We start from the raw sequence: 459,522 nt of genomic DNA, 5'->3' as shown, positions 1-459,522 counted from the left end.
AGGCGCCGACGCGTGTGCTCGGGCTCGGGCGGGCGGAAGCCGAGTGCCGGGCCGTCGATCTGCTGCGCATGGTCGGCCTTTCGGAGAAGAAGGATCACTATCCAAGCCAGCTTTCGGGCGGCCAGCAGCAGCGCGTCGCCATAGCCCGGGCGCTCGCCATGCGCCCGCGCGTCCTGCTGTTCGACGAGCCGACGTCGGCGCTCGATCCGCAGCTGGTCGGCGAAGTGCTCGGTGTTATCCGCGATCTCGCGCGTGAACACGATCTGACCATGCTGCTGGTCACGCACGAAATGCGCTTCGCCCGCGAAGTATCAGACCGCGTCTGCTTCTTCGACAAGGGCCGCATTTGCGAGCAGGGCAAGCCGGAAGAGATTTTCAGCGCTCCCAAGGAAGACCGCACGAAGGAGTTTCTACGCTCGATCCTTTGACGGCCAGCGGGCGCCGCCGGCTGCCGTTCCGCCGCGATCTTAAACGATAGAGCCCACATCGAAAACGGGAGGCAGCTGCTCGAAGGCGCCGCGAACCGTTTCGAGCGCCGAGCGGAGGGCGGAGTGGGACAGGCGGCCGCCGAGACAGATGCGAATGCCGCCGACCGGCCGCTCTCCGCCTGCTACGAATGGATCGGACGGCGTGACGGCGACGCCCTTGCGGGCCAATGCGCGCACAAGGCCCTCCTCGGTCCAGCGCTCGGGAACCGACAGCCACGCGCACAGTGACAGCGGATGGCTGCCGGCGACGAAGGAGGTCATCACCTCCGACACGATCGCCTGCCGCGCCTCGGCCTCGCTTCTCTGCACGGCGATCAGCGTGTCGGCCGTGCCGTCCAGAACCCAGCGCGAGGCCATTTCCGCAACGACATTGGTGGCGCTCCATCCGGTGACGCGGAGGATCGATGCGGCGCGGATGGAATAGTGGGCAGGGACGACCAGATAGCCGATGCGCAACCCGGTCATGACCGATTTGGTAAAGCTCGTGACGAAGAAACCCAGTTCCGGCAAAAGGTCCGGCATGGAGGGCAGGGGATCCCGCAGCATGGGCTTGTAGACTTCGTCCTCGATGACGAAGATGCCGTGCCGGCGGGCTATGTCGGCAATCGCGTGCCGGCGCTCCACGCCCATGACATGGCTGGTGGGATTGCCAAGCGAGGGAATGATGACCAGCGCTGTCACGTCCCCGACGGCACAGGCGGCCTCGAACGCGTCCGGCAGGATGCCCTCGTGATCGGTCGCAAGGCCGCGCAGGGTGAACCCCAGCACATTGGCAAGGCCGATGATGCCGTGATCGGTCAGGTTTTCCGTCAGGACCACTTCGCCGGGTCGCACGACCGAAGCCACGGCCAGAAAGAGGCCGTGGGCGGCGCCATTCGTGATCAGGATACGATCGGGATCGGCCTTGACGGACAGGCGTGCCAGCCAGGATTGCGCTGCAGCACGATGCGCGTCGAGGCCGGCGATCGGACGGCACGGCCGCATGAAGCTGCTGTTGTCGCTTTCGGCGAGGGCCTGCATGAGGTCGCGGGCTGCCCGTTCATGCGCCTCGGTATAGACGGCCCGGATGATGGAGAGATCGGCGCTGCCGCTTGGATCGCGATCGAGCATGAAGCTGTCTGCGCGCTCGGTAACGCGGCTGCGTACGAAGGTGCCGCGCCCGATTTCTCCGCGCAGATAACCCCGGCGCTCCGCCTCCTTGTAGCTCAGGCTCACGGTCTGCACCGATATTCCGAGCGCATGCGCGAGATCGCGATGCGTCGGCATCTGCGCATGAACCGGCAGAATGCCTTCATCGATATCGGCAATGATCTTGTCGGTAAGCAGCTTATGCTTGGTCACGCCCTTGCGATGCTGAAGGACGGGTTTCCAGGCGCTATTGTCCTGGCCTTTTGAATCATGACGATACATGGATTGATCCGGTACAATTTCGGAAATCCATGTACACCATTCGATGCGGCGTGGCGATGAGGAAATGGGATCGCGCTACTCATTGTCAACAGACGGCAGCGCGATCCGGTTTCAAGGCAAAGTGGCTCTTGCGGCCGGACGCCGATCAGAGTTTTGAAAATACGCTCTTTATGGCGTCGGCCGCCGCCTTCACGACCGTATCGGCCTCCTCGCGCGTCAGGCACAGAGGCGGCGCAAAGCCGAGAATGTCTCCCTGCGGCATGGCGCGGCCGATCACGCCACGCTCAAGCAGCGCCGCCGCGACCTGCGGGCCAATCTTTTTGGCGGGATCGAAGAATTTGCGATCGTCCTTATCCTCGACGAGTTCGACCGCGGCCATCAATCCGTCGCCGCGCACATCGCCGACATGCTTGTGATCGCCGACGGCCTTGGCAAGCTCCGAGCGGAAATAGGCGCCGGTGGAACCGGCATTCGCGACGATTCCGAGTTCGTCGATCAGTTCGAGATTGGCAATGCCGGCGGCCGCGCAGATCGGATGAGCGGAATAGGTCCAGCCATGACCGATGGCGCCGAGCTGGTCGGACCCCTGCACCAGCACCTGCCACATCTTGTCGGACACGATGCTGCCCGAAAGCGGGGCATAGGCCGACGTCAGGCCCTTGGCGATGGTAATCAGATCCGGCTTCATGCCGTAATGGTCGGAGCCGAACATCGTACCGAGACGGCCGAAGCCGGTGATGACTTCGTCAGCCACCAGCAGGACATCGTATTTGTCGAGAACGGCCTGGATCTTCTGCCAATAGGACTTCGGCGGCGGAACGATGCCACCGGTGCCGAGGATCGGTTCGCCGATAAAGGCGGCCACCGTTTCCGGGCCTTCCGCAAGGATCAGCTCCTCCAGCTTGTCGGCGCAATATTGCGCGAATTGTTCCTCGTCCATCGATCGATCGGCGCGGCGGAAGAAATAGGGCGCTTCGGTATGGAGGATCGGCGCGCGCGGCAGGTCGAAGGCATTGTGGAAGAGCTCCAGTCCGGTCAGGCTTCCCGTCATGACGCCCGAGCCGTGATAGCCGCGCCAGCGCGAGATGATTTTCTTCTTTTCCGGCCGGCCGAGGATATTGTTGTAATACCAGATGAGCTTGATGTTGGTCTCGTTGGCGTCCGAGCCGGAGAGGCCGAAATAGACGCGGCTCATGCCTGTGGGCGCGCGGTCGATGATCATCTTGGAAAGCGTGATCGAGGCTTCCGTGCCGTGGCCGACATAGGCGTGGTAATAAGCGAGATTCTTTGCCTGCTCGGCGATCGCGTCGGCGATTTTCTGGCGGCCGTAGCCGACATTGACGCAATAAAGGCCGGCAAAGGCGTCCAGACTTTTCCTGCCGTTGGTATCGGTGATGTGGACGCCTTCCGCGCCTGCGATGACGCGGGTCGGGGTTTCGCCGCGCGCATGCATTCCCATATGGGTCGAGGGATGGAAGAAATGGTCCCTGTCCCAGGCGTTCAGTTCGTTGCGCTTGTCCAGCATTTGATGGTTTCCTTCTTCTGTATTGGGCGCGTCAGTCTGTCGTGTCGACGCAGAGGTATTTGAGTTCGGTGAAGGCCTCGATGCCGTGGCGGGAACCCTCCCGGCCGAGACCGGATTGCTTCCAGCCGCCGAAGGGGATCGGACCTCCCGTGATCTTCACGCGGTTGATGGCCACCATGCCGTATTCCAGCGCCCGGCCGAGCCTCATCTGCCGCGCGCCGTTTTTCGTCACGACGTAGGCGACGAGGCCGTATTCCGTATCGTTGGCGCGGGTGACGACTTCATCCTCGCTGTCGAAGGGTGTCACTGCCGCGACCGGTCCGAATGTTTCCTCGTGCATGATCAGCGCATCCGGCGAAGGATCGGCGAGCAATGTCGGCTCGAAGAACAGCGGCCCTGCCGGATGACGTCTCCCGCCGGTGACAAGCCTTGCGCCATGGCGCAAGGCATCGGCCACATGCTCCTCGACCTTGGCGACGGCGCGCTCATGCATGAGCGGGCCGATATCGACGGCGTCCGCCAGTCCGCCGCCGACCTTGAGGGCTGCGATGCGTTTGCCGAAGGCAGCGACGAAGGCATCCATGATCGGGCGTTGAACGAAGATGCGATTGGCGGCCAGACAATCCTGACCCGAGGTCGCGAACTTGGCATTGATGGCGATGTCGACGGCCCGGTCCAGATCGGCGTCGTCGAAGACGATCAGCGGCGCGTGGCCGCCAAGTTCCATCACCAGCCGCTTCATGCTCGAGGCACATTGGCCGGCAATCAGCTTGCCGATGCCAGTGGAGCCGGTAAAGCTCAATGCCCGTACCCGGGGATCGTCGCAGAAGGCGCCGACGATGGTTGCCGCGTCGCCGGTCAGCACGTTGAAGACACCGGCCGGCAGGCCGGCGCGTTCGCCGAGTTCCGCAAGCGCAAGCGCCGATAGCGGCGTCTCCGACGACGGGTGGGCGACGACGGTACATCCAGCAGCGAGAGCGGCAGCGGCCTTGCGCGTGATCATGGCGGCGGGAAAGTTCCAGGGCGTGACGATCCCGACGACTCCCAGGGGCTCCCGGCGCACGATCATTTCGGTGTCGGGCAGGTGGTTTGTCACGCTCTCGGCGTTGAGCCGCTTGGCTTCCTCGGCGTACCACTCGATGAAACCGGCGGCATAGTCGATCTCGCCGCGCGATTCGGCTAGCGGCTTGCCCTGTTCCAGCGTCATGATAAGCGCCAGATCTTCGCGCGCGTCGAGCATCAGCTCGAACCATCTGCGCAGGATCGAGGATCGCTGCTGCGGCAGGAGCGAGCGCCAGGCGGCAAAAGCGTCCGCCGCAGCGCCGATAGCGCCGACGGCCTCGTCCCTGTCGAGGTTGGCGACCCAGGCAAGCGTCGCGGACGATGAGGGGTCGCTGACCTTGAAGCTCTGATTGGCCTTGCCGGCGACCCAGCGGCCGGCGACATAGGAAAGATCTCGCAGCAAGTGTCGGTCGTTCAGCCTCGACAGGGCTTCATGATAGGTAGCGCGAGCGTGGAGCGCGGTCATGGTCGGGTCTCTCTTTCCAGATGCCGCAATGCTGTCACGGAACGCCGCGAGAGATTGTCCATTACCGGCGGGCGCAGGAGAGAAAGACGCTAAAGAAAAGAGCGCCGGTAGAGAGTTTCTCTATTCGTTGCCGGGCTTCTGCGCAGAAAGCAGGTCGGCAACCGGCAGTGCCGTTTCCTCTTTCACCGTCTTGGTCACGATGTAGGTGAAATAGCGCTCGATGCCGAGATCACGATCGAGGAGATCGTCAATCAGGCGCTGATAGGCGTCGATGTTGGCCGACATGATCTTGAGAATGTAGTCGACACCGCCGCCGACCGCCCAGCAGGCAACGATCTCCGGAGCCACCGCGACCGCCCGCTCGAAGCGCTCGAAGTCGGCCTGGCGGTGATTGGCCAGCGTCAGCTCGACCATGACGCTGGCGATCGGCGCCAGCCGGCGCAACGACAGATGCGCGTGATAGCCGGTGATGATACCTGCCTTTTCCAGCTTTCGCAGGCGAAGCCAGCATGGCGTGGGCGATAGTCCAACCTTGTCGGCAAGCGCGAGTTTGGTGATGCGGCCATCGCGTTGAACGGCATCCAGTATTCGCATGTCGATTGCATCGAGTTTCATTTGAACGCCGCTTGTATGTGATCCGAGGTTTTCGACCAATGCCACTCGAAACCCGGACTGACAAGCGTTGGGGTTCTATCGCCCGAAATGAACCGGCCGTCGCGAGGTGCCGAGCCTTGTTCAAGATCGGGCCGATGCGCGGGAACTCACTTATCCAATCCATATCTGCTGTCTTGAGGGCGTTCGCCGCTGCTCCCATCGATGCCCTTTCGGAAACGCACCTGGTTCTCCGTAACGATGATATCCATCGAGATGTCGTGCTCCAGAGGATGGATGGTCGGAATATATTGCAGCGCAAATCCGACGCCGACGGTCAGGGGGCGCGGATTGCGGGCGGCCAAAGTCCGGTCGAAAAAGCCCCCGCCATAACCGAGACGGAAGCAGGCATCGTCGAAGCCGACCAGCGGAGCGATGACGATGTCCGGGGTCATTTCCTCACCATCGACTGGAATGGGTATGTCCCACACGCCCCGGCCAAGTTTTTCGCCGCGTCGCCAGGAGCGGAATGTCAGCGGCTTGCTTTTTTCCGTGACGATCGGAAGCAGGCAGACCGTGCCGCGGTCATTCAGCGAAGCCATCCAGCCGCGAAGATCGGGCTCGCCGCGGAACGGCCAATAGACGCTCACCGATTTGCCGGCGATGTCTTCGAGAACACTGTCCAATGCCGCTCGAATCCGGCCGGTTCGAGCTTCACGATCCGCGGCGGAGAGATCCCGCCGGGCATCGATCAGGCGCTGGCGCTCACCCTTGCGCCATCCGGTGATCCAGGGACGTGAATGGCCAGACGGCGCCAGACCCATATAGGCCGGGTCGACCTCGTGCATGAAACAGGCTGGCGATGCGTAGTCGCGGGGTTCGTCTTCCTCATCCTTGATCGACACGAGCGCATTCTTTCTCCGCCGGCACCGAATCTTCGAAAACCGATCCTCCCGACGACCTTGATTGTGATTTCGAGATCGAGAATAATATGGCATCTTAATTCTCATAGTCGAGTGACAATGGATTTCACGGCCCTCGAAATTTTCCTGGTTGTCGCAGAGCAATCGAGCGTCACCCGGGCGGCGGCAATCGTCGGCCGTGCGCCGTCGAACATCACCAATCGCGTCCGTGCGCTGGAAGACGAACTCGGCGTTGTCCTGTTCAGCCGGGACGGCAAGAAGATGACGCTGACGCGGGAAGGGCGGCTTTTCCGCTCCTATGCGAACCGGCTGACGACGCTTGCGACGGAAGCAAGAGATGCGCTCAGGCCGCATGGGCCGGCCAAGATATTACGCCTCGGCACGATGGAGAGCACGGCGGCCAGCCGCCTGCCTTCGGTGCTGCGGGAGTTCAGCGAAGAGCATCCGGCGATTTCGTTGCGATTGACGGTCGGTGCGACGCGCGAACTGACCCGAAGCGTCGTCTCGGAAGAAATCGACTGCGCCCTGATTGCGCGCGTCCCGAACGGTCTCTCCGATGCTGCCGAACCCAAGGAGGAATTCGATCTTCTGGATGTCGAGCCTGTCTATCAGGAAGATCTGCTGCTTGTTCTACCCCCGAACCATCCCGGCGTGGAAACCGCGGCCGATATTCGGTTGGACGCACTTGCGGCACTGGAGCCCGGCTGCACCTATCGCCGCATCGCCGAGCACTGGGCTCGGCAGACCCGCCCCCTGCGGACCGTCGAAGTGACGTCTTATCACGCAATCCTGGCCAATGTGGTTGCCGGTCACGCCGTTGGGGTGATGCCGCAATCGGTGCTCGACATGATGCATTGGCCGACCGGCATCAAGACGCGCCCGCTTGGAGCGGTCGAAACCCTGTTGATTTGCCGGAAAGACAATCGGTCGTCGGTCTTTGATCTTTTTCATCAGGCGCTCCTGGCCGATCGCCCCGCATCGAGCCACGCGCTTCGATAGCGCTCGATCCGAAAACGAATTCCATTCCCATTTACATAGGTGCCTTTATGTCCTCACTGGATCCGCAGTCGAAGCCGGCAAGAACACGCTTTCGACTCTTCGCTCCCATTCTCGCCGGAGCGACCCTTCGAGAGCGGCTTCTAGCCTGCCTGGGAGCGCTGATCGCCATAGCCCTGACTGGCATGATCGGCGGCTATTTCTTTGGAGACGGCGCCGACCTCCCGCTCATCGTCGCGCCGATGGGCGCCTCCGCGGTCCTGTTGTTTGCGGTCCCGGCCAGTCCGCTTGCCCAGCCCTGGTCGATCATCGGAGGCAATACGATCTCGGCGCTGATGGGCGTGCTTGCCGCCAGCGTGATCCACGATCCGGTCATCGCCATCGGCGTCGGCGTCTCGCTGGCGATCGGGGCGATGTCGTTTACCCGCAGCCTGCATCCGCCCGGCGGGGCCGCCGCGCTGACCGCCGTGCTCGGCGGGCCGGCCGTGGCGCACTGGGGGCTGCTCTTTCCGCTGGTTCCCGTTGGCCTGAACTCCTGCGTCCTCGTGGCTTTGGGAGTTGCGTTTCACAGGCTGTCGCGCCGGTCCTATCCGCATGTCTCGGTGGCGGTGCCGGCGAATGTCCATGGCACGTCGGACCTGCCGCCCAGCCGCCGTGTCGGCTTCAACGAGCAGGATATCGACGCCGCGCTGGTCAACCTCGATGAAACCTTCGACATCGACCGCGAGGACCTGGGCAAGCTGCTGCGGCAGGTGGAATTCGAATCGCTGCTGCGCTCCAAGGGCGAAATCCTGTGCCGTGACATCATGTCACGAGATGTCATATCGATCGAAGAAGGCGGTACGACCGATGAGGCGCTTGCGCTGCTGCTAAAGCACAATATCCGCACCCTTCCGGTCAAGAGCGGTGATGGGCGTCTGATCGGGACGCTGGGACTGCGCGAGCTTGCACAGGCGTCGGTTTCCTTCAAGGACTACATATCTCCCGCAGCGACCGCCTCGGCGCAGGACAGGGCCTTGGGCCTGCTTCCGACCTTGACCGACGGCCACACGCACGCCGTCATCATTGTCGATGCCGGCCTGAATATCCTTGGCCTGATCTCGCAGACCGATCTTCTCAGCGCCGTCGCGCGCACCCTTCCGGTTGATCGGCTCCAGAATCAGGCCGCCTGATCGGCGAAAGTCCGGGTGATGCCCCGGCTTTCCCGCCGGGGCGCGTCCGCCGCATTCTTCAGCCTATTGCGGAGAGGCTTTGAGAGAGATCGGCGATCAAATCCTCCTCGGCTTCCAATCCAACGGACATTCTGAGCAACCCGTCTGTGATGCCTGCAATCCTGCGCGCCTCCGGGCCCATTCCCGCATGTGTCATCGTCGTCGGGTGCGCGATCAGGCTTTCGACGCCTCCAAGCGATTCCGCCAGCGTGAAAACATCGAGCGCCGCCACAAAGGACCGCACTCCGTGAAGGCCATCCTTTAATTCAAAACTGAGCATCGCACCCCAACCCGACTGCTGGCGTGCCGCGATATCATGCGTCGGATGCGAAGGGAGGCCCGGATAGTGAACTGCCGCTATCCTTGGATGCTGCTCAAGAAAACGGGCGATGGCGAGAGCGGAGGTTTGCTGGCGTTCAACCCGCGCAAAAAGCGTCCGCACGCCACGCAAGGTCAGGTAGGAATCGAAGGGGGAGGCCGTCACGCCGGTGGTGTTCGCCCAGGCGGCGAGCGCCTCTGCTTCGGCCGGGTCGGCGGCGATCACCGCCCCGCCGACGACATCGGAGTGGCCATTCAGGTATTTCGTTGTCGAGTGGACGACATAATCGGCGCCGAGGCGCAATGGTTGCTGAAGCGCGGGCGAGAGGAACGTATTGTCGACCGCGACCTTCGCTTTCCCTTGCCTTGCCCGCTCAACGATCGCGCTGATATCGACGACGCGCATCAGCGGGTTGCTCGGCGTTTCCACCAGCACCAATTGCGGCTCTTTCCCGAAGGCGGCATTGAGAGCGGCGCTATCGCCCTGATCGACGAATTCGACGTCGATTTGACCGCGTTCTTTCAGGGCAGCCAGAAGTCGATGCGTGCCTCCATAGCAATCATGCGGAGCGATCACCAGGCCACCCGGCCCGACGCGGCTGAGCAGCAGGTGGAGTGCCGACATTCCCGACGAAGTCACCACCGCACCGACTCCATCCTCAAGCTTGGCCAGCGTATCGGCAAGAATGTCGCGGGTTGGATTGGCAACCCGCGAATACTCGTAGTCCTGGCCTTGCTCGAACGTGGCGAACGCGAAATTGCTGGAGAGGTAGAGCGGGGGCGTCACCGCCCCGAAAGCCTTGTCGGTCGCAATTCCATTGGCGGCCGCAACTGTCTTGAATAATCTCTGTATGGGCATGGCACCGTTCCGTTACCGGTAGCATTGCCACCTCGGGGCCGTGGTGCTTTTGACTACCTGTTTGCGCCATAATTGCGAAAACGAGAACAAAAAGCAATTTTCATTCTCAAATTATCGCGACAGGATCAAGCACGACGCGTCGCCGTGGAATGGTGTTGTCTATCGCGATGTGCCGACCGATGACTTGGGCCGACCGGGAGAATGCTTTGAAGGTTTCCTGTCGCCGATCCCGCAGTCAGCCATTCTTTCCCGTTACCGGTTCCGGGTTTTCAACGTTGATAACAGTCAGTTGGTGACGGTGCCCGTCACGCGCCGTCCAGTCGATCGATTGACCGGCGGAAAGGCCGATCAGCGCCGTGCCGATCGGCGTCAGAATGGAGATTTTCCCGACCGAGATATCCGCTTCCCCCGAGTAAACGAGCACGACCCGGCGTTGCTGACCGTCGTTTGAGCGATATGCCACCGAGGAACCCATGCGAACGACGCCGGCTGGGAGGTCGCCGGTTTCGACCACTTCCGCCCTGTCGAGCTCAACCAGAAGCTCCTCCGCAATATCGGGGGAGCGCTCGGCGACCGCGCTCGCGAGCCTAGTAAGCCGATCGTGGTCTTCCCGGCCGATGAGTATTCTGGGCTTGCTCCCAGGGAGACTGGAAATTTCATGTGACATGATACCACCCGAGACCTTGCTCGCCAGATGCGTCTCTCGCCGGATTCCGACCGTCGCAAGAAAACTGTAAAAATGAGGAATGATGAACTTCGGAAAAGCCCCGTACCCGGGCGGAAGCCGAGCCGGGGTTACTGTCCCGCGATGGGGACGATCCGGTGCGTCGTGCAGGACGCGATGTAAGATCCGAACATATTCATGAGCATATGATTGGCTTGGGCGATCGGTTTGTCAAGCCACTGAAACGCTAGGAGCGGTTCAGCTCCCTGTATATGGAAGCAAGTAAAGAAATCGAATTAAATTCTATAGATAGGTGAGATACCGAATGTGAAATGTGAGAGCAGGAAGTGACGGCCGCAACCATTTGGGTCCGGCCGCCACGGAGGTTTGGCATTGCTGCCGATGTTATCCGATCGTCATCAGGCTGGCATTGCCGCCGGCTGCCGCGGTGTTGATCGATGTCGTCACCTCCTCGAGCAGCCAGTTCAGGCAATAGGCATCGGCACTCGCGGCGATTTCTCCGCTCGAGGCCGCCTGGGTGAGAACCAGCGGGCCGGGAAGAGCTGAAATTGCCTTGATCGCGTGCTGAACCCGCTCGGAATCCCCTTCGATGAGAGCTCCGGAAAATGGCCCGTCCGCTGCCCAGTCCTTCGTCCAGGAGATGCGGTTCGCGACCTGCGCCGGCAGGTTGCGAAGTTCGTCCTGCAAGCCAGACGCGGCATCGATGACGACGGCATTGCCGGTGGCAAGCCCCGCGGCGATCTGGACGTGCAGCCCGAGCGCAGTCTGCGGAACGAGGAGGATCCTGCCGCGCGGATGCAGCGCGTAGAGGTTCAGTTCGCCGACGGGGCCCTGGAGTTCGACATTGAAGCCCAGAGACGAACGGGCGGCGACGGCACGCGCCTGCTTGGCCGCGTCCGCAGCACCCTTGCTTTCGAGCCAGGCGACGAACTGCCGTGCGGCGGAATCGTCTTGCACCGAGGCGTCGCGCAGCGGCTCGGTCGGGGAGGCGACCAGGCGGCGCAGATACATCGGCCCCCCTGCCTTCGGGCCGGTACCGGAAAGACCCCGGCCGCCGAAAGGCTGCACGCCGACGACCGCGCCGATGATGTTGCGGTTGACGTAGAGATTGCCGGCGCGCACGCGCTCGGTAACGTGGGCGATCGTATCGTCGAGCCGGGTATGCAGGCCGAACGTCAGGCCATAACCGGAGGCATTGATCTCGTTGATGAGCTTGTCCAGCCCCTTGCGCTTGTAGCGCATGATGTGGAGAACGGGGCCGAATACTTCTTTCGTAAGGTCGCCGAGCTTCTTCAGCTCGATGATGGTCGGAGCGACGAAAGTACCCTTGGCGGCGGCTGCGGGAAGATCGAGCTGTTCGACCTTGCATCCGAGCTTGCGCATGCGCTCGATGTGCTCATCGATGCCGCGCTTGGCGTTATCGTCGATCACCGGGCCGATATCGACGGCAAGCCGATCGGTCTTTCCGACCGACAGCTCGCGAAGCGCGCCGCGCAGCATCGTCAGCGTGCGGTCGGCCACCTCTTCCTGCAGGCAAAGGACGCGCAATGCCGAGCAGCGCTGCCCGGCGCTATCGAAGGCCGAGGCGATCACGTCGCCGACGACCTGTTCGGCAAGGGCGGAGGAGTCGACGATCATGCCGTTCTGGCCGCCGGTTTCGGCGATCAGGGGGATCGGCTTGCCGAACCTGGACAGGCGTTCGGCAAGCTGCGCCTGGATCAGGCGGGCAACTTCCGTCGAGCCGGTGAACATGACGCCGGCGGTCTCCGGCGCGCCGACGAGGGCGGCACCCATTCTGCCGCTGCCCGGGGCAAATTGCAGCACCTCGCGCGGAATGCCGGCCTCATGCAGGATGCGGACACCCTGGGCCGCAATCAGCGGCGTGTTGCCGGCCGGCTTGGCGACGACGGGATTGCCGGCGACCAGCGCGGCTGCAACCTGGCCGGTGAAGATCGCCAGCGGGAAATTCCAGGGGCTGATGCAGACGACGGGGCCGAGCGGAACGCTTTCCGGCTTCAGCACCGTGCGCGCCTGCGTGGCGTAGTAGCGAAGGAAGTCGATCGCCTCTCTGATTTCGCCGACGGCATTTGCGGCCGATTTGCCGGCCTCGCGGATGGTCAGGCCGACAAGGGCGGGCATTTCGCCTTGCATGAGATCGGCGGCACGCTCCAGCATGGCGGCGCGCTCGTCCGGGCTCACGGCTGCCCAGCGCTCCGAGGCCGCAGCCGCGAGCCGCATGACATCGGCCGTATCCTGCGGTTCGAGCTCGGAGACGTGGCCGACGACGTCGGCATGGTCGGCGGGGTTCAGGACCGCGCGGGCCGTTCCGCGTTCGGAGCCATCCGCGAGCAGCGGCCTTGCGCTCCAATCCTTGGCGGCGGAGGCCTGCAATTGCGCGGACAGGTTGGAGAGCTCGGTCTCGTTCGACAGATCGACGCCGCCGGAATTTTGCCTTGCATTGCCGAACAGGTTGGCGGGCAGGACGATCTTGTCATGCTGCGCGCCGACGACGGACATTGCTCGCACGCGCTCGACCGGATCGGCGATCAGCTCGGACACGGGCACGGCAGGATCGGCGATCTTGTTGACGAAGGACGAGTTGGCGCCGTTCTCCAGCAGGCGCCGGACGAGATAGGCGAGCAGCGTCTCGTGGGTGCCGACGGGCGCATAGATACGGCAGGGACGGCCGAGTTTTTGGGCGCCGACGACCTCTTCGTAGAGAGGTTCGCCCATGCCGTGCAGGCATTGGAATTCATATTTGCCGACGGAAAAATCGTTTCCGGCCATCTGGTAGATCGTGGCCAGCGTCTGCGCATTGTGGGTGGCAAATTGCGGGAAGACCACATCGGTCGCCGAAAGCAGCTTCCGGGCGCAAGCGACATAGGAGACATCGGTGTAGATCTTGCGGGTATAGACGGGGAAGCCTTCCAGGCCGTCGAGCTGCGCGCGCTTGATCTCGGCGTCCCAATAAGCGCCCTTGACGAGGCGGACCATCAGGCGGTGCCCGGAGCGGCGGGCAAGATCGATGATGAAGTCGAGAACGAAGGGGCAGCGCTTGCCATAGGCCTGCACGACGAAGCCGATGCCGTCCCAGCCGGAAAGCTCGGGATCGAGGCAAAGCTCCTCCAGCAGATCAAGCGACAGTTCCAGCCGGTCGGCCTCTTCCGCGTCGATGTTCAGGCCGATATTGTAGCCCTTGGAGAGCAGGGCCAGCGCCTTTACCTTCGGCAGTAGCTCGCCCATCACCCTTTCGGTCTGCGACCGCGAATAGCGGGGATGAAGCGCTGAAAGCTTGATGGAAATGCCCGGCCCCTCATAGATGCCGCGGCCTGCCGATGCCTTGCCGATCGCGTGGATCGCATTTTCATAGTCGCGATAGTAGCGCTCGGCGTCGGCGTGCGTCGTGGCGGCTTCGCCGAGCATGTCGTAGGAATAGCGGAAGCCTTTTGCCTCGAGCGTGCGGGCGCGCCGAAGGGCCTCGTCGATCGTCTCCCCGGTCACGAACTGCTCGCCCATCATGCGCATGGCCATGTCGACGCCGCGCCGGATGACCGGTTCGCCGCATCGCGCGATCAGCCTCGTCAGCGAGGCGGACAGCCCGCTTTCGTTGACGGTCGACGTCAGCTTGCCGGTCACGACCAATCCCCAGGTGGCGGCATTGACGAACATCGAGCGACCGCCGCCGATATGCGACTTCCAGTCGCCGCCGGCGATCTTGTCGCGGATCAGCGCATCGCGCGTCGCGGTGTCGGGAATGCGCAGCAAAGCTTCGGCGAGGCACATCAGCGCGACGCCTTCCTGGCTCGACAGGGAGTATTCCTGCACCAGTCCCTCGACCCCATCGCCCTTGTGCTTGGCGCGCAAGGCCTCGATCAGCGTCTTCGCCGTTTTCTTTGCAGCCTCGCGCGTGGTTTCCGGCAAGGTGGCCGCCTCGACCAGCATGGGCAGGCATTCGGTTTCGGGACGTCTATAGGCGGCGGTGATTGCCTGACGGAGCGGGCTTTGCGCACGGACGGGCGGCGCGAAATGCGAAAATGGCGCGGCGTCCGCAGACGGTTCTTCGGTGGCGAGCTTGGCAGAGACAGTCATGATAAACCTCAAGGTGCAAGGGGTCCCGATGGCTTCGTGGGCGTCAGCGATATCGCCTCACGCGGCCCTCCCATTGCTTCGACGCGAACATACCTCATTTCAGAAAGGCGTTCCGGCTTGAAATTACGGCTTTTCAGTCATATTGAACTTCAATAATCCGTATTTCATATAGGAATTCCTGAAAAAATGATCAAATCCAGTGAAATCGACCAGTTCGACCAGAAGATCCTCGAGGCATTGGTCGAAGACGGGCGCATGTCGATCACGGAGCTTTCCGAGCGGGTCGGTCTTTCCAAGACACCATGCCAGGCACGTCTGAAGAAATTGATCGATTCCGGCTATATCGATGGCTTCAAGGCGGTGCTCAATCCGGTCAAGCTCGGTCTCGATCACGTCGCCTTTGCGGAGGTGAAGCTGACCGATACGCGTGAGGAAGCTTTGCGCAGTTTCAACAACGCCGTCAAGAAGATCAAGGAGATCGAGGAGTGCCACATGATCGCCGGCCGCTTCGATTATCTGCTGAAGGTGCGGACGTCGGATATCCGCCGCTATCGTATCGTTCTGGGCGAAAAGATTTCCAGTTTGCCTTTCGTGGCAAGCACTTCGACCAATGTCGTAATGCAGTCCGTGAAGGAAAGCTGGTCGTAGTTTCGATGCATCGTGGAAAGGCCCATCACCTCGCTTGAAGTACCGGACAGTCGTCTTGCCTGATCGCGCCGTCTAGATTTCGCCACCGAATCGGTTCATTGCGAAACGCTAAAATGAGCAGGATGGAGTGCGCATGGAGACCAATGCCAGCGACCACGATCTTATCGAGGTCATGAAGCGGTACTTTGCGGTGAAGGCGGAAGTAGAGGAAGTGAAGTCCCGCCTGGAGACGGCGAGACGCAGCAACGGGGAAGAAATCGCCGCATTCTATGATCCGCGCACGAACCTGGATCATGCCGCCGATATTATTCGCTCCCACGCTCTCAAGCAGGAAATGGTGCGTCTGATGAATTGGGCCGAAGCCTGGGGGCGCCAGAGCCTGACGCCGAGCGAGGCCTGACGGCCGGATCATGGCCGTCAGGCCGACGTCTTGAACCGGGTTGCCTCAGCTATCCGATTTCAGTTTGCCCGCCGTCGCCCAGGACTCCTTCGAGATTTCGGTGATGATGATTTCCACAGACTCCGGCGGGCAGGCGAGTGTTTCCACGGCGGCCTTTGTCGCTTCGCGGACGAAGGCGCGCTTCTGGTCCTGTGTGCGGCCGGGATGCATTTCCAAGTGCAGGATGGGCATGGTGACTCCTTGATGGATTGTTGCCTGACGTCAGGCGCCATGCACTATCTTGCAGAACCGGCGGGTGATAAATACGCTCTGATTTTCTTCATTCAAAACCTATAGGTAGGCAATCATGGACAAGCTGGCCGGTATGGCGATGTTCGTCAGGGTGGTCGAGCACGGCAGCTTTGCCGCTGCCGCCGACATCAGCCAGGTATCGCCGGCTATGGTCGCCAAACATATCAGGACGATCGAGCAGCGGCTCGGCGCCCGCCTGCTTCACCGCACCACGCGCCGTCACCAGCTGACGGAGGTCGGCAGGCTGTATTACGAACGCTGCAGGACCGTGCTGGCGGAGGTGGAACTCGCCGAGCAATCGGCCTCCGAACTGCAATCGGCTCCGCGCGGCCGCCTGCGGCTCGTCGCGCCCGTCAGCTTCGGGACGCAAAGTCTGGTGCCTGCGCTTGTCGAATATCTGCACCGCAACCTCGACGTCAGCGTCGATCTCGCGCTCGACAACAATCCGCACGATCTGATCGGCGACGGTTATGAACTCGGCATCCATATCGGCGCCCTGACGGACACCAGTCTCGTGGCGCGTCCGCTAAAGCCCTATCGACGCGTTCTCGCGGCCTCGCCGGATTATCTCGATCGCTGCGGCAGGCCGCAGGCCCCGGAAGATCTGGTCGATCACATGTGTCTCGGCCATTCCTACTGGCGTCTGCAGGGGCGCTGGCATCTCGTCGGCCCGGAGAGCGAAACGCGCGAGGTCGCTATAAAGGGCAGGTTCACCGCGAACCAGGGTGGCGCGCTGCGTGTTGCCGCCTTGCATGGAGCCGGTATCGTACTGCAGCCGGAGCTGCTTCTGGCGGCCGATCTCGATGCCGGCCGGCTGGAGCCGGTGCTGCCGCATTGGTCCTACAAGCCGACGCCGATGCATCTCGTCTACGCGCCCGATCGGCGCCCGACCGCCATGTTGCGCAGTGCCATCGACTTTCTCGTTGCCCGCTTCGGCTGACACTTGATGCTCCTTTCGCCGGACACGATTCTATGATCAGATCTGATCACGGGATTAAGGGGCGAGGGGAGTGTGGCCAAGATTACGTTGAAGGATGTGGCTGCGGCGGCTGGCGTCGGCGCCGCGACGGTGGAGCGCGCGTTGAACGGGCGTGGCAATGTTTTGCCGGAAACCGCGGAAAAGATATTCATCGCAGCCAGGCGGCTCGGTTATCGCGCGCCGCGCGCGGGCACCCGGCATGGGCTGGTGCGTATCGAGATCGTGCTGCTCCGGCCGGAGACCTATTTCTACTCGAGGCTCAATCGCGCCTTCGAGCGCATCGCGGCCCTGCTCGACAAGGATATTTTGATCCAGCGGACCTTCGTGCGGGAAGACGATCCCGCCGATTTCTCGCGGCATATCGCAAATCCTCAGGCGCGGCGCTCCGCGCTGATCGTGGTCGCACCCGATCACCCGGATGTGGTCGGCAGCGTCCGCAGGGCCGCGGGCGGCGGCATACCCGTCGTACAGATCATGACGCGGCCGGCTCCGGAGCTGGCCTATGTCGGCATCGACAACGAGGCAGCCGGGCGCACCGCCGCCTTCTACATGACGCGCATGCAGGCAGGCGTCTCCGGAACCTTTGTCGCACTCTGTCACAGCGGCGCCTACGAGAACCACAAGGCGCGCATTCGCGGCTTTTCCGATCATCTGCTGGCGCACGCCAACCCGTCGCACCGCTTCGCCGAAGTCATGTTCGATGAAGACGACGAGATGAAGACGATGGAGCTTCTGACGAGCGCATTTGCGAGATATTCCGACATCGCCGGTCTTTATAGCGCAGGTGGCGACAACGCGGCGATCGCAACGGTTCTGCGCCGCCATCGCATGCCGTCTGTCTTCTGGGTCGGTCACGAATTGTCGGACGCCACGCGCGGCTATCTGAAGCAAGGTTTGATGACGATCGTCCTTGACCAGGCGCCGGAAATTCAGGCCCGCCGTGCTATCGACATGACGCTGAAGCGGCTGGGCTTGATCGATACCGACATCGATCCGGAGCCGGTGCGGTTTCTGACGGTTACTGCGGAAAATCTCTGAGGAAGCTCGCAGCCGTTCCCGAGACCCGAGTTCTCTACGGCCTAGCCGCCGGCGGAAACCAGCCAGTCGCGAAATATCTGCGCTTCGCCGGACAGGCGGCCGGCCTGGAGCAGCCAATAGAACTTGTCCGTATCCAGCGGCGTATCGAACAGCGTGACCAAGGTACCGTTGGCCAATTCGTCGGCAATCAGGGCTGTCGGGCAGAGACCGACGCCCTGGCCGCCGATGACAGATGCGATCATCAGGCTGAAATCGGCAAAGACCGGTCCTGAATCCGGCGACCGGTGAAGACCCGCGAGGGCAAACCAGCGCGCCCAGGAGGAGGTCGTTTCGTCGTGCAGAAGATCGGCATCGGCGAGATCGGCGGGATTTTGCAGCGGGCCATGACGGCGTTTGTACTCCGCCGAGCAGGTCGGCCGCGTCTCGGCGGCCAAAAGTGCGACGGCGTCCGCAGCCGGTCGCGGCCCATGGCGGATCATAAGATCGACGCCTGCGCCCTTCGGCGTGGGCGCGTCGAGCGCATAGACGATGTTGATGCGGATACCGGGATGCTTTTTCCGGAAGGCAGGCAGGCGCGGTATCAGCCAGCGGGTGGCAACGGAAGCGATGCATGCCACGCTGACGGGATGTTCAATGCTGTCCAGCCTTAACTGCTGAGCGGCGATTTCGATATGCCCAAGACCGTTTGCAACCGCCGCCGCGAAGTCGCGGCCGGCCGTTGTCGCCGTGACGCCGCGGGCATGGCGGATGAACAGCGCCACACCCAGCCAGTTTTCCACGGCTCGCACATGCTGGCTGATGGCGGTTGGCGTCATATTGAGCTCGGCCGCGGCCTTGACGAAGCTCTCATGGCGGGTGGCCGCCTCGAAGGGGCGCAGGGAAGCGAGCGGGACTTGTGGCATTCGCGCGAGGCTAAGCAGGACTTAGCCAAAGAGCAAGGACAATCGCTGTTGCCCGCCGGCTCCATATCCTTACAGTGCTGGCGAATCGAACAGCCCGGTTTGAATCGGTGAGGATCTGAACGTTATCATGAACAGTCTTTTTGACATGCCCGCCCCCGCCGATGCAGAGGAGCGGCGTCGCAAGCCGCCGGTCGTGGTTTATCCCAACGGAACGCTGACGCCGGCCGATATGGATGTGCTGCATGCCGCCCGGGAGGGCATGGCCAAGGTTGCGGAGGTCATCGTGCCGCCGCGCGAAGGCGGCAGTTTCCGGGTGCCGAAGGGGCATTTCTTCCGTATCGTCAGCGTAGAGGGATCGCAGGTGGGCGATCTCAATTTGTGGAACGCAGCCGATCTATCGGAGCGCTTTTTCAGCGGCAAGACGCGGGCGCTGCACGCCACCCATGTCGGAGTCGGAGACCGGCTGTGGAGCACCTTGCCATATCTGCGGCCGATGGCGACGATTACCCATGATACGCTCGGCTGGTACGGCTGGGATGCGGATGGAGCCGGCGTCCACGATGTCATCGGCACGCGCTGCGACCCCTACACGAACCGGCTGCTGAAAGATGACGACTATCATCATTGCTGCCATTCCAACCTGTCGCGCGCCCTTGCCAGGGAGATGAATATTCCCGTTCAGGAAGCGGAGTTTCATGTCCATGACGTCTTGAACGTGTTCATGTGCACCGGCTTCACGCGCGATACGCATCAGTATTTCATGAAGGCAAGCCCGGTGCGGCCGGGCGATTTCATCGAATTCTTCGCAGAGATCGATCTGCTCGGCGCCCTTTCGGCCTGTCCCGGTGGGGATTGCGGCAGCGAGCATTCGAGCGATACGGCGGCTTGCTATCCGCTGAAGGTGGAAATCTGGCGTCCGCGGGCCGAAAGCCTTGCCGGCAGAGTGTTTCCCGCACCGAACGCCTATTCGCGAACGCACGCCCCATAATCGGATAGCCCGACACTTTCGAAAAAAGTTTGCCGGCGGTTTCGGCCGCCGGCAATCTCCATATAATCTGTCATGTGCACGGTTCGCCTGATGGCGAACGTGTTGGCCGTCCTAATTACAAACGCGGATGCGCTCGTAGTGCCAGCCATCGTCATACTGGTTTTGAACCGCGCGGTTCTCGAACCAGCATCTCGGCGGCGGCGGGGGCGGCGCTGCGTAAACCGGGCCGCCATTGGCGATGGCGCCGCCGATAAGGCCGCCGATCAGACCGGCAGCGACACCGCCGGCAATTGCGCCGCCATTGCCGTGATGGTGATGGCGACGCCAGTCGTCATGGCCACGCCAGTCGCCGCGATAGGGCGGCCGGCCGTCATATTGCTGCGCTTGCGCGAAGCTGACAGGCGCCAATGCGCCGCCTACGACCGTAGCGGCCAGCAAAACCGTAAAAACCGTCTTCTTTATCATGACTACCTCCAAAGCAGTCTTCAAACTCAGCGAATGCGCGAGTCATTTAATCAACGTCTTAAGCATGATTATGTTCGCCTGAATATTTTATGAATGCGCCGTTCATCGGGCACACGGCCCGAAAAACACGCGGGATGCGGCGATGTCCCCACAATTCTTCAGCTTTTGAGCCGTGGCCGTGTCGCTTTTATCCATTCGAGCGTCCGCGATTCCGGATCACTGTTGCGTGTGATGTCGGTTACGACGGCGCCGCAATCGGCTCCATGTGCGAATACGCCCGCGAGGCGTTCGACCGTCAGTCCGCCGATCGCAACAAGCGGCATGTCGCCGATATGCGTTTTCCATTGGGCGATGCGGTCCAGACCCTGAGGCGCCCAGGCCATGGCCTTGAAGGTGGTTGGATAGATCGGCCCGAGGGCTATGTAATCGGGCTCAGCTGCAAGTGCTTTTGCCAATTCCGTTTCGTCGTGGGTCGAGAGCCCCAGTTTCAATCCGGCCGCGCGAACGGCGCCGAGATCGGCGGCGGCCAGATCTTCCTGCCCGAGGTGGATGAAGTCGCAACCTTCCTCGATGGCAAGCCGCCAATGGTCGTTGACGATCAATTGGCACGAGTAGGCGGCACAGACTGCCTTCGATTCGCGAATCTCCGCGCGAATCTCCTCAAGCGTACGGTCCTTGATGCGCAACTGCACCAGTTTGACGCCGAGCGGCACCAGTCTCCTGATCCAGGCCGCGCTATCGACGATGAGATAGAAAGGGTCGAGCGTCACGAGAAAACCGCCTTTCCGATGAGCGGAGTGGACGGCACCGCCATATCGCGCGGCTCCAGCATGCCCGCGCCAAAAGCCTGCCTGCCGGCCTCGATCGCCTTGGCGAAGGCTTCCGCCATGGCCGCCGGATCGCCGGCGCCGGCGACGGCCGTGTTGAGAAGCACGGCATCGAAGCCGAACTCCATGACGGCGGCTGCATGCGAGGGCCTGCCGATACCGGCGTCCACGATGAGCGGCACTTGCGGAAAATGCGCTCTCATGGAACGAAGAGCCGAGGGGTCGAGCGGCCCCGCCGCCGTGCCGATCGGCGCGCACCAGGGCATCAGCACCTTGCATCCGGCGTCCAGCAGACGCTCGGCGACGACGAGATCGGTCGTCGTATAGGGAAAGACCTCGAAACCGTCATCCGTGAGAATCCTGGCCGTCTCCACCAGAGCGAAGACATCGGGCTGAAGCGTGTCGTGATGGCCGATCACCTCAAGCTTGATCCAGTTGGTTCGAAACACCTCGCGCGCCATTTTCGCGGTCAGGATTGCTTCGGAAACTCCATGGCAGCCGGCGGTGTTGGGAAGAACGCGGACGCCCAGGCCGCGAATCATGTCGAAGAATGCGCCGCCGTTGCGTCCGCCCGCCGTTTCCCGGCGCAGGGATATGGTGACGATCTCGGTGCCCGAGCGCTGGACGGCCTGCGCCAGCACGGCCGGTGAAGGGTAGCGGGCCGTACCGAGAAGAAGATGCGATGCGATTTTTATTCCGTAGAGCTCAAGCATGGGTCAGCCTCCTTGCATTGGCGTGAGGATTTCTATCCGGTCATTGTCGGCAAGGGGGTGGTCATCGCGCTCTTCACGATGGATGAGTTCGCCGTTGACGGCGGTTGCCAGCCACTCGCCCTCATAGTCCAGGGCAACTAGAAGCTGCGAAAGCGTTGCTGCCTCGACGATCTGTGTTTCGCCGTTGATGATCAGGCGCATGGGCGGTTCCTGTCGCTGTCGTATCTGGAAAAGATGAGGCTTGCCGCTTCGGCGGCCATCGCCGGCGCCAGCAGGAAGCCGTGGCGATAAAGGCCGTTGATAAGGATGGTTTTGCCTTCCTGCGTGACGCGGGGAAGGTTGTCCGGAAAGGCGGGGCGGACGCCGGCGCCGGTTTCGACGACGGCGGCGTCGGCAAAGGCCGGATGCAGCGCATAGGCCGCGTTCAGCAGCTCCATCAGCGAGCGGGCGGTAATGGCCCCGCCGAACTCGGTTTCGATCATGGTCGCGCCGACCATGAACAGGCCGTCGCCGCGCGGCACGATATAGACGGGAAAGCGCGGATGCAGCAGGCGGACTGGCCGTGAAAGCGCGATCTCCTGCGTCTGCAGATAGAGCATTTCGCCCCGAACACCCCGCAACTCCCGACTTTGGCCGATACGAGCCGCCCCCGTGCAGTCGACGATATCGGCAAATTCGCCGTCGTCGGCTATTCCGTCGGCAAAGATGACGCCCTTTGCCGAAAGATCGTCTCTCAATGAATGCAGGATCTCGCGCGGATTGAGGTGCGCTTCCTGCGGAAAGAACAGGCCGTGCCGGAAACGGCCGGCGAGGGACGGTTCAAGGGTGGCGATTTCGTGCTCGTCCACCCAGCGATAGCCCGTCGTGCGGTCCGCGAACCGTCTTAGCTCCTGTCGATCGCGGTTCGGCGCGAGGACAAGCGTTCCATTGCGGACGATCCTGCCCGGCAGGATCGCTTCCCATCGATCGGCCGCGTCGCGACCCCGTTCAAGCACGGCCGCATCGGCACTTTCCCGTTCGCACCATGGGGCCAGCATTCCGCCGGCGAGCCAGGAGGCGGCGCGGCTGAAATTGCGGCTGGTCTCAAAGACCGTGACTTCGGCACCGCGCACGTACAGTTCGTGAGCGACGGTGAGGCCGGCGACGCCGGCCCCTTTGACGAGGATGCGCATCTTACTCGGCCGGCTGTGCGTTGGCATCGACCGGCATATAAAGGTCGCCCCCCTCCCGATACCTCGCCGCCATCGCTTCCAGCCCCTCCTTCTGCGCCTCGGCGCGGATGTCGTGCGATATCCGCATGGAGCAGAATTTCGGGCCGCACATCGAGCAGAAATGCGCGACTTTATGGGCTTCCTTCGGCAAGGTTTCGTCATGGAAGCTGCGTGCGGTGTCGGGATCGAGCGACAGGTTGAACTGGTCTTCCCAGCGGAATTCGAAGCGGGCGCGCGACAATGCATCGTCGCGGACGCGTGCGGCCGGATGGCCCTTGGCAAGATCGGCCGCATGGGCGGCGATCTTGTAGGTGATGACGCCCGTCTTGACGTCGTTGCGGTCGGGCAGGCCGAGATGTTCTTTCGGGGTGACGTAGCAGAGCATCGCCGTGCCGAACCAGCCGATCATCGCAGCACCGATTCCCGAGGTGATATGATCGTAGCCCGGCGCGATATCCGTGGTCAGCGGCCCGAGCGTGTAGAAAGGCGCCGCGCCGCAGAGGGTCAGCTGCTTGTCCATGTTTTCCTTGATCTTGTGCATCGGAACATGGCCGGGGCCTTCGATCATCACCTGGCAGTCTTTCGCCCAGGCGATCTTCGTCAGTTCGCCCAGCGTCTCCAGCTCGGCGAACTGCGCGGCGTCGTTGGCATCGGCAATCGAGCCGGGGCGCAGGCCGTCGCCAAGCGAAAAGGAGACGTCATAGGCGCGGCAGATATCGCAGATGTCCTCGAAATGTTCATAGAGGAAGCTCTCGCAGTGGTGATGGAGACACCATTTCGCCATGATCGAGCCGCCGCGCGAGACGATGCCGGTGACGCGGTTGACGGTGAGCGGAATGTAGTGCAGCCGCACGCCGGCATGGATGGTGAAATAGTCGACGCCCTGTTCGGCCTGCTCGATCAGCGTGTCGCGATAGATCTCCCAGGTCAGTTCCTCGGCGATGCCGCCGACCTTCTCCAAAGCCTGATAGAGCGGCACCGTGCCGATCGGCAGCGGCGAATTGCGGATGATCCATTCGCGGATATTGTGGATGTTGCGGCCGGTCGAGAGATCCATGACGGTATCGGCACCCCAGCGCGCCGCCCAGACCATTTTCTCGACTTCCTCCGCCATGGACGAGGTGACAGCGGAATTGCCGATATTGGCGTTGATCTTCACCAGGAAATTCCGGCCGATGATCATCGGTTCGCTTTCCGGGTGGTTGATGTTGGCCGGAATGATCGCGCGGCCGGCCGCGACCTCCTGGCGGACGAATTCCGGGGTCACATGGTCCGGAATACGGGCGCCGAAGCTTTCGCCGTCGCGCGCCATGGCTTCGGCCTGCGCCTTGCGGCCGAGATTTTCACGGATGGCGATGAATTCCATTTCCGGGGTGACGATGCCGGCGCGTGCATAGGCGATCTGGGTGACGGCCTTGCCGTCCCTGGCCCGCAACGGCTGGCGTCTGCCCGGAAATTCCGGGGTCAGTCGCTCGCCGGTGACAAAGCCATTGTCTTCCGGGCGCACATGCCGGCCTTCATAAGCGTCGACATCGCCGCGGGCGAGCACCCAGTTGCGACGGAGTTGCGGCAGGCCCTGCTCGATACGGATTTCCGCGCCCTCGATCGTATAGGGCCCGGAGGAATCGTAGACGATGACGGGCGGTTCGCCCGATGTCGGGTGGACGCTGATCTCCCGCATCGGCACGCGGACATCGGCATGGATATCGCCCGTGACATGGATCTTCCGCGACGCGGGCAGCGGCCCTGTGGTGACGGTGGGGGTGAGGGTCTTTGCGGCAATGGTCATGGTTTGAGGCTCCAAGTGGCGGTTGGAGACCCAGTCATCAGCCGGAATGATGAAAAGACGCCGGCATGGAATCCACGCGGGAATCCGAAGCCTTCGAGCGCTTGCACCGTCCCTACGCCAGTATGAACTGGATCAGGTTCAACGGGTCACTGCGCCACAACAGGCAAAGCCATATTGTCCAGCAGTATCTCAGCCCCTTGCCGGGACCCCCCCTGGTGAATGTGAAAAGGCTATGCCGTCGCGTTGGTTCCTGTCAACCCCGCCGCAAGCGGCACGGTTGGCCGGAGGAATCGCAGCCGCCATGCGTCGAAAATACAATCTCCGCGAGATTTTCCGAAGGGGCGGCCTTGTGCCGCCTCAATAACGCGGCGCGGTGTCGCCGACGAAACGATGAGGGCCTGTGTGCGAGAGCTTGCTGGCGGTATCGAGCCAGATCTTGCCGCCAAGCGCGCGCCAGCGACGGCAGAAGGCGAAATCCTCGCTGAGATAGAGGCCCGTCTCTTCCTCGATCATGCATTCAAACAGCGCGTATTGCGTGCCCGGCGATGGCTTCGTGCTCGGATAGGCATGGATGGCGTTATAGCGCAGTCCCGGATAGGCCTCCGTCATCGCCTCGATGACCGCACGCTTGATGAGAAGCATGCCGGTTCCGGCATAGACGGCGCTGACAAAATCGCCGTCCCGTTCCGCACTCTGGCCAATCAGAGGCGTGCCGACATAATGGAGCGCTGCTGAGGCAAGCGACGAGCCGTCCTGCGAATTGGTGCGAGCGGCAGTGTTCCAATCGTAATCCTTGATCGGATACATCGCCGCGACGACATCCTTGTCGGCGTCGAGCAACCGCATCACCTGATCCGGTTCGAAGCTGATGTCGGCGTCGATGAACAGCATGTGGGTGGCCGCGGTGTCGTTCAGAAAGGACGATACGAGGGTGTTGCGGCTGCGCGTGATCAAGGCATCGTTGCCGAGCAGGGCGAGCGTCAGTTGAATGCCGGCCTGCGCGCCCGTCTGCATCAGGGAAAAGATGGATTGCATATAATCCTTGGTAACGAGACCGCCGAAACAGGGGGTAGCGATGAATATCTGGCGGTTCTCATGCATTCGCGATTTGTCCCCTTTTCGATGGCGCGCCGGCGGGAATCTAGGGAGATTCGATATTTCTGTGTGTACCGATTTATTGAGTTTTGTTTCCAAGCATTGCTGAAATCGGCAGGCAGCGCTTTGCCGCAGACCGGCCTGCCGAATGGCGCAGCGTGCCTGTCGGCGGCAGAGCTGGCCGCACATTTCGGGCGATTGCCGGCATCGGCCCCGCCCGGGTTGTGGCCCGGGAGACCAGTTGCATTTAGGCAACAGCACCCAAGACTAACGCCGGAGCCTCTTTCATTGAATTGACAAACATACGGGCTGTTTGTAAATCGGATGCAGGACAGAGGTTGTCTTACGGTCGAGTGGTCGGCCGGATCGGTAGGGGCATTTCAAGACCTTTGCCGCGGGGTCAATCATGGAGGTTCGAGGGGACTCAAGCCAACATCAGGTACGTATTTGCCGGGCTATCCGGTCGCGTTTTAGACCGAACCGATCTTCAAAGCGGTATTCCAGCTCTGCACTCGCGGTAAATTAGAAATGCATATTACAATCAGGAGTTTATAATGAACATCAAGAGCCTTCTTCTCGGCTCCGCTGCTGCCCTGGCAGCAGTATCCGGCGCGCACGCAGCCGACGCGATCGTCGCTGCCGAGCCCGAGCCGCTGGAATACGTTCGTATCTGCGACGCATACGGTGCTGGCTACTTCTTCATCCCGGGCACCGAAACCTGCCTCAAGATCGGCGGCCGCGTCCGTACGGAAGGCGAGTGGTACGATGCCTATAACCCGAACAGCAAGAACGGCACGCTCTGGCACACCCGCGCCGAGCTGAACGTCGACACCGCGACCGACACCGAATACGGCCCGCTGAAGACCAACATGGTTCTGCGTTGGGACTGGAACGACGGCGGCTCCACCTCCACGAAGCTCCTGTTCGCCAACATCAGCCTCGGCGGCTTCACGGTCGGTAAGCTCGACTCGCAGTACAACCTGTACATGGGTTACGCCGGCGACGTCATCAACGACGACGTGATCTATGACGGTCCGTACGAACTCAACCAGTTGACCTACAACTACGACGCAGGCAACGGCTTCACGGCCGTCATCTCGCTCGAAGATTCGAATTCCAGCGGCTCGGATGCGTCCTACGGCTCCAGCTGGTGGGCGGACGACAAGGCCAACCACTACGCTCCTGACGTTGTAGCCGGTGCCGGCTTCAAGTCCGGCGCATGGGGCTTCAAGGTTGTCGGCGGCTACGACTCGATCGTCGAAGAAGGCGCCATCAAGGCTCGTGTCGATGCCGACTTTGGCGCATTCTCGGCCTTCTTGATGGGCGGCTGGAACACCGACGGCGACAAGCTCAACAAGTATGCAGGCACCAACCTCGATCGTTCGGCTTGCCCGGCTGATCGTCCGGCGCTGTGCGGCTGGGGCGACTGGGCTGTCTGGGGCGGCGTTGGCGTTCCGGTCAACGACAAGCTGAAGTGGAACCTCCAGCTCGCCTACACCGACTCGAAGATCTTTGCCGCTACCACCAACGTCAAGTGGAACCCGGTCAAGAACCTCCTCATCGAGCCGGAAGTTTCCTACACCAACTTCGATTCTGTGAACCAGGATCAGTGGGCTGGCATCCTGCGCTTCGAGCGTAGCTTCTAATCTGGAATTACCCGGCTCCGTGCCGGGTAAGGGAAGCCTGGCGTTCCAATCCGTCGGGCTTCTTTCATCGATCGGTTGACCTCCGATCAAAGTAAAGGATCCGGCTTTCCCTCCGGATCCTTTTTTATTTCCGGAATAGTCGCAGCCAAGCGTGCTTGCCGCTTCTCCGGCGAGTCGGCTCGATTCAAATGAATGATGTGGTTTGGCGATTCGGCGGAGCGTCTGGCTGCTTTGGAGTCCGGGAAAGTACGCAGCGGTTTTCCATCCGGAATTGCGTGAAGACAAAAGGATGGAGCGTTTTCGCGATCCGAAGAAAAGCGGAAAAGTTCTAGGCCGCCGAAATCGCCATTTCATGCGTTTGTGCCAGCGGGAACCAGGTCTTCAACACCATCTTGATGAACATCTGTCCGCAGGGAACGAGCTGGAAATTGCCCCGGTCGAGCGTCCATTCGCTGATCAGGCCCCCGATGACGGCGGTCAGTGCGGACGCGGCCGTATCTGGCGTCCAGGGCGCCGGCAATTTCGTCTTCTTGTCCATCAGGGTGAAAATGCGTTCAAAGTGCTCGTGCATGTCGTGCCGGAAGGAACTGGCGCGGCTTGTCGTGCCGTCGCAGAATGCCATGTCGAGATGCATCATCACCTTGAGCATGCTGCGCTTGCGCGGATCGCCTTGAACATCGTCGAATATCGACGCTATCGTATCCGCTATGAGATCGAGGGGATTGGGCGGCAGCTCTCTGGACATCCGCTCCGCCAGCTCCTGAAACGGCTGCTGGGCCTCGTCGCGAATGGCGAACATCAGCCCCTGCTTGTTCTTGAAATGCCAGTGCACCGCCCCCCGCGTGACACCGGCGGCCGCGGCTATCTCCTCCAGGCTGACATTCTCATAGCCCTTGTCGAGAAACAGAGCCTTTGCAGAGTGCAAAATCTCGCTTCTCGTTTCCGCCGCCTCCTCCTTAGTGCGCCTCATTCACATCTCCACAGAAACCGATTCTCAAGCTGCGCCCCTCTTTTTTTATTCTTGTCCATCCATGCCGCTCACCGCCGGACCCCATGCATCGGTGATGTTCAGCAAAATGGCGATACTTATATACTCCCTAAAAATCGAGGAAGGAAATCGCAACCGACTGTATTCTGTCAAGCACTTATAAGCCCCGCGCAAGTTTCCGTGTGCAGTTTCCCCGCGTTGGGAAGTTAAAATCGAAAATGTGCAGGTGCCAATGCGGCCATGATGGCGGGATGCATTGGCGAGGTAATCCCGGGTTCCCCGGTTCTGGAAACGACGCAACGATCAAGTTGGGGCGCAAAATGCGTTTGATCTCCGGCGTTCGCAACTCCATCGGCTCATATCGATCATCGAAGTTCTGTTCACGCTTTCACCCGGCAAGGCCAGGCGAGCGTCGTATTCAAGTCGCGTACACGTAAACCGCCCGAGTTCCTCTCAACGCTCGTATCCGGAGGCCCCAATGACGAGCATCTCCTCGATCTCATCGAACAATTACTATCAATATCAGTCGTCGCGTTCGACAGCGTCGGCGGCGGACGATTCCATCTCCTCACTTCTGTCCGACAGCTCCTGCGGCAATTCTTCCGGCACGAGTTCCTCTTCATCCTCCGACGACTCCTCGCAGATCGCGTCGGCGCAGCAGCTGATCGCACAGTTGATGAACATCATTCTCAACTTGCAGGCCAATAGCGGCAGCGATGCCGACGGCTCAACCTCGGACGACGATTCCACCGATGCCACGGCGGGCACTCAGCAGGCTTCGGCGACCGCTGCTCAAGGCAGCAGGCAGAGCGACATGATCAGCGCCATGGATACCAATGGCGACGGCAGCATCAGCCAGGCGGAATTCGTGGCCGCGCGCCCGGCGGATGTCAGCGAAAGCCAGGCAGCGCAACTGTTCCAAAGCTTCGACAAGGACAATACCGGCTCGCTTACCCCGGCGCAGCTCGGCAGTGCCATGCATGCGGATCATGCCGGTCATCACCAGGCGTCCGGCGGCCAACTGACCGACGACGAGCTTTCCAGCGCGTTTTCCTCCATGGATACGGATGGCGACGGCAGCATCAGCCAGGCCGAGTTCGTCGCCGCTCGTCCGGCCGATGTAAGCGAGGATCAGGCGACCGCATTGTTCAACAGTCTCGATACCTCCGGTTCCGGTTCGCTGACACAGAGCCAGTTCGAATCGGCCATGAGAGGACAGCCGGCACAGCAACCGCTCATACCGGACTTTGCCGGCTTCTACACGGCAAATGACCAGGATCAGACGACAAGCGATCTGCTGACGCTCTGATTCGAGACGGGCTTGCGCATTCAGTACGCGACGAGCCGGCAACCCGGACAAGGGCAGTTGGGGCCTCTGCGTCCGGGTAGGCCGGCTTTTTTGTGTCCGGCCGAGGAATGGCTGACGGACTTCGAAGGAAAATCCGAAAATCGCCGATATGGGAGCGACGGAATTGGCGGGATGGACCGTTCAATCCTTGTGAACCTGTATTTGATGTCGAAGGATGATACGCTGCCTGTGATGTTGCGATCCGATGAGCGCCGCTTGCCGGACCTGAACGGGAGGAGAGGCGTCCTTGTCGGAAGCCCGAAGCGGAAGCGCCGTGTCGGTATCGAACGCAACTGGAACGGTGGCGATTGTCGATGAAGTGGGATCGTGCGCCCACGAGTGGCGACCCGGATGAGGAACTGCTCGGCCGTATCGCTGCCGGCGACGCTCCGGCGATGCGTACCATGGTGGCGCGGCAGTTGCCGCGCATCGTGGCGGTGGCAACCCGCATGCTCGGCGATGCGACCGAGGCAGAGGATGTGGCACAGGAGACGTTCCTGCGCGTCTGGCGGAATGCCGGCGGCTGGCGTCAGCGCAACGCCCGCTTCAGCAGCTGGGTGCACCGGGTTGCGATCAATCTTTGCTACGATCGCCTGAGGCGGCGCAAGGACGTTCTTGCCGAGCATCCGCCCGACATCGAATATGAAGGACCGGCGCCGGACGCGGGGTTGTTGGCCGAGGACGATCCGTCCCGGCGCGTGGAGCGGGCGATGCAGATGATCGCGCCGCGGCAGCGCGAGGCGATTATACTGGTTTACTATCAGGCGTTGTCGAATGCCGAGGCGGCTGAGATCATGGACGTCAGCGTCGATGCATTGGAAAGTCTGCTTGCGCGGGGAAGGCGCTCCTTGCAGCTGCTTTTGTTGAAGGAACAGGGCGATGATTGAAAATGGCGCGGGTCCGATGAATGCCGAGCGGTTTGAAGCGTTGACAGCTGCCTATGGCGGCGATATCGGCCGATGGCCGCAGGCTGAGCGCGTGGCCGCGCGGGAGTTTGCAAAGGGCCCGGCTGCATCTCGGGCGCTCGCTCTTGCTGCCGATCTGGATGCCTTGCTCGACACCTATGCCGTCAAGCGCGGCAGCGCTGGTCTGGAGGACCGGATTCTGGCGAAACTCGTGCGCCGCGTAACGCTTCGAAAGTGGTTCCGCTTCGGCTCCGCCGGCATCGGCCTCGTGGGCGTCGGCATCGCCGGCGCGCTGGCCGGCAGTATTGCGATTGCCGTGCTGGCGCCCAGCCTGACATCCGACACCTCGGTCGTCTCCGACGGAACCGCAACCATGTTTGGCGATATCGGGCCGGACGCGGGCATAGCTCAGGATAGCCAATGACGGATCGCAGTTTTCGAATAGTGGTCATATCTCTGCTGGTGCTGAACACGTTCCTGATCGGTGCGCTGGCCGGCGGCGGGCTGACATGGATACGCAAGACGCAGGCGCGGGCCGGGATGATGCCGCTGGCCGGCGAGCAATTGCCGTTGGCGCAGAAAAAAGCTCTGCGCGCGGCGCTCAACGAGGCGCGCAAGGACGAGCGTCAGACCATTCTCGAGGCGCAGCAGGCCAAGGTCGATGCCGCCTCCATTCTCGGGCAACCTATGCTCGACAAGGCGGCGCTTTCGGCCGCGCTGGCAAGGGCGCGTGATGCCGATATCGCCTTGAGGTCGAAGCTGGAACAGCGCGCCGTCGATTTCGCGGCGACGCTCTCCTATGACGAGCGCCGGGCGCTGGCGGAAAGCCTGGTCCGCCGCAGCATGCCCAGGGCCGCCGCCACAAAATGATCACACTTGCCGAGCGACGGATCGAAACCATCCCTGCGTTAAAGGAGCATGTTTGATGCAGGAGTTGGCAAGAACATGGCTCAGCAGTCCAATGATGTCGATGCCGCGCTCGCTCTTTCCCGGTTTGGACTAGGAGCGGACCACAACGGCACCGCCTCGATCGCATCCGATCCGCGCGGCGCGTTGCTGGAAGAGATCGCCGAGCGCTTCGTCCCGGTTCCGGTCGGGCCGCAGCTGCAATCCACCGCCGATCTGCTCGTCTCTCTCTACGCATTCCAAGAGCAGCGCAAGCAAGCCAGGCAGCAGGCGGCAGCCGCTGTCTCCGCCACGCCGCAGGACAAGCAGATGCAGGACAAGCAGATGCAAGGCGCGCAACAGCCGCAGAAATCCGCGGCGCAGCCTTCCGGCGCGATGGCGGGGGCGGGGGCGGGACAGCCGGGCAATCAAGCAATGACCGCTCAGCCGGACAATCAGGCCATGGCGACGGCGATCGGCAAGGTCGTCGGGAAACTGGAAAAGCCCGCGATGCCCTATCTCCCGCAGCAGATCCTGTTGGCCGAGGTGGATGCCCGCTTCAACGGCACCATCCGGCAGCCGTTGATCGGCTTCGGCGAGCGTCTTGCCATGTTCTGGGCAAACCATTTTGCGGTCGCCGTCTCGAAGAGCGAGGAGGTTCATGCGGTTGCCGGCGCATTCGAGCGCGAAGCCATCCGTCCCCATGTTTTCGGGCATTTCGCCGATATGCTCCTCGCCGTCGAGACCCATCCGGCCATGCTCGGTTATCTCGACAACCAGCAATCGATCGGGCCGAACTCCAGGGCCAATGCCAACAAGAAACGCGGGCTCAACGAGAATCTTGCCCGCGAGACCCTGGAACTGCACACGCTCGGCGTCAACGGCGGCTACACGCAGGCCGACGTGACCACGCTCGCCAAGATCATCACCGGCTGGACGGTGGCGCGTGCTCAAGGCAAGCTCGGGACACCCGGCACCTTCGTCTTCAATGCGGGCGCCCATGAGCCCGGCGATCAGACGCTCCTCGGCCTTACCTATGCCGACACTGGCGTGGGACAGGGGCGGGAGGCGTTGCGCGACCTTGCCCGCCATCCGGCGACGGCGCAGCACATCGCCACCAAGCTTGTCCGGCATTTCGTCGCCGATACCCCGCCGCCGGCTCTTGTGCAAACTGTCGCTGCGACCTTCAGCAAGACCGACGGTGATCTCTCGGCGGTCTATCGGGCGCTCATCGGTTCCGAAGATGCCTGGAACCCGACGCTCTCGAAGGTTCGCTCGCCGCTGGAGTTCATGACTGCGTTGCTGCGGGCAAGCGGCGAGACGCCGAAGCCGAATGTCATTCTCGGCGTTTTGAACGCCATGGGCCAACCGTTCTGGTCGCCTGCGGGACCCAATGGGTTTGCCGATACCGCCGATGTGTGGGCCTCCAGCGAAAGCCTCAGCATGCGCATGGATGTCGCCAACATGATCGCGAATGCGGTGCCGCCGCAGGTCGATCCCCGCCGCTTTGTTTCCGACAGTCTTGGGCCGCTTCTCTCGCAGGAAACGCTGCAGGCGGTATCGCGTGCGGAGACCCGGAAGCAGGGACTGGTGATTGCTTATCTCTCCCCCGAATTTCAAAGGCGCTGACCATGACTTGTGAACTCATGACTCCGACCCGCCGTGCCGTGCTTGGTGCTTCAGGCGCCTTGTTCGCCTGGGCCTTCATCCCGCGCTTCGCCCATGCCGCCGGTGGGCGCGATCCGCGCTTCATTACCATCATCCTGCGCGGCGCGCTCGATGGCTTGACGGCCGTCCCGCCCGTTGGCGATCCCGATTATCAGGCATTGCGGCAATCGATCGCCATGACGACGAGCGGTCCGAATGCGGCTCTTGCGCTCGACGGCTTTTTTGCCCTGCATCCGTCGATGCCGAATTTCAACCGGCTTTACCGTGCAGGGCAGGCGGCCGTCGTGCATGCCAGCGCGACCGCCTATCGCGACCGATCGCATTTCGATGGTCAGGACGTGCTGGAATCCGGATATGAGCAGCCCGGCCGCGTCGATTCCGGCTGGTTGAACCGGATGCTGGAAAGCTTGCCGAAGGGCGACAAGGTTTCGCCGGGCGTACCGGCGATCCGCGGATTGTCTGTCGGGGCGAACGCGCCGCTGGTCATTCGCGGCAAGGCGCCGGTGCTGGGCTGGTCGCCATCCAACCTGCCGCCGGTCGACGACGACCTGCCGCCGCGTCTGATGGATCTCTACAATCATACCGATCCGCTATTTGCGAAGATCCTTGCCGAGGGCATCTCAACCGGCAAGATCGCCGCCGGTCTCGATATCAAGGCAAGAGGCGGTCCCGGCGATCCCACCGGCATGGAACTGATGGCGAAAGGGGCGGCACGGCTGCTGGCCCAGGACGATGGTCCCCGGGTCGCCGCACTGGCCTTCGAAGGATGGGATACGCATGCAGGAGAGGTGGATCGGCTCAACAAGCTGCTCGTCGGGCTCGACAAATCATTTGCCGCGTTCCAGCAGGAACTTGGCCCCGCCTGGAAGGATACCGCCATCCTCGTTGCGACCGAATTCGGCCGCACGGCGCAGGTCAACGGGACGCAGGGCACGGATCACGGCACCGGAACGACCGCCTTTCTCGCAGGCGGCGCAATCAAGGGCGGCCGGGTGATCGCCGATTGGCCCGGTCTGAAACAGGCGCAACTGCGCGACGGCCGCGATCTGGCCGCCACGACGGACCTGCGCGCCGTCGTCAAGGGCATTGCTGTCGATCTGCTCGGCGCCTCGTCCGCCGTGCTGACACGCGACGTCTTTCCCGGGTCCGATCATGTCCTGCCGATGAAAGGCTTGATCGCCTGACCGGTTCCGATGGTTCAATGTCATGGCCAATCGGCATAGCCGGATGACAAGGTGCTTTCCGCGACCTCGCTCTTGCGGGCGACGTCGCGATAGGCGGCCGGCGAGAAGCCGGTCTTTCTCTTGAAGAAGTGGCTGAAATAGGTGGGGTCGCGAAAACCGAGCCCATCCGAAATCTCCTGTACCGTGCGGGCCGAGCGCTCCAGTCGTAACTTTGCCTCTTGCACCACCCGCTCATGCAGCAATTGCACGGGCGAGCGGCCGAGCGTGCTGCGGCAGATGGCGTGCAGCCGGTCGGTGGTTACGCCGAGCTCGCGCGCATAGTCCGTCATCGGCCGGTGCTGCCGAAACCAGGCTTCCACCAGCTGCCGGTATCTTTGCAGGATCGAAGCGTTGCCGCCCCGCCCGCGCTGCTCGGCCGTTTCCGCGCCGCCGGCTCGCCAAAGCGCCATCAGGATCAATCTCATATAGGCTGAAATCGCCATCCATGAGGCGCGCGAGGGATCGCCGAGTTCGCGAACGAAGCCGGCGACCAATGGCTGCACCTCATCGACGGCAGCGATATCCTTTTCGGGCATGAACCAGGGTTGCTCGCTGAAAATCCTCAGCGCATAGGATTCCGCCCGATCGCCGATCGCGTCGACCATGATTTGAGGCGAGGCACCGACAAGGAAACCTGACGCACCGGCCGCCATATACAGCTCGCACCGTGACTGCGGCGGCAGATAGGCAATGGTCGGCCCGTTTAACGTTCGCTGCTCTTCCGGGCTGAAAACAAGCGTCGCTCTGCCCGCCTGCAGCAGGAAGAGGTGGTGAAACTGAACGTAGAGGCCCTTCTGAAAGCGGATGGTGCGCTGCATCAGAGAGGGTTCGCGCCATTCTCCGCGGGCGTGAAGATGGATGCCGCTATCGGAAACCAATGCATCCTCCTTCACATGGCATGGCAAGAACGTGGCATGAATGCCAGTTATTTGCAATATTAACCCAGAAAATCGCATTCAAAGCTCGCCGCAACCACGTAATCTCTTTCCATGAGCCTTTGGGAGGAGGTCTCCGCACGAACCCTATGCTTGGCGAGGCCGCATCCCGGCCGCGTCGATCCGTGTATGTCTTTTCCCAATCAGATGATTGCAGGCATGACTTGCCAGAGAGCGGATGATCGCCATGTTCGTCGCGAAACTGCTGATCAATGACCAGGCGCTCGATGCATCGGATGCATCGACGTTCGAATGCATCGATCCTGCGACCGGCGACGTTGCAACCGTCGCGCCCGCCGCTTCCCTGGCCGATGCCGCACGCGCTGCCAATGCCGCGGCTGCGGCTTTTCCGATGTGGTCTGATATCGGCCCCGGCGAGCGGCGGGCCCTTCTGAACAAGGCCGCCGACATTCTGACGGCCCGTACGGCCGATTTCGTCGAGGCGATGGTTGGCGAAACCGGGGCGACAGCGCTCTGGGCCAAGATCAATTGCTCCCTTGCCGCCGACATGCTGCGCGAAGCAGGCGCCATGACGACGCAGGTCGCAGGCGAGATCATCCCGTCCGGCGAGGCTGGAAGCCTTGCCATGGCAGTGCGCCAGCCCGCTGGCGTCTGCCTGGGGATTGCGCCATGGAACGCCCCGATCATTCTTGGCGTGCGCTCCATCGCCATGCCGCTTGCCTGCGGCAATACGGTCATTCTGAAGGCATCCGAGCTCTGCCCCAAGACCCATTGCCTGATCGGCGACGTCATGCGCGAAGCGGGATTTCCGGCCGGGGTCGTCAATGTCGTCACCAATGCGCCGAAGGATGCCGCCGCCATCGTCGAGGCCCTGATTGCGCATCCGGCCGTGCGTCGCATCAATTTCACCGGCTCGACCCGCGTCGGACGACTGATCGCCGAAGCGTCCGCGCGCCATCTCAAGCGCTGCCTTCTCGAACTCGGCGGCAAGGCGCCGTTCATCGTTCTTGCCGATGCGGATATCGACGAAGCCGTGCGTGCCGCGGCTTTCGGCGCCTTCATGAACCAGGGCCAGATCTGCATGTCGACGGAGCGGATCATCGTCATGGAGGAGATCGCGGACGAGTTCGTCGGGAAGTTCGGGGCGAAGGCTGCGACCCTCGTTGCCGGCAATCCGCGTGATGGCAACACGCCGCTCGGGACGATGATTACGGCGGAGGCTGCAAGACGCGTTCGTGCGCTCGTCGAGGATGCGACGCAGAAGGGTGCGCTCATCGTCTGCGGCGGTCAAGCGCGGGGCACGCTGATCGACGCGACGATCATCGATCACGTTACGCCGGCCATGCGTATCTACCGCGAGGAAAGCTTCGGACCGCTGGCGGCGATCATTCGCGTCGACAGCGTCGACGAGGCCGTGACCGTCGCCAATGACAACGAATACGGCCTGTCGTCGGCCGTCTTCAGCCGCGACATCAGCCAGGCGCTTGTCGTCGCCCGGCGCATCGAGACCGGCATCTGCCACATCAACGAAGCGACCGTTGCGGATGAGCCGCAAATGCCGTTCGGCGGCGTCAAGTCGAGCGGCTACGGCCGCTTCGGCGGCAGGGCGGCGATCGACGAATTCACGGAACTGCGCTGGATCACGATTGCGTCCGGCAGGCGCGACTATCCGATCTGAGCCGTCTCGGAGCGGAAAGACACAAGGGAGCACGGAGTTAAGAGGGCTCCGGCAAAGAGGGAGGAAAATCTCATGACTGGTTTCAAAGGGCAGATAACGACCATTGGCTTGTCGCGACGCGGTTTCATGACCGCTGCGGCAGCAGGCACGACCGCTCTGGCGCTCGGCGGACGAGCGGCATTTGCCGCCGGCGAAACATTGAAGGTCGGCTTCATCAGTCCCCGCACGGGGCCGCTGGGCGGATTTGGCGAGACCGACGGCTATGTCCTCGAGCTCGCGCGCAAGGCGCTGGCGGATGGCTTGCAGGCTGGCGGCAAGACATGGAAAGTGGAAATTCTCGACCGCGATACCCAGTCCGATCCGTCGCGGGCGGGGCAATTGGCAAAGGACCTGATCAACAACGAGGCGATTGACCTGATGCTGGTGGTCTCGACGCCGGAAACCATCAATCCGGTCGCCGACGCCTGCGAGGCGGCAGGCGTGCCATGCCTGTCGACGGTCATGCCGTGGGAAGCCTGGTACTTCGGGCGCGGCGCCAAGCCCGGTGCGCCATCGCCGTTCAAGTGGACCTACCATTTCGGTTTCGGGGTCGGCGAATTCCTGAAGACCTATATTTCGCAGTGGAACCTGATCGAGACCAACAAGAAGGTCGGGGTCATGTATCCGAACGATGCCGATGGCAACGCCATTCGCGCCAATCTCGCGCCGGCACTCGCCAAGGCCGGTTTCACCATCGTCGATCCCGGCGCTTACGAGACGGGGACGACGGATTTCTCCTCGCAGATCGCGCTCTTCCGGCAGGAAGGCGTCGAGATCTTCAACAGCTTTCCGATTCCGCCGGATTTCGCCGCCTTCTGGCGACAGGCGGCGCAGCAGGGTCTTATCCAGCAGATCAAGATCTGCCAGGTTGCCAAGACCGGGCTGTTCCCGTCCGACATCGAGGCACTCGGCGATCTCGGCATGAATATCGCCAGCGCTGCCTATTGGCACAAGGCCTTCCCCTACAAGTCGTCGCTGACAGGCATATCCGGACCCGAGCTTGCCGACGGCTACGAGGCTGCGAGCGGCAAGCAATGGACGCAGCAGCTTGGCGCGAGCCTGTCGCTCCTCGATGCCGGCTTCGATGTCCTGAAGGCCGCGTCCGACGTCAAGAGCAAGGAGGCCGTCGCCAAGGCGATGAGCACGCTGAAGACCACGACGATTGCCGGCAAGGTGGATTTCACCGCTGGTCCCGTCGCCAATGTCTCTCCAGGCCCGATCATCGGCACGCAATGGGTCAAGGCGCCCGCCGGCTCGAAATTCGCGCTCGACTATGTCGTGACCGAACATGCCACCGATCCGAACGTGCCCGTCGGGGCCAAGCTCATCGCTTATAACGGGTAAGGCTATCGTGCAGGGGCAAGAACAAAAGCAGCCGGGACAGGATTTCCTGTCGGCCAGAGGGATCCACAAGCGCTTCGGGGCGCTTGCGGTTATCGAAAACCTCGATTTTTCCATGAGAGATGGCGAGGCTGTGGGCATCGTCGGCCCGAACGGAGCGGGCAAGACGACCTTGCTGGGAGCGCTCGCGGGCGCTTTTCCCCTGAATGCGGGAACGATCACCTTCGACGGCCGGAATGTGACCGCTTTGACGGCGGCCGATCGCTGCCGGTCGGGCCTCGTCAGGACGCATCAGATTCCAAAGCCTTTCGGCGGCATGACGACGTTCGAGAATGTCCTCGTCGCCGCCTCGCATGGCAAGGCATCGACCTGCGACGAGGCCTATGAGCGTGTCGTCGATTCTCTGCGGCTCTGCGGCATGCTTGGCGTGGCCAATCGCCGTGCCGACACGCTGGGTCTGCTCGATCGCAAGCGGCTGGAACTGGCCCGCGCCCTTGCGACCGGCCCTCGGCTGCTCCTCGTCGACGAAATCGGCGGCGGGTTGAGCGATGGCGAGGCAACCGAGCTTGTCGGAACCATCCAGGAACTGCGGCGGCGCGGCATCGGCATCGTCTGGATCGAGCATATCGTTCATATTCTGCTGCAGGTCGTGGAACGGCTGATCTGCATGGATGCCGGCAAGATCATCGCCGATGGCGATCCAAAGGCGGTCATGAACAATGCCGAGGTCGTGCGCGCCTATCTTGGAGGAGCGCCCGCATGAGCATTCTTTCCGTTTGCGACCTCGATGTCCGTCACGGTCTGCTGCCGGCGGTGCGCGGCGTCAGTTTTAATCTCGCCAAGGGGGAGGTGCTCGCCCTCGTCGGCGCAAACGGCGCCGGCAAGACGACGTTGCTGCGTTCGGTCGCCGGCGCGCATTTGCCGGCATCCGGTCAGATCCTGCTCCATGGCGAAGATGTCACGGCCGTTCCCTCGCACAAGCGTATCGCCAAGGGAATTGCCCTGGTGCCGGAGGGCCGGCGGCTGTTTTCGCAGATGACCGTGGAGGAGAACCTGCTGCTCGGCGGAAGCGCCGGCCGCAAAGGCGAATGGACGGTCGACCGCATCTTCGATGCTTTCCCGAATTTGAAGCCGCGCCGGCACGCCAAGGCAAGTCATCTGTCCGGCGGCGAGCAGCAGGCCACCGCAATCGGTCGGGCGCTGATGAGCAACCCGGACGTTCTTCTGCTCGACGAGGTCTCGCTCGGCCTGTCGCCGCTTGTGGTCGATCGGGTTTATCAGCAATTGCAGGGCCTTCTCTCATCGGGCACGACGATCGTGCTGGTCGAGCAGGATCTGAGCCGTGCCATGAATGTCGCAAGCCGCGTCATCTGCATGCTTGAGGGGAATATCGTGCTCGACAGGCCGGCAAACGGCACCACGCGCGAGGATGTGACCCGGGCCTATTTCGGCTTGCATCGGTCGACGGCCGAGAGGAGCGTCTCGTGATCAATACCCTCATTCAAGGCATCCTGCTTGGTGGTTACTATGCCGTCATCGCCTGCGGCCTGTCCTTCATGTTCTCGGTCATGCGCATCATCAACCTCGCGCATGGCAGCCTTGCCGTCGTAGCCGCCTATGGACTTTGGTTGCTGGCAGCGAAACTCGGCATACCGCCCTTTGCCGGCCTGCTGATCGTCCTGCCGGTCATGGCCGCGCTCGGCTGGCTCCTGCAGCGCTTCGTGCTGGAGCGCAGCGCTCGCGGCGGTACGCTGTTACCGATCCTGACGACTTTTGGTCTGTCGATCGTCATCGACAATCTGTTGTTCGAGCAATTCGGCGCGGATACGCGTTCGCTTGCGCCCTTCATCGGCAATCTGTCCTATGCCTCCTGGCAATTGCCGGGTCACGTCTTCGTCGGCAAACTGGCCGTTCTGATGACGGTGACGGCGATCGTCATCATCGGCGGTCTGCAGTTCTTCCTTGGCCGATTTGCACTCGGCCGCTCGATCCGCGCCACGGCGGAGGACCCGGATACGGCTGGCATCGTCGGCATCGATGCGCGCCGCGTCAACGCTATTGCGACGGCGATTACCATGGTCACGGTCGGCATTGCCGGCGCATTCCTGGCCATGCGGGCAACCTTCAATCCATACTCGGGCGGCCCGCAACTGCTCTTCGCCTTCGAGGCGGCCGTCATCGGCGGCGCCGGTTCACTGTGGGGAACCCTGCTCGGCGGCATCGTACTCGGGCTGGCGCAGTCGATCGGCGCTCAAGTCCATCCGCAAGGCTTTCTGATCGGTGGCCATGTCGCCTTCCTTCTCGTTCTTTTCGTGCGGCTGCACCAGTTCGGCATGCCCGGTCTCGGCAGAATCCGTGCGCTTCTTCGGAGCCCGACATGAGCATCATCGTCCCCGGAATTTCCGTCGAGCGCTGGACTGCTTCCTCGCGATTCACCCTGGCTGCGATGATCGTCGCGGTCGTGCTGCTTGCCGTCTTGCCCGCCTTCTCCAGTGCCGGCGTCACCGACCGGATGACGGCTCTCTTCATCTACGTGATCCTGGCGGCGATGTGGAATGCGCTGGCGGGCTTCGGCGGCCTCGTTTCCGTCGGCCAGCAGGTCTTCTTCGGGCTAGGCGCCTATTTCACCATTCGGCTGGCAGATGCGGGGCTCGATCCGTTCGTTTCTCTCATCGCCGCGGCCTTCGTCACCGGTGCGCTATCCCTGCCGCTCTCGTGGCTGATGCTGCGATTGAGGGGAGGCGAGTTTGCCATCGGCATGTGGGTGCTCGCAGAGCTTGCCCATCTGCTCGTCAACCTCGACAGGCTCATTCAAGGCGAGACCGGAACCTCGCTCATTTCGTTGAATGCCTATGACAGCGGTACGCGCCGCGCCGCGATCTATTGGTTGGCGCTGACATCCATGGTGGCTTTATTGGGCGTGCTCTTTGCCCTTCTGCGCAGCCGGGCGGGGGCGGCCATGCAGGCAATCCGAGACAACGAGGATGCGGCAACATCGGTCGGCGTGCGGGTTGCGGCGACAAAACGGCTGCTCTTCGTCCTGGCGGCTTTCGGCATCGCCATTGCCGGCGGCCTATGGCTGGCGACGGCAGTCACGTTCCAGCCAAAAACCTATTTCAGCGTGCAGTGGACCGCCTACATGATCTTCATGGTGCTGGTCGGCGGCATCGGCAAATTCGAAGGTGCGATCCTGGGTGCCATTCTGTTCTTCGTCATCGAAACCGTCTTCGGCGGGACAGGGGTCTGGTATCTGGTCGGGCTTGGCGCCACGGCGGTCTTCTTTTCCCTCTACGTGCCGCGGGGCCTGTGGGGCGAAATCGAACGGCGCTTCGATCTGCAGCTCTTGCCGGTCGGCTACCGGCTGACGGTTTCGGATCTTTTCAAGGATAAACAATAGCGGCGCTTGCCGCGTTTCATGAGAAAGGTGAAATCATGCTTTTCGGCAAGACCATCCTCATTACCGGCGTAGCCTCCGGTATCGGTGCGCGCGCTGCGGAACTTGCGGGGCAGATGGGCGCCGACGTCATCGGCATCGATGTCCGCGAACCGTCTTCGGGCACCGGCTTCTTCATCAAGGGCGATATCTCGACTGCAGCCGGCATCGAGGAGATCGTCAAGCGACTGCCCAATCGCATCGATGCCCTGGCCAATGTCGCCGGGCTTTCCGGCAGCACCGGCGTCACGGCGACGCTGGCGGTCAATTTCTATGGCCTGCGCGCCCTTTCGGAAGCCGTCGCACCTCGCTTGCGCGAGGGCGGGGCGATCGTCAATGTCGCCTCGATCGCCGGCTACGGCTGGCGCACCAATCTGGAGCGGGCGAAGGCGTTGACAGGCATCGAGGGGTTTCCGGACGTGGCGTCTCTCGTCGGCGAACATGGCCTGAAGAACGAGGAGGGCTATCCACTCTCCAAGGAACTGCTGCTGCTGTGGACCATGCGGGCCGCCCATCAGCCCCTCTTCAAGGATCGCAGCATTCGCGTCAATGCCGTCAGCCCGGGCCCTGTCGAAACGCCGATCCTGAAACAGTTCCGGGCCGTGCTAGGCGATGCCCGCGTCGATAGCGATATCACCCGCGTCGGCCGGGCCGGTACTTCCGCCGATATCGCGCCCGCCATCCTGTTTCTGTGCTCGGACGGTGCGCGCTGGATCAACGGCGCCAATCTTCCGGTTGATGGCGGACTGGAAGCTTCTATCAATGCCGACGTGCTCGGCTTTTAAATACCATCCTCATCAGGAGACAAGAGATGAACATTTCCCTTCTCATCAATGGCGTCGACCGGCCGGCAGCCAGCGGTCGAACCTATGACCGGCGGGACCCATTTACGGAAGAGCTGGCCAGCACGGCGCCGGCAGCCGGGCTTGAGGATGTCGCGGCCGCGATCGAGGCCGCCTCGAATGCTTTTCCCGGCTGGTCCGGCACCGGTCCCGGCCCGCGCCGTACGATTCTCGCAAAGGCGGCCGACATCATGGACGCCAAGGTCGGCGAGTTCACGAAGCTGATGATGGAGGAGACGGGCGCGACCGCCCCCTGGGCGGGCTTCAACGTCATGCTGGCAGCCAATATCCTGCGCGAGGCCGCGGCGATGACGACGCAGATCGGCGGCGAGATCATTCCATCCGACAAGCCGGGCACGCTCGCCATGGGCGTGCGCCAGGCGGCCGGCGTGTGCCTCGCTATCGCGCCCTGGAATGCGCCCGTGATCCTCGCGACGCGCGCCATCGCCATGCCGATTGCCTGCGGCAATACCGTGATCCTGAAGGCCTCCGAACAGTGCCCCGGCACGCAGCGGCTGATCGCAACCGCATTGACGGAGGCTGGGTTGCCGGCCGGCGTCATCAACGTCATTACCAACGCGCCGGAGGATGCGCCGCAGATCGTCGAGGCGCTGATTGCACATCCTGCCGTCCGTCGCGTCAACTTCACCGGTTCGACGAAGGTGGGCAAGATCATCGCCGAGTTGAGCGGCAAGCACCTGAAGCCCGCTCTTCTGGAGCTCGGCGGCAAGGCGCCGCTGGTCGTGCTTGAGGATGCGGATATCGATGGTGCCGTCAATGCAGCGATCTTCGGCGCCTTCATGCATCAGGGCCAGATCTGCATGTCGACAGAGCGCATCATCGTGCATCAGGCGATCGCGGATGCCTTCGTCGCCAAGCTCGCGGCGCGTGCCGGCGCGTTGCCCGCCGGCGATCCACGCGGCCATGTCGTCCTCGGCTCGCTGATCAGCCTCGAAGCGGCAAAAAAGATGGAAGAACTGATCGCCGATGCGCAGGCCAAAGGCGCCAGGCTGGTGGCCGGCGGCAAGCGCAACGGCACCGTGGTCGAGGCCACATTGCTCGATTTAGTCACTCCGGACATGCGCATCTATGCCGAGGAATCCTTCGGGCCGGTGAAGCCGATCATCCGCGTGGCAAGCGAGGACGAAGCCGTGCGTGTCGCTAACGATACCGAATACGGCCTGTCGTCCGCCGTTTTCAGCCGCGACGTCCAGCGGGCGCTTGCCGTCGCCGGCCGCATCCAGTCCGGAATTTGCCATATCAATGGCCCGACCCTGAATGACGAGGCGCAAATGCCGTTCGGCGGCGTGAAAGGCAGCGGCTACGGCCGCTTCGGCGGCAAGGCGGCCATCGCCGAATTCACCGACCTGCGCTGGATCACCATCGAGGATCCGGCACAACACTATCCCTTCTGATCATGAAAACTGCGGCGATCGACGACGACCGATTGGTCCATACCGTCGGCAATCGGATGATCGCCGCATTCCTCCCGATCGGGGGCTGTTCAGGTCATCGGCCGTTATTCCGGCGCGATTGCATCGGGCCAGAATCCTGCCGGCGACGCTAAAGATGAATTTCAGGTCAAGTGAACGGGCCGGCCGTTAAAGAGCGGCGCGGCCCGAGGATTGGCTTGCTGTTGCGGCGATCACGCCGTGCGTGCGGCATTGGTGACGACGACCGGGATCAGCAGATCGCCCCAATTGCCGTCGCCGCCATGGTGTCGGGCGGAGCGGACGAGCTCGACGGAGACGCCGGCTTCGACCGCGTTCATGACAGTCTGGTTGAGGCGATGCAGTTCGTTGGCCAACATGCGGATGACCGCCTGCTGATCGGCATTCATGGTGAGAGACTGCTCCTCGGCTCTCTCGCGAACGCGTGCTATCGATGGCATTTCATTTTCCTCCTTTGATCTCGACGTTATTCTGCTGCCGGCTTGAACTGGGCGTGCTCGGTCGATCCGTGCATGGCGGTCGTGGATGACTGGCCGCCGGTGATTGCCAGCGATACGGCATCGAAATAGCCCGTTCCCACTTCGCGCTGATGCTTGGTGGCGGTGTAACCATTGGCCTCGGCGGCAAATTCTGCCTGCTGCAGTTCGGAATAAGCTGCCATCTGGCGTGCCTTGTAGCCGCGGGCGAGCTCGAACATGCCGAAATTCAGCTGATGGAAGCCGGCAAGCGTGATGAACTGGAATTTGTAGCCCATCGCCCCCAGCTCGCGCTGGAATTTGGCGATCGTCGCGTCATCCAGGTTTTTCTTCCAGTTGAACGACGGCGAGCAATTGTAGGCGAGCAGCTTGCCCGGGTGGACCCGATGCACGCCCTCGGCAAATTTGCGCGCCTGTTCGAGATCAGGCTTCGAGGTCTCGCACCAGATGAGATCGCAATGTGGAGCGTAGGCGACGGCGCGGGCTATGCAGGGCTCGATGCCGTTGCGGACCTGATAGAACCCCTCGACCGTGCGCCCGGCGTCGTAATCGACGAAAGGCTGATCGCGTTCGTCGATATCCGATGTCAACAGCTTGGCAGCCTCCGCATCGGTGCGCGCGACGACAAGCGTCGGCACGCCCAAGACATCGGCCGCCAGGCGGGCAGCGTTGAGATTGCGGATATGTGCCGCCGTCGGGATCAGAACCTTGCCGCCGAGATGGCCGCATTTCTTTTCCGATGCCAGCTGGTCCTCGAAATGGACGCCCGCCGCGCCCGCCTCGATATAGGCTTTCATGATCTCGAAAGCGTTGAGCGGCCCGCCGAAGCCTGCTTCGGCATCGGCGACGATCGGCGCGAACCATGTGTCGACCGACAGCCCTTCGCCTTCCGCGGTCTCGATCTGGTCTGCCCGCTGCAAGGTGCGATTGATGCGCCGTGCAAGCTCGGGGCCGGCATTGGCCGGATAGAGCGACTGGTCCGGATACATGGCCGAGGCCGTATTGGCGTCGGCGGCAACCTGCCATCCGGAGAGGTAGATCGCCTTCAGGCCGGCGCGAACCATCTGCATGGCCTGGTTGCCGGACAGCGCGCCGAGCGCATTGACGAAGTCTTCCTCGTGAATGAGCTGCCAGAGCCGGTTCGCCCCCATCTCGGCGAGCGAGTGGCGGATGGTGATCGATCCGCGCAACCGCTCCACGTCCCCGGCCTGATAGGGGCGCTCGATACCGTCGAAACGCCCGGCAGGCGCGCTTGGAACCAGTTTGTAAAAGTCTGTCATGCGAATCTCCCGATAACTTTCTGCCGATCCTCCGATCGACCTCGATTACGTGACTATTTTTACAATATCAGCGCTATCGTAGCCAGAAAAACCAGAAGATCTCATTTCTAAAAAGGGTTAGGATGTGCTACCATTGACAATCGCCCTCGGTAAAATTGTAAATATTGTAAATATTGTAAAAATCGATTTGGTGGCGATTTGTAAAAGGGTGACACATGGTTGAACGGAAGATCTTTGCCGGGCCTCGGATTCGACGTATGCGCATGGGACTCGGCCTGACGCAGACGACCATGGCGCAGGCTCTCGATATCTCGCCGTCCTATCTCAATCTGATCGAGCGCAATCAGCGGCCGCTGACCGTACAACTGTTGTTGAAGCTGTCGGCGGTCTATAAGGTCGACCTCGACGAGCTGCAGGGAGAGCAAGGCGGAAGCGCCGGTCAATTGCGCGAGGTCTTCGCCGATCCGCTGCTTGCCGGCGAGATTCCCGGCGATCAGGAACTCATCGAGCTGGCCGAGGCCGCGCCGAATGCGGCAAACGGCGTGATCCGGCTTTATCGTGCCTATCGCGAGCAGGCCGCGAGATTGTCCGATCTCGCCGAGCTTCTTTCCCGCGACGGCAGGATTGCCGACGTTGCCGGACCCCGCTTGCCGCTCGACGAGGTTCACGGCCGTCTGCAAGCCCGCCCGAACTTCTTCGCCCGCATCGAGGATATTGCCGAGGCGCTTTATGAACGCCTTTCGCCGGGCGACGATATGGCAGGCGCCTTGAAAGCGTGGCTGAAGGGCGAACATGGCATTTCGGTGCGCCTTTTGCCGGTGCGTGTCATGCCGGGTCTGCGCCGGCGCTACGATCGTCACTCGATGCGGCTTTTCCTGTCCGAGCGCTTGTCGCCGTGCGATCAGCTCCGCGAGATTGCGACAGAGGTCTCTCTTCTGGCCATGCGCGCGGAAATTGCCGCCGAGCTCGATGCACTCGCGCTGTCTACGCCGGAGGCCAATCGCATCGCCCGTTTCGAGCTGGCGCGATATGCCTCGCATGCGCTGCTCATGCCCTATGGCGCCTATCTGTCGGCGGCACAGCGCCTGCACTACGATATCGATGGCCTGGGGGCTCGCTTCGGCGTCTCCTACGAGCAGGCCGCCACACGGCTGACCAGCCTGCAGCGTCCGGGCGCCCTGGGCATTCCGTTTTTCCTGATGGAGATCGACAATGCCGGCCATCGGCTGCGCAAGGCAGGCGCCCAGGGCTTTCCGCAGGCCCGTTTCGGCGGCGGCTGTCCCAAGCTGAATATCCATGCCGCCTTTGCCCAACCCGGGCAGATATTGGTGGACGCGGCCGAAATGCCCGACGGCGGCGGCTTTCTCACGATATCGCGGACGATCGAAGGCCCGCAGGCCGATTTCGGAGAGCGGGTACGCCGCACGGCGCTCCTCATCGGCTGCGATCTCGCCCATCGCGACGAAGTGACCTACGGGAGGGCATTGGGCGCCGGCCAAATCGCGATCGGCCCGGCCTGCCGGTTATGCGAACGTCAAGGATGCCTGGCAAGAGGCGAACCGCCCGTCACGCGCCCGCTCGGCCTCGACGAGATGGCGGCAGGGTTCAGTGCGTTCGACTTTCAATGATTGCCCTGCATCGCCATTGAGAACGAGGGCAGGCGGGAAAATCGTAGGTGCGTCATCGCCAAGACTCGACCGACCGGTCTCGACATGATGGAGACCGAGCGTCGAGCCTTGGCGTTCCGGTATAGCTTGCGCAAGCAGTCATATCAGGCAAGCAGGCCGAATTGTGCATTGTGAAGCCGGGCATAGGCACCGCGGCGCGCGAGCAGCTCGTCGTGAAACCCTTGCTCGACAATGCCGTTGTCACCCATGACGATGATGCGGTTCGCGTTGCGGATCGTTGACAGCCGGTGAGCGACGACGAGCGTCGTGCGGCCTTTTGCAAGCTCCAGCAGCGCCTGCTGGATCGCGTATTCCGTGGCCGTATCGAGGGCTGAGGTCGCCTCGTCAAGAATGAGGATCGGCGGGTCCTTCAGGAAGATGCGGGCAATCGCGAGGCGCTGCTTTTGGCCGCCCGAGAGCTTGACGCCGCGCTCGCCCGTCGGCGTGTCGAGGCCACCGGGCAGGGACCGGACGAATTCATCGAGCGAGGCGCGTTGCAGCGCTTTCACGATATCCTCGTCGGTCGCGCCCAGCCTTCCATACGCAATATTTTCCCGGATGGTCGAGCCGAACAGGAAGACGTCCTGCTGGACGATGCCGATCTGGCTGCGCAGCGAAGCCTGGGTCATGTCGCGAATATCAATGCCATCGATGGTGATGCTGCCCGATGTGACGTCATAAAAGCGTGGCAGCAGGGAGCAGATCGTCGTCTTGCCGGTGCCGGAGGCGCCGACGAAGGCCACGGTCTCGCCGGCTGAGACCGTCAGATTGAGACCCCTGAAAATCGCGGCCTGATCGGAATAGCCGAAGGCGACATTCCTGTAGGCGATATCGCCTTTCAGATGATCGACCGTAACGGCATTCGGCCGGTCGGCAAGGTCGGGTTCCGTGTCGATCAGGGACAGAAAGCGTTTGAAGCCGGCAATGCCTTTGGGATAGGTCTCGATCACCGAGGTAATCTTGTCGATCGGCCGGAAGAAAACGTTGATGAGCAAAAGGAAGCTGACAAAGCCGCCATAACTCAGCTCTCCCGATATCACGAACCAGGTTCCGGCCATCATGACGACGAGCTGCACCAGGCGCGTGCTGAAATAGCTGAGCGCGATGCTTGCCGTCATATAGGCGTAGCCGTCCAGCTTGGTCGCCTTGTAGTCTTCGTTGTCGCTGGCAAACAGCTGGCTTTCGTATCGCTCGTTGGCAAAAGCCTTCACCACACGGATGCCGCCGACGGTTTCCTGCATGCGCGTGTTGAAGTTGCCGACCTTGCCGAACAGGCTGCGCGAGTTGAGCGTCATCCTGGACCCATAGCGGCTGACCAGCCATGTCATGAAGGGAACAATGGTCGTCGTCAGCAGCGCAAGCTTCCAGTGAACGCTGAACATCAACAGAAAGGCGCCGATAAAGGTCATGATCGCGATGAACAGGTCCTCGGGGCCGTGATGCGCGATCTCGCCCACCTCTTCAAGGTCCTTGGTGACATGGGTGATCAGATGACCGGTGCGGTTGTTGTCGAAATAGCGGAAAGAAAGCTTCTGAATATGGTCGAACGCCTGACGGCGCATATCGGACTCGATCGAGATGCCGAGTGCATGCCCCCAGTAGTTGACGATCGCCGAGAGGCCGGTGGACGTTACGTAGACGGCGAGCAGTACCGCAGCCGTCGCAAAGATCACCCCCCAGTCGCGGCTTGGCAGCAGTTCATCGACGAACAGCTTGACCGCCAGCGGAAAGCCGAGCTCCAGCAGGCCCGCGAGCACCGCGCAGCCGAAATCCAGGAGGAACAGGGCCTTGTAGCGGGAATAATAGGAAAAGAAACGACGTAGCATGAATGCCTTCCGTGGGCATTGAAGAGGATACGGAGAAACAAGGGCGAAGAGGGACCAAACGACCGCCCGAACTCTGCGCCGCTATTCAGCGTCAGTCAGTACCGAAATTTCCCATCGGACGATCCTACTGCTTGAGTCACATGCTTCGTATAACCGGAGCGTGCACCTCTGTCACTCCTGAGAAAGAATAGCATGAGCTCTTATGGCGACGTGCATCTCTATTTGTTGCAATCTATGGAGGATTTAAACTAAGTGAATCTCCACCATCAACAACCATCAGAAGCTAATTCCGACACCAAAGCAGATCGTATCTTGCGATGGTTTTACTCTGCTTGCAGGGGTAATTTGAGAGTGGGCTATTCGCCACAATCGTGTATAAGCGCATACGATCGCAATGCCGGTTTTGCTTCGAAGGCCTGGTCCGGCGCCGGCAAAGGGCCAGCAAGAGGCCAATAAGAGGATTGAAGTTTCATGCGTATCACGATGATCGGCTCTGGTTATGTGGGGCTCGTGTCGGGCGTTTGCTTTGCCGATTTCGGCCATGACGTGATCTGCGTCGACAAGGACGCCGGCAAGATCGAAGCGTTGCGCCGGGGCGAGATACCGATCTTCGAACCCGGTCTGGAGCAGCTGGTTGCCGACAATGTCCGCGCCGGCCGCCTTTCCTTTGCGACGGATGTCGAGACAAGCGTTGCCGCGAGCGACGTCGTCTTCATCGCGGTCGGCACGCCTTCCAGGCGCGGCGACGGTCATGCCGATCTTTCCTATGTCTATGCCGCCGCGCGCGAGATCGCCCGGCACGTCAACGGCTTCACCGTCATCGTCACCAAGTCGACCGTGCCTGTCGGCACCGGCGACGAGGTCGAGCGCATCGTGCGCGAAACCAATCCGGATGCCGAGGTCGCCATCGTCTCCAACCCGGAATTCCTGCGCGAGGGGGCTGCCATCGAGGATTTCAAGCGCCCGGACCGCATCGTCATCGGCCTCGACGACGAGCGCGCCCGCTCCGTCATGACCGAGGTCTACCGGCCGCTCTACCTCAACCAGGCGCCGCTGCTGTTCACCACCCGCCGCACGTCGGAACTGATCAAATACGCCGCCAACGCCTTCCTGGCCATGAAGATCACCTTCATCAACGAAATGGCCGATCTGTGCGAGAAGGTGGGCGCCAATGTGCAGGAGGTCTCGCGCGGCATCGGCCTTGACGGCCGCATCGGCTCGAAATTCCTGCATGCCGGTCCGGGCTATGGCGGCTCCTGCTTCCCGAAGGATACGATTGCGCTGGCCAAGACGGCGCAGGATTACGACAGCCCCGTGCGCCTGATCGAAACCACGATTTCGATCAACGACAACCGCAAGCGCGCCATGGGCCGCAAGGTGATCGCGGCCATGGGCGGCGACATCAGGGGCAAGAGGATCGCCATCCTCGGCCTGACCTTCAAGCCGAACACCGACGACATGCGCGACAGCCCGGCGATCTCGATCATCCGGACGCTGCAGGATGCCGGCGCCGGCGTGACCGGCTACGATCCCGAAGGCATGGACAATGCCCGCCTGGTGATCGACGATATCGCCTATGCCGACGATGCCTACAGCGCCGCGCGCGACGCCGACGCCCTCGTCATCGTGACGGAATGGAACCAGTTCCGCGCGCTGGACTTCGAACGGCTCAAATCCGTCATGAAGGCACCGGTTCTCGTCGACCTCAGAAACATCTATCGCCATGACGAGGTCACAAAGCACGGCTTTGCCTATACAAGCGTCGGTAGCCCCTCGAACGACGTCACAGCGATAAGCTCGTAAATCCGGCCTATGTCTTAGCACGCGGACTCACTAGCTGATGCTATCTATATCCTTGTGGTGGCGGGTTTGAGTGCTGCGAGGTTATCTGCGCGCCGGTCAAATCGAGTAGCCAAGCTACGCATCTGCGTCAAGTCTGCGCCTGTAAGACCGTATAAAGCGGCCCTTATATCAAAGACGGCGCATTCGTTTGCTTCGTCTTCGTCCGGATCTTTGGCAGTGGCGCGACCGGAGCTTCAAGTTCGGCAGTCATGGAAGCTATCGCCGCCTCAAGCTTGCGGTCGCATTCAAGCTTCACCTGGTAGAAGTCGTAGAGCTCCAGTGATTGGGAAAGCGCAAACACGTGCTCATCGCGATCGTTACCGATCAGAGATGCTTTGATTGTCTCGACAGAGGAGTGGCAACGCACATCGCGCGATGACGTCGGGATCGCCCTCGTCGGAAACGATTGCCCGAATGATCTTCATACCGGTCACGCCGGTGATGTCGGAGGCCACATGGTGGAGTTGCAGGTTCATCTCCACTAAGGCCTTCTGCATGTGCTGGATATGAGCTGCCGCATACTCGACCAGCCGTTCTCTTTGCCGCAGATATCGTAGCACCACCTGTTTCTACCGTGCACAGGCGGTCCAAAGCCCATGATTGTTTTTTAGGATATCTCGCTCCTCGGTGACGCAAGCCAATTCTTTCTTCAGCCGCCTGATCTCCTCGGCCTCGTCGTTGCGCTTGGCGTTCGACGCTGCAAACTTCTTCTTCCATTCGTAAAGCGAATGCTGGCTGACGCCGAGACGCCGCGAAACCTCCGCAACCGGATAGTCTCGCTCCGTGATCTGGTGCGCCGCGTCACGCTTAACGCTTCGCTGAAATTCGATTTGCTCATGATGCTCTTCTTGCCTCAAAATTAGGAAAGAAGGTGTCTACAAATCCAGGGGCTATTCACAACTCAACGATTATTGCTCGGCAAAAGTGGTGCGATGATAACCCACTCTTCGTCGCTTAATTCGTGATGGTGCATAACAATCTCCTTTCTAAGAGATTGGATCACAGACCATCACCAAGATGAACCTTTATGGGGAGACCGCCTAAGTTTCGGCTTCAGCACGTTGCTCCTCGGGTTTGCCGGTGAGCGATTTTTGAGAATACGCATGCGTGAGACGTAAACTACTTTGACGCGGAACAGTACGATCGTTATCCTAAAATTATAAGAGCAGATCAGTCAAGCGAGACCTAGTGCTCAATTACCCGGCGCGAGGGTTAACTTTTACGCGACTTTAAAGGTAACTTTAATGTCCTGCAACCAAAATACCCATTTAGTGGAAAAAGAGAGCCAACAAAGCGAAATTCCGTTCGGTCAGAATTACAATTTCCACCCTTTCTAGAATTGGTTGCCGTGACTTATGCGGTCGCTTAGTTTCGATTAGGAAAAGGAGCCCAACTAAATGCGATCGATGACATTAGCACAATCTGCAAGCGAGCCAGCAATGAGCGCCTCTGATGGCTTGGAACAAATTGTAACAAGATCGATGTTTTGGCGGCCGGCCTACTTAAATATTTCCGCGTGGACGGAACATGTTCCATTCGCCTTCTGGCTAGTCGAGGCGCATCAACCCCGCGTACTTGTCGAGCTTGGCACGCATTACGGTGTGTCATATTTCAGCTTTTGCCAAGCAGTCGAGCGATTGAGGTTAGATACACGCTGCTACGCTGTCGACACTTGGAAAGGCGACGAACACGCAGGATTATATAGTGAAGATGTGTATAACACAGTACGCACTTATAATAGCGCCTACTATTCGTCCTTTTCCCGATTGATCCGCTCGAGCTTCGATCAAGCAACGGAGCATTTCACAGACGGAACGATCGATTTGCTCCATATCGACGGGCTCCATACATTAGAAGCTGTCTCGCGAGATTTCCAAACATGGCTTCCCAAGTTGTCGCCCCGCGCAATAGTCCTTTTTCATGACACTAACGTTCGCGAACGTCATTTCGGCGTGTTCAAGCTTTTTGAAAAATTGAGAACTCAATACCCCGCCTTTGAATTCATACATGGGCATGGTCTCGGGGTGCTTGGGGTGGGATCAGAATATGGCGAGATGATCAAGAGTTTGTTCGCGGCCCATACCAATGCGGCTTTTAAGCATGCGATTCAAGAAGTATTTGGGCGACTAGGGCGTTCGTGCGCCGATCAATATGATAACGCCAGCTACAACGCTGCGATAGCAAAGCTAGAACAGGATCTAAACGTTACTAGAAAAATAACGGACGAGCAAAAGTCGGCCATTGAAAAATACAAAGCAGATTTACTGGATCGAAGTCGTGACCTCCAGGAAGAGCGTAACCGCGCGAAATTAGAGGTTGATGCTGTGCAACATGAGCGTGGAGGTCTTTATGAACGCCTTCGGGCTGGTAATGAAGTAGTTATGGAACTTCGCTCCCAGATATCTTCTCTAAAATCTGAGGTAACGAATGGCCTAGAGCGTGCCACCGCTGAAACAGAAAAAGTAATAAAGTTACAAGCTGAAAATTTTTCCTTGATTCATCAAATTAAAGAACTTGAGGCCATTAGATCGCAATTAAACGAGGCGCAAATAAGTTCCGCTTTTAAAGCGCGCGAAAACGACCTCCTTGTTCAAGAGCGAGATGAAGCTCGAGAAGCTCATCACACAGCCGAAGTAGAAAACAAAGAAATGTTATCTGCCAATGCTGCACTTGAAATGGAAATTCGTAACCGTGACGATAAGATAATGGAATTAGTAACTCTTGTAGATGAGGGGCGCAGGAGAGAATTCGCATTAGAAGAAATGGCTGCTACTTTGAGAGCTGAAAATCGAGAAATGGATGAGGTCAAGAACTCGCTTGAGTTCGACCTTAACAAGCTGGAAGAAGAGAAGCAAAAACTTGCCGAAGAGAGAAGCCACGAGCAGGATAGATTACAAGAAGTCATAAGTATACTCCGAAGCGATCTCACTATGCAAAAGGAGAGAATACAACAAGCTGAGGCAGAAAAGAGAGATGAACAGTCGCAGCGTTTCGCGGAAATCTCCGCATTAACATTGCGTTACGATGATGCCGTGCGCTTGCTAGCGGATGCCGATAAACAGAACTCAAATTTACAGGCGGAATTGTCAACGCTGAGCAGTACGCTTTCCAAGCTTGAGCAAAACATGACGACGCTGTCCCTTGAGAAAACTAAACAAGATTTGGAGTTATCAAAACGCTCGCAGGAACAGCTTAAACTCCAAGATCTCCTTTCTGCCGCACAATCGCAGGTGCAGGAACTGGAAGCTACCATATCCGAACGTTTCGCGGAAATCTCTGCCTTAACATTGCGTTACGAGGATGCCGTATGCTCGCTAGCGGATTCCAATAAACAAAACTCAAATTTGCACGTCGAATTGTCAACGCTGAGCAATACGATTTCCGAGCTTGAGCAAAACATGGCGACGCTGTCTCTTGAGAAAACTAAACAAGATCTGGAGCTATCAAAACGCTCGCGGGAACAGCTTAAACTTCAAGACCTCTTTTCTTCCGCGCAATCGCGGGCGCAGGAGCTAGAAGCTACCATATCCGAACGATTCCACGAAATAGCAGATCTGACGAATCTTCTACTAGACTATGAAGAAGGACATAAGCTACGTGATCTTCAGGTGGAAGCACTCCGTTCACGCGTAGATGAGATGCAGCAACGGTGGACTTGGCGTCTCATGGCTCCATGGCGTACCATTGCTGACGCCATCGGAGGAACTAAAATCCGCACTCGCAATTTGATTGAAAGTTCGCATTTATTTGACGCAGATTGGTACAAGGAACAAAATCCAGATGTTGTGGCCGCAGGCGTGGATCCACTCGATCACTTTTTGAAATATGGAGCAAGGGAAGGCAGAGATCCTTCACCGCATTTCGCTATGGGCAAATATCTTGAGACCCATCCCGACGTTCAAAAGGTAGAGATGAATCCGCTCATCCACTACGTACTATATGGAAAAGCAGAGGGGCGAAGATTAAGGTAAATCTGCGGTTAATCGCAATATAACGTTGCATCTCATTGCGTTGAGCGTAGCTTAGTAAGCTCACGGTGAAGCTTTCAATTACCCACAAGTTCCGCCCCTATGGCAGCGCCGAGGGTGATATCCGTGAGGCGAGATAGGCCACGCCACATAACGATATTGCCTGGAGGCGGGTCTTTTGCCCGTGCGAGATAGCCGCCCAATCTGGCGACCTTGGTCAGATACGAGGACAAGGTTTTCGGCTCGCCGATTAGTCTACGGTAGCGAGTGCACAGCCTTACTTGCCCTTTCCGCGCAATCGCGCAGACCGACTTCGGAAGGCCTACCAGTCTTGCGCTTATTGTGGAACTGATCCTTGCTGGATAGCGGTATGTCCAAGCCCCCTCGATAAGTGCACGTCGTGCCCGAGCGTTGCCTGCCTTGGTGATACCTCAGCGCCTGACGCGCTCGCCTGTTGAGCTTTCTGAAGGAACGAGTCCGAGATACGCCATCAACTGACGAGGACTGTCGAAGCGACGAATATCTCTGATTTCGACCACCAACGTAACGGCTGTCGATCACAATGGAGGCGGACTTCTGCATCGAAGCGGTCGAGGAAGCGCTTGCTCGTTACGGAAAGCTCGACATCTTCAACACCGATCAGGGATCGCAGTTCACCTCAATCGACTTCACCGCCGTGCTGAAGAGGGCTGAGATCGCCATCTCGATGGATGGCAAAGGCGCGTGGCGAGACAATGTCTTTGTCGAGCGGCTCTGGCGGTCGGTCAAATACGAGGAGGTTAATCTCCACGCCTACAAAAGCGTGTCGGAGGCCCGCGCTGGGATCGGTTGATATCTGAACTTTTACAACAACCGACGCCCACATTCATCCCTTGACCGGCAGACGCCGGATCAAGCTTGCCGTCTTGAGCTTTTCCGATTTCGGTCCGAACTTCGTGCGCCGATAGTCGTGAACCTAGCCCTCAAGCCTCTCGAACAAGCACGAATGCAGGCTCCGCACCTATGCACTCCGAGGGTCCCGTCGTCGATGCAACCGGCAGTACCAGAATTCCGTCGCGCACCAGACGCCGCCAATCGGAAAGCTGGTTTACGATAACGCCGTGACGACGCGCGACATTCACCACTCGCACACCAGGCTCAAGGCTTTCCGCTACAATCCGAGCCTTTACATCATCCGACCAACGTCGGTTACCGCGGCGCGGCTCGACGACCTTGTAGCGGCCAACAAATCTATCATCCATTATTCAGCTTCCAGATACGACTCGAAGACTTCTCGCATGCGCAGCGACCATCAAAAAACTGCAGATCCAATGGGATAGAGACGGCGCTTACGCTTCTCGAAATATTACTCCTAACTGACACAGTGGGCTTAAACCAGATTTGCCTAATCGGTGTTGACGCTGTAGAGCTTTTCCAAGCACTTGATCACGTAGATCACATCACCACGCCCCGGCGCCCCCAATCTCCCTCCGAATGCCCCGCACTTAATTCCCGCGGCAATGGAGGAAAAGCGGATTGCGTCACCTGGAGCCATGCCTTCCGCGATGGCGAGAGCGAAGGCGCCGTGGAAGATGTCTCCGGCGGCAAGTGTATCGATGGCCTTCACGGGGAGCGTCGGGCAGTGCTCGATTTTGCCGCCGTCATTATTGAACCGGTAGCTGCCTGCCGCGCCCGCCGTTACGCAGATGAAAGCGTGGCTGAAGCGTTGTTTCAGGAGGAGCACCGTTTCAGGTATATCGTTTGCGCCCGTCAATCGCTGTGCGGCCGGCTCTGAGAAGATGACGTGCGTGGCTTCCGGTGCCAGCAGTTCGATGATGCCGTCAGGCGCCACATCGCCGTCTAGAATGGCGGGCTTTCCCATCGCTTTGGCGGCTTTGAGAACCTGAAGCGCCAACGCGGGCCAGCGGACGTCGACAAGCACGGCGTCGAACGCAGCGATGTCGCCGGTCGTGAATTGCTTTGCTGTGCGGTGCAGTTTCGGATCGTAGAAGGGAACGATCAGTCTTTCGCCATCGTCGTCCACAAGGATTGTCGAGACAGCGGAGCGGGCGCCTTCCACGCGCAGCATGCCTTCTACGTTGATACCGGTTTCGCCGAGTTCGCGAATGATCCGCTTGCCCGTTTCGTCACCTCCGACGGCGCCCCACAGGCTCGCGTTGCCGCAGAGCCGAACGATGGCGTAAGCCGCGCTGGAGGCCATGCCCTCGGCGATCTGCAGCATATCGTACGGCAGAACCTTCCCCTGACCCTGGGGAAGGGTGCTGACACGAAAGATCGTGTCCATGACGGCGGCGCCAACGCAAAGGATGTGCTTGGGCAGGCCGGGCGGCGGATCGAAGATGGACGGGGAACTCAAAGCCGCTTTCCGCTCGCCTTGTCGAAAAGGTGTATGCATGTCGGATCGATGGCGATTTCGATCTTGTCGCCAAAGCGGATGTTCAACCTTTCGCGGAAAAGGCAGGAGATTTCCTCGCCGCCGCAATCGAGTCTGGCATAGATTTCCGAGCCCGTGCCCTCGACGATGCCGACCCGGGCCGGCAGGCCGCCGTCGGTTGTCGCCCGAATATGTTCGGGCCGGATACCGTAGACGAGTGGGCGGCCGCCATACTGCGCAAGGGACAAGCCGTCCGGCAAGGGCAGGATCAGCCCCTTGCTGCTGCGGAAGACGCCTTCCTCGATCCTGCCGTCGATGAAGTTCATCGAAGGAGAGCCGATGAAGCCGGCGACGAACAGATTGGCAGGGCGGTCGTAGAGATCGAGTGGGGCGCCGACCTGCTCGATGAGGCCGCCGTGCAGCACGACGATCTTGTCGGCCATGGTCATCGCCTCGACCTGGTCATGCGTCACGTAGATCGTCGTCGTGCCGATGCGCTGATGCATAGACTTGATCTCGCCGCGCATTTGCACGCGCAGTTTCGCGTCAAGATTGGAAAGAGGCTCATCGAACAGGAAGACCTGCGGGTCACGCACCAGCGCGCGGCCCATGGCGACGCGCTGGCGCTGGCCGCCGGAAAGCTGGCGCGGCAGACGGTCGAGCAGGCTCTCCAGGCCGAGGATCGCAGCCGCCTTCTGTACCTTGGCTGCGATTTCCGATGGATTTTCCTTTTTCAGCTTCAGCGCAAAGCCCATGTTGTCCGCGACCGTCATGTGCGGATAGAGCGCGTAGTTCTGGAAAACCATGGCGATATCACGGTCGCGCGCCGGCAGATTACTGACTTCGCGCCGGCCGATGCGGATCTCGCCATCGCTGACTTCTTCCAGCCCGGCAATCATGTGCAGCAGCGTGGACTTGCCGCAGCCGGACGGCCCCACGAGGACGACGAACTCGCCATCGCCGATATCGACGCTGATATCGTGAATGACCTTCACCTGGCCGTAGCGCTTCTGGATATTTTGTATGTTGACGGGTGCCATGAATGTGTTCCTGTCAGAAAGGGAGGTGAGCCATCGTCAGCCGCCCTTGACGGCGCCGGCCGTCAGGCCCGCGATGATCTGGCGCTGTGCGAACAAGGTGAGGATGAGCACCGGCAGCGTGACGATCAGGGCTGCGGCCGCGAGCGGTCCCCAGCTTACCTGCTCGAAGGAGAGCATGTTGTAGACGGCGACGGGGAGGGTGCGGGTCTCGCGGCTGGCAAGCACGATGCCGAAGACGAAGTTGTTCCAGGAAAAGATGACCGAAAGAATGAAGGCGACGACGATGCCGGGCCGGGCCATCGGCAGGGCGACCAGGCGAAAGACCTGCCACGGCGTTGCGCCGTCTATGCTTGCTGCTTCCTCCAGTTCCATGGGGGTCGTCTCGAAATAGCCGATCATGATCCAGACGACGATCGGGACGGTGACGACGAGATGAATGATGATCTGCGGCCAGAGAGTGCCCAGAAGGTTGAGCCACTGGAACAGCAGGAACAGGGGGATGAGGAAGGAAAGGCCCGGCGTCATGCGGGCGATCATGATGACGATCGCCGACTTCTCCGCTTTCAGCCGCGCGATGCCATAGCCGGCCGGCACGCCGATGAGAAGGGCCAGCAGAGTGGCGGCCCCCGTCACCAGGACGGAGTTCCACAGGTAGAGGAAGAAGTTGTTTTCCTTGAAAACGTTGACGTAGTTCGTCCAGGCGATGCGATCCGGAATGAGGATTGGCGGATAGGCGCCGTTGTCGATCTCGTATTTCAGCGACAGGGAAATCATCCAGAGGAAGAAGAGGACGACCGGCGAGACGATGACCAGCGCCACGAAGAACAGGCCGATGCGGTTGAGCGTCGAACGCTTCATATCAATGGCCCTCCTGGTCGGTCCATCGCGTGCGCTGGCGGATCATCAACAGGATGAAGGAAAGCGCGACGATGACGATGAAGAACACCACGGCCATGGCCGAGCCATAGCCGATGTCGTAATAGGAGAATGCGGTGTTGTAGAGATAGATATTGATGGTTTCGGAAGCCGTTCCCGGTCCGCCCTGCGTCATTGCATAAATGATGTCGAAGCTCTTGATCGCGTCGATGCTGCGGATGATGACCGCAATCATCAGGAAGGGGGCAATCATCGGCATGGTCAGATAGCGGAACTTCTGCCAGGCGTTGGCGCCGTCGATTTCGGCGCTTTCATAGGGCTCGCGCGGGACGGAGGCGAGGCCGCCGAGCACGATCAGCATGACCAGCGGAGTCCACTGCCATACTTCGACAAGGACGAGCGAAGGGATGACGCTATACTGATTGTAGATCCATTCCTGCGGGCCGATGCCGACGAGGGATAGCAGATAGTTCAGCACTCCAAGTTGCGGGTGGAACATCATGGTCCAGACGAGCGCCACGGCCACTGGCGTCGCCATCATCGGCATGACGAAGATGCCGCGCAAAAAGCCGCGCAGCGGAAAGTTCGCATCGAAGATCAGCGCGGCCAGCGTCCCAAAAAACAGCGGGCCCACGACGGAAAGCACGGTGTAGAGAACCGTGTGCCACAACGATTCCCAGAAACGTGCATCGGTCGCCAGCCGTACATAGTTGTCCCAGCCGACGAAACTCCGCGGCTGGCCGAGTGTCCAGTTGTTCGCGCTCATCCACAGGGTAAAGACCCAGGGAAAGACGATGACGGCGGCAATCACGATCAGCGCGGGAATGACAAAAGGCCAGTAGTTGGGAGCAAGCCGTTGTGGCTTGCTCCTTCCTTTGGCCGATGCCGCGGCGGTCTCTTCGATGCTCACGGAGGCCATTATCCCTCGCTTCGCGCCAGCACCGGCTCGAACTGGGCGGTTGCCGTTTTCAGTTCGGCTGCCGGATCGGCGCCGCCGATCATGTTCGTCAAGGCGACGCCGTAGATGTCACGGAACTCGGTGACCGGAATGATAACGGGCAATGCGAGTTGCGAGACCTTGGCCGAGCCGACAACGGCATCCAGCCAGGCGCCCGGCATCTTGACGCCTTCGCGCACCTTCTGATCCTCCAGAATGGATTGGCGGAAGGGAACGCCGGCGCCGGCCTGCAGCAGGCGTGCGCCCATGTCGTGGGAAATGGCCCATTGGCAGAAGAGGTAGGCCGCTTCCTTATTCTGGCTGGCGGCGGTGACGCCGATGCCGTCGCCGGTCGTCGCAGCGGCTTGCGCCTTCGGCCCCTTGGGCATGATTCCGTAGCCGACTTGCCCAACGACACGGGACTTTTCGGGATTTTCGATCGGCGGCGCAAAGCCGACGCCATCGAGCCACATGCCGATCTTGCCTTGCAGGAAGGCCGATTGCGCTTCTGCCCAGTTGAAGCCGGAAACGCCGGGAGGCGCGGAATTCGTCATCAGCCGCTGATAGAGTTTTGCGGCATCCACGGCCCCTTGCGACTCCGTCTGCAGCTTGCCGTCGTCCGAAAGCGGCGTTGTGCCATAGCCGAGCATGAAGGTCGTCCAGACCGGCGTGTTGGCGTTCTTCAGGCCGCGCGCGACGAAACCATAGGTGTTGGTCGATTTGTCGGTCAGCGCCTCGGCGGCCTTGACCATGTCCTCGAAGGTTTCGGGATAGGCGAGACCTTTCTTCTCGAACAGGGCCTTGTTCCAATAGATGATCCAGTAGTCGACCGAGAAGGGCAGGGAGCGCATCACGCCGCTGGCATCCCTGGCGAACTTCAGGCCGGCTTCGGCGAAATCGCTCTCCGTCAGCGATGGATCGGTAAGCGATGGGTCTTTCATGAAGCCGCTGATGTCGGCAAGCCAGCCGCCCTTTTCGAACTGGCGTTTCTGAACGTGGTAGCTCAGATGCACGACGTCGAAGCTCGGCTTGCCGGAGCTGAGCTCGATCGTCGTCTTCTGGCGCTGTTGCTGTTCGGGCGTGGCTTCCGCGTTGACCTTGATGCCCGTAAGAGCTTCGAATTCGCTCAAATATTTGAGGATCGTCTCGCTACGCGGGCTCTTGATGAGGTTGACTTCGAGCGTCGTTCCGGAAAAGCGCTTCCAGTCTACGGCTGCCGAGGCGGTACGTACACCCAGAAGGCTTGCGGCGCCGAGCGCTGCCGTGCCGGCCATGAAGCCGCGACGTGTCGGATTAAAAAATGACGATGACATTCTATTCCTCCTCCTTTGGCCGAAAATCTCCTCATTCGCGGCCTTGTTATCCAATGCTATTCAAATCTTCAGTGCGCGGTCCCGTGCTCCATTGATGTGGGATACGAGGGCGGTAACAGCCTCCTCTGCGGATCGCCGCTGGATGGCCTCAAGCACTTTCAAATGCTCTTCCATCACAGGCCCGACATGGCCGTTGATGCGGAACCTGTCCTGGCTGATCAGGCGCATCTTGATCGAATTGACCCGATAGGCATTCGAGATGATGGTATTGCCGAGCGCATCGATAAAGGCGTCGTGCATGCCCCAATCCACTGATTGCGCATGCAGTTCGAGTTCCTGCGAGCCGTCGCCGGAGCGAATGGCGTCGGCGATATCGCGATGTTCCTTCAAAAGCTTGGCAATCGTCTCGTCCGATGCGGAATAGGTAAACAGCGCGACGGCTTCCTTCTCCAGAAAGAGACGAAGCTGAAAGGCCTCCCGGATCAGGTCGAGATCGATATGGGCGATCTGCAATCCGCGCTGCGGAACCGTCTTGATCAATCCTTCGGCTTCAAGGCGAGGGATCAGTTCGCGGATCGCGCCAAGCGTCAGGCCCGTCAGGTCGACCAGCCGCCGTTGCGAGATGAACTGGCCAGGCCGAACGTCGCGCGCCAGCAGATGGCGCGTGAAGCTTTCATAAGCCTTTTCTCTCAACGTCGGCTGTTCGCCCGGTCCATCCATCGGCAGCTCCGCGCTGTTCGCTCAAGCCGCCCTGGCGCGGAACAACGCGCTGAAGGCAGCAAAGAGCGTGTCAGAATCTTGTCTGTTCATTGGCACGAGAGGCGGGCGCACGGCAAGCCAGCTGTCATCCTCGGTCAGACGGGCGAGAATTGCCTTGATCGAGGGGATGACGGGATAATTCAGCAGCTGATCGACGAAACGCTCGACATTGAGGTCATCGATTCCCTCCTCCGCCATGGCTTGGACTTCGCGGGGAAGAAGATTTGCCATGCCTGAAATGGCGCCCTGTCCACCGAGCCGTACCCCGCGTGCCAGATGCCGCTCGTCGCCGATCAGAATGACGAGATCGCCATGGGTTTTCAGAAGTTCCTCGGTATAAGGCCAGTCGCCGGAGGAATCCTTGACGCCGACGACGATATCGGGAAAAGCGGCGCGCAAACGGCCGACAAGCGAGATGGAGAGCGGCACCATCGTCACCGAGGGAATATTGTAGACGATCACGTCGCGAGCATGCGTTCCCAGCATGGTGAAGACGGCCGCAAACCACTTGAAGAGACCATCGTCGCTGACATTCTTGAAATAGGACGGCGGAGCAAGAAGGATGTTCCTGACGCCCTGGGCAAGGGCTTGCCCCGCCTGCGCTGCGGCATCCTCGGCGGCATCGACCAAGACGCCCATGACGATCTGAGACGGGGCGATGCCGGCCTTCATCATCGCGGCGAGCACCTGCTGGCGCTCCTGCATGCCGATGGATGCACCTTCGCCCGTCGTGCCGAAGAGCGTGACGCTTTTGCAGCCGTTGGCAAGGCAGTGCTTCGCCTGTTCGATCACGCCCGGGATCGCGATGCCGCCATTGGTGTCAAAGGGTGTTGCCAGGGCGGCCGACAGGCCAAAACTCTCTCTCATCCGATCCTCCCGATCTTATGAGGTCAGTGCGTATCATGCTGACATGTTAGTTGTAAAGCTGAGTTTATTTCAGTCCGTCAGCTAGGTCTGTGACAAACGACCGCATTCGCAAGCATGCCTTGCATGTGAGTTCCGCCGACTGCTTTTGCGTGATTCAATCATGCCATGAGAATTGCCGAAGCCGGGTAGCGGCGGTCTGGGCGGTTACGCAGCCGACGTATCGGGTCTGGGGCGAAAACTCGACCGCTCTTATCTATGTCATGGATCTGAAAGACGGCACTCTCTGCGAGGTTGATACCAGCTACGGGCAATAAGAGTTCGGAAGCAGAGTTCAACGGCATCTATCGAAAGAGGCTATTTTTGGTTGCCCTCGGCCCGTCGGCTCTCAATCAGCTTCCAGTTTCTTGTCAGGATAACAGACTTAATTATAACGATTGTCGAAACGGCAAACGGGGATTCGCATGACAGAAATTAGATTGAACGTCGGCGCAGGTTCAAAAAAGCGCCCTGGATTTCTGAGTGTGGATGTCCGCCCAGCCGAAGGCGTCGATATCGTTTCGAACGCGTGGGAGATTTCCACGGTGGCGGATGGCTCCGTGTCGGAAATATATACGCGACATATGCTGGAGCATCTCGACCCAAACGACGCACAAGCGGCTATCGCCCGTTGGTTCAGCCTGCTCATGCCGGGTGGATCATTGAATGTCGTCGTGCCCGATCTGGAGTTCCATGCGCGACAACTTCTGGGCACGGCCCAGAGCCATTTCGCCGATCAGCAGATGCATGCTTATGCCGGATTCTTCGGCTGGCGGGACGAAAGCCGCGGTGGAAATCGCGAAGATGCGCATCGTTGGGGCTACACCGAAAGGACGCTCGCTGAACTCCTGCGTCGCTGCGGGTTCGTGGGGATTGCGCGACAGTTTTCCGGCAACGACAGCGAGCCTTGGCATCTTAACATGACGGCGATCAAGCAGGGCTGACAGCTCATATCGGTCAGCTTTCCGAAAGACTTCGATCCTTTTCAGGATCGCAGCCAAATCGTTGTTGATCCCATCATGTCGGCCGGGCGACAGCATGGATTCTCTGCGCGAGCATTTCGACGCGTCGCGCTGGGGTTATAGATCGGCCGGCGAGCCGCGAGGAAAGAACTATTCCGCTATTTCTGTGTGGGCACGTAGTCGAGTCCGCCGTCTATCCGTGCCGGTCTTCCATCGAGGAAGAGTTCGCCGATGCGCGGCGCGGAGCGGGCGATCACCTTGCCGCGCTTGATGACGGCAAGACGGTTGGGTTTCAGCCGCAGCGCCTCGAGCGTGTCGACAGCTTGCAAGACCACCAGATCGGCATTGCAGCCCTTTTCCAACCCATAGCCCTCAAGGCCGAGCGTTCTGGCGGAGTTGATAGTCAATGCGTCGAAGATCTTCTTCTTGTCTTCGATGCCGGCCATCTGCGCGACATGAATCGCCATATGGCCGACTTCGAGCATGTCGCCAGAGCCCATCGAATACCAGGGGTCCATCACGCAGTCATGGCCGAACGACACATTGAGCCCGGCATCCATGAGTTCGCGTACGCGGGTCATGCCACGGCGCTTGGGATAGGTGTCGTGCCGACCTTGCAGCATGATGTTGATCAGCGGATTGGGAATAACGTTGATCCGTGCTTCCGCCATAAGGGGGATGAGCTTGGAAACGTAGTAGTTGTCCATCGAGTGCATCGAGGTCAGATGCGAGCCGGCAACACGGCCTTGTAGTCCGAAGCGTATGGTCTCCGCCGCCAGCGTCTCGATGTGGCGAGACATGGGATCGTCGGTCTCGTCGCAATGCATATCGACGGGCAGGCCGCGATCGGCGGCAATCCTGCACAGTGCCTCGACCGAGGCCTTGCCTTCCTCCATGGTCCGTTCGAAATGCGGGATACCACCGACGATGTCGACGCCCATGTCGAGTGCCCGTACGAGCGAGGCGACACCATCTCTGGCGCGGTAATAGCCATCCTGCGGGAAGGCGACGAGCTGCAGGTCGATATAGGGCTTGACCCTTTCCTTCACCTCCAGAAGCGCCTCGGCCGTCACCAGCCGGGGATCGGACGTATCGACATGGCTGCGGATAAACAGCAAGCCTTGCGTCACGGCAAGATCGCAGTAGCGCAGCGCACGCTCGACGAGCTCTTCTTTCGTGACGATGGGACGCAATTCTCCCCAAAGCGCGATACCTTCGAGAAGAGTGCCGGAAATGTTCATGCGCGGCAGACCGAGCGAAAGCGTGGCGTCCATATGAAAATGCGGATCGACGAAGGGTGGGCTCACCAGCCGGTTGGTGGCGTCGATTTCCTCTTTCGCCTCGGCGGCGATGGAAGCCTCCACGGCCGCGATGCGGCCATCCTTGACCGCGATATCGATGCCCTTGCGGCCATCGGGCAGATTGGCGCGGCGGATGATGAGGTCGAACACGGAAGCTCCTCGCATTGTCTCGATGTGGCTGTGGTGTAGTCTGCAATATCCCCGATCATTTGTGCAATGGTTGCGAGGGTGGGGATCGAGATCGCTGATACCGGCAAGCGCGAAATACGCGGCCTGTGAACGTGCAGGAGATGCCTTCCGAAAGGTCGGCGGCGTAGAGCGCGGTCGCTAAAATCTGCCGATGCGCCTCTATGCTTCGTTAACTAGGTCATTTCACCCATCTTTTGGTTTTCTATGAGAAGAACCGGATGAAGGTGAGGTGAGCCATGCAAGAGCTTTCGGTTTCGTCAAAGATCATCAAGTCCGTCTTTTTCCGGCCGGAAGACGGGCGATTGTACATCCGTTTCAGAAACGGGGAAGAACGCCAGTTCGCCGGCGTTCCGCGGAAAGCGGCGCTTGCCATGGTCAAGGCGCCTTCGCCGGGCCAGCATTATATCGAGCATATCCGCACGCGGTTCGAACGCGTCGCTTGACGCTTGCCCAGATCTATCGGAACAGCGCCATGATGTTCTGTGCGCTGGAATTGGCAATGGAAAGCGACTGAATGGCCAGTTGTTGCTGCGTCTGCTGCGCAGCGAGCTTGGCGGATGCCTTTTCCATGTCCGCGTCCACCAGCTTTCCGACGCCGCTGTCAATATTGTTCATAAGGCTGGCCGTGAAGTTTGCCTGATAGTCGAGCCGCTTTTGAAGGCTTCCGACCTGGGATGCGCCTGATATCACGCGCTGGCTGACGGATTCGATGTAATCGAGATAATCTCTTACTTTGTCCGGATTGCTGGCGATATCGATATCCATGAAATTGATCGTCGGCAACGGCTCGTTACTAACATGGAAATTGGAGAAGGTGACGCCCGTACCGGCGCCGGCCAGCCGGTCAAGTGCCGGATCCGATTGAACGATAACCGACGAGGGGCTGTCGGCGTCGATCTTGAGGGTCGGCCAATCAGCTGACATCAGCGACTTGAGAAGTGTCGCCATTTGCTCCGACGTTTCGACTTTTCCATTTTCGACACCCAGCAGGTCGTTCACGTAAGTACGATTGAATGTGTAGGTCTTGGGCGCGGCGCCGTTGATGGAGAAGTCGAAGCTGATGGTGATCCCGTCTGCGTCGTTGCCGTCCTTGTAATCCTGAAACGGCGTAAAATTCAGCGTCAGCTTCGATCCGCGCAAACCGTAATCCGAGGCATTACCAAGGCCGCCAGACCCGACATTGCTGGTAAAGTTGCTGACTTGCACATACGAGCCGTTCAGTCCGGTCGAGCGGTCCTGCAGAGTATAGATGCCGATTCTATTGATGATGGGTTGATTGTTGCTGTCGCGATATGTCGTCGCAGCGGCGCCGGTATTGGCCTGCGCAAGCGCGTAGCTCAACACCTGCTGATATTGCGTGTAGCTCGATATCACGCCGTTCCAGGAAACGTTGACGGCATCGACGGTCGATCGGTCGATTGCGACCGTCGTTGTCTTTCCCGCGCTGTAGGGCGGCGTAATGCCGTCGGCCGGGTTGTCTGCGTCCACGGTCACGTCGAAACTGATCTGGTCCGACACGTCATCGAAGGTAAGAGGCCCTGAAAATGTGAAATCGAAGCTGGCTTTCGCGCCGGTGCTCTGGTTGTAGGGCCACCAACCCGTCTCAACGGCGGAGCCGTTCTGCCAGCTTGCCCAATAGCGGATGCCGCCGATCGATCCCGCGTCACGCCCGTCTTTCTGGAGAATGCCGCCACCGGTGCTGTTGAACAGCGAGGTCTCGGACAAGTGCATGCCTGCCGTGTTGACGGCGACATTGCCGTTGGCGTCTCTGACGAATGAAGAGGCGACCGTATCGCTGTTCGCGCTGACGTCATAAATGTCGGGGACGTCGGTAACGAGCCAGTTTTGTCCATTGAAGGAACTGGAATATGCGATCCCAAGAACCTGCTGTTTGTACTGATCCAGCTCTTGCTGAATTTTGTCCTTGTCGGCGCTGGTTTCAGTCGCGGTAACAAGCTTTTCCTTGAATTTGGCGAGGATGTCATGCACCGCGTCAAGGCCGTCATAGGCCGTGTCGACCTTGGCCTGTCCAAGCCCGATCGCATCGGAGACGGCGGAAACGGCCGACCTGTCGGATCGCATCGTCGTGGCGATGGACCAATAGGCCGCATTGTCGGCGGATTTTTGAATTCTCAGACCCGAGCTGACCTGTTGCTGGGTTTGCTCGAGTCCCGAGTTTACGGTGCGAAGCGTTTGAAGAGCAGCCATCGCCGATGTGTTGGTCAAAATGCTGGTCATGGTGAACCCTGAGAGAAGCAAAGTCGGATATGCCCACGCCAATTCCAGCAAGGATTTGGCGGGCAACGAAATGAACTTGAAAGGAAATTAAGCGGTGTCACCGGAATCGATGGTCGCCATCATGACGAAACCGCTGGAAGAAACGTTAACAGTTCTGCAACCGAAATGGCAAATGAAAAGTTAACAAAATGCAATTATTGTTTGCATATCGCTGCGGCAGAAAGCAATTATAAGAATATGCCGGACCGTGCGGCCGGCTATGTGTGCGGACGACAACGCGCGTCTGAACAGCCCTGATTTCCGCATCGCACGCTTTCCATCGCCGTCTGCATTGATAAACGCTGAGTTGCGCTATCTACGTCAATCAGGATCGTCTTTCAGGGAGGAAGAGGCGTGGTCGATGAAAAGCAGCTTATATCCAAGATCACCTGGAGGCTTATGCCTTTTCTGGGAATCCTTTACCTGATCGCTTATATCGATCGCCAGAACGTCAGTTACGCGAAGCTCGAGATGGTCGGCGATCTGGGCATGAGCGAGTATGCTTATGGTCTCGGCGCTTCGCTGTTCTTTATCGGCTATTTCATCTTCGAGGTGCCGAGCAATCTGCTCCTCGACCGATTCGGCGCCAGCAAATGGTTCGCGCGCATCCTGATATCGTGGGGAGCGGTCACGGTCGCGCTGGCTTATACGCAGAATGCGACCATGTTCTATATTCTTCGCTTCCTGCTCGGGGCATGCGAAGCCGGCTTTTTTCCCGGTGTTCTCTATCTTCTGACACTTTGGTATCCATCCGCCTATCGCGGCACGATGGTCGGGCTCTTCATGATTTTCAGCGCTTTCGCCAACGCGATCGGCGCCCCGCTTGGCGGCACGCTGCTGGATTTGAATGGGCTTTATGGCATCGCCGGCTGGCAATGGGTTTTTCTCGTCACCGGCATACCGGCCATACTTGCCGGCTTCGTCACGCTGTTTTACCTGCCCGATCTGCCGACCAAGGCTACCTTTCTCGACGATACGGAGAAGGGCTGGCTAAGGGATCGGCTTGCGGCTGAAAATTCGGACATGGAGAAAAGCGCCGCCGACGGTTTTCGCGCATTGATCAATCCGCGCGTGCTGCTGATGGCGCTTTGCTATATCGGCTTTCCGCTTGCGGCCTATGGGCTCAGCTACTGGCTGCCGACGATCGTGCAGAATTTCGGTGTCAGCAACACCACGAACGGCTTCCTGAATATCATTCCATGGCTGCTCGTCGCCATAGCCCTTTACGCGGTGCCGGCGGCTGCGGACAAGGCGGAGTCCAAGACGCCCTATATCGTCATCCCCGCGCTGGTCGGCGCCGTAAGTCTGGTGCTGTCCGCGGTCATTCCCGGCCATACGCTACAATTTGCCTTCCTCTGCATCGCTGCTGCCGGCATCTTTGCGGGCCAGCCGGTCTTCTGGAGCCTGCCGTCGCGCTTCCTGCAGGGAGCCGGCGCTGCCGCGGGGCTTGCGGCAATCAACTCCGTCGGAAACCTTGGCGGCTTTATCGCTCAAAACGTCGTTCCCTGGATCAAGGATTCGACCGGAAGCACCATCGCACCGATGTTCTTCCTTGCCGCCTGCCTGCTGGTAGCGGTGCTTCTGGTTCTCGTGATCGGACGCATGGTGCCTCGCACGCCGCGACGGGAGGATTTTGGCAATCCGGGTTCAGCACGCGTCGAATGAGCGAAAATCCGGTCGCAGGATACTTCCTCTGAGAAAGAAGGGGCGGGCAAAGGTCCGCCCTGTCGCGATAGAGCTTCGCGTTACTCTCCTGTCGGGGTCATGGATGCGGCACGGCAAGGGCCGCAGGTCGGAAACCGCGCCGCATCGCGTGGCGCGCGAGAGGATCAGGTCCTCGACGGCATATCACATAATAACTGGATTTGACAGATTTTTACAGATCCGTTATATCCCCTGCTGCACCACGAAATGCGCTTGACGGTCGGTCGTCACATTCGGGAACGGCAACGATGAACTTCCCTGCAGCCAACGACTCCGGTACCCGCTTCGGCGACATTATCTATGAGAGGATTGTCGCCATGATCGCGGATGGAAAGTTTCCGGTAAACGAACGGCTGCCCGCGGAAGCCAAGCTTGCGGAGATATTCGGCGCGTCGCGGCCTGTGGTTCGCGACGCTCTGGAGCGACTGCGCGCGGATGGCTTGATCGTCTCGCGCAAGGGATCCGGTTCCTATGTGCGACAAAAGCCTGATTCCTCGATCCTGCAGATGGTTCCGGTCGGTTCGCTGGCCGACGTTCAGCGTTTCTTCGAATTTCGCGCCGGACTTGAAGCCGAGGCAGCCGAGCTTGCAGCACGCAATTGGCAGCCGGCCGACCAGGATCGGATTATGACGGCACTCCAGACGCTCGAACAATGTCTCCGCGAAGGTCGGCTTGGCGCTGAGGAAGATCGCGAATTGCACGATGCAATTGCCGTTGCGACGGGCAATCAGTTTCATATCACGACACGCGACCTGTTCAGTCCGCATTTCGCCATCGGCCATTCCGTGACCCGCAGCCTCAGTCTCAAGCGGACGCCCGAGCAGATCCGCAGCGTTCAGGACGAGCATGCGGTCATCGTGCAGGCGATCTTTGCGCGTCAAGAAATCGAAGCACACGACGCCATGAAACGACACATATTGAATGCGCGTGCCCGCATGTTCCAGGGTGTTGGGTGAGATTCAGTGTCCTCGCTATGTTTCGACAAGCGAATGAGAGTAAGGGGATAAGGATGAGCATTGAGACCATGCGGCAGGCACTGGCTGGTGTATCCGGCGTGCCGATAACGGCTTATGATGGAAATGGCGAAGTGGAGCCGCGCGTGACCGCTCAAGTCTACCGGCGGGTGGCCGCCGCCGGCATTCACAATATCGTTGCGGCAGGCAATACCGGTGAGTTCTATGCGCTCACTCCCGAGGAAATTCGCCAGGTCCATGAAGTTGCCATAACAGGCGTCGATGGCAAGGCGCCGGTAACGGCGGCAATCGGCCGTTCTCTGCGCGAGGCAATTCGCATGGCCCGTGATGCCGCCTCGATGGGGGCGTCGGCCGTGATGTCGCACCAGCCGGTAGACCCTTTCGCGGCACCCGCATCGCAGATCGACTATTTCCGTGATCTGGCGGAAGCCTCGCCTCTGCCGCTCGTCGCCTATGTCCGTGCCGAGGGCTTCAGCGTCGACGACATGGTTCGTCTGGCCGGCCATGGCAACATTGCCGGCATCAAGTTTGCGACAACCGATCTGATGCTGTTTTCACGGGCGATCGCTGCTTCCGATCCGAATGGTGCATTGTTCGTCTGTGGTTTGGCCGAAAGCTGGGCTCCGACGTTTGCCGCAGCCGGCGGACGGGGCTTCACTTCCGGTCTCGTCAACGTGGCGCCGAAACTGTCGCTGGCCGTCCATGCCGCCTTGGCAGGAGCCGACTTTGCCGCCGCCCGCGGCATCGTCAATAGGCTGGAACCGTTCGAGCGCATGCGCACCAAGTTCCGCAACGGTGCAAACGTCACCGTCGTCAAGGAAGCGGTCACCTATTCCGGCCTGAATGTCGGTCCCGTGCGTGTTCCGGGGCTGCCGCGACTTGATGAAAAGGACCGCGAGGAGCTGTTTGCGCTGCTTCGAAACTGGCAGGAGGCGGGCGATGCCTTTTCGGATCGCACGGTCGGGGCCACGGCGTGACGCTGACGCGCCTCTTGTCTCGACCATGCCATGCGATGCTCCCTGCGGAGGCACCGGTCTCCGCAGAGGTACGTCGGATGAAATGAACATATTGCAGTTGGAGAGCGGCAGCCCGCTCAAGACCAGCCCTTATGAGGAACTGTTAGGCGGCTGAAGGCGGAAATTCGCTGCCAAGCCCAGCCGGCGCGGCCGGCGTCGCGTCACTCGTCAAAGATATAGATGTCGCCTTCCTTCAGCGCGGCAATGAATGCCTCCTTGGCTTCCTCCGCGTCGATCTTTCCGTTGTGGGCTGCCAGCAGCGCTTTCATCCCAGCCTTATAGGCTTGGCCGTCCTCAAGCGTCGGCCACTCGTTGAGCATGTATTCGGTCGCGCGTTCCGCATTCGATATCACCAGTCGATCGCCCGTCTTTCGTGTCTCGACGATGACGGGCTTACTCCACCATTGGGCCATGAGCGTTCTCCTTCCCACCGTCAACGTGCCGCTGATTGGAATGTTCCTGGGAGCGGGCCTTTGGCGGAAGCGATATGCTCACGACAACAAAGGAACTCCGGCTTCGACCGCCGCCGCTATAAAGGCCACGCGCGCCTCTTCAGGCGCCCGTTCGCCGTTCTGGACGTCGATGCAAATGAGAAGTGCGGAGAGGAAGCAATCCCCTTCATCCGAAGGCCAATCGTCAAGAAGCGTCTTCCAGGCTTCCGCGGGCGATCCTACGGTCCTGGTTTCTCCAGTCTGATTCTGGACAACGCAGACTGGAGAAAAGTTAGGCACGTCGTTCATGGTCGAAAATCTCCGGCACGAGAGAGGCCATTGTGGACCTTTTTGCGACGCGCATGCATTTAACTTTTTTAATTCGGACGAGGACCTTGGAGGCCACGATCGATCATCGCCCGCGTTCCTGCGATATCGCCCGCTATACGGTGTGCAGGTCTTCATAAGCCGTCGTAAGGGGAAGCGAGACGGGCAAGGCCTCCGGCGCATCGGGAGGTCACGACGGCGTGTCAGTCCAATCATAAGCGTTCGACCAATCTTCGCCATCGCTGAGCACTCCGGCGGGCGGCAGGTCCCCAACGATCAAGGTCGTGTAGAGTTCAGTCGGATAGACCCGGGTTCCGATCTGGTAGATCTGAAACCACCCGCCTGCCGCTTCGATTTTCACGGCTTGCCCAACTGCGAACGGAGGCGATTGACTGTCAGTCTCTACGATGTGAAACGGTTGCTCTGAGATCTTTTTCGCGAAGCCGATAACGTGACGCATGGAAAATACTCCTCATCGTGTGGGTGATATCCAAACGTCCGCTTCGGCCCGGTTGTTCCGAATTGTTCGCGCTCGGCGCGCCCCTGGCCGGCCCATTGGCCGATCGGCTGATGGGTTGCATGTCGCCACGATCGCCGGAGTGGCGTGATTTGCCCGAAAAGCCACGCTGCTGAGCCTTCGCAGCCCCGGCGGACGTGAAGCCGTCCTGCTTCCCGGGGGGTAAGCCTGGCGCAAGCGGATGGGATCATCAATTCGATGAATTCTGGCGGGGGCTGCGGGAAATGCGGAATGATCTTTGGTCAAGGACCGTTACGATACAAATTTCAGGTCACAAGAAAGCACAGCTCAACAATGTTCGGGAGGCGGCCGAATTTCTGCTTGAGAGATGGCCCGGACCGAAAGACGATTTCTACAAGCAAGCCGTCATCCAGTGCACGCATGCGATAAAAGGAGAAACGGAGGCCGATGCGGCGCTGCTTCATTTCCTGGTCGCCGCCAAACAGTCAAAGACGCGAATTGAGCTGTCGGAAGACTGGTCGCATCCCGATGAGTTCGTGTCGAGTCTCTGGAGAGAATGCGAAAGCATTCTCTGAGCGATACAAAGGCCGCCAAGCCCGGGGATTATCGAAGTCGAGCGCCATATACCGGTCGCGGAAATAGCCGACGCCACCTTCGGTATTCGGGAAGATCGTTTGCGCGACTGCCTTTAGTCTCAATAGTCTCCCGGCTGCGGATGGGTGGCCAGCATGAGGTCCCGCAAGCCGCGGCTGCCGTCGCGATTGCCAGTTGCGGCAACGGCGGTGAAGATGCGCTCGGCATCGTCGTACATTTTGAGATTAAGGTAGCAGTATCCGCGCAACACCATGAGGTCGACGCGCTCCTGCTGCAGCTGTGCGCGCTGGTCGAGATAGAGCAGCGTTTCCTGATAGCGCTTGCTGGAAAACGCCGAGAGTGCGCGATCGGCCAATATGGCCACCTGCAGCTCAGCCGCGCGCTGATGGTTCATCGGCGCCTTCGTCGCGGCAACGGCAGCGTTGTTGGCAAGGCCGGCGCGCAGATAGGCGAGGCTTTGACCGTAGGCGGCCTCTTCGCGCGACTTGGGATCGCTATTGTTCAAAGCGACGCCAAAGGCTTCCACCGCTTCCATCGGCCGATTGAGGTTCATCAGGCACCAGCCACGCGCCAGGGCATTGCCCGGCGTCAGCAGCTCTGCATTGGCAGTGGTGGTACAGCCGGCCGGTTGCCGAGCCGAGCGGGTCGTCGTCCGGATCCGGGTTTCTGGCTCGGCATATTGCGGCGAAGGAGCACGGCGACCGGGCGCGACCGGCTGTGCGGCGATCTGTGCGTTGCCGTAGGGTTGCGCCACCGGAGGCTGCGGCGCGGCTTGGGAAGCCACGGGCGGCGCGGTCTCAAGCGTCCCCGGCTGCACCATCTGCGGTTCCGTTTGAGGCATCAGCTGGGGCGTTGACTGTGCAGCCTGATTGGGGGAGGGCAGCGGCGCGGAAACGGGTGTGCGCGGCGTCCGCTCGCCAAGGGCGGCGATGCGCGGGGAGCGGCCGGCCCAGAGCCGCTGGACCTCGGCGACGCCCTGACGATCGTTCAGCTGATTGCGCGTAATGGCCAGCCCGTAGGCGGAAGGCTCGTCATCAGGCTTCCAGCGCAGAGCCGTTTCGAACCACCGGGCTGCCGCCAGCGGCTGGTTCATCGAACGGGCAAACCATCCGAACTGCTGCGCCGTTGGCACGTATTTCTGCTTTACCACCTCGGCGGCGATGCGGGCGAGAACGTCCTCGCTCAGATTGGCGGGCGGTTGCAGGGCCATCAGATTGGCCGTCGCCGCGAGATAGGTCGCCATCGCATCTTTCGATTCGTCGCGCCATTTGTACATGGCGTCTTCGGCCTCCTGCGGCTTGTGGTTTGCAATCAGCACCAGGGCCAGACCCTGCGAGATCGTTGCGGAATCTTCCTTGTCATGTGCGGCTTTGAACCATTGCCCGGCATCGCCATAGTTGCCGCGGCGCAGATAGTACCAGCCGAGAAGCGAATCATCGGAGGCGAGACCCTGGCTGCGCGCGGCACGTTCGACCTGCGAGAGATAATCCGGCGAAACCGTCAGTTTCGGATCGTCATTGCCCTGGGCCACGAAGCGGCGGGCAAGATCGGTCCTGATGCTGTCGAACTCCCGCCCGCCGTTGCCATCCGGCTTTTCGAGAGCAAGAAGATCCTGCATCGGCTGATAGGGCAGAAGGGCGGAGGCTTTCTGGATGGTTGCAAGCCTTTCCTGCGGGTTGGTGCAGGTCTTCAGAATATATTTGTAGGCATCCTGGCCGCGTGCCGCGCGATCCGTACGGATGAAGGCTTCCGCCACCCGCCACAGGATGTCGATATCGCTGCAGGTAAGCAGGCTCGGCGTCTTGGCGCCGATCTCGATAACCGTCGCATATTGTTTGAGATCGGAGGCGTTGATGAGGCGGGTGCGCGCCTCCGCGATGTCGAGACGCTCCAGAAGATCCGCGGGTGCCTGCCAGCCGGCTTCGGCTGCTTGCCGGTCTGCAATTGCCTTGCGGACCTCGGCATAGTGGCCTTCCGAATAAAGCTGCCACATGGCCTCGAGCTGCTTGTCGCTGTTTTGCGGGATGGCCAGCGGGTCGGCAGGCGGCGTCCAGTTTGGATAGAGCGTCTGTAGCCGGGAAATCTCAGCCTGAAGCCGCGCTTTGTCGCCTCGGCTGGCGAAATAGCGCAATGCGCTTTCATCCACCTTGGGCTGATTGTTGGCGGCTTGCGCCGGTGCGGGCTGCTGCGATGGCGATTGTGCGCTCGGCTGCGCCTGGGTCTGTTGCGGCGCGGCCTGCGCTAAGGAATCGGATGCGTCGGGACCTGAGGATGGCGTGTCGGGCGGATCGGAGAGGACTGCCGATGGCGCGGTTGCCTGTATGTGATCGGCAAGCGCCTGCAGATCGATCGGCTGACCCAAGCCATTACCCTGCGTGGTATCGGAGGCGAGCGTGATCTGTGGATCGAGGCGTCTGGATTTTGCCAGCTTGATCTTGTCTTCCGGCGATTCGTGATCCTTGGTCGCGAGCGTAAACCCCGCCACGGCGACGGCCACAAAAGCCATTATCAAGGTGGACTTTATAAACACTCCGGATGTTTCTCCGTGACGAAAGCCAGGCTCAACAGCTGCAACGTGGCCGGATAGTAAAGCGATGGTGCGAACTGCCGAACCGAAGCGGATAGTTTCGTTCCGCTCACCACACACGCCACAACATCGTTAACAATTCTATAACCGGGGTCGGAAAGCAGGTCTTTCGGCTTGCCTGTGACCAGGTCTATCGTTGCCGGCTCGTCCCCCTCGACGGTCATGCCTCGCTGCAGGCGTGCGAGCAGAGTCTTGTCGCCGATGTCGGCGCGCGCCAGATAAAGCGGGATTCTGACGGCATTATAGCCGAACTCCGCGTCGAACCCATCGGCGGGCGCCGGCTTGGCCTTGAGGCTGACCCAATCGGCCGGAAGTCTGCGCGGCCCGAACTGAGCCGAACGCAGCAGGGCAAGTCCGTCGTCGCTCAGTTTCTGCCAGCGATCGGATGGGGCAAGCAGCGCCATGACGGGGATTGCCTCGAAGATCCAATAGGACGGATTGACGACAGGGCCGTCCTTGCGACCCGGCGAGTTGTAGCCATCGACGCCGGGCATGAGCAGCGTTCGGCCGCCGGCATCGATGACCACATGCAACAGGATCGCCTTCGCCATGTGTGCGGCGGCCTGCAAGTAATCCTTTTTGCTCCAGGCCGATCCTGCCAGCGCCAGCGCGTAGGCAATCAAGAGATCGCCATCCGACGCATTATTCGTATCCGTGACATGCGGCGTGACGGCCGGGTCCCATTTCCAGACGGCAAGCCCGTCGTCGCGCAACAAAAGCTCGGTGCGGGTGAAGTACCAGATCTGCTCGAAATCGGCCTGGTTGTTGGCGAGATAGGCGAGCAGCAGACCGTAACCTTGCCCCTCGCTATGGCTGATGCCGCTGTTGCCGTTGTCGATGATGCGGCCGTTCGCATCGAGGAATTTCGCCTTATAGGCCGTCCATGCCTGGGGATCGAGTGCCGTGCGCTGAGCGATGGCCGGCTGGGCCACCATCAGCGCGGTGGCGCTGCAGATCGCAAGAATGGAGCGTAGGAGCCTCATTCGCGCCTGCCGATCTTGGAGAGAACGCTCGCGGTGCTGACGCCGAGCAGGAAAGAGCCGGCGACGAACAGGAGCGCATAGGACAATATGTTGCTGGAAAGCCAGTTCGCGGCAATCAGGCGATAATTGGTCAGCGACCAGGGCTGCGACACGACGAAGGCGAAGCGAGTGACCGGGACGGTATCGATCTTGCCGGTCTTGCCGGAATAGACCGTGATCCGGCCGCTGATCTGCTGCCAGGTGCTTTGCTCCGTCATGGCCTCGACGCCTGAGCGCAGGTCTCCGGAGCTCGGCGCCGTCACGACGGTCCAGGTTGCGTCATTGGTGGGGTTGGCTTCCTGTGCGATCAGGAAAGTGTTGGCGTTCGACGGCGTGAACACCTGCTCGGAGCTGGGTATGAAGCGCAGCGAACTCAACGTGATATCGAAATTGCGATGCATCCATTGCTGGAACCGCTCCATCTGTCCCTGCAGCAATCCGCCGCTGATGCGGGAGCGCCAATCGGCAATCGTCACCGAGGCTTCCGGCGCGCCTCCCTGACCCGGAGCGGGCGGGCGCCAGGCAACCTGGCTCGATGCCGTGATGTTCATCTGCGTCAGGATGGTCGACGGCAGTTGCGACACGGAGCCTATGAACAACGCGTTGCGGGTGCCGACGGTACTCGGCGAGGCGGTCGGCTCCAAAGTGATGGGGCGGCCGGCGACAAGTGCCATTTGACCGAGTAGGGTCGCGGTCGCGGACAAGGTATCGGCATCTGCGCGATCGATGAAAAGAGCGGTCGGATCGGTTTCCCGATTATAGGGATAGCCGGTCCCGGCAAAGGCGGCGAGGTTGGGGCGCTGCGCGACCCTGGCAAAATCCGGAACGCGGAACCGGCTGGTATCGAACAACGCGAAGCGAGGCGTCGTGCTGGATGTCGCAGCGGGCGCGCAGGCGGAATCCTCATCCGTCATCAGCATGGCCTCGAGCGCGATCGTATTCAGCCCCGGCTTGAAATGACGCATGGTGATGCGGATGGGCAATTGCCGGAAAATGCCGCCGCCGGTCCCCGTGATCGGTTTCGTCGTGGCGATGCTGCCGTTGACATAGACGTCGATGTGGCTCCCCGGCCGTACATCCTTGGCGTAGGCCGCGTCGAGCAGGATGGTGGCTTCGCCATAGGCGTTCGCATAAAAGTCGGACGGGATCGCCACGTTGAAACTGGTGCGGAAACGCCGCCCGGAGAATTCCGTGGTCCTTACGCCCAGCTGTTCGAAGGAAAGGCTGGTGCCGGAATAGATCAGCGGCGCATCCGGCGCGCTCCAGCGTTGTGTCACCAGCAGATCGCGCCGCGTATTGGGATCGCGGTCGGTCGGGGACACGACCATGTCGATCGCAGAGGAGATCGCCTGCCAGGAGGGGCCGCTGACGAGCAGCAACTGCTGGCCGTTGTGAGGATCGGTCGCAAAAGTCGCCAGCGCCCCGCTTTGAGCCGAGGCGGGAACGGCAAATACGGGCTGCAGCTCTGCAGGCGTGCCGACGACAACGGTCATTTTGCCCGGGCCAGGGGGCGGCAGCGAGTCCGTGCCGAACGAAAAGGTCTCGTTCGGCATTCCGCTGAGCAGCGCCAGCCCTTGCGCAAGGCGCAGGATCGGCTTGGTCGTTCCGGGCTGCGCCAATGCAGGCACGACCAGATTGAATTGGGTTTTGCCGGCATCGTTGACGCCGATTGCGCGGATCGCGTCCGTGGTCGACAGTTTTTCCGCATCGCGGCCTGCAAAGCTCAGATAGGTTCTTGCAGGATCGATATCCGACCAGAGTTCGTAGGTCGAGGGGATGTCGCAATCGACACGATGACGTTGCGTTGCCTCGAAGGTGAGCAGGTTTGCGCCCGGCTGCAGAAGCCCTCGCGGGATGTCAAAGCTGATATCGGACTCGTTGTCGGAAGAGCCGATCTGCTGCTGGTGCACCACGCGATCGTTGAGGAGAACCGTGAGCTGCGATGCTTCGGGAGCGACGAGGACCGCGTTCTGATAGGCAAAGTTGAACTTCGCCGGCGCGGCTGCCTGCTCAGGTGTCAGATAGATGGACCAGGACTTGCGGTCGGCTTCGCCCTCAAGCCGCAATTTTGCAAAGGGAACGACATAACGGCGCAATCCGGACGCGGCCGTCTGCGTCTTTTGTGCCGCTTGTGCAGGCTCTTGGGCCGGGGTAGCGGGCACGCTGGTTTGCGGGGTGACTGTTTGCGGCGTCATGGGCGGCGGTTTCGTCGCCAAAGGCGATGTCGTCTGGGGAACGACAGGCTGCGTCGTCGTCTGCGGTGCGATGATCTGCGGCACGATGGGCGGCTCGCCTTTCGGCCGTTCGCCCGACATGTCGAAAGGCGTCGTCTGCGCCTGCGCGGCAGCGGCGGCAAGGAGAAAAATCAGAGCAGGAAGGATGCGGTTCATCAGCTTCTCGCCTTCGCGTCCTGCCGCTGCTGGGCGCGTTCCGAGCCGACACCCCTGAAAAGATAGATCAGGCCGCGGCTGGTCTGATAAAGCGACAGGCTCAGGAACCAGATGGTGCCGCGGATGATGCCGGGGTTGCGGCGTCGCGCCTGCTGGAACTTCGTCCATTGATCGGAATTGGCAAAGACGAGATCGGCAATCAGTCGATGGTCGGCAGCGCCCTTTGGGATGTATTGGCAGCCGATGGCAGTGATGTCTCCCATCTGCTCGATATTGCGGACGACGACCGACAGCGTCACCATCTCGGCGCCGCTATAGGGCTGGAAGCGTATGGTGGCTTCCCGGCCGATCTTGATCGCCTCCATATCCTTGTTGAAGACATTCAACCTGGCGCCGTGGACGGAAACATCCTCGATGGACGCCGAATTCCAGCGGCCGTCGATCCCGAACTCGCTGCGCCGATCGACCCTGACGCGCCGTGAGGAGGCACGCTCCCCGCGTTCCGAGACGACGCCGAGCGCGCAGCCGGAAAGGATGAGGTTGATGATGTTCCAGCCGCCGACGACGAGCGTAACATCGGCTTTATACGGCTCCGCATAGACGCGGTATATGGTGACTGCCAGCGCGATGATCTGAACGGCGAAGATGACGAAAAACGGACGGCTGATTTCCGAAAGCCGGCTGACGGCGATCGACTCGTCCTTGGCCGTGACCTTGAAGGTCGGCTTGCGGGGATTGAGCATGACGGAAACCACGGCGGGCAATAGATGGACCGTCTGCACGTATTCATAGAGCTCGGAAACCCAGGGCCAGCGGAACGAGCCATAAAGGTAGTTCTGCATCATCAGGTTCACGAGCATGTAGGCAAGCGTATAGGCAAGGAACTCGCTGCCAGAGGCCGTAAAGATCTCAAGATCGAAGAACAGATAGAAGAGCGGCGCGAACAGGAATATGACGCGCGGAAACGGAAACAGCCAGAACAGTGTCGAAGACATGTAGCAAAGGCGCTGCGGCAGCGTGAGGCCACGTTTCAGAAGAGGGAAGCGGAAGCGCAGGATCTGCATCATGCCCTGCGCCCAGCGGCTGCGCTGGCCGATGAAGCTGGCGAAGGTCGCCGGTTGCAGGCCGGCAATCAGCGGCTTGTCGACATAGATGCTGTTCCAGCCGGCTCCGTGAAGCGCCAGCGCGGTTTCGCAGTCTTCAGTGATGCTGATGCCGCTGAAGCCGTTTTGCGATTCCAGTGCCCTGCGGCTGAGGACGGCGGCAGACCCGCAGAAGAAGGCGGCGTTCCACTTGTCCAGGCCGCGCTGAATGATGCCGTAGAACATCTCGTTCTCGCTCGGCATGTTATCGAAGGTGCGCAGGTTGCGCTCCAGCGGATCCGGATTGATGAAGAAATGCGGCGTCTGCACGAGAAAAAGCTTCGGGTCGTCCTCGAAATAACCGACGGTTTCGCGCAGGAAATCGCGCGCGGGTGCATGGTCGGCGTCGAAGACCGCGATCAGTTCGCCGCTCGAATGCTCCAGTCCATTGTTGAGATTGCCCGCCTTGGCATGCTCATTGCGCTCGCGCGTCAGGTACTCGACCTCAAGCTCAGCGCAGAGATGCTTGAGCTCATTGTGCCGCGCGATGGCGGCCTGCGATTCCAGAACCTTGGTCGAATTGCGCTTCTGCGCGGTGCCGCCGTCGTCGAGCAGCCAGACCTTGAGCTTGTGAGCCGGATAGTCCATCGCCTTGGCGGAGGCGAGCGTGTTGGCAAGCAGGTTGGTATCTTCGTTATAGGACGGCACGAAGACGTCGACCGTCGGGAAATGCTTCGTCTCGGACGTGCGGGTGGTGCGCGAGGGCAGAGGGGTGGCGACGATGAAAAGGCTGAGCATCAGCATCGCCACGTTGTACATTTCGGCGAGATAGAGCAGCAGCCCGGGTATGAAGTTTTCCGGCTGGTTGACCGGCGGCAGCGTGTACGATGTGCGCCAGTAGACGTAGCGCAGCACGATGGCAGTGCCAAAGGCAAGGGCGACCAATCGCCAGGTGCCTTGCCGCTTGAGGATTTTGATGATCGCCATCATTGTGACGACCACCGTGCTGGCAATCAGCTGGGTTTGAAGGTTGACCGGCAGCGTGATCAGTACGATACCGCACAGCGCTATCACGGCCCATATCAAGATGCTGCGTGCTGTGTGCATCGATGTCCCTTCAAAGGTATTGCCAGCGCGCCATCCTGGCGCACCGAAGCGGTCCCGCTTAGCGGCACGCTCCGAATATGGCAGCTTCTCCGTTACAGTCAGGTAAAGGCACGATGATATTGCTGGCTGTCTTCGCAAGTGGCGGCTGCGCCGCCATGGAGGTGCCTCCGCCTGCACCATTCGTCTGGGACGACTCGTTCGGTCCATCCGGCAAAGGGACGCGTGGCCCGATCATGGGCGGCAAGGCAGGCTGGACCTGTGGCTGCGGCTGGACGACGGCCGGTCTGCGGACGACGACTGGCCGGGTTACGACCGGGCGGTTCTGGTATCCGATATCGATTGGCGCCGTGCGATAAGGCGCCATATCGGGATAGATCATTTCGCCCGGCTTTCCGAGTACGGCATTGGCGCTGCGCGGCCCGCCGAACGGGTTCAATGCGGCGCCGGCAAAGTGACCGGCGATCGTATAGCCATAGACGGTGCCCAGCAACTGTCGCTCCGTCGCGCGGGCATCGCAGAGCCGGATGCGGACCTGAACCATGCCGAAATTGCGTTGCTCCTGAGACGGGGCGAAGCCGGCTTTCACCTGTTGCCAGGCATAGAGGCAGGTATCGCCTGTCCTGCTCTGGCCGGAGGCGTAGCCGAACGGGCCGTAGCTGTTCTGAACGAGAATTGCCGAGCGGGCGAGCCGCACGCCAGGAATGGCCGACGCCATTTCGCGAGCGATCACGCGCTCGTTGATCGTATCGAACGGCCTGCTGCCAAGTCCGGGATTCGAGCCGGTTATGCCAAGAAACTGCACCTTGAGAAAATTCTGGCCGGGAACCGAAGACGAGGTGAAGAGCGAGATCGTCTGTTCCACGTCCTTGGCGTGCCTGCGCTCGACGATATTGACGATCGCCGGTCCGCCGGGAGGCGGAAACGCCAGCGCCTTGTCGCTGGAGACGGTTTCCACGCCGATCGACTGATGGACCTGGCCGGTTGTCGTGCAACCGGTTGCCAGGCAGGCCAGGCTAATCAGCGCTATCGTTCTTTTAGAGTGCATCTTTTGGGATCGCGACAATCGTGTGTGGTCACATTTATCGGCAAATTGCGCGCCGGTTCCGGGAATCAAGTCATTGTATTCGATGTGCCGAATAAAGGTGATTATGGTTAACCAACGGTTAATTTGCTGCCGGCGACGGGCCGGAAGAGGGGAGGAATCCACGTTAAACGCCGTCTTTCGCAGCGATGGCGCGAAAGACGGAGCGCGTGCGGCGCCTCCATCTGCAAGCCTATGAGTTTAAGTTATTTTGATCCGCGGAATGCGATTTGCACGGCCCTGTTCAAGGCGACCGGAAGGACCGACATATGGTTCTCTCCGGGGTATTCCTCAAAGGTGACGGAATCTGCCGACGAGGCCAGCTTTGCCCATCTCTGCGCCATCTCGCGCGCGAGTTCCACCGTGCGCGTCTCCTTTGCGCGTTCCTGTCGCTTCTGCTCATCGGGCGTGCCCTTGTGGAAGGGCGCAAGTGTCTCGCCTTCATATTGTCCGGCGGAAAGATGCAGTTCGATATCGAGGGGACCCGGATGCCTGCTCAGGAATTCGCTCTCCGTCGAAAGAATGCAAGCCTCTTCCCAGTAGATTGCGGGGCTTGCCGAAATCCAGCGGTTGAAGGCCGTTGGTCTTGTGAACAGCGCGTGGAGCGCGAGAAGGCCGCCGAACGAGTGGCCGAAGAATGTCTGGCGCGACCGGTCGACCGGGATCTGCTGCTCGATCCAGGGTTTCAGCTCATCCTCGATCAGCGCCAGGAACTGTTCGGCGCCGCCTGTCCTGACATCCGGCGTGTCGGGATAGAACGGGGGATAGACCCGCCCGGGCGGCGGGCTGAGATCCCAGGAGCGGCGAAGCGGGTCATACGGCTCGTTCGTCGGATAGCCGATGGCGACGATCACGCCTTCGCCGACATTGGTCCCGCCCGGATAGCTCGCCTGCACCTTCAGCGCATCGACGGCCGTCGCGAAACAGGCGTTTCCATCCGTCAGATACAGGATCGGCCACCCCTCCGGCGGAGCGTCCTTGCTGGGGCGATAAAGGAAAATTCTGTGCGGCTGATCGGCATTTTCAAATTTGAGATCGGCAAACGTGCAGCCGGCAAGCGTAACTGGAGCCGATGCGGCTGATGCTTTGGACGATGTCGGGGACATGGCTTCTCCGGCTGATCGAAAATGGGGCACTCGATTAAGAATGCCGTCATTTGAAAGATGATTAAATTACTCATATTATTGGAATCGCGATCTGGCAAGCTGGCCGGGCTGTTGTGGAAATGTAATTTAAGGTTGCAATCCCGCGCTGCGTTGCGCGACCGGTTTGGCTATCTGCAACATATGTTCGAAATCCGTAAAAAAGATGACTATTATACTCATGTATTCTTGACGCCGCCTGCACCTGCGAACTAACTTGCGCCGTCTTTGTCAGGAACGGGTAGGTGAAAAGCGATTATGAATCAGGGGTCGTACAGTAATATCAACGGTTTGGTGGGGGCCAGATTCCGTCTTGCGAGCGGCGCGACCGCGCTTGCCACAATGTTTGCATTGGGCGGAAATGCCCTCGCGCAGGATTCAGCCGGCAACAGTGGCGATGCCACCCAACTGGCGCCGATCATCGTCAGCGGGCAATCGAGCGGTGAAAGCGACAATACGACCGTAACGGCCAAAAAGAGCCAGGGCGCCACCAAGATCGATACGCCTCTGGTTGAAACGCCGCGTTCCGTTTCGGTCGTGACGAAGAAAGAACTGGAGGAGCGTGGCGCGCAGGATATCACCGAAGCCGTGCGCTACTCCGCCGGTGTCCAGACCGGCGCGTATGGCTTCGATCCGCGCTTCGACCAGATTATTATCCGCGGCAACGACATCACGACCGACGGCGACTATCGGGACGGATTGCGGCAGCCCTACATGAACTACGGGATGTTCCGCACCGATCCCTACGCGCTTGAACGGGTCGAGGTTATCAAGGGGCCGGTTTCCGTGCTCTATGGCGCCGGTTCGCCGGGCGGCATCGTCAACAAGGTGTCGAAGCTGCCGACGGAAGAAACGATCAGGGAAGTCGGTGTTGTCTATGGGACGTCTGACCGGGCCCAGACGATGTTCGATTTCGGCGGCCCCGTCACCAAGGACGATGATAGCCTGTTGTACCGGATCGTCGGTCTGGCACGAAAGGGCGACACCAATTTTCATATCGCCGACGACCGCTATTTCATCCAGCCATCCTTCACCTGGAAGCCTGATGACGCCACGAAATTCACGGTCTACGGTTCGGCGCAATCGAGCGAAAACGATGCCAATGTCGGCGCCCTGATCGGCCCCGACGGCAACGTGCTCGATCTGCGCGACAGCGATCCGGACTACGACTATCAGAAGACGCGGCAGCAGCAGATCGGCTATCAGTTCGAGCACGAGTTCGATGGCGGCTTCACCTTCCGCCAGAACCTTCGCTTCTCGCATCTGGATCTGAAGGCGCGCTATCTCAGTACCATCGACTGGACCGATACGATCGCGCATCGCAATGCGACTTCGATCCGGGACGCGATGAATGTCTTCCAGGTCGACAATCAGCTGGAATCGAAATTCGACACAGGTCCCGCGGCCCATACCATGCTGGTCGGTCTGGATTATACTCATGTCAACGATTCCTTCGGGCTGGGCATGGATGCGACGACCAGCCCCGCCTACGACTTCGATATTTCCCATCCGACCTACGGCGTTTCCGGGCCGACGCCGGATTATAATCTCAGCACGGTCAGCGCCAGCCTGCAGCAGATCGGTGCCTATGCCCTCGACCAGATCGAACTCGATAAATGGCGCTTTACGGTTGGCGGACGGCAGACATGGGTCAAGCAGTCAACGGATACGACGGACGTATCGTCCGGAACGACCACGGACGATAATCTCAGCAAGCACGCATTTTCGGTCCAGACCGGTGCTCTCTATCTCTTCGACAACGGTATTGCACCGTTCACCAGCTACTCGACCTCCTTCAATCCGGTCACGCAGCGATCCGCATCCGGCAGCATCCTCGATCCGACGAAAGGTGAACAATACGAGCTCGGCGTAAAGTATCAGCCACCCGGCACCGATATTCTGCTGTCGGCGGTAGCCTATCACCTCGTCGAGAAGAACAAGCCCGTTCTGGTCGATCCCCTGACCGCGATCTACGCTTCGCTCGGGGAGGTGACGAACAAGGGTATCGAGCTGGAAGCCAGGGCGACCGTCACCGATGGCTGGGACGTGATCGCATCCTATTCCTATAATCATTCCGAAATCACGCGCGGCGACGATGCGGGCAACGCCCCTGCCGTGACGCCGCAGCACATCGCCAGCCTGTGGTCGAACTATACCTTCCAGGAGGATTCGGCGGCAAACGGACTGACGGTCGGAGCCGGCATCCGCTACACGGGCGAAAACTATACCAGCACGGCCAATACCGACAAGAATGGCGGAAGCTTCTACATGGACGCGGCGCTTTCCTACGATTTCGGCGCAATCGACCAGAAATACAAAGGTCTGACGGCGTCTGTGGATGTCCGCAACATCGCCAACCGCCGTCTGACGGTCTGCAATGAAGGCTATTGCTACCTCGGACAGGGCCGCAACATCACGGCATCCTTGAAGTACCGCTGGTAAATCTATTGCAGGCGCTGTGTTTTTTCCACGGCGTCTGCCGTTCCCGAGGCGGCCTGCAGAGCGGTGAACTCTGCTTCCTTTTTCCCGATCCGGCTTTATGCCGGATCGGGCGCAATCGCTCGCCAATTAAGAACCGCCAGGGAAGTTTCAGGAAAAGTGCGCAGCGGCTTTCCGTCCGGGATCGCGTAAAAACAAAGCGATAGAGCGGAGCTTGAAAGCACGGCGCCGGCTCCGGAGGATCTTTGCTTGTTCGTCCTGGGCTTTGGATACGGGCAAAGCGCCCGCCCGCAAAGGGGGATGCTTCCATCCACCTGGCTTGTAAACTGGGAAAAGCGCCTTTGCGCCTGACTTCTGGCTCCTGCGGACTTAAACGGTCCTGCGACGTTTCATCAGCAGCACCAGCAGCAGCGGCGCGCCCACCAGCGCCGAAACGAGACCGGCCGGCATCTGATAGGGGAAGGCGGCCATTCTGCCGAACCAGTCGGCTAGCACCATGAGGCTGCCGCCGGCGAGTGCTGCGCCGGCAAGCTGAGGGGCGGCACGCCGCAGACCAAGTTCGCGGGCCAGATGCGGCCCCATGAGGCCGATGAAGCTCAAGGGGCCGACGACCAGGGTGGCGGCGGCCGTCATTGCCGCAGCAAGCGCAAAAAGGCAGGCGCGCGCGCGATTGACGCGGATGCCGATCGCCTGCGCTGCCTGCGGGCCGAGCGGCAGAAGGTCCAGCCACCGATAGGCGAGAAAGGAAAGCGCAAGGCCCGCAGCGGCGGTAAACATTGTAGAAATTGCTCGTGGCGTATCAATAAGATAGGTAGATCCGCTCATCCATTGCAGGACGATCATCGCACGCGGATCGCCACCGGCTGCAAGCATGCTGATGAAGGCATCCAGCATGGCTCCGAGTGCGATCCCGGTCAGAAGTACCCGCTCCGGCGCAAAACCGGATCGGATGCCGAAAAGAAAGATGGCAATGAGAACGGCGAAAGCGCCCATGCCGCCGAAGCCAAGCTGCGCGGCCATGCCGGGTGCAGGCAGGAGAAAGAGCGCGGCGGTGACGCCGAGCGTCGCGCCCGCGGAAATGCCCAGCACCTCCGGACTTGCCATTTCATTGCCGCTGAGCCGTTGCAGGATCGCGCCGACGACCCCCAACATCGCGCCGGCGGCGAAGGCGCCGACGATACGCGGCAGGCGATAGGGCAGTACCTCGACCCAATGACCATAGGTCAGAAGCGTCCATGCGCCATCCGGGGCTCGACCGAAGAAGATTGCGCCGGCCAGCAGAAGCAGGAACAGCGGGACCGCGGCAAACAGCAGTTTTCGTGCGCGCCCGGCGTGGTTTGCATTCTGTGCGGGGTTCGGCGCATTACGTTGCACCGTCTTCAGGCGTGGCAGCATCAAGAGCAGCAGCGGAGCGCCGAGCAATGCGGTGATGGCTCCCGTCGGAAGGAAAGTCGAGGATGCTCCGGACAGGAGTATCGAGGCTTCATCCGTCAGAAGCAGCAATCCCGCTCCGATAAGCGGCGCCCAGATGAGTTGACTTTTCATGTGACGGGCGCCGGCAAGCTGAGCGATGCGCGGCGCGATCAGGCCGATGAAACCGATGACGCCGACCGCGCTGGTAACGACGGCGGCAAGCGCAATCGCTATGCAGACAGAGACGATGCGCGTGCGCTTCACCGAAAGGCCAAGTCCGCTCGCGCCGCTATCGCCGAGTTCCATGAGCGATAGCGGCCGCACCATCAAGGAGGCGGCGATGGAAAGAGCGGCGATTTTCGGGAGAAGGGACAGCGGAATGGTCCAGCTTTGCTGTACCAGCGATCCGGCGCCCCAGATGAAGAGGCCGGAGAGGTAGCGATCGTTCATCAGCACGAGAATGGCCGAGAGCGCGCCGCTCCAGACGCCGACGATCAACCCGGCCAGCACCAGCGCCAGCGGCGAGAAGCCGCGCCTTGAGCCGATGAGGAAAACCACGGCTGCGGCTGCTGCGCTGCCGAACAGGGCGACTGCGTCGCGGCTGAGGCCTTGAAGGGCGGGAAAGGCGAGCATGACGGTGACGAGCGCCAGGTTGGCGCCGGCGGAAATGCCGAGCGTGGAAGGCGAAGCCAGTGGGTTGCGCAGGACTTGTTGCAGCAGGCTGCCCGACAGCGAGAGCGCGGCGCCGGCCAGCAACGCGGTGGCGATCCTCGGCAGCGTCGAGTAAAGCAGCAGCAGGCGTTGCGGGTCGTAGCCGGCATCCTGCTCCAGCAGCCGCGAAAAGTCCGGCGCCAGCTGGCGCCAGACGAGGAGGCCGGCAAGCAGCAACAGCGTCAGCGCCACGGCGGGAGCGCCGAGCCTGTTATCGGCTTCGAGACGGGTCATGCGACTTTTTCCAGATGGTCGAGCAAGATGCGCGCAAAGCGCTCCGCTTCCTGCACCATGCCGAACATTAGCGTGCCCGGCAGTACGGATACGCGTCCGGCCCGCACGAACGGGAGACTGGTCCACAGCGGGCTGTCCTGCAGGTTGTCGAGGACATTGGGCGGAAGAAGGGGTTCGAAGGCGATCAGGCGAAGGTTTTGGTCGAGCGTCGCCAATTGTTCGATGCCGATCGTTTCAAAGCCCCAGTAGTCGCCCGGCCCGGTCCACGCATTCCTGAGGCCGATTCTGGTCATGACATTCTGATAGAGGCCGGCGCCGCAATAGATGCGCGCATGACGCTGGTCGACGAAATTGACGAGCGCCAGCGGCGGCGGATCGAGTTTCTTCACGCGGCTTGCGCATTCGTCGAAGAATGTTTCCGAGCGGGCGAGGAACTCTTCTGCCTGCGGCCGCCGGCCGATGACATCGGCCAGCAGGCGGGTAGCCGCAATGGAACGCTGCAACGCTTGGCCGCCCTCGGCATAGATGGTCAATTCCAGGACCGGAGAAATCGCTTCCAATCGAGGCTTCAATGACGCGAGATAGGGCGTCGTCAGGATCAGTGCCGGCTTGACGCTCGCCAGAACCTCGAGATTGATCTCGCCGGTGGTGCCTAGATCGATGACGCCGGGCGGCATTTTCGGTTCCACGACCCATGTGTTCCAATCGGCAAGCGAGGCGATAGCCGCCGGCGTGACACCGAGCGCAAGCAGCGTCGATGCCAGCCCGTAATCGAGGGAAACAATCGGCCCGGCTATCGTTTCGGCCGCCGCTCGCGCTTGCGGCACGGCAAGGAGCGTCGCAGCGGCTAACAGGGCGCGGCGCGATAGCATCGGCTTCTCGAAGCTGCGGTCAGATGACATAGGCCAGCGGCGTTCCATGCACGGGATGGGCGGTGACGCCCATATTGGCACCGTAGATCGTATGCAGTGTCTCGGCTTTCATGAGGCTTGACGAAGGGCCTGCGGCAATCAGGCGTCCTTGCTTCAGAGCGTGCAGATGGTCGCAGAAATGTGCGGCGGCATTGATATCGTGCAGGACGAGGATGACGCTCAGGTTCTTTGTCCGGCAGAGGTCCCGCACGAGCCCGAGTATTTCCATCTGATGAGCGATATCGAGCGCCGATGTCGGTTCGTCGAGCAGCAGGCAACGGCTGTCCTGGGCTACCAGCATGGCAATCCAGACGCGCTGGCGCTCGCCGCCGGAAAGCGTGTCCACCATCCGGCCCTTCAGGCTGTCGACGTGGGTCAGATGCATGGCGGTCTCGACCTTTTCCCGGTCGAGATCGGTGAAGCGTCCGAGCGCGCCGTGCCAGGGGTAGCGGCCGCACGCGACAAGCTCTTCCACCGTCATGCCCGCAGCCGAGGTCGTGTCCTGCGGCAGATAGGCGACGGCGCGCGCGAAGGCGCGCATATCATAGGAGCCAGCAGCGACACCGTCGAACAGGATGCGCCCGCCCGTCGGCTGAATCTGCCGCGCCAGCAACTTGATCAGGGTGGATTTTCCAGAGCCGTTATGGCCGATCAGCCCGGAGATTTCGCCCGCATTGAAGCTGACGTCGAGCGGATGAAGAATGGTTTTGCCCTCGACTTCGAAACGCAGGCCTTCCGTTGCGAAAACTGTCGCATGGTACTGGTCGTTTCGGGTGGTCGCTTCGTCTTTCATAATCTTTCCTGCTGAAGCCTTGTGGCTTGATGAGATGCGGATTGCCGGGAAACCGGCCCGGTTAACCGATCGAGGTGGATGGCGTGCCGATGCGGAGACATGGCCGTCAGCCTCGCATCTCCCGGATCCGGTTGGGCCGGTTCCGTCTGTGATCGCCGCCTGCCGCACGACTATGCCCCGTTTCGAGGGAGATGGCCGCCAGGCAGCGCGAATGCGCCTCGCGCAGGAGACCGCAGACCAGCGCACAGGATACGCCCGCCTCTTTGGCGATGATATTCTGGGGGACATCGTCGAAATAGTGCTCCTCATAGAACTTGCGGGTTCTTGCGGGCATGGATTCGACCGTGCAGCGGAACGCCTTGTAGGCTTCGGCCTCATGGAGATGTTCCTCGGGGCTTCCATAGGCCGACGTGTTGCCGCCCACCTCTTCTTCGACAAACAGGCCGCGTTCATATTGAAGGCGCCGCATGTGGTCTGTCGCCAGATTGCGCACCATGCGCATCACATAGGGGGCGGGCGCGGCTATATCTTCCCTGAGCGGCTTGGAAACCAGTTGGAGGAGAACTTCCTGAACGACATCTTCCGCCAAACTCATGCAGCCCGTGATCCTGCGCGCAACGGAAAGAAGCTTCGGATAGGCGTGCAATGCTGTTTGGAGCTGCTCATTGGACGTCGACTGCAAGTGGTTGGCAATCATCTTGGGCTCTCGCTGAAATCCAAAGTTGCATTCCGGTGTGCCCCTCTTTTTGAAGGGACCCTATAAAACATGATAATAATAGTCAAGATACGGAAGGCGAAAAGTGAAGGGCTTCTAAAATTCGAATTATCCCTATGATTCCGCAGTGATATCAAAGGAATCTCGTTAGGAAGTCCCGTTCCGCATGATGTCGCCACAGCAGCTCCGTGGTGGCATTGGATGTCGCAACGGCCCAGTGAAAATGTTGGGATTCCTCCCCATCGAAACGACCCGAACGGATCGCGATCGGCTCTCCTAGGGGCGGAGCTTCAACGCTGGAAGTTGTACCATCCGGATCGAGCGTCACAGTCTGCGGGTTGGCGAGAAAGCCCTCGCCGAGCAACTTGAGCGCGGCCTCTTTTCGAACCCAATAGGATAGAAGGACCGTCCGTCTTGCTTCTGCCGCCAGCCTTTGGACGCGATCGAGCTCCTGATCGGAAAGGATCAGCGGCATGATTTCGAATGCAATCTCTTCCGGGAAGGCATCGAGCCTTTCGATATCGATGCCGACACGACCACCATGGCAGACGGCAAGAGCCAGCCGGTCTCCCGAATGCGAGAGATTGAAGTCGATCTCGGGATAATCACACAGGTAGGGTCTGCCGGACGGTGTGATGGCGAGGGAAAGAGCCTGCGGCGCGCAGCCGACCATATTGCCGATGATGCTGCGGCACAGGACTCGCCCGGCGACGAAGAGACGGCGTGCCGCCGATGATCGGAATGCCGCGGCACGCTTTTTCTCCATCACGCTCAGCATGGAGTCCGGAATGTGAAGTCCATCGCGCAGATGCAGGCTGTGGAGCTCGATCGGCGCGCGTCCTTCTCCCTCTCGGAAGGCTGCCACTTTATTCGGCGGCCTGTCCCATATGGGTGGCAAGTCCCGGCGCGCGTCCGGGTGTCTCCCATTGAACGATCGGATCGAGCTGACCGAGATCGAAATGCTCGCGGCCAAGCAAGGCGTTGGCGATGACGGCGCTGCGCCACGCGGCCAGGCTGAGCTGTGGTTCGGCGATGCCGTGGCTGTGACGTCCGGCATTGAGCACAAAAATGCGATTGTCGCGCGGGCCATCCCATGCCAGCGAGAAGTCGCTTGCCAATACCGGCTCGCCGATGGCGCTCAGCTCGATGCGGTTTTCGAGCGAGTGCAGGAATTCGGGCAGCACGAAGCGGTAGCCGGTCGCAAGCACGATCATGTCGACGGCGAGCGTTTCGATGCTGTTGTCGAAGCCGTTGCGCATGCTCAGGGAAATTTCGGGGCCGTCCTGGTCGGCCGCGATGACGTCGCGAAACGGGCGCAGCGAGATGCCGCGATCCGGGTGGGCGGCGGCCTCCAGCTTCCGCTCGTAGAGCCGGCGATAGAGCTTTTTCAGGGTCGACGCGGAGACGCCGTCGCTCGCAAGCACCTGCCGGCGTGTATGCAGAAGCCGCAATTCCTCCGGAAGCCCATGGAAGCGCTCCATATAGGCAGGCGTGAACAGCTCGTTGGTGAAGGGGGTCGCGTCCAGCGGTTCGAAATTCGGCCGGCGGCTGATCCAGTGAATGACCGAAACCTGATCCAGATCGAGAAGCGCATCGACGATTTCCGCACCGCTCTGGCCGCCGCCGATAACGGCAACGCGCGGCGCTTTCACATCGCCAAGTCGTGCTGCTGCTTCGCTGCTGTGGAAAGTCCGCGAATTTGGCAGCTGTTCCGCCCAGGCGGGCCGGGCCGGGATCTTGCCGACGCCGACGGAGAGATTGCGGGCGCCGATGGCGCCGTCGTGCGTGGCGATGGAGAAAAATCCGTCATCGGCATGGACTTCCCGCACGCCCGCGCCGAAGCGAAGCGATGTCAACCCACGCGCGACCCATCCGAGATAATCGGCGAATTCCTTACGCGGGACCGCCTCGTACTCCGCATTGAGAAACTGATAAAACCGTTTATGCGCAACAAGATAGGCGAGAAAGCTCCAGGGACTCGTCGGGTTTGTCGCTGTCACCAGATCCTTGAGGATGGAGGTCTGCATTTCCGCGCCCGGCAGCATCATTCCCGGATGCCAGGCAAAGGATGGGCGCCGCTCGAAGAAGCGCACCGAGAGCTGCGGTATGGAATCGAGCTGGGCAGCAAGGCTGAGGTTGAACGGACCAATTCCGGCCCCGGCGAGGTCGAGCACGTACGATGTCATGATGCAGCTCCAGAGTGATGTCGAAAGTGGGGGTTACTTGACGATGTCTGCGGACAGTGTGCCCGGTGCGAAAGCGTGATCGAGCCGCCGCGCGAAACGTTGATGGAACGGCGTCTTGCCGATGATCGTCAGATGGTTGGTGCCGGTGACGATCTCCGAGGCCGTTGCATTCGGCGAGTAGCGGCGCCAGTCGATCACGTTGAGGGCGCGCGTGAGGGAGTCTTCGGCGGCAAAGGCGTGGATGCGAAAATCCGAAGGCGCGAGGCGGTAGTTTCGGAAGATCATCGCGTTGTCGATGAGGATCCAGAACGTATGTTCTTCCGAACCGATGTCCGGACCGTCTGTGGGCAGTTTGACCTTATGCTTGACGATATGGTGGAGAAACTGCTCGTAGACTTCCTCGTTCATCGCCGCAAAGAGCCTCTTCCAGTCCTCGCGCATCGGCGTGGCGGCGAGCCAGCTCTGGACCGCGGCATGGGTGCGATCCCGGATGCCGTCTTCGAAGCGCGGCATGATGCCGAGCGTGAATTCCTCGTCCATGTCGCAGACGTCGACCATGCCGATCATGCGCAGATCGATATCGCTGCCGATCTGCCTTGCGGCCTCATAGGCAAGCAGCCCGCCCCACGACCAGCCGAGAAAGGCGCACGGCCGCCCCTTGGCTTTCTTGCGCACGGCCTCCGCATAACGCGCCGTGATGTCTTCGACGCGGGTGCTGAGCGTTTTGGTTTCGGTCAACGAATAGCAGATGAAGCCGGTCGCCGGTTGTTCCGGGCCGAGATAGTCGACGAGACGCATGTATTCGCGCGTGCTGACGAGGAGGCCGGGGAAGCAATAAAGCACCGGTCGCTCTCCGTTCCTGCGGAGATAGACGACATCGACACCCGTCTCGTCCCGGCTGCCTTCGATGGCAAGCGCCAGATCGCGGATGGTCGGATGGTTGAACATGTCGGCGATCGAAAGCGGCCATTCGGGATGGCGTCTCTTCAGGCGCGAAACGATGCGCACGGCTGCCAGCGATTGCCCGCCGATATCGAAGAAATTCTCCGTGACGCCGATGTCGCCGATGTCGAGAATTTCCTTCCAGGCTTCGAGGATCGCTTTTTCCTTGTCATTGGCGGGAGCGATCATTTCCCGTTCCATGCGTGGTGGCGGCAGGGCCGCGCGGTCCAGCTTGCTGTTCGGCCCCATCGGCAGCCTGTCGATGATCATGATGGTCTGCGGCACCATATAATCCGGCAGTGCGGCCACGGCCGCGCGGCGCAGTTCCGTGACGCCGAGCGTCTCGCCCTCACGCGCAACCACATAGGCGACGAGCGAGCTGCGGCCACCCTCGTTGTGTAGCAGTACGACCGCCTCCGCGACGCGCTGGTCGGAGCGCAGCACGGCTTCGATCTCGCCGGGCTCTATTCGAAAGCCGCGCAATTTGATCTGATGATCGACACGGCCGGCGAATTCGACGATGCCGTCTTCCCGCCAGCGCCCGAGATCGCCCGATTTATAGAGACGTCCGCCGGGCGTGAACGGATCCGCGATGAAGCGGTCTGCCGTGAGCTCCGGCTGGCCGAGGTAGCCGCGCGCCAGGCCGCCGCCGCCGATGTAGATTTCGCCGATCACGCCGACGGGAACGGGCGCAAGATCGGCATCGAGTACGTAGATGCGCCGGTCGCCGACGCCGCGGCCGATGGGTGCGACCGTCCCCTCGAAACGGGTTCCTGCCGGTATCTTCCATATCATCGGCGTCATGATGGTTTCTGTAGGCCCATAGCCGTTGATCAGCAGCTGCGCCTTGAGGTTTTCGGTGATCATGTCGAACACCGCCTGCGACAACGCCTCGCCGCCGAAGGAATAGAGCCGCAGCCGCGGGATATCGTCATTTTCACCGGCATATTCGGCAAGGCCGCGCACGTAGCTGGTAGGCAGGCTGGCATTGTTGACGCCGTGTCGCTTCATCATCGCGAAGGCGTCTTCCGGCGTCGCGAGCTTGTCCTGTGTCAGGACCACACCGCCGCCTGCCATCAAGGGTACCATCCAGCGTTCATGACCGCCGTCGGAGGTGAAGGGAAGAACAGGATATTCGCAGGACTCTTCGCTCATCTCGTAGATGCGCAGGGTTGCCTTGCAATGATGCGCCAAAGGCCCGTGCTCGACCGCGACTCCCTTGGGAACGCCCGTCGACCCGGAGGTGTAGATCACATAGGCGAGTTGCTGCGGGGCGACCACGGTCGCGGGCGCTTCGCTGCTTTCCGACGACAGGTCGGTTGCATCGAGATCGAGGAAAGGCGCCTCAATGTCACTTGGCAGGCGAGCGATATGTCGGGTGCGCGAAACGACGAGCGCAAGGCCGGGGGCCGTGAGGATATGGCGGTTGCGGGCTTCCGGATGGTCCGGCTCGACAGGCGTGAAGGCGCCCCCCGACTTCAGCACGGCAAGAATGGCGACGATCGCGTCGATCGATTTCTCTATCGCGATGGCGACGCGCTTTTCCGGCCCGATCCCGAGCGAGATCAGACGGTGCGCCAGCCGGTTGGCGGCGGTCTCCAGTTCTCCATGCGTTATCGATTTCTCCCCTTGCGCGACGGCAAAGGCATTTGGCCGTCGCCTCGCCTGCGCGCAGATGACCTCGTGGATCGGTGTGCCATCGTCCGGCTCGGGCGCATCGGGATAGGGGGCGGAGAGCCTGTCCAGCTCCTCGGCCGAAACGAACGAAATGTGCTTGATCTGCTTGCCGGGATCGCTGCCGAGGCTTGAGAGCGCGATGGCGAGATCGTCGGCAAAGCGAGTGATCTGCTTTCGTTCATGCTTCTGCGGATCGAAACCGATGCCGATGCGGAGCCTGTCGCCGGACATGGGGGAAACGGTTACGACCAGCTCAGCGTCGCGGCGCGCCGGAGGTTCGACGGCACTGCGGACCATGAACGCGCTCGATGCGGTTTGCGCGAAGCTGACGGGCGGCCGCACATCGAGAAGCGTCTTGACGAGGCCGGTCGTGTCGAAAAGCTCGTCCCGCCGCAGGAGGGCGTCGGCAAGCGCCTCGAAGGGCACGGACTGTCCGGCGGCGCTCTCGGCCTCTGCCGCGAATGTTTCGCGGGCATCGCGCAGCGTCATGGCGCCGTCGAGTTCCGCCGTCACGATCAGTATATCTTCGCCGCGGGCTGCGATCGTCTGTCTTTCCGGTCGTGTAACCAGTCCGATCCTCTGCGTTCCGTATCCGGAATGGCGGCGCAGAGCGATGCCGAGGGCGGCAAGGATGTCGCGGGACAGTTCCGCCATCGATTGCGACTGAAGGGGCCGGGATGAGTTGGAGACCTCAAGCATATGCTCGAACCACGCCTCGTCGACGATATCCTTCTCAGCCGATGTTTGCGGTGCAAGCGAGGCGATATTTTCCTGCGCCGTCAGGCGCTGGAACCAGAAATCGACCAGTTCGGGTGCGGGCCGGCGCAGTGCATCGCCGCCGGCCATCCACGATGCGGCGTCGGGAAGTGTCGTCTGCGCAATGTCCACCGGTCCATTGCCTTCGATATTGCGCAAAAAATCGGTTGCGAGCAGGTTGAGCGTCGCGGCATCGGCGAGGATGGCATGAAGGGAAAATACAACTCCCAATGCTTGCCCGTTCCGCGTCAGAAGAATGAATCGGGCCGGATTGCCATCGGTAAGATCCATGGTCCGGGCGCGTTCGCGCGCGGCGGCCCCAAACAGCGCCTCGTCCACATCCTCGCCAGCCTTCAGATCCGTCTCGATCATGCCGACCGTGCCGTTGTTTTTCAGGATCTGCCGGACGGCCCCACCGGCGCGCGCCTCGAATTCCGATGTTATGAGGGGATGTTGCCGGGAAAGCGTTGAAAGCGCTACGTGCGCAGCGGCCAGAGAGACCGGCGAAAAGGCAACGGCGAGTATTTGTCGCCCATAAACGACTTCGTTCCCCGTCTCGGACAGAAGCCAGATGCGCGACTGTGCCGGCGACAGCAAGCATTTGGCGACGTAGTCCGAGTCATTTACTGCCTTGGCGTTCCGATCGTGGATGGTCATTTCTTCGCCAATCTCCCCAAATGCATTTCAATGAATGTCAAATCAATCAAAATACAACAGTGTATACTTCTATATATCTATAACAGATATATAGTTAAATCGATTGAATGACGTGATATTCCTGTATTTGTATGGTCGGATGTTCCGAGAAATACATTGATGTAGCAGCATGACGAATCAAGATGATCCAAATTCAGCAAAATTTCGAAAAATATTTTCGGAAAATATTTTGAATTCCGCGCGCAGCCATTCGTCACTGTGAAATTGGCGCCGTGCGTGATCGGTCGATCATGAGTGGCGCAGCTCTGAAAAATGGAGAAGACGCATGGATGCTTCGGTCGCGATGAGGAGTGATAAAACGACGGAGCGATCTTTTGATCCATGCCTGCCGGCATCGGGTTTTTCGAGCAGCGCACTTGCCAGCGGCCAGCCGCTCATCGTGTCACCGGGGCAGGCGTCGGGCGGCTTCCGCGTCGAATATCATGGGGTGCAGGTCGCCTCTGGTTATTTTGCGGGTCCCGCCGCCAATCGATTGGTCTTCGACACTTTGTCTGCGACCGTGTCGTCGGTTTCGGGCGACGATATCGTCAATGCCGTCTTGGAGGCGGTTCTGGCGTGCAATCCGCAGCCGGCCTGCTTCGAAGTCGAGGTGGCGGACCGTGATCTTGCCGCCCGCCTGCAGGAGGCGGGCGCGATCGAGAGGCGCGCAGAGCGCCTGATCGTGCGACCGGAATCCTTTTTTCAGCTGGCAAAACCCTGGCTTGGAAGCACTCCGAAAGCTTATCCGGAGGTGCCCATCCTGACGAATGGCGCCCTTCATCCCCAAAGGCCGCCGAAGCCCGCCGGCCGCGTCTATAGTCGCTTCATTCCCTGGCTGAACACGCAGCTTGGCTTCCATGTCGCCGATATCGAGGCCGACCTTGCGCATTTCCATCGCTGGATGAACGATCCGCGGGTTGCCGCCATATGGGAGGACGGCGGCGATCTGTCCTACCATCGCGATTTTATCGCCGGTCGCCTTGCCGATCCGCGCACATTGCCGCTGATCGGAACCTTCGGCGGCGTTCCCTTCGGATATTTCGAGCTCTACTGGGCAAAAGAGGACCGGATTGGCCCCCATTACGATGCCGATGGCTATGATCGCGGCTGGCATGTGGCGATCGGCGAAGACGATTTCCGCGGCAAGGCCTTCGTCAGCGCCTGGCTGCCGTCGCTGATGCACTACATGTTTTTAGCCGATCCGCGCACCCGCCGCATTGTCGGCGAGCCGATCCATCATCACGCGCAACAGATCCGCAATCTCGACCGCTCCGGCTTCGCCAAGGTCAAGCACATTCAGTTTCCGCACAAGAAGGCGCTGCTGGTCATGCTTCTGCGCGAGCGTTTCTTCATGGATCGGTTGCTGTCGCCGGATCTGAGCGGCCTCTCCGGCGAGGATGGCCGGCCTGTCCCTGGATCGCTGCCACGAGGCGCCGCGTGATGAAGGCTGCCGTCGATATGAACGATCCGCGCATCAGGCGGCTCGTTCTGACGGTCGCGCTCCCGGCGGTCGCCGGGCTGGCCGCCAGCGCCGGCCATCATGCGATCAACGCAATCTTCCTCGGCGCTCTCGGGCCGGATGTCCTGGGCGGTATCAGTCTGGTCATGCCGCTGTTTTTGCTGGTGGCGGCCGCAGGCGAGGGGCTTGGCATCGGGATTGCCACGCGGCTGGCGCGTCATCTCGGCGAGGGCGATCTGAAGGCCGCCTCCTCGGTAGCCGCAACGGCGCTGGCGGCGACGATCCCGCTCGGCATTGTCCTGTCCGTATTGATCTTTTTTAGCCTTCCCGATTTTGTCGGCGCTCTCGGCGCAAGCGAAAATCTCCTGGGGCCCGGGCTCGATTACGGACGGTTGCTTGCTTTCGGCCTGACATTCGGGCTGTTGCAGGCGATCTGCGATTTCATCGCCATAGCCGAGGGAAACTCGCGCTTCTCGATGATGGTGCTGATCGTAAGCTTTGCCTTGAATGCAGTCCTCGATCCCGTCTTCATCTTTTTCTTCAAGCTCGGTGCGTCCGGCGCGGCGCTTGCCACCATTGTTTCCTCGCTCGCAGCGCTTGCATGCTATGCCGATTATTTCCTCCGTGGTCGCGGCACGGTGAGAGTGACCGGCGGGCCGATATGCTGGCGACTGCTTCTGCCGATCGCCAAAATCGGCATTCCCGCCGCCGCGACGAGCATCATGACCGGTATCGGCTTTCTCGTCCTGATACGGGCGGCCGCGATCCACGGTGGCGATACTGGCGTGGCCGCTACGGCGATCGCCATCCGTTTGATGACTCTGGGGCAGCTTCCGCTGTTCGGCTTCTGCTTGGGAGCCCAGAGCGTCGTCAGCCATGCCTTCGGCGCCGGCGACGCCGAGCGGTTGAAGGCGGCAATCCGGTTCATGCTGGCCGTAACGGTGCCGGTCGCCTTGCTCTATTCTGCCCTGCTGTTCTTCGCCGCCGAACCGATCGTACGCCTGTTCACGAACAATGCCGGGGTGGCCGATGAGGCAACCGCCTGGCTACGGGCGCTTTTTCCGGTATTTCCGCTCGCAGCCTTTCAATCCGTGCTGCTCGTGATGCTGCAATCGCGGGGCCGGGCGGGTTTGTCTGCGCTCGTGGGATTGGCGCCGCAGGGCTATCTGCTGATCCCGCTTCTGTTCACGTTGCCGCTCTGGATGGGTTTTGCCGGCGTTTCCGCCGCAACCGCGGCCGCAGCCGTCCTTGCCGCCATTCTCGGTGTTTTCGTCGCGCGGCGGGAATGGCTTGCGATTCTGCCGGCCGATGTAACAGGCCCATTGGCTGGCCAATCGACACTTCACCCCTGACCACGAGGAACGTCATGAACGAGACGCCGAGATTCGATGCTTACAGAAATGCCATTCCCGACGCGCTGATGCCGGCTCGCGACGATCCGTTCGATGCAGCCGTGCCGCCGATCTACCAGACATCCCTATTCCTGTTCGACAACTACAAGGAGCTCGAGGATGTCTTTGCCGGTCGTTCGAAGAAGCCGATCTATTCGCGCGGTGACAATCCGACCGTGCGGCTTCTGGAGCGCAGGATCGCCGAGATGGAAGGCGCGGAAGAGGCGCGCGCCTTCTCAAGCGGCATGGGCGCCATCGCGGCCGCGATCCTTGCTTTCGTTGGTCCGGGCGACCGCATCGTCACCGTGCGGCACGTCTATAGCGACGCTTTCCGTTTCTTCGAAAAGGTTCTGAAGCGGTTCGGCGTAGCCGTCGACTATATCGACGGCACGGATACGGAGGCCATGCTTGCCGCTTTGCCCGGCGCGAGGCTCGCCTATCTCGAAAATCCGACCTCCATGGTCTTCGAACTGCAGGATCTGACTGCCATCGCCGAGGCAGCACGCCGTCATGGCGTCGTGACGATGGTCGACAATTCCTGGGCAACGCCGCTCTTTCAAAAGCCGCTCGCCGCCGGGATCGACCTGGTCATCCATGCCGCCTCGAAATATCTCGGCGGGCAAAGCGATACCGTCGCGGGCCTGGTGACGGGCTCCAAGGCGCATATCGACCGCATCAACAGCGAAATCTTCCCCTATACCGGCGCCAAGCTTGCGCCGTTCGAGGCATGGCTGGTCCTGCGCAATCTCGAAACCTTGCCGTTTCGGATGCGCCACCATCATGAAGCCGGCCTTGAGGTCGCGTCATGGCTGAAAGCGCATGAGGATGTAACCAATGTCATGCATCCAGCACTCTGCGAACATCCCGGAAAGCGCACCTTCAGCGGTTTCGGCGGGCTGTTTTCCTTCGAGGTTTCGGATCGCATAGAGGTCGCCGATTTCGTCGACGCATTGCGCCTCATTCGCATCGGCGTCAGCTGGGGTGGGCCGGAAAGCCTCGTGGTGCCGGCCAAGGCGGCGCTCAGTATCTCGCCGGAGACCAACGTCTTCGCGCGCTTCGGTGTCAGCGACCGTACGATTCGGTTGAATGTCGGGCTGCACGCGGCAAAAGATATTGTTGCCGATCTCAAACAGGCGCTTGCGGCAGCGGCGCGGTAGGTCGCTTCAACATCGTCTATAAAGCAAGGCGGGCGGAGTGGCACTGTCGCTCCGCCCATACTATTATGCGTTGTTGACTTATTCCCGCCCAGGCTGATCGAGACAAGATGACCATTCCTACCAATGAAATGCTGAGCGCGCTTGCCGCCGAGTACGGAACGCCGCTCTGGATCTATGATGCTGCCGCGATCCGTCGCCGTATCGCTCAATTATCCGCCTTCGATGTCGTGCGCTTTGCGCAAAAGGCCTGCTCGAACATTCATATCCTGAAAGAGATGCGCAAGGCAGGTGTCCGGGTGGATGCAGTATCGCTCGGCGAGATCGAACGAGCGAAGCGGGCTGGCTTTGCTGCCGGTGGCACATCGGAGGCGGCCGAGCTGGTGTTCACCGCCGACGTTTTCGACCGGCCGATCCTCGAACGCGTCGTTGCCGACGGGATCGAAGTCAACATCGGTTCCATCGACATGCTGCATCAGCTGGGGCCGCGGTCGCCCGGCCATAGGGTGTGGCTGCGGATCAATCCCGGTTTCGGGCATGGCCATAGCAAGAAGACCAATACCGGTGGAGAAAACAGCAAGCATGGTATCTGGTTCGAGCAATTGCGGGAGGCCGTGGCGCTGACGCGTCAATATTCCCTGACGCTTGTCGGCCTGCACATGCACATCGGCTCCGGTGTGGACTACGGGCACCTGCAGCGTGTCTGCGGCGCAATGGTCGGCTTCTGCCGAGAGCTTGATGTGGATATCGAAGCCATCTCGGCCGGCGGCGGTCTTTCCGTGCCGTACAGAGAGGGCGAGGAGGAAATAGACCCCGCGCATTATTTCTCGCTCTGGGATGCGGCGCGGCACGAGGTCGAGGCGCATTTCGGCCATCCGATCCGGCTGGAGATCGAGCCAGGCCGTTTCCTGACCGCGGATTCCGGTCTGTTGCTTGCCGAGGTAAGAGCCGTCAAGACGATGGGGCGCAACCGCTTCGTGCTGGTCGATGCCGGGTTCAGCGATCTTGCCAGACCCGCCATGTATGGCAGCTACCACCATATCTCGGTCATACCGGGCGGGGCGCCTCGCAGCGCCGAGGGCGAAATCTTCCCGACTGTCGTCGCCGGTCCTCTCTGTGAGTCGGGCGATGTATTCACACAGGCCGATACCGGCACGGTGGAGAGACGCGACCTGCCGGAAACGCATGTCGGCGACTACCTTGTATTCCATGGCGCCGGAGCCTACGGGGCGACGATGTCCTCGAACTACAACAGCCGCCTCTATGCGCCCGAGGTGCTGATCGATGGCGAAGCCCACCGGTTGATCCGCCAGCGTCAGACACTGGATGAACTGCTGGAGCTGGAAGCCATCTAATTGATTTCAAGGCCAGGCGAGAGCTCCCGCTCCTCCGAAGCAAGGGGCTTTTCTGCGGTTGCGAAATGAATATAGTGAGCGCGGCCGGGCAGCCTGTGAAGCCCGGCGGCATCCACATCGTTACCGGCCGCAAGGCGCGAAAGTTCTGCACCTCCATGCTGGCCTGGCTTGATCAGAAAACCGAAGTCGTTGAACTTGCCGATCACCCGGCACGATATTTCGAGCCGGCTCATGCCGCCTATTATAGCGGCAAGCCGGGTCAGCCGCTGAAGCTCATGTTACAAGCGCGCAGCGACTTCCTGTCGATCTGGCGCCGTGCGGATTACCGCGAGCATGTGGCGGAGTTCAAGCTCCTCGGCCGCCAGCTTATCATCGTCAACTCGCCGGATGCCATCCGCTATGTGGTTGCCAAGCGCCACGAGAATTTCGAGCGCAAGACGCCGCAGATGCGCCGCGCCCTGGAATATCTGCTGGGTGACGGGCTGTTCATTTCGGACAAGGAGACCTGGAAGCAGCGCCGGCCGCTTGTCTCCGACATCGTGCACAAAAATCGCGTACCGGCCTTCGGTGCGATCATGCGGAACACGGCAAGCGAGCTTGCCGACCGCTGGCAAAGCCTCGGAGAGGGCACGGAGGTCAACGCCTTGTTCGAAATGGCGGGTCTGACAGCTGAAATCATTTCCCGCAGTATCTTCGGCAACGACCTCGGCGAGGAAAGCGCCAATGCCGTCACCGAAGGGTTTGCCAGCTACCAGTCGCTGGTCGATTCCATCAATCTCGGTTATTTTCTCGGCTTCGACGAGGGGCTGCCGATCATCAAGACACCGAGTCTCAGCCGGTCGGTCAAGCGCATCCATCGCATCATCGATCAGGTGATCGAAGATCATCTGGCCGGGAAGGGCGATAACAGTTCGATGGTCGAGCTGCTGATCCGTCGGCAGCAGCGCAATCCCGAGTTGAAAATCGACGTCGTCGCGTTGCGAAACGAGGCGGCCACGATTTTCATGGCCGGCCATGAGACCACCGCCGCGACCTTGACCTGGGCTTGGTATCTGCTCGCCGGTGCGCCTTGGGTGGAGGTGGCGGTTCATAAGGAAATCGAAGCCGTGTGCGGCGACCGTGTGCCGTCGATCGACGACGTTTCCGCGCTCGAATGGTGCCGGGCCGTCATCGAGGAGACCTTGCGTCTTTATCCGCCGGTGCCGATCCTGGCGCGGCAGGCGGCCGAGCCGGATGAAATCGGCAGCGTCAAAGTGCGCAAGGCAGCTTTGATCATGATCGTGCCCTGGATCCTGCATCGTACGGATACGCTGTTTCCCGAGCCGCATCGGTTCAAGCCGGAGCGTTTTCTGGGCGAAGCGCGGCCGACACCCTATAGCTACATTCCTTTTGCCGCCGGCCCGCGCGTATGTCCCGGCTTGCAGTTCGGACTTACCGAAGCGATCCTCTGTCTCGCGATCCTTGCCCAGCGCTTCCGCGTGCGGATCAAGGAGGGGCATAAGGTTCAGCCGCAATGCCGCCTGACGCTGCGCCCGCGCGGCGGCATGCCGGTGACGCTCCACAGGCGCGGATGATGACGAGCGGAGACGATACCGGCAGGAACGTCGCTGCGAGCAAGCGCAAGGCCTGGACCTATGAACCGCCGAAGGCTCCTCCATTCGCCGATTTTCTGGCGGGCGGCAACCGGCGCCAGGCGTTTCTGCGGTACTGGCTTTACGAGAATATCGACAACGCCGTCGATCTCTTCTTTTATTTTGCCTTCATGCTGCTGCCTGCAGGAGCCTGTTCCGCGATCGGCGGCTGGCTGGGGCGACTGATGGCGCCTCGCTTTCACAAAGCGGCTTACGCGCGCGCCGCGGTCAACCTCAAGATGATAAGGCCCGATCTCAACGATGCCGCGCTTGAGATACTGCTCAGGGCTTATGCCGATTCTCAGGGCCGGCAGATGGCGGAATATTCAGTCGTACCCAGACTGGCGCGCAATCATGTCCGAAAAATTGGTACGGAGGGACTGGTCGAGCGCTGTTCTGAAGGGCCTGTTATCTTCATTGCGCCGCATGTCAGCAATTGGGAAGTGCTCTGGCACTGCCTTCTGGACATGGGGCTCGCCGTCACCATGAACTATGATCCGCCGAAACGCCGCTCGCGTCACTACATTGTCAATCGTCTGCGCAAGGGCGCGGGCCTCGGCATTCTGAAGCCCGGCCGCAGCTTCGTAAGACCGGCTCTCCGAATCCTGGAGAGCGGTGGCAACTTGCTGATGTTCTGCGACGAGGGTTTTAATGGCCGCATCCGCGCGCCTTTTTTTGGTCGCTCCGCACATCTTGAAGGCAATTATGCAGTCATTGCCCGCATGGCGCGTAAGACGGAGGCATTGATCTATCCGCTTTACATTGTCCGGGAGAAGGAAGCGAAATTTGCCCTCAAGGTGTCGGAACCGTTGCGATTGCCTGATGGAGACGCGAGCGAGGAACGGATCGTAGCGGATGTGAAGCATTTGAATGCGATCATCGAACCAATGGTGCGCGAATATCCGGAGCAATGGTACTTTGTCGATAATCGCATGCAATAAAGGAAACGATGCTCGGGTCGCGGGAGAGATTGTTGCAGTTTTTGACCAAGGTATTGCCAAGAGGTACGGAGATGCCATCCAGCGGTTACGGCTGTGGATTGTATCCTTTCACTTTAATGGGTTGAAGCGCAATTAAACCTAAGATACTGCTTTATTGGAAAAATTGGGTGCAATGTCGTCATTGGTCCTTTTTTGCAATAACTGATTATCGATGCGTGGGTCATCTTGCCGCTCGCGGTATCTGTTTTATATTGAGCTAAAGCATGAATGGACTCTAGATGACGATTTTGATTTCTGGTGGTGCCGGTTTCATTGGCGGGAATTTCGTCCTTGATTGGCTTGCTCAATATGACGAAACGGTCGTCAACCTAGACAAGTTGACCTATGCCGGCAATCTGGACACCCTGAAGGGGTTGAAAGGGAATAATCGCCATGTGTTCGTGCATGGCGATATCGGCGATCGCGATCTGGTAGGGGAACTGCTGTCGATGCACAGGCCCCGCGCAGTGATCAATTTTGCCGCCGAGAGCCATGTCGACCGTTCCATCCATGGACCCGGTGATTTCATCCAGACGAACATCGTCGGCACATTCGGACTGCTGGAGTCGGTGCGCGGCTATTGGGACAGCCTGCCGGCGGAAGAAAAACAGGCGTTCCGCTTTCTCCATGTTTCCACGGACGAGGTTTACGGCACGCTGTCGAAGGATGATGAGCCGTTTAGCGAGCTTAACCGCTATGAGCCGAACAGCCCTTATTCCGCCAGCAAGGCAGCCTCTGACCACCTTGTCCGCGCATGGCATCATACCTATGGCCTGCCGGTTCTGACGACGAATTGCAGCAATAATTACGGCCCTTACCACTTTCCGGAAAAGCTGATTCCGCTGGTGATCCTGAATGCGCTTTCGGGCAAGAGCCTGCCGATTTATGGCGACGGCCAGCAGATCCGCGACTGGCTCTATGTCAGGGATCATTGCAGTGCCATCCGCCGCGTGCTGGAGGCCGGCGCAGTCGGCGAAACGTACAATGTCGGCGGCTGGAACGAGAAGCCCAACCTCGATGTCGTGCATACGATTTGCGCCATTCTCGACGAACTACGGCCGAAAGCCGTTGGCGGCCGCTACAGTGATCAGATTACCTTCGTGAAGGACCGGCCAGGTCATGATCGCCGCTATGCGATCGATGCGCGCAAGATTGAACGGGACTTTGGCTGGAAACCGCAGGAAACGTTCGAAAGCGGCATTCGCAAGACGATCGAATGGTATCTCCAAAACCAGGATTGGGTGCGAAACGTTACCAGCGGCGCCTATCGCGAATGGGTCGGCAAGCAATATGAGGTTGGGCTGTGAGTGCAATTCTCATCACCGGCGCCAATGGACAGGTCGGTTTCGAGCTGCAGCGCTCCCTCGCGCCGTCGAGCGGCGTGGTGGCTCTGGCCCGGGCGCAGATGGACCTTGCCAACGAAGCGGATATCCTTGCCGCCCTTCGCGAGCACAAGCCGCAGATTATCGTAAACCCTGCCGCCTACACGGCTGTCGACCGGGCTGAAAGCGATGCCGAGCAAGCGATGGCGGTCAATGCCGCGGCGCCCGGGATCATGGCGCGCTGGGCGGCCGACAATGGCGCTTGGCTTGTCCATTATTCCACCGATTATGTCTTCGACGGCACGAAACCCGATCCCTATGTCGAAGAGGATGCGGCCAATCCGCAGTCCGTCTACGGCGAAAGCAAATGGCTGGGCGAAGAAGCGGTTCGCGCGGCCGGTGCTCCCCACGTAATCCTGCGGACGAGCTGGGTGTATGGCCATCATGGCAACAACTTCCTGAAGACCATTCTGCGGCTGGCACAGGAAAAAAACTCTCTGAATGTGGTCGCGGATCAGATCGGTGCTCCGACCTCGGCGGCGCTGATCGCCGACGTCACCCACACGATTGTCGAGCGTCTTGCCGGTTCGAAAGTGCGGGACGACCTCTCCGGAACGTATCATCTGAGCGCCCGAGGCAGCACCTCCTGGCATGGCTATGCCGCACATATCGTCCGTCAGGCATCGGCCGGCAACTTCAAGGTTATGCTTGCTCTCGACGCGCTCAAGCCGATATCGACCTCCGAATATCCGACTCCTGCCAAACGTCCTGCCAATTCGAGGCTGGATTGTACGAGGCTGATGGACCGTTTCGATATCGCTCTTCCGGCGTGGGAGGTGGGCGTCAGCGATGTCGTGGCAAGGTTGCAGCTCGAGCCGAGTTGAGAATGCGGCACACGTAACGCCCTTCGTAACCCAACGCCAGCTAACACAGATATGGACTGAGGAAGAGAAGCCGGATCATGACGACACCACGCAAAGGCATCATACTTGCCGGCGGATCGGGAACGCGCCTTTATCCGCTGACGCTTGCCGTCAGCAAACAGCTCTTGCCGATCTACGACAAGCCGATGATCTATTATCCGCTGACGACCCTGATGCTGGCGGGCATCCGCGAGATACTCATCATTTCGACTCCGCAGGACACACCTCGTTTCGAGCAGTTGCTGGGCGATGGCAGCCGATGGGGAATCCGGCTCGAATATGCGGTTCAGCCGAGCCCGGATGGCCTCGCGCAGGCATTTCTGATCGGCGAGGCGTTCCTGGGTGGCGCGCCGTCGGCTTTGGTGCTGGGAGACAATATCTTCTACGGCCACGACTTCAGCCGATTGCTGCACGAGGCTGGCGAGAAAGAGGCTGGCGCCACCGTCTTTGCCTATCATGTGCAGGATCCGCATCGCTACGGCGTGGTCGAGTTCGATGGCCAAGGCCGGGCAATCAGTCTGGAGGAAAAGCCGAATCTGCCGAAGAGCAATTATGCCGTGACCGGCCTCTATTTCTATGATGAGAGCGTCGTCGACGTGGCAAAATCCATTCGTCCGTCGCCGCGCGGCGAGCTGGAGATAACGGATGTCAACACGCATTATCTGAAGGCCGGCCAGCTCGATGTGCAGACCATGGGCCGCGGTTATGCCTGGCTCGACACCGGCACGCATGAATCGATGCTGGAGGCCAGCCACTACATCGCGACCATCGAAAACCGCCAGGGATTGAAGGTCGCCTGCCCGGAAGAGGTTGCCTATCGCAGCGGCTGGATCAGCGCATCCCAGGTCGAAACACTGGCCGATCCCCTCAAAAAGAACGCTTATGGGCAATATCTTCTGGGAATGTTGCGCGAACAGGTATTCTAGAGCTTTTCCGCTTTTCTTCGAATCGCGAAAACGCTCTATCCATTTGTTTACGCACCTCCGGGAAAACCGCTGCGCACTTTTCCCGGAGTTATTCTAGTCCGCCATGGCGCGTTCAGCGCTGCTGCCTCCTCATGCGAACGTTTGAACTGGAAGACAAATGAAAGCCATCGATACCGCCATCCCCGACGTCAAGATCCTCGAGCCGACCGTGTTTGCCGATGATCGAGGCTTTTTCTTCGAGAGCTTCAGCAAGATGAAATTCGAGGCAGCGATAGGCAAAAGCGTCGACTTCGTGCAGGACAATCATAGCCGTTCGGGAAAGAGTGTTCTGCGAGGGCTTCACTACCAGCTGCCGCCACACGCCCAGGCCAAGCTGGTGCGCGTCGTGGTCGGTGAGGTCTATGACGTCGCCGTCGATATCAGGAAATCCTCGCCGACATTCGGGCAATGGGTCGGCGTCCTTCTTTCGGCGGAAAACAAGCGGCAGTTCTGGATTCCGGAAGGGTTTGCCCATGGTTTCCTGACGCTAAGCGACCATGTCGAGTTCCTGTACAAGACCACCAACTACTATGCTCCCGAAAGCGACCGCGGCATTCGTTGGGACGACCCACGGATCGCCATCGACTGGAAGCTCACGGAGCCGCCGCTGCTCTCTCCGAAGGATCAGCGCCAGCCTTTGCTCGCGGATGCCGAAACTTTCGAGTGATAATTTTGTACACTCCGGGTGCAGATCGTGGGCCGCCGTTATGCTTGGCTCGTCATCGGCACCCATGAGATCGATGCTGGAGGTCACCTCAGACTTCCATTCAGTGGACACCTGAACGTCTGCACCGTCTCATTGAGGCCAATTCGACAAAGGAAACGCCTCAATGAGATTTCAGCGCGAACCAATCAGTCAAGCTGTATCATCGTGTAGCCACGAATAGATACGAGACCTCCGTCTTTGGAAGTCATTCTGACCTCAAGTTTACGAACAATGTCATCCAGCTTAAATCGAAATGATTTTGATTGCGATTTTGCGACATCGTATTCAAAATGCTTAACCTTTGCAACGTCACTGACAACATCGACAATTACGGATGATGTATTGGAAATATCTGCGTCGATATCGACCTTATACTCTCCCGCTGGCACTGTTACGTAAGGCCCATAAAAAATCACGCCGCTGCCCCTGTTTTTCAGAACGCCGTTTTCCAGATAACCGACCTGCGTAAACTTTACCAATTGGTCTGCCGTCATTGACAAGCGGAACGGTTCACTTTTCGGCAATTTGGTCAAATTTGAATTTTGAGCGACGATAGCCCCGCAGGCATATACATCATCGATTTGACTACACTGTTCCCTCGGTAGCTCAATGTATTTAATCGCTGCGACAGGTGCCAATGAAAGGGTTCCGGGGTCTTTGCTTACCTGTTTGAAATCGCATACCAACGGCTCGGAATGTCTCGCGAGGTGGGCGCTATCAGTTTGCTTGCCCGTCTTTGCGGCAATCCAATTGATCTCTGTTAACGTAGATAGGCCTTGGGGGGCGCTGAGGCAATCGATGGGGATGAGGTACGATACGCGCTCCGCCTGCGATATCAGTTGGGCGAGTTCGGTCCGATCCTTGCCCACAGACCCCTGCTTTATTTTCATTACCGGCCCCAGCATATCGGTAACCTGTATGATCATAAGAGCAGCCAATGCGATGTAAGCTGCTAATTTTAATTGGCGAGCGCGGGCTATAATCGCCAGTGATATGAAAATTAAAATATAGCTCAAGGGCCACATTATGCGGCCACTAGCGCGAAGAATAGAATAGGGGGGGAGATTTTCCGGAACTGGGTATTCGAATATAGGGATACCAGCAACCCTGATGATATTGCCAACGGCGTAAACCGCACAACAGGCGAGAACAACGCTTAAAAAGGGATGCTTTCGCAAAAACTCATATGGAGATTTGCGAGCGATAAAGATCGCCAGCACTATCGCTAGTTCCCCTCCAAGTCCAAGGTAATTGTTTCCCTCGAAGCGGACTTCGCTGGTGAATGGCGATTTGAAATGTAAAAATGTCGATTCCGTGGGCCATATCATCGAAAGAAGGTCGGCCGAATAAATGCTGTAGCCATCCGCCGCGCCAGAACCGCTGCCGTATCCGCCAATAACTGCGAGGAATATCGTGAAGGCGAAAACCGCCGAGCCAATAGCTATTGTTCGAAATGCCATACTCCGCTTGAAAAGCGCAATATCACTGACTGCGGCTCCGAATATCGCAAAACAGATTGCATAGAGGTAGGCATGCGTCCAGATCGCCACGCCCAGTATTGCTGCCCAGTAATAAGCCGACAATTGCCGCGACTTCACGTCTTTAAAATAGAAACCGAGTGAGAAGAGAATTAAGAAATGACTGCTTAGCGCGAGATGACTATGGCGCATAAGGAAGAACGGGCACGTTAAAGCTATTATGCCGATCAATGTTGGGGCGACCCATCCCTTCACGTCGAGTTGCCGCGCCAAAAAAGCTCCTGAAACGGGCTGAAGAACCCACAGAACAAAGAACCATGTGCCAATATAGTTCCATCGCAAACCTGTGATGCTGTTGATAATCTTCGCGATTAGTCCGGCAAACGGGGCACTGTCTGTGAAGATTATATTCGCTCCGGCAGGTGCGTTGATCCGATCTGTATAAAAAAGCGGAAACGACCAGCGCCCGTCCAGATATGCGTAGGCACCGGCAATGTGCTGGGCAAGATCGCCTCCGGGATGGTCATAAGCTCCCCCAATTCCCGCTGCACGAAGCAAGCCAAACAGGTAGAGAAAGCTAGCAATACCAATGAGAAAGGAAGGAACCAAGTAAGATTGTCGGCTCATTGCCCTAATGAGCTGCCGGCTATGCAAATTTGCCAAGATCTACCCCAGATACGTGCCAGATTGAGAGCTCTTTGCCACGCGGATATTTAAAGGGGCAAGTGGCAAAATAGATACATTTAGAAAACTTTAGAAGCAAATCAACAATGTTCATTTGCTTTGATTTCAAATGGCCATTTGGATTAGAGGCTGCAGTGCATTCCAAGGGGGTTAAAATGGTGAACATGCCAGTGTTGTCGGTTGTGATACCAATGATGAATGAAGAAGAGGGAATTCCGGTTCTTTTCGGTCGTTTGGTTCCAATCCTTGAGCAGACAGGGCGGTCATTCGAGGTGGTTTGCGTCAATGACGGAAGCCAGGATAGAACCTTGGCGGTCTTGCAGGAATTCCAGCTGCGGTATCCGGGTATCGCTATCGTGGATCTCAGCCGAAACTTCGGGAAGGAGGCGGCTTTAACCGCAGGCCTGATGCAGGCGCAGGGGCAGGCGATCATTCCGCTCGACGCGGATTTACAGGATCCGCCGGAATTGATCGGCGAAATGCTGGATCGCTGGGACAAGGGAGCAGAAGTTGTTCTCGCCGTGCGGGCTAAAAGGGAAACGGATACCGCGTTGAAACGCGCCACCGCGAACGTGTTTTACCGGATCATCAATTCGATAAGCGAGATCAGCATTCCACCGAATGCCGGAGATTTCCGTCTGATGGATCGGAGCGTAATCGAGGCACTGAAGCAACTGCCGGAGCGCAGCCGGTTCAACAAAGGCATTTTCGCGTGGCTGGGGTTCAGGACGGAAATTATCGAATATGAACGGCCGCCCCGCGAAGTCGGCATGACGAAATGGAATTATAGAAAACTCTGGAATTTTGCGCTCGACGGGATCACATCCTTCAGTTCCGCGCCGCTCCGCATCTGGAGCTATATCGGCATTTTGATCGCGGGTTGCGCGATGCTTTACGGACTGGTGGTAATTTTCAAGGTGCTCGTCCTTGGCTATAGGGATGTTCCCGGCTATGCCTCGTTGATGACGATCCTGCTGTTTTCCAATGGAATCGTTCTGATTGGTCTTGGCGTGATCGGAGAATATCTATCACGCGTCTTCATCGAAACGAAGGGAAGGCCGCTCGTCATCATTCGCAAGGTGCATAAGTTCGGACAAAATGATTAAAACGCTCTACCAGATAGGATCGTTCGGGCTGGTCGGTCTGTCGGCAACGGCTTTGCACACGCTTGTGTTTTCGATCCTGTCGTGGAGCGGCGTTACGCCTTTGATCGGCAATTTCATTGCGTTTTGCTGCGCCGTGCCGGTATCTTTCTATGGCAACCGTTACCTGACGTTCAAAACCGACGGTAATATTTTCAAGTTTGCCCTCATGTCCTTTGCCGGTTTCGCCCTAAACCATGCGAATGTCTGGTTCGTCACCCATTTTCTGCGGATGAGCTGGGAATATGCGCTTCCAGGCATGCTAATCGCGGTACCTGCTTTCAGTTTCATCATCAGCAAATTGTGGGTTTATGAACAGTAGCCTTACTCCATGCGGGTACAACGATAAGTTGACGCGGAGAAACGACGGGCAAGAGAAGGTGAAGCTCGCGGAATGCCTGGGCGATTTGCGACACGAAAAGGCGCCATGGTGTGAGTGAGCGGCCTGGGACTCCTGTCCCAACTTTTTGGGAGAGTTACGAGGAGCCAGATTCCCGACCAAAAGATCGCAGCGGACTTTCGAATCGGAACAAGGCGCTTCTGCAACCACAGCGCATCTGCTCACTGCGTTGCGCATAGTGGGCCAAGGTGAATCACTGACGCCACTTTGCCCGCGACATCGTCTCCGGCATTGGCTTGCCCTTCGGCTTTCGCTGATGGATGTCCGACTTCAGGCGTTCTCTGTAAATCACATAGGCCAGACTGAAACACAAAACCGGCTCAGCAGAAGGTGAATCGAGATTTCCAAGTTAGCAATCGCTAGCCGATACTTCAAAGCCGGCTAATGAACTCATCTTTACCGCTGAGAAGATCGCACCACCAAATGCAGAGATCATACGCAATCCTCGGCAGGCCGCACGAGCGGCAGCTTGGATAAAAGAAGATCCGCGCTCTGCTCCCACGTCAGCCACGGCATTCCCGTCGAAGCCGGATGCAAGCCCTTTTCGTGCAGTCCTATCCATTTTTCGATGGCAAGGGCCAGATCCGCCGGCTGGTCGCCTTCGAAGTAAAACGCGTGATCGCCGGCGATCTCCTCGAAGACCGGAATTCTCCGCAGGATCAGAGGCAATTCCTTGTGGGCCGCCTCGATGAGAGGGAGACCGAAGCCCTCGCCCATGGAAGCAAAGATCAATGCCGAGGACTTACCGTACAAGAGATTCAGGAATTCATCGCTGATATCCTGAAGCCAGAATAAATTCCGGTCGCGCTTGGGATGCGTCCGCAATGTCTTGCAGAGGTCATCGACATTCCACCCCTGCTTACCGACGATAAACAGATTATACGGCTTGCCTTCATCCCACAGCCGCTCGAAAGCACGAAGCACCTGAGCGTGTCCCTTGCGCGGCTCCATGGTGCCGACCATGATGAAGCTCGGGGCCTGACCCATTCTGTTCAGGAGCGCCGGTCCGTTCTCCGGCAAGCCCTTGCTGGGTAGGCTGGAATCGATATCCGCACCGAGATGGAAATTGTCGATCGTCAGGTAAGGGTTGACGGGGAACGATCCCGCACGCTCCCGCAGCCAATCGCGCGTGTCGTCCGCCACGTATGCGGAAACGCAAATGAGGCCGTTGGCGTGGTAAGCCAGGCTCGGCAGCCAAAGAGGGAACCAACGCCGTATGCCTTCGTCGCACCATTCCGGATGGCGTAACGCCATGATATCATGGATCACGAAATAGACTTTGCCTCCGGCGCGACGCAGCATGTCGAACTGAGGTTCGATTGCCGGAAACAAATGGCATGTCAAATCCGTAACAAGGACGATGTCGTCCTTGCCGAACAGCACGGGCTCGTCGGCACCGAAGTCGATTCCGAAACTCCGCTTCACGAATTGATTTGCGTAACGGTAGCAATCGCCGTTGGCATAGCGAATTGCCCGAACCTCGTAACCCGGAATTTTCCGGGACAGGAGCACATTGAGGATACTGCGGGACACGCGCTGGATACCGGTCTTGGCATCATGTTCGGCCAGCACGGAAATGTCCACCAGCAGCTTGCGTCTATGATCGCGAAAGCTGTTCCGGGCGATGGCCCAGGCCAGCCCCAGCTTATCGGCATCGGTCAGCTTCTTCTGACGGCGAAGCGTGCCGAGCGCATCGGCCTTGATGCCGCCGAGGCCCCCTTGCCGCACATGTCCATCCGGGGTCCCCGACTGCCTCTCCAACAAGCTGTCGAAGCCGGCGATCGCCATTTGCGCAGTCTTGTCCCAGGAGAATTTCTCCGCCTGCGTCAGCGCATGACTCTTCAAGTCTGCCCAATAGGCCTCATCGGTCAGGGCTTTCTCCAGCGTTCTGGAAATATCCCTGACGTCATAAGGATCGAACATCGCCTCGTCCCAGCCGATCACTTCCGGCAGGCTCGTCACATTGGAAGCAAGGGTGGCGGCACCGCACCTCATCGCCTCCAGGGCAGGCAGGCCGAAGCCCTCATGCACGGAGGGAAATACAAAAACCCTGCACAAGTTATAAAGAGCGATCAGATCGTCGTCCGGAAGATAGCCCGTAAAGATCAGATGGGCCGGATCGACGTCGTGACTCTGGGCGAGCGCCTTGATGCGCTCCAGATCTTCCGGCTTGACCTTATAAGCGAGAACGAGGGGATAGTTGCCCTGTAACGCTTTGGGAAGCAGGCCGTATGCCTCGATCAACGCCTCGACATTCTTCCTGGGTTCAATCATCGCCAGCGACAGTATGAACCGGTCCGGCAATTTATATTTGGTTTTGAGATCCCGTTGCTGCCCGGCGCTATAGGTGCGGACGAAGAATTCATCCCCGACGGCGGAGGAAATGTTCCGGATCCGCTCCCGGGGAACTTTCGTATACTTCTGGACCTCGCCCATCACGGAATTCGAGATTGCGTATACGGCATCCGCAAGCTCGAATTCCGCCAGTTTGTCCATGTAGAACTTATGATAATTCGGATCGCCGAGATAGCGCTCCTTGTTGAGGAGCGGTATCAGATCATGGCAGACCGTCACTGTTTTCCAGGGGCGGGGCTCCTTCGGGATCGAGACCGTGAAGTCGTCGTCGTATCCTTCAAACAGGCTCGTGACGTAGACGATATCCGGATCGATGTTGGCAATCGCAAGATCGCGCACATGACGGGCCGCCTCGAAACGCTCGTGGTTTTCCGTCTCGCGATAGGCGGTCGGCCCGCACCCCGAGAATATGAACATTTCCTCTTCGGCCAGAATGTCGCGATAGGCATTTCTGACTTCCTCGACGTTCTGCAACGGAAACATGCCATTGATCAGGATGCTGACCCTGTGCGGGCCGGCATTGCGAATGATGGCCCGGCTCATGGCGAGGGTACTGCGTCCGATACCACGAAACTTGCTTTCGGACTGATATCCCTGCACATCAATAAGAATATGCAATTCCTACCCCTGCTGCGTTGATTATCGCGATAGTTCTTCGAAGAGGTCGTTCACCGCCGGAGGCAGCAATTTTCGATCGGCCAGTTGATCGGCTATCTGCCGCTGCAGGTGGCCTGCCGTATCCGCGGGCGGGTTTTCGATTGGCATGATGCGGCGGTGGATCCGATGCACGTAGCCATAAAGCCCGGAAAACCGCAGAATGCGAAACGCCAGGTTTTTCATGGCCGGATGGCGGTTTGCCAGACGCACGGCCAGCTTGAACAGGCGCTTGAGAAAGTGCTTGCATCGCTGCCGGATGCCGTATTGCCGTAAAAGCGCGACCTGCAGGCCGAGATAGCGATAGGGAGCTGTCATCCTCCACGAGCGGCTGCGATAAACCGCCTGTAGCGTCTCGGCATAGGCCTCGCACCGTTCGGTCAGTCCCCGGAGGCGCTCCTCATGGGCTTCGCACCGCTCACCCAATGCCCGCAGGCGCTCCTCGATGGTCGCGATGGCGTTCGAGTGCGCGGACAGCCCTCCCTCCGCCCGCGACAGGCTTTCCAGTACCCCCGACCGGTCTCTGCTCAACATGTCCACTCTGTCGCGCAAATCGCTTTCGCGATGGAGCCTCTCCAGGACATTCAACTCATGCGCCCGCAGCCAGGCCTCCGCGCCGTGCTCATAAGCAGCCGGCTGCGGCAATGACAAGCGCTGTTCGAACAGCGCGGCCAGCAGAGAAAAACGCCATTCGGAAACGGGTCTCTGCCAAAACGCATAGAGCCAGCCCGCGTAGGGGGGCGCGAGATGATACGGGCTCAGCAAGGGCGGCCGCGCCTTCTCGACTTTGGCCACATCGGGCATCAAAAGCTCGTGCACGAAGATTAAAAACGCCTGGAAAATGTTGTGCGGCCAGACACAATCCTTTGCCTGTATCCCGACAGAACCGTAATCGATCAGGCTGAAGCGCTGCCCCGCCCGATCGTACATCACGTTCCAGAGGCGAATGTCGTCGTGATAGAGGCCTGCGTCTTCCAGGGCGATCGATTGCCGCAATACGTCGCTCAGGACCCGGTCGACATCGAGCGGCGTGCCATCGCCGGCCATATCGGAAAGCAGTTCGCCGTCGATGACCGACGTTACGATCCATCCTTGCAGCGCATTTTCCCCATGCGCCAGCAGCCGTGGCGTTTCGAAGCCCTCCGGCGGCCGCTCCAGGAATTTGGTCTCGGCCCTCAACTCGGACCTGTTGCGGGAGCCGACCTCCGGCGGAAAGGACTTCCGCACAGAGGTGAAGTCGAAGACCTTGCCGAAAAACGTTGAACCCCAGTAATAGCGGCGGCTTCCGTTATGCGCTTCGCCCGCGCCGGAATAGGGTTGCTTGCGCCAGCGGTCGAACTCGCCGCAAAAATTATCGAGAAGCAGGGTTCGGTTGCTGACGAGATACATCGGCCTTCTGACATGCGACAGGTGCGTCTCGTAAGATGCAATCTGGTGATAGAAGGCACAGCCGCCGATCAGGTCGCGGGGGTCGTCGGGCTGGGCACTGCCCCAATAAAGAGGCTCCTCCTTGAGAGCGAATTCGAAAATCCCGAGATTGACGTCATTCATCAGCGCCGTGAGAAGGCGAGCGACATGCTCGACCCCGTACAAATAGACGAGATGGTGGAATACGCTCAGCCCGAGGACGACATCGTACTCGCCCGGCTCCAGCCTTTCCACGAAGTCTTCTATGCGAGCCTGGACGAAGCTTACCGACAGGTCCGGGTTCTCTTCCGCCAGCGCAGAGCAGACGGCGATGTTTTCAGCCTGGAAGTCAACTCCGGTGACGGTTGCCCCGCTGCCGGCCAGGCTCAGGCTGAAAAAGCCCTGCGCACATCCCAGATCGAGAACCTTGAGCGGCCGGTTCAGGTGCCCGGATAGCCGCCGGCAAGCGTCTTCGATGATCACCGACCGGGCCCGACAGTCCCGCGCGGCTTCCCCATCCCATTCGGGGTGCCCGTAAATGACTTGATAGAGTTCGGGCAGGCCGTCGACCAGGCTCTGCAATTTTTGATCGGTCATCGGCTTGGCCTGCCATCGTCCACGGTATGAAATTCGGCCTTCAAATCGACGACGCCCCAGAACTCCATGCCCTTGCTGACATGCAGGATCACCGAGTCGTACCGGCGGTCGAGGGGAGTCATATCACCTTGCGGGTTTCCTGCGGAAATGCCGAACGAGAGAAGATAATCGCCGCTGTTGAGATTGAGGGGCATGGAGAACTTGAAGATTCGCACATCCCCGCGCCTGGCCGATATGTTTTCGCGGCCGGCCGATGACAGAAACGAATTCGAGCCGTACAGGAACAGGCCATCGAGCGTCTTGATCAGTATCCCAGGGACGACATTGTCGAAGTCGACCTCGAATCTGACCTTCAGATAGAATTCCGCCGGCTCGCCGCTATTAATGCTCGGAGGATAATGCGTGCCGCCGACCTGTATGTCGTAATCGATGATCACCGCGCCGCCCTGGCCCCAGCGATATTCTTCCGGTCGGTAGCCGTGACGGGTATGATAGACGTCGCCCTCGTTGACGGTCGACAGCGCGGTCCGGGACGACGAATTGGCGGCAGGCGTCTCTTTCCTTACGGTTTCGAACTGCGGCTTGCCGAACAGCTCGTCAAGATAACGGTTCGTCACATCGCGGGCCGATCCGTCCATGCCGATGGTGCCGTCCTTGAGAAATATGGCGCGATCGCAATGCCGCACGATGTCGCCCACGCTATGCGAAACCAGCAGCAAGGTCGTGCCCTGCTTCTTGAAATCCGAAATGCGCGTATAGCATTTCGCCTGGAAACGCGAGTCACCGACCGAAAGGGCCTCATCGACGATGAGAATGCCGGGCCTGGAAGCCGTCGCGACCGCGAACGCCAGGCGCATCTGCATGCCGCTGGAATAAACGCGAACCGGCCGGTCGATATACTCGCCGATATCCGCGAACTGCTCGATGCCGGGCATCAGTTCGTCCATCTGGCCGCGGTTGTAGCCCATCATCAGCCCGGACATGTACACATTCTGCCGACCGGTGAATTCGGGATGAAACCCCATCCCGAGCTCCAGCAGCGCAGCCACCCTGTCGTTCACCTGGATGCTGCCGCTCGTCGGCTGCGTCGTCCCCGTCAGCAGCTTCAGCAGCGTGCTCTTGCCGGCGCCGTTGACGCCGACGATCCCGACTGACTCTCCCGTTCCGATCTCGAACGAAATGTCCTTCAGCACCCATTTCTTCGTATGCCACTCTGCATTTCCTGGGTACAGCTTCTCCCAGACGCGGTGCCACTTGGAAGTGTAGTACTTGTAGCATTTCGAAATATTATCGACAGCAATGCTTCCCATAGCTAGAGCTCGTCAACGATATCTGCGGAGTGCTTTTTGAACATACGCCAGCCTATTGCGACCAGACACAAGGACAGTACCAGGACGAGAAGCAGGGATCGCCAATCCGGATCCACCTTATATATGAATATATTTTGGTAGCTCATGATGATTACCGCCATAGGGTTATAGGAGATAATGTTTTTGACGGAATCCGGCAGGATTTTACTGACGTACACGATCGGTGTCAGCCAGAACCAGAACTGAAGCACGATCCCCACGAATTGCCCCACATCGCGAACGAAAACGTTCATTACTCCCAATATAGTCCCGAGACCTATCGTAAAAAGCATTTGAATTATGAGGACCGGAATAACATAAAAAACAGAAAGCCCCGGAAAATTGTTGATGACAATCAGAAATATTAAGAACAGGCCAAATATGATAAGAAAATTCACAAAGGACGAGAGCGAGACGATAATCGGCAAGCAGATTCTTGGAAAATTCAATTTCTTCAATACATTGGCATTAGATATGAATACGTTGACCAGACCATTGAGGGTTTCGATGAACAGCCCCCAGGTCAAGACGCCGGAGCACAGATAGATGCTGTAGGAAAAAGCACCCGGCATACCCGCCAGGCGGGATCCCATGACCTTGGAGAATATTACCGTATAGACAAGAATCATTGCCACAGGCTGCAATACAAGCCAGGCGGAACCGAGAAAACTGTTTTGATAGCGGGACTGGAAATCCCGCTTGACGCTGCCGAATATAAACCCACGATACCGAATGATACCATTCAGCAAACCATTAATCATACGACAGTTCCATAAACATTCGATAACAGCTCTGCTTCTTTCCGATCGTGGCCATATAATGCGTTATGGGCCGAAATAAGGATGGCATCGCGCCCGTTCCTGTAGATTGGCGCGCCGCTCTTCTGCAGTCATAATGAGTGACAAACGCCTATGCGCTCGCTTTTTTGTGCCCAGGGTGTATTGCCGATCTGACACTCAATTGCAATCCACATTCGACAATCAGGAGACATCGCCGGACTGCATGTGTCTGCGGGGCTGGGCAAGATTTGTTAAAATTCCACATTGCCGAAAAAATGGAAAACTCTTTTGTTTTCACAAAATGCGCTCCCCTACCGTCACACTTAGTATCAGGTTCGCTTCTTCATTTTCATTCAGACATGATTGCGCCGTTTGGCGATCGCCTTTTCAAAAACACATTCAAGTTGGTGCACACTTTCGGGCCAGTTGAACCGCAAAGAGTTCGCCCGCGCGTTTGCTGCGAGACGGGCATGAAGTGTGTCGTCCATCGCGAGGCTTTGCAAACCATCATGGATGGATCGCACATCGTTGGGATCCACAAAAATGCCGGCTTTACCCGCGACCTCAGGCATGGAGGACGTATTGGACGTCAGCACCGGGATTCCCATCGCATTCGCTTCTATGATCGGAAAACCGAAGCCTTCGTAAAGGGACGGCATGGCCAAGAAGTGAGCATGACTATACAGCTGCGCGAGATCAGGATCGGATACATAACCTGTCAGCCGAACGGATGGCTCGATATTTAGCTCTACGATACGCTGTTTCAAGTCGCCCAATCTCCAGCCTTGGCCACCGGCGAGCACAAGAAGAAATCGCTGCCGTGTGACTTCTGACAGAGCTGCATACGCTTGCAGCAGTCTCAGCAGATTTTTGCGGGGCTCAAGTGTTCCCACGAAGAGAATATAGGAGCGATCGATCCCGAACGACGATAACTCCTTCGGAACCGATGCTCCACCGATGGCCGTCAAGCCCGGATGGATAACATTGAGCTTCTCTTCGCACCCGGGAAATACTGTTTTCAGTACATTCGCTGTGGCGGTAGAAACGGCAACGATCTCATCCGCAACGGCGATGCCGGGTTTCATCAGCCAGCGATCTCCCATCCAGGTCTGCCAACGCATGGTCGTGGCCATGTCTCGCCAGACGAGGTCGTGAATCGTGATGACGCGAGGAATGCGGCCATCGAGAAAGAAGGGCAGACGATGAGCCGGCCCCCAAAATACATCAATCTCTTCCTGCGCCGCGCGGCGTGGTAATTCCGTCTGTGCCCAGATCATTCGCCTGATCGCACCGGGAAAGCACGCCACATGCAGCTTCGCTGCAGGCAGATCCGTCAGAACCCTATGAGGTGCCTCTGGCAAATAGAAATGCAGTTCGTGGCCCAAAAGCGCCAAATGCCGGCTCACTTCCAGCAGGTATCGCCCAATACCGGTTGTACTCGTTACTAAATTACGCGCATCGATGCCGATTTTCATTCGCGAGTTATCCGTATACCGCTGCATGGAGCGGCCTTGCCATTATAGCGGGACTCGCAGCGAACCAGCCTTGCCCTCTGCTAAACTTATATCGGCGAAAATGCGGCCCTTGCGCTTAAATTCCGAAGAGATTTCCATCTGCTATATATGGGCGACCACCCAGTGGCAAGATGAATGGAATGTGAGATTGTTTCATCTTCAAACGCCGCGCACCGTCTTGCGCCAGTGCGGGTGTTGACGGCCAGTGCGATGCTTAGTCAGCGCGATTTTCAGATCCTGCCGCAGAGATAGGCACGCTTGTGCCCATTATGAAGGAATGACCCTCTCGGGCTGGTCTAAAGCAATTTCAGGAAAAGTGCGCAGCGGTTTTCCGTCCGGAATCGCGTACAAACAAGGAGATAGAGCAGTTCGGCGATTCCGTGAAACGCAGAACCGCTCTAGCGATGCGCTTCAACTAAGCCGCCTGCTGGACAAGTTGGATTCCGAATTCTGTTGGCGATCGATGGCTAAGGGCTGAATGCAGCCGCGTGGCATTATAGATGCCCCGATAAATCGGGGGCAATGGTTTGGCGACATCTGCAAAGGTCTCGTAGCTGGCGGGGTAGATATCCTCGACCTTCAAGGTCTTCATGAAGCTCTCTGTCTGTGCATTGTGATAGGGGGATGCCCATGGAGCCTTGCAGGCCAGCGGTAGTCCAGCCCGAGGGTTCATTCCACTTAGAAGGGCGGGCTATCCCATAATCAATAGCCTCACGATACGGAAGCGCCGCTCACGTCCAAGATGGCCTTGATGATGCCGGCTTCCGGTTTGAGCCACGCCTTGAAAAGTTCCGGCCCATCTTCCAGCGAGCCTCGATGGGTGTTTAGCGCTGCGGTTGGAACCCGACCATTTTCCATTTGCCTCACGACCTCCGCAAAGTCGTCGGGCTGCGCGTTGCGGCTTGCGAAGAGAGTGGTTTCGCGTTTGTGGAATTCGGGATCGGAGAAGGTGATGTCGTCGCGCACCACGCTGATGAGAACGTAGCGGCCGCCATGGGCGACGAAGCCGAAGCCGCGCTGCATCGCTTTGGCATTGCCGGTCGCGTCGACGACGACGTCAAAGAAGTCGCCGCCGGTCAGGCGTTTCGCATCGGCTTCCGCCTCGTCGTGGGCGAGCAGCGTCCGATCGGCGCCGAGCGAGGCGACGGTGAACTCCAGCCGATCTTCCCGCATGTCCATGACGGTAACATCCGCGCCGCGCGCTTTGGCGAAGATGATGGCGGACATGCCGATCGGGCCGGAACCGACGACAAGCACACGATCGGCAGCGCCAATGCCGCCGCGCGTGACGCCGTGGGCGCCGATCGCCAGGAACTCGATCATCGCCGCCTCGTCCAGCGAGGCCTTGCCCGCCGAGACGACATTCTGTTCCGGCACGCAGATGAACTCGGTCATGCCCCCGTCGCGATGCACGCCAAGGACGGCGAGGCTTTGACAGGCATTGGTCACGCCGCGACGGCAGGCAACGCATTTGCCGCAGGCAAGATAGGGAACGATATAGACATTCTCTCCCTTCTTGAGGCGGCTTGAACCATTTGCATTCTCGACCGTGCCGGACAGCTCGTGTCCCATGACGCGTGGATATTCGAGAAAGGGATGCTTGCCCTGATAGATGTGAAAATCCGTGCCGCAGATGCCGACACGCCTGATGCGTACCAAAACCTCGCCTTCGGCCGGGCTTGGGACATCGCGCTCGATCAGGGTAAGCCTGCCGGGTTCGTTGCAGATCAATGTTCTCATGGCGATGGACTCTCGAAGGGCCGGAAGCGCCGACCGTTGCTGTTGTAAATAGATGCCTGACGAAGTCGCGATTGGAAGAGCGGAGAAGCGCTCAGCTCATTGATCACCTCTGCCGTCATGTCGGCTGCTTTGAACACAGACCTCTACCGACCTCATGACGCATCTCCATTCAGCGGATAGCGCGCCGCGATCTGTCTCAGCACGGGGGCATGCAAAGTGCTGCCTGCCGCATCGGCCCAATCCAGAAAGGCATGGATGCGCCGGGCGACCTTCTCGCGGTGATGCTGGCTGATATCGGCGATGCGATGATTGAGAAACGGGTTGAGGAAACGGTCGAGTGTCGTTGTGACGTAAGCCTTTGCCTCGTCGCCCATGCCGTTTGCAGCAAAGCCTGGCAGCACTTCGTTCTGGTAGAGCGCATCGAGCCTTGCGCGTATGTCCTCGTCTGCCAGGATGGCGCGCACGGTTTCATCCGCCGGCCTGTTCTCGCGCTGCCAGATTTCGGCAAGAAAAGTATGGCCGAGATTGAGAATATGCAGCTTCAGGCGCTCATATGGCTCAAGATCGTCGGTCAGCACGATGCTGTCATGGATACAGGGAACGCGGACACCCGGCGCGCGTTTGATTGCCCATAACGCGTAGGGTTCGGCAACGGCGCCGATCGGTTCGATCGGCTCGGAAACGATGCGGTCGACCAGCGTCTCGGCGAAGGCGACATGGTCGTTAAGCCAGGTAAGGAATTCAGCCGGCACATCGTTGAGCCTGGCGCAATCGATAACCGTCTGTTTCAGCACGCGGCCGTTTCCCGTCATCAATTCGCAGGGAAGGATCACCAGCGGACGGCGGGATCCCTGCCAGCGCCTCACCAGAAGGGCGGCAAGCTTGGCGGGGAAGGACCGGGGAACCCCGTCAAAGCGGTCCTCTTCCGGCCATGTCGTGTATCCGGTTTCGCCGGTGTTCGAGATGACGAATTCGGCACTCTCGGCAAAGAGTCTCGAAAGCTCGTGCCAATGCTCGATGGCGGAAAGCCCTTGGACGACGCTGGTGACTTGTATGGTGCGGTCGACCGGCTGGCCGCTCGACATTCCGCGGATGACGACTGGGTATCCCCCCGGTTTGCCGAAAGCGCCGACGCGTCCGCTGCGTCCGCTGTCGCCCGAAACCTGAACGACGGCGATGGGGCCGATATCCTGTCCGGATTGCCTCGCTTCATGCACGAAGAATGCCGCATGTGCCTGCAGGAACCGGCTGGTGCCGAACTGGATGATCCGCGCGCTCACGCCAATATCCTCATATGTTCAAAGCCAAAAGGCGTGGCTGCGTGATCGGGGCGGTCAGCGGACATCCAATATCCTCCCATATCTGTTTTTTATCTATAGAAAACAGCCAAGCGGCCGGCCGTCAAATGTTTTTTATGGAAGTAAACAGACGTACGGATTTGCTCTTCTGGTTGAAGGGCAGCGGATAAGATTGCGGCCGGGCGAGCGTTCAGCCGAAGAGGTACTCCCCGGTGGGTCTACGTAGCCGATCAAATGCCTGCTCCTCGGCCGGCAAAGTCTGGAAAGCGAAAATTTCATAAAAATAACAACAAAATGTCAAATATTTTGTGATTTTGTCGTTTTTATTTGTTATGAGCCTATCGGGATGATGCGGTGCAGGAACGGCCTTCGCTGGATTTTCGAGGAATCCGCATGTCGGCAGCGGCTATTCTGTTTCGTGCCGCCGTCAAAAGCGCATAGCATCACCCGCGCAATCATGGCTACCATCATGACCCAGGGGGAGAGTTGAATGGCACGTATCACCTTAAGGCAACTGCTCGATCACGCCGCTGAAAACGGCTACGGCGTTCCTGCTTTCAATATCAACAACATGGAACAGGCGCTTGCCATCATGGAAGCGGCCGATGCCGTCGGCGCGCCGGTCATCATGCAGGCATCGAGGGGCGCCAGGGCCTATGCCAACGATATCATGCTGAAGCACATGATGGATGCCGTGGTCGAGATCTACCCGCATATCCCGGTCTGCGTGCATCTCGACCACGGCAACGATCCGTCGAGCTGTATGACGGCGATCCAGGCCGGCTTTACGTCGGTCATGATGGACGGATCGCTCAAGGCAGATGCAAAGACGCCGGCGGACTGGGATTATAATGTCGGCGTGACGAAGACGGTTACGGACATGGCGCATCTCGGCGGCATTTCCGTCGAGGGCGAGCTTGGCGTGCTGGGTTCGCTGGAAACCGGCATGGGCGAGGCTGAAGACGGCCATGGCGCGGAAGGCAAGCTGTCGCACGATCAGTTACTCACCAATCCGGACGAGGCCGTTAAATTTGTACGCGAAACCAGGGTCGATGCGCTGGCGATCGCCATGGGCACCTCGCATGGCGCCTATAAATTCACGCGCAAGCCGGATGGTTCGGTGCTGGCGATGAACGTGATTGAGGAGATCCATCGCAAGCTCCCCAATACGCATCTCGTCATGCACGGCTCATCCTCGGTTCCCGAGGAGCTGCAGGAAATCATCAACAAATATGGCGGGCAGATGAAGCCGACCTGGGGTGTGCCGGTCGAGGAAATCCAGCGCGGCATCAAGAATGGCGTGCGCAAGATCAACATCGATACCGATGGCCGCATGGCGATGACGGGTCAGATCCGCCGCGTGCTGCAGGAAGACCCGAGCGAATTCGATCCCCGCAAGTATATGAAGCCTGCCATGGCGGCCCTGACGAAGCTCTGCAAGGAGCGCTTCGAGCAGTTCGGAACGGCCGGCCACGCCTCGCGCATCCAGCCACTGACCGTTAGCGAGATGGCCAGGCGTTACAAATCCGGTTCGCTCGACCCGGTCTTCTCCTGAGACAGGCAATCAGCGTGACGCCGGGCTTGCCGCCCGGCGCACGCTTTCTTCGGTCAGTGTCTGGCCATGGAATTTCGCCAGCGACGCGACGACGTCGTCGATTTCCTTGGCCAGACGCTGTGCATCCCATTGCAGGGCATTCGCCGCGATAGCGCCGATTTCGCGCAGGCCCTGGATTGTCAGCAGGCCCTCGATTGCCATGGTGGTGCGGCGGAAAACGATATCCGACAGATGAACGACCATTTCCTGCCGCGCGATCCAGTCGATCTCGCGCGCGCTGTGGCGCGGCGCGCCGCTGATGCGTTCGCCGTCGTCATGCGCCGAAGGATAGGCAAGGATTGCTGCTGCGGTCGTGCCGTATCGGCTTAACAGCTCATCTGCCCTGCTTGTCTCGATGCCGGTCTTTGTCGCCACCGTCCGGGTCCACGCTGCACGCGCATTGGAATCGAGCGGAAAATCCCGGCCGCCGCCGATGGCGAGCCGTTCGGTGGATGTTTTACGTGTGCGCTGAAGGCGTGCCAGCACCGTGTCCGCAACCTCCTCCGCAAAGCCGCGGAACGTGGTCCATTTTCCGCCGACCAGCGAAATGATCGGAAATGGACGTCCGGCCTGAGGTTCGAACACGGGTGCGGAGTGATCGCGACTGATCAATCCCGGCGACGAGGCGTCGGAGGCGGGCAGGGGACGGATGCCACTGTAGCTGTATGTCACCTGGTCGCGGTCGAAACGCAGGCTGGGCAGCAGCGACCGCACGCTGTCGATGAAATAGTCGATCTCGTGTTCCTCGCAGCGCACATTGTCCGGGTCGTCGCAGGGAATGTCGGTCGAGCCGACCAGCGCCTGGCCCAGATAGCCGTAGACCAGGCAGATGCGGCCATCATCGGCTTCGAAATAGATCATGTGGCCATTCAGGCTGCGCACCAGCTCGGGATGGTCGAGCAGGATGTGCGATCCCTTGGTGCCGCCGATCAGGTGAGCCGGCGCGCCGAGAGCGGCGTTGACGTGGTCGATCCAGGGACCGGCGGCATTGACGACAAGCTTCGGCCTGACCGAAAATGCATATCCGTCCGAGCGCTGGAAGGTCAGCAGGCCGTCGGCTGCGGAAACTAGGGCAGTAGCGTTCGCCGCCACCGAGCCTCTGTTCGTCTCCAGCCCGTCCTTGACCAATTCGTAGACCAGTCTTTCCGGCCGGCTGATCTTGGCGTCGTAGTAGATGCCGCCGGCAACGATCTGAGGCGTCACATGCGGCATTTCCTTCAGCGCGCGGCCCTTCAACAGGAACCTGTGGCGCGGCATGACGCGGTTGCGCGAACCGAAGAAATCGTAAAGCGCGAGCCCGATCTTGACGAGCACGGCACCGCGGCTGCGCGGCGCGGTCGTCGATCCCAACAGTGTGCGAAGGGCTGCGGGTATGCCACGCATCCAGGAAAAGATCGGCACGAAGGTCGGCAGCGCTTCGACGCAGTGCGGGGCATTCTTCAACAGCAGGTTCCGCTCGAGCGCCGACTGGGCGACCAGCCGGAACTCGCCCGTTTCGAGATATTTCAGGCCGCCGTGGATCAGCCGCGACGGCGCCGCGCTCGTTCCCGAGCCGAAATCGGATTTGTCGACGATCAGGCAATTGACGCCCTGCGCGGAAAGATCACGAAACAGCCCTGCGCCGTTGACCCCGGCGCCGAGAATGACGACGTCGACATCGCCTTCTTGAAGTTGCGAGAAGCGTTGTTTCAGATCGGCGGTCATATCGGTCATAACATCATCGTCCTGCTGAACTGCCGCGCGAAACAGCCTGTCGGCGCGGCGCAATTGGCGGTCTAGTCTTAGGAGTGTCGAACGGCGAGATTGCCGATCCGCGGCCAGAGCGGCGTCATCGCTTCGGCAATATCGCGGAACAGCTCGTAGCGGACGCGGTAATCCGTACTGCGGGCGGAATCCGGATAACAGGTCGTGGCGATCTTGCCGACATCGCGAGGATCGCTTTGCGGGCTCGTGTAAATACCGGCGCCGGCGCCCGCGCAAAGCGCAGCCCCCCAGGCGGCAGCCTCATCGGTTTCAGTCACGGTAACAGGCATGCCGAGCACGTCGGCAAACATCTGCACGACGATCGGATTACGCGATACGCCGCCTGCCAACCTCGCCTGATCGAAGGAAAAACCGTCACTTAGCGCGTCAACGTGAATCTTGTGGTTGAAGGCGATTCCTTCGAGGACGGCGCGCAGCATGTCGCCGCGATGGTGCCAGCCGCCGAGCCCGAAGAAGCTGGCGCTTGCATCCGCGCCATAGGGGGAGCCGAACAGATAGGGATGGAACAATGTGCTCGACGGGCGGTTGAAGGCGGCCTCGATTTCGGGGGCCAGCAGGGCGTGAATGGACCGACCCGACGCCTCGGCGCTTGCAATTTCGCTGGCGCAGAGTTTTTCCAGAAACCACTCGTAATTCGCCGATGACGCCGGCGAGATCGACATGTTGTTCCACTGGCCCGGAGCAATGGCATTGCGGCAGAACCAGCGGCCGTCGACACGCGGCTCCGACGAAAGCGTTTCGTTGATCGAATAGGTGCCGGCAATCACGGCGACGATGCCGTCGGCATAGCCGCCGGCCCCAAGCGCGGAAGCGGTGACATCATGCAGGCCGGCGACGACGGGAGTGCCTTTGGCAAGGCCCGTTCGTTGCGCAACCGCCTCGGTCACATAGCCCACAATCTCGTCGGAACGCGAGGCAGGCGGCAAGGCATGGGTCGCCTCCGCCACGCCGAAGAGCTTCAGCGCATCGGGCGAATAGCCCTGGGTCGAAACATCGGTGAAGGACGTGCTTGCTTCGGTCCGGTCCGTTCCGGCGACATCCGTCAGGCAGAAGCGCAGCCAGTCCTTGCAGCTGAGGATGTGGCCGATCCGGGCATAGCGTTCGGGCTCATTGGCCTTGAGCCAGGCGAGCAACGCCGATGGAGCCGAGACGTGCGGCAACTGGCCGGTCAGTTTCAGGGCTTCGTCGGCAAGCGGGCTCTTCAGCCATTGGTTGACGATCGATCCGGCGCGGCTGTCGAGCGACAGGATGGCGCGCCCGAGCGGCTTTTTTGCCTTGTCGAGCAGATAGATGCCGTCGCCATGCGCGGTTGTGGCAATGGCCTGTATGTCGGCGGCGGGGCGGTTGCTGAGCTTGATCGCTTCGGCAATCGCATCTGCGGTCTGCGTCCAGAGCTCGTCCATGTCGCGTTCGACATGGCGGGCCTTCGGCATGAACTGGGTCACGCGGCGGCGCGCGACGGCAAGCGGCGTCCCGTCGATGTCGAAGATGACGGCTTTGGTGACGGTCAAACCGCTGTCAATTCCGAGCAGACTCGGCATTTTCGTTACTCCTGATGGCGAACGATGCAGGGCAGCCCATGTCGGGCCGCCTCAGGATCGCTCCCTGTCGCCCCTGGCGACGACCACATTGATATTCTTGCTCCGCATGCGCTCCAGATGAGCGGCCGGCGTTTTCTCGTCGACGATGACGACATCGAACTCGCTCAGGGATGCGAAGCTATGAAGGGCCCGCCGTTCGAACTTCGTATGATCCGTCAGCAGGATGCGCTTGGCGGCGCTGTCGAACATCGCGCGCTTGATATCGACGATCTCGGGCGACTGATGGAACACGACGTCATCGATGATGGCCGACATCGAAATGAAGGCGACATCGGCGCGCAGACACTTGATTTCGTTGATCGTCATGCGCCCCATGAAGGCGTTGCACCAATTATAGTATTGTCCGCCGAGCGCCAGAAGCGTCACGTCATGCATGTCCTTCAGCGCATTCATCAGCGTGAGTGAATTCGTGATCGCCGTCAGCGGAACCTTGGCAGGCAATTGCGAGGCCATTTGCAGGACGGTGGTGGAGTCGTCGAGGAAAATCGCCTGGCCGGGCTCGATGAACTGCATCGCCGCGGCGGCGATCATCTTCTTTTCGTTCGCCTGGCGATTGGCGCGATACACGTCGCTCGATTCAATCAGGCTGGTGGCGGCGGCGGAAACGATGCCCCGCGTCTTTCGAAACAGGCCGCGGCTGACCAGTTCGTCGACATCGCGATGCGCCGTCATCAGGCTGATGCCGAAACGATCGGTCAAATCCTCGATGCGCATGGAGCCTTCCGCCATCACGGCTTCGGCGATCATCTGCCGTCGGGCGAGCTGGCGGGAATGCCGACTGTCGCTCGGCAATTCGTCTTGCAGGAATGATAAGGAGCTTGTCTTGTCTGTCACGTTGGCCTCTGACGCTGAGCCTTGCGGGGTGTCAACTTGCTGCAGCGAACACTACACTATTGGAAAATAGTATAAAAACAATTCGCTATCAGAATTTCCGAAAGCTCTGTCTGATCTCTGGTCAAGGGCCGCTATTGGAGCAATTCCAGGAAAAGTGCGCAGCGGTTTTCCGTTCGGAATTGCGTAAGAACAAAAGGATGGAGCGTTTTCGCAATTCGAGAAAAAACGGAAAGGCTCTCGCGGCAAAGGATGAGGGCGCCGACGCGCGGCGCCCTCCTTGTCATTACTCGGACAGAACGAACGGAGCCGTGTACTTGTCGACATTGTCCTTGGTGATCAGGATGCAATCGAAAAGCTGCTTTTCGCTCTTGGCGCCGGTCTTGCCGGTCTTGATGAAGCTGTCTGCCTGCTTGACGGCTTCTTCGGAGAAGACGGCGACCGGCTGCAGAACCGTGTACTGGAGCTCGCCGGCCTTGATGGCGGCGACAGCATCCGGCGAACCGTCGAAGCCGCCGACCTTGACGTTGGCGAGCTTGCCGGCTTCCTTGAGAGCGGCAATCGCGCCGAGCGCCATTTCGTCATTGCCGGAGATGACGCCGATAATATCCGGATGAGCCTGCAGGATGGACTGCATCTTGTTGTGGCCCTGGGTACGGTCCCAGTTGGCGACTTCCTTGGCAACCTTCTGGAGGTCCGGGTACTGCGTCAGAACGGTTTCATAGCCGTTCGAACGGGTTGCGGCGTTGTTGTCGGACGGTGCGCCGAAGAGTTCGGCATACTTGCCCTTGTCGCCAACGGCTTCGACCCACTGCTGCGCACCGATGGCGGCGCCCTGGGCGTTGTTGGAGACCAGCTGCGCCTTGGCAAGGCCTTCCTGGTTGATTTCGGCATTGACCAGGAAAACCGGAATGCCGGCGGCAACGGCCTTCTTGACCGCGCCGACGGAGCCATCGGCGTTGGCCGGATCGAGGATGATGGCGACCGACTTGTTGGTGATGGCCGTGTCGATCAGGTTGCTTTCGGTGTTGGTGTCGCCCTTGTGAGCGCCGACCGTTGCCGTGTAGCCGAGCTTTTCGGCCGCCGCCTTGGCGACATTGCCTTCCGTGAGCCAGTAGGGGTTCGACGGATCGTTGACGATGATCGTCATCTGGCCGGCGGCCCATGCTGCTCCTGTCAGAAGCGGTGCGACTGCAACCGCTGCCATGACGATGCGCAAACCTTTTTTGAACATTAGTCTCTCTCCCTTTTTGATGAGCTCAGGTTGATGCCGGCGAACCGGCGGTGCTTTCTCCGATCGGCATTTTCACCGATCGGTGACAAGTTCGAATGTCGCGCGTCAGCTGGACTTGGTCCGGCGCCCGTACTGGATGCTGTTCATGAGCACGGCGAGCACGATGACCGCGCCGGTAAAGACCGTCTGCCAGTAGGCCGACACGCCGATGATGACGAGGCCGTCCGACAGGAAGCCGATGACGAACGCGCCGAGCATGGTGCCGCGCACCGTGCCGCGACCGCCTGTCAGAGCGGCACCGCCGATAACGACCGCGGCGATCGCCGTCAGTTCGTAGGTGGTGCCGGCGGTCGGCCCGGCCGACGTCAGCTGCGAGGACAGGACCAGGCCGGCGATGGCGGCGCAAACGCCCGACAGGACATAGACGATGATCTTGACGCGCTTGACCGGAACGCCGGAAAGATCGGCGGCGCGTTCGTTGCCGCCCGAGGCATAGAGCCAGCGGCCGAAAGCGGTGCGGCTGAGAACCAGGCCGCAGATGACGGCGAGGACGGCAAGCACGATGACGCCGATCGGGATGCCGGCGAGGCGATTGAAGCCGAGCCAGTCGAAGCCGGTATTGCCGAGCTCGGGCCGTCCGCCGAGATTGTTGTAGGTGAGGCCGTTGGTCATCAGCAATGCGATACCGCGGGCGACATAGAGCACGCCGAGCGAGGCGACGAAGGCCGGCACGCGCAGATAGGCGATGAGCACGCCGTTGACGGCGCCGACGACGGCGCCGAGCACACAGGTCAGCACGACCACGGCCCAGACCGGCGGATAAAGAATGACGCCGAAGCTCGAAAGCGTGACGCCCTGCATCAGGAAGCCGGCGATACAGCCGGCGAGGCCGAGGGTCGAGCCGACCGAAAGGTCGATGCCGCCATTGAGGATGACCAGCAGCATGCCGATCGCCAGGATGCCGAAGATCGCGACATGCGAGGCCATCGTCAGGAAGTTGCCGAGCGAGAAGTAATAGGGCGACAGGAAGGAAAAGACCGCGATGATGACGATCAACGCGAAGAAGGCGCGCCCTTCCAGGATCAGCCGCACGAGATTGAAGCTTCGCCGCTGTCCGTTCGAAATTGGCTTTTTATCTGTGATGTTCGTGACTGACATAATCAGTGCTCCATGAATGCGGCTAGTGCGCGACCACTGCTTCGCCGGAGGCGGCCATGATCTTTTCTTTGGTGACGTCGGGACCGAACTCGGCAGAAATCTTGCCGCGGTGCATGACGATGATGCGATGGGCGATACTCAGGCATTCGGCGACTTCCGACGTCGAATAGATCACCGCCAGGCCTTCCTTGGCTCGTTCGGCGAGCAGCTTGAAGACTTCGGCCTTCGCGCCGATGTCGATACCGCGGCTCGGCTCGTCGAGCAGGATCACGCGCGGTTCCGTCGCCAGCATCTTGCCGATGACGACCTTTTGCTGGTTGCCTCCGGAGAGCGACCCGATCGCAGCGTCGCCGCCATCGGTCTTGATGTGAACCTTGCGGATCGACTCGCCGACCAGGGCCCGCTCGCGGCCGCTTGAGGTAAAAAGGCCCTTGGTAAAGGCGCCGATGCTGGCAAGCGACAGGTTCGAGCCGACGGTCATCGTCTGCACGAGGCCGTCGCGCTGCCGGTCTTCCGGCACCAGGACCAGCCCTTGCGCGATGCGGCCGGCAATGCTGAGGCCGCCGACATCGGTATTGCCGAGCAGCACGCGGCCGCCGCTCGATTTCAGGCGCCCGGCCACGCATTCGAGCAATTCGGTGCGGCCGGCACCCATCAGCCCGTAGATGCAGACGATCTCGCCGGCACGGACCTGAAGCGACATGTGGTCGACCGCGTTGTACGCCGCTCCCGACGGGCCGGGAACCGTAAGATTGTCGATCGTCAGCGCCACATCGCCTATCTTGTAGCCGGCCGGCGGGCTGCCGAGGTCGAAGTTGTCGCCGACCATGTTGCGCACGATCCATTCGAGATCGATGTCCTTGCGCTCGGCATAGGCCGTCATGTTGCCGTCGCGCAGCACGACGGCGTGATTGGTGATCTGCAGCGCCTCTTCCAGATGATGCGAGATATAGACGATCGAAACGCCGCGATTCGTCAGGTCGCGGATGACCTTGAAGAGCACTTCGACTTCGCTGGCGCTCAGCGCCGATGTCGGCTCGTCCATGATCAGGATGCGCGAATTGACGGAAAGCGCACGGGCGATCTCGACGATCTGCTGCTGGCCGAGGCGAAGGTCCTCGACCGGCGTGAGCGGATCGATGTGCTCTTCCAGCTCTTCCATCAGCTTGCGGGTCTGGCGTTCCTCCTCGGCGAAATCGACCACGCCGCCCTTCATGATCTCGCGACCCATGAAGATGTTGTCGCGGACGCTAAGGTTGGGCGCCAGGCTCAATTCCTGGTGGATGATCGAAATGCCGCAGGCGCGTGCGTGCGTCGACGAGACAAAGGTAATCGGGTTGCCGTCGAGGATGATTTCTCCCGATGTCGGCTGGATGACGCCGGACAGGATTTTCATCAGCGTCGATTTGCCGGCGCCGTTCTCGCCGAAGAGCGTCGTTACTTCGCCGCGGCGGATGTCGAAATTCACGCCCTTCAGCGCGTGAACGCTGCCATAGGCCTTGGCGACGTTACGAGCGGCGAGAACGACTTCGCCCGTAGTTGCCTCATTTTGCAGGACCTCGCTCATTTCACGTCGACCTTTACCGGGGTGACGAGCCAGTTCTTCGGATTGATGAGCTTGAAGACGCCGACAACCGTTGCCGTCTTGCCGGTCAGTTTCTCCGGATCGAGGCTGCCAAGCGTTGCCTTCTTCATCTCGTTGTTGATGGCGGAACCGGCGTCCTGGTACTCGATCTGATTGGTAAACTGGCCGAATTCGATCGTGCCGGTCGCATCGCGAAGATCGGTGCCGTTGATTGCGGGGCCGGTTTGTACCCGAATGGTGACACCATCCGGCATGCCGTCGACCTTGAATTCGTTGAGATTGGCCTTGCGCTCGCCGAACGTGCCGGTCAGCGATACGGGCAGGACAGGGCCTGTCGTCGTCGCAACGCCGTATTTCGCGCCGGCCGCTTTCTTGTCGGCCAGAACGGCGTTGGCGAGCGTCACCGCATCGACGGCGCGCTTTTCGACATCCGCCTGCACCTTGGGGAATTCCTGGGCGCCATAGCTTTCGGGCTGGAAGCCCTGTTCGCGGACATCGTGCGCCGAGCCTATCCGGACCACCTTGGTATCGGCGGCAATGGCGCCGATCACGATCACCACGGCGGCGATGCCCACAGCGATCTTGAGCTTCGAGCCTGCCGGCTTGGCAGTTGCGTATTGAGCTTGCGTATTCATGTTCAAACGACCTTCGGCATGTTTTGCCGCATTGCCTGATGGAGAAATGGAGAGGATTTCCTCAGACCCGGCTTGGCGGAAATGCGATCCGTGCATCCGGAGCCGCAGATGATCCGTTCGGCCTCGCATCGTGCCGTCGGCGGATAAGGAAATTCAACATCAGGAGCCTCCTCAGCGTGCGGACGACTGTCTCCTCCAGTCGCCCATTCGGATTCACAATCGCCATATCCATGCGAAATTTGTGATATAAGTGTGTTAATAACCGCAATTCATATGTTATAAATTTCTTCACCTGTCAACGACGATTTCATCTTCTCTGGATATCGTCAGCCGCCATGCAAGTCTGGAGCCCATTTTGCATGCCCATTGAAACTTCAATTCGATGGGCGACTGACGAAAATTCCATTGCCAGCATGTGTGCCATCGATTCCATGTGAAAGATTCGGCATAATCATTTGTTATTGAAGCGCAATATACATCACTGCATCGCGCGCTGTCGGCGGCGGCGGCGATTTTTCGTAAGGGGTGACGTCCTTTGCTTCTCTCTTCTCCGCCGTGCTCTCAAGGCTCCTCCTTGCTACGGTCGGGGAATTGACAGCAGCTATTTTATATGAAAAAAATTACAACACCAGAAAAATATTACTGCAACAATGGTATCTCTGTGTTATAAGCGGCGAGCATGATCCATGGGTGGCTGCGGATCTTGTTTCGGGGCTGCTGTGGAATATGTGGCGGCACTGCGGGATGCTTTGGCCCATGCTTAATCGGGATTCAGCTGCTGTGTTGCGTGCGCATTGGCGCGGATTATATGCGCGGTTGCGTGGGGAGGAATGAAGATGTTCGTGATGTATGCCAAGGCCCCTGTTTCATGGTGCGTGATGGCGGAGCCGGCGTGCAATGCCTAAGAGTGACGGGATCATCATCGGGATCGATGCGGGGACCTCGGTTCTGAAGGCTGTCGCCTTCGAATTGTCCGGAAGGCAGATCGCTTCCGCATCGGCGCGCAATCGTTATGAAACCGGTGAAGACGGCTCGGTCACGCAGTCGCTCGGCCAGACCTGGGAAGATTGCGTGAGCGCGCTGCGCGGGCTTGGGGAAAAGGTCGAGGATCTCGCTGTGCGCACGGCGGCAATAGCCGTTACGGGGCAGGGCGACGGCACCTGGCTCGTGGGCTCCGGCAATGCTCCGGTCGACGATGCCTGGCTCTGGCTCGACGCCCGCGCCGCCTCGACCGTGACCCGCCTGAGCGCCGCGGCGGGCAACCGCGCTCGCTTCGAGGCGACCGGCACCGGTCTCAACACCTGCCAGCAAGGCGCGCAGCTTGCCCATATGGATCGCTTCATGCCCGAGCTTCTCGATCGGGCGGAGACGGCGCTGCACTGCAAGGACTGGCTTTACCTGAACCTTACCGGCGTGCGCGCGACCGATCCGTCGGAGGCAAGTTTCACTTTCGGCAATTTCCGCAACCGCCAATATGACCCTGTCGTCATCGACGCCCTCGGCCTTGCACGCCGGCGTTCGCTGCTGCCGGAGATCATCGACGGCACCGAAATCAGCCATCCCTTGACGGATGCCGCGGCCACGGCCGCCGGCCTGCTTGCGGGGACGCCGGTCTGCCTCGGATATGTCGATATGGTCATGACCGCACTTGGCGCCGGCGTACGCACCGGCGGCCGCAACGCCGCCTGCTCGACGATCGGCTCGACAGGCGTGCACATGCGCGCCAAGGCGGTATCCGACGTCCAGCTCAACGACGAAGGCACCGGATATGTCATCGCCCTGCCGATTCCCGGCATCGTCACGCAGGTCCAGACCAATATGGGCGCGACGATCAACATTGACTGGATCCTGCGGATCGCGGCGGATCTGATGTCCGCGGGCGGCAGCCAGGTTTCCTATTCGGATCTCATCCCGCGCATCGACGCCTGGTTCGCCGAAGCGCGTCCGACGAACCTTCTTTATCATCCCTATATTTCCGAAGCCGGCGAGCGCGGCCCCTTCGTCAATGCGCATGCGCGTGCCGGCTTTACCGGACTTTCCACGCGGCATGGCTTTACCGACATGTTGCGGGCCGTGGTCGAAGGGCTCGGCATGGCGACGCGCGATTGCTACGCTGCCATGGGCGATATGCCGTCGGAATTGCGCATAACCGGAGGTGCGGCTCGGTCGCGTGCGCTGCGCGGCTCGCTATCGGCCGCCGTGAAGGCACCGGTGCGGATTTCGGACCGCGAAGAGGCCGGTGCTGCCGGTGTCGCGATGATGGCGGCAGTCGCCATCGGCGCCTATCGGGATATGGACAGCTGCATTGCAGATTGGGTGACGCCGCTGCTCGGCGAGGCAGAGGGGCCGGACCCGGAAAATGCCGAGCGCTACGACCGCCTGTTCGACGCCTACAAGGACGTGCGGCAGGCGATCGCTCCGGCCTGGGACAAACTGGCCCGGCACTAGCCGCCATTGCCGGCTGATGAGCGAGCGCCGCCTGAAGATTGATTTGATGATGCCATGGGCATCCGAGGGAGCATGACATGATGGAACCGGAAATCTTTGACCTTTTCGTGATCGGCGGAGGCATCAATGGTGCCGGCATCGCCCGCGATGCTGCCGGCCGGGGCCTTTCGGTGATGATGTGCGAGAAAGGCGATCTCGCGGAGGGAACATCCTCGCGTTCCGGCAAGCTGGTGCATGGCGGCCTGCGCTATCTCGAATATTACGAATTCCGTCTGGTGCGCGAAGCCCTGATCGAGCGCGAGGTTCTGCTGAATTCGGCAAGCCACATCATCTGGCCGATGCGCTTCGTGCTGCCGCACAGCCCGACGGATCGTCCCGCCTGGCTGGTGCGCCTCGGCCTCTTCCTTTACGATCATCTCGGCGGCCGCAAGAAACTGCCGGGCACGCGTTCGCTGGATCTCAATCGCGACCCGGAAGGGGCGCCGATCCTCGATCAATATTCGAGGGGATTTGAATATTCCGACTGTTGGGTTGACGATGCCCGGCTCGTCGTTCTCAACGCTCTCGACGCTTCCGCCAAGGGCGCGCAGATCCTGACGCGCACGGCTTGCGTCAGCGCCCGCCGCGATCAGGGGAGCTGGGTCGTGCAGATGCGCAATCAGCGCTCCGGCGAGGTGCGCACCGTGCGCGCTCGCGTGCTGGTGAATGCCGCAGGCCCTTGGGTCAACGATATCATCGGCCGCATCGTCGGCTCGAACAGCCGGCGCAGCGTCCGGCTCGTCAAGGGCAGCCACATCATCGTTCCAAAATTCTGGAGCGGTCAGCAGGCCTATCTGATCCAGAACCATGACAAGCGCGTGATCTTCATCAACCCATATGAAGGCGACAAGGCGCTGATCGGAACGACCGACATTCCCTACGAAGGCAAGCCGGAAGAGGTGGCGGCCGACGAGAAGGAGATCGATTATCTGATCACGGCGGTCAATCGCTATTTCAAGGAAAAGCTGCGCCGCTCCGACGTGCTCGAAAGCTTCTCCGGCGTTCGCCCGCTGTTCGACGACGGCAAGGGCAACCCTTCGGCGGTGACGCGCGACTATGTCTTCGATCTCGACGAGACAGGCGGCGTGCCGCTCCTGAGCGTGTTCGGCGGCAAGATCACGACGTTCCGCAAGCTGTCCGAGCACGCGATGCAGCGGCTCGCAAAATTCTTCCCGAAGATGGGCGGCGACTGGACGGGAGAAGCCGTCTTACCGGGCGGAGAGATCCCGAATGCCGATTATGTCGCCTTTGCCGATACGCTGCGTACGGCATATCCCTGGATGCCGCGGGAACTCGTCAACCACTACGGCCATCTCTACGGCGCGCGCACCGGGCAGATCGTCGGTAGCGCCACTTCGCTTGCAGAGCTTGGGCGACATTTTGGCGGCAATCTCTATGAGGCCGAAGTCCGCTATCTGGCCGCGTCGGAATGGGCGCAGACGGCCGAAGACGTGCTGAAGCGTCGCACCAAGGAGGGCCTGCGCATGACGGCGGAAGAGAAGGCGGCTTTCTCTGCCTGGTTCGATGCCGAACTGGCACTTGCCGCCTGAACCAACAGACCTTGCCGGGAGACAACCATGCCCTTGACGCTTTCACTCAACACCAACCCACTGGTGAACCGATTTGCCGAGCCGGACGATCTGATCGAAACCGTGGCGCGCGATCTGCGCATCCGTGACCTGCAACTCACACACGAGTTCATCAATCCGAGCTGGCAGGCTCCGGTCATCCGCCGCCTGACGCGCGATATGCGGGCGGCATTGACGCGCACCGGCGTTCGCGTGACCTCCGGCATGACCGGCCCCTACGGTCGCCTCAATCATTTCGGCCATCCGGACAAGGATGTCCGGCGCTATTATGTCGACTGGTTCAAGACCTTTGCCGATATCACCGCCGACCTCGGCGGTCATTCCGTCGGCACGCAATTCGCGATCTTCACCTACAAGGACTATGACGATCCGGTCCGGCGCGAGGAGCTGATCGATATCGCGATCGATTGCTGGGGCGAGGTGGCCGAGCATGCGCGGGCGGCCGGTCTTTCCCACATATTCTGGGAGCCGATGAGCATCGGCCGCGAATTCGGCGAGACCATCCATGCATGCATGACCCTGCAGGACAGGCTGACCAAGGCTCCATTCGCCATACCGATGTGGATGATGGCCGATATCGATCATGGCGATGTCACTTCGTCCAACCCCGACGACTACGATCCTTATGCCTGGGCGCGTGCCGTGCCGAAGGTTTCTCCGATCATCCACATCAAGCAGAGCCTGATGGACAAGGGTGGACATCGCCCTTTCACGGCGGAGTTCAATGCCAAGGGGCGCATCCAGCCCGAGCCGTTGCTGAAGGCCTTCGCCGAAGGCGGCGCCAAGGACAATGAAATCTGCCTGGAACTTTCGTTCAAGGAGCGCGATCCCAATGATCGCCAGGTCATCTCGCAGATTGCCGAAAGTGTAGCCTTCTGGGCGCCTCATATCGACACCGGTGTCGGCGACTTGCATATCTAGCCACTGGAACGCCGCCGATTCTCTGCAAGGGCATCCCGAGCGGCAAAGAAGCAGCGGCGCTCGGATTCGGTGTCCGGACAAAAGCAGGCGAGGGGCCATGAGTGACGAAATGAAAGGGAGCGGACGATGACGGATGCGGATGCTTCGCTCGCCGTGCGGGCGGCCTGGCTTCATTATGCGGGCGGCCTGACGCAGTCCGAAGTGGCAAAGCGTCTCGGCGTTCCCTCGGTAAAGGCCCATCGGCTGATCGCGCGCGCCGTCGCCGAGGGCGTCGTGAAGGTGACGATCGACGGCGATATTGTCGAATGCGTCGAGCTCGAAACACAGCTCGCGGCACGCTTCGGCCTGCAATATTGCGAAGTTGCGCCCGATCTTGGCGAGGAGGGCTTCGAATTCCGCGCACTCGGGCAGGCGGGCGCCGGCTTTCTGCGGCGTGAGATCGAGAGCGGCAACAGCAGGGTCATCGGCCTCGGCCACGGCCGAACGCTTTCCTCCGCCGTCCATCACCTGTCTCGCGTCAGCGCCAAGAACCTGCGCTTCGTCTCGCTGCTCGGCGGCCTGACGAGAAACTATGCGGCAAACCCGTACGACGTGATGCATCGCATTGCCGAAAAGACCGGAATGCAGTCGCATGTGATGCCGGTGCCTTTCTTCGCCAACACGCGGGAAGATCGCGACGTGCTGCTTGCGCAGCGCGGCGTGAAAGAGGTCTTTGACCTTGCAAACGGCGCCGACCTCAAGTTCGTCGGTCTCGGAACGGTCGACACCGACGCGCAGCTCGTTCTGTCGGGAATGGTCGAGCCGAAGGAAATCAAGGAGATCACCGCGGCCGGAGGCGTTGGCGAAATTCTCGGTCATTTCTTCGATGCGGATGGCAACATGCTTGAGACGACGCTGACGGCACGCACGCTTTCGGCCTCGCTGCCGCGCAACAGGGGCGAGAGGTTGGTGGCGCTTTCGGGCGGGTTGCCGAAAGTCGGGGCGATCCGCGCGGTTCTCAAGAGTCGCTGTCTGTACGGGCTGATTACGGACGAGAAAACGGCGCGGGCATTGTTGAACGATTGAGCTTGGGCTATCGGAGAGAAACACAAGAATAGCACAACTTAACAATGAAAATGTTGAATTGTGAGATTTTTGTGTTATATTCTCCCTGTGTCCTTTCAGGCCAATGGCCGGAGTGCAAGGTGAAACGGGAAGAGCGCCAGCAATCGATCATCAATCTGCTTGTCGAGCACAAGACCGTCGATCTCGACGATCTGGCCGACCGCTTCACCGTGTCCAAGATGACGATCCATCGCGATCTCGACGATCTCGAGCAGGCCGGCGTGCTGCGCAAGGTTCGCGGCGGCGCGACCATCGATGCCGGCACGCAGTTCGAGAGCGATTTCCGTTTCCGCGAACGGCAGGGCCATGACGAGAAGCTTGCCATGGCTCGCTTGGCGCTGGAGCTGGTCGAGCCTGGCATGACGGTCATGATCAATGACGGTTCCATGGCCGCCGTTCTCGGCGAGATGCTGCTGCAGAAGCGTCCGCTGACGCTGATAACCAACAACGCCGCGATCATAGACCGCATGAAGAGCGAAAGCGGCATCACGCTGATTGCGCTCGGCGGCGTCTATTCCGCCAAGTTCAACGCCTTTCTGGGCGTGGTGACGGAGGAGGCGCTGTCGCGGCTGCGGGCCGATATCGCGTTCCTGTCGACGCCGGCCGTTTCCGGCCGGCTTGCCTATCACATGGACGACGACGTCGTGCGCACGAAGCGCGCGATGATTGCATCCGCCACCCGAACCTGCCTGCTCGTCAACCACAATCGCATTGGGCATACAGCCCTGCATGTGATGGCCGACCTCACCGATTTCGATGCCGTAATCACCGATCACGCGCCGGATGACGCCGTTATCGAGCAATTCCGCCGGGACGGCATCGCCCTTACCATTGCCTCGAACCAGGATATGACATGACAGATAAGCCTCGCTATTGGATCGGCACGAGCTGGAAGATGAACAAGACGCTGGCGGAGGCGCGCGCCTTTGCCGAAGCCTTGCATGCCGCCGATGCTCTTCGGGATGCCCGCATCCAACGTTTCATCATTCCGCCGTTTACTGCGGTGCGCGAAGTCAAGTCGATCCTTTCCGACAGCTCCGTCAAGGTCGGCGCTCAGAATATGCACTGGGCGGATCAGGGCGCCTGGACAGGCGAGATTTCGCCGCTGATGCTCAAGGATTGCGGTCTCGATATCGTCGAGCTTGGCCATTCGGAGCGTCGCGAGCATTTCGGCGAGACCAACGAGACTGTGGGTCTGAAGACCGAGGCGGCCGTCCGTCACGGCTTGATCCCGCTCATCTGCATCGGCGAGACGCTGGAAGATCGCGAAAGCGGCCGTGCGACGGAAATCCTGGGCGAGCAGGTCACGGGCGCGCTTTCCAAGCTTTCCGCTGCGCAGAAGCAGGCCGAAATTCTGCTGGCCTATGAGCCGGTCTGGGCGATCGGCGAAAAGGGGATTCCGGCCGAACCTTCCTATGCCGATGCGCGCCAAGCCGAGATCATTGCGGTCGCGCAACAGGTGCTCGGCCGAAAAATTCCGTGCCTCTACGGCGGATCGGTCAATCCGCAAAACTGCGAAGAACTCATTTCCTGCCCGAACGTAGACGGGCTTTTCATCGGCCGCTCGGCCTGGAACGTCGAAGGTTATCTCGACATCCTCGCCAAGTGCGCCGCCAAACTCTGAGGAGAAAATATCATGAAGCTTGCAATTGCTGGAGACAGCGCCGGCGAAGGCCTCGCCAAGGTTCTCGCCGACCATCTGAAGGATCGTTTCGACGTGAGCGAAGTATCGCGCACGCAACAAGGCGCGGACCCGTTTTACGCCAATCTTGCCGACCGCGTCGCTTCCGGCGTCATCGACGGCACCTATGACAAGGCGATCCTCGTATGCGGCACCGGCATCGGCGTCTGCATCTCGGCCAACAAGGTTCCGGGCATTCGCGCGGCCTTGACCCATGACACCTATTCGGCGGAGCGCGCCGCGCTGTCGAACAACGCCCAGATCATCACCATGGGCGCGCGTGTCATCGGCACCGAACTCGCTAAGGCCATCGCCGATGCCTTCCTGGCACAGACCTTCGACGAAAACGGCCGCTCGGCCGGCAACGTCAAGGCGATCAACGAGGTCGACGCGAAGTATAACGTGCGCTGAAACCTGTCCTCCCAAGACGCGGAAAGCCCGGCCGATTCTTTCGATCGACCGGGCTTTTCTGCATCTGTGCACTTGTTGGCGCGTGCCGGATGGCGTGCCGACCACCCTAGAATCGATAGGTGATACCGGCGCCGACCAGCCAGGGATCGAGTTTCGCCTTTCCGCTGACATTGGCGCCGCCGACCGTCGCATCGAAATCAGGGCGCAGGAAAATCTTCTTCACATCGAGGTTGGCGCCCCAATGCTGGTCGAACATGTAGTCGAAGCCCGCCTGCAGCGCGACGCCGAACGTATTCTTAACATCGAGGCTTTCCGCGCTCTTGCCGGACTGGTTGTAGAAGACCGTGTAGTTTACGCCCGCGCCGATATAGGGCTTGAAGGCGCCGAAATCGGTGAAATGATATTGCAGCGTCAAGGTCGGCGGCAGCAGCCAGGTCTTGCCCACTTCGCCGAGCCCCGCAATCGAGCCTTTGCCGTAGATCTTCGAAGACGTCGTGCCGAGGATCAGTTCCGCGGCGATGTTGTCGGTAAAGAAGTAGGAGACATCGAATTCCGGGATGACCGAATTGGATGACGATAGGCCCGATCCGGCAATCCCGTCCACGCGACCGGAATCGTTGGTGATCACGCCGAGCGCACGCAAGCGGATCTGCCAGGGGCTCTGCGTGGTCGGCGCATCGGCGGGAGCCGCCGGCGCGGTCGTCGCTGCGAGGTCCGCTGCAGCCGCCGCGCCGCATCCGGCAATCACCAGGCCTGTGGCGATAGCCCCGACGATGATCCAGTTTCCGCTCATTGTGTCAGCCCTTTCCATGACGAATATTTTCGCTATGAATCAATCTATTGGGGCCTCGGTCGTGGCGGTTTGAGCTAGATCAAAGACGTGATGATTTATCGGCGGAGCCCCTTTTCCCGCATGTCTACGGCCGATGCCGGACAGGACGACGGCATTTCAGGTTCGCATCATCAATGCTTCAGCGCTTTGTCAGACGGCATTGCTAAAGCACGGCCGTATTCTGCTGGACGACCACATTGGCGCGCAAGATCGCAATCATCGTTGGCAATGGAAAACTGGAGCGCAATGTCTCGGGGATCGTGGACGGCGCGCAATTCGTCATGCGTTTCAATGAGCCGAATCTTGCCGGCGGCATGAGCGGAGAGCGCACCGACATGGTCATGCTGGCCGCATCGAGCAAGGTCCTGTACCGGCGGCTGATCGCCCCCGGATTCGTGGACAATGCGGCGCTGAAGGCGGCAAAGGTACTGATGCTCGCCTATCATCCCGATATCATCCGCAAATATCACCCGCGGCCCAATATCTTCCAGCGGCTGCAAGGCAGAAGGGCCGATTGGACGATGGAGGCGATCGACGTGATGGGCCGCGCCGGCAAGGAGATCCGCATCATGCCGCCGCAGACCTACAACGACGGCTGCAGCGAGCTTCATATTGCTGGGTCCCAAATGCGCAAGGTCTTCCCGAGCACCGGCTTCCTCGGCATCTGCTATACGCTCGCAAACTTTCCCGCCTCCGAATGGGACGTCAAGCTATGCGGCTTCAGCTGGGAAGGATGGAAGCGGCACGACTGGCAAAACGAGCATGCCTGGGTCAGGAACAAGATCGCCTCCGACCGCATCAGCCTGCTCGCCTGAACCGGAATGGTCTCGGCCGCAAAAGCCGCGTCCGTCCGTCTGCAGCTACTGTGCCGCGAGCAACGCGCGCAGCTCCGGCAGGCGGTCGTTCACCAGCCAGCCGTAATAATTCTCTTCCGGCAGCTTCTTCCCGCCGGCGGCATCTGCCGCCTGCCGCAAGGCAAGCGCTCGCCGGCGCGGTTGCCCGACATTGTAGAGCGTCGCCGTCAGGCCGGGATTGTCGGTAATGTCGAATCCCTGGGCGCGATAGGCGTCGATGGCGTCCTTTACGATCGCGGCGATATAGATCACGCTTCGATCGGGATCCATGATGTCACGATAGATTGCCTGCGGGTCGTCGACGGACAGTTTCGGCAGGCCGCTGGTGACGTGCACGAGATCGGTGACTTCGAGCGCCGTCAGCGGGCTGATCTGGCCGAGACCAAAAGTCTGCCCCGCGAAGAATGGCTGGAAGAAGGCACGCTGGAACGTCATATTCTCATAGGTGACGCCATCGACGATCCTGCCGCGAAAACTTTTGTCCCAGGTTTCGTCGCGACATTCCCACAATTCCGCGCTGCCCGTGAAGCTGTCGCAATGGGCGAATTCGGGCCTCTTGACGAAGGACTGAACGGTTACGTCCTTGTAGCTGAACCTGAAATCGGACTGCGAATAGGCGAGGGCCTTGACGTAGTAGGATTTCACCCTGTTCACGATCGTAATGTTGTAGGTATGTTCGCCGACAAGGGCGCCGACGATGTGGATGGGATCGATCTGATAGGCCTGCGCGGCCTTCCTGATCGACGCCATCAAGTCCTTGTCGTCACGGAGCACCCCGACGATTTTCTGGTATTTTTCCTCATACGTCGTGTTGAATGCCTTGGCCCGCAGCGCCGAGGTGTTGGGTATGGGAGGCTGAACGCTGTTGCGGTTGCCCGCAGGCACGCGCACGAGCTCGTGCCCGATGCAGGCATTGGCCAGAGCAAGAATAATGAGCAGGCCAAGTGCCGGAATCCTCGACAGGGATGTTCGCATTCGCAAAATAACCTTCAAAACTGTTCCCTGGCGCAAGGACGATCTTCATACGCGATCGGTATGCGAAGGCAAGGACGCGTGCTTCTGCCGCCGCGCGAATCACAATAAACTTTGCCGAAGGCGGCTGCCGGCCGAAAGCGCGCAATGATATTGCTGAGAGCAGTTGCAGGCTTGCCGCTCTGGTTTTCAGGAGGCTGCCGGTGAAACATCTCGTGATGGCAGGAAGTATTCTGCTTGCGGCCGCGCCGGGCGAGGCGATTCCGACGATGGCCGACGTCCCCGAACTTGCCAGGGCGGCCGTCGCCCGGCGGATGGATGTGCCGGCCTCTGCAATCCATATCCTGAGCGCAAGGCCCAGCGAGCGCATGCCCGGCTTCGTCGTCTGCGGACGGGTGGATGGCTCAAGGAGCGACACGGACGGCAATATCGCCGGCGGCCAGCGCTTCTTCGTCGTCATCCCGGGGGATTTCGCTATCCTGGATCAGGATGGCAAGAGCCTCGTCGATACCTATTGGTCCGCCAATCATTGCGAGTGAGCGGCCAATGCCTTGCTGATCATGGCGAGCTCTTCGGGCGTGCGCCCTGATTCAAGCCGGACCCAGTTGTCCGGATTGTCGGCGGTCTGGCGCTTGATGAAGGTATAGCCTGTCGCATCCCAGGTTTTGATCGCGTCGGTCAGATTGTCCAGGATCAGATCGCCGTCGTTTGTGCGGACCATCAGTACCAGATGCCCTTCATTGTGCGTGTCTAGGACAACCGTCAACAGCAGCGCCGAATGCGGCCAGCCGGCTTCCACCAGCAGCTTCTTCTTCAGCAGAACATAATCATTGCAGTTGCCGGCGCCGTCGTCGGGATAGGTCCACCAGTTGATGATGCCGAGCTTGTAGATGCCGTAGTGGTCGTTATCGCCGATGCCCTGGATCTCGTGATTGACCAGGCTGTCGATCTGCTGCAGCTGCGCCCTGTGTTGGCTGTCGAGGGCGACAGTTTCGTCGCTCTTCTGGCCGGAGGCGCATTCGGCCGGCTGAGCCTTGCAGAAGCCGGTCCAGCCGACAGGCGCGCTTGCATCGGCCACGGCGCGGGCGAATTGATGCGGTCGCGCGGCATTGGCATTCGCCGTGGGTTTGGCGGTCGTGGTCGTCGAAAACGACAGACCCGCAAAGAAGAGAACGCTTGCAGCGACTAGGAATGCACGCATACTTGGCTCCATGAACTGCGCTCATGAAATCCGATGCGGTCAAATTTATTCGAAAGAAGATTATTCGCATTTTAGCGAACCGCCGCTTGGCTGCCGGCCGGCATTCCACCGGTCTCCGAGCTTATGATTTCCGAATGGCTGCGAAACTGGCTCGGAATGAAAAAGATACGTCATTTCATCGACATATCGCACTGGCGTAAGGGCATGGCGCGTGTTTATGATTTGTTTGTCTTAAATTGCGAAGCCTTGCCGCAGAGCGGCGAGGAGATGAGCAGGAAAACATTTCGGGAGGCACCATGATCGACGATATTCTCGACCGGATGACGCTTGAGGAGCAGGTTTCGCTGCTGTCCGGGGCCGATTTCTGGACCACCGTGCCGATCGAGCGCCTCGGCGTTCCCAAGATCAAGGTCACGGATGGTCCGAACGGCGCGCGCGGCGCGGGTTCGCTGGTTGCCGGTGTCGATGCCGCCTGCTTTCCTGTCGCGATCGCACTCGGAGCGACGTGGAATCCCGCCCTCGTCGAGCGTATGGGCGCGGCGCTTGCCGGCCAGGCCAAGAGCAAGGGAGCATCTGTACTATTGGCGCCGACGGTCAACATTCACCGCTCCGGCCTGAACGGGCGCAATTTCGAGTGCTATTCGGAAGACCCGGTGCTGACGGCCGAGCTCGCCGTCGCTTATATCCAGGGCGTGCAAAGCCGGGGCATCGCCGCAACGATCAAGCACTTCGCCGGCAATGAATCGGAGATCGAGCGCCAGACGATGTCGTCCGACATCGGCGAGCGGGCGCTTCGCGAAATCTACCTGTTGCCCTTCGAACAGGCCGTGAAGAAGGCGGGCGTGATGGCGGTCATGTCCTCCTACAACCGGCTCAACGGAACTTACACGAGCGAGCATCCGTGGTTGCTGACCAAGGTTCTTCGAGAGGAATGGGGTTTTGACGGCATCGTCATGTCGGACTGGTTCGGCTCTCATTCGACGGCAGCCACCGTCAATGCCGGGCTCGATCTGGAAATGCCCGGCCCGACGCGTGACCGCGGCGAGAAGCTTGTGGCGGCGGTCCGCAACGGCGAGGTGGAGCCGGCGACCGTGCGGGCCGCCGCTCGCCGCATTCTGGCGTTGCTCGAACGCGTCGGCGCATTCGAGAAAGCGCCGGACCTGAGCGAACATGCGCTGGATCTGCCGGAGGACCGTACGCTGATCCGTCAACTCGGGGCGGAAGGCGCGGTACTTCTGAAAAACGACGGCATCCTGCCGTTGAAAAAGGCAGGACTCGGCCATCTGGCGGTTATCGGGCCGAATGCGGCCGAAGCCCGCGTCATGGGGGGAGGCAGCGCCCAGATTGCCGCTCACTACAGGATCAGTCCGTTGGAGGGGATCCGTCAGGCCCTGTCGAATGCCAACAGCATTCATTATGCCGCCGGTTGCCGCAACAACCGGCTGATCAATGTCTTTTCCGGCGAAATGCGCGTGGAATACTTCAAGGGCCGCGATCTTGCCGGTACCGCGACAGTCACTGAAACGGCAAACAAGGGCGAATTCTTCTGGTTCGATCTGCCATCCTCTCAGCTCGATCCGAACGATTTCTCCGCCCGCATGACAGCCTTCTACGTTCCGGCGGAAAGCGGCGAGCATGTATTCGGAATGACCAATGCGGGTCTTGCCAAGCTCTTTGTCGACGGCAAGCTCGTCGTGAATGGTTACGACGGATGGGCGCGGGGCGACAACTATTTCGGCACGGCCAATGTCGAACAGCGGCAAGGTATCCATCTGGAAGCGGGGCAGCGCTACCAGGTGGTGGTCGAGTATTGCTCGTCGGCGACGAGCGAAGAGGGGATCAACCTGACGGCGGTGCGCTTCGGCGTGGAGAAGCCTCTCGGCGAAGATGCCATGCTGGATGCCATCGAGAAGGCGGAGAATGCCGATGTCGTTCTGCTCTTCGTCGGTCGTGACGGCGAATGGGACACGGAAGGTCTCGATCTTCCCGACATGCGCCTGCCCGGCCGGCAAGAAGAACTGATAGAGCGCGTGACGGCGGTCAACGCCAATGTCGTCGTCGTGTTGCAGACAGGAGGGCCGGTCGAAATGCCGTGGCTCGGCAAGGTTCGGGCGGTATTGCAGATGTGGTATCCCGGCCAGGAGCTGGGACATGCCGTTGCCGATGTGCTCTTCGGCGATGTCGAGCCCGGCGGCCGCCTGCCGCAGACCTTCCCGAAGCGCCTTTCGGACAATTCCGCCATGATCGGCGATCCCCACGTCTACCCAGGCAAGGACGGGCATGTACGCTACGACGAAGGTGTCTTCGTCGGATACCGTCACCACGATACGCGCGGTATCGAACCCTTGTTCCCCTTCGGCTTCGGTCTCGGTTACACCCGCTTTTCCTGGGGCGAGGCAAAGGCGTCGGCGGAGCAGATGGGGGCCGAGGGGATTACCGTTGCCATCGATATCACCAATAGCGGCGAGAGGACGGGGTCGGAACTTGTGCAGCTCTACGTGCGGCCGCTCGCACCCACGGTCGCACGGCCCGAAAAGGAGCTGCGCGCCTTTGCCAAGCTTCGGCTGGCGCCCGGCGAAACGGGAACGGCTTTTCTGGTCGTGCGGCATCGCGATCTCAGCTATTTCGACGAGCAGACGAAAACGTTCCGTGCTGCGGCCGGTCGTTACGAGCTGCTTCTGGCAGCCAATGCTTCGGACATCCGCTCGAGAGTGGCGATCGACCTTGCAAGCGACTGGAGCGGCGAGACCTCCGATCGGTCGATCTGATTGCTTGGCCGGCACCGGCAATAAGGTTGAGACCGCAATTCAGGGCAAGGGCGCTTCTCACGATGTCGCCCCGCCTGGAGCCGACGGCCACTGCTTTCATGGGCAGATATCAAAAACGAGCAAAAGACGTATCGCGCGAAGCTGCGGATAGTTGTTCTTGCCAATCGTGACCCGAGCTTGCCGTCTCCGCTTTCTTAAGAGGAAAGCTGTTCACAGTGCGACCGTGCTTCATCTTCCGGCAAAAGGCGCGGGCGAGGTTTCGTTCGTCAATTTGCCGGGCATCCGAATATATATGCCGGCCTTCGTAACTTTCTCCCCAATATCCATAATATAAAATGGAGTCGTGTCTCTTACGAGAATTTCAATATTTATGCGTAAATATGTTTCCAGAGTATATTACGAAGTAATAATACGTTCGGCGTGTGAATGATCACGAAATACAACCATAGTTATATGAAGAGTTTGCTCGTGAAGAGATTCAGGAACTGTTCGCAGCCGTTTGATGTATTGCGCAGGCTTTCGCGAAAGCTGCTGACGGACAGGTCCGGCAATTTTGCAATGACGACTGCTCTGGTCGCCGTTCCTCTGATCGCGGTGGGGGGGCTGGCGCTGGATGTGACTAACGCAATGCTGGTCAAGACAGAATTGCAAAATGCCGCCGATGCGGCTGCCGTCGGGGCAATCGCGGATTCATCCCCGGCCGTTGCAGCCGCCATGGCCATGACGAAGGACGGTACTGTCGCTATAGGGCAGGACGACGCCAACAAGCTCTTTCTGGGTCAGGCATCGAGCGATCTTCAAAACATCCCGGTCACCGTCAATGCGGCAGTCACGCGCAGTGGAAACATCGTCTCGTCGACCGTCAATTTTTCGGCGAATGTACCGACCTCGCTCAGTCAGATCATCGGCAAGACATCCATTCCCGTCAGCGGTTCGGCCTCGGCGCAATATCAGACGGCGACCTTCATGGATTTCTACATGCTGCTGGACAATACGCCTTCTATGGGAGTCGGTGCGACGACAACCGATATACAGACGATGGTATCCCATACGTCCGACAGCTGCGCTTTTGCATGCCATAATCTCGATACGACCAACAACTACTACAATCTGGCCAAGAATCTGGGAGTGACGACGCGTATCGACGTCGTTCGACAGGCCACGCAGAAGCTTACCGATACGGCTGCGGCAAATCGGGTGACATCCGATCAATATCGCATGGCCGTCTATACGTTCGGCACGCAAGCGGAGAAGGCCGGCCTTACCGCCGTATCGCCGCTCCTGTCCGATATGACAAAGGTCAAGAGTGCGACAAGCGCCGTGGACCTGATGACGATCCCTTATCAAGGCTATAACAACGATCAGACGACCAGCTTCGATACGATGCTGACGCAACTCGCACCGATCATCGGGACGGGTGGGGGTGGCACGACCAGCACCGATCGTCAGAAGATTCTTTTCCTCGTTACCGACGGTGTCGGCGACAGTTATAAGCCGAATACCTGCACCAAGCCGACAACCAGCGGCCGCTGTCAGGAACCGCTCGATATCTCCTTCTGTCAGCCGCTGAAGAACCAGAACGTCAAGATCGCCATCCTTTACACGACCTATCTGCCTCTGCCGACAAACGGCTGGTACAATCAATGGATCGCGCCGTTCCAGTCGCAGATCGGAACCGATCTGCAGAATTGCGCTTCGCCCGGTCTCTACTTTGAAGTGAGCCCGACGGAGGGTATCTCCGACGCAATGAACGCCCTGTTCCTGAAGGTTATCCGCACTCCGCGCATTACCAGCTAAAGGGCGTGTCCACGCCATGGCGTCGCTGGATGGCCGGGCCGGGGCCGCCGACCGGCACCGGCGTCATTGCCGTGCAGCTTTTACGGAATTGCTCCAGATCACCGTTTCCGGCTCTGGGCATCGTCTTTCGCGGCGTCTGCCGCTGCTGGCGTGGCGTCGACGTCGAAGATATTGCCGAGCGTTTTCAGAATCTGCTGAACGCCGGGATGATCGCACGTATAGTATCTGAATTGTGCCTGACGGCGGACCTTGACGATTCCCGAGTGATGCAGGCGGGTCAGATGCTGGCTCAGGGCCGATTGAGATATCCCAAGCTTCTTGGCCAGACTGTTTACATCCTCTTCGCGGCCGGACAGATGAATGCAGACCTCCAGTCGCTTGGGGTTCGAGAGCTGGCTGAGAAGATCCGCGTGGTAGATGAGACGCTCATCTTCTACGGTCTGGTCTGATGAGTACATGGCGCGGCCGATCGTTGCTGGTTAGATTTGGAGCCCCGGCGTTGCGTGATAATAAACGCAAAAATTGCAGAACTATGGTCTGAATCATCGCACGATATTGCGTCTTCAAGGAGCAAGCGGACCTCCCGTTCAGGCCAATCGCAGCCGATCGACCTTTGCGTAGCCGGTAACTAGGGTCCTATTGTAATTTTGGAATATGTCCCACCATGGGTTTTGCAATTATTCTGTAACAAAATCGAACGAACTGCCTTGGTTTTGTCCGTCTTTTGACATCCCCTTGCAAATTAAGCCGTCTATCTTCTGCTCGAACGAACAGGAGGTAACCATGACCCATAGGGACTTGACGATCGCCGAAGTTCTGAAAGATCCGCTGATCCGCCAGGTCATGCGGGCGGATCAAATTTCCGTAACCGGAATGGCAAACCTGCTGCAGGATGCCGCGCGCAGGCAGGGGCTTGCCTCGTCCGCCCATCTGGCGCCGATTGCCCATGCGGCCGCGCGCGCCGTGCCGCAAGCCGATTTACGTTGATATCGTTTGCACCGCAACGACGGCAATTGCCACGCAATGAGCAATTGTCGTCGTCTTGCGGCCCGTTTTCAGATTCCGCCGTCGCGCAGCAACTGCCCGGCCGTCAGAGTGCGCCGCTTCGATTGAGCGAAATCGAATAGACGCTGGTGGTTGCCGTCATGAACAGCTTGTGCTTGCCGCGGCCGCCGAAGCAGAGGTTGGAGACGGTTTCAGGCACAAGGATCTTGCCCATCAGATGCCCGTCGGGAGCGATGCAATGCACGCCGTCGGCCGCAGACGACCAGAGATTGCCGTCACTGTCGAGGCGCATGCCATCAGCGCAGCCCGGCGAAATCGCGTGAAACACATTGCCGCCGGACAGCCGCCAGCCCTCGCCGACATCGAAGACGCGGATATGTTGCGGATCGCTGCCATGGATGCGGCCGGTGTCGGCGACATAGAGCTTTTTCTCGTCGGGGCTGAAGGCGAGGCCGTTCGGGCAATTGAAGTCGGTCAGCACGGCCGAGATCGCGCCGGATGGATCGACACGGTAGACATTGCAAGGCAGTTCCTGCTCGCTTTTATGCCCTTCATAATCCGTCGCGATGCCATAATGGGGATCACTGAACCAGATGGCGCCGTCCGAAGTCACGACGACGTCGTTGGGCGAGTTCAGGCGCTTGCCCTGATAGCTGTCCGCAATGACCGTGATCGATCCGTCATATTCCGTGCGTGTGACGCGTCTGCCGCCGTGTTCGCAGCTGACGAGCCGGCCTTGCCGATCGCGCGTGTGGCCATTTGAAAAATTCGAAGGCTCGCGAAAGATGCTGACGCCGATGCCCGGTATCCAGCGCATGATGCGGTTGTTGGGGATATCCGAAAAGAGCAGGCAATTCAGATCGCCGAACCAGACAGGCCCTTCCACCCAGTCGAACCCCGAGGCGATCTGCTTGACGGGCGCATTGCCAAGAACGAATTTTCCAAAGGCCGGGTCCATGATCTCGAAGAACGACATTGTAACAATACCTCCCATAAAGTTAGATCGCAGGATCGATCCGCTATCGATAACCCACTCACACGAGTCCGCAAGTTGCGAGGATACTGCATGAGCCATGTTCTGACGTCGAGTGTCTTGAGCGACGAGGGGGTGATGACATTGCTGGCCGCCGCAATCTCCGCCGCCACCGGAATGGGGCAGCCGCAATGCATCGTTGTCGTGGATCAGTCCGGAGTGACGCTGGGCTCTTTCCGCATGCGCGGCTCGCGGTTCCAGTCGCTGAAAAGCGCGCTTGCCAAGGCACAAACGGCCGCTTCCATCGGCGCGCCGAGCAACTCCCTGCCGGACCATGCGAGATTGCCGCTGGCAGTCGCTACGCATGGCGGGATGACGGGATTGCGTGGCGGCTTGCCGATCCGCGTCGCCGGCACGCTTGTCGGCGGTATCGGCGTGGGATCGGGTTCCGGCGAACAGGACGAGCAGGTGGCACGGGCAGCCCTCAAAGCGATCGGCGCCGACCTCGAATAGAGGATGCCTTGCGTGAAATCCACCCAACTCCACGGCTGGAAGATTTCACGCAAGCGCTCGCGGCTCAGGCGAAGACGATCTGCGCCTTCATGGCCTTGCTTCGATCAGACGCAATCTCGAACGCGCTGATCGCGTCGGCAAGCGGCACCGTATGAGTGATGAGCGGCCGTACGTCAATAAGGCGCTTGCGCATCAGGTCGACGCCGACGGCAAACTCCTCGTGAAAGCGGAAAGAGCCGCGCAGCTCCAGTTCCTTGGCGGTAATCGCCATCATCGGCAGGCTCATGTCGCCGCCGAGGCCGAGTTGCACGATGATGCCGCGCGGGCGAAGCGCGGCAATGCCGCCGACCAGCGCCACGGCCGCCCCCGAGCACTCGTAGAGCACATCGAAAGTGCCCTTGTCGGCGGAGTAGGCGGCCAAGGCCTCCGGCTCGCTCTTCGTGTTGATGATCCGGTCGGCGCCCACCTGCCTGGCCAGCGACAGGGTGAAATCCGAAAGGTCGGTCGCCACGATCTCTGCGGCACCCGCCCGGCGCGCAGCCAGGATCGACAGGACGCCGATCGGACCGCAACCCGTTACGAGGACGCGCTTGCCCAGCATCTCGCCGGCGCGTCGCGTCGCATGCAGGGTCACGGCCAGCGGCTCGGCCATGGCAGCTTCGCCCGCCGTCAGCCCATCGGCCGGCACGCATTGAATGGCATCCGCGACAAGCGTCTCGCGAAATGCCCCCTGAATATGCGGAAAGGGCATGGCACTGCCGTAGAAGCGCATGTTGAGGCATTGATTGGGCAGTCCCTGCAGGCAGTAGCGGCAGGTCCGGCAGGGGCGGGACGGAGAAACCGCAACGAGTTGGCCGACCTCCAGACCTTGCACCCCGGGGCCGAGTGCGGTCACGGTCGCGCTGACCTCGTGCCCCAGGATCATCGGCTCCTTCAGGCGGACGGTGCCGAAGCCGCCGTGATTGTAATAATGCAGATCGCTGCCGCAGACCCCGCCGGTCGCGAGTTTCAGCTTGACTTCTCCGGCGCCCGGTTCCTCCTCCGGACGATCCTCGATCCGCACATCCTTGGCGGCGTGAGCAACGATGGCTTTCATGTCTTCCTCCTTAAAGAACGGGTGTCGGCAGAGTCTGGCCGGCGAAATGGGCAGCAAGATTGTCGCGCAACAACTGCCCCATGGCCTTGCGCGTCTCCACCGTGCCGGAAGCATGATGGGGTTGCAGCAGGACGTTATCGAGTGCAAGGAAGCGCGGATTGAGCTTCGGCTCGCCTTCGAAGACGTCGAGCGCGGCCCATCCGAGCCTGCCGGTCTCCAGCGCCTGCAGCAAAGCGTCCTCATCGATATTGGAGGCTCTGGATATGTTGATCAACATGCCGTCCGGGCCGAGCGCCTCGATCACTTCCCGACCGACGATATGCCGGGTCGTTGCGGAGGCGGCGAGCGTGACGAACAAGAAGTCCGACTGTCGCGCCAGTTCGACAGGGTCGGCGACGAACGTCAACTCCGAAGCATACGGCTTGGCATCGACATCGGAGTAGGCGATCTGCATGTCGAAGCCCTTCAGGCGCTTGGCAACCTCGAAACCGATCCGGCCGAGGCCAAGCACGCCGGCGCGCCGCCCCCAGACGCGGCGTTTCAACGGGTAGAGCCCCTTTTCCGCCCAGCTGCCATCGCGCACCCAGCTTTCGGCGCCGATCATGCCGCGCGATTGGCAGAGCATCATGGCGATCCCGAGATCCGCTACGTCATTGGTCAGGACGTCGGGCGTATTGGTGACGCGGATGGCGCGCTCGCGACAGGCTTGCAGATCAACCGCATCAAAGCCGACGCCATAGACTGAAATGACCTCCAGATTGGGGCAGGCCTCTATCATCGCACGATCGGCGCCGAGCTCGCCGCGCGTGGCAATGCCCCTGATCGATGGCCCGACCTCGGCAAGCAGTTTTGCCTTGTCCGCAGCTTCGAAATAGCGATGGACCTGAAACGCGTCGTCGAGAGGTTCCTGATCCCATTGCGGGTAGGGGCCAATTTGCAGGATCGCTGGCTTGCTCATCGTTTACGTCATTCCCTTGACATTGAATGTTATCGATAACATAAACAGGAGAAGCAATCATTGTCGAGATGAAAAAACGGAGGAAACGATGTCTCTTGGCCTCTTCGATCTGAAAGGGCGCCGCGCGCTGGTGACGGGTTCGTCGCAAGGGATCGGGCTTGCGCTTGCCAAAGGACTGGCGGCGGCCGGCGCGGAGCCGATCCTCAATGGCCGGGACAGGGACAAGCTCGCCACGGCGGCTGAAAGCTTCGAAGGCAGCGTGCATGTGCTGGCATTCGATGCCACCGATCACGGCGCGGCGCGCGACGCTGTCGATGATTTCGAGGCCCGGACGGGTGCGATCGACATCCTCGTCAACAATGCCGGCATGCAGTTCCGCACGCCGCTTGAAGATTTTCCCGCCGATGCCTTCGAGCGGCTGCTGCGGACGAACATATCGAGCGTTTTCAACGTCGGTCAGGCCGTGGCACGTCACATGATCAAACGGGGCGCCGGAAAGATCATCAATATCGCGAGCGTGCAGACGGCGCTGGCGCGGCCATCGATCGCACCCTATACCGCGACGAAGGGAGCGGTCGGCAATCTGACGAAGGGCATGGCGACGGATTGGGCCAGGCATGGGCTGCAATGCAACGCCATCGCGCCCGGTTATTTCGATACGCCATTGAATGCAGCGCTCGTTGCCGATGCCGATTTCTCGGCATGGCTCGAAAAACGTACGCCGGCCGGCCGGTGGGGGCGCGTCGAGGAACTGGTCGGCGCCTGCGTTTTCCTGGCGTCGGACGCTTCGTCGTTTGTCAACGGGCATGTGCTCTACGTCGATGGCGGCATCACGGCTTCGCTCTGAGGCCTCCTGCCATTCGCAGAAAGGGCATATTATTTTGATGGTGACGATAAGATGGGCCGTTGATGAGCAATCATCGTAAAACGCCGACCATGGCCGATATAGCCCGCGTCATGGGAGTGTCTCCGATGACGGTATCGCGCGCCTTCAAGGCGGATAGCCTGGTCAGCGCGGAGACCCGCGAAACCATTCTGAGAACAGCCGAAGAACTGGGCTACGTCTTCGACAGCACGGCCGCCAACCTGCGTTCGCAGAAATCGGGCTTTGTCGCGGTCACTATTCCTTCCATCAACAATGCCAATTTCGCCGATACTGTCGGCGGGCTCTCCGATACCTTGTCGCGGCGGGACATGCAGATCCTGCTTGGCTACACGAACTATAATGTCGAAGAAGAAGAGCGGCTGATCGAGCAACTGCTTCGCCGCAAGCCGCAGGCGATCGTCGTGACCGGCGGTACGCATACGCAGCGCGCGCGCCGGCTTTTGCAGACGGTGGCAATTCCCGTCATCGAGACCTGGGACATCCCGGCCGATCCGATCGGCCACTACGTCGGCTTTTCCAATGCGGTCGTCATGCGCGACATGGTGGATCATTTCGTTGCCCTCGGCTGTCGGCGCATCGCCTTCATCGGCGGCGATGTCGAGCGTGATGCGCGCGGCAGCGAGCGCAGGCGCGGCTTCGTCGCGGCGATGCAGGCGCATGGCCTCGATCCATCCAGGCTGATCGCTGCGGGGCCGCCCCCGATCTCCATGCGTGAAGGCGCCGATGCCATGGCGAGGCTGATCGAACTCTATCCCGATACCGAGGCGATCGTCTGTGTTTCGGATCTGGCCGCCTATGGCGCACTCACGGAATGCCATCGGCTTGGCATTGCCGTTCCCGACCGCTTTTCCATCGGCGGATTCGGAAATTATGAAATCGGCGAGGTCTGCGTACCGACGCTGACGACGATCAATGCCCATGCGCGCGAAATCGGTGAGCGGACCGCCGAACTGATCCTCGATATTCTCGATGGTTCGCGGCCCGGTGCCGATGTGAAGATCGAGCCCCGGCTGATCGCGCGCGACAGCAGCCGCGTGTTGTTGCCCCGCCATTGAGAGGAATGGCGCGGGCCGCGCCATGTCCTGCTGCCGGGATTACCGATTTCGGATCTACCCGCCCGCGGCTCCACGATCCCACAGCATCGATGGGAGTGCGATCAATGCGGCCAGACGATCGTTCGGAGGGGATTACTCGCCGACAGCGGTCACGATGCGGCAGAGGTTCTTGCTGACGCCGGGAGCCACTTGTCCCGCCTGCACGATGAACACCGCATCGACGCGGCTGCCTTTGCCGTTCTTTCGCACGACGACACGCAAGGTCTGGGGTCTGCCGGATCCGCTTGTTTCCTGTTGAGCGGTCAGCGTGCCGAGCTTCTTCTCCACGTTCACATCGACAAAACCCTCGGCGAGAACGGCGCGCGATACTTTGTCAAAAGCGGCATTGGGATTGACGGACGGAAAAACCATCCAGGTCTTGTAGGTAATGCCCGTAACCAATGGGACGCCGCTGCTTTCGAAATGATTCGAGCACGTATCGGCGAATGCCGGTGTCGTTGAAAGAAGGCCGAGAGCAAAGGCGCAAGCTATCCTTGTAAGCATGATTTCATAGCCTCTTGGCAGGTGGAGAGACCGTGCAGGTCAGCACGGGCGTTAGTGAATACTAGGAGAGAGCGGATGTGTCTATTGAAGGCTGCACGCATGAATAGAGAGTTTTAGGCAGGAGGCCATGCCCGATATCCCGGAAATCGACCCACGGAGAAACTAGGTCGACATACCGGATTGACAATGGGAGGGAGCGCGCATTCGGCATTCCCTTTTCCGAACGTTGCCGTTGATTCGCATTTTCCCTTCATATTTCAGCGATAAGCCGCATTCGAAGGTGCTAAAAACTCCAGTTTCGAGGGCTTATGTCCATAAGCGGTTGCTATTTGGACACAATGGTAAACAACCGAACCGTCATAATTCATTATTTATTAGGCTCGCATATTGCCTCCCGCCTTCTGGTTGATATTTCTGCCTTGCCTTTAACATCCGAAGGAGGTTCGGGAATGCGGAAATTGGCGGCGATTTTACCCTTGGTTGTCCTCAGCGCCTGTGCAAGGCCGTCCGATGGACCAAGCGCCGGTAATATTCGCAATGCGACCATGCCATACACTCACGAGCGGATTCCGGTCGTGCCGCTGTCGTCGGCTCCGATGGGCGGCCAGGTCGTGGCACCCTCCTACGCTCCCACCGATCGCGGTCTCGCCAGCTTGCGTTCGGGCGGCTTTTCGGATGCGCGGCTTCGTCCCGGCGATGTCTTCGACGTGACGGTGCTGGATACCGGCGAAGACGGATTGTTGTCGGCCACCCAGAGCAAGTCGCTCAATCTCGGCCGCTTTACCGTCGATTCCCGCGGTTTCGTCACCATGCCCTATGTCGGCAAGCAGCGGGTAATCGATTCGACGCCGGAGGGCCTGCAGTCGCAGATCGTAACGGCCCTCAAGGGATCCTCCGTCAACCCTCAGGCCGTCGTGACGGTCGTCGATAAACCCTCGAGCGCGGTAACGGTCGATGGCAAGGTTCGCTCTGCCGGCCGCTTCCCGCTGACGGCGCGCAAGGAACGCGTGCTTGATGTCATCGCTCTTGCCGGAGGCGCGTCCTCCTCGCCGAGCAATGCGACTGTAACGCTGACCCGTGGTTCGCAGCGCGCCACTGCGCCGCTGGATCGCATTTTGCAGGACGACAAGCAGAACGTACGCCTTCTCCCCGGCGATCAGGTGTTCGTCGATGGCGCGTCGCAAAGCTTCACCGCACTTGGCGCCTTCAAGAGCGTCGGCGAATTCCCGCTGGAACCGGGCAAGACGACCTTGGCGCAAGCGCTCGCGCGTGCCGGCGGCCTGCTCGACGATCGCGCCGATTCCCGCAATTTCTACCTCTTCCGCAATCAGAAGACCTATTCGCAGGCCGCCGCCCCGCTGGCCAAGGGAGCAAGCGTGCCGACGGTCGTTTCCGTCAAGCCCGTCATTTATAGCGTCAACCTGAAGGATGTTTCGAATTTCGTGCTGATGCAGCAGTTCAAGATGCAGGATGGCGACACGATCTATGCCAGCAATGCCGGCATGGTGGATGCGGCCAAGCTGTTGACCGTCTATCAGAAGAGCGTGCCGACCGCTGCGGCGCCGCTTCCGGGCAGTTCCGCCTCGAACTGAGCGGATTGGAACTACGCCTCATTCATCGAAGCAAGCGCCGCCAAAGCATCGGGCGGCCTTTTCGAGCGGCAATCGGCCATCAACCGCAGGGCCAGCGCCTTTAGCTGCTCGACTGTTTCGCCTGCGTCGTCGCAATGGTCGAGAAGCAGGCTGATTACGCAGCCGGCGGAATAAAGATCGGCGCGTGGGTCGGCGGCTGAATTGGCCGATATTTCCGGGGCCGTGAAACCCGGCGTCGCCGATTTTGCGATATCGAGATCCTGGTAGCAGGCGCCGCGCTCCATTGCCGTGCCGAAATCGGCGATCTTCAATTGATTGAAATCACCATCACGCAGCAGAAGGTTCGCGGGCGAAATATCGCCGTGCACATAGCCAGCCTCATGAATGGCCCCCAGCCCGAGGAGCAGGGATTTCGTTGCAGTCCTGATATCCACCGAAGAAAGCGCACCAGCGGCCAATCGTTGCGACAAGGACGGCCCGATCCATTCCATGATGATCGCCGGACGACCGTCAGGCAGGCGGATGGCGCATCGCGCGGCGGCGAGATTGCTGTTGCAAAGCAGCATACCGATGCGGGCCTCGCGCAGCAGCGAAGCGACGGCGGCCGCGTCATTCGCCCGATCGACCCCGATTGTTTTCATGGCATGAAGCGTGCCGAGGTCGCGGTGGCGCAATCGGCTGATTTCCGTCCGTCCATTGCGGTGAACGCCGGCCTCGACCAGAAAGCTGTTGCCGATGAAGGACGGGGCATCGTCGGTCAGGGAAGGCAGGCGCCGGTCCAGCGTATCACGCAATCGATCGATCAGCAGATCGCGGATGTCTTTCGGCCGCTCGGTTTCGCCATTGTGGGTCAGAAGACGCAGCAGCCCGGCAAAACTGGCTGCGATCCGCCTCATCTCCTCGGTGTCCGGATATCCGTTCATGGCGCGCCGATGACGATGGCGCTGACATTTTCGCGGCAATTGGCGATCAGCGCCTCCTGGATCAGCGCCTCGGCCGCCTGTTCCAGCGGCGTCTCGATCAGGATCTCGGCTATGATGCGATCGGTAAGCGTGCGCGACAGCGGGCCGCTGGCGAGCAGAAGCCGGTCGTCACGTTGAAACCGGTCGCCGACGGTTTCGGAGACGAACTGGTCCTTCAGTCCCAGCCCGCGGCCAAGCGTGCGCCGGAGGCCGATGTCGATATGATCGCGGGTCAGAAGCCGCATCATGCCATCGCGCAGCAGGTAACATCGCGCGTCTCCTGCCCATATGGCAGCGAATTCGCCGTCAAGCAGTGCGGCCGTTACGATGCTGGCGATGGGAGGTTCCCGTTCGATGTTCGCTCCCTTGGCGCGCAGGATGGCATGCGCATGGCTGAGCTTGCTCTTGATGTCCTGCACCAGGCCTTGCAGGTTTTCCCGCTCGGGTATCCCGGCTAATATACCTGTGGCGATCCTTGCCGCCTCGATGGCGCCGATGCCGTTGCCGACGCCATCCGCGATTGCGAAAATGTGCGGCGCATCGCTGAGAAGGAGTGCGTCGGCGTTCAAGGAAAGGCGTGTTCCGGCGTGGCTGGCGTGGCTGTGCGCTATTGCCCATTCCGCTCGGGCCGCTGCCGCTGGTTCCGGCTCCCTGATTGCGGCAGGGGTGGCGGCACGCACCGGCGGCGGTTCGGCTGATACGGGCAAGCTGGGTGCTTCCGCCGTAACCAGTTTGACGAAATCCTGCGCCGTCGGGGCTGCCATGGTGCGGAATCCCTTGCCATGGCGGCTGCCGGGATTGATGCGCCACCAGAGCGAGGCTGGCGTCCTCATCTCGTCAGGGCTCGCAGATTGCGTCGCGGCCGACCGCTTGTCGATGAAAGGCGCGCGGAGCCGCCTGATGCCCTCGATGAACCGCTGCATCTCGAAATCGGCTTTTTCGGAGCTCTCCGCCAGCGCCTCGGCGGCGGTAAACCAGCTGTTGTCTTCGCACAGATCGCGTAACTGGCCGGAAAAGCGCTGCAACTGGGCGGCGATGATCAGGGGAAAGCTTCTGCCGACGCGATCGCGGCTGGGCAGGAGGACGCCGGCAATGGCGGTTGGCCCCCAGACACCGTTGCCGACGACGAAGCGCCAGGCCGTCGTCGCGTGAAACGGCCGGCGCCAGTCCGGTCCCAATGCGGCTTCCAGCGCGATGAGGCCGCTGCGGCTCCATTGATCGAGCTCGCTCCGCAGACGCAGACCGAGCGCCGAAGAGACGAAATCGCCGTGCGTCGGCAATTTTCCGAAAAAGCCGATCGCGTCGGCTTGCATCGGCGATTGGGTGCGGGCGAGGGGTTCGTTCATCGGCGGACCGTCAAAATTGGGTCGGGCAGCTGAAATCGGACAATGCCTGTAGCCGGAACGGATTGAGCACCGAACCGAACTGCACGTCGAACTCCGCCGTCCGGCCGTCCTTGTCATCGAAGCGCGCCCGGAAAAGATCGGGGCCCTCGACCGTCACTTTCGCCGCATCGAACAGGCGGAAGGGCGACCAGTCGCCGTTCTGCATCATGGCTTCATCCCAGTTGCCGGGCAAAAATACGATCCGGGACTGGTTCTCCGCGCCGGCTGCCGGCCACGCGATGGATTTTGGCACCACCCGTCCGTGATTATAGACGACGCGTTCGCCGCCGATTTCCATGAGCACGGCGTTGGCCGAATCCGAGAGCGAAATCGGCTTCACGTTGATGGCGATTGCAGGTTTCTCGCTGCCGGCCGGGAAGAAGGCGTGCTCGATCTTGCTGGCGTTTTCGAACTGCGCGATCGCCTGACTGGGGATGCTGTCACCGCCGAAAGTCCCACGCCACCCCCAGGGCTGCGCGCTTGTATCTACAAACGCTTCCAGCCGATTCTTAAAGAAGGACTGGAACAATCCCTGCGGGCCGAACAGCCGGACAAAGTCCGCCATGGCGATATCCTGACCGGAGGAGCGGTCGAAGGGATATCGACCGGCAACGATGCGGGCACACAGGTCGGCGCCTTCGCTTGCCCAAAGGTCGTTGATACGGGCGCGCGCCGTCTTGACCGCCAGTGATCCGATATCGGCGGCAACGGCGACCATCCATGCATCGGCGGGCGCGGGAAGCCCGCGGGCCTGCTGCAGCAGATCCTGGTTGGCATTCGCGAGCTGTCCGCCGGCGTCGAAGACACGGGCGACCTCCGCCGTCGAGTTCGCGGCACGGGACAACTGGCCGTAGATGTTTTGCAGGGTCGGCTGGAGGCTCTGGATCTGCGAGCGCGGCTTATCGCTGCCGCTTTGGTCGTTGCCGTCGCGGGACGCTGGCTGCGCGTCGGTGGCATTCGGCTCAAGGGCAGCCCGCAGCGGACCGTATGGGTCGGGCGCACTCACGGCGCCTGCTGTTGCGGCTGTCAGGGCTGCATCCGGAACATCGTCGAGCGCGGCAACTTCCGTGCCCGAAGCCGGACGCAGGTCCGTGGCTGCGGCGATGGATTTCAGCACCATCTCCACCGGGCTCGGATTGGCCGCCAGGATGCGCGCCGTCTCGGTCGCATCGGCAAGGTTGCCCGACGGCCGCACCTGGAGATCGGCGAGAAGCGACGACCAATGCTGCTGGAAGGCATCGAAATAAAGCTGCAATGCCGCCTGCGAAATCACATCCGTGGTCATCCCCGCGGGAACCGGGTCATTGTCACCCCGTACCCATTGCTCCTTGAGTGCTTCCGAAGCGGCGGCAACGACGGTCGGCAGCACTACCTCACGATAACCCTTGCCGGTAAAAATTCCGGGAATGCCATCACGTAGCGTCGCCTTGGACTTGCGCTGGAAGATCTGGGCGCCGAGCGGCCCCAATCCATCGGCGGGAAGCCAGGCATCCAGTTGGCGGGCCTGACGCGAATGCGTCAGGATGTCGTAAGCACGGGCCGCGAGGCTCTGTGAGTGGATCGTCTCGCGAGCCTTGGCGATCAGATCGGTATCCAGCTCGATCGCGGGCAGGCTGCCGTCGGCCATGGCCTCGACATGCGTGAGAAGAGCCTTGCGCGTGGCGGCTCGTCCTTCACCCTTATAGAGCGCCGCAAACATATCTTCAGACTGCTGTGAGACAAATTCCCTGTCGACCGGCCCCATCCCGCCGAGCATACCGTAGAACTTCAAGGCATCGAACGTCTTCTGCACATCCGATGTCTGCTTGAGCTCATTTTGCAGTTCTACCAGCATACGCGGCAAGAGAAGCGCGTTCAGCGCGCGTTGATAGGCCCCGCGCTGGCGGCTGGCGATCTTGTCTTTCTGGTCGAGGCCAAAGCTCGTCGGCCAGAGGCGAGCCTCGTCGAAGCCGCCGGTCACAGCCCGCAGATTGTCGAGCGCCGGCAAGACGCGCAGGAAATCCGCATCGGTAACATCGCGCACCGGAATGCCGGTCGCCAGCTTCTCGTAGTTGTCGATGCGCCGTTCGGCGGCGGCAATCGCGCGCGAATTCTGGAAGTAGGTCGCCGTCCACCCGGTAAAGACGATCGCGAGCGCGAGGGCGGCGGCACCATAGGCAATTCGCCTGATCATGGCCTGCCGGCCCGACAGGCGCCTGTCGCGGGCAACAAGCGACGCCTCGCCGAAGATCACGTCCTTGAAGAGACGCGACAGGAAATAGCTGCGGCGCGTGCGCGGCGTTTCCGTCTCGCGGCTCTGCGTGCCGGAAGCGAAGTAGACGCCGCGAACGAGGGGAGCTTCGACGAGATTGGACGACGAGCAAAGCTCCGTCAATAGTTCCTGCAGGCGCTCGCCCAGCGAGGCGAGTTCGGCGGGAAAGCGGAAGATGCGGCCGCGAACCTCGACATTCGGCTCCTGCTGCAGGCGCTCGATCAGCATGGCATCGACCCGCTGCTGCAGCAGCGCGAATTCTTCCATGAAGCGCTCCGGCAGGTTCTGCCCCTTGTAGCTTTCGTCGAGATCGAAGGTCGTGCCCCAGACCTGCTCTCGGTCGGTTTTCGCGAGACCGTCGAAGAATTCGACAAAGCCCGTCAAGAGATCGGCCTTGGTCAGAACGACATAGACCGGCACGCGGGCATGCAGGAACTCGTCGAGCTCCGACAGCCGCTTGCGGATGGAACGCACCTCTTCGAGCTGTATTTCGTGATCGCGGCTGAGAAGGTCGCCGATCGAGAGCGTGACGAGCGCGCCGTTGATCGGCTGCGAGCGGCGATATTTGCGCAACAGCCCGAGAAAGCCTTCCCATCCGGCTTTCGACGCACCGTTCAAATCGTCCTGTGTGGTATAACGGCCAGCGGTATCGATCAGGATGGCTTCGTCGGCGAACCACCAATTGCAGTTGCGGGTGCCGCCGGCGCCCTGCACCGAATTGCTTCCCATCGCATCGCCGAGCGGGAACTTCAGGCCCGAATTGGTCAGCGCCGTCGTCTTTCCCGATCCCGGAGCGCCGAAGATGACGTACCAGGGAAGTTCGTAAATATAGCCGAAGCGCTTTTTGCTGATGCGGCGCAGCAGCAGCAGGGCTTCCTTCAGGCGGCTGTGGATTTCACCCACCTCCGCCTGCTGGCTGGCCGCATCGTCGGCGATACCGTCCACCAGCGCCTTGTCGCGTTTGCGGGCGCGCAGCGTCGAGACGAGCAGGTAGATGAGCCAGCCGGCGATGATGACGCCGATCGCGATCATCCGCGCGCCGGCGCCCGACAGCGGCTTGAAGCCGCCATAGCCGACCATGGAGCCGTAGAACCAGACGACGATGCAAATCGCCGCAACCCAGATCAACGATATGAAGCGCTGGCCGAGAAGGCCGGCATAGGCGGAGACGTAGGAGCGAAGCGTATAAAACGCGCCAAGCGGGTTCATCGGGCTCCTCCCGTGGTCGTTGCAGGCGCCGGCATGTTGCCGGTCTGCGTCTGAGGTGTGGCCTGCGGATTGAGGGCCGCGTCGCCGAGGCGCTGCGTCGGGTCGGTCAGCACCAGTATTTCCGTCCGGCGATTTGCCTCGCGGCCTTCCTGCGTGTCGTTGCTGGCGAGCGGGTCGCTATCGGCGCGTCCCTCGGTCAGGATCGCATCCTTGCCGGTATAGGTCGCGAGGATATCGCCGACGGCGCGGGCCCGAGCCTCGGAAAGATGCCAGTTCGACGGGAACTGCGCGGTGCGGATCGGCACGTTGTCGGTATAGCCGACGACGACGGCGCGGAATTTTTCGGAGGCGAGCGCCCCGCCGATGTGCTGGAGGAGATCGCGGAATTTATCGCTGACGTCGGCGCTGCCCGTGTCGAACAGGCCGGAATTGTTGATGCGCACCAGCAGCCGGCCGTTGGAGTTCGAGAGCGTGACCAGCTTGCGGTCGACCTCCGGCTGCAGGAAGGCAAGCAGATTGTCGAGCGGGGTCGGCTGCGGCTTGACCTCCACCGGCGGCGGTGTTTCCGGCGGCTTTTTCACGGGCGGCGGCGTCTGCGCGACGACTTCCTTCGGCTTCGGCGTCTCGATCAGAACGCTTGGCGTATCGCGCGGCGGCAGGTTGGCCAGGCGCTCGAAGGTCGCGTCGGAGGCGCTATTCAGCGACAGCGTGAAGAACATGTAGCCGAGTGCAAACAGAAGCGCGAGCACGGAAAGGATGGTCCAAAGCGCGACGGCGGTGCGCAAGGGCTTGTGGCGCGCGGAAACGCCACGCCAATGTGGCGACAGCTCGCGCTCGAAGACGCCGTACTGGCCGAGCAGTGTCTTGTACAGGCTATCGCGAATACGCCCGAGTTCCAGAGATCCGCGCGGCGAAACGCGTGTGCGGCCCTCGAAGGCGAGCGACAGGCAGAGATATATGAGAAGGAGCAGGTCCTTGTTGGTGCCGGGGCTCTGCTGGAAATGGTCCAGCAGATCGAAGACACGATCGCCGCCGGTCACGTCCATGTGGAAGGTCGAAACCAGACCGGAGCGCGCCCAGCCGGCGCGCACGCCCCAGCGCTTGCTCAGAACCACGTCGTCGATGGTCGCGCAGACGACGTAATGGGCCGCGCGTGCCCGCTCCGGGCTGATGCGCGCGCTCGCGAGATCGCGCTCGTAGCGTCCGACCGCATCGATCGTCACCTGCCGCAACTCGGCAATGTCAGGTTGCTCTTCGGTGTTGCGCAAGCTGTGGGCGAGGTTGAGCAATGGCGCTGCCGAGCGCACGATGGTCGGAACGTCCTCGCCGCCGAAGCGAAAGCCGCGGATCAAGGCATCGACGGACCAGCCGCCGTTCGCTTCGCCAGCCTTGCCGCTTGGCTGCCGGTCCAGCTCGTCATCCAGCAGATCGGCCATCTTGCGGGCGGCGTCGTTCTTGCGGGCGCCGTCTTCCGTCAATTCGATGATCGTCGGCAGCTCGTGCCAGGGTGTTGAGCGTGGTGTGTTCATTCTCTGAGGGCCCACAGTTCCATCTCAAGGCCAGGGAAGTCGCCCGCGAGATGCAGCGCGATCGCGCCGGAGGTATCAAGCTGTTTCCAAAGCGGATTTTTCGTATCGAGCTCGAAATAGATCGTGCCCGAGCGGTAGGGCAGCTGCCGCGGCAGTACCGGGAGGGGGCGGACGGGAATGCCCGGCAGCGCGACGTTGACGAGTTCGGCGATCCGCTCCACCGGACCGATCTTGATCTGTGCGGGCAGCTTGCGGCGCACATCCTCGGCCGACATTTCGGCGCGGACGGCAAGCACGAAACCGGCATCTTTCAGCAGGGAGCGGTCGTTGATGGTGCCGACACGCACGTCATGGCGCCGCTCGATGAGCTCGATTGCCACCGCAGCCTGTTCCAGCACTGCGGAAAGAGACGTGCGCAAATCATTGAAGACAGCGGAAAATGTCGCCTTCAGATCGTCGTGGCGATAGGGCGGAAAATCGCTGGCGCGCTTGCGGTCGGTCGTGAAGGTCGCAAGCTCACCCGCAAGCTGAATGCATTCTTCATAAAAGGTCATCGGATGCAGTCGCGATGCATTCGCCGCAATATGGCGCAGCATCGGATCGGCGCGATTGAGGATGTGGAGCAGAAAATAGTCGCCCACTTCCGCGGTTCCGCGGACCGTGGGATCGCCGATGCGTTCGGCAATGGCTTCGGCGCGATGACGCACGATGCCGAGCAGCTCGGTGATGAGCTCATTCAGCCGTGCTTCGGCGGCGCAATTCAGCGAGGGAGCTATATAGTCCGGATCGAGAATGACCGATCGGTCGGAGCGAACCTCGATGATACGTGCAAGGCCGATCAGATCGTAACCCGCAAGCTCGTCGCCGGTCTTCAGGTAGCGCAGGCTCAGGCGGCCGACATCGATCGGCGCCATGAAGTCGGTTTCCATATTCGCATCCGGCGCCTCATATTGCGAGGCGGTGATGCGCACGCTGTTGCGCATCGCGCTGCCGTTCATGGCGACGTCGGCTCTCCCGGGCTGTCGCGTCGGCAGGGCCAGATAGACGATGGCGTTCTTGGTGGAATCGTCGAGTTCGAGCGGAGGAGGCAGATCCGCATCAACAGGCGCTTCGAATGGCGTCCCATCGGGCAGGATGCCGCGCAGGTTCGACAGCGCAAACTGGCCGATGGCAAGCGCGCTGCGATCGATGCCGATTTCCGCGATCCCCCAGGGATAGGGCGCAAGTCCCCGCGCGGTCGTGCGAACCAGCCGCTCCGTCCAGCGGTCGGCCTGCTGAAAATGCTGCACGCGAAGGAACATGCCCTCGCTCCAAGCCACGCGATTTTCGTTCTTCATCGGGTGTTGCCCGTCCTCTCTGCAAAACTGGTGGTATCCTGCTCGTTCTCTCCGTCCGCGGAGGCGCGAAATGCCTCGGCCAGGAGGTCGCGGACGGAAATGCTCTTTCCGTCCTTTTCGAACTGCGTGCGGTAAGCCTTCCAATAGTCGCCATTGCCGCGCCAAAGTGCCTTGCGCGGGGAAGCGTCGACATGCGCCTCGATCATGCGGGGCTCGAACATCCGGTTGGCTTCGCGCACCAGGTTTTCAAGCCCGGCATTGAGGGCGGATTGCCTCGAAATGACTCGTCGCAGACGGTCGGCAAGCTGCTCGCTCCGTTCGCGGCTGAACAGTGAAGCGGACGAGTGAGTAAGGTCGTTCCCAATTCCGAAGATGGATGCCTCGTCATCGACTGTCTGTTCCAGTGTGGAGACGAGCGCTTCGAGCTGCCGCAGCGGATCGAATTGCAGCGCGAAGCTCCTGTCCTCCGCGTCCTGATCAGCCTCGTCGCCGATCCGCATATCGTTGGCGGGAACGATTGTTTTCGCGGTTTCGGCCGCGTCCGCTGCGGGGCTGCGGGCAACGGCGACGGAGACATGAGTCGCCGCGCCATGCTCCAGCTGACTGCCGAGCTCCAAATCGGAGTTCCAGTCGTCCGGAAGGATCGGTTTGATGCCGTTGATGTCAGGCGGGCCGTTCCAGCCGATATCGACGTTCCTGCTCGGCGACTTGCTCTTCTTCGAAGATTGCGGAAGTGCGGCGATCCAGTCATCGCCGTTTCGCTGGCCGAGCAGACCGGTTGCCGTGCTGCCGCCGGGTGCGATGTCGGCAAGAATGGATGAGATCGTCAGCGTCTCATCGCTGAGGCGCAGGTCGGCGGCCGGATCGTCGATGTCGCGGTCGGCTTCCCCCGTGATGACGACGCTGAAGGCGATATCGCCGAATGCGATCCTGGATTTGTCGGCCAGTCTCGCCGTCTCGCCTTCCAGGATCGTCATCTCGTCGACGCGAGTGCCGTTCGCGCTCTGGTCCCGCAGCAGAAAGCCGGCGCGATCGCGCTCGATCACGCAATGGGTCTTCGAAATCTGGCGCTGAGGGTCCGAGACCTGCCAGTCGCAATCCGGCGATCGGCCGAGCGTGCGCTTGCCGCGCTCGAGGAACCATCCCTTGCTGGAGCCTTCTCCCGCGATTTGCCGCAGTTCAAGCCGCATGGCGCCCTCCCTGATCGGATTGTCTTTGCGCGTCGCGCGGCTCGATGATGATGGCATCGCCGCTATCGCGATCCGCCGCCGCGACGCGCGCCCAGCTGTTCCATCCGAGCCTCGGCGGATCATCGTCCGCACCGAGCCGGCAGAAAGGGACATGCTCTTTCTTCAACACGACCTGGATGTCGAAATTGAGCGAGGGATCGACATATAGCCGCGTCAGCGCGAACAGCGCATCGATATTGGCGCTGCCCGGTGAAAGCGACCGGTAGTCGTCATAATCGACAGGTCCAATCACGACGCGGAAACTGCCACCGAAATCATGGACTGCGGCCCCCGCAGTCGCATTGACGCCAAGCTGCACGCCCTGCGGCTGCCCCATGCGACTACGTTCGCCCTCGGGAATGGAAAGCCATTTGCCCTTGAACGATTCGATCGCCACCGGCAGGCCACTGAATTCCTGTAGCATGGCCTGCAGATTGGCCGCATTACGGGTCCGGGCTGCAAAGAAGCCGGAAAAACGGAGGATCAGTTCGTCATCGGGCCGAACCCTTTCCTTCAGCCGCGCCGTTCCGAAGCCGGCCAGCGAGAACAGCGTCTTGATGAAGGTGTTGCCGTTTCTGTCCGGGCTCCATCGCAACCGCCGGGCGAGGCGATATTTCTCGCTCGCATCGACGAAAAGCTCTGCGAGCCGGCTCGTGAACAGATCGAAGAAGCTCGATAGCCCGTGTGCCCGATTGCGCTCCTCGCGGATTACCAGCTCGTTGTAGCTCGGCGGCATTGCCCCAAGCGGGCCGAGCAGTCCGGCCATGCTGGCCCGGACCGTGCCTGTTGCGCCCTTTTTCCTGAAGTCGCTGACGGCAAGGGGAGCCGGCGAAACGCCGGTGGGCGAGGACACCGTCAAATGATCGCCAGCCGCTTGCTGGGCGATGCGAAAAGCCGTCGACGGTTCGAAGCGACCGGGGTCGCTTTCGAGCAGCGCGGCGAGCATTTCGCTGTCATTTGGCCGGAGCTGGTCCATCCTTGTCGATCACCTTTTCATCACAACAGCGGCCGCTCGGCGGCGCGAGCCGGCCAGACGGCGATCGGTTTCGATTGCCCCTTCATGGCAATGGAGAGGCGGGTAAAACTGTTGATCGAGGTGTAAAGCCCGAAGAAGCGGTCAAGAACGCTGCCGAAGAGGTAGGCTGACGGCCTGTCGATCGCTGCGGGATCGAACTCCAGCCGGATATCGGTGCCCGTTACCATTCCGCCGCTGCCAAGGCGGGTCATCGAGTTCCTTGCCTCGACGCGGACGATGGCGTCGGCGAGCTGACGGGTTTCGCGGCTGTCCCTGAACGCGTAAAGCGCCAGGATGTCCTTCAACGCAGCCCCGTCATTGTCGACGATCGAGAGGTGATTGAGCTGAAGATGCGACATGAGGCGCCAGTTGCGCCCCTGCTGCTCGTTCATTCGCACGGAGGGAGTAGGGGCCATCAAGGCTTCGACCGAACCGACCGCCTCGCTGCCGGAGGCGAGCTGAAGGTAGGGATGACCGCCGCCGAAGGGCAGTTGCTCGGGCAATTCGCGATTGAGGCACAGGGCGTCGATGCTGGCGATCTTATCGACAGGGCCGATGGCTCGCCGAGCGCGATCCACGAAGGTTATCTCCATGTCCGAGGTGTCGTCGTCGGCGTCGAAACGGCGGGCGCATTGCCAGAACAGCGATGGGGTTCCCCCCTTCAAGCTGCGCCCGAAGAAGGGCTGGCACTGCTCCTCCTCGCCGGTGCGCCCGGATACGAGCACCTTCTCGATCGTATAAATCTCGCGCGTCTTCTGCCGCCTGGCATCCGGCAGCACGCGATATTCGGTGCGCGCGCCGTCGAGCGCGATCGGTTCGCAGTTCTGCCGAAACAGATTGACGATCGGCGTGGCGTTGAGGACGAAGTCGCGCGCTGAAATCGCCCGCTCCAGCTTCGCGCTGGTTTCATCGAGATAGATGAAGATTTCCAGCGTCTCGCCGCGCCATGCCTTCAGACCGACAATATCGACGAAGAGGAATTTCTGCGGCAGCGCAAAGAATTCGGTCAGCAGGCGATAGCCGGTAAAGCTCGATGCCGGGTAGGGCAGTATCGCTTCGTCCGCTTCGAAGCCGACCGGGCCGAGCGCCTTGGCCGGCAACATGACCGGGGCGCGATCATCGGCATGATGGGCGAGCGCAATGCCGAGCGTGTGATTGACGAGAAGCTCGTGAATGGCAACCGCCTGCTGCCACGAGGAGGCGATATGGAGCCGCAGCCGGTCGAGGCCGATTTCGTCGAGTGGCTTATTGGCATCCCGCGCCCGGATCGACAGGCGCAGGCAACCGGCCGCGCCTGCATGCGGAGATGGTGGCGCGCTGATCGGATGGCCAGTCAATGAAGCCGAGACGATCTCTACCGGCGCGACCTCGGTCTCCTGTGTCGTTCGGAAGCGGCAGCTCTCGCCGCCGATCGGCTCTGCGAAGATTTCGGTGTGACGCGGCACGGTCTGAACGGATGCCAGCGTGCTGCTCGGCACAAAGCGCACGATGCTCATCGAGGGCAGCGGCGCCAGGTAGTGCGGATAGAGCGTTTCGAGCAGGCCATCCGTCAGTTCTGGAAATTCGTCGTCGAGCTTCTGCCGCACCCGCGCGGCCGAGTAGGCGAAGCTCTGGATCAGGCGCTCGACATGCGGATCGTCGGCGACCTCGCCGGTTACGCGCAGGCGGCCGGCAATCTTCGGAAAGGCGTCGGCAAAGCGCGCGGCCCGCCGACGGATGGCGGCCAGTTCGTCGTTATAGCGCTGCAAGAAGCCATCAGCCATTGTTGGCCTCCACAAGGAAGCGCTGGGTCGACGGATCGATGGTCGATTCAAAGCTGATCGGCGGCATGCCCTCGTGTACGCGGAAGGTCGCATGAATGCGCAGCCGCAAGGCGCGCTCGCCATTTCCACGGCTCCTGAGAATGCTTACCTGCACGTCCGAAAGCCGCGTTTCGAACAGCGCAATGCGCCGCTCGATCAATCTGGCGAGGCGGCTCTTGGCTTCGTCGGTGACGAGGTTGGCCGATACCATTCCGTCGACGCCGAAGGACACCAGCGCATTGCCGAGCTCTTCATAGACCGAGGGCGGCGCAGTCGGCCGGCGACGGGTGTTGAGCAAGGCCTCGAGGTCGCGGCGAATGCATTCGCGCAATTCGCGCAGCTGTTCGGCCGATGTCAGCGGCGGATCCTGCAGACGATCGGGATTGTCGTCGATCAGCCGATCGATGATCGATCTGGCGACGATCCTTTCCCGCGGCCTGTAGCGTTCCAGTGGATCAGCCATGGGCGGCACGCCTCGTGTCGCCGGAGCCCGATGCCGTTTCAAGCGATGCCAGATCGTGGAAGGAAACCAGATCGTCACCGGCCAGGAAGCACTTCTGACCTCGGCCGGTCGTAATGCCGGTCGGCTCATCGACCCATTCGGTTTCACGGCCGAGCAGCAGCTTGGAACCCTTTGTGCCGTGATAGATCGCGGGCAGAAGCACGGGAGCGCTTGCCCCATCCGCAAGCTCCAGCTCGGCCCTGCGGAAGGCGAGATCGCGCGGGCGGGCGATCGGCTCGACGCGCAGGGCGGCAATCCGGGAGAAGTCGATCCATAGATATGCTCCGCCCGTCATGATGACTTCGAGCGCATGGGGAATCCGGTCGTCGAGATCGCGAAAATCCGAGACGGGACGACCGTTCCAGTTCATCGGTCGTTCGCCGCGGATAGCCTCCAGGGCTTCCAACGCCGTGGCCGTATCGGAAGAATGGGCGCGGTGGGCAATCGCCAGCTTCATGGCTGCCTGGTCGAGGGCCGTCGGCCCGTTCGGGAAATCCGGTGCGGCGGCCTCTTCGAACCAGGCGGAGCGTGCCGCCATCGCCCGCAGCTGATTGCGCAGCATCGCAAAGCCCATCATGTCCTCGGGCGAAAACGTCGTGGCGAGATTGCACTGCGCGTCCGCCTTTGCGTAATCGCCGGCAAGGATCAGAAGATCGATGAGGATGTGGCGTCCATCCTTGTCCGTAGGCGCCGTTTTGACATGCGCTTTCGCCTGCGCGATCGCATCGTCGAGCGCGTTTTCGCTGAGAGCTTCGGCGATCTTGGCGGAGAGCGTCATGCGGATATCCTTTGCGGCGTATCTGCGGAACGGGCGAATGCATAGGTCGCATTCGCCGTCTCCGCGATGAGATGGAAACTTGTGGACACGTCGTCGAGCTGAAAATGCGGCTGCAGCCGTACCGTGCAGGCGAACATGCCGGGCTTGCCGGGAATTTCGTCGACGCTGATACCGGCCGAGCGCAGCGGGAAGCGCGTGCGCAGCGTGAGGTCCGCATCGTCGTTGCCGAGCGTGTAGGTGGACAACCAGTCGTTCAGCTTGCGTTCGATCGAAGCGGCATCGGCAAGCCGGCCAATCTCATCGCGCATGATGACCTTGAGGTAATGCGAGAAGCGCGAAGCACAGAGCACATACTGTAGCATCGCCGCGATGCGGGCATTCTGACGTGCGTGCTCGCTCGAATAGTGCGGAGGCGCGTGCAGGGACTGGTTCGAATTGAAGATCACCGAGGGTGAAAGATAGGTGGTGGCGACCGGAACCAGGCCGAGTTCGCAAAGCTGCTGCTCCTGGCCGTTCGTCAGGCGAATCTCGACGGGAGGCTGCTGCGAAAGGCCGTTGCTTTCGATGCCGAGATCGTAGGGGGCCAGCTCGTCCGTGCTCAGCAGACCGCCGTCGACGGCATCCTGCGTCACGCCGCGGATATCGGCGAACCATCCGGATTCGATGAAATTGCGAATGACGATCATGGCGAAGGCAAAGGCGCCATTACCCCAAAGCAGCGTGCTGCCATCGGCAGCGATGCTTTCGCGGAACGGAAACTGATCGTCACGCCCGCGGGAGAACGCCTCGTAGGGCGCTCGCATCAGTATCCGCGGCGCAACCAGCCCCAAAAACCGGGAGTCGTCACGCGCCCGAAGCCCATTCCAGCGAATGCGGGTGGGGTCATAGGCAAGCCACGAAAAATCCTGGACGCGGTTGAGCTCGTTGAAATCCTGCAGGCCGATTGCCTGGGGTGCGGCGGCTGCGACGAACGGGCAGAAGGCGGCGGCGGCGGCCATGCCGATCTGCGTCAGTGCACCGACGGTATCGCCGCCGGTCGGGTCCTGGGGCGAAAGCTCGTAATCGCCGATCAGCAGGCCGAAAGGCTCGCCGCCGGGCATGCCGAATTCGCGGCTGTAGATCAGCTCGAAGAGATGGCTCTGGTCGAATTCGGTCATCCGCTCGAGATGGCGCGTCAGCTGCGCCCAGCTGACGCTGAGGATCTTGACCTTCACCTCTTCCGACCGGCCGGTGTGGCGCATGAGCATGGCAAGGCCGCGCCACCGCGCTTCCATCGCCTGGAATTCGGGGTGATGCAGAATGGCGTTGACCTGCCGGTTGAGCGCATCGTCGATCATGGCGATCACGCGATGCACCTGACGCGGCCAGGCTGCTCTCGGTTCCATCGTTGTCGCGGTCATGGTGCTGACTGAAGGCGCGCGGCGAGACGATCGCCGCGCCGCCTCTCCTAGTTCTTGCTCGGAATGCGGGCGACCATTCTGAGTGACGTGGTCAGCTCTTCCATCTGCAGCCACGGACGCATCCAGGCGACGGCGTTGTAGGAGCCGGGCTTGCCCGGAACTTCCTGCACCGTCACCTTCGCGTCGCGCAGCGGATACTTGGCGCGGGATTCTTCGCCGGCGTCGTCATTGGCGTTGACGTAGTTGGCGATCCAGCGGTTGAGCCAGTTCTCGCAATCCTGCGCTTCCATGAAGGAGCCGATCTTGTCGCGGCCCATCACCTTCAGGTAATGCGCGAAACGGGACGTCGCCATCATGTACGGCAGGCGTGCGGAGACGGCCGCGTTGGCCGTTGCCTCCGGTTTGTCGTAGACCTTCGGCTTGTGCGTCGTCTGCGCGCCGAAGAACACGGCATAATCGGTGTTCTTGTAGTGGCAGAGCGGCAGGAAGCCGAGCTTGCCGAGTTCGGCGTCGCGGCGATCGGTGATGCCGACTTCGGTCGGGCACTTGAGGTCGAGGTCGCCATCGTCGCTCGAGAAAATGTGCATCGGCAGGTTCTCGACCTTGCCGCCATTTTCCGCGCCGCGGATCGCTGTGCACCAGCCGCTCTGGGCAAAGGCGTCCGTCAGCCGCGTTCCCATCACGTAGGACGCGTTCATCCAGCAATAGGAGTCGTGATCGAGCTCGCCGGTCTTCGAATGTTCGGTCTCGTCGAAGGCGAAATCGTCGATCGGATTGGTCTTCGGGCCGTAGGGCATGCGGGCGAGGACGCGGGGCAGGGCAAGCGTCACGAAGCGGGAATCCTCGCTGTCACGCAGGCTGCGCCACTTGGCGTATTCGACCGTTTCGAAGATCTTTTCGAGGTCGCGCGGACGGGCAAGCTCGCGATAGTCGTCGAAGCCGAACATGCGCGGGCTGGCGGCCGATATGAACGGCGCGAAGGCCGCCGCGGCGATTGATGAAATTCCCTGCAGCGTCTGCACGTCGTCGAAGGAGTTGTCGAACTCGTAGTCGCCGATCAGGGCGCCCATGGGCTCGCCGCCGGGCGTGCCGAATTCGTCTTCGTAGATCGATTTGAAGAGACGCGACTGGTCGAATTCCACCGCTTTTGCGAGGTCCTTGGAGACGTCGCGCTTCGATGCATTCAGCACGCGGATCTTCAGGTTGACGCTGGTCTCGCTGTTCTTGACGAGATAGTTCAGGCCACGCCAGCTACCTTCGAGCTTGGCGAATTCCGGCGCCTGCATGATCGCGGCAAGCTGGCGCGAGATTTTCCGATCAAGCTCGGCAATCGCCTTGTTGAGCGTGATCGTCAGATTGCGATCATAGGTTACGGTACCCTTGAGAGCCTGGTCGGTCAGGGTCTTCAGCAGATCCTGGGCACGGTCGGGTTCGGTTTGCCGGGTTGCGGCCACGATCTGCGACAGGAGATTTTCCTCGGGCGCGAACTCGGCCTCTTTGGTCTTCAGTTGGCTTTCAGCGCTCATTTTTAGATCCTTGCGGAAAATGCGGGCGATATCGGTCGAGATCGAGGTCTGCCGCTATCGGCTGCTTGAAACGAATTGGGCGACCGGCTCCCGCAGATCGCCGACGACGATCAGCTTGCGGCCGGCTTCTCGGCCAATCCGAGCTCGGACATCAGCTTCGAAAGATCGGCCTTGTTCTGCAGGACATCCTCGAGAAGCCGTTCCAGCTCTTCCGAGCGGTCGGCCTTGCTCATGAGGTCGCGAAGCTGGTTGCGGGCATCGAGAAGCGCCTTCAGGGCGGGGACCTGATTGACGATGGAACCGGGCTCGAAATCCTGCATGCTCTCGAATTTGAGCGAGACCGGAAGCTGCGAGCCGTCGCCTTCCAGAGTATTCTCGACCGAGATGTTGAGGCCCGGCGTCATGCGGCGCATGACGTCATCGAAATTGTCCCGGTCGATCTGCACGAATTTGCGCTCGCCGAACGGTTTCAACGGTTGGGTCGGGTTGCCAGAGAAATCGCCGAGCACGCCGACGACGAAAGGCAATTCCTTGACGACCATGGCGCCTTCGGTTTCCACTTCGTACTTGATATGGACCCTCGGCTTGCGTACTCGCTCCAGCTTTTCGTGAACACTCGCCATAAAACTTCTCCTTCAATGCCAGCGGCAAATTCGCTTTTCACATGTGGCGCAACTCGACTTTGGAAAGGGCGGGTTGCAAAAACTTCGGGGTGCCGGTTGTATTCGTCACCCAGTCTTGTTCGGTTTCGGCTGAATGCCTGCCGCCGTCAGAACGGCGTTGCGGACCTGCTGTTCGGGTAGCAATTCGGTCAGCAATTCCGAAAAATCCATGCGGCCACGTCGAACCATTGTCTCGATCGACATCGAAATCGGGGAATGCGGTTCGGTGCGGCGGAAATAGCGCGCAACGGCCAGCAGCAGTTCGAACGCTTCCTCGCGTGAGCCGATCGATTCCGCGCTCAAGGGCCGCGGGCGGCTCTGCGCCGGCTCGGCGGCGCCTTCCTGTTGCTGCGGCTCGGCCTGCGCATCGGTCGCCTGGGATTCGAGGCCTGCGAGGGCGCGAAGCGCCAGCGCAGCTTCCTGCAGGACGTTGTGGGTATTGGAACTGGGCGGCGCCATCTGCCCGCAGCGCTCGTTGAGAACGGAGACGAGCCGATCGAAAGCGGCGATGCAACTGTTGACCGTTTCGAGATGCGCGCTCATCGCGGTCGTACCCGCCTCAAGGGCCGCTTGGCTTAGCTCATCGCGACGCTTCACCTCGTTGGGACGCTGCGACAGCTGAAAATCCCAGAGGGAAAACTGGCCGAATTTGGCACCGGGGACGAGCGGCGACAGCCTGATCGCCTGAATGATGGTGCCTTCGCCGCCGATGCCGTTAAGACCCGAAAGAGGCGCGAGCCGCTCTTCGAGATCGTCGGCGCCGACGGAATGAAATTTCTCCCAATGCTTGTCTAAAAGCGACGCAATCGCCTCGTAGACATCCCTTAAGCCTTCGAATCCGCGCAGACGTAATTCCGCCTCCGCTAACCATGCTAATACTTCGAGATCCTTACTTTTTGAAGAAACAATCTGCAATCCCAGATTGCTAACATCTAACCACAGAGGTGAAAGACTAATATTTTCACCTGGTGATATACCTCGTTCCGCTGCTCTCGCCTGGTTTCTGGCGTCCTTTATTCTGTAGTATATTTCACGCATAGAAGTATTATTGCGCACATTCTCTCCGCATGGCGCGTTTTCTTCAAATGGAGTTTCTATGTTGCGCACATTCAGCAGAGGATTAACTCCATATTGTGAACTACATCGTTTGAGCGCTTGATAGTTAGATCGATATATTCCTTTGTCAACCATGTCTATTCTGCTACAGAATTGTGACGATTCCAGTCCATGTCAGCACAAAAAAATTTATGTTTTCGATCTGGACGCCTGTCGATAACCGCCCTAGTTGTTGCGGCGACTTGGAGGGTGTAATTGAATTGAAACCAAAAGGAGGAAATTTCTAGGTGTCGAACGTCGATCTCAATCGTCTGATCAGAACGCTTGAGCCCGCATTGCGCGTCGGTCTTGAGGCTGCAGCGTCGCTTGCAGCACGCGATCGGCATGCAAATGTCGATGTCGCACATTGGATATGTGCATTGTTGGACGCACCGGAAGTTTGCTCCTTTTTTGAAGAACTTAGCGTGCCATCGGAGGCCCTGCGCACGGAGCTCGATAGCGCCATTGCCGAATTTCCGAGGGGGGATGGCGCCGCGCTGGTGCTCTCCCAAAATCTGCTTGCGCTGATGCGGGAGGCGTGGCTTGTCGCGTCGCTTCAATGTGGCCGGAACAGCATCACCCTGGCCGACCTTCTGACCGCGCTCACGGACGATCAATCGCTGCGAATCATGGCGCGGGGCATGGCGCCCTCATTGCGAAACCTCGATCGCAATGCTCTCGAAGGACGGTTGAATGCCGCCTCGTCCAGCGATGCCGCCGCACCGTCGCGAAATCCCGAGACGGTGCCCACAGCGGGTGAAAACGAATTTTTGCGTCTCTACACCCGCGACATGACGGCGGATGCAAGGCTTGGCAAAATAGATCCGGTCATCGGACGCGACCGCGAACTGCGCCAGGTCATCGATATCCTGATGCGTCGCCGGCAGAACAACCCGATCCTGGTCGGCGAAGCAGGCGTCGGCAAGACGGCCGTGGCCGAGGCGCTGGCGCTCGAGATTGCCACCGGCAGCGTGCCGGACATGCTGAAGCCGGTGCGTATCCTTCTTCTCGACCTCAGCCTGCTGCAGGCCGGAGCCGGGGTGAAGGGCGAGTTCGAACGCCGCCTGCATGGTGTGGTCGCGGCCGTACGGGCCTCGGCGGAACCGATCATTCTCTTCATCGACGAAGCGCACGGCCTGATCGGCGCCGGTGGACAGGCCGGGCAGGGCGATGCCGCCAACATCCTGAAGCCTGCCCTGGCGCGCGGAGAATTGCGGACGATCGCGGCCACGACATGGAGCGAATACAAGCGCTATATCGAGAAGGACGCGGCATTGACACGGCGTTTCCAGGTCGTTCAGGTGCTCGAACCCGATGAGGAAACCGCCATTCGCATGTTGCGCGGTGTCGTCGGCAGCTTCAAGGCCCATCACAAAGTCCGCATTCGCGACGAGGCGCTGGCGGCGGCCGTTCGCCTTTCGGCGCGCTATATCCCGGCGCGTCAGCTGCCGGACAAGGCGATCAGTCTTATCGACACGGCCGCTGCAGCCGTGTCTCTCGCCCGTCAGACCGTTCCTGAAGCGCTTAAGGGATTACGCGACGAGCAGGAGATGCTGGAGGCCGAAGCCGAAGCGCTTTCAGCCGAACCGCCGACGCCGGAACTGCTTGCTCGCCTTGCCGTCATCGAGAGCGAGAAGCAAGAGGTCGCGACCGAGATCGAACGGTTGCAGGCGAAATTCGATGAGGAAATGAAGCTATCCGGGGAAGCGGATCGAATTGAAGCCTCGCTGGCCAATACTCAGGATCATCGAGCGGAAGAGGATGCCCATTCGCGCGGCGACAATGTCGCTCTCTTCCCGCCGAACGGGTCTTCTCCGGACGCCGCGCGCGCCGCACTCGCGCAGGCCGAGCGCAATCTTGCCGATGTTGCGGGCGAAACCCCGTTGGTTCCTCGCGTCGTCGACAAGGAACTGATCGCCGGGATCGTGGCGCGCTGGACCGGTATTCCCGTCGGGAAGCTGCTGTCGGATCAGGTCGAGACCGTCAAGACGCTCGATGCAAGGCTGAAAGAGCGTGTTCTTGGCCAGGATGCGGCGATTGGGCGAATAGCGGCCGCCATGCGGTCCGCCCGCGCCGGCCTTTCCGATCCGCGCCGCCCGCCCGCCGTTTTCCTGCTCGTCGGCATGTCGGGAACCGGCAAGACCGAGACGGCGCTTTCGCTTGCGGATCTTCTCTATGGCGGCAGCCAGTATCTGACGACCATCAACATGTCCGAGTTCAAGGAAGAGCACAAAGTCTCGCTGCTGCTCGGCTCTCCGCCCGGCTATGTCGGCTATGGTGAGGGCGGCGTCTTGACCGAAGCGGTGCGCCGTCGCCCCTATGGCGTGCTGTTGCTGGATGAAATCGACAAGGCGCATCCGGGCGTGCAGGAAGTGTTCTATCAGGTCTTCGACAAGGGAACGCTGCGCGACGGCGAAGGCCGCGACATCGATTTCAAGAATACGACCATCGTGATGACCGCCAATACGGGGTCCGAATTGCTGGCCGCGCTCGCCGCCGATCCGGAGACGATGCCCGAGGGCGAGGCGCTGGAAGCGCTGCTGCTGCCGGAACTGCAAAAGCACTTCAAGCCGGCCTTTGTCGGTCGCACGACCGTCCTGCCGTTCATGCCGCTGAACGGCGAGACGTTGAGCGGCATCGTCGATATCCAGATCGGCCGTATCCGTGATCGTGTCGCGGCGTCATACGGCACGAACGTTTTTCTCGCTCCCGAGGCGCGCGAGGCGCTGGTCGCCCGCGCCAAGGCAAGCGAAATGGGTGCGCGCGCCATCGAAACCATGATCGGGCGCGACCTGCTTCCCGAATTGTCGACTTTCTTCCTCGACGCTGTTGCGGCGGGACGCAAGGTCGCCGGCATCATCATCAGTTTTCACGATCAGCGCTTCCTCATCGAGGAAAGTCCGGTGATCGATCCCGAATTCGCCAGTCCCCGAGAGGGCGACACGGCGAATGAAGCAGCCCCGGACGAACACAACGCCCGGATGCGGCATTAGACGGAAAGGTAAACCCGCCTTGCAGCGACAGGGCGTATTCAAATCCCAACAGGAGAGTTGAGAGCATGCCGATTTATCTGCAGATCGACGGAATTCAGGGCGATGCAACCCACGAGCAGCACAAGAAGTGGATGGACATCGAAGTCATTCACTGGAACGTCTCGCGCAACATGAAGACGTCGGCCGGTTCGGCGGCGAACCGCGAAGCTTCCGAACCCACCGTTTCGGAAGTCATCCTGACCAAGGTCAGCGATTCTTCGTCGACCAAGCTGTTCCAGGAAGCATGCTCCGGCCGTACCGGCAAGCAGGCCGTCATTCATCTGGTCACGACCGGCAATCCGGGCGACACCTACATCGAGTACACGCTCACCAATACGCTGATCGCCAGCTACTCGGTCGATTCCAACGGCGACCGGCCGGTCGAGACGATCAAGCTCAACTTCACGAAGATGGAAGTGAAGTACACGCCTTACGACGACTCGCAGACGCCGCAGTCGCCGATGATCGCTTCTTACGATCTGGCAACGACCAAGGCTGCCTGACACTAGCATCGCTTTCCGGCGCGTTGGGGTCGACGCGCCGGAACCGTGTCCGATGCCAAATCGCTGCCGTGGCCGCGATTGGCACGTTTTCGAGAACGTTCCTTCATCGAGGTCGCCATGGTAGATTTTTCCGTTTCGTCGCCGGCGCTGCAAATGGAGCCGGTGAAACAAACCGACCTTCCGCCGGTCCGGCGCGCAGGCCGCGGTCCATCCTATGACTACTTCTCCTATCAGAGCGGTCCGCGCGAATTTGCAGCGCGTGGGCAGGCCATGGGAGCCGCCGCATCTCTTTTCCGGATGTTTTCCGAAAAAGCGAATGAGATGTCCTTGACGCACTGGCTGCAAAGATGGCTGCGCAATAACGAGGCTCACATTATCCGGGAGATGGATATCAACCATCACTCCGTATTCGTTGCGCAATTCAATTACTCCGTCACCGACGGCGAAACCCGTGTGCTGATGGCGCGGGGCGCCTATCTGCTGGGCACGGTGGCGAGCCGTGCGGATATCGGCAAGATCCTGACGCCGGAGGTGCTCTATGGGCCGGGCATGCATGAGACCCTGCCGAATGGCACTCATTTCCAGATGGTCTATCTCGTCGGCGGCCGCAAGCAGGTGATCGGCAGCACAGGCAAGGCAGGCTCTGCGAACTCACTGGTAGGATAAAGCGCAGATGAACGATCAGCCTTCGGCCAATGATTTCATTCAGGCGACCCGAAATCTCCGGGTCGTCTCGCCGCTTGGTACGGACCAGCTCCTGCCGGAACGGGTGATGATAACGGAAGGCGTATCCTCGCTTTTCGACATCCGGCTCTCCGTTCGTGCCAAGCGCGAGATCATCCAGCCCGAAGACCTGATCGGTCGTCTCATCGACATCTCGCTGGAGGTTCAGCAGGCCGAAGACGGGGGCGACGGCGTTCGCCGCCCCTTCAACGGTCTCGTCACGTCTCTTCAGGAAGGGCCGCCGATCACGCGCGGCTTGCGTTCCTATTCGATGGTGCTGAAGCCGCAGATGTGGCTCCTGTCGCAGCGGTCGGATTGCCGTATATGGATGGACAAGACCAGCATCGATATCGTCGAGACGCTCTTTTCCGAGCACGGGATTCCCGCTCCTGACGTCTCGGGCGTGGTGACGCCGCCTCCGCCGCAGCACTATTCGGTGCAGTGGAACGAAACGGATCTGGACTATCTGACCCGCCGCTTCGAGGAAGACGGTCTTTTTTACTGGTTCTCGCATGAAGACGGCAGTCACCGGTTGCATGTCGCTGACGGCGCCAATTCCTGGGCCGGACCGTCTCCCTCCGCGCAGGGCGACGGAAGGGTGCGCCTTGCCCAGGGCTCGACCGACCGCAACCATATCAACGAATGGATGAAGCACTACGCTTACGTCCCGGGGCAGCGCGCCGGCGCCGACTGGAATTTCGAGACGCCGCAGATGGTGCCGGGCACGACCACACCGTCACTGGTACAGATGCCGGGCGCCATGAAGCGCGAGCTTTACGAGTATCCGGCCCGCATTTCATCGGTTGCCGAGGCCGAACGGGCACAGAAGCTGCGTATGCAGGCCAGCGAGGCCGACCACAATCGCGTCGTCGGACGCTCGACATCGCGCATCCTGGAAGCCGGCCGCCGCTTCACCCCCTATGAGGTGGCCCATCCGGAGCATGTCTACGAAGAGCACGTCATCGTGCGTGCGACCCATTTCGCGGTCGATCCGTCCTATGAAACCAATACGGACCAGCCGGAATACATAAACGAATTCGAGGCGGTGCCGTCGCGTGTACCGATGACGCCGCATCGCAACACCGAGAGGCCGCGGATCCGCGGCACGCAGGTTGCGATCGTCGCCGGTCCGCCTGGAGAGGAAATTCATCCCGATCAGTATGGCCGCATCAAGCTTTGGTATCCGTGGGACCGCCGTGCCAGGAAGGATGGATCCGACACCTGCTGGGTGCGCGTCGCCCAGAGCTGGGCAGGCGGCACCTGGGGCGGCCAGGTCATTCCCCGCATCGGCATGGAAGTCATGGTCGCCTTCATCGACGGCGATCCGGATCGGCCGCTGGTAACAGGCGTGGTGACGAACCCGAGCAACGGCGTGCCTTACGATCTGCCTGCCAACAAGACCCGCATGGTCATGCGCTCCAACACCCATAAGGGCACCGGCTTCAACGAAATGACCTTCGAGGACGATGCCGGCCGCGAGAACATGTTCTTCCACGCGCAGAAGGACCAGACGACGCGGGTACGCAACGACCGCACCAAACGAGTCGACCGCCACGAGGTCGCCTCGATCGGCGGCAACCGCGCCGTCGAAGTCAGCGGCAACCAGAAGCATGAGATCGGCGGATCTGTGAATACGGTCGTAGGCGGCACCGGGCCGATGGCAACGGCGCTGATGGCGGCGGTGCAGGGGCTTTCCGGACAGACGGCCGGATTGCTCTCCCAGGCAGGCCAGATCGCCGGCGCCGGCGGGGACGGACTTGCCGCATTCGCAGGCACGATTGCGTCCTCCGCCTTGGGTTTCCTCGGCCTCGGCGGACTTGGCAGCCGGGAGGGCGTCGTTTCGGGACCCAATCCGAGAGCGGACGCGGGCACGGATCTTGCCGGCGCCGGCAGCGGCCTGGGCGAAGCGGCGGCGAGCCTCTTTCCGCTTCCCGGCATCATGAATACCATCGTTGGAGCATACAAGTCGGATACGATCGGCATCACGAGCGCCGAGCAGATCGGTATCAGCAAGGTTACGAATGTCGGCCAGACATCGCTCGAAAAGGTCGGAAAGTTCAAGAAAGTTATTGTGGGCGACGAGTTCGTCATCGAATGCGGCGCCTCCAAGTTCATCATGCGCCAGGACGGCACGGTCATCATCCTGGGAACGCATTTCAACTTCACGGCATCCGGGCCGACGCAGATCAACGGCAAGGTCGTCGATCTCAACAAGCCGGGTGGCGGTTTCGCCGAGGCTTCAGCGACATCGTCGGATACGACGGCACAGGGCTGAGGCGCCATGTCGGTCGACAATCGCACACCTTTCCCGGCGCTCGCCTTCCGGCAGTATAATCTGGCGGGCGATCTGCTGGGCGTCGTTGTCGCGAGAGGGACGTTCAAGCTGACGAACGGCGGTCCGCTGGTCATGGATGACGTTCAGCGGCCTCTCGTCATGTCGGATGTCTACGACGGCGATCCGCATGAGACGCCGCAGACGGCTTGCACTGATCTCGCGCCATTCAAGCCGGCCACGGACGTAACTTTTATCGGCGCCGCCTTTGCGCCTGATGGTGTCGCTGCGTCGTCATGGACATGCGGCCTGAAAGTGGGGCCCGTTCAAAAGCGATTGCGCGTTCATGGGCCGCGTGTCTGGCGGGCAAAGACCCGCAAGACGTGGCGAGGGCTCGTCGACAGAGAGAAGGAAGATGCCCTCGACGGCTGGGAGCTGACCTCGGGAGAACCGGCGAGCTATGTACCCATCGACTGGAGATTTGCCTTCGGTGGGCGGCTAGATAGCGGGGAAACGTTCGAGCGTAATCCTGTGGGTATCGGTCTTGTCGATGAAGAGCGGTTTCGCGACAAGCCGGAATGGCCTGCGCCACAGATCGAGGATGCCGACGAACCAATTCGCTCTGTCGGCGACAGGCTCGCACCCGCAGGTTTCGGTCCGCTTTCGCCATTCTGGGAAGACCGGCTTGAGAAGGCCGGGACCTACGACGACGCTTGGCTGAACGAAAGGCATCCGCTGCTCCCCCGCGACTTCGATTTTTCCTTCTGGCAGGCAGCGCATCCGGACCTGATAGCGAATCCCTGGCTGCAGGGGGATGAACCCTTTGAGCTGGATCACCTCCTGCCGGGCATAGCAACGCTTCAGGGGCGGCTCCCCAATATTCGGCTCGAAGTCACGATCGATCGGGGCACTGGCCCCGCGCGAGGCCCCATGGTGCTCGACGGCGTCCACTTCGACATGCGGCCCGGTGTCGGGCGCGTTTTCCTGACCTGGCGGATCGGCTTTCCCTGGCCGGAGCGCCGTGGGCTGCCCAAGATGAGTATCGTCAATCTTTCCGAAGGTGTCAGCTGATGGCCGACAATCAGCCTACAGAAGCGCCGCCAGAGCCAGAACCTCTGGAATATGTACGGATTCCTCCCGGCACTAGTGGTTACTTCTACCTGCCGGACAACGGCAAGCAAGCGGCAAAAGGTCCTAGAGTAACGCCCGCGGCGGCTGATCCGCCGCCACCCGAGCTTATTCCAGCAGATAGTAACGCCCTCGCCGTATGCCTGTCACCGGATGTCTGCAAATCCCCGGATAAACCGGTGCCCTATATGTCCTGGGGTAAGGCTTCGGACGAGCAGAATTATTCTCCCGATGTCCGATCAAACGGCATGGTCATCAAGCGGCAAGACTCCATGTTTTTCCGTTGCTATGGCGACGAACCGGGCGTGGGATTGGGGTGTAAATCAGGCACCGTTGGCGATGTTGTGGAGCCGGTTACGTCTTCCGGAATCGTGCGGGCTAATGGTGTCTGGGTGCAGCGCCACAATGATCGTTGCACGCTGAATAGCGGGAATACCGACGGCGAATATGTCTATGTTCAGTCGACCGAGGAGAAAAAAGCGCCAGATGGTAGCGATCAAGACGATAAGGCTTGGTATGAAAAAGCCTGGGATTGGACCGGCGAAAAGCTCCACGACGCTGGGCAAGCTATTCATGAATTTGATGACAATCATGGCCGCGTCATAACGCGAGGTATGGGAGCGCTGCAAGCCATAGGTGGGGCTGGCGAGAGCGTCGCTGGGGCTGGTTTGGCTGGCGTCGGTGGTGCGGCATCCGCTACCGGCGTGGGGGCCGCACCGGGTGTCCCCGCGATGATCGGCGGCGCCGCTCTTGTAGTGAATGGCTACGATAACTTCTCAACCGGCTTAAAGCAGCTATGGACTGGGGAGACACAAACAACAGTTATCGCACAGGCTGCTGGTCAGGTCGCAGGTGCTATGGGTGCCTCTCCCCAAACGGTGCAATCGGTTGAGAACATAACGGGACTTGTTCAAGGTGTTGGAGGGGCCACGGGAACGCTCGCAGCAAGCATGCGGACATCCGAGCGCACTCTTGTTGTAGCGGGCGTACAAGGAGCAAGAAGCACCGCATTACCGCGTGAGATAATGACCATCGAGCAACGATTGCAGGCACATTTGCGCACTGCTCAGCAACGGGCTCGTCTTACGCCTAAACAAGCGGCTGCGGTTGCACGTAATCCAAATCAATATAATACTCACATGGGTACGCAAATCGACACAGAATTTAAGAATCTCGTGGACAACGATCCCAGCCTCGCGGGCTTGGTCACAACTACGCCAAGGTTCCAATTCGGACCAGACGTAGTGGTTACAGGAAAGCCCTACTGGTTCGACGTGACAACAGCTCCGCAATGGGGAGCTCATGTATCAAAATATACACCAGGCTATGGCACTGGTGTACCTTTAATTTGGCCGTAGCATGGAGCAGAAAGTTGACGCAGCAAAGAATTCTATCTGAAATTGAAGCGGCCGTTGCTTCGGGCCAAGGTGCTACCTTTTCCGATATCGAATTTTCATCCGACCCACGGCTTCGGAGTAAGAAAAAATATGCGGAAGTAATCGCTCCTTTCAATGTTCATATTAAGAATACTTCATGGGTTGGTATCAATTTTAAGAACTGCTCTATATCCGGCCTCGCATTTTCCGATGTGCGTTTGCGAGATTGCACCTTTGAAAATTGTCTTCTGGCTGTTCGCAATTGGGGGAGTTTTTATAAGGATAGCAGGTTTATTTCATGCGATATGAAGAGCTTTTCGTTCGGCGCCGATGATCCTTCGAACGCAAATACTTTCGAAAACGTCATATTTGAGAAATGCAATATGCAGGGCCGCGCTGTCGATTATTCGAAGTTCGAGAAAAGCGCTTTTTTGAATTGCCGATTAGATCGTGTTGAGTTTCGGCAAGCTACAATATCAAACTCAACGTTTACGGGGAAACTAGACGACGTCGTGTTTGGGCGAGACTACACGCAAAGGCCAACCAGTATAAATGGCGCCGACTTTAGCAAAGCGACGCTGAGTTATTGCATCTTTCCCCATACCCAGGTTTCGCACATCCTTGCACCCGAAAACCCCAAGAATCATGTAATTAAGCGGTTTAAGGAGTTCGTTGCTGAACTTGATCGCGCTATCCAAGCAGATTCAAATATCGGAGACGTGCCGTTGGCGGGAATTTTCACCACCGAGTACACATCTGGGTCTAATTTCGGAATTCTCAATGAAGACGATTTCCGGGAATTGCTAAAGCCGAAAGGGCAGGCACTCCTTGCCCAGATGTTGAGCGACCCCATATGGCGAGAGTGAATTCTCGGTGCGCTATTAATGGTCCGGGCAACTTAATTACTAGCGTTTTATTGTATGATGTAGCGTCCAAGTGATCAAATACTAAAACGCGAGGTTCTGGTGCTGTCATGATGGCGAATAAGGTGTGGGGCGGGATGCGCAATCTAGCCTTGCGGAACCGGTTATACCCTACGAAGTCGTACGCGTAGACTGTACTAAGGCGTCATAACGATCGCTACATCAGGCCAAAATTGTTGAACGGCCGAACCACACATAGGTTCTTAAATGAACAGCATCTATCTCACCCGATTTTGGGGGAGTGACTACCGCGTGATTCTCGATGCGGCAGATATCGGCCGCTCACTGACGCCCCTTTGGGTGGACATTGCGACTACGGATCAAAGCCGGAGATTGGAAGCCTTTAGGGCGCTGGTGCCCCAAGTCTTCATTCATATGCCTGAGACGAGCAGTCTTCTCATGGAGAGAACAACCGATGCCTATCTCGTCAAAATACGGGGTGATGTCGCGCTGGTTACCGACCGGCAGGCGGACGATCAGGTTTTATCCTACAGGGGATTTGCTCCGACGGGTAAATCCATGTTCGGCGGAAGCGTTGGGACTTTCTACAAAGCGCTCGACGGCTTCTGCGACTTCCATTCTATGGGTGGCTTACTGCCGGAAGGAGAAATCCGTCCGATAGGTAAGGACGGTAACGAGTATTGGACGGAGCCGTCTTCGAAGTTATTCGAGACTGTCAAATCAAAGGATTATTTTCACATATTCAACAGCGGCGGAAAGGGACAGGGCTATATCAGCCTTCACAGCACCGTTGTTGATGATCCGGAGGGATTGCTTCTCTGGGTTGACGATGACGAACCCATGACAGATATGGATTTCTGGGATCTTTTTGACAATTGGACTTCCATCGCAATGGAAGACAATTGATCGAGGTGGTTTGGAAGCATTCCATGATGTCGCCTCGTCGATTTCCAAGGTATATGCTTCTTTGCGATAGAGGAGCGAGAGGTTGTCCGGTATCTAGTGCGCCTCAACGGCGGAGCACAATTTTTCGTCGGAATCGTTCATTCTGACAGAGGCCGTTGCTTGAGATCGTATATGCTGAGTGTCACCATGGTGTCGCCATAACGCTAGGGATTGCACTGGCAGCGGCACTTTGTCAGCGGACCCTAAGGAACTGCTGACTCGAGCACTGAACGTGAGTTCTCACTTGGAGGCCGTCAGTGCAAGACGCGGCAAGTCTCCTCTTTGAGAAAGGACGCGGAACGCACAGGTCGCAATGATCGGGATATTGCAAATGCGCATGTCGAGTTGAATAGACGTAGACGGGTCATGCCACCAATTCATGAAAATTTGCAATACGCGTTGGAGGAATACGGCCCAGTAAAGCAAATCCGATTTGCGTCCAAACCAGAGCTTTCGGAGTTGCGTCGAATGTTACCGCAGACGGTTGTCGATTTCATTGAGGAGAAGGGGTTTTGCTCCTTCCACAATGGTCTCTTTACCATGTGTAGCCCAGATGAAATGAGGGCTGTCACCGCATTAGCGTTCGGTGCAGACAACGATTTTCACCACAGGAACTGCCATGTGTTCGGCTACACTGCTTTTGGCGTTCTTTATTGTTGGTCGGATAAGCTGTACAATTTTCGGATAGAATTGCCGTTAAATGTTATTTACTGCCGAGCTCTTACAGCGCCAGAAAACTGGCCGCCCCAGGCAAGTGCAGAGCATATTGCGTCGGGCATGATTCCACACGAAGAAGAAGCTGATTTTTTGGACGTTAACGGCAATCCCATATTTGCCGCATGTCAACGCGCTTATGGCGCGAATGAAGCGAACGAATGCTATGGTTTCTTCCCTGCTTGGCGATCGCCGGTGCTTTCGGCCCGGCGCAAGACTTAAAGCACATCAAGCGAGTGAAGGCACTAGAGCATTTCACATTCCTTGCGCAGTTGCGGCAATTCTATCTTGTGAGACCTGTTTCGGGCGGCCTGCAGGCGGTACGACCGATCGGCTAGCTAAGGTCGAGGACATTTTCCGCTCTTTTCGGTTCTCCCTGAGGTCGCTTCATGATGTATTAGGATAAGCGCGTGGACCGAGCCAACCTGAGCAGGCTCTCAATCCTTTGAAGACTGGATACCGCGAGTTATCCACCAGCGTGGGATCGGAGCGGTAGATTGGTCCAAGCTATATCTTTGGATTACAATTGGATAATATATAATTGAAATGAATAAACTTTATGAAGATATAGCTCGCAAATATGGCAAACCAACTTTGTCCGTCTCCTTTACGGAACAGGAGTATTTAGCGCTTCAAAAAGTCATTCCGGGTGAAATTGCCGATTTTTGCTTCGATATTGGCCGGTCGGTGTTGCGTGAAGGGCTTATTCAATCGTGCCATCCCGATGACATGAGGGGAGTTCTGGCGCTTATTTTCGACGCTGATAAGGATTTTTCGCACGATAATTGCCATGCTTTTGCTTATTCTGCTTTTGGCGTTATTTTCTTTTGGATGAAAGATTATGGGTACGGCAATATCAGTGTTTATGAAGGCCGTTTGACGCAGAAGAATTTTGTGAAGGGGCAGCCTGCAGGAGCGATGGCTGCCAATGCGGTTTCAGTACCGTTCTGGTTATCGGATCAGGCGCTGGATTTTGAGGACGGAGCTGCCAAACCGCTATTCAAGCGAGCTTCTAAGAAGCTCGGATTTATCGAAACTGGCGAATGTTATGGATTCGTGCCTGCTCTAGCTCTTGGAGGAGTTGCGGATATTGCTCATCTTAAGCGCCTAAAGGCATCTGAGCATTTTGCCATCGTCGCGCAGACTATGGAATACAATCTTGTCGACGTTCAAGGATACGGACAGTCGGTCATCGTGCGTCCGATAGGCCCGCGGTAGTATTCTCCTGTGTTTTCAGCAAAGCCAAGTATTCTTGCAATCTCTTCTGATTGCCCAGCTCGGCAGACATCTGATGAAATTCATCTTCGTTCAACTGACGACTTTGCCTCCACAAATGTATCCCGCATCGCCCGCAGAATAATCACCGCCGAGGCCGCCCCTGGATCAACATGTCCCAGCGACCGTTCTCCCAGCCGTGCCGCGCGGCCTCGGGCGGCGACCATGGAGCTTGTGGAGTTCGCGCCGGTTTCAGCCGCTTCGAGGATGGCATTCCACATGGCGGCAACATCGCGTGAGCGTGCCTTCGCATCAATGGCAGCCTCGGCGGCGGGTATCCATGCGTCGAGCATGGTCTTGTCGCCGCGCTGGCCCTTGCCGCGCTGCTGAATGCCGGCCCGCATCTCGTCGACGATCATCGCCTGGCAGGCAGGCGATAGGGATTCGTCCGTTTTCAGCGCCTGCGAAGCCCGGCGGAAGGCTGTGGCATAGAGAGGCCCCGTCGAGGCGCCGACGGCATCCAGAAAGGCCGAGGCTGCGATGGAGAAGATGTCGGACGGCAGTGCCTGCGCGAGATCGAGCTTTGCGAGTTCCACATTCACCGCCATGAAGCCCAGCGCCATGGTGATGCCGTGGTCGGCGTCGCCGATCGCTCCGTCCAGTTCGGAGAGCCGGTCCTTCTCGGCATTGATCGCGATCGATATGCGCTGGAACATGCTGCCCAGGCATCGCGCGGCTTTTTCCGACATCGTCTTCCTCCCGGTCCCGGTCTTTTCTGTTGTCGCCGGGCACATTCTTATAGGTTCAACCGACCTTCAACGCGAAGGTATCACATGGGTGGTGCAGCATATCCGTCAGTTCCTGATCGAGATGCAGGATGGATATGGATGCGCCGACCATGTCGAGCGACGTGCAATAATGCCCCACCCAATTCGCCTCGATCCTGATATCCTTGGCGCTCAGCCTTTGCTCGACGCGTCGGAACAGAATGTAAAGCTCCATCAGAGGCGTCGCGCCGAAGGAGTTGATCAGCACGGCGACCCGATCGCCCGCAACGGGCTTCATTTCGGAAAAAATACGGTCCATCACCCGGTCGGTGATTTCATCGGCGCTCATCATCTTTTCGCGGGTAACGCCGCGTTCGCCGTGGATGCCCATGCCGAATTCGATATCGTCAGGACCGATCTCGAAATTATGGCGTCGCGTCTGCGGCATGGAGCAGGGCTCCAGCGCAACGCCCATGGTAAAGGTCCGGTCGTTGGCCTTGCGTGTTACGGCCTCGCAGGCATCGAGCGACAGACCGCGGTCGCAAGCCGCCCCGGCAATCTTGAAGATAAAGAAATTGCCGGCCACACCACGGCGTCCTTCCCGATCCTCGATCGGAGAAGAAGAGATATCGTCCGTCGTCAGGACGGTGCGAACCTCGATTCGTTGCTCCTGCGCCATTTCCGCAGCCATCTCGAAATTCATGACGTCGCCGGCATAGTTGCCATAGACGAAGAGGACGCCTTTTCCACCGGAGGAGGCCTTCGCACATTCAAGGATAGGTGTCGGCGGAGGCGAGGAAAAGATGTTGCCGATGGCGACGGCATCGGCGAGACCCTTGCCGACATAGCCTAGAAAGCATGGCTCATGGCCGGTGCCGCCGCCGATCACCAGACCGACCTTGCCGGCTCTCGGGCCGGCCCGGGCGACCAGCGCCCGGTTCGACCCCTTGATCGGCATGATATACGAGGCGTGCGCCCGGACGATTCCGTCGAGCATCTCGTCGACGACATCGTCGGGATTGTTGAGGAACTTCTTGGTATGCGTGCGATAGCTGCCGGGCAGTGCGACGCTGTTATCCGTTCGCGGGCGTTGATTGGGCCTCTGATCGAATTCAGTTACGCCATCCGCATTCAGAATGCCGCCCCCTGTGGCCGCATCGGTAATCAGCACGTTGATATAGCCGCCGCGCAGCGCGGCGAGAATGGCAGGGACCTTATCGAAACCGCCGGCTACGGCGATGCGCAGCCCGATGGATTTCAGCATGTCGAGGGATATGCCGACAGTGCGATCATCCAGCGGCCCGGCAACCGGCTGGCCTTTCGCATCGATGAAGCGGCCGGCAAGAACGCCGACGGCATTCTTGGCCAGATAATCCTGCAGCGAAACAGATTCAAAGAAGCCACTGCTGTGGATCGTCGAATTGGGCCGAAGCGACGCCACGCCGAATATGGCTTTGTTGGCTTTGGACAAGGTGGCGAATTGATCTTCGATCAGCGGTTCGCGCAGCAGGATCTCGCGAACCTCTGGCGCCGAGACGATGGCAGGCGCGGTGATATTGACGAGTTTGCCGTCCGTCGCATTCGCAAAGGCGCTGGCGCAGAGTTCCGGCGTATAGGCAAAGCGCGCCCGCGTGCCGCCGGTCGCCTGAACGATGGTGACATCCTGCAGGTTGGGCACATTGGCCTGCTCGGCGACGGCGAGAACCGTGCGGCCCCAGGCGACGGCCAGCGTGTCGCCGGATTTCAGAAGCCTGGCGATGGCCTGCGCGCCCGCCGTGCCGAGACGGTCGATCAGCGGCCGCGTTCCATCGTCGCTCGGCACCACAAGACAGTCGTTCAGGCCGAAATGGCGCTTGAGCTCCTGTGCGATGGAAAGGGAGCTCAGCCGGGAGGGCTCGAGCGAAATATTGACGATGCCTCGGCTGCGTGCATCGGCCAGGTAGCTGTTTACGGTCGCCCGCGAGATACCCATGATTTCGGCGATATCGCCCTGGGTCTTGCCGTCCTCGTAATAGAGCCAGCACGCCCACACATAGGGATCGTCGCCATAGCGCAGCGGCATGGCGTCGGTGACGTCCGGCACGCCTGCCTTGCTTGCACCGTTCTTGCCGATCGAGGATGCCTTACCAGTCATGACGATTCACAATTCCCTTTTCCCGTCCGAACATGGAAGCAATGGCGCATGTTTGCAAATGCTTCTTCGCGGGAAGGGCGGCGCGCGACCCTGCGGTGGATCGCAGGATCGCGCAGCCTCGGGAGAACCCGTCTATTGCAGCCGTTCGCGCGCACCCAGGGAAAGTTCCTTCAGGATGATCGCGCAGGAGGTTGCGCCTGCATCCAGCACGCCGAGCGAACGCTCGCCGAGCCGGCTGGCACGGCCGATCTTGGCCACCAGATTGAGCGTGGAGTCGCGGCCCGCCTCGGCGGCCGCGACCAATGCGTCGAGTGCGTCGGCAAAGGGCTTGCCGGCTGCATTCGCGGCATCGAAAGCCTCGATTGCCGGAACCAGCGTATCGAGCAGCGTCTTGTCGCCGACCTTGGCCGACCCGATCGACTGGATGCCTTCGAGCCCGGCATGCAATGCCTTGCTGTAGGCGGCACTGTCGATCGCCTCAATGCCGTCGAGCTTCTCGGCGATCTCGGTGAACATGACGCCATAAAGCGGGCCCATGGAACCGCCGATCTCGGTCATCAGCACCGTGCCGAGCGTGTCGAGCGAAGCCGACAGCGACTGGTTCTTGCCCTTCAGGCGCTCCGCGGCCATGCCGAAGCCCTTGGCCATGTTGACGCCGTGATCGCCATCGCCGATCTTGCCGTCGATCTCGCTGAGATAGGCCCGGTTCTCGATGATGCGCTCGGCCATCGCCAGGACGATGTCGCCTGATGTTGCATTGTTGAATGTCTGCATGCGTGCGTCCCCCTCAGAGCAGCGTCGTGCACTTGACCTCGACGTCCAGAAGCTCCTTGAGCTCCGCGTCGAGCGCCATCACGGTCAGCGTCGCGCCGACCATTTCCAGCGACGTGAAGTAGTTGCCGATATAGGTCTTGTAGATCTTCAGACCACGCTCGGAGATCTTCGTCTCGATCGTATCGTTAAGGATATAGAGTTCGTTGACCGGGGTCGCGCCCAGGCCCGATACGAGGACGGCCACTTCCGTTCCGGCCGGCAGGTTGTGATCGTCGAGAACGATCTGGCACATGGCCTCGCCGATCTCGGCTGCCGTCTTCAACGGCTCGACGCGGACGCCGGGCTCGCCGTGATGACCGATGCCGACTTCCATTGTGCCGGGCTCGATCTGGAAATTGGGATGACCGACGGCGGGCAGGGTGCAGGGACCGAGGCCGATGCCGACGGAGCGGCAATTATCGATCGCCTTCTGCGCGGCAACGCGGACTTCCTCGAGGCTTGCGCCCTTGGACGCCTTGGCGCCACCGATTTTCCACATGAAGATTTCGCCGGCGACGCCGCGGCGCTTCTCGCGCTCCTCCGGGGGAGCCGAGCAAACGTCGTCGTTGGCGACGACTGTGGCGACCTCGATGCCATCCTTGGCGGCAAGCTTCGTCGCCATCTTCACGTTCATGTTGTCGCCGGCGTAGTTGCCATAAAGGCAGATGACGCCGCGGCCGCCATTGGCCTCACGAATGGCATCGTGGAAGCTCTTGGCCGTCGGGGAGGAAAAGAGTTCGCCGACCGCGACCGCATCCAGCATGTTCTTGCCGGTATAACCGATGAAAGCCGGTTCATGACCCGAGCCGCCGCCGGTGACGACGCCGACCTTGCCGGCATGCGGCGCATCCCTGGCGACGACGACGCGCGGATTTTCTGCCAGACGGACAATGTCCGAATGCGCCTTGATGAAGCCTTTTACAGTATCTTCAACGACTTCATCCGGATTGTTGATGAACCGCTGCATGGTCTCTCCTGTAGAATTGTCGAGCGTTTGCGCTCAGAGAATGGTGTAACCGCCGTCGATCAGCAGATCGGCGCCGTTGATCATGTCCGCACCCGGCGAGGAGAGGAAAACAGCCGCGGCTGCGATCTCCTGCGGGAAGGCGAAACGGCCGGTGGGGATGCGCTTCTTGGCGGCCTCGCCCTTTTCACCGGCCCAGGCCTTCTTGCCGAGCTCGGTCAACACGATCGTCGGCGAGATGGTGTTGACGTTGATGCCGTGCTTGCCCCATTCGGCGGCGAAAGTCTTGGACATGCCAATGACGCCGAACTTCGAAGCGCAGTAGGCGACATGCTCTTCGATGGCGACCGTGCCGGCCTGCGAGGCGAGGTTGACGATCTTGCCGCCCTTGCCGGCGGCGATCATGGCGCGACCGACTGCCTGGGTGACGAGGAAGGTGCCCTTGAGATTGATATTGATCGTCTTGTCCCAGTAATCCAGCGGCAGATCCTCAGCGGGCGCGAGGAAGACGACGCCGGCGCTGTTGACGGCAATGTCGATGCCGCCGAAATGCGAAACGACATCGCTGACAGCCTTGTTGACGGAGGCCGGGTCGGAAACATCGCAGACGAATGGCGCCGCGCCGCCGCCGATTTCGGATGCCTTGGCCTTCGCCATGTCGACATTGATATCGAGAACGGCGACCTTCGCGCCCTTCGAGGCGAATGCCGTTGCAATCGCTGCACCGATACCGGAGCCGCCGCCCGTTACGAGGGCGATCTTGCCGGAGAGCGGGAAGTTAAAATCAATGTCTGGAGCTGTCTCGGTCATCTTTATCAAAACCTCTGTCTTAGGGGCGAAGCGGGGCAAGGTGCTTGCCCCGCCGCATTGATCTTACTTGCGGGTTTCGAGCAGCTTGTCGACGTTGTCTGCCGTTACCGGGGTCCACGGAACATTATAGTTCTTATCCTTGCCGTCGTTGAACGGCATGTCCGGATACTGTTCCCAGATCTTGGATTCCGGCTTGTAGTTGCCCTTCTTGGCGGCAAAGATCGCGAGATCGAGTGCGCCCTGGGCCTGTGCGCTCGCGTCCTGCAGGATGGAGGTCATCGTACCCTGCTTGACGGCGTGCAGCGCGTCGGTGATGCCGTCGATGCCGGCAATGGCGAAATCCTTGACATTGAGATTGGCCGCCTTGATCGCCTCGATCGCGCCGAGCGCCATCTCGTCGTTCTGGCCGATGACGCCATTGATCTGGCCAGGGTGCGACGTCAGCCAGTTTTCCATCAGCGTCTGGGCTTCCGCGCGCGACCAGTTTGCCGTCTGATCTTCCAGCACCTTCACATTCGGGCACTCGGCGAGCGCCTTCTTGTTGCCTTCGAGGCGCGAGATCTGCGCGGACTGGCCGATCGGGCCTTCGAGGATGACGACATTGCCCTTGCAGCCGATCTTGTCGAGCACGGTCTTGGCTTCCATGTAGCCGGAGACCGTATCGTCGGAACCGACATAGGAGGTGAGGAGATCGGAGTTTACGCGCGTGTTGGAGCCGACGACCGGAATGCCGGCGTCATGGGCCGCCTGCACGGCCGTCGCTGCGGCCTCGATGTCGATCGGCACGAAGATGATCGCATCGAACTTCTGCGTGATCATCGTGTTGACCTGCTCCTGCTGAACGAGCGCGTCGTAGCGGCCGTCGAAGATGGTCAGATCGACGTCGCCGTTCTTGACGGCGGGATGTTCTTTCAGCGCTGCCGACCAGATCTGCATGAACTCGGCATTGAGGCCATAGGGTGCCGCGCCGATCTTCAGCTTCTTTTCCTGGGCGAGGGATGGCGAGGCCAGAAGCGCGGTGGCAGCTGCAAGGGCAATAAGTAATTTCTTCATTATATTTCTCCTCCGTTGGAAGTCCGGCGGCCGTCCTGACGCGCCGTTTGGTTTCCGAGTGCGAACACAAGGATTGCTTCGGGCTCAGCCGCCCAGATTTCTCTTTTGGTCGAGCATGACGGCGCCGACGATGAGGGCGCCCTTGAGGACCTGCTGGTAGTAGGACTGGATGCCCATCAGGTCGAGACCGTTGTTCATGACGCCGATGATCAACGCGCCGATCAGCGTCCCGGTAATGCGGCCGACGCCGCCGGAAAGGCTCGTCCCGCCGATGACCACGGCTGCGATCGCATCGAGTTCGTAGGCGATGCCGGCTTGCGGCAGGGCTGAACCGGTGCGGGCTGCGAGGATCATGCCCGCCAGCCCGGAAAGACCGCCGGAAATGACATAGACGAGGAAACGCAGCTTACTGACATTGATGCCCGAGGTGATGGCGGCATGCGGATTGCCGCCGACGGCGTAGATGTAGCGGCCGAAGCGGGTACGATTGAGAACCCACCATGCGACGATGAAAACGATGGCCAGCAGGATGACCGGCATGGGGATGGACAAGATGTTGCCGGTGCCGATCCAGCGGAAATCGGGCGTGAGAGCGGGAACCGGCTTGCCGCCGCCATAGATCAGCGTCAGACCGCGCGCGGCGGAAAGCATGCCCAGCGTCGCGACGAAGGCGGGAACGGCAAAGCGCGAGACGATGAGGCCGACCACGGCGCCGCAGGCAACACCGACCAGCAGCCCGACCGCAAGCGCGACATAGGGCGGATACGGGGCGCCGACGATGCCGGCCGTCGCCGAGGTCGTTGCGAAGCTCGCGCTGACGATACCGGTGAGTGCGACGACGGAACCGACGGAAAGGTCGATGCCGCGCGTCAGGATGACGAATGTCATGCCGATCGCCAGAACGCCGTTGATCGACGTCTGAAGCAATACGTTGGAAATGTTGCCGGCCGTCAGAAAGTACTGGTTCGAGAACGAGAGGACGACGGCGAGCAGCAGGAAAGCGAGAAAGATTCCGTATTCCTGAATGATCAATCTGCGGCGGTCCGAGCTGAACCAGGAATTGGACTGATTGTTGTCAGTGGCGGACATTGCAAATACCTCTTGTTGCCGGGCGCTTCATTCTGGGCTTCGTGGTCTGCCGCATTCAGGTCGACAGGTGCACGAGCGATTGCGCGTCGGCCTCCTCCCTCTTGAGAATTCCGGCGGAGCGTCCCTGGCGCATCACCAGGATGCGGTCGGACATGCCGAGAACCTCGTCTATCTCGGACGAGATCATGATGACGGTGCCGCCTTCGGCGGCGAAGTCGCAGATGATGCGATAGATTTCGCGCTTGGCGCCGACATCGACGCCGCGCGTCGGCTCGTCGAGCAGCAGCACCTTCGGCTTGCGCAGGAACCACTTGCCGAGCACGACTTTCTGTTGATTGCCGCCAGAAAGGCCGGAGACGGACATGCTGTCGCGCGCCGCCTTGATGCCGAAGCGCGTGATCATATCCTGGCTGGCGCTGGCTTCCGCCCGGCGGTCCATCGAGAAATGCGGGCTCATTTCCGGTAAGCTTGCAAGGCAGATATTGTTGCGCACGCTGTCGATGAGATTGAGACCGGTCAGCTTGCGGTCTTCCGTGACGAAGGCGATGCCGTGCTGCATGGCTTCGGCCGGCTTGCGCACGACGATCGGGCTTCCGGCAAGCTTGATCTGGCCGCTTGTAACGGCATCGACGCCGAAGATGCAGTTGAAGATCTCGGTCCGGCCCGATCCCATCAGGCCGTAAATGCCGAAGATCTCGCCCTTGTGGGCGGTGAAGGAAATGTCGTTGACCTTTCCTTGCGCCGTCAGGCCGGCGACTTCCAGTCCGGGCGCTGCCGTCGGCACATTCGTCTTGACGTACTCCTCGCCAAGCTCGCGGCCGACGATCATGCGGATGAGGCCGGGCCGGTCGATATCGGCAAGCGCACCGCTGCCGACATAGGAACCGTCGCGGAAGGCCGTGTAGGAATCGGCGATCTGGAAGATTTCCGACAGCCGGTGCGAGACATAAACGACGCCCTTGCCCTCGGCTTTCAGCCGCTCGATGGTCGCAAACAGCTGTTGCGCTTCCTTTTCGCCGATGGCCGAGGTGGGCTCGTCCATGAAGATCACTTCGGCATCGTGGCTGAGTGCCTTGGCGATCTCCACCAGCTGAACCTGCGCGACCGAAAGGTTCATCATGAATTGCGTGGCGCGGATGTTGAACTGAAGCCGATCGAGCAGCGCCTGTGCATTGCGGTTCATCGTCTTGAAGTCGATGCCGCCGAAGCGCGCCGACGGCTCGCGACCGAGATAGATGTTCTCGGCAACGGTCATGTGCGGGATGGGGCTGAGTTCCTGTTCGATGATGGCGATGCCTGCCGCGAGCGCCTCGGCGGGGCTGGCGTAGTCCACTTCCACGCCGCGGCGGCGAATGGAACCGGCATCGCGCTTGTGTATGCCCATCAGGATCTTGAGGAAAGTCGATTTGCCCGCGCCATTGCCGCCGCACAAGGCATGGACGGAACCGGGGCGCAACTGAAAGCGTCCGTCGCGCAATGCGGCGACGCCGCCAAAGGACTTCTTCAGCCCCTCTACTTCAAGCAGAAATTCCACTTTCCCCTCCGCACTCCCGATGCTGGAAAAAACGTTCGGCGACAATGACGATCGATGTCCGGCACCAACGTTGACAATATTCGGATCGCTTTCGACAAATGTCAATATGGAGATATGCAAATCGTCAAGTCGCGATATTTTCGGGCGGGACCGAGGGAGAGGGTTTTAGATATTCCTCTTTAGGTAATTCAAATAAGCATGTTGTTTTTATTGATAATTTAATCGAATCTTTTTGCTTCATGTTCAATGAGGTCGACATGGGCAGCGCATATTTTGAGGAGTGTTCTCATTTGCCGAAGCCGCCAGGAGCATGCCGACCGCCCTCGGAAATAGGCGGCAAAATCGCTGGCGGGCAGGGGGCGCCGGCAATGCGCGCCTTCGCACTGGATGCGCGATCCTGATTACTTTCCAAGCGCATTATGCTAATGTGTCATCATATTATGACTTGTCGCAGCCTGCGCGATTGATGCTGGGCGGCTGAATCGAGGATCGGAAATGACGATAAATGCCGGAGGGCGGCAACGGTTGGCGCAAAAAGTCATCGACCAGTTGCGCGAGCAAATCGAGACCGGCAAGTTGCAGGCGGGCGACCGGCTTCCGACGGAGCCGCAGCTGGAAGCCGCATTCGAGGTTAGTCGGACGGTGGTGCGCGAGGCGATTGCCGATTTGCGCGCCGCAGGTCTGGTGACGCCGGTTCAAGGCAAGGGTGTTTTCGTTTCCGCCATGCCGGCGCCGTCCAGCCCGGTGCTGACCCCGGTCGAGATCAAAAGCATCCCCGAGACGCTGGAATTGCTGGAGTTTCGAATGGCGACGGAAGGCGAGGCGGCGGCGATTGCAGCCTATCGCAGAACGGCCGAGCAGGAAGCGGCGATCGCCGCCGCCAATCGAAAGATGGCGATGCTGATAGAGCAGGGGCTGCCGACCATCGAGGCTGATTATGAGTTTCACATGGCCGTCGCAGTCGCCACCAACAACCGCTTCTATGTCGACGTTCTCCGGCATTTCGGCTCCCGCACGATCCCGCGCGGGCAGTTTCCGACCTTGCCGGAGGCCAGTGACCGCGCTTATCTGCAGAAGGTTCATGCCGAACATGCCGAGATCCTGGCCGGCATAGCCGATCAGGACGCGGAGAGAGCGCGGCAGGCGATGCGCGCACACATGATGGCGAGCCAGCGGCGCTATCGCCTACTGGCTGAGCTGCAGCCGCAATAGCGCTCGACTCGCGGCCAAAGTCATATTATGTCATATGATGACTTTGGCCTTGGAGATGCCGCGGGTGTATTTGGGAACGCAGGTCGAGGCGCGGGACGACGATGACTATCGGGTTTTCGCGCAACTGGGAGTGAAACATATCTGCGCCGACCCTCCGGGCAGGCCGGATAGCTGGACGCTCTGCGATCTCGAGCGCCATCGCGACAAGGTCGAGGGCTTCGGGTTGATGCTGGATATGATCCAGCTTCCCCTGCCGTCCCAGCCGATCGAGAAAGCCTCCTATCCCGATATCCTGCTTGCCGGGCCTGATCGCGACCGCCAGATCGACGCCGTGTGCAAGCTTATCGAGAATGCAGCCGTCGCCGGCATACCCGCAGTGAAATACAACCTCAATCTGATCGGCATTCCCCGTACGCCGGACGAGCGGGGGCGGGGCGGTTCGCTGAATGCGAGCTTCCGTTGGGACAAGGTGGACCGTCAAGCCGCACCCGGCCTTGCGGGCGTTTTGCCGGAAGACGAAAACTGGGAGAGAATCGATTATTTTCTGGAGCGGGTCGTGCCGGTGGCCGAGAGAAATCGCGTCCGCCTCGCCTGTCATCCGCACGATCCGTATACGCCGCCCGGATATCGCGGCGTCACGCGGGTACTCGGTTCGGTGGACGGTTTGAAGAAGTTCGTGCTGATGCGCGAAAGCCCCTATCACGGCCTGAACTTCTGCCAGGGATCGATCGGCGAGATGCTCGACAATCCGCGCGAGGAGATCGACGATATCATCCGCTGGTTCGGCACGCGCGGCAAGATCTTCAATGTGCATTTCCGCAATATCCGGGGCGGCAAGCTGTCGTTCATGGAGACCTTCCCCGAGGAAGGAGACATGGACATGGTGCGCTCCGCCCGAATCTATAAGGAGGTCGGCTACCAATACATGCTGATGCCCGACCATGTGCCTGTCATCAGCGGCCGCGATCCGGCCGGCGTCGCCTTCGCCTTCTGTTACGGCTACATCGCCGCTCTCCTCCAGACCCTCGATCAAACCTGAACCTATACTGCCCGATCGATCAGAAACAGGATGTCCTCATGAACCCGAATGAATTGAAAAAGGCGGTCGGCAGCGGTCTGCTATCGTTTCCCGTCACGCATTTCGATCAGGATCTCGCCTTCGATGAGACGAAGTATCGGAGCCACATCGAATGGCTGGCGAGTTATGGCGCGGCTGTCCTTTTTGCAGCCGGCGGCACCGGCGAGTTTTTCTCCCTCAATCCCGCCGAAATTCCCCAGGTCGTTCGTGCCGCAAAGGCATCGGCGGGCAATACGCCGATCATCTCGGGAACCGGTTACGGCACATCGCTTGCCATAGACATCGCCAGATCGGCCGAAAAGGCCGGTGCCGATGGTTTGCTGCTGCTGCCACCCTATCTTATGTTTGCCGAGCAGGCGGGTCTGATCGCCCATGTCAGGGCGGTCTGCCGGTCCGTCGATATCGGCGTCATCGTCTACAATCGAGACAATGCCATCCTCAGCGCCGAAAGCCTGGCCTGGCTTGCCGACGAATGTCCCAACCTCATCGGTTACAAGGATGGGGTCGGCGATGTCGACAAGGTCATCGAAATCACCACGACCCTCAAGGACCGCCTAGTCTATGTCGGCGGCATGCCGACACACGAAGTCTATGCCCAGGCCTACTTTGCCGCGGGTGTGACTACCTATTCCTCGGCTGTTTTCAATTTCGTTCCGGCGCTGGCGCAGCGTTTCTACACGGCGCTCCGCACGCAAGACCAGATGACGGTGGATCACCTGCTCAGGAGTTTTTTCTTTCCGCTGGTCATGCTGCGCAACCGCAGGAAAGGCTATGCCGTTTCGATCATCAAAGCGGGCCTGCGCGTTCTCGGCAAGGATCCGGGACCTGTAAGGCCGCCGCTGATCGACCTTACCTCGGAGGAGATGGTCGTCCTTGAAAAGATCATCGCGGCCGCCGGATAATATCTGCTAGAGAACGCGCCTGATCGCCGGCAAAGCCGGCTCAAGTGCGGACAAGGTAAGGTGACGCGTGAACCAGACTTCTTTCGACACACGGGCCCGTACATTCGTCTATGTTTCCGCCGCCACGGCCGGGACGATCGACATCTATGCCATGAATATGGCGACCGGTGCGCTGACGCCGGAATCGAGCCTCGACGTGGGGCAGGCCGTCATGCCGATGGCCGTCAGTCCGGACAGGAGATATCTCTATGCCGTCATCCGGTCGCAGCCGTATCGGGTGCTGTCGCTGGCGATCGACGACAGGACCGGCCAGCTCACGCAGGAAGCATCCGCCGCTCTGCCCGATAGCATGGCCTATGTTTCCACCGATCCGTCGGGCAGGCTTTTGCTCACCGCCTCCTATGGCGGCAACAAGATCGCCGTGTTGCCGGTAGACGGCGATGGACGCGTCACGGCGGAGGCAAGTCAGGTGATTCCGACCGGGCGTAACGCCCATTCGATCGTCTGCGACGGCACCGGCAAATATGTCTTCGTTACGAATCTCGGTTCCGATGCCGTGCAGCAATTTGCCATCGACTTCGAGACCGCGAGCCTGAAACCGAATGATCCGGCACAGGTGTCGACAGGCCCGGGTTTCGGTCCGCGTCATATCGTTGTTTCGCCGGACAACAGATCCGCATACGTCCTGACGGAACTGACCGGCCACGTCGTCCACTATGCTCTCGATGCCGCCAAGGGCACGTTGAGCGAGATCGAATGCGTTGCGTCCGTTCCCGAAGATGCCGGATTGTCGCCGGGCACGCCGCCAGCGCTGTCAGCAGCAAATCATGGGGATGACGGCAAGCCGAAGATCTGGGCCGCGGATATCGGCATCACGCCGAACGGCAAGTTCCTCTATACGACGGAGCGAACCACCAGCCGGATCACCCTGTTTCATGTCTCGCAGCATGATGGGACGCTGGCTTATGTCACGAATTATGAGACCGAGCGGCAGCCTCGCGGGATCCGTATCGATCCATCGGGCCGGTTTCTCGTCGCATCCGGCGAGAAGTCCGACAGGCTATCGGTCTATACCATCGATCAAACGGACGGTGCTCTCATGCCGGTCGGCCGATATCCGGTCAATGCCGGCGCGAACTGGATCGAGATCGTGACATTTGCCTGAAGGAGTAAACGGCCGCGCGGCCGATCGCGCATCATCTCTGGCCGGCGTTCCCGGTAAGGGACTGCGGCAGTCGCGCAATCAGGCTTTCAACCTCCGAAGCGGGAAGGGGCTTGGCAAACAGAAAACCCTGAAACATTTCGCAACCGGCCTGTTCGAGGAAGTGCGCCTGCTCTTCGGTTTCCACGCCTTCGGCAACGACTTCCAGTGCCAGGGTCCGGCCCAGCGATACGATGGCGGAGGTAATCGCCATATCGCCGGGCTTGTCGGGAATCTCGGCGATGAAGGAACGGTCGATTTTCAGGCGCGAAAGCGGGAAGCGCCTGAGCGTACTGAGACTTGAATAGCCCGTGCCGAAATCATCGATCGCCAGGCTCACGCCGAGCATCTTCAATTCGTTCATGCGCTCGATCGCTCCCTCGACATCGCGCATGATCAGGCTCTCCGTCAGTTCAAGTTCGAGCCATTGCGGATCGAGATCCGCAGACCGCAGCGCCGATGCGACCTGATCCGTCAGTGAACTTTCCAGGAACTGCCGTGCCGACACGTTTACCGCGATACGCAGCGACGGCAGACCTTGCTCCTGCCAGGCTCGCGCCTGACGACAGGCTTTTTGCAAAACCTTCTCGCCGATTGCGACGATCAACCCGGTTTCCTCGGCCAAAGGGATGAAGGTGCCGGGCGGCAGCAGGCCCTCGGTCGGATGCTGCCATCGCACGAGCGCCTCGACCCCGATCACTTTGCCGGTGCGAATGTCCTTTTGCGGCTGGTAATGGAGCACGAATTCATCGCGTTCGACGGCGTGCCGCAGTTCTTCGATGCGGGTGAGCTTGTTGCGCGCATCCTCGGCCATGGCCGGCGAGAACATTTGAATGCCGTTACGCCCGGATTCCTTGACGCGGTAAAGTGCCGTGTCGGCATTGGCGAATAGCTCGGAGGCCGTAGCGCCGTGCCCGGCGGCACATGCCACGCCAATGCTGCATGTTACCCGGATCGCTACGCCGGCAATGGTCAAAGGCTCCGATATGGCATCGAGGATGGTCTTCAACCTGTCGTAGACGGCATCGTGGCTCTGCTCCAGAACGAGAATGAACTCATCTCCCCCGATCCTCGACACGAGACCGTCGTCTCCGATGCAAGCCGATATCCTCTGAGCGACCACCGTCAACAATTCGTCGCCGGCGACGTGCCCGAGATTGTCGTTGACCAGCTTGAAATTATCCAGATCGACAAAGGCAACGGCCAGAGACCTCCCCTCCGTCGAGGCGACTTCCAACAGACTGCCGAGCTTGCGGTTAAGGAGCGCGCGGTTCGGCAGGCCCGTCAGTGCGTCATGTTCGGCAAGATAAGCGATACGGGCGATGTCGCGATGGCGGTCGATGGCAATTCCGACCGTCTGCGCGATGCCGGCAAGGAATTCCGTAAGACCGGTTTCGTCGTCCACGGCCCTTGCGACCACCAGCGTCCCATGCCTGCCGCCATCCCGCGAGGAAATGGGGAATTCCCAAACCTCGTCAGCAATCGGTGCCGGCTGCCCGTCATCGAGAACAAAGTTGATCGGGCTTCCGTTGAGCAGTCGCTCAAGCAGGGCTCGGGCTTCATGGAGAAACAAGTCGAGGTCCACGCCTCGCGCCACATCCTGCAAAAGCTTTGTCTGCGCACTCATCAACTCTTCCGCCCGCTTGCGAGCGGATATATCGCGAGAGGCGCCGACAACGCCGATAATGCTGCCGTTTCTGTCGCGCAGCGGCACGCGAGACATCATGAGCCAGCCTTCGCCCCTCAGGCGCCGTTCCTCCACGCCGAGGTCCGCTTCGCCGGTTTCCATGACGCGTCTTTCGACTTCCTCGATCTTGTGGGCGTCGGCCATCGGATGGATTTCCGCGTCGGTGAGGCCAATCAGCTCGTCGACATGCGTGAAGCCGTTGTTGAGGACGATGGCCCGGTTCGCAAAGAGAAAACGGCTGTCCCTATCCTTCGCGTAGATGAAGTCCGGCACATAGTTGATCATCGCCTCCAGCCACTCATAGCGCTCGGCGAGGGACTGATATTGAGCCTGAAGCCGTTCGAGCATATCCCGGAGCTGCCGGTCGTCGCTCTTTTCTTTCCCGCGCGCTGACTTCGGCGATCTATCCGGCTGCTGTGTCATCTACATTCTCTCACTCGGGGCGCGGACGTATCGGCAGGCAGTTATGCAATCATGACAGCGTATGGAGTATTCTGGCCCACCTGGGCCGGCATGCACGATTCTATCCGACGGTCGGCGGCGCAGTCTGGTCCACTCATATGGATGTTATCTTATAATATAATCTATAAATATTCGCTCAATCGTTGCGGGAAGATCGCCGCTGCCTTCCGGAAATCAGCCAGCGGCAGCTGCCTTCCCTTTCGGCGTCGTTACATTCGTAACATTTCTCCCTGACAGATAGAACCGGGAACGACGCGACCCCGCGCCTTGGCCGGAAGGGCAGGCGTCTTGCAAGGGGAGGGTAAAACCAGCTACCAAGGGCCGGGGTAGTGGAAATTCAGGATTCGCAAGGAATAAATCAGCATGCGTGTTGGCAAAGGCGCGGCGACCGGCAATCTCGTGATTGCCGGCATGCTTTTGATGCTCCTCGGCGATTTCCTCTTTTCGTTGAACGATGCCATGGCCAAATGGCTGGTTGCGAGTTTCTCCGTCGGGCAGCTCCTCGTGATCCGCTCGATCGGCTCCTTCATTATCCTCGCACCCATGATCGCGCGACAGGGCAGCGATGCGCTCTTTCACGTCGAGCGGCCGCCGCTACAGTTTTTGCGCGTCGTCATGGCGACCTTCGATGTCGGCCTTTTTTATGCCGCCGTCGCCTACCTGCCGCTTGCCGATGTCATGACCTTCTACATGGCCGGTCCCATTTACGTCGCGGCGATCTCGCATTTCTTCCTCGGCGAGAGGATCGGCTGGCGGCGCTGGCTCGCCGTTTTCGTCGGCTTCATCGGCGTGTTGATCGCGCTCAGGCCTTCGGCGGCGATGTTCTCCTGGCCTTCGCTTTTCGGCCTTGGCGGCAGTTTCGCATTCGCTCTCACGCTTGCGCTCGGCCGGCGGCTGCGCCAGACGACAGATGCAACGCTCGTTGCCTGGCAGACGGTAGGCGCTCTCGCCACCGGATTGGTTCTCAGCATCGGCAACTGGCGTTCGACATCGCCACTCGATTTCGTGGCCATGCTGGCGCTGGGCGTCGTTGCCGGCAGTGCCCACCTGTTGATCACCCGATCTTTAAAGCTTGCGCCGGCATCGCTGTTGGCCCCGCTGCAATACAGCCTGCTCGTCTGGGCAATCGCCCTGGGTTTCATTTTCTTCGGCGATATTCCGGATGCCCAGATCATCGTCGGATCCGTCATCATCGTGCTCGCCGGGCTTTTCATCTTCCACCGGAAGAATCTGGTCGACACGATCCCCAAAGAGGCCGTCGCGCGCGACGGGCATTGAGGCAATCGCCGGATCGGATAGGCTGGCCGCCGCCGCTACTATTATCGCCTCGGGGCGGATGGGGGAGCGGCCGGATTGATGCATTGATCTGATCGGCATGTCGCGCTTCATCCTTGAACGCACCCGGCTACACGAGATGTCAAAGCCGGATAGGGCTGCGACGCTGCTGGCCAGTTAGAAACGCGCCACTGGCACTGCCGATCAGCGCCCGAGCATGCGGCTGGTCCGGGTTGCAAGCGTGGTCGGGCGCGGATGGGACGCGCCCCTTCGGCTTCAGCTTCGAGACTATGCCCACACCCGTTCATTCCGCCGCTTCCATTCGAGCCAGCGCCTTCTGCCGTTTCGCAATCACCTCCGGATCATTCATGAAATCCGTTCTCGGACCTGGCTTGCGGCCACGCTTCTGGTAACCGTTGCTCTGGCTGCCATCCGGTATCCCAAACATATGGTCCGTCTGCCCCGTGCGGCGAGGGCCGCTCTTGCTCCGTTGCTGTTCTCGTCCAGCCTGCATCTCGGCCACGATCGACAGCACGTCGTCCAGACGCTTGTTCTCGACGACTCCCGGCCGATGGACCGACCGCAACTTGTCGAAGGTTCTGTAGGGCAGGGCAAAGCTCTCGTGCATGATCTCGAGGCGACCGTCCGGATAATCGCAGACGATAACCTTCTTACCTGCCAGGGGTCTGGAAACGTCGGTCGGATCGAGGATGAACAGCACCTTGTCGTAACGCAGCGTCAGAGATTGCGACAACGTGCGAACTTCCTTGCGGCACATGGCGCCATCGAGGTTCTCATGGTCGGCCAACGGCCGGTGCATGTCCTTCGGGTTACGCGGCGGCTTGCCGAAACGCGCGTTGAAATCTGCAATGAACTCAGGCGCATAGACATTGGCAGCTTCGATCGTATCGATGCCGCGAAGTCGCATCTCCTTGACAAGCCGATCCTGCAATGTCTGGTTGGCGCGCTCCACGCGACCCTTTGCCTGCGGGGTGTTGGCACAGATGATGTCGATATTGAGTTCATAGAGAGCCCGTCCGAACTGCGTCAGGCCGCTTGTCCGGTCTGTCTCCGACGCATGGAGCGAGCGGAAAACGCCGTGCTTGTCGCTGTAGAAGGCCAGCGGCTTGCCCCATTGCTGCAGATAGGCCTTCGTCGCGTGCAGATAGTCGAATGTATTCTCCGATCCGGCAAAGCGTAGATGTAAAAGCTTGCCGGTGGCGTCGTCGATATAGACGAGCAGAGCGCATTTGGGGCCGCGGTTCTCGAACCACCAGTGATGCGACCCATCGATCTGCACCAGTTCGCCAAGGCAGTCGCGCCGGCCGCGTGGCTGGAAAACCCGTTTCCTGCGTTCCCGACGCGAGAGCCAGATGCCAGCCTCGGTCATCCATTGCCGTAGCGTCTCCTTGGCAACAGAAATCCGGTGCAGCTCGATCAGCTTCTCGCGCGCCAACGTCGGACCGAAATCCAGATAGCGCTCCCGGATCAGATCCAGCGCCGCATTGCGGAAATCCTCGCTATGGCGCCGATTGCTCGGCCGCGATCGCTTCTTCGAAACAAGACCCGCCGGACCATCTTGATCATAGGCCTGCAGCAGTCTGTGGACCTGACTTCGACTGAGGTTGAGCCGTTCGGCAGCCTGGACAACGCTCAGGCGCTCGTCACGGATCTTCTGGATGACTTCGAGGCGATGCAACTCTTTCGGCGACATGGTGATCAAACAGGACATGACGACTCCGACCGCTCATGGTCTCAACCAGGCTGAAGGTCGTCATCCTTGCTCCCAACGTTGGCTTTGACCAGTGCATCGAGAGGCAAGACTGTCGCATCTCTAACTGGCCCAACTGTCGCATTACTAAATAGCCGCTACACGAGATAATCAGATAATCTATCTTATGGAACTTATATCTCTACCAGCTTCGCGCGATGAACTGCCTTATATACCTGTCTGGTGCGAGTTACGGAATAGTCTCAGCGGTCGCGGGAGCATCGTTTGCGCTCACCAGCAATTTGTCGATCCTGCGGCCGTCGAGATCCACGACTTCGAAGCGCCAGCCGCCTTTCTCGAAGCTTTCGCCCACGTCCGGAAGATGGCGCAGTTCCTGCAGGACAAAGCCTGCGACAGTCTGGTAGTCGCGATCGCCTTCGATCTGGAGGTTCATGAAGTCGGCGAACTCGTCGATGGGCATCCAGCCGGATACGAGATAGCTGCCGTCGTGACGACGGACGATCGCCTGTTCGCCGTCGGCATCTGCTTCCTGCTGAACCGCGCCCAGGATGGCCTCCAGAATATCGCCCGAAGTGATGACGCCCTCGAAGTGACCGTACTCGTCGTAGACGAGCACCATATGCGAGAAAGAGCGGCGCAACGCCTTCACTATATCCAGCGCACTCGTCAGATCCGACACGATCGGGACCTGCTTGGCCAGCGCCAGAATGTCGACATGGCCGGTGGAGGCCAGCACATCGAAGAAATCCCGCGTCGTCAGCACGCCGACGATCTCGTCGGAACTATCCTTGCGCAATGGCAGCCGCGCTTTTTGGGTGCGGCGAAGCTGCGCGCAGACATCTTCGAAACTGTCCTCGATATCGATGACTTCCACGTCACGACGCGGTGTCATCAGCGCCCGGGCATTTCGGTCGGCCAGGCGCATCACGCCGGAAATCATCGCCTGCTCTTCTGTTGCGATGACGCCGGCACTCTGCGCCTCCGCAAGAACGGTTTTGATTTCCTCGTCGCTGACCCCGTCTCCGGCCTTGCCGGATTGGCCGAGCGCGCTCAGGACCAGGCGTCCCGAAAGATCCAGCAGCCAGACGAGCGGCGCGGCCGCACGCGACAGAAACACCATGGCCGGCGCCACCTTGCTCGCCACCGTTTCAGGGGCGCGAAGCGCGACCTGCTTCGGCACCAGTTCGCCAATGATCAGCGAGAGATAGGTAATGGCGACGACGACCGAACCGACGCCGATGGCATCGGCGGCCGCAACCGAGAGACCCTGTGCGGCAAGCCAGCCCGACAGGCGCGCGCCGAGTGTGGCGCCTGAGAAAGCGCCGGATAGAACGCCGACGAGGGTGATGCCGATCTGCACGGTCGAGAGGAAGCGGCCCGGCTCCTCCGCAAGCCTTATCGCCATGGCCGCCCCCCTGCTTCCCTGGTCCGAAAGCACTTTCAGGCGCGCGGGCCGGGATGACACGATGGCCAATTCCGACATTGCGAGTACGCCGTTCAGGAGGGTAAGAACGATGACGATTGAAATTTCGAGAAGCAAAGTCGGCCCTTTTTCGTTTCGGCAGAAAGATAGGTGGCGAGGGGCGCAAAAACCAGCATTGTCCAGCATTTCATCGACATGATTTCCATGACGCCGCCATCAAGGACGGTTCGCTGAACCTAGCGCAAGGCCGGCAGGACATCCGCTGCGATTTCCTCCATGATCTCGCTGGCTGGCCTGCCCTGCGCGATGAGGTTGAAGGCGACATGATGAATGCCTGCGTCGCGCATTGCCGACAGGGCCTCGATCAGCCCTCGCCGGCCGGTTCTGCCACCGAGATTGATCTCCTCGTATGCCGCTTCCGGCCGAGCGAGCAGTTCCAGAACCATGGACTGGCCGAAGCCGCGGAAATCCGCGGTAACTTTTGCCTGGGCATTGTGCCAGAGCGCCAATCGATCCTTCTGGACCGACAGCGGCCGGTAATAGGTCATCCAGGCCGTTGCGTTCCGGGCGATCCATTCGAGGGATTGCGACGATGACCCCACGGCAACCATCGGAACCGAGGTTTTCAGGCGAGGTCTGATGGCGAACTCGCTGCGCACGCGGCCGTTTTCGTCGATTACCTGCTGATCCTGGCGAAGAGCGGCGGCGAGGCGATGCCAATGCGATTGAAAGAGCATCTTGCGGTTCTCGACATCCTCTCCGAACATCGCGTACTCCGTCGGTCTGTCGCCCGAACCGAGACCGAGGACGAACCGCCCTTTTGACAAGGATGCGATCGAGAGGGCTGCCTTGGCGATGTGAAGCGGATGCCGCAGAGGCAGCACGATGCCACCCGTCGCCAGCGCAATGCCGGATGTGACGGCAGCCAGAGCACCGAGGAAGACCCATGGATCGGCGTGCCCGACGGGGTCGGGATAGCTGTCGCTATTAAGGGGAACATCCCTCACCCACAAGGCGTCGAAACCCAACCTGTTCGCCTGGGCCGCAATGGCGAGCTGTGTATCGAACTGCATGTCGGCCGACGTTCTCGTCTGCGCCGGCAGGACTATGCCGAATGAAAGCCGTTCTGGTTGAAAAAGCACGCTGAGCCCTGAAATCTATTGCCTGGGCAAGGAGATAAGGCGGCTTGCCTTCGAGAAAAAGGGGTGACGTGGCGTTGCATGGCGAGAGCACGATCTATCGACGGCATAGCCCGCCCCGTGAGGCGGACTATGATGGCACAAGCGATCAGCTCGCGCTCATGCACTGCTTTACAAAATCGCGCAAAGCCTTCTTTTCGAGACCCTTGCCGACGCCCTGGTCGTGGCAGGTCTTGCGCTTCGCCAGAACCGGATATTTCTGCTGCAGGCAGCTTGTGACCGAATCCTTGCGCTTTTGCCCCTTCAGGCCCTGCCCCGTCGCATCTTGCCGGCAGGCCTGCCGCGCCGTCTTGATGTCGTCCTTCGACGGCATGGTCGAAGAAGGCGCAGAAGCGGACGGGGTCGCTGCCGGCACGGGCGTTGTCGTCGTTGCGGGTGCCGTCGTCTGTGCAAAGACCACGGTTGCCGAAGACAGGGCGAAGAGAGCGGCGGCGGCCGCACTTAGCAGCTTGCTGGTCATGGGCATATCCTTTTGCCTGAAGGCCATTCATGTTCATGCCGCCGGCCTCAGTATGAGGTCGGCGTCCTTCTTGAACGGTGGCTCGAGGATTTTCCGTCGCTTTGACTGCCAATAAATTTCCGGCTGTCTTTAGTACAGCACGACGCTTCTGATGCTTTCGCCTGAGTGCATGAGTTCGAAGCCCTTGTTGATGTCTTCGAGCGGCATGGTGTGGGTGATCATCGGGTCGATCTGGATCTTGCCCTCCATGTACCAGTCGACGATCCTGGGAACGTCAGTGCGGCCGCGCGCGCCGCCGAAGGCCGTGCCCATCCATGAGCGGCCCGTCACCAGCTGGAACGGCCGCGTCGAAATCTCCTGGCCGGCGCCGGCAACGCCGATGACCACGGACTTGCCCCAGCCGCGATGCGAAGCCTCCAGCGCCTGGCGCATGACCCTGGTGTTGCCGGTGCAGTCGAACGTATAGTCCGCCCCGCCGATCTGGTCGGCGCCGCGCTTCGTCATGTTGACGAGGTAGGGCACGATGTCGTCGCCGACCTCCTTCGGATTGACGAAATGCGTCATGCCGAAGCGCTCGCCCCAGGCCTTCTTGTCGTTGTTGAGATCGACGCCGATGATCATGTCGGCGCCGGCAAGCTTCAGGCCCTGGATGACGTTGAGACCGATGCCGCCGAGACCGAAGACGATCGCCGTCGCTCCCATCTCCACCTTGGCGGTGTTGACGACCGCGCCGATGCCCGTCGTCACGCCGCAGCCGATGTAGCAGATCTTGTCGAAGGGGGCGTCGGGATTGACCTTGGCAACGGCGATCTCCGGCAGCACCGTGAAGTTGGCGAAGGTCGAGCAGCCCATATAGTGATGGATCCTGTCCTTGCCGATGGAAAAGCGCGAGGTGCCGTCCGGCATCAGGCCCTGGCCCTGAGTCGAGCGGATCGCCGTGCACAGGTTGGTCTTGCGCGACAGACACGAGGGGCACTCGCGGCATTCGGGCGTATAAAGCGGAATGACGTGATCGCCCTTCTTCACCGAGGTCACGCCCGGACCGACATCGACGACGATGCCGGCGCCCTCATGGCCGAGGATGGCGGGGAAGAGACCTTCCGGATCGGCGCCCGACAGCGTGAAATCGTCGGTGTGGCAGATGCCCGTCGCCTTCACCTCGATCAGCACCTCGCCCGCCCGAGGGCCCTCAAGCTGCACTGTCATCACTTCGAGCGGTTTGCCGGCCTGTACGGCAACAGCGGCGCGAACGTCCATGGAAATCTCTCCAAAATCAATAGTATGTGGACAATATCTCGTTTGATTTGTCAGCTTGCTGTCTTCGACCACAAATCGCGTATTTCCTGCCTCATGAGCAGGGATTCCAGCCATCGGTCGGTGGTATCTTCGCCGTCCCTTCCGGTGATCGCATAGGGCTTCGGCCCGAGCTCGCAAGTAAAGGCGAGTGTAGCGTCCCTGTCGGCTCGCTTCCTCCAGCTCCGGAAGCCGTACTCCCACCAGCCGAGGAAAAGATCGACCCAGGGCCTGTGATGCGGGAACGAAATCTCGATCTGCACCTGTTCGCGCGAGGCGACGCGGCCGTGAAAGGCCCATGAGCTGTCCAGTATCCGCTGAATAAGCGCATGATTTTCATCGGATACCGGCCAGGCGAATTCCCGCCCGACAAGGAAGTGGGAGATATCGCCGAGCAAGCGCAGGTCCGGCAGCCGATCGAGCAAATCGAGCGTGAAGAACAGGTCCGTCGTCATCCGGTCGCGATGCGTCTCGATCCAGACGTCGACGCCGGCCTCCTCCGCCAGCCGTTGCCAGCCTTCCAGCAATGGAATGCAGTCCTCCAGCCGCCGCAACCGCACGTCCGGCTGCAGACAGATATGGTGGACATTGTATTCGGCGGCGACCTCGAGCACGGGCTTCAGGTCGTCCACGGTCCTGGGGAAGCATTGACCTTCGGCCTGCAGGCCATGCTGCTTGAGCAGGCCCGCGACACGGGCGACGGCCTTGCGATCGTACCAATGGGTGCTGATGCCGTCGAAGCCGGCGGCCGCGATCTTTTCGATATTGTCTTCCAGAGAGAGTTCCGGATATCGAGCGCTGCGTCGCTCCATGGCCCAGAGCGACTGGAATATGAGCAGGTTTTGCATAGTTCCTCCCGTACCTGTGGGCTGCTCAGATCATGAATCCGATGCCTTTGCCAGTCGGCGTGGTGATGGGTTTTGATCATGCGTGCGTTTCATTGCAAGGCCGATGTATTCGCAGCCCGAGGCGGATCGGCGTGATGGTTTTTCATCAAAATACTCCCGGACGCTGACCGGCTCCGTCGGTAACTCTTCTTCAGGCGGTCAGGTGGACCGCTGCTTCCTGGGAGGAGAACATGCTTAAGTTTTTGAGTGCAAGCGCGCTCGCGCTCGTGCTGTCGTCACAAGCCTATGCTGCCGATCGCATCGGCGTTTCGATGGGCTTCCTGACGACCAATTTCCAAACCCTGATCGCCAATGGCATGCAGGATTACGCCAAGACCAAGGGCCTTGACCTGCAGGTGGTGGATGCCGCCAACGACGTCAACAAGCAATTGGACCAGGTGCGAAACTTCGCGGCCGGCGGCGTGTCGGCCATCGTCGTCGATCCGGTGGATTCGGACGGCACGCCGGCCATGAGCAAGATTGCAGAGGAAGCGGGCATTCCGCTGATCTACGTCAATATCCAGCCGACCGATCTGTCGACGCTCGGAAAGAAGCAGGCTTTCGTTGGATCGAACGAAACCGAGTCGGGCACGCTGCAGACGAAGGAGGTCTGTCGGATGCTGGGCGGCAAGGGCGATGTCGTCATCATGGTCGGCGATCTCACCAGCCAGGCGGCACGCCAAAGGACGCAGGATGTGCATGACGTGCTGAAATCGGGTGAATGCGGCGGGATCAAGGTGGTGCGCGAGCAGGTCGGCAACTGGAGCCGCGTCGATGGCGCCGATCTCGTTTCGAACTGGCTGACCTCCGGCCTGTCGTTCGATGCCGTCATCGCCAATAACGACGAGATGGCGCTCGGCGCGATCTCCGCGATCAAGAATGCCGGCGGCTCGACCGACAAGACGATCGTCGCAGGCATCGATGCGACGCCGGATGCGCTGCAGGCGATGAAATCCGGCGACCTCAGAGTCACCGTGTTTCAGGATGCCAAGGCGCAGGGCCGCGGCGCCGTCGATACGGCGGTGAAGGCGATCAAGGGAGAGCAAGTCGACCGGGAGGTCTGGATCCCCTTCAAGCTGGTGACGAAAGAGAACATGGTTCAGTTCGAGAGCCTTAACTGAGCCAAGAGGTGCCGGCAACACGGAGCATGATTGCCGGCGCGCGGGAAGGAGAGGCTGCTGCCTCCCCTTCCCGTCTCGTATCATGAGCCGGCGAACGTCCCGCCGCCGTGAGCAAATTTCATCAAATCAATGCTGTCGTTTCGAGCCGGCGTCGCTGACACTGACCGCATAGTTCCATTCACTGGGAGGCACATCATGGACGACACGCTTTACGGCACGCGCGACAAGCGCGGAGACTGGAAACCCAACAAGCTTCTGCAATATCCGCCTGTTTTCATCTGGCCGGCCAAGCCGGTGGCCTTCCTGAAATGGTTCTTCGGCTATCCCGGCTATCTCATGCCCTGGAATGTCGTCTATGCCGCCGTCGCAACGCTGCTGTGGCTTTACGCGACACCCTCGATGGAAACCATGAAGACGCTGGCGCCGGGCTGGATCGCCTATCTCCTCGTCCGCAATGCCGCCCTGGTCTTCCTATTCTTCGGCGCTTTTCACTTGCGCCTCTATATGCAGAAGAAGCAGGGCACCAGCTTCAAATATAATGGCAAGTGGCCGTCCACGAACAATTCCGCCTTTCTCTTCGGCAATCAGACGGTGGATAATGTGATCTGGACTTTCGCAAGTGCCGTCCCCTTCTGGACGGCCTTCGAGGTGCTGACGCTCTGGGCTTTTGCGAACGGTATCATTCCCTACGTCGATTTTGCCGAACACCCGGTCTATTGCGCGATCGTCATGCTGCTTGTCCCGGCATTCCGCGATCTGCACTTTTATCTCGTGCATCGCCTGATTCACTGGCCGCCGCTGTATCATGCGGTCCACAAACTGCATCACAACAACGTCAATCCCGGCCCCTGGTCCGGCCTTGCCATGCATCCTGTCGAGCATCTCCTGTATTTCTCAGGTGTTCTCATCCACTGGATAGTTCCGTCCAATCCAGTCCATGCCGTGTTCCATCTGACGCATGCCGCTCTCGCGCCGGCGCCGGGCCATGCCGGTTTCGACAAGATCGTGATCGGCGAAGAGGCCGGGATCGATACCCACGCCTATGACCACTACCTTCATCACAAGTTCTTCGAATGCAATTACGCCGACGGCGTGATCCCGCTCGACCAATGGTTCGGCACCTTCCACGACGGTTCGAAAGAAGCCGAGGACCGCATGAACAAGCGCTTCATGGAGCGTGCGAAGAAATACGCCGAGAAGCAGGCTCGCCGCTCGGGGACGCCGGGCTGACCCGACGCGAGAGCCGGCAGGCTGTCCCAGCCGGCACAACGATCTCAAGGGCTTGCCAAAGGCGCCGTGTGCTCCATATGCGCCATTTTGCCTCTCCCCCCTGCCACCGGTTCAACCGACCGTTGATGGCGGGAACTGCCGGAGCCTGCGGCCCTCCTTCCGCGGGCTCCGGCATTGTCTCCTATCGGTGACTTGGCGCGAGCCCGATGTTTTCCGCGGTATAGGTCAGAAACGGCACCGGCTCCTGGCTGACAGGCACGTCGATGATCCCCATTCGTGACAGAATCGTATCCAGGGCGCGCCTTGCCTGAGTTTCAGGCGCCTGATCGAGAACGAGCGTCACCAGCCCGGATGCGATGAAGCGCCGTGTCTCATCGTTCAGTTCATGCGCTATCCAGACCAACTCCCTTTCCCGCTGCTGATGCAGGCGCTGGAGCACCGATCCAACTCCGAGGTTGGCGCCGCCGGCATTGTATATGCCGACAATATCCGGACAGCGACGCAGCGCCTGCGTCATCATCTCGGCGGATCTCACATCGTCATCCAGCCCGAATACGACCTCTGAAAACCGATGGGCGGGGTTGCCATGGGAGGCGAGATAATCGGAAAAGCCGCGAATGCGCTCCCTGTGAATCTGATAGGCCCAGCTATGGCAGATGGCGGCGATGCTTCCTGTCGTGTGCCGGAGCATGCGCGACATGTAGAAGCCCGCGGTTCGCCCCGCAGCGTAATTGTCGATTCCCACGAACACATCATCCCTGCCTGTGAGGTAGGAGACGATCTGGACGACTTCGACGCCGGCGGTGCGAGCCTTTTGCAGGCTCTCCCTGATTTTCGGATGGTCGATGGCGATGACGATCAGGCCGTGCCGGCGGATGCCGCTATTGGCGACATGGGCGGCAAATTTCTCGGGGTCGCTCTCTTCGACAAAGGTCCGGTGGATCGTGATCGAACTGTCCAGCGAGGCGGCGATCCGCTCGAAGGCGCGGTTGAGCCTGCTGAAGAACGGCGACTCGGGCCGCACCAGGATCACCTCGATACGGATCGTGCCGCGATACAGGCTTGGAATAAGGCCCTTGTAGCCCAACCGCTTGGCCGCCAGCACCACTTTTTCCGCCGTCTGCGGCCTGACGCTGCCGCGTTCGTTGAGCACGCGTTCCACGGTCGCAAGGCCTACCCCGGCCGCAGCCGCGATATCCACCAGACGGGTCTTTTTCATGCCGCTCCCCTTTGAGGAAAAATGATCATAATCGGCGTGGAATGTGAAGGGCTATCTCGCGCATTCTCGAAATCGGCCCGGGGGCGGAAAACGAAGCGCGATCAAGGTGCAACGCCGATCTGCTTCCACGGCCGGGAATGGTTCCTAGGCTTCTGAAAAGCTGCGATGAGGAGGAAGAAATGACGATGTGGGTCGATGCATGCGCCGCCGGTGAAGTCGATCAGGAAGATGTCGTTCGGTTCGATCACGCCGGACGAACCTTCGCGATCTATCGAAGCCCCGACGACGAATATTTCGCGACGGATGGACTTTGCACGCACGAAAAGATCCATCTGGCCGACGGATTGGTCATGGACGACACCATCGAGTGTCCGAAGCACAATGGCCGCTTCAGTTACAAGACGGGTGAAGCGCGGGGCGCGCCGGTATGCATCAATCTGAAGACCTATCCGGTCAAAGTGGAAGGCGATCGTGTCATGATCGGAATCGGAGCATGAGCAGCGATACGGGCATCATCATCGTCGGCGCCGGAGAATGCGGGGCGCGCGCCGCGTTGAGCCTGAGGGAGAACGGCTATCGGCACTCCATCACCCTTATCGGCGACGAAGTTCACCTCCCCTACGAGCGTCCTCCTCTGTCGAAGCAGGTTCTGCTCGACGCGGCGGAGCCTAGGACATCCGCCGTTCTCAACGATATCCTGCTGGGCGAGCATGCCATCCGCCACATCGGCAGCGCATCGGCGAGCGCCATCGATACGTCGGCGAAGCGTCTGGCTCTCTCGGATGGCCGGGTGCTGCCTTACGACAAATTGCTGCTGACGACCGGAGCTGCTCCAAGGCGATTGCCGGACGCGCCGGCCGGCGGCCGGATACTTTATCTGCGGACGATCGACGACGCGCTTGCGCTCCGCTCGTTCATGCGAGCCGGCATGCATGTGGGCGTCCTCGGCGGCGGTTTCATCGGCCTGGAGGTGGCGGCATCGGCATGCCTCCGCGGCGCGAAGGTGACGGTGATCGAGACCCAGGAGCGTATTCTCAAACGCGGCGTTCCCGCGCCGATCGCCGAAACGATTACCGGCCTGCACCAGCGCAATGGCGTTACGGTGAAATGCGGCGTGGCGGTTCTCGGGATAGAGGCGGACGAACGCCGCGTCGGCATTACCCTTTCCGATGGAGATGTCATCCCGGTGGATGTACTGGTCGTCGGCATCGGTGCACAGCCACGCACGGAGCTTGCCGTTCAGGCCGGCCTTGCGATCGACAACGGAATTGCAGTCAACGAGCGTCTGGAGACCTCGGTGACGGACATCCATGCCGCCGGCGATTGCTGCTCCTTTCCGCATCCGCTCTATGGCGGGCGCCGGCTCCGGCTCGAGGCCTGGCGCAATGCGCAGGACCAAGGCATTCTTGCCGCGGCAAATCTGATGGGCGAGGCCCGCAGCTATCAGGCCGTTCCCTATTTCTGGTCCGATCAATTCGATCACACCTTGCAGATCGCCGGCCTTGTCGATGAGGGGCGGACGGTCGTCCGGAGGGAACTGGGCGATGGCGCCTTCATCCTGTTTCATCTTGACGACGAATGGCGGCTGGTCGCGGCAAGCGGCGTCGGCCCCGGCAATAGGGTCGCAAAGGACATGAAGCTGAGCGAGATGCTGATCGCGAAGCGCGTCAACCCGCCGATCGAGGCTCTGGCGACGGATGCGAGCCTGAAATCCCTGCTGCCGAGGGCGGCTTGAGCCGCCGCGTTTCAAAGGGCTTCACAGCCGCAAAGGAATGCCGCCTCAGGCCGGTTTTCTTGCCAGACGAAGGCCGCCGGCGAGATCGGTATCCAAAGCAAGACGATCATAATCCTCGACGCTGGGGTGGCGCGTGGATAAGGGTGCCCGATGCGTCGCACTGATGACGAGGACGGAAGCACCGGACGCTTCCGCCGCTTCTATACCCGCGGGTGCATCCTCAAAAACAAGGCATGTTTCAATAGGTTGCGACAACATACTGGCAGCCAGCATGAAGCAATCGGGCGCGGGCTTGCCATTTTCCACGTCCTCGCCGGTGATCAGAACCGAAGGCCACGGCAGGCCCGCCGCCTTGAGGCGGACCTTGGCCAGCTCGCGCGGAGCGGAGGTAACGATTGCCCACCGTTCCGGCGGCAGGTTCTTCAGAAAATCGATGGCCCCAGCGATCGGCCCGACGCCAGCCACGTCGTCGACTTCGGTCTGGGTCAGAATCCTGACTTCCTCGGCAGGGTCGATCCCCGCCAGGCCGAGCCGGGTGATCGTCTCGATCGCCTTTCTGCCGTGAACGGTCGCCAGCAGGGCTACCGCATCGACGCCGCGTCTTTGCGCCCATGCGGTCCAAACCCGCTCCGAAACAGCAATCGAATTCAGGACGGTTCCATCCATGTCGAACAGGAAGGCGCCGAAGGAGCGGCCGTCGAAGAGCATCAGGGGCGATCCTCGGCTTTCTGATTGGTGGAGAGACGGTCGAGGATCGCCTGTGCCGTATTGGCGTCGGTAACCAGGGCGTTGATCATCCCGGAACGCGCCGCGCCGATGATGCCGCTTGCCTTGGCCGGCGTTGCCGCAACGGCGATGCAGAGCGGCACCTTGCGCAATTGTTCCGGCGAGGCCGCAATCATACGCTCCTCTCCGTCCCAATGCAGGATCTCGCCCGCTTCGGTGACGTAGTGGCGCAGCACGTCGCCGGCCGCATGGCTCAGCGCCTTCTCTGCCGGCAGTGCGGCCTCCGACGGATTTGCGGCATGCGTCAGGCCCACGCCGACGATCGCCGCATCCAGCCTGTCCCAGAGCGAGGTCACCTGCTGCACGGTAGCGTCTCCGAGAAACGCGTCGCGGAGTTCGGTCGAGGAAATATAGGGAGCGTGCAGGAAATGCGGCGAGCCGCCCATCTGGGCTGCCGCCTGCCGAACGAATTCATTGATCTGGAAGTGTGGTGCCGCCTGTTGCATGCCGCCATTCAGTGCGACGGTGACGATGCCGGGCAATTGCGGCAGTCCGGCCAGCGTCACCTCGCGAACGGCCCGTCCCCAACCGATGCCGAGCGTCGAGCCCGAGCGCAGGCCTGCCTGCTGCAGAAGCGAGCCGACCGGTGCGGCAAGTGCGCTCAGCACATTGGACGACGGCGTGTCGATCACGGCGGCAGTGCGCAGACGCAGGCCGGCGATCAGGGCGGCGCTCAGATCCTCGGCCGGCGACAGATCGATCACCTCGATCCGGACGATCCCGACCGCCCGCGCACGCTGCAGCAATCGCGAAACCGTTGCCGTCGATAGGCCCAGCTTTTTCGCTATATCGACCTGCGACATATCGGACTGGTAGTGCAATTTGGCGACCGTATGCAGCAATGCGCGATTTGCCGCAGCCTCCTGCGATTGAGACGAATTCAGGTTGAAATTCCTTTCTGCAATGTGTTACACATGCGGCACTTGAGGGAGTTATCGCTCAAAACAGCCGGTTCCGCAACGTTTATACGGCGATAAGAGCCCTCAATTTCAGGAGCTATCCCCTCGTCGAGGAGTCGAGAAGGTGTGGCTGGGTGGTGCCGTTTCGCACGGCTGGAGGAAGAAACAGATGACGAAATTGACGACGGCCGAAATGCGCGGCTACCAGCAGATTTGCGGCAGCGACGGCGCCATGATGGTCATCGCCTGCGACCAGCGCGGCGGCATGCGCAGCCTTCTGGCGAAGGACCCGGCGGAGCAGGCAGCCATTTCCGACAAGGTGCTGGGGGATACGAAGGCCGATATCGCGCGGTTTCTCGCGAGCAAGGCATCCTGCGTTCTGGTCGACCCGATCTGCGCCGTGCCAGCGCTGGTCGACGATCGCGTCCTGCAGCGCGATACCGCGCTTCTGATCGGCCTCGACGCTTCCGGCTGGGATACCTCGCCGGAGGGGTATCGTCTTTCGAAGCTGGTGCCCGGCGTCACCGCGCGCCGCGTGCGGCAGCTCGGGGCGACCGGCGGCAAGATCATGGTCTATCTCCGCTCGGATCGCGATGCGGCGAATGTCCATAACATCGCGATCCTGAAGCAATGCATCGAGGACTTCGCTCATGAGGATCTTCTGCTCGTGGTCGAATTCCTGACCTACAAATTCGACGACGAGGACGAAGCCGAATATAAGGCCAAGTTGCCGTCGCTGATCGTCGGCGGCAGCAGGATCTGCCTGGATCTCGGCGCGAAAGTACTGAAGATCCCCTATCCGGGATCGTCGGAAGCCTGTGCCGAGGTCACGCGCCTTGCCGGCGACGTGCCGTGGGCGGTTCTATCGGCCGGCGTCGACCACGCAACCTTCCTCGCGCAGGTCGAGGATGCCATGCGCAACGGTGCTTCGGGCGTTATCGCCGGCCGTTCGCTGTGGAAAGATTGCATCTCCCTCGACCGCACGGTGACGAAGGATCGGCTGGAGGCGATCGCAGTGCCGCGGCTCCGGGAAATCCAGGCCGTCATCGCGACGCATTTCAAGGGCCACGGCTCGCACGGCGCTGACCAGGGGCAGCGCGCCAATGGCTGACACCGCCATCGGCGTCGATATTGGCGGCACGAATATCCGGGCCGCCCTCGTCTCCGATCATGGCAAAATTCTTGCCAAACTGTCGGAGCGCACACCGAGCGATCCTTTGCAGGTGTTGGAGCGCGTCATTGCCATGGCGCGCCAGCTCGACGCACCTCAGGTCAGAGGTATCGGCGTCGGCATACCCGGGCGGGTCGATGTCGCCAATCGCGAAATTCTGTCCGGCGGCATTCTCAACCTCGCGGGCCTCGATTTCGTGCGGCGGCTGGAGGCAAGCCTCGGAAAGCCGGTTGTCATCGAGAATGATTGCAGCATGGCGCTGATCGCCGAGATGCGGATCGGCGGCGCCAAGGGTTATCGCAATGTCGCCATGCTGACGATCGGCACGGGCATCGGCGGCGCCGTGGCGCATGCCGGCCGCATTTATCACGGTCACAGGGCAGCAGGGCAACTCGGCCATATCTGCGTATCGCAGGACGGTCCGCCCTGCCCTTGCGGCAGGCGCGGCTGTGTCGAAACCTTCAGTTCCGGGACTGCGCTGCGCCGGCACATCACCGAAGCCGGATTGGAGGTCGCGACGATAGGCGAGGTTTTCAGCAAGGCGAACGAAGGAGATGCCGCGGCGGCGCGTGTCCTGCGCCGGTGGGCGGTTCCTTTGCGTGCGGCGCTCGACAACATCGCGGCGACGATGGATCCCGAGGTTATCCTGCTCGGCGGCGGGCTCGGCTGCGACGCCGCGCGTGCCCTTGCCGATCTGCCGGCGGCGGCGCCCTGGTTTTGCCCCGTCATACTGCCGGCGAAGCTTGCCGACGATGCCGGCGTGATCGGCGCCGGCCTGTCGGTTTTCGGCGATGAGACTCCGCTCCAGGGAAAGCGGGTCGTCCTGGTCAACGGCGTTCCGGCCTCCGGCAAGAGCCGGCTTTCCAAGGCTTTGTCCCAGCGAACCGGATGGCCGATCCTGTCTCTCGACGGCATCAAGAACCCGTTCCTGCAGCATATCGGGCCGGTCGATCGCGAGTTCAACCGGACCTTGGGAAAGGCCAGCTACCAGGCCATATGGTCCTTCGTCGCGGAAGCGCCGGCCGGTTCGACTTTCATCATCGACGCGTGGTTCGGTTTCCAGCCGAAGGCGCAGCTCGAAAGTTATATCAGCGCCGCAAAGCTTGCCCAGGTTGCGGAATTGTGGTGCAAAATTCCAGGACATGTCGCCGGCGAACGGTATGCCAGCCGGCTGAAAGATCGGTTGCCGGGCCATCCTGGTGCCGAATATGTCCCGGAACTGATTGCGCTTGCCGATCGCGCCGAGCCGATGGGGTGTGGCGCCGTGATGACGGTCGATCAGACACGGGAGCCGGATATGGATGCCATCATGGCCTGGCTTTCGCAGGTCTTCGACCAAGGCTGACGCCAGTCCCCGTCCATGCGGACGGCATGAACGGGGAATAATTTCGAGCCGCCGCGCGACGCCATGTCCCCGGCGGATCGTGATATTATGTGCATGTTCGAATTATCGAAGTATATCAATCCGGTAGCGGAAATTCATTACAGAAAAAAATTACTTGACGCGCCGGTATAACCCACTGATTATCGCTGTGCCGGACAGGGGAGGTTCGGCTTCAAGAGGAGGAAAATTATGGAGCGCCGCTCATTTCTAAAAGCTACGGCCGTGGCATCGCTTGCTACCGGTGTTGCGGCAGTTGCCGGCAGCACCAAAGCCGCAGACAAGAAGTTTACGATTGCCCTTATTCCGGGTCTGACGACCGATGCTTTCTACATCACGATGCGCAAGGGTGCCGAGGCGGCTGCCAAGGCGGTCGGTGCCGAGCTGGTATTTCAAGGTGGCCCCGATTTCAATCCGGTGACCCAAGTGCCGGTTCTTGACGCCGTCATCGCCAAGAAGCCGGATTTCATTCTCATTGCGCCGACCGACAAGGATCAGCTGATCCAGCCTTTGAAGAAGGCTGACGATGCCGGTATTCCGATCATCACCGTCGATACCTTCATCGGCACCGGCGTCTACCAGACGGGCAGCGGCGATGCCGATTTCCCGCTGGCCTATATCGCCTCCGACAACCTGCTCGGCGGCGCGATTGCCGCACGCGCTCTGGCAAAGGCCGTCGGCGAAAAGGGCAAAGTCTACGTTTCCAACGTCAAGCCGGGCGTATCGACCACCGATCAGCGCGAGCAGGGCTTCAAGGAAGAAATGAAGAAATACCCGAACATCACTGTTCTTGAAACGCAATATAACGATGACGACGCCAACAAGGCTGCCTCGCAGCTGCAAGCCGTCTTCGCGCGCAATTCGGATCTGGACGGTGTCTTCGGGGCCAACCTGTTTTCCGCCCTCGGTGCCGCCAACGGCGTGCAGCAGGCCGGTCAGACGGGCAAGATCCGCGTCGTCGCCTTCGATGCGCCGACGTCGATCGTCGACAACATCAATTCCGGCCTCGTCGATCTGGCGATTGCGCAGCACCCGGCGGAAATCGGCTATTTCGGCGTGATGGCGGCGTATGCCCACCTGACCGGCAATTCGATCCCGACGACGATCGGCACAGGCTTTACCGTCATCGACAAGTCGAACGTAGCGGACAAGAACATCGCGAAGTTCATCTACTCCGATTAATTCGGGGATAGTCTGTGCCTCGCCGCATCGGCGAGGCACATCATCCAACGATGATAGAGCGCACGGCGCCGCAATCCTCGCGCCGGTAATGCTCCAGCTTGGACCAGTTCATGACAATCGACAATGCAGACGTCCGCAAGACGGATCAGCATGTGGCGCCTCAGGCAGACCACGGCGATCAGCAAAAAACCATCCTCAATCGTATCGCGCAGTTGCGCGCATGGCTCTTTCTTGCCGCGCTTATCGTGACGTTCGAAATCTGGGCAAGGATCGACTTCGGCGGCACCTTCATCGGTTCCAGCTTCAATTGGCAATCCGTCGCGATCTTCGCGGTGGCGCCGCTGCTGCTGGCGATCGGGCAGACCTTCGTCATCATTTCAGGCGGCATCGACCTGTCGACCGGCTTCATCATGGGGCTCGCAGCCGTTGTCGCCGCGCATGTCGCCAATATCGCCGGCCTCTATATGCCGTTGCCGATAGCAATGGTGTTCGGCATTCTCGTCTCGATGCTCGCAGCCGCGGTTCCCGGCTTCATCAACGGCCTCCTGATCTCCCGGCTCAAGGTTCCGCCGTTCATCGGCACGCTCGGCATGTTCGGCGTTGCGCGCGGAACGGCCTTTCTGCTCGCCGGCGGTACGACGGTGCCCGTCAAGAATTCCTATTTTGCCGAACTCGGCAACGGACGCTTCTTTGGCGTGCCCTATCTCGTCATCGTCACGCTCGTCTTTGTGCTGATCATGCATTACCTGCTGAGCCAGACACGCTTCGGCCAGCATAATTACGCCATCGGCGCCAATGCGCAGGCTGCGCGCCGCGCCGGCATCAACATCAAGTCCCATCTGCTGCGGCTCTATATTCTTTCGGCCGTCTGCGCCGGGTTGGGCGGCGCGCTCTATGCGGCCCGTTTCACCGCGGGCGCGGCACAGGCCGGCGAGCCGCTGCTGCTCGATAGCGTGGCTGCCGTCGTCATCGGCGGGGCAAGCCTGTTCGGCGGCTCCGGTACGATCATCGGCACCATTGCCGGCGCTCTCGTCATCGCCGTCATCCAGTACGGCCTTGTCTTCATGAACGTGGAGCCGTTCTGGCAGTTCATTGCCGTCGGCGTCGTCATCATCATTTCGGTGCTCATCGACCAGGCACAGCGCCGGTTCAGCGGAGCGAAACAGGATGAATAGTGTCACCCCCCTCCTCGAGGTCCGCAATCTCTCGCGTTATTTCGGCGCGGTGCGCGCTCTCGACAATTGCTCCATGGTCGTGCGGCCCGGTGAAGTGGTGGCTCTTGCCGGCGATAACGGCGCCGGCAAGACGACGATGATCAAGGCGATCTCCGGCGTCTATCCGCCGACCGCCGGCGAAATCCTGATCGAAGGCAAACCCGTCACCTTCTCTTCGCCGCAGGATGCCCGCGAAAAAGGCATCGAGACGATCTACCAGGATCTCGCGCTTGCCGACAATCTGCCGATCGGCGCCAATATTTTCCTCGGTCGCGAGCCGATGAAGAAGCTCTTCGGCTTCCTCCCGGTCCTCGACCGAAAGGCCATGGCGGAAGCGGCGCGCAAGACCATGGCGGAGCTCGACTTTCATGTGAAGCGGCTCGATGCGCCGGTCAGCAACTTCTCCGGCGGCCAGCGCCAGGCGGTGGCAATCGGACGCGCGGTTTACTGGAACGCCCGTATTCTGGTCATGGACGAGCCGACGGCCGCGCTCGGCGTGCCGGAGCAGCGCAAAGTCGTGGCGCTGATCAAGTCGCTGAAGGCACAGGGACGCGGCGTCATCTTCATCTCGCACAATCTGCAGGACATTTTTGCCGTCTCTGATCGTATCGTCGTTCTGCGGCGCGGGATCGTGGCCGGTGAGCGCAACATCGCCGAAACCAACCACGAAGAAGTCGTCAGGCTCATGATCGGCGGCTAGCACGAACGCCGATGATATACTTTCCAACGGAGACGAAGCGGCAATGGCGATGAAACGTCCTTGCCGCTTCGCTATTCGTCGCGGGCGTGAAGCCTGCGGCGTCCACTGATCGACAGCATTTTGAAACTCGGAGCGGCGGCCCTTCCCGAAGGAAACGCCCTGCCCGATGGCGGCTGAAGGAGTTCGCATCGGCAAGCCCGCCGTCATTTCGGCCGGCTCCGATTATTGCCTTGCAACTGCCCGCTCGCTGTGCCTGTATATACAGGCGATAGGGCTGGATGAGCGATGCGGATGTGCACTTTCGATGACGGAGTCGTGCTTTTGCCGGGCAAGGTGACGATTGCTCTCCGGTGCCGGCAGATCGCCGCAATGCGGGTTTGACCATGCCCATCGCCGTTCGATCCCTGATGGCCTATCCCATTCCCGATTTGCGGCGGACGGTCGGTGCGCGGGATGCAATCCTCTACGCGCTTTCGACCGGCTATGGCAGCAATCCGCTCGATGCGGCGCATCTGCGGCGGGTTCAGGAGCGCGATTTGATCGTCACGCCGACATTGCCGAATGTCGTGGCCGATGCGGGCGCCTGGATGGAGGATGCGGGTGTCGACTGGCAGCAACTGGTCCATGCCGAGCATCGCCTGACGATCCATCGGCCAGTCCCTGTCGGCGTCCCGCTGCTCTCGCGCTCGCGCATGCGTTCGGTGGTCGACCGCGGACCCGGCAAGGGCATGTTCGCGACCTTCGACCGGACGATCGTGGCCGCGGGCGATGAAACGCTCGTCGCGACCATGTCCCAGACGAACGCCTGTCGGGGCGATGGCGGATGCGGCTCGGCTGGCACGCCGCCTGAACCGCTGCGTCCGGTTCCCTCCCGCTCATGCGACGCAACGCTTGCGCTAACGATCCCGGAGGATGCCGCGCTTCTATATCGGCTGAATGGGGATCTGAACCTGCTGCACGCCGATCCAGCCTATGCCGCCAAAGCCGGATTCCCGCGGCCGATCCTCCATGGCCTCTGCACATTCGGCTATGCGGGCTATGCCATAGGGCGCCTGCTGGGAGCGCAGGACTTCGCGGATATAGGCTTCATCGCGGCACGTTTCACAGCGGTCGTCTTTCCCGGCGATACCTTGGAGTTCAGCGTCTGGCGTGACGGGCAAGACGTTTATTTCCGGGCCTGTGTGCCTAGCCGAGAAACGATAGTGCTCGACTACGGCAATGCGAGGCTTGCATGACAGGCCCTCGATCCGAGCCATCGAACGAGATTCCGCATTATCTGCGGATCAAGGAGCGTATTCTCTCCCTGATCGTCGAGGGCAAACTCAAGCCCGGCGACCGTGTCTATTCCGAGAGCGAGCTCGTTACCTCCTTCGGTGTCAGCCGAATGACCGCCAATCGGGCATTGCGGGAGCTGATGTTCGAAGGAGTCTTGACGCGTTGCGCCGGGCTTGGAACCTTCGTTGCCGCGCAGCGCCAGGATGTCGATCTGCTGCAGATCAGGAATATCGCCGACGAGATATCCGCGCGAGGTCACAGCCATGCCGCCGAGGTTCTTGCCGCCGACCGCATCAAAGCGGATAGGCGCATCGCGGAGGCCCTGGATCTGCCGTCCGGCACCGAGGTCATGCACACCCTGATCGTGCATCGGGAAAACGGCCAGCCGATCCAGGTAGAGGAGCGCTATGTCAATCCGGCGGTGGCGCCCCATTATCTGACCAACGATTTCAGCACGATCACGCCGAACGAATATCTGACCCGGGTGGCGCCGATCACCGAGTTCGAACATTTCGTCGAAGCCATCAAGCCGGATGCCGGGATCAGGTCGCTGCTGGGTGTCAAGGCGGATCAACCCTGCCTGCGCGTCTTCCGGCGCACATGGTCCGGCGAACTGGTAGGAACTTGCGCGCTGCTGACCTACCCCGGCAACAAATATCGTCTGGAAGCGCGTTCTGGAAAAAGCCGCCAGACGCAAGGCGCTTTTCTTGGAGACAAGCAGGCATGACCCTGGCCGCAGACAGCGTATCTCTCACGGATGGGGCGCCGACGATAGGCGACATCGCTTCCATCGCGCGGCGCGGCGCCCAGATCTTTGTTTCGTCCGACGTCGAAGCGAAGATCAATGCCGCGCGCGCCGTCGTGGAGCGCTATCTCGCCGCCGACCGGCCAGTCTATGGCTTGACGACAGGATTGGGTGCGGGTGTCGACACCCGGCTCGCCACGGATGATCTCGTCGCATTCCAGCTGCGCGTGCCGCAGGCCCGCGCAGTCGGTGTCGGGCCGGCGCTGCCGCGCGAAACCGTCCGGGCGATGATGGCCGCCCGTGTCGCCGGCATGGCGGCCGGCGGCTCCGGCGTGTCGCTGCCGGTTTTCGCCGGGCTCGTCGCAACGCTGAACGCTGGCTTTCATCCGGTCGTGCCGTCGCTCGGCTCGATCGGTGCAGCCGATCTCGCACCGTTGTCCCACATGGCGCGCGCGCTGCTGGGAGACGGCGAAGCCGAGGTGGGCGGCATGGTCATGCCGGCCCGGGAGGCGCTGTCGAAGGCCGGGCTGGCGCCGCTTCCCATTGGGCCGAAGGACGGACATGTGCTGGTCGTCGCCAACAGTCTTTCGGTCGGAAAAGCCTGTCTTTGCCTGGAAGATATCGAACGGCTGTTCCATTGGTCGCTGGCAGCAGTCGCTTTGAACTTCGAGGCATTCCGCGCCAACGCGTCGGCTCTGGACGATCGGGCGCTGGCGGCAAGGCCCGCTTTCGGCCAGCGTGACGCTGCGGCCGGATTGCGCGAGTTGCTTTCCGGAAGCTCGCTGCTTGCCGAGGGCGCGGCACGGCGTCTGCAGGATCCTTTAAGCTACCGTTGTGCTCCGCAGGTATGGGGTGCGTTCCTCCATGCGATCGGCGAAGCGCGTGCGGCCACAGAAATCGAGCTATCGGGTTCGGGCGACAACCCGGTCGTGCTCGCGGACGAAGGGCTGATCCTGTCGAATGGCAATTTCGACATGACGGCCTTCGTTCTGGCCTGGGAGCGCCTCGGCCAGGCCATGGCCCATTGCGCCGCGGCAACCGCCTACCGAACGATGAAGATCATGTCGGCAGGCATGTCGGAATTGCCGCGTTTCCTGACGCCGCTCGGACAGAGCAGAACGGGCTTCGCCACCGTGCAGAAAACGGTCTCGGCGCTCGAGGCCGAAATACGCCATCTGGCTATTCCCGTATCGCTCACACCCATTCCGGTGGCGGATGGCGTCGAGGATCAGGCGTCCATGGCACCGAGCGTTCTGGCGAAAATCGAAGCGATGATCGAGCGGCTGCGCTATCTCGTGGCTATCGAGCTTGTCGCGTCCTCTCAAGCGGTTGAGCTGCGCGGCGTCACGGGCGAACTCGGCGATGGGACGCTGCGCGCCTATCGGAGCGTGCGGGACCTGGTTACGCCGCTTGAGGAGGACCGCGCCCAGGGAGCGGACTTTCAAAGACTATCGGACTTTATCGCGCATACCGCCCTGCAGGCGGCTCCCTGATGGACATATCGGCAGGGTGTTCGCGCTTGCTGCTTCGCTTTCCCGCAGGCCACCCGACGGCCCGCATCACTTGATAGACCGGACGAGCCGGTAAAAAGCCCTGGAGAATGCCAATGCAGGAAATCTGGATCGACTATCTGAACGCCATCGATGCCAAGGCGCTGGCGCTTTCCAACGATGAAATCCTTGATGCCGTGACCAAGGCGCTCGATGCACAGGGGCGCGGCGAGACCGTGATCGAGCCCCGCGTTCATCTCGTGCCGGAAAGCTCCGACAAAGGTCATTTCAATGTGCTGCGCGGCTATGTGAAGCCGCTCGACTATGCCGGCGTCAAGGTCGTCGGCGACTTCGTCGACAATTACAAGCAGGGGCTGCCCTCGGAAATGGCGGTCCTCAACCTGTTCGACCCGCGCACAGGTGTACCGAAGGCCGTCATCGACGCGACCGCGATCACCGACATGCGCACCGGCGCCGTCACTGCCATCGGCGCGCGTCATCTCGCCCGCAAGGACAGCAAGATCCTCGGTCATATCGGGGCACGCGGCACTTCCTACTGGAATGTGCGGCTGCTCGATCACATCTTCGATTTCGATGAGATTCGCGTGCATTCGCGTCGTGCGGAGAGCCGCGATGCCTTCGCCGCGCGGCTTGAGAAGGATCTCGGCAAGAAGATCATCGTCACGGACAATTGGGAGGATTGCCTGAAGGGCGCCGACATCATGATCGAGGCAAGCCGCCTGCCGGAGCCGACGCCGCTCTTCAAGACGGCCTGGGTCAAGAAGGGAGCCTTCGTGGTTCCCTACGGCACGATGAGTGCGCTCGAATTCGATCTGACCGACATCATGGACAAGGTTGTCGTCGATGATTGGGGTCAGTGCGGTCCCGGCCGCCCATTCGGGGCGCTTCGCCGCCATGTGGACGAAGGCAAGGTGACGGCTGAGACGCTGTATGCCGAGATCGGCCAGATCGTGTGCGGCGCCAAACCGGGCCGTGAGAACGACGGCGAGACCATCCTCTTCTGGCATCGCGGGCTCAGCACGACCGACGTCGCGCTCGGCGCGGCGATGGTCGAAAAGGCAAAGCGAATGAATATCGGCCAGCGCCTTCGATTTGCGTGAGCGGCCATGACGACCTCGGCCGCCATCGCCTGCTCACGTATGTACAATCTTAGCCCAAAGATATCAGTATCTTGGGAGAATTTCTTCCATTGGCTTGCGAAGCGGTCCGGCGTCGAACTCGAGGTCATCGCGCATGCGGCTCCCGCGCCTCTTTCCGAACTTTGGGGACGACCCGACATGGGCGCGGTCTTCATGTGCGGCTTTCCGTTCTCCGGACTTGCCGCCGACGAGCGCCCGCTGCCATTGGCGGCTCCCGTTTCGCTGGCGGATTGGGCCAAAGGGCAGCCCGTTTATGCAAGCCACATCGTCGCGGCCCGCGACAGGCCTTTCTCAAAAGCGGATCTTGTAACCGCCCGCTGGGGCTGGACCGTGCGGGACTCGCAATCCGGCTACAACGCGCCGCGCGAATTCTTTGCCGCGCTCGCGGGCGGGCAGCCGGCCCGCGAGACCATCGGCCCGCTCCTCAATCCGCGCGGCGTAGTCGAGGCGATCCGCTCCGGCGCCATCGATGTCGGCGCGATCGATGCCTATGCCTACCAGCTCCTGGAAATGCACGAGCCGGAGATGGTCGCGCCGCTGCGTGTCATCGGCACGACGGCACCGGCACCCTTTCCGCTGCTGGTCGCCTCGCGCCGGCAATCGCCCGCGGTCGTCGCTTCGCTTCGCAAAACCCTCCTCGGCGCGCATCGCGACCCTGAGGGGCATAACCTTCTCGCAGCGCTCGGACTGGCCGCATTCGCGCAACCGGATATCGCCGCCTATGACCGCCTTCCCGCAAGAGCACGCGCCATCGATGACCTACTTGGGGTCTGGTAAGCCAATGCTTCCGCGCAGCCAGCGCCGGCGGACTACGTCAATAGTTTTTCGGCGGCAATGCGAAGGCAGTCTTCAAAGGCTGTCAGGTCCACAAAGAGCTGATCCGGTGCGACCTTGCGGGTAACGATGAGGCCGCCGCGCGCCGCAATGCCACCGTCGAGCATCAGATTGTCGGCCATGTCGAAGTTTTCCAGCGCCAGGCCATCCGGACCGCGATGACGCCCGTCCTCGCCCAGATGCACATCGCCACCGTATAGCCTGCTCACGCGCTCGAAGTGGTTCTCGGTGCAATTGGAGAAGGCGAATGCCGGGCAGCCGCGCGCGGACATGAAGCCGAGTTCGAAGGCTGTGCCGATATCCGCCGCAACGCCGCGAAAGGGCGTCAGGTTGGCGATGATAAGATCGGCGCCGGACATCAGCTTCTCGTTAATGGCACTGATGGCAAGGCCACGCTGCCGGCGCGTTTCCGTCTCCGGGATGGCGAGATCACCAGGAGAAACCGGCGTAAAACCGTAGCTGCGTGCCAGCGCGATCTTGCGGTCGAGGATTTCCCTCGCATTCGGAAGAAAGACTTCCGGGCCTGCCAGATATGCTCTCAATGCCTAGCCTTCTCGATGGAATATTGCGCCGCAGGAGTTGCGGAACCATATGAAGCCTATGGCCGATTCACGGCCTTTCTGCCATAGCCGGGCGCATAATTTAAGAAATCGCGAAATAGAGGCGATTGCCGTTCCCGGTCTTTGGCGAGACGCGTATAGTCGCGTTCAGCATCGAACGGGGCGCCGGCGGCCTGTGACGGGTGACGGAATTTGCGGGGTAAAGGAAATGCAATCTTCCAGTGAGGCCGTTGCCGCCTCAACGCATGACGACCATGGCAGATGGCCGATAAAGCAGACCAAGATACTCGATTGGCTGATGAACGACGTCCGGGATCAACGCTTCATCGACAATATATTGGTCGAGCTTTGCGAAAAGATGCGGGCGGCGGGAATTCCGGTTGCCAGATCAACCATGCATTTCAGAACTCTTCATCCGCAATGGCTCGGCGCGCGCATTCTCTGGCGCACGGGAATGAAAGAGGCCGATATCGCCATGTTCAGCTACGGCGTGGAGACTACGCCGCAGTTTCTGGCAAGCCCCATCAACGAGATCTTCAATGGCGCGACCGAAGTCCGGCAGAATCTGGAGGTTTCCGACAAGAGCCAGCTGAGCTACCCGCTGTATAAGGAAATGTACGCGGAGGGGCTGACGGACTATATCGCCTGGCCGATCTACCACACGCTCGGCAAGCGCCACATCGTCACCTTCGCCTCGGATGCGCCCGGCGGCTTCACCGAGCAGCATATTGCTTTCCTGAAGGACCTGCTGCCGGCCCTGACGATGGTGACCGAGATCCGGCTGAAGAACGTCATGGCCCGCACGCTGCTGCGCACCTATGTTGGGCCGCATGCCAGCGAGAAGATTCTGGCGGGCGCCACGACGCGCGGCAGCGGCACGACGGTCGGCGCGGCAATCCTGATATGCGATCTGCGCGATTTCACCACCATTTCGGACATGTGGCCGCGAGACGATGTGATCGAACTGCTCAACGGCTATTTCGATGCCATGGTCGAGCCGATCGAGAAGCACGGCGGCGAAATCCTCAAATTCATGGGTGACGGGCTATTGGCCATCTTCCCGCTGAGCGATCCCAATGCCTGTCACAATCTCCTTCTCGCCATCAGCGAAGCACAAACGGGCATTGCGGCGCTCAATGAAGAAAACCGCAAGCATGGCCGCGAGGTGCTGCGTTACGGCGTCGGCGTGCATGTCGGAGACGTGATGTATGGCAATATCGGCTCGCGCACCCGCCTCGACTTCACGGTCATCGGCCCGGCCGTGAATATCGCATCGCGGCTGGAATCCCTGACGAAGGTCGTCAAGCGGCCGGTGCTCCTGTCGAAGGCGTTCGTCGACATGGCCGGCTGCAAGCGGGATATGGAAAGCCTTGGCTCCTTCCCCCTCAAGGGTCTGGGGGAACCCGTCGATGTCTTCGCCTTCGCGGCAAAGGAGAAACTGCTGCAAGACAGCTGATCGCTAGGCGGGAAAAAGTCCGGAGGTCCGTCGATTTTGTACGGCACGATTCAGTCGGTAGCAAAACGTGAAACGGCCGGGGGTGCTGTCTCAGGCAGATCTCCCTATATTGTGATGAAGATCATGACGATAGCCGCCTTATTTTCGGGATCGTTCTGCGCGTACAGACGTTAAATACGAGTTGATTCCATCGGCTCGACGACGAGGGTGCATTCCACCCATAATACTCTGACAAGGAGAAAACAGATGAGAAAAGTTCTGACCCTGGCGTTTTCAGCAGCATCGTTGATCGTTGCAGGCGCGGCGGCAGCGCGGGCGGCGGACATGCCGACGACCTACAGCGAGGAACCGGATCAGCGCAACGGCGTGAAGATCGGCTATCTCGACTGCGAAATCGGCGGCGGCGTCGGCTATGTCCTCGGGTCGGCCAAGGAACTCGATTGCACATACCATTCGACTGTCGGGCGCGAGCGTATCGATCACTATACCGGCGCAATCAGAAAGATGGGCGTCGATCTCGGCTTCACGACGCGCAGCCGGCTCATCTGGGCAGTATTCGCGCCGACGGCCGGCTACCATCACGGCTCGCTGAGCGGCCTCTATCAAGGCGCGACCGTCGAGGCGACTGTCGGTGCCGGCGTAGGCACGAATATCCTCGTCGGCGGTACTTCCGGCTCCATCCACCTCCAGACGGTAAGCGTGACCGGCCAGCTCGGCCTCAACCTCGCCGCAACCGGCACGTCCGTTACCCTGACCTCGACTGATTAAGGCTTTCGACCGTACTGATCGCCTTGACGTTTGGCCGCTCCCGCAGAACGCCGGGGCGGCCATTTCATTTAATGCGGCTCAGCAGAGCAATTCCACGAAAGGCGCATGGAGGTTTTCCACCGGAATCGCGTAAAAAACAAAAGGATAGAGCGTTTTTCGCGATGAGAGGAAAAGTTGAGAGGCTCCATATTTCGGCGTGAAATCGGCTCGGCGCCGCTATAATTTATGCAAAACCGAATGATTCATTGGAGCCAGGTTCATGACCGATACCGTCACCGATCGCTTTCTTCGCTATGTTGTCGTCGATACTCAATCGGACCCGACCTCCACCGCACAGCCTTCCACCGAAAAGCAGAAAAATCTCGGGCGCATCCTCGTCGCGGAGCTGCTGGCAATCGGACTGACCGACGCGCACCTGGATGAGCACGGCTATGTCTATGCCACCATTCCGTCGAATGTCGACAAGCCGGTTCCCGTGATCTGCTTCTGCTCCCATATGGACACCGCGCCGGATTTCACCGGCACGAACGTCAAACCGCAGATCCTGCGGAATTACGCCGGCGGCGATATCCGTCTTTCCGGCGATCCGCAGCAGGTCATCCGCGTCGACGAGCACCCTGCCCTGCGAGATCAGATCGGCAACGACATCATCACGTCGGATGGCACGACGCTGCTCGGAGCCGACGACAAGGCCGGTCTCGCCGAGATCGCGGCGGCCGCCAAATATCTCATCGACAATCCGGATATCCGCCATGGCACCATCAAGCTGCTGTTTACGACCGACGAAGAGATCGGCCGCGGCGTCGACAAGGTCGACCTGAAGAAGCTGGGAGCGCAATTCGCCTACACGGTCGATGGCGAAACGGCGGGGTACATAGAAGACGAGACGTTCTCTGCCGATGGCGTCGAAGTCGTCATTCAGGGCGTGGCCATTCATCCGGGCTTCGCCCTGGGAAGAATGGAGAACGCCATCAAGATCGCCGGCGCGATCATCGACCGGCTGCCGAAGGAGACCGCCCCTGAAACGACGGCGGGACGAGACGGATTCATTCATCCGACCGGTGTCAGCGGCTCCATGGAGAAGGCTTCGCTCGGCTTCATCATCCGCGATTTCGACGAGGCCGGCCTTGCGACCAAGGAAGCCGTGCTGGAGCAGATCGTCAAGGATGTGATGACGACTTATCCCGGCTCCTCGTATTCGTTTACCGTGCGGCATCAATACCGCAACATGAAGACGGTTCTCGATCGTCATCCGGAAATCGTGGAAAATGCCGTGGAGGCAATTCGGCGCGCCGGCATGACGCCGGTTCGCGGCAGCATTCGCGGCGGCACCGATGGATCCAGGCTCTCTTTCATGGGGTTGCCATGTGCGAACCTCTTTGCCGGTGGCCATGCCTTTCACTCGCCGTTGGAATGGGTGAGCCGCCAGGATATGGAAAAAGCGGTGAAAACCCTGGTCGAGCTGGCAAAAATCTGGGCAGAGCGCTCCTAGGCTCGCCAAATGCCTTATTCACAGATCGAGGAGTGGCCGGCCCTGTTGCAAAACAGGGCACTCCTGTCCGTTGTGGTTAAGATCGCCGTTACTATGCAACGCATCCGTTCAATTTTCAATTGATATATTCCTAAAGTAGATTATTCTATAGTTTAGTCTTGGAGAGAGGGAGGAGACCCTTCATTCCAACTCTACGGTGCGCGCGCTCCGATCGTCAGACACTGGCTGTTCAAAAGCCGAAACTGAAACGGAGTTTAGTGATGAAAACACGATCTTCACGGATGGTACTCGCCGTATCCGCATTTCTCTTATTGACCTCGACGAGTTATGCCGAGCCTGGTGGCGGAACCGATCACGGTGGCGGCCGTTCCGCCGGCAGCGGCGGGCTTGGCGCAGGGCTCGGTGTGTCCGTCGGCGGCATCAACGCCAATGTCGGCGCCGGACTTGGCTCGAATGGGCTTGGTGCCGGCGTAGGCGCCTCCGTCGGCGGCACGAACGGCGTTAACGCCGGGGTCGGCGCGTCGGTATCCGGAGCGAGTGGCGTCAATGCGGGCGTTGGTGCATCCGTGGGCGGCTCGAGCGGGATCAATGCCGGTGTCGGAGCATCCGCCAACAGCGGCGGCGTCAATGCAGGTCTCGGCGCTTCAGTTGGAGGTGCGGGCGGTGTCAATGCCGGCGCTGGCGTCTCCGTTGGCGGATCCGGCGTCGGCGTCGGTGTTGGTGTGGGTATTGGCGGCAACGGATCCGGTAGCAGCGGATCTGGCGGCGGCAGTGGAACCGGCTCCGGCGGAAGCGGCACGGCGAGCGGCGGAATAGGCGGCACGAGCGGTTCGGGAACCGGTGCCGGCACGTCCGACACCGGGGCGAGCAGGCGCACCCTTACCGCTTTCCACACAATGTCGAGCGCCGAGCAGAAGCGCATGCTGATTGCCTGTCGCCAGGTGACGGCTTCGGGCAACTTCGATTCCGGTCTCGTCAGCCTTTGCAAGCTCCTGCGCAGCACTGCCAGCGCCGGCGGTCTGTGAACGGTGCCGAAGCGAGCACCCGTTGTTCCAGGGCGGTTCCGCATTTCGCCAAGTCGCGCGAACCGCCCTATCTCTTTGTTTTTGATCCATTCCACATGGTAAACCGCGACACAATTTTCCCGGAATTGCTCCAACGTGGCAGCGGGAATTGCATGTGTCGCGACATCGCCGATTTCGAGCCTCACCAATCTATGCGGGCGACATCATCGAGCGCTTCCCGCCCTCGCCGCAACATCGCACCAGGCGCATCCGCCGCCCGGGTCAAGAGATGGCGGGCATCGGCCAGCGGGTGAAAACCAACTCTCTCTTCCAAGGCGGGAGGCGGGTCATCGTCTCTCATCGAGGGTTGCGCGGCCTGACCATATTGCGGATATCCGGCGATCAGCGGATCTTGTGTTTCGCATTGCGGCAGGCAGCGGTCGAAGCGTTCGACGCCGCCGGACATTGCAACCTTCGCCTTTGCCATATCGGTGCGTGAGGCGACCTTCCTCGCGGAAGGGCTGCCTTTGACGGCCGCAAGAGGCGACGGTTGAGGGATCGGCACGGACATCGATGCCCGCGTGGGACTTGCATCGACCGCGACCTGCAATCCATTCGCCGCGACCTGTGCGAAAGGAACGGGGCTGGCATTGGCGATGCTTCCCCTGGCGTCGACGAAGCGCATCGCGTCTTCGGTCGGGCCCGTCCGGACGACGATATAAAGGGCGCCCACCACTATGCCGCAAACCGCAAGCCCGGTGCCCATCCGCCGGGTCGTCTCGGTTTGGCCATTCCACCATTTCATAGGCTGAGTATCCATCGATCGCTCCTGAAACAGATATCGACGGTCAATTCTCACGAGAACTATGGCGCGGCTTTTGCCGAAACATGGCCAACTGCGGATCATTTGCAAAGAAATGTTGACGAGGAGATCGCATCTCTTCTGCACGAAGACTGAGGGTTTCGGCGAGATTGCGCGGCTGTCGCCGTGTCTGGCGACAGATATACTTGCCTGAAATTCCGGAGATGCGCCGGAGAAAGGCCCGAGCATCCGCTTCGCCGGGCCGGCATTGCCGGGCGAGCTAGTTTTGCGCGAATGCTGGCGGCATGAGATTGGCGCGAGCGGAATAGTGCGGCTGGCCGACCACATGCGAGATCACCAGCACATAGACCAGGATCGCACCGAGGACGATGGCGATTCCGTTGAGCGGAAAGCTGGTCTTCGATGGCCCCCCGGATGATGTTTCGGAAGGATTGCCGACGGTTCCCCTCGCAACAAAAGGAAGCAGCAACTCCCTTTCCATGCGTGCCTGCGCATCGGAGTGATTGCCGTATTCCGCCGAGGGCCGGAACTGGATGACTTCGCCCATGTTTCACGCGGTCCCTTTTTACCGCTTGTAATTATTGGTCATTTTCCTGGTTGTTGTTTGCATCGGTATAGTCGACACGAACGACGACCTTTTCAGGCCGTTGCTCACCATGCTGAACGATCACGGTGACGATGCAGCGTTTCTCGCGCGGCTTGACGGACAGGAGACGTCCTTTCGTTTTCGATAGGACCTGATCCACTGCATTCGAACAATCCTGAATATTATAGTCGCTTCGAACGACCTGACCTTGCCCCGCCCATGCGCAGCCTGCAATCGAAACCCCCGCAAGTATTGTCAGTATCCTGATCATGAACTCACTATACTCCAACGGTTTCGGGGAAGCGACAGCGGTTCGCAAGAAAGCCAGTCTATTTGCGCGATCTTTTTCGATGTGTGTGGCTAAGCCGCAAGGGATGAATACCGAGCGGAAAGATGGACTTTTCTTGCGAATTCACAGATGGAGACGGGCGGATTTACGGGTGTTTGCGGCATGCGGCATGCCCTTTGCATCGTCCGGGTCATTCATTTCTTGCAAGGAGCATCATGCTTACTCTCGAAACCTCGCGGCTGTTGCTCAGGCGCTGGCGGGACAGCGATCGCGTTCCGTTTGCCGCCATCAATGCCGATGAACAAGTGCGGCGATATTACTATCCAAGCCTGCTCACGGCGCAAGAAACGGACGAATTGATCGATGAGGCCGACAGGCACCTGGCCAGGGAAGGCTTCGGTTTCCTTGCCGTCGAGCGGAAAGCCGACAAAGTCCTGATCGGCGGTGCGGGCCTGTCGCGCCCCGGATCGGAGGTTCCGGGCAATTTCCCTCTGGAAATCGGCTGGATTTTGGGGCGCGCTCATTGGCGGCAAGGCTACGCAACCGAAATCAGCCATCGTTGGCTGGACTTCGCCTGACTGCAATTGCGAGCCGAATGCGTGATCGGCTATACGTCATGCATCAACGATCCCTCCCGCCGGGCAATGCGGAAGATCGGCATGACCCGTGTCGAAGACGGCGATTTCGATGACGTCACCGTACCGCCGGGGCATATCCTGCGGCCGCATGTGCTCTATCGCATCGACCGTCCCGGCCAATAGCGCCATGTTCGGTCTTGCGTTGCCGATCCTTTCGCGCGACAGATTGGCCATGAGCATACCGGCAACCCATCCCTTCGACTTCGATCCCACCTATGGCATGCATCTGGCACAATTGCAGGCCATAGAGCCGCCCGAAGCACCGCCCGGCTTTGATGATTTCTGGCAGCGGCGCTACAAGCTGGCCATCGCCGTCGATCCGCAACCGCGACTTCGCCATAGCAGGTTGCGTCATGACGATTGGCATGTCTTCGATATCAGCTACGTGTCGACGGGGTCGTTCCAGATCAACGGCTGGCTGCTCGTTCCGAGCCATGGTCAGGTGCGGCGCGGTCTTGTCGTCGGCCACGGATACGGCGGAAGAGACCAGCCGGAATTCGATCTGCCGGTGGAACAGACGGCCGTCCTGTTTCCCTGCAGCCGCGGCCTTTCCCTCAGCGCCAGTCCGCAGATCCCCTCGGATGCATCCGGGCATGTTCTCTACGGCATAGAAAGTCGCGACACCTATATTATCGGCGGCTGCGTCGAGGACATCTGGCTCGCGGTTTCGGCGCTTCAGACCCTCTATCCATGGCTTGCCGGGCATATCGGCTACAGCGGCATCAGCTTTGGCGGCGGTCTCGGCGCTCTGGCAATTCCGTTCGATGCGAGGATCAAGCGCGGGCATCTCGTCGTTCCGACATTCGGCAATCGGCAGCTGTGGTTGACCTTGCCGACGGTCGGCAGCGCGCAATCGGTCCAGGCCTATCAGAAGCAACATGGCAGCGTTCTGGAAACCTTGCGCTTCTTCGACGCCGCCATCGCGGCAAGCCGTATCGCCGTTCCGATGCTCGTCGCACCTGCCCTTTTCGATCCCGCCGTCGCGCCACCCTGCCAGTTCTCCGTCGCAAATCCGCTACGGAAATTTAACGAAACCTTCATCCTGGATGCCGGCCACTTCGATTATGCTGGCAGCGAAGAGCAGAACGCACGTCTGCGTGACAAGGTAGGGCGATTTTTCAAGGTGCTATGAACCGCGAATACCTGCGCTGGTACAGCCCGCGGCTGGATCGAGACATGGAGCTGCTGGTGTTTGGCCACGCCGGCGCCAAGGTATTGGTATTTCCCACGCGCGAGGGGCGTTTCTGGGAATATGAGCAGATCGGCCTCGTCGCCAGCCTCTCCGACAAGCTGAATGCCGGACATCTTCAGCTCTATTGCATCGAAGGGCTGGCCTCCGAGACCTTTTACGGCTCCCAGCACCATCCGGCCGCGCGCATTCGCCGGCATAACGCCTACGAAGAATATATCCTGAACGAAGTCCTGCCGCTGATGGCGCAGATGAACCCGCATGAGTGCACGATCGTTCATGGTTGCAGTCTCGGCGCCTTTCAGGCCGCAAGCCTCGTCTTTCGCCACCCTCACCTTTTCCGCAAGCTGGTGGCATTTTCCGGCCGCTATGACCTGACGGTGAAGGTCGAATCCTTTGCTGACCTGTTCGACGGCTATTACGACGACGACATCTACTTTCATACGCCAACACATTTTTTGCCGGGGCTGGCCTGCGAGTGGCGACTGGAAAAGTTGCGGCAGATCGACATCGTCATGACGATCGGCGCCGCCGATCCGTTCTTCGACAATAATCGCCATTTCAGCCGGCTGCTGGCCGAAAAGCGGATCGATCATCAATTGCATGTGTGGGATGGACGTGCGCACCGGGCCGGGGCGTGGCGAAGAATGGCGCCGCTCTACGTTTGACAACGGCTATCCGTTACGGCGCATGGCCAGCCGGCGCCGGTGAGGCGTAATCCCGTTACTTCAAGCCAGCGCGGCCGGTATCGGCCGAAGTACCTTGCGCACACCATAGTCGCGCTCGTGGGACTTGCGATGCTGCTGCTCGGAGCTTGCGGAAAACTCGATCGCAATGCGCTCCATCATCCCGTCCGGATAGGTTCCGGTGTCGAAGGTCTCGACTTCCGACTGGGCGGTAACGATCTTCAGATTCATCTCTAGTCCTCCAGCTCTGCACGGAAACCCTTGATTCCAATGTTTGTTCCATTAGTATCCGGACAATTGTTAAAAAATTAACTACGTCCGTTAATCAATTCGGATGTCACGGTATCGAACTTGAACGGGTGGCCGGAGTGGAACATTCTTCCGATCCTGGCGTTCAATCTCTGATTGATTGGAGAGCGTGATGTATCGATCCAAATCGCCATGGATACGGCTCTGTTCGCCGCAAACGAAGCAACCGGCCCCGGTTTCGACATAGCCCCCCTTGGGGTTCGGCATCCCGGCCCGTTTTGCATGCATTCGATCAATCACTGTCCAATCGGCGGATAGACTGGAGCGGATCATGGCCATCACCATTACATCGATCATCCTGGCACTCGTCGGCCTGGCGCTTGGCGGCGGCGGCCTTTGGCTGGTGCTGCTCGGCGGCAGTTTTTTCTATCTGTTGGCCGGCCTCGCCTTCCTCGCAACCGCCGTCCTGCTCTACAAGCGCAAGGCGGCCGGGCTCTGGCTCTATGCTGTTTTCGTGCTTGCTGCTCTTGCCTGGGCCATATGGGAGGTCGGTTTCGACTGGTGGCAGCTCGGTCCGCGCGGCGGTCTGATCATCCTGATCGGCCTGTGGCTGCTGACACCCTGGGTCCGGCGCCCGCTCGGCTTTCGCAGCCTCGACGGCGTTCATTACGGGGCCAACCCGTGGCCGCTCGCCATCTCGCTGATTATCGCCATCCTTGTCGCCGGCTATTCGATGACGACCGATCCTCACGATCTCTCGGGCGATTTGCCGACGACGGTGGCGGCCAACGCGCAGATGGGCGGAGATGTTCCCGACGGCGAATGGCATCAATATGGCCGAACCTCCTTCGGCCAGCGCTATGCTCCGCTCGACCAGATCAATGCGCAGAACGTCGCCAACCTCAAGGAAGTCTGGCGATACGAGACAGGCGATGTGAAGCGGCCCGACGATATCGGGGAGACGACCTATCAGGTCACGCCTCTCAAGATCGGCGACACGCTCTTCCTTTGCACGCCGCATAGCCTGGCGATCGCGCTCGACGCAAAGGACGGCAAGGAAAAATGGCGCTACGATGCCAATGCCGGCATGAATCCAAACCGCCAGCATCAGACGTGCCGCGGCGTTTCCTACTACCACGACAGCGCAGCCGTCACGGGAGCGCCCTGCGCCGACCGCGTCTATCTGCCGACCTCCGATGCCCGGCTGATTGCTCTGGACGCGGCCGATGGCAAGGTGTGCCCCGGCTTCGCCAATCAGGGAACGCTGCACCTCGAAGCCGGCATGAAATACAATCCCGACGGCTATTATTATTCGACATCGCCGCCCGTCATCGTCGCTGACAAGATCATCATCGGCGGTGCGGTGAACGACAATTATTCCACGCAGGAGCAGTCCGGCGTCATCCGCGCCTTCGATGCCAGAACCGGTGCCCTGCTCTGGAACTGGGATTCCGGCAACCCCGACCAGACCGCGCCCCTTCCCGCCGGGCAGACCTATACCACCAACTCGCCGAACAGCTGGTCGGTTTCCAGCGCCGACGAGAAGCTCGGCATGGTCTATGTCCCGCTCGGCAACCAGACCCCCGACCAGCTCGGAATGGGCCGTAGCGCCAATGTCGAGCGCTTCTCCTCCTCTGTGGTGGCGCTGGACATCAACACCGGCCAGCTCAAATGGGTTCAGCAATTCGTCCACCACGATCTCTGGGACATGGACGTGCCGGCCCAGCCCGTGCTGGTGGACCTGACCAAGGCCGATGGCAGTAGCGTGCCGGCGCTCGTCGCCTCGACCAAGCAGGGCGACATCTACGTGCTTGATCGCCGGACCGGAGCCCCGATCATTCCCTTCAAGGAAATCCCGGCCCCCGGAGGCACCATTCCCGAGGATCATGCCTCGCCGACACAGCCGATCTCTGACCTGACGTTCTCGCCGCCGCCGCTGCAGGAAAAAGACATGTGGGGCGTCTCGTTGTTCGACCAGCTCGCCTGCCGCATCTCCTTCCATCTGCATCAGTATGAAGGCCGCTATACGCCGCCGTCGCTGCGCGGCTCCATCATCTATCCCGGCAATTTCGGCACCTTCAACTGGGGCAGCGTCGCAGTCGATCCGGAACGGCAGATCATGTTCGGCATGCCGACCTATCTCGCCTTTACATCGCGATTGGTTCCACGCGCGGAGATCCCGCCGAAGGGAGCAGGCGACAAGGGTAGCGAACAGGGGCTGAACCGAAACGAAGGCTCGCCTTACGGCGTCTATATGGGGCCGTTCGTCAGCCCGCTCGGCATTCCCTGCCAGGCGCCGCCATGGGGCTATGTCGCCGGCGTCGACCTGAAGACCGGCAAGATCGCCTACAAGCACAAGAACGGCACCGTCCACGACATGACGCCCCTGCCGCTGCCGTTCAAGGTCGGCGTTCCGGGCATCGGCGGCCCGATCGTTACCAAGGGCGGCGTTGCATTCCTCGCCGCCGCCGTGGACGATTATCTGCGCGCCTATGACGTGACCAGCGGCAGGCAGCTTTGGGAGGCGCGATTGCCGGCCGGCGGTCAGGCGACGCCGATGACCTATACGGCAAGCGATAACAAGCAATACGTGGTTATCGTTGCCGGCGGCCACGGTTCGATCGGGACGAAGCCGGGCGACTATGTGATCGGCTACTCGTTGCCATAGATCGCGAACGACCGGCGGGCTCCCTGCTCGCCGGTCGTCGTCGGTCAGAGCTTGCGGGAAGGCATGCGATCCCGTTCTTGGTCATTGTCGCCGGTTTCGGAAGGTGGTTCCTAGCCGAAGACGCTGCGGCCGCCGTAGGAGAAGGAACGGTCGAATTCGCCCGCCACGATCTCCTTGAGATCGGGACCTGTGACATAACGCTCCAGCATCCTCGACTGGTCGTCCAGGCGCTTGAGTGCAGACAATTCCTCATCCCGGCCGAGCCGACCTTTCCTGACGGCTGATTTCATAACGCTGATCGTCTCGTCATAGACCTTCAGCGGCACCGGGAAAGGATGCCGGTCCTTGCCGCCATGCGCGAGAGAAAAACGGGCCGGATCGGAAAAGCGGCAGGGCGCTCCATGGACGACTTCGGCGACCATGGCCAAGGCCTTGACCGTTCTGGCGCCGACACCGGGCGTCAGCAGCAGCTCCTGAAAATCGACCGGGCCACGATCGGCCGCAGCCGCAAGATTGCCGTGGAGCCGCCGCATGTTCACGTCTTCCTCACGCACATCGTGATGCGCCGGCATGATGAGATAGGGCAGCATCGGCTGAATTTCTGGCTTACTATCTAGTTTAGCTTGTCTTTCCAGTGAATTGAATTCACGAACAATTCCATCCGGGCCGATCGATGCGAGCAAATCGAGCTGTTCGCTGCGGGAGCGCTCCGCGCGCCGATCGGCGAGATTGATGATCTCGCCCTGCTCTCGACCTTCTATCGCCGAATGGGGCGAATCCAGAAAACTCGTCAGCCCCTCCGAGAGCCAATGATAGCGCCGTGCCTGCCGCCGCTCGTCGTTCATGCCCTGCTGGATGACGACCCATTTGCCGTCGTCAGCGACGATGAAGCCATGCAGATAGAGGTCGAAGCCGTCCTGTACGGCCGCGCTGTCCACTTTCGCGATCAGCCGGCTCTTGGTGGCAAGAGCTGCGCCGTCGATGCCGACGCGATCGCCGATATCCAGCAGTTCCCCCGGCGTCTTGCGCGATTGCGCGCCGCGGCCGCCGCAGACATGGATGCCGAGCTCGCCGGACAATGGCGTCAGCCCGCGCTTCAGCGCGCCGAGGACGCTCGTCGTGATGCCCGAGGAATGCCAATCCATGCCCATGACGGCGCCGAAGGATTGAAACCAGAAGGGATTGGCCAGACGGCGAAACAATTCGTCGCGCCCGTAATGCTGCACGATGGCTTCGGTGATGACGGAACCAAGGCGTGTCATCCGGTCTCCGAGCCAGCGCGGCACGCGGCCGCCATGCAGGGGAAGATCAGCTTTGCCAGCTCTCTGTGCCAAATCCACGACTCTCATTCTTCACCGGGGCATTGTAGCCCCGGCGGCCGATCTGCGCCATCCGTTCCCGCCGGTTTCCGCGGTCAGGCGCGATTGCGCAGCAGGTAGGAACGCATCGCCGCGATGCCTTCGTCGATATTGGCGCGGCCGAAGCCGATGCGGAACCGGTCGCCGGGCGTCGGATGAAGATCCGAGTGGTAGAGGCTGGCCGGCAGAAGGAGCACGCCTGCCTGTTCGACAAGATCGCGCGCAAAGGCTTCGACGCCATCGGCACCCTTGTAGCGTGGGTAACAGACGCAACCTCCGTCAGGCGTATACCAATCGAAAAGGTGTTCGAACTCCGCAAACAGCGCCTTTAATTTCCCGAGATTGGAAGCGATCAGGCGGTTGTTTCGCTCAAGGATCCTGTCGGCATTCAGCAGGGCGATCCTGGCCAGGCTCTCGCTCGGGCCGGCGTTGCAGATGGAGAGATAGTGCTTCATCCGCTCCATCTTCGAAAGCAGGGCGTGATCGCGGCAGGCGATCCAGCCGATGCGCAAACCCGGCAATCCATAGGCCTTGGACATGACGCCCAGCGAAAGGCCGCGCTCATAGATGTCGGCGGCTGCCGGCAATAGCGGCTTATTCTCGACGGTCAGCCCACGATAGACCTCGTCACTGAAAAGCCAGATGCCGTGCCGGCGGCAGAGGTCCACCAGCGCATCGAAACGCTCCCTTTCAAGGACCTTGCCCGTGGGGTTATGGGGGAAGTTGATCGAAATCAGCCTGGTATTCGGCCGGATCGCCGCGGCAACCGCGTCGATATCGAGCGACCAGCCGTCATCGGGGTCGAGTGCCACGGCGGAAACATCGCAAATGCCGAGTGGGATCGTTTCCGCCGACTGATAATTCGGGGTGACGACGATCGCATGGTCTCCTTTATCGAGAAGCGCATGCATGGCGATGTAGATGCCCTCTTCCGCGCCGGCGAAGCACAGAATGTCAGCGCCCCGCATTTGCCCATAGAGGCCGGCAATGATCGCGCGTAGCTCCGGACTGCCGAAGGTCTCGCTATAGCCCAGCCACAGCGTCTCGTGTGCCTGCCGCTGTTCCGGCGTCGCCATCGCCAGCAGCTCCGCCATCGTCATGCTTTGCGCATCGGAAGCGGTCATATGGTAGCGAGCGCCGAACTCCCACTTGGAGAAATAGGTTTCGAGCTTGAAATCCGGCAGGAGCGGCATGGGTTTCTCCAGGAACGAGAAAGGACCGGCATGCGTCCGCGCCGTTCCTACAGCCGCGAAACTAGAGAGATATTGACAAATTGTCAAATATAGAGCGATTGTCATAGCGTGCGGAAGGACGACGGTCATGGCGAAGAGAGCGGGAGCAGGCAGCAGGAAATCGGCTGTTCAGGAGGATATCCTGCAATTTGTCCCTGTCGCGGACGCGGTGGCGACGCTGCTGAAGCCGCATGCGGAAGTCGTCATCCACGACTTGAGAACGCTGACCATCGCTCATATCGCCAACAACCTGTCGCGCCGCGAAGTCGGCGGCTCGTCCCTTGCCGAACTGAAGGATGTCGGAGCCCTCGGCACCGATGTCATCGGCCCCTATCGCAAAACCAATTTCGACGGACGGCAGCTCAAATCCATCACCGCCGTTCTCAGGACCAAGGCAGCCGAGCCGTTCGGCCTGCTCTGCATCAATTTCGACATCGCACCGATCGAGGCAGCGCGCGACGCGCTCAATCTTCTTGCCGCATTTCAGGGAACAGGCGCACAGCCGTCAGCGCTTTTCCGCACGGACTGGCAGGAAACGGTCAACAGCGCGATCGCGGATTTTCTTGGCGAGCGCGGACTGGCGGCGTCCGCATTGGCAAAGGAAGACCATGCGGCGCTCATCGAAGCGCTGGAAGAGGATGGCTATTTCGCCATCCGCAATCTCGTTCCCTATCTTGCCAAGCTGCTCGGCATTTCGCGCGCGACGGTCTACAAGCATCTTCGCGATGCCAGGCAAAAGAAACCGCAAGCGGCTGAAGAGTAAGGACTCCGGCTAAGATTGCTGTGATCAGGCCAGCACCGGCATCGGCGCAAGATCGCGCATCGCACCCGAAAAGGCCTTGGGCAATGGCGAAGCGTAGGAACTGCGCTTGCTGGTGGAGAGACCGAGGGACACCAGAGCTTCGGCCTGCTTGACCGCCGCGGCGACGCCGTCGACGACCGGGACGCCGTAAATCGATTGCAGTTCCCTTGCGAGATCCGTCATTCCGGCGCAGCCGAGCACAATGGCTTCCGACCCGTCGTCGGCAAGGGCGCGCTCGATTTCCGCCCGCAGCCTTCCGATGGCGCCGGAAGACGAATCCTCTAGCTCAAGGACGGGAATATCCGAGGCGCGAACCTTCGCGCGTCCGCCCATGCCGTAGCGCTGGATCAGGTTGTCGATGAGAATGCGCGAGCGTTCGAGCGTCGTCACCACGCTGAAGCGCTGCGCCAGGAACGCGGCCGTCGCAACGGCTGATTCACAGAGACCGACGACCGGGACATCGCAAAGCATGCGGGCGGCTTCCAGTCCGGTGTCGTCAAAGCAGCAGATGATCGCCGCATCGTAGCCCGCGGCCTGCCTCTCCTTCAATTCTTGCAGCATGCCGGGTACGGCGATGGCGCCGTCGTAATAACCCTCGATCGAAGCCGGCCCCATTCGCGAGGTGGCGGCTATGATCTCCGTGCCGGCGCTTGCCACGGCACGCGCCGCAGTCGCCGCCTTCTCCGTCATGGAAACGGTCGTATTCGGATTGATGAGCAGAAGGCGCATGGTCTCAACTTTTCCTGGCCTGGCGACGGCCGAGCATGGTCATGACTGCAAGCGCCAGGAGAATGATGGTGAAGGAAAAGAGCGTCGTCACCGTTCCGAGCGCATAGAGCACGGGCGTCGTGACATTCGTCGTCATCCCGTAGATTTCGAGCGGCAGGGTATTGTAGGTGCCTGAGGTCATCAGGGTACGTGCGAACTCGTCATAGGACAGCGTGAAGCCGAACAGCCCGACGCCGATGAGGCTCGGCGCGATCATCGGCAACACGACATGGCGGAAGGTTTGCCAGGAGTTCGCACCGAGATCGCGTGCGGCTTCCTCATAGGCCGGCGAAAACCGGTTGAAGACCGCGAACATGATCAGCACGCCGAAAGGCAAGGTCCAGGTCAGATGCGCGCCGAAGGCAGACGAATACCAGGCAGGTGCCAGACCGCCCTGCTGGAAGACGACGCCGATCCCCAGCGAGATGATGATGGACGGCACGACAAGGCTGGCAACCGTCGCATAGAACAGAAATGTCGATCCGCGGAAGCGGCGGCGGAAGGCAAGGCCCGCCAGCAGCGAGACGACGACGGTGACGATCATCACCATGACGCCGAGCACCAGCGAGCGCTGGAACGAGGCTCCGAAATCGCCGACCGCCTGTTTCTCGAACAGATTGGCGAACCAGTGCAGCGACACGCCGTTCAAAGGGAAGGTCAGGCCGCCGTCGGGTCCCTGAAAAGACAGGATGATTACCGCCGAGAGCGGACCGTAGAGGAACAGCACGAAAATGGTGAAGAAGATCGCGAGGACGTAGAATTCCAGACTGCGCTTTTCGCGGTTCATCTCAAAGCTCCTTGCGGATATCGACGATGCGCAGGATGGCGGCAACCATCAGCAGCACGACGATCAGCAACACCACGGCATTGGCGGCGGCGGCCGGATATTGCAGCAATGACATCTGGTTCTTCATCATCAGGGCGATCGAGGCGCTTTGTCCGCCGGACATGACCTGCACGGTGGAGAAATCCGCCATGACGAGCGTGACGACGAAGATGCTGCCGATCGCCATGCCCGGCTTGGCAAGCGGGATCACCACGTTCCACAGCACCTGCCATCCGCTGGCGCCGGCATCGCGCGCGGCCTCGAATAGCGAGCGGTCGATGCGCATCAGCGTATTGAAGATCGGCGTCACCATGAAGAGCGTATAGAGATGCACCATCGCGAGCACGACGGCGAAATCGGAATAGAGCAGCCACTCGATCGGCTGCGGAATCAGGCCCATGTCGATCAGGGCGGAATTGACCAGTCCGTTGCGGCCGAGCACCGGGATCCATGAAATCATGCGGATGATGTTCGAGGTCATGAACGGCACGGTGCAGACGAGGAAGAGGATCATCTGCGTCGACGTGCGCCTGATATGGAAGGCGAGAAAATAGGCGACCCAGAAGCCGATGAACAATGTCAGCGCCCAGACGATAGCGGTGAATTTCAGCGTGTTGAGATAGGTCTTCCACGTCACCCAGGAGCCGAGCGTATCGGTGTAGTTGGTGGTGAGAAAGGCAGGGTAGATGCCGGCGAAATCGTAATCCCAGAAGCTGACGACGCCGATCATTACGATCGGCAACAGGAAGAAGAAACCGAGGATGAGAAATAGTGGCGTTGCCTGCAGATAGGAAATGGCCCAGGCCGGCAGGCTAAACCCGCGCGCGGCGTTGCGTGTTGCCTCTGCTGTATCCGAGGAAGCGATCGTCGCCATGGTGCGGCTCTCCGTTTTCGGGATGCCTCCCCCTGCTGTAAACAGGGAGAGGCGGGAAGGATCTTCGGCTCAGGCAGCGATGAATTCGTTCCAGCGGCGGACCATATAGCGGTCCTCGTCCATCACCGAATTCCAGCAGGCGACGGCGCCCATGCGGGCCTCGAAGGAGCCGCCGTCGCGAACCGCACCTGCCTTCTCCATGACCTTTCCTTCCGGAGAAAGAATATCGCCCTGTGCCGGCTTGCCCTCGATCCAGTAGCCCCACTCATCGGCCGACATGAACTGCTTGGCCGTGTCCATGCAGGCGGAATAGTAGCCCTGTCGGTTGAGGTAGCCGCCGACCCAGCCGGAGGTGTACCAGTTGATATATTCATAGGCGGCATCGAGCTGGGCGCCCTTGAGATGCGCGGCAAGGCCGAGGCCACCGCCCCAGGCGCGATAGCCTTCCTTCAGCGGCTGGAAGGTGCAGGCGATTCCCTTGGAGCGCACGGCGGCAACGGCCGGCGACCACATCGACTGGATGACGACCTCGCCCGATGCCATCAGGTTGACGCTTTCGTCGAAGGACTTCCAGAAGGCGCGGAACTGGCCGTCGCCCTTGGTCTTGATCAGGAATTCGATCGTCTTGTCGATCTCCTCCTTCGTCATGTTGCCCTTGTCGGCATATTTGATCTTGCCGGCGGCTTCCATGATCATCGCGGCGTCCATGATGCCGATCGACGGGATGTTGATGATGGCGGTTTTGCCTTTGAAGGCCGGATCGATAATATCGGCCCAGCTGGTGATCGGACGGCCGGTGAGGTCGGGACGAATGCCGAGGGTATCGGCATTGTAGATGGTCGGAACCATCGTCATCCACTGCGTCGGCTCCTTGGCGAATTTCCGGGAGTCCTGCGCCTCGAGGAAGCCGACCGTATGCGGTGCGGTGCCCTGGGCGATGACGCTGTCCGGCTTCAGCTTGCCGGTGATGAACAGCGGCACGATCTTGTCGTAATATTTGAGCTTCTTGACATCCATCGGCTGCAGGACGCCGGCCGGGAAAACCTTCTTGGCGATCCAGTATTCGACGTCGGCGATATCGTAGCTGTTCGGCTGCGTCACGGCGCGCTGGGCGGCGGCATCGGAATCGGTCGCGGTCATCTCGAGCGTGATGCCGAGGTCGGCCTTGCACTTCTCCGCAATCGCGTTGATGTTCGAGACGCCGGTGCCGAACTGGCGCAGCGTGATGTTCGATTGCGCCCAGATGGTCGGAAAGCCGGTGATCGCGCCGGAGCCGGCCATGGCGCCGAGAGCGGCGGCGCCGGTCTTCAGCAGCGAGCGGCGGGAAATGCCTTTCGTCGTCTTGCCAGCCTTCATTTCAGTCTTCGTTTCAGGCGTCATGTCAGTTCCCCTTTCTTGATGCTTCGGATCTCATGCGGACATACGGCCCAGAAGAATTGCGTCCTTCTGCGCCCAGCTCAGTGACACCGCGTCGCCGACGGCCATGGATCTGGCGGAGGCGTCGTCGTTGCTTGCAATCACGGTGAAATCGTCGCTTCCGGCACCGATGACGGTGATCTTCAGCGTCGCGCCGCGATATTCGATGTTGGAGACCACGCCGTTGAAGCCGAGGCCCTTGCCTTCTGGCTGCGAAAGCCGGACGCGGTCGGTACGGACAGCGATGTCGACAGCCTCGCCGGCCTGGCGCCCTGCCCCTCTTACCGAGAAGCTTTGCCCCTCCGGTGCGGTCAAGGCGATGATGCCGTCCTCGCTCGACGTGACGCGGCCGGACAAGACGTTGTGATCGCCCATGAAGCGCGCGACGAAGGCCGTTGCGGGCCGCTCGAAGACTTCTCGCGGCGAGCCGGCCTGCTCGATGCGGCCGTCGTTCATGATGACCATGATATCGGCGAGCGCCATCGCCTCTTCCTGGCTGTGGGTGACGTGGACGAAGGTGATGCCGAGCGTCTTCTGCAGCTTTTTCAGCTCGGCGCGCATGCGGATCTTCAGAAACGGGTCGAGTGCCGACAGCGGCTCGTCGAGCAGCAGCGCCTCCGGATCCGTAATCAGCGCGCGTGCGAGTGCGACACGCTGTTGCTGCCCGCCCGAAAGCTGTGCCGGACGCCGGGTGGCATAGGCCTCCATTTGCATGAGTTTCAGCATGTCGAGCGCCTTGGTGCGACGCTCCTCCTTGGCGACCCCCTTCATCTTCAGGCTGAAGGCGACATTGTCGATCAGGTCGAGGTGCGGAAACAGCGCGTAGGACTGAAACATCATCGCCGTGCCGCGCCTGGCCGGCGGAAAATCCGTGACGACGACATTTCCGAGGCGAATGTCGCCGGAAGAGATTCCTTCGTGGCCGGCGATCATGCGCAGCGTCGACGTCTTGCCGCAACCGGAGGGGCCGAGAAAGCAGCAATAGGATCCTGCCGGTATCTTCAGGCTGATCGCATGGACGGCCGTTGTCGTGCCGTAGACCTTGGAAACGGATGCTATATCGATCTCTGCCGCTTTCGACATCATCTTCCCCTTATGTTTGGGAAAGGCTGTGCATCAATCGTGCCAGTTTTGCTGCAGCGCACTAACTTATTGATGTTTCGCGATTTTTCAAAATCGCAAAAGCAATGCCTTCTGAGAGGCAATTCTATTCCTGCCTATTAAATAGGCCATTGTGCCCGATCGACGCAAATAGTTGTATACAATTTAGCGCATTCTTTGCGTCAGATTTCGTTTAACTTCAGTTGAAAAGCGGGCTATCATTTTTGCCGAATACTCAGGTAAGTAAGCGGTTATGAATTCTCCAGCAGATGGACTCTTGACGCTCGGCGATCCCACGGAGAGCGGTGCGCAGCAGATCCGCGACGCCATTCGCGATGCAATCGTCGAGCGCAGGCTCGCGCCCGGCACGAAGCTGTCCGAAAACGATGTCGGCGGCTTGTTCAACGTCAGCCGAACGCTGGCGCGCGCCGCCCTGCAGGCTCTTTCCTACGAGGGCCTCGTCAGCGTCGAAAAGAATCGAGGCGCTTTCGTCGCCTATCCGTCTCCCGAGGAAGCGCGGCAAATCTTCGCCGCCCGTCGTCTGGTCGAGCCGGGAATACTGAAATCGGCAGCCGAACGGATCACTCCGGCTCAACTCAATCAGCTCAGGCAACTTCTCCTTGAAGAAGGCCGGTTGATGGGTGAACGCGGCCAGTCGGCCCGCAGGGCCGAGATCAAGGCTTCTGGCGATTTCCACCTGATGCTGGCGTCGTTTTCCGGCAATCTCATCATGCAACGCTTCATGGAAGAGCTCGTCGCCCGCTCGTCGCTGGTGATCGCGCTCTACGGACAATCGAGTGCCTCCAGTTGCGGTCATTCCGAACATGGCGACATCATCACTGCCCTGGAGCGCAAGGAGATCGACAGAGCCTGCGACCTGATGCTTCACCACATCGCGCATATCGAAGCCGATCTCGATCTGCGCGAACGCAAGAGCTTCGGCCTGAAAGAGGCATTCGAGCGGTGAGGCATGCCGTGCGGGCGGCTTCCGTGAGCCCAAGCCGTGGCCCATCTATAAGGCAGGCAAGCTCTGGCCAACGATGGTATCGTGTTGCCACACTGAGGCTCAGGCAGCCTTATACTTCGGCCGGCTCGGAGATTTTGCCGACCGAAAAGGTTGAGGAGCGGCCTTGCATGCGCCCGCGCCTTCCTATCGTTTCAACTCTTGCTCGAATTTTTCGATCTGCTGCAAGACCCATGGATCGTCGACGGAATGTTGCGTCGCCTCCTGTGCCGGCTCCCGTTGGCGCCGGCGCCGAATCCAGTCGATGAAAGCGCGAAGCAGCCGCATGTTCCTATCCAAGTTTTCAGTATCTGCGAGGCCCGGCCTCCAGGCCCGAAAGCCTGCCGGAAACCGGGCCCCGACGACCGCAAGGCGTTGCGGCGATTGCCTTTCTGCCCGCGCGAAAATGAACGTTAGCTGAACGTTTTGCACGGAGCGATGGTTTTATCCGATCGCCGCACCCAAGAAGAGCAGTCGGGCAAAGGCGAAAAATGCGCGTTCAAAAGCTGAAACCAGCAATTGCACTAGGAAACTCGGCGCATCCGCGTCAAGAAGAGAGGTTTTTTACTTAAGCGTACCGTAATAGCCAAAACTGACCTAGCCGGGAGAGCAAGGGCCGAATAAACAACGCCGCGTCGCTTCCGATTTCCCCGGAGCGGCACAAGCTTAGCCTCGCCCGCGCGGGGCTTTTTTCTTTTTTACTTGCAGTCGATCAGCGGCGGGGCTCGCCGCCCGGCGCGTAGACGGTATCCTGCTCGAAAGGGAAGACCGAGCCGCAACGGCAGCGCATCATATGCTTGCGTGGATCGGGCGACGGCCGTTCGGTGGAAAAGCCGCGAGGCATCTCGTCTATCTTGAAATCGCGATCGGGTGCGCGGCGGTCGTCGGTTTCAGAAACCTCGGCAAATCCGGCATGCTCGCATTTCGCGCATTCCAGCTTCCGTGAATATCGATCTCGCGCAGTCATTGTCTTCCAATCCGGGACTCGTATCCCGCCCTTCTAGCAGCGCCTTGGCCGCACTTGAAGGCCGTAAACCATTTCCGACGCAGCACAGTTTCTTCCCCGGAAATTTAAGGGGCAAAAAAGCGGATCGCGCAAAAAAAGGGATTGACCTGATGGCAGATGTCAGACCAATTTATCATCCCATGACGAAACCAATGCTGACACCTCTTCCTTCCATAGACCGGACGCAGCAAGTCATCGAGGCGCTGTCGACCTTCATCGAGGCGTCGAAGCTGCAGGCCGGCGACAGACTGCCGACGGAGCGCGAGCTGATGGCGGCGCTTTCGGTAGGACGTTCGACCATCCGGGAGGTGATTACCTATTTCCAGGCTCTCGGGGTCATGGAAACCCGCAAGGGCAGCGGCACCTATCTGCTGAAGCCGGTGTCGAAAGCGACGATCCACATGCCGCTTTCCCTCAACCCGTCGCATCTGCGCGATGCGCTGTTGCAGACGCTTGAGGTCCGCCGCGGTATCGAGTGCGAGGCCGGCATGGTGGCGGCAAGAAAGCGGACCGATGAGGATATCGCCATCATCGAACAGAAGCTCAACGAGATGGAGCGCGTCCATATGGCCAAGGGCACGTCCGGGCCTGAGGATCTTGCGTTCCACCTCGCCGTTTATGACGCCACGCACAATCCCCTGTTCAAGCAGCTTCTCGAGCAGATGCGCGAAACCTTCGAGCGCTTCTGGGAGCATCCCTTCGACCGGCTGGATTTTGCCCGCCGGTCCTTTCCCTATCACCGCACGCTGTTCAACGCGATCGTCGACCGCGACCCCGAGGCGGCGCGCGCCGAAACACTGAAGATTCTCGACGTCGTCGAGGAAGACATCAAGGAAATGTCCAAATGACTGACGGGCTAGAGCCGTTCGAACTTGCCTCCCTTATCACAGCCCATGACGACGGCAATTTCGCCGAGGCTGTCGTGCCGCCGATCTTCCAGACCTCGTTGTTCACCTTCTCCAGCTACGACGAGATGATTGCCTCCTATCGCGGCGAGAAAGTGCGCCCGATCTATACGCGCGGCCTCAATCCGACGGTGCGTATGTTCGAGGAGATGCTGGCGAAGCTCGAAGGCGGCGAGGATGCGCTCGGATTTGCCAGCGGCATGGCGGCGATCTCGTCGGCCGTGCTGAGCTTCGTGGAGCCCGGCGACCGGATCGTTGCGGTCAAGCATGTCTATCCCGATGCCTTTCGCCTGTTCGGCACGCTTCTGAAGCGCATGAAGGTCGAAGTGACCTATGTCGACGGCCGCGATGAGGAGGCTGTCGCCAAGGCGCTTCCCGGCGCCAAGGTCTTTTACATGGAAAGCCCGACCAGCTGGGTCATGGAGGCGCATGATGTCGGCGCGCTGGCCGCGCTTGCCAGGCAGCATGGCGTCGTCTCGATGATCGACAACAGCTGGGCGACGCCCTATTTCCAGCAGCCGCTGAAGCTCGGCGTCGACCTTGTCATCCACTCCGCCTCCAAATATCTCGGCGGACACAGCGACGTGGTCGCCGGCGTCGTTGCCGGCTCGAAGGAAATGATCGCGCGCCTGAAGGCCGAAGCCTATCCCTATCTCGGCGGCAAGCTTTCACCCTTCGACGCGTGGCTGCTGATCCGCGGCCTGCGCACGCTGCCGATCCGGATGAAGGCGCATGAGGCCGCCGCCATGACGATCGCCAGGCGGCTGCAGGAACTCGATGTCGTCGAGCAGGTCTGCCATCCGGGTCTCGCCAATCGCCTGCCTGCCGGCCTGAACGGCACCTCGGGCCTGTTTTCGTTCGTCTTCCGCGAAGGCGTCGATGTCCGCGCCTTCGCCGATCGCCTCAAGCTCTTCAAGCTGGGCGTGAGCTGGGGCGGGCATGAGAGCCTGATCGTACCGGGCGAAGTCGTGCTGCAGCAGAAGGCGCAGCCGAATTCGGCGCATACCTTCGGCATCGATCCGCGTTCCGTACGTCTTCATGTCGGCCTCGAAGGAACCGAGGCACTATGGAAGGAACTCGAGGAGGCGATCGCCGCCGCCTCGTGACATCATCAATCTGAGAGGAAAACCTAAAAGGGGAACCAGCATGAAAAGACTGATAACAGCAGCACTCTTTACCGCCATGATGGCCGGAACCGCCTTTGCCGATACGACGCTGAAGCTTGTGGAAGTCATCACGAGCCCGGAGCGTACCGAGACGCTCAAGTCGATCGTCGCCAAGTTCGAGGCCGAAAATCCCGGCACCAAGGTCGACATCATCTCCCTGCCCTGGAATGAAGCCTTCCAGAAATTCGCCACCATGGTTTCCGCCGGCGACACGCCCGACGTGATGGAAATGCCCGACACATGGGTATCGCTCTATGGCAACAACGGCATGCTCGAAAGCCTGGAGCCCTACCTGGCGAAGTGGGAACATACGAAGGAACTGACGCCCCGGGCGCTGGAACTCGGCCGCTACGTCAAGAACACCGCCTATATGCTGCCCTACGGCTTCTATCTGCGCGCCATGTTCTACAACAAGAAGATCCTGAAGGACGCCGGCATCGCCGAGCCGCCGAAGACGATGGACGAGTTCGTCAAGGCATCCGAGGCCATCTCCAAGCTGCCGGGCAAATACGGCTACTGCATGCGCGGCGGTCCGGGCGGGCTCAACGGCTGGATGATTTTCGCAGCCTCCATGGCCGGCGACAACAAGTATTTCACGGACGACGGCACCTCGACCATGAACAGCCCCGGCTGGGCCAAGGGCATCGAATGGATGGTCGATCTCTACAAGAAGGGCTATGCGCCGAAGGATAGCGTCAACTGGGGCTTCAACGAAGTCGTCGCCGGCTTCTATTCCGGCACCTGCGCCTTCCTCGATCAGGACCCGGACGCGCTGATCGCCGTCGCCGAACGCATGAACAAGGACGATTTCGGCGTCGCGCCGCTGCCGAAGGGGCCGGATGGCAAATCCTTCCCGACCATCGGCTACGGCGGCTGGTCGATGTTTGCCAACAGCCAGAACAAGGAGCTTTCCTGGAAGCTGATCGCGACGCTCGAAGGACCGGAAGGCAATCTCATCTGGAACAAGAAGATCGGTGCCCTGCCGGCCTATACGGCGGCGGAAAAGGACCCCTTCTATGCCGGCGATCAGTTCAAGGGCTGGTTCCAGGAACTGGCCGACAAGGACACCGTTCCCACCGTGATGCCGACCTATCTTGAGGAATTCGCCTTCTTCAAGGATTCGCTCGCCATCAAGACGTCGCAGCAGGCGCTGCTCGGCGATATCTCGGCGAAAGATCTTGCCGATCAATGGGCCGACTACCTGACCAAGGCCCAGCAGAAGTTCCTGGCCAAGAAATAGTCCGCATCATGGCGGCGGAGCGATCCGCCGCCGCTTTTACCCTTTGAAACAGACGGCGTTTGAACGCCGCGAACGGGAACCTTAGCAGATGACTTCCATCGCCGACACGCTCGACAGGCGTCACGATCGCAGGACGTGGCTGAAGCGCCTCGCCGACGCCTCGGAGCCCTATCTTTACAGCGCCCCTGCCCTCATCCTCATCATCGCCGTGATGCTGGTGCCGCTGGCGATCGGTATTTCCTATGCCTTTCGCGATATTCAGCTGCTCAATCCGTTTTCCGGCGGCTTCATCGGCCTGGAGCACTTCCGCGATCTCTCGAAAGACAGCGCTTTCTACTGGGCTCTGAAGAACACGCTATGGTGGACCGGCGCTTCCGTGGCACTGCAATTCATCTTCGGATTGATCCTGGCGCTGTTGCTGGACAAGCCGTTCGTCGGCAGGTCCCTCGTGCAGGCGCTGGTATTTCTGCCCTGGGCGGTTCCCTCCTTCCTCGCGGGTCTCAACTGGTCCTGGCTGTTCAATCCGGTGATCGGGCCGATACCGCACTGGCTGTATGGCATGGGCCTGATGAGCGAGCCGGGCAACATCCTGTCCGATCCAAGCTACGCGATGTGGGGGCCGATCGTCGCCAATGTCTGGTGGGGCATTCCCTTCTTCGCGATTACGCTTCTGGCGGCTCTTCAGGCCATTCCGCGCGATCTCTATGAGGCCGCCTCGATCGACGGCGCCGGCTGGTTCGAGCGTTTCCGCTCGATCACGCTCCCCTTCCTCGCCCCGACCATCGCCATCACCGTGCTGCTGCGCACGGTCTGGGTGTCCAACTTCGCCGATCTGATCGTTGTCATGACGGGCGGCGGTCCCGCGGACCGCACGCAGATCGTTGCAAGCTACATCTTCACGCAGGCATTCAAGCGGCTGGATTTCGGTTATGCCTCGGCCATCGCCCTGGTGCTGCTGGTGCTGCTGCTTGCCTATTCCATGCTGATCATCCTGCTGCGGCAGACCCTGCTGAAGGATTGAGCCATGAGACGATCCATTCTCCCCACCATTGCGCATCGGCTGGCGATCCTCTGCTATGTCGTCTTCGCGCTCTTTCCGCTGTTCTGGCTGCTCAAGGTTTCGGTAACGCCGAACGACCTGCTCTATACGGAAGGCGTACGCATGTGGCCTTCGCGCACGACCTGGGAGCATTATTCCTTCGTGCTGCAGCACAGCGATTTCCCGACCTTCTTCAAGAACAGCCTGATCGTTTCCGCCTCGACGGCGATCGCAGTCACCATCTGCGCCTCGCTGTCGGGCTATGCGCTGTCGCGGTTCAATTTCCGCGGCAAATACTGGATCGTGGCCCTGATGCTGCTGACCCAGATGTTTCCGCTGGTCATGCTCGTCGCGCCCATCTTCAAGATCCTCACGCCGCTGCATCTGACCAACAGCCTGAGCGGGCTCGTCATCGTCTACACCGCCTTCAACGTCCCCTTCGCCACCTTCCTGATGCAGTCCTTCTTCGACGGCATTCCGAAGGATCTGGAGGAGGCTGCCATGATCGACGGCGCCACGCAGTTCACGGCATTCCGGCAGATCATCCTGCCGCTGACCCTGCCCGGCATCGCGGCAACCCTCGGCTTCGTCTTCACCGCGGCATGGAGCGAACTGCTTTTTGCGTTGATGCTGATCAACGGCAACCAGGCCGCGACCTTCCCCGTCGGGCTTCTCACCTTCGTCTCGAAATTCTCCGTGGATTTCGGGCAGATGATGGCGGCGGGCGTCATGGCGCTCATTCCGGCGGCACTCTTCTTCCTGCTCATCCAACGCTATCTCGTGCAGGGTCTGACGGCCGGCGCGGTCAAGGGTTAGTCACATGGCATCGATCGATATTCAGAACGTCAAGAAGGCCTACGGCCATGTGCAGGTGCTGCACGACATCGACCTTCGGATCAAGGACGGCGAGTTCGTCGTTCTCGTCGGTCCGTCCGGATGCGGCAAGTCCACCTTGCTCAGGATGATCGCCGGACTTGAAGACATCAGCGGCGGAGAGATCCGCATTGCCGAAAATCGGGTCAACGAGTTGCATCCGAAGGATCGCGACATCGCCATGGTGTTCCAGTCCTACGCGCTCTATCCGCATATGAATGTGGCCGGCAACATGAGCTACAGCCTGCGGCTGCGGAAGATGGCGAAGGAAACCATCGCCAAGGCCGTCGCCAACGCGGCGGCAAAGCTCGGTCTGGATCCGCTGCTGGAACGCCGCCCGAAGGCGCTCTCCGGTGGCCAGCGGCAGCGTGTCGCCATGGGTCGCGCCATCGTACGCCAGCCGAAAGCCTTCCTTTTCGACGAGCCGCTTTCGAACCTCGATGCACGGTTGAGGGAGCAGATGCGTGCTGAAATCAAGAAGTTGCACGGCGATCTTAAAGCAACGTCGATCTACGTCACCCACGATCAGATCGAAGCCATGACGCTTGCCGACCGCATCGTCGCCATGCATGGCGGCGTGGTGCAGCAGGTCGGCAGCCCGCTTGAGCTCTATGATCGCCCGGCCAATCTCTTCGTGGCCGGCTTTATTGGCTCGCCCGGCATGAACTTCCTCGACGCAATCTATGAGGGAAATGGGGTCAAGCTCAAGGACGGCACACTCGTTTCTCTTCCGCAATCCCTGACAATGGCGGCCGGTACAAAAGTGACGCTCGGCATTCGCCCGGAGCATGTCGTGCTGTCGTCCAATCCGTCCGATATGGCCGCCGATGTCGAACTCATCGAACCCACCGGCTTCGGCATCATCCTGCATCTTTCGCTGCATGGCCTGCCGTTCAAGGTGTTCACGCTGGATCGCAGCGCACTGAGTGCAGGCACCAAGGTCAACGTTGCTTTTCCGGCGCAATATCTGCACGTCTTCGACGAGGAAGGAAAAAGGGCGGCCTGACCGCCGCCCCTCCCTGAAAATTTTCAATCTGCGAAGGGTTCGGTCGGCCCCCTGGAAGGCTGGGTAAACCAGTGCGGGCCGTCCGACGCCATATAGATGTGATCCTCGAGCCGGATGCCGAATTTCTGCGGAAAGACGATCATGGGCTCATTCGAGAAGCACATGCCGGCTGAGAGCTTCGTCGCATTGCCGCGCACGATATAGGGCTCCTCGTGGATTTCCAGTCCGAGGCCATGACCGGCACGGTGCGGCAATCCGGGCAGCGCGTAATCGGGGCCGAGCGAGTACTTTTCCAGTACCGCTCGCGCCGCGTCATCCAGGCTGGAGCAGGCGGCACCCAGTTTTGCGGCATCGAAAACGGCCTGCTGCGCCTCGCGCTCGATCGCCCAGGCGTCCTCGAAGGCGCTGTCGCCGCTTTTCAGCTTGTACGTCCGCGTCAGGTCGGAGTGATAGCCATCGATGCGGGTGCCGGTATCCACGAGGATGACGTCGTCTTCGGCGAGTGTCTGGTCGCCGTTGGCGCCGTGCGGCAGCGATGTGGCCTCGCCGAAGGACACGATGCAGAAGGTCGAGCCGCCATGGGCGCCGGCCTCGCGATGCCGCCGGTCGATGAACTCGACCACTTCAGAGGCGCGAATCCCCGGCTTGAGCAAGGCATGCGCCTGCCTGTGCACATCGAGCGTCAGGTTCATGGCATATTGTATGAGCGCGATTTCGGCAGGAGACTTGATCCGGCGCAGGCTGTTGATGAGCGGCCCGCCGTTCGCCAGCCTTTCGGCTCCAATCTCCGCTGCCAACGCATTGTAGAAGTAAAGCGGCATGTTGTCGTCGAGCGCCAAAGTACCTGTCTTGCCGAGCACGCGCGCGATCAATGCCGCACTGCTCTCCTCTTCCTGCCACTCGAGGATTTCCGCCGGCAGATGCGGCAGGGTTTCGACCCGGCTGCGTTCGAAGCCCGGGACGATGTAATAAAGCTCGGTCGGCGTGACCAGTGCTCCCAAAAATCGCTCGCTCGCATGCCAGATGAGGCCGGTGAAATAACGCAGGCTCTCGGTCGGTCCGAGCAGCATGCCGGCCAGTCCCTGCGTGTCGAGCAATTGGCGAAGGCGCGAAAGGCGCTGCTGCCTTTCTTCCTCGGTGATCCGGGGGACTGAATGGTGCCACGACATTTTTTACTCTCCTCAACTCTTTCGGTCTTGCGCATTTTCATTTCGTATGAGGCGCGATGCCGCCGACACTATTCCTCTTGTGGGCAAATTGTCGACAAGGAAAATGCTCAGCATTGCCGGCGTCTGCGCACCGCGTTGCCGCCCGCACGGCAAGATAGGTTCGAAGCTGAGAGAATCGACAGAATGGCGATCACCGCGTCAGGATTCGGCGCTTATCCGGCCAAAAGCCAAAGCATTGCGTCTCCACGCGAAGAAAAATGTAAAAAAATGTTGCCGCCGGGCTCGTAGAAAACTTCGTTCGCAATATTCCTTTTCCGGGAAATACGCAGAAACATACGGACGTATTGCATTCATACAGCCTCGTTAGCCTCGGCATCAGTTAATCGTAATGAAGGCACTGATCATGAGGCAACGATATATCGTCGCAACTTTATTGATAACAGTCGTCGGCGGCATGACCGCCGCAGCTTATGCCGCGGAGCCGGCCGTCGCGCCGGGCGCGCAGGCGCCTGCCGTTACAGAGGCTGCTCAACCTGCGCCGGCAGGCATGCCGGGCGGCGGCGAGCCTTGGCCCGGCCCGCATCCCCATGGGCCGATGATGGCTTTCGGCGATGGCATGCCCATGCCGCCGCATGAACCGCCAGGCGGTTTCCCGCACGGGGGCAACCCGGCTCTGGAACTCGCAGGCGAGCTATCCGCGATGGAGACGCTCATCGGTATCCGCAGCGCCCAGCTTGATGCCTGGAGAGATTACACCAGCGCGCTGACGGATTTTCTGACGCCCCCCGGGCATCGGCCGCCCGGTCCGCCCAGCGGCGAGGACGTCGCTCCCCCTCAGGCCGACCATGATGCGGGTAAGCCGGCGCAACTCTTCGGCGAGCATATTGCCGAGCGCGCGCTGGAGCGCGCCGCCAAGGCCGCCGTTCTCAAGGACAAGGCGGCCACGCTCCGCAACGTTTTGACATCGGATCAGCTCACCAAGCTCGAGGACGCCGAACGATCGCTCGTTCCCGGCCCGCATGCGTTTCGCTGAACGACGATAGAGGTCAGGCCAGGGACATCCCGCTGCAAAATCGACTGAGACCATTTTCTCTCCGCCTCCAACCGATTGAGATCCCCCCGGACGCCCCTGTCGGTTGGAAGGAGCGGCTCCACCAGGAGCCGAATGGTCCGGGAGCGCCCCGCCCGGCGCTCCCGGACCAAAGGCGTGCGAGCACCATCGTTCTTCCCGTGGAAGACAGCAGATCGCTTCCCGAAACGCTCCGTCGCCTGTCCCGGCCTCGCCGAAGGCCAGCACAAAAGACCAACGATCAGGGATAGAAATCTTGCCGACATATTTGCGTTCATACAAAGGGCTGTCGAGTATCGCCCTTGCCGTCGGGCTTGCCAGCGCATTGACAAGCTGCGTCGTAGGCCCCGACTACCGCACGCCGGATCTTGCCATGCCGTCTCATTGGGCCGGCAAGACCAGCTCCAAACCTTCGAAGGCGCCGCAGCTGTCGCAATGGTGGAAGCAGCTCAAGGATCCGACGCTCGACGCGCTGATCGAGGAAGCGATCGCCGGCAATCTGGACGTGGCGACCGCCAAGGCCAAGATCCGCGAAGCGCGGGCCACCTACCGGGAACAGAGAGGAACCTTGTTTCCGACGGTGGAGGCAAGCAGTTCCGGAACACGCTCACGCACCTCCGCGACCGAGAGCGGCACATCCGACGCGACATTTTCCACGATCTATCAGGGAGGTTTCGACGCCAGCTGGGAGCTCGATCTCTTCGGCGGCAACAAACGCGCGGCCGAGGCGGCAAAGTATGGCGTCGATGTTGCCGACGAGCAGCTGCGCGATACGATGCTGACGCTGATCGGCGACGTCGCATCCTACTATGTACAGGCGCGCGAATATCAGGCGCTGCGTGATCTGGCCAGGCGCACCGCCGTATCGCAACGCAAGAGCGCGGCGCTGACGCATGCGGAATATCAGGCAGGCAGCGCCACCGGCGTCGATACCGCCAAGGCCGATGCGCTGGCCGCCAGCACGGAATCCGACATCCCGACCTACCAGATTTCCTATGTCGAAGCGGTTCATCGCCTGAGCGTATTGCTGGGCAAACCGCCCGCGGCACTGGAAGATACGCTCAAGGCCGGAGGACCGATCCCAAGTCCGAAGATGAATGTTGCGACGGGCATTCCCGCCGACATCCTTGTGTCGCGGCCGGACGTTGGCCTCGCGGAGCGGCAGCTTGCGCAATATACGGCGAAGATCGGCCAGGCCGAAGCCAATCGCTATCCATCCATTTCACTGACTGGTGACATCACATCTTCCGCCGCCAGCATCGGCGATCTCGCCAAAAAATCCTCCATCGGCTGGTCGCTCGGCCCGTCGCTGACGGTGCCGCTCTTCCAGGGCGGTCAGCTCAAGGCGGCCGTCGATGTTGCCAAGGCCGAGCGCGATCAATACTTCATTGCCTATCAGGCGGCCGTCCTGTCGGCGATGGAGGATGTCGAAAACGCCGTGGTCTCGCTGACCCAGGAGCGCTTGAAATACGTCAAGCTCGTCTCCTCCAGCAGCTCCTATCGCCGTGCCTCCGATCTTTCGCGGACGCTCAACAAGGCCGGCGTCACCGATTTTCTCGATGTGCTCGATGCCGAGCGCTCGCTCTACAGCGCCGAGGAATCCGTCATTCAAAGCCGGGCGTCGATCGCCACCGACTATATCGCCCTCAACAAGGCGCTGGGCGGTGGCTGGAACGGGCAGGTCGACGCCTCGACCCCGGCCGTCATCGACACCAACACCGGCCCGCACCTGACCATGGCAAAGTAATCTCATGCTGAACACCCTGGACCATAAAGCACCGGCGACCGTCAGTCCGAAACGCGCCAAGGAGGCTGCTCCCGCGAAATCTCCATCGCGCCCGCGTGTCGGAATGCGGCATCTGCTGGTTGTCGCACTCCTTGCGCTCGCCGCGATTGGCTTTCTCTCGTTCCACTATGGCTATTTCGACCAGCAGACCACGCTGGCCATCACGGCGCCGGTCACGCGCGGCGACATCGAGGAGGCGGTGCTCGCCTCCGGTACGTTCAGGCCGGCCAAGCTGGTTGCCGTCGGCGCGCAGGTTTCCGGACGGATCACCGCGCTGCACGTCAAGCTCGGCGATACGGTGAAGAAGGATACGCTGGTTGCCGAAATCGACTCGACCACACAAAGCAACGACCTGAGGACCGCTCAGGCGTCCCTGGCGAACATCAAGGCACAGCGGCAGGAGAGCGAGGCCGAACTTGCGAATGCGGAGCTGACGCTCGTCCGCCAGCAGACGGTATTCCGCAATCAGGCCGGCTCCAAAGCCGACCTCGATAGCGCGCAAGCGAGCGTCAGGAAGATCACGGCCCAGATCGCAGCCATCGACGCGCAGATCACATCGGCCGAAGTCGCGGTGGAAACCGCACGCGCCAACCTCTCCTACACGCGCATCACCGCGCCGATGGATGGCACGGTGCTTGCCATCGTCAACCAGCAGGGTCAGACGGTGAACGCCGCACAATCCGCGCCGACCATCGTCATCCTCGGACAACTCGACACCATGATCGTCCGCACCGAAATCTCGGAAGCCGATGTCGTCAAGGTCAAGGTAGGACAGCCGGTCTATTTCACTATTCTCGGCGATCCGGGCACCCGGTATGAGGCAACATTGCAGTCGATCGAGCCGGCGCCGGAATCGATCACCAGCGACAGCAGCGTCACCTCGTCGTCGAGCACAACGTCGTCGAGCAGCAGTACGACATCGTCATCCTCGTCCTCCGCGATCTATTACAACGGCGTGTTTGCGGTGCCGAACCCCGATAATTACTTCCGCACCTATATGTCGGCGGAGGTTCACATCGTTCTCGGCCGGGCCAAGGATGCCCTTGTCATCCCCTCCTCCGCGCTCGGCGCAAAGTCGGCCGACGGCTCCTACGCCGTTCAAGTCGTGAATGACGACGGCGAGCGAAGCCGGCATGCGGTCACGGTCGGTCTCAACAACAATGTCTCGGCCGAAATCCGCTCCGGCCTGTCGGAGGGAGAGAAGGTCGTGATCGGCGAGGCAAGCGCCACGACGGCCAAGAGCAACAACAACGGCGGCCCGCCACCACCAATGGGGTTCTGAACGATGTCTTCCCCCATTATCGAATTGAAAGGCGTGCGCCGGGAATATCAATCCGGAGACCGCACGATTGCGGTCCTGCAGGATATTGACCTGTCGATCGCCGAAGGCGAAATGGTTGCCATCGTCGGGCCTTCCGGTTCGGGCAAATCCACGCTGATGAACATCATCGGCCTGCTGGACCGCCCGACCGATGGCACCTATGCGATTGTCGGCGCGCAGACGCATCGCCTGGACAGCGACGCCCTGTCCAAACTGCGCAGGGAGCATTTCGGCTTCATTTTCCAGCGCTACCACCTGCTTTCCGAACTGACGGCGATCGGCAATGTCGAAGTGCCCGCGATCTACGCCGGGCAGCCGGGTGAAACGAGGCGGGCCCGCGCGGCGGCACTTCTCCAGCGTCTCGGCATGGGTGAGCGGGGCAGCCACCGCCCCGGCCAGCTTTCGGGCGGTCAGCAGCAGCGAGTTTCGATAGCCCGGGCCCTGATGAACAACGGCAACGTGATCCTTGCCGATGAGCCGACCGGCGCACTCGACCGGCAGAGCGGCGAGGAGGTTCTTCGCATCCTTGGCGAGCTGCACGCCGAAGGCCATACGATCGTCATCGTCACCCACGACATGAACGTTGCCGCATGTGCCGATCGCATCATCGAGATTTCCGACGGGCGGATCGTTGCCGATCGACGCACGCGCAAGGCGGCCCATCCGTCGCAAGTCTCCGCGGCCGAAACCGGCTTCGGCAAATCCGTCTGGCAGGAAATGGCCGGCCGGCTGGCGGAAGCCTTCCGAATGGCGATCCTTGCGCTCAAGGCCCATCGTTTGCGTACGTTCCTGACCATGCTCGGCATCGTCATCGGCATTGCATCCGTCGTCAGCGTCATCGCGCTCGGCGAGGGATCGCAGCGCAAGGTGCTGGAAAATATCAACAGCCTCGGCACGAATACGCTCGAAATCTTTCCCGGAAAGAGCTTCGGCGACACGCGCTCGGGGCGCATCAAGACCCTGGTGGTCGCAGACGCCGACGCGCTTGCGAAACTGACCTATGTCGCCGCCGTCACGCCGACCGTCTCGACAAGCAGCACCGTGCGTTTCGGTTCGACCGAGGCGAATGCCCTCATCAACGGCGTCGGCGACGCATATTTCTCTGTGAAGGGGTCGAAGCTGGTCGCCGGCAAGCTCTTCGACGCCGACAGCGTGCGGCGGCTGTCGCAGGATGCGGTGATCGATCAAAACACAGCGACGACCTTGTTCACCGACAGGGGCCTCGATCCGGTCGGTCAAACGATCCTGGTCGGCAAGGTCCCCGTGCGCGTCATCGGCGTCATCGCCTCGCAGCAAGGCGGCTTCGGCTCCAGCGACAACCTTTCCGTCTACCTGCCCTACACCGGCGTCCAGGCACGCCTCCTCGGCGACATGTCGCTGCGCAGTATCACCGTGCGCGTCGCCGACAATACCGAGAGCTCGACGGCGGAGACGGCCGTTACGCAATTTCTGGAGCGCCGCCACGGCACCAGGGATTTCTTCATTCTCAACACCGACGACATTCGCCAGACCATCACCAGCACGACCCGCACGATGACGCTCCTCGTCTCGGCGATCGCCGTGATCTCGCTGCTGGTCGGCGGCATCGGGGTCATGAATATCATGCTGGTCTCGGTGTCGGAGCGCATTGCGGAAATCGGCGTGCGCATGGCTGTCGGCGCGAGACGTCTGGACATTCTCCAGCAGTTCCTGATCGAAGCGGTGCTGGTCTGTCTGCTGGGTGGTGCTTTCGGCATCGCGACGGCGCTAGGCTTCGGCTTCGCCTTCAATCATTTCGGATCCAGCTTCACGCTGATCTATTCGGCCGGCTCGATCATCCTGGCGTTCGCGTGCTCCTGCGCGATCGGCCTGACCTTCGGCTACCTGCCGGCGCGTAACGCCTCGTTGCTCGATCCCGTAGCAGCGCTATCGAGAGATTGATATTTTCAGAAAAAACGGAGTGGCGGGGCCGGAAAAGCAATCCGGCTTCGCCATTCGTGTTGGGGGCGTCATGGCGAAGCCGGGTATGCGGGGCGATCAAAGCCTGCTCGAGCCAAGCTGCTGACCGGCCATAATTTTACATCAGTTGATGCCCGCAACATTTCCGAACATTGCTGAAACAGGGCATTTTGATGACATTTGGTGTCTCGGCTTTTCTATCCGAATGACGTTATTTAGCAAATTCTGCTGCTTTACTATGAATATTGCCGCTTACCGTATTTTCGAGTGCACTACACAAGTAAAGTCCGGCTTTCACGGGATTCCGGGCTGAACAGAGCCACGTTTTCGACGGGAGCCGAGGCTGTATCCGGATATCGATTCGATCGGGCTGCCTGTGCCGGGCCGGTTCCGTTCTTCACGGAATCGCCGGATCGCTCCCTCTCTTTGCTGCCGCAGTTTCGGACGGAAAGCCGCTGCACGCTTTTTCCGGTATCGCCCTAACCTGCCGTCTTGGCGTCGGCACTTTTGAACGACACCACCTGTTCCAGCCCTTTGGGCTGGCGGTTGCGCACGGTGATTTCCCCTTCGAACCGGGTGATGATCTCACGCGCTATCGCCATTCCGAGGCCGGCACCGGGGAAGGATCTTTGCCTTGCTATGTCGATGCGGAAGAAGGGTTCGAATACCTGGTTCAGCCGGTCTTCCGGAATGCCTGGACCGGTGTCGACGATTCTCACGACGGCCCGGTTGCCGAGATGCGTCACCGTCACGGTTGCCGACTTGCCGTGCGTGGCGGCATTGATGAGCAGGTTGCGCAATGCTCGGGTGATGGCAAGCGGTCCCGCGCAGATCGTTGCCTGCTCCAGTTCGCCGTGCTTGACATTCAAATCGATCGCAGTCAGTTCCGTGACGATGTCCTGGACGATCCTGTCGAGCCTGACCTGCTCGAGGCTGTCCTTGGAAATCTCCTCCCGAACGAGGCCGATGGCGCTGTCGGCGATCATGTCGAGTTCCTCCAGATCGGCAAGCCACTTGCGTCGCTCCTCATCGTCGGCGATGAATTCCGCCCGCAGGCGCATCCGGGTCATGGGCGTCCGCAGATCGTGCCCGGCGGCGGCAACGAGCCGCATGCGGCTTTCGGTGGCTGCCTTCACCCTGGCCGACAGGCCGTTGAGCGCTTGCGCGGTGGCCCGAATCTCGCCGGGGCCGGTTTCCGGTATATGCGGCAATGTGCCGTCCGGATTCACCGCGGCAACGGCCTCTTCCAGCAGGCGCAGCGGTTTCATGATCTTCGAGGCGGCAAAAATGGAAACCAGCACACTGCCGATGATGATGAGGCCGAGCCACCCCACGAGCACCTTCCAGCCATCCGGCGGCGGACCGTGTTGCGGCATTGGGGTGATCAGCCAGTTGCCGTCGGAAAGTTTCAGCGACGCGATCATCTCTCCGGTCGATTGACGCGATATGACCGCGTCGCGCATGCCGGCAATACGAAGCAGCGCCTCCATCAGAAAGCGGGACAGTTCCTCGTCGCGCTGGCCTTCCGCCGGCATGGGCGCAACGACCAGTCCCGCCGCCGCCGCCGTGGCTCTATCCTTCTCGGCGAAGGTCGCCAGAATGGAAAGCTGCCTGGCCATGCGCTCGACGGTCATGTCCGGCCGAGGCCCGCGCATGACGAGACTTGCCACGAAGGATGAGGAAATGACCACCAGAACGATGGCCGTCAACAGGAGCAGCGCCAGGCGCGCGCCAAGCGACCTCATAATTCGCCCTTGACGGCCGTTACCGGAACGACGAGCTGGTAGCCGCCATTGCGGATCGTCCTGAAGATCGGCTCTTCCGCAGTTTCTCCCAACTTGCGGCGAAGGCGGCTCATCAGAACGTCGATCGAGCGGTCGGCAGGATCGCGATCACGCCCCTGCGTCAGATCCAGCAGTTGATCGCGCGACAGCAATCGTCCTGCCCGCTCCAGAAACGCCTTGAGAAGATCGAATTCGGCGCCTGTCAGCGAGATAACCTCGCCATTGTCCCTGCTCACCCGACGAAGTTGCGGGTCAAGCATCATGTCTGCGAACTGATAGCGCCTCTGCTCGGGCTCCGAGGACGAATCCTCGTTCGTGCGGCGCAGGACGGCCCGGATACGAGCGGCCAGCTCGCGCGGATTGAACGGCTTTCCGAGATAGTCGTCGGCGCCGATCTCAAGGCCGAGGATACGGTCTATGTCCTCTTTCAAGGCAGTCAGCAGAATGACCGGAACCCGGGGACGGCGGTTCCGCAGATCGCGGCATAGATCGAGGCCCGATCCGTCGGGGAGCATCACATCCAGCACCAGCAGGTCCGGCTGGCGACGGTTGAGCGCATCGTTGCATCCGCGAAGATCGCTCGCCGTCGATACGCGAAAACCCTGCTCCTCCAGATAGCGGCTCAGGAGCGAGCGTATCTCGTGATCGTCATCGACTATCAGAATATCCGGTGCGGCAGTCGCGTTCATAGGCTTCATTCCGTTTTCCCAACCCTTATACAAACTATCAGTTCTCTGAAAAGAAGGGGTTTGCGGCGCTAATACGGAAAATTGGGGCGGCGAAACATTGGTTTACAAAATTCCCGGCGCCGGAAATGTTGAGCAACACAATAATGCCTGAAGCGAAAAAATGGCAGCGCAGATCGAGCTGGGCGCGGGGGAACCTGCCCTGTCGAGCCGTCAGTCGGCGTGCAGGCGGGCGATCGCCGCATTTCCGCATGGGAAAACCATGCCGAAGCACCCTCACAATGCGGGGATATGAATGGAAGTGCGCGAGAATATGCGCGGTTGAATTGCAATCGATAACGTAAAAAAATTCGTGGGGTTTCCGCGCGACGGAAGTCGAAAAGGCGCACCGAAGTGCGCCTCTCGTTCAGACTACGAAAAAAGTCGACGGCGGAACCTGCAATGCGAGGGCAATGCGCCGAAGCTTGGCCGGATCGGCTTCCGCACCGGCCTCGATCTCAGTGATTTCCTCACTGGTGAGACCACAGGTTTCAGACAGGTCGTCAACCGTGTAACCGATAGCTTCACGCGCCTGCCGCACGGCAGCAGCGATTTCGCCATGGGGAACGGTGGAAGCTTTTGAACTATCGATATTGTTCGGAGTAATGGACATGAAATTTCTCCTTCCAAAGTCCGCCGGCCGTTTCGTTGCCGGGTGAAGGCAGCTATTGCAGCCATGAGGCATATCGACCTAAACAGACGCGGCCGAACGCTCGGTCAATATAGGCATCAATGCGGCAAGGGCAAGCACGGAAGCGCATAGCTGCCAATCCTCCAGCTCTCGGCTTATGTCCTATCTTAATATTCAGTGATGACAACCGCACGTCATAGTTACAAAAATCGCATTTCTTCACCGCTGCGCCGCCAATCGCCCCCATTCTTCATCACCAAGACGTGATAAGGCGCCCGTGTGGATAAGGGCTATTTCCTGCCCTTCGCCCTGCGGATCTTCCGACGGCCGGGCACATGAAAGTGCGCGCACACAAACTGAAACGGCCCCTTGCGGGGCCGTTTCATCCTTGGGAGGATGGAGCGAAGCTTATTCGGCGGCCTGCAAGGCAGGCACCTCTATGTCCTCGCTCAATTGCCCCGCCATCGCGGCAGCAAACTTGGTCCGGTCGAGCTCGTTTTCCCAACGAGCGACGACAACGGTGGCAACGGCATTGCCGACGAGATTCGTCAGGGCGCGGCATTCCGACATGAAGCGGTCGATGCCGAGGATCAACGCCATGCCGGCGATCGGAACGGACGGCACGACGGCAAGAGTGGCGGCAAGGGTGATGAAGCCTGCGCCGGTGATGCCGGCTGCGCCCTTGGAGCTCAGCATGGCCACCAGCAACAGCAGGATCTGGTCGCCGAGCGACAGCGACGTATCGGTTGCCTGGGCGATGAACAGCGCCGCCAAGGTCATGTAGATGTTGGTGCCATCCAGATTGAAGGAATAGCCTGTGGGGATGACGAGGCCGACGACCGAGCGTTTGCAGCCCGCACGTTCCATCTTGTTCATCAGGCCCGGCAGTGCCGCCTCCGAAGACGAGGTGCCGAGGACGAGCAGCAGCTCTTCCTTGATATAGCGGATCAGAGCCAGGATCGAGAAGCCGTTGTAGCGGGCGACGGCGCCGAGCACGATGAGCACGAACAGCAGCGAGGTCAGGTAGAAAGTGCCGATCAGGAACGCCAGGTTGGCGATCGTGCCGATGCCGTACTTGCCGATGGTGAAGGCCATGGCGCCGAAGGCGCCAATCGGCGCGAATTTCATCAGCAGGGCAACCATGCGGAAGATCGGCGTGGTCAGCGCCTGCAGGAAATCGACGATCGGGCGGCCGCGCTCGCCGGAAGCGCCGAGCGCGATGCCGAAGATGACCGAAAAGAACAGCACCTGCAGAATATCGCCCTTGGCGAAGGCACCGACGATCGTGTCCGGAATGATGTTCATCAGGAAGCCGACGACCGAGGCATCATGGGCCTGCGCCGCATATTTGCTGACGGCCTTCGTGTCCAGCGAGGCCGGATCGATATGCATGCCCGCGCCCGGCTGGAGAACATTCGAAACGATAAGGCCGACGATCAGGGCCAAGGTCGAGAAGGTCAGGAAGTAGATGAACGACTTGCCGACGACGCGACCGAATTTCTTCAGGTCGGACATGCCGGCGATGCCTGTGGCGACCGTCAGGAAGATCACGGGTGCGATGACCATGCGCACCAGCTTGATGAAGGCATCACCGAGCGGCTGCATCGATGCGCCGAGCTGCGGATAGAAATGACCAAGCAGGATGCCGGCGGCGATAGCGGTGAGAACCTGCACGTAGAGGTGCCGGTAGAAGGGGAGCTTGCCGTGCGGTTCAGCGGCAGCGATGGGAGCAATCATGATGTCCTCCGTTAAGCCCAACCGATCTCTCGGCCCTCCGGGCGACTAGAATTCAACAGCCTCCGACTGTTTCCTCCGCCTTTGCAATGTGCGTGCCAATTCGCGATTGCATAGATAAGTATCTGATTTTTATGAAGTTTACTTATTCCTAAAGGTGACCTCCCTCTTCTTTCGTGCGAGAATCCGCACAGATTGATTTGCCGTACGCGCGAAATCATGCACAATGCGCCGATGCTGCAGCGCCCGGCCACCGAACGATTTTTGACGCCCGAGCAACTGGGCCGGCGCTCCCGCCGGCTCTGGTTTGTTTTTGCGTTTCTGTGCGCCGCCATCGTCGCGGCCGCCCTCTATGGCGCGAGCTTCTATGGCCGCCTCTCCGCAATCGAGGCATTGCAAAGGCAGGGGCATACGGATGCGAACCTGAAAGTCGCGCTCCTGCGGGCGGTGCTCGAACGCCCCCGCGCCCTGCCGCTCTTGCTGGCCGACGACCAGCAGGTGCGGGATGCGCTCGCCGATCAGCGCACCGACGAGGTCGTCGCCCTTGACCGCAAACTGGAAAGCCTGGTTTCCGGCACGAGCGCGTCCGTGCTCTACGTCACCGGCAAGGATGGCGTTGCCATGGCCTCCAGCAACTGGCAGGAGCCGCTGAGCTTCGTCGGCAACGACTATTCGTTTCGCGATTATTTCCGCAAGGCGATGGAAACGGGAACCGCCGAGCACTACGCACTCGGGACGGTCAGCAACCGCCCCGGCCTCTATATTTCCCGCCGGGTCGGCGATGCGGGCTCGGCATTGGGCGTCGTCGTGGTGAAGATGGAGTTCGATCAGCTGGAGGCGGACTGGAGCGAGACCGGCCGCCCGGCTTACGTGACCGACGAACATGGCGTCGTCCTCATCACCAGCCTGCCTTCGTGGCGCTTCATGACCACGGCACCGCTTGACCGCGAGGAGGCCGCGGCCATTCGCAAGAGCCTGCAATTCGGTGCAGCACCGCTCTCGCCCCTGCCGATCGGCCGCTCGACGAGCGTTGGACCCGACGCGACCATCGTGCGCGCCGTTCTTCCGGGCAACAGCGCCGCCGAATATCTGCGGCTGACGACCGCGATCCCGTCCACGCCATGGCAGCTCGGTTACCTCATCCCGACCGATCAGGCGATCGCCTCCTCCGTGCGCGAGACGCGCTTCCTCACCCTCACCGCGCTGTTGCCGATTCTTGCCTTTGCCGCATTCCTCCTGCGCCGGCGCGACGTCTCCGCCATGCAGATCGCCGTCAGCAGGATCGCCCGCGAGGAACTGGAGCGTCGCGTTCTGGAGCGGACGGAGGATCTCAGCCGTGCCCGCGATCGGCTGGAAGCGGAGATTGCCGATCATCGGGCGACGGAAGCCAAGCTGCAGGGCGTGCAGCAGGATCTCGTACAGGCCAATCGCCTTGCCATTCTCGGCCAGGTCGCAGCCGGCGTCGCGCACGAACTCAACCAGCCCGTCGCGACCATTCGCGCCTATGCCGAGAACGCGCATATTTTCCTCGACAGGCAGCAGACCGGGCCGGTCAAGGAAAACCTCTCGGCGATCGCGGCCCTGACGGAGCGCATCGGCACCATCACCGAAGAGCTGAAAGCCTTTGCCCGCAAGGGAAGGACCGCGCCGGAACCCGTGGACGTCAGAAGCGTGATCGAAGGCGCCGTCGTCCTGCTGAGAAGCCGGTTTGCCGGCCGCCTCGATGCGCTCAGGATCGACTTGCCGCCGACCGGATTGAGCGTCGTCGGCACGCGCATCCGTCTGGAACAGGTTCTGATCAACCTCTTCCAGAACGCGCTGGAAGCGTTGGAGGGTCGTGACCGGGCAAAGGTGGACGTGTCGGTGCGCGAGTCTTCGAGTGAAATCGAGATCGTGGTTTCGGACAACGGGCCCGGCATTCCGGCGGCGATCCTCGATTCGCTGTTCACGCCCTTCAATACCTCCAAGGAAAAGGGACTGGGTCTCGGCCTGGTCATTTCCAAGGACATCATCGTCGACTACGGAGGGCGGATGGATGTCGAGAGCAACGGCGGCGGCACCCGCTTCACCATCCATTTGCGCAAGGCCACGTCATGAATGATAGCTCGCCCGTTTTCCTCATCGACGATGACAAGGATCTGTTACGGGCAACGAAGCAGACCCTCGAACTTGCGGGTTTCAACGTTTCCGCCTTCTCGGCGGCAACCGATGCTCTCGCCGCGTTGGACCCCGGTTTTGCCGGTGTGGTCGTCTCCGATATCCGCATGCCGCAGATGGACGGGCAGCAGCTTTTCGCGCACATCAAAGGATTTGACGGCGATCTGCCGGTCATTCTGGTAACGGGTCACGGCGATATCCCGATGGCCGTGCAGGCCATCCAGGACGGCGCCTATGATTTCATCGCCAAGCCTTTCGCCACGGACCGGCTGGTGCAGAGCGTGCGGCGCGCGGCGGAGAAGCGACGGCTGGTGCTGGAAAACCGAGCCCTGCGGCAGGCGGCCGAACAGGCTCAGGGCGATTTGCCGCTGATTGGCCAGACCCCGGCCATGGATCGCCTGCGCCACACGCTGCGGCAGATCGCCGATACGGATGTCGATGTGCTGGTGACGGGAGAAACGGGCAGCGGCAAGGAAGTGGTGGCCAGCCTGCTCCATCGCTGGAGCCGCCGCGCCAAAGGCAATTTCGTCGCGCTGAACTGCGGTGCCCTGCCCGAAACCGTGATCGAAAGCGAGCTTTTCGGCCATGAGCCTGGCGCTTTCACCGGCGCGCAGAAAAAACGCATCGGACGCATCGAGCATTCGAGCGCCGGCACCCTGTTCCTCGACGAAATCGAAAGCATGCCGCCGGCGATCCAGGTGCAGATGCTGCGCGTGCTGGAAATGCGCGAAGTGACGCCGCTCGGCACCAACGACGTCCGTCCCGTCGATCTGCGGGTGGTCGCGGCGGCAAAGGTCGATCTCGGCGATCCCGGCCAGCGCGGTGATTTTCGTGAAGACCTTTATTATCGCCTCAACGTCGTCACCCTTTCCATTCCGCCGCTGCGTGAGCGGCGCGACGATATTCCCCTGCTCTTCGGCTATTTCGCCGAGCGTGCTGCCAGCCGCTTCAAGCGCGAGGCGCCGGCAATCTCCGCTGCCGTTAACCGACATCTGCAACAGCATGACTGGCCGGGCAATGTGCGCGAACTCTCGCATTTCGCCGAGCGCTTCGTGCTCGGGCTGGAGGCGACCGCCCTGCCGAAGCCGGCAAAGGCGCCTGCCATCGATGCGGGGCTTTCGCTACCCGCCCGTGTCGAGCGATATGAAGCCGAACTCATTCGGGAGAGCTTGCAACAGAACAATGGCGATGTGCGCAAGACGATAGAGGCGCTCGGCATTCCGAGAAAGACCTTCTACGACAAGCTGCAACGCCACGGCATCGTCCGAGGCGATTTCGCCGGCCTCGACGGCGATGACCGGCGAAACTGACGGATCTCCCGAAAAGCGATATCAGGGTAATTCCGGCGCCGTCTGAAACGGAAACGCGCTATGCACTCGCAAGCCGCGCGGCGGAAGCGGAAGCATGCCGGGCTGCAATCTCGGCCGTGCGGTCGAGCACGATCATGGCCTGCTCTATAAGGCCGGCAAGCGCCTCGGCGCTTTCGCAAGCGTGAACGACGAGCGGCGCGCTCAGGCAGATTCTCAGGGCACTTGCCGGCACATCGCCGAAATCGGCGCAGCGTACGGGTTGGCCGAGGCGCACCGCCGCAAATCCATCTTCCTCGACAGCCAGTTCCTTGTAGACGGCCGCGGTCTCGACTGCGTTCAGCACGCCGGCATTATTGGCATTGCGCAGATAGAACGAAAAGATCGACGGAATTTCGTCCCAATGGCGGATCGCCGGTGTTCCCCAGAGGCAGTGCCGGTCGAGCGGCCGGCTATCCAGCAACGCAAAGGCAGGGTCGCCGGCAAGCCGGGCGACCACCGCCTCGGCAAAGGCCGAGAGGACGGCAATGACTTGCTCCTGCGGAATTGCGGCAAAGGATTCAAGCTCGAACAAGGCCGCCTTCCAGCGCAGGAGCAGGCCGAAATTGGCGCGCTCCGGCAGCGTATCGCGCGCTGCCCAACCCTGCGGCCACTCGGCTTTGCCGCAATAATCGGAGAGGGCCGCCGGCAGAGGGCGGTTCCTGAAGCGCATCGACATTTGCGGCGGGCACAGAAGCGCACCGCTGAAAATCGGCCCCGCCAGGAATTTCGAGCCTGTTACGGCCACCATGAAGCCATGCGCCAGATAGGCGCGGATCGTCGCCGCCGACAGGCGGAACTGGCATGCGTCTATCATGATATCGAGAACATCGCCGAAACGCGCCTTGAGACGCAGCACGCTTTCCAGGCTCGGCGCCAACAGACTTGTCTTGGAAACATCGGTCACGACGAGCAGGCATCTCAACCCTGCCGCGCGGCCAAGCTCGATCAGGCCCCGCAATTCGTCCTCGACTTCGCTGTCGGCGCGCAGGGAACCGTCCTTGTTGCGCACGGCAATGGTCGCGTTACGCGTCGCGTCGCCGGCCCGCAGTTCCTCGCCCTTGGCAACCACGCGGTCGCTACTGACACGCCCCATGAAATGCCGGCCGGCCGAAGCGGTCATGACGCCGCTGCCCGTCTCGTTCCCCATCAGAGTGATGGTCATCAAGGCCCGGCCGTCCTCTCGGGCCAGAAGCGAAGCGGCGAAGAGATGGATATCGGTGCCCGATGTCGCCAGGATGGCATCGATACGCGGTTGTTCGGCTGGCTGGTCGAGCCCAAGCATCCGCAACAGGTCGCAGCGCAGTCTTTCGACTTCACGCTCATAGACGGCGGCGGCCGAACCGGATTCCATTTCGCGCATCAGACGCGCATAGTAGGACTCCACCACGGCAAAGGCATTGGCGGAAATGGTCGACGCGGTGGAGGAGCCGAAGGCGAAATCCCTTGGCCGAGGCGACGGGCCATAGCCATACATGTTAAGGCCGCTGACCGCATCGCAATCCAGCCGTTCGTCGCCGCCCGAAATCAGGCAGTTCAAAAGCGCTGCGCGTTCCGCGCTCGATTGCCTCGATAGCAAGCCCGCGGCGATGTTCTTATCCAGGGCTCGATCGTCAGCAACCTGCTGCATGAAGTAGCATTCCTCTTTGACCAAAGTCGAAACGCTTTGCCTGATCGCACCGCGTTCATGCCGGGCAAGACAGCCTCGGCAGCCGAACATTACGCCGGGCAAGATTGAGCGAGGCTGACTTGGCCGTGGGCGGCCGGGGTTCAGTGGCGAATGCAATAAAAAACTCGCGGCCCTGAGACCGCGAGTTCGCAAGAATGAGCATCAAATTGTTCGTCAGCCTGCGGCTGCGATCTTGTCCTGCGTCCTGGTTTCGAAATCGCTGGCGTCGTGGCGCTCGCGCAGCTGTTCGGACGGATCGCCCGACATGCGGTTAACCATGCGGCCGCGTTTGACGGCCGGCCGCGCATAGATCTGGTCGGCCCAGCGCTGAACGTTCTTGTAGTCCTGCACCTGCAGGAATTCGCCCGCGCCGTACTGCCAGCCCTTGGCCAAGCCGCCGTACCACGGCCAGATGGCGATATCGGCAATCGTGTAATCGCTGCCGGCGATGTATTCGCTCTCGGCCAGACGACGGTCGAGCACGTCGAGCTGGCGCTTCACTTCCATTGCGAAGCGGTCGATCGCATATTCGATCTTCGTCGGAGCATAGGCATAGAAATGGCCGAAACCGCCGCCGAGATAGGGCGCGCTGCCCATCTGCCAGAAAAGCCAGGACAGGCACTCGGCACGCGCCGGCTGTTCGGCAGGCAGGAAGGCGCCAAACTTTTCGGCGAGATACATGAGGATCGAGGCCGATTCGAAGACGCGAACCGGCTTCGGGCCGCTGCGGTCCAGCAAGGCCGGGATCTTCGAATTGGGATTCACATCCACGAAACCGCTGCCGAACTGATCGCCTTCGCCGATCTTGATCAGCCAGGCGTCATATTCCGCACCGCTATGGCCAAGCGCCAGCAGCTCTTCGAGCATGATGGTGACTTTCACGCCGTTGGGCGTTCCAAGCGAATAGAGCTGAAGGGGATGGCGACCGACAGGCAATTCCTTGTCGTGGGTCGGCCCGGCGATCGGACGGTTGATGTTGGCGAACTGGCCGCCATTGGCCTTGTTCCAGGTCCAGATCTTCGGCGGCGTATAGTCGGCAGAACCGGTCATGGGCATCCTCCTGTTCGGGAATCAGGTTTTGGGGTCGGTCTTCGATGTAGCGCGCTACATATGCCGGACATAGGGGCGGCTGTTCATTTTTGCGAGAGGAGTCCGCGCGGCTTTCGACACAAGCGGCTGGGCCTGTGATCTGCATTGCACCGGCGAAGAACAATCGAAGATGGTTTGCCGGAGATTCGTTCGATGGCCGAAATGAAAAAAGCCTGCCGCGGGAGGAGGTGCGGCAGGCTTTCTACAAGAACCGAACAGCGGATGGGAGGAGGAGTTCCGCTGTTCCTGCAGCCGTCCCTGGGAGGAGGAGTAGGACGTCTGCCAAGCGAAGGGATGCGGGAGGAGATGCATCGCTTCGATGGGGATGAGAATACCAGTCTTTTGCTCAGTTCATAGGCATTTCTTTGCAGGGCAGTTATGCGCTATGCGAAAAGCGGAAGGCTGAGCTGACGGGATTTTCAGCGAATGCGGCCAGCGCCGGCTACGATATTCACAAAACAAAAGCGCCTGCTCGGATGGAAGCAGGCGCTGGCGTAATGCAGCTTTATAAGGTGCCGTTGCGGCCGTTAGCGAGCGATGGCTGCGCGGGCGACATTGCGGATTTCGCCGCGATCGATACCCAGGTCATGCAGTTCGCGCGTAGACATACGGCCCAATTCGGCGACCGTCTGACGATACTTGCGCCAGTTGTTGAAAGAGCGTGCTACGTTCATGATGATCCCCTTTCCTCGGGCTTTCGAAGCCGGGCTGCCGTCCTTGGCGCTCCGTTCGCTTCGATGAGAAACATATAGTCCCGATCCCGCGCTTTTTGCAGAGCCAAGAGCTCACTGCACCCATGCGTCTATTGCATGGATCGCCGCGTAACGAGGCAACCTGCCCTCGCCGCCCGTCGCCGTGGCATTTGCGATTTGCTGGTGACAGCGCCGGCTTTGTCTGCGAAAAGGAAGAGATGAGAGACAGGGGCGTCCGCCATCCGGCGGGCTGAGAAGCACCCTTCGAACCTGAACCAGATCATGCTGGCGGAGGAAGTCGCTCGGGACCTTGCAGGCACAGCACGTCGTCCCCTCGCGTCTCGCTCCGCCTGAAAGGGCCGATATGCGAGATCAGATCACAGCGGGCAAGCTGCTTGGCGCCATGCGGGCCAACCCGCCCCTGGTGCAATGCATCACCAATTTCGTCGCGATGAATATCGCCGCCAATGTAATGCTTGCCGCCGGCGCATCGCCGGCCATGGTGCATGCCGAAGAGGAAGCGGGCGAATTCGCCGCCATCTCCGGCGCGCTGACGATCAATATCGGCACGCTCTCGAGCGGCTGGCTTGCGGGCATGCTGAAGGCCGCGCAGTCGGCCAACGCGGCCGGCAAGCCATGGGTCCTCGATCCGGTCGCTCACCATGCCACGGCGTTTCGCCGCAATGCCGTCGCCCGATTGATCGAGCTGCGGCCGACGATCGTTCGCGGCAACGCATCCGAGATCATCGCGCTTGCCGGCGGCGCCAGCCGCGGCCAGGGCGTCGACAGCCGCGACGCCGTCGAGCAGGCGGAAGATTCCGCACGGCAACTGGCTGAAAGGCACGGCTGCGTCGTCGCCGTCACAGGGGTCACCGATTTCGTGACCGACGGGCGGCAGGCACGGCGCGTTGCGGGCGGTTCGCCGCTCATGCCGCAAGTAACCGCGCTCGGCTGCTCCCTCACCTGCCTTGTCGGCGCCTTTGCCGCAACGGCGCCGGATGCGGCATTGGATGCAACGGTGGCCGCACTTGCCGTCTTTGCCGTCGCCGGGAAACAGGCGGCAACGGCTGCGAACGGCCCGGGCTCCTTCTCCTGGCGCTTCCTCGATGCGCTCGCCGGCCTGGACAAGGAAGTGCTGGACCGCGAAGCAAGGATCTCGGCGGCATGAAAGACTTCGATCTCTCGCTCTATCTTGTCCTCGATCCCGTGCTTTGCGCCGACATCGGCATGATCGAGACCACTCGCGCGGCTGTTGCCGGCGGTGCCACGATCGTACAGTTGCGCGACAAGCACGCTCCGGCTGCCGCGATGATCGAAACGGGTCTCGCCCTCAAAAAGATCCTGCAAGGGAGCAATACCCGGCTGATCGTCAACGACAATGTCGAGGCGGCCATCGCCATCGGCGCCGACGGCCTCCATATCGGTCAGGAGGATATGGACGCCACCGAGGCGCGCCGCCTGATCGGGCCGGATATGATCCTCGGCCTTTCGGTGGAAACCGAGGCCCTCGCTTCCGCCATAGATGCCGGCATCGTCGATTATGCCGGGGTCGGGCCGGTCTTTGCAACGCCGACCAAGCCCGACCACAAGCAGCCGATCGGCTTCGACGGCCTTGCCCGCATCGTCAGGCTCTGCCCGGTTCCAACGGTCGCGATCGGCGGCCTCAAGGCAGAGCACGCGGCGAAGGTTCTTTCGGCCGGCGCCGACGGTCTGGCGGTTGTCTCCGCCATATGCGGCACGCCGGACCCGCGGGCAGCCACGGCCCTTATCGCGCACGCCATCAAGGAGGCCCGCCAATGATCCGTAACGTCTTGTCCATCGCCGGCTCCGATCCTTCCGGCGGCGCCGGCATTCAGGCCGACCTGAAAACCTTTTCTGCCCTCGGCGTCTATGGAATGGCCGTCCTGACGGCATTGACGGCTCAAAATACGCAGGGCGTTTCCGGCGTCTATCCGGTCCCGCCCCAATTCGTGGCGGAGCAGATCGACGCCATCTTTGCCGATATCCGTGTCGATGCCATCAAGATCGGCATGATCGCCAACGCCGCGATTGCGGGCGCCGTCGCGGATGTTCTGGCGCGACATCGCGATGTGCCCGTCGTGCTCGACCCTGTCATGATTGCCAAGGGTGGCGCAGCCCTGCTTGCCGCCGATGCCGTCGACGTGCTGACCACCCGATTGCTGCCGCTGGCAACGGTCATCACGCCGAACCTGCCCGAGGCAGCGGCCCTCCTGCACGAGCCGGAAGCGCGAAGCCGCGAGGACATGGCGCGCCAGGCGCTTGCGCTGGCCGAGTTCGGGTCTTCGGCGGTCCTGGTAAAGGGCGGCCATCTGGAGGGTCACGAAAGTCCGGATGTGCTGGCAGGCGACGGCCGCCTGACCTGGTTCGAGGCCGAACGGCTGCCGACGAAGAACACGCATGGAACGGGCTGCACGCTCTCCAGCGCAATCGCTGCGGGAATCGCCAGGGGCTTGCCGCTTGCCGAAGCCGTTGCCGCGGCCAAAGCCTATCTCGCCGCTGCGGTGGCTGCCGCGGGCCAGCTTTCCGTTGGAAGCGGTCATGGGCCTGTCCAGCACTTCCATGCGCTATGGGCAGACAAAGAAGGAGTAAGGAAATGAGCCTGCCAATCAAGGAGCAGATCGTCATCGTTTCGGGCGCGGGGCGCGGTCTTGGTGCCGCCATCGCAACGGCCTTTGCCCGGGAAGGCGCGAAGGTGGCGATCAACTATCGCGCCAGCCGCGAGCAGGCGGAGGCGCTCGCCGCACGGCTTGGCGACCATGCGAAAGCCTTTCAGGCCGATATTCGCGACCTCGAAGAGACGAAACGACTGGTCGCAGAGGTGACGGAGCATTTCGGAGCACCGACGACGGTCGTTCACAATGCGCTGGCCGATTTCAGTTTCAACGGCGATGCGCGCTCGAAACTGGACGCGTTGAGCTGGAGAGAAATGGCGATACAGCTGGAAACCGCGCTGCAGGGGGCCTTGAACCTCATACAGGCGGCACGACCGGCAATGGCATCGGTGGCCTTCGGCCGGATCGTCACCATCGGTACGAATCTCTTCCAGAATCCGGTCGTGCCCTATCACGATTATACCGCCGCCAAGGCGGCGCTGCTGTCGCTGACCCGTACGGCTGCCGCCGAGCTCGGCCCGCTGGGGATCACCGTCAACATGGTATCCGGCGGCCTTCTGCGCACGACGGATGCCAGCAGCGCCACGCCGGAAGCCGTCTTCGACATCATCGCCGCGAATACGCCGCTGCGCCGCGTTACCACCCCCGATGAGGCGGCCGATGCGGTTCTCTTCTTCGCCAGCCCGTGGGCACGCGCCGTCACCGGGCAAAACCTCATTGTCGATGGCGGCCTCGTATTCGGATAGCCCCGGAACGAAAATGGCGCTGCCTTAACGGGCAGCGCCATTTCCCGGCATGCCGTTCGGATGGTTCAGATGGCTCAGGCCCAGCCCATGGTCAGCACACCGAAGAGAATGACGGCGCCGAGCACTATGCGATAGACGACAAAGGGCCAAGTCGAGAAGCGCTCCAGAAAGCGCATAAGTCCCCATATGGTGACGAAGGACGATATGCTTCCGACGACAAGGCCGACGATCAGAACCGACCAGGCTTCCATGGGAATATGCGCCTTATAGAGCTCGAAAAGCTCCTTCAGGCCGGCAAGCGCGATGGCCGGCAGGCCGAGCAGGAATGAGAACCGAGCAGCCTCGTCGCGCTTCAGGCCGAGGAAAAGCGCACCGGTCAGCGTCGAGCCGGAGCGCGAGACGCCGGGAACAAGCGCGCCGACCTGGGCGATGCCGACGATCAGGGCATCCATCAGCGTCATCTGCTCGATGCCTTTCCTGTGGCGGCTGTAGAGTTCCGCGACAGCCAGAAGCAGCCCCATGACCAGGCAGGCGATGCCGATCACCCAAAGGCTGCGGAAAGACGTTCCGCAGGCGTTCAGGGATGACGACAGCAGAAGGCCCGCAATGACGATCGGTACGGTCGCAATCACGATGGCAATCGCAAGCCGCATCGCAGGCGAGCGCCAATCCCTTCGCCTGACGGCGTCGAGCGACCCGAAGGCGACATAACGGACATCGCTCCAGAAATAAGAGACGATCGCGGCAAGAGCCGCAAGCTGCATCGCAGCCGAAAAGGCCGAACCCGGGTCCTGCCAGCCGAGCAAGGCCGGCACCAGGCGCATATGGGCAGTGGAGGAGACCGGCAGCAGCTCCGTCAATCCCTGCACGACGCCCAGGATTGCGATCTTGGCATAGCCCAGGGCAACAAAGCCCGTGTCTACGCCTTGCGTACAAACATCAGCCACGTTTTGACATCCTCAGTTCTCGGGGGCTTTGCACCGGACCGGTGCGGCGACTTGCTGCGAAACTGTTTTCCAACACGAAAACCGCGAAAGCCGTCAGACGCTTCGCCGATTCCGCATCAAGGAACGGCCGACGATAGCCGGCCACGCTGAACCCTGTCTGAAGACATCCGCGGCAATTGCCAGGTTCAATGGGTTTCTAACCGTCGTCTTCCGGCAATGACTGCATGTAGCGGAGGATCGCATAGAATACGACGACCAGCACAAGAGCGCCTGCGGCTCGATGCATCTCGTGTGCCAGGGTGTGATGATGTCTGACCAGAAGGCACGTCAGATTGTAGGCGGTTATGGCAACCGCCGTCAGGACGGGCGCCAGAAAAAGCGCCATATTGCGGTGAATGAAATTGACCATCGCGTACACCTCATCTGCATCCTGTCAGATACTATGAGGATTGGGGAGGAATTAGGACGAATACGCCCCCGTGCCATCGTTCAGGCGAGCCCACCGGGGAGCCTGTCATTTCGTATAGAGCGCGCGCGACCTTTCCAGATGCTTGAGCATCGCCTGCTCGGCTCCATCGGCATCATTCTCGGCAATGCGCGCGAGGATTTCCTCGTGCTCGACCAGCGTGAACTTCTCCTTACCCGTCCAGATCAGCATGTCGGTGTGATATGCCTTCAGCCATGCCAGCATGGCTTCGCTGACGGCGGCAAAGATCGGATTCCCGGAAATCTGGGCAATGCGCGTGTGGAACTGCATGTCGGCCGAAATGAATTCCTCCGCATGCCCCAGCGACGCGCGCTGCCGTTCGATGATCTCGTGAAGATCGGTGACATCCTTTTCCGTTGCCCGCAATGCCGCTTCGCGCGCCATGCCGCGCTCGAAGAAAATTCGGGCGCTCTTCAGCTGCTCGAGCGAGTCGGACGATTGTGACAGCATGATCTTGGCGGTCAGATCGACCTGTCGGAAGATCGATTTTGCCGTGAGCTGCAACACCTTGGCGCGCTCGCCGTGCGAAATATTCACCAGCCCCATATTGGCAAGCGCCTGCATGGCCTCGCGGATTGCCGGACGGCCGACACCGAATCGCTCCATGAGGACACGCTCGGATGGCATCTCGTCGCCAGGCTTGAGCTCTCCCGAGGTGATCAACCGCTCCAGCCGATCGAATACCTCGTCAGACAGCTTTCGACGTACAATCTGTTCGACTGGCTGGCCCATGGAACCCCGCTTTCTCAAAGCTTTTCCTCCCTTATGCATTTTTGTTGTCCCGGCGGAAGCCCCATTACGAAACGCGGTATCCGCCGCCGGACAAAAAAGTCTTTGCAGAAGTTGGAATACTCATTATACCAGATTACCAGTTTGCGCCACGCGAAAAATCGTGGGCGAGAGGAGCGTTCAGCCGTCCATGACCATCACCGTCACCTATCGTATCGAAACGCCCGGCAGCATCGAAGCGATGGCCCGCAAGATCGCCAGCGATCAATCGACCGGAACTTTCGTTGCCGTGCCGGGCGAAACGGAAGAGCTGAAGGCGCGCGTCGCCGCCCGCGTCATCGCGATCCGTCCCCTGCCCGACATCGATCGTCCGACCTGGCCGGAAGCGGCCGAGGGACATGGCCCGATCCACCGCGCCGACATCGACATAGCTTTTCCGCTCGATGCGATCGGCACCGATCTGGCGGCGCTCATGACCATCGCGATCGGCGGTGTCTACTCGATCAAGGGCATGACCGGCATCCGCATCGTCGACATGAAGCTGCCGGAGGCTTTTCGCGATGCGCATCCCGGCCCGCAATTCGGTGTTGCCGGCAGCATGCGCCTGACCGGCGTCAGCGGCCGGCCCATCATCGGCACCATCGTCAAGCCGGCACTCGGCCTGCGGCCGAAGGAAACGGCAGCGCTTGTCGGCGAATTGATCGGCTCGGGCGTCGATTTCATCAAGGACGACGAAAAGCTGATGAGCCCGGCCTATTCGCCGCTGAAGGAGCGCGTCGAGGCCATCATGCCGCTGATCCTCGATCACGAGCAGAAGACCGGCAAGAAGGTGATGTATGCGTTCGGCATCTCGCATGCCGATCCCGACGAGATGATGCGCAACCACGATCTGGTGCTGAAGGCCGGCGGCAATTGCGCCGTCGTCAACATCAACTCCATCGGCTTCGGCGGCATGAGTTTCCTGCGCAAGCGCTCCGGCCTGGTTCTGCACGCGCATCGCAACGGTTGGGACGTGCTGACCCGTCATCCCGGCGCCGGAATGGATTTCAAGGTCTATCAGCAGTTCTGGCGCCTGCTTGGCGTCGATCAATTCCAGATCAACGGCATCCGGGTCAAATACTGGGAGCCGGACGACAGCTTCGTCGAGTCTTTCAAGGCCATCAGCACGCCGTTGTTCGATCCCACGGACTGTCCGCTTCCCGTCGCGGGTTCCGGGCAATGGGGAGGTCAGGCGCCGGAAACCTACCAGCGCACGGGGCGGACCACGGACCTTCTCTATCTCTGCGGCGGCGGCATCGTCAGCCATCCGTTCGGGCCGGCTGCCGGCGTTCGCGCCATCCAGCAGGCGTGGCAGGCCGCGGTTTCCGACATACCGCTTGCGGATTATGCCAGGAACCATCCCGAGCTTGCCGCCTCGATCGCAAAATTCAGCAGCGGCAAGGACGCCTGACAGCAATGTCCGATCTTCTTCTCAGCTATTACGGCGACGATTTCACCGGCTCGACCGATGTCATGGAGGCTCTTGCCTCGAACGGCGTGCCGACAGTTCTCTTTCTCGGCGTTCCGAGCGAGGCCATGCGGGAGCGATTCAAGGATTGCCGCGCCATCGGCATTGCCGGCACCAGCCGTAGTGAAACGCCGCAATGGATGGACGAACATCTGACGCCGGCGTTCCACTGGCTGAGGAGCCTCGATGCGGCGATATGCCATTATAAGGTCTGCTCCACGTTCGATTCAGGCCCCGACATCGGCAACATCGGCAAGGCGATCGAGATCGGCAAATCGCTCTTCGAACAGCCCGTCGTGCCGATCGTGGTTGGAGCGCCGCAGCTGAAACGTTACACCGCCTTCGGCCATCTCTTCGCGGCCTATCAGGGCCGGGTCTTCCGGATAGACCGGCACCCGGTCATGAGCCGGCACCCGGTCACTCCGATGGATGAGGCCGACCTGACCCTGCACCTGAGAAAACAGACATCCCTTCCCGTCAGCCTCGCCGATCTCGTCACCATCCGCGCAGCCGATGCGGACGCGCGAATCGATGAACTCGCGACCGAAACCAAGGGCATCCTGCTTCTCGACGTCGACGGCCCGGAAACGCAAATTGCAGCAGGACGCCAGTTGTGGCGCCTTGCGGACAAGGGCAACGCCTTCGTGGCGGGCTCCTCCGGTGTCGAATATGCCCTTCTGAGCGCCTGGAGCAGCGAGGGCCTGATGGGACCAAGGCCGGAATTCGCATCTCCTGGCAGGGTCGATCGGCTGGCTGTCGTTTCCGGCAGCGTGTCGCCAACCACGGAGCGGCAGATTCGCCGCGCCGCGGCCGACGGGTTTGACGGCATCGACCTCGATCCGCTGGAGCTTGTCGGCGAAAGCGCCGCGAGCGCGCTGGACGCGGCCGTCAAGAACGGCATTGCCAGCCTGAAAGCCGGTCGCAGCGTCATTCTTCATACCGCGCTTGGGCCTTCCGCCGATCGCGGCGGTGACATCGACCGCATTCCCGGCGCAAGGCATCGCCTCGGGCAGGCCCTCGGCACGATTCTGCGGCGCCTGATCGAACAGGAAAACCTCGGCCGCGCCGTCATTGCCGGTGGCGACACATCGAGCCACGCGCTGACGGAACTGCGCGTCGAGGCACTCACGACCCTCCTGCCATTACCGCAAACCCCCGGATCGCCGCTCTGCACGGCCCATGGCAGTTACCCCCCCACCAACGGTCTGCAGATCGCCCTCAAGGGCGGACAGGTCGGGACCGACGATTATTTCGCGCAGATCCGCGACGGCAGAGGATCCTGAGACGGATATGCCATTTTTTCGCTCGGACTAATGGCATACTCATTGACTCATCATACCACTTGCGTTACCACACTCTGAAAGTGAACGAGGTACGAACATGACTGCAATTGCTCTTTTCGGCGCCGGCGGCAAAATGGGCTACAGGCTCGCCAAGAACCTGAAAGGTTCCCGTTTCGATGTGCGCCATGTCGAGGTCAGCGATACCGGCAAGGCCCGCCTGAAGAACGACCTTTCCATCGATTGCGTGCCGGTCGACGCCGCTTTGGACGGTGCCGAGGTCGTTATCCTTGCCGTGCCGGATACGGCGATCGGCAAGGTCGCCGCCGGCATCGTCGACAAGCTGAAGGCAGGCACCATGGTCGTCGCTCTCGACGCCGCCGCCCCCTTCGCGGGGCATCTCCCCAAGCGGGAAGACCTCACCTATTTCGTTACCCACCCGTGCCATCCGCCGATCTTCAACGACGAAACCGACATGCAGGCGAAGAAGGATCACTTCGGCGGCCTGTTTGCCAAGCAGCACATCGTATCGGCACTGATGCAGGGGCCGGAGAGCACCTATGCGCTCGGCGAGGAAATCGCCAAGGTCATCTGGGCGCCCGTCATGCGCTCGCACCGCGTCACCGTCGAGCAGATGGCGATGCTGGAACCGGGCCTTTCGGAAACGGTTTGCGCGTCGCTGCTCGTCATCATGCGCCAGGCCATGGATGAATGCATTGCCCGCGGTGTTCCGGCCGAGGCCGCCCGCGACTTCCTTCTGGGTCACATGAACGTGCTCGGCGCCGTTATCTTCAAGGAAGTGGAAGGCGTGTTCTCGGATGCCTGCAACAAGGCGATCGAGTTCGGCATCCCCGCGCTGATGCGCGACGACTGGAAGAAGGTGTTCGAGCCGCAGGAGATTGCGGAAAGCATCCGTCGCATCACCTGATCGACGTCCCCGGGAGGGCGCCGCCCTCCCTTTGCTGCCCTGCCGGGAACAGGGCCTGTTTCATAACTGGGAGGAGACCATGAAACTGACACGCAGACTGACACTTGCAGCCTTCGCCGGTGCGCTAGCCCTGGGAACGGCAATGCCCGTATTCGCCGCCGACCTGATCGCCATCATCACGCCGGCCCACGACAACCCGTTCTTCAAGGCAGAGGCCGTCGGCGCTGAGGCAAAGGCGAAGGAGCTGGGGTACGAAACGCTTGTCATGACGCATGACGACGATGCCAACAAGCAGTCGGAAGTCATCGACACGGCAATCGGCCGCGGTGCCAAAGCCATCATTCTCGACAATGCCGGTGCGGATGCGACGGTAGCTGCCGTCAAGAAGGCCAAGGATGCCGGCATCCCCTCCTTCCTGATCGACCGCGAAATCAACGCCACCGGCGTCGCCGCCGCCCAGATCGTTTCCAACAACTATCAGGGTGCCCAGCTCGGCGCGCAGGAATTCGTCAAGCTCATGGGCGAGAAGGGCAACTATGTCGAGCTCGTCGGCAAGGAATCCGACACCAATGCCGGCATCCGCTCGCAGGGATATCACGATGTCATCGATGATTTTCCGGACCTGAAGCTCGTGGCCAAGCAGTCGGCGAACTGGAGCCAGACCGAAGCCTACGCCAAGATGGAAACCATCCTTCAGGCAAATCCCGACATCAAGGGCGTGATCTCGGGCAACGACACCATGGCGATGGGCGCGATTGCCGCCCTTCAGGCTGCCGGCCGCAAGGATGTGATCGTCGTCGGCTTTGACGGATCGAACGACGTGCGCGATTCCATCAAGGCGGGCGGTATCAAGGCAACGGTGCTTCAGCCTGCCTATGCACAGGCGCAAATGGCCGTGCAGCAGGCCGATGCGTACATCAAGAACAAGACCGTGCCGAAGGAAGAGAAGCAGCTGATGGATTGCGTTCTCATCAACGCCGGCAATGCCGACAAGCTCGAGACTTTCGCGCTGAAGGACTAACGGTCAACCATGCAGTCGCGGAGAGCGTGCTCCACGCTCTCCGCCCTGTTCGTCGAGAGATTGAGGTGCATTGCATGGCGAGGATCGCAGGGGTGATTGCGGCCACATTACTGATCGCGGCGCTACCCGGATGCAAGATCGTCAAGACGCCGACGGCCGAGGAAAAGGCCGCCGCAGAGGCGAAGAACGCTTTCGATCCGGCTGCCCGGGTCGATGCCATCTGGCAGTCCCAGGCGATACCGAGCCTTGAAAAGCGCGCCGGCGACCTGAAAGCGGTGCTGCAGGCCCTTGCCGCCAGCCCGGACGAAGCCGGAGCCAGATACGGCAACCCACGCAAGCAATCCGGCTCGCCATGGACCTATGCCGTGAAGCTGAGCGGCAGGGTAGTCGCGGCCGACACGGCGTCGCGCGCCGCGACGCTGGACGTTGACGTCGACGGAGACGGCAAAGCCGACGCCAAGGTCCAGATCGGACCGGCCATCCGCGGAACGGCGCTTCGCGACGCGCTGGATTTCGTCGATTTCAACAGTTTCAAGAACCAGATCGAATGGGCACAGTTCGGCAAGGCGTTCAATGAAAAGATCAACGCCGCCTTTCTCGGCACCCTTCCTCGCGACGGCCTGGCCGGAAAGACGGTCACCGTCACAGGCGCATTTCCCCAGCCCATGTCGGGCCAATTGCCGCTGGTGACTCCTTCGGCCCTGACATTGGGGCAATGACGATGAACACCGCCTCCGGCAACGACATCATCCTGCGCCTCGAGGAAGTCTCGAAGGTCTATTCCGGCATTGTCGCGGTCAAGCGCGCGAACCTCGAGCTCCATCGCGGCGCCGTCAATGTTCTCGTGGGCGAGAACGGCGCCGGCAAATCGACGCTGATGAAGATCATCGCAGGCGTCGAACGGCCGACGTCCGGCCGCATCCTGCTCGAGGGTAAGGAAGTGTCCTTCGGCAGCCCGGCCGATGCACAGGCGCGCGGCATCGGCATGATTTTCCAGGAGCTCAACCTCTTCGCCAACATGTCGGTCGCCGAGAACATGTTTGCGACGCGGGAGATCACCCGCGGCATTCTCGGCATCGATCACAAGGCTCAGATCGACAAGGCGAATGAGTTCCTCAGGAAACTCGACGCCGACATCAGCGCCGAAACCATGGTCGAGGACCTGCCGATCGGACAGCAGCAGCTGGTCGAAATCGCCAAGGCGATTTCGCTGGATGCCCGCATCCTGATCATGGACGAGCCGACATCGGCGCTTTCCGCCGCCGAGGTCGATGTCCTGTTCAAGGTCATCGCCGAGCTGAAAGCCCAGGGCGTTGCGATCGTCTATATCTCGCACCGGCTGGAAGAACTGATGCGCATCGGCGACTACATCACCGTTCTGCGCGACGGTCAGATTACCGGCCAGGCGATGGTCCGCGATATCGACACGCGATGGATCGTCCGCTCGATGATCGGGTCAGATGCCAAGGACTTTGCCAAATCCAGCAGCCATACCATCGGCAAGGAAGCCTTTCGTGCCGAGGACATCAGCTTGCCGAGACGCACCGGCGGCCTCGCCGTCGATCATGTTTCGCTTTCCGTACGTGCCGGCGAGATACTCGGAATATACGGCCTGATGGGGGCCGGCCGCAGCGAATTCTTCGAATGCGTCATGGGCCGGCATACGCATTCCACCGGGCGGATCTACGTCGATGGCGTTGAGGTTCGCGCGCAGGATACGACCAGACGCATCCGGCGCGGCCTGGCCCTGATCCCCGAAGATCGCCAGCGCGAGGGTTTGGTGCAGGTCCTGTCCATCGCCAGCAATCTGACGCTTGCCAGCCTCGGCCGTTTCACCCGTCTGTTCGTCCACATCGATGCGGCGGCGGAAAAGAGCGCCATTCGCGACATGATCCGCGACCTTTCGATCAAGGCGCCCAATCCCGATTTCGAGGTCACATCCATGTCCGGCGGCAATCAGCAGAAGGTCGTCATCGGCAAGGCGCTCATGACCGACCCGAAGGTGCTGTTGATGGACGAGCCGAGCCGCGGCATCGATGTCGGCGCAAAGGCCGACGTCTTTCGCACCATGCGCCGGCTTGCCGGCAAGGGACTGGCAATCCTGTTTTCGACATCGGACCTTGAAGAGGTCATGGCTCTTTCTGACCGCATCGCAGTGCTCAGCAACGGCAAGCTCGTGACCGTGCTCGACAGAAGCGAAGCGACGGAAGAGGCCATCATCGCGGCATCCGCCGAGGGACACGGACACAAAGGGAAACTCGCGTCATGACGGCAGATACGTCCTCCGGCCTTGCGGCCAACCGCTCGAACGGCTCTGTTCTCCTGACGGTGATGAAGCTCAGGACCTTCATTGCGCTGTTTGCGGTGATTATCTTCTTTGCGATCTTCGCGCCGAATTTCACCTCGACCGCCAACATCATCCTGATGTCGAAGCATGTCGCGCTCAACGCCTTTCTCGCCATGGGCATGACCTTCGTGATCGTGACCGGCGGCATCGACCTCTCGGTCGGTTCGATCGTCGGTCTCTGCGGCATGGTGGCAGGCGCCCTTATCCTGAACGGCATAGATCTGCCGATCGGATACACCGTCTACTTCAACATCTACGAAATCATTCTCATCACCCTGGCCGTCGGGCTGCTGATCGGCCTCATCAACGGCCTGCTTATCACCAAGCTCAACGTCGCGCCTTTCATCGCCACGCTCGGAACGCTCTATGTCGCCCGCGGCCTTGCGCTCCTGTCCTCGGATGGGCAGACTTTTCCCAATCTGGTCGGGCGGTCGGAATACGATACGACCGGCTTCGACGTCTTCGGCGCCGGCCGGCTGCTGGGTCTTCCGGTTTCCATCTGGATCCTGATCGTACTCGCGCTGATCGCCGCGTATGTCGCACGCTCGACGCCGATCGGGCGGCATATCTTCGCCGTGGGCGGAAACGAGCGCGCCGCGCGCATGTCCGGCATCCGGGTCGATGTGGTCAAGATTTTCGTCTACATGTTCTCGGGGCTTTGCGCTGCCATCGTCGGCATCGTCATATCGTCGGAGCTGATGGCGGCGCATCCCGCGACCGGCGAAAGCTTCGAGCTGAATGCGATCGCGGCGGCCGTGCTCGGCGGCACCTCCATGTCGGGCGGCCGCGGCACCATCGGCGGTACGATCATCGGCGCCTTCGTGATCGGCATCCTTTCGGACGGCCTTGTGATGATGGGCGTGTCATCCTTCTGGCAGATGGTCATTAAAGGATTGGTCATCATCGTCGCCGTGGTCGTGGATCAGGCGCAGCGGCGTCTCCAGCAGCGCGTAACTCTCATGCAAATGGCAAAGGCAGGCTGAAATGGCAGGACTCAAGGGCGCATTGATCGGTTGCGGCTTCTTCGCGATCAATCAGATGCACGCGTGGAAAGACGTCAGGGGCGCTGATATCGTCGCGATCTGCGATCGTGACCCAGAGCGTCTTAAGATCGTCGGCGACCAGTTCGGCATCGAGCGCCGCTACACGGATGCCGCCACGATGTTTGCCGACGGCGGCTTCGATTTCGTCGATATAGCCACGACCGTGCAGAGCCACCGCGCCCTGGTGGAAATGGCTGCCGCTCACAAGATCCCGGCGATCTGCCAGAAGCCGTTCGCAAAGACGCTGAACGATGCCAAGTCGATGGTCGCTATCTGCGCGCAGGCCGGCGTGCCGCTGATGGTGCATGAAAACTTCCGATGGCAGACGCCCATTCAGGCGGTCAAGGCCATCCTGCAGTCGGGGGCGATCGGCGAACCTTTCTGGGGCCGCTTCTCCTTTCGCTCCGGCTACGACGTTTTCTCGGGCCAGCCCTATCTGGCCGAGGGAGAGCGCTTCATCATCGAGGATCTGGGCATTCACACGCTCGATATCGCCCGCTTCATCCTCGGCGACGTCACATCGCTCACGGCCCGCACCAAGCGGGTCAATCCGAAGATCAAGGGCGAGGATGTCGCCACCATCCTGCTCGACCATGAGAACGGCGCAACATCGATCGTCGACGTCAGCTACGCCTCCAAGCCCGCCGTGGAGCCGTTCCCCGAGACGCTGATCGAGCTCGACGGCACGAAGGGCACGCTCCGGCTGTCGCAGGGCTATCGCCTCGAGGTCAACGGCCCCGACGGCATTGCCGTTTCCGATGCCTCGCCGCAGCTTCTGCCCTGGGCCTCGCGTCCATGGCACAACATTCAGGAGAGCGTCCTGGCGATCCAGCAGCATTGGACAGACCGCCTCGCCGATGGCGGCGAGACCTCCACCTCCGGCGCAGACAATCTCAAGACCTTCGCGCTCGTCGAGGCCGCCTATGAGAGCGCCGCCAGCGGCCGCGCGGTCGATATCGTTGCGATGCTGCAATGACGACCGAGAGCGACACGTTTCAGTTCTACGGCACGCGCGAGGCGGAGACGCCGCCGGTGCGGCTGAGCGCCGGCAAGCTGGCCGCCGATTTCAAGGACGGTAATCTGCGGACCATCTGTTATGACGGCGTCGAGGTCCTGCGGGCCGTCTCCTACCTCGTTCGCGATCGCGATTGGGGCACCTATGCGCCCGCCATCGGCGACCTGCGGATCGATCAGGGGCAAGACGCCTTCTCCGTCTCCTATGTCGCGCGTTGCGCGGGGCCTCTGAACACGGATCTCGCCGTCGATGTGCGGATCACGGCCGAGGCGGGCGGCGCGCTCGTCTTCGAAGCGGAAGCCCTCTCCGCCACCGGCTTCGAGACCAATCGCTGCGGCTTCTGCATCCTGCATCCGATCGTCGGCCTCGCGGGCATGCCGGCATCGGTGGAGCATGTCGATGGCAGCTGCCGGGACACCCGCTTTCCCGACCTGATCGAGCCATGGCAACCTTTCAAGGACATGCGGGCGATCACCCATCGCGTAATGCCGGACGTGACGGCACAATGCCGTATGGAAGGCGACACATTCGAAATGGAAGACCAGCGCAACTGGTCCGACGCATCCTACAAGACCTATGTTCGCCCGCTTGCCCTGCCCTGGCCCTACCGCATCCCGGCCGGCGAGCCCATGCGGCAGAGGATCGTTCTCACGGTAGAGGATATCCGATCTTCGCCGGCCGTATCGGCTAAAGTTGCGGATACGGGTCCGGTCACGCTGAGCCCGGGGACGAAGTCCGGCAGGATGCCTGCAATCGGGCTTGTCATCACCCCCGAAGAGGTCGGGGCGACGCTTGCCGCCCGTGATCGCCTTAGCGAAATCGCGCCGCAGGAATTGCTGTTTCACTTCGATCCCGACGCCGGCCATGGCGCGGAGGTTTTAAAATCCTTCGCCGCGATCAAGGCGGTTCATGCCGGCCGATCGACATTGGAAATCGCATTGACGTGTCGCCAAGCTCCGCTTGACGAAGCACGGCAGATCGCGACCTGGATGCGCGACGCCGGCTTCAGGCCGGATGCGATCGTCATATCGCCGTCGGTCGACCGGCAATCGACGCCTCCCGGCAGCAAATGGCCCGAGTGCCCGCCTCTTGAAGAGGTCTATGCCGCCGCTCACGCCGCCTTTCCCGGCATGCGCCTCGGCGGCGGCATGCTGAGCTATTTCACAGAACTCAATCGCAAACGCGTTCCTGCCGACAGCCTCGACTTCATCACCCACTGCACCAACCCGATCGTTCATGCGGCCGACGATCTCAGCGTCATGCAGACACTCGAAGCATTGCCGTTCATCACCCGCTCCGTGCGCGCCATTTACGGAGATAGGCCTTATCGCATCGGCCCCTCGACCATCCCCATGCGGCAGAACCCTTACGGCAGCCGGACGATGGACAATCCCAACGGCGGACGCATCGCCATGGCGAATGCCGACCCTCGGCACAATGCCCGCTTCGGCGCGGCCTTTGCGCTTGGCTATGCCGCCCGCGTGCTCGATGCGGACTTGGAGTGCCTGACGCTTTCGGCGCTGACGGGCCCCTTCGGGCTGATCGCGGCGGAAAACGAACCGTCGGCAGCAGGAACGGCGCGACCGCTTTTCAACGCTGTCGCGAGCCTGTCTCGTCTCGCCGGCAGCCGGTGGCAGGAATGCCTCTCGTCCGATCCGGCCGCGATCCTCTCCTTCGTCATGGAGCAGCCCGAAGGGCCGCGCCAGCTCCACCTGGTCAACATCACCCCCATCAGGCAACAGGTCGAGCTTGAGGGGCTCCGCCCGGTGAAGCAGCCCGGAAACACGAGGCTTGCACTTGATGCCTATACCGCCGCTTCCGTAACTTTGATGGATTGACCTTCACCCGCAGACGCGCATGTTACTTCCAACAATCGCAATGATTTGGGAGAACTGCGTGAAGACGAAGAAGCTGATTAACGAAGGCGCGGCCGCCGTGGATGAGATGCTGGCCGGGGTACTGGCCGCTCATCCGCGCCATCTCCGCGCCGTTGAAGGATCGCCGCGCTCGATCGTGGCGACCCATGGCCCGCGGGCCGGCAAGGTCGGCCTGGTCATCGGCGGCGGCTCGGGGCACGAGCCGACGTTCCTCGGTTTTGTCGGCAAGGGGTTGGCGGATGCCGCCGCAATCGGCAACGTCTTCGCTTCGCCGCCGCCGGACCCGATCATCGAATGCGCCAAGGCCGCGGACGGCGGCGCCGGCGTGCTGTTCATGTACGGCAATTATGCCGGCGACGTCATGAATTTCGACATGGCGGCGGAAATGCTTGCCATGGACGATATCGAGGTGCGAACCGTCCTGACGACGGACGACATCGCCTCTGCGCCGGCCGCGCAGAAAGAGCGCCGCCGCGGCGTTGCTGGCAATGTCTTCATCTTCAAGGCAGCCGGTGCTGCCTGCGATCTGATGTATGGTTTCGACGACGTCGAGCGGCTGGCCCGCCGGGCGAACGAGCGCACCTATACGATGGGCGTCGCGCTCTCCCCCTGCTCGCTGCCGCAGACGCGCAAGCCGAACTTCGAAATCGGCGCCGACGAGATGGAAATCGGCATGGGCATCCACGGCGAGCCCGGCGTTGCCCGCGGCCCGATGAAATCGGCGGATGAGGTGACGATCGAGCTTGCCGGCAAGATTCTCGAGGAGATGAGGCCGGCCCGCGGGGACCGCGTCGCCGTGCTCGTCAACTCCCTCGGCTCGACGCCGTTGATGGAGCTCTACATCATGATGCGCAAACTCAAGGCGATGCTCGACGATGCCGGCCTCGTCATCCATCTATCGCTGGTGGGGAACTACTGTACGTCCCTGGAAATGGCCGGCGCCTCGATCACCCTCATGCACCTGGACGACGAATTGCAGCGGCTGATCGATCATCCCTGCGATTGCGCGATGTTCCGCTCCGGCGAGGCGCTGCAATGACGACGATTGATACGGAAGAGCTGAAGGCGCTGTTTGCGCGGATCGCCGTGGCGATGGCGCATGAGAAAGATCGCCTCTGCGAGCTGGATGGAGTGATCGGCGACGCCGATCACGGTATCGCCATGGAACTTGGCTTTGCCGCCGCCGCCAAGGCAGTCTCGGAACTGGATTCGGCTACGGCCGATCCGACGCTGGTTTTCAACACGGCCGCCAAATCCTTTCTCAATGCGGTCGGCGCATCGTCCGGGCCGCTGTATGCGACCGCTCTGATGCGTGCGGGTGCAGTAGCCAAGGGCAAGACGGCACTGAACGACGGCGATATCGTCGATATAGTCTCGGCCTTTGCCAAGGGCATTCAGGACCGGGGCAAGGCGGAGATCGGCGAGAAGACCATGGTCGATGCATGGGTGCCGGCCGCAGCAGCCTGTCGTGCTGCGCGAGATCAGGGGCTTTCGCTTGCACAATGCCTGATAGCCGCCTTGCAGGCCGGCGAAGCCGGAGCGGAAGCGACGAAGGATATGATCGCGGCAAAAGGCCGGTCGTCGCGGCTTGGCGATCGGGCGCTGGGGCATATCGATCCGGGAGCGGCTTCGGCCGTGATCGTCATATCTTGCCTGAAGGATCAGTTCACATCTGAATAATGATTACCTCATTATACCAGTTGACATGTTGACGACGATTTGTCAAAACCGCCCTCAGCTTTGCTCAGAGGAGGACGGGAGATGGCTATCAACTCCAATTATGCGCGCTGGTTCGGTGCTGCCGCGATCGCTGCGGCAGCTTTTTCGGCAACCAATGTCGCCGCGGAAGATCTGACGCTATGGACGCTGAACTTCGATAACGGGGGCGCCAATACCGCCCTCAAGAAAGTGGCGACGGACTTCGAGGCCGCCAATCCCGGCACCCACATCGAAATCGTCCAACGCGGCGTCGATGAGCACAAGACCGCGCTTCGCGTCGCCGCCGGCTCCAGCAAGGGGCCGGACATTTATTTCAGCTGGGCCGGGTTGGGCCTGGGCGGCGAATATGTGAAGGCGGGCCTGTCTCTGCCGCTCGACAAATACTACACGCAGTACAAGTGGAGCGACGAGCTGCTTCCCTCTGCCGCCGCCTTTGCCGATCTCTATCCCGGCGGCAAGCACGGCGTTCCCTTCACCTTCAAGGGCGAAGCGATCTACTACAACAAGAAGCTCTTCCAGAAGGCCGGCATCACCGAGGAGCCGAAGACCTACGAGGACCTGCTGGCCGCTGCCGAAAAGCTCAAGGCCGCGAAAATCCCGGCCTTCACCTTTGGCGGTTCGGTCAATTGGCACGTCATGCGCCTGATGGACGTGCTGCTCGAAACCAAATGCGGCGCCGACAAGCATGATGCGCTCATGGCCATGAAGGCCGACTGGACCAAGGAGCCCTGCGCGACCGACGCTTTTGCCGAATTCGCCAAATGGACCAAGGACTACACGCTGAAGCCCTTCATGGGCATCAGCAACCAGCAATCCTACACGCTGTTCGTCGCCGGCCGCGCCGCGATGATGCTGGAAGGCGACTGGCTCGTCAGCCAGTTGAGCGGCAGCAAGGTCAACCTCGACGATTACGGTGTCGTGCCGTTCCCGACTAATACGAACCGCCTCTACGGTTTTGCCGAGTACAACTACATCAGCACCAAGAGCAAGAACCCCGATCTTGCCGCGAAATTCCTCGACTATTTCCTGTCGACGAAGGTGCAGCAGGATCTCGTCGGACAGATCAGCTCGATCTCGGTCAACAAGAACGTCCAGTATACCGACCAGAAGCCGCTTGAGGCGAAATGGCTTGAGATCTTCAAGACCTACAGCAAGGTCTACATGAATGGCGACCAGGCATTCCCGCTTGACGTGACGACCGAATACTTCCGGGTGATCAACGATGTCGCCTCCGGCAACATCCAGCCGGCGGACGCCGCCAAGCAGCTGCAGACCTTCATTTCGGGCCGCACCTGATCGATCGAGGGGGGCCGCCATCCGATTGCCAATCGCGGCGGACGGCTTCCCTCACCTTCATGCCGACGCGTCAGCCGCCGGGAGCAATCAGAATGTCATTCCGCAATCGAACACATGATCCCCGCGTTCAGGCCGCGATCCTGCTTGCTCCGGCCATGCTGATCTACGCGATTTTCGCGCTTTATCCGATGCTGAACGTGGTGGTGCTGAGCTTCCAGAAGTGGAATGGCCTCGATCCGCAGCGTCCTTTCGTCGGCCTGGCCAACTATCAATACATCTTCACGCAGGACCCCGTCTTCTGGGTCGCCTTCCGCAACACGGTGATCTGGACGATCATGTGCGTGATCTTTCCGCCGCTGGTCGGGCTGCTGTTGGCGCTCAGCCTCAATCAGAAGCTTTTCGCCCGCAATACCTTTCGCGCCATCTTCTATCTTCCCGTCATCATTGCGCCGATCGCGGTCGCGACCATGTGGAAGTGGATGTACGACCCCTTCTTCGGCCTCTTCACCGAAATCCTGACCTCCATGGGCCTGCAGGACTGGATCCAGGACTGGCTGGGCGACAAGGATATCGCGCTCTATTCGGTCTTCGTCGCCTATCTCTGGCAGTCCGTCGGCTTTTCCATGGTGCTGTTTCTCGCAGGCCTGCAGAACGTTTCGCAGACGCTGGTCGAGGCCGCGCGCATCGATGGCGCCGGGCGCTGGAACATCTTCCGCTACGTGACGCTGCCCGCGCTTCGCACCACGCTGACCATCGTACTGGTACTCTCGGTCATCTCATCGCTGAAAGCCTTCGACATCGTCTATGGCCTGACGGGCGGCGGTCCGGCGCAATCCACGCAGATGCTGGCGCTGTGGGCCTTTACGCAGGCCATGCAGATCTTCGATTTCGGCCGCGGCGCCGCGATCTCCGTCGTCCTGCTGCTCATCACCATGGCCATCGTCATCCCCTACCTGCGCTGGACGCAAAAGCATGAGGAGGCCGAACAATGACGGCAGCATCGGCCACATCCATGTCGGACGGCTTCGAGGCCATTGCTCCGGCAAAGCGCAAGCGGGACCCCGTCCTGATCGGCCTGTGGATCGCGCTGCTCATCGTTGCCGCGATATGGCTGGCGCCCTTCATCTTCATCGTCTTCACCTCGCTGAAGACGCAGGCTGACGTGACGTCGACCGGCGCCTTCATGCCGCCGCTCGATCCGGCCTTCGAGAATTATTCGAGCGCCTGGGGCCGCGGCAACTTTGCCAGCGCCTTCCTGAACAGCGCCATCATTACCGTGATCAAGGTGCCGCTCGGCCTCATCCTGTCGGCGATGGCAGCCTATGCGCTTGCCAAGATCCGCCTGAGGTTCGGGAAATTGCTGCTGCTCGCCGTCGTCTTCGGCACCATGATCCCGTTCCAGGTCATGCTGGCGCCGCTGTTTACGCTGGTCAACTCGCTCGGCCTGATCGACACCTATCCCGGCGTGATCCTGCCCTACATCGCCTTCGGCGTTCCCTATCAGGTCTTCATTCTGCACGGTTTCTTCAGAGGCATTCCGAAGGAGCTGTCGGAGGCTGCCCTGATCGACGGCGCGAGCCATTTCACCATCTTCCGCCGCATATTCCTGCCGGTCTGCCTGCCGGTACTCGCAGCACTGCTGATCCTGGACTTCGTTTCCACATGGAACGAGTTCGCAATGGCGCTCGTGCTGCTGCAGGACCAGCATATGTGGACGCTGCCGCTGGGGCTCATGTCCTTCCAGGGGCAGTTTTCCAATGATTACGGCCAGTTGAACGCCGCCATCGTCATGACCGTGCTTCCGGCCACCATCGTTTACCTGATCTTCCAGCGCTACTTCGTCTCCGGCCTCACCTCCGGCGCGGTCAAGGGCTGAGCGGTCGAACCATCCATACATCTTTCGAGGAGAATATCATGTCCAACGCGTCCGTCGAAAAATGGGGAGTCTTCGAAGCGGCCTTCGACGGCCCTTCGGGCGGCAACCCCTATCTCGATGTGGCATTCGATGCCGTTTTCAGCCAGAACAGCCGCGAGGTCCGCGTGCCCGGCTTCTATGACGGCGACGGCGTCTATCGCGTTCGCTTCATGCCCGATAACGAAGGCGAATGGTCCTTCCTCACGCGCTCGAAGACGGCAGAGCTTGATGGCAAGACCGGTTCCTTCATCGCGACCAAGCCTTCCGAAGGCAACCATGGCCCGGTGCACGTTCACAACAAGTTCCATTTCGCCTATGCCGACGGCAAGCCTTTCCTCTCGTTCGGCACGACCTGCTATGCCTGGACGCATCAGCCGCTCGACATGCAGGCACAGACCCTCGAGACATTGAAAAAGTCGCGCTTCAACAAGATCCGCATGGGCGTCTTCCCCAAGGACTACCCCTACAATGTCAACGAGCCGCTCTATGCCTGCTTCGAAAAGGGCGCCGACGGCAAGGAGGATTTCGACAGGCCGAACCCGGTTCTCTTCCGCCATTTCGAGCGCCAAGTCGCAGCCCTTTGCGATCTTGGCATCGAAGCCGACATCATCATGTTCCACCCCTACGATCGCTGGGGTTATGCCGACATGTCGGCCGAGCAGGATTTCCGCTATGTCGCCTATCTCGCCGCTCGCCTTGCCGCCTATCGCAATGTCTGGTGGGCGCTCGCCAACGAGTATGACTTCCTTCTCGACAGCAAGCCGCTGCAGCAGTGGGACCGCTATTTCCATATTCTCGAAGAGAACGATCCCTACGGCCATCTGAAATCCATCCATAACGGCGAGCCGACGATGAACTTCGATCATCGCAAGCCGTGGGTGACGCATACCTGCATCCAGAACTGGGACGTGAAGCGCACGCAGGAATGGCGCGAAGCCTATGGCAAGCCCGTCGTCAACGACGAGCCGGAATATGAAGGCAACATCATCCAGTCCTGGGGCAACCTGACGCCACAGGAGCTGGTGCATCGCTTCTGGATCACGGTAACGCGCGGCGGCTATGCCGGCCATGGCGAAACCTATTCGCATCCGCAGGATCTGATCTGGTGGGCCAAGGGCGGCGAGCTGCGCGGCGAGGCATGGCAGCGCATCGGCTTCCTGCGCGACCTTGTGGAACAGGATGTCGTCAACGGCCTTGAGCCCATGGCCTCGTTCGGCGAATGGCCGTGGACGCGCGTTTCCGGCGCTCGCGATGGTGATGTCAGCTACATCTATCTCGGCGAGCACCAACCCGTCATCTGGTCCACCGGTCTGCCCAAGGACGGAACCGATTATGACGTCGACATCATCGACACCTGGGAGATGACGATCACGCCGGCGAAGAAGGTGGAAGCGCCGATCCCGCATCCGACGCGCCACGGCGCGGTCGTGCGCGGCGGCAAGGCCGATGCGGCCTTCGGCGTGGAGCTGCCCGGCAAGCCATACCAGGCGCTCCGTATCCGCAAGAAGCACTGATCGACCTTGAAGGGAAGAATGTCATGTCCGGATTAACCATCAAGAACGTCAGGAAGTCCTACGGCACGGTAAACATCATCCATGGCGTCGATGTCGAAATCTCGGACGGCGAATTCGTCATTCTCGTCGGCCCCTCGGGCTGCGGCAAGTCGACGCTGCTGCGCATGATTGCCGGGCTGGAGGATATTAGCGGCGGAGAAATCTCGATCGGCGGCCGGGTCGTCAACGACCTGCCGCCGAAGGATCGCGACATCGCCATGGTGTTCCAGAACTACGCGCTCTATCCGCAGATGACGGTGGCGCAGAACATGGGCTTCGCGCTGCAGCTTGCCGGCGCGAAACGTGCCGAGATCGATGAGAAGGTCGGCGAGGCCGCCAAGATACTCGGGCTGCAGCCGTTGCTGGAGCGCAAGCCCGCCCAGCTCTCCGGCGGCCAGCGCCAGCGTGTCGCCATGGGCCGCGCCATCGTGCGCGACCCCAAGGTGTTTCTCTTCGACGAACCGCTTTCCAACCTGGATGCCAAGCTGCGCGTGAAGATGCGCGCCGAAATCAAGGCCCTGCATCAGCGCCTGAAGACGACCATCGTCTACGTGACCCACGATCAGATCGAAGCCATGACCATGGCGGACAAGATCGTCGTGCTGCAGGGCGGAAAGGTGGAGCAGATCGGCTCGCCGCTCGAACTTTACGACCGGCCGAAAAATGTCTTCGTCGCCGGCTTCCTCGGTTCGCCGGCCATGAATTTCGTCGAGGGCAAGCTGGACGGCGGCGCGGCACCGGCGCTGGTGCTGCCCACCGGCACCCGCATCGAACTTTCCCGCGCTCCCGCTCAGTCGGAGGGCCGAGAAATCGTTCTGGGCATACGTCCGGAAGATATTTCCCTTGCGGCGGAAGGCGGCGTTGCCGCAACTGTCACGGTCGTCGAGCCGACCGGCTCGGAAACGCATGTCGCGCTCGATCTGCAAGGCAGGGAACTGACCTGGGTGATGCGAGAACGGGCCGAACTGACGCCGGGCCAGACGATTCAAATCTCGCTTAAGACCCCGAACCTTCACTTCTTCGACAAGGTCAGCCAGCAACGGCTTTAAATTGGTTCCGCGTTTCGTGGAACCGATCTATCTCTTTGTTTTTACGTGATTCCTGACGGAAAGCCGCTACGGCCTTTTCCTGAATTTGCTTTAGCGCTGAAGCGCCGGCTGACGCAGACAGGTCAGCTGGCCATGCGCCTTTGCGATCCGTTGATGATCGAAAAGATCCGCTTGACGAAGGCATCGCCATCGAACTGCCTGGCCGCTCCCTCGGTCACATGAACGGGGCGATCGAATATGAAGGCTTCGATGTTGACGACGGGCAGGTTCAGGCGGCTGCGCACCTGACCGATCATCGCCGTGTGAGTGACCACGATCTGGCAGCCGCCCGTATCGTACCACGCCTGAAGAGCTGCCGTCGGTATCGCCGACACCGTCAATCCCCGCTGCGAGAGAACCGAACCGATGCGCGCGGCGACTTGCTGATTGTCGAGACAGATCAGCACGTCGGTCTGCGAATGGGACGGTGCATAGTTAGCCAGCATCAAGCAACCTCTCGTTAATCACCAACCGAATATAATGATTCGCGGCGTAACAGGGTGTTATAACTTGTTACATTTTATTTCAGAACGATGACCGCCTTGGCCGATGTCGACTGATCCACTGGCTTGATATTATACTTTAAATTCTGGCTGTAATATGTTGATATAATGGCAGGTCCCGCACATTAAGCGAGACCTGCGTCTGTTCCGTTAAAGTTACCTGGCAAAGCGCTCCGGCCGAAAGGCCGCCAGCAGCGGGTGACGTTTGCCGGTGGCGATCTCGTCGGCAAGCAGTTCGCCGGCAATCAAGCCGAGCGTGGCGCCGCTATGGCTGAAGGCAACGAAATAGCCAGGTATCGCCTGCAACTCGCCGAAAACAGGTTCGCCGTCGCCCGGAATGGGTTTGGGGCCGACGCCGTAATCGCCGATTTCGAGCTTCGGGTTCCCCTCCAGCACCTTCGAAGCTTCCAGCAACAGACCTTCGAGCGTCGAAGGCTTGATCTCGTAGCTGCCGTCGGCATTCACGATCACCTCCTCCTCGGACCAGGCCGAGTCGAGGGCAAAGGCACCGTCCGGCGTCGGGCGGATTGCGACGCGCGGCGTGTTCAGCACGGCTTTCAGCGCATGTTTGATCGGCTTTGTCCTGACGAGAAGTGCTATGGGCGTATCGTCGCCGATATGCTGGCCGGCTTGCGCGACGATCGCCGGCACCTCGCCGCCGGCGGCCAGCAGCACGGCATCGGCTGGCCAGACGGCGCCATTCGCAGTGGTGACGCCCTGGGCGCGACCATCTTCCACATTGATCGCAGCCCGGCCGGCGTCGGTGACGATCTCGCCGCCCAAGGCGCGGAACTCGTCGGCAAGAACGCCGATCAATGACGGCAGGTCGACCCAGCCCTCGCCCGGATTGAAAATCGCACCCTGCCTCGTGACGGAGCTCGGATCGACGCCCGGTGTCGTCCCGGCAACCTGATCCGCCTTCAACAGCAAGGCATGATAGCCAAGATCGCGCTCGTAATCGAAGACCGCGGCAATATCGTTGCCGGCATCGTCCGCATCCCAGGTCAGGCCGCCGGCGAAGCGCAACCATGCCGCATCCGGATATTTGGCGGACAGCGTACGATAGCGGTCGATACCGGCCAGGCGCAGGCGATGATACGCATCGGAGCGGCGCCGGGCCGAATTGAGCCAGGCGAGCGAGCGGCCCGATGCACCGTTTGCCAGCGGGCCATCGTTGATCAGGGTGGTCTGAATGCCGAGCCGCGCAAGATGAACGGCTGTGGAAACCCCGAAGATACCGCCGCCGACGACAACGACTTTCGAAGGACGAGTGGGAGCATGCATGTTGGAAAACCTTGTCAGTGGTGGATGTTGTGATCGAGGGACCGCCGGAAATCCGCCGGCCCGCGTGTGTCAGAGAACCTCGGCGAGGAAGCGCTTCAGCCGTTCGCTTTGCGGATTGTCGAAAATCCGTTGCGGCGGGCCCGCTTCGACAATGCGGCCCTCATCCATGAAGACGACCTGATCGGCCACCTTGCGGGCGAATCCCATTTCGTGCGTGACGACAGCCATGGTCATGCCCTGGCGTCCAAGGTTGGCCATCAGGTCGAGAACCCCCTTCACCAGCTCGGGATCGAGTGCGCTCGTGACCTCGTCGAACAGAACCACCTCCGGGTCCATGGCAAGTGCCCGGGCGATGGCGACGCGCTGCTGCTGGCCGCCGGAAAGCCCGGCGGGCCGGTGATCCTTGCGGCTTGCGAGCCCCACTTCGGCGAGACGGGTCTCGGCAACCCTGCGCGCCTCGGCCTTGGGCATCTTCTTGATCTTCGTCAGCGACAGCATGACGTTTTCAAGTGCGGTATGGTCCGGAAAGAGGTTGAAATGCTGGAATACCATGCCGACACGTCGGCGCAGGCTTTCCGGCTTCATTCCCAGAATGCTCTCGTTATCGAGCTGAATGTCGCCACGCTTCGGCTCGACAAGCCTGTTGAGGCAGCGCAGCAGCGTCGACTTGCCCGAGCCGGACGGCCCGATGATGCATGTGACGGTGCCCCGGGCAATATCGAGATCGATGCCCTTCAGCACTTCGAGATCGCCGTAGGACATGCTGAGATCGCGAATCCTGACAGCCCCGCCCTTGAAGCGTGGAGCGCCCGCATTGCCTGGCGCCTGCGTGCCCGAAGCGGCCTCCAGCTCGCCGACTTCGACAAGGCCGCTGGTGGCGCCGGAGCTGCGCCCCTGTCGCCCGAGACGCAGACGCGTATCGATATAGTTGACGAGGTGGGTGAGCGGAACCGTGATGATCAGATAGAAGATGCCGGCCAGCAGCAAAGGCGAGAGATTACCGGTGACGACGGCCTGATCCTGCCCGACGCGGAAAATCTCGCGTTCCGAGGCCAGCAGCCCCAGAAAATAGACAAGACTCGAATCCTTGACGTTGCCGATGAATTGGTTGACGAGAGCCGGCAGGACACGCCGCACGCCTTGGGGAATGATAATCAGCCGCATCCCCTGCCCGTAACTCATGCTGAGGGCGCGGCAGGCTTCCAGCTGTCCACGCTCGACGCTTTGAATGCCGGATCGGAAAATCTCGCCGATATAAGCCCCGGCGATCAGGCTGAGTGCGATGATGCCGAGCGGAAAGGGCGACGGACCGAAAAGCTCGCGGCCGATGCGGGCAAACCCCTGGCCGATGATCAGGATCGTGACGATCGCCGGCAAACCGCGAAAGATATCGGTGTAGATACGCGCCGGCAGACGCAGCCAACGCGATTGCGAGATGCCCATCACGGCCAGCACCATGCCGATGACGACGCCAAGAACGGTGGACGCCGCGGCCAGGATGAGGGTGTTCTTCAGTCCCACCGTGATCATGCTCGGCAGGACTTCTGCCATCGCATTCCAGTCAAGGAAGCTGCGACGGAGGTTTTCAAGCCAATCCATTCAATTCCCCATGAAATTCGTCAGGCGGATCGATGCCGCCGCCCGGCAGGCCGGGCGGCGGGACGGCCTTACTTCTTGGGAAGATATTGATCGGGCATCGGCGAGCCGGGGAACCACTTTTCATAGAGCGTCTTCCAGGTTCCGTCCTGCATCGCTTCATGCAGCGCCTTGTTGAGCGCCAGACGGAAGGCGTCGTTGCCCTTCCTGACGACGAAGCCCGCGGGCGCGTCGAACGACGGAATGTTCACCGCGATCTTCAGCCCGGGATAGCGCTCGCCATATTGCTTGGCCGCTTCGTAGTCGAGGAAGTGCGCATCGATGGTGCCGTTGTTCAGTGCCGCCACGGCGGAATTGTTGTCCGGGAACTTCACGAGATCCGTGCCGGTGAAGTTCTTCGTTGCATAGCCTTCCTGCAACGTCCCCTGCACGACGCCGAGGCGCTTGCCCTTGAGGCCGCTCGCATCCTTGATCGAGGCATCCGATGTCAGGACCGAAAGATAGCCGGCAAGATAGCCGTCCGAGAAATCGACGGTCTTCTTACGTGCATCGGTGGTTCCGATCGCGGCCACCGCAACATCGAAGCGCTGGTTGGCCACCGACGGCAGCAGAGCCGAGAACTCCTGGCCGGTAAACGTCACCTTGTCCTTCGGAAAGCCCATGCGGGAGACGACATTGAGGAAGAGCTCGATGTCGAAACCGGTGAATTGTCCGTCGGCCGTCGTGAAGGTATAGGGCTTGGCGTCACCCATGGTTCCCACGCTGATGACGTTCGGGTCGATCAGATTATAGGGGTTTTCGGCGGCAACCGCCGGACCGACGCTCGCCGCGACGAGGTAAGCCAGCGCTCCGACGCGCAGAGGCGCGGCGATGGCCGAGAAAATGCGGGATATTTTCATGTTCGTTCTCCGCTCTGAAGGATGCTCTTGTCGGCATTCACACATGCTCGCCCACAACCCCACCCTGTTTGTAGATAGGGATTATCTGGACAAGAGACCGGTCTCATATATAAAGAGACCGGTCTCAATTGATATTTGTTAACTTGAGATTGACCGCCCGTCAACAACTCTTGTAGTCGTCATCCAATGGAAGAGCCCCTCACCCCGAAACGCTCCGTTACAGTTGCCGATGTTGCCAGAGCAGCGAATGTCTCGAAGGCTACCGCGGCGCGAGTGCTCGGCGGCTACGGCGTCGTCAGCGACAAGGTTCGCGAACAGGTGCTTGCGGCCGCCTCAGCGCTCGAATATCGGCCGAACGAACTCGCCCGCAGCATGACGACGGGTAAATCCGGCATTATCGGCGTTGTCGTCGGCGACATCGAGAACGCCTTCTTCAGCCTTGCCGTCCGCGGCATCAGCGACGTTGCGCGCATGGCGGGTTTCAATGTCATCATCGCCAATTCCGGCGAGGAGCTCGATACGGAAAAATCGGCGGTGGACCTGCTCATCGGCAAGCGCGTCGATGGGCTGATCGTGACGCCGGCTCGATGCGACCGGATGGAACATCTCCGCGATATACGCCGCGTCGGCGTGCCTCTGGTTCTCTTTGACAGAAGCATCCCGGAACTCGGCGTCGATTCCGTGACGGGCGACGATTTCGACGCCGCGGTGACGGCCGCTCGCCACCTTCTCGACATGGGGCATCGGCGAATTGCCTATATATCGGCGATGGATGCGGAGAGCGAGTTTCTCAGCAGCAGCCGGACCCTTTCCAATTCGGCGGTGCGCGAGCGCGTCGATGGTGTATTGAAAGCGCAGGCCGGCACAAGCATCGAAGAAAGTCGGCACTACGTACGGCTTGGCGCCACCAACCAGCCAAGGACAGACGCCGTCGTCAAGCGCCTGTTGCAGGATGCGGCGCCGCCGACGGCCCTCATCGCATCCGACAGCCTCGTCGGCCTGCGGGTGTTCAAAACGCTGCAGACGCTCGGCTTGTCCATACCACGCGACATCTCGATGATTTCTTTTCTGGATGCCGACTGGACGACCGTTACGACGCCGCCGATCACCGTAGTCGACCAGCCGGTCTACGAGATGGGCAAGAAGGCGGCCGAGAAGCTGATCTCAAGGCTGAACGGCAAGACCGTGCCCGTGGAGCGTATCGCCATCAAAACGAGCCTGATCCGACGCGGATCGGTGGCCGCGCCGCCTCAGGGCAGGACATAATTGCGCCAGGCGGCACGGGGCCGCCGGGTGTCGTTTCTCATGAAGCCACGCGCAAATTTGCTAGGCCGGGATGCGAATGCGGCGGCCATGCCTGAGATCGATGGCCGTGTGCCAGACGATCGTCGCGAAGATGATCGCCCCGCCGACGAATGTCGCCACCGGCGGCACCTCGGAAAAGAACAGCCAGACCCAGAACGGCGTCAGCACGATTTCCATCGAACTGATGAGCGCAGCATCGGCGGCGGGCATCTTTCTCGATCCGAAGAGAAAGAGGACGAAGGCCAGCGCGAAATTCGTCGCCCCGAAGGCGGCAAGCAAAAGCCAGTTCTGAACGTCTACCGAACTCGTCGACGCAAAGGGCACGAACACCACGAATGTCAGGAGCCCGCTGGCGACGCTCGACGGCAGGATCGGAATGCTGGGGTCCATGCGCGGGATGACGATGATCAGCGCGAAAGTCACCGTCATGCCGAGCGCCAGCAGATCACCGATGCCCGTACCGCCGCCGATCGAGGACGCGACGATGACCGCCACGCCGACGAGGCAGACCGCCCCTGCGACCAACGTCCGGTTCGCCACACGCTCCTTCAGCAGGGTCCAGCTGAGAAACGCGGCAATGAACGGCGCCGTCGCGTAGATCATCGTCACGTTGGCGACCGTGGTCGTGTAGAGCGCGCCGAGAAAGCAGGCCTGGCTGATGGTCTGGCAAGCCAGCATCGCAAGCCCGGCGGGATGAAAAATCGAAGCCCATTGCCGCCGCGAAAACCCACCTTCGAGGAAAAAGCTGGGGATCAGCAGGAACAGGCCGCCGAACAGCGACCGCCAGGCGATCGCCGTCCATATGTCCGTGGTCAGAAGGCGTGCGTAGATGCCGCTGCAGCTCCACGCAAGCATTGCCGTAGCCACAAGTATGACGCCCCTCTCGTAATCGCTGGCAAAAGCGGAGCGGGCCGGTAACTGGAATGTCATGTAATGGACTCAAGGGACGAAGCAGAAGGAACGCATTCTGTTTGCGCCGTTATTTGACATCAGGCAAACGAATAGTAGAGATAATAGCTATCAGAAATATTTGTGGCGTGCCCCATGCGCGAACCCATTGAAAGCGACCTGCTGCGGACATTCCTCGTCATCACCGAGACATCCAATTTTTCAGTCGCTGCTCAAAGGATCGGCCGCACGCAATCGGCCGTCAGCGCGCAGATAAAAAGACTCGAGGATACGATCGGCGAAGCCCTGTTTGAGAGGAGCGCTCGAGGCGCCGTGCTGACGCGCGCCGGCAATCAGCTGCTTCCCTACGCGCAACGGGTGATCGAGCTTCTGAACGAGGCGGCGGCGAATATCCGCACCAAGCCGCTGGACGGGCCGGTTCGCATCGGAATTCCGGAGGAATACAGCCAGACGATTCTTCCGGCGGCGCTGGCGGCCTTTGCCATCAGGCATCCCGCCGTCGAAGTCACCGTCTCATGCGATTATACCGCACACAATCTTACCGCCCTGGAGAAGGACGAGCTCGATCTTGCCGTCGTCTTCGATTGGAGCAGCCAGACGAAAGGCGAGGTTCTCTGCATCGATCCCACCGTATGGGTGACATCCATGGTGCATCGCCTGCATGATGCCGTCCCGCTTCCGGTCGCGACCTATCGCAATTCGACATGGGCGCGCGATTTTGCCTTGCGCTCGCTGGAGCAGCAGGGCCGCGCCTACCGCATCGCCTTCATCGCCGACACGAGCTCCGGCCTGAAGAACGCCGTTTCCGCCGGGCTTGCCGTGACGACGCTGTCGCGCAGCAACATTCCGCATGGCTGCCGGGAACTGACGGGCGACGACGGCTTTCCGCCGGTCGATTCCTCCCGCGTCGTGCTGCGCCGCAATCCCTATCATTCCAGCGAGGCGATCCGGGAACTGGCGGATATGGTGCGCGAGGCCTTCCAGCCTATGTCGGCTCTGCTGCAGCCGTAACCCGCCGGCGCAGCCTGCGGCGCGTGCCGGACGGGCTTTCGGAAAAGCTGGCACGGTAGCTGCGGGAAAAGGCCGATGCCGAATTGAAGCCGGTCGCGGCCGCAATCTCGGCAAAGGAGGCTTTCGTCTCGATGACCTTGCGCCGCGCCGCGTTCAGCCTCAGCGCCAGGTAGTGCACATGCGGCGGCGCACCGATGCTTTCCTGGAACAGCGCCTGCAGATGGCGGGCGCTGACGCCGATACGGCGCGCGAGACGCGTCAGCACGAGCGGCTGCTCGATATGCTCCTCCATCAGGCGGATCGCCTGGGCCACGCGCGGATCGCGCATGCGCAGACCGGCCGTCGACGGCGAAAGCTCCGCCGCGCTCTGCGCGCTGGCCGGCTCGTAGATGAACAGGCGGCTGACCTCCAGCGCCAGCGAATAGCCCTGCCGCCGCCGGATGATTTCCAGCATGAGATCGACGGTCGGCAGCGAGCCGGCGGTGGTAATGCGCTTGCCGTCGATCACGTAGCGATCCTTGACGGCGCGCACCTGCGGATAGGCAAGCCCGAAATCGTCGAAATCCTCCCAGTGGACGGCGGCCGAGACGTTATCCAGCAGGCTCGCTTCGGCAAGCAGCCAGGTGCCGGACTCGATGCCGGCCACCAGGCTTCGATGGCGGGCGGTTTGCGACAGTTGCATTTTCAACGCCTGCGTGGCGCTGCGCCGCCAATTGTAGCTGGCGAGCACGAAAAGCGGTGCCGTATCCGATGTCGGCCTGAAGCTGGAGGAGGCTGGCACCGGGATATGGCTGGTGGTTTCCGCCGGTGAACCATCCGGCGTGAACAGGCGCCACCGATAGAGCTCCGCTCCGGAAATACGATTGGCCCCGCGCAGCGGTTCGATGACCGAGGCGATCAAAATCAGGTTCGTCTCCGGAAGGATCAGCAGGTCGATGTCGAGCGTCTCATTGGCGGATGTCAGCATCGCCCATTCCTTCGATATTTCCGAAACTGTATTATATGTTTCCGTTAATGCAAAGCATGAAGGCGTCTCATGGCTCGTAATGTCCTCAATACGAGGGAGAACAAAAATGCCTCTTGCGATGAACAGAGATGTTTTCATCACCTGTGCCGTGACCGGCGCCGGCGACACCGTTTCCAAATCCAGCCATGTTCCGATCACTCCCAAGCAGATCGCGGAGTCCGCGATCGACGCCGCCAAGGCTGGGGCGGCAGTGGTTCACTGCCATGTCCGCGATCCGGAAACGGGCGCTGCCAGCCGCCGCAACGAACTCTACAGGGAAGTCACGGACCGGATCCGTTCGGCCGATGTCGATGTCGTGCTGAACCTGACCGCCGGCATGGGCGGCGACCTGATTTTCGGCGATGTCGAAAGCCCATTGCCGCTGAACCCCAAGGGCACCGACATGGCGGGCGCCTCCGAGCGCGTCAGCCATGTTGCCGAGTGCCTGCCGGAGATCTGCACGCTCGATTGCGGCACCATGAATTTCAATCTCGGCGACTATGTCATGACCAACACGCCCTCGATGCTGAGGGCCATGGCAAAAAAGATGACCGATCTCGGCGTCCGCCCCGAAATCGAGGCATTCGACACCGGTCATCTCTGGTTCGCCAAGCAGCTTGCCGAGGAGGGCCTGATCGAGGACCCGGTCCTCATCCAGCTCTGCATGGGCATCCCCTGGGGGGCGCCCGACGACCTCAACACCTTCATGGCGATGGTCAATAACGTTCCCAAGAGCTGGACCTTCTCGGCCTTCTCCATCGGCCGTAACGCCATGGCCTATCCCGCGGCCGCAATCCTTGCCGGCGGCAATGTCCGCGTCGGGCTGGAGGACAATCTCTATGCCGGAAAGGGCATGCTCGCCACCAACGCGCAGCTCGTCGAAAAGGCAGTGCAGGTGGTCGAAGGCATGGGGGCGCGCATCATCGGCCCGGAAGACGTCCGCAAGAAGCTGAAACTGACGAAGCGCTGAGGCTCCGATGACCAAGATCAACAAGGCGGCCTGCATCGGCGGCGGCGTCATCGGCGGCGGATGGATCGCCCGCTTCCTGCTCGCGGGCATCGATGTCGATGTCTACGACCCGCATCCGGAAGCAACCCGCATCGTCGGCGAAGTGCTCGCCAATGCCGAAAAAGCCTACGCGATGCTGACCGGCGCGCCGCTTCCGCCGCGCGGCAGGCTCACTTTCCGCGACACGCTGGAAGCGGCCGTCGACGGTGCCGACTGGATACAGGAAAGCGTGCCCGAGCGGCTGGACCTCAAGCGCAACGTCCTGACGCAGATCGACGCGGCTGCTCGGCCGGATGCGCTGATCGGCTCGTCCACCTCGGGCCTGCTGCCGACAGATCTGCAACGAGACATGCGCCACCCCGAGCGCCTTTTCGTCGCCCATCCCTATAATCCCGTGTATCTCCTGCCGCTGGTCGAGATCGTCGGCGGCGAAAAGACCAGTGCAGCGACGATCAAGGCGGCGATGGACCGCCTGCCGCCCATCGGCATGAAAGGCGTCCACATCGCCAGGGAAATCGAGGCTTTCGTCGGCGATCGCCTGCTGGAAGCGCTGTGGCGCGAGGCGCTGTGGCTCATCAAGGACGATATCTGCACCGTCGAGACGCTCGATGACGTCATCCGCTATTCCTTCGGCCTGCGCTGGGCGCAGATGGGCCTGTTCCAGACCTATCGCATCGCCGGCGGCGAAGCGGGCATGCGTCACTTCCTGGCCCAGTTCGGTCCGGCATTGCAGTGGAACTGGACGAAGCTGATGGACGTCGTCGATCTCGACGATGCCCTCGTTGAAAAGATCGGCCAGCAGTCGGACGAGCAGGCGGACGGCCTGTCGATCCGCGAACTCGAGCGCATCCGCGACGAAAACCTCGTCGGCATTCTCCAGAGCCTGAAGGGAAGCCATGGCGGCAGGGGCTGGGGCGCCGGCAAGCTCCTGAAGGATTTTGAGCAGCAGCTTTGGGCCGCCGGCGGCGGAGAAAAACAGGCCCTCGACGCTACAGAGCCGCTGCGCCTGATCGACACCAAGGTCAGCCCGGCATGGGTCGATTACAATGGCCATATGACCGAGCACCGCTATTTGCAGGTGTTCGGCGACACCTCGGACGCACTCCTGCGCCTGATCGGCGTCGACCTCGATTATGTCGAGCGTGGTCACAGCTACTATACGGTGGAGACCCATATCCGCCATCTCGGCGAAGCCAAGCTTGGCCAAGCTATCCATTCGACCTGCCAGATCCTCGCATCCGACGAAAAGCGGCTGCATGTGTTCCATGCGCTGCACGATACGGCAAGCGGTGACGTCATCGCCACCGCGGAACAGATGCTGCTGCATGTCGATGCCAAGGCGGGCAAGGCCGTTGCCGCACCGGAGGAGGTGCTGAGCAAACTGAGGCCGATCGCCGAGGCGCATGCAAGCTTGCCATTGCCGGAGGGAGCCGGCCGTCATGTGGGACAAAAACGCTAGGAGGAAGCGATCGTGAATTTCGGACTCAGCGAAGAACAGGAGATGATCGTCAAGACGGTCAGGGACTTCGTGGAGACGGAGATCTATCCGCACGAAAACGAGGTCGAGCGCACCGGCCTTGTACCGGCGGATATCGGAAACGAAATCCGGCGCAAATGCATTGAGCTTGGCTTCTATGCCTGCAACTTTCCCGAGGAAATCGGCGGCGCCGGGCTCGATCACACCACCTTTACCCTCGTCGAACGCGAACTGGGCCGCGGGTCTCTGGGGCTGACCGTCTTCTTCGGCCGCCCCTCGGGTATCCTGATGGCGTGCGAGGGCGAGCAGCGCGAACGCTATCTCTTGCCGGCGGTGCGCGGGGAAAAAATTGATGCGCTCGCCATCACCGAGCCGGACGCCGGCTCCGACATGCGCGGCATGAAATGCGCAGCGAGGCAGGATGGTGATGATTTCGTGCTCAACGGCACCAAGCATTTCATTTCGCACGCCGACGTCGCCGATTTCGTCATCGTCTTTGCCGCAACCGGCGAGGAAGAGACCCACAGGGGCACCAAGAAGAAGATCACCGCCTTCCTGGTCGATCGCGGCACGCCGGGTTTCGACATCCTCAAGGGTTATGACTCGGTTTCCCATCGCGGCTATCACAACTGCATCCTGAATTTCACCGATTGCCGCTTGCCGAAGTCGCAGGTGCTCGGCGAAGTGCATCGCGGCTTCGATCTTGCCAATCAATGGCTCTACGGAACCCGCCTCACGGTCGCTGCGACCTGCGTCGGGCGGGCTCGCCGCGTCTTCGACCTTGCCCTGCCCTATGCCGCCGAGCGCAAGCAGTTCGGCAAGCCGATCGGAGCCAATCAGGGTGTATCGTTCAAGCTTGCCGACATGATCACCGAGATCGACGCCGCCGACCTCCTGACCCTGTCAGCCGCCTGGAAGCTGGATGCCGGCGTCCCAGCCAATCGCGAGATCGCATCGGCCAAGCTCTATGCCTCGGAAATGCTCGCCCGCGTCACCGACGAGGCGATCCAGATCTTCGGCGGCATGGGGTTGATGGACGACCTGCCGCTCGCCCGCTTCTGGCGTGATGCCCGCGTCGAGCGCATCTGGGACGGCACTTCGGAGATCCAGCGGCATATCATCAGCCGCGACCTGCTTCGGCCGCTCGGAGCATGAACCGATGACGCAGCGCTCGCTCGACCGCCTCATCAGACCTGGAACGATCGCCGTCTTCGGCGGCCGCGAAGCGCGGCGCGTCATCGAGCAATGCGATCTCATGGGATTTGCGGGCGAGATCTGGCCGGTGCATCCCACGCTGGAAAGCGTACTTGGCCGCCGCTGCTATCGGTCGGTCGCGGAGTTGCCAAAGGCGCCGGATGCCGCTTTCGTCGGCGTCAACCGCACACTCACCGTGGATATCGTTCGCGCACTTTCCGCCGGAGGCGCCGGTGGCGCCGTCTGCTACGCGTCGGGTTTCAGCGAAGCGGTTGCGGAATTGGCCGATGGCGCGGATCTGCAGCGGGCTCTGGTCGAGGCAGCCGGCACCATGCCGATCGTCGGACCGAATTGCTACGGCATGATCAACGGGCTTGATGGCGCCCTGCTCTGGCCGGATCAGCATGGCATCGTAAGAACCGGGCGCGGCGTCGCGATCCTCACCCAATCCTCCAACATCGCCATCAATCTCAGCATGCAGAAGCGCGGCCTGCCCATCAGCTATCTTATGACGGCGGGCAATCAGGCGCAGACGGGCCTCGCGGATCTTGCCCATGCCGTTCTCGACGATCCGCGCGTCACGGCGGTCGGCCTGCATATCGAAGGTTTCGGCGACATCCGGGCACTGGAGACTCTGGCAACACGCGCCAGGGAACTCAGGAAACCCGTCATTGCGCTGAAAGTCGGCAAATCCGAACAGGCACAGCGCGCCACCGTCTCCCACACCGCTTCGCTTGCCGGCAGCGACGCAGTCGCCGGCGCCGTTCTCGATCGCCTCGGCATCGGCCGCGTCTCGACCTTGCCGGAGCTGATCGAGACGCTGAAGCTCCTGCATGTCGCAGGCCCGCTCGGAAGCAATGCGATCTCCTCGATGAGCTGTTCGGGCGGCGAGGCGTCGCTGATGGCCGATGCGGCCGTCGGCCGGAAGGTCGAGTTCCGCGCCCTGAAAGCCGAGCAACTGCCTGCTCTGCGCGCGACCCTTGGGCAGATGGTGACGCTCTCCAACCCGCTCGATTACCACACCTTCGTCTGGGGCGATCTCGCCCGGCAGACGGAGGCTTTCAGCGCCATGTTCGCGGGCGGCTACGCCCTCAATCTGATCGTGCTCGACTTTCCCCGGGAGGATCGCTGCGACGGTGCGGACTGGATGATCACCGTTTCGGCCGTTGCCGCGGCGGCGAAGCAGACCGGCGCGCGCGCCGGCATTCTGGCGACGCTACCCGAAAACATGCCTGAGGCAATCGCGCAGCGATTGATCGATGCCGGCATCGTGCCGCTCTGCGGCATCAGCGAGACGTTGGCGGCGGCTGACATTGCCAGCGGGATCGCCAGCGCCTGGAAGAGGCCGCAGCCATCGGCACTGCTTAGCACGCCTCCCGCGCCGGGCGAGATCGACACCTTGAACGAGGCGGCAGCCAAGGCGGAGCTTGAGGCAGCGGGCCTTGCAATCCCGCTCGGCAAGACCGCGACCACGGCAAACGAGGCGGCCGACGCGGCCGAGCAGCTCGGATTTCCAGTTGCGCTCAAGGCGCTCGGCGTCGAACACAAGTCCGATGTGGGCGCGGTCAGGCTCAACCTGTGGGATAGGAACGCCGTCAGAGATGCGGCCGAGGGCATGGCCCATGTCGCGCATGGATTTCTCGTCGAGCGCATGATCGACCGGCCTCTTGCTGAATTGATCGTCGGCGCGGTCCGCGATCCGGTCGTCGGCCTGACCCTGACGGTCGGCGCGGGCGGAATTCTGGTGGAATTGCTTGAAGATTCTATCGTTTTGCCGCTACCGGTCACGAAAGCCGAGGTTCTGGACGGCATTTCGCGGCTGAAAGTCCGCAAATTGATCGAAGGATTCCGTGGCAATAGCGGCAGCAGCCTCGATATCGTTGCCGATGCCGTCGTATCAGCGGCAGAATATGTCGTAAAGAATGCCGCACAGCTTGAAGAACTAGACATTAATCCATTGATGGTCCTACCTGAATCTCGCGGTGTCATTGCTGCGGATGCTCTCATTCGGCGAAGGAGGTAGCAGAAGTTGCAAGACCCCATTCGAACCCGATGCGACAACGGCATCCTGGAGGTCGTCATCGACAGGCCGAAGGCAAACGCCATCGACCTGACGACGAGCCGCAAGATGGGGCTGATCTTTCGCGACTTCCGTGACAATCCGGACCTGCGCGTCGCCATCGTCACCGGCGCCGGCGAGAAATTCTTTTCCGCCGGCTGGGATCTGAAGGCCGCAGCCGCCGGCGATGCCGTGGACGGCGATTACGGCGTCGGCGGTTTCGGCGGCCTGCAGGAACTGCGCGACCTCAACAAGCCCGTCATCTGTGCCGTCAACGGCATCTGTTGCGGCGGCGGTCTCGAAATTGCGCTTTCCGCCGATATGATCATTGCCGCTCCCCACGCGACTTTCGCATTGCCCGAGATCCGTTCGGGCACCGTCGCCGACGCGGCATCGATCAAGCTGCCAAAGCGCATTCCCTATCATATCGCCATGGACATGCTGCTGACCGGCCGCTGGCTCAATGTCGAGGAGGCGCACCGCTGGGGTTTCGTCAACGAGATCGTCATGGCTGACAAGCTTCTGGACAGGGCATGGGATCTTGCCCGCCTGCTCGCAAGCGGGCCACCGCTCGTCTATGCCGCGATCAAGGAAATCGTTCGCGAAGCGGAGGGCTCGACGTTTCAGACTGCCATGAACAAGATCACCAAACGGCAGTTTGCGACCGTCGACATTCTTTATTCGAGCGAGGATCAATTGGAAGGCGCACGGGCTTTCGCGGAAAAGCGGGCCCCAATCTGGAAAGGAAAGTAGAGGCGGCGGCAACCGCCGGATTTCCCGCATGATCGCGGGCAGCAGGCTTCACACGGAAGAGGAACCGTGCGGTGAAGCGGCTCCCCGGGAGTATTGTCAACACGGCAAGAAGAAGGAACAGGGGAATGAACGACTACACGAAATATCTGGCAGGCCGCGTCACTGCGGGCGGCCTCAGCCGCCGCGAATTCATGGGACGCGCAATGGCGGCCGGCGTGACTTTGGCGCTCGCCGACAAACTCTTTACCGAAAGTGCGATGGCGGCCGAACCGAAGCGCGGCGGTCATCTGAAGCTCGGCCTCGAAGGCGGTGCTGCGACCGACTCCAAGGACCCGGCGAAATTCCTGTCTCAGGTCATGTTCTGCATCGGCCGCTGCTGGGGCGACATGCTGGTGGAGTCCCACCCGCTGACCGGCGCTGCCGTACCCGCACTGGCCGAATCGTGGGAACCGTCGAAGGACGCCGCCACCTGGACCTTCAAGATCCGCAAGGGCGTCAAGTTCCACAACGGCAAGGAACTGACGATCGACGACGTCATTGCAACGCTCAAGCGCCATACCGACGCAAAATCGGAATCCGGCGCGCTGGGCGTCATGAAGTCGATCAAGGAGATCAAGGCCGACGGCGACAATCTCGTCCTGACGCTGACCGAGGGCAACGCCGACATGCCGTTGCTCCTGACCGACTACCACCTCGTCATTCAGCCGAATGGCGGCTATGACGATCCACTTGCCTCGATCGGCACCGGCCCCTACAAAATGGTCAGCTTCGAACCCGGCGTACGCGCCACCTTCGAGCGCAACAAGGACGACTGGCGTACGGATCGCGGCTTTGTGGACAGCGTCGAAATCATCACGATGAACGATGCGACGGCGCGTATCGCCGCCCTGTCGTCCGGTCAGGTCCATTACATCAATCGCGTCGATCCCAAGACCGTGGATCTTTTGAAGCGTGCGCCGACCGTCGACATCCTGGCCACCGCCGGCCGCGGTCACTATGTCTTCATCATGCATTGCAATACGGCGCCGTTCGACAACAACGACCTGCGCCTGGCGCTGAAATACGCCATGGATCGCGAGACCATGGTCAAGAAGATCCTTGGCGGCTACGGCAAGCTCGGCAACGACTTCCCGATCAACAACACCTATGCCCTCTTCCCCGAAGGTATCGAGCAGCGGGCCTACGATCCCGACAAGGCCGCCTTCCACTACAAGAAGTCGGGCCACAGCGGATCTGTATTGCTGCGCACGTCCGAAGTCGCCTTCCCGGGCGCCGTGGATGCGGCCGTCCTCTATCAGGAAAGCTGCAAGAAGGCCGGCATCAACATCGAGGTCAAGCGCGAGCCGGGTGACGGCTACTGGACGAACGTCTGGAACGTGCAGCCCTTCTCCACCTCCTATTGGGGTGGCCGGCCGACGCAGGACCAGATGTATTCCACCGCCTATCTTTCGACGGCGGACTGGAACGACACCCGCTTCAAGCGCCCGGACTTCGACAAGCTTCTGCTGGAGGCCCGCTCCGAACTGGACGAGGCCAAGCGCAAGGAGCTCTACCGCGCCATGGCGATGATGGTGCGCGACGAAGGCGGCGTCATTCTGCCGATGTTCAACGATTTCGTGAACGCCTCCACCAAGCAGGTGAAGGGCTACGTCCACGACATCGGCAACGACATGTCGAACGGCTACGTCGCGACCCGCGTCTGGCTGGACGCCTGATGCCTCACGCCGGGCGAGAACGCCCTCATCCTTGACCAAGCCCGGGACCGCGGAAACCTTTCGCGGTCCTCCCGGCGTTGATGGCAATTTCAGGAAAAAGTGCTTAACCTTTTTCCAGCTGGAATTGCGTAAAACAACAAAATAGGGTTGTTCAGCAAATACTTGAGACACTGAACTGCTTTAAGCGCGAGGCATCGGCCATGTCCAATCTTCCCCCCGGAACCGTTTTGCCCGGGCTGAGGTTCAAGCAGCGTTTTCCGCTGCTGGCCCTCGTTATCGAGCGTTGCCTGCTCAGCATCGTCCTGCTGTTTGCAGTCTCCATCCTGATCTTCGGCGGGCTGGAAGCCCTGCCCGGCGATTTCGCCACCACCTATCTCGGCCAGTCGGCCACGCCGCAGGCGGTCGCCAATATCCGCGAGGAACTCGGCCTCAACCGGCCGGTCGTCACCCGCTATGTGGAATGGCTCGGCCATGCCGTGCAGGGCGATTTCGGCACCTCCTGGGCCAGCAAGAATTCCGTCAGCGAGCAGATCGGCAAGCGGCTCGGCAATTCTCTCTTTCTTGCCGGCTTCGCGGCGTTGATCTCTGTGCCGTTGGCGGTCTGTCTCGGCATGCTGGCCGTCCATTTCCGGAATCGCATGCCCGACAAGATCATCAACGTCATCTCGCTCGCGGCGATTTCCCTGCCGGAATTCTTCATCGGCTATCTCCTCATCATGTTCTTTTCCGTCAAATTCGGCGTCGCGACTTTTCCGGCGACGGTCTTCGACGGCATGGGCTTCATCGACCGGCTGAAGGCGATCGCCCTGCCGACGGCAACGCTGGTTCTGGTCGTGCTTGCCCATATGATGCGCATGACGCGGGCAGCCATTCTGTCCGTCATGTCGTCGGCCTATATGGAAACGGCCGAGCTGAAGGGCCTCTCCGCCTTCCGCGCCATCGTCAGGCACGCCGCCCCCAATGCGCTGGCGCCGATCATCAACGTCATCGCGCTGAACCTTGCCTATCTCATCGTCGGCGTCGTCGTCGTGGAAGTCGTTTTCGTCTATCCCGGCATGGGGCAGTACATGGTCGATGCGGTGACGGTGCGCGACATGCCCGTCGTACAGGCCTGCGGCCTGATCTTTGCCGCCGTCTACATCTTCCTCAACATGACGGCGGATATTCTTGCCATCGTCGCCAACCCGCGCCTGAGGCATCCGCGATGAGATTGAGAGATATCCCCATTACAGCCTGGATCGGAATGGCAGGCATCCTGATCGCCTTCATTTGCGCGATCTTCGCCCCCTGGATCGCCCCTCATGGGGAGACCGAAGTCGTCGGCAACGTCTGGCAGCCGGCCGATGCGCAGTATTTCTTCGGCCTCGACAACCTCGGCCGCGATATCCTGTCGCGTCTCATCTACGGCACTCGCACGACCCTGTTCGTCGCGCTGGCGGCCACGATCATCTCCTTCTCGCTCGGCATCATCCTCAGCTTTACCGCCGCCGTCTCGCGCGGGCTGATCGATACGATCTTCTCGCGCTTCAACGACCTGATGATGTCGATCCCGACGCTGATCTTCGCGCTCGTCGTGCTTGCGGTCCTGCCGCAGAACCTGATCGTGCTGATTCTGGTCATGGCCATTCTCGATTCCACCCGCGTCTATCGCCTCGGCCGCGCCGTGGCGCTCGACGTCGCGGTCATGGAATTCGTGGAGGCGGCCAAGCTTCGCGGCGAAGGCAAGATCTGGATCATCTTCCGCGAGATCCTGCCGAATACGCTTTCGCCGCTGCTGGCGGAATTCGGCCTGCGCTTCGCCTTCTCGATCCTGTTTCTCTCCACCCTGTCCTTCCTCGGCCTCGGCATTCAGCCGCCGGCGGCCGACTGGGGCGGCATGGTCAAGGACAACAAGGACGGCATCATATTCGGCATTTCAGCTGCCCTCGTGCCGGGTTCCGCCATCGCGGCCCTCGCAATCTGTGTCAATCTGGTGGTCGACTGGCTTCTAAGGCGCACCTCCAGCCTCAAGGGAGGGCGTGGCGATGCCTGAGCTTCTTTCCGTCCGCGATCTCAAGATCGAGGCAACCAGCTATCCGCCGGGCGAGCCGCCGAAACGCGTCACCATCGTCGATGGTGTCTCCTTCGATCTCCAGAAGGGCAAGGTGCTCGGCCTGATCGGCGAGTCCGGCGCCGGCAAGTCCACCATCGGCCTTTCCGCACTCGCCTACGGCCGCGGCGGCGCCGAGATTACCGGCGGTCAGGTGCTGCTCGACGGCGTCGACATCCTGCCGCTCGGCAAATCCGGTATCCGCAAGATCCGTGGCGCGCGGGTCTGCTATGTCGCGCAATCGGCCGCCGCCGCCTTCAACCCGGCGCATCGGCTCGGCGATCAGGTGATCGAGGCCACCGTCAAGCACCGGCTGATGACGAAGGAGGAGGCGAAGAAGCGAGCGCTCTATCTTTTTCAGGTCCTTGGCCTGCCCAATCCGGAAACGTTCGGCGACCGTTATCCGCACCAGGTTTCGGGTGGACAGCTGCAGCGCGCCATGACCGCCATGGCGCTCTGCTCCAATCCGGAACTGATCGTCTTCGACGAGCCGACGACGGCGCTCGACGTCACCACGCAGATCGATGTGCTCGCCGCCATCAAGCATGCGATCGAAGAGACACGCACGGCGGCGCTCTACATCACCCACGATCTCGCCGTCGTCGCGCAGATTTCCGATGACATCATGGTGCTGAGGCACGGCAAGACGGTCGAATATGGCAGTGTCCGGCAGATCATCGAGGAACCGCGGCAGGACTATACCCGCGCCCTCGTCAACGTTCGCCAGGAAGCACGGGCGGAAGCCGTCGACCAATCCGACGCGCTTTTGAAAGTCGAGAATATCAGCGCGCAATATTCCAATGGTTTCAAGGTATTGCACGATGTTTCTCTACATGTTCCCAAAGGCCAGACTCTGGCGGTGGTCGGCGAATCCGGTTCCGGGAAATCTACGCTCGCCCGCGTGATTACCGGCCTGCTGCCGCCGAGCGACGGACGGATATCCTTCGACGGCAAGCCGCTGACGCCGGCCCTGAAAAACCGCTCTCGCGAAGAACTGCGCCGCATCCAGCTGATCTACCAGATGGCCGATACCGCCATGAACCCGCGCCAGACCGTGCGCGATATCATCGGCCGGCCGCTGACCTTCTACGACGGCCTGCACGGCGCGGCAAAGACGGCGCGCGTCAAGGAACTGCTGGATCAGATCGAGATGGGCAACGGCTTCATCGACCGCTATCCGGCCGAGCTTTCCGGAGGCCAGAAGCAGCGCGTCGCCATCGCGCGTGCGCTCGCCGCCAAGCCGGAACTCATCCTTTGCGACGAGCCGACATCGGCGCTCGATCCGCTGGTGGCCGAAGGCATCCTGAAATTGCTGCTCAAGCTACAGGAGGAGGCGCATCTTTCCTACGTCTTCATCACCCATGACATCGCCATCGTCCGCGCCATCGCCGACAGCGTTGCCGTGATGCACCGCGGCAAGCTCGTTCGCTTCGGCCCGAAGTCGCAGGCTCTGTCGCCGCCTTTCGACGATTATACCGACCTGCTGTTGAAATCCGTGCCCGAGATGGAGATCGGATGGCTGGAGCGTGTCTTGGCGACGCGAAAAATGGAGAGCGCGGGAAATTGACGGCTTGCCATCTCAAGCCCTGACCATTCGATCCTTGCTCGCTTTTATGCCGATAGAGAACTCAGCGCATGAGGCGGTTGCTGAGGTCGTGAGCCAATGTACCGGCGTTGCGTCCGGCAATCATGCTCTGATGATTGCCGGGAACGTCCACCCAATCCGCGTGAACGAGAAAGCGCGCCCAAATGGACTTTGGATCGCAATCGACCGGAGAGCCTTGAAGGCTGCGATAGAAAGTCAGTTGCCCGTCATAGCGGCTCGGCTTGTAAAGGCCTTTCATACGGAGCAGTTGTCTGCCGGCGGCATCGTATAGCGGAGGATAATTCCCCACCCACTGAGGCGCCAGCTCCGGATAATAGGCAGTACGCGGGTCGGCGTAGCGGAACGAAAGCGGCTTCAAGAGTCTTGCCAGACGTTCCCGGCGCTGCGCAGCCGGCAAGCGGGGCTTGGCCGGCGCCCGGTCTCGGGCAGGAGTGCCGGCTTTCGCCAGGTTCCTCTTTCTGCTGCGCGCTCTCCGCCAGCGTTGCCACATGAACTTGCCCCAGACCGCTACCGGCCACTCCTGCTCGCCCAGCGGAGTATCGAGCATCCCGAGGAACGCGATCTCTTTTTCCTGCGCTCTCAAGGCACGGGCAAGCTCCAGGGCAAAAACGCCGCCGAAAGAATAGCCGAGCAGTCGATAAGGCTCTTCTATCCCCGCCGCCTGCAGCGCCCCCAGCGCGCTCTCGATTTCGTCTTCTACCGTTGCCGGATGCCGAGGATCGCGGCAGAAGGGCGTCAACGCGACGCCGAGGATCGGCCCTGGAAAGCTGATTTTCTTGATCAGTTGCTGCATTTCCAGAAAGCAGCTTGCACCTCCGGCGAATACCAGCAGCGGTGCGATGCCGCCCCCGCCTCGAAGTTCTATGATTTTGTGCGAGGCCGAGAGGTCCTCGTGATTGGAAATTGCAAAGCCGAACGCTTCAAGGGTGCGATGACGATAGAATACGTTGACATCCATCTCCTCGCCGGTGTCGCTCCACAGGCATTTTATGAAATTCAAGGCTCGGTTGACTGAAACGATGTCGGGAATATCCGCATCACGATCCAAATTGATCTTCGCTTCCTTGCGAAACAAATCGTCGAAGTAAACATGCGAGCTGGAATCTACATCCGTTCTTGTAGAGAGAAGCATTCAGACACCCCCAAACGTCAAAATATGCGTCACTACACGGCACGATAGAAATATTCTTATAAAGTGATTCTTAATATATCCTGTAAAGGCGCTGCTCCGGCTGTCAGGCAATCCGACATGCCCGACCGAAAGGCCGTCAAACTTCGCAGCCATCCAAACGATCGTCTGAATCACGGCTCCGTGCGAAAACGGTGCCGTCAATATTCCGCCGGCACCGCATACACTTCGGCGGATGGGTCCGCGAGGAACGAGCGCACCGTCGGAGGCAGCTGGCGCGACGACAGCGGCAGGGATCCGCAGCGCGATAACAGCTCGCGCAAATCGGGTTCGGCACCGATGTGCCGCCAGATCATCCGCGACGCATAGGGAAGGTTTTCCTTTCTCCAGGAAACCCCCATGGTCGTTCCGCGCAGATAGACGCGCTGATGCTCGTCGAACGGCAAGAGAATGGTCTGCGACAGCATGGAATTCGGACCGACGACACGCTCCGTAATGAAGATCCGGTTCCTGTGAAACGCGGCCATTCCCACATATTTTGAAAACTGCTGGATGCCGTTTCCCGGGTCCCTCAGGCGCTCCATCGACTTGACGCGCACCAGCCCACCCTGCTCGCTGAGGCGACTGCACGAACAGACAACCATTCCCGGCCAGGACGGCGAACGGTGATAGGTCTGGAAATATCCGATATGGCGCCGCAGGGCAGCAAGGTTTCCCGGGAAGGCCTTCAGGAGATCGGAGCTTTCATTGAACCCGAGGGACGGTCCCCGAAGCCGCTCGCGAAAGAGCTTCGGGGCAAGAAGAAAGTCCGCCGCATCGAGATCGAAATACCTGGCGATACGGGCCAGGTTGTGGGCGGACGGCCTCGTCTGGCCGTTTATATAGCGGTTGAATTGCTGGCGATTGAGGTCGATTGCACGACACACATGCGAAATGGAACGCTGCGTAGCGCAGGCAATCTTGAGGTTCTCGACTAGATGCGGCATGGGGACTCCGTCTTGGCAAGGCTAGCGTAAACTCGCTTAAACATGCGTCAAGTCGCGAAATTGCGCGAGGCGGCCCGGCCTCTACGTTTCCTCCTACAAAACTGCAAATGAGGGAACTGCAATGACGCGTCAAAATGATCAATCTTCGAATCTGAACATCCGCCGCCGCCAATTTCTCGGCGGTGCGGTCGCCCTGGGCGCTCTGCCCGGCCTCGCCTCGGGTTTGCTGATGCCGCGTGACGCCCGCGCCCAGGAAGCCAAACGCGGCGGCCATCTGAAGCTCGGCCTCAAGGGTGGCGCCACCAGCGACGAGCTCGATCCGGCAACATACAGCGCATCCGTGCTGTTCGTCATTGGCCGTCTCTGGGGAGATACGCTGGTCGAATCGGATCCCAAGACCGGCGCGCCCCTGCCGTCGCTGGCAACCTCCTGGTCGCCGTCGGCGGACGCATCCGTCTGGACATTCAAGATAAGGGATGACGTGCAGTTTCACGACGGCAGCAAGATGACCATCGCCGACGTCGTCGCCACGCTGAAGCGGCATGCGGACAAGAATTCCCAGTCTGGCGCGCTCGGACTGATGGCCTCGATCACCGGCATCGAGGAAAAGGCGGGAGAGCTCGTCCTGACGCTTTCGGAAGGCAATGCGGACCTGCCACTCCTTCTCACCGATTACCATCTTATCATCCAGCCGAAGGGTGGCGTGGAAAAGCCTGCCGCCGCCATCGGCACCGGGCCATATATTCTGAAAAGCTTCGAGCCCGGCGTCCGCGCGCTCTTCGAGAAGAATCCGAAGGATTGGCGTTCCGACCGCGGCTTCGTCGACAGCGTCGAAATACTCGTCATCAACGACAATACCGCCCGTATCGCCGCCCTGGCGTCCGGCCAAGTCCATTTCGTCAACAGCGTCGACCCGAAGACCGTTCCGATGCTCAAGCGCGCGCCGAATGTCGATATCGTCCGGAGTGCCGGCAAGGGTTTCTACTGCTTTCTGATGCATTGCGACACGGCGCCTTTCGACAACAACGACCTTCGGCTCGCGCTGAAATACGCCATCGACCGCCAGTCGATCCTGGACAAGGTGCTGGGCGGCTACGGAACGATCGGCAACGACTATCCGGTCAATTCCAATTATGCGCTCGCACCAACCGATATCGAGCAGCGCCCCTACGATCCGGACAAGGCCGCCTTCCACTTCAAGAAATCGGGCCTAGACCGTCCGATCCTGCTGCGCACATCCGATGCGGCTTTCCCCGGCGCCGTGGATGCAGCAACCCTGTTCCAGGAAAGCGCGCGCAAGGCCGGGATCAAGATCGATGTGCAGCGCGAGCCGGAAGACGGCTACTGGACCAACGTCTGGAACAAGCAGCCTTTCTGCGCCTCTTTCTGGGGTGGCCGTCCGACACAGGATTCCCGCTATTCCACCTCCTATCTGTCGACCGCCGAATGGAACGACACCCGTTTCAAGAACCCCGAGTTCGACAAGATGGTATTGCAGGCAAGATCCGAGCTGGATGAGACGAAGCGCAAGGCGCTTTATCGCCAGCTGGCGCTGATGGTGCGAGACGACGGCGGCTTGATCCTGCCCGTTTTCAACGACTATCTAATGGCCTCGTCGAAAACGCTGAAGGGATATGTCGACGACATCGGCAACGACACGTCCAACGGCTATATCGGCAGCCGCGTGTGGTTTGATGCCTAAACATCTTCAGGACATATGATCATGGCAGAGCGAAGCTTCACGACCATCGAAAACCACTGGATTACCCTCAAGGACGGCACGCGCCTGGCCGCGCGCATCTGGATGCCGGATGGCGCGGACACCGATCCGGTGCCGGCGGTTTTCGAATTCCTTCCCTACCGCAAGCGCGATGGAACGAGCCCTCGCGACGAATCCACCTATCCGGTCTTTGCCGCAGCCGGCATCGCCGGGGTGCGCGTCGATATAAGAGGCTCCGGCGAATCCAGCGGCATCATCGACGGCGAGTATACCGAGCTCGAGCTTGCCAATGCCTGCGAGCTGATCGCCTGGATCGCGGCGCAGCCGTGGTCGAACGGCTCGGTCGGCATGATGGGCATTTCCTGGGGCGGCTTCAACTGCCTTCAGGTGGCGGCCCTGAAGCCACCGGCACTAAAGGCGGTCATATCGATCGCCTCGACGGTCGACCGCTATAACGACGACATCCATTACAAGAACGGCTGCCACCTCTCCGCCCAGCTCTCCTGGGCGGCGACCATGCTCGGCTACCAGTCGCGCTCGCCCGATCCGGCCATCGTCGGCGACGACTGGCGGGACATGTGGTTGCAGCGCCTCGAACAGGAACCTTTCTTCATGGAGGAATGGCTCCGGCATCAGCGCCGCGACGACTTCTGGCGGCACGGGTCGATCTGCGAGGATTTCGCGGGCTTCGACGTTCCAGCTCTCGTCATCGCCGGCTGGGCGGACGGCTATCGCAACACGCCGCTGCTGGCCGTGGAGGGTCTCGGGGATACGGCGAAGGCTCTTATCGGCCCGTGGGTCCACAAATATCCGCATTTCGCCTGGCCGAAGCCGCGCGCCGATTTCCATGGCGAAGCCATCAACTGGTGGAACCGCTGGCTGCGCGGCGAGCCCAACGGTGCCGAGAACACGCCATCCGTGCGCGCCTATATTCTCGATGCGGCCAAACCCGCAAAGCGCCGCGATTTCGATCCCGGCTTCTGGATCGCCAAGCGGGAATGGCAGCCGCCGGAAATGCAGCGCTTCCATGTCGACCAGCTCGGCACATTGATGGAAGGCGCACCGGCACCGCATGCGCCGGAGCATCCCGTCTATCTGCGCTCGCCGCTCGACACCGGCACGGCCTCGGGCGAATGGTTCACCCTGAAGCCCGACGCCGAAATGGCGATCGACCAGCGCATCGATGACGCCGGATCGCTGACCTTCCAGACCGCACCACTGACGGAGGACCACGATTATCTCGGACGCCCGGTCGTCACGCTGACGCTGCGATGCGATGCGGAGACCGCCAATCTCTGCGCAAGGCTCGTCGATATCCATCCGGACGGCACGGCGACGCGCGTCTCCTTCGGCGTTCTCAATCTCGCTCATCGCAACGGCAATGCCGCCCCCGAGCCGCTGAACAAGGGAGAGCGGACCACCGTGACCGTGACGCTGGATGCCTGCGGCTATCGTTTCCGCAAGGGGCATCGCATCCGCCTGTCGCTCTCTTCCGCCTATTGGCCGATGGTCCTGCCGCCGCCGGAGGATCCGGGGCTGACGATCGATATCGTCTCTATCGACCTGGCGCTGCCCAAGCTCGGCGCGCACGAGATCGTCGACGTGAAGCAGCCCGACAATCCCGATCCCCTGCCGAAATATATCGAACATGCACCGGGATCCACGAAGCGGCAGGTGGTGCGCGATCTCTCGGCAGGTCGAACCCGCTATGAAATTCAGGAGGATACAGGTCTTTCTGAACATCCCGGTACAGGTCTTTCCACGCGTCAGTTGCGCGAGGAAATCTGGTCGATCGCACCAAACGACCCGTTGTCGATGAGCGGCGTCTCGACATGGACCTGCGACATGCAGCGCCCCGGATGGTTCGTTCGCACGGTCGCGACTTCATCCATATCCTGCACGGCAAAGGACTGGATCATCAGCGCTTCGGTGATCGCCTATGAAGGCGAAACGCAGATTTTCGAGAAGATCTTCGAGGAAACGCGTATCGCCCGCGATCTGATGTAGGTCAGCGCGAAGCAGCAAACCGGCTTGCCGCCGCGCATATGGCGGCAAAGCCGGCGCGCGCGCCTTCGCTCATATGGCGCGCGCGCAGCCAGGCATGCACCATCTGCGGCTCCTCGCGGAACCAGACTTCGACGCCCGCCTGCGCAAGACGCGCCGCATAGTTGCGGCCGTCGTCGCGCAGCGGGTCGTAATACGCCACCGTAATGAAGGCCGGCGGAAGACCGGCCACGGAAGAAGAAGCAAGCGGCTCCGCGACCGGATCGCCCGACGGAGCCTGCAGGATGGTGCGATAATAGCTGACATCCGCCGTCGTCAGTCCGGGTGCATCGGCCATTTCCTGGTAAGAGCCGGAAACGAGATCGCCGCCCAGCGCGGGGTAGATCAAAATCTGGCCGACGACTCCCGAAAGTCCCTCGGTTTTCGCCCGTACCGCCAGCCCTGCCGCGAGATTGCCGCCGGCGCTGTCGCCGATCAGCACGACGGATTTCCTTTCGGCAAGCAGTTGCCTGAGGACGCTGAAACAGTCGTCCGTCTGCACCGGCCAGCGATATTCCGGCGCCAGCCGGTAGTTGACGGAGATCAACTCCGCGCCGGCATGGTCGGCGATTTCCGCGCAGATGGCATGATGGCTGTCGAGCGAGCCGACGACGAAACCGCCGCCGTGGAGATAGAGCAGATTCGTTGCCGTGCGGATATTGGCAGGCTTGTAGTGCCGGACAGGGATCTTTCCGGAAACGACCTCGTCGCTGGTCTGGAGGCCTGCGGGCAAGGGGCGGTCGAACCGGGCGCATAGTGCGTCGTACCAAGCCCGCTGCTGGGTGATCGAAGCCGTTACCGCATCCGGCGGATAGAAGGAATCGCAGATCTCCATGAACTGCAAGATGCCAGCCTCGCTGGGCATGGGACGCTGCGCGAATGCCATGGGATATCCTCGAATGGTCAATGCCGACCGAGAATAGCGCGATGCAACATTCGCGCGCTTATCTGCCTACGGCCAATGACGCCGTGATGGCGACATAGCACGAGCGGCAGGCTAACGGGCTTAATCGCGAGCAAATACGGTTCGCGACGGCAGTGAAAAGCCCGTCGGCATCTGCATGCATTGCGCATTCGACCACGTAAGAGCTGCAAGCGCGAGAGCTGCGCCGATCACAAGGGATCATGCCATTCCCCTGTCGATGCCACCGCGAAGGCGCCTGCCCTCGCGGAATGGCCAATTTAAACGCGAAACCCGCGCCATGGCGCAACAGGGTTTGCCCGATATCGACTACGTCTTGACGCCGAGTTATGGCGAAGCCATGGCGATAGTGCGATGTCCGCCAATAATCGACAGACGATTCGACAGTCAGGCAGGCAAAGAATCCCGCACTTATTTTGCCTGATATTGCTCATCCGTCACATGTTCCATCCAGTCCACCACCTTGCCGTCGGCATGTTCTTGAATGGCGATATGGGTCATGGCAGTCGTCGGTGACGCGCCGTGCCAGTGTTTTTCGCCGGGCTCGAACCAGACGACATCTCCGGGACGGATTTCCTCGACCGGGCCGCCGTCACGCTGGACAAGACCCAGGCCCGCGGTCACGATCAAGGTCTGGCCACGCGGATGGGTGTGCCACGCAGTCCGTGCGCCGGGTTCGAAGGTGACGCTGGCGGCCGCCGCACGGCGGGCCTCATTGGCGGCAAACAGCGGGTCGATCCGCACGGTGCCGGTAAACCAGTCCGAGGGACCTTTCCCCGAAGGCTGCGTTCCGTTTCTCTTGATATCCATGTGTCGTCCTTCCTCGATGCCGGCCGAAATGCGCGACCGTATGGCGATAATCTAAGCCATATTTCACAGAGCGGTAGAGGTTCATCGACGCATAGACTTATGAGCTGTATCTATAAATTCGGCTCTCTGTGATTGCCGTCATCCGGTGCAGGATACCCATAAAATAGTGATATCGGCGCGAAGAAGCGCTATACCGGCGCAGCAAGAGACTGCATTTCATGATAAACACATGGCACCGACATATGAGGAGCGCTCATGGATGCTGCGTGAAAACGTTACGGACCTGCTGTTTTTCCTGGCGGTTGCCAGAGAGCGCAGTTTTACGCGGGCAGCAGCCCAGCTGGGCGTTTCGCAATCGGCGCTCAGCCATACGGTGAGACAGCTCGAAGAGCGGATGGGCGTCAGGCTGCTGACACGCACGACGCGAAGCGTCAGCCCGACACCGGCGGGAGAGCGGCTTTTGCAATCGCTGACCCCGCGCTTCCAGGAAATAGAGGCCGAGCTCGTCGCCGTCACCGAACTGCGTGAAAAGCCGACCGGCACCATCAGGATCACGGCAGTCGACCACGCCGTCGATACCTATATCTGGCCGAAGCTTGCCAAGATGCTGAGCGATTATCCCGATATCCATGTGGAGATCATCAACGATTACGGCCTCACCGATATCGTGGCGGAGCGCTTCGATGCCGGCGTTCGGCTCGGCCAGACGGTCGCCAACGGCATGATCGCCATTCGCATCGCGCCCGATCAGGAGTTTGCCGTGGTCGGCTCCCCGTCCTATTTCGAGGGGCGCGCCGGGCCGGCGGTCCCCCAAGACCTCACCGCGCACCGATGCATCAACCTGCGCCTGCCGACCCATGGCGGGACCTATGTCTGGGAATTCGAAAAGAGGGGCGAGGAACTGCGGGTCCGCGTCGATGGCCAGATGACGTTCAACGGCGTTCGCCAGGCTCTGGCTGCCGCACTCGACGGTTACGGATTGGCCTATATTCCCTGCGACCTGGCGCGGCCGCATCTGGAAAGCGGCCGCCTCGTTCGCGTGCTTGAGGACTGGTGTCCGCCATGGACGGGCTACCATCTTTATTATCCGAGCCGCCGTCAGCCCTCCTCGGCTTTTGCCGTGGTTCTGGAGGCTCTGCGCCACCGCGGCTGATACCGTGCGTGCCCGCGCAGCGGCGGCTATGACGCCATCAGCGCGCGGATATTGCGATCTGCCGATTGCAGCAATTCGAAGGCTGCGTAGCGCCGATCGTGCAGCTCCTTGACGGCACCGTCGGCCGGCTCGAACCGTTTCGCCAGCCGCGACATGGCCGCCATGGCCTCGACCAGAGAGCCGCAATGTCCGCCGGCCGTGGCACCGAGCATGGCCGCTCCCAGAAGAACAGGCTCTTCGGTATCGGCGACGGCGAGCGGCGTGCCGGTCGTATCGGCCAGGAGTTGGCGCACCAGGCCACTCTGGGCAGCGCCGCCGCTGGCGATGATGAGATCGCAGGCGATGCCATTCTGCGCCAGCTTTTCCAGCAACTGCCGGAGGCCATAACCGATACCGCAAAGGCCGGCGACGTAAACAGCGACCAGATCGTCGATCCCGGTTTCCAGCCCAAGGCCGGAAATGACCGCACGGGCATCGGGATCGGCGTAGGGCGACCGGTTGCCGAGAAATTCCGGAACGACCTGGATGGAATGTGCGAGCTTTACGGCGTCGGAAGCAGTCCCGCATGCCTTCATGGCCCGCCGGTCGAGCCAGGCGACCAGCGAGATGCCTTCCGATTCGGCCTTGGCGCGCGCCTCGCCCGTTGCCGGATGCATGGTGACGAGATGATCGATGGCGGCGCCCGCCGCAGACTGCCCCCCTTCCGTCAGCCAGAGGCCGGGCACCATGGCCGAATAATAGGGACCCCAGACCCCGTCCACGAACACGGCCCCCTCGCTCGACGCCATCGAGCAGGCCGATGTGCCGAAGATGTAGGCGAGCCTGTTCCTGACATCCGCCTTGCCGTCCGGCCCCTGCCCGCCCAGCGTGCCGACACCGCCGGCATGGGCATCGATCAGCGAGGCGCCGACCGGCGTACCGGCGGCAAGGCCGAGATCGCGGGCGGCGGCTTCGTTCAGCCCCTCCCCGAGCGCCGTGCCCGGCTCGACAATCTCCGTGCCGATCCGCACAAAGCCCTCGTCCGCCAGCTCGCCGAGGCCGATATCTTTGAAATATTGCGCATCCCAACGCTTCTCATGGGCCAGATAGGTCCATTTGCATGTCACCGTGCAAACCGACCTCTGCAGCGAACCTGTCGCGCGCCACGTCAGATAATCCGCAAGATCGAAGAAATGATCGGTTGCGGCGAAGGATTGCGGCAGGTTTCGTTTCAGCCACAGGAGCTTCGGCGTCTCCATCTCGGGCGAGATGCGGCCTCCGACATACCGCAGCACGGCATGATTGCCGGCATTGATCTCCGCCGCTTCGCCGGCGGCGCGATGATCCATCCAGACGATGATATTGCGATCGACGTCGCCCGACGGACCCACCGCCACAGGCGCACCATCCGCCCTGACCGCGACCAGCGAACAGGTCGCGTCGAAACCGATCCCCGCAACCGTCTCAGCCGCTATTCCAGCCGTCGCGACGGCTTCTTTGACGCTGTCGCATATGGCCTTCCATATCTGTTGACTGGATTGCTCGACGATACTGCCGGCCTCGTGCCAGATGGTGATCGGGCGTTTGGCCGCGGCGAGCAGGTTGCCATGCGCGTCGAAAATGCCGGCCCGGGCGCTGCCGGTGCCGACGTCGATGCCGATAAAATAAGGTGCCGTCATCACAGATCCGTACTCAGGGGCAGGATCACGAGATCCCGGATTACGATGTTTCGCGGCCTCGATAGCATGAAGAGCACCGCCTCCGCCACTTCCGTCGCCTCCATGAGACCGCCCGCGGCGATTGCCTCATCGAGCTTTGCCTGTGGCCAATCGCTGATCAGCGCCGTCACCACCGGCCCCGGCGCCACGGCGCCGACGCGGATGCCATGCCTGGCGACCTGGCGCCGTACCGTGTGCGTGAAGGCCTGAACGGCATGCTTGGATGCCGTGTAGATCGGCTCCCACACCACCGGCACCAGCCCGGCAATGGAACTCGTCATGATGATATCGCCGGTCTTGCGCTCGATCATGTGCGGCAGCACCATCCGGACCGAACGGAAGGCCGCGTTGATGTTGAGGTCCAGCATCCGGTCCCATGCGTCCGGATCGCCTTCCGCAACCTCACCGCCGATATAGGCGCCGGCATTGGCGTGGAAGATGTCGAGCTTGCCGAATTTCTCCAGGATCTGCGGCATCATGGTTGCCACGCTCTCGGGGTTCATCAGGTCCACGACGACCGGGAAGGCGTTCGGACCCAGCTCCGCGCAAAGGCTTTTCAGGCTGTCCTCGGCCCGGTCGACGAGGGCGACGTTTGCACCTTCGTTCAATAGCGATCTGGCGCATTCCAGGCCAATTCCGGAGGCTGCTCCGGTGATGGCGGCGACTTTGCCGGCAAAATCCTGTCTCATATCGATCCTTACCTTTTGTAGAAATCAGCCGCGCCCATGCGAGGCACGGGAACGGCGAGCCAGCGAGTCGACGATGACGGCAATGGCAAGGACTGCGCCTGTTATCATGTAGCGAAGTGCCGACGACAGATCGAGCATCGTCAGGCCGCTGGCGATCGACTGAATGACGATGATCCCAAGCAGGGCCGAATAGGCACTGCCGCGACCGCCGAAGAGGCTGGTGCCGCCGATCACGGCAGCAGCGATCGCATTCAGATTGACGTCGCCGGTGCCCGCCTGCTGGCTGGCGGATGCCAATCGCGCCGCCGCCAGCACACCGCCGAGGGCCGCGAACATGGCGCATAGAACGAAGGCGCTGGTGTAGATCCGCCGCACGTTGATGCCGGCGCGTCGCGCCGCCTCGCGATTGCCGCCGACCGCCGACATGGACCGGCCCCATTGGGTGCGCGTCAACGCATAGTCCATGACGATGACGAGTACCACGAACAGGGCGAACATCCACGGAATGCCGCGGTCCTGGTTGAGATAGAAGGCCACGAATTCGAGCGCGACGGTGATGGCGACGGCTTTCGCGACGATGCCACCGGCGGAGGGAGCGGAGAGGTTCGCCCGCCTGCGGCGCCGAACCGTGCCGAAACCGGAAAACAGCATCACCAGGCCGGGAACGAGCGCGAAGAGATAGGCAAGCGGCCGCGGGATGACCATCAGCTGGCCGAAATTCACGATTGCCGAACCATAGGGCAGATTGATCGAGCCCGTGGCGCCGAGCAGGTAGAGCTGCATGCCGAGGACGGCAAGCAGGCCGGCCAGCGTGGAAACGAAACTCGGCATCCCGAGCCGGTTGAAGAGCAGCGCATAGACGGTGCCGATCACGCCGCCGAAGACGAGCGCGGCCAGGATGGCAAGAGCCACCGGCCAGCCCTCGTTCACCCAAAGCATGCCGACCATGGCGGAGGCGAAGCCGCTGATCGACCCGACCGAAAGATCGATCTCGCCGACCATCAGCACGCAGACGATGCCAAGAGAAATAATGCCGACTGTCGAGGCGTCGAACAGCAGGTTTGCAAGGTTGTTGCTGGAAAGGAAGGTCGGATTGAGCGTGCCGAACACGGTCCAGATGATGACGAGGCCGACCACCACCGGCAGCGAGCCGAGATCGCCGGAGCGCACCTTGTCGATGAACGAACGGATGGTGGCGGCAATGCCCGTTTCGTGGTTGACGCGAACGTCGCTGCGGTCGAGCAGCAGGGTCGATTGCTTGCTGTCCTCGCTCATGGCTGGCCGCCCTCTCTCTGTTCCTGTTGGGCCTGACGCCGCACCGCGCGTCGCGACACGGCATTTTCCGTGGCGCCGGTAATGGCGCTGACAAGTTCCTGGTTGGACGTATCGGGATAGAAGATCCCGTTATTGCGGCCGAGGCGCAGCACGACGATGCGATCGGCAACGGCGCGCACGTCCTCCATGTTGTGGCTGATCATGATCACGCCGAGCCCTCTATCACGGACACGCTCGATGAGGTTCAGCACCTCGGCGGTCTGCGCCACACCAAGAGCTGCGGTCGGCTCGTCGAGCATGATGAGCTTGGGCTCGAGCAGCAGCGAGCGGGCGATCGCCACGGTCTGCCGCTGCCCGCCCGAAAGCGATGCGATCGGGATACGCACGCTCGGGATGCGCGCCGCCAGCTCGTTGAGCAAGGTCCAGGCGCGAACCTCCATCGCCGTTTCGTCGAGCTTCATCGGGCTCATCTCGCGGCCGAGGAAGATGTTCGCCACGACGTCGAGGTTCTCGCAAAGCGCCAGATCCTGAAAGACGGTGGCGATGCCGAGGTCGAGGGCAGTGGCGGGATCGCTGAGCGTCACCGGCTTGCCTGCGAACGTAATGGTGCCGGCGCTCGGCTGATGGACGCCGGCCAGAACCTTGACGAGGGTGGATTTACCCGCGCCGTTGTCGCCGACAAGGGCAACGACTTCGCCGGCATGCACATCGAGGTTGATATCCGTCAGTGCCGAGACGGCGCCGAAGTGTTTGGAGATCCCTTTGAGGCTGAGCACAAGCTCGCCCGCCGGGGCTCTTTGATCGGAAGCGTCAGTCATGTCTCGCCACCTTCTCGGGTTGAAATGCTATCGGGTGCGTTTGGTCTCCGGCCGCCGAAGCGGCCGGGTCTTGCGAGGCAGAACTCAGCTGCCGATACCGAGCTTCTTGCAGCCATCGGCATAGCGATCGATGCAGAGCTGGTCCGGCGTCTGGATCGGCTTGCCGTTGACTGTCTTGTCGATGATCTCGGCCTTGAGGTTTTCGGACGTGACCAAGGCCGGGGTGAAGAGCTTGGTCGGCGTATCGAAGAGCTTCGTATCGGCCTTCGGCGTCTCGCCGGACAGCAATTCGATCGCGACATTGGCGGCGGCGGCGGCAACGATTTCGCTCGGCTTGGAGATCGTATTGTACTGGTCGCCGGAAATGATGAGCTGCAGGCCGGCGATCGTCGCGTCGTTGCCCGTCACCGGCGGCACCGGATCGACGCCGGCAGCCTTGAACGCGGCGACGGCGGCGCCGCCCGTGCCGTCATTGGCCGCTACGACGCCGAGGATCTTCTTGCCGAAACGGGTGATCTGGCCGCTTGCCCATTGCTGCGCCTTCGGGGGCGCCCATTCCGGCGTGTCGAATTCCGCCAGCACCGGATAGCCGCCGTCGGCGAGGCCGGCATGGATGCCTTTCTTGATCAGCCCGGCGGCCGCGTCGGTCGGCGAACCGTTGATCTCGAGAAGACCACCATCGCCGGCCTTCACGCCCTTCGCCTTCAGATGATCGACCAGCGATTTGGCGATCATCTTGCCGATCTCTTCATTGTTGAAGGACACATAGTAGTCGGCGGCCGCGGACGGGATCGGGCGGTCATAGGCGATGACCTTCACCCCCTGGCTCTGTGCCATCTTGACCAGCGAGGCGGCGGCAGTGGAGTCGACCGGGTCGAGCACGATGGCCTTCGCGCCCTGCGAAATCGCCGAATTGAACTGCTGCTGCTGGCGCGAGGCATCTCCATTGGCATTCTGGTAGATGACCTTGCAGCCGGCGCAGAGCTTCTTCATCTCCGCCTGGAAACCGGGAAAGTCGTGCTCTTCATAGCGCGTTGAGCTCTGGTCGGGCATGAGGAAGGCAACGGTCGCGTCCGTCACCTTGGCCGACTGCGCGAAGGCGGAGGTGCCGGCCAGAAGACCGGCCGCAAGCACGGCTGCGCCGGCGATTTTCAGTGCGAAATGGTTCATTGGAATTTCTCCGTTCCAAATGGTAATAGTTTCCCTCGATCATCACGGCTGTCCGCACGCGATGCACCTGTTCGATACCCCCGCAACGGTCATCCGACCGCGTCGGCGGCTGATTTTGGACAAGCAACGTCCTTCGGGCGACAGAGGTGCCCGCTCGCTTGCCCGGAATCGTATCTCTCCTCCCTGTCCTCCCTTTTGTTAGGCGGCCTCCACCGCGCGTGCGTGCTGTGCCAGGAGCGATCTGAAGCGAGAGGGCGCCATGCCCTTCTGATCCAGAAAACGCCGATTGAAGTTCGAAATATTGTTGAAGCCTGCCGCAAAGCAGATGTCGGTGATCGTCATTTCAGCCTTGCTCATCAACAGATGGCAGGCGAAGTTGACGCGCAGTCGATTGACGTACTGCACCAGCGCCATCCCGGTATGCCGGCGGAAGCTGCGTGAAAAGGCGCTCGGGCTCTGCCCGGTGAGCTCGGCAAGATCGCATTCGCTGAACGGCTCGGTCAGATGCGCGTTGATGTATGCCAGCGCCTGATTGACGCCCGCCGACATGAAGCCGGATGGGTCCGGCTGGTAGCCGGCGCTGGCGAGCGTGCGCGTGCCCTGCGCGCTGCTCAGGGCGTCGAGAATATTCATGAAGAGCTCGATGCGTCGGATGCCCGAGGCCTCCACCAGCTCGCCAAGGATCGGCCCGACGATGGCGCCGGTCTCCGGCGTGAAGAGCGCGCCTCTGCGGCTCGTCTCCAGCATACCGGCACAGGCCGACAGTTCCGGAAAAACCTTGCTGGCATCCGCGAAGAAGGATTCGGAAAATTGCAGGACACGGCACCGCAGCGGCAGGGTGACGCCGACGGGTACGTCGCTCACCCAGTTATGCGGCAGGTTCGGCCCCGTCAGCACCAGATTGCCCGGCTCGAACTCGCCGATGAAGTCGCCGATGAAATATCGGCCCGTGGTGGCGACGACGTGATGGATTTCATACTCGGGGTGGAAATGCCAGCGAACCGTGCGGTAGGGATAGCCGTGCTCCCAGGCTTTGAAGGATTCGCCGCTGCCGATCGCGACCACTTCCAAATCGGGATTCATCGGCACGCCTCCTTTCGTCCGTCCGCTGTCGTTGCGGTTACGGCGCCTCCTCCCAGAGGCCATCGCGTCTTCTATGTGGTAAATCTACCCCTCGCGGCCGCCTGCCGCTACTACGCCTTGTACGCCCGACCTATACTTTTTTGACATGCAGGGTGGCTTGTTTGGTCAAATGTGCAGTGCGGCATAAGACACTGCATTGCCGGATGCCCCGTATCCGGCCGAAAGCGGGATCAATCGAGATCGTCGCGAATGCATGCCTTGAATTGTCCCGGCGCAACCTCCCGCAATGGCGGCACCGCAGCCGCACAAGCATCGAGGGCGTAGGGACAGCGCGTGCGGAAGACGCAGCCGCTTGGCGGATTGGCCACGCTTGGAATATCGCCTGTCAGGATCTGCCGATCGCGCCTCACATCGGGATCCGGCGACGGAATGGCGGAAAGCAGGGCGCGTGTATAGGGGTGGCGAGGCCTGGCATAGAGATCGGCGCTCGCGGCGACCTCCATGATCCTCCCGAGATAGAGCACGATGACGCGATCGCAGAGATATTCCACGACGGCCAGATCGTGCGAGATGAACAGCATGGTAAGCGCCAGCCGTTGCTGAAGGCCGCGCAGCAGATTGATGACCTGCGCCTGAATTGAAACATCCAGTGCCGAGACGGGCTCATCGGCAACGAGGAACTCCGGCCCGAGGGCAAGTGCGCGGGCTATCCCGATCCGCTGGCGCTGGCCGCCGGAAAACTCATGGGCATAGCGATTGATGGCATCTGCCGGCAAATCGACCTGCTCGAGCGCTGCCGTTGCCCGGTCCAGCCGCTCGAGACGATTGCCGATGCGCTGGATCTTCAGGCCCTCCGTCAGGATCTCGCCGATGGTCATGCGCGGCGAAAGGCTGGCGAAGGGATCCTGAAAAATATACTGCATGCGCGGCCGCATGCGCCTGAGATCGCCGGCGCCGAGTTTGGTCATTTCCGTGCCGTCGAAGCGCACGCTGCCCGAGGATGGCTCGACCAGCCGCAGGATGGATCTGCCGATCGTCGTCTTGCCGCTGCCGGACTCCCCCACGAGCCCCACGACTTCACCCTTCCCGATATCGAAGGAAATATCGCGAAGGATGGCGAGCTTCGTACCGCGGGAAACATAGTCCTTGGCAAGATCGCGAACGGAAACCAGCGCTTCGGTCATCTAAATCTCCCGCCAGCGGATGCAGCGGCTCGCATGGCTCGCCTCAACGTTCTGAAGGGACGGCACCGCATCGCTGCAGGCCTGGATCGCATGGGCGCAGCGCGGCGCAAAGGCGCAGCCCGCAGGCATTCGCGTCAACGCCGGCACGACGCCGGGAATGGCGTAAAGCTGCTCGCCGGCCTGCCGCATCCGCGTGGCTTCGCCGAGACGCGGCATAGAGGCCAGCAAGCCGCGAGTGTAGGGATGCCTCGGATTGCGGAACACCGCCTCCGTCGGCCCCTCCTCCACGATCCGGCCCGCATACATGACGGCGACACGATGCGCGATCTCCGCCACCACGCCGAGATTGTGCGTGACGAACAGGATCGCCATGCCGCGTTCCCGTTGCAGCCGCTGCATGAGTTCGAGGATCTGCGCCTGGATCGTGACATCGAGCGCCGTCGTCGGCTCGTCCGCGATCAGCAGCACAGGGTTGCAGGCAAGCGCCATGGCAATCGTCGCGCGCTGGCGCATGCCGCCCGACAATTCATGCGGATATTGCCGGACGCGTCGTCCGGCATCGGGAATTCCGACGCTCTCCAGCAGCGTGACCGCCTCGCGCATCGCCTTCGCCCGATCGGCTCCACGGTGAATGCGGATCGGTTCGGCGATCTGGTCGCCGATGGTCAGCACCGGATTGAGGCTCGACATCGGCTCCTGGAACACCATGCCGATATCGCCGCCGCGGATTTCGCGCATATGCCGGTCGTCCAGCGTGGCCAGATCGCTGATAACGCCGTGCCTGTCCCGCAGCCTTATGCTGCCTGCGGCGATGGAGCCGACGTTACGCGTCAGAAGCCGCATCACCGAAAGGCTCGTCACCGACTTGCCCGAACCGGACTCGCCGACCAGCGCCAGCGTCTCGCCGGCATCGATGGTCAGATCGATATCCCGCACTGCGGTCAACTCGCCGCCGCGCGTGCGGAAGACGGTTCTTAACCCCCTGATATCGAGAACGGGTTGGGCAGCCGGCATCATCATCCCTACAGTAGCCCCGTGTTCTTCAAGATCGCATCGATCTTCGCCGTCTCCCCGGCATTCAGCCCCGCGCGTGGGCGAGGCATGATAGCGGTATCGATGATGCCGAGGCTCTTCATGGCCGCCTTGAAAGCGCCGATCCCGGCGGCACCGCCGCTGACGCGCCCCTGAGCCACCCAGACGATCTCGAACAGGCGGCAAAGCCTCTCCTGCTCGCGCCGGGCCGCGGCCCAGTCGCCGCGCTGCGCCGCATCCCACAGCCGCACATAGCCGCGCGGGTCGACATTGGCGATGCCGGGAACCACGCCATGCGCGCCCATCAGCAGCGCGTTGTCGACGACGATCTCGGATCCGGTCATCAGGAAGACATCCTTATGATCGGCAAGATCGAGCAGCGCGTAGCGGAAATTGCCGTCATCGCCGCTGGAATCCTTCAGCCCGACGATGGTCCCTTCACTGGCTAGCGTCACCACCGTCTGGCGCTGGAGTTTTACGTTGACGCAAACGGGAATGTCGTAGGCGACGAGCGGCACATCGACGGCATCGCGAACGTAGCGGAAGTGGTCCAATATCTCGGACTGGCTGGTCACGGTGTAGAACGGAGCCGTGACGACGACTGCATCCGCTCCGGCCGCCTTGGCGATTTTCGAATGGGCGATCACGCGGTCGGTCGTGGGATCGATGGTCCCGACCAGCAGCGGCACGCGGCCGTTCACGACCTTGGCGGATTGCTCGATGATCTCGCGCCTCGTCCTTTCGTCATGGAAGACGACTTCGCTGGTGGACCCGAGCACGAAGACGCCGTGGCAACCGCCATCGATCAGATGCTCCAGCACTCGCGTATAGGACTTGTAATCGACGGTGAAATCGTCGTTCAGCGGCGTTACGACGGGAGGCACCACGCCCTTGAATTTGCTCATTGTCTCTTTCTTTCCTGGTTCAGTGAAGCTCGGCACGCGGATCGAAGGCATCCCTCAACCCGTCGCCGATGAAATTGATGGCAAGGACGGCCAGAACCAGCGCGGCGCCGGGAAACAGCCATTGCCAGGGATATTGTTCGAGAACGGCGGTGGAGCGCGCAGCATTCAGCATATTGCCCCAGCTTGCCGCAGGTGGCGCGATGCCGAGCCCGAGAAAGGAAAGCCCCGCCTCAAGCAGAATCGCATTGGCGACCTGCGTCGTGGCGTAGACCACCAGAATATCGATGCAGTTCGGCATGCCGTGACGCAGCAGCAGGTGCGGCAGCCCGGCCCCCATGCCGCGCGCAGCCGTCACGAAATCCCGCTCGCGCAGCTCCAGCAGCCGCGAGCGCACCATGCGGGCGAGCAGCGGCCAGGACAGAAGCGAGATGACGAGGATCGTGGGCAGGATGCCGGTGCCGGTGATGGAGGCGAGAACCAGCAGGAAGATCACCGGCGGCAGGGTCATGACCAGATCGACGAAGCGCATGCTGAGCGCATCCGCCCAGCGGCCGGCAAAGGCCGATACGAAGCCGAACAGGAAACCGATGACAGCCGAAATGACGGTGGACCCTGCGGCGACCATCAGCGAAATGCGACCGCCTTCGAGCACTCGGGCAAAGACGTCACGCCCGACGCCATCCGTTCCGAACCAATGGATCGCATTGGGCGCCGCGTTCATGGCCAGGAGATCGATGTCGTTCGGCTGGAACCGCCACCAGAGCGGATAGGAGACGATCAGCAGCAGCATCGGCACGGCGATGCAGACCCCGCTGATGGCCGCACCGTTCAGCCGGAAGCGGTCGAATGCTCGGGCGAGCGGGCCATGGCTTGGTCGTTCGGTTCGCGCCAGCATCTCTCAGCCCACCTTGATGCGCGGATCGATCACCGCGTAGGCGATATCGGTCAGGAGGTTGACGACGATGACGCAGGCGCCGATGACGAGCGTCGCGCCCATGATGACCGGATAATCGCGGGACGTGACCGCATCGACCAGCAGCAGGCCCATGCCCGGCCAGTTGAAAACACTCTCGACGAAGATCGCGCCACCGATCGCAAGCCCGATGGTGGAGCCGATGACGGTCACGACGGGCAGCAGCGCATTGCGCAGGGCGTGCTTGACGATCACCCAGAACTCGATCACTCCCTTGGCGCGCGCCGTGCGGACATAATCCTGATTGAGAACCTCCAGCAGCGAGGCGCGCATGTAGCGCATGATGAGCGCGGCCTGGGCGATTGCCAGGAGCGAGGACGGCAGGACGAGATGGCGAAGGAGATCGCCGACGGAAAAATCCTCGCCGGGCGTCAGCATGCCGCCCGAGGGCAGCCAGCCGAGACGCACGGCAAAGATATAGAGGCCGAGCAGCGCGCTTAGAAAAGCAGGGCTCGATATGCCGGCCAGCGCCAGCACGGACAGCGAGACATCCGTAACCGAATTACGCCTCACCGCGCCGACAACGCCTGCGGCAATGCCGGCGATAACAGCCATGATCAGGGCGGATCCCATCAGCAGCACCGTCGGGCCGATGCGCGACAGGACCAGCGTCAACACCGGCTGATCCAGCCGCTTGATGGAATAGCCGAGATTGCCCTGCAGGGCCTGCAGGAGCCAGCCGACATATTGCAGCGGCAGAGGCTTATCCAGGCCGAGCCGCTCGCGCAGGTCGGCCATGGCGGCGGGAGACAGGGGCGTGCTCGGGTCGATATAGGCATCGATCGGATCGCCCGGCGTCAGCCGCAACAGGACGAAGACCAGCATGCTCAAGGCTGCGAGCATGCCGATGCCGATCACAAGTCGCCTGAGACCATATTGAAGCATATCGAACCTATGTTTCCAGGGATGCGCCGGCCGCGACCTGCGGCCAGCCGAAAGCCAGAAGAGCGTCGCGATCCCTCAGATCCGCTCCCTGCGCTTCAGGTCGTCGATCTTGCGCGGCATGCCCTAGTTTGAAAGCTTCCACGCTTCCGGATGCGCGATGTAGGGGCCGCCGCCGGGCGCCGGCGTCCAGATGAAATCCTTCACCTTGGACGAAACGACGCCATATCGGTTTGCCACCCACATGGTGGCCCAGGGCAGTTCCTTGTTCATGACCTTGCAGACATCCTGGTAGCGCTGATCGCGCTTGCCGGCATCCGTCTCGGCAATGGCGTCATCGAGCGCCTTGGTCAGATCGGGCATGCGCGCGCGCACCACGTTGGCACCGGCAGGCGGGATCTGCTTTTCATTGAGCCCGGTATTGATATTGCTCGGATCAGGCCCGTTCTGCAGTCCGGCAAAGACAAGCTGGAACTGCGATGCGTCCGCGTTGGGGTTGAGCACGATGCCGTTATAGGTCGGCGCATCGACGGCGCGGGGCACGACATTGATGCCGACCTGCGCCAGCATCGCCTGCATGGCCGCCAGCACGTTCGTAACGAGAGGCGTGTTGTAATAGGTCAGCAACGTGATCGGCTTGTCGCCATTGATCTTGTCCCAACCGGCCTCCTCCAGCAACTGCTTGGCCTTGGCCGGATCGTAGGAATAGGTCTCGATGCCATCCGGAACGAGCTGGCTGGCGACATAGGCGCAATTGGCCGGCTTGGCCGCGCCGCCATAGAGGCTCTTGATGATCGCATCGCGATTGATGGCATACATGACGGCCTGACGGACGCGAAGGTCCTTCCACAAGGGCGAATCCTGGTTGAAGCCAAGATAATTGACGACGAAGGAATCGCCCTCGATGACCTGGAAGGATTTATCGTCCTTGAAGGTCGGCACGTCGTTGGAATCGACATAGGTGAACTGGATTTCACCGGCGCGCAACGCCGAGATCGCACCGGCGGGATTGGCGAAATAGCGATTGATCAGCCGATCAAGAACCGGCCTGCCGCCGCGATAATCCGGATTGGCGGTCAGTTCGACATATTGATCCTGCACATATTTGACGAATTTGAACGGCCCCGTCCCGATCGGCGACGTCGACCACCAGGTGCTCTTCGCCAGTTGATCGGCCGGCACTGCGGCAAGCGCGTGCTCGGGCAGGATCATAATTTTCGCCAGCGTATCCAGCAGGCTCGCCGACGGCGCGGAAAGCTTGATGACGAGGGTGTGATCGTCGGGCGTCTCGACCGATGACAAGAGCGTAAACCGGGCGGCAAAGACCGAGCCGGTCTTGGAATTGGCCGCCAGATCGATGGTGAACTTGGCGTCCTTGGCCGTAAAGGCCTTGCCGTCGTGCCATTTGGCGTCGGCAAGCTTGAACGTATAGGTCAGTTGATCCGGGCTTACCTCGTAGGAGGAGGCAAGCACGCCGACGATCTTCTGCAGCTTCTCGTCATAGCTGACCAGCGGCTCGAAATAGATACTGAGCCATGTCAGGCCAGCCGTGGCGGCGAGCGGATTGAAATTGCCCTGAAAACCGCCCGGGCCGACATCGAAGCCGCCCGACATGGTTGCGGCGACGGCCGGCGTGGCCATGCCGGTCAAAGCTGGCATGGCGGTGGCCGACAGCAATGCTCCCAGCGCGATTGCCGGCAGGTGAAACGCTTTCCTCATCATGATCCTCCTCCCTGGTTTGCGGTCGCTATTTTTTCTTGTTGTTGGCGATCACCCGCGAAATTCCCTCGTAATGGCGGTCGAGGCGCATACGCACCTCCTTGAGATTTCTGGATTCCAGTGCATCGACGATGGCCTCGTGGTCACGCCATGTGGCCATCGGATCGACATCCTCCAGATCGAAAAAGCGGGAAGCCTTGTAGAAGGCGAGCCAGAACACATCGATCAGGCGAACGAACGTCTCGTTGCCCTGGCAACGAAACAGCAGCCGGTGAAAAAGCTGATCATCTTCGGCAAAAGGTTCGCCAAGCTCGGCATGGGCACGCATACGGTCGACGGTGGCACGCAGCTCCGCCAGATCTTCCGCACCGATCATATCGAGGGTCTTGCCGATCAGGCCGACTTCGAGCGTGCGGCGAATCTCCAGCACCTCCTCCATGTGCCGCAGGGCATCGCCGAGTCCGTAGGCGAGATTGTCGAGCAGCGGCGCAAAGGAGAATGCCTTGACGAAGATGCCGATGCCGCGGCGCGTCTCCAGCACGCCGAGGGATTCGAGCGCCTTGATGCCCTCGCGCAAGGAGTTGCGGCTGACACCCAGTTGCGTCGCCAGTTCTCCCTCGGCAGGCAGCATCGTGCCGGCCTGAACACCGTTGTCGGCGATATAGCTTCGCAAACTTTCCTGCACGGAAACATGCAGCAGCGGCGAACGCGTCAACGGCTGGATCACTTTGCCGACCATAGAACGGAACTCCCATAGAGATCGGCAATGATCCTATGAACTTGTAGGATATCCGTCAAGTGGACAAGTAAACGAACGATCCGTGGCGGGCTTGGACATCAACCCCGCGATCGAACGAAAATGAACAATGTTGCCATAAGACGGCGAGGCGCGCCGCCTGAGGTAAGAGCCGACAAGACAGACGAAAGCTTCTCCGCAATCATCCACCTCGCCGCAGCCGTCATCAATTCAAGATGAATCGCCAGACCTTGTTCCGAGGCGTCGAGGGCGTACTCGGCGCGCGTTTACGGTCACCGGTTTCGTTATTTCTTCTTCCCTTGATCGTGATGCCACTTGATGGCGAAGAACATGCCCGTGCCAAGCACGAGAACCTTGAACGTGATGAAGACTACAGGGAACCAATCCGTCATTTTGAATATTTCCAGGCTATTCGTTGAGATTATCTATCGTGAGGAATGCAACCTCAAAGCTGATGAATCCCACAGACCTTAGTTCGTTGCGTGCGACGCATCGGTTGCCGGAAGACGTACGAGCTTACCTTCCTCGGCCTTGTAGAAATACTGGCTGGCCACCAGCCAACCCTTCAGCGGCCGCAGCGGTGGAATGCAGGTCGCCAGCATGAACGGCCCCGTCACCAGGAACTGCACCCAGATCGGCGCCGAAAAGGCCACCTCCAGCCAGACGCCGAGAAGCACGCTCGGAATACAGGCAAAGCAAATGACGAAGAACGCCGGCCCGTCGGCGGGATCCGCAAAGGAATAGTCGAGACCGCACGCTTCGCATTGCTTGCGCAGGGTCAGGAACCCGTCGAACAGACGGCCCTGCCCGCAGCGAGGGCAACGGCAGCGAAGGCCGGTCTGTATCGGGCTCAATGGGGGATATTCGGTATCCATGTCGGCATCGCTCCTGAAACGATATTTTGAGGATATGCAATCAATAGTAAAATTGCATGCATTCAATATAGTTATAATGAATGCAAACCGCGAGTCCATCTGGCAGAATGACGCAGCGGAGCGCCTGGCGGATGACGGGAATTGTCATCCGCCGAAGCCCGCGCTCCGTTCAGCCGGCAGCAAAATCGCAAGATCGTTCTAGAAGAAGGATGCGGCCATTTCCGGCGGCCCTTCAAGCGCATGCGCCATGAAGTCCAGCGCCCCCTTCAAGGCGTCGCGGCTTATGGGGCCGCCAAGGCAAACTCGCACCGCTTCCGGTGCGGCACCCTCCACGGTAAAGGCATCGCTTGCAACGACGCCGATCCCCGCGTTGCGCATATGACCGCCGAACGTGGCGCGCGTCCAGCCATTGCCCAACGGCAGCCAGATATTGAAACTGATGGGATCTGACCGATAGCGGCCGGCGGGCAATATATCCGCCACCATCTCCTGGCGCGCGGCAGCCTCTGTCCGAATGAAATGCAGGATGCCGTCGGCGGTGCCATCTTCGATCCAGCGTGTCGCAAGCGCCATGGTAAGCGGCGACGCCATGACCGTGCTGCTCCGCATCGCGCTTACGAAGGGCCATATCGTTCTGGTGTCCGGCGCCACGACGAAGGCAAGGCGAAGCCCCGCGCCGATGCACTTCGCCAATCCTCCGATATGCCAGGTCACATCCGGCGCGATCGCGGCCATCGGCGCAGGCCCGCTCAAGGGGATGAAGCCATAGGCATCGTCCTCTATGATCGGCACGCGGTATTTGCGGGCGACGGCGGCAATCGCCTCGCGCCGGCCCTGCGGGATCGTCAGCGTCAATGGATTCTGCAGCGTGGGATTGAGGTAAAGCGCCCTCGGCTGCAGGCGTTCGCAGGATTCGGCAAAGGCATCCGGCAGGATGCCATCCTCATCCATCGGCAGACCGGCAAGATTGAGCCGGAGCTGGGCCGCGATCGAGCGCATGCCGGGATAGGTGATATTTTCCGAAAGGACCGTTTCTCCCGGCTTGGCCAAAAGGCCGAAGATCGCCAGCAGGGCCGGGTGCGCACCGGGCGTCACGAAGATGCGCTCCGGTCCGGGATTGAGCCCGCGTCTGCCGAGCCAGGCAGCGGCAGCCTCCTTGTCCATACCGCTGCCGCCGAAGCCCTGATAGCGCAGCAAGGAAACGAGATCGGCTGCCACCACGGACATGCCTTCGCGCATGCGGGCGACAAGATCGGGATCGTTCGGCTCCGGCGGCAGGTTCATGGAAAAATCGATGGCGGCGGCACGGCGCGGATCCGGAGCGGCATCGAGAACGAAATCGCCGCGCTCCTTCTCCCGCCTGCCGGTCACGAACGTCCCCCGCCCGACATGGGAATCCACCAATCCGCGCTTCTGCGCCTCGACATAACCGCGCGCCACCGTCGTAAAGTCGATGTTGAGACGTTTGGCAAGCACCCTCTGCGGCGGCAACCTGTCGCCCGCCGCCAGAATGCCGCTGCGCAAATCCAGTTCGATCAGATCGGCGATGGCAATGTAGCGAGGGCTGGAGGAGCGGCTCAGATCGGGATGCCAATTTTTCATTTCATGCTCCGCGAGGGGGTCTGGCCCGCAATGAAATCGGACCGGCATTGATCGCATATTGTTGCATACAACTCATATCATGTGGAACCGTCTGCGCCAGCATTCACACCCGGCATGACCAAATGCCGCAAGACTTCGATTTCAGAACCGTTTCCAAACGACGGATATCCAGGCAATTGACTGCATGCAAACTCGATTTCCCCATAGCAGGTCCGCAAAGCTCGCTTTCGGCACACGACCCCGTGGTCGCATCGATCGGCGCGGCGGTTTTGGCCGACACACCGATCGTAGGGCTCTCGCTTTCGTGAAATCGGCCCCGGGAAACTGAAGCCGACATAGACGGCCGACGGGTACGGAAGAAGGAAAAACCGCGAGCATTTGACCTCGATCATCGCAATTGGCGGCGGATGCGCGAATCATTCCGGCGAGGCCGCCGCGCTTTGGAACAGGGCGGCCATGTCGGGCGGAGCCGGAATTACGCGGATGTGCATGGTTTCAATCGTCGCCGCGACAAGACTTGACGGGTGCCTCCATTATCGATGTGCTGGATGCGGGTTATTTGTCCGGGTAAGCTTAACCCGCAAGATTGCGGGTTAAGTGGAAACTGCGGCGCCCGAGGCATGGGGAGAGCTCGATGTACGACAAAATCATTTGCGCAATAGGATTGGGATCGCGCGAGCGTGCCGAACGCCTGCTGCGCACGTCTCACGCTCTCCTGTCGCCTGGGGGTGAACTGACGGTCGCGCACATTATCGATCGCTTCCCCTCCGGACACGAAAGCCCGGACGAATGGGCAGTCTCCGTCATCAGGGAGACGGAGGAGAAGCTCGGCGCGCTATGCAAGCACCTCGGCATCGCCGCGACCATAGAAGTGCGTCCGGGTACGGCGTCGAAGACATTGCTGACGATTGCCAAGGAGAAGAAGGCCGATCTGATCGTCCTTGCGACGCATAATTCGGATATCCTCGATCGCATCTTCGGCTCCACGGTCGAGTATGTCATCCGCCATGCCGAATGTTCCGTTCTGGTCGAGCGGGCGGACATGAGGCATGACAACGCGGCCAAGAAGGGCAAGCCGCAGCGCGCATGAGGCCTGCCGGAACGATGGGGCCATGCGCGACCTGGCGCGGAAATTTCTATCGAACGACATCGCCATAACTGTTTGCCATGTCTTCCGACAATGCTACCTATCCGCCTCGATTCATATCCAAGACGAATTGAATGACCGAAACCGCCATCACCTGGAGCATCGCCGGCCTGACAGCCTTGGGGGTCGTTACACGGCCGTTCCGGTGGCCGGAGGCGGTCTGGGCCATTCTCGGCGCAGCACTTCTTCTCGCCTTTCGCCTCATCGGCCTCGCCGATGTATGGGCGGGCGTCTCCAAGGGGTTCGACGTCTATCTGTTCCTGATCGGCATGATGCTTCTGTCGGAGCTTGCCCGGCGCGAAGGGCTGTTCGACTGGGTGGCGGCGATCGCCACCTCGCATGCCAGGGGTTCTCCCCGCCGGCTGTTCGTGCTCGTCTACATCGTCGGCGTGGTCGTAACGGTGTTTTTGTCGAACGACGCCACCGCAGTCGTGCTCACGCCGGCCGTTTATGCGGCATGTCGGGCAGCCCGGGTGAAGGATCCCATGCCTTACCTGCTGGTCTGCGCCTTCATCGCCAATGCCGCAAGTTTCGTGCTGCCGATTTCCAACCCGGCCAATCTGGTCATCTTCGCCGGCGGCGAGATGCCGCCTTTGTCGCGCTGGATGCAGACCTTCCTGCTGCCGTCGATCGTCTCGATCATCGTTACATTCGCCTGCCTCTACTGGACACAGAGGCGGGCGCTGGCGGAAGACGCGATCGCACGCGATGTCGGCCAGCCTGCGCTTTCGCACAGCGCCCGGCTGGCCGGATGGGGTCTTATCGTAACGGCTCTCATCCTGATCGGGGCCTCCGCCATGAATCTCGACCTCGGCATCCCGACATTCGCGGCAGGCGTCCTTACGACGATCGTCGTCCTCGCGCTCACGCGGCAAAGCCCCATGGAGACGGTCCGCGGCATAAGCTGGAGCGTGTTGCCCCTGGTTGCGGGTCTCTTCGTAATCGTCCAGGCGGTTGATCATACCGGCCTGACCGCCCTTCTTTCCGACAGACTTGCAGCGCTTGCGGCGCAATCCCAGGCGCAGGCGGTTGGAGCCGCCGGGCTCTCGGTTGCAATCGTCTCCAACCTCGTCAACAACCTGCCTGCCGGCCTTTTCGCCGGCAGCGCGGTGCAGGCCGCCCATGTTCCCGATTCCATCGCCGGTGCGGTGCTGATCGGCGTCGACCTCGGCCCCAATCTGTCCGTAACGGGCTCGCTCGCCACGATCCTCTGGCTTGCAGCCCTGCGTCGCGAGGGGCTTCACATGGGAGCACTGGCCTTCCTGAAGATCGGCGTCGCCGTGATGTTGCCGGCGCTGATCCTCTCCCTTGCAACGCTCGCGCTGATCTGACGGCGAACGACATCGAGTTTATAGACGACCGGTCGATTATTTGTTATCGCACCGACCATGGTGACAAAGCGGAAATCAGAGCTGACTCGCAGCCACATTCTCGCAATCGGGCGGGAATTGGTGCTGCGCAAGGGTTTCGGAGGCGTTGGCCTGAAGGAACTGCTCGAACAAAGCGCCGTGCCCAAAGGATCCTTTTATTATTATTTCGCCTCCAAAGAAGCTTTCGGCTGCGCCCTGCTGAAGCAATATTGCTCGGATTACGCAGAACGCCTCGATGCGCTTTTCGGCTGGAAGGGCAATGGCCGCCAGCGGGTGATGCATTATTGGAACGCCTGGCTTTCCGATGGCAACACCGCCAGCCTCGCCGATCGCTGCCTGGTAGTAAAACTTGCCGCCGAAATCTCCGATCTCTCGGACAACATGCGCGTGATCCTGCTCGGCGGCGTCGAGGATCTCATTCGCCGTCTCACCAAGACGATCACCGAGGGACGCGAGGATGGCTCCATTTCGCCCTCCTGCATTCCGGAAAAAACGGCCCGTTCCCTCTATAGCCTGTGGCTTGGGGCGGCGATCCTGGCCAAGCTTGGAAAAGACAGGACGCCGCTCGACCAAGCCATGCTCGCCACAGAGCAAGCGCTTTCCACATCCGGCAGCCTTTGATCCAAGGCCGGAGCCGCATGTCAACACACAAGGAAAACAAAATGCGCAGTGCCATCCACGATACCTTCGGCGATCCCGCTGCGGTCCTTTATCTGGCCGACATGCCCCTGCCGGAGCCGGCCGCGGGCGACGTACGCATTCGCACCATTCTCTCCCCCATTCACAATCACGACCTTTGGACGGTTCGCGGAGCCTACGGCTACAAGCCGATCCTGCCGGCCATCGGCGGCAGCGAGGCGGTGGGTATCGTCGATGCCGTGGGACCGGACGTCGACAAGACGCTGATCGGCAAGCGCGTCGTCGCCGCCGGCGTGCACGGCACCTGGGCCGAGCAATTCACGGCGCCCGCCGCCAGCCTCGTTCCCGTGCCCGATGTCATCAGCGACGAGGCTGCGGCGCAGCTCATCGCCATGCCGTTCAGCGCCATCGCGCTTCTGGAATTCCTCAATGTCCAGCGCGGCGACTGGATCATCCAGAACGCGGCGAACGGCGCTGTCGGCAAGACATTGGCAATGCTGGCGCACAGCCGCGGCATCCATATGATCAACCTTGTCCGGCGCGACGGCGGCATCGACGAGCTGTCGGCTTTCGGCATCGGAAATGCCGTCTCGACCGCTTCCACCGACTGGAAGGCTAAGGTGCGCGCCATGGTCGGCGACGCGCCGATCCGGGCTGCCGTCGATTCCGTCGGAGGCGTCGCCAGCAACGATCTGGCCGACCTACTGGGCGAAAATGGCCTGCTGGTTTCTTTCGGCACGGCAGCCGGCAAGCCCATGCAGATCGCCTCAAGGGCCGTCATCTTCAAGCAGCTGACGATCAAGGGCTTCTGGGGCATCAAGGTCAGCGCCGCCATGCCGGCAGATGAACGGCGGCGGCTGATCAGCGAACTGATCGCCAGGGTTGCTTCGGGCGAAGTCAAGCTGCCGGTGGAAGCCGCCTACGACATTACGGAGATCACGGAGGCGGTAAAGTCTTCGCTCGCCCCCGGCAAGGCCGGCAAGGTCTTGCTGAAGCTTTAGGTTTCCCTGCAGCAGCACTCGCCGGTCGTCGCCCGCGACCGGCGGCGCCTGCTTTGGCAGGGCCGCCGCGGGCAAATCGCCCCGCCTCGATTTGAACCTTTTCCAATGTTCATCTCCGGACGATTCTTTAGATCCTGCTCAGACTTTTGGGTTATCTAACGGAAATCCTTTGTAGTCAGCCGGAGAGTCATCGGTGAGCGCCGTGACATTGGAAGAGGTCGATCGTCAAATCCGCAACGGGTTTCGGCTCCTCCGTTTCGAACCGGCAATCGAATCGCTCTTCCTCCGGGACTACGCCGTGAATCGAGTACGCCTCGCCCTCGTCTGGGCGATCGTCGGCACGCTGATCTACGACATGGTCTATTTCGGCGACCGCACGATGATGGCGGATGTTTTCCCTCAACTCGTCATCGTACGCTTCGGAATATTCACGCCTTTCGCCCTGTTCAGTGTCGTTGCCCTGAGACGATGGCCGAGCGCGCTGAACTATGACCTGCTTGCCGTCGGCGTGGCGGTTCTCGGCGTCCTCCTGCCCATGTCCGTCGCCATGCGCAGCGGCAGCCCGTACCTGTTCGTCTACCAGAACGGCAATGTGGCCGCTTTTCTCTTCTTCGTCATCGCGCTCCGACCCCGATTCGTGACGATCCTGATCGGCCTTGCGCTGATGTGCGCGGTGCAGTTCACGACCACGAAACTCAGCGGCGCTTTCGACGATGTGGTTTATACCGGCATCGTCACCTTCTACGTGACGCTGGCGATCTTCCTGACGATCAGCGCCTACATCTCCGAGCATAAGGACAGGCTGAACTTCCTCAACCAGCTTCGCGGCAGCCTCCTGCATTCGCAACTCGAACAGAAATCGGAACGCGATGAGCTGACCGGCCTCTTCAACCGGCACTCCCTTGAGCGGGTGCGCTCTTCCGTCTGGCGGGCAGATGGCGGCATTCCCTGCGTCGCGATCGTCATGCTGGACATCGACCGGTTCAAACTGTTCAACGACGTCCATGGCCATATGGATGGCGATGGTTGCATTCGCGCCGTCTGCCACTGCATTTCGCAGGAAATCGGCGCAAGCGGCACTGCGTTCCGCTTCGGCGGCGAGGAAATTCTGGTCCTGCTGCCGAACGTCGATTGCGAGGCAGCTTTTGCGATCGCCGAAAGAACGCGTATCGCCATCGAGGCTCTCGGCATCCGCCACCGAGGACTCGACGACGGACAGGTGATTACCGCCAGCCTCGGCATCGCCTGCGGCGAAACCTCCAGGCAATCCCTCGGCGACCTCCTCAAAACGGCGGATGCCGCGCTCTATGAAGCCAAGAGGCACGGCAGGAACACCGTGTTCCCTCCGCGCGTCCCGCCGCAATAATCTCCACGGGAAATTTTGCGAGCAGCCTGGCAAACAATCTCCGGATCGACCGCCACCATCACGAGGGTCGTGCAAGAATCCGCAAAATCGCTCTTGTCCCTCTAGTAGCTAGAGGATGTAGCAATGGTTCCATGAGCCAATTCGGAACCGGAAGATGACGTCGACAACACAACAGAGCCGCTATCGGGTGGAAGGCATGGACTGCGCTTCCTGCGCCGCGAAAATCGACACGGCCGTCCGCCGCCTGCGTGGCGTGGAGGACGTTTCCGTCTCGGTCACGGCAGGCACGATGACGGTCAGTCACCTGGGCGACCCCGACCTGCTGCCAACCATCGCCAAGCGGGTTACGGGGCTGGGCTACAAGGTCTTTCCGCTTCCACAGGGGAACGCGCCGAGGCCAATCGTAGAAAAGGACGATCATGCCTGCGGCTGCGGCCACGATCATCATGACCATACGCCGCACGATCACGATCATGGTCCCACAGGTCACGATCACGGGCCGGGCGAACATCGGCACGATCACGCGGGACACGATCACCTATCCGACGAGCCCGCCACCGCAGCGGCCGGCCTCCACGGGCACGACCATGGACCGACCACCGGACCATGGTGGAAATCGGCCAAGGGGCGCCTGACGATTGCCAGCGGCGTGGCGCTTGCAGCGGCCTGGAGCATCGGGAAGCTTGTTCCCGCGCTGGATGCCTGGATCTTCATCGCTGCCATGCTGGTCGGCCTGGTGCCGATCGCCCGGCGCGCATTCATGGCCGCAAGGATGGGGACGCCCTTCTCGATCGAGATGCTGATGACGATAGCGGCAGTCGGCGCCGTCATCATCGGCGCCAGCGAGGAGGCCGCGGCCGTCGTCTTCCTGTTTCTGATCGGCGAGTTGCTGGAAGGCGTCGCCGCCGGCAAGGCGCGCGCCAGCATCCAGTCGCTGACGAATCTGGTGCCCAAAACCGCCCTTGTCGAAGAAAGCGGCAAGACCCGCGAGGTTCAGGCCGAAAGCCTCGATATCGGCGCCATCATCCTGGTCCGGCCCGGTGATCGCATCCCGGCCGATGGTGTGATCCTGTCCGGAGAAAGCGCCATCGACGAAGCGCCGGTGACAGGCGAAAGTACGCCGGTGCGCAAGGGCGCCGAGGCGACCGTCTTTGCCGGCACGGTCAACGGCGATGGCGCGCTGCGCATCCGCGTGACCGCAGCCGCGTCCGACAACACCATCGCCCGCGTCGTCAAGCTGGTCGAGGAGGCTCAGGAATCGAAGGCGCCGACAGAGCGTTTCATCGACCGCTTCTCCCGCTATTACACACCTGGCGTCGTCGTTGTCGGTGCGGCGGTCGCCATCTTGCCTCCCCTGCTTTTCGGCGGTGGCTGGAACGAGTGGGTCTACAAGGGCCTTGCCATCCTGCTCATCGGGTGCCCCTGCGCGCTCGTCATCTCGACGCCGGCGGCCATTGCCGCCTCGCTTTCGGCAGGCGCCCGGCGCGGCCTGCTGCTGAAGGGCGGCGCAGTGCTCGAGAATATCGGCAAGGTAACGGCCGTTGCCTTCGACAAGACGGGCACCCTGACGGAAGGCAAGCCCAAGGTCACGGATATCGTCGGCTTCGGCATGAGCGATACGGAGGTGCTGCGACTGGCGGCGGCGCTCGAAACCGGCTCCAGCCATCCGCTTGCGCGCGCAATCCTCGACGGTGCTGCGGCGGCGGGAATGGATATTCCTCAGGTCATCGATGCGAAAGCCATCGGCGGCAAGGGCGTCATCGGCACCGTGGGCGGCGTAGACGTGTTCCTCGGATCGCCGCAGGCGGCAGCCGACAAGGTTTCGCTGTCTGAGGAGCAATCGGCCCGAATCTCCGCGCTCAACGACGAAGGCAAGACCGTCTCCATTCTCGTCGTCAGCGGTTCCGCCACCGGCCTGCTGGCCATGCGCGACGAGCCGCGCGCCGATACGGCTGCCGGCCTCAAGGCACTTGCCGACGCCGGTATCAGGACGATCATGCTGACGGGCGACAACCAGCGCACGGCGCAGGCGATCGGCAAGACGCTAGGCATCGAGGTCAAGGCGCAATTGCTGCCCGAGGACAAGCAGCGCATCGTCGGCGAATTGAAGCAACAGGGGTTTCGCGTCGCCAAGGTCGGCGACGGCATCAACGACGCGCCGGCGCTCGCCGCGGCGGATGTCGGGATTGCCATGGGCGGAGGGACCGACGTCGCGCTGGAGACCGCAGATGCGGCTGTCCTGCATGGTCGCGTCGGCGATGTCGCCGAGATGATCGACCTTTCGAAACGGACCATGACCAATATCGGCCAGAACATCACCATCGCGCTCGGCCTCAAAGGTGTCTTCCTGGTCACGACGATCATCGGCATCACCGGCCTCTGGCCGGCAATCCTTGCCGACACCGGGGCAACGGTGCTGGTCACGGTCAATGCCCTGCGCCTGCTCGCCTCCAGACCGCGCCGCGTCGCGGCCTGAGCCAGTCTGCAGGCCCCCGCACAAGATCGCGTCAGGCCCGCCGGACGGAGAGATAGCGACGCGGCGACAGACCGAACGCCTTCCTGAACATGGCGATGAAGCTGCTTGCGCTCGCATATCCCAGATTGTCGGCGACGTCCGCTATCGGACTGCCGGCGCTCAGATATTCGAGCGCCAGCAGCAACCGCGCCTGCTGCCGCCAGCTGGCAAAGGACATACCCGTCTCGGCGTTGAAAAGCCGCCTGGCCGAGCGCTCGGATATGCCCGCCTGCTGCGCCAGCATATGGAAAGTCCCCTCGCCGGCCGGGTCCTGCAATACCGCCTCCGCGATGCGAAGAACGCGCCGATCCGCCGGCATGGGCAGATGCAGGCTTTCGCGCGGCGCGGCCCGCACTTCATCGAGCAAGACAACGGCAAGACGACGCTGCTGCGGAGAAAGCCTCTCCTCCCACTGCCATGTGGTCGCGCGACGCACCAGGGCTCGCAGCACTTCGCTCACGCTGAAGACGCATGGAACCTCGGGCAATCCGGCGCCGGCTTCCGGCGTCAGCAGGATACCCCAGCCGCTCAGCACGCCGTTGATCCCGGCCTTGTGCATTACGCCCGGCGGAATCCAGCCTGCGCGCTGCGGCGGCAGCAGCCATGAGCCGGTCGGCGTGTCGACGCGCACCAGACCGCTTTCAATGCAGAAAAGCTGTCCGCGCGCATGTGCATGCCAGTCATATTCCAGCGTTCCGAGACGGAAGGCGCTGCCGGGCTCGTCCGAACCCCAGAAGGCGATGAGCGGCGGCCCGTCGAGACGGTCGCCGAGATCTTCGATACTCATTGCTTGGTTTGGCCGTTTTGCAACATTTATAGTCCGAATGTCGTTACCACGCTCCGATGGCCGCGCGCTATCCTTCCCGCGCAAATTCGAAATCGAATAGCGAACGGAAGAAGCCATGCAGGACTTTCATGTCGTCATTATCGGCGCGGGCCTCGGGGGCCTGTGCCTCGCACAGGGATTGAAGCGCGCAGGGATTCGCTTTGACGTCTACGAACGAGATCCGGCACCCGATAGCCGCTTGCAGGGCTATCGCATCCGTATCGATGGAAACGGACAATATGCGCTGAAGGCATGCTTGCCGCCTGCGCTGTTCGACCTCTTTCGGGCAACCGCCTCCACCAGCCCGCGAGCTGCGCGCTTCCTGACCCCTCAGCTTCTGCCCGCCGGGGAACGCGCGCCGGCAAGCTGGGATACCGGCGGCGATCATGACGACGGCAACGGCGATCTCAGCGTCAACCGTCTGACGCTTCGCGAAATTCTGCTTTCGGGGATCGAGGATCGTGTTCATTTCGGGTACGCGTTTGTGCGGTATCGCCGCATGGAAGACAGCCGCATGGAAGTCCTGTTTGAAGATGCCGCGCCCATCTCCTGCAATCTTCTTGTCGGTGCCGATGGCGTCAATTCGCAGGTGCGCCGCCAACTGGCGCCCTCGGCCGAACCAACGGATACAGGCTCGGTATGCGTTTACGGCCAGGTCGAACTGCCGCTTGCGGTCGGTCCCGACCTGCTTGAAGACGGCACGACGGTCATCTTTGCCGATGGCTGCACGGCCATCCTCGATCTTATGCGGTTCGGCGGCGATTTTCCGCACCTTGCCGCCAGTCTCGCGCCCGCCTGCAAACTGACGCCGGTGGCCGACTATCTCTATTGGGCGCTGATCGGCCCGAGCCGCCGGCTGGGTCTTGAAACATCCGATCATACGCCGGTCATGCCGGCGTTACTCGAAACCGCGATGCGCGGCTGGCATCCCGAATTGCGGCGGATCATCGGTGCGAGCAAGGCTGCGGCAATCGCTGCACTGCCCGTCAGAACCGGACGCCCCGGAGTCCTCTGGCCGTTCGGAGCGGTGACGCTGATGGGCGACGCGATCCATGCCATGAGCCCGGCAGGAGGACTTGGCGCCAACACCGCGCTCGAAGACGCGCGCATGCTTGCGCATATCCTTGCCAAGGCCGGCGTGGATACGAAAACGATTTGCACGGCGCTGCTGGACTACGAGGCCGGCCTGCGTGAACGGGCAAGCCACGCCATCGCCATGTCGGATCGTGGCGCGGCGATGCTGTTTGCTGCAATCACCGATAAGATCGCTTGAGGAGACATGTCATGACCATCGACACGAGTTCTTTCGCCGTTCACGACGTTTCCCTCTGGCCGATCGTGTGCCAATCCGCCCGGTCCGTGCAGCCGGGTTATGCGGCGCAATGGTCCCGGGAGATGGACGCCATCCTCGCGATCTCGATGCCTTTCGTCGTGATCGTGGACGGGGATCAGCCTGCCGAAGAGCACGAGGATCGCAAGGCACGCGGCATGTGGCTGAAGAAGAACAAGTCGGCGCTCGCGGCAATTTGCAAGGCCGTGATCGGGATAGAGGCGAGCGCCGTCAAGCGTGCCGCCATGCAGGTGCAGATGAGCCTCGCCACGAAAGCGTTCGGCACACGGATGGAAATAGCTGCTTCCCGCCAGGACGCCCTGCAACTGGCCGAGCGAATCCTTACGGGTAAGGAAAACGCGGGATCTTCCATCGGTTAGAGCGAACGGGACCGGCATTCCGCCGATCCGCTCGCGCAGTTCTGCCCGGCGAAGCTCAGCATGCCGAGCGGCGCAGGACTGCGGCCTCTTTCCAACCCAGCTCCGGAGCGATCGAGGTTACGAAGTCGTGGATGATCTGCCGGTATTCCTCGTCGTGAAACTCGTAGGGCAGCTCCAGCCGGAATTCGCTGACGAAGGGCAGCACGGGATCGCTGCGCAGGCGTTCGAGGATCTCGTCGGACGAACCGACGAGATCGCGCGCGAAAAGCGTGCGGCGCTCACCCTGCGGCGAGAGCGTCCGCTCATGACGGCCGGCGGCATAGTCGGTATAGCGTTTGCGCGTGATCGCATCGGCGCTGTCGAAGGGAACGATGACCCGGCCGAGCGCCACCCGCCTCGTATCGCCGCCGGAAGCGCGATAGGTTTCCAGCTGCCGCGACTGCGCGACGAAAAAATCGTCGGTCTCCTCCCCCGTCGTGACATTGCCGATCAAAAGATTGAAACCGTTGCGTCCCGCCCATTCGGCCGAGCGCAGCGAGCCGCCACCATACCAGATACGATCGATCAACCCTTTTGCATAGGGTTGCAGGCGCGGACGTTGAGGCCCGAACGGTGTCCTGATGACCGTATCCGGATTGCCGAGATAGGCTCCCTTGAGATTGTCGGCAAACCGCAACACCCTTTGATGGGAAAAGTCGTGGCTTTCCCAGTCGCCGTCGAAGGCGAGCGGTCCGATCAGGTCCGCATGCAACGGTCGGCCGGCGCTGATCCCGATATTCAGGCGCCCGCGCGACAGGACATCCACGGTCGCCAGATCCTCGGCAAGCCGATACGGGCTTTCATAGCCGATGGGGATGACGGCGGTGCCGAGCTCGATGCGGCGTGTGCGTTGCGTTGCCGCGGCCAGAAAGGCGCTCGCCGAGGAAATGCCCGGCTCGAGATGGCGCTGGCGAACCCAGGCGCTATCGAAACCTCTCTGTTCGCCGTATTCAAGCAGTTGCAGGGTCTGTTCCAGGCCGGCCAGCGGATCTTCATCCGGATAGTTTCCTGGTGTGAGAAAGCCGATATGGCTGATCGACGGGGCTGGGCGGCTCATGCGGAAGTCTCCTCAATATTTCGGTAGGCCCGGCGGATTGGTTTCCGACTTCGGCAGCGCTTCTTCCGCAAGGTGCCAATGATCGAGAATCCTGGCGTAGGTTCCGTCCTTGATCAGACCGTTCGTTGCGATGGTCAATGCGGCCGCCAGTCCGCTGCCCTTGCGCGTCGTGATCGCCACATCGGAGCGATCCGGCCAGCCGGCGCTCAGCGTGCCCACGCGCTTGATGTTCCTGTCGCGGGCCGCGATGTAGACCAGCTGGGCGTGCGGCTGCACGATGACATCGGCCCGGTTCGACTGAAGGGCCAGGAGGCTTGCGGCATCGTCGTCGTAATATTGCAGCTCGATCGGCTTCAAGCCCGCTTTGACATCCTCGTCGCTCCATTTCAGCAGGATTCGCTCCTGATTGGTGCCGGCACCGACGATGATGCGCAGCCCAGCCGCGTCCTTCGGTTCCTTGATGTCGGTAATCTTGCTGTCGGACTTGACGAAGAAGCTATGCAGGCCCTGCCGATAGGTGGAGAAATCGAACTTCTCCTTGCGCTGCTCGGTGACACCGACATTGGAGATGACCGCATCGTATTTGCCCGAGGTCAGCCCGAGCGGCCAGTCGATCCAGGCAACGGGGACGAGCTCCAGCTTCAGCCCGAGCGCATCGGCAACCGCATAGGCGTAATCGGGATCCGCGCCGACCACGGTCTTCGCATCCGTCGCGTAGGTCGCAAGCGGCGGCCCGCCGGGCGCCACTGCCACCGTGAAGACGCCGGACGTGACAAACTTGAAATCTTTCGGGATGGCGGCAATGGCCGCTTCATCCCTCGTGGCATGAACACGGCCGGGCTGTTCGGGGCTGAGATCGAATTCCTCGGCCGCCTGTGCGGCGCCCAATCCGATCAAAGAGGCCGTCGCCATCGCCGCAAGTATGGTTTTGAGATCAGGAAGGAAAGTCACGAATAGGTCGCTCCATAAAGAAAACAAGTGAGCGGACCGGCGCGGGCCCCACCAACGCCGATCCGCCCGGCCAACATTACGAACCGCTCTTCGGCAGGCCCGCAGGGTTGGTTTTGGATTGATCGATCGCTTCGGCGCTCAGGCTCCAGTGCTTCAGCACTTCTCCGTACTTGCCGTCCTTGATCAGATCGTTGAGTGCGAGGGTGAGAGCGTCGGCAAGCCCTGCCCCCTTCTTTGTCGTTACGGCGATTTCGGCCGTCAGCGGCCAACCGCCGGAAACAATGCCGACGAGCTTCCTCGTGCCGTTGATGGAGGCATTGTAGGCTTGCGTCGCATTCGGATTGAATTCGACATCGGCGCGACCGGACTGCAGCGCGAGATCGGCAGCTGCGCGGTCGTCATAGTACTGTACCTCGATGGGCTTCAGCCCGGCCGCGACATTTTCCCGATCCCATTCGAGAATGATCTTCTCCTGGTTGGTGCCGGCGCCGGTGATCACTTTCAGCCCGGCCACATCCTTCGGTTCCTTGATCGACGTGATCTTGCTGTCGGCCTTCACGTAGAAGCCGAGCACATCCTTGCGATAGGTCGAGAAGTCGAATTTCTCCTTGCGCTCCTCGGTGACGGTCACGTTGGAAATGACGGCGTCATACTTGCCGGAGGAGACGCCGAGCGGCCAATCCTCCCAGGCGACCGGCACCAGCTCGAGCTGAAGGCCGAGAGAGTCCGCAAGCAGCTGCGCAATATCCGGATCGCCACCGACGACGGTCTTGGCATCGGTCGCATAGGTGGCGATCGGTGGATCCCAGGGGTTGATCGCCACCGTGAATTTGCCGGGACTGACGAATTTGAAGCTCGGCGCGATCGCCTTGATTGCCGCTTCGTCCTTTTCCGCCCTGACGCGGTTGGACGTATCCGGGCTCAGATTGAATTTCTCAGCCGCCGCCGCGGTCGTGCAGGTCATCGCCATCGCCGTCAGCACGCCGGCAAAGACGTATTTCGTTCTCTCGATAAATGCCATTTCCCTTCTCCTTATCAACCTTAAGTTGTTATCATTGCCATCACCGTCTAGACGCCTGCTGCGACAGGGCATCCGAGGCTGTCTGTATCCGCTAGAGAACCTTGGCGAGGAAAGCGCGGGTGCGCGGGTGCCTCGCATCGCTGAAGACCTGCGCCGGCGAGCCGGTCTCTATAATGTGCCCGCCCTCCATGAAGACGACGGTATCGGCGACCTCGCGGGCAAAGCCGATCTCATGGGTGACGATCACCAAGGTCGTTCCGGTGCGGGCCAGCTCCTTGATCACGTCGAGCACTTCGCCGACAAGTTCCGGATCGAGCGCCGAAGTCGGTTCGTCGAACAAAAGCACCTTCGGCCGCAACGCCAGGGCGCGGGCGATCGCGACACGCTGCTGCTGGCCACCGGACAGCTGGCGGGGATAAGCATCGATCTTGTCACTCAGCCCGACGCGGGCGAGCAGCTCCCGTGCGAATGCGACAGCCTCGTCGCGGCTCAGGCCCCTCACCTGTATCGGAGCCTCGATAAGGTTTTCTAAAACAGTAAGATGCGGGAACAAGTTGAAGTTTTGAAAGACCATGCCGATATCGGTCCGGCGCTTCAGGATGTCCTTCTCCTTGAGTTCGTAAAGCACATCGCCTTTCTGCGTATAGCCGACGAGGTCGCCGTCCACGGAGATGAAGCCGCCATCGACGCGCTCCAGATGATTGATGGCGCGCAGCAAGGTCGATTTTCCCGAGCCCGACGGGCCTATGACGGCCGTCACGCTGCCGGCAGGCAGGCTGAGTTCGATATTGTCGAGGACTTTCAGTGCGCCAAAACTCTTCGATATGCCGTGGATACGCACCGCTCCGCCCTTGGCACGCCAGTCCGCCGTGCCGCGCGAACCACCGAGCGTCAAACCGTTCACACTCGCCGAAGGTGCCGACAGAGGGCGACGGAAGCGCTGGAAGTAGGCCTGAAAGGGCAAGGGCGTGGGATTGCGCACCGCGCCCCTGGAGAAATAACGCTCGATATAATGCTGCACGATCGACAGTACCGTCATGATGACGAGATACCAGACGGTCGCCACCATCAGCAGCGGAATGACTTCCAGATTGCGGCGGTAGATGACCTGTACCGTGTAGAAGAGCTCCGGCAGAGCGAGCACGTAGACCATGGACGTGCTCTTGGCGAGACCGATGATCTCGTTGAAGCCTGTGGGCAGGATGGATCGCATAGCCTGCGGCAGGACGATGCGAAATGCCTGGCGGCGGCGCGGCAGACCGAGGGCGGCCGCCGCCTCCAGCTGTCCCTGGTCGACCGACAGGATGCCGCCGCGAACAATTTCCGCGAAGAAAGCCGACTGATTGAGCGTCAAACCGAGAAAGGCTGCCGCAAACGGCGTCAGCAACTGCGTGGTCGGATAATCAAAGAAGACCTTGTCGGTAAACGGAACGCCTATTGTAATTGTTTCATATAGATAGCCGAGATTGTTAAGAACCAGCAGCAGCACGATCATCGGAATTGAACGCAGCAACCAGATGTAACCCCAGGAGAGGCTTGCAAGCAGCGGCGACTTCGAAACGCGCGCCAGCGCCAGCGCCGTGCCGAGAATGGAGCCGGAAACGGCGGCAAGTGCCGTCAGAAGCAACGTTCTGCCAAGTCCCACCAGCACCGGCTCGGCAAAAAACCATTCGGCAAAGACATTCCAGCCCCAGCGCGGATTGGTGAAGGTGGAATAGAGGATGAGCGCGAGGACGAGCGCGGCAAAGATCGTGCCTGCCGTGCGTCCGGGATGCCGCGCCGGCACGATGCGGTAACGCGAATAATCCGTCTTCTTCTCGGCGGTTTCCGTGCCTGGATCGACATTCGCAAAATCCGTCGTCAGCGCCATGATGCTTGTCCCTTATGGTTGTGATTGACCCGGCTGGCCGTCATCGTCCGGCGGCAGCCAGGCGCTGCGGTGAGCCGGAGGCTTCGGCGAGGTAGGACAAGGCCAGGTGGCTGATATCCTTCTCGAACGGCAGGCTCTTGTAGATTTCCGGATCGACCTTGGTGTCGAAGAGCGCCGTATAGCCGTTGGTGAGATAGAGGCCGACGGCCTCGGGCTGGCGGAAGCCCGTCGTCAGGTAAATGCGCCGATAACCTTGCCGGGCAGCCTGCGCTTCCAGCTCCACCAGCAGCGCCCGCGCCAGTCCCTGACGGCGCAGATCGTGCCGGGTCCAGATGCGTTTGAATTCCGCAGTCCGGTCGTCATAGTGCTTGAAGGCCCCGCCGCCGATCGTCTCGCCATCGCGCAACAGCAGGAGGAAGTTACCATGCGGCGGCGCGAAGGCCTCCGGCGGATAGCGATTGAGTTCGGCGGCCGCTCCTTCGGCATTGAAGTAATTGCCGTAGCGACTGTCATATTCGTAGATCAGCTCGTCGATCAGCGGCTTGGCGCGCGGGTCCAGCGGGGTCGTGTAAACAAACGTATCGCTCATATCGGTCGTCACCTGTTGTCATCCGCAAGGAAAGTTTCGGCGAGCCGCACCCAATAGCGGGCGGCGGGCGCAATGATCGCGTCGTTGAAATCGTATTGGGCGCTATGCAGCGGCGCGCTGTCGCCATTGCCGACGAAGAGATAGCTCCCCGGCTTCGCCTCCAGCATGAACGCGAAATCCTCGCTTGCCGTGCGCGGGCGGAAATCAGCCTCCACGGCGGCGGCCCCAAGCGTCTTCAAGGCGACATTGCGGGCGTAGGCGGTTTCATCGGCATGGTTGACGAGCGCGGGAAAGCCGAGGCGATAATTGACCTCGGCCAGGGCCCCGAAGCTTTCGGCCTGCGCGCGCGCAAGTGCGGGAATCCGTTCCTGCAATCTGGCGCGGACCTGCTCGCTGAAGGCGCGCATGGTCAGCTTCATCTCGACGCTCTCGGGGATGACGTTCGAAGCCGAGCCGGCATGAATGGAACCAACGGTTGCGACCGCCATGTCCTGCGGATCGATATTGCGCGAGACGACGCTCTGGAGCGCCGTGATGAACGAGGCCGAGGCCAGAACGGGATCGACAGCACGATGCGGCTCGGCGCCGTGACCGCCTTTTCCGACGATCTTGACGACAGCCTGATCGACGGAGGCCATCGCCGGACCGGCGACGAAGCCGAATTGCCCTGCTGCCACGCCGGGCCAATTGTGCAGCCCGAAAACGGCATCGACCGGAAAGCGATCGAAAAGCCCTTCCGCCAGCATCTTGCGTGCGCCCGCGCCGATTTCCTCGGCCGGCTGGAAGATCAGCCGCAGCGTGCCATTGAAATCGCCGTTTTCGGCGAGATAGCGGGCAGCCGCCAGCAGGATCGACGTATGCCCATCGTGACCGCAGGCATGCATGACGCCGGGATTGCTGCTGGCATAGTCGAGCCCTGTTGCCTCTTCGATGGGCAACGCATCCATATCGGCACGGATGCCGAGGCTGCGCCGCCCATCGCCCCGCTTCAGCGTTGCGACGACGCCTGTGCCGGCTATGCCCGTCGCGACGTCATACCCCCAGTCTGCCAGAAGCGACGCGATCTTCTTGGCAGTTCGATGCTCCTGAAAGGCAAGTTCGGGATATTGGTGCAGATCGTGCCTCAGCGCGACGATCTCATCGAGATAGCTGGCGATCCCCGTCTCGACCGGGTCGCTGACCGAAGGGGTTTTGATGATGGCGTTCATGGTGATCGTCCGGGGGCTCAGGCACCCACGGCCTTTGCGGGTTCGATGCCATCGGGCGCAGCGGCATAGCGGCTTTCGCGGAACGGCAGACCGAGGTGATCGCGTAGCGTCTCGCCCTTGAGCTCGGGATCGAAATAGCCGCGCTGCGTCAGGATCGGCAGGACATGCCTGGAGAAATCGTCGAAGCCTTCGCCGATGACCGGGAAGCCGAGAATGAAGCCGTCTGCGCCTTCCTCATCCACCCAGCGGATGATTTCATCGGCAATGTGCTCGGCGGTGCCGATGAAGGAGCTGCGAGGCGTTGCCGCATCGAGCGCCACTTCGCGCAGGGTTAGCCCCTTTTGCCGCGCGGTGTTCTTGATCCTGTCCGTCGTGGCGCGGAAATTGTTGCGGCCTATGTCGCCCAGATCGGGGAATTGCTCATCCAGCGGATAGACACTGAAGTCGTGATGGTCGAAGAAGCGACCGAGATAAGCGAGCGCCTCCTCGATGGTAACGAGGCTGCGGATCGCCAGGTATTTGGCCTCCGCCTCCTCCTGCGTCGTGCCGACGATCGGGCCGATGCCCGGAAAGATACCGACATCGGCGGCACTGCGGCCATGCGCGATCGCGCTCTGCTTCACCTGCTTGTAGAAGGTCTTGGCGTCGTCGAGCGGCCCGCCATTGGTGAAGACGGCATCGGCGTGCTTGCCCGCGAGCCGGATACCGGAATCGGAAGCACCCGCCTGGAACACCACCGGCTGGCCCTGTCTGGACCGGCCGATATTGAGCGGACCTTCGATGCGGAAGAACCGGCCCTTATGGTTCAGGCGGTGCAGCTTGGATTTGTCGGCATAGACGCCCGTCTCGCGATCGCGCACGAAGGCGTCGTCGTCCCAGGAGTCCCACAGGCCCTTGATGGCATCGAGATATTCGTCGGCGATCTCGTAGCGCAGCTCATGCTCGGGATGTTCGCGGCTATAGTTACGGCCGGACCCTTCGAGCGGCGACGTTACCGCATTCCAGCCGGCGCGACCGCCGCTGATGACATCGAGCGAGGCAAACTGCCGGGCGATGGTGAAGGGATCGCTATAGGACGTCGAAACCGTGCCCACCAGGCCAAGTTTGGTCGTAAAGGCGGCAAGCGCGGAAAGGATGGTCAGCGGCTCGAACCGGTTGAGGAAATGCGGAATCGACTGTTCGTTGATGTAGAGCCCGTCGGCGACGAATGCGAAGGCGATGCCGGCCTCTTCAGCCTTGCGGGCCGTCTTGACGAAGAAGTTGAGGTTGGTGCTGGCGTCGGCCGGGACGCTCGGATGTTTCCAGGCGTTCATGTGCCCGCCCGGGCCTTGCAGCATGATACCGAAAGTGACGTGTTTCTGAACCATGATGGTCCTCCTGGGATGGCCGCTCAGGCGACGAGCGAAAGGCGTTCTTTGGCGAGCAATTCTATGGAGTTGAGCCGTTCGGCCGCCGTCAGTGCCGGAGTATCGAGCACGAACTCCTCGACGCCGTAGCGGCGATGGAGCGTATCGAGTTCGTCCCGGATCTGCGCTGCCGTACCATGCAGCACGCTCGGCGCCTTCTCCTCCGTTCGGAATTCGGAAAAACCCGCCTGACGGGCAAATTCAGCCGCCTGTTCCTGGGTGCCGACATTGACGCTCTGGCCATTGGGCAGGAACAGCTTGACGATCCGGAGCCGGCCGACACGGTCGCGGGCATGTGCCTCGCTGTCGGCGGCGAAAGCGGCGAGCGCCAGGATCGGCACCTTGCCGCCAGTCGCATGCCGATAGGCCTCGAACGTCTTTTCGAGATTTTCCGGGTCCCCGTTCAGGTGGCCGGCGAAAACCAGAGTCCAGCCTTTTTCCGCAGCCAGCCTTGCGCTTTCGACGCTGGCGCCGAGAAGGAAACGCTCCGGCGCGCGCGGTGGGAACGGCGTCGCAAGAGCGCCTTCCGATTGCAGGTCGGTGGCCAGATAGGCATTGATGTCGGACAGCTGTTCGGCGAAATCAGGCTTCTTCTCAGGGTCGAATGCACGCTGCAGCGCGCGCGTCGACAGTGGAAATCCGCCCGGCGCCTTACCGACGCCGAGATCGATCCGGCCGGGCGCCAGCGAGGCCAGAAGATTGAAAATCTCCGCAACCTTGTAGGCGCTGTAGTGCTGCAGCATCACCCCGCCGGAGCCGATGCGGATCTTCGAGGTTCTGGCGAGAAGATAGGCGATCAGCACCTCCGGCGCCGAACTTGCCAGATTCGCCATGTTATGGTGCTCGGCGACCCAGAAGCGATGATAACCGAGTTCTTCGGCCCTGGTGGCTAAACGCGTCGTGGCACCAAGGGCGTCGGTGGCGCTGAGCCCCTGCTCGATCGGGCTCTTGTCGAGAAGGCTGAGGAGATAAGACATGCCGTTTCATCCATGTTTGCCCCCGATGCCGACCATCGAGCGCTATAATCTATAAAAAACATAGATTTTAAGTAATTTAAGAAACAGCTTTCTTTTTCTTCCGTCGGATGCGGAAAAAATCGGCAGTCAACCGAGGGAACGGGATGGGGCTTTACGAAGATGCGGAAACTCTGCCCTGACAGGACCGACTAAAGCCGGCGCGTGTCTGCAGTCGGCAGGCCACGCAAGCGGGACGGCGCGAAAGGCGATCTTGCCAACCCGCGAACATCCCTCCCGGTAGCAGGCGGAGCCTCGGTGGTTCCGCTGCCGCCGCGGGAATCGCGCCTCAATATTGCCGAACGATCGCACCGATCGCATTCGCGAGAAGGCGTGCGGCGGTCAGGGCCGTGAGACCGTCGATATCGGCGGGAGGATAAAATTCGACGAGGTCGAATCCCGCAATCCTCGCCCGCTTGCCGAGGCCGGCGATCAGTTCGATCACCTGCGTATAGGTCAGGCCACCGGGCGTGCGCGCCGCCACGCCCGGCATGACGCCGGGATCCAGGCCATCGCAATCGAGGGTCACGATCACTCGCGCTCCCTCCGGTATGTGCCGGAGGGCTGCTTCGATCCCCTGAGCATGAAGCTCGCGGGCGGTGACGAAACGGCTGCCATAGTGGTGCGCCGCTTCGATTTCGCCGGAACGAGCGCTGCCGACGCCGCGAATGCCGACCTGCACGATGCCGGCGACATGCGGCATCTCGCTCGCCCGGCGCATCGGGCTCGAATAGCCGTAGCGTTCGCCATGCAACTCATCACGCCAGTCGATATGGGCGTCGATCTGCAGAATCCACACCGGCCCGTGATCGGAGAAGCCGGCAAAGAAGGGAATGGGCACGGAGTCGTCGCCGCCGAGCAGAATCGGCACGCCGGACAATCCCAGTACCTCGCGCGTCTTGGCCTCGATCGCATCCCTGTTGCCTGCGTTGTCATGCATGACGGTCGGAATATCGCCTGCGTCGATGCAGCAGGCCGGCTTACCATCGAAAAGCGGCCCGCCGAGATCGAAATCCCAATGCTCGACAAGTGGAGCGTCCCCCTGGCTGGCGGCGCGAATGGCGGCGGCGGCAAGGGCGTAGCCGCTGCTGTCCTTGCCGGGATAGGTGGCACCGTGACCGGCTCCGAAGATCACCGCGCGCGGCGCGCGGCCATCCGTGAGTCGATCTGGAAAGCCGAGGAAAGGAAGTGAGACGGTCATTTCACGATGATCCTGATGATGGCTTGGCGAAGGCTGCGACCAAAAACCCTTTCATGCAACAATGGCGGGCGCGAGACTAGCCGATCTCGCTCCAATCAACAGGATTGGTTCAAATCGAACACGCTGCGGCAATGACGGCATCCGGCGCATCCTGCAGGAAAGCGCCTCGTGCCGATACTCGTCGACACCGCCATTTTCGAACGCGGAGCGACGATGCCGATCATGTGCGCTCCGCTGCCCGGAAACATGCCAGCGCTGTCGTCTCATCCAATTCGAACAAACAATTCCCCTTATAGTCTATAAAAATAGTTTGTTATTTCTGTCGATCCCCGCCCCTTCTTCGCTAGTCTTCCCTCATTGCACTCAGGGAACCGCCGGAAAACAGAAGTCCGGCCAAGGGGACAAACATGAAGTTCAAGACACTGATCACCGCCGCCGTCATCGGCCTCGCCAGCATCTCGATGGCAACCGTTGCGGCCGCGGCGGACAAGAAGGTCGTCGTCGGCTACCAGACGGATGCACTGCCCTCCTCCGTCGCGATCGCCAATGGCGATTTCGCCAAGGAAACGGGCTATGAGATCGATTTTCGCAGGTTCAACTCCGGTGCGGAGATTTTCGCCGCCATCGCGTCCGGCGATGTCCAGATCGGCTATGTCGGCTCCAGCCCGTTTGCGGCAGCCGCCTCGCGCGGGCTGGAGGTGAAAGCCTTCTACCTGTCGTCCATCTCGGGCATCGATGAAGCCCTGGTCGTGCGCAACGGCTCCGGCATCAACACGCTCGCCGATCTGAAGGGCAAGAAGCTTGCCGCTGCGCCCGTATCGACCGACCACTATCAGCTTCTGGCCCTCATCAAGTCGCTGGGGCTGAGCGAAAAGGACGTACAGGTCTTCGCCGTCCCGCAACCGGAGATCGTCGCCAGCTACAATCGCGGCGATATCGACGGCGGTTTCGTCTGGGATCCGGCGCTGACCGAGCTGAAAAAGAACGGCAAGGTGCTGGTGACGTCCAAGGATGTCGCCGACAAGGGCGCTCCGACATTCTCCGCCTGGGTGGCAACCTCGAAATTCGCGGCCGACAATCCGCAGTTCCTCAAGGCCTACGCCTCGGTGATCAACAAGTACTACGCCTCCTTCGCCGCAGACAAGGCCGCCTGGGGACCGGATAGCGACAATGCGAAGACGCTTGCCAAGCTTCTCGGCGGCACGGCGGACCAGCAGGCCGCGGCATTGAAGAACCTGACGCTGTTGACGCCCGACGTGCAGGCATCGGCGGCATGGCTCGGCGGCGGCGACCAGTCCGGAGCCGCCAAGATCCTGAAGGACACTGCGACCTTCCTGAAGAGCCAGGGAAAAGTCTCCGAAGTCCTGCCGAACTACGGCGCATTCGTTACCGCCGACGCGCTCGTCAGCGCCAGCAACTGATCCTCCCGGACACCGGCGCGCACGTCGCGCCGGTGTCGAACCTTTGCGAGGTCCCATGCTCCAAGTCGACCATGCCAGCGTTTTCTTTGCGGCGCGCGATGGCAGAACCGTCCACGCGCTCGACCGCGTTTCCTTCAACATCCCGGAACGTGGCATCGTGGTCGCCCTCGGTGCATCCGGTTGCGGCAAATCCACCCTGCTCAACGCGATCGCCGGCTTCCTTCCGCTTTCGGAAGGCAAGATCACCCTCGACGGCAGGCCGGTTTCCAGGCCCGGGGCCGACCGAGGCGTGGTCTTCCAGAAAGACTCGCTGCTGCCGTGGAAATCCGTCGTCGACAACGTGGCGCTCGGCCTGCAATTTGCGAGGCTGGGGCGGCGCGAACGACGGGAGCGCGCCTCCGAACTCCTGCGGCTCGTCGGGCTGACCGACTTTGCCGATGCCCTGCCTTATGAACTGTCGGGCGGCATGCGCCAGCGCGTCGGCATTGCCCGCGCGCTCGCCACCGATCCGGACATATTGCTGATGGACGAGCCTTTCGGCGCCCTCGACAGCCTGACGCGCGAGCAGATGCAGGAACTGCTGGTCTCTGTCTGGGCCAGAACCGACAAGCGCATCTTCTTCATCACCCATTCGATCGAGGAGGCGTTGTTTCTCGGCACGGAGGTTCTGGTCATGTCGCCGAGGCCGGGGCGCGTCGTCGCCCGCTTCGAGCTCGATTTCGTGCATCGTTTTGCCGCCAGCGGCGACACGAGGGCGATCGTCACATCTCCCGAATTCGGCAACCTGCGCGAAGAAATTCGCGGCATCCTTCATAACGCCGACGCCATCAGGAGCGCCGCATGAGCGACATCATCGAGACGCACACGCTCTCAATTTCCCAGAAGGGTGCGCGGCCGAAGCTGGTTCGCCTTCCCGATTTCGGCGTCGGCGACAAGCCCACAGTCGTTATCAGCATCGTCACCGCGATCGCCTGTCTCGGCCTTTGGTGGCTGGTCGCCAAGCTCGGCCTGGTATCGCATCTCTTCCTGCCCCGGCCCGACGAGGTCCTGACGCAGATCGGCGTCGTCTATCGCGATGGCTATGCCGGCGCCTCGCTTTCCGAACATATATCGGCGAGCCTGTTCCGCATCGTCGTCGCCGCGGCCATTGCGATTGCATTGGGCATTCCCGTCGGCCTGCTGATGGGCCTCAACCGCTGGGCAAAAGGTGTCCTGGACACGCCGATCGAGTTCTATTGGCCCTTGCCGCCGCTTTCCTATCTGCCGCTGATGATCATCTGGCTCGGCATCGGCGAGACCTCGAAGATCACGCTCCTCGTGCTGGCGATGTTCGCGCCGATCTGCCTGTCGGCGCAGGCCGGCGTGCGTTCGCTGCCGCTGGAGCGCGTCAATGCGGCACGCTCGCTGGGCGCCAGCCGGCTGCAGCTCTTCTTCGCCGTCGTACTGCCCTCGGCCCTGCCGGAAATCCTGACCGGCGTCCGCATCGCCTTCGGCATCGGCTGGGGAACGCTGGTGGCGGCCGAACTCATCGCCTCGACCCGTGGCATCGGCTTCATGATCATGTCGGCATCGCAGTTCCTTGCCACCGATGTCGTCTTCGTCGGCATCGGCATCATCGCCGTCTGCGCCTTCGCGTTTTCGGCAGCCGTCCGCATTCTCGAGGCCATCCTCGTTCCCTGGAAAGGCAAGCTTTAGACGCGCGCCGCCGACGGCGGCACGTACTCTTCTATCGAATTCAGACAGGCCCCGGCATGAGCAGCAATTGCGAATTTCTCTGGTACATCCCGAACGACGTCAAACCCGGCCACCGCGGCGATTCCGCCGTCGAGAACCATAACAGCCTGGAAACGCTGACAAGCCATGCCAGAGCGCTGGAGGATCACGGCTGGAAAGGCGCACTGCTCGGCACGGGATGGGGCCGGCCCGATACGTTTACCGTGGCTGCAGCGCTGACGTCGCGTACCACCACGTTCGAGCCGCTGATCGCGATCCGGCCGGGCTATTGGCGACCGGCGCATTTCGCCGCCGCCGCCGCGACGCTCGATCACCTGAGCGGAGGCCGCGTGCGCGTCAATATCGTATCGGGCAAGGACAATCTTGCCGCCTACGGCGACAGCGAAGGCGATCAGGCGCATCGCTATGGCCGAACCAAGGAGTTCATGCGGCTCGTCCGAAAGCTCTGGACCGAGGAAAACGTAACCTTCGAAGGCGAGCATTTTCGCGTCAGCAAATCCACGGTCGCACCCCGCATCCGGCATCACGGCGAACGCCTGCACCCCAAGCTCTATTTTGGCGGCGCTTCCGACGCGGCCGAGCGCGTTTCCGCCACGGAAGCCGACGTGCAGCTCTTCTGGGGCGAGCCTCTCGCCGATATCGCCGATCGCATCACCCGGCTCAAGGCATTGAGCGGAAAGCTTGACCGCGATCTTCCGCCGCTGGAATTCGGGCTGCGCATAACCACGCTGGTTCGCGACACGACCGAGCAGGCCTGGGCGGATGCCGAAGCGAAGGTTGCCGAAATGGCAAGGAATAAAGGCACCGGCTGGAACGATCACCGGCAGTCGGTTGCCGTGGGCCAGAGGCGGCTGTTCGATCTGGCGGAGCGCGGCGAGGTGCTGGACGACAATCTCTACACGGCGCCGGGCAAGTTCGGCGGCGGTGGCGCCGGAACCACATGGCTGGTCGGCTCTGCCGAGGATGTCGCCCGCTCGCTGCGCAGATATCGCGATCTGGGGATCACGCATTTCGTGCTTTCCGACACGCCTTATCTGTCTGAAATCCAGCGGCAGGGCGACCGATTGCTGCCGCTGCTGCGCGCGCAGATACCGGCCTGACCGGTCGGCGCGCTGCATAGAGAAGCCAATTGCATTCGACAAAGCGAACGTAGCGTGTCCACAACAAACGTGGGCGACGGCTGAAAACATCGCCATTCCGCGCCTTTCCAAGCCGCGCGTTGTCAATTATGACAATTTCGCGACAATGGACGCATGGAGTGTTGATGTTAGGCTGGTTTCGCAAACTCATGCCGCGCGAGGATCGTTTCTTCGATCTGTTCGCGCAGCACTCGCGCACGATCGTCGGCGCCGCCGAGGCGCTGAACGAGCTGCTCTCGGGTAACGACATCGAGGGAAAGTGCCGGCAGATCGTCGAATTCGAAAATCAGGCCGACGACATCACCCGCGATGTGCTGCTTGCCGTGCGCAAAAGCTTCATCACCCCATTCGATCGAGGCGACATCAAGGACCTGATCATGTCGATGGATGACGCCATCGACATGATGCACAAGACGGTCAAGACCATTCGCCTCTTCGAGCAGAAGAGCTTCGATCCGCGCATGCAGCAGATGGGCGGGGTGATCGTCAAGGCGGCGCATCTCGTCGCCGAAGCGGTGCCGCTGCTGGATCGCATGGGCGCCAACGCCACCCGGCTTGCCAATATCACCGAAGGGATCGTCACGGCTGAAGGGCATGCGGACGAGTTGCACGAGCAGGGCCTGAAGGAACTTTTCCGCAGCCATGGCACCTCCAACGCCATGGCCTATATCATCGGCAGCGAGATATATGGCGAGCTGGAAAAGGTGGTCGACCGTTTCGAGGACGTCGCCAATGAGATCAACGGCATCGTGATCGAGAGTGTCTGATGGAGGCCTCGCTCGCCTTTCCGCTGCTGGTGGCAATCATTGCCACGGCGCTGTTCTTCGATTTTCTGAATGGCCTGCATGACGCCGCGAATTCCATAGCCACCATCGTCTCGACCCGAGTCCTGCGGCCGCAATACGCGGTTTTGTGGGCGGCATTCTTCAACTTCATCGCTTTCCTGTTCTTCGGGCTGCATGTCGCGGAGACGCTTGGAACGGGGATCATCGACCCGAAGATCGTCGACGCATCCGTCATTTTCTCCGCATTGATGGGGGCAATCGTCTGGAACATCGTCACCTGGATATTCGGCATCCCATCCAGTTCCTCGCATGCCCTCGTCGGCGGCCTGATCGGCGCCGGTATCGCCAAGGTCGGCGTCAGTTCGATCGTCTGGGTCGGCGTTTTGAAAACGGCCGGCGCCATCGTCATGTCCCCCCTGATCGGCTTTCTGCTCGCCCTGTTCCTGGTGCTTGGCGTCACATGGCTCTTTGTGCGGCAGACACCGTTTGCCGTCGACCGCACCTTCCGCATCATGCAGTTCTTTTCGGCCTCGCTCTATTCTCTCGGGCATGGAGGCAATGACGCCCAGAAGACGATGGGGATCATCGCCATACTTCTTTATTCCCAAGGATATGGCGGCGGTTCCTTCCACGTTCCTTTATGGGTGGTTCTTTCGTGTCAGACGGCCATGGCCCTCGGCACGCTGCTCGGCGGATGGCGGATCGTGCATACGATGGGCTCGAAAATAACGCGCCTCAACCCCATGCAGGGTTTCTGCGCGGAGACGGGCGGCGCTTTGACGCTTTTTGCGGCAACCTGGCTCGGCATACCGGTCTCGACGACCCACACGATTACCGGCGCCATCATCGGCGTCGGCGCTGCCCGGCGGGTATCGGCGGTGCGGTGGGGCGTTGCCGGCAATATCGTCATCGCCTGGGTGATCACGCTGCCCGCCGCCGCGGTCATTTCGGCACTGTCCTACTGGTGCGTCCGGATTTTCCATTGAACGGCGCAAGCATTCTTGCCCTGCCCGGACCCGGGGGTAACACGACCCGAGGGTCGGGCGCCGATAAGCCGACACGGCATGAACCCGGAATCCTCATCCCCGATTGGCGGTGACTATACCGCGATGAGGGTTTCATTGCGCTTGCGATTTATTTATAGGCTAGGCTAAATATCTTTACCACTTTCTTAGCCTTGCGAAGGTGAGCCGTCTTGACGAAATTGCCTCCCACTCCGGAAAGCCGGCTTGCCTCAACGGAAGTCGAGTCGCATGCCGAGGCCTTTCAGAAAAGCCGTGACGACCGGCGCACGGAACTGATGGAAGATTACGTCGAGCTCATCGCCGACCTCATAGAGCATTCCGGCGAGGCACGTCAGACGGACATCGCACAGAGGCTGGGAGTGACGCAGCCGACGGTCGCCAAGATGCTCAAGCGTCTGGCCGAGGAAAATCTGATCACGCAGCGCCCCTATCGCGGCGTGTTTCTGACCGAGGAAGGACAGCGCCTGGCGGTTGCCACCCGCCGGCGCCACGAGGTCGTGGAAGCCGTGCTTTGCCGCCTAGGCGTCGACCCCGACACGGCGAGGAACGACGCTGAAGGCATCGAGCATCATGTCAGCGAAAAGACCCTTGAAGCGTTTGAACGCTTTCTGAAGACGTGACGGAACAGGCCCATGGAAATCGGTGCGCCGTGACACCAGCGAACCATTTTTGGCACAGTTTCCGCAAGAATGAATTGAAAACAGGCCGCTATTGCCCGCGCGGCTTGACCAATCGGCGGATATCAACGCAAGCTTTACAAATCTTCGCTAAGCAGAACCCAGCGAACAGCCGGCCTTTGTGCTTCTCATACTGATTTTCACTGCCGGCGCAGGGAATTGGAATGAACGCCCAGGATTTTAGCAGCACAGTGTTCGATCTCGCGCCTGTCGCCATGTGGCTGGAGGATTTCAGCGGCGTCAAGGAACAATTCGATCTCTGGCGGTCGGAAGGGGTGACGGATCTGCGCAGCTACTTGCTGGCCGATGTGCAGCGCGTCGCGGCCTGCTCGCAGAAGATCCAGGTCCTTGCCGTCAACGCCAGGACGCTGGAACTGTTCGAAGCGCCCTCCTTCGAGACGCTCGTGGGAAGCCTTCCCCAGATCTTCCGGGACGAAATGCTCCGAAGCCATGTGAACGAGCTTGTGGCGCTATGGGAAGGCAAAACCGAATTTTCGGGCACCGCCATCAACTACTCCCTTGGCGGCAAGAGGCTCGATATCCAGCTTCGCGGGGTCATCCTTCCGGGACATGAGGAATCCTGGGACAGGTTGCTTTTGACCACCGAGGACGTGACGGCGCGCGAGGAGGCAAGGCGCCAGGAAGAGCGGCAACGCCGCTATGCGGAGGGGATGTTCGAACATTCGCCCGTATCCCTGTGGGTCGAGGATTTCAGCCGCATCAAGATTCTGCTCGATGAAATCCGCAATCGCGGCATCGTCGACTTCCAGGTGTTTCTCGACGTACATCCGGAATTCGTGCAGCAATGCATGAGCGAAATCAGCGTGCTCGATGTCAATCAGGCGACGCTCGATCTGTTCTGCGCGCCGGACCGCCAGACCTTGCATCACCGGATCGGTGAAGTGTTCCGGGACGACATGGAGAAGCATTTCCGCGGGCAACTGGTGGAATTGTGGAACGGCCGCCTCTTCCATCAGCGCGAGGTGCTGAACTATGCCCTCGACGGATCGGAACGTCACGTTCTGCTGCAATTTTCCGTCTTTCCCGGTTTTGAGAGCGACTGGTCGCTGGTGCAGGTTGCACTCACCGACATCACCGCCCGCAAAAAGGCGGAGGCCTATCTCGAATATCTCGGCAAGCACGATGTCCTGACCAGGCTTTACAATCGCGCCTTCTACATGGAGGAGATCAATAGGTTGGAGCGCAAATCGCTGCGGCCGGTCTCGGCCATCATCATCGATCTCAACGGACTGAAAGAGGCCAACGACGAAAGCGGGCACGATGCCGGCGACGCGTTGCTGCGCCGGATGGGCGAGGTGCTGAACAGCGTCGTTTCCCTGCCGAACCATGCAGCCCGGATCGGCGGCGACGAATTCGCCATTCTCATGCCGGGTACGGACGAAATCACGGCCGGAGCGATGGTTGAGACGATCAACGAACTGCTGAAGATCAACAACCAGTTCTATTCCAGCGCGCCGCTCAGCGTCGCCGTCGGTGTCGCGACGAGCCAGCCCGGCGAAACGATGGAAGCGATGATCAAACGCGCCGATCTCGGCATGTACGAACAGAAAAAGGCTCACTATGCCGCCATCGCCGGCACCGCGGGCGCACATCAGGCAAAGCACGGCGTCTGAAGCCTCCGCATGGAGGCTATCCCGTACAATCACTTGAAACGGCTGGGATTCATGCACCCGAAGATCGGGAACAAAGATTGCGACTTCTCATTTGGCTCTCTGAAAAAGATGGAGTTTTAAAATGGAAGATCAAACGACCAACATCGTCGTCGCCACCCGCACCGCACTCGACCAGGCTTCGGCGCTTGCGGTGCAATACGGTTTCTCGATTCTCGGCGCGATCATTCTGTTGATCGGCGGCTGGCTGCTTGCCGGCATCATCAGCCGCTCGGCCTATCGCGTCATCTCGCGTATCCGCGGCATCGACGAGACGCTGGCAAGCTTCTTCCAGAACGTCCTGCACTACAGCCTGCTCATCCTGGTCTTCATCACCGTTCTCGGACAATTCGGCGTTCAGACCGCTTCCATCATCGCCGCCCTCGGCGCTGCCGGTCTGGCGGTTGGCCTGGCGCTGCAGGGCACGCTCCAGAACATCGCCGCCGGAATCATGCTGCTGATCCTGCGGCCGTTCCGCGTCGGCGAATATATCGAGACGGCCACCGTCAAAGGATACATCAAGGAAATCGGGCTCTTTGCCACGGAGATGAAGACGGCGGACGGCCTCTACCTCATGGCCCCGAACTCCACGCTCTGGAACACCCCGATCGTCAACTACAGCCGCGAGCCGGATCGACGCCAGGCATTGGCCGTCACCCTGGGCGGGAATGTCGACATCGATCTTGCCCGCAAGACAATTCTGGACGTCCTGAAGGAAGATCGTCGTATCAAGAGCACGCCGGCACCGAAAGTCTACCTCGACGACCTGGCAGCCGACCAGACCGTGTTGAATATCGAATACTGGACGCTCACCACCTCTTGGTCGGATGTGCGGCACGAAGCCGTGTCGAAACTGAAGGCACGGCTTGCCGAGGCAGACGTCGCCGCCAGATTGCCGGCGGACCCCGCCACCACAGCCGCAGCCGATTGATCCTGTCGCGCATCGCCAAGCCTGCCGCCGGCAGGGAGCTGAACCAGCAGCAGGCTTCGCAAGGCCACAGGGACCTCAGAGCAAGATTGATTCCTTGCCTGCCTTAAACTTCAGTGAGCGGCATTTGTTCCGTGCCTTGCCGGCGGAGGCGGTCAGGCTCACCGAAGGACTACCATTTGATGCGGTAGTCGACACGCAGGTTGCCGGTCGGCACCAGGGTCTGCGGGTCGACGAAGGAAGCCGAGAAATTGAGATTCGGCGTCAATGGCTGCTGCAGCGATACGGAGCTGGAAAACATGCTGCCCACATCCTTCAGATTGCCGATCGCCGATACGGACGTTCCCGTCCAGGGAACGGCGACGGTCACTGCGTTCGTGGCGGTAACGGAGTTTCCCGCATTCCGCGCGCCCGCATAGTTCACATTCAGCGAGCGGGACGTGCTCATGTCCAGATTGCTCCAGACCGCCCAGCTTCGCGAACGTTCGAGGCAAAGCGATCCCGTACCGTTGACGGTGTCGACCCTCAACGCGACTTCACGGCGCCACACGGTTGAAAAGCGTTTGTGGTCATCGATTGCCCTTCCCCAGAACGTTGCCAGCCGGCTGCTGCGCACGATTCTGCCATTGGCCGCTCCGCCAAGCCCAAGATCCATGCCCGCGCTCATCTCCCAGGCCATCGGCAGCCGAAAGCCAAGCGTCGTCTTGTATGTTCGCGGCGCCAGCTTGACCGGCGACCAGATCATCAAATCGCTGGCTTTGGCCGCCGGCGGCAAACTGACGCTGGCAAGGAGACCCAGAACGCCGCGAAGGGCGCGTTTTGACTTAAAGCTCATGAAAAGCCCGATTATCTGTGTCCAAGGCAATGCCCAGGGCGCAATGAGACAACAGCCGGAGACGGCGCAAACGTCGCGTTCCGGCCTCGGATCGATATGTTCGGTTAAGCGCTTGCAAGGCACAGCGCGCCGGAGCCCAAGTCAAGGCATCCGGGTGAAGGGAATAGCGCCGCCGCAAATCAAGCGGCACCCTTCGCCAGAAGAATCCCATCCGATGGCGCGCTTGTAAACCCCTTGGGGCAAGTTTTTTGCTGCAATGCACACTCGCTGCGGCGGCAACGATGTCGCACCCGCAAATGGCAGCGATGCAAATGGGCTGAAAGCCGGCATGCGCCGACTCGCCACAGGATCAGCGGAAGGCGATCATATACGCCGCTGTCGAGCGCCGGTGAAGGCGGGGAAAGCAGCCATCCCTCACTCTATCCGCAACCCGGCCTTCTTCAGAAGCGGAAGCACCCGATCGCAGAAATAGGGAAGCTCCTGCGTGTAGTTGACGAAGGACAGCGCAATTCCGGCATAACCTTGCCCGGCGATCGCAATCATCTCCTCCGCGATCCGCTGCGGCGTGCCGATCAACGGGTAGCTGCCGGCACCGCCGGCAAAACGCTGCCGATAACGGTCATAAGCTTCGCGATCATGAGATTGCGAGAATTCCTTCTTGCCGGCCATATGCTGGTCGACGGCGTCGTGATCGGCCATGGTCACGGCATAGCGGGTGTAATAATCTTCCGCTTCCGCCTGCGTCTCGCGGCAAACCACATGGCACACCGTATAGACGCCGACCTGCCGGCCTTTTCCTTCCGCTCGTCCCGCGATGTCGACCACATGCTTTCCGGCTTCACCGATCTCGGTAAAGGTGGTGAAGAGATAATCACAATGGGCCGCGGCAAAATCGCGACCGGGGCCGCCAAATGCTGCGTTCATCGTCACTGGCCGCGGTGCCTGCAGGCTTGCCGGGCGGCTGACGGCTTCCTTCAGATTGTAATAGCTGCCCGCATAGTCGAGCGGCTCATCGGACGCATAGAGCTTTTCGACGATTTCGAGCCATTCGGCCGCCTGATCGTAGCCCTTTTCGACCAGCGGCACGCCGAACATGCCGAATTCCTTCGGGTTCCAGCCGCAGACAATGTTCAGTCCAGCCCTTCCCCCGCTGATATGGTCGACCGTGGCGAGCGACTTGGCGGCATAAAGCGGATGAACGAGCGGCACATGCACCGTCATGAAGAGGCCGATCCGCTCGGTTGCGGCAGAAAGTGCGGCAGCCCAGGTGAAGGTCTCGAACGACCATTCGCGCACGCGGTTCTTGCCGCCGAAGCCGCGCCAGCGGGCAATCGGCAGAAAGAATTCGAGCCCGGCCCGGTCGGCGATCTGCGCCGCGGTCAGATTATCCTGCCAACCGGCAGTCCAGCGCTCGGGCACGTCGGTTATTGCGAGGCCGCCATCCGCATTTGCGGAAAAAACGCCGAGCTTCAAGCGGTTCGGTCCCTTCAGCGGATGCGTCTTCATGATGGCTTCCTCCTCCCCGAGTTCACCTCGCGCCAGCTCCACAGTGGATGTGCGGCGACCTGATATGGAAATGTGTGACGCTGACGAGAAAGAATTTCAAGCTTAAAATTTATCGATCGACATCGATAGAAGGAGATGCCTCGCTGCTCATGGCCTGCGATTGCGGCGTGACCTCGCTCAGCAGCCAGTTCTGGAACAGCATGGCGGTCTCGTTCGTCTGCTTCTTTTCCGGCATGACGACGTAGTAACTGTTCTCCGTCGGCATCGGCAGATCGAACAAGGGCAAAAGGGTGCCGGCTTTCAGCTCTTCCTCGATCAGATAGGTCGGCAGGAGCGCTACGCCGATCCCGGCGATGGCCGCAGCGATGATCATGGAAAACTGGTCGAAGCGCGCTCCGGGATAGGCGTTCTCGCTTGGCAATTTCTGCAGGTCGAACCATTGGGCCCAGAGCTTCGGACGCGTTGTCAGGTGAAGCAGCGGAGCACCCGCCAGCTCGCCCGCCGAGCCCAGATCCAGCCGTCCGGCGAGCTCCCGGCTGGCCACGGGCAGAACGGTTTCGTTGCAAAGGAACGTCGCAACGGCACCTGCCCAGGCGGGCAGGCCGTAGTGAATGGCAAGGTCGAAATTATCCTCGTCGAAGCTGAACGGTTTGGAGCGCGACTCCACCGTAACAGCGACAGCGCCATGCTCGTCGAGAAATCGGCCGAGGCGCGGCACCAGCCAGCGCGTGCCGAAGGTCGGCAAGGTCGCGACCTTCAGCGACAATTTCATCTGCCCGGCGGCAACGGCGCCGATCATCAGGCGCTCCGAGCGCAGCAGCAGGTCCTTGACCTCGGGCAGCAACCGAAGCCCGGCTTCGGACAGCACGACACGCTGCCGAACGCGCTCGAACAGCTTCAGGCCCGTCTGCCGCTCCAGATCGCTGATCTGCCGGCTGACGGCGCTCTGGGTCAGGTTGAGCTCTTCCGCGGCACGCGAAAAATTCTGGTGGCGCGCGGCGCATTCGAACGCCTGCAGATTGACGATGTCCGGGATAAGCCGTCGCCGCATGATCATTCCATTTTCGCATCAAGTTAGAATTCTCTCTCACAAGACTGGCGGCCAGACAAGAGATATCCTGCCAAACAGGAATGACATAGCTTTTCAGGAAGAGATCGCACATGAAGCCTGATCACGTCTCGACCAGCGACATTCGCAGCGCCTTTTCGGCCGCCATGTCGGCGATGTATCGCGAAGAAGTGCCCGCCTACGGCACGCTCATGGAGCTGGTTGCGCGCGTCAACGACGAAACGCTCGCGGCACAGCCCAAGCTGAAGGAGCGGCTGGAAGCCACCGATTATCTCGATCGCATCTCCGAGGAGCGGCATGGCGCCATCCGGCTCGGCACGGCGGCGGAGCTTTCGATGATGGCGCGCGTCTTTGCCGTCATGGGCATGTATCCGGTCGGCTATTACGACCTTTCGACCGCCGGCGTTCCCGTTCATTCCACGGCATTCCGTCCGATCGGCGATGCGGAATTGAAGCGCAATCCCTTCCGCGTCTTCACCTCGCTGCTGCGGCTCGACCTCATCGCCGACGAAGACCTGCGCAGGGCAGCCGCGGACATTCTCGCCAGACGCCGCATCTTCACCGATGGCGCCATTGCGCTCACCGAGAAGGCCGAACGCGATGGCGGCTTGAACACGGACGATGCCCAGCACTTCGTCAGCGAAGTGCTCGAAACCTTCCGCTGGCATGACGAAGCCAATGTCGATGCCGCCATGTACCATCGCCTCCATGATGCCCATCGCCTGATTGCCGATGTCGTCTCGTTCAAGGGACCGCACATCAACCACCTGACGCCGCGCACGCTGGATATCGACCGCGTGCAGGCCCTGATGCCCGACTATGGCATTGCGCCGAAGGCCGTTGTCGAAGGTCCGCCGACGCGTGCCTGCCCGATCCTGCTGCGCCAGACCTCGTTCAAGGCGCTCGACGAGCCGGTATCCTTCCGCAATGCCGGCGGGGCATGGGAAGAAGGCTCGCATACGGCCCGCTTCGGCGAGATCGAGCAGCGCGGCATTGCACTGACGCCGAAGGGTCGTGCGCTCTATGACAGGCTGCTGGATCAGTCGCGCAAGATCGTGCGTCCGGCCGCCGACGGATCGAATGCGCGCGACTACGAGGCCGCACTCGCGCAGAGCTTTGCCGAATTTCCGGACGATTGGTCGACGATCCGTGCCGAAGGTCTTGGCTACTTCACCTATTCGCTGACGGCCAAGGGCAACGCCGCTTCAACGAACCATGGCGATATCGAGACGCTGATCGACCAGGGCCTCGTCCAGTTCGACCCGATCGTCTACGAGGATTTCCTGCCCGTCAGCGCCGCCGGTATTTTCCAGTCCAACCTTGGAGACGGTGCACAGCAGGAATTCGTTGCCAGCCCGAACCAGCAGCGTTTCGAAACCGACCTCGGCATGAAGGTGCTGAACGAATTCGACCATTATGCCGGCATCGAGCAGGGATCGATCGACGCCTGCCTGCGGGCCCTATCCAAGCAAGACGCCGCCGAGTGATGCGATGCGGCCAGGCGCGCCGCTCGCACCCCGGATCAAAGACAAATGGAGTTTCAAAAGATGAACATCGCAGCAAAGAACCCCTCCGTCGCAGCCGAGGCTGCCGCCATCCTGGAAAAGCTCGGCGTCGACAAGGCTCTCTACACGCAGGGCGACATGCCCTCCTATTCTCCCGTCACCGGCGACAAGATCGGCAGCCTCAAGACCGTCTCCGCCGATGAAGCGGCAAAGCGGATCGAGAAGGCCCATGCCGCGTTCCGCGCCTGGCGCCTCGTGCCGGCGCCGAAGCGCGGCGAGCTGGTCCGCCTGCTGGGCGAAGAACTGCGTGCCGCCAAGGACGATCTCGGCCGCCTGGTTTCCATCGAAGCCGGCAAGATCCGCTCCGAAGGGCTGGGCGAAGTGCAGGAAATGATCGACATCTGCGATTTTGCCGTCGGCCTCTCCCGTCAGCTCTACGGCCTGACGATTGCCACCGAGCGTCCGGGACATCGCATGATGGAAACCTGGCACCCGCTCGGCGTCGTCGGCATCATCTCGGCCTTCAACTTCCCCGTCGCGGTCTGGTCGTGGAACGCGGCGCTGGCGCTGATCTGCGGCGACGCCATTATCTGGAAGCCTTCCGAAAAGACGCCGCTGACGGCGCTGGCCTCCCAGGCGATCCTCGATCGCGCGCTTGCCCGCTTCGGCGATGCGCCGGAGGGCCTGTCGCAACTGCTGATCGGCGACCGCGCAATCGGCGAAGTCCTGGTCGATCACCCGAAGGTGGCGCTCGTTTCGGCAACCGGCTCGACGCGCATGGGCCGCGAGGTCGGCCCGCGACTTGCCAAGCGCTTCGCCCGCGCCATCCTCGAACTTGGCGGCAACAATGCCGGCATCGTCTGCCCGTCGGCCGATCTCGATATGGCATTGCGCGCCATCGCTTTCGGCGCCATGGGCACCGCCGGCCAGCGCTGCACCACGCTGCGCCGCCTGTTCGTCCATAAGAGCGTCTACGACCAGCTCGTGCCGCGGCTGAAGAAGGCCTATCAGAGCGTATCGGTCGGCGATCCCCTGCACTCTTCCGCCCTGGTCGGCCCGCTGATCGACAAGGCAGCCTTCGACGGCATGCAGAAGGCCATTGCCGAAGCCAAGGCACACGGCGGTTCCGTCACCGGCGGCGAGCGCATCGATGTCGGCCATGCCGACGGCTATTATGCAAAACCGGCGCTGGTGGAAATGCCGAAACAGGCAGGCCCGGTTCTGGAGGAAACCTTCGCGCCTATCCTCTATGTCATGCCCTATGACGATTTCGATGCCGTTATCGACGAGCACAACGCCGTCGCCGCCGGCCTGTCGTCATCGATCTTCACGCGCGACATGCAGGAATCCGAACGCTTCCTCGCGGCCGATGGCTCCGATTGCGGCATCGCCAATGTCAATATCGGCACCTCGGGCGCTGAAATCGGCGGCGCATTCGGCGGCGAGAAGGAAACCGGCGGCGGCCGCGAATCCGGCTCCGACGCCTGGCGGGCCTATATGCGCCGGGCGACCAACACCGTGAACTACTCCAAGGCCCTGCCGCTTGCGCAGGGTGTCTCCTTCGACATCGAGTAAGCTCCATGACGATCGCCACCAAAATCGAAGAGGCGGGCTTTCAGCCCGCTTCGCGGATCGCTTCCATCGGCGTTTCCACTATTCTCCAGATCGGCGCGCGCGCCAGTGCGATGAAGCGGGAAGGCCTGCCCGTCATCATTCTCGGCGCCGGCGAACCGGATTTCGATACGCCTGACAACGTCAAGGAGGCCGCCAAGGCCGCCATCGATCGCGGCGAAACGAAATATACGGCCCTTGACGGCACGCCGGAGCTGAAAAAGGCCATCGCCGGAAAATTCAAGCGCGAGAACGGCATCGACTACGCGCTTGATGAAATCACCGTCGCGACAGGTGCCAAGCAGATCCTGTTCAACGCCTTCATGGCGTCCATCAATCCGGGCGACGAGGTCATCATCCCGACGCCCTACTGGACCTCCTATTCCGATATCGTCGAAATCTGCGGCGGCGTGCCCGTGCTGATCCCGTGCGATGCCGCGGCCGGCTTTCGCCTAAAGGCGGACCAGCTCGAAAAGGCTGTTACCCCGAAAACGCGCTGGCTGCTGCTGAATTCGCCATCGAATCCTTCGGGCGCGGCTTACTCGCAGGCCGATTATTTGCCGCTGATCGAAGTGCTGCTGCGCCATCCGCATATCTGGCTTATGGTCGACGACATGTATGAGCATATCGTCTATGACGGCTTCCGCTTCACCACGCCCGTCGCGATCGAGCCGAGCCTGAAGAGCCGCACGCTGACGGTCAACGGCGTTTCCAAGGCCTATGCCATGACCGGCTGGCGCATCGGCTACGCCGGCGGTCCCAAGGCATTGATCAAGGCCATGGCCGTCATCCAGAGCCAGGCGACCTCTTGCCCATGCTCCGTCAGCCAAGCGGCAGCCGTTGCCGCATTGAATGGCCCGCAGGACTTTCTTGAAGGTCGCAAGGCAAGCTTCCAGCGCCGGCGTGATCTGGTCGTCAGCCGGCTCAATGCCATCGAAGGACTGGATTGTCTGGTGCCGGAAGGTGCGTTCTACACATTCTCGGGCTGCGCCGGCATACTTGGAACGACAACGCCATCCGGAAGGTCCATCGAGACGGATGCGGATTTCTGCGCCTATCTGCTCGATGAAGCGCATGTCGCCGTGGTGCCCGGCTCGGCCTTCGGATTGTCGCCCTATTTCCGCATTTCCTATGCGACATCGGAAGCCGATCTCATCGAAGCGCTCGATCGCATCGAACGGGCCTGCGCCGATCTGCGGCGATAGTCGCCGGATAAAACGCCGGAAGCTTTCGTACCATGCTCCCACGCCTCGTTTCGGCGAAAGACAGCAGCAAGCAGCAGGTCGGCGCCTTTGGGCGCCGGCTGGCCGCACGCGGCTTTCGCGGCGACGTGGAGATCGATGACGGCGCCCGGACGGTGGCTTCGACCGACAACTCCATCTATCAGGTCAAGCCTGCAGCCCTTCTCTATCCGCGCGGCGCCGACGATCTGAGGATCATCGCAACAACCATATCGGAACCCGCCTTTTCCGACATGACCATCGCGCCGCGTGGCGGCGGAACCGGGACGAACGGCCAGTCGCTGACATCGGGTGTCATCGTCGATTGCTCCAAGCACATGAACCGTATTCTGGAGATCGATCCCGTGCGCAGGATCGCCCGCGTCGAGGCCGGCGTCGTCAAGGACCAGCTCAACAAGGCCCTCAGGCCACACGGCCTGTTCTTCGCACCAGAGCTTTCCACCTCCAACCGCGCCACGATCGGAGGCATGATATCGACCGATGCCTGCGGCCAGGGCTCATGCCTCTACGGCAAGACCAGCAATCACGTTCTCGGTCTTCGCGTCGTGCTCTGCGATGGCATCGACTGGTGGTCGCGTCCTCTCGGTGACGCGGAACTGGAGAAGATCAAGACACGCGAAGATCGGATCGGCGAGATTCACAGGGTCGTCGACGGGATCGCCGGAGACAAAAGCGAGCTGATCGCGGCCACCTTCCCGAAGCTCAACCGCTACATGACCGGCTACGATCTCGCCCATATCAGGCGTGAGGACGGCCGCTTCGATCTCAATGCGGTGCTATGCGGCTCGGAAGGCACGCTTGCCATGATCGCCGAAGCCGAACTCAACGTTCTGCCGATCCCGGCCGAAGCGGCACTTATCAACATCCGCTACGATGACTTCAACACAGCGCTCGAGGACGCCCGGCGGCTGGTGGCGCTGAAGGTGGCCTCGGTCGAGACCGTCGACGAGAAAGTGCTTGGCCTGGCGAAGGGCGACATCGTCTGGACCAGTATCGCCCGCTTCTTTCCCGAGGATGCATCCGGCTCCGCCAACGGCATCAACCTCGTCGAACTGCTGGCCGACGACCGCGAGGAGCTGGAGCGCAAGCTCGCTGACGTCGCCGCCGCCCTTGATGACCTCTCATCCGCGCGTCACAAGGGCTATACAGTCGCCCGCGACAGGGCCGAAATCGAGGCGATATGGTCCATGCGCAAGCGCGCCGTCGGCCTGCTCGGCAATGTCGAGGGACCGGTGCGGCCGGTGCCCTTTGTTGAAGACACCGCCGTCCCGCCCGAGCATCTGGCCGCCTATATCGGCGAATTCCGGGCGCTTCTCGATGCCGAAGGTCTGGATTACGGCATGTTCGGCCATGTCGATGCCGGCGTGCTGCATGTTCGCCCCGCGCTGGACCTGACGCGTGCCGACCATCAGCCGCTCGTGCGCAAGATCAGCGACGGCGTGGTCGCACTGACGCGCAAATATGGCGGCGTGCTCTGGGGCGAACATGGAAAGGGCGTGCGCTCGGAATACGTGCCGGAATTCTTCGGCGATCTTTATCCCTGCCTGCAGGACATCAAAAGCGCCTTCGACCCGGAGGATCGCCTCAACCCCGGCAAGATCGCCTCGGCCACCTCCCGCCCGCTGCTCAAGATCGACGAAGTGCCGTTGCGCGGCGATTTCGACCGGGTTATCGGCAACGATATCCGCGCCGCCTTCGACAATGCCGCCTATTGCAACGGCAATGGCGCCTGTTTCGACTTCGACGCCGCAAGCCCGATGTGTCCCTCCTTCAAAGCGACGGGCGACCGGCGCTATTCGCCTAAGGGGCGCGCAGCGCTGATGCGCGAATGGCTGCGTCTGCTTGCCGAACGGCAGGTCGACCCACGACGCGAGGCGGAAACGCAGCGTGGCGCCAACCGCTTCGGCAATGCGCTTCGCCGGACGTTCAATTCGCTCAATCCGTGCAATCGTGACGACTTCTCGCATGAAGTGCGGGCGGCAATGGATACCTGCCTCGCCTGCAAGGCCTGTGCGGGGCAATGTCCCGTCAAGGTCAGCGTGCCGGCCTTCCGGTCGAAGTTTCTGGAGCTCTATTACGGCCGTTATCTCAGGCCGTTGAAGGATCCGATCGTCGCCGCGATCGAGACCACCCTGCCGCTGATGGCGCGCATCAGGCCTGCTTACAATCTGTTGACCGGGTCCCACGCCGGTCAGTCATTGATGCGTCTTGCCGGCCTCACTGCCCTTCCGGCCATGCCTGCGATCTCGCTGCGGCGGGAAGCCGTCCGCCTCGGCGTGCGCGTCGCCACGCCGGAGCGTCTGGAGAAGCTTTTGGCGGAGGAGCGCGCTCAATCTGTCGTCGTCGTCGCCGATGTCTTCTCCACCCATTTCGATCCGGCCGTGGTCATCGCCATGATCGAGCTCGCGCTGAAGATGGGCATGAAGCCATGGCTGGCCGCCTCGCAGCAAAACGGCAAGGCCCTGCATGTGCATGGCTATCTCGGCCGTTTCGAGAAGGCCGCAGCAAAATCGCGGGACTATCTCGACCGCATATCGCGAATGGGCATCCCTCTCATCGGCATCGATCCCTCGATGACGCTGACCTATCGCGGCGAATATGCCGCCCTGCCCTCTGCGCGGCTGCAGACACCGGTGCTGCTGCCTCAGGAATGGCTCGCCGCCAATCTCGGCAGAGTACCGCTGCCGAAAGCTTCTCCTCGCGAGCGTTTCACGCTGCTTGCCCATTGCACGGAACGAACGAATGCACCGGCCGCGCTCAAGCAATGGTCGCTACTGTTCGAGAAGCTGGGCATCAAGCTCGAAATGGCCGATGTCGGCTGCTGTGGCATGGCCGGCACTTTCGGCCATGAACTGCGCAATCGGCCTATTTCGGAAAAACTCTATGCGATGAGCTGGCAAGACAAGATCGCCGGGAGCGGCACTCAAGATGTGGTCATGGCAACCGGCTTCTCCTGCCGCTCGCAGGTCGCCAAGATGGAGCATCGAACCATCCCGCATCCCATCGAGGTCCTGAATAACCTGATCGGCTGAGACGCGGCGCATGCCGGCATCGCAAAACAGATGTGGCGCCCAACAGGCGCCACATGCAAATCACCATGCGCAAGCTTCGCTTACACGGCTTCTCTCATCCTGATCTTTTCCAGGCTGTAAACCTGCCCGAAGCGATTGGCGAGGAAATCGCCGAGATCGATTTCCTCCTGGCAGACGAAGCCCTTGGCAGGCAGTTTGCCCTGAGCGAGCAGATCGAGCACGGTGGTAATGCCGGCCGCGGTGGTGATCTGGATAGCGCTCATCTTCTTAGCCGCGACGATGCCTGCATAGACTTTGTTGGCATAGGTCTCCTGCATATAGCGGCCATCGCGCCAGCCGCAGACGGTCACGAAAATAACGACTACATCCTGCATGGTGGCAGGCAGCGCGTTTTCGAACAGATCCTTCAGCACATCGCGACGATTCTTGAGGTTCAGGTCGTTGAGGAGCGCCTTGATGATCGCCTGATGGCCAGGATAGCGGATGGTGCGGTAGTTCATCGTCCGCACGCGGCCGGTCAGCGTCTTGGCAAGGGTTCCGAGGCCGCCCGAGGTGTTGAAAGCCTCATAGGTGACGCCGTCGAGCGAGAATTCCTCGCGCTCTTCCATGGCCGGCACGGTCACGAGCTTGCCTTCGACGATCGCTTCGCACGGCTCGATGTATTCGTTGATGAGGCCGTCCGTGCTCCAGGTCAGATTGTAGTTCAGGGCATTGGACGGATATTGCGGCAGCGCGCCGACGCGCATGCGCACGCTATCGAGGCTGTCGAAACGCTTGGCGAGATCATTGGCGACGATCGAGATGAAGCCCGGAGCGAGGCCGCATTGCGGAATGAATGCGGTGTTCGCACCCTGCGCCAGCTCCTCCACCTTCTTCGTCGTCGCGACGTCCTCGGTGAGGTCGAGATAATGGACGCCTGCCTCAAGCGCCGCTTCGGCCACGAAACCGGTCAGATGAAACGGTGCTGCCGACAATACGGCGAACTTGCCCTTCAGCACGGCGACCAGAGCCGCGCCGTCGGCGATGTCGACGGCTGCGGTGGAAATCGCGGGATGGCGATCGATCTTGTCCAGCTGCTCCTGGCTGCGGTCGGCAACAACGACCTTGTAATCGCCGGTCTCGGCCAGCATCAGAGCAATCGCTCCACCGATCTTGCCGGCGCCGATAACCACTATGTCCTTCATATGACTCCCCTGCATTTCATTGATAAGATTTTTATAAGTGTAGGCCGCAGTTGAACGATTCATAGCGACAGAAAATGCATTTCGTTGTATAAATTTCTACAAAACGACGAGCCAATTTCGCAAAATGCAGGAAGCGCCATGCAGGTTACAGATAAGGATCGCGAGCTGATCGCCTTGCTCGGCCAGAACGCCCGCATGCCGGTGGCGACGCTCGCCAGAAAACTGTCGCTGTCGCGCACCACTGTTCAAGCCAGGCTAGAGCGACTGGAGCGGGAGGGCGTGATTGCGGGGTATGGCGTGCGGCTTTCCGAGGCCTATCTTTCCGGCCTCATTCGCGCGCATGTGCTGATCACGATAGCGCCGAAGGCGCTGTCGGCCGTGACGGCATCGCTGGACGCGATCCCCCAGGTAGCGGCGCTTCATTCGGTCAGCGGCACCTTCGATCTGATTGCCATCGTCGCAGCGCCGTCAATCTCCCAGCTCGATCAGCTGATCGACGAGATCGGCACGATCGGCGGTGTAGAACGCACCCTTTCGTCCATCATTCTTTCCACGCGAATCTCGCGTTGAGACACGCCGCTCAGCCGGGCGATACCGGCTCCATTTCAGGCGTGGTGGAGAGGACTGCTTCCTTCAGCGCACGCGAATAGGGGTGCTGCGGATTGTCGAGGACGGTGCGTGCGCCGCCTTGCTCGACGATCTCGCCCTTCTTCATGATGATGATGCGGTCGCTGATGTAATAGGCGGTCGCAAGATCGTGGGTGATGTAGATGATCGAGAGCCCCAGCTCCTTCTTCAGCTGACCGAACAGATTGACGATCGCCATTCTAAGCGAGGCATCGACCATCGAGACAGGCTCATCGGCCACCAGCAACCGAGGCTGCGGGATCAGTGCGCGGGCGATTGCGGTGCGTTGCAGCTGCCCACCCGACAGCTCATGCGGAAATCGCCCCTTTATCTCGGCAAGCGTCAAGCCGATGTGGGCAAGCGCCGCGTCAGCCATTCGCTCGATTTCCGCTCGGCCCGGTCGCGCACCATCAGGCGCGAAATTCCTTGCTGTTTCAAAAAGATATCGATCGACCCTCTTAAGCGGGTTGAATGCCTCGAACGGATTCTGAAGCACCGGCTGGACTTCGCGCATGAAGGCGCGGCGCTCGGATTTTCCATGAATGGCGACGGGGCGGCCGCGAAAGGCAAGGCTGCCCGAGGTCGGCGCCGTCTGGCCGAGGATCATCGACGCGATGGTGGATTTGCCCGAGCCGGATTCGCCGACGATGGACAGGATTTCCGGCTCCTCTCCCAGGGTCAGACTGACATCGCGCACCGCCGTTACGTGACGGCGGCTGAGCATGCCGCCCTGCCGGTAGACCTTGCCGACATGCGAGAGTGTAAGAAGATCGCTCACCCCTGTCCTCCCGTCGCCGCAAAACAGGCAACACGCCGATCCGGTTCGACCGCCACCATCGGCGGCGCTTCGCGACTGCAGATATCCATGCGCTTCGGACAGCGCGGATGGAAACGGCAACCTTCCGGCGGCATGGCGAGATTGGGCGGCCGTCCCTCAAGGGAGGGCCGCGTGGAAGCATCGCCGATCCGCGGCAGGCTCGCGACCAGATGCTGCGTATAGGGATGCAGGGGCAGATGAAAGAGCTTGCGCGTCGGCGCTTCTTCGACCAGCCGGCCGGCATAGACGATGCCGATACGGTCGGAGACGGCGGCATGGACACCCATGTCATGGGTGACGAACAGGAAGGAAGAGCCCATCTCGTGCTGGATTTCGCGGATCATCTGCAGGACGTCACGCTGCACGATGACGTCGAGCGCGGTCGTCGGCTCATCCGCGATGATGAATTCCGGTGTCAGTATGGTGGCGAGCGCTATGGTCACGCGCTGGCGCATGCCGCCGGACAGCTCATGCGGATAGGCATCGAGAAGCTGGGCGTCGAGCTTCAGTCGTTGCAGGTGGGTGCCGACACGGTCAAGGAATGTCGCCCGATCAACCTTCATATGACGGAAGGCAAAATCCGTGAACGAGTGGCGAATGCGCCGAACCGGATTGAGCACATTCATCGAGCCCTGCATGATATAGGACAGATGCCGCCAGCGAAGCGAGGCACGCTCCTGCGGCGTCATGGCATAGATATCCTGCGTTCCGCCATTGAAATGAAACTTGACCGAACCGGAAACGACGCGAAGCGGCGGCCGTATGGCGCCCGCTATCGTCTTGATCAGCGTCGTCTTGCCGCTGCTCGATTCACCCGCAACCCCGTAGATTTCACCGCGGCCAATGGCCAGGCTCACATCGTCGACCGCCCGCACCTCACGATCGACGCCATAGAGGAAGGCCCGATAATAGGCCTTGAGATCGTTGACCTCGACGACCGCCTCCATGCCTAGCCTCCCATCCGGTTCAAACGACTGCGCGGGTCGTTGTATTCGTTCATCGACATCGACAGCAGGAAGAGCGCCATGAACAGGATCACGATTGCGGCCACGGGCGCGGCGACCCACCACCATGTTCCGGCGATCAAGGCCGAATGCGCGTTGGCCCAATAGATCATCATGCCCATGGTCGGCGTTTCGATATCCGTGAAACCGAGCACCGAAAGCGTGATCTCCATGCCGATCGACCAGATCATATTGTTCATGGTCGTGGCGAAAACGATCGGCAGCACGTAGGGCAGATGTTCCTCGACGAGGATCTTGCGCATGCTCATGCCGGAATAGACGCTTTGCGTGGTAAAGGGCCGCGTCTTCAGGCTGATCGCCACCGAGCGGATCAGGCGCGCGTCATACGACCAGCCGAGCGACGCCATGACGACGATAAGCACTGTCCACGTCATGTCGTCCTTGAGCACGAAATAGAACAGAATCAGCAACGGAAACTGCGGGATGACCATGATGCTGTCGTTGATCGCCATCAGCACGCGGTCGACGATACCGCCCGCATAGCCTGCCACCAGCCCCACCACCAGCGAAATGATCCGGGACAGAAAGGCGACGCCGATGCCGAAATAGAGCGTATTCCTGAGCGCGACCGCGAGTTGCCAGAAAACATCCTGGCCGCGCGATGTCGTGCCCAGCCAATACTGACCATCAGGCGGCATATCGGGCGGCAGCAGATAGAGGTCGGCAGGACCATAGGGCGAGAAATAGGACAGGATCACCATGCCGACGATCACGGCAAACAGCAGGAGACCGCACAGGAACTCCGCATTCTGGCGAGCAAGGTCGCGAACGATCGTCAGCATGGCCTATTCCACCTTGATGCGCGGGTCGATCAACGGACCCAATATGTCGATGATGAAGACGGCGGCGGCGACACCGGCGATCGACAGGGCGCTGAGCCCGAGGACAAGGCTGTAATCGCCCGCGTGGACGGCCGAAATCAGAAGGTTGCCGATGCCTGGATAGCCGAAGACGATCTCGGTGATGACGGTGCCGTTGAAAACCGCGCCCAGCGACATGGCAAGGCCGGTAAACTGCGGCACCATGGCATTGCGGGCGATGTAGGACCGCAGAATCCTGCGCTTCGGCACGCCGCCGAGCTCCGCGAAGACGACGTAATCCTCTGTGATGATATTGGAGACGAGCGCTCGCATCCCGATGAGCCAGCTGCCCGTGCCGACGAGGATCAGGGACAGCGCGGGCAGGATGGAATGGCGGAGAATATCCAGCACCAATCCGAAGGACAGTTCCAGATTGGTATTCATCTCATAGCCGCCATTGATCGGCAGGATCGGCCAGATGTAGCCGAAGAGAATGATCAGCACGAACGCCAGGATGTAATAGGGTATGGGCTGCATGGCGATGAAGACGAGGCTTACAGCCTTCAGCAGCATGCTCTTGCGATAATAGCCCGCCAACGCGCCGATCATGTTGCCGAGCAGGAATGTGATCAGCGTGGAAACGGTCATCAGCCCGATCGTCCAGGGCAGCGCCCGCGCGATGATGGCGGAAACAGGCGTTGGAAACGCCGAGAGCGACGGCCCGAGATCGCCGGTCGCAAGGCGCGTCCAGAAATGCAGATATTGCTGCCAGATCGAGCCCTGCAGCCCATAGAGTTCCTTCAGGGACTGACGCATCAGTTCGACGGCACGAGGGTCCGACTGTCCCATTTGCTGGATTGCGCCGATGCTTTCCTCGACCGGATCGATCGGCGTCAGATGCGTGATGAAGAAAGTCGCGGAAATGCCGAGGAAGACGACGAGCAGAAACTGGCCAAATCGTTTCAAGACGAAAACTGGATAGGACGTCATGCCGTCGTTTTCCTTGCTGCTGCTCGCACGTCGTTCTTGTCGAAAGGATCGCCGGACCCCTTCGGCGCCCGGCGAAAGGTGCCCGACGCAGCACTCCTGCCGCGTCGGGGTCGGGAGAACTAAGGTTGCGCCGGCTTGAGCTTCACCATCATCAGCCGCGAGTTTGCCCAATTGGGAACCGGGTCGGTGTACGGATCGGCTATCGTCGGATAACCCTTCCAATAGGTCGTATCCATCGACGTGAAGACGTTGTAGGACATCAGCGGAATGGTCGGCATTTCGCGGGCGACCAGCTTCAGATAGTCCTTGCCGAGTTCGATGCCCTTCGGATCATCGGCGCCGATGCGGCGGATGTTTTCGATGATCTTGTCGAGATCGGGATTGGACCAGCGCTGCCAGTTGCGCGGCGCCTGGTTCTCGCCCTTCTTGGCAACGAATTCGGAATGCCAGCTATCGAGGAAGAAAGACAGGTCGGGATCGCCGCCCCAGGTCTCGACGCTCCAGGCGATGGCAACCTGATAGCTGCCGGGCTGCAGGGCCACCTGCCAGAGATTTGCCGTCGGCGCGGCCTTGGAATCGATCCCGAAAGCTGCCCATTGCTGGGCAATCAGCGTTCCGGCGCGGGTGAAGACCGAGCGGGTGTCGCCTTCGACCGTCAGGCGGATCTTGAAGGGCTGCCCGTCCGGCGTCATCCATTTGCCGCCCACCTTCTTGAAGCCGGCCTTTTCCAGCAGTTCGGCGGCGGCCTGCGGATCGGGTTTCCACCAGCCATAGCCGAAGGCCGTGCTGATGGCGGCCGGATCGGTCGGGATCTGATCCTTGTATTTCGGCTGCTTGCGCAGGATATCGGCGATCTGCTGACCGATCGTCGGATCGTATGGCTTGATCTTGCGCTTGCCGGTATCGATCTCGAAGTTCTTGAGCCAATCCTGCAGCGACGCCTGATAATCCGTCATGGCGACCGCCGTCGGCGGAACGCCGAGCGCGGAAAGCGTCGCCGTGCCGCGGTAGCTTGCCATATCGACGGCCTTGATATCGATAAGCAAAGCCAGAGCCCAGCGCACATCGGGATTCTGGAACAGCGGGTCCTGCGTATTGAAGATCACGGCAGGCAGCGTCGGATCCGGATGAGCAAAGGGAAAGCCGGGGAACCAGCTGTCGACCGTCTTCGACTTCTCTTTCAGCGTGAACATGCCTTCCGGCGTGTTGTCGTGGATGATATCGAGATTGTGCTCGAGCTGCGCGATGGTGCGCTTGTCCGGCGGCCCCGGGTCGACATAGGTCACATATTTCGGAGCCGGTTCGCCGAAGCGCGCAAGCGAGGTGCGCTGCCAGTCGTCACGCTTCTCCCAGGTGTACCATTTGCCCTGCGGGTCAAACGCCTTCAGCTTGTAGGCGCCGAGCGAGACCGGATTGGCATTGTCATAACGGACGGGATCGGCGACCTTCTCGAAGACGTGCTTCGGCATGATCCATGCCCCGTTCCAGCGGACGGTGAAGATGGCGTGAAAGCGCGAATTCGGCTTTTTCAGCTTGAAGACGACTGTATAGGGATCCGGCGCCTCAACGCTGGCGACCTGGACCGAAAAGGCCGCGCTCCAGATCATGCCCGGATGATCCATCTGCGTCTTGACGGTGTAGACCACATCGTCGGCGGTGAATTCGACGCCGTCGCTCCAATAGATGCCCTTGCGCAATTTCACCGTCATCTGGGTGAAATCGTCATTATATTGTGGCTTGTCGGCCGCGAGCGAATTGTCCCAGGCCGAGCCGCCCAGGCCTTTCTCCGGATCGATGTACCAGAGCGTATCCATCGTCAGTTGCTGGAGGCCGGTCGAAACGCCGCCGCCGCCATTGACCCAGATATTGAACCAGCCCGGATTCTTGATCGTTCCCTCGGGATTCTCGACGATCAAAGTTTCCTTGCGGGGTAAAGAGGTATAGTCCTGAGCCTTGGCCGCCGCGACGAGGCCGAACGTGGCCAGCGCGACGCCAAAGGCAAGCTTCTTCCACTGCTGCATGATCTCCTCCCATTTTTATCGACCACGCGGCTGATCCGAACAATGGAGAACAGACCGCGACTTTAATCCTCTTCCCCGGCGCAACCCCGCAAGCTGCGGGCAGTGCGCCGGATCGGCAGCAAGCGGTTAGGCCACCTCCTCGCGACCTTTCGCCCGTTTCGCTGCCGGAGCGTGCCGCCCGGCGGCCGGCTGTCACACCGCCAGACGGATCACCGTGTAGGACAGCGGCTTCAACGTGGCGCGAAGCCGGCCATCCTCGATCTTGGCATCGCCGGTGCTGGTCGGGACGACGGCATTCGGCTGCGATGCCGTGTTGACCGCCCGCAGATCGCCGTGGACCATCTCATGCTGTTCGACGACACGGGCGCCCACAAAGCCTTCAAGCCGGGTGTCGAGGTCGAGAGCGCTGTCGGGATGACGATTGACCGCAAACAGCGTCACCATTTTGCCTGCTTCGTCGTGGACGGCCGCCACATCGAGATAGGGCACGTCGTCGGCCTCGTCGCAATCATAGGTCGGGCCGTCCGTGACGAGGCGCAACGCATAACCGCGCCCGTACTTCGAGGCGAAATAGAGCGGGTAATAGATGGTCTGCCGCCATGCCGGGCCGCCATCCTCCGTCATGATCGGCGCGATGACGTTGACGAGCTGCGCTATGCAGGCAATCCGCACCCGGTCGCACCGGCGAATGAACGTATTGAGAATGCCGCCGACCTGCAGCACGTCTTCGAAATTATAGATATCCTCCAGCAGATGAGGCGCATCCGGCCATTCATCGCGAGCAAGGATCTCCTTGTCCTGCTGATTGGAGTGATACCAGACGTTCCACTCGTCGAACGAAATGCCGATGGTCTTCTTCGACCGCTTCTTCGCCTTGATATAGTCGATCACGCCGCCGATGGTGACGATGTAGCGGTCGAGTTTCTCGGCCTTGGCCAGATAGTTCAGCGTGTTCTTTTCGCGATTGGCGAAATACATGTGCAGCGAAATATGGTCGGCGCTGTCGTAGCACTGGTCCAGAACCTCGGCCTCCCAATCGGGATAGGTCTTCATGTCGGAATTCGATGAGCCGCAGACGACAAGTTCCAGCGATTTATCGAAACCGCGCATGGCTTTGGCGGTCTCGTCTGCCAGGCGCCCATATTCATAAGCCGATTTATGGCCGACCTGCCACGGGCCATCCATCTCGTTGCCGAGGCACCAGAGCTTGACGCCATGCGGGTCGGCCCAGCCATGCTTGCGCCGCAGATCCGACCAGTAGGTGCCGCCGGGATGATTGCAATATTCGAGGAAGTTTCTTGCCGCATCCAGCCCGCGTGAGCCGAGATTGACGGCGAGCATCGGCTTGGTGTTGGCCTTCTTGCACCAGTCGACGAATTCGTTGACGCCGATCTGGTTGCTCTCGCGCGTCCGCCAGGCGAGATCGAGGCGCACCGGGCGTTCGGAACGGGGCCCCACCCCGTCTTCCCAATTGTAGGCGGAAACGAAATTGCCGCCGGGATAGCGGCAATAGGGCGCGTTGAGCTCGCGCACCAGCTCGATCACATCCTTGCGGAACCCGTGCTCATCGGCCGTCGCGTGACCGGGCTCATAGATGCCCCCGTAGATCGCCCGGCCGAGGTGTTCGAGAAAGGCGCTGTAGAGCCGATCGTCAATATCGGCAATTCGGAAATCACGATGGACGATCACATGCGCCTTCACGGCTTCCCTCCCTTATATATCAAATATTCTGTTTCTATACTTTGATCTTGATATACTTTTAGAAGGCCGTCAACGCCGTCAGCTGTGAAAATAGCTGTAAAAGCGCATGATGAAGTGCCATTCAGGGCTAAATCACCTGCAAAAACAGCATTTTATAAAAAATATGACTTATCGGGAATTTGCTTCGATAATACGCTATATATCAGAATTTATGATATGAAACTACGCGAGGTCGATGCGCATCAGAATATCGCGCCCATAATTGCCGAAGCCGCGGCCGAAGATATTGACGCCGCCCGTATTGCGCGCGTTCGGAGCGATGCCGATCCGCAGGCGGATCGACGAATGCTGGCTGATGGCAAGGTCATCGATGGTCACGTCGGAGACGGTGACGCCATCGATAAACGTACCCTTCTTCGAGATTCGCCATGTCTTGAGCTTGCCATATTGCGAGCCCTCGAGCTTCCACCAGCCTGGCGTGAAGGCCCCGCGCTTGTCGCCATAGTCGCCCGGGGACGTCCATGTACCGGCGGCGACGTCGTTGACCCAGACCGTGATGTCGGACGGCCAGTCCGGATTGGTGCCGGGCACTTCGGACGAAAGCTCCATCGAAAACTCGATGGCATTGACATTCCTGTTCAGGATCTTGGCATTGTTCGGGAATTTATACTCGACATGGCCACGGCCGAACCAGAGGAGACCGGCCTGCATGCGTTGCGGGTCGAGAAAATAATCGGGAACATCAAGGAGGCCGATCACCCCCTCGGTCGAGCAAAGGCCGCAGGGCGCATGCGTCTCGCAGCTCGTATAAAGGCCGATCGGCATGGCGACTTCGATCACGTCCTCATCGTGCTTGAACGCCTTGTCCTCGAAGCTGAGCAGGATTTCGTCATAAAGTGCGGTGCAGATCTTCTGATAGCCCTTGCGCGCTTTCGCAGCCTTGGTCTCGACGAGGCCGGCCTCCTCCAGGATCATGATCGCCGTCGCGACGGTGGATTGCGGCAGATCCAGTTCCCGCGCAATCTCGTTGACGTTCATCGAACCTTTGGCACAGAGCAGTTTCAGCATATCGACGCGCGCCGGCGCCGAAAGCGCCCTGAACACCGCCGCGTTCTCACCCGCGTAAATTGTCAGAAAGCCGCGATCCATCTAATCCCGAATGCTCCATCGATAGGCTTCATTTATATCAGGATTTTTGATTTCACAAGGGATATCGGCCCGAAAGCCCCGATTGGCGCCTTCCTCGCGGAATGAGAAGGCGCCAATCCGCTTATCCGCTATTGAATGCCACGCAACGAAATTCCCGGTCGGGCTTTCGGAACCGACGGTCTCATTTGCAAACTTCTATTCGTTTCAGGGCGGCCGTGATGCCGGAGAGCGAATAGGAGTAGCTCGTCGCGGTCCCTCGCTTGGAGACGGCCTGCAATTGCAGTTGGGCGCCGCCTTTCATGGCGCTGACCATGGACGGCTCCTGCGTTTCGTCCTTCACCCAGCCATGGCGGTCTTTCGTGAACATCGGGAACGTCTTGTCACCCACCATCGCCGTCATCGACGCGCCATCTTTCAGATCATAGCCCATCGCGGCTTCGGGAACCAACTTGTCGCCCGGAGACAGGCGCGAAACGATGAAGAAATTATCGCCGTGGTCGACATTGGCGGGCTGCTGGGCAACCGGTCGGGACAAAACATAGCAACTGACGCTGTCGCCGGACTTATAGGAATACGCCCCCCAATGATCGAATTGATCGATGCGAACGGGTACTTCCGCATGCGCGATACCGGCGCCAAATGCGACGAAGACCAGAGCGGGGGCGAAATTTCTTGCAAACATGGTTTCCTGCCATTTCTTGTTTCAAGGACATTGAAAGCGAGAGATGCACTCACACGCGCGGCAGTTTCGGTGCGGTGCGTTATCTGATTGTTAACGGGTTGGTTAAAATTTGTTCATGTTGGGCAAGGCTGGCACTCCTCGCGGGCGGAAGGTGCCGCCATGCAAGGCGCAGGATTTCGGCCCGGACAATGCGGCGAACGCTCCGGCGCTTTCCAGAGCACGCGGCGCATGTCTTCCACCACGAAGCCTTCGATCTTTCGGACGGCGACGAAGATTGCGGGCTGTCAAGGCTTCCTCCGTCTGCGGAGCCTCCCTGCGTATTGACGATCAGTTCACAGATTGCGCTGTTCCATCCACCCGCATCCGTGCACATATAGCCATTCGAACTTACGGCTTTTGCGAGCCGTGCAATGAAGACGCAGGTAACGGACGTCTCGGAGGCGTTCGGCCCGTATCGTCACGCACGGCAAGAAAAATCAAGCCGAGCAAACCGGATAACGCAGGATGATATCATGAAGAAGATCGGGTTCCTTTCATTCGGCCACTGGACGCCGTCGCCCCAATCGCAGACGCGCTCGGCAGCCGACACGCTTCTGCAATCGATCGACCTCGCCGTCGCCGCCGAACAATTGGGCGCAGACGGCGCCTATTTTCGCGTGCACCATTTCGCGCGGCAGCTCGCCTCGCCATTTCCCCTGCTGGCAGCCGTCGGCGCCAGGACCAGCCGGATCGAAATCGGCACGGCGGTCATCGACATGCGCTATGAGAACCCTTTCTATATGGCGGAGGATGCGAGCGCTGCCGATCTCATTGCCGGCGGCAGGTTACAGCTCGGCATCAGCCGCGGCTCTCCCGAGCAGGTGATCGATGGATGGCGTCACTTCGGCTACACACCGATGGAAGGCGAGAGCGATGCCGACATGGGTCGCAGGCACGCGGAGGTGTTGCTCGATCTGCTTCGTGGCGAGGGATTTGCCCAACCCAATCCTCGTCCGATGTTCCCCAACCCTCCCGGCCTTCTGCGCCTGGAGCCCCATTCCGAGGGCCTGCGCGAGCGGATCTGGTGGGGTGCCGGCTCCAACGCCACGGCGGTCTGGGCCGCAAAGTTCGGCATGAATCTGCAGAGCTCGACGCTCAAGGACGACGAAAGCGGCCTGCCCTTCCATGTTCAGCAGGCCGATCAGATCAGAGTCTATCGCGAGGCATGGAAAGACGCCGGTCACAAGCATGAGCCGCGCGTCTCGGTAAGCCGGAGCATCTTCGCGCTGGTGAACGATCTCGACCGCGCCTATTTCGGCGGCAGCGGCAAGGACGCCGACAAGATCGGCTTCATCGACGACAAGACGCGCGCCATCTTCGGCCGCAGCTATGCCGCCGAGCCGGATGTTCTGATCGAGCAGCTGGCGAAGGACGAAGCCATTGCCGAGGCCGACACGCTGCTCCTGACGGTGCCCAACCAGCTCGGGGTCGACTACAACGCCCATGTGATCGAGTCCATTCTCACCCATGTCGCGCCGGCGCTGGGATGGCGTTGAAGCGATCCGGCCTGTTTGCGGCATGCTGAAAAGTGCCATTTGGCGACGGGCGACGGCCAGCGGCCGCATGGGACAGGAAACCTGCAGCAAGGCCGCCCGCGAAATCGGTTTTCGCGGGCGGTTGTTTTCGACGTCACTTCAGCGCATGTGCGACGCCTTGCGGATCAAGCCGCCGTTTGACGACGCCGTAAATTGTGAAGCGCAGCCAAAACCGGCAATGCCATGGACGCGGAAAACCCCACCAATGGCCATGCGCTGTCGCCACCCAGAACGGTGACTGCGAACGTCCCGACGAGGCTCACGATCAGGCTCTGAATGCAGAAGTAAAACGCCACGGCCGATCCGGCGATATCGCCAAATTCCGCAAGTGCTCCATTTGCCGTCACGGACGCGGTGAAGACGATCCCGACGGCCATGATCCACATCGGAAGCACGAAACTTGCAAAGGACGGCGAGCCGTAGATCTGGCCGAGTGCGAGCGCCACCGAGCCGGCAAGAAGCAGCATCATGCCTCGCGCGACGCAGCCCGAGACACCCCACTTTTCGACAGATGACCGCGCAAAGCGCGCCGTGGCGATCATCACGACGGCAACCGTCGCGAATGCGATGCTGAAGCTGAATTCCGAATAGCCCGCCTTGCCGATCAGCACGCGCGGAGCAGTCGAGAAGAACACGAAGAACGTGCCCATGCCCGCACTGAAGGCGAGCGTGTAGGTCCAGAACGAGCAGCTTCTGAAGATCGGCCGGATCGAGCGGCGTGCCGCGATCAAACCCGAAGGCCGCGTTTCATGCCACCCTGCTGCGGCATTGACAGCGGCAAGAAGCGCCAGAAGCGCAAGCAGAATGAAAATGGCGCGCCATCCGAACCGATCGGCAATCATCGCCCCGGCTATCGGACCGAGTGCGGGCACGAAGGAGAGTATCGAGCCGAATGCGGCGTAGACGACCGCCTGCTCCGGACGATTGCCGTAGACATCCCGGACGGTCGCAAAGGTGGCGACCAATGCAGCCGAGGCACCGATGGCCTGCAGAACGCGGCAAAGCACGAAGGCAGCCGCGGTCGACGACAGGCCCGCTCCAAGGGAAGCGGCGGCAAAAAGAATCGCCCCCGACAACAGGACGGGACGGCGGCCGATACGATCCGAAAGCGGGCCGAACAGGATCTGGCCGAGACCCAGCACGACCATATATAGACTGAGCGTCAGCTGGATTACCGACGGCGCCGTGTTCAAAATGCCGGGCATCGACGGAACGACGGGGAGATAGATATCCATGGCCAGCGAAGCGAGGATATCGAAAGGCGCCATCAGCAGCAGCGCTGCCGGCAGCCCGTAAGCCCAGGAAGGGCGTATGTCAGACATGATAAAAATCCGCTCGAAAGAAAAATCGGGCGGCGCCTGCCTCTGGCTTCGATGGCGATGAGTTCGACAGCACGCCGCAACAACGAAAAGCTGTTGCGGCTTATCTGTCTGCTGACTTCGAGGTCCCCATGCCGATTGCTCCGTGGCGATAGACGTGACGGAAACGGCTTTAGCAGAAGACATCAAGCCGGACAATCGGGTTGGGGCATGCTGCCCGGAGCATGGTGCGGCAACGAGAAGCATGTCGCGAAAATGGGTGGGAAACCTAATGAATTTTTAACCATGACTATGCCCTAACTGCTTGTAATTTCTTCATTGGAGCAGATTATGGTGCGCGCATCGAAAATGGACGAGTTGAATGATCGGCTCGACTTTGTTGGACTGGGGCAAGATGCCCGGCAAGCCCTGGCGGAGCTGCAGCCGACCATCGAATCCGCCGTCAAAGGCTCCCTCGACGTCTTCTACGAGAGGATCACCAAGCACCCGGCAATGGTGAAGTTTTTCTCGTCGCAGCAGCATGTGGCGCACGCCAAGTCCAAGCAGCAGGATCATTGGAAGACGATTGCATCGGGCAAATACGGTCCCGATTATGTCGAAGCGGTATCGGCCGTCGGCAGGACCCATGCGCGCCTGGGGCTGGAGCCGCGCTGGTACATCGGCGGCTATGCGCTGATCCTTGAAGGCATGGTGCGATCCATCGTCGCACAGCAGCTCAAGGGCATCATGCAGCGCAAGCACGAGCAGGCCCTGTCGCGGCGGCTGTCGGCGATCATCAAGGCCGCGCTTCTCGATATGGATTACGGCATTTCGGTCTATCTGCAGGTGCTCGCCGATGAGCGCGACCGCGCGGAAACCGAGCGGGCCGCCGCCCAGCACGAGCAGGAGCGCGCCCTCGATGCGCTCGGCCGCGCGCTGAACGGCCTCGCCAACGGCGATCTGACGGCCGAGATTACCGAAGCCCTTTCGGCCGAGTTCGAAGTGTTGAAAAACAACTACAACGAATCGCTGGCATCGCTTGGAACCGCAATGCAGCACATCGACGATTCCGTCACCCGCGTTCGCGACGAGGCCGGATCGATCTCCTCGGCCGCCGACAACATGGCGAGGCGCACGGAACAGCAGGCTTCCGCCCTTGAGGAAAGTGCGGCTGCGATCGACCAGATCACGACAATTTCCGAGCAGACGGCCGAGCGGACGCGCGAAGTGCAGGCGATCGTGAAGGAATCCGCCTCGGAAGCAGAACGATCCCGCGAGGTCGTCCAGCAGGCCGTCTCCGCCATGGGCGATATCGAAACCTCGTCGCGCAAGATGACCGACATCATCTCCGTCATCGACGACATCGCCTTCCAGACCAACCTTCTCGCGCTCAATGCCGGCGTCGAGGCGGCAAGGGCCGGCGAGCAGGGCAAGGGCTTCGCGGTCGTCGCACAGGAAGTCCGCGAGCTGGCGCAGCGTTCGGCCACCGCCGCAAAGGAAATCAAGGATCTGATCGACCGGTCGTCGAACGACGTGCGCCGCGGCGTCGAACTGGTCAACCGCACCGGCGAGGCATTGGCCCAGATCGGCAACCAGGTCGCCTCCATCGACCGGAATGTCGGCGCCATCGCCCGCTCGACACAGGAACAGGCCGTCGGCATCAGCGAGATCAACTCCGCCGTCCGCAACATGGACCAGATGACCCAGCAGAACGTGGCGTTGATGGAAGAGACCAATGCCTCGACACGGCACCTTGCCGACATCAGCAACGAGCTCGCCGGTCTGGTCGGGCGGTTCAGGACGGTGCGTTCGGGCACGCGGACCGGGGCCGTCAGGCTGAAACTCGCCAGCTGAAGCAGCAGCTGTCTTCCGGGCCGGGCGCCGTCTTGCCGCACGGCGCTTCGATAGCCCCGGATCAGATCAAACGGCTCCGGATGCAGGTTCGGGGCCGTTTTCAGCTGTACGAGCTAGCCCGGCATGTCTTCGATTTCCGCAATCAGCCATTGGCGGAATGCCTTCATCGAAGCCGTCTCCGCCCGTGACTTCAACCGTGTCAGCCAATAGCTTCCGGTCATCGCGGTGATCCGGAACGGCTGCATGATCCTGCCGGCGTCGATATCGTGCGAGAACATGGCGACGGGTACGAGCGCGACGCCGACGCCGCGGGCCGCAGCCTCCACCAGCGTCAACGACGAATCGAACATCCAGCCCCGAAGATGGGGCGGCGGTAATCCTGCCGCCCGGAACCAGAGCGCCCATTCGTCGATGCGGTACGATCGCAGCAGCTCGACATCGGCAAGATCGGCAGGCGTGTGCAATCGCTTGCCGATATCAGGCGTGCAGACCGGGGAGAGCGGCGCGTCCATGAGGTGGATCGCCTCCGTTCCATGCCATGCGCCATCGCCGAAACGCAGGAAAAAATCCAGCCCGTCGAGCACCATGTCGGCGCGGTTGTTATTGGTCTTCAGGCGCAGGTCGACATGCGGATGCTGCACCCTGAAGCTGCCGAGACGCGGCAACAGCCAGCCGATGGCGAAAGTGCCGACGACGCCGACGGTGAGGATTTCGGCAAAATTCCCTTCCTCCAGCTGGCTGAGCGTGGCGCTCATGCGGCGGAACGCATCGGTCAGCACCGGCAACAGCGCGTGCCCCTCGTCGGTCAGGGCAAGGCCGCGAGGCAGGCGCTTGAACAGCGTCACTCCCAGCACATCTTCCAGCGCCTTGACCTGATGGCTGATGGCCGTTTGCGTGACCCGTAGTTCGAGACCGGCGCGCGTGAAGCTGCAATGCCGCGCCGATGCTTCAAAGACGCGCAGGGCGTTCAACGGCAGCTGTGAGATGTCCATTATGTCCTAAGGCCAAGTTTTTCTCATGTCTAAGCCCAAAATTGATCGTTTGTCTAGGGCACCAGGGAACGTCATAGTCCGATCTGCAAGGTGATTTGCAGGGTTCCGACGACACCCCCGGAACCTGACACGCGCACCTCTGCCCAACGTAAATCGAAGTGGAAACAAGATGACGATCTTATTGTCGCGCCGGCAAAGCCTTGCCGGCAGCTTGCTTGCGCTGCCTGTTCTGGCAGGGATTAACGGGATTGGACGCGCTGCGGACGATCATTCCGGTGAAGCGGAGCTTGCCGCGCTCGAGAGCAGGCACCCGGGCCGTATCTGCGTCAGCATTCTCGACATGGCAAGCGGCACGCGCATCGAACACCGCGCCCGCGAGCGCATCCTGATGTGCAGCACCTTCAAGGCGCTGGCGGCGGCGCTGGTACTTGCGCGCATCGACAGGGGCCAGGAAAAACTCGATCGGCGCATTCGCTACACGAAGAGCGATCTCGTCCATGGCTCACCGGCGACCAAAGCGCATTTGCGCGACAGCGCGGGCATGAGCGTTGCGGAACTTTGCGCGGCGGCGGTGACGCTCAGCGACAATACGGCCGGAAATCTGCTGCTTGCCAGCTTCGGCGGCCCGAAGGCGCTCACGGCCTTCTGCCGTAGCCTTGGCGACGACATCACGCGCCTCGACCGTACCGAACCCACGCTGAATTACCACGACAGGCCCGACGACGAGCGCGACACGACGACGGCGGCGGCCATGCTGGAGAACCTGCGGCGGCTTCTGTTCACCGATGTCCTTTCGGCCGCCTCGCGATCGCAGCTGGCCGCATGGCTGATCACCAACAAGACGGGCGATGCCCGCCTGCGCGCCGGCCTTCCGAAGGATTGGCTGGCAGGCGACAAGACGGGAACGAACGGCGACAAGGCCGGCAACGCCAACGACATTGCGGTGCTATGGCCGCCCAACCGCGCCCCCGTCATCGTCACCGCCTATTGCGAGATACCCGCGATCGCGGCCGACGAGCGCAACGGGATCGTAGCAGAAATCGGCCGCATCGCCGCAGCGATCTGAAATCGCAGGCGTCCGGCAAGCCCGGCCGCCCGCCAATCGACACCACCCGCCCTTTCTCTCGGCCGCGCGAACCGCATGGCCGGTCATCACAACGAGGATATCATCTTGAATATGCGTTCTACGTCCCTGCAAAAGCTCGGCATCGTCACGAGCTGCCTTTTCTATGGGATCGGCGCCCAAGCCGCCGAAAGCAACGACCCGGACCGGCTGGCGCGGGCAGTCAACGAGACCATCCGCCCGCTCATGAAGGAAAACGACGTGCCGGGCATGGCGGTCGCGATCACCGTCAAGGGCAAGCGCTATGTCTTCAACTATGGCGTCGCCTCGAAGGAGAGCGGCCAGAAGGTCACGAACGACACGATTTTCGAGCTTGGCTCCATCAGCAAGACTTTCACGGCAGCCCTCGCTTCTTATGCCCGGATCGGCGGAAAGCTGTCCCTTTCCGACAAGGCGACGAAATATATGCCGGAACTTGTCGGCAGCAGCTTCGACAAGATCAGCCTGCTCGATCTGGGAACATTCACGGCGGGCGGCCTGCCGCTGCAATTCCCGGACGATGTGACCGATCAGGAAAAGATGGTGGCCTATTATCGCAACTGGCATCCTTCCTATACGCCCGGTACATACCGGCAGTATTCCAACCCGAGCATCGGGCTGCTCGGCTATCTGGCGGCAAGGGCCATGGGGCAGCCGTTCGATACGCTGATGCAGGAAAAAATCCTTGCCGGCCTCGGGCTCAGCCACACCTACGTTCGCGTTCCGCCGGCCGAGATGGGCAACTATGCCTACGGCTACTCGAAACGGGACAAGCCGATCCGGGTGAACCCCGGCGTTCTGGACACGCAGGCCTACGGCATCAAGACTACCGCCTCCGACATGCTTGCCGTCCTCGAAGCCAACATGGACGGCTCCCGGCTCGACAACACTCTTCGGCAGGCAATCGAGGCGACGCATGTGGGGTATTATAGCGTCGGCAACATGACGCAGGCGCTCGGCTGGGAGATTTATGCCTATCCGACGACGCTTGCCCGGCTCCTGGCCGGCAATTCATCCGACATGGCGCTCGACCCGCATAAGGCCACTCGGCTCGATCCGCCGCAGCCGCCGCGCAAGGATATCCTGCTCAACAAGACGGGCTCGACCAACGGCTTCGGCGCCTATGCCGCGTTCATTCCCGCCCGGCAGGTCGGCATCGTCCTGCTGGCGAACAGAAACTTTCCGATCCCCGCCCGCATTTCCGCTGCCTACAAGATCCTGACCGCCGTCGAGAGCCTGCGGGGCACGGGCGAATAGGAAGTTTTATCGGGAGTTTCCCTGATTCAGCAAACGGCCGGCGCTCGGAAAAGCATCGAGGGCCGGCCACCTTTATCGCGTCTGTCGCCTGCTATGGATGGTCTTCGGAACGGCGCGGAGCGGCATCGGCTTGGGAGGCTTCTGTTCCGTTGAAGAATTCCTGCAGGAGCCGGGTTATGCGCTCTGGCGACGTGCCCTTTGCATATTCTTCCTGAATCCGGCGTCTGACCAATATTTCCAAGACTGACATGTCTTTCACCTCATATATCCGGCGCAAGGAAAATGTCGCTCTCAATGGCTTGCGAGGCAAGTTACAGTTTTTTCATGGTCTTGGCGGTCTCATTGGGCGAGTGCCTGCCGCTCCTCTGCGCGTTTCGGGGTGGAAGCGGTCTTGACCGAAGCCTGATTGATCACCTACTTGCCAAATGTCGGCTCATCGTGGAATTGAAAGCGGCCAATCGGTCGGTTGTTTGCGCTTCGTTAACTTCGGTGCTTTAGCGGCCCACACCCCGACCTTTGGATAATGTCGCATGCAAGGAATGAATAATGCCCGTAAAGAAAAGCTCCGCCTCTGACGTTTTCCAGCGCAAGATTTCGGATTTCTGCGATATGCGGCTGAAGCCGCTGCTGCAGCCGCGCAGCTTCGAGAACATCAAAGGCTTCATGATCGGGCTGATCGTATTCCAGTCGCGGCCGCCACTTCGGGCGGGTCGTGTCGACTGGCAGGAAATCGCCTCTCTCTGCGGCATGGACGAGGAAATGAGCCCGGAACTCAAGCGGGCTGCCCAACCGGGTTTCGATGCAATTCTGCGCTGGCTCGGAGCGCCGAAGACCAATACGTCCCGCGCCGTGCCTGCCGTCTCGAAAGCCCCTCTGCGGGTCGGCGGCAAAGCTGGCTCCCCGCAGACCGAGCGCCGGGCGCTCGCCTCCTAAAACGAACTGCATACCGGCTGCCACGGCCGGCCGGTATGCCTCCCGCCCGCCTCGACAGAACGCCAAAACCCGTACAGTATAATACCAGTATCGAACAGGACGAGATTTTCGTCGCCGTGCCATCGAAGGGAAGACTCGCCTTGGCAACTGATATTGTCGAACTGGTCAGGAGGGAATTTGCGGCGGGCACGCAAGGAATGCCGCTCTACAAGCGGCTGAAGACCGCGATCGAGGCTGCCATTCGCAGCCATGCCTTCAAATCCGGTTCGGTATTGCCGGGCGAGAGATCGCTTGCTGAAGCCTTGTCGCTGTCGCGCGTCACGGTTCGAAAGGCGCTTGCCATGCTGGAGGAGGAAGGCATGCTGAGCCGGCGGCAAGGCGCGCGCAGCGAGATCGGCTCGCGCGTCGAAAAATCGCTTTCCACGCTCACCAGCTTCTCGGAAGATCTGCGCGCACGCGGAATGGAACCCGGCTGCGTCTGGATTTCCAAGCAGTTGACCCGCCCTTCGCCGACGGAAATGATGGCGCTCGGCATTTCGGCGCATGCACAGGTCCTGCGAATGCGCCGGGTGCGGACGGCCGACGGCGCACCGATCGCCGTCGAGCATGCCGCCGTGCCGGTGCGCTTCCTCCCCTCGCCTTCGCTCGTCGGCGATTCCCTGTACGAGGCGCTTGCCCAGCGCGGCTTTCTGCCCCGGCGTGCCGTGCAGCGAATGCGGGCGCGCGCCGCATCGCCCGAGGATGCGCAGCACCTGCGCTGTGAAGCGGGCGCGCCGATCCTGACGACCGAGCGGCGATGCTTTCTCGCCGATGGGGAAATCGTCGAATATTGCGAGACGCGCTACAAGGGCGAGGTCTACGACTTCGTCTTCGAACTGCAAAGATAATACCAGTTTAAAACCGGTTGCTTTCTGGTGATCATCCTCTATCGTTCCCTGCGAAAGGGGTGCCGAATGCGCAAGGAAGATCTCAATCTGAGCCTGATCGTCTCCTGCCAGCCCGTGCCGGGCGGGGCAATGGATGAGGCCATATTCGTCAGCGGCTTTGCCCGTGCGGCGCTGTCGGCGGGCGCTCGCGCACTGCGTATCGAATCGGCAGCCTATGTCGCGGCCGTCAGGGCCGCCGTCGACGCACCGATCATCGGCATCGTCAAACGCGACCTCGATGACAGCCCCGTCCGCATCACCCCCTTTGTCGCCGATGTCGAGGCGCTGGCCGATGCCGGTGCCGATATCATCGCCTTCGATGCCACCGACCGGCCACGGCCGGCAACGATCGAGGCGCTGCTTGCCGCCATCAAGGCGCGGGGCCTGCTTTCGATGGCCGACTGCTCCTGCCTTGAGGATGCAAAGCATGCCCTTGCAGCCGGCGTCGATTTCGTCGGCACGACCATGTCCGGCTATGTCGGCGGCCCCGAACCGGTCGAGCCGGATATCGCGCTGATCGCCGCCATGCGCCAGTTGACGCCCCATGTGATTGCCGAGGGTCGTATCCGCACGCCCGAGCAGGCGGCCGATGCGGTGCGGGCCGGCGCCTGCGCCGTGGTCGTCGGCTCGGCGATCACGCGAACCGAGCATGTGACGGCGTGGTTCGACGAAGCTGTTTCGGCTGCCTTCTCGCAACGGGACGGAACAACGCTGGCGATCGATATCGGCGGCACGAAGACGCTTGCGGCTCTGGTCCGGGGCGCGCAGGTGCTCGCGGAAACGACGATTGCGACCAGCCGGAAAGCCGGTCCGGGCGCCTGGCTGACGGCCATTGCCGAACAGGCAAAATCCTGGGTCGGCCGATACGAGCGCGTCGGCATCGCCGCGACCGGCCTGATCGATGAAGGGCGATGGTCGGCCCTCAATCCGGCGACGCTTGCAATTCCGGACCATTATCCGCTGGCGGCACAGGCAAGCGAGCTGTTCGGCAAGCCTGCTTTCGCCGTCAACGATGCCCAGGCCGCCGCCTGGGGCGAACACCGGTTCGGTGCCGGCAACAATGAAGATACCGTATTCCTGACCATATCGACCGGTATCGGCGGCGGTGTCGTGGTCAACGGACGTCCGCTTCTCGGCCTTGCCGGTCATTTCGGCCTGCTGCGCGGACCCACGCACGGCCAATCGCCATTGGAAGATGTCGTTTCCGGGCGCTGGATGGCGGCTGAGGCCGCTCGCGCCGGGCATCCGGGCGAGGCGCCTGCGATATTTCAACAGGCGCGCGAGGGCGCCGGCTGGGCCAAGGCGATCGTCGAACAGTCCGCGTCCCGCGTCGCACTTTTATGCCGCGACATACAGATGATGTTCGCGCCGAGGCGTATCGTCATCGGCGGCGGCATCGGTCTGGCGCCCGGCTATCTCGAAGCCGTCGGCGCACAGCTTGCCGAACTCCCTTCGCACCTGGCGCCACGCCTCGTTGCCGCAAGTCTTGGGCCTCATGCCGGCATCATCGGCGCGGCCGACCTTGCCGCACGCCATCGATGAACATGCCTGCCTCATTCAACCAATAACGATAAGGAAAGGGAACAATAATGAAATTCAAGCACATATCGTCCGCAATGCTCGCTTTGATGCTGTCGGCGGCGGCACTGCCGGGGCTGGCAAACGCCAAGGTCGTCGTGCTCGGCTGGCCAGGCGGCTCGGAGGAGACCGCTTTGCGCGCCACCGCCGATCTCTACAACAAGACGGCATCGGATGCCGACAAGGTGGAGCTTCTGTTCTTCAACCGTGACGGCTTCTTCGACAAGCTGCAGGCGGACATGGCCGCCGGTTCCAACGCCTTCGACGTCAATCTCGTCGCGACCTATTCGATCGGCCGCTATGCGCCCTACATGGAGCCGATCGAGCTCAATGCCGATGCACCGAAGGTGTTCGGCGATACCGTGCTGAAAACGATGCAGTTCGACGGCAAGCAATATGGCGTGCCAACGGACCTGTCGCTGCACTTCATGTATTACCGCAAGGATCTCGTCGACGCCCTCATCGCCGATCCCGATGCCAAGGCCAAATATGCCGAGATTTCCAAGAAATATCTCGGCAAGGAACTTGCCCCGAAGCAGCCCGACGAGTGGACCTGGGACGACTGGGCCGCCACCTCGCTCTATTTCAGCAAGCAGGTAAACCGCCAGAGCCCGGTCCGCTACGGCACCGTGCTGCAGATGAAGAACCTTCTCTTCAACATGATGGTGTTCCAATCCCTGCCGCGCTCCTATGGCGGAGACTGGATGGACGCAAGCGGCAACGTCACGATCGACTCGGACGCCTATAAGACGGGACTGAAGCTCTACAAGACGCTTTACGACGCCGGCGCGTCGCCGAAGGATTCGCTGAGCTACGAATATGCGGAAACCAATGCCGCCTTCAGCTCCGGACAGGCTGCGACCGCACTGCAATGGAATGCAGCCGCAGCCGAGCTTACCGATGCGAAGAAATCGCCGGCAGTCGCTGACGTCACCGGCATCGTTGCGCCGCCGGCGGGGCCGAACGGGCGTGCCGACCATATTCATGGTCTCGGCCTCGGACTGAACAAGAACGCGCAGAACAAGGAAGGCGCCATCAAGTTCCTCAAGTGGCTGTCCTCCGAGGATGCGGCCCTTGCCTATGCCCGTGCAGGCGGCTCGCCGGCGCTGACGCCCGATGTCGTCGCCAAGGTGGCGAAGGAGCGCCCCGATCTTGTGAAGCTCGGTGAGTTTGCCAGCAAGTACGGCTACGTCATGACCGGGGCGACCTCCGCCAAGGCGCTGTCGGTCTATGAATTGCAGGCCAAGGAGTTCACCGGCTACTGGTCCGGCCAGCAGAGCCTCGAGGATGCGCTTGCCCACACCAAGGCGGGCATGCAGGATCTCTTGAAGAAATAAGGACAAGGGCCGAGTGCCGGCTTTGGAGCAATTCCAGGAAAAGTGTATTGCGGTTTTCCGTCCGGAATTGCGTAAAAACAGAAGAATAGAGCCTTTTCGCGATTCGACGAAAAGCGAAAAGGCTCTGGCGGCATCCGGCCACTGCGGCTGAAACCCATGGCTCTTGTAAAACGCGCCGAAGGCAGGCTCTATCTGGCACCGCTTGTCGGGTTCCTGCTGCTGTTCCTCGGCTTTCCCGCTCTCCTCAATCTCCTCTATTCCATTTCGACCGTCTCGTTCGAAACCTTGCGCAGCCCCCGGATCAGCGGCTTCGGCAATTACGTTACAGTGCTGACGGAAGCCGCGTTCTGGCAATCGGTCTGGTTTTCCTTCCGCTTCGGCATCATCACGGCGGTTGCAGAGTGCCTGCTCGGCCTCTTTCTGGCGATCTTCCTGAAGCCGCTCCTGTCGGCACGGCCCGTCCTGATGGCGCCGCTGATGCTGCCTTTGATGGTGGCGCCCGCGATGGTCGGCCTGATGTACCGCCTCGTGCTGCATGAATTCGCCGGCCCCGTGCCCTACTATCTTTTTGAATGGTTCGGCGACAGCCCGGCCTTCCTCGACTACACCAACGCCTTCCGCACGCTCGTCGTGGTCGAAGTGCTGCAATGGACGCCCTTCGCCTTCCTCTTGTTCTACGTCGCCTATATCGCCATCCCGGAAGATGTGCGCGAGGCGGCCGCCCTGGATGGCGCGACGGGCCTGCAGCGGCTTTGGCGCATCGACCTGCCGCTGATGCTGCCGACGCTGATCGTCGCCTTCTTCATCCGCTTCATCGACGGCTTCCGTGTATTCGACAATGTCTACGCCCTGACCGGCAGCGGCGCGGGCGGATCGACGACATCGCTGTCGATCTACATCTACCAGGCATTCTTCAAGGAAGGCGCCATCGGCAAGGCGGTCGCGGCCTCCGTCGTGCTGTTCATCACATCGTTGCTGGTTCTCTACGGCCTGAACTGGCTGGGTGCGCGAAGGAAGAAATAAGATGCTGAAGCTCCTGCGCTGGATCGTCTACTGCATCGTGGTCTTCGCCATGAACTTCCCGATCCTCGTCACCCTCATCACCTCCTTCAAGACGACGCGCGAGATTTCCAGCAATCCCGGCCTGTGGATCGAGCAGCCGACCTTCGACAACTACCTCAAGGTGCTGACGGACACCGAGCGCTTCAACATCTTCCTCTATCTGGCAAACAGCGCGGCGGCGGCGCTGATCGGCACGCTGCTGGCGATCCTCCTTTCCTTCCCGGCGGCTTACGTGATCGCCCGCGGCGAAACCGGTAAGAAGCTCCTGCTTCCCCTTGTCATCAACCTTCGTGCCGTACCGCTGGTCGTCTTCGCGATCCCGCTTTACATGATGTATCAGTGGCTCGGCCTGCTCGACACGCGGATCGGCCTGGGGCTCATCCTGACGATCGTCAACATTCCGCTGGCGCTGGTCATGCTGGTCAACGCCATATCCGACATACCGCTGGAGCTCGACGAGGCCGCAACGGTCGATGGGGCCAGCGTTTTCCAGATCATGATCCGCGTCATCCGTCCGGTGGTCAGGCCCGCGCTCGTGACCACCTTCATCTTCGGCTTCATCACGGCCTGGAACGAATTCCTCTTCGGGCTGATGCTGACGACCAACCGCGCCGTGCCGATGACGGTCGGCGCCTCCTTCTTCTTCGCCGCCAGCGGCGGCGGGGTGCAATGGGGCCTCGCCTCCGCCGTCATGATCCTCGGCGCGCTGCCGCCGGCACTTCTCGGCCTGATAATGTATCGCCAGCTTTCCGGCTCGATGACGGCCGGAGCGGTCAAAGGCTAGCATCCGCAGATATTTCGATCCGGGGAGATCTGATCGGCCACCTGGCTCGTCCCTATGCCGCCCTACGAGGCGGCATTGCCTTCATCCGTGATCGGCTTGGGTTGCGGCGCGACGGAAGATCGCCTCTTCGGGATGTCCCCGAAGAGGCCGCCCGGACGCACCAGCAGAATGATGCAGAGCATGACGCCGATCGCGACGATCTGCAGCGAGGCGGCGCGCGCCTGCTGCTCCGGCGAGAAAAGGACGCTCGTCAAAGCCCCCGATCCCGCCCAGATCGCCCAGACAAGGATGCTGCCGATCACCGCGCCCTTGTTGCTGCCCGAACCGCCGACGATCAGCATCACCCAGACCTGGAAGGTCAGGGTCGGAACGTAATTGTCCGGCGCGATGAAGCCGATGAAATGCGCCTGCATGGCGCCGGCAAGCCCCATGATGGCGCCGCCGACGGCAAAGGCCTGTACGCGATAGAAGCGAGCGCTCTTGCCAAGCGAAACTGCCGCGCGCTCGTCCTCGCGCAGCGCTTTCAAGACACGTCCCCACGGACTTTTCGCCAGATGTTCGAGCGCGAGATAGACGATCAGCATCACCACGACAACGACGCCGAGATTGGCAAGATTGAAAATCAGCGGCGTTTCGGCAAGGCTGGAGAACGGACGCGGAATGAAGCCGATGCCGAAAGGGCCGCCGGTCAGCTTTTGCGCGTTCAGCGCCACAAGCTGGACGACGACGGCAACGCCGAAAGTGGTGATCGCCAGATAGTCGGATTTCAATCGCAGCGTCGCAATGCCGATGACGGCGGCGGCAAGACCGGCCACGACCATGGCGCCCAGCCAGCCGATGATAACAGGCAGATCGAAGCCGCCGAAGCGCCCTGCCGTATCCGGCGTCGTTAACAGAGCCGAGGTATAGGCGCCGATCGCGACGAAGCCGGCAAGACCGACATTGAACAGGCCAGTCAGTCCCCATTGCAGGTTCAGCCCGAGCGTGATGAAGGAAAAGATCAGCGCCGTCGTCAGGAAAAAGGCGCCATAGCCAACAATATCCATCATCGCTCTCTCACTCCGAAAAGGCCGATCGGCCGAATGAACAGCACTGCCATCAGGATGATGAATGAAATGGCTGCACGCCATTCCGCACCGATCAGCTGAACGGCAGCCGCCTCGGCAAGGCCGATGATCAGGCCGCCGAGAACCGCCCCCGGGACGCTGCCGATACCGCCGAGAATGGCGGCGGCAAACATCGGCAGCAGCATGTCGAAGCCCATCAGCGGGCGAATCTGCACGAGAATGCCGATCATGACGCCGGCGACGCAGGCCAGCCCCCCGCCGATCAGCCAGGTGACGCGCACGACCCTGGCGACATCGATGCCGACCACCCGGGCAAGCGCCGGATTCTGGCTGAGCGCCTGCATGGAGCGGCCGGTCTGCGTCCTGGTCATCAGCATGTGCACGCCGAAAACGAGAAGCGCCGTGACGATCAGGAGCACGATCTGATCGGGCGTGATGCGAATGCCGAAACCGACGGGCATGGCAATCTGGATGGCGCGGCTGAAATAGGTCGGCCGCGAGGTGAAGAGAAATTCGAGCAGGCTGCGCAACGCCATGGACGCGCCGAAGCTCGCCATGACGACGATGATGGACTGGCCCTTGGCCCGCAGCCTGGCAAACAGGACCTTGTCGAGAGCAAGAGCGAGAAGGCCGGTAAAGCCCATCGCGACGACAACCGCCACGATCAACGGCCAGCCGAAAGAGAGCGGCCCGATGGGCGCGACCTTGCCGAAGACCGCGCCGATGGCGCTGACGACGGCAAGGGTCGCATAAGTTCCCCAGGCCATGAAGTCGCCATGGGCGAAATTCGAAAAGCGCAGGATCGAGTAAGTGAGCGTCACGCCGATGGCGCCAAGGCCGATCATCGACCCCGTCAGCAATCCGTCGACGATAAATTGCAGGTTCATGCCGCGCCTCCTTTGCCTGACGTCGCGGGCCGCTGGCCGAGATAGAGCTCGGCGACCACGGGATCGTTCCAAAGCTCCGACGCAACGCCTTCGTGCCTGTCCTTGCCTTCGACCAGAACATAGGCGCGGTCGCCGATGGCAAGGGCCGCCTTGGCGTTCTGCTCGACAAGGAGAATGGTGACGCCCGATTTGCGGATATCGGTCAGCATGTCGAAAACCATCGAGACGAATTTCGGCGAGAGACCCGCCGAGGGTTCATCGAGCACGAGAAGCTTCGGATGGACGATGAGAGCACGGGCCACGGCCAGCATCTGCCGCTGCCCTCCGGAAAGGTTGCCCGCTGCGATCCGGCGATGACGGGCGAGATCGGGAAAGGTCGTATACATTTCCTCGATGCGGGCCGGCACCTCCCTCGGCTTCAGAATGCCGCCGGCGACTTTCAGGTTGTCTTCCACGGACATCAGTGGAAAGACATTCTCCGTCTGCGGCACGAAGGCGAGGCCCAGCCGCACCATATTGTGCACAGGCGCGCCGGTGATATCCTGGCCTGCCAGCTGCACCATGCCGCTTTCGACCGGCACCAGACCGGCAATCGCCTTGATGAAGCTCGACTTCCCGGCGCCGTTGGGGCCGAGCACGACGACGATTTCCCGTTCGGCCACATCGATCGAAGCACCGCGCACGATCGGCACGCCCGGCTCGTAGCCGGCAACGAGATTGCGAACGCTCAGCACCGGTTCGCTCATGCCGCACCTCCCAGATAGGCTTCGATGACGCGCGGATCGCGGGCCACCTCTTCCGGCGTGCCCTCGCAGAGAAGCTGACCGCTCGCCATGACGAGCACGCGGTGACACAAACGCGTGACCATGTCGATGTTGTGCTCGATCAGGAGAAAGGTAATGCCGCGCTGATTGATATCGCGGATGCGGTCGATGATCGTCTCGAGAAGAGTGGCGTTGACGCCGGCGGCGGGTTCGTCGAGCAGGATGATAGCCGGATCGGCCATCATGACGCGGGCAAGCTCCAGAAGCTTGCGTTGCCCGCCCGACAGCACCCTTGCCGGCTCATGCGCAAGCCGCGTCAGGTGCACGAGCTCCAGAAGCTCCATAGCCTTGACATGGGCGGCTTTCTCCTGCTCGGCCACCTTCCATGGACGCAGGAAATTCGGCAGCAAACGTTCTCCCACCTGATTCTGCGCAGCCAGCATGACATTTTCGAGAAGCGTCAGATTGGGGAACGGTCGCGGAATCTGGAATGTCCGGCCAAGGCCGCGACCGATCCGGCGATGAGCCGCCTCGCCTGCGACCGCCGCTCCATTCAGGACGATCTCGCCGCTGCTCGGCGCAACGCTGCCGGCCAGAAGATCGAACATCGTCGTCTTGCCGGCGCCGTTCGGGCCGATCAGGCCTAGAATTTCGCCCTGGCGAACATGGAAGGAAACGTCGTTGACGGCGGTGACGCCGCCGAAACGCCGCACCACGTTCCTTGCCGTGAGAACAGGCCGGGCTTCCTCCCCTTGCCGTTCAGTTGTCGTACTCATGAGATCCCTCTGGCCGGAAAGCGATCGCCATCGTTTCCCTGATTATTTGATTTGTGATCACACTTGCATTGATCACGCTAATCAGCTTTAATCCACTCCGCAAGCCGAAAAAGGGATTTCGAATGCAAAAGGCCACCGCCGAAAAGAGCGATCCGATTGCCGCACAGCTTGCCCCCGTGGGCCGCGAGACGGTTCAGGACCGGGTCTATTCCGAGCTGCGCCGCGCGCTGATCGGCGGCTTGTTCGAGCCGAGCCAGATATTGACGATCCGCGGCCTGGCCGATGCGCTGATGACAAGCACCATGCCGGTGCGCGAGGCACTGGGCCGGCTGATTACCGAAAAGGCGCTGGAAGCCTTACCCAACCGATCCGTTCGCGTACCGCCGATCACGCTCGATCGCATGGACGACCTTCTGCGCGCCCGTATCCTGATCGAAGGCGAGGCGATCGCGCTCGCCGCAACCCGCATGAATTCGCGCCAGATCGCCACCATCGAAGGCATGCTTGGCGAGTGGGACGAGATGCGTGCGCTGAAGCACAAGAAAGATGTCGACCGCGAGGTGACGCTCAACCAGACCTTTCATTTCGAAATCTACCGCGCCTGCGGCTCGGCCGTGCTGATCCCGATGATCGAGAGCCTGTGGCTGCAATCCGGCCCGTGTATCCGCGTCGCCATCTATGCCTTCTCGGATGCCGGCGAAGTCGACACGGCGCATTATCACCGCACGATCGTCAAGGCGATCGCCACGCAGGATGCAAAAGAAGCCCGCGATGCGCTGGTCGCAGACATCAGCCGGCCGTTCACCTTCCTGCGCAACAAACTGGAAGCCGAAGCCAAGAAGGGCCTGTCCGCATGAGCCAACGCGCTATCAAAATCTCCGAACCACGCTCCGGCCTCAGCGTCCTTGCGCCGCTGCTGGAGGCCAAGGCGCCCGATAACGCCGCCTTTTTCTGGACCTATCTGGGCGAGCCGCGCGTGGTCGGCGGCATCCATGCCATGTGGACCGGCCCGGAAATCTCCTGCCCGATCCCGCCCGCCCACCTGAAAGGCGCCTCCTATGCCGTCGCGCTGCCGGCCGAGAATGCGACGCTGACGCCGCAACCCGGCGATATCGTGCTGAGCTATGTGCCGCCGCGCATGTGGGGCGGCAATCCGGATGCGATCTTCGATATCGGCCTGTTCTACGGAGCGGGCGCGCGCCTGCTCTTCCCGATCGGCTGGCTTGCCGGCAGCGTCGTCGCACAGGTTCGCCCCGACGAACGCGAGCACTTCGCTTCAGCCTGCGGCATCATCCGCCGCAACGGTGCCTGCGACGTCACGTTCGAACGCGCGGAGATCTGAGATGGCGGCGGCAAACGACGACAGTTTCGAACTCTTCGACCTCAGGGTGGAGGCCGTCATCCCCGAGGGCAAGCCGATCTATTGCGGCGCCAAGCCGGGAGACTATTTCGAACTCAAGGGCGAAATGCTGTCGTTGCCGTCTGGCCAGGGCTTTTCGATCTATTCCATATCGGCCGTCCTGCCGCTGCTTGCGGCCAAACAGCGGCCAACCCACAAGAACGACTGGATGACCTCGGACGCGGAAATCGCCTGCCCCGACCCCAACTGCGCGAGCCGCCTGCGGATCGTCAGGACAGGCAAGCGGCGGTTCAGCCATGCCGAAACGACGGCCGTGCCGTTGCCCGAAGGAGAATGAACCGCATGACCGCCAAGACTTTTGAGCTCAGCCCCCGATACAAGATTTCCCGCGTCATCCGCGGTGGCTGGCAGCTTGCCGGAGGACATGGCGCCATCGATCGCGCCCAAGCCTTAACCGACCTGATCGCCGCCTTCGATGTGGGTATCCGCACCTATGACTGCGCCGATATCTACACAGGCGTCGAGGAACTGATCGGCGAGGCGCGCGAGAAGCTTCGCAACGAGCGCGGCACCGAGGCCGCGGGCGCGATGAAGGTGCATACGAAACTCGTGCCCGATCTGGAGAAGCTGGCAACGATCAACCGCGACTACATTCGTGGAATCGTCGACAAATCGCTGCGCAAGCTCAAGACCGAGCAACTCGATCTGGTGCAGTTTCACTGGTGGGACTATTCGCTTTCGGGCTATCTCGATGCGCTCGGCTGGCTCGACGAGATGCGCCGCGAAGGCAAGGTGCGCAATGTCGGCACGACGAATTTCGACACGCCGCATATCGCCGAAATCCTTGCCGCCGGCATTCCCCTGGTCAGCCAGCAGCTGCAATATTCGGTTCTCGACCAGCGCCCGACGCATGGGCTCGCGCAACTGGCGGCCAGGAACGACGTGAAATTCCTCTGCTACGGCTCGGTGGCCGGTGGCTTCCTGAGCGACAGATGGCTTGGACAGCCCGAACCCGAGATGCCGCTCGAAAACCGCTCTCTCGTCAAATACAAGCTGATCATCGACGATTTCGGCGGCTGGGAGCTGTTCCAGTCGCTGCTGCGCACCTTGAAGGCCATCGGCGAGCGCCATGGCGTCGACATCGCGACAATCGCCAGCGCCTGGGTGCTGGAGCAGCCGCAGGTCGCCGCCGTCATCGTCGGCGCCCGCAATCAGGCGCATGCGCTCGCCAATGCAAAGATCATGGATATTGCGCTCTCGGACGAGGACCGCCGGCAGATCGCCGATATTATCGGCCAAAGCCCGGGGCTTGAAGGCGACGTCTATACGCTGGAGCGCGATCGCACCGGCAGGCACGGCTCGATCATGCACTACAACCTCAATGCGGGGAAGGTATGAGTCAGCAATCGCCCCTCTTCCGGAAGGCCAGTGCCGAAGTGATTGATCTCCATCGTTTCTTCGAAGATTGGTACGATGCAGCAACTGCCGACAAAACGGATTTCAACCGCTGCGAGCACACTTTCGGCCAGGCGTTCCACATGATCCCGCCGACCGGCCGCATCTTCGACCGGGCTGAAACCATCGAGCTGATCCGGGCTAACCGGGCGAGCTTTCGCGGCGATTTCAACATCGAGATTTCGGATATCCGCGCAAGCTTCGAGACCGACGGCATCGTTATGCTCACCTATGTCGAAACCCAGTCGCGCGCGGGCAAATACAGCCGGCGTCAGGCAAGCGCGCTTTTCACCGCAAGTTCATCGGCGCCGAACGGTGTCGAATGGCAGCATCTGCATGAAACCTGGCTGCAGATGCCGGACAACTGACAGGTTCCTAAGAAACCAGACATGAAGATCGTTGACCGAACAAGGGGAACAAAGATGAAGAAGACGATATTTCAAATCACCACGGCTCTGGCGCTTCTCGCCGCGGCCGGTGCTGCCAATGCCGCCGACTGCAAGGTGACGGTCGGCCTCGTGATGGAACTGACCGGCCCTGCCGGCGAATACGGTCAGGCGGGTGCAAAGTCCGTCGAGATGGCCTTCCGGGATATCAATGCCGCCGGCGGAGCCCATGGCTGCGATCTGGTGACGGATACGCGCGACAGCCAAAGCCAGGGCAATGTCGCCGTCGACGCCGCCACCCAGCTCGTGCAGGTCAAGAAAGTTCCCGCCATCATCGGCGGCATCATTTCCTCGGTGACGATCCCGATCCTGACCTCGGTCACCGCACCGGCCAAGATCGTGCAGGTCTCGCCTGCCGCCTCCTCGCCGACGCTGACCGAACTCGGTCGCGACGGCAAGACCAACGGCATCTTCTTCCGCACCATCACCTCGGATTCGCTGCAGGGCATTGCCGCCGCCAAATATGCGATCGACAAGGGCTTCAAGAAGCTCGCGATCATCCACGTCAACAACGATTTCGGCGTGAACATGGTCGCCGAATTCTCAAAGGCATACAAGGCGCTCGGCGGCACGATCGTCTCGACGACGCCTTATAATGAGAAGCAGTCGAGCTACGCCTCGGAAGTCACCGCCGGCATGGCCGGCAATCCGGATGGCCTTTATCTCGTCAGCACGCCGGTCGACGGCGCGACGATCGCCCGCACCTGGATCTCGCAGGGCGGCCCGCAAAAATTCCTGCTCAATGACGGCATGAACAGCCCGGACTTCATCGACTCCGTCGGAGCCGACTACCTCAAGGAGGCCTACGGCACCTCGTCGGGCACGACGCCGACGCCGTCGACCGACTACTTCAACAAGAACTACAAGGATTTCTCGGGCATCGAGCCTTCCAATCCGGCCGCGGACCGCGCCTATGATGCCGGTGCGATCGTCGGCCTTGCGCTTGCGATCGCCGGCGACGACACATCGAAGCTGAAGGATGACATCTTCAAGGTGGTCGACCCGAAGGGCACGCCGATCTATGCCGGCAAGGAAGAGTTCGCAAAGGCGCTCGGCCTGATCAAGGAAGGCAAGCCGATCCGCTACGAGGGCGTCATCGGTCCCGTCACCTTCGATCAATATGGCGACATCACCGGCCCCTTCCGTCTTTGGAAAATCGCCGACGGCAAGGTTGCCACCGATGGCGAGTTGTCGATGGAAGACGTCGCGGCCCTCAAGGAGAAGATCAAGTAGGCCGCCGATCCATTCTGCAGAAGCGCGAGGCGGGCCAATCGGTGCGCCTCGCGCCAAAACATCCTGGCGCAATCCCTTCAGCGGCTGACCCAGCGTGACAGCCATCTGCCATAGTCATTGAAAGATCGTCCGCTGATGCCCAGCCACGTTGCTCGCCCCGCCAATCCGACCCTGTGGACGCTGACGGCCGGCCGCGTGCCCGAGCTTTCCGGCAGCCTGCCTTCCCGCTGCGACGCCGTCGTCATCGGCGGCGGCTTCACCGGCTTGACCGCAGCCCTTCATCTTGCCCGCGCCGGCCGCTCGGTCATCGTGCTCGAGAGCGGGCAACTCGGCGCCGGAGCGAGCGGCATGAATGCCGGCTTCGTCGTTCCGAACTTCGCCAAGGCCGATCCCGCCACCGTGCGTCAGAAACTGCCGCGCGCCAAGGCTGATGCCCTGTTGTCGCTCGTTGGCGCGGGCGCGGATCAGGTCTTCGCGACGATCGCGGAGGAGCATATGTCCTGCGATGCCGCACAGACCGGCTGGCTGCAGCCGGCCTATGGCGACGACATGGCGCAGATTCTGCGTCAACGGGCAAAGGATTGGACGGAGCTCGGCCGGCCCGTCGAATTTCTCGACGCCCGGGCCATCCGGGGCGAAACCGGAATGGAGATCTATTCCGGCGGATTGATCGATCATTCCGGCGGCACCATCCATCCGCTGGATTATCTCTACGGGCTTGCGCGCGCGGTAATGCGGCGCGGCGGCATAATCCGCGAGAACGCCAGGGTCGAGCGCGTGGAACGAAACAGCGGCAGCTGGCGCGTTGCGTGCGCAGGTCATGAAATCGAGACGGACGCCGTCATCCTCGCCACCAATGCCTTTACCGACGGCGTAGCCTCACGCATGGGACGAACCGGCGTGCCGCTGAAGGTATATCAGGTGGCGACAAGGCCGATCGACGCGGAGACCGTGGCGCGCATCGCCCCGAACCGGCGCCCCGTCGGCGACACGCGCTCCAATCTTTTCACCTACCGGCTCGATCGGGACAACAGGCTGATCAGCGGCGGCATGGCGATCAATCCGATCGGCGCGTTCGAGCGCGTGGGTCAAGCCGTCGTCGACCGGCTCACGTCCGAACTCCGCCTGCCGCACCATCCGGGCATAGAGATCGTCTGGACCGGGACCGCCATCATGACGCCGGATTTCCTGCCGCGCCTCTACCGCTTCGGCGACGGGTTTTTCGGGGGCATCGGCTGTAATGGCCGGGGCATCGCCATGACGGCGCAGCTCGGCCGGACCCTTGCAAGACTGGCGCTCGGCGAAGCGGCGCAATCCCAGCCGATCCCACTTCAATCCAGCCGTCCGCTGCCCTTTCACGCGTTCACCCCTCTCGTCGCATCGCTTGCCCTGGCACATGCGCGCTTTCAGGACTGGCGAACCGGCCACCAATAAGCCTGGGCTATCGGAAGATTTGCACGTCGATCATTGGCGGCGTCGGCACAGCGTCAGGCAGCAATTGACTATTAATTCTATAGAGAAAGGAATGTAGCAGCGGCGGCATGGGTAAAAACGAAATGCCTTTTCTCGAACCCCCGCTTTGAATGCGGCATCGTGGCGCCGAATGAAATCGGAGCCTGCCTTATGAACGCGCAATTGCACCACATCAACGCCAAGCATCCCGAGGCTGCCGTGCTGGAGACCGAGCAACAGGCACTGGCCGTCGCTCAAGAGCTTGCGGCACGCTTTGCCGCCACCGCATCCGAGCGCGATAGTGAAAGGCTGCTTCCGTTTGCCGAGATGGATGCGCTGGCGCAATCCGGACTGCTCGCGATTACCGTTCCCGAGGAATATGGCGGCCTCGATGTCTCGAATGCGACGCTGGCGGAGATCACCGCGATCCTGGCGCAGGCCGACGCCTCGATCGGGCAGATACCGCAGAACCATTTCTACATTCTCGAAGCTTTGCGCGTCGATGGCTCGGACGATCAGAAGCGGTATTTCTTCGGCCGCGCATTGGCCGGAGATCGCTTCGGCAATGCGCTGTCCGAGCGCGGCACGAAGACGGTCGGGCACTACAATACCCGTATTACCCGCGATGGCCCCGGCTATCGCCTCAATGGTCGCAAGTACTATTCGACCGGCGTTCTCTTTGCCGATTGGGTGACGGTCTTCGCGCTGGACGAGAGCGAGAAGCTGGTCATGGCCTTCGTTCCCAAGGGCACCGAAGGCATCGAAATCATCGACGATTGGGACGGCTTCGGGCAGCGCACGACCGGCAGCGGCACCACGGTCCTCAACAATGTCTATGTGAATGCCGACCATGTCGTCCTCCATCACAGGGGCTTCGAGCGGCCGACGACCATCGGCTCGGTCGGCCAGATCATCCATGCCGGCATCGATCTCGGCATCGCCCGAGCCGCCTTTGCCGAAACGCTTGATTTCGTGAAGACCAGATCGCGTCCCTGGACGGATAGCGGCGTAGAGCGCGCCAGCGACGATCCGCTGACCATCGCCAAGGTCGGCCAGATCGCCATCCGGCTGGAAGCTGCAACCGCGACCATCGAGCGCGCCGGCCGCAAGGTCGATGCCGCGCAGGTCGAGACTACCGAAAAGAGAGTGGTCGAGGCGACGCTCGCCGTAGCAGCTGCCAAAGTGCTGACGACGGAAATCGCCATAGAGGCGACGAACACGCTGTTCGAGCTTGCCGGCACGGCATCGGTCAAGCTCGACCTCAATCTCGACCGACACTGGCGCAATGCCCGCACGCACACGCTGCATGATCCGGTTCGCTGGAAATATCACGTCGTCGGCAATTACTACCTCAACGACATCCTCCCGCCGAAGAACGGCGCACTCTGACCAAGGCTCAAACGAAAGCCCCGTTGCCGGCCTGCGGCAACGGGGCTTTGACATGTCCGGCGATATCAGATCAGCTATAGAGACTGACCTCGGGAATTCGGCCGTTCAGAACGAACTCACCGACTTCCTTGGCCTTGTAGAAGACCGGATCGTGCAAGGTATGGGTCCGCACATTGCGCCAGAAGCGATCGAAGCGATACTTTTCCGCCGTCGAGCGCGCACCGGTCAGTTCGAAGACGCGTGAGGTAATGTCAAGCGATACGTGCGTGGCATTCACCTTCGCCGCATAGGCTTCGGCCGCCGCCGCGCCGCGCTCGCGCGCCGTCGCCTTGTGTCCCCTGGCAAGGGCTTCCTGGACCGCCGCCGCTGCACTGTCGGCCAGCGCAGCCGACGCCTTCAGAGCGGCGGTGAATTCGCCGGCGCGTTCCAGAATATACGGATCGTCCGATGCACGCTCCACGCCCGAAGTCACCCAGGGCCGCGTCGTGGTGCGGACATAATCGAGAGCCTCGCGCAATGCGCCTTCGGCCGTACCGAGATAAAAGTTCACGAAGACCAGCTGAATGAGAGGCGTGTTGAACGTCGCGAGAACCGGGGCCTCGCCGCCAGTCGACGCGGCCCTATCCAGATCCTCTTCATACACGGGGAAATCGTGAAACTCGACGCTGCCGCTGTCGGAGAGACGCTGGCCGAAATTGTCCCAGTCGTCATTGGCCTTGTAGCCAGCGCGGTTTGTCGGGACGGCAAAGCCGACGATCCTGTCATCGAGCGCAGCGTTGGCGTTGATGTAGTCGGAAACGTGGGCGGCCGTGGAGAAGGATTTGCGGCCGTTCAGAACATAGCCATTGCCCCGGCGCGTCAGCACAAGGCCGGGATCGCGTGGATTGACGGCGGCACCCCAGTAAAGGCTGTTGGCCACCGTCTTGCCGCCCAGTTCCTGCGCACGCGTTTCGTCGAAAGCCCAATAGACATATTGGCTGTTGACGTAGTGATAGCCGAGAAGCTGGCCGATGGAGCTTTCTCCACGCGCGAGGATGCGCACGAGCCGCAAGCCGTCTGCCCAATCGAGGCCGCCGCCGCCGATCTGCGATGCATGCAGGGCATTCAGCAGCCCCGCATTCTTCAGCTTGACGATTTCGCCGAGCGGTGGCCGGCCTTCGCGATCAAGCTCTGCTGCGTGCCTGGAAAGATCCGCGGAAATCTCTTCCGCTCTGGCAAAGAGGTCGTCCCGCGTGGGGTTCCGATTGCTTGCGAAGACGACGTTGGACTGGCTCATGATGTGAACTCCGGTTCATGGACGTAAGCCGGCGGAATCAGACGACCCCGCCGGCGGATCGAGGTCGGCTGCCTAGAAAAGCTTGTCCGGAATCCAGCTTGCGGTCGCCGCGTCGCTCGTGCTGAAGGCCGGGATTTTCTGCGCCAGTTCCTCGATCGTCTTGACGCCGGCGGCGCGAAGCCCTTCCTGCGTCAGCAGCGTCGGCTTGACCGTGATCTGGTGCGGGACCTCCTGCCCTGCCACCTGCAAGGCGGCGGCGCGGATGGAGACGGCGCCCACGACCGCCGGATTGGTCGCAACCGTCGCAACCCAAGGGCTGCCCGGCTCGGTAATTTCCTGAATGTCGGCTGTAGAGACGTCAGCGGAATAGATCTTCAGCTTGTTGGCGATGCCGAGATCGTTGGCCGCAAGTTTCACGCCGCGCGCAAATTCGTCATAGGGAGCGAAGACCACGGTGATATCGGGATTGGCCGTCAGCGCCGCCTTTGCCTGGTCGGCCGTCGACGTCGCCGTCGTATCGCTGACATTGCCGAAGCGGGCCTTTTCGACGACCCCGGCATTCTGCTTCTTGAAGCTGTCCCATACTTCATTGCGGCGGTCGAGCGGCGCGAAACCGGCGACATAGACATAGCCTGCCTTGAAACTATTGCCGTTTTCCTTGACGACCTGCTTCAAGGCAAGGTCGGCAAGCTCGTGATCGCTCTGCTCGACCTGCGGAATCTTCGGATTGTTGAGATTGACGTCGAACGCGACGACCTTGATGCCCTTGTCGAGCGCCTGCTGGACGACGTCGCCAAGCGATTCCGGCAGGCCATGGTCGATGACGATGGCGGAGACGCCGAGATTGATCGCCTGGAGGATCTGCTCGCGCTGCGCGGCAGCGTCCTGCCGTCCCGGAAAGATGCGCAGATCGATGGCAAGCGCCTTGGCCTGTGCTTCGGCGCCGGCCTGATAGGCCTGGAAGAAGTCGCCGGCGGAAATATAGCTGATCAGGGCAATCTTTACGCCGCCCTTGTCGAAGGGTGCGGGCGCGCCGTTCACGCCATCCGCCAGCGCAACCTGCGTAAGAAGAAGAGGGGCAACGGCCGACAGGGCAAGCCGTGTGATAAATTTCATCGTCGCGATCCTCACGATCCATCGGAAACGCCGTCTGACGGGGCAATGCCCCTGCGCCGCTCGCAATTATTAAATATAAACCCTATGTTTTTAGTAGATTAAATCATCCGATTTTGGCTGCCATCGGAGATTCTTTGTTCGCCTGCCGGAGAATTGCCGGGAAGGACATGCCCGGCGAATGGGCGCTCAATCCGGTTTCATCCGGAGGAGCCATCCACCGGTGCCGACGCCGACCGTCCGTGTCATCGCAAAGCCCCACCTGCCGGCATGAGAGACGACATCATGGAAATTTCCACTTGCCGTTCGGTTTTGGAAAAACGTTTCTCTTTAAATTGTTAAATCTATCTATTTTGTAATCTATTGACATTTTGAATTGCTGGAGAGGGACTTTCATGACCAAGGAAAAAACGGCCGGACTTGGCCGCCGGGACATTTTGAAGCTGACGGCCGTCGCGGGAACGGCGATTGCGGCTTCGAGCATCCTGTCGAAGACCGCCGCGGCTGCCGACGACGCCCTGTCGTTGAAAGACAAGCGGGTTGCCATCAGCGCGACGGGAACCGACCACTATTTCGACCTGCAAGCCTACAATGCCCAGATCGACGAGGTGAAGCGGCTGGGCGGCACGCCGATCGCCGTCGATGCCGGCCGCAATGACGGCAAGCTGGTATCGCAATTGCAAACGCTGATCGCGCAGAAGCCGGATGCGATCGTGCAGATCCTCGGCACGCTGAGCGTCATCGATCCCTGGCTGAAAAAGGCTCGCGATGCCGGAATTCCCGTTTTGACCGTCGATGTCGGCTCGACCAACTCTGTCAACAACACCACCTCGGACAATTGGGGCATCGGCAAGGACCTGGCGCTGCAGCTCGTTTCCGACATCGGCGGCGAGGGCAATATCGTCGTCTTCAACGGCTTCTACGGCGTCACGCCCTGCGCGATCCGCTACGACCAGCTCGTCAATGTCGTCAAATACTTCCCGAAAGTGAAGATCATCCAGCCCGAGCTGCGCGACGTCATTCCGAACACGGTTCAGGACGCCTTCGCCCAGATCACCGCGATCCTCAACAAGTATCCGGAGAAGGGCTCGATCAAGGCGATCTGGTCGGCCTGGGACATTCCGCAGCTCGGCGCCACGCAGGCTCTTGCCGCCGCCGGCCGCACCGAGATCCGCACTTACGGCGTCGACGGTAGCCCGGAAGTGCTGCAGCTCGTCGCCGATCCCAACTCGCCCGCCGGCGCCGATGCCGCCCAGCAGCCGGCCGAAATCGGCCGCACCGCCATCCGCAATGTCGCCAAGCTGCTATCGGGACAGACACTGCCGCGTGAAACCTATGTCCCTGCCCTCCTGGCAAACAAGAACAACGTGTCCGACGTGATCAAGAAACTCGGCATCGGTTGATCTGCAAACGGGCGATGCGGATATCCCGCATCGCCGTCCAATGCGAAAGGCTTCTTTCATGACCGCAACCGGGCCGGCGACCGAGGCAGACAGCGCGCCGCATATCCTGCGTTTCGATGGGATCGTCAAACGATTCGGCGGTGCCCAGGCGCTGGCCGGAGCGTCGCTCGCCATCCGGCGCGGCACCGTTCACGGGCTTGTCGGGCAGAACGGTGCCGGCAAATCCACATTGATCAAGCTCCTGGCCGGCCTGCACACTCCGGACGAGGGCCGCATCGAGATCGAAGGCCGGGCCTATGATCGCCTGACGCCGCATCTATGCGAAGAACTCGGCATCCATTTCATTCATCAGGATCGGCTGCTGGTTCCGACATTCACCGTCGGAGAGTCGCTTTTTCTCGGCCGGGAAATTCGGCTCGGCGGGACGCCCTTGCTTGATCGCGGCGCCATGCAGCGCCGCGCCGCCGAGATTCTCGCCAATTACTTCGGCGTCGACCTGCCGAAGAACGCCTTGATCGGCGAGCTCTCGACCGCGGAGCGGCAGATCGTCCAGATCACCCGCGCGCTGCTGCACAAGCCGAAGATCCTCGTCTTCGACGAGCCGACGGCAGCATTGATACGGCAGGAAGCGGAGATCCTGTTCCGCCTCATCCGGCGCCTGCGCAGCGAAGGCGTGACCATCATCTACATCTCGCATTATCTCAACGAAATCGAGGGCTTGTGCGACGATGTCACCATTTTGCGCAACGGTATCGACGTTGCTTCTCTGACGACGAGCGAAATCTCGGCCGGCCGGATAGCAAGCCTGATGATCGAGCGCGATATCGCAGACATGTTTCCCAAACGGAAAGTCGAACTCGGAGAGGAAATCCTCAAGCTTGACAATCTTTCGGCGACAGGCCGCTTCCATGACGTCAGCCTCTCGCTGCGGCGCGGCGAAATCCTCGGCATTACAGGATTGCTCGGCTCCGGGGCAAAGGATCTCATACGCACCCTTTTTGGACTGCAGCCGGCGACGAGCGGAACGGTGGATATCGAGGCCCGTGACCTGAAGCCGCGCAACCCGGTCGAAGCCGTCGATCGCCGGATCGCGCTGGTGCCGGAGGACCGGCGCGGCCATGGCGTGGGGCTGGATCTCAGCGTCCGCGAGAACATCACATTAGCGAGCCTTCGCCGCTATACGCGCTTCGGTTTTCTCAACCGCAAACGGGAGAGCGACGATGCCGACGACCTGATCGGGCGGCTGCAGATCAAGACGTCCGGGCGCGAAGCGCTGGTGCGCACGCTCTCGGGTGGCAACCAGCAGAAAGTGGCGATTGCCAAATGGCTGAGCCGCCGCTCGGAAATCTATCTGCTGGACGAGCCGACCGTCGGCGTCGATATCGGCTCGAAGGTCGAAATCTATTCGCTGATCGGCGAGCTTGCCGCGCGCGGCGCCGGCGTGATCGTGCTGTCGTCGGATCTGCCAGAGCTGGTGGGCATTACCGACCGAATACTCGTGCTGTTCCGCGGTCGCGTAGCGCGCGAGCTGATTTCCTCTCAGACCACCACGGACGAAGTGCTGTCGGCATCGACCGGCGCGCTTGAAGGATTGCGCCATGTCAGCTGACGTTCAGTTTGCTTCTCTCCCCGAGAATGCGGTGGCGCACAAGCTGCCGACCGGCAGCAAGCTTGCGGCTGCGGCCCTGCGGTTCGGTTCGCTGCTTGCCTTCGCCGCGATCCTCGTGGTTTTCGCGCTGACGGCGCCTTATTTCCTGACGGTCGGCAATATCGGCAACGTGCTCGGACAATCGGCCATTTCCGGCGTGCTCGCCATCGGCTTGACCATCGTCCTGATCGCCGGCGGCTCCAATGTCGTCACCGGCGGCATCGACCTCTCGCTTGCGGCCAATATGGGCCTGAGCGCAGCCGTCTATGCAACCCTTGTCCAGCTCGGCTTCGGCGATGGGGCCGCCATAGCTGGCGCGCTCGTCACCGGGCTCGCCATCGGCGCGGTCAATGCGCTGGCGATCGTTTTTGCCGGCATCGTGCCGCTTTTGGCGACGCTTGCCGTCATGAACGTCGTCGCCGGGCTGGAGCTGGTCCTGACGCAGAACACGGTGCTGCCCGCCTCGACCGACCTGCTGACCGTTCTTTCCTCTTCGGACGCCTTTGGCATTCCGGTCCTCGCCTACGTGCTGATCGGCTTCACCATCATCGTCGCGGCTGTCGTGCAATTCACACCGCTCGGTCTGAGGCTCTACGCCGTCGGCGAGTTCCCCGAGGCAGCCCGCGCCGCCGGATTGCCGTTGAGAAGACTTACCGCGGGAGCCTTCGTCGCCAGCGGCCTCTGCGGCGGGATCGCCGGCATTTTGTCGGTCGCCTATCTCAGCGGCAGCACCACCGGCTCCGGCGAAATGCTGCTTCCAGTCGTCGTCACCGCCCTGCTCGGCTCGGTCTTTTCCCGCCGCCTGGTTCCGACCATCGGCGGCACGCTGGTCTCGACGCTATTCGTCGGCTTCCTCATCAACGGTTTCCAGCTGCTCAATCTGCCCAGCACGCTGGTCAGCGGCGTTCAGGGCCTGCTGATCCTGATCGTGGTCTCGGCAACCACACTGCTGCGCCAACGGGAGATCTGATCATGTCCGCTTCCATAGCATCGGCCCGACCGATGGCGAGCTTCGCGCGCTATGGGCTCATCGTCGCCCTGATCGCCGTTTTCTCGCTCTTTTCGGCAGTCGCGCCGACATTCCTGAGTACGGGCAATCTGCAGAGCATTCTCGTCAACAATTTCACGCTGCTTGCCATCGTCTCGATTGCCATGACCTTTGCCGTCGCCGCCGGCGGCATCGACCTTTCGGTCGGCACAGCCGTCGACTTTGCCAGTTTTGCCTTCGTCTCCGGAATTCTAGCCGGTCTGCCCGTGCCGCTTGCCGCTCTCGCGGGCCTTGGCGCGGGCGCGCTGGTCGGTGCGTTCAATGCCGTGCTGATTTCGGCGATCGGCGTATCGCCATTCCTGGCAACGCTCGGAACGCTGTTCATCGGCCGCAGCATACAACAGCTGCTGACGGATGGCGGCAATCCGGTCTATCTGCCGCCATCGGGCATACCCGAGGCATTTCGCTTTATCGGGCATGGAACACTCGGCAACATCCCCGTGCCGCTTCTGATCGCAGCCATTATCATCGCGGGCACGGCCCTTTTGTTCGCACGCATGCGCTTCGGCCGCGTCGTGCTTGCCATCGGCATCCAGCCGCGCACCGTGCGCTATTCGGGGATCGGCCTGGCAAAGCATGTGGCCGCGACTTTCGTTCTCGCCAGCACGATTGCCGCCTTTGCCGGGCTGATCCTGACGGCGACGGTCACGGTCTATATCCCCTCCTCCGGCAACGGCTTCATGCTCAACGCCATCGGCGCCACCTTCATCGGCACGACTTTTTCGCCGCTGGGACGGCCGAACGTGGCCGGCACGGTGCTCGGCGTGCTGCTTTTGAGCATCGTTGCCAACGGCCTGCTGCTGACGGGCCTCAATTTCTACTGGCAGCAGGTCGGCACCGGCCTCCTGATCTTCGCCGTGCTCGCCTTCAGCTTCGTCAACAGGAAAGCCGCCGGCGCCTGAGTGCCGACGAAACGATACAATCGCAGGAACAGCAAGATGACACGCGAAATCAGGCTCAATGCCTTCGACATGAATTGCGTCGGACACCAGTCCCCCGGCCTTTGGCGCCACCCGCGCGACAAATCCTGGACCTACAAGGATCTCGACTACTGGGTCCATCTGGCAAAGACGCTGGAGCGCGGCAAGTTCGACGGCCTGTTCATCGCAGACGTGCTCGGGGTCTATGACGTGCTGAACGGCAATGTCGATGCGGCCCTGCGCCACTCGGCGCAGGTGCCGGTCAACGATCCGCTGCAGCTCATCCCGACCATGGCCTATGAAACCGAGCATCTCGGCTTCGGCCTAACGGCCTCGCTCTCCTTCGAGCATCCCTATACCTTCGCCCGGCGTATCTCGACACTCGACCATCTGAGCAAGGGACGCGTCGGCTGGAACATCGTCACCTCCTATTTGAACAGCGGCGCCCTGAACATCGGCCAGCCAGCCCAGACGCAGCATGACGACCGCTACGCGCTGGCGGAGGAATATCTCGAAGTCTGCTACAAGCTGTGGGAGGGTAGCTGGGAAGACGATGCCGTCATTCGCGATCGCGAGAAGGGCATTTTCACGCGGCCGGAGAAGGTGCACCCCATCCGTCATTCCGGCGCGCATTTCAACGTCCCCGGCATTCATCTCAGCGAGCCGTCGCCGCAGCGTACCCCGGTGCTCTATCAGGCAGGCGCATCGAGCCGCGGCAAGGATTTTGCCGGCGCGCATGCCGAATGCATCTTCGTCGCCGCCCCCTCCAAGGCAGTCCTGAAACGCTATGTCGCCAATGTTCGGGAGGCTGCCGAGCGTATCGGCCGCAATCCCCGCGACATCCTGTCCTTCAACCTCCAGACCGTGATCCTCGGCGAGACGGATGCCGAGGCGCAGCGCAAGTTCGACGAATATCGCCAATACGTCTCCCTCGAAGGCGCGCAGGCGCTGATCTCCGGCTGGACCGGCATCGATTTCGGCCAGTTCTCGCCCGACGAGGTGCTTCGCCATCGCCATACGAATGCGGTGCAATCCGCCGTCGAGACCTTCACCACCATCGACCCGGGCAAGGAATGGACGGTGCGCGAAATGGCGGACTGGGTCGGCATCGGCGGCTTCGGCCCGGTGTTCGTCGGCTCGCCGCAGACCGTCGCCGATCTCATGCAGGAATGGATCGAGGATACCGATGTCGACGGATTCAATCTGGCCTATGCGGTCACGCCCGAGAGCTTCGAGGATGCCGTCGATCTTCTCGTGCCGGAATTGCAGAAGCGCGGCGTCTACAAGACCGAGTATCGCACAGGCACCCTGCGCGAAAAGCTCGGCGGCAGCGGACCGCGGCTCGCCGCACCGCATCCGGCGACCGCCTATCGCAATCTTGGCGAAACCACAGCCACTTCCAGGCGGGCCGGATAGATCTCAGGCAAAGGGCTCCGAAAGCATCTCGTCGAGATCCGCCTTCGCCTGCGCCGAAAGATAGGGCCGCAACAGGCTTGCGACCTGGCCGAGGCCCCAATGCACATGCTTGGGGGTGAGATCGCGCACGCCTTCCTGAAGGCCGAGATAGACGGCGAAGTAGGTCGAGACGATCCACATATTGGTCATCAAGGGCTTGCGCTCGTCTGCCGCGACACGGATCAGGCCGGCATCCTCCATTCGCTGAAAGATGACATCGACGGACAGGCGCATGCCGGCGCTGACCATGAGGATCGGCGCTCGCAGGCCGGGGGCGATTGCCAGCAGGCCCGGAATGTCGCGAAACAGGAAGCGATGGGTCCAAACGAGCGAGAACCACTTGCGCAGAAAGCCGGCATAGGCTTTCGAATCCATACCCTCGACGGCATCGGCTTCCCCGACCAGCGCCAGGGCGTCAGCCTCGAAGCGCGAAAACAGGGCCAGTACCAGCGATTCCTTGGTGCGAAAATGATAGTAGAGATTGCCCTGGTTGATGTGCACCGACTTGGCGATTTCCGCGGTCGTCACCGCCTCCGGCCCCTTTTGGTTGAAGAGCGACAGGGTCGCGGCGAGAATTCGTTCGCGCGTATCGGACCCCGCGGCGACGCCTGTCTTTTTGCCTTTGTTTGCCGGCATGCTCTTTCCCCACTTGAAGCTCTAAGGTATTCACCTTATTTTTGTAAGGCAAATACCTTAATCCTGATCTACAGGCATCCGCCGGGGCAAACAAGGAGATAGAAGGATGAATGCAAGCGTGAATGCTGCCGATCTCTCGCAGACGACGTTTCCCCTCACCCCGCGCTCGATGCCGCATGTCCTGCTTTCGCTGATCCGCAATCCGCTCGACGCTCTTCCGCCGGAGGTCTTCACCGAGCCGGTCGTTTTCACCAAAGTCGGCGGAAAGCTGCGGGTCTATCTCACCGACCCGGAGCTCATTTATCAGGCATTGGTGCGCAACTCCGATGCGCTCGGCAAAGGCGAGGACGTTCGCCGTGTACTGGGCCCCGCGCTCGGCAGCGGCATCCTGACCTCGGACGGCGCCCATTGGAAATGGCAGCGCCAATCTGTGGCCGGTGCCTTTCGCCACGAAAAGCTTCTGGAACTGCAGCCGGCCATGATCGCAGCGGCCGGGCGAAGGCGCGACCTCTGGCTCGCCGGCAAGAACGGCCCTCTCGACCTATGCCAGGAAATGATGCGCACGACCTTCGATATTATCGTCGAGACGATGATGTCGGGCGGCGATGGCATCGATGTCGACAAGGTCGAGCGCAATATCACCAACTATCTCAAGCCGACCGGCTGGAAATTCGCGCTCGGCCTGCTCGGCTTGCCGGACTGGATGCCTCATCCCGGCAAGGAAAAGGCCCGATCGGCCGTCATTTTCCTGCGGGCAACCCTCGGCGCGGTGATTGCCGAACGGCGGCGCAGCGGCAAGGAGCGGAGCGATCTGGTTTCCATGCTCCTTGGCGCCGCCGACCCTGAAACCGGCCGCATGATGAACGACGAGGAGGTCATCGACAATCTGATGACCTTCATTACCGCTGGGCATGAAACGACGGCGCTAGGCCTTGCCTGGACCTTCCATCTGCTTGCCCGCCATCCCGACTGCCAGGCACGGCTGTTCGAAGAAATCTCGACGGTGACGGGCGGCGGACCGCTGCTTGGCGAGCATGTCGCCAAGCTCATCTATGCCAGACAGATCTTTTCCGAAGCCATGCGTCTCTATCCGCCGGCGCCGATCATCTCGCGCGCGGTGGTGCGCGAATTCACCATCGGCGCGCATACCATTCCCGCCGGCACCATCATCTATGTGCCGATTTACGCCGTGCATCGCCATGCGGATCTGTGGGAGGACCCGCAGCTCTTCGAGCCCGACCGCTTCGAGCCGGAAACGGCAAGAAATCGCCATCGCTATGCCTTCATGCCCTTCGGGGCCGGGCCGCGCGTCTGTATCGGCAATGCCTTTGCGATGATGGAGGCGGTCGCGATCCTCGCCGTCCTGTTGCAGAAGTTCCGCGTAACCGGCTCGAACGAAGCTTCGCCCAAGCCGGTCATGAAGGTCACGTTACGCCCGATGCATCCGCTGTCGATCAATCTCATCGAGCGATAGGCCACCGGGCCGCCTGCCCTGCGCCGGGCAGAAACGACACGATATCTTCTCTCAGCCGCCCCATGTCCGTTCGAGGACACGAACCCAGTTCTGATGGGCGATCTTCGCGATCGCCTGGTCGTCGAACCCATGCGTGCGCAGGGCGTCGATCAGCTTCGGCAAGCCGCTCGCGTCGCCGAGCGACGCCGGAATGGTCGTGCCATCGAAATCGGAACCGAGCGCGACATGCTCGATGCCGATCCGCTCGGCGATGTAGGCGACGTGCCGGACGAGGACGTCAAGCGGCGTGTCCGTGTTCCTCACGCCGTCGTCGCGCAGGAACAGCACGCCGAAATTGATGCCGACCAGACCGCCGGTATCGCGGATCGCGTCGAGCTGCCTGTCGGTCAGGTTACGGCTGTGCGGGCTGAGCGCATGCGCATTGGAATGCGAGGCGACCAGCGGCGCATCCGAGAGCTTCGAGATATCCCAGAACCCCTGCTCGTTCATGTGCGAGAGATCGATCATGATCCTGAGCTCATTGCACGCGCGGATCAGATCCTTGCCGGCATCCGTCAGGCCGGGTCCAATATCCGGTGTCGAGGGGAAACGGAAAGGCACGCCATAGGCAAAGACGTTCGGGCGGCTCCACACAGGCCCAAGCGTGCGCAGGCCGGCCTCATGCAGGACGTAAAGCGCATCGAGATCGGCCGCGACCGCTTCTGCTCCCTCGATGTGGAATACGGCGGCGAACTGGCCGTCGGCGATCGACTGCCTGATATCGGCGGCCGAGCGGCAGACCTTGACGGCCCCTTCGGACCGAGCCTCGATCGCGAGAAGAAGCCGGGCCATCGCCAGGGTTTCGTTCAGCGCGTCGGCCTGGGCAGGCGTTGGAAAATCGCCGTTTTCCGGCTTCGGCTGATCGGGCGATGGAATGAATATGGCGCAGAGCCCGCCTGCGAGACCGCCGCGGCGCGCGCGGGGCAGATCGATATGCCCGGCAGCTTCGCCATTCAGGAAAGCGTTGACGGAATTCAAGCCGCCCCGGCGCAGCCGAAGCAGCACGTCGTTGTGGCCATCGAAGACGGGAATTATCGAGGATTCAGTCATGTCTCATTCCAAAAACTGCAGTTGATCACTGGGTAAGCAAGCTTGGCGGGATGGGCAAATGCAAACCGCGCATAGGGTCTGCGAAAAACGGAATTAGTCGCTTGCAAGAGGCGCTGTTAAAGAACTCCGCGAAAATACGGTATCGGTCGAGCCATGCAAGCCTTGTCTGCTTGCCATAACGCCGCTGCCGAAAGAGTGAAAGGGGATTTCGCATGGTTTCCAGACGCCAGTTTCTTATCGGCAGCGCAACGCTGCCCTTCCTGTCCTATCTCGATCTTGCGCAGTCGGCATTTGCCGCGACGCCGAAAGACATCCTTGTCGTCGCGCAGCAGCTCGACAACATGACGAGCCTCGATCCCCATGAGAGCTTCGAGGCCGTCGGCGGCGAAGTCATCAGCAACATGTACCAGAAGCTGGTGCACCCCAACACCGACGATCCCTCCAAGGTCGATCCGGCGCTGGCCGCATCCTGGCAGGCCGATGCCGACAGCAAGGTGTTTACGTTCAAGCTCGCCAAGGCCAATTTCGCAAGCGGCTCGCCGGTGACGGCCGAAGACGCCGCCTTCTCGCTGCATCGCGCGATCAAGATGAACAAGGGCGCCGCCTTCATCATCAACCAGTTCGGCTTCACGCCGGAAAACGTCGAAAGCCGCATCGTCGCCACCGACGCCGAAACGCTGACGCTGACGACGGAGAAGCCGACCGCGATCGCCTTCCTGCTCTATTGCCTCTCCGCCAATATCGCCGCAATCGTCGAAAAGAAGGTGGTGCTTGCCAATGAGGCCAATGGCGACATCGGCAATGCCTGGCTGCAGAAGAACAGCGCCGGCTCGGGCAGCTTCCAGCTGCAGGCATGGAAGGCGAGCGAGTCCGTATCGCTCACCCTCAACCCCCATGGTCCCTACAAGGGCAATCTGAAGCGGGTCATCCTGCGCCATGTCACCGACCCGGCCTCCCAGCTTCTGATGCTGAAGAAGGGCGATGTCGACATCGCCCGCGACCTGACCTCCGAGCAGCTTCGCACCATCCAGAACGACGCGGATTTCACGCTGGTCACGAAGAGCATCGCCGCGCTGGTGCTGATTTCCCTCAACCAGGGCGTTGCGAACCTGGCCAAGCCGCAGGTCTGGCAGGCCGTGAAGTGGGCGCTCGACTACAAGGGCATGCAGGAAAACATCGTGCCCTTGACCCACAAGGTTCATCAGAGCTTCGAGCCGGAAGGCTTCCCGGCAGCCATCAGCGACACGCCGTTCCAGAAGGATGTGGCAAAGGCGAAGGCCCTGATGGCCGAAGCCGGGCTTGCCGACGGTTTCGAGGTGACGATGGATCACTACTCCAACCAGCCTTATCCCGACCTTGCCCAGGCCATTCAGGCAAACCTCGCCGAGATCGGCATTCGCGTGAAGCTGCAGGCGGCCGAGAACCGGCAGGTGCTGACCAAGATGCGCGCCCGCCAGCATGAAATGGCGCTGTCCTCCTGGGGTACGGATTACTTCGATCCCAATTCCAATGGCGAAGTCTTCACCATCAACAAGGACAATTCCGACGACGCCAAGAGCAAGCCGTTCCTTTGGCGCTCGCGCTACAAGAACGACGACTTCGCCGCCAAGGCCGAAGCCGCCCGCGACGAAAAGGACCCCGCCAAGCGCATCGCGCTCTACGAGGAACTGCAGCGCGAGCACATGCAGAACAGCCCCTTCGTCTTCATGTTCCAGTGGATGAAGACGGCGGCATGCCGCAAGGGCGTCTCCGGCTTCCAGCTCGGGGCTCTTTCGGAAGCCAACTCCTATGAGGAGACCATCAAGGCTTGACCCGTCGGATCAAATCCTTCACCGCCATCCTGAGCAGCGTCGTGCTGACGTTGCTCGGGTTGACGGTCGTCACCTTCCTCATCGGCCGCGTCATGCCGGTCGATCCGGTCATTGCCGCCGTCGGCGACAATGCGCCGGAGGCGGTTATTGCACGCGTGCGCTCGGAAATGGGCCTCGACCAGCCCCTTCCGATCCAGTTCCTGCATTATCTGAGCCAGCTGCTGCATGGCGATCTCGGCATGTCCGTGCTGACGAAGAACCCGGTTTCGCAGGACATTGCCCGCTTCTTTCCGGCAACTTTCGAGCTTGCAACCGCAGCGCTCATCCTTGCCGCCGTCATCGGCATTCCACTGGGTGTATGGGCCGCAGTCCGTCAGGGGTCGATTACCGATCAGATCATCCGCGTGGTCTGCCTTGCTGGCCATTCGATCCCGGTTTTCATGCTGTCGCTGATTTCGCTGCTCGTCTTCTATTCGGCCCTCGGCCTCGCGCCGGGACCGGGACGGCAGGATATCATCTATGACGGGATGATCGAGCCCGTCACCGGCTTGCTGTCGATCGACACGCTGCTTGCCGGCGATCTCGACGCCTTCCGCGATGCGCTCGCCCACATGGCTCAGCCCGTCTGCATCCTTGCCTATTTCAGCATGGCCTATATCGCCCGCATGACGCGCGCCTTCATGATCGACGCCATGAAGGGCGAATTCGTGACGACGGCGCGTGCCAAGGGCCTATCGCTTGCACGGGTAATCTGGGGACATGCCTTCCCTACCGTTGCCGTGCAGCTCGTCACCGTGCTGGCGCTCACCTATGCCGGCCTGCTGGAAGGCGCGGTCGTGACGGAAACGGTCTTTTCCTGGCCCGGCATCGGGCAATATCTGACCGCCTCCCTTCTCAACGGCGACATGAACCCGGTGGTCGGCACCACGCTCCTGATCGGCATCATCTATGTCGGATTGAACCTCGTCGCCGATCTTCTCTACCGTCTGCTGGATCCAAGGGTGCGATGATGCTGGCAACTTTTCGCAATTGGGCGCTCGACGAGTCCCCCGCATCCCGACGACAGGCAGCCTGGGGCAATCGCTATCGCATCTGGCTCGGATTGAAGGGCAACGCCCTCGGCATGATCGGCCTTTCGATCATCCTGCTGTTCATTCTGCTCGCGCTTTTCGCGCCCTGGCTCGCCACGCATGATCCGGCAACGCAGGATCTGGCAAACCGGCTCGCGCGGCCGAGTGCGGCGCATTGGCTCGGCACCGACGAGCTCGGACGCGATATCTATTCCCGCCTCCTCTATGGCGGGCGCGTCACCCTCGGCATGGTCATCGCCGTCGTGGTCCTCGTCGCGCCGATCGGCCTCGCCATCGGCTGCATCGCCGGCTATTTCGGCGGCATTGTCGATACGGCGCTGATGCGCCTGACCGACATCTTCCTCGCCTTTCCGCGGCTGGTGCTGGCGCTCGCCTTCGTGGCAGCCTTGAAGCCCGGCGTGGAAAGCGCCGTGCTGGCGATCGCGCTCACCGCCTGGCCTCCTTATGCCCGGCTGGCGCGCGCCGAAACGCTGACCGTGCGCAGCGCCGATTTCATCGCCGCCTATCGTCTCACGGGCGCCTCGTCCTGGCGCATCATCATGCGGCATATTGCGCCGCTATGCCTGCCGACCCTGATCGTCCGCGTGACGCTAGACATGAGCTCCATCATCATAACGGCTGCGAGCCTCGGCTTCCTCGGCATGGGCGCACAGCCGCCATCGCCGGAATGGGGCGCGATGATCGCAACGGCGAAGCGCTTCATCTTCGAGCAATGGTGGGTCGCAACGATCCCCGGCGTCGCGATCTTTCTCGTCTCGCTCGCCTTCAACTTCCTTGGCGACGCATTGCGCGACGTGCTCGATCCGAAGGGGAACTGATCCATGCTGGTCGAGATCGACAATCTGCGCATCGGCTTCAAGACGCGGACGGGCTTCGCTCCTGCGGTCAAGGGCGTTTCACTCCGTCTTGGCGCCGAAAAGCTCGGCATCGTCGGCGAAAGCGGCTCCGGCAAGAGCCTGACGGCGCGTGCGCTGATGAAGCTGCTGCCCAAACAGACGCGCATCGAAGCGGACAAGCTCGCCTTCGACGGCATCGACATCTTGTCCGCCAGCGAAAAGCAGATGCGGACCATCCGCGGCAAACGGGCGGGCTTCATCCTTCAGGACCCGAAATACTCGCTCAATCCCGTCAAGACCATCGGCAATCAGGTCGCCGAAGCCTGGCGCACGCATAAGGGCGGCAGCCGGCGGGAAGCGGCGGAGGCCGCCGCCAACCTGCTGGAGCAGGTCAAGATCCGCAATCCCAAGGCCGTCGCCGCCTCCTATCCGCACGAGGTTTCGGGCGGCATGGGCCAGCGCGTCATGATCGCCATGATGCTGGCGCCGGACCCCGAGCTGCTCATTGCCGACGAGCCCACGAGCGCACTGGACGCGTCGGTGCAGGCCGAGATCCTGCGGCTGATCGAAGAGCTGGTCTCCGAACGGTCCATGGGGCTGCTGCTCATCAGCCATGACCTGCCGCTCGTCTCGCATTTCTGCGATCGGGTCGCGGTCATGTATGCCGGGCGCGTCATGGAAGAGTTGCAGGCCTCGGAGCTGCTGTCAGCCGCTCACCCTTATACGCGCGGCCTTTTGAACTGCATTCCTTCGCTCACGCATCCGAAAGAACGGCTGCCCATTCTCGAACGCGATCCGGAGTGGCTGAAATGACGATAGAAATCGATAATCTGCGGATCCGCTTCGGCGAGCGTGAGGTCGTCAAGGGCGTTTCGTTCCAGGTGCCGGAAGGCGGCAGCTTCGGCATCGTCGGCGAAAGCGGCTCGGGCAAATCGACCGTCTTGCGCGCCATGGCCGGCCTGAACACCAGCTGGATGGGGCGCATCGCCTTCAACGGCGAAGACGCTCCGCAACGCCGCACGCCGGATTTTTTCCGCAAGGTGCAGATGGTGTTCCAGGACCCCTATGGATCGCTGCATCCCCGCCAGACCATCGACCGCATTCTGAGCGAGCTGCCGCTCGTTCACCGCATGGGCGACATCGATCGGCGCATCGGTGCTGCGCTTTCCGATGTCGCCCTGCCACAGAGCGCCCGCTTCCGATATCCGCACCAGCTTTCCGGCGGCCAGCGCCAGCGCGTCGCCATCGCCCGGGCGCTGATTGCGGAGCCGAAGATCCTGCTGCTGGACGAGCCAACCAGCGCGCTCGACGTCTCCGTTCAGGCCGAGATCCTCAATCTGCTTTCCGACCTGCGGGCGGAGAGAAAACTCACCTACGTCATGGTCAGCCACAATCTCGGCGTGATCGCCCATCTCTGCACCGAGGTCGGCGTGATGATCGATGGCCTGATGGTCGAGCAGGTCACGTCCGACAATCTGCGGCGCGGCAACGTTAGCCATCCCCACACGCAGGAACTGCGTCGGCTGAGCGTCGAGTTCGAGGAAGCGGAACCGGTCTAACTGTATTTGCGAGGCATGCATGTCTGAAGCGGCAAACTGGAAGGCAGCGCAAGCAAGCGCGGCGAGATTCACGCAGGATTGGGGCAGCGACGAGCCGGGCGGCGCCGTCATCGGCTTCGACATCGATGGCATTCGCTTTGCGGAAGCGGGCGGGGTGGAAAGCCTGTCGACCCTGGCACCCTTCACCGCCGCCAGCGTCGTGCGTTACGCATCGGTGACGAAGCACGCCTTCTGCGCCATGGTGCTCGCCCATTCCGACAAGATCGGTCTCGACGATCCCCTTGGTCGACATCTGCCGGAATTGCAATCCGCGTTTCGCGACGTCACTGTCGGCCGCGCCCTCGACATGAGCGGAGGCCTGCCCGACACGCGCGAATGTCTCTCGCTGCTTGGGCTTTCGGTCTACACCGAAACCAAGGCGGGACCGCTGCTCGAATTCCTCGAGCGGCAGACGCGCCTGAATTATGAGGCCGGCACGGAGGTTTCCTACTCCAATACGGGATACCGGCTGGTGGAAGCCGCACTTGAGCGACAGGGCGTTTTCTTCCGCGATTATGTCCGCGAACACGGCGCACAGGCGGGCGCGGTTCTGGATGCGCCGGATGTGTGGAACGACCCCGTCGTCGGACTTGTGCCGGGATATTGGCGCGATGGCGAGCGCTGGCAGCTTTCCGCCGCCGGCCTGCATATTTCCGCCTCCGGCAGCATGACCGGCAGCGGTGAAAGCCTTGCCAGATGGCTGATCGCGCTGCTTGGCGACAGCGGATCCTTTGCCGGGCTGCTCGAACAACTGTCGGCGCCGCGTCAGCTTGCCGACGGCAGGCTAAGCGGCTACGGCCTGGGCCTGCGACGCAGCCTGCTCGGCAACCGGACCTTCATAGGACATGGCGGCTCCCACCCCGGCTACAAAAGCTACTTTCTGCTCGATCCGGATCGAAAAACCGGACTCGTGGTCGTGTCGAACCGCGAAGATGCGAATGGTTACAAAATCGCGCTCGAAACCATGGCTGCATTGACGGGCGCCCCCCTGCCCCGCCCTTCGACCGCCTTGCGCGACGGCACCTATGTCACGGAGAGCGGCCCCTGGTGGATCAAGGTTGCGGGCAGCACCGTGACCTACCTCGACGCCGACGAAACCGTTTACGAGGATGAAGGCGGCTGGGTTTCTTCCCGCTCGGCCTCCGCGCCGATGCGCCTGTCGATGGAGGGAGAAGCGATCGTCGGCGAAATCGGTCATGCCCGCCGTCGCTTGCTGCCCGTCGAAAAGCAGGAGATTCCCGCCTCTCTGTCCGGTGCGTGGACATCGCCGGAAGGCGCCCGCTTCGAGATCGAAGACGGCGAGGTCGTCATGGGTATCGGGCCGGTACGCCACCGCATGCCTTTGCACGCGCTCGGCGGCGGCCGCTTTCTGTTCACGCTCAAGGACGGCCCGTGGACCAAGCGCGTCTGCCTCCATCTTCTGGAGCAGGACAGGCTGGAACTGGTGCTCGCCCGCGCCCGAATGATCGAATATCGCCGCGCAAGCTGATTGCATTCCCCGCTCATTCGGGCCAAGGAGAAACCGGTTTTGACAGCCGGTTTCTTTCGGGAGCTTCGAGTGGAAGTTAAATGGCTTGAAGATTTTCTGGCGCTGGCGCGCACGCTGAACTTTTCAAAGGCCGCCGATGAGCGCCATGTGACGCAATCCGCCTTCAGCCGCCGCATCCGGCAGCTGGAAGGCTGGGTCGGCACCAGCCTGATCGACAGGGCGACCTATCCATCGCGGCTGACGGCTGCAGGCGAACGCTTCGTGCCGGTGGCGGAGCAGACGCTGCACGCGCTCTACCAGGCCCGGCGCAATCTCCAGCACGAGGACGGCACGGATGCGCGCACCGTGACCCTGACCGCATTGCACACCCTGTCCTTCACCTTCTTTCCCGATTGGCTCAGCCGGCTCAATGCGCGCATAGGACCCGTGGTCTCGCATCTGCGCCCGGATTCAGGCAGCATGGAAGAAAACCTGAACTCCCTGATCGATGGCGACAGCGACTTTCTCCTCACCTACCAGCATCCGCATGTGCCGATGCTGCTCGACCCGCAGTTCGAGCATCATACGCTCGGCCGCGAAACCATCCTGCCGGTCAGCGCGGCGGATGCCGATGGTGCGCCGGCGCATCGGATCGAGCCGGGCTTTTCCCATGTCAGTTACCAAAAGACATCCTTCTTTGGGCAGCTGGTCGCGGGCGCCTTCGGCGAACGCCTGCCCGCCGAAAACCGCGTGCATGTCGGCAGCATGTCGGTTGGCTTGAAGGGCATGGCGGCTGCCGGCTTCGGGCTCGCCTGGATCCCGGAAAGCCTCGTCATAGCGGAACTTGCCGATGGCCGGCTGGTGCGCGCAGCGGATGCGGACTGGAATATCGACGTGGAAATCCGCCTCTACCGCTCACGCGAGAATCGCCGTCCGATCGTCGGGCGCATCTGGTCGATGCTCGACAAGCCCTGACGATCGGGAGCAGGCAGGCGCGGCAGGTTCAGAGCGGTTCTGCGTTTCATGGAACGCTCTATCTCTTTTTTCCCGGAATGACCCTAGATCGCGGTGCGCCGGGCGTTTTCCATGTAGAGCGCACGCAGGCGCCGGAACATCGGGCCAGGCTTTCCATCGCCGATCGCGGCACCATCGACATTGGTAATGGAAACGATGAAATTGGAGGCGCTCGTCAGCCAGACTTCCGCAGCGGCTTTCGCCTCGTCGACGGAAAAGGCCCGCTCCTCAAGCGCCAGCCCTTCCTCGCGCGCCAGTTCCAGCACGGCAAGCCGCGTGCAGCCGGGCAAGGTCGCATGGCTGTTGGCGCGGGTCACGATACGGCCGTCACGCGTGACGATATAAGCCGTCGAGGACGCGCCCTCCGTCACCATGCCATTCTCAATCAGCCAGGCTTCGTCGAAACCTTCCGCCCTGGCGGCGCGCTTGGCCAACACCTGCGGCAGCAGGCACACGGACTTGATGTCGCGTCGCGCCCAGCGCTGATCCGGCATGGACTTGACCTTGAGACCCTTTTCCACCGCAGCGACATGTTCGAGCGTCTTCTGCTGCGTGAAGATCACCAGCGTCGCCTGCAAATCCTCGGAGTAGAAGAAATTCCGGTCCTCGGCGCCGCGCGTGTACTGGAGATAGACCAAGCCTTCGGCAAGGTGGTTTTCCTCCACGAGACGCTTCTCGATCGCCACGATCTCGTCGGTCGTGATGGGCAGGCGGCCACCGATTTCCCCCACGCTGCGCTCCAGCCGCGCCATATGCAGGGCGCTGTCGATGAGCTTGCCATCCAGAACGGCCGTCACCTCGTAGATCCCGTCGCCAAAGAGGAAACCTCGGTCGAAAATGGACAGATGCGCCTCGTTTTCGGGCAGGAATGCACCGTTGACATAGACGGTGCGGATCGTCGCGGCAGTCATGAAAACTCCGTATGATTGGGGGCTGGAATCTGATGGTTAGCGAAGCGCCGGCAAAGGCAGGGTTATGGCATCGACGGTCGAGCTTCTGCCTGTCGCGGCATTGTAGCCCTCGGTCCGGGTCGCCATGGCGAGCGAGTTGAGGATCGCCTCTTCCGTGGCCTCGATCGCAGCCTCGAACAGCGGCGAGACGGCATCGTTGCCTAGAGCGGGCGAAACGCTGACGCCCTTGCGCCGCTCCGGCGTGCACCGCACGGCCTCCGCCGTGGAGAAGGCGAGCGCGTAGTCGCCGGAACCGTTGCTGAGTGCCGCGCCGGTGCGCGCCAGACCGCCGAAGCTGCGCCGCGCCAGACGCTCGAGATTGCGTGAACAGAGCGGTGCGTCCGTCGCCAGAATGATGACGATCGAGCCATCCTTGTCGTGCTCGGCCAGGGCGGCATAATCATGCCCGGCGATCATGAGATGGCCACCATAATTGGATTGCACGAGCACGCCCAGCCGGTAGGTCTCGGCACCGACCGGCACGAGACGAGAACTTGTGCCGATACCGCCCTTCAGCCCGAAGGCAACCGTTCCGGTTCCGGCGCCGACTGCGCCCTCTTCGACCGGGCCCGACCTTGCGGTCGCGATTGCCGACAGGACCTCATCGACGGTGGGGCGAGCGGCGCGGATGTCGTTGAGGCGGGAGTCGTTCGTTTCGCCGACCACGGCATTGATCGACACGACCTTCTCATTGCCGGGCTGGACGAGCGTATGGCGCACGATGGCCTCGATGCCTCGCCCGACGGCCAGCGTGTTCGTCAACACGATCGGCGTTTCGATCTCCCCCAGTTCGGTGATCTGGGTGGAGCCGGCCAATTTTCCGAAGCCATTGAAGACGGCAAATCCGGCTGGAACCTTGTCCTGGAACAGATTGCCACCATGCGGCAGAATCGCGGTGGCGCCCGTGCGCGTCCGCTCGCCTTCGCGGCATGTGGCATGGCCGACGCGCAAACCGTCGACATCGGTGATCGCGTTCAGTGGCCCGGGCTCGAAATGACCGAGGGCGAATCCAAACTCGCGTATTCTGTGGCGCTTGTGGTCCATGCGTGCTGTCTCATCAAATCGGCGCGACATTACTCCGCCGCGCAGCCGGAAGGCATAACAAAAACGGAATAGTTTCAGACCGGCTTTGCAAAAGTGCCCGCCATGCGCGGCTCCCGCCGGCATGCTGAATGGCGATTGGTCCATTGCCGGCCGTCGGCCGCTGCAAATGTGCCAGCACGACACGAATAAGCGCGACCTGCTATCATATTTTAGGGCAATTGCCGCGAGAATATGGGATTGATGACCCGCAAGGCTTGCCTTTTCGGATTCGCACTGCAAATGAAGCTTTGGTGTCATCAAAGAGCCGGGAATACGGTAAAGTCACCGCGCTCCGTTTCGCTGAAGAAGACAGCCCGAAGCAGGCTTGAGGCCTTATCATCGAGGCAGGGGACGGCCTTTTGCCGAAGTCATGGGCGACGACGTGACGGCGATGCTCTGTCCCGGTGGCATTCGAGGAGACCGGATTGGCTGATTTGCGACAAGAAGAGCGATCCGCATCTGTAGCGGTCGAAGCGGCGGAACGGCCATGGCGCAAGGACCGGAAATCCTTGCACGCGGAGCGGCGACGCTTCCCCCGACCGGAAAAAGCAGCTTCCGAGGAAGCATCGCTGCCACCGGCTTTGCAGCCGTTGCGGTTTTCCACGCGCGAGATGGAGCCTGCGGCCCAGTTTGTTGCGTGGCAGACCTATGTCGCGCCGCTGGTCGATATCCGCCTGCCCGACAATGTTTCGCAAGAAGCCGGTTTTCCGGCCGACCACACCGCCTGGAATCTCGGCGGCATGCTGATCGTTCAACAAGATACGCCTCCGCACAGCTACATGCGCTCGCAGGCGAAAGTGAAGGCGAACCTTCTCGATCACTGGCATATTTCCGTGCTTCGCAGTGGCCGAACCTGGTCGGAGGTCGATGGGCGGGTGCTGGAAGGCGAACCGGGCAAGGTGGAACTGCGCTCGCTCGGACATCCTTTTCGGGGGCGTTCGACTGAGGCGAAAACTCTCTCGCTCTTCCTGCCGCGTGAATTGCTGTTCGATGTTCCCGCCCCCGTCGAAATCGAGAACAACATCGCCCTTTCCGGGGTCTTCACCAGCATGCTGATCGAATATCTCGACAGCGTCGAAGGCAACCTCCCACGCTTTGCCGCCACAGATCTGCCGCATGTCGTCCAGACGGTGCGCAACATGATCGTGGCTTCCGTTTCGACCTCTGCGGCGCAATCGACAGGGGTGGAGCAGCACAGCACCCTTGCGGTCACGGAGCGCGTGCGGCGTTTTGTCGAAAGCAACCTCACCTCGGGCGATCTGACCGTGGAGCAGATATGCCGCGAGCTCGGAATATCCCGCACCAGGCTCTACCAGATCTTCGAGCAATATGGCGGCGTGCATCATTATATTCAGCGTCGTCGCCTCCTGTCGGCCCATGCCGCGCTTAGCGACCCCGCCAACCGCGAGCAGATCGTCGATATTGCCTTCGCCGTCGGATTTTCCTCGGCGGCACATTTCAGCCGGGCGTTCAGCAAGGAATTCGGCTACAGCCCGCGCGAGGCGAGAAACCTTACCATTCCGCGCTATATCGGACAGGTCGCCACGCCGACCTCGCCCGGCGGCGCGCACTCCTTCGAAGAGTGGCTGAACACTCTCGGCTACTATCACTAAAGTGGTTCCCGTGTTTCACGGAAGCGCCGAGCCGCTCTATCTCTTTGTTTTTGCGCGGTTTCGAACGGAAAACGACTGCGCACTTTCCCTGGCATTGCTCTAGACGCGGCGGATCCCGGCGTCTCGACAAGCATGAGGCCGGCCGCTTCGCGCGAGGCGAAGACGTAACCCACACCATTCCATCGAGAAGCCGCGCGGTCGCTATTCAGCGATTGCGAAAATGGACGCTGCTGCAAGTTTCCGGATGCACGGCTAACGACATGCGGTGCGTAACCTATTAAAAATGAAAGGGAATAGTCGTTTTGGCACCAAAGTCCCGGCGTTTGGCAAATGTACCCTGCGTCCGTCGAGGCAAGCTTTAGGGAACGTAGCAATGGTATCGACCCGCCAGACAATACAAATCAGCAAGCCGCAGCATCCGGTCAACGACTCCTACCGTGCAGTCGAGCGCGAAGAAGTCCTCGAAGTGGCCTTTCGCGATTTCATACAGATGGCGCTTGGCGCCGGCTGGAACGAACCCGAGGTCGCTTTGACCCTGGCCGATATTGCAGACGATTATGTCATGGCTCTCGCTGGGAGAGTTGCGGAAAAGTAGTGTCGCGTATGCGTACGTGCTCCGCAGGGGTGAGCACGGACGTCATCGGCAACTCCTCAGCATGCCGTCGGCGCCACCGCCCAACAAGAAGGCGGCACGCCGGCGGCATGGGTTTTGTCGGATAGCCGCAAGCACGTCTTCTTCATGCCGTGTTGCGGCCGGAGAGAACCTGAGGACTGCGGGTGGCGACGATGGCGTGAGGACAGCCTGACCGCCAATCCGAACGGGCCAGCCGACGGCGAACGATCCGCCCGACGTCACAATTCGGTGACAAAATCTCTTCAGCTACAGAGCCAAGCCATTCGACTCATCGGATCGCTTCTCTCACTGTCGTGAAATGCGCAAGAGCGCAGCCGGATGGGAGGCCTGGGGCCTGTACCGGCAATTCGCGGCCAGGCCCCGGACCGAGGCTCCGGAAATCTGAATATGCTCGGAACAGCACTCTTGTAAAAGCGAAATTCGCTGCCGCTTGAAAACGAGCGGCGAAATCACGGCAAAGCCTCGGAATAGCGGCAAGCCTATCTCTTTCAGCCAGCCGAAAGAATGTGTTGCCGCGAAGATAAGCGGAAGCCGATCCGCACTCGGCTTCCGCTTATGTCGTTTTTCGCGCGTCAATCGATAACCGGGCAACCGCGGCGATTGGCGAAGACCATGCGGTCCGGACCACCGTCATTCCAGCCGCGAACGACGATGCGTCGCCCGTTGCTGTCGACAGAATCGATGCGCCGGAAACCTTCCGCGCGTGCAGCCCGCATGAGGTCGCGCCGGCTGCAGCCGCGGTCGCGGTCACGATCCCAATCCCGGTCGCGATCACGGTCCCGTGGCGGGCCTCTCCAATCCCGGCCCTGATCACGCTGCCAGGGCGGTGGCGGTGCGTCGCCGTCATCGCCACCGTAATATTGCGCCGAAGCGACCGATGTCATCAGTTGCAAAGCGGCCAGCCCGATCACGGCGACGCGCGAAACTCGTACCAAACGTTCAAGCATTTCCTTACCCCCATTTCCTGTCTCATGGACAAGGAAGACATAGGCCGACTCGCCTGAACTCCGCCTGAACGCGCCCCAGCTCCGGTCGCCGCGCCCCGACAGGCACGAAATCTTTTCCGGCCGCCGCGGCGTAGCCCGACCCTCGGCGGATCGTTATCGGCTATCTGGATCTCGGCATTCTCGAGACAGGGTTCCGTCTTGACGACCCAGGACGAGGACGCGCGTTCATACGCTGAAACCGGTCTCCTTCATGCCAATCCGCGATGGCAGTCTGAACCGACTTCGAGAAGAGCATGGCGGCGGCAAGGCAATAAAGCAGCAGGATGATTGCGGCCTCGACGATCAACGGCAAAAATGCAAACCGAGCCTCGGGGCTGTCCTCATCCTCCGGCAGCAAACCGGGCAGGCCGAGCGCCATAGCCATAAGCGGCGAGACCAGGATCGCGGCAAAAGCCAGCCCGTGAAACCACAGGCGCAACCGGGGCAGCTTTCCCGCCGCCCAAAAGGCCAGAAGCGGAGCGCCGATATTGCATATCAGCCCAAGCAGAACGGCAATCTCCGTCGGCAGGATCGAATGGTCGTACATGATCGCCAATCCCCTTATTCTACCGAGATTAGTACCGTGTATGCGGAATGACAATCTGCTCGCATCTTGCCGTTAACGGCGCAAATTGGGAGTTCCGCCGCTCCGGATCGCTATCGGCTACTGCCACCAGGCCTCCCGCCTGTGCCACTTCAAATCGTTCCGGCGGCTCCTGCCGGCCAATTTCCTGTCCCCCTTCAGGTGATCCAGATAACCGCCCAGAACGCTGTTGATGAAGACATGCGTTTTTGTCAGTCTCGAGCCGAGACGCTTGAACCTTGCTTCCTTGTCGCTTTCCATCTGCTGAAGCACCTTCCAGAAGACGAAGCTGTCATGGCTTTCCTTCATCGTCAGGAAATATCCTGACGAATAAGCCGTCTCGAAACGGTCGGCAAAACTCGATATCGCGGGATGGCGAAGATTGTATCCCACCCATCCGCATTCAGGATAGATGCGCCTGTTAAGATAGGCGGCGAGCTCGTGGCCGCGCGGCGCGATGCCGTCGAGGAAGCTCTTCGGTAAGACCCTGTGCGTTACCGTATCGGCATCCAGCCATATCAGTTGATCGACCATGCCATGATAGCGCCGGATAGCATCGGCAACCGCGAAAACCTTGTTGGAGAAGCGCACGGCATCCCAGCGAAAATCCCGAACGAGCCCGTTGCGCGCCGGTCGATATCCATTGGCCTGCGGATTGTTGCCGTAGGCTTCGCGAAAAGCACGCAGCCGCGGCAAGACCTCGCAATGGTCGAACACCACAAGACGCCGATCCTTTTCCTCTATCTCGACATCTTCGGCATAGACAACCAGAGAAATATCCTTCGGCCAGCACTTGAGGAACGTCTCGATGCACTTCTTGCCGTATTCACGATAACCCTTCTCGTGAAAGGTGGTGACAACGATATGGCTCAATTCTTCCCGTCGCCACGGATTGAAAGGGAACATCGGCAATCGGACTCCATAGCAAGATAAACTTCTCGGCGGTCTATCCGATTGTTTTGCCCTGCCGGTTTCCGAATATTTCCAGCCTATGAAATTTGTGGGAAATCTTGTTGCCGAACGTAAGCCGCTGCCGCCTTGCCCGATCCGTCACGATGATTGGATTTGCTCCGTCCGGACAGCAGTATCGCGAGGATCGATGCCGATAATCGTCGGTTTGAACACAATCGTCTTTTCACGCGCATCGCCGCCGCGCGCCACCGCCTGGCGGACCAATTGCGCGGCGACCTGGCCGATGGCGCGCCTTGGCGAGCGGGATGTCGCGACCGGCGCCGGCAGGGAATTGACCAGATCCAGCCCATTGAAGCCGGCAATCAGGATCTGCCGGGGGACGACGACGCCCAGTTCCATGCAGGCGAACAGTCCGCCGCTCGCCATGTCGTCATTGGAATAATAGATGCAATCGATATCCGGCACAGCCGCGAGCATGGCCGTCGTCAACTGCTTTCCCAGCGCGATCGACGAAAAGGCATCGTCGATCCGTTGTTCGGCAAACCCCAGACCATGGGCGCGCAGTGCGCGCTCGAAGCCGGCTTTGCGTTTGCCCGCCCGCAAATCCCTCGCAAGCGCGCTGCCGACATAGCCGAAACGCCGGCGTCCGGCTGCGACAAGCGCCTCAGCCATGTCCTCTCCTGCCGCGCCATGCGAAAGCCCGACATTGAAATCGATGGGCGCGCCGTCGAGATCCATAAGCTGAATGACGGGAATATCGGCATGACGGAGCAGATCCACCGTCTCTTCCGGCTGGTCGAGGCCGGTGACGATGATGGCGCAGGGCTGCCAGGAGAGCATGTCGCGGATGATCTCGCGCTCCTTCGCCATGTCATAATCGGATATGCCGAATACGGCCTGCATGCCGGAACCGTCGAGGCCGGCGGAAATGCCGGCCAGGACCTCCGGAAAGACGATGTTCGACATGCTGGGAACGACGACTGCGACGAGGTTGGTGCGGCGGGAGGACAGGGAGAGCGCGAGCCTGTTGCCTACGTAGTTCATCCGCGTCGCCGCCTCGACGACCCTGTCGCGCGTCTCGGTGGAGACGTCGGCGGCACCGCGCAGGGCGCGCGAGGCCGTCATCTTGCTGACGCCGGCCTCGGTCGCGACTTCTTCCAGAGTGGGTTTGCGCATCCCCAAGCACCCCCCGATGAACAGCAGCGGCCCGCATGCCACCGCTCTTCTTCATAGGATGTTTCTTCGAAAAGGAAAACAGCCGCCCATTGACAATTACCGGGAAAATCGGCCATGTTATCGATACCGGTATCGGTAACATTTCCCAGATCGACAGAGGTAGAACCGTGCAGCAGACGAGGAAGGCAGCCGTGATCGGCTTGGGATCCATGGGTTGGGGCGCTGCCCTTTCCCTTCTCAAAGCGGGGTTTGCCGTTCACGGATGCGATGTCCGCAGCGAAGTGCTCGCCCGCCTCGCCGAGAACGGAGGCACATCCTGCATCACGCCCGCGTCCGCAGCCGGAGACGCGGACGTAATCCTTGTCTATGTCGTCAACAGCAAGCAGGTCGAAGAGGTCCTTTTCGGGCCGGATGGCGCGCTGGAGACCGCACGGCCGGCAACGGTCTTTCTGCTTTGCGCCACCATGGCCCCGAGCGCCACGAAAGCAATCGCCGAAAAACTGGAAGCGGCCGGCATGCTCGTCATCGATGCTCCTGTTTCCGGTGGTCATGTTCGCGCGCTGTCGGGCGAGATCACGGTCATGGCGTCCGGCGCACCCGAGGCTTTCGATCGCGCAGCCGGCGTCCTCGACGCCATTGCGGCCAAGGTGTTCCGGCTCGGGGATCGGGCCGGCCCCGGCTCTCAGGTTAAAATGATCAATCAGCTTCTTGCCGGCGTGCACATTGCCGCAACCGCCGAAGCCATGACGCTTGCCGCCAAGGCCGGCATCGACCTGAAGACGCTTTACGAGGTGATCCGCGTCTCCGCCGGGTCCTCCTGGATGTTCGAGAACCGCGGCGAGCACATCGTTTCCGGTGACTATACGCCGCGCTCGGCCGTTAACATCTTCGTCAAGGACCTTGGAATCGTGACATCGGAAGCCGAGACGGCAGGTGCCCTCACCCCGCTTGCCTCAGCGGCGCTCAGCCTGTTCACCGAGGCATCCGAAGCAGGCTTGGGCCTGGAGGATGACGCGGCCGTCGCAAAAATCCTGGCCCGCAAGAGCGGAGCCAGCCTGCCCGGCGTGCAGGAGTAGGCCATGGCTCTTCTGCTTGGCTGCATTGCGGATGATTTTACCGGAGCGACCGATCTTGCCGCGCTGCTGGCGCGCAGCGGATTGCCCGTTTCGCTGCGGATCGGCATACCGCCGGAAAAACGCGATCGGAGCGAGACGGCCGCTTTCGAGGTCATCGCCTTGAAATGTCGGACATCTCCGGTCGAAATCGCCGTCGAACAGGCCCGGCAAGCATTGGAATGGCTGAGGCAAGCCGGTGCGAGCCGCTTCTTCTGGAAGTATTGTTCGACATTCGACAGCACTGCCGAAGGCAATATCGGGCCGGTCGCGGACATGCTGATGGCGGAGACGGGCACGGCCCAGACGATCTATTGCCCGGCCTTTCCGGAGAATGGCCGCAGCGTCTTCATGGGTCATCTCTTCGTCGGCGAGCAACTTCTGTCGGAAAGCCCGATGAAAGACCACCCGCTGACGCCGATGCGCGATTCGAGCCTTGTCCGGCTTCTGGCGCCGCAGGTCGCTGGAGCTGTCGGCCTTGCCAATCACAATACCGTCTTGAAAGGCGCGGCAGCGCTGAAAGCGAGGCTGGAACAGCTCAGCGGCGATAATATCCGGCATGTGATCGTCGATGCCGTTTGCGACGAGGATCTCGGCACCATCGCAGCTGCGTCGTTCGACATGCCGCTCCTGACGG

393 protein-coding genes, 7 pseudogenes and 2 riboswitches (2 of these 402 cut by a window edge) are annotated in these 459,522 nt (G+C 61.0%); of the genes and pseudogenes, 205 read left to right on the top strand and 195 right to left on the bottom strand.

From position 1 onward, the window contains the following. Window positions 1–428, top strand: the 3' portion of a protein-coding gene (ehuA, locus tag ACJJVH_RS24355; RefSeq protein ID WP_112798263.1) for an ectoine/hydroxyectoine ABC transporter ATP-binding protein EhuA. The gene continues 337 nt to the left of window position 1, outside the view; only the last 428 of its 765 coding nucleotides appear in the window; its start codon lies off the left edge, out of view; the stop codon is at window positions 426–428. Window positions 429–467: 39 nt separating this feature from the next. On the opposite strand, the gene ACJJVH_RS24350 is transcribed toward ehuA, so the two are convergent. From ACJJVH_RS24350 to ACJJVH_RS24330, 5 genes are all read right to left on the bottom strand, one after another. Further along, window positions 468–1,898, bottom strand: a complete 1,431-nt coding sequence (locus tag ACJJVH_RS24350) for a PLP-dependent aminotransferase family protein (RefSeq protein WP_113357643.1) — start codon at window positions 1,896–1,898, stop codon at window positions 468–470. A 145-nt stretch (window positions 1,899–2,043) separates the two neighbouring features. After that, the gene (locus ACJJVH_RS24345; RefSeq protein WP_412065386.1) at window positions 2,044–3,423 is read right to left on the bottom strand and encodes an aspartate aminotransferase family protein; all 1,380 of its coding nucleotides are present in this window, start codon (window positions 3,421–3,423) and stop codon (window positions 2,044–2,046) included. A gap of 31 nt (window positions 3,424–3,454) precedes the next feature. Then, on the bottom strand, window positions 3,455–4,951 hold the full coding sequence (locus ACJJVH_RS24340) for an NAD-dependent succinate-semialdehyde dehydrogenase (protein ID WP_412065385.1): 1,497 nt from the start codon (window positions 4,949–4,951) through the stop codon (window positions 3,455–3,457). A 120-nt stretch (window positions 4,952–5,071) separates the two neighbouring features. Continuing rightward, window positions 5,072–5,566 carry an Lrp/AsnC family transcriptional regulator gene (locus ACJJVH_RS24335; RefSeq protein WP_113434945.1) on the bottom strand — a complete coding sequence of 165 codons (495 nt, stop codon included), beginning with the start codon at window positions 5,564–5,566 and terminating at the stop codon, window positions 5,072–5,074. A gap of 146 nt (window positions 5,567–5,712) precedes the next feature. Beyond that, window positions 5,713–6,447 carry a 5-formyltetrahydrofolate cyclo-ligase gene (locus ACJJVH_RS24330; RefSeq protein ID WP_412065384.1) on the bottom strand — a complete coding sequence of 245 codons (735 nt, stop codon included), beginning with the start codon at window positions 6,445–6,447 and terminating at the stop codon, window positions 5,713–5,715. 117 nt (window positions 6,448–6,564) lie between these two features. Here ACJJVH_RS24330 and ACJJVH_RS24325 point away from each other — a divergent pair, with 117 nt between their 5' ends. Together ACJJVH_RS24325 and ACJJVH_RS24320 are read left to right on the top strand one after the other, a co-directional pair. Further along, window positions 6,565–7,464: a LysR family transcriptional regulator gene (locus ACJJVH_RS24325; RefSeq protein ID WP_412065383.1), complete on the top strand. Its 900-nt coding sequence runs from the start codon at window positions 6,565–6,567 to the stop codon at window positions 7,462–7,464. Between the two features lie 47 nt (window positions 7,465–7,511). Next, window positions 7,512–8,633: an HPP family protein gene (locus ACJJVH_RS24320; protein WP_412065382.1), complete on the top strand. Its 1,122-nt coding sequence runs from the start codon at window positions 7,512–7,514 to the stop codon at window positions 8,631–8,633. Between the two features lie 58 nt (window positions 8,634–8,691). Here the strand turns inward: ACJJVH_RS24320 and metB are convergent, their stop codons facing one another. The 3 genes from metB to putA form a co-directional block, all read right to left on the bottom strand. Further along, window positions 8,692–9,849 carry a cystathionine gamma-synthase gene (gene metB, locus ACJJVH_RS24315; protein ID WP_412065381.1) on the bottom strand — a complete coding sequence of 386 codons (1,158 nt, stop codon included), beginning with the start codon at window positions 9,847–9,849 and terminating at the stop codon, window positions 8,692–8,694. Window positions 9,850–10,084: 235 nt separating this feature from the next. Further along, window positions 10,085–10,516, bottom strand: coding sequence for a nucleoside diphosphate kinase regulator (rnk, locus tag ACJJVH_RS24310; RefSeq protein ID WP_113357636.1), 432 nt, complete (start codon window positions 10,514–10,516; stop codon window positions 10,085–10,087). Between the two features lie 402 nt (window positions 10,517–10,918). After that, on the bottom strand, window positions 10,919–14,623 hold the full coding sequence (putA, locus tag ACJJVH_RS24305; protein WP_412065380.1) for a trifunctional transcriptional regulator/proline dehydrogenase/L-glutamate gamma-semialdehyde dehydrogenase: 3,705 nt from the start codon (window positions 14,621–14,623) through the stop codon (window positions 10,919–10,921). Between the two features lie 186 nt (window positions 14,624–14,809). Between putA and ACJJVH_RS24300 the strand changes: the two genes are divergently transcribed. After that, window positions 14,810–15,271, top strand: a complete 462-nt coding sequence (locus ACJJVH_RS24300) for an Lrp/AsnC family transcriptional regulator (RefSeq protein ID WP_412065379.1) — start codon at window positions 14,810–14,812, stop codon at window positions 15,269–15,271. A 133-nt stretch (window positions 15,272–15,404) separates the two neighbouring features. Further along, on the top strand, window positions 15,405–15,671 hold the full coding sequence (locus ACJJVH_RS24295; protein WP_113400100.1) for a hypothetical protein: 267 nt from the start codon (window positions 15,405–15,407) through the stop codon (window positions 15,669–15,671). Window positions 15,672–15,716: 45 nt separating this feature from the next. On the opposite strand, the gene ACJJVH_RS24290 is transcribed toward ACJJVH_RS24295, so the two are convergent. After that, window positions 15,717–15,902, bottom strand: a complete 186-nt coding sequence (locus ACJJVH_RS24290) for a 4-oxalocrotonate tautomerase (RefSeq protein WP_112798237.1) — start codon at window positions 15,900–15,902, stop codon at window positions 15,717–15,719. A 115-nt stretch (window positions 15,903–16,017) separates the two neighbouring features. Here ACJJVH_RS24290 and ACJJVH_RS24285 point away from each other — a divergent pair, with 115 nt between their 5' ends. Both ACJJVH_RS24285 and ACJJVH_RS24280 read left to right on the top strand, forming a co-directional pair. Beyond that, window positions 16,018–16,902 (top strand): LysR substrate-binding domain-containing protein, encoded by an 885-nt coding sequence (locus ACJJVH_RS24285; RefSeq protein WP_412065378.1) that lies wholly within the window; start codon window positions 16,018–16,020, stop codon window positions 16,900–16,902. A gap of 72 nt (window positions 16,903–16,974) precedes the next feature. Beyond that, window positions 16,975–17,979, top strand: coding sequence for a LacI family DNA-binding transcriptional regulator (locus tag ACJJVH_RS24280; protein WP_412065377.1), 1,005 nt, complete (start codon window positions 16,975–16,977; stop codon window positions 17,977–17,979). A 41-nt stretch (window positions 17,980–18,020) separates the two neighbouring features. On the opposite strand, the gene ACJJVH_RS24275 is transcribed toward ACJJVH_RS24280, so the two are convergent. Beyond that, window positions 18,021–18,881, bottom strand: a complete 861-nt coding sequence (locus ACJJVH_RS24275; RefSeq protein ID WP_412065376.1) for a LysR substrate-binding domain-containing protein — start codon at window positions 18,879–18,881, stop codon at window positions 18,021–18,023. A 127-nt stretch (window positions 18,882–19,008) separates the two neighbouring features. Between ACJJVH_RS24275 and ACJJVH_RS24270 the strand changes: the two genes are divergently transcribed. Then, window positions 19,009–19,869, top strand: a complete 861-nt coding sequence (locus tag ACJJVH_RS24270) for a DUF1989 domain-containing protein (RefSeq protein WP_113357629.1) — start codon at window positions 19,009–19,011, stop codon at window positions 19,867–19,869. Window positions 19,870–19,980: 111 nt separating this feature from the next. Here ACJJVH_RS24270 and ACJJVH_RS24265 read toward each other — a convergent pair whose 3' ends face one another. The 7 genes from ACJJVH_RS24265 to ACJJVH_RS24235 form a co-directional block, all read right to left on the bottom strand. Next, window positions 19,981–20,334, bottom strand: coding sequence for a hypothetical protein (locus ACJJVH_RS24265; protein WP_112798226.1), 354 nt, complete (start codon window positions 20,332–20,334; stop codon window positions 19,981–19,983). A 158-nt stretch (window positions 20,335–20,492) separates the two neighbouring features. Then, window positions 20,493–21,104, bottom strand: coding sequence for a thiamine phosphate synthase (locus ACJJVH_RS24260; protein WP_412065375.1), 612 nt, complete (start codon window positions 21,102–21,104; stop codon window positions 20,493–20,495). Next, entirely contained in the window at window positions 21,101–21,874 is a 774-nt protein-coding gene (locus ACJJVH_RS24255) for a thiazole synthase (RefSeq protein WP_412065374.1), read from the bottom strand. Before ACJJVH_RS24255 ends, ACJJVH_RS24260 begins: the two co-directional genes overlap by 4 nt. 3 nt (window positions 21,875–21,877) lie before the next feature. Continuing rightward, window positions 21,878–22,075, bottom strand: coding sequence for a sulfur carrier protein ThiS (gene thiS, locus ACJJVH_RS24250; RefSeq protein WP_112798220.1), 198 nt, complete (start codon window positions 22,073–22,075; stop codon window positions 21,878–21,880). Next, complete coding sequence (gene thiO / locus ACJJVH_RS24245; RefSeq protein WP_412065373.1) at window positions 22,066–23,046, bottom strand: glycine oxidase ThiO; 981 nt, start codon at window positions 23,044–23,046, stop codon at window positions 22,066–22,068. The genes thiS and thiO overlap by 10 nt, the downstream gene beginning before the upstream one ends. 1 nt (window position 23,047) lies before the next feature. Next, the gene (thiC, locus tag ACJJVH_RS24240) at window positions 23,048–24,874 is read right to left on the bottom strand and encodes a phosphomethylpyrimidine synthase ThiC (RefSeq protein WP_412065372.1); all 1,827 of its coding nucleotides are present in this window, start codon (window positions 24,872–24,874) and stop codon (window positions 23,048–23,050) included. Between the two features lie 92 nt (window positions 24,875–24,966). Further along, window positions 24,967–25,097, bottom strand: a riboswitch (TPP riboswitch). Window positions 25,098–25,231: 134 nt separating this feature from the next. Further along, window positions 25,232–25,975 carry a hypothetical protein gene (locus tag ACJJVH_RS24235; protein ID WP_112798214.1) on the bottom strand — a complete coding sequence of 248 codons (744 nt, stop codon included), beginning with the start codon at window positions 25,973–25,975 and terminating at the stop codon, window positions 25,232–25,234. A gap of 548 nt (window positions 25,976–26,523) precedes the next feature. On the opposite strand from ACJJVH_RS24235, the gene ACJJVH_RS24230 reads away from it, so the two are divergent. Continuing rightward, window positions 26,524–27,615: a porin gene (locus ACJJVH_RS24230; protein WP_113357623.1), complete on the top strand. Its 1,092-nt coding sequence runs from the start codon at window positions 26,524–26,526 to the stop codon at window positions 27,613–27,615. A gap of 328 nt (window positions 27,616–27,943) precedes the next feature. Here ACJJVH_RS24230 and ACJJVH_RS24225 read toward each other — a convergent pair whose 3' ends face one another. After that, window positions 27,944–28,585 carry a TetR family transcriptional regulator gene (locus ACJJVH_RS24225; protein WP_112797412.1) on the bottom strand — a complete coding sequence of 214 codons (642 nt, stop codon included), beginning with the start codon at window positions 28,583–28,585 and terminating at the stop codon, window positions 27,944–27,946. Between the two features lie 496 nt (window positions 28,586–29,081). On the opposite strand from ACJJVH_RS24225, the gene ACJJVH_RS24220 reads away from it, so the two are divergent. From ACJJVH_RS24220 to ACJJVH_RS24195, 6 genes are all read left to right on the top strand, one after another. Beyond that, complete coding sequence (locus ACJJVH_RS24220; protein WP_412065371.1) at window positions 29,082–29,912, top strand: EF-hand domain-containing protein; 831 nt, start codon at window positions 29,082–29,084, stop codon at window positions 29,910–29,912. A gap of 353 nt (window positions 29,913–30,265) precedes the next feature. Then, window positions 30,266–30,838 (top strand): RNA polymerase sigma factor, encoded by a 573-nt coding sequence (locus tag ACJJVH_RS24215; RefSeq protein ID WP_412065370.1) that lies wholly within the window; start codon window positions 30,266–30,268, stop codon window positions 30,836–30,838. Then, a complete protein-coding gene (locus tag ACJJVH_RS24210; protein ID WP_412065369.1) occupies window positions 30,831–31,280 on the top strand; it encodes a hypothetical protein in 450 nt (149 codons plus the stop codon). The genes ACJJVH_RS24215 and ACJJVH_RS24210 overlap by 8 nt, the downstream gene beginning before the upstream one ends. Continuing rightward, the gene (locus tag ACJJVH_RS24205) at window positions 31,277–31,726 is read left to right on the top strand and encodes a periplasmic heavy metal sensor (protein ID WP_112797422.1); all 450 of its coding nucleotides are present in this window, start codon (window positions 31,277–31,279) and stop codon (window positions 31,724–31,726) included. Before ACJJVH_RS24210 ends, ACJJVH_RS24205 begins: the two co-directional genes overlap by 4 nt. A 75-nt stretch (window positions 31,727–31,801) precedes the next feature. Then, window positions 31,802–33,370 (top strand): DUF1800 domain-containing protein, encoded by a 1,569-nt coding sequence (locus ACJJVH_RS24200; RefSeq protein WP_412065368.1) that lies wholly within the window; start codon window positions 31,802–31,804, stop codon window positions 33,368–33,370. Between the two features lie 2 nt (window positions 33,371–33,372). After that, complete coding sequence (locus ACJJVH_RS24195; protein WP_113452723.1) at window positions 33,373–34,593, top strand: DUF1501 domain-containing protein; 1,221 nt, start codon at window positions 33,373–33,375, stop codon at window positions 34,591–34,593. A gap of 20 nt (window positions 34,594–34,613) precedes the next feature. On the opposite strand, the gene ACJJVH_RS24190 is transcribed toward ACJJVH_RS24195, so the two are convergent. Then, window positions 34,614–35,510: a helix-turn-helix transcriptional regulator gene (locus ACJJVH_RS24190; RefSeq protein ID WP_412065367.1), complete on the bottom strand. Its 897-nt coding sequence runs from the start codon at window positions 35,508–35,510 to the stop codon at window positions 34,614–34,616. Between the two features lie 244 nt (window positions 35,511–35,754). On the opposite strand from ACJJVH_RS24190, the gene ACJJVH_RS24185 reads away from it, so the two are divergent. The 8 genes from ACJJVH_RS24185 (at window position 35,755) to ACJJVH_RS24150 (ending at window position 44,276) form a co-directional block, all read left to right on the top strand. Then, window positions 35,755–37,206 carry an aldehyde dehydrogenase gene (locus ACJJVH_RS24185; RefSeq protein WP_412065366.1) on the top strand — a complete coding sequence of 484 codons (1,452 nt, stop codon included), beginning with the start codon at window positions 35,755–35,757 and terminating at the stop codon, window positions 37,204–37,206. Window positions 37,207–37,278: 72 nt separating this feature from the next. Next, the gene (locus ACJJVH_RS24180) at window positions 37,279–38,589 is read left to right on the top strand and encodes an ABC transporter substrate-binding protein (RefSeq protein WP_412065365.1); all 1,311 of its coding nucleotides are present in this window, start codon (window positions 37,279–37,281) and stop codon (window positions 38,587–38,589) included. 7 nt (window positions 38,590–38,596) lie between these two features. Then, entirely contained in the window at window positions 38,597–39,349 is a 753-nt protein-coding gene (locus ACJJVH_RS24175; RefSeq protein WP_412065364.1) for an ABC transporter ATP-binding protein, read from the top strand. Continuing rightward, complete coding sequence (locus ACJJVH_RS24170) at window positions 39,346–40,074, top strand: ABC transporter ATP-binding protein (protein WP_412065363.1); 729 nt, start codon at window positions 39,346–39,348, stop codon at window positions 40,072–40,074. Before ACJJVH_RS24175 ends, ACJJVH_RS24170 begins: the two co-directional genes overlap by 4 nt. Further along, a complete protein-coding gene (locus tag ACJJVH_RS24165; RefSeq protein ID WP_112797430.1) occupies window positions 40,071–40,967 on the top strand; it encodes a branched-chain amino acid ABC transporter permease in 897 nt (298 codons plus the stop codon). The genes ACJJVH_RS24170 and ACJJVH_RS24165 overlap by 4 nt, the downstream gene beginning before the upstream one ends. Continuing rightward, window positions 40,964–41,983, top strand: coding sequence for a branched-chain amino acid ABC transporter permease (locus ACJJVH_RS24160; RefSeq protein ID WP_113422374.1), 1,020 nt, complete (start codon window positions 40,964–40,966; stop codon window positions 41,981–41,983). The genes ACJJVH_RS24165 and ACJJVH_RS24160 overlap by 4 nt, the downstream gene beginning before the upstream one ends. Before the next feature lie 35 nt (window positions 41,984–42,018). Continuing rightward, window positions 42,019–42,804: a coniferyl-alcohol dehydrogenase gene (locus ACJJVH_RS24155; RefSeq protein WP_412065362.1), complete on the top strand. Its 786-nt coding sequence runs from the start codon at window positions 42,019–42,021 to the stop codon at window positions 42,802–42,804. A 26-nt stretch (window positions 42,805–42,830) separates the two neighbouring features. Further along, complete coding sequence (locus tag ACJJVH_RS24150) at window positions 42,831–44,276, top strand: aldehyde dehydrogenase (RefSeq protein WP_412065361.1); 1,446 nt, start codon at window positions 42,831–42,833, stop codon at window positions 44,274–44,276. Between the two features lie 230 nt (window positions 44,277–44,506). Here the strand turns inward: ACJJVH_RS24150 and ACJJVH_RS24145 are convergent, their stop codons facing one another. Continuing rightward, window positions 44,507–44,752, bottom strand: coding sequence for a hypothetical protein (locus tag ACJJVH_RS24145; RefSeq protein WP_412065360.1), 246 nt, complete (start codon window positions 44,750–44,752; stop codon window positions 44,507–44,509). Window positions 44,753–44,778: 26 nt separating this feature from the next. Beyond that, window positions 44,779–46,068 carry an isocitrate lyase gene (gene aceA, locus ACJJVH_RS24140; protein WP_412065359.1) on the bottom strand — a complete coding sequence of 430 codons (1,290 nt, stop codon included), beginning with the start codon at window positions 46,066–46,068 and terminating at the stop codon, window positions 44,779–44,781. Window positions 46,069–46,283: 215 nt separating this feature from the next. Here aceA and ACJJVH_RS24135 point away from each other — a divergent pair, with 215 nt between their 5' ends. Continuing rightward, window positions 46,284–47,696 carry a helix-turn-helix domain-containing protein gene (locus tag ACJJVH_RS24135; protein WP_412065358.1) on the top strand — a complete coding sequence of 471 codons (1,413 nt, stop codon included), beginning with the start codon at window positions 46,284–46,286 and terminating at the stop codon, window positions 47,694–47,696. A 143-nt stretch (window positions 47,697–47,839) separates the two neighbouring features. Here ACJJVH_RS24135 and ACJJVH_RS24130 read toward each other — a convergent pair whose 3' ends face one another. Then, window positions 47,840–49,561, bottom strand: coding sequence for an ABC transporter ATP-binding protein (locus ACJJVH_RS24130; RefSeq protein WP_412065357.1), 1,722 nt, complete (start codon window positions 49,559–49,561; stop codon window positions 47,840–47,842). Window positions 49,562–50,032: 471 nt separating this feature from the next. Between ACJJVH_RS24130 and ACJJVH_RS24125 the strand changes: the two genes are divergently transcribed. Further along, on the top strand, window positions 50,033–51,364 hold the full coding sequence (locus ACJJVH_RS24125) for a UDP-glucose dehydrogenase family protein (protein WP_412065356.1): 1,332 nt from the start codon (window positions 50,033–50,035) through the stop codon (window positions 51,362–51,364). 110 nt (window positions 51,365–51,474) lie between these two features. On the opposite strand, the pseudogene ACJJVH_RS24120 reads toward ACJJVH_RS24125, so the two are convergent. Together ACJJVH_RS24120 and ACJJVH_RS24115 are read right to left on the bottom strand one after the other, a co-directional pair. Continuing rightward, window positions 51,475–51,954 (bottom strand): annotated as a pseudogene (locus ACJJVH_RS24120) (IS110 family transposase); the annotation flags it as partial. Between the two features lie 39 nt (window positions 51,955–51,993). Continuing rightward, window positions 51,994–52,241: pseudogene (locus tag ACJJVH_RS24115) on the bottom strand (transposase); the annotation flags it as partial. A 559-nt stretch (window positions 52,242–52,800) separates the two neighbouring features. On the opposite strand from ACJJVH_RS24115, the gene ACJJVH_RS24110 reads away from it, so the two are divergent. Continuing rightward, window positions 52,801–55,374 (top strand): class I SAM-dependent methyltransferase, encoded by a 2,574-nt coding sequence (locus tag ACJJVH_RS24110; RefSeq protein WP_412065355.1) that lies wholly within the window; start codon window positions 52,801–52,803, stop codon window positions 55,372–55,374. 74 nt (window positions 55,375–55,448) lie between these two features. On the opposite strand, the pseudogene ACJJVH_RS24105 reads toward ACJJVH_RS24110, so the two are convergent. After that, window positions 55,449–55,925: pseudogene (locus ACJJVH_RS24105) on the bottom strand (transposase); the annotation flags it as partial. Between ACJJVH_RS24105 and ACJJVH_RS24100 the strand changes: the two are divergent. After that, a pseudogene (locus tag ACJJVH_RS24100) lies at window positions 55,919–56,269 on the top strand (transposase); the annotation flags it as partial. The pseudogenes ACJJVH_RS24105 and ACJJVH_RS24100 sit on opposite strands and share 7 nt — an antisense overlap. Window positions 56,270–56,351: 82 nt before the next feature. On the opposite strand, the pseudogene ACJJVH_RS24095 reads toward ACJJVH_RS24100, so the two are convergent. The 8 genes and pseudogenes from ACJJVH_RS24095 to ACJJVH_RS24060 all read right to left on the bottom strand — a co-directional run. Beyond that, window positions 56,352–56,615 (bottom strand): annotated as a pseudogene (locus tag ACJJVH_RS24095) (transposase); the annotation flags it as partial. A 140-nt stretch (window positions 56,616–56,755) separates the two neighbouring features. Further along, window positions 56,756–57,727: a sugar kinase gene (locus ACJJVH_RS24090; protein WP_412065354.1), complete on the bottom strand. Its 972-nt coding sequence runs from the start codon at window positions 57,725–57,727 to the stop codon at window positions 56,756–56,758. Then, window positions 57,724–58,785: an ABC transporter ATP-binding protein gene (locus tag ACJJVH_RS24085; RefSeq protein WP_412065352.1), complete on the bottom strand. Its 1,062-nt coding sequence runs from the start codon at window positions 58,783–58,785 to the stop codon at window positions 57,724–57,726. Before ACJJVH_RS24085 ends, ACJJVH_RS24090 begins: the two co-directional genes overlap by 4 nt. 36 nt (window positions 58,786–58,821) lie before the next feature. Beyond that, window positions 58,822–59,643, bottom strand: a complete 822-nt coding sequence (locus tag ACJJVH_RS24080; protein ID WP_113393549.1) for a carbohydrate ABC transporter permease — start codon at window positions 59,641–59,643, stop codon at window positions 58,822–58,824. 1 nt (window position 59,644) lies between these two features. Next, window positions 59,645–60,580 (bottom strand): carbohydrate ABC transporter permease, encoded by a 936-nt coding sequence (locus ACJJVH_RS24075; protein ID WP_113360959.1) that lies wholly within the window; start codon window positions 60,578–60,580, stop codon window positions 59,645–59,647. Further along, window positions 60,580–61,911 carry an ABC transporter substrate-binding protein gene (locus ACJJVH_RS24070; RefSeq protein WP_113393548.1) on the bottom strand — a complete coding sequence of 444 codons (1,332 nt, stop codon included), beginning with the start codon at window positions 61,909–61,911 and terminating at the stop codon, window positions 60,580–60,582. The genes ACJJVH_RS24075 and ACJJVH_RS24070 overlap by 1 nt, the downstream gene beginning before the upstream one ends. Before the next feature lie 60 nt (window positions 61,912–61,971). Continuing rightward, window positions 61,972–62,631: a GntR family transcriptional regulator gene (locus ACJJVH_RS24065; RefSeq protein WP_112802073.1), complete on the bottom strand. Its 660-nt coding sequence runs from the start codon at window positions 62,629–62,631 to the stop codon at window positions 61,972–61,974. Window positions 62,632–62,652: 21 nt separating this feature from the next. Continuing rightward, window positions 62,653–63,537, bottom strand: coding sequence for a dihydrodipicolinate synthase family protein (locus ACJJVH_RS24060; RefSeq protein ID WP_113360957.1), 885 nt, complete (start codon window positions 63,535–63,537; stop codon window positions 62,653–62,655). A gap of 476 nt (window positions 63,538–64,013) precedes the next feature. Between ACJJVH_RS24060 and ACJJVH_RS24055 the strand changes: the two genes are divergently transcribed. Then, entirely contained in the window at window positions 64,014–64,517 is a 504-nt protein-coding gene (locus tag ACJJVH_RS24055) for a class I SAM-dependent methyltransferase (RefSeq protein ID WP_412065351.1), read from the top strand. A gap of 176 nt (window positions 64,518–64,693) precedes the next feature. Here the strand turns inward: ACJJVH_RS24055 and ACJJVH_RS24050 are convergent, their stop codons facing one another. Beyond that, window positions 64,694–65,986, bottom strand: coding sequence for an amidohydrolase family protein (locus tag ACJJVH_RS24050; protein ID WP_412065350.1), 1,293 nt, complete (start codon window positions 65,984–65,986; stop codon window positions 64,694–64,696). Window positions 65,987–66,261: 275 nt separating this feature from the next. Between ACJJVH_RS24050 and ACJJVH_RS24045 the strand changes: the two genes are divergently transcribed. Next, the gene (locus tag ACJJVH_RS24045) at window positions 66,262–66,468 is read left to right on the top strand and encodes a KTSC domain-containing protein (RefSeq protein ID WP_112802070.1); all 207 of its coding nucleotides are present in this window, start codon (window positions 66,262–66,264) and stop codon (window positions 66,466–66,468) included. Between the two features lie 13 nt (window positions 66,469–66,481). Here the strand turns inward: ACJJVH_RS24045 and ACJJVH_RS24040 are convergent. Beyond that, a pseudogene (locus ACJJVH_RS24040) lies at window positions 66,482–66,745 on the bottom strand (flagellin); the annotation flags it as partial. A 1,176-nt stretch (window positions 66,746–67,921) separates the two neighbouring features. After that, a pseudogene (locus ACJJVH_RS24035) lies at window positions 67,922–68,233 on the bottom strand (hypothetical protein); the annotation flags it as partial. Between the two features lie 423 nt (window positions 68,234–68,656). On the opposite strand from ACJJVH_RS24035, the gene ACJJVH_RS24030 reads away from it, so the two are divergent. The 3 genes from ACJJVH_RS24030 (at window position 68,657) to ACJJVH_RS24020 (ending at window position 71,957) form a co-directional block, all read left to right on the top strand. Then, window positions 68,657–69,967, top strand: a complete 1,311-nt coding sequence (locus ACJJVH_RS24030; protein ID WP_412065349.1) for an MFS transporter — start codon at window positions 68,657–68,659, stop codon at window positions 69,965–69,967. Between the two features lie 287 nt (window positions 69,968–70,254). After that, the gene (locus tag ACJJVH_RS24025) at window positions 70,255–70,962 is read left to right on the top strand and encodes a FadR/GntR family transcriptional regulator (protein WP_412065348.1); all 708 of its coding nucleotides are present in this window, start codon (window positions 70,255–70,257) and stop codon (window positions 70,960–70,962) included. Window positions 70,963–71,015: 53 nt separating this feature from the next. Next, the gene (locus tag ACJJVH_RS24020) at window positions 71,016–71,957 is read left to right on the top strand and encodes a dihydrodipicolinate synthase family protein (RefSeq protein WP_412065347.1); all 942 of its coding nucleotides are present in this window, start codon (window positions 71,016–71,018) and stop codon (window positions 71,955–71,957) included. A gap of 200 nt (window positions 71,958–72,157) precedes the next feature. Here ACJJVH_RS24020 and ACJJVH_RS24015 read toward each other — a convergent pair whose 3' ends face one another. The 3 genes from ACJJVH_RS24015 to ACJJVH_RS24005 all read right to left on the bottom strand — a co-directional run bounded on the left by ACJJVH_RS24015 (window position 72,158) and on the right by ACJJVH_RS24005 (window position 73,214). Further along, on the bottom strand, window positions 72,158–72,409 hold the full coding sequence (locus tag ACJJVH_RS24015; RefSeq protein WP_112802063.1) for a DUF982 domain-containing protein: 252 nt from the start codon (window positions 72,407–72,409) through the stop codon (window positions 72,158–72,160). Window positions 72,410–72,487: 78 nt separating this feature from the next. Next, window positions 72,488–72,736, bottom strand: coding sequence for a DUF982 domain-containing protein (locus ACJJVH_RS24010; protein WP_113372099.1), 249 nt, complete (start codon window positions 72,734–72,736; stop codon window positions 72,488–72,490). A 208-nt stretch (window positions 72,737–72,944) separates the two neighbouring features. Continuing rightward, a complete protein-coding gene (locus tag ACJJVH_RS24005; protein ID WP_112802059.1) occupies window positions 72,945–73,214 on the bottom strand; it encodes a hypothetical protein in 270 nt (89 codons plus the stop codon). A 194-nt stretch (window positions 73,215–73,408) separates the two neighbouring features. On the opposite strand from ACJJVH_RS24005, the gene ACJJVH_RS24000 reads away from it, so the two are divergent. After that, the gene (locus tag ACJJVH_RS24000) at window positions 73,409–73,807 is read left to right on the top strand and encodes a DUF982 domain-containing protein (protein WP_412065346.1); all 399 of its coding nucleotides are present in this window, start codon (window positions 73,409–73,411) and stop codon (window positions 73,805–73,807) included. Between the two features lie 119 nt (window positions 73,808–73,926). Here ACJJVH_RS24000 and ACJJVH_RS23995 read toward each other — a convergent pair whose 3' ends face one another. The 6 genes from ACJJVH_RS23995 to ACJJVH_RS23970 all read right to left on the bottom strand — a co-directional run bounded on the left by ACJJVH_RS23995 (window position 73,927) and on the right by ACJJVH_RS23970 (window position 84,201). Next, a complete protein-coding gene (locus ACJJVH_RS23995; protein WP_412065345.1) occupies window positions 73,927–76,356 on the bottom strand; it encodes a cellulose synthase in 2,430 nt (809 codons plus the stop codon). After that, window positions 76,347–77,396: a glycosyl hydrolase family 8 gene (locus ACJJVH_RS23990; RefSeq protein ID WP_112802056.1), complete on the bottom strand. Its 1,050-nt coding sequence runs from the start codon at window positions 77,394–77,396 to the stop codon at window positions 76,347–76,349. Before ACJJVH_RS23990 ends, ACJJVH_RS23995 begins: the two co-directional genes overlap by 10 nt. Then, complete coding sequence (locus tag ACJJVH_RS23985) at window positions 77,393–79,825, bottom strand: cellulose biosynthesis cyclic di-GMP-binding regulatory protein BcsB (RefSeq protein WP_412065344.1); 2,433 nt, start codon at window positions 79,823–79,825, stop codon at window positions 77,393–77,395. Before ACJJVH_RS23985 ends, ACJJVH_RS23990 begins: the two co-directional genes overlap by 4 nt. Then, complete coding sequence (gene bcsA, locus ACJJVH_RS23980; RefSeq protein ID WP_113360253.1) at window positions 79,825–82,014, bottom strand: UDP-forming cellulose synthase catalytic subunit; 2,190 nt, start codon at window positions 82,012–82,014, stop codon at window positions 79,825–79,827. The genes ACJJVH_RS23985 and bcsA overlap by 1 nt, the downstream gene beginning before the upstream one ends. Window positions 82,015–82,072: 58 nt before the next feature. After that, window positions 82,073–83,059, bottom strand: a complete 987-nt coding sequence (bcsN, locus tag ACJJVH_RS23975; protein WP_113393540.1) for a cellulose biosynthesis protein BcsN — start codon at window positions 83,057–83,059, stop codon at window positions 82,073–82,075. Window positions 83,060–83,301: 242 nt separating this feature from the next. After that, a complete protein-coding gene (locus ACJJVH_RS23970; RefSeq protein ID WP_412065343.1) occupies window positions 83,302–84,201 on the bottom strand; it encodes an alpha/beta hydrolase in 900 nt (299 codons plus the stop codon). 294 nt (window positions 84,202–84,495) lie between these two features. Here ACJJVH_RS23970 and ACJJVH_RS23965 point away from each other — a divergent pair, with 294 nt between their 5' ends. Next, the gene (locus tag ACJJVH_RS23965; protein ID WP_412065342.1) at window positions 84,496–86,679 is read left to right on the top strand and encodes a TonB-dependent siderophore receptor; all 2,184 of its coding nucleotides are present in this window, start codon (window positions 84,496–84,498) and stop codon (window positions 86,677–86,679) included. Window positions 86,680–87,045: 366 nt separating this feature from the next. On the opposite strand, the gene fhuB is transcribed toward ACJJVH_RS23965, so the two are convergent. The 7 genes from fhuB to ACJJVH_RS23930 all read right to left on the bottom strand — a co-directional run bounded on the left by fhuB (window position 87,046) and on the right by ACJJVH_RS23930 (window position 97,671). Further along, window positions 87,046–89,034, bottom strand: coding sequence for a Fe(3+)-hydroxamate ABC transporter permease FhuB (gene fhuB / locus ACJJVH_RS23960; RefSeq protein ID WP_412065341.1), 1,989 nt, complete (start codon window positions 89,032–89,034; stop codon window positions 87,046–87,048). Next, window positions 89,031–89,936: an iron-siderophore ABC transporter substrate-binding protein gene (locus ACJJVH_RS23955; RefSeq protein ID WP_412065340.1), complete on the bottom strand. Its 906-nt coding sequence runs from the start codon at window positions 89,934–89,936 to the stop codon at window positions 89,031–89,033. Before ACJJVH_RS23955 ends, fhuB begins: the two co-directional genes overlap by 4 nt. Continuing rightward, window positions 89,926–90,738: an ATP-binding cassette domain-containing protein gene (locus tag ACJJVH_RS23950; RefSeq protein WP_112802040.1), complete on the bottom strand. Its 813-nt coding sequence runs from the start codon at window positions 90,736–90,738 to the stop codon at window positions 89,926–89,928. The genes ACJJVH_RS23955 and ACJJVH_RS23950 overlap by 11 nt, the downstream gene beginning before the upstream one ends. A gap of 106 nt (window positions 90,739–90,844) precedes the next feature. Further along, the gene (locus ACJJVH_RS23945) at window positions 90,845–91,333 is read right to left on the bottom strand and encodes a sigma-70 family RNA polymerase sigma factor (RefSeq protein ID WP_412065339.1); all 489 of its coding nucleotides are present in this window, start codon (window positions 91,331–91,333) and stop codon (window positions 90,845–90,847) included. A 253-nt stretch (window positions 91,334–91,586) separates the two neighbouring features. Beyond that, the gene (locus tag ACJJVH_RS23940) at window positions 91,587–92,318 is read right to left on the bottom strand and encodes a 4'-phosphopantetheinyl transferase family protein (protein WP_412065338.1); all 732 of its coding nucleotides are present in this window, start codon (window positions 92,316–92,318) and stop codon (window positions 91,587–91,589) included. A 1-nt stretch (window position 92,319) separates the two neighbouring features. Next, a complete protein-coding gene (locus ACJJVH_RS23935) occupies window positions 92,320–93,639 on the bottom strand; it encodes a lysine N(6)-hydroxylase/L-ornithine N(5)-oxygenase family protein (protein ID WP_412065337.1) in 1,320 nt (439 codons plus the stop codon). 33 nt (window positions 93,640–93,672) lie between these two features. Further along, window positions 93,673–97,671, bottom strand: a complete 3,999-nt coding sequence (locus ACJJVH_RS23930) for an amino acid adenylation domain-containing protein (RefSeq protein ID WP_412065336.1) — start codon at window positions 97,669–97,671, stop codon at window positions 93,673–93,675. Window positions 97,672–97,996: 325 nt separating this feature from the next. Here ACJJVH_RS23930 and ACJJVH_RS23925 point away from each other — a divergent pair, with 325 nt between their 5' ends. From ACJJVH_RS23925 to rfbC, 10 genes are all read left to right on the top strand, one after another. Then, window positions 97,997–99,151 carry a GNAT family N-acetyltransferase gene (locus ACJJVH_RS23925; RefSeq protein ID WP_412065335.1) on the top strand — a complete coding sequence of 385 codons (1,155 nt, stop codon included), beginning with the start codon at window positions 97,997–97,999 and terminating at the stop codon, window positions 99,149–99,151. Next, the gene (locus tag ACJJVH_RS23920) at window positions 99,151–100,521 is read left to right on the top strand and encodes an MATE family efflux transporter (protein WP_113360274.1); all 1,371 of its coding nucleotides are present in this window, start codon (window positions 99,151–99,153) and stop codon (window positions 100,519–100,521) included. Before ACJJVH_RS23925 ends, ACJJVH_RS23920 begins: the two co-directional genes overlap by 1 nt. Window positions 100,522–100,535: 14 nt before the next feature. Further along, a complete protein-coding gene (locus ACJJVH_RS23915) occupies window positions 100,536–101,717 on the top strand; it encodes a PLP-dependent transferase (RefSeq protein WP_412065334.1) in 1,182 nt (393 codons plus the stop codon). Between the two features lie 107 nt (window positions 101,718–101,824). Continuing rightward, window positions 101,825–103,069: a diaminopimelate decarboxylase gene (gene lysA / locus ACJJVH_RS23910; protein WP_412065333.1), complete on the top strand. Its 1,245-nt coding sequence runs from the start codon at window positions 101,825–101,827 to the stop codon at window positions 103,067–103,069. 65 nt (window positions 103,070–103,134) lie between these two features. Continuing rightward, the gene (locus ACJJVH_RS23905; RefSeq protein ID WP_412065332.1) at window positions 103,135–104,643 is read left to right on the top strand and encodes a cytochrome P450; all 1,509 of its coding nucleotides are present in this window, start codon (window positions 103,135–103,137) and stop codon (window positions 104,641–104,643) included. Window positions 104,644–104,738: 95 nt separating this feature from the next. Beyond that, entirely contained in the window at window positions 104,739–105,641 is a 903-nt protein-coding gene (locus ACJJVH_RS23900) for a lysophospholipid acyltransferase family protein (protein WP_412066213.1), read from the top strand. Window positions 105,642–105,919: 278 nt separating this feature from the next. Beyond that, window positions 105,920–106,987: a dTDP-glucose 4,6-dehydratase gene (gene rfbB, locus ACJJVH_RS23895; protein WP_412065331.1), complete on the top strand. Its 1,068-nt coding sequence runs from the start codon at window positions 105,920–105,922 to the stop codon at window positions 106,985–106,987. Beyond that, window positions 106,984–107,886, top strand: a complete 903-nt coding sequence (gene rfbD / locus ACJJVH_RS23890; protein WP_412065330.1) for a dTDP-4-dehydrorhamnose reductase — start codon at window positions 106,984–106,986, stop codon at window positions 107,884–107,886. The genes rfbB and rfbD overlap by 4 nt, the downstream gene beginning before the upstream one ends. Window positions 107,887–107,963: 77 nt before the next feature. Beyond that, entirely contained in the window at window positions 107,964–108,851 is an 888-nt protein-coding gene (gene rfbA, locus ACJJVH_RS23885) for a glucose-1-phosphate thymidylyltransferase RfbA (protein WP_113360278.1), read from the top strand. A 157-nt stretch (window positions 108,852–109,008) separates the two neighbouring features. Next, complete coding sequence (gene rfbC, locus ACJJVH_RS23880) at window positions 109,009–109,557, top strand: dTDP-4-dehydrorhamnose 3,5-epimerase (protein ID WP_412065329.1); 549 nt, start codon at window positions 109,009–109,011, stop codon at window positions 109,555–109,557. Between the two features lie 185 nt (window positions 109,558–109,742). On the opposite strand, the gene ACJJVH_RS23875 is transcribed toward rfbC, so the two are convergent. Then, window positions 109,743–111,737: a DUF6311 domain-containing protein gene (locus ACJJVH_RS23875; protein ID WP_412065328.1), complete on the bottom strand. Its 1,995-nt coding sequence runs from the start codon at window positions 111,735–111,737 to the stop codon at window positions 109,743–109,745. Window positions 111,738–111,913: 176 nt separating this feature from the next. Between ACJJVH_RS23875 and ACJJVH_RS23870 the strand changes: the two genes are divergently transcribed. Continuing rightward, a complete protein-coding gene (locus ACJJVH_RS23870) occupies window positions 111,914–112,864 on the top strand; it encodes a glycosyltransferase family 2 protein (protein WP_112802016.1) in 951 nt (316 codons plus the stop codon). Next, entirely contained in the window at window positions 112,857–113,222 is a 366-nt protein-coding gene (locus ACJJVH_RS23865) for a GtrA family protein (protein WP_112802014.1), read from the top strand. The genes ACJJVH_RS23870 and ACJJVH_RS23865 overlap by 8 nt, the downstream gene beginning before the upstream one ends. A 510-nt stretch (window positions 113,223–113,732) precedes the next feature. Here ACJJVH_RS23865 and ACJJVH_RS23860 read toward each other — a convergent pair. The 8 genes from ACJJVH_RS23860 to ACJJVH_RS23825 all read right to left on the bottom strand — a co-directional run bounded on the left by ACJJVH_RS23860 (window position 113,733) and on the right by ACJJVH_RS23825 (window position 124,975). Then, a complete protein-coding gene (locus tag ACJJVH_RS23860) occupies window positions 113,733–116,273 on the bottom strand; it encodes a glycosyltransferase family 4 protein (protein WP_412065327.1) in 2,541 nt (846 codons plus the stop codon). A gap of 21 nt (window positions 116,274–116,294) precedes the next feature. Then, the gene (locus ACJJVH_RS23855) at window positions 116,295–118,313 is read right to left on the bottom strand and encodes a methyltransferase domain-containing protein (RefSeq protein WP_412065326.1); all 2,019 of its coding nucleotides are present in this window, start codon (window positions 118,311–118,313) and stop codon (window positions 116,295–116,297) included. Continuing rightward, window positions 118,310–119,623 carry an ABC transporter ATP-binding protein gene (locus tag ACJJVH_RS23850; RefSeq protein ID WP_112802008.1) on the bottom strand — a complete coding sequence of 438 codons (1,314 nt, stop codon included), beginning with the start codon at window positions 119,621–119,623 and terminating at the stop codon, window positions 118,310–118,312. Before ACJJVH_RS23850 ends, ACJJVH_RS23855 begins: the two co-directional genes overlap by 4 nt. Window positions 119,624–119,625: 2 nt before the next feature. Then, window positions 119,626–120,423, bottom strand: coding sequence for an ABC transporter permease (locus ACJJVH_RS23845; protein WP_412065325.1), 798 nt, complete (start codon window positions 120,421–120,423; stop codon window positions 119,626–119,628). A gap of 371 nt (window positions 120,424–120,794) precedes the next feature. Further along, complete coding sequence (locus ACJJVH_RS23840; protein ID WP_412065324.1) at window positions 120,795–121,916, bottom strand: glycosyltransferase family 4 protein; 1,122 nt, start codon at window positions 121,914–121,916, stop codon at window positions 120,795–120,797. 454 nt (window positions 121,917–122,370) lie between these two features. Beyond that, entirely contained in the window at window positions 122,371–122,628 is a 258-nt protein-coding gene (locus tag ACJJVH_RS23835) for an integrase core domain-containing protein (protein WP_412065323.1), read from the bottom strand. A gap of 38 nt (window positions 122,629–122,666) precedes the next feature. Next, complete coding sequence (locus ACJJVH_RS23830) at window positions 122,667–123,695, bottom strand: zinc-binding alcohol dehydrogenase family protein (protein WP_412065322.1); 1,029 nt, start codon at window positions 123,693–123,695, stop codon at window positions 122,667–122,669. Window positions 123,696–123,847: 152 nt separating this feature from the next. After that, the gene (locus ACJJVH_RS23825; RefSeq protein ID WP_412065321.1) at window positions 123,848–124,975 is read right to left on the bottom strand and encodes a mannitol dehydrogenase family protein; all 1,128 of its coding nucleotides are present in this window, start codon (window positions 124,973–124,975) and stop codon (window positions 123,848–123,850) included. 508 nt (window positions 124,976–125,483) lie between these two features. On the opposite strand from ACJJVH_RS23825, the gene fba reads away from it, so the two are divergent. Continuing rightward, window positions 125,484–126,548 (top strand): class II fructose-bisphosphate aldolase, encoded by a 1,065-nt coding sequence (gene fba / locus ACJJVH_RS23820; RefSeq protein ID WP_113371753.1) that lies wholly within the window; start codon window positions 125,484–125,486, stop codon window positions 126,546–126,548. A gap of 9 nt (window positions 126,549–126,557) precedes the next feature. On the opposite strand, the gene ACJJVH_RS23815 is transcribed toward fba, so the two are convergent. From ACJJVH_RS23815 to ACJJVH_RS23785, 7 genes are all read right to left on the bottom strand, one after another. Further along, complete coding sequence (locus ACJJVH_RS23815; protein WP_412065320.1) at window positions 126,558–128,300, bottom strand: glycerol-3-phosphate dehydrogenase/oxidase; 1,743 nt, start codon at window positions 128,298–128,300, stop codon at window positions 126,558–126,560. Window positions 128,301–128,368: 68 nt separating this feature from the next. Further along, window positions 128,369–129,892, bottom strand: a complete 1,524-nt coding sequence (locus ACJJVH_RS23810; RefSeq protein ID WP_412065319.1) for an FGGY-family carbohydrate kinase — start codon at window positions 129,890–129,892, stop codon at window positions 128,369–128,371. Between the two features lie 51 nt (window positions 129,893–129,943). Further along, window positions 129,944–130,699 (bottom strand): DeoR/GlpR family DNA-binding transcription regulator, encoded by a 756-nt coding sequence (locus tag ACJJVH_RS23805; RefSeq protein ID WP_412066212.1) that lies wholly within the window; start codon window positions 130,697–130,699, stop codon window positions 129,944–129,946. Window positions 130,700–131,069: 370 nt separating this feature from the next. Beyond that, complete coding sequence (locus ACJJVH_RS23800) at window positions 131,070–132,017, bottom strand: D-ribose ABC transporter substrate-binding protein (protein WP_162749304.1); 948 nt, start codon at window positions 132,015–132,017, stop codon at window positions 131,070–131,072. A gap of 105 nt (window positions 132,018–132,122) precedes the next feature. After that, the gene (locus tag ACJJVH_RS23795) at window positions 132,123–133,175 is read right to left on the bottom strand and encodes an ABC transporter permease (protein ID WP_412065318.1); all 1,053 of its coding nucleotides are present in this window, start codon (window positions 133,173–133,175) and stop codon (window positions 132,123–132,125) included. Between the two features lie 22 nt (window positions 133,176–133,197). Continuing rightward, complete coding sequence (locus ACJJVH_RS23790) at window positions 133,198–134,742, bottom strand: sugar ABC transporter ATP-binding protein (protein ID WP_412065317.1); 1,545 nt, start codon at window positions 134,740–134,742, stop codon at window positions 133,198–133,200. Continuing rightward, window positions 134,739–135,395 (bottom strand): DUF2291 domain-containing protein, encoded by a 657-nt coding sequence (locus ACJJVH_RS23785; protein ID WP_113385107.1) that lies wholly within the window; start codon window positions 135,393–135,395, stop codon window positions 134,739–134,741. Before ACJJVH_RS23785 ends, ACJJVH_RS23790 begins: the two co-directional genes overlap by 4 nt. Before the next feature lie 897 nt (window positions 135,396–136,292). Between ACJJVH_RS23785 and ACJJVH_RS23780 the strand changes: the two genes are divergently transcribed. The 7 genes from ACJJVH_RS23780 (at window position 136,293) to ACJJVH_RS23750 (ending at window position 143,588) form a co-directional block, all read left to right on the top strand. Continuing rightward, complete coding sequence (locus ACJJVH_RS23780; protein ID WP_412065316.1) at window positions 136,293–137,843, top strand: FGGY-family carbohydrate kinase; 1,551 nt, start codon at window positions 136,293–136,295, stop codon at window positions 137,841–137,843. A 77-nt stretch (window positions 137,844–137,920) separates the two neighbouring features. Further along, window positions 137,921–139,432 carry a glycerol-3-phosphate dehydrogenase gene (locus tag ACJJVH_RS23775; RefSeq protein WP_112801988.1) on the top strand — a complete coding sequence of 504 codons (1,512 nt, stop codon included), beginning with the start codon at window positions 137,921–137,923 and terminating at the stop codon, window positions 139,430–139,432. A 27-nt stretch (window positions 139,433–139,459) separates the two neighbouring features. Further along, window positions 139,460–140,392, top strand: coding sequence for a sugar phosphate isomerase/epimerase family protein (locus ACJJVH_RS23770; RefSeq protein WP_412065315.1), 933 nt, complete (start codon window positions 139,460–139,462; stop codon window positions 140,390–140,392). A 126-nt stretch (window positions 140,393–140,518) separates the two neighbouring features. Then, window positions 140,519–141,457: a sugar-binding transcriptional regulator gene (locus ACJJVH_RS23765; protein WP_112801984.1), complete on the top strand. Its 939-nt coding sequence runs from the start codon at window positions 140,519–140,521 to the stop codon at window positions 141,455–141,457. 119 nt (window positions 141,458–141,576) lie between these two features. Beyond that, window positions 141,577–142,353, top strand: coding sequence for a DeoR/GlpR family DNA-binding transcription regulator (locus tag ACJJVH_RS23760; RefSeq protein ID WP_112801982.1), 777 nt, complete (start codon window positions 141,577–141,579; stop codon window positions 142,351–142,353). Continuing rightward, window positions 142,350–143,120 (top strand): triose-phosphate isomerase, encoded by a 771-nt coding sequence (locus ACJJVH_RS23755; RefSeq protein ID WP_412065314.1) that lies wholly within the window; start codon window positions 142,350–142,352, stop codon window positions 143,118–143,120. The genes ACJJVH_RS23760 and ACJJVH_RS23755 overlap by 4 nt, the downstream gene beginning before the upstream one ends. Window positions 143,121–143,132: 12 nt before the next feature. Beyond that, a complete protein-coding gene (locus tag ACJJVH_RS23750) occupies window positions 143,133–143,588 on the top strand; it encodes an RpiB/LacA/LacB family sugar-phosphate isomerase (protein ID WP_412065313.1) in 456 nt (151 codons plus the stop codon). A gap of 106 nt (window positions 143,589–143,694) precedes the next feature. On the opposite strand, the gene ACJJVH_RS23745 is transcribed toward ACJJVH_RS23750, so the two are convergent. Next, complete coding sequence (locus tag ACJJVH_RS23745; RefSeq protein ID WP_113385065.1) at window positions 143,695–144,381, bottom strand: OmpW/AlkL family protein; 687 nt, start codon at window positions 144,379–144,381, stop codon at window positions 143,695–143,697. Window positions 144,382–144,617: 236 nt separating this feature from the next. Between ACJJVH_RS23745 and ACJJVH_RS23740 the strand changes: the two genes are divergently transcribed. Continuing rightward, entirely contained in the window at window positions 144,618–145,235 is a 618-nt protein-coding gene (locus ACJJVH_RS23740; protein WP_113393511.1) for a hypothetical protein, read from the top strand. A 45-nt stretch (window positions 145,236–145,280) separates the two neighbouring features. Here the strand turns inward: ACJJVH_RS23740 and ACJJVH_RS23735 are convergent, their stop codons facing one another. Continuing rightward, entirely contained in the window at window positions 145,281–146,249 is a 969-nt protein-coding gene (locus tag ACJJVH_RS23735) for a DUF1402 family protein (protein ID WP_113436853.1), read from the bottom strand. Window positions 146,250–146,449: 200 nt separating this feature from the next. Here ACJJVH_RS23735 and ACJJVH_RS23730 point away from each other — a divergent pair, with 200 nt between their 5' ends. Next, complete coding sequence (locus tag ACJJVH_RS23730) at window positions 146,450–146,785, top strand: hypothetical protein (protein WP_113360321.1); 336 nt, start codon at window positions 146,450–146,452, stop codon at window positions 146,783–146,785. On the opposite strand, the gene ACJJVH_RS23725 is transcribed toward ACJJVH_RS23730, so the two are convergent. Further along, the gene (locus ACJJVH_RS23725; RefSeq protein WP_412065312.1) at window positions 146,773–147,447 is read right to left on the bottom strand and encodes a transglutaminase-like cysteine peptidase; all 675 of its coding nucleotides are present in this window, start codon (window positions 147,445–147,447) and stop codon (window positions 146,773–146,775) included. The genes ACJJVH_RS23730 and ACJJVH_RS23725 overlap by 13 nt on opposite strands. Window positions 147,448–147,743: 296 nt before the next feature. Here ACJJVH_RS23725 and ACJJVH_RS23720 point away from each other — a divergent pair, with 296 nt between their 5' ends. Together ACJJVH_RS23720 and ACJJVH_RS23715 are read left to right on the top strand one after the other, a co-directional pair. Further along, window positions 147,744–150,215 carry a glycoside hydrolase family 3 C-terminal domain-containing protein gene (locus ACJJVH_RS23720; RefSeq protein ID WP_412065311.1) on the top strand — a complete coding sequence of 824 codons (2,472 nt, stop codon included), beginning with the start codon at window positions 147,744–147,746 and terminating at the stop codon, window positions 150,213–150,215. Between the two features lie 558 nt (window positions 150,216–150,773). Next, window positions 150,774–152,012 carry a pilus assembly protein TadG-related protein gene (locus ACJJVH_RS23715; protein WP_412065310.1) on the top strand — a complete coding sequence of 413 codons (1,239 nt, stop codon included), beginning with the start codon at window positions 150,774–150,776 and terminating at the stop codon, window positions 152,010–152,012. A 98-nt stretch (window positions 152,013–152,110) separates the two neighbouring features. On the opposite strand, the gene nrcR is transcribed toward ACJJVH_RS23715, so the two are convergent. Then, a complete protein-coding gene (gene nrcR / locus ACJJVH_RS23710; RefSeq protein WP_412065309.1) occupies window positions 152,111–152,470 on the bottom strand; it encodes a transcriptional regulator NrcR in 360 nt (119 codons plus the stop codon). A gap of 325 nt (window positions 152,471–152,795) precedes the next feature. Between nrcR and ACJJVH_RS23705 the strand changes: the two genes are divergently transcribed. After that, a complete protein-coding gene (locus ACJJVH_RS23705) occupies window positions 152,796–152,999 on the top strand; it encodes a hypothetical protein (RefSeq protein WP_113360327.1) in 204 nt (67 codons plus the stop codon). 103 nt (window positions 153,000–153,102) lie between these two features. Here ACJJVH_RS23705 and ACJJVH_RS23700 read toward each other — a convergent pair whose 3' ends face one another. Then, the gene (locus ACJJVH_RS23700; RefSeq protein WP_112801962.1) at window positions 153,103–153,993 is read right to left on the bottom strand and encodes an SMP-30/gluconolactonase/LRE family protein; all 891 of its coding nucleotides are present in this window, start codon (window positions 153,991–153,993) and stop codon (window positions 153,103–153,105) included. A 90-nt stretch (window positions 153,994–154,083) separates the two neighbouring features. Here ACJJVH_RS23700 and ACJJVH_RS23695 point away from each other — a divergent pair, with 90 nt between their 5' ends. Then, window positions 154,084–154,503, top strand: a complete 420-nt coding sequence (locus ACJJVH_RS23695) for a heme-binding protein (protein WP_112801960.1) — start codon at window positions 154,084–154,086, stop codon at window positions 154,501–154,503. 64 nt (window positions 154,504–154,567) lie between these two features. Here ACJJVH_RS23695 and ACJJVH_RS23690 read toward each other — a convergent pair whose 3' ends face one another. Continuing rightward, on the bottom strand, window positions 154,568–155,599 hold the full coding sequence (locus ACJJVH_RS23690) for an L-idonate 5-dehydrogenase (protein WP_412065308.1): 1,032 nt from the start codon (window positions 155,597–155,599) through the stop codon (window positions 154,568–154,570). 10 nt (window positions 155,600–155,609) lie between these two features. Continuing rightward, a complete protein-coding gene (locus tag ACJJVH_RS23685) occupies window positions 155,610–156,557 on the bottom strand; it encodes a 2-hydroxyacid dehydrogenase (RefSeq protein WP_113385071.1) in 948 nt (315 codons plus the stop codon). Between the two features lie 88 nt (window positions 156,558–156,645). Here ACJJVH_RS23685 and ACJJVH_RS23680 point away from each other — a divergent pair, with 88 nt between their 5' ends. Together ACJJVH_RS23680 and ACJJVH_RS23675 are read left to right on the top strand one after the other, a co-directional pair. Beyond that, on the top strand, window positions 156,646–157,404 hold the full coding sequence (locus tag ACJJVH_RS23680; protein ID WP_112801954.1) for an SDR family oxidoreductase: 759 nt from the start codon (window positions 156,646–156,648) through the stop codon (window positions 157,402–157,404). A 62-nt stretch (window positions 157,405–157,466) separates the two neighbouring features. Further along, window positions 157,467–158,498: a LacI family DNA-binding transcriptional regulator gene (locus tag ACJJVH_RS23675; protein ID WP_113371739.1), complete on the top strand. Its 1,032-nt coding sequence runs from the start codon at window positions 157,467–157,469 to the stop codon at window positions 158,496–158,498. Between the two features lie 132 nt (window positions 158,499–158,630). On the opposite strand, the gene ACJJVH_RS23670 is transcribed toward ACJJVH_RS23675, so the two are convergent. Then, a complete protein-coding gene (locus tag ACJJVH_RS23670) occupies window positions 158,631–159,041 on the bottom strand; it encodes a hypothetical protein (RefSeq protein WP_113401123.1) in 411 nt (136 codons plus the stop codon). A 449-nt stretch (window positions 159,042–159,490) separates the two neighbouring features. Here ACJJVH_RS23670 and ACJJVH_RS23665 point away from each other — a divergent pair, with 449 nt between their 5' ends. Then, a complete protein-coding gene (locus tag ACJJVH_RS23665) occupies window positions 159,491–160,633 on the top strand; it encodes a polysaccharide biosynthesis/export family protein (protein ID WP_112801948.1) in 1,143 nt (380 codons plus the stop codon). Between the two features lie 11 nt (window positions 160,634–160,644). On the opposite strand, the gene ACJJVH_RS23660 is transcribed toward ACJJVH_RS23665, so the two are convergent. From ACJJVH_RS23660 to tssA, 14 genes are all read right to left on the bottom strand, one after another. Next, window positions 160,645–161,529, bottom strand: a complete 885-nt coding sequence (locus ACJJVH_RS23660; RefSeq protein ID WP_412065307.1) for a protein kinase domain-containing protein — start codon at window positions 161,527–161,529, stop codon at window positions 160,645–160,647. 23 nt (window positions 161,530–161,552) lie between these two features. Further along, window positions 161,553–162,941 (bottom strand): type VI secretion system-associated protein TagF, encoded by a 1,389-nt coding sequence (gene tagF, locus ACJJVH_RS23655; protein WP_412065306.1) that lies wholly within the window; start codon window positions 162,939–162,941, stop codon window positions 161,553–161,555. A gap of 10 nt (window positions 162,942–162,951) precedes the next feature. Further along, a complete protein-coding gene (gene tssM, locus ACJJVH_RS23650) occupies window positions 162,952–166,440 on the bottom strand; it encodes a type VI secretion system membrane subunit TssM (protein WP_412065305.1) in 3,489 nt (1,162 codons plus the stop codon). Next, window positions 166,437–167,969 carry a type VI secretion system protein TssL, long form gene (gene tssL / locus ACJJVH_RS23645; RefSeq protein ID WP_412065304.1) on the bottom strand — a complete coding sequence of 511 codons (1,533 nt, stop codon included), beginning with the start codon at window positions 167,967–167,969 and terminating at the stop codon, window positions 166,437–166,439. The genes tssM and tssL overlap by 4 nt, the downstream gene beginning before the upstream one ends. Next, entirely contained in the window at window positions 167,966–169,306 is a 1,341-nt protein-coding gene (gene tssK / locus ACJJVH_RS23640; RefSeq protein WP_412065303.1) for a type VI secretion system baseplate subunit TssK, read from the bottom strand. Before tssK ends, tssL begins: the two co-directional genes overlap by 4 nt. Beyond that, window positions 169,303–170,496: an FHA domain-containing protein gene (locus ACJJVH_RS23635; protein ID WP_412065302.1), complete on the bottom strand. Its 1,194-nt coding sequence runs from the start codon at window positions 170,494–170,496 to the stop codon at window positions 169,303–169,305. Before ACJJVH_RS23635 ends, tssK begins: the two co-directional genes overlap by 4 nt. Further along, the gene (tssG, locus tag ACJJVH_RS23630; RefSeq protein WP_412065301.1) at window positions 170,486–171,511 is read right to left on the bottom strand and encodes a type VI secretion system baseplate subunit TssG; all 1,026 of its coding nucleotides are present in this window, start codon (window positions 171,509–171,511) and stop codon (window positions 170,486–170,488) included. Before tssG ends, ACJJVH_RS23635 begins: the two co-directional genes overlap by 11 nt. A gap of 20 nt (window positions 171,512–171,531) precedes the next feature. After that, on the bottom strand, window positions 171,532–173,313 hold the full coding sequence (tssF, locus tag ACJJVH_RS23625) for a type VI secretion system baseplate subunit TssF (RefSeq protein WP_412065300.1): 1,782 nt from the start codon (window positions 173,311–173,313) through the stop codon (window positions 171,532–171,534). Continuing rightward, the gene (gene tssE, locus ACJJVH_RS23620; protein WP_112801930.1) at window positions 173,306–173,815 is read right to left on the bottom strand and encodes a type VI secretion system baseplate subunit TssE; all 510 of its coding nucleotides are present in this window, start codon (window positions 173,813–173,815) and stop codon (window positions 173,306–173,308) included. The genes tssF and tssE overlap by 8 nt, the downstream gene beginning before the upstream one ends. Next, on the bottom strand, window positions 173,808–174,632 hold the full coding sequence (locus tag ACJJVH_RS23615; protein ID WP_412065299.1) for a type VI secretion system accessory protein TagJ: 825 nt from the start codon (window positions 174,630–174,632) through the stop codon (window positions 173,808–173,810). The genes tssE and ACJJVH_RS23615 overlap by 8 nt, the downstream gene beginning before the upstream one ends. Then, window positions 174,629–176,017 carry a type VI secretion system contractile sheath large subunit gene (gene tssC / locus ACJJVH_RS23610; RefSeq protein WP_412065298.1) on the bottom strand — a complete coding sequence of 463 codons (1,389 nt, stop codon included), beginning with the start codon at window positions 176,015–176,017 and terminating at the stop codon, window positions 174,629–174,631. The genes ACJJVH_RS23615 and tssC (ACJJVH_RS23610) overlap by 4 nt, the downstream gene beginning before the upstream one ends. A gap of 62 nt (window positions 176,018–176,079) precedes the next feature. Beyond that, the gene (tssC, locus tag ACJJVH_RS23605; protein WP_112801924.1) at window positions 176,080–177,558 is read right to left on the bottom strand and encodes a type VI secretion system contractile sheath large subunit; all 1,479 of its coding nucleotides are present in this window, start codon (window positions 177,556–177,558) and stop codon (window positions 176,080–176,082) included. A gap of 110 nt (window positions 177,559–177,668) precedes the next feature. Next, a complete protein-coding gene (gene tssB, locus ACJJVH_RS23600; protein ID WP_112801923.1) occupies window positions 177,669–178,181 on the bottom strand; it encodes a type VI secretion system contractile sheath small subunit in 513 nt (170 codons plus the stop codon). 105 nt (window positions 178,182–178,286) lie between these two features. Next, a complete protein-coding gene (tssA, locus tag ACJJVH_RS23595; RefSeq protein WP_412066211.1) occupies window positions 178,287–179,333 on the bottom strand; it encodes a type VI secretion system protein TssA in 1,047 nt (348 codons plus the stop codon). A gap of 230 nt (window positions 179,334–179,563) precedes the next feature. On the opposite strand from tssA, the gene tssH reads away from it, so the two are divergent. From tssH to ACJJVH_RS23545, 10 genes are all read left to right on the top strand, one after another. Continuing rightward, window positions 179,564–182,308: a type VI secretion system ATPase TssH gene (gene tssH, locus ACJJVH_RS23590; RefSeq protein WP_412065297.1), complete on the top strand. Its 2,745-nt coding sequence runs from the start codon at window positions 179,564–179,566 to the stop codon at window positions 182,306–182,308. A 65-nt stretch (window positions 182,309–182,373) separates the two neighbouring features. Further along, on the top strand, window positions 182,374–182,850 hold the full coding sequence (locus tag ACJJVH_RS23585) for an Hcp family type VI secretion system effector (protein ID WP_069613675.1): 477 nt from the start codon (window positions 182,374–182,376) through the stop codon (window positions 182,848–182,850). 117 nt (window positions 182,851–182,967) lie between these two features. Next, window positions 182,968–183,516 carry a hypothetical protein gene (locus tag ACJJVH_RS23580; protein WP_162704035.1) on the top strand — a complete coding sequence of 183 codons (549 nt, stop codon included), beginning with the start codon at window positions 182,968–182,970 and terminating at the stop codon, window positions 183,514–183,516. A gap of 7 nt (window positions 183,517–183,523) precedes the next feature. Beyond that, window positions 183,524–185,848 (top strand): type VI secretion system tip protein TssI/VgrG, encoded by a 2,325-nt coding sequence (tssI, locus tag ACJJVH_RS23575; RefSeq protein WP_113385084.1) that lies wholly within the window; start codon window positions 183,524–183,526, stop codon window positions 185,846–185,848. Window positions 185,849–185,854: 6 nt separating this feature from the next. Next, on the top strand, window positions 185,855–186,916 hold the full coding sequence (locus ACJJVH_RS23570) for a DUF2169 domain-containing protein (RefSeq protein ID WP_113385085.1): 1,062 nt from the start codon (window positions 185,855–185,857) through the stop codon (window positions 186,914–186,916). After that, window positions 186,916–188,331 carry a DUF4150 domain-containing protein gene (locus ACJJVH_RS23565; RefSeq protein ID WP_113401110.1) on the top strand — a complete coding sequence of 472 codons (1,416 nt, stop codon included), beginning with the start codon at window positions 186,916–186,918 and terminating at the stop codon, window positions 188,329–188,331. The genes ACJJVH_RS23570 and ACJJVH_RS23565 overlap by 1 nt, the downstream gene beginning before the upstream one ends. A gap of 14 nt (window positions 188,332–188,345) precedes the next feature. Next, entirely contained in the window at window positions 188,346–189,215 is an 870-nt protein-coding gene (locus ACJJVH_RS23560; RefSeq protein WP_162704034.1) for a pentapeptide repeat-containing protein, read from the top strand. 264 nt (window positions 189,216–189,479) lie between these two features. Beyond that, the gene (locus ACJJVH_RS23555) at window positions 189,480–190,139 is read left to right on the top strand and encodes a hypothetical protein (RefSeq protein ID WP_113385087.1); all 660 of its coding nucleotides are present in this window, start codon (window positions 189,480–189,482) and stop codon (window positions 190,137–190,139) included. Window positions 190,140–190,544: 405 nt separating this feature from the next. Beyond that, entirely contained in the window at window positions 190,545–191,114 is a 570-nt protein-coding gene (locus ACJJVH_RS23550; RefSeq protein WP_412065296.1) for a GAD-like domain-containing protein, read from the top strand. A 324-nt stretch (window positions 191,115–191,438) separates the two neighbouring features. Then, window positions 191,439–192,110, top strand: coding sequence for a T6SS immunity protein Tdi1 domain-containing protein (locus ACJJVH_RS23545; protein WP_113385089.1), 672 nt, complete (start codon window positions 191,439–191,441; stop codon window positions 192,108–192,110). Window positions 192,111–192,190: 80 nt separating this feature from the next. On the opposite strand, the gene dhaL (ACJJVH_RS23540) is transcribed toward ACJJVH_RS23545, so the two are convergent. The 8 genes from dhaL (ACJJVH_RS23540) to ACJJVH_RS23505 form a co-directional block, all read right to left on the bottom strand. Further along, a complete protein-coding gene (gene dhaL / locus ACJJVH_RS23540; protein WP_113385090.1) occupies window positions 192,191–192,856 on the bottom strand; it encodes a dihydroxyacetone kinase subunit DhaL in 666 nt (221 codons plus the stop codon). A gap of 55 nt (window positions 192,857–192,911) precedes the next feature. Then, entirely contained in the window at window positions 192,912–195,008 is a 2,097-nt protein-coding gene (locus ACJJVH_RS23535; protein ID WP_112801899.1) for a bifunctional sugar-binding transcriptional regulator/dihydroxyacetone kinase subunit DhaK, read from the bottom strand. A gap of 132 nt (window positions 195,009–195,140) precedes the next feature. Continuing rightward, window positions 195,141–195,782: a dihydroxyacetone kinase subunit DhaL gene (gene dhaL / locus ACJJVH_RS23530; RefSeq protein ID WP_113394307.1), complete on the bottom strand. Its 642-nt coding sequence runs from the start codon at window positions 195,780–195,782 to the stop codon at window positions 195,141–195,143. Window positions 195,783–195,795: 13 nt separating this feature from the next. Then, window positions 195,796–196,788, bottom strand: a complete 993-nt coding sequence (locus tag ACJJVH_RS23525) for a dihydroxyacetone kinase subunit DhaK (RefSeq protein WP_113358460.1) — start codon at window positions 196,786–196,788, stop codon at window positions 195,796–195,798. A 33-nt stretch (window positions 196,789–196,821) separates the two neighbouring features. Next, a complete protein-coding gene (locus ACJJVH_RS23520; protein ID WP_112801893.1) occupies window positions 196,822–197,595 on the bottom strand; it encodes an SDR family oxidoreductase in 774 nt (257 codons plus the stop codon). Between the two features lie 63 nt (window positions 197,596–197,658). Beyond that, complete coding sequence (locus ACJJVH_RS23515; protein WP_112801891.1) at window positions 197,659–198,648, bottom strand: substrate-binding domain-containing protein; 990 nt, start codon at window positions 198,646–198,648, stop codon at window positions 197,659–197,661. Window positions 198,649–198,732: 84 nt separating this feature from the next. Next, a complete protein-coding gene (locus ACJJVH_RS23510) occupies window positions 198,733–199,737 on the bottom strand; it encodes an ABC transporter permease subunit (RefSeq protein ID WP_112801889.1) in 1,005 nt (334 codons plus the stop codon). Window positions 199,738–199,792: 55 nt separating this feature from the next. Continuing rightward, window positions 199,793–201,271, bottom strand: coding sequence for a sugar ABC transporter ATP-binding protein (locus ACJJVH_RS23505; protein ID WP_113423847.1), 1,479 nt, complete (start codon window positions 201,269–201,271; stop codon window positions 199,793–199,795). A gap of 495 nt (window positions 201,272–201,766) precedes the next feature. Between ACJJVH_RS23505 and ACJJVH_RS23500 the strand changes: the two genes are divergently transcribed. The 4 genes from ACJJVH_RS23500 (at window position 201,767) to ACJJVH_RS23485 (ending at window position 205,628) form a co-directional block, all read left to right on the top strand. Further along, complete coding sequence (locus ACJJVH_RS23500; protein ID WP_112802091.1) at window positions 201,767–202,483, top strand: FadR/GntR family transcriptional regulator; 717 nt, start codon at window positions 201,767–201,769, stop codon at window positions 202,481–202,483. A gap of 64 nt (window positions 202,484–202,547) precedes the next feature. Then, on the top strand, window positions 202,548–203,522 hold the full coding sequence (locus ACJJVH_RS23495) for a mannonate dehydratase (RefSeq protein ID WP_412065295.1): 975 nt from the start codon (window positions 202,548–202,550) through the stop codon (window positions 203,520–203,522). Between the two features lie 38 nt (window positions 203,523–203,560). Then, window positions 203,561–204,463: a 5-dehydro-4-deoxyglucarate dehydratase gene (kdgD, locus tag ACJJVH_RS23490; protein WP_112801887.1), complete on the top strand. Its 903-nt coding sequence runs from the start codon at window positions 203,561–203,563 to the stop codon at window positions 204,461–204,463. A gap of 67 nt (window positions 204,464–204,530) precedes the next feature. Further along, entirely contained in the window at window positions 204,531–205,628 is a 1,098-nt protein-coding gene (locus ACJJVH_RS23485; protein WP_412065294.1) for a lactonase family protein, read from the top strand. 31 nt (window positions 205,629–205,659) lie between these two features. On the opposite strand, the gene ACJJVH_RS23480 is transcribed toward ACJJVH_RS23485, so the two are convergent. Next, window positions 205,660–207,699, bottom strand: coding sequence for a putative bifunctional diguanylate cyclase/phosphodiesterase (locus ACJJVH_RS23480; protein ID WP_412065293.1), 2,040 nt, complete (start codon window positions 207,697–207,699; stop codon window positions 205,660–205,662). A 477-nt stretch (window positions 207,700–208,176) separates the two neighbouring features. On the opposite strand from ACJJVH_RS23480, the gene ACJJVH_RS23475 reads away from it, so the two are divergent. Beyond that, window positions 208,177–209,091 (top strand): DMT family transporter, encoded by a 915-nt coding sequence (locus ACJJVH_RS23475; protein ID WP_112801883.1) that lies wholly within the window; start codon window positions 208,177–208,179, stop codon window positions 209,089–209,091. A 301-nt stretch (window positions 209,092–209,392) separates the two neighbouring features. Here ACJJVH_RS23475 and ACJJVH_RS23470 read toward each other — a convergent pair whose 3' ends face one another. The 6 genes from ACJJVH_RS23470 to ACJJVH_RS23445 all read right to left on the bottom strand — a co-directional run bounded on the left by ACJJVH_RS23470 (window position 209,393) and on the right by ACJJVH_RS23445 (window position 216,043). After that, window positions 209,393–210,820, bottom strand: coding sequence for an ISNCY family transposase (locus ACJJVH_RS23470; protein WP_113436991.1), 1,428 nt, complete (start codon window positions 210,818–210,820; stop codon window positions 209,393–209,395). A gap of 229 nt (window positions 210,821–211,049) precedes the next feature. Further along, complete coding sequence (locus ACJJVH_RS23465; protein WP_112804335.1) at window positions 211,050–212,360, bottom strand: hemolysin family protein; 1,311 nt, start codon at window positions 212,358–212,360, stop codon at window positions 211,050–211,052. Window positions 212,361–212,479: 119 nt separating this feature from the next. Then, entirely contained in the window at window positions 212,480–213,385 is a 906-nt protein-coding gene (locus tag ACJJVH_RS23460; protein WP_412065292.1) for a TIGR03571 family LLM class oxidoreductase, read from the bottom strand. Between the two features lie 145 nt (window positions 213,386–213,530). Then, entirely contained in the window at window positions 213,531–213,902 is a 372-nt protein-coding gene (locus ACJJVH_RS23455) for a PsiF family protein (protein WP_412065291.1), read from the bottom strand. A gap of 129 nt (window positions 213,903–214,031) precedes the next feature. Continuing rightward, window positions 214,032–215,159 (bottom strand): S-(hydroxymethyl)glutathione dehydrogenase/class III alcohol dehydrogenase, encoded by a 1,128-nt coding sequence (locus ACJJVH_RS23450; RefSeq protein WP_113394397.1) that lies wholly within the window; start codon window positions 215,157–215,159, stop codon window positions 214,032–214,034. A gap of 50 nt (window positions 215,160–215,209) precedes the next feature. Beyond that, the gene (locus ACJJVH_RS23445) at window positions 215,210–216,043 is read right to left on the bottom strand and encodes a sugar phosphate isomerase/epimerase family protein (protein WP_113357586.1); all 834 of its coding nucleotides are present in this window, start codon (window positions 216,041–216,043) and stop codon (window positions 215,210–215,212) included. A 230-nt stretch (window positions 216,044–216,273) separates the two neighbouring features. On the opposite strand from ACJJVH_RS23445, the gene ACJJVH_RS23440 reads away from it, so the two are divergent. Both ACJJVH_RS23440 and ACJJVH_RS23435 read left to right on the top strand, forming a co-directional pair. Continuing rightward, window positions 216,274–217,203: a sugar ABC transporter substrate-binding protein gene (locus tag ACJJVH_RS23440; RefSeq protein WP_412065290.1), complete on the top strand. Its 930-nt coding sequence runs from the start codon at window positions 216,274–216,276 to the stop codon at window positions 217,201–217,203. A 195-nt stretch (window positions 217,204–217,398) separates the two neighbouring features. Further along, entirely contained in the window at window positions 217,399–218,433 is a 1,035-nt protein-coding gene (locus tag ACJJVH_RS23435) for a sterol desaturase family protein (protein WP_113405630.1), read from the top strand. A 181-nt stretch (window positions 218,434–218,614) separates the two neighbouring features. Here the strand turns inward: ACJJVH_RS23435 and ACJJVH_RS23430 are convergent, their stop codons facing one another. Beyond that, the gene (locus tag ACJJVH_RS23430) at window positions 218,615–219,652 is read right to left on the bottom strand and encodes a LacI family DNA-binding transcriptional regulator (protein ID WP_412065289.1); all 1,038 of its coding nucleotides are present in this window, start codon (window positions 219,650–219,652) and stop codon (window positions 218,615–218,617) included. A gap of 179 nt (window positions 219,653–219,831) precedes the next feature. Between ACJJVH_RS23430 and ACJJVH_RS23425 the strand changes: the two genes are divergently transcribed. Then, entirely contained in the window at window positions 219,832–220,149 is a 318-nt protein-coding gene (locus ACJJVH_RS23425; protein ID WP_412065288.1) for a MocE family 2Fe-2S type ferredoxin, read from the top strand. Next, window positions 220,146–221,387: an NAD(P)/FAD-dependent oxidoreductase gene (locus ACJJVH_RS23420; protein ID WP_412065287.1), complete on the top strand. Its 1,242-nt coding sequence runs from the start codon at window positions 220,146–220,148 to the stop codon at window positions 221,385–221,387. The genes ACJJVH_RS23425 and ACJJVH_RS23420 overlap by 4 nt, the downstream gene beginning before the upstream one ends. 45 nt (window positions 221,388–221,432) lie before the next feature. On the opposite strand, the gene ACJJVH_RS23415 is transcribed toward ACJJVH_RS23420, so the two are convergent. After that, complete coding sequence (locus tag ACJJVH_RS23415; RefSeq protein WP_412065286.1) at window positions 221,433–222,095, bottom strand: HAD-IA family hydrolase; 663 nt, start codon at window positions 222,093–222,095, stop codon at window positions 221,433–221,435. Continuing rightward, entirely contained in the window at window positions 222,095–223,015 is a 921-nt protein-coding gene (locus ACJJVH_RS23410; RefSeq protein WP_412065285.1) for a sugar-binding transcriptional regulator, read from the bottom strand. Before ACJJVH_RS23410 ends, ACJJVH_RS23415 begins: the two co-directional genes overlap by 1 nt. Before the next feature lie 226 nt (window positions 223,016–223,241). Between ACJJVH_RS23410 and ACJJVH_RS23405 the strand changes: the two genes are divergently transcribed. From ACJJVH_RS23405 to ACJJVH_RS23360, 10 genes are all read left to right on the top strand, one after another. Beyond that, entirely contained in the window at window positions 223,242–224,183 is a 942-nt protein-coding gene (locus ACJJVH_RS23405; RefSeq protein WP_113357580.1) for a tagatose-bisphosphate aldolase, read from the top strand. Beyond that, on the top strand, window positions 224,176–225,588 hold the full coding sequence (locus tag ACJJVH_RS23400; RefSeq protein ID WP_412065284.1) for an ROK family protein: 1,413 nt from the start codon (window positions 224,176–224,178) through the stop codon (window positions 225,586–225,588). Before ACJJVH_RS23405 ends, ACJJVH_RS23400 begins: the two co-directional genes overlap by 8 nt. 228 nt (window positions 225,589–225,816) lie before the next feature. Beyond that, window positions 225,817–226,806, top strand: a complete 990-nt coding sequence (locus ACJJVH_RS23395) for a substrate-binding domain-containing protein (RefSeq protein WP_112800065.1) — start codon at window positions 225,817–225,819, stop codon at window positions 226,804–226,806. Window positions 226,807–226,916: 110 nt separating this feature from the next. After that, on the top strand, window positions 226,917–227,981 hold the full coding sequence (locus tag ACJJVH_RS23390) for an ABC transporter permease subunit (RefSeq protein WP_113357578.1): 1,065 nt from the start codon (window positions 226,917–226,919) through the stop codon (window positions 227,979–227,981). Beyond that, entirely contained in the window at window positions 227,974–228,720 is a 747-nt protein-coding gene (locus tag ACJJVH_RS23385; RefSeq protein ID WP_112800063.1) for a sugar ABC transporter ATP-binding protein, read from the top strand. Before ACJJVH_RS23390 ends, ACJJVH_RS23385 begins: the two co-directional genes overlap by 8 nt. Before the next feature lie 383 nt (window positions 228,721–229,103). Beyond that, complete coding sequence (locus ACJJVH_RS23380; protein ID WP_412065283.1) at window positions 229,104–229,955, top strand: MaoC/PaaZ C-terminal domain-containing protein; 852 nt, start codon at window positions 229,104–229,106, stop codon at window positions 229,953–229,955. Continuing rightward, the gene (gene hutC, locus ACJJVH_RS23375; RefSeq protein ID WP_412065282.1) at window positions 229,952–230,722 is read left to right on the top strand and encodes a histidine utilization repressor; all 771 of its coding nucleotides are present in this window, start codon (window positions 229,952–229,954) and stop codon (window positions 230,720–230,722) included. The genes ACJJVH_RS23380 and hutC overlap by 4 nt, the downstream gene beginning before the upstream one ends. After that, window positions 230,719–232,233, top strand: a complete 1,515-nt coding sequence (locus ACJJVH_RS23370) for an HAL/PAL/TAL family ammonia-lyase (protein ID WP_412065281.1) — start codon at window positions 230,719–230,721, stop codon at window positions 232,231–232,233. Before hutC ends, ACJJVH_RS23370 begins: the two co-directional genes overlap by 4 nt. Before the next feature lie 113 nt (window positions 232,234–232,346). Beyond that, on the top strand, window positions 232,347–233,351 hold the full coding sequence (locus ACJJVH_RS23365) for an ornithine cyclodeaminase family protein (RefSeq protein WP_412065280.1): 1,005 nt from the start codon (window positions 232,347–232,349) through the stop codon (window positions 233,349–233,351). A gap of 6 nt (window positions 233,352–233,357) precedes the next feature. Continuing rightward, window positions 233,358–234,167: a phosphate/phosphite/phosphonate ABC transporter substrate-binding protein gene (locus ACJJVH_RS23360; protein ID WP_412065279.1), complete on the top strand. Its 810-nt coding sequence runs from the start codon at window positions 233,358–233,360 to the stop codon at window positions 234,165–234,167. Window positions 234,168–234,199: 32 nt separating this feature from the next. On the opposite strand, the gene ACJJVH_RS23355 is transcribed toward ACJJVH_RS23360, so the two are convergent. Next, a complete protein-coding gene (locus ACJJVH_RS23355; RefSeq protein ID WP_412065278.1) occupies window positions 234,200–234,766 on the bottom strand; it encodes a nucleoside 2-deoxyribosyltransferase in 567 nt (188 codons plus the stop codon). A gap of 226 nt (window positions 234,767–234,992) precedes the next feature. Here ACJJVH_RS23355 and ACJJVH_RS23350 point away from each other — a divergent pair, with 226 nt between their 5' ends. From ACJJVH_RS23350 to ACJJVH_RS23335, 4 genes are all read left to right on the top strand, one after another. After that, complete coding sequence (locus ACJJVH_RS23350; RefSeq protein WP_112800051.1) at window positions 234,993–236,240, top strand: adenylate/guanylate cyclase domain-containing protein; 1,248 nt, start codon at window positions 234,993–234,995, stop codon at window positions 236,238–236,240. 246 nt (window positions 236,241–236,486) lie between these two features. Further along, window positions 236,487–237,008, top strand: coding sequence for a DUF992 domain-containing protein (locus tag ACJJVH_RS23345; protein ID WP_112800049.1), 522 nt, complete (start codon window positions 236,487–236,489; stop codon window positions 237,006–237,008). Between the two features lie 259 nt (window positions 237,009–237,267). Continuing rightward, complete coding sequence (gene pepT, locus ACJJVH_RS23340; RefSeq protein WP_412065277.1) at window positions 237,268–238,500, top strand: peptidase T; 1,233 nt, start codon at window positions 237,268–237,270, stop codon at window positions 238,498–238,500. 260 nt (window positions 238,501–238,760) lie between these two features. Beyond that, a complete protein-coding gene (locus ACJJVH_RS23335) occupies window positions 238,761–239,525 on the top strand; it encodes a hypothetical protein (RefSeq protein ID WP_412065276.1) in 765 nt (254 codons plus the stop codon). 181 nt (window positions 239,526–239,706) lie between these two features. On the opposite strand, the gene ACJJVH_RS23330 is transcribed toward ACJJVH_RS23335, so the two are convergent. From ACJJVH_RS23330 to ACJJVH_RS23320, 3 genes are read right to left on the bottom strand one after another with little or no spacing between them, the layout of a single operon-like run. Further along, entirely contained in the window at window positions 239,707–240,654 is a 948-nt protein-coding gene (locus tag ACJJVH_RS23330) for a hypothetical protein (protein WP_412065275.1), read from the bottom strand. Further along, window positions 240,587–240,874: a hypothetical protein gene (locus tag ACJJVH_RS23325; RefSeq protein WP_412065274.1), complete on the bottom strand. Its 288-nt coding sequence runs from the start codon at window positions 240,872–240,874 to the stop codon at window positions 240,587–240,589. Before ACJJVH_RS23325 ends, ACJJVH_RS23330 begins: the two co-directional genes overlap by 68 nt. A 31-nt stretch (window positions 240,875–240,905) precedes the next feature. Further along, window positions 240,906–241,184: a hypothetical protein gene (locus tag ACJJVH_RS23320; protein WP_113357569.1), complete on the bottom strand. Its 279-nt coding sequence runs from the start codon at window positions 241,182–241,184 to the stop codon at window positions 240,906–240,908. Between the two features lie 233 nt (window positions 241,185–241,417). Here ACJJVH_RS23320 and ACJJVH_RS23315 point away from each other — a divergent pair, with 233 nt between their 5' ends. The 3 genes from ACJJVH_RS23315 (at window position 241,418) to ACJJVH_RS23305 (ending at window position 243,697) form a co-directional block, all read left to right on the top strand. Further along, window positions 241,418–241,780 (top strand): GNAT family N-acetyltransferase, encoded by a 363-nt coding sequence (locus tag ACJJVH_RS23315; RefSeq protein WP_412065273.1) that lies wholly within the window; start codon window positions 241,418–241,420, stop codon window positions 241,778–241,780. A gap of 232 nt (window positions 241,781–242,012) precedes the next feature. Beyond that, window positions 242,013–242,972, top strand: a complete 960-nt coding sequence (locus ACJJVH_RS23310) for an acetylxylan esterase (protein WP_412065272.1) — start codon at window positions 242,013–242,015, stop codon at window positions 242,970–242,972. Then, window positions 242,969–243,697 carry an esterase family protein gene (locus ACJJVH_RS23305; protein WP_412065271.1) on the top strand — a complete coding sequence of 243 codons (729 nt, stop codon included), beginning with the start codon at window positions 242,969–242,971 and terminating at the stop codon, window positions 243,695–243,697. The genes ACJJVH_RS23310 and ACJJVH_RS23305 overlap by 4 nt, the downstream gene beginning before the upstream one ends. A gap of 60 nt (window positions 243,698–243,757) precedes the next feature. On the opposite strand, the gene ACJJVH_RS23300 is transcribed toward ACJJVH_RS23305, so the two are convergent. After that, window positions 243,758–243,946 carry a hypothetical protein gene (locus tag ACJJVH_RS23300; protein ID WP_112800035.1) on the bottom strand — a complete coding sequence of 63 codons (189 nt, stop codon included), beginning with the start codon at window positions 243,944–243,946 and terminating at the stop codon, window positions 243,758–243,760. A 349-nt stretch (window positions 243,947–244,295) separates the two neighbouring features. Here ACJJVH_RS23300 and ACJJVH_RS23295 point away from each other — a divergent pair, with 349 nt between their 5' ends. Continuing rightward, entirely contained in the window at window positions 244,296–246,632 is a 2,337-nt protein-coding gene (locus ACJJVH_RS23295) for a glucose/quinate/shikimate family membrane-bound PQQ-dependent dehydrogenase (protein ID WP_412065270.1), read from the top strand. Window positions 246,633–246,742: 110 nt separating this feature from the next. Here ACJJVH_RS23295 and ACJJVH_RS23290 read toward each other — a convergent pair whose 3' ends face one another. After that, window positions 246,743–247,966 (bottom strand): DUF763 domain-containing protein, encoded by a 1,224-nt coding sequence (locus ACJJVH_RS23290; protein WP_412065269.1) that lies wholly within the window; start codon window positions 247,964–247,966, stop codon window positions 246,743–246,745. A gap of 80 nt (window positions 247,967–248,046) precedes the next feature. After that, a complete protein-coding gene (locus ACJJVH_RS23285; protein ID WP_412065268.1) occupies window positions 248,047–249,183 on the bottom strand; it encodes an aminotransferase class I/II-fold pyridoxal phosphate-dependent enzyme in 1,137 nt (378 codons plus the stop codon). Window positions 249,184–249,310: 127 nt separating this feature from the next. Between ACJJVH_RS23285 and ACJJVH_RS23280 the strand changes: the two genes are divergently transcribed. Beyond that, window positions 249,311–249,985 carry a transcriptional regulator gene (locus ACJJVH_RS23280; RefSeq protein ID WP_412065267.1) on the top strand — a complete coding sequence of 225 codons (675 nt, stop codon included), beginning with the start codon at window positions 249,311–249,313 and terminating at the stop codon, window positions 249,983–249,985. 24 nt (window positions 249,986–250,009) lie between these two features. Here ACJJVH_RS23280 and ACJJVH_RS23275 read toward each other — a convergent pair whose 3' ends face one another. The 5 genes from ACJJVH_RS23275 to ACJJVH_RS23255 all read right to left on the bottom strand — a co-directional run bounded on the left by ACJJVH_RS23275 (window position 250,010) and on the right by ACJJVH_RS23255 (window position 254,991). Beyond that, on the bottom strand, window positions 250,010–250,753 hold the full coding sequence (locus ACJJVH_RS23275) for an aspartate/glutamate racemase family protein (protein WP_412065266.1): 744 nt from the start codon (window positions 250,751–250,753) through the stop codon (window positions 250,010–250,012). A 4-nt stretch (window positions 250,754–250,757) separates the two neighbouring features. Further along, a complete protein-coding gene (locus ACJJVH_RS23270; RefSeq protein WP_112800025.1) occupies window positions 250,758–251,579 on the bottom strand; it encodes an ABC transporter permease in 822 nt (273 codons plus the stop codon). A 1-nt stretch (window position 251,580) separates the two neighbouring features. Further along, a complete protein-coding gene (locus tag ACJJVH_RS23265) occupies window positions 251,581–252,492 on the bottom strand; it encodes an ABC transporter permease (RefSeq protein ID WP_412065265.1) in 912 nt (303 codons plus the stop codon). A 69-nt stretch (window positions 252,493–252,561) separates the two neighbouring features. Beyond that, window positions 252,562–253,872: an ABC transporter substrate-binding protein gene (locus ACJJVH_RS23260; protein WP_113357560.1), complete on the bottom strand. Its 1,311-nt coding sequence runs from the start codon at window positions 253,870–253,872 to the stop codon at window positions 252,562–252,564. A gap of 30 nt (window positions 253,873–253,902) precedes the next feature. Continuing rightward, window positions 253,903–254,991 (bottom strand): ABC transporter ATP-binding protein, encoded by a 1,089-nt coding sequence (locus ACJJVH_RS23255; protein ID WP_412066210.1) that lies wholly within the window; start codon window positions 254,989–254,991, stop codon window positions 253,903–253,905. A 271-nt stretch (window positions 254,992–255,262) separates the two neighbouring features. Between ACJJVH_RS23255 and ACJJVH_RS23250 the strand changes: the two genes are divergently transcribed. Then, complete coding sequence (locus ACJJVH_RS23250; protein WP_112800017.1) at window positions 255,263–255,976, top strand: GntR family transcriptional regulator; 714 nt, start codon at window positions 255,263–255,265, stop codon at window positions 255,974–255,976. A 748-nt stretch (window positions 255,977–256,724) separates the two neighbouring features. Here ACJJVH_RS23250 and ACJJVH_RS23245 read toward each other — a convergent pair. Then, window positions 256,725–256,979, bottom strand: coding sequence for a hypothetical protein (locus ACJJVH_RS23245; protein ID WP_112800015.1), 255 nt, complete (start codon window positions 256,977–256,979; stop codon window positions 256,725–256,727). 191 nt (window positions 256,980–257,170) lie between these two features. On the opposite strand from ACJJVH_RS23245, the gene ACJJVH_RS23240 reads away from it, so the two are divergent. From ACJJVH_RS23240 to ACJJVH_RS23215, 6 genes are all read left to right on the top strand, one after another. Further along, window positions 257,171–257,866, top strand: a complete 696-nt coding sequence (locus ACJJVH_RS23240) for a FadR/GntR family transcriptional regulator (RefSeq protein ID WP_112800013.1) — start codon at window positions 257,171–257,173, stop codon at window positions 257,864–257,866. Continuing rightward, entirely contained in the window at window positions 257,863–259,029 is a 1,167-nt protein-coding gene (locus tag ACJJVH_RS23235) for a PLP-dependent transferase (RefSeq protein WP_113503097.1), read from the top strand. Before ACJJVH_RS23240 ends, ACJJVH_RS23235 begins: the two co-directional genes overlap by 4 nt. A gap of 40 nt (window positions 259,030–259,069) precedes the next feature. After that, on the top strand, window positions 259,070–260,329 hold the full coding sequence (locus tag ACJJVH_RS23230) for an ABC transporter substrate-binding protein (protein ID WP_112800009.1): 1,260 nt from the start codon (window positions 259,070–259,072) through the stop codon (window positions 260,327–260,329). A gap of 88 nt (window positions 260,330–260,417) precedes the next feature. Beyond that, window positions 260,418–261,350, top strand: a complete 933-nt coding sequence (locus ACJJVH_RS23225; RefSeq protein WP_112800007.1) for a carbohydrate ABC transporter permease — start codon at window positions 260,418–260,420, stop codon at window positions 261,348–261,350. Between the two features lie 3 nt (window positions 261,351–261,353). Beyond that, window positions 261,354–262,184 carry a carbohydrate ABC transporter permease gene (locus ACJJVH_RS23220; RefSeq protein ID WP_112800005.1) on the top strand — a complete coding sequence of 277 codons (831 nt, stop codon included), beginning with the start codon at window positions 261,354–261,356 and terminating at the stop codon, window positions 262,182–262,184. A gap of 4 nt (window positions 262,185–262,188) precedes the next feature. Beyond that, window positions 262,189–263,247 (top strand): sn-glycerol-3-phosphate ABC transporter ATP-binding protein UgpC, encoded by a 1,059-nt coding sequence (locus tag ACJJVH_RS23215; protein ID WP_113370948.1) that lies wholly within the window; start codon window positions 262,189–262,191, stop codon window positions 263,245–263,247. A 23-nt stretch (window positions 263,248–263,270) separates the two neighbouring features. Here ACJJVH_RS23215 and ACJJVH_RS23210 read toward each other — a convergent pair whose 3' ends face one another. After that, window positions 263,271–264,416, bottom strand: a complete 1,146-nt coding sequence (locus ACJJVH_RS23210) for a M24 family metallopeptidase (protein WP_412065264.1) — start codon at window positions 264,414–264,416, stop codon at window positions 263,271–263,273. A gap of 403 nt (window positions 264,417–264,819) precedes the next feature. Here ACJJVH_RS23210 and ACJJVH_RS23205 point away from each other — a divergent pair, with 403 nt between their 5' ends. The 4 genes from ACJJVH_RS23205 (at window position 264,820) to ACJJVH_RS23190 (ending at window position 270,512) form a co-directional block, all read left to right on the top strand. Continuing rightward, complete coding sequence (locus ACJJVH_RS23205; protein ID WP_412065263.1) at window positions 264,820–265,449, top strand: hypothetical protein; 630 nt, start codon at window positions 264,820–264,822, stop codon at window positions 265,447–265,449. A 292-nt stretch (window positions 265,450–265,741) separates the two neighbouring features. Continuing rightward, window positions 265,742–267,232: an efflux transporter outer membrane subunit gene (locus ACJJVH_RS23200; protein WP_412065262.1), complete on the top strand. Its 1,491-nt coding sequence runs from the start codon at window positions 265,742–265,744 to the stop codon at window positions 267,230–267,232. A 4-nt stretch (window positions 267,233–267,236) separates the two neighbouring features. Then, window positions 267,237–268,553: an efflux RND transporter periplasmic adaptor subunit gene (locus tag ACJJVH_RS23195; RefSeq protein WP_412065261.1), complete on the top strand. Its 1,317-nt coding sequence runs from the start codon at window positions 267,237–267,239 to the stop codon at window positions 268,551–268,553. A 3-nt stretch (window positions 268,554–268,556) separates the two neighbouring features. After that, window positions 268,557–270,512: a MacB family efflux pump subunit gene (locus tag ACJJVH_RS23190; protein ID WP_412065260.1), complete on the top strand. Its 1,956-nt coding sequence runs from the start codon at window positions 268,557–268,559 to the stop codon at window positions 270,510–270,512. Between the two features lie 497 nt (window positions 270,513–271,009). Here the strand turns inward: ACJJVH_RS23190 and ACJJVH_RS23185 are convergent, their stop codons facing one another. The 4 genes from ACJJVH_RS23185 to ACJJVH_RS23170 all read right to left on the bottom strand — a co-directional run bounded on the left by ACJJVH_RS23185 (window position 271,010) and on the right by ACJJVH_RS23170 (window position 275,407). Next, complete coding sequence (locus ACJJVH_RS23185) at window positions 271,010–272,275, bottom strand: ATP-binding protein (protein ID WP_112799994.1); 1,266 nt, start codon at window positions 272,273–272,275, stop codon at window positions 271,010–271,012. Further along, window positions 272,272–273,003, bottom strand: a complete 732-nt coding sequence (locus ACJJVH_RS23180; protein ID WP_112799992.1) for a response regulator transcription factor — start codon at window positions 273,001–273,003, stop codon at window positions 272,272–272,274. The genes ACJJVH_RS23185 and ACJJVH_RS23180 overlap by 4 nt, the downstream gene beginning before the upstream one ends. Window positions 273,004–273,406: 403 nt before the next feature. After that, window positions 273,407–273,652 carry a helix-turn-helix domain-containing protein gene (locus ACJJVH_RS23175; protein WP_112799990.1) on the bottom strand — a complete coding sequence of 82 codons (246 nt, stop codon included), beginning with the start codon at window positions 273,650–273,652 and terminating at the stop codon, window positions 273,407–273,409. A gap of 426 nt (window positions 273,653–274,078) precedes the next feature. Continuing rightward, window positions 274,079–275,407, bottom strand: a complete 1,329-nt coding sequence (locus tag ACJJVH_RS23170) for a dicarboxylate/amino acid:cation symporter (RefSeq protein ID WP_113357552.1) — start codon at window positions 275,405–275,407, stop codon at window positions 274,079–274,081. A 216-nt stretch (window positions 275,408–275,623) separates the two neighbouring features. Here ACJJVH_RS23170 and ACJJVH_RS23165 point away from each other — a divergent pair, with 216 nt between their 5' ends. Both ACJJVH_RS23165 and ACJJVH_RS23160 read left to right on the top strand, forming a co-directional pair. Next, the gene (locus ACJJVH_RS23165; RefSeq protein WP_412065259.1) at window positions 275,624–277,501 is read left to right on the top strand and encodes a sensor histidine kinase; all 1,878 of its coding nucleotides are present in this window, start codon (window positions 275,624–275,626) and stop codon (window positions 277,499–277,501) included. Next, window positions 277,498–278,871, top strand: a complete 1,374-nt coding sequence (locus tag ACJJVH_RS23160) for a sigma-54-dependent transcriptional regulator (protein ID WP_112799986.1) — start codon at window positions 277,498–277,500, stop codon at window positions 278,869–278,871. The genes ACJJVH_RS23165 and ACJJVH_RS23160 overlap by 4 nt, the downstream gene beginning before the upstream one ends. Window positions 278,872–278,929: 58 nt before the next feature. Here the strand turns inward: ACJJVH_RS23160 and ACJJVH_RS23155 are convergent, their stop codons facing one another. From ACJJVH_RS23155 to ACJJVH_RS23145, 3 genes are all read right to left on the bottom strand, one after another. Then, window positions 278,930–280,537: a hypothetical protein gene (locus ACJJVH_RS23155; RefSeq protein WP_412065258.1), complete on the bottom strand. Its 1,608-nt coding sequence runs from the start codon at window positions 280,535–280,537 to the stop codon at window positions 278,930–278,932. 213 nt (window positions 280,538–280,750) lie between these two features. Next, on the bottom strand, window positions 280,751–281,626 hold the full coding sequence (yghU, locus tag ACJJVH_RS23150; protein ID WP_113405642.1) for a glutathione-dependent disulfide-bond oxidoreductase: 876 nt from the start codon (window positions 281,624–281,626) through the stop codon (window positions 280,751–280,753). Between the two features lie 566 nt (window positions 281,627–282,192). Continuing rightward, window positions 282,193–282,339, bottom strand: a complete 147-nt coding sequence (locus ACJJVH_RS23145) for a DUF1127 domain-containing protein (protein WP_015342994.1) — start codon at window positions 282,337–282,339, stop codon at window positions 282,193–282,195. Window positions 282,340–282,574: 235 nt separating this feature from the next. Then, a riboswitch (TPP riboswitch) is annotated at window positions 282,575–282,671 on the top strand. Window positions 282,672–282,721: 50 nt separating this feature from the next. On the opposite strand from ACJJVH_RS23145, the gene thiM reads away from it, so the two are divergent. The 4 genes from thiM to ACJJVH_RS23125 are packed head-to-tail and all read left to right on the top strand — an operon-like array spanning window position 282,722 to window position 285,736. Next, complete coding sequence (gene thiM / locus ACJJVH_RS23140; protein ID WP_412065257.1) at window positions 282,722–283,525, top strand: hydroxyethylthiazole kinase; 804 nt, start codon at window positions 282,722–282,724, stop codon at window positions 283,523–283,525. Then, complete coding sequence (thiE, locus tag ACJJVH_RS23135; protein ID WP_113392262.1) at window positions 283,522–284,157, top strand: thiamine phosphate synthase; 636 nt, start codon at window positions 283,522–283,524, stop codon at window positions 284,155–284,157. The genes thiM and thiE overlap by 4 nt, the downstream gene beginning before the upstream one ends. Continuing rightward, window positions 284,154–284,975 carry a bifunctional hydroxymethylpyrimidine kinase/phosphomethylpyrimidine kinase gene (gene thiD, locus ACJJVH_RS23130; RefSeq protein ID WP_412065256.1) on the top strand — a complete coding sequence of 274 codons (822 nt, stop codon included), beginning with the start codon at window positions 284,154–284,156 and terminating at the stop codon, window positions 284,973–284,975. The genes thiE and thiD overlap by 4 nt, the downstream gene beginning before the upstream one ends. Beyond that, window positions 284,972–285,736, top strand: coding sequence for a 3-oxoacyl-ACP reductase (locus ACJJVH_RS23125; protein ID WP_412065255.1), 765 nt, complete (start codon window positions 284,972–284,974; stop codon window positions 285,734–285,736). The genes thiD and ACJJVH_RS23125 overlap by 4 nt, the downstream gene beginning before the upstream one ends. A 74-nt stretch (window positions 285,737–285,810) precedes the next feature. Here ACJJVH_RS23125 and ACJJVH_RS23120 read toward each other — a convergent pair whose 3' ends face one another. The 3 genes from ACJJVH_RS23120 to ACJJVH_RS23110 all read right to left on the bottom strand — a co-directional run bounded on the left by ACJJVH_RS23120 (window position 285,811) and on the right by ACJJVH_RS23110 (window position 287,902). After that, window positions 285,811–286,683, bottom strand: coding sequence for an undecaprenyl-diphosphate phosphatase (locus tag ACJJVH_RS23120; RefSeq protein WP_113370937.1), 873 nt, complete (start codon window positions 286,681–286,683; stop codon window positions 285,811–285,813). Window positions 286,684–286,879: 196 nt separating this feature from the next. Beyond that, window positions 286,880–287,092 (bottom strand): hypothetical protein, encoded by a 213-nt coding sequence (locus ACJJVH_RS23115; RefSeq protein WP_112799974.1) that lies wholly within the window; start codon window positions 287,090–287,092, stop codon window positions 286,880–286,882. Window positions 287,093–287,197: 105 nt separating this feature from the next. Next, a complete protein-coding gene (locus tag ACJJVH_RS23110) occupies window positions 287,198–287,902 on the bottom strand; it encodes a transcriptional regulator NanR (protein ID WP_412065254.1) in 705 nt (234 codons plus the stop codon). 187 nt (window positions 287,903–288,089) lie between these two features. On the opposite strand from ACJJVH_RS23110, the gene oiaX reads away from it, so the two are divergent. The 16 genes from oiaX to ACJJVH_RS23030 all read left to right on the top strand — a co-directional run bounded on the left by oiaX (window position 288,090) and on the right by ACJJVH_RS23030 (window position 306,449). Beyond that, a complete protein-coding gene (gene oiaX, locus ACJJVH_RS23105; RefSeq protein ID WP_412065253.1) occupies window positions 288,090–289,349 on the top strand; it encodes a 3-oxo-isoapionate-4-phosphate decarboxylase OiaX in 1,260 nt (419 codons plus the stop codon). Window positions 289,350–289,354: 5 nt separating this feature from the next. Beyond that, on the top strand, window positions 289,355–290,689 hold the full coding sequence (locus tag ACJJVH_RS23100; RefSeq protein WP_412065252.1) for a four-carbon acid sugar kinase family protein: 1,335 nt from the start codon (window positions 289,355–289,357) through the stop codon (window positions 290,687–290,689). A gap of 97 nt (window positions 290,690–290,786) precedes the next feature. Continuing rightward, window positions 290,787–291,614, top strand: a complete 828-nt coding sequence (locus ACJJVH_RS23095; RefSeq protein ID WP_412065251.1) for a phosphogluconate dehydrogenase C-terminal domain-containing protein — start codon at window positions 290,787–290,789, stop codon at window positions 291,612–291,614. Between the two features lie 79 nt (window positions 291,615–291,693). Continuing rightward, the gene (locus ACJJVH_RS23090) at window positions 291,694–292,635 is read left to right on the top strand and encodes a D-ribose ABC transporter substrate-binding protein (RefSeq protein WP_112799963.1); all 942 of its coding nucleotides are present in this window, start codon (window positions 291,694–291,696) and stop codon (window positions 292,633–292,635) included. Between the two features lie 74 nt (window positions 292,636–292,709). Further along, complete coding sequence (locus tag ACJJVH_RS23085) at window positions 292,710–293,354, top strand: DUF2291 family protein (protein WP_412065250.1); 645 nt, start codon at window positions 292,710–292,712, stop codon at window positions 293,352–293,354. A 2-nt stretch (window positions 293,355–293,356) separates the two neighbouring features. Further along, window positions 293,357–294,904 carry a sugar ABC transporter ATP-binding protein gene (locus ACJJVH_RS23080; RefSeq protein WP_412065249.1) on the top strand — a complete coding sequence of 516 codons (1,548 nt, stop codon included), beginning with the start codon at window positions 293,357–293,359 and terminating at the stop codon, window positions 294,902–294,904. Then, window positions 294,901–295,965: an ABC transporter permease gene (locus ACJJVH_RS23075; RefSeq protein ID WP_113357541.1), complete on the top strand. Its 1,065-nt coding sequence runs from the start codon at window positions 294,901–294,903 to the stop codon at window positions 295,963–295,965. The genes ACJJVH_RS23080 and ACJJVH_RS23075 overlap by 4 nt, the downstream gene beginning before the upstream one ends. Before the next feature lies 1 nt (window position 295,966). Next, the gene (locus tag ACJJVH_RS23070; RefSeq protein ID WP_412065248.1) at window positions 295,967–297,001 is read left to right on the top strand and encodes a Gfo/Idh/MocA family protein; all 1,035 of its coding nucleotides are present in this window, start codon (window positions 295,967–295,969) and stop codon (window positions 296,999–297,001) included. Next, the gene (locus ACJJVH_RS23065) at window positions 296,998–298,878 is read left to right on the top strand and encodes a hypothetical protein (RefSeq protein ID WP_412065247.1); all 1,881 of its coding nucleotides are present in this window, start codon (window positions 296,998–297,000) and stop codon (window positions 298,876–298,878) included. Before ACJJVH_RS23070 ends, ACJJVH_RS23065 begins: the two co-directional genes overlap by 4 nt. 58 nt (window positions 298,879–298,936) lie before the next feature. Continuing rightward, a complete protein-coding gene (locus ACJJVH_RS23060) occupies window positions 298,937–299,956 on the top strand; it encodes a dihydroxyacetone kinase subunit DhaK (protein WP_412065246.1) in 1,020 nt (339 codons plus the stop codon). Then, complete coding sequence (dhaL, locus tag ACJJVH_RS23055) at window positions 299,953–300,597, top strand: dihydroxyacetone kinase subunit DhaL (protein WP_412065245.1); 645 nt, start codon at window positions 299,953–299,955, stop codon at window positions 300,595–300,597. Before ACJJVH_RS23060 ends, dhaL (ACJJVH_RS23055) begins: the two co-directional genes overlap by 4 nt. A gap of 81 nt (window positions 300,598–300,678) precedes the next feature. Next, complete coding sequence (locus ACJJVH_RS23050) at window positions 300,679–301,932, top strand: extracellular solute-binding protein (RefSeq protein ID WP_412065244.1); 1,254 nt, start codon at window positions 300,679–300,681, stop codon at window positions 301,930–301,932. 92 nt (window positions 301,933–302,024) lie between these two features. Continuing rightward, complete coding sequence (locus tag ACJJVH_RS23045) at window positions 302,025–302,924, top strand: carbohydrate ABC transporter permease (protein WP_113405647.1); 900 nt, start codon at window positions 302,025–302,027, stop codon at window positions 302,922–302,924. Beyond that, on the top strand, window positions 302,921–303,808 hold the full coding sequence (locus ACJJVH_RS23040; protein WP_113357536.1) for a carbohydrate ABC transporter permease: 888 nt from the start codon (window positions 302,921–302,923) through the stop codon (window positions 303,806–303,808). The genes ACJJVH_RS23045 and ACJJVH_RS23040 overlap by 4 nt, the downstream gene beginning before the upstream one ends. A gap of 38 nt (window positions 303,809–303,846) precedes the next feature. Then, the gene (locus tag ACJJVH_RS23035) at window positions 303,847–305,361 is read left to right on the top strand and encodes a DUF5060 domain-containing protein (RefSeq protein WP_412065243.1); all 1,515 of its coding nucleotides are present in this window, start codon (window positions 303,847–303,849) and stop codon (window positions 305,359–305,361) included. A gap of 23 nt (window positions 305,362–305,384) precedes the next feature. Continuing rightward, the gene (locus tag ACJJVH_RS23030) at window positions 305,385–306,449 is read left to right on the top strand and encodes a sn-glycerol-3-phosphate ABC transporter ATP-binding protein UgpC (RefSeq protein ID WP_113370927.1); all 1,065 of its coding nucleotides are present in this window, start codon (window positions 305,385–305,387) and stop codon (window positions 306,447–306,449) included. Between the two features lie 122 nt (window positions 306,450–306,571). Here ACJJVH_RS23030 and ACJJVH_RS23025 read toward each other — a convergent pair whose 3' ends face one another. The 4 genes from ACJJVH_RS23025 to ACJJVH_RS23010 form a co-directional block, all read right to left on the bottom strand. Then, the gene (locus ACJJVH_RS23025; RefSeq protein WP_112799941.1) at window positions 306,572–306,934 is read right to left on the bottom strand and encodes a hypothetical protein; all 363 of its coding nucleotides are present in this window, start codon (window positions 306,932–306,934) and stop codon (window positions 306,572–306,574) included. A 213-nt stretch (window positions 306,935–307,147) separates the two neighbouring features. After that, window positions 307,148–308,275, bottom strand: coding sequence for an NAD(P)/FAD-dependent oxidoreductase (locus ACJJVH_RS23020; RefSeq protein ID WP_412065242.1), 1,128 nt, complete (start codon window positions 308,273–308,275; stop codon window positions 307,148–307,150). A 69-nt stretch (window positions 308,276–308,344) separates the two neighbouring features. Next, window positions 308,345–309,874, bottom strand: a complete 1,530-nt coding sequence (locus ACJJVH_RS23015; RefSeq protein WP_412065241.1) for an amino acid ABC transporter permease/ATP-binding protein — start codon at window positions 309,872–309,874, stop codon at window positions 308,345–308,347. A gap of 68 nt (window positions 309,875–309,942) precedes the next feature. Next, window positions 309,943–310,770 (bottom strand): ABC transporter substrate-binding protein, encoded by an 828-nt coding sequence (locus ACJJVH_RS23010; RefSeq protein ID WP_112799935.1) that lies wholly within the window; start codon window positions 310,768–310,770, stop codon window positions 309,943–309,945. 186 nt (window positions 310,771–310,956) lie between these two features. On the opposite strand from ACJJVH_RS23010, the gene ACJJVH_RS23005 reads away from it, so the two are divergent. Continuing rightward, entirely contained in the window at window positions 310,957–312,036 is a 1,080-nt protein-coding gene (locus ACJJVH_RS23005) for a LacI family DNA-binding transcriptional regulator (protein ID WP_412065240.1), read from the top strand. Window positions 312,037–312,096: 60 nt separating this feature from the next. Here ACJJVH_RS23005 and ACJJVH_RS23000 read toward each other — a convergent pair whose 3' ends face one another. Further along, window positions 312,097–313,005 (bottom strand): DMT family transporter, encoded by a 909-nt coding sequence (locus ACJJVH_RS23000; protein WP_113436637.1) that lies wholly within the window; start codon window positions 313,003–313,005, stop codon window positions 312,097–312,099. 114 nt (window positions 313,006–313,119) lie between these two features. Between ACJJVH_RS23000 and ACJJVH_RS22995 the strand changes: the two genes are divergently transcribed. Further along, window positions 313,120–313,995 (top strand): LysR substrate-binding domain-containing protein, encoded by an 876-nt coding sequence (locus ACJJVH_RS22995; protein ID WP_112799929.1) that lies wholly within the window; start codon window positions 313,120–313,122, stop codon window positions 313,993–313,995. Here the strand turns inward: ACJJVH_RS22995 and ACJJVH_RS22990 are convergent. Continuing rightward, window positions 313,970–314,962, bottom strand: coding sequence for a GlxA family transcriptional regulator (locus tag ACJJVH_RS22990; protein WP_112799927.1), 993 nt, complete (start codon window positions 314,960–314,962; stop codon window positions 313,970–313,972). The genes ACJJVH_RS22995 and ACJJVH_RS22990 overlap by 26 nt on opposite strands. 106 nt (window positions 314,963–315,068) lie before the next feature. Between ACJJVH_RS22990 and ACJJVH_RS22985 the strand changes: the two genes are divergently transcribed. The 9 genes from ACJJVH_RS22985 to ACJJVH_RS22945 all read left to right on the top strand — a co-directional run bounded on the left by ACJJVH_RS22985 (window position 315,069) and on the right by ACJJVH_RS22945 (window position 326,864). After that, window positions 315,069–315,971 carry a 3-keto-5-aminohexanoate cleavage protein gene (locus ACJJVH_RS22985; RefSeq protein WP_412065239.1) on the top strand — a complete coding sequence of 301 codons (903 nt, stop codon included), beginning with the start codon at window positions 315,069–315,071 and terminating at the stop codon, window positions 315,969–315,971. 7 nt (window positions 315,972–315,978) lie between these two features. Then, complete coding sequence (locus tag ACJJVH_RS22980) at window positions 315,979–317,469, top strand: carnitine 3-dehydrogenase (protein WP_412065238.1); 1,491 nt, start codon at window positions 315,979–315,981, stop codon at window positions 317,467–317,469. Window positions 317,470–317,481: 12 nt separating this feature from the next. Next, a complete protein-coding gene (locus ACJJVH_RS22975; protein ID WP_412065237.1) occupies window positions 317,482–318,642 on the top strand; it encodes an acyl-CoA dehydrogenase family protein in 1,161 nt (386 codons plus the stop codon). A gap of 4 nt (window positions 318,643–318,646) precedes the next feature. Beyond that, a complete protein-coding gene (locus ACJJVH_RS22970; protein ID WP_412065236.1) occupies window positions 318,647–320,704 on the top strand; it encodes an acetate--CoA ligase family protein in 2,058 nt (685 codons plus the stop codon). Between the two features lie 6 nt (window positions 320,705–320,710). Continuing rightward, a complete protein-coding gene (locus ACJJVH_RS22965; RefSeq protein ID WP_412065235.1) occupies window positions 320,711–321,493 on the top strand; it encodes a carnitinyl-CoA dehydratase in 783 nt (260 codons plus the stop codon). A 125-nt stretch (window positions 321,494–321,618) separates the two neighbouring features. Continuing rightward, the gene (locus ACJJVH_RS22960) at window positions 321,619–323,208 is read left to right on the top strand and encodes an ABC transporter substrate-binding protein (protein WP_112799920.1); all 1,590 of its coding nucleotides are present in this window, start codon (window positions 321,619–321,621) and stop codon (window positions 323,206–323,208) included. A gap of 200 nt (window positions 323,209–323,408) precedes the next feature. Continuing rightward, window positions 323,409–324,416, top strand: coding sequence for an ABC transporter permease (locus ACJJVH_RS22955; protein ID WP_112799919.1), 1,008 nt, complete (start codon window positions 323,409–323,411; stop codon window positions 324,414–324,416). Next, the gene (locus ACJJVH_RS22950; RefSeq protein WP_112799918.1) at window positions 324,413–325,240 is read left to right on the top strand and encodes an ABC transporter permease; all 828 of its coding nucleotides are present in this window, start codon (window positions 324,413–324,415) and stop codon (window positions 325,238–325,240) included. The genes ACJJVH_RS22955 and ACJJVH_RS22950 overlap by 4 nt, the downstream gene beginning before the upstream one ends. Then, window positions 325,233–326,864, top strand: a complete 1,632-nt coding sequence (locus tag ACJJVH_RS22945) for an ABC transporter ATP-binding protein (RefSeq protein WP_412065234.1) — start codon at window positions 325,233–325,235, stop codon at window positions 326,862–326,864. The genes ACJJVH_RS22950 and ACJJVH_RS22945 overlap by 8 nt, the downstream gene beginning before the upstream one ends. A gap of 61 nt (window positions 326,865–326,925) precedes the next feature. Here ACJJVH_RS22945 and ACJJVH_RS22940 read toward each other — a convergent pair whose 3' ends face one another. Both ACJJVH_RS22940 and ACJJVH_RS22935 read right to left on the bottom strand, forming a co-directional pair. Beyond that, on the bottom strand, window positions 326,926–328,035 hold the full coding sequence (locus ACJJVH_RS22940; protein WP_412065233.1) for a thioesterase domain-containing protein: 1,110 nt from the start codon (window positions 328,033–328,035) through the stop codon (window positions 326,926–326,928). Window positions 328,036–328,232: 197 nt separating this feature from the next. Next, window positions 328,233–329,018: a helix-turn-helix domain-containing protein gene (locus ACJJVH_RS22935; RefSeq protein ID WP_112799916.1), complete on the bottom strand. Its 786-nt coding sequence runs from the start codon at window positions 329,016–329,018 to the stop codon at window positions 328,233–328,235. A 121-nt stretch (window positions 329,019–329,139) separates the two neighbouring features. Here ACJJVH_RS22935 and ACJJVH_RS22930 point away from each other — a divergent pair, with 121 nt between their 5' ends. Further along, a complete protein-coding gene (locus ACJJVH_RS22930; RefSeq protein WP_412065232.1) occupies window positions 329,140–330,720 on the top strand; it encodes an ABC transporter substrate-binding protein in 1,581 nt (526 codons plus the stop codon). Window positions 330,721–330,741: 21 nt separating this feature from the next. After that, window positions 330,742–332,745 (top strand): CocE/NonD family hydrolase, encoded by a 2,004-nt coding sequence (locus tag ACJJVH_RS22925; RefSeq protein ID WP_412065231.1) that lies wholly within the window; start codon window positions 330,742–330,744, stop codon window positions 332,743–332,745. A gap of 1 nt (window position 332,746) precedes the next feature. Here the strand turns inward: ACJJVH_RS22925 and ACJJVH_RS22920 are convergent, their stop codons facing one another. Both ACJJVH_RS22920 and ACJJVH_RS22915 read right to left on the bottom strand, forming a co-directional pair. After that, complete coding sequence (locus ACJJVH_RS22920) at window positions 332,747–333,667, bottom strand: alpha/beta hydrolase (RefSeq protein ID WP_412065230.1); 921 nt, start codon at window positions 333,665–333,667, stop codon at window positions 332,747–332,749. Between the two features lie 447 nt (window positions 333,668–334,114). After that, a complete protein-coding gene (locus ACJJVH_RS22915; protein ID WP_412065229.1) occupies window positions 334,115–334,513 on the bottom strand; it encodes a cupin domain-containing protein in 399 nt (132 codons plus the stop codon). A gap of 259 nt (window positions 334,514–334,772) precedes the next feature. On the opposite strand from ACJJVH_RS22915, the gene ACJJVH_RS22910 reads away from it, so the two are divergent. Further along, a complete protein-coding gene (locus ACJJVH_RS22910; protein WP_412066209.1) occupies window positions 334,773–335,666 on the top strand; it encodes a LysR family transcriptional regulator in 894 nt (297 codons plus the stop codon). Between the two features lie 26 nt (window positions 335,667–335,692). On the opposite strand, the gene ACJJVH_RS22905 is transcribed toward ACJJVH_RS22910, so the two are convergent. From ACJJVH_RS22905 to ACJJVH_RS22835, 15 genes are all read right to left on the bottom strand, one after another. Beyond that, the gene (locus ACJJVH_RS22905; RefSeq protein ID WP_412065228.1) at window positions 335,693–337,324 is read right to left on the bottom strand and encodes an FGGY-family carbohydrate kinase; all 1,632 of its coding nucleotides are present in this window, start codon (window positions 337,322–337,324) and stop codon (window positions 335,693–335,695) included. Next, window positions 337,324–338,052 carry an SDR family oxidoreductase gene (locus ACJJVH_RS22900; protein WP_113383855.1) on the bottom strand — a complete coding sequence of 243 codons (729 nt, stop codon included), beginning with the start codon at window positions 338,050–338,052 and terminating at the stop codon, window positions 337,324–337,326. Before ACJJVH_RS22900 ends, ACJJVH_RS22905 begins: the two co-directional genes overlap by 1 nt. 24 nt (window positions 338,053–338,076) lie before the next feature. Continuing rightward, on the bottom strand, window positions 338,077–339,327 hold the full coding sequence (locus ACJJVH_RS22895; RefSeq protein WP_112799905.1) for an ABC transporter permease subunit: 1,251 nt from the start codon (window positions 339,325–339,327) through the stop codon (window positions 338,077–338,079). Continuing rightward, on the bottom strand, window positions 339,324–340,145 hold the full coding sequence (locus ACJJVH_RS22890) for a sugar ABC transporter ATP-binding protein (RefSeq protein ID WP_112799903.1): 822 nt from the start codon (window positions 340,143–340,145) through the stop codon (window positions 339,324–339,326). Before ACJJVH_RS22890 ends, ACJJVH_RS22895 begins: the two co-directional genes overlap by 4 nt. 84 nt (window positions 340,146–340,229) lie before the next feature. Further along, window positions 340,230–341,315: a sugar ABC transporter substrate-binding protein gene (locus tag ACJJVH_RS22885; protein ID WP_112799901.1), complete on the bottom strand. Its 1,086-nt coding sequence runs from the start codon at window positions 341,313–341,315 to the stop codon at window positions 340,230–340,232. 198 nt (window positions 341,316–341,513) lie between these two features. Then, window positions 341,514–342,398 carry a helix-turn-helix domain-containing protein gene (locus ACJJVH_RS22880; RefSeq protein ID WP_412065227.1) on the bottom strand — a complete coding sequence of 295 codons (885 nt, stop codon included), beginning with the start codon at window positions 342,396–342,398 and terminating at the stop codon, window positions 341,514–341,516. A 230-nt stretch (window positions 342,399–342,628) separates the two neighbouring features. Beyond that, window positions 342,629–343,582, bottom strand: a complete 954-nt coding sequence (locus ACJJVH_RS22875) for an ABC transporter ATP-binding protein (RefSeq protein WP_412065226.1) — start codon at window positions 343,580–343,582, stop codon at window positions 342,629–342,631. Next, window positions 343,583–344,599, bottom strand: coding sequence for an ABC transporter ATP-binding protein (locus tag ACJJVH_RS22870; protein WP_412066208.1), 1,017 nt, complete (start codon window positions 344,597–344,599; stop codon window positions 343,583–343,585). Window positions 344,600–344,604: 5 nt separating this feature from the next. Continuing rightward, a complete protein-coding gene (locus ACJJVH_RS22865; RefSeq protein ID WP_412065225.1) occupies window positions 344,605–345,519 on the bottom strand; it encodes a dihydrodipicolinate synthase family protein in 915 nt (304 codons plus the stop codon). 19 nt (window positions 345,520–345,538) lie between these two features. After that, a complete protein-coding gene (locus tag ACJJVH_RS22860; protein ID WP_412065224.1) occupies window positions 345,539–346,414 on the bottom strand; it encodes an ABC transporter permease in 876 nt (291 codons plus the stop codon). Between the two features lie 3 nt (window positions 346,415–346,417). Then, window positions 346,418–347,377 (bottom strand): ABC transporter permease, encoded by a 960-nt coding sequence (locus ACJJVH_RS22855; RefSeq protein WP_113392289.1) that lies wholly within the window; start codon window positions 347,375–347,377, stop codon window positions 346,418–346,420. A 123-nt stretch (window positions 347,378–347,500) separates the two neighbouring features. Then, window positions 347,501–349,093 carry an ABC transporter substrate-binding protein gene (locus tag ACJJVH_RS22850; protein ID WP_412066207.1) on the bottom strand — a complete coding sequence of 531 codons (1,593 nt, stop codon included), beginning with the start codon at window positions 349,091–349,093 and terminating at the stop codon, window positions 347,501–347,503. Window positions 349,094–349,121: 28 nt separating this feature from the next. After that, window positions 349,122–349,832 carry a FadR/GntR family transcriptional regulator gene (locus tag ACJJVH_RS22845; protein WP_412065223.1) on the bottom strand — a complete coding sequence of 237 codons (711 nt, stop codon included), beginning with the start codon at window positions 349,830–349,832 and terminating at the stop codon, window positions 349,122–349,124. A 488-nt stretch (window positions 349,833–350,320) separates the two neighbouring features. Further along, window positions 350,321–350,725, bottom strand: coding sequence for a DUF983 domain-containing protein (locus ACJJVH_RS22840; protein WP_112799889.1), 405 nt, complete (start codon window positions 350,723–350,725; stop codon window positions 350,321–350,323). A gap of 198 nt (window positions 350,726–350,923) precedes the next feature. Further along, entirely contained in the window at window positions 350,924–352,327 is a 1,404-nt protein-coding gene (locus ACJJVH_RS22835; protein WP_113383862.1) for a PLP-dependent aminotransferase family protein, read from the bottom strand. Window positions 352,328–352,961: 634 nt separating this feature from the next. On the opposite strand from ACJJVH_RS22835, the gene ACJJVH_RS22830 reads away from it, so the two are divergent. The 6 genes from ACJJVH_RS22830 to ACJJVH_RS22805 all read left to right on the top strand — a co-directional run bounded on the left by ACJJVH_RS22830 (window position 352,962) and on the right by ACJJVH_RS22805 (window position 360,326). Beyond that, complete coding sequence (locus tag ACJJVH_RS22830) at window positions 352,962–353,417, top strand: universal stress protein (RefSeq protein ID WP_113370906.1); 456 nt, start codon at window positions 352,962–352,964, stop codon at window positions 353,415–353,417. Window positions 353,418–353,548: 131 nt separating this feature from the next. Beyond that, window positions 353,549–354,805, top strand: a complete 1,257-nt coding sequence (locus ACJJVH_RS22825; protein ID WP_112799883.1) for an arsenic transporter — start codon at window positions 353,549–353,551, stop codon at window positions 354,803–354,805. Window positions 354,806–354,862: 57 nt separating this feature from the next. Next, entirely contained in the window at window positions 354,863–355,465 is a 603-nt protein-coding gene (locus ACJJVH_RS22820; protein WP_112799881.1) for a TetR/AcrR family transcriptional regulator, read from the top strand. Window positions 355,466–355,506: 41 nt separating this feature from the next. Beyond that, the gene (locus tag ACJJVH_RS22815) at window positions 355,507–356,484 is read left to right on the top strand and encodes a zinc-binding dehydrogenase (protein ID WP_112800291.1); all 978 of its coding nucleotides are present in this window, start codon (window positions 355,507–355,509) and stop codon (window positions 356,482–356,484) included. A gap of 298 nt (window positions 356,485–356,782) precedes the next feature. Beyond that, window positions 356,783–357,850, top strand: a complete 1,068-nt coding sequence (locus tag ACJJVH_RS22810) for a GGDEF domain-containing protein (protein WP_412065222.1) — start codon at window positions 356,783–356,785, stop codon at window positions 357,848–357,850. A gap of 154 nt (window positions 357,851–358,004) precedes the next feature. After that, window positions 358,005–360,326 (top strand): heavy metal translocating P-type ATPase, encoded by a 2,322-nt coding sequence (locus ACJJVH_RS22805; RefSeq protein ID WP_412065221.1) that lies wholly within the window; start codon window positions 358,005–358,007, stop codon window positions 360,324–360,326. A 31-nt stretch (window positions 360,327–360,357) separates the two neighbouring features. Here ACJJVH_RS22805 and ACJJVH_RS22800 read toward each other — a convergent pair whose 3' ends face one another. Further along, the gene (locus tag ACJJVH_RS22800; protein WP_412065220.1) at window positions 360,358–361,152 is read right to left on the bottom strand and encodes an AraC family transcriptional regulator; all 795 of its coding nucleotides are present in this window, start codon (window positions 361,150–361,152) and stop codon (window positions 360,358–360,360) included. 115 nt (window positions 361,153–361,267) lie between these two features. On the opposite strand from ACJJVH_RS22800, the gene ACJJVH_RS22795 reads away from it, so the two are divergent. Together ACJJVH_RS22795 and ACJJVH_RS22790 are read left to right on the top strand one after the other, a co-directional pair. After that, window positions 361,268–362,464: an FAD-dependent oxidoreductase gene (locus ACJJVH_RS22795; protein WP_412065219.1), complete on the top strand. Its 1,197-nt coding sequence runs from the start codon at window positions 361,268–361,270 to the stop codon at window positions 362,462–362,464. A gap of 11 nt (window positions 362,465–362,475) precedes the next feature. Further along, on the top strand, window positions 362,476–362,901 hold the full coding sequence (locus tag ACJJVH_RS22790) for a hypothetical protein (RefSeq protein ID WP_412065218.1): 426 nt from the start codon (window positions 362,476–362,478) through the stop codon (window positions 362,899–362,901). 55 nt (window positions 362,902–362,956) lie between these two features. On the opposite strand, the gene ACJJVH_RS22785 is transcribed toward ACJJVH_RS22790, so the two are convergent. The 9 genes from ACJJVH_RS22785 to ACJJVH_RS22745 form a co-directional block, all read right to left on the bottom strand. Beyond that, a complete protein-coding gene (locus ACJJVH_RS22785; RefSeq protein ID WP_412065217.1) occupies window positions 362,957–363,997 on the bottom strand; it encodes an LLM class flavin-dependent oxidoreductase in 1,041 nt (346 codons plus the stop codon). A gap of 12 nt (window positions 363,998–364,009) precedes the next feature. After that, entirely contained in the window at window positions 364,010–364,909 is a 900-nt protein-coding gene (locus ACJJVH_RS22780; RefSeq protein WP_412066206.1) for an ABC transporter substrate-binding protein, read from the bottom strand. A gap of 115 nt (window positions 364,910–365,024) precedes the next feature. After that, a complete protein-coding gene (locus tag ACJJVH_RS22775) occupies window positions 365,025–365,969 on the bottom strand; it encodes an ABC transporter substrate-binding protein (protein ID WP_112799865.1) in 945 nt (314 codons plus the stop codon). Window positions 365,970–366,060: 91 nt separating this feature from the next. Next, window positions 366,061–367,839, bottom strand: coding sequence for an amino acid ABC transporter permease/ATP-binding protein (locus ACJJVH_RS22770; RefSeq protein ID WP_113392297.1), 1,779 nt, complete (start codon window positions 367,837–367,839; stop codon window positions 366,061–366,063). 40 nt (window positions 367,840–367,879) lie between these two features. After that, a complete protein-coding gene (locus ACJJVH_RS22765) occupies window positions 367,880–368,440 on the bottom strand; it encodes a GNAT family N-acetyltransferase (protein ID WP_112799861.1) in 561 nt (186 codons plus the stop codon). Then, on the bottom strand, window positions 368,437–369,636 hold the full coding sequence (locus ACJJVH_RS22760; RefSeq protein WP_412065216.1) for a M20 aminoacylase family protein: 1,200 nt from the start codon (window positions 369,634–369,636) through the stop codon (window positions 368,437–368,439). Before ACJJVH_RS22760 ends, ACJJVH_RS22765 begins: the two co-directional genes overlap by 4 nt. Window positions 369,637–369,653: 17 nt before the next feature. Then, the gene (locus ACJJVH_RS22755) at window positions 369,654–371,003 is read right to left on the bottom strand and encodes an LLM class flavin-dependent oxidoreductase (RefSeq protein ID WP_113357497.1); all 1,350 of its coding nucleotides are present in this window, start codon (window positions 371,001–371,003) and stop codon (window positions 369,654–369,656) included. A gap of 23 nt (window positions 371,004–371,026) precedes the next feature. Next, entirely contained in the window at window positions 371,027–372,019 is a 993-nt protein-coding gene (locus ACJJVH_RS22750) for an LLM class flavin-dependent oxidoreductase (RefSeq protein WP_412065215.1), read from the bottom strand. A 325-nt stretch (window positions 372,020–372,344) separates the two neighbouring features. Further along, the gene (locus tag ACJJVH_RS22745) at window positions 372,345–373,256 is read right to left on the bottom strand and encodes an agmatinase (RefSeq protein ID WP_113451410.1); all 912 of its coding nucleotides are present in this window, start codon (window positions 373,254–373,256) and stop codon (window positions 372,345–372,347) included. A 407-nt stretch (window positions 373,257–373,663) separates the two neighbouring features. Here ACJJVH_RS22745 and tauA point away from each other — a divergent pair, with 407 nt between their 5' ends. The 9 genes from tauA (at window position 373,664) to ACJJVH_RS22700 (ending at window position 382,638) form a co-directional block, all read left to right on the top strand. Then, complete coding sequence (gene tauA, locus ACJJVH_RS22740; RefSeq protein ID WP_412065214.1) at window positions 373,664–374,677, top strand: taurine ABC transporter substrate-binding protein; 1,014 nt, start codon at window positions 373,664–373,666, stop codon at window positions 374,675–374,677. A gap of 55 nt (window positions 374,678–374,732) precedes the next feature. Then, the gene (locus tag ACJJVH_RS22735) at window positions 374,733–375,521 is read left to right on the top strand and encodes an ABC transporter ATP-binding protein (protein WP_113400729.1); all 789 of its coding nucleotides are present in this window, start codon (window positions 374,733–374,735) and stop codon (window positions 375,519–375,521) included. Further along, window positions 375,518–376,372: an ABC transporter permease subunit gene (locus tag ACJJVH_RS22730; protein WP_113503057.1), complete on the top strand. Its 855-nt coding sequence runs from the start codon at window positions 375,518–375,520 to the stop codon at window positions 376,370–376,372. Before ACJJVH_RS22735 ends, ACJJVH_RS22730 begins: the two co-directional genes overlap by 4 nt. Window positions 376,373–376,428: 56 nt before the next feature. Beyond that, entirely contained in the window at window positions 376,429–377,511 is a 1,083-nt protein-coding gene (locus ACJJVH_RS22725) for an LLM class flavin-dependent oxidoreductase (RefSeq protein WP_113436606.1), read from the top strand. 164 nt (window positions 377,512–377,675) lie between these two features. Next, on the top strand, window positions 377,676–378,317 hold the full coding sequence (locus ACJJVH_RS22720; RefSeq protein WP_113392305.1) for a DUF47 family protein: 642 nt from the start codon (window positions 377,676–377,678) through the stop codon (window positions 378,315–378,317). Next, window positions 378,317–379,321, top strand: coding sequence for an inorganic phosphate transporter (locus ACJJVH_RS22715; protein WP_112799841.1), 1,005 nt, complete (start codon window positions 378,317–378,319; stop codon window positions 379,319–379,321). Before ACJJVH_RS22720 ends, ACJJVH_RS22715 begins: the two co-directional genes overlap by 1 nt. A 209-nt stretch (window positions 379,322–379,530) precedes the next feature. Beyond that, window positions 379,531–379,980: a manganese-binding transcriptional regulator MntR gene (mntR, locus tag ACJJVH_RS22710; protein ID WP_112799839.1), complete on the top strand. Its 450-nt coding sequence runs from the start codon at window positions 379,531–379,533 to the stop codon at window positions 379,978–379,980. 221 nt (window positions 379,981–380,201) lie between these two features. After that, window positions 380,202–381,671, top strand: a complete 1,470-nt coding sequence (locus ACJJVH_RS22705) for a sensor domain-containing diguanylate cyclase (protein WP_113370889.1) — start codon at window positions 380,202–380,204, stop codon at window positions 381,669–381,671. Window positions 381,672–381,792: 121 nt separating this feature from the next. Next, window positions 381,793–382,638 carry a mechanosensitive ion channel domain-containing protein gene (locus ACJJVH_RS22700; protein ID WP_113357453.1) on the top strand — a complete coding sequence of 282 codons (846 nt, stop codon included), beginning with the start codon at window positions 381,793–381,795 and terminating at the stop codon, window positions 382,636–382,638. Between the two features lie 169 nt (window positions 382,639–382,807). Here the strand turns inward: ACJJVH_RS22700 and ACJJVH_RS22695 are convergent, their stop codons facing one another. The 3 genes from ACJJVH_RS22695 to ACJJVH_RS22685 all read right to left on the bottom strand — a co-directional run bounded on the left by ACJJVH_RS22695 (window position 382,808) and on the right by ACJJVH_RS22685 (window position 386,033). Beyond that, window positions 382,808–383,470 carry a hypothetical protein gene (locus tag ACJJVH_RS22695; protein WP_412065213.1) on the bottom strand — a complete coding sequence of 221 codons (663 nt, stop codon included), beginning with the start codon at window positions 383,468–383,470 and terminating at the stop codon, window positions 382,808–382,810. A 414-nt stretch (window positions 383,471–383,884) separates the two neighbouring features. Next, entirely contained in the window at window positions 383,885–384,976 is a 1,092-nt protein-coding gene (locus ACJJVH_RS22690; RefSeq protein WP_412066195.1) for an LLM class flavin-dependent oxidoreductase, read from the bottom strand. A 109-nt stretch (window positions 384,977–385,085) separates the two neighbouring features. Continuing rightward, window positions 385,086–386,033, bottom strand: coding sequence for a LysR family transcriptional regulator (locus ACJJVH_RS22685; protein ID WP_412066194.1), 948 nt, complete (start codon window positions 386,031–386,033; stop codon window positions 385,086–385,088). 104 nt (window positions 386,034–386,137) lie between these two features. Between ACJJVH_RS22685 and ACJJVH_RS22680 the strand changes: the two genes are divergently transcribed. The 4 genes from ACJJVH_RS22680 to ACJJVH_RS22665 are packed head-to-tail and all read left to right on the top strand — an operon-like array spanning window position 386,138 to window position 393,434. After that, entirely contained in the window at window positions 386,138–387,532 is a 1,395-nt protein-coding gene (locus tag ACJJVH_RS22680; RefSeq protein ID WP_412066193.1) for a VOC family protein, read from the top strand. Between the two features lie 60 nt (window positions 387,533–387,592). Then, a complete protein-coding gene (locus ACJJVH_RS22675) occupies window positions 387,593–389,125 on the top strand; it encodes an aldehyde dehydrogenase family protein (RefSeq protein WP_113422742.1) in 1,533 nt (510 codons plus the stop codon). A 5-nt stretch (window positions 389,126–389,130) separates the two neighbouring features. Further along, the gene (locus ACJJVH_RS22670; protein WP_412066192.1) at window positions 389,131–390,366 is read left to right on the top strand and encodes a pyridoxal phosphate-dependent aminotransferase; all 1,236 of its coding nucleotides are present in this window, start codon (window positions 389,131–389,133) and stop codon (window positions 390,364–390,366) included. Window positions 390,367–390,398: 32 nt separating this feature from the next. Continuing rightward, complete coding sequence (locus ACJJVH_RS22665) at window positions 390,399–393,434, top strand: FAD-binding and (Fe-S)-binding domain-containing protein (protein ID WP_412066191.1); 3,036 nt, start codon at window positions 390,399–390,401, stop codon at window positions 393,432–393,434. Between the two features lie 80 nt (window positions 393,435–393,514). On the opposite strand, the gene ACJJVH_RS22660 is transcribed toward ACJJVH_RS22665, so the two are convergent. Continuing rightward, a complete protein-coding gene (locus tag ACJJVH_RS22660; protein ID WP_113370882.1) occupies window positions 393,515–394,618 on the bottom strand; it encodes a saccharopine dehydrogenase family protein in 1,104 nt (367 codons plus the stop codon). A 138-nt stretch (window positions 394,619–394,756) separates the two neighbouring features. Here ACJJVH_RS22660 and ACJJVH_RS22655 point away from each other — a divergent pair, with 138 nt between their 5' ends. After that, complete coding sequence (locus tag ACJJVH_RS22655) at window positions 394,757–395,188, top strand: Lrp/AsnC family transcriptional regulator (protein WP_412066190.1); 432 nt, start codon at window positions 394,757–394,759, stop codon at window positions 395,186–395,188. A gap of 10 nt (window positions 395,189–395,198) precedes the next feature. On the opposite strand, the gene ACJJVH_RS22650 is transcribed toward ACJJVH_RS22655, so the two are convergent. The 8 genes from ACJJVH_RS22650 to ACJJVH_RS22615 form a co-directional block, all read right to left on the bottom strand. Further along, window positions 395,199–396,023: an ABC transporter ATP-binding protein gene (locus ACJJVH_RS22650; RefSeq protein WP_113357447.1), complete on the bottom strand. Its 825-nt coding sequence runs from the start codon at window positions 396,021–396,023 to the stop codon at window positions 395,199–395,201. Then, window positions 396,020–397,009 (bottom strand): ABC transporter ATP-binding protein, encoded by a 990-nt coding sequence (locus ACJJVH_RS22645; protein ID WP_113357446.1) that lies wholly within the window; start codon window positions 397,007–397,009, stop codon window positions 396,020–396,022. Before ACJJVH_RS22645 ends, ACJJVH_RS22650 begins: the two co-directional genes overlap by 4 nt. A gap of 2 nt (window positions 397,010–397,011) precedes the next feature. Continuing rightward, on the bottom strand, window positions 397,012–397,869 hold the full coding sequence (locus ACJJVH_RS22640; protein WP_112799813.1) for an ABC transporter permease: 858 nt from the start codon (window positions 397,867–397,869) through the stop codon (window positions 397,012–397,014). A gap of 3 nt (window positions 397,870–397,872) precedes the next feature. Continuing rightward, window positions 397,873–398,877 carry an ABC transporter permease gene (locus ACJJVH_RS22635; protein ID WP_112799811.1) on the bottom strand — a complete coding sequence of 335 codons (1,005 nt, stop codon included), beginning with the start codon at window positions 398,875–398,877 and terminating at the stop codon, window positions 397,873–397,875. Between the two features lie 119 nt (window positions 398,878–398,996). Then, window positions 398,997–400,898, bottom strand: coding sequence for an ABC transporter substrate-binding protein (locus ACJJVH_RS22630; RefSeq protein WP_113357445.1), 1,902 nt, complete (start codon window positions 400,896–400,898; stop codon window positions 398,997–398,999). 192 nt (window positions 400,899–401,090) lie between these two features. Further along, a complete protein-coding gene (locus tag ACJJVH_RS22625; RefSeq protein WP_412066189.1) occupies window positions 401,091–402,599 on the bottom strand; it encodes an alpha-N-arabinofuranosidase in 1,509 nt (502 codons plus the stop codon). A 222-nt stretch (window positions 402,600–402,821) separates the two neighbouring features. After that, window positions 402,822–403,748, bottom strand: coding sequence for an ArsR family transcriptional regulator (locus tag ACJJVH_RS22620; RefSeq protein ID WP_112799805.1), 927 nt, complete (start codon window positions 403,746–403,748; stop codon window positions 402,822–402,824). Window positions 403,749–403,929: 181 nt separating this feature from the next. Continuing rightward, window positions 403,930–404,430 carry an invasion associated locus B family protein gene (locus ACJJVH_RS22615; RefSeq protein ID WP_113357443.1) on the bottom strand — a complete coding sequence of 167 codons (501 nt, stop codon included), beginning with the start codon at window positions 404,428–404,430 and terminating at the stop codon, window positions 403,930–403,932. A gap of 512 nt (window positions 404,431–404,942) precedes the next feature. Here ACJJVH_RS22615 and ACJJVH_RS22610 point away from each other — a divergent pair. Next, window positions 404,943–405,965: an LLM class flavin-dependent oxidoreductase gene (locus ACJJVH_RS22610; protein WP_412066188.1), complete on the top strand. Its 1,023-nt coding sequence runs from the start codon at window positions 404,943–404,945 to the stop codon at window positions 405,963–405,965. Between the two features lie 164 nt (window positions 405,966–406,129). Here the strand turns inward: ACJJVH_RS22610 and cml are convergent, their stop codons facing one another. Next, the gene (cml, locus tag ACJJVH_RS22605) at window positions 406,130–407,326 is read right to left on the bottom strand and encodes a CmlA/FloR family chloramphenicol efflux MFS transporter (protein WP_412066187.1); all 1,197 of its coding nucleotides are present in this window, start codon (window positions 407,324–407,326) and stop codon (window positions 406,130–406,132) included. A 327-nt stretch (window positions 407,327–407,653) separates the two neighbouring features. Here cml and ACJJVH_RS22600 point away from each other — a divergent pair, with 327 nt between their 5' ends. Then, window positions 407,654–409,156 (top strand): globin-coupled sensor protein, encoded by a 1,503-nt coding sequence (locus tag ACJJVH_RS22600; RefSeq protein WP_112799798.1) that lies wholly within the window; start codon window positions 407,654–407,656, stop codon window positions 409,154–409,156. A 113-nt stretch (window positions 409,157–409,269) separates the two neighbouring features. On the opposite strand, the gene ACJJVH_RS22595 is transcribed toward ACJJVH_RS22600, so the two are convergent. Continuing rightward, window positions 409,270–410,148 (bottom strand): LysR family transcriptional regulator, encoded by an 879-nt coding sequence (locus ACJJVH_RS22595; RefSeq protein WP_112799796.1) that lies wholly within the window; start codon window positions 410,146–410,148, stop codon window positions 409,270–409,272. Window positions 410,149–410,317: 169 nt separating this feature from the next. On the opposite strand from ACJJVH_RS22595, the gene bla reads away from it, so the two are divergent. The 8 genes from bla (at window position 410,318) to ACJJVH_RS22555 (ending at window position 419,127) form a co-directional block, all read left to right on the top strand. Beyond that, window positions 410,318–411,214, top strand: coding sequence for a class A beta-lactamase (gene bla / locus ACJJVH_RS22590; protein WP_112799794.1), 897 nt, complete (start codon window positions 410,318–410,320; stop codon window positions 411,212–411,214). Between the two features lie 111 nt (window positions 411,215–411,325). Further along, window positions 411,326–412,507: a class C beta-lactamase gene (ampC, locus tag ACJJVH_RS22585; RefSeq protein WP_412066205.1), complete on the top strand. Its 1,182-nt coding sequence runs from the start codon at window positions 411,326–411,328 to the stop codon at window positions 412,505–412,507. 546 nt (window positions 412,508–413,053) lie between these two features. Then, window positions 413,054–413,440: a hypothetical protein gene (locus ACJJVH_RS22580; protein ID WP_112799792.1), complete on the top strand. Its 387-nt coding sequence runs from the start codon at window positions 413,054–413,056 to the stop codon at window positions 413,438–413,440. A gap of 197 nt (window positions 413,441–413,637) precedes the next feature. Then, the gene (locus ACJJVH_RS22575) at window positions 413,638–414,327 is read left to right on the top strand and encodes a GntR family transcriptional regulator (RefSeq protein ID WP_112799790.1); all 690 of its coding nucleotides are present in this window, start codon (window positions 413,638–413,640) and stop codon (window positions 414,325–414,327) included. 66 nt (window positions 414,328–414,393) lie between these two features. Continuing rightward, window positions 414,394–415,908 carry a putative N-acetylmannosamine-6-phosphate 2-epimerase gene (locus ACJJVH_RS22570; protein ID WP_412066186.1) on the top strand — a complete coding sequence of 505 codons (1,515 nt, stop codon included), beginning with the start codon at window positions 414,394–414,396 and terminating at the stop codon, window positions 415,906–415,908. A 47-nt stretch (window positions 415,909–415,955) separates the two neighbouring features. Next, window positions 415,956–417,281 carry an extracellular solute-binding protein gene (locus tag ACJJVH_RS22565; protein ID WP_112799786.1) on the top strand — a complete coding sequence of 442 codons (1,326 nt, stop codon included), beginning with the start codon at window positions 415,956–415,958 and terminating at the stop codon, window positions 417,279–417,281. Between the two features lie 156 nt (window positions 417,282–417,437). Further along, complete coding sequence (locus ACJJVH_RS22560; protein ID WP_113370871.1) at window positions 417,438–418,304, top strand: carbohydrate ABC transporter permease; 867 nt, start codon at window positions 417,438–417,440, stop codon at window positions 418,302–418,304. A 1-nt stretch (window position 418,305) separates the two neighbouring features. After that, window positions 418,306–419,127, top strand: a complete 822-nt coding sequence (locus ACJJVH_RS22555) for a carbohydrate ABC transporter permease (protein ID WP_112799783.1) — start codon at window positions 418,306–418,308, stop codon at window positions 419,125–419,127. A 62-nt stretch (window positions 419,128–419,189) separates the two neighbouring features. Here ACJJVH_RS22555 and ACJJVH_RS22550 read toward each other — a convergent pair whose 3' ends face one another. From ACJJVH_RS22550 to ACJJVH_RS22535, 4 genes are read right to left on the bottom strand one after another with little or no spacing between them, the layout of a single operon-like run. Further along, window positions 419,190–420,176, bottom strand: a complete 987-nt coding sequence (locus tag ACJJVH_RS22550) for a branched-chain amino acid ABC transporter permease (RefSeq protein WP_112799781.1) — start codon at window positions 420,174–420,176, stop codon at window positions 419,190–419,192. Beyond that, window positions 420,173–421,081, bottom strand: a complete 909-nt coding sequence (locus tag ACJJVH_RS22545) for a branched-chain amino acid ABC transporter permease (protein WP_112799779.1) — start codon at window positions 421,079–421,081, stop codon at window positions 420,173–420,175. Before ACJJVH_RS22545 ends, ACJJVH_RS22550 begins: the two co-directional genes overlap by 4 nt. Beyond that, window positions 421,078–421,827 carry an ABC transporter ATP-binding protein gene (locus ACJJVH_RS22540; RefSeq protein WP_412066185.1) on the bottom strand — a complete coding sequence of 250 codons (750 nt, stop codon included), beginning with the start codon at window positions 421,825–421,827 and terminating at the stop codon, window positions 421,078–421,080. The genes ACJJVH_RS22545 and ACJJVH_RS22540 overlap by 4 nt, the downstream gene beginning before the upstream one ends. Next, window positions 421,824–422,621, bottom strand: a complete 798-nt coding sequence (locus ACJJVH_RS22535) for an ABC transporter ATP-binding protein (protein ID WP_412066184.1) — start codon at window positions 422,619–422,621, stop codon at window positions 421,824–421,826. The genes ACJJVH_RS22540 and ACJJVH_RS22535 overlap by 4 nt, the downstream gene beginning before the upstream one ends. Window positions 422,622–422,743: 122 nt before the next feature. On the opposite strand from ACJJVH_RS22535, the gene ACJJVH_RS22530 reads away from it, so the two are divergent. The 8 genes from ACJJVH_RS22530 (at window position 422,744) to ACJJVH_RS22495 (ending at window position 429,956) form a co-directional block, all read left to right on the top strand. Then, on the top strand, window positions 422,744–423,478 hold the full coding sequence (locus ACJJVH_RS22530) for a GntR family transcriptional regulator (RefSeq protein WP_412066183.1): 735 nt from the start codon (window positions 422,744–422,746) through the stop codon (window positions 423,476–423,478). Beyond that, window positions 423,475–423,963 (top strand): DUF3830 family protein, encoded by a 489-nt coding sequence (locus ACJJVH_RS22525; protein WP_412066182.1) that lies wholly within the window; start codon window positions 423,475–423,477, stop codon window positions 423,961–423,963. Before ACJJVH_RS22530 ends, ACJJVH_RS22525 begins: the two co-directional genes overlap by 4 nt. 1 nt (window position 423,964) lies before the next feature. Continuing rightward, a complete protein-coding gene (locus tag ACJJVH_RS22520) occupies window positions 423,965–424,318 on the top strand; it encodes a TIGR04076 family protein (protein ID WP_113369975.1) in 354 nt (117 codons plus the stop codon). A gap of 5 nt (window positions 424,319–424,323) precedes the next feature. After that, a complete protein-coding gene (locus tag ACJJVH_RS22515) occupies window positions 424,324–425,379 on the top strand; it encodes an aldo/keto reductase (RefSeq protein WP_412066181.1) in 1,056 nt (351 codons plus the stop codon). Further along, entirely contained in the window at window positions 425,376–425,804 is a 429-nt protein-coding gene (locus ACJJVH_RS22510; protein WP_412066180.1) for a hypothetical protein, read from the top strand. Before ACJJVH_RS22515 ends, ACJJVH_RS22510 begins: the two co-directional genes overlap by 4 nt. A gap of 54 nt (window positions 425,805–425,858) precedes the next feature. Beyond that, window positions 425,859–427,115, top strand: a complete 1,257-nt coding sequence (locus ACJJVH_RS22505) for an ABC transporter substrate-binding protein (protein ID WP_112799766.1) — start codon at window positions 425,859–425,861, stop codon at window positions 427,113–427,115. Window positions 427,116–427,250: 135 nt separating this feature from the next. After that, the gene (locus ACJJVH_RS22500; RefSeq protein WP_412066179.1) at window positions 427,251–428,549 is read left to right on the top strand and encodes an NAD(P)/FAD-dependent oxidoreductase; all 1,299 of its coding nucleotides are present in this window, start codon (window positions 427,251–427,253) and stop codon (window positions 428,547–428,549) included. Window positions 428,550–428,738: 189 nt separating this feature from the next. After that, window positions 428,739–429,956 carry an SfnB family sulfur acquisition oxidoreductase gene (locus tag ACJJVH_RS22495; protein ID WP_412066178.1) on the top strand — a complete coding sequence of 406 codons (1,218 nt, stop codon included), beginning with the start codon at window positions 428,739–428,741 and terminating at the stop codon, window positions 429,954–429,956. Between the two features lie 70 nt (window positions 429,957–430,026). Here the strand turns inward: ACJJVH_RS22495 and ACJJVH_RS22490 are convergent, their stop codons facing one another. Then, window positions 430,027–431,232: an acyl-CoA dehydrogenase family protein gene (locus ACJJVH_RS22490; protein WP_113392326.1), complete on the bottom strand. Its 1,206-nt coding sequence runs from the start codon at window positions 431,230–431,232 to the stop codon at window positions 430,027–430,029. 72 nt (window positions 431,233–431,304) lie between these two features. Further along, window positions 431,305–432,348: a substrate-binding domain-containing protein gene (locus ACJJVH_RS22485; protein WP_112799760.1), complete on the bottom strand. Its 1,044-nt coding sequence runs from the start codon at window positions 432,346–432,348 to the stop codon at window positions 431,305–431,307. Between the two features lie 392 nt (window positions 432,349–432,740). Between ACJJVH_RS22485 and ACJJVH_RS22480 the strand changes: the two genes are divergently transcribed. The 5 genes from ACJJVH_RS22480 to ACJJVH_RS22460 are packed head-to-tail and all read left to right on the top strand — an operon-like array spanning window position 432,741 to window position 438,780. After that, entirely contained in the window at window positions 432,741–433,748 is a 1,008-nt protein-coding gene (locus ACJJVH_RS22480; protein WP_412066177.1) for a sugar ABC transporter substrate-binding protein, read from the top strand. Window positions 433,749–433,806: 58 nt separating this feature from the next. Beyond that, the gene (locus tag ACJJVH_RS22475; protein ID WP_412066176.1) at window positions 433,807–435,357 is read left to right on the top strand and encodes a sugar ABC transporter ATP-binding protein; all 1,551 of its coding nucleotides are present in this window, start codon (window positions 433,807–433,809) and stop codon (window positions 435,355–435,357) included. Continuing rightward, window positions 435,347–436,366 (top strand): ABC transporter permease, encoded by a 1,020-nt coding sequence (locus tag ACJJVH_RS22470; protein ID WP_113392328.1) that lies wholly within the window; start codon window positions 435,347–435,349, stop codon window positions 436,364–436,366. The genes ACJJVH_RS22475 and ACJJVH_RS22470 overlap by 11 nt, the downstream gene beginning before the upstream one ends. Before the next feature lie 2 nt (window positions 436,367–436,368). After that, window positions 436,369–437,346 (top strand): ABC transporter permease, encoded by a 978-nt coding sequence (locus ACJJVH_RS22465; RefSeq protein ID WP_412066175.1) that lies wholly within the window; start codon window positions 436,369–436,371, stop codon window positions 437,344–437,346. Between the two features lie 36 nt (window positions 437,347–437,382). After that, window positions 437,383–438,780, top strand: coding sequence for an LLM class flavin-dependent oxidoreductase (locus tag ACJJVH_RS22460; protein WP_412066174.1), 1,398 nt, complete (start codon window positions 437,383–437,385; stop codon window positions 438,778–438,780). A gap of 3 nt (window positions 438,781–438,783) precedes the next feature. On the opposite strand, the gene ACJJVH_RS22455 is transcribed toward ACJJVH_RS22460, so the two are convergent. Continuing rightward, on the bottom strand, window positions 438,784–439,455 hold the full coding sequence (locus tag ACJJVH_RS22455; protein WP_412066173.1) for a TetR/AcrR family transcriptional regulator: 672 nt from the start codon (window positions 439,453–439,455) through the stop codon (window positions 438,784–438,786). A gap of 106 nt (window positions 439,456–439,561) precedes the next feature. Here ACJJVH_RS22455 and ACJJVH_RS22450 point away from each other — a divergent pair, with 106 nt between their 5' ends. After that, the gene (locus tag ACJJVH_RS22450; RefSeq protein ID WP_412066172.1) at window positions 439,562–440,929 is read left to right on the top strand and encodes a cytochrome P450; all 1,368 of its coding nucleotides are present in this window, start codon (window positions 439,562–439,564) and stop codon (window positions 440,927–440,929) included. 51 nt (window positions 440,930–440,980) lie between these two features. Here ACJJVH_RS22450 and ACJJVH_RS22445 read toward each other — a convergent pair whose 3' ends face one another. Next, the gene (locus ACJJVH_RS22445; RefSeq protein WP_412066171.1) at window positions 440,981–442,018 is read right to left on the bottom strand and encodes a dipeptidase; all 1,038 of its coding nucleotides are present in this window, start codon (window positions 442,016–442,018) and stop codon (window positions 440,981–440,983) included. 212 nt (window positions 442,019–442,230) lie between these two features. Between ACJJVH_RS22445 and ACJJVH_RS22440 the strand changes: the two genes are divergently transcribed. From ACJJVH_RS22440 to ACJJVH_RS22410, 7 genes are all read left to right on the top strand, one after another. After that, window positions 442,231–443,829: an ABC transporter substrate-binding protein gene (locus tag ACJJVH_RS22440; protein ID WP_412066170.1), complete on the top strand. Its 1,599-nt coding sequence runs from the start codon at window positions 442,231–442,233 to the stop codon at window positions 443,827–443,829. Continuing rightward, the gene (locus ACJJVH_RS22435; protein WP_412066169.1) at window positions 443,826–444,839 is read left to right on the top strand and encodes an ABC transporter permease; all 1,014 of its coding nucleotides are present in this window, start codon (window positions 443,826–443,828) and stop codon (window positions 444,837–444,839) included. The genes ACJJVH_RS22440 and ACJJVH_RS22435 overlap by 4 nt, the downstream gene beginning before the upstream one ends. Continuing rightward, the gene (gene nikC, locus ACJJVH_RS22430) at window positions 444,836–445,738 is read left to right on the top strand and encodes a nickel transporter permease (RefSeq protein ID WP_113357413.1); all 903 of its coding nucleotides are present in this window, start codon (window positions 444,836–444,838) and stop codon (window positions 445,736–445,738) included. The genes ACJJVH_RS22435 and nikC overlap by 4 nt, the downstream gene beginning before the upstream one ends. 3 nt (window positions 445,739–445,741) lie before the next feature. Next, window positions 445,742–446,569 (top strand): ABC transporter ATP-binding protein, encoded by an 828-nt coding sequence (locus ACJJVH_RS22425; protein ID WP_112799740.1) that lies wholly within the window; start codon window positions 445,742–445,744, stop codon window positions 446,567–446,569. Next, window positions 446,566–447,315: an ABC transporter ATP-binding protein gene (locus ACJJVH_RS22420; RefSeq protein WP_112799738.1), complete on the top strand. Its 750-nt coding sequence runs from the start codon at window positions 446,566–446,568 to the stop codon at window positions 447,313–447,315. Before ACJJVH_RS22425 ends, ACJJVH_RS22420 begins: the two co-directional genes overlap by 4 nt. Before the next feature lie 19 nt (window positions 447,316–447,334). Continuing rightward, entirely contained in the window at window positions 447,335–448,843 is a 1,509-nt protein-coding gene (locus ACJJVH_RS22415) for a serine hydrolase domain-containing protein (RefSeq protein ID WP_412066168.1), read from the top strand. A 69-nt stretch (window positions 448,844–448,912) separates the two neighbouring features. After that, window positions 448,913–449,797, top strand: coding sequence for a LysR substrate-binding domain-containing protein (locus tag ACJJVH_RS22410; protein WP_162751276.1), 885 nt, complete (start codon window positions 448,913–448,915; stop codon window positions 449,795–449,797). A gap of 83 nt (window positions 449,798–449,880) precedes the next feature. On the opposite strand, the gene ACJJVH_RS22405 is transcribed toward ACJJVH_RS22410, so the two are convergent. Then, entirely contained in the window at window positions 449,881–450,747 is an 867-nt protein-coding gene (locus tag ACJJVH_RS22405) for a D-amino-acid transaminase (protein WP_412066167.1), read from the bottom strand. A gap of 36 nt (window positions 450,748–450,783) precedes the next feature. Then, window positions 450,784–451,830 carry a P1 family peptidase gene (locus ACJJVH_RS22400; protein ID WP_412066166.1) on the bottom strand — a complete coding sequence of 349 codons (1,047 nt, stop codon included), beginning with the start codon at window positions 451,828–451,830 and terminating at the stop codon, window positions 450,784–450,786. Between the two features lie 548 nt (window positions 451,831–452,378). On the opposite strand from ACJJVH_RS22400, the gene ACJJVH_RS22395 reads away from it, so the two are divergent. Beyond that, the gene (locus tag ACJJVH_RS22395; RefSeq protein WP_112799731.1) at window positions 452,379–453,482 is read left to right on the top strand and encodes a helix-turn-helix domain-containing protein; all 1,104 of its coding nucleotides are present in this window, start codon (window positions 452,379–452,381) and stop codon (window positions 453,480–453,482) included. Between the two features lie 373 nt (window positions 453,483–453,855). Then, on the top strand, window positions 453,856–454,077 hold the full coding sequence (locus ACJJVH_RS22390; protein WP_112799729.1) for a hypothetical protein: 222 nt from the start codon (window positions 453,856–453,858) through the stop codon (window positions 454,075–454,077). A 611-nt stretch (window positions 454,078–454,688) separates the two neighbouring features. Here ACJJVH_RS22390 and ACJJVH_RS22385 read toward each other — a convergent pair. The 4 genes from ACJJVH_RS22385 to ACJJVH_RS22370 form a co-directional block, all read right to left on the bottom strand. Next, window positions 454,689–455,063, bottom strand: coding sequence for a hypothetical protein (locus ACJJVH_RS22385; protein ID WP_412066165.1), 375 nt, complete (start codon window positions 455,061–455,063; stop codon window positions 454,689–454,691). A gap of 160 nt (window positions 455,064–455,223) precedes the next feature. Further along, complete coding sequence (locus ACJJVH_RS22380) at window positions 455,224–455,649, bottom strand: hypothetical protein (RefSeq protein ID WP_412066164.1); 426 nt, start codon at window positions 455,647–455,649, stop codon at window positions 455,224–455,226. A gap of 117 nt (window positions 455,650–455,766) precedes the next feature. Further along, window positions 455,767–456,558 carry a hypothetical protein gene (locus tag ACJJVH_RS22375; RefSeq protein WP_412066163.1) on the bottom strand — a complete coding sequence of 264 codons (792 nt, stop codon included), beginning with the start codon at window positions 456,556–456,558 and terminating at the stop codon, window positions 455,767–455,769. A gap of 177 nt (window positions 456,559–456,735) precedes the next feature. After that, on the bottom strand, window positions 456,736–457,773 hold the full coding sequence (locus ACJJVH_RS22370; protein ID WP_412066162.1) for a LacI family DNA-binding transcriptional regulator: 1,038 nt from the start codon (window positions 457,771–457,773) through the stop codon (window positions 456,736–456,738). Between the two features lie 209 nt (window positions 457,774–457,982). Between ACJJVH_RS22370 and ltnD the strand changes: the two genes are divergently transcribed. Both ltnD and otnK read left to right on the top strand, forming a co-directional pair. Beyond that, window positions 457,983–458,849 carry an L-threonate dehydrogenase gene (gene ltnD / locus ACJJVH_RS22365; RefSeq protein ID WP_412066204.1) on the top strand — a complete coding sequence of 289 codons (867 nt, stop codon included), beginning with the start codon at window positions 457,983–457,985 and terminating at the stop codon, window positions 458,847–458,849. Between the two features lie 3 nt (window positions 458,850–458,852). Further along, window positions 458,853–459,522, top strand: the 5' portion of a protein-coding gene (otnK, locus tag ACJJVH_RS22360; protein WP_412066161.1) for a 3-oxo-tetronate kinase. 605 nt of this gene lie beyond the right edge of the window; the window shows 670 of its 1,275 coding nt (coding positions 1–670); the start codon lies at window positions 458,853–458,855; the stop codon falls past the right edge of the window.

This window comes from Rhizobium sp. SYY.PMSO (genome assembly GCF_046840415.1).
Lineage (GTDB): Bacteria > Pseudomonadota > Alphaproteobacteria > Rhizobiales > Rhizobiaceae > Rhizobium.
The sequence above is the reverse complement of the archived record's forward strand: the minus strand, read 5'-3'. Positions and strand labels throughout refer to the sequence as shown.

Excerpts from the sequence above, each read along its gene's own strand:
- ACJJVH_RS24350 (WP_113357643.1), bottom strand. The coding sequence starts at position 1,898 with ATGTATCGTCATGATTCAAAAGGCCAGGACAATAGCGCCTGGAAACCC.
- ACJJVH_RS24345 (WP_412065386.1), bottom strand. The coding sequence starts at position 3,423 with ATGCTGGACAAGCGCAACGAACTGAACGCCTGGGACAGGGACCATTTC.
- ACJJVH_RS24340 (WP_412065385.1), bottom strand. The coding sequence starts at position 4,951 with ATGACCGCGCTCCACGCTCGCGCTACCTATCATGAAGCCCTGTCGAGG.
- ACJJVH_RS24335 (WP_113434945.1), bottom strand. The coding sequence starts at position 5,566 with ATGAAACTCGATGCAATCGACATGCGAATACTGGATGCCGTTCAACGC.
- ACJJVH_RS24325 (WP_412065383.1), top strand. The coding sequence starts at position 6,565 with ATGGATTTCACGGCCCTCGAAATTTTCCTGGTTGTCGCAGAGCAATCG.
- ACJJVH_RS24320 (WP_412065382.1), top strand. The coding sequence starts at position 7,512 with ATGTCCTCACTGGATCCGCAGTCGAAGCCGGCAAGAACACGCTTTCGA.
- metB (WP_412065381.1), bottom strand. The coding sequence starts at position 9,849 with ATGCCCATACAGAGATTATTCAAGACAGTTGCGGCCGCCAATGGAATT.
- rnk (WP_113357636.1), bottom strand. The coding sequence starts at position 10,516 with ATGTCACATGAAATTTCCAGTCTCCCTGGGAGCAAGCCCAGAATACTC.
- putA (WP_412065380.1), bottom strand. The coding sequence starts at position 14,623 with ATGACTGTCTCTGCCAAGCTCGCCACCGAAGAACCGTCTGCGGACGCC.
- ACJJVH_RS24300 (WP_412065379.1), top strand. The coding sequence starts at position 14,810 with ATGATCAAATCCAGTGAAATCGACCAGTTCGACCAGAAGATCCTCGAG.
- ACJJVH_RS24295 (WP_113400100.1), top strand. The coding sequence starts at position 15,405 with ATGGAGACCAATGCCAGCGACCACGATCTTATCGAGGTCATGAAGCGG.
- ACJJVH_RS24290 (WP_112798237.1), bottom strand. The coding sequence starts at position 15,902 with ATGCCCATCCTGCACTTGGAAATGCATCCCGGCCGCACACAGGACCAG.
- ACJJVH_RS24285 (WP_412065378.1), top strand. The coding sequence starts at position 16,018 with ATGGACAAGCTGGCCGGTATGGCGATGTTCGTCAGGGTGGTCGAGCAC.
- ACJJVH_RS24275 (WP_412065376.1), bottom strand. The coding sequence starts at position 18,881 with ATGCCACAAGTCCCGCTCGCTTCCCTGCGCCCCTTCGAGGCGGCCACC.
- ACJJVH_RS24270 (WP_113357629.1), top strand. The coding sequence starts at position 19,009 with ATGAACAGTCTTTTTGACATGCCCGCCCCCGCCGATGCAGAGGAGCGG.
- ACJJVH_RS24265 (WP_112798226.1), bottom strand. The coding sequence starts at position 20,334 with ATGATAAAGAAGACGGTTTTTACGGTTTTGCTGGCCGCTACGGTCGTA.
- ACJJVH_RS24255 (WP_412065374.1), bottom strand. The coding sequence starts at position 21,874 with ATGCTTGAGCTCTACGGAATAAAAATCGCATCGCATCTTCTTCTCGGT.
- thiS (WP_112798220.1), bottom strand. The coding sequence starts at position 22,075 with ATGCGCCTGATCATCAACGGCGAAACACAGATCGTCGAGGCAGCAACG.
- thiO (WP_412065373.1), bottom strand. The coding sequence starts at position 23,046 with ATGCGCATCCTCGTCAAAGGGGCCGGCGTCGCCGGCCTCACCGTCGCT.
- thiC (WP_412065372.1), bottom strand. The coding sequence starts at position 24,874 with ATGACCATTGCCGCAAAGACCCTCACCCCCACCGTCACCACAGGGCCG.
- ACJJVH_RS24235 (WP_112798214.1), bottom strand. The coding sequence starts at position 25,975 with ATGCATGAGAACCGCCAGATATTCATCGCTACCCCCTGTTTCGGCGGT.
- ACJJVH_RS24230 (WP_113357623.1), top strand. The coding sequence starts at position 26,524 with ATGAACATCAAGAGCCTTCTTCTCGGCTCCGCTGCTGCCCTGGCAGCA.
- ACJJVH_RS24225 (WP_112797412.1), bottom strand. The coding sequence starts at position 28,585 with ATGAGGCGCACTAAGGAGGAGGCGGCGGAAACGAGAAGCGAGATTTTG.
- ACJJVH_RS24220 (WP_412065371.1), top strand. The coding sequence starts at position 29,082 with ATGACGAGCATCTCCTCGATCTCATCGAACAATTACTATCAATATCAG.
- ACJJVH_RS24215 (WP_412065370.1), top strand. The coding sequence starts at position 30,266 with ATGAAGTGGGATCGTGCGCCCACGAGTGGCGACCCGGATGAGGAACTG.
- ACJJVH_RS24210 (WP_412065369.1), top strand. The coding sequence starts at position 30,831 with ATGATTGAAAATGGCGCGGGTCCGATGAATGCCGAGCGGTTTGAAGCG.
- ACJJVH_RS24205 (WP_112797422.1), top strand. The coding sequence starts at position 31,277 with ATGACGGATCGCAGTTTTCGAATAGTGGTCATATCTCTGCTGGTGCTG.
- ACJJVH_RS24200 (WP_412065368.1), top strand. The coding sequence starts at position 31,802 with ATGGCTCAGCAGTCCAATGATGTCGATGCCGCGCTCGCTCTTTCCCGG.
- ACJJVH_RS24195 (WP_113452723.1), top strand. The coding sequence starts at position 33,373 with ATGACTTGTGAACTCATGACTCCGACCCGCCGTGCCGTGCTTGGTGCT.
- ACJJVH_RS24185 (WP_412065366.1), top strand. The coding sequence starts at position 35,755 with ATGTTCGTCGCGAAACTGCTGATCAATGACCAGGCGCTCGATGCATCG.
- ACJJVH_RS24180 (WP_412065365.1), top strand. The coding sequence starts at position 37,279 with ATGACTGGTTTCAAAGGGCAGATAACGACCATTGGCTTGTCGCGACGC.
- ACJJVH_RS24170 (WP_412065363.1), top strand. The coding sequence starts at position 39,346 with ATGAGCATTCTTTCCGTTTGCGACCTCGATGTCCGTCACGGTCTGCTG.
- ACJJVH_RS24160 (WP_113422374.1), top strand. The coding sequence starts at position 40,964 with ATGAGCATCATCGTCCCCGGAATTTCCGTCGAGCGCTGGACTGCTTCC.
- ACJJVH_RS24155 (WP_412065362.1), top strand. The coding sequence starts at position 42,019 with ATGCTTTTCGGCAAGACCATCCTCATTACCGGCGTAGCCTCCGGTATC.
- ACJJVH_RS24150 (WP_412065361.1), top strand. The coding sequence starts at position 42,831 with ATGAACATTTCCCTTCTCATCAATGGCGTCGACCGGCCGGCAGCCAGC.
- ACJJVH_RS24145 (WP_412065360.1), bottom strand. The coding sequence starts at position 44,752 with ATGCCATCGATAGCACGCGTTCGCGAGAGAGCCGAGGAGCAGTCTCTC.
- aceA (WP_412065359.1), bottom strand. The coding sequence starts at position 46,068 with ATGACAGACTTTTACAAACTGGTTCCAAGCGCGCCTGCCGGGCGTTTC.
- ACJJVH_RS24135 (WP_412065358.1), top strand. The coding sequence starts at position 46,284 with ATGGTTGAACGGAAGATCTTTGCCGGGCCTCGGATTCGACGTATGCGC.
- ACJJVH_RS24130 (WP_412065357.1), bottom strand. The coding sequence starts at position 49,561 with ATGCTACGTCGTTTCTTTTCCTATTATTCCCGCTACAAGGCCCTGTTC.
- ACJJVH_RS24125 (WP_412065356.1), top strand. The coding sequence starts at position 50,033 with ATGCGTATCACGATGATCGGCTCTGGTTATGTGGGGCTCGTGTCGGGC.
- ACJJVH_RS24110 (WP_412065355.1), top strand. The coding sequence starts at position 52,801 with ATGCGATCGATGACATTAGCACAATCTGCAAGCGAGCCAGCAATGAGC.
- ACJJVH_RS24085 (WP_412065352.1), bottom strand. The coding sequence starts at position 58,785 with ATGGCACCCGTCAACATACAAAATATCCAGAAGCGCTACGGCCAGGTG.
- ACJJVH_RS24080 (WP_113393549.1), bottom strand. The coding sequence starts at position 59,643 with ATGAAGCGTTCGACGCTCAACCGCATCGGCCTGTTCTTCGTGGCGCTG.
- ACJJVH_RS24075 (WP_113360959.1), bottom strand. The coding sequence starts at position 60,580 with ATGGCCTCCGTGAGCATCGAAGAGACCGCCGCGGCATCGGCCAAAGGA.
- ACJJVH_RS24070 (WP_113393548.1), bottom strand. The coding sequence starts at position 61,911 with ATGTCATCGTCATTTTTTAATCCGACACGTCGCGGCTTCATGGCCGGC.
- ACJJVH_RS24065 (WP_112802073.1), bottom strand. The coding sequence starts at position 62,631 with ATGGATGGACCGGGCGAACAGCCGACGTTGAGAGAAAAGGCTTATGAA.
- ACJJVH_RS24060 (WP_113360957.1), bottom strand. The coding sequence starts at position 63,537 with ATGAGAGAGAGTTTTGGCCTGTCGGCCGCCCTGGCAACACCCTTTGAC.
- ACJJVH_RS24045 (WP_112802070.1), top strand. The coding sequence starts at position 66,262 with ATGCAAGAGCTTTCGGTTTCGTCAAAGATCATCAAGTCCGTCTTTTTC.
- ACJJVH_RS24025 (WP_412065348.1), top strand. The coding sequence starts at position 70,255 with ATGAACTTCCCTGCAGCCAACGACTCCGGTACCCGCTTCGGCGACATT.
- ACJJVH_RS24020 (WP_412065347.1), top strand. The coding sequence starts at position 71,016 with ATGAGCATTGAGACCATGCGGCAGGCACTGGCTGGTGTATCCGGCGTG.
- ACJJVH_RS24015 (WP_112802063.1), bottom strand. The coding sequence starts at position 72,409 with ATGGCCCAATGGTGGAGTAAGCCCGTCATCGTCGAGACACGAAAGACG.
- ACJJVH_RS24010 (WP_113372099.1), bottom strand. The coding sequence starts at position 72,736 with ATGAACGACGTGCCTAACTTTTCTCCAGTCTGCGTTGTCCAGAATCAG.
- ACJJVH_RS24005 (WP_112802059.1), bottom strand. The coding sequence starts at position 73,214 with ATGCGTCACGTTATCGGCTTCGCGAAAAAGATCTCAGAGCAACCGTTT.
- ACJJVH_RS23990 (WP_112802056.1), bottom strand. The coding sequence starts at position 77,396 with ATGAGGCTCCTACGCTCCATTCTTGCGATCTGCAGCGCCACCGCGCTG.
- ACJJVH_RS23985 (WP_412065344.1), bottom strand. The coding sequence starts at position 79,825 with ATGAACCGCATCCTTCCTGCTCTGATTTTTCTCCTTGCCGCCGCTGCC.
- bcsA (WP_113360253.1), bottom strand. The coding sequence starts at position 82,014 with ATGCACACAGCACGCAGCATCTTGATATGGGCCGTGATAGCGCTGTGC.
- bcsN (WP_113393540.1), bottom strand. The coding sequence starts at position 83,059 with ATGCACTCTAAAAGAACGATAGCGCTGATTAGCCTGGCCTGCCTGGCA.
- ACJJVH_RS23970 (WP_412065343.1), bottom strand. The coding sequence starts at position 84,201 with ATGTCCCCGACATCGTCCAAAGCATCAGCCGCATCGGCTCCAGTTACG.
- ACJJVH_RS23965 (WP_412065342.1), top strand. The coding sequence starts at position 84,496 with ATGAATCAGGGGTCGTACAGTAATATCAACGGTTTGGTGGGGGCCAGA.
- fhuB (WP_412065341.1), bottom strand. The coding sequence starts at position 89,034 with ATGACCCGTCTCGAAGCCGATAACAGGCTCGGCGCTCCCGCCGTGGCG.
- ACJJVH_RS23955 (WP_412065340.1), bottom strand. The coding sequence starts at position 89,936 with ATGTCATCTGACCGCAGCTTCGAGAAGCCGATGCTATCGCGCCGCGCC.
- ACJJVH_RS23950 (WP_112802040.1), bottom strand. The coding sequence starts at position 90,738 with ATGAAAGACGAAGCGACCACCCGAAACGACCAGTACCATGCGACAGTT.
- ACJJVH_RS23945 (WP_412065339.1), bottom strand. The coding sequence starts at position 91,333 with ATGAGTTTGGCGGAAGATGTCGTTCAGGAAGTTCTCCTCCAACTGGTT.
- ACJJVH_RS23935 (WP_412065337.1), bottom strand. The coding sequence starts at position 93,639 with ATGACATCGTACGTGCTCGACCTCGCCGGGGCCGGAATTGGTCCGTTC.
- ACJJVH_RS23930 (WP_412065336.1), bottom strand. The coding sequence starts at position 97,671 with ATGACCATCCACGATCGGAACGCCAAGGCAGTAAATGACTCGGACTAC.
- ACJJVH_RS23925 (WP_412065335.1), top strand. The coding sequence starts at position 97,997 with ATGGATGCTTCGGTCGCGATGAGGAGTGATAAAACGACGGAGCGATCT.
- ACJJVH_RS23920 (WP_113360274.1), top strand. The coding sequence starts at position 99,151 with ATGAAGGCTGCCGTCGATATGAACGATCCGCGCATCAGGCGGCTCGTT.
- ACJJVH_RS23915 (WP_412065334.1), top strand. The coding sequence starts at position 100,536 with ATGAACGAGACGCCGAGATTCGATGCTTACAGAAATGCCATTCCCGAC.
- lysA (WP_412065333.1), top strand. The coding sequence starts at position 101,825 with ATGACCATTCCTACCAATGAAATGCTGAGCGCGCTTGCCGCCGAGTAC.
- ACJJVH_RS23905 (WP_412065332.1), top strand. The coding sequence starts at position 103,135 with ATGAATATAGTGAGCGCGGCCGGGCAGCCTGTGAAGCCCGGCGGCATC.
- rfbB (WP_412065331.1), top strand. The coding sequence starts at position 105,920 with ATGACGATTTTGATTTCTGGTGGTGCCGGTTTCATTGGCGGGAATTTC.
- rfbA (WP_113360278.1), top strand. The coding sequence starts at position 107,964 with ATGACGACACCACGCAAAGGCATCATACTTGCCGGCGGATCGGGAACG.
- rfbC (WP_412065329.1), top strand. The coding sequence starts at position 109,009 with ATGAAAGCCATCGATACCGCCATCCCCGACGTCAAGATCCTCGAGCCG.
- ACJJVH_RS23870 (WP_112802016.1), top strand. The coding sequence starts at position 111,914 with ATGGTGAACATGCCAGTGTTGTCGGTTGTGATACCAATGATGAATGAA.
- ACJJVH_RS23865 (WP_112802014.1), top strand. The coding sequence starts at position 112,857 with ATGATTAAAACGCTCTACCAGATAGGATCGTTCGGGCTGGTCGGTCTG.
- ACJJVH_RS23855 (WP_412065326.1), bottom strand. The coding sequence starts at position 118,313 with ATGACCGATCAAAAATTGCAGAGCCTGGTCGACGGCCTGCCCGAACTC.
- ACJJVH_RS23850 (WP_112802008.1), bottom strand. The coding sequence starts at position 119,623 with ATGGGAAGCATTGCTGTCGATAATATTTCGAAATGCTACAAGTACTAC.
- ACJJVH_RS23845 (WP_412065325.1), bottom strand. The coding sequence starts at position 120,423 with ATGATTAATGGTTTGCTGAATGGTATCATTCGGTATCGTGGGTTTATA.
- ACJJVH_RS23840 (WP_412065324.1), bottom strand. The coding sequence starts at position 121,916 with ATGAAAATCGGCATCGATGCGCGTAATTTAGTAACGAGTACAACCGGT.
- ACJJVH_RS23835 (WP_412065323.1), bottom strand. The coding sequence starts at position 122,628 with ATGAACCCTCGGGCTGGACTACCGCTGGCCTGCAAGGCTCCATGGGCA.
- ACJJVH_RS23830 (WP_412065322.1), bottom strand. The coding sequence starts at position 123,695 with ATGAGAACATTGATCTGCAACGAACCCGGCAGGCTTACCCTGATCGAG.
- fba (WP_113371753.1), top strand. The coding sequence starts at position 125,484 with ATGGCACGTATCACCTTAAGGCAACTGCTCGATCACGCCGCTGAAAAC.
- ACJJVH_RS23815 (WP_412065320.1), bottom strand. The coding sequence starts at position 128,300 with ATGACCGATATGACCGCCGATCTGAAACAACGCTTCTCGCAACTTCAA.
- ACJJVH_RS23810 (WP_412065319.1), bottom strand. The coding sequence starts at position 129,892 with ATGCCGAGTCTGCTCGGAATTGACAGCGGTTTGACCGTCACCAAAGCC.
- ACJJVH_RS23805 (WP_412066212.1), bottom strand. The coding sequence starts at position 130,699 with ATGATCGCCGAAGCCGTGATGGCGGAAGGCTCCATGCGCATCGAGGAT.
- ACJJVH_RS23800 (WP_162749304.1), bottom strand. The coding sequence starts at position 132,017 with ATGTTCAAAAAAGGTTTGCGCATCGTCATGGCAGCGGTTGCAGTCGCA.
- ACJJVH_RS23795 (WP_412065318.1), bottom strand. The coding sequence starts at position 133,175 with ATGTCAGTCACGAACATCACAGATAAAAAGCCAATTTCGAACGGACAG.
- ACJJVH_RS23790 (WP_412065317.1), bottom strand. The coding sequence starts at position 134,742 with ATGAGCGAGGTCCTGCAAAATGAGGCAACTACGGGCGAAGTCGTTCTC.
- ACJJVH_RS23785 (WP_113385107.1), bottom strand. The coding sequence starts at position 135,395 with ATGAATACGCAAGCTCAATACGCAACTGCCAAGCCGGCAGGCTCGAAG.
- ACJJVH_RS23780 (WP_412065316.1), top strand. The coding sequence starts at position 136,293 with ATGCCTAAGAGTGACGGGATCATCATCGGGATCGATGCGGGGACCTCG.
- ACJJVH_RS23775 (WP_112801988.1), top strand. The coding sequence starts at position 137,921 with ATGATGGAACCGGAAATCTTTGACCTTTTCGTGATCGGCGGAGGCATC.
- ACJJVH_RS23770 (WP_412065315.1), top strand. The coding sequence starts at position 139,460 with ATGCCCTTGACGCTTTCACTCAACACCAACCCACTGGTGAACCGATTT.
- ACJJVH_RS23765 (WP_112801984.1), top strand. The coding sequence starts at position 140,519 with ATGACGGATGCGGATGCTTCGCTCGCCGTGCGGGCGGCCTGGCTTCAT.
- ACJJVH_RS23755 (WP_412065314.1), top strand. The coding sequence starts at position 142,350 with ATGACAGATAAGCCTCGCTATTGGATCGGCACGAGCTGGAAGATGAAC.
- ACJJVH_RS23750 (WP_412065313.1), top strand. The coding sequence starts at position 143,133 with ATGAAGCTTGCAATTGCTGGAGACAGCGCCGGCGAAGGCCTCGCCAAG.
- ACJJVH_RS23745 (WP_113385065.1), bottom strand. The coding sequence starts at position 144,381 with ATGAGCGGAAACTGGATCATCGTCGGGGCTATCGCCACAGGCCTGGTG.
- ACJJVH_RS23735 (WP_113436853.1), bottom strand. The coding sequence starts at position 146,249 with ATGCGAACATCCCTGTCGAGGATTCCGGCACTTGGCCTGCTCATTATT.
- ACJJVH_RS23725 (WP_412065312.1), bottom strand. The coding sequence starts at position 147,447 with ATGCGTGCATTCCTAGTCGCTGCAAGCGTTCTCTTCTTTGCGGGTCTG.
- ACJJVH_RS23720 (WP_412065311.1), top strand. The coding sequence starts at position 147,744 with ATGATCGACGATATTCTCGACCGGATGACGCTTGAGGAGCAGGTTTCG.
- ACJJVH_RS23715 (WP_412065310.1), top strand. The coding sequence starts at position 150,774 with ATGACGACTGCTCTGGTCGCCGTTCCTCTGATCGCGGTGGGGGGGCTG.
- nrcR (WP_412065309.1), bottom strand. The coding sequence starts at position 152,470 with ATGTACTCATCAGACCAGACCGTAGAAGATGAGCGTCTCATCTACCAC.
- ACJJVH_RS23705 (WP_113360327.1), top strand. The coding sequence starts at position 152,796 with ATGACCCATAGGGACTTGACGATCGCCGAAGTTCTGAAAGATCCGCTG.
- ACJJVH_RS23700 (WP_112801962.1), bottom strand. The coding sequence starts at position 153,993 with ATGTCGTTCTTCGAGATCATGGACCCGGCCTTTGGAAAATTCGTTCTT.
- ACJJVH_RS23695 (WP_112801960.1), top strand. The coding sequence starts at position 154,084 with ATGAGCCATGTTCTGACGTCGAGTGTCTTGAGCGACGAGGGGGTGATG.
- ACJJVH_RS23690 (WP_412065308.1), bottom strand. The coding sequence starts at position 155,599 with ATGAAAGCCATCGTTGCTCACGCCGCCAAGGATGTGCGGATCGAGGAT.
- ACJJVH_RS23685 (WP_113385071.1), bottom strand. The coding sequence starts at position 156,557 with ATGAGCAAGCCAGCGATCCTGCAAATTGGCCCCTACCCGCAATGGGAT.
- ACJJVH_RS23680 (WP_112801954.1), top strand. The coding sequence starts at position 156,646 with ATGTCTCTTGGCCTCTTCGATCTGAAAGGGCGCCGCGCGCTGGTGACG.
- ACJJVH_RS23675 (WP_113371739.1), top strand. The coding sequence starts at position 157,467 with ATGAGCAATCATCGTAAAACGCCGACCATGGCCGATATAGCCCGCGTC.
- ACJJVH_RS23670 (WP_113401123.1), bottom strand. The coding sequence starts at position 159,041 with ATGCTTACAAGGATAGCTTGCGCCTTTGCTCTCGGCCTTCTTTCAACG.
- ACJJVH_RS23665 (WP_112801948.1), top strand. The coding sequence starts at position 159,491 with ATGCGGAAATTGGCGGCGATTTTACCCTTGGTTGTCCTCAGCGCCTGT.
- ACJJVH_RS23660 (WP_412065307.1), bottom strand. The coding sequence starts at position 161,529 with ATGAGGCGGATCGCAGCCAGTTTTGCCGGGCTGCTGCGTCTTCTGACC.
- tagF (WP_412065306.1), bottom strand. The coding sequence starts at position 162,941 with ATGAACGAACCCCTCGCCCGCACCCAATCGCCGATGCAAGCCGACGCG.
- tssM (WP_412065305.1), bottom strand. The coding sequence starts at position 166,440 with ATGAACCCGCTTGGCGCGTTTTATACGCTTCGCTCCTACGTCTCCGCC.
- tssL (WP_412065304.1), bottom strand. The coding sequence starts at position 167,969 with ATGAACACACCACGCTCAACACCCTGGCACGAGCTGCCGACGATCATC.
- tssK (WP_412065303.1), bottom strand. The coding sequence starts at position 169,306 with ATGAAGAACGAAAATCGCGTGGCTTGGAGCGAGGGCATGTTCCTTCGC.
- ACJJVH_RS23635 (WP_412065302.1), bottom strand. The coding sequence starts at position 170,496 with ATGCGGCTTGAACTGCGGCAAATCGCGGGAGAAGGCTCCAGCAAGGGA.
- tssG (WP_412065301.1), bottom strand. The coding sequence starts at position 171,511 with ATGGACCAGCTCCGGCCAAATGACAGCGAAATGCTCGCCGCGCTGCTC.
- tssF (WP_412065300.1), bottom strand. The coding sequence starts at position 173,313 with ATGGCTGATGGCTTCTTGCAGCGCTATAACGACGAACTGGCCGCCATC.
- tssE (WP_112801930.1), bottom strand. The coding sequence starts at position 173,815 with ATGGCTGATCCACTGGAACGCTACAGGCCGCGGGAAAGGATCGTCGCC.
- ACJJVH_RS23615 (WP_412065299.1), bottom strand. The coding sequence starts at position 174,632 with ATGACGCTCTCCGCCAAGATCGCCGAAGCTCTCAGCGAAAACGCGCTC.
- tssC (WP_412065298.1), bottom strand. The coding sequence starts at position 176,017 with ATGGAACCGAGAGCAGCCTGGCCGCGTCAGGTGCATCGCGTGATCGCC.
- tssC (WP_112801924.1), bottom strand. The coding sequence starts at position 177,558 with ATGAGCGCTGAAAGCCAACTGAAGACCAAAGAGGCCGAGTTCGCGCCC.
- tssB (WP_112801923.1), bottom strand. The coding sequence starts at position 178,181 with ATGGCGAGTGTTCACGAAAAGCTGGAGCGAGTACGCAAGCCGAGGGTC.
- ACJJVH_RS23585 (WP_069613675.1), top strand. The coding sequence starts at position 182,374 with ATGCCGATTTATCTGCAGATCGACGGAATTCAGGGCGATGCAACCCAC.
- ACJJVH_RS23580 (WP_162704035.1), top strand. The coding sequence starts at position 182,968 with ATGGTAGATTTTTCCGTTTCGTCGCCGGCGCTGCAAATGGAGCCGGTG.
- tssI (WP_113385084.1), top strand. The coding sequence starts at position 183,524 with ATGAACGATCAGCCTTCGGCCAATGATTTCATTCAGGCGACCCGAAAT.
- ACJJVH_RS23570 (WP_113385085.1), top strand. The coding sequence starts at position 185,855 with ATGTCGGTCGACAATCGCACACCTTTCCCGGCGCTCGCCTTCCGGCAG.
- ACJJVH_RS23565 (WP_113401110.1), top strand. The coding sequence starts at position 186,916 with ATGGCCGACAATCAGCCTACAGAAGCGCCGCCAGAGCCAGAACCTCTG.
- ACJJVH_RS23555 (WP_113385087.1), top strand. The coding sequence starts at position 189,480 with ATGAACAGCATCTATCTCACCCGATTTTGGGGGAGTGACTACCGCGTG.
- ACJJVH_RS23550 (WP_412065296.1), top strand. The coding sequence starts at position 190,545 with ATGCCACCAATTCATGAAAATTTGCAATACGCGTTGGAGGAATACGGC.
- ACJJVH_RS23545 (WP_113385089.1), top strand. The coding sequence starts at position 191,439 with ATGAATAAACTTTATGAAGATATAGCTCGCAAATATGGCAAACCAACT.
- dhaL (WP_113385090.1), bottom strand. The coding sequence starts at position 192,856 with ATGTCGGAAAAAGCCGCGCGATGCCTGGGCAGCATGTTCCAGCGCATA.
- ACJJVH_RS23535 (WP_112801899.1), bottom strand. The coding sequence starts at position 195,008 with ATGACTGGTAAGGCATCCTCGATCGGCAAGAACGGTGCAAGCAAGGCA.
- dhaL (WP_113394307.1), bottom strand. The coding sequence starts at position 195,782 with ATGCAGACATTCAACAATGCAACATCAGGCGACATCGTCCTGGCGATG.
- ACJJVH_RS23525 (WP_113358460.1), bottom strand. The coding sequence starts at position 196,788 with ATGCAGCGGTTCATCAACAATCCGGATGAAGTCGTTGAAGATACTGTA.
- ACJJVH_RS23520 (WP_112801893.1), bottom strand. The coding sequence starts at position 197,595 with ATGACCGAGACAGCTCCAGACATTGATTTTAACTTCCCGCTCTCCGGC.
- ACJJVH_RS23515 (WP_112801891.1), bottom strand. The coding sequence starts at position 198,648 with ATGAAGAAATTACTTATTGCCCTTGCAGCTGCCACCGCGCTTCTGGCC.
- ACJJVH_RS23510 (WP_112801889.1), bottom strand. The coding sequence starts at position 199,737 with ATGTCCGCCACTGACAACAATCAGTCCAATTCCTGGTTCAGCTCGGAC.
- ACJJVH_RS23500 (WP_112802091.1), top strand. The coding sequence starts at position 201,767 with ATGACGATAAATGCCGGAGGGCGGCAACGGTTGGCGCAAAAAGTCATC.
- kdgD (WP_112801887.1), top strand. The coding sequence starts at position 203,561 with ATGAACCCGAATGAATTGAAAAAGGCGGTCGGCAGCGGTCTGCTATCG.
- ACJJVH_RS23480 (WP_412065293.1), bottom strand. The coding sequence starts at position 207,699 with ATGCTCGAACGGCTTCAGGCTCAATATCAGTCCCTCGCCGAGCGCTAT.
- ACJJVH_RS23475 (WP_112801883.1), top strand. The coding sequence starts at position 208,177 with ATGCGTGTTGGCAAAGGCGCGGCGACCGGCAATCTCGTGATTGCCGGC.
- ACJJVH_RS23470 (WP_113436991.1), bottom strand. The coding sequence starts at position 210,820 with ATGTCCTGTTTGATCACCATGTCGCCGAAAGAGTTGCATCGCCTCGAA.
- ACJJVH_RS23455 (WP_412065291.1), bottom strand. The coding sequence starts at position 213,902 with ATGACCAGCAAGCTGCTAAGTGCGGCCGCCGCCGCTCTCTTCGCCCTG.
- ACJJVH_RS23450 (WP_113394397.1), bottom strand. The coding sequence starts at position 215,159 with ATGGACGTTCGCGCCGCTGTTGCCGTACAGGCCGGCAAACCGCTCGAA.
- ACJJVH_RS23445 (WP_113357586.1), bottom strand. The coding sequence starts at position 216,043 with ATGCAAAACCTGCTCATATTCCAGTCGCTCTGGGCCATGGAGCGACGC.
- ACJJVH_RS23440 (WP_412065290.1), top strand. The coding sequence starts at position 216,274 with ATGCTTAAGTTTTTGAGTGCAAGCGCGCTCGCGCTCGTGCTGTCGTCA.
- ACJJVH_RS23435 (WP_113405630.1), top strand. The coding sequence starts at position 217,399 with ATGGACGACACGCTTTACGGCACGCGCGACAAGCGCGGAGACTGGAAA.
- ACJJVH_RS23430 (WP_412065289.1), bottom strand. The coding sequence starts at position 219,652 with ATGAAAAAGACCCGTCTGGTGGATATCGCGGCTGCGGCCGGGGTAGGC.
- ACJJVH_RS23425 (WP_412065288.1), top strand. The coding sequence starts at position 219,832 with ATGACGATGTGGGTCGATGCATGCGCCGCCGGTGAAGTCGATCAGGAA.
- ACJJVH_RS23420 (WP_412065287.1), top strand. The coding sequence starts at position 220,146 with ATGAGCAGCGATACGGGCATCATCATCGTCGGCGCCGGAGAATGCGGG.
- ACJJVH_RS23415 (WP_412065286.1), bottom strand. The coding sequence starts at position 222,095 with ATGCTCTTCGACGGCCGCTCCTTCGGCGCCTTCCTGTTCGACATGGAT.
- ACJJVH_RS23405 (WP_113357580.1), top strand. The coding sequence starts at position 223,242 with ATGACGAAATTGACGACGGCCGAAATGCGCGGCTACCAGCAGATTTGC.
- ACJJVH_RS23400 (WP_412065284.1), top strand. The coding sequence starts at position 224,176 with ATGGCTGACACCGCCATCGGCGTCGATATTGGCGGCACGAATATCCGG.
- ACJJVH_RS23395 (WP_112800065.1), top strand. The coding sequence starts at position 225,817 with ATGGAGCGCCGCTCATTTCTAAAAGCTACGGCCGTGGCATCGCTTGCT.
- ACJJVH_RS23390 (WP_113357578.1), top strand. The coding sequence starts at position 226,917 with ATGACAATCGACAATGCAGACGTCCGCAAGACGGATCAGCATGTGGCG.
- ACJJVH_RS23385 (WP_112800063.1), top strand. The coding sequence starts at position 227,974 with ATGAATAGTGTCACCCCCCTCCTCGAGGTCCGCAATCTCTCGCGTTAT.
- ACJJVH_RS23380 (WP_412065283.1), top strand. The coding sequence starts at position 229,104 with ATGCCCATCGCCGTTCGATCCCTGATGGCCTATCCCATTCCCGATTTG.
- hutC (WP_412065282.1), top strand. The coding sequence starts at position 229,952 with ATGACAGGCCCTCGATCCGAGCCATCGAACGAGATTCCGCATTATCTG.
- ACJJVH_RS23370 (WP_412065281.1), top strand. The coding sequence starts at position 230,719 with ATGACCCTGGCCGCAGACAGCGTATCTCTCACGGATGGGGCGCCGACG.
- ACJJVH_RS23365 (WP_412065280.1), top strand. The coding sequence starts at position 232,347 with ATGCAGGAAATCTGGATCGACTATCTGAACGCCATCGATGCCAAGGCG.
- ACJJVH_RS23360 (WP_412065279.1), top strand. The coding sequence starts at position 233,358 with ATGACGACCTCGGCCGCCATCGCCTGCTCACGTATGTACAATCTTAGC.
- ACJJVH_RS23350 (WP_112800051.1), top strand. The coding sequence starts at position 234,993 with ATGCAATCTTCCAGTGAGGCCGTTGCCGCCTCAACGCATGACGACCAT.
- ACJJVH_RS23345 (WP_112800049.1), top strand. The coding sequence starts at position 236,487 with ATGAGAAAAGTTCTGACCCTGGCGTTTTCAGCAGCATCGTTGATCGTT.
- pepT (WP_412065277.1), top strand. The coding sequence starts at position 237,268 with ATGACCGATACCGTCACCGATCGCTTTCTTCGCTATGTTGTCGTCGAT.
- ACJJVH_RS23335 (WP_412065276.1), top strand. The coding sequence starts at position 238,761 with ATGAAAACACGATCTTCACGGATGGTACTCGCCGTATCCGCATTTCTC.
- ACJJVH_RS23330 (WP_412065275.1), bottom strand. The coding sequence starts at position 240,654 with ATGTGGTCGGCCAGCCGCACTATTCCGCTCGCGCCAATCTCATGCCGC.
- ACJJVH_RS23325 (WP_412065274.1), bottom strand. The coding sequence starts at position 240,874 with ATGGGCGAAGTCATCCAGTTCCGGCCCTCGGCGGAATACGGCAATCAC.
- ACJJVH_RS23320 (WP_113357569.1), bottom strand. The coding sequence starts at position 241,184 with ATGATCAGGATACTGACAATACTTGCGGGGGTTTCGATTGCAGGCTGC.
- ACJJVH_RS23315 (WP_412065273.1), top strand. The coding sequence starts at position 241,418 with ATGCTTACTCTCGAAACCTCGCGGCTGTTGCTCAGGCGCTGGCGGGAC.
- ACJJVH_RS23310 (WP_412065272.1), top strand. The coding sequence starts at position 242,013 with ATGAGCATACCGGCAACCCATCCCTTCGACTTCGATCCCACCTATGGC.
- ACJJVH_RS23305 (WP_412065271.1), top strand. The coding sequence starts at position 242,969 with ATGAACCGCGAATACCTGCGCTGGTACAGCCCGCGGCTGGATCGAGAC.
- ACJJVH_RS23300 (WP_112800035.1), bottom strand. The coding sequence starts at position 243,946 with ATGAATCTGAAGATCGTTACCGCCCAGTCGGAAGTCGAGACCTTCGAC.
- ACJJVH_RS23295 (WP_412065270.1), top strand. The coding sequence starts at position 244,296 with ATGGCCATCACCATTACATCGATCATCCTGGCACTCGTCGGCCTGGCG.
- ACJJVH_RS23285 (WP_412065268.1), bottom strand. The coding sequence starts at position 249,183 with ATGCCGCTCCTGCCGGATTTCAAGCTCGAAACCTATTTCTCCAAGTGG.
- ACJJVH_RS23280 (WP_412065267.1), top strand. The coding sequence starts at position 249,311 with ATGGCGAAGAGAGCGGGAGCAGGCAGCAGGAAATCGGCTGTTCAGGAG.
- ACJJVH_RS23275 (WP_412065266.1), bottom strand. The coding sequence starts at position 250,753 with ATGCGCCTTCTGCTCATCAATCCGAATACGACCGTTTCCATGACGGAG.
- ACJJVH_RS23270 (WP_112800025.1), bottom strand. The coding sequence starts at position 251,579 with ATGAACCGCGAAAAGCGCAGTCTGGAATTCTACGTCCTCGCGATCTTC.
- ACJJVH_RS23265 (WP_412065265.1), bottom strand. The coding sequence starts at position 252,492 with ATGGCGACGATCGCTTCCTCGGATACAGCAGAGGCAACACGCAACGCC.
- ACJJVH_RS23260 (WP_113357560.1), bottom strand. The coding sequence starts at position 253,872 with ATGACGCCTGAAACGAAGACTGAAATGAAGGCTGGCAAGACGACGAAA.
- ACJJVH_RS23255 (WP_412066210.1), bottom strand. The coding sequence starts at position 254,991 with ATGTCGAAAGCGGCAGAGATCGATATAGCATCCGTTTCCAAGGTCTAC.
- ACJJVH_RS23250 (WP_112800017.1), top strand. The coding sequence starts at position 255,263 with ATGAATTCTCCAGCAGATGGACTCTTGACGCTCGGCGATCCCACGGAG.
- ACJJVH_RS23245 (WP_112800015.1), bottom strand. The coding sequence starts at position 256,979 with ATGACTGCGCGAGATCGATATTCACGGAAGCTGGAATGCGCGAAATGC.
- ACJJVH_RS23240 (WP_112800013.1), top strand. The coding sequence starts at position 257,171 with ATGCTGACACCTCTTCCTTCCATAGACCGGACGCAGCAAGTCATCGAG.
- ACJJVH_RS23235 (WP_113503097.1), top strand. The coding sequence starts at position 257,863 with ATGACTGACGGGCTAGAGCCGTTCGAACTTGCCTCCCTTATCACAGCC.
- ACJJVH_RS23230 (WP_112800009.1), top strand. The coding sequence starts at position 259,070 with ATGAAAAGACTGATAACAGCAGCACTCTTTACCGCCATGATGGCCGGA.
- ACJJVH_RS23225 (WP_112800007.1), top strand. The coding sequence starts at position 260,418 with ATGACTTCCATCGCCGACACGCTCGACAGGCGTCACGATCGCAGGACG.
- ACJJVH_RS23220 (WP_112800005.1), top strand. The coding sequence starts at position 261,354 with ATGAGACGATCCATTCTCCCCACCATTGCGCATCGGCTGGCGATCCTC.
- ACJJVH_RS23215 (WP_113370948.1), top strand. The coding sequence starts at position 262,189 with ATGGCATCGATCGATATTCAGAACGTCAAGAAGGCCTACGGCCATGTG.
- ACJJVH_RS23210 (WP_412065264.1), bottom strand. The coding sequence starts at position 264,416 with ATGTCGTGGCACCATTCAGTCCCCCGGATCACCGAGGAAGAAAGGCAG.
- ACJJVH_RS23205 (WP_412065263.1), top strand. The coding sequence starts at position 264,820 with ATGAGGCAACGATATATCGTCGCAACTTTATTGATAACAGTCGTCGGC.
- ACJJVH_RS23195 (WP_412065261.1), top strand. The coding sequence starts at position 267,237 with ATGCTGAACACCCTGGACCATAAAGCACCGGCGACCGTCAGTCCGAAA.
- ACJJVH_RS23190 (WP_412065260.1), top strand. The coding sequence starts at position 268,557 with ATGTCTTCCCCCATTATCGAATTGAAAGGCGTGCGCCGGGAATATCAA.
- ACJJVH_RS23185 (WP_112799994.1), bottom strand. The coding sequence starts at position 272,275 with ATGAGGTCGCTTGGCGCGCGCCTGGCGCTGCTCCTGTTGACGGCCATC.
- ACJJVH_RS23180 (WP_112799992.1), bottom strand. The coding sequence starts at position 273,003 with ATGAACGCGACTGCCGCACCGGATATTCTGATAGTCGATGACGATCAC.
- ACJJVH_RS23175 (WP_112799990.1), bottom strand. The coding sequence starts at position 273,652 with ATGTCCATTACTCCGAACAATATCGATAGTTCAAAAGCTTCCACCGTT.
- ACJJVH_RS23170 (WP_113357552.1), bottom strand. The coding sequence starts at position 275,407 with ATGATTGCTCCCATCGCTGCCGCTGAACCGCACGGCAAGCTCCCCTTC.
- ACJJVH_RS23165 (WP_412065259.1), top strand. The coding sequence starts at position 275,624 with ATGCACAATGCGCCGATGCTGCAGCGCCCGGCCACCGAACGATTTTTG.
- ACJJVH_RS23160 (WP_112799986.1), top strand. The coding sequence starts at position 277,498 with ATGAATGATAGCTCGCCCGTTTTCCTCATCGACGATGACAAGGATCTG.
- ACJJVH_RS23155 (WP_412065258.1), bottom strand. The coding sequence starts at position 280,537 with ATGCAGCAGGTTGCTGACGATCGAGCCCTGGATAAGAACATCGCCGCG.
- yghU (WP_113405642.1), bottom strand. The coding sequence starts at position 281,626 with ATGACCGGTTCTGCCGACTATACGCCGCCGAAGATCTGGACCTGGAAC.
- ACJJVH_RS23145 (WP_015342994.1), bottom strand. The coding sequence starts at position 282,339 with ATGAACGTAGCACGCTCTTTCAACAACTGGCGCAAGTATCGTCAGACG.
- thiM (WP_412065257.1), top strand. The coding sequence starts at position 282,722 with ATGCGAGATCAGATCACAGCGGGCAAGCTGCTTGGCGCCATGCGGGCC.
- thiE (WP_113392262.1), top strand. The coding sequence starts at position 283,522 with ATGAAAGACTTCGATCTCTCGCTCTATCTTGTCCTCGATCCCGTGCTT.
- thiD (WP_412065256.1), top strand. The coding sequence starts at position 284,154 with ATGATCCGTAACGTCTTGTCCATCGCCGGCTCCGATCCTTCCGGCGGC.
- ACJJVH_RS23125 (WP_412065255.1), top strand. The coding sequence starts at position 284,972 with ATGAGCCTGCCAATCAAGGAGCAGATCGTCATCGTTTCGGGCGCGGGG.
- ACJJVH_RS23115 (WP_112799974.1), bottom strand. The coding sequence starts at position 287,092 with ATGGTCAATTTCATTCACCGCAATATGGCGCTTTTTCTGGCGCCCGTC.
- ACJJVH_RS23110 (WP_412065254.1), bottom strand. The coding sequence starts at position 287,902 with ATGGGCCAGCCAGTCGAACAGATTGTACGTCGAAAGCTGTCTGACGAG.
- oiaX (WP_412065253.1), top strand. The coding sequence starts at position 288,090 with ATGACCATCACCGTCACCTATCGTATCGAAACGCCCGGCAGCATCGAA.
- ACJJVH_RS23100 (WP_412065252.1), top strand. The coding sequence starts at position 289,355 with ATGTCCGATCTTCTTCTCAGCTATTACGGCGACGATTTCACCGGCTCG.
- ACJJVH_RS23095 (WP_412065251.1), top strand. The coding sequence starts at position 290,787 with ATGACTGCAATTGCTCTTTTCGGCGCCGGCGGCAAAATGGGCTACAGG.
- ACJJVH_RS23090 (WP_112799963.1), top strand. The coding sequence starts at position 291,694 with ATGAAACTGACACGCAGACTGACACTTGCAGCCTTCGCCGGTGCGCTA.
- ACJJVH_RS23085 (WP_412065250.1), top strand. The coding sequence starts at position 292,710 with ATGGCGAGGATCGCAGGGGTGATTGCGGCCACATTACTGATCGCGGCG.
- ACJJVH_RS23080 (WP_412065249.1), top strand. The coding sequence starts at position 293,357 with ATGAACACCGCCTCCGGCAACGACATCATCCTGCGCCTCGAGGAAGTC.
- ACJJVH_RS23075 (WP_113357541.1), top strand. The coding sequence starts at position 294,901 with ATGACGGCAGATACGTCCTCCGGCCTTGCGGCCAACCGCTCGAACGGC.
- ACJJVH_RS23070 (WP_412065248.1), top strand. The coding sequence starts at position 295,967 with ATGGCAGGACTCAAGGGCGCATTGATCGGTTGCGGCTTCTTCGCGATC.
- ACJJVH_RS23065 (WP_412065247.1), top strand. The coding sequence starts at position 296,998 with ATGACGACCGAGAGCGACACGTTTCAGTTCTACGGCACGCGCGAGGCG.
- dhaL (WP_412065245.1), top strand. The coding sequence starts at position 299,953 with ATGACGACGATTGATACGGAAGAGCTGAAGGCGCTGTTTGCGCGGATC.
- ACJJVH_RS23050 (WP_412065244.1), top strand. The coding sequence starts at position 300,679 with ATGGCTATCAACTCCAATTATGCGCGCTGGTTCGGTGCTGCCGCGATC.
- ACJJVH_RS23045 (WP_113405647.1), top strand. The coding sequence starts at position 302,025 with ATGTCATTCCGCAATCGAACACATGATCCCCGCGTTCAGGCCGCGATC.
- ACJJVH_RS23040 (WP_113357536.1), top strand. The coding sequence starts at position 302,921 with ATGACGGCAGCATCGGCCACATCCATGTCGGACGGCTTCGAGGCCATT.
- ACJJVH_RS23035 (WP_412065243.1), top strand. The coding sequence starts at position 303,847 with ATGTCCAACGCGTCCGTCGAAAAATGGGGAGTCTTCGAAGCGGCCTTC.
- ACJJVH_RS23030 (WP_113370927.1), top strand. The coding sequence starts at position 305,385 with ATGTCCGGATTAACCATCAAGAACGTCAGGAAGTCCTACGGCACGGTA.
- ACJJVH_RS23025 (WP_112799941.1), bottom strand. The coding sequence starts at position 306,934 with ATGCTGGCTAACTATGCACCGTCCCATTCGCAGACCGACGTGCTGATC.
- ACJJVH_RS23020 (WP_412065242.1), bottom strand. The coding sequence starts at position 308,275 with ATGCATGCTCCCACTCGTCCTTCGAAAGTCGTTGTCGTCGGCGGCGGT.
- ACJJVH_RS23015 (WP_412065241.1), bottom strand. The coding sequence starts at position 309,874 with ATGGATTGGCTTGAAAACCTCCGTCGCAGCTTCCTTGACTGGAATGCG.
- ACJJVH_RS23010 (WP_112799935.1), bottom strand. The coding sequence starts at position 310,770 with ATGAAAATATCCCGCATTTTCTCGGCCATCGCCGCGCCTCTGCGCGTC.
- ACJJVH_RS23005 (WP_412065240.1), top strand. The coding sequence starts at position 310,957 with ATGGAAGAGCCCCTCACCCCGAAACGCTCCGTTACAGTTGCCGATGTT.
- ACJJVH_RS23000 (WP_113436637.1), bottom strand. The coding sequence starts at position 313,005 with ATGACATTCCAGTTACCGGCCCGCTCCGCTTTTGCCAGCGATTACGAG.
- ACJJVH_RS22995 (WP_112799929.1), top strand. The coding sequence starts at position 313,120 with ATGCGCGAACCCATTGAAAGCGACCTGCTGCGGACATTCCTCGTCATC.
- ACJJVH_RS22990 (WP_112799927.1), bottom strand. The coding sequence starts at position 314,962 with ATGCTGACATCCGCCAATGAGACGCTCGACATCGACCTGCTGATCCTT.
- ACJJVH_RS22985 (WP_412065239.1), top strand. The coding sequence starts at position 315,069 with ATGCCTCTTGCGATGAACAGAGATGTTTTCATCACCTGTGCCGTGACC.
- ACJJVH_RS22980 (WP_412065238.1), top strand. The coding sequence starts at position 315,979 with ATGACCAAGATCAACAAGGCGGCCTGCATCGGCGGCGGCGTCATCGGC.
- ACJJVH_RS22970 (WP_412065236.1), top strand. The coding sequence starts at position 318,647 with ATGACGCAGCGCTCGCTCGACCGCCTCATCAGACCTGGAACGATCGCC.
- ACJJVH_RS22960 (WP_112799920.1), top strand. The coding sequence starts at position 321,619 with ATGAACGACTACACGAAATATCTGGCAGGCCGCGTCACTGCGGGCGGC.
- ACJJVH_RS22955 (WP_112799919.1), top strand. The coding sequence starts at position 323,409 with ATGTCCAATCTTCCCCCCGGAACCGTTTTGCCCGGGCTGAGGTTCAAG.
- ACJJVH_RS22950 (WP_112799918.1), top strand. The coding sequence starts at position 324,413 with ATGAGATTGAGAGATATCCCCATTACAGCCTGGATCGGAATGGCAGGC.
- ACJJVH_RS22945 (WP_412065234.1), top strand. The coding sequence starts at position 325,233 with ATGCCTGAGCTTCTTTCCGTCCGCGATCTCAAGATCGAGGCAACCAGC.
- ACJJVH_RS22940 (WP_412065233.1), bottom strand. The coding sequence starts at position 328,035 with ATGCTTCTCTCTACAAGAACGGATGTAGATTCCAGCTCGCATGTTTAC.
- ACJJVH_RS22935 (WP_112799916.1), bottom strand. The coding sequence starts at position 329,018 with ATGCCGCATCTAGTCGAGAACCTCAAGATTGCCTGCGCTACGCAGCGT.
- ACJJVH_RS22930 (WP_412065232.1), top strand. The coding sequence starts at position 329,140 with ATGACGCGTCAAAATGATCAATCTTCGAATCTGAACATCCGCCGCCGC.
- ACJJVH_RS22925 (WP_412065231.1), top strand. The coding sequence starts at position 330,742 with ATGGCAGAGCGAAGCTTCACGACCATCGAAAACCACTGGATTACCCTC.
- ACJJVH_RS22920 (WP_412065230.1), bottom strand. The coding sequence starts at position 333,667 with ATGGCATTCGCGCAGCGTCCCATGCCCAGCGAGGCTGGCATCTTGCAG.
- ACJJVH_RS22915 (WP_412065229.1), bottom strand. The coding sequence starts at position 334,513 with ATGGATATCAAGAGAAACGGAACGCAGCCTTCGGGGAAAGGTCCCTCG.
- ACJJVH_RS22910 (WP_412066209.1), top strand. The coding sequence starts at position 334,773 with ATGCTGCGTGAAAACGTTACGGACCTGCTGTTTTTCCTGGCGGTTGCC.
- ACJJVH_RS22905 (WP_412065228.1), bottom strand. The coding sequence starts at position 337,324 with ATGACGGCACCTTATTTTATCGGCATCGACGTCGGCACCGGCAGCGCC.
- ACJJVH_RS22900 (WP_113383855.1), bottom strand. The coding sequence starts at position 338,052 with ATGAGACAGGATTTTGCCGGCAAAGTCGCCGCCATCACCGGAGCAGCC.
- ACJJVH_RS22895 (WP_112799905.1), bottom strand. The coding sequence starts at position 339,327 with ATGAGCGAGGACAGCAAGCAATCGACCCTGCTGCTCGACCGCAGCGAC.
- ACJJVH_RS22890 (WP_112799903.1), bottom strand. The coding sequence starts at position 340,145 with ATGACTGACGCTTCCGATCAAAGAGCCCCGGCGGGCGAGCTTGTGCTC.
- ACJJVH_RS22885 (WP_112799901.1), bottom strand. The coding sequence starts at position 341,315 with ATGAACCATTTCGCACTGAAAATCGCCGGCGCAGCCGTGCTTGCGGCC.
- ACJJVH_RS22880 (WP_412065227.1), bottom strand. The coding sequence starts at position 342,398 with ATGAATCCCGATTTGGAAGTGGTCGCGATCGGCAGCGGCGAATCCTTC.
- ACJJVH_RS22875 (WP_412065226.1), bottom strand. The coding sequence starts at position 343,582 with ATGACCGAAGCGCTGGTTTCCGTTCGCGATCTTGCCAAGGACTATGTT.
- ACJJVH_RS22870 (WP_412066208.1), bottom strand. The coding sequence starts at position 344,599 with ATGATGCCGGCTGCCCAACCCGTTCTCGATATCAGGGGGTTAAGAACC.
- ACJJVH_RS22865 (WP_412065225.1), bottom strand. The coding sequence starts at position 345,519 with ATGAGCAAATTCAAGGGCGTGGTGCCTCCCGTCGTAACGCCGCTGAAC.
- ACJJVH_RS22860 (WP_412065224.1), bottom strand. The coding sequence starts at position 346,414 with ATGCTGGCGCGAACCGAACGACCAAGCCATGGCCCGCTCGCCCGAGCA.
- ACJJVH_RS22855 (WP_113392289.1), bottom strand. The coding sequence starts at position 347,377 with ATGCTTCAATATGGTCTCAGGCGACTTGTGATCGGCATCGGCATGCTC.
- ACJJVH_RS22850 (WP_412066207.1), bottom strand. The coding sequence starts at position 349,093 with ATGAGGAAAGCGTTTCACCTGCCGGCAATCGCGCTGGGAGCATTGCTG.
- ACJJVH_RS22845 (WP_412065223.1), bottom strand. The coding sequence starts at position 349,832 with ATGGTCGGCAAAGTGATCCAGCCGTTGACGCGTTCGCCGCTGCTGCAT.
- ACJJVH_RS22840 (WP_112799889.1), bottom strand. The coding sequence starts at position 350,725 with ATGGATACCGAATATCCCCCATTGAGCCCGATACAGACCGGCCTTCGC.
- ACJJVH_RS22835 (WP_113383862.1), bottom strand. The coding sequence starts at position 352,327 with ATGAAAAATTGGCATCCCGATCTGAGCCGCTCCTCCAGCCCTCGCTAC.
- ACJJVH_RS22830 (WP_113370906.1), top strand. The coding sequence starts at position 352,962 with ATGTACGACAAAATCATTTGCGCAATAGGATTGGGATCGCGCGAGCGT.
- ACJJVH_RS22825 (WP_112799883.1), top strand. The coding sequence starts at position 353,549 with ATGACCGAAACCGCCATCACCTGGAGCATCGCCGGCCTGACAGCCTTG.
- ACJJVH_RS22820 (WP_112799881.1), top strand. The coding sequence starts at position 354,863 with ATGGTGACAAAGCGGAAATCAGAGCTGACTCGCAGCCACATTCTCGCA.
- ACJJVH_RS22815 (WP_112800291.1), top strand. The coding sequence starts at position 355,507 with ATGCGCAGTGCCATCCACGATACCTTCGGCGATCCCGCTGCGGTCCTT.
- ACJJVH_RS22805 (WP_412065221.1), top strand. The coding sequence starts at position 358,005 with ATGACGTCGACAACACAACAGAGCCGCTATCGGGTGGAAGGCATGGAC.
- ACJJVH_RS22800 (WP_412065220.1), bottom strand. The coding sequence starts at position 361,152 with ATGAGTATCGAAGATCTCGGCGACCGTCTCGACGGGCCGCCGCTCATC.
- ACJJVH_RS22795 (WP_412065219.1), top strand. The coding sequence starts at position 361,268 with ATGCAGGACTTTCATGTCGTCATTATCGGCGCGGGCCTCGGGGGCCTG.
- ACJJVH_RS22790 (WP_412065218.1), top strand. The coding sequence starts at position 362,476 with ATGACCATCGACACGAGTTCTTTCGCCGTTCACGACGTTTCCCTCTGG.
- ACJJVH_RS22785 (WP_412065217.1), bottom strand. The coding sequence starts at position 363,997 with ATGAGCCGCCCAGCCCCGTCGATCAGCCATATCGGCTTTCTCACACCA.
- ACJJVH_RS22780 (WP_412066206.1), bottom strand. The coding sequence starts at position 364,909 with ATGGCGACGGCCTCTTTGATCGGATTGGGCGCCGCACAGGCGGCCGAG.
- ACJJVH_RS22775 (WP_112799865.1), bottom strand. The coding sequence starts at position 365,969 with ATGGCATTTATCGAGAGAACGAAATACGTCTTTGCCGGCGTGCTGACG.
- ACJJVH_RS22770 (WP_113392297.1), bottom strand. The coding sequence starts at position 367,839 with ATGGCGCTGACGACGGATTTTGCGAATGTCGATCCAGGCACGGAAACC.
- ACJJVH_RS22760 (WP_412065216.1), bottom strand. The coding sequence starts at position 369,636 with ATGAACGCCATCATCAAAACCCCTTCGGTCAGCGACCCGGTCGAGACG.
- ACJJVH_RS22755 (WP_113357497.1), bottom strand. The coding sequence starts at position 371,003 with ATGGTTCAGAAACACGTCACTTTCGGTATCATGCTGCAAGGCCCGGGC.
- ACJJVH_RS22750 (WP_412065215.1), bottom strand. The coding sequence starts at position 372,019 with ATGTCTTATCTCCTCAGCCTTCTCGACAAGAGCCCGATCGAGCAGGGG.
- ACJJVH_RS22745 (WP_113451410.1), bottom strand. The coding sequence starts at position 373,256 with ATGACCGTCTCACTTCCTTTCCTCGGCTTTCCAGATCGACTCACGGAT.
- tauA (WP_412065214.1), top strand. The coding sequence starts at position 373,664 with ATGAAGTTCAAGACACTGATCACCGCCGCCGTCATCGGCCTCGCCAGC.
- ACJJVH_RS22735 (WP_113400729.1), top strand. The coding sequence starts at position 374,733 with ATGCTCCAAGTCGACCATGCCAGCGTTTTCTTTGCGGCGCGCGATGGC.
- ACJJVH_RS22730 (WP_113503057.1), top strand. The coding sequence starts at position 375,518 with ATGAGCGACATCATCGAGACGCACACGCTCTCAATTTCCCAGAAGGGT.
- ACJJVH_RS22725 (WP_113436606.1), top strand. The coding sequence starts at position 376,429 with ATGAGCAGCAATTGCGAATTTCTCTGGTACATCCCGAACGACGTCAAA.
- ACJJVH_RS22720 (WP_113392305.1), top strand. The coding sequence starts at position 377,676 with ATGTTAGGCTGGTTTCGCAAACTCATGCCGCGCGAGGATCGTTTCTTC.
- ACJJVH_RS22715 (WP_112799841.1), top strand. The coding sequence starts at position 378,317 with ATGGAGGCCTCGCTCGCCTTTCCGCTGCTGGTGGCAATCATTGCCACG.
- ACJJVH_RS22705 (WP_113370889.1), top strand. The coding sequence starts at position 380,202 with ATGAACGCCCAGGATTTTAGCAGCACAGTGTTCGATCTCGCGCCTGTC.
- ACJJVH_RS22700 (WP_113357453.1), top strand. The coding sequence starts at position 381,793 with ATGGAAGATCAAACGACCAACATCGTCGTCGCCACCCGCACCGCACTC.
- ACJJVH_RS22695 (WP_412065213.1), bottom strand. The coding sequence starts at position 383,470 with ATGAGCTTTAAGTCAAAACGCGCCCTTCGCGGCGTTCTGGGTCTCCTT.
- ACJJVH_RS22690 (WP_412066195.1), bottom strand. The coding sequence starts at position 384,976 with ATGAAGACGCATCCGCTGAAGGGACCGAACCGCTTGAAGCTCGGCGTT.
- ACJJVH_RS22685 (WP_412066194.1), bottom strand. The coding sequence starts at position 386,033 with ATGATCATGCGGCGACGGCTTATCCCGGACATCGTCAATCTGCAGGCG.
- ACJJVH_RS22680 (WP_412066193.1), top strand. The coding sequence starts at position 386,138 with ATGAAGCCTGATCACGTCTCGACCAGCGACATTCGCAGCGCCTTTTCG.
- ACJJVH_RS22675 (WP_113422742.1), top strand. The coding sequence starts at position 387,593 with ATGAACATCGCAGCAAAGAACCCCTCCGTCGCAGCCGAGGCTGCCGCC.
- ACJJVH_RS22670 (WP_412066192.1), top strand. The coding sequence starts at position 389,131 with ATGACGATCGCCACCAAAATCGAAGAGGCGGGCTTTCAGCCCGCTTCG.
- ACJJVH_RS22665 (WP_412066191.1), top strand. The coding sequence starts at position 390,399 with ATGCTCCCACGCCTCGTTTCGGCGAAAGACAGCAGCAAGCAGCAGGTC.
- ACJJVH_RS22660 (WP_113370882.1), bottom strand. The coding sequence starts at position 394,618 with ATGAAGGACATAGTGGTTATCGGCGCCGGCAAGATCGGTGGAGCGATT.
- ACJJVH_RS22655 (WP_412066190.1), top strand. The coding sequence starts at position 394,757 with ATGCAGGTTACAGATAAGGATCGCGAGCTGATCGCCTTGCTCGGCCAG.
- ACJJVH_RS22645 (WP_113357446.1), bottom strand. The coding sequence starts at position 397,009 with ATGGAGGCGGTCGTCGAGGTCAACGATCTCAAGGCCTATTATCGGGCC.
- ACJJVH_RS22640 (WP_112799813.1), bottom strand. The coding sequence starts at position 397,869 with ATGCTGACGATCGTTCGCGACCTTGCTCGCCAGAATGCGGAGTTCCTG.
- ACJJVH_RS22635 (WP_112799811.1), bottom strand. The coding sequence starts at position 398,877 with ATGACGTCCTATCCAGTTTTCGTCTTGAAACGATTTGGCCAGTTTCTG.
- ACJJVH_RS22630 (WP_113357445.1), bottom strand. The coding sequence starts at position 400,898 with ATGCAGCAGTGGAAGAAGCTTGCCTTTGGCGTCGCGCTGGCCACGTTC.
- ACJJVH_RS22620 (WP_112799805.1), bottom strand. The coding sequence starts at position 403,748 with ATGGATCGCGGCTTTCTGACAATTTACGCGGGTGAGAACGCGGCGGTG.
- ACJJVH_RS22615 (WP_113357443.1), bottom strand. The coding sequence starts at position 404,430 with ATGTTTGCAAGAAATTTCGCCCCCGCTCTGGTCTTCGTCGCATTTGGC.
- ACJJVH_RS22610 (WP_412066188.1), top strand. The coding sequence starts at position 404,943 with ATGAAGAAGATCGGGTTCCTTTCATTCGGCCACTGGACGCCGTCGCCC.
- cml (WP_412066187.1), bottom strand. The coding sequence starts at position 407,326 with ATGTCTGACATACGCCCTTCCTGGGCTTACGGGCTGCCGGCAGCGCTG.
- ACJJVH_RS22600 (WP_112799798.1), top strand. The coding sequence starts at position 407,654 with ATGGTGCGCGCATCGAAAATGGACGAGTTGAATGATCGGCTCGACTTT.
- ACJJVH_RS22595 (WP_112799796.1), bottom strand. The coding sequence starts at position 410,148 with ATGGACATCTCACAGCTGCCGTTGAACGCCCTGCGCGTCTTTGAAGCA.
- bla (WP_112799794.1), top strand. The coding sequence starts at position 410,318 with ATGACGATCTTATTGTCGCGCCGGCAAAGCCTTGCCGGCAGCTTGCTT.
- ampC (WP_412066205.1), top strand. The coding sequence starts at position 411,326 with ATGCGTTCTACGTCCCTGCAAAAGCTCGGCATCGTCACGAGCTGCCTT.
- ACJJVH_RS22580 (WP_112799792.1), top strand. The coding sequence starts at position 413,054 with ATGCCCGTAAAGAAAAGCTCCGCCTCTGACGTTTTCCAGCGCAAGATT.
- ACJJVH_RS22575 (WP_112799790.1), top strand. The coding sequence starts at position 413,638 with ATGCCGCTCTACAAGCGGCTGAAGACCGCGATCGAGGCTGCCATTCGC.
- ACJJVH_RS22570 (WP_412066186.1), top strand. The coding sequence starts at position 414,394 with ATGCGCAAGGAAGATCTCAATCTGAGCCTGATCGTCTCCTGCCAGCCC.
- ACJJVH_RS22565 (WP_112799786.1), top strand. The coding sequence starts at position 415,956 with ATGAAATTCAAGCACATATCGTCCGCAATGCTCGCTTTGATGCTGTCG.
- ACJJVH_RS22560 (WP_113370871.1), top strand. The coding sequence starts at position 417,438 with ATGGCTCTTGTAAAACGCGCCGAAGGCAGGCTCTATCTGGCACCGCTT.
- ACJJVH_RS22555 (WP_112799783.1), top strand. The coding sequence starts at position 418,306 with ATGCTGAAGCTCCTGCGCTGGATCGTCTACTGCATCGTGGTCTTCGCC.
- ACJJVH_RS22550 (WP_112799781.1), bottom strand. The coding sequence starts at position 420,176 with ATGATGGATATTGTTGGCTATGGCGCCTTTTTCCTGACGACGGCGCTG.
- ACJJVH_RS22545 (WP_112799779.1), bottom strand. The coding sequence starts at position 421,081 with ATGAACCTGCAATTTATCGTCGACGGATTGCTGACGGGGTCGATGATC.
- ACJJVH_RS22540 (WP_412066185.1), bottom strand. The coding sequence starts at position 421,827 with ATGAGCGAACCGGTGCTGAGCGTTCGCAATCTCGTTGCCGGCTACGAG.
- ACJJVH_RS22535 (WP_412066184.1), bottom strand. The coding sequence starts at position 422,621 with ATGAGTACGACAACTGAACGGCAAGGGGAGGAAGCCCGGCCTGTTCTC.
- ACJJVH_RS22530 (WP_412066183.1), top strand. The coding sequence starts at position 422,744 with ATGCAAAAGGCCACCGCCGAAAAGAGCGATCCGATTGCCGCACAGCTT.
- ACJJVH_RS22525 (WP_412066182.1), top strand. The coding sequence starts at position 423,475 with ATGAGCCAACGCGCTATCAAAATCTCCGAACCACGCTCCGGCCTCAGC.
- ACJJVH_RS22520 (WP_113369975.1), top strand. The coding sequence starts at position 423,965 with ATGGCGGCGGCAAACGACGACAGTTTCGAACTCTTCGACCTCAGGGTG.
- ACJJVH_RS22515 (WP_412066181.1), top strand. The coding sequence starts at position 424,324 with ATGACCGCCAAGACTTTTGAGCTCAGCCCCCGATACAAGATTTCCCGC.
- ACJJVH_RS22510 (WP_412066180.1), top strand. The coding sequence starts at position 425,376 with ATGAGTCAGCAATCGCCCCTCTTCCGGAAGGCCAGTGCCGAAGTGATT.
- ACJJVH_RS22505 (WP_112799766.1), top strand. The coding sequence starts at position 425,859 with ATGAAGAAGACGATATTTCAAATCACCACGGCTCTGGCGCTTCTCGCC.
- ACJJVH_RS22500 (WP_412066179.1), top strand. The coding sequence starts at position 427,251 with ATGCCCAGCCACGTTGCTCGCCCCGCCAATCCGACCCTGTGGACGCTG.
- ACJJVH_RS22495 (WP_412066178.1), top strand. The coding sequence starts at position 428,739 with ATGAACGCGCAATTGCACCACATCAACGCCAAGCATCCCGAGGCTGCC.
- ACJJVH_RS22490 (WP_113392326.1), bottom strand. The coding sequence starts at position 431,232 with ATGAGCCAGTCCAACGTCGTCTTCGCAAGCAATCGGAACCCCACGCGG.
- ACJJVH_RS22485 (WP_112799760.1), bottom strand. The coding sequence starts at position 432,348 with ATGAAATTTATCACACGGCTTGCCCTGTCGGCCGTTGCCCCTCTTCTT.
- ACJJVH_RS22480 (WP_412066177.1), top strand. The coding sequence starts at position 432,741 with ATGACCAAGGAAAAAACGGCCGGACTTGGCCGCCGGGACATTTTGAAG.
- ACJJVH_RS22475 (WP_412066176.1), top strand. The coding sequence starts at position 433,807 with ATGACCGCAACCGGGCCGGCGACCGAGGCAGACAGCGCGCCGCATATC.
- ACJJVH_RS22470 (WP_113392328.1), top strand. The coding sequence starts at position 435,347 with ATGTCAGCTGACGTTCAGTTTGCTTCTCTCCCCGAGAATGCGGTGGCG.
- ACJJVH_RS22465 (WP_412066175.1), top strand. The coding sequence starts at position 436,369 with ATGTCCGCTTCCATAGCATCGGCCCGACCGATGGCGAGCTTCGCGCGC.
- ACJJVH_RS22460 (WP_412066174.1), top strand. The coding sequence starts at position 437,383 with ATGACACGCGAAATCAGGCTCAATGCCTTCGACATGAATTGCGTCGGA.
- ACJJVH_RS22455 (WP_412066173.1), bottom strand. The coding sequence starts at position 439,455 with ATGCCGGCAAACAAAGGCAAAAAGACAGGCGTCGCCGCGGGGTCCGAT.
- ACJJVH_RS22450 (WP_412066172.1), top strand. The coding sequence starts at position 439,562 with ATGAATGCAAGCGTGAATGCTGCCGATCTCTCGCAGACGACGTTTCCC.
- ACJJVH_RS22445 (WP_412066171.1), bottom strand. The coding sequence starts at position 442,018 with ATGACTGAATCCTCGATAATTCCCGTCTTCGATGGCCACAACGACGTG.
- ACJJVH_RS22440 (WP_412066170.1), top strand. The coding sequence starts at position 442,231 with ATGGTTTCCAGACGCCAGTTTCTTATCGGCAGCGCAACGCTGCCCTTC.
- nikC (WP_113357413.1), top strand. The coding sequence starts at position 444,836 with ATGATGCTGGCAACTTTTCGCAATTGGGCGCTCGACGAGTCCCCCGCA.
- ACJJVH_RS22425 (WP_112799740.1), top strand. The coding sequence starts at position 445,742 with ATGCTGGTCGAGATCGACAATCTGCGCATCGGCTTCAAGACGCGGACG.
- ACJJVH_RS22420 (WP_112799738.1), top strand. The coding sequence starts at position 446,566 with ATGACGATAGAAATCGATAATCTGCGGATCCGCTTCGGCGAGCGTGAG.
- ACJJVH_RS22415 (WP_412066168.1), top strand. The coding sequence starts at position 447,335 with ATGTCTGAAGCGGCAAACTGGAAGGCAGCGCAAGCAAGCGCGGCGAGA.
- ACJJVH_RS22405 (WP_412066167.1), bottom strand. The coding sequence starts at position 450,747 with ATGACTGCCGCGACGATCCGCACCGTCTATGTCAACGGTGCATTCCTG.
- ACJJVH_RS22400 (WP_412066166.1), bottom strand. The coding sequence starts at position 451,830 with ATGGACCACAAGCGCCACAGAATACGCGAGTTTGGATTCGCCCTCGGT.
- ACJJVH_RS22390 (WP_112799729.1), top strand. The coding sequence starts at position 453,856 with ATGGTATCGACCCGCCAGACAATACAAATCAGCAAGCCGCAGCATCCG.
- ACJJVH_RS22385 (WP_412066165.1), bottom strand. The coding sequence starts at position 455,063 with ATGCTTGAACGTTTGGTACGAGTTTCGCGCGTCGCCGTGATCGGGCTG.
- ACJJVH_RS22380 (WP_412066164.1), bottom strand. The coding sequence starts at position 455,649 with ATGTACGACCATTCGATCCTGCCGACGGAGATTGCCGTTCTGCTTGGG.
- ACJJVH_RS22370 (WP_412066162.1), bottom strand. The coding sequence starts at position 457,773 with ATGCGCAAACCCACTCTGGAAGAAGTCGCGACCGAGGCCGGCGTCAGC.
- ltnD (WP_412066204.1), top strand. The coding sequence starts at position 457,983 with ATGGGTTGGGGCGCTGCCCTTTCCCTTCTCAAAGCGGGGTTTGCCGTT.